The organism is Streptomyces sp. NBC_00353 (assembly GCF_036108815.1).
Taxonomy (GTDB): domain Bacteria; phylum Actinomycetota; class Actinomycetes; order Streptomycetales; family Streptomycetaceae; genus Streptomyces.
On sequence record NZ_CP107985.1, the window covers coordinates 4,012,030 to 4,468,080 of the forward strand.

Annotated in this window: 412 protein-coding genes, 2 tRNA genes, 2 pseudogenes and 2 riboswitches (2 of these 418 cut by a window edge); of the genes and pseudogenes, 199 read left to right on the forward strand and 217 right to left on the reverse strand. The window is 70.0% G+C overall.

Translation table 11 applies throughout. The features are described from left to right. Positions 1-673: the 3' portion of an amino acid ABC transporter permease gene (locus tag OHA88_RS18010; protein WP_326627342.1), read on the forward strand. 278 nt of this gene lie to the left of the window's left edge; the window shows 673 of its 951 coding nt (coding positions 279-951); its start codon lies off the left edge, out of view; the stop codon is at positions 671-673. Continuing rightward, a complete protein-coding gene (locus OHA88_RS18015) occupies positions 670-1,431 on the forward strand; it encodes an amino acid ABC transporter ATP-binding protein (protein WP_313939156.1) in 762 nt (253 codons plus the stop codon). The genes OHA88_RS18010 and OHA88_RS18015 overlap by 4 nt, the downstream gene beginning before the upstream one ends. 63 nt (positions 1,432-1,494) lie before the next feature. Here OHA88_RS18015 and OHA88_RS18020 read toward each other — a convergent pair whose 3' ends face one another. The 3 genes from OHA88_RS18020 to OHA88_RS18030 all read right to left on the reverse strand — a co-directional run bounded on the left by OHA88_RS18020 (position 1,495) and on the right by OHA88_RS18030 (position 3,654). Continuing rightward, a complete protein-coding gene (locus OHA88_RS18020) occupies positions 1,495-2,262 on the reverse strand; it encodes a hypothetical protein (RefSeq protein WP_328626279.1) in 768 nt (255 codons plus the stop codon). After that, positions 2,259-2,747 (reverse strand): SigE family RNA polymerase sigma factor, encoded by a 489-nt coding sequence (locus OHA88_RS18025; protein ID WP_267001965.1) that lies wholly within the window; start codon positions 2,745-2,747, stop codon positions 2,259-2,261. The genes OHA88_RS18020 and OHA88_RS18025 overlap by 4 nt, the downstream gene beginning before the upstream one ends. A 145-nt stretch (positions 2,748-2,892) precedes the next feature. Next, entirely contained in the window at positions 2,893-3,654 is a 762-nt protein-coding gene (locus OHA88_RS18030; protein WP_328626280.1) for a class I SAM-dependent methyltransferase, read from the reverse strand. Between the two features lie 93 nt (positions 3,655-3,747). On the opposite strand from OHA88_RS18030, the gene OHA88_RS18035 reads away from it, so the two are divergent. Continuing rightward, positions 3,748-4,377 carry a CGNR zinc finger domain-containing protein gene (locus tag OHA88_RS18035; protein ID WP_328626281.1) on the forward strand — a complete coding sequence of 210 codons (630 nt, stop codon included), beginning with the start codon at positions 3,748-3,750 and terminating at the stop codon, positions 4,375-4,377. Here OHA88_RS18035 and sodX read toward each other — a convergent pair. After that, on the reverse strand, positions 4,281-4,727 hold the full coding sequence (sodX, locus tag OHA88_RS18040; RefSeq protein ID WP_328626282.1) for a nickel-type superoxide dismutase maturation protease: 447 nt from the start codon (positions 4,725-4,727) through the stop codon (positions 4,281-4,283). The two genes, OHA88_RS18035 and sodX, sit on opposite strands and share 97 nt — an antisense overlap. Before the next feature lie 178 nt (positions 4,728-4,905). On the opposite strand from sodX, the gene sodN reads away from it, so the two are divergent. Continuing rightward, positions 4,906-5,301, forward strand: coding sequence for a superoxide dismutase, Ni (sodN, locus tag OHA88_RS18045; RefSeq protein ID WP_267001973.1), 396 nt, complete (start codon positions 4,906-4,908; stop codon positions 5,299-5,301). 118 nt (positions 5,302-5,419) lie between these two features. Here the strand turns inward: sodN and OHA88_RS18050 are convergent, their stop codons facing one another. Then, entirely contained in the window at positions 5,420-6,901 is a 1,482-nt protein-coding gene (locus OHA88_RS18050; protein WP_443044246.1) for an MFS transporter, read from the reverse strand. A gap of 101 nt (positions 6,902-7,002) precedes the next feature. Between OHA88_RS18050 and OHA88_RS18055 the strand changes: the two genes are divergently transcribed. Beyond that, on the forward strand, positions 7,003-7,614 hold the full coding sequence (locus OHA88_RS18055; protein WP_267001975.1) for a TetR/AcrR family transcriptional regulator: 612 nt from the start codon (positions 7,003-7,005) through the stop codon (positions 7,612-7,614). Between the two features lie 55 nt (positions 7,615-7,669). Here the strand turns inward: OHA88_RS18055 and OHA88_RS18060 are convergent, their stop codons facing one another. The 4 genes from OHA88_RS18060 to OHA88_RS18075 form a co-directional block, all read right to left on the reverse strand. Then, complete coding sequence (locus OHA88_RS18060) at positions 7,670-8,287, reverse strand: nucleotidyltransferase domain-containing protein (protein WP_328626283.1); 618 nt, start codon at positions 8,285-8,287, stop codon at positions 7,670-7,672. Between the two features lie 99 nt (positions 8,288-8,386). Continuing rightward, positions 8,387-9,325 carry an NAD(P)H-binding protein gene (locus OHA88_RS18065; RefSeq protein WP_328626284.1) on the reverse strand — a complete coding sequence of 313 codons (939 nt, stop codon included), beginning with the start codon at positions 9,323-9,325 and terminating at the stop codon, positions 8,387-8,389. Further along, on the reverse strand, positions 9,322-9,687 hold the full coding sequence (locus tag OHA88_RS18070) for a DUF952 domain-containing protein (RefSeq protein ID WP_328626285.1): 366 nt from the start codon (positions 9,685-9,687) through the stop codon (positions 9,322-9,324). Before OHA88_RS18070 ends, OHA88_RS18065 begins: the two co-directional genes overlap by 4 nt. A 160-nt stretch (positions 9,688-9,847) precedes the next feature. After that, positions 9,848-10,834: an NAD-dependent epimerase/dehydratase family protein gene (locus tag OHA88_RS18075; RefSeq protein WP_328629721.1), complete on the reverse strand. Its 987-nt coding sequence runs from the start codon at positions 10,832-10,834 to the stop codon at positions 9,848-9,850. 238 nt (positions 10,835-11,072) lie between these two features. Between OHA88_RS18075 and OHA88_RS18080 the strand changes: the two genes are divergently transcribed. Further along, positions 11,073-11,528: a group II truncated hemoglobin gene (locus OHA88_RS18080; protein WP_328626286.1), complete on the forward strand. Its 456-nt coding sequence runs from the start codon at positions 11,073-11,075 to the stop codon at positions 11,526-11,528. Between the two features lie 85 nt (positions 11,529-11,613). Here the strand turns inward: OHA88_RS18080 and OHA88_RS18085 are convergent, their stop codons facing one another. The 4 genes from OHA88_RS18085 to OHA88_RS18100 all read right to left on the reverse strand — a co-directional run bounded on the left by OHA88_RS18085 (position 11,614) and on the right by OHA88_RS18100 (position 15,846). Continuing rightward, entirely contained in the window at positions 11,614-12,285 is a 672-nt protein-coding gene (locus tag OHA88_RS18085) for a DUF6304 family protein (RefSeq protein WP_326627363.1), read from the reverse strand. An 83-nt stretch (positions 12,286-12,368) separates the two neighbouring features. Further along, a complete protein-coding gene (locus OHA88_RS18090; protein ID WP_328626287.1) occupies positions 12,369-12,965 on the reverse strand; it encodes a GNAT family N-acetyltransferase in 597 nt (198 codons plus the stop codon). Between the two features lie 158 nt (positions 12,966-13,123). Next, positions 13,124-14,170, reverse strand: coding sequence for a family 2 encapsulin nanocompartment cargo protein polyprenyl transferase (locus OHA88_RS18095; protein WP_326817739.1), 1,047 nt, complete (start codon positions 14,168-14,170; stop codon positions 13,124-13,126). Between the two features lie 272 nt (positions 14,171-14,442). Next, positions 14,443-15,846 carry a family 2B encapsulin nanocompartment shell protein gene (locus OHA88_RS18100; RefSeq protein WP_328626288.1) on the reverse strand — a complete coding sequence of 468 codons (1,404 nt, stop codon included), beginning with the start codon at positions 15,844-15,846 and terminating at the stop codon, positions 14,443-14,445. A gap of 178 nt (positions 15,847-16,024) precedes the next feature. On the opposite strand from OHA88_RS18100, the gene OHA88_RS18105 reads away from it, so the two are divergent. The 4 genes from OHA88_RS18105 to OHA88_RS18120 all read left to right on the forward strand — a co-directional run bounded on the left by OHA88_RS18105 (position 16,025) and on the right by OHA88_RS18120 (position 19,468). After that, the gene (locus tag OHA88_RS18105; protein ID WP_328626289.1) at positions 16,025-16,474 is read left to right on the forward strand and encodes an RrF2 family transcriptional regulator; all 450 of its coding nucleotides are present in this window, start codon (positions 16,025-16,027) and stop codon (positions 16,472-16,474) included. A gap of 82 nt (positions 16,475-16,556) precedes the next feature. Further along, positions 16,557-17,753: a globin domain-containing protein gene (locus OHA88_RS18110; protein WP_328626290.1), complete on the forward strand. Its 1,197-nt coding sequence runs from the start codon at positions 16,557-16,559 to the stop codon at positions 17,751-17,753. A 139-nt stretch (positions 17,754-17,892) separates the two neighbouring features. Next, positions 17,893-18,483, forward strand: a complete 591-nt coding sequence (locus tag OHA88_RS18115; RefSeq protein ID WP_328626291.1) for an N-acetylmuramoyl-L-alanine amidase — start codon at positions 17,893-17,895, stop codon at positions 18,481-18,483. Between the two features lie 67 nt (positions 18,484-18,550). Beyond that, positions 18,551-19,468 carry a 1-aminocyclopropane-1-carboxylate deaminase/D-cysteine desulfhydrase gene (locus tag OHA88_RS18120; protein WP_328626292.1) on the forward strand — a complete coding sequence of 306 codons (918 nt, stop codon included), beginning with the start codon at positions 18,551-18,553 and terminating at the stop codon, positions 19,466-19,468. Here the strand turns inward: OHA88_RS18120 and OHA88_RS18125 are convergent. Continuing rightward, a complete protein-coding gene (locus tag OHA88_RS18125) occupies positions 19,435-21,045 on the reverse strand; it encodes a Na+/H+ antiporter (protein WP_328626293.1) in 1,611 nt (536 codons plus the stop codon). The genes OHA88_RS18120 and OHA88_RS18125 overlap by 34 nt on opposite strands. 35 nt (positions 21,046-21,080) lie before the next feature. Here OHA88_RS18125 and OHA88_RS18130 point away from each other — a divergent pair, with 35 nt between their 5' ends. The 3 genes from OHA88_RS18130 to OHA88_RS18140 all read left to right on the forward strand — a co-directional run bounded on the left by OHA88_RS18130 (position 21,081) and on the right by OHA88_RS18140 (position 22,931). Next, a complete protein-coding gene (locus tag OHA88_RS18130; protein WP_267002005.1) occupies positions 21,081-21,341 on the forward strand; it encodes a UBP-type zinc finger domain-containing protein in 261 nt (86 codons plus the stop codon). Positions 21,342-21,573: 232 nt separating this feature from the next. Beyond that, positions 21,574-21,987: an anti-sigma regulatory factor gene (locus tag OHA88_RS18135; RefSeq protein WP_030915678.1), complete on the forward strand. Its 414-nt coding sequence runs from the start codon at positions 21,574-21,576 to the stop codon at positions 21,985-21,987. After that, a complete protein-coding gene (locus OHA88_RS18140) occupies positions 21,984-22,931 on the forward strand; it encodes an RNA polymerase sigma factor SigF (RefSeq protein ID WP_382828530.1) in 948 nt (315 codons plus the stop codon). The genes OHA88_RS18135 and OHA88_RS18140 overlap by 4 nt, the downstream gene beginning before the upstream one ends. A 13-nt stretch (positions 22,932-22,944) precedes the next feature. On the opposite strand, the gene OHA88_RS18145 is transcribed toward OHA88_RS18140, so the two are convergent. Beyond that, positions 22,945-23,322 (reverse strand): hypothetical protein, encoded by a 378-nt coding sequence (locus tag OHA88_RS18145; RefSeq protein WP_037851742.1) that lies wholly within the window; start codon positions 23,320-23,322, stop codon positions 22,945-22,947. Positions 23,323-23,547: 225 nt separating this feature from the next. Between OHA88_RS18145 and OHA88_RS18150 the strand changes: the two genes are divergently transcribed. Next, positions 23,548-24,516 (forward strand): diacylglycerol/lipid kinase family protein, encoded by a 969-nt coding sequence (locus tag OHA88_RS18150; RefSeq protein ID WP_326605714.1) that lies wholly within the window; start codon positions 23,548-23,550, stop codon positions 24,514-24,516. A 319-nt stretch (positions 24,517-24,835) separates the two neighbouring features. Further along, positions 24,836-25,093 carry a WhiB family transcriptional regulator gene (locus tag OHA88_RS18155; RefSeq protein ID WP_003953983.1) on the forward strand — a complete coding sequence of 86 codons (258 nt, stop codon included), beginning with the start codon at positions 24,836-24,838 and terminating at the stop codon, positions 25,091-25,093. Positions 25,094-25,263: 170 nt separating this feature from the next. Here OHA88_RS18155 and OHA88_RS18160 read toward each other — a convergent pair whose 3' ends face one another. Both OHA88_RS18160 and OHA88_RS18165 read right to left on the reverse strand, forming a co-directional pair. Then, positions 25,264-26,730, reverse strand: a complete 1,467-nt coding sequence (locus OHA88_RS18160; protein WP_328629722.1) for a sensor histidine kinase — start codon at positions 26,728-26,730, stop codon at positions 25,264-25,266. A 344-nt stretch (positions 26,731-27,074) separates the two neighbouring features. Further along, a pseudogene (locus OHA88_RS18165) lies at positions 27,075-27,442 on the reverse strand (SIS domain-containing protein); the annotation flags it as partial. A 209-nt stretch (positions 27,443-27,651) separates the two neighbouring features. Here OHA88_RS18165 and nagB point away from each other — a divergent pair. Continuing rightward, positions 27,652-28,437: a glucosamine-6-phosphate deaminase gene (nagB, locus tag OHA88_RS18170; protein ID WP_328629723.1), complete on the forward strand. Its 786-nt coding sequence runs from the start codon at positions 27,652-27,654 to the stop codon at positions 28,435-28,437. Between the two features lie 82 nt (positions 28,438-28,519). Here nagB and OHA88_RS18175 read toward each other — a convergent pair whose 3' ends face one another. The 4 genes from OHA88_RS18175 to OHA88_RS18190 form a co-directional block, all read right to left on the reverse strand. Beyond that, positions 28,520-30,067, reverse strand: coding sequence for a glycoside hydrolase family 3 protein (locus tag OHA88_RS18175; RefSeq protein ID WP_267002011.1), 1,548 nt, complete (start codon positions 30,065-30,067; stop codon positions 28,520-28,522). Between the two features lie 9 nt (positions 30,068-30,076). Then, a complete protein-coding gene (locus OHA88_RS18180; protein WP_328626294.1) occupies positions 30,077-30,907 on the reverse strand; it encodes a carbohydrate ABC transporter permease in 831 nt (276 codons plus the stop codon). Further along, the gene (locus tag OHA88_RS18185; protein ID WP_267002015.1) at positions 30,904-31,890 is read right to left on the reverse strand and encodes a carbohydrate ABC transporter permease; all 987 of its coding nucleotides are present in this window, start codon (positions 31,888-31,890) and stop codon (positions 30,904-30,906) included. The genes OHA88_RS18180 and OHA88_RS18185 overlap by 4 nt, the downstream gene beginning before the upstream one ends. A gap of 84 nt (positions 31,891-31,974) precedes the next feature. Continuing rightward, on the reverse strand, positions 31,975-33,258 hold the full coding sequence (locus tag OHA88_RS18190) for an extracellular solute-binding protein (protein WP_326627379.1): 1,284 nt from the start codon (positions 33,256-33,258) through the stop codon (positions 31,975-31,977). Positions 33,259-33,563: 305 nt separating this feature from the next. On the opposite strand from OHA88_RS18190, the gene OHA88_RS18195 reads away from it, so the two are divergent. The 6 genes from OHA88_RS18195 to OHA88_RS18220 all read left to right on the forward strand — a co-directional run bounded on the left by OHA88_RS18195 (position 33,564) and on the right by OHA88_RS18220 (position 41,038). Continuing rightward, positions 33,564-34,340, forward strand: a complete 777-nt coding sequence (locus OHA88_RS18195) for a GntR family transcriptional regulator (protein ID WP_030969792.1) — start codon at positions 33,564-33,566, stop codon at positions 34,338-34,340. Positions 34,341-34,546: 206 nt separating this feature from the next. Next, positions 34,547-34,801 carry a DUF3311 domain-containing protein gene (locus OHA88_RS18200; RefSeq protein ID WP_425895798.1) on the forward strand — a complete coding sequence of 85 codons (255 nt, stop codon included), beginning with the start codon at positions 34,547-34,549 and terminating at the stop codon, positions 34,799-34,801. Next, positions 34,798-36,453, forward strand: a complete 1,656-nt coding sequence (gene mctP / locus OHA88_RS18205; RefSeq protein ID WP_328626296.1) for a monocarboxylate uptake permease MctP — start codon at positions 34,798-34,800, stop codon at positions 36,451-36,453. Before OHA88_RS18200 ends, mctP begins: the two co-directional genes overlap by 4 nt. Before the next feature lie 353 nt (positions 36,454-36,806). After that, positions 36,807-37,307, forward strand: a complete 501-nt coding sequence (locus OHA88_RS18210) for a GNAT family N-acetyltransferase (RefSeq protein WP_328626297.1) — start codon at positions 36,807-36,809, stop codon at positions 37,305-37,307. A 53-nt stretch (positions 37,308-37,360) separates the two neighbouring features. Then, positions 37,361-37,485, forward strand: a riboswitch (cobalamin riboswitch). Positions 37,486-37,628: 143 nt separating this feature from the next. Beyond that, a complete protein-coding gene (locus OHA88_RS18215; RefSeq protein WP_328626298.1) occupies positions 37,629-40,025 on the forward strand; it encodes a ribonucleoside-diphosphate reductase subunit alpha in 2,397 nt (798 codons plus the stop codon). Beyond that, positions 40,025-41,038: a ribonucleotide-diphosphate reductase subunit beta gene (locus tag OHA88_RS18220; RefSeq protein ID WP_267002027.1), complete on the forward strand. Its 1,014-nt coding sequence runs from the start codon at positions 40,025-40,027 to the stop codon at positions 41,036-41,038. Before OHA88_RS18215 ends, OHA88_RS18220 begins: the two co-directional genes overlap by 1 nt. On the opposite strand, the gene OHA88_RS18225 is transcribed toward OHA88_RS18220, so the two are convergent. Continuing rightward, on the reverse strand, positions 41,035-41,247 hold the full coding sequence (locus tag OHA88_RS18225) for a hypothetical protein (protein WP_328626299.1): 213 nt from the start codon (positions 41,245-41,247) through the stop codon (positions 41,035-41,037). The two genes, OHA88_RS18220 and OHA88_RS18225, sit on opposite strands and share 4 nt — an antisense overlap. An 81-nt stretch (positions 41,248-41,328) precedes the next feature. Between OHA88_RS18225 and OHA88_RS18230 the strand changes: the two genes are divergently transcribed. Continuing rightward, positions 41,329-42,303 carry a GlxA family transcriptional regulator gene (locus tag OHA88_RS18230; protein WP_328626300.1) on the forward strand — a complete coding sequence of 325 codons (975 nt, stop codon included), beginning with the start codon at positions 41,329-41,331 and terminating at the stop codon, positions 42,301-42,303. A 104-nt stretch (positions 42,304-42,407) separates the two neighbouring features. Beyond that, on the forward strand, positions 42,408-44,315 hold the full coding sequence (locus OHA88_RS18235) for a family 20 glycosylhydrolase (RefSeq protein WP_328626301.1): 1,908 nt from the start codon (positions 42,408-42,410) through the stop codon (positions 44,313-44,315). Positions 44,316-44,506: 191 nt separating this feature from the next. Here OHA88_RS18235 and def read toward each other — a convergent pair whose 3' ends face one another. The 8 genes from def to OHA88_RS18275 form a co-directional block, all read right to left on the reverse strand. Continuing rightward, the gene (gene def, locus OHA88_RS18240; RefSeq protein ID WP_328626302.1) at positions 44,507-45,145 is read right to left on the reverse strand and encodes a peptide deformylase; all 639 of its coding nucleotides are present in this window, start codon (positions 45,143-45,145) and stop codon (positions 44,507-44,509) included. Between the two features lie 73 nt (positions 45,146-45,218). Next, a complete protein-coding gene (locus OHA88_RS18245) occupies positions 45,219-46,211 on the reverse strand; it encodes a tetratricopeptide repeat protein (protein WP_030969778.1) in 993 nt (330 codons plus the stop codon). A gap of 92 nt (positions 46,212-46,303) precedes the next feature. Further along, entirely contained in the window at positions 46,304-47,569 is a 1,266-nt protein-coding gene (locus OHA88_RS18250) for an HD-GYP domain-containing protein (RefSeq protein ID WP_328626303.1), read from the reverse strand. Beyond that, positions 47,566-49,077 (reverse strand): HD-GYP domain-containing protein, encoded by a 1,512-nt coding sequence (locus OHA88_RS18255; protein WP_328626304.1) that lies wholly within the window; start codon positions 49,075-49,077, stop codon positions 47,566-47,568. The genes OHA88_RS18250 and OHA88_RS18255 overlap by 4 nt, the downstream gene beginning before the upstream one ends. A gap of 253 nt (positions 49,078-49,330) precedes the next feature. After that, the gene (gene rsrA, locus OHA88_RS18260; RefSeq protein WP_267002043.1) at positions 49,331-49,648 is read right to left on the reverse strand and encodes a mycothiol system anti-sigma-R factor; all 318 of its coding nucleotides are present in this window, start codon (positions 49,646-49,648) and stop codon (positions 49,331-49,333) included. Beyond that, a complete protein-coding gene (locus OHA88_RS18265; RefSeq protein ID WP_266990480.1) occupies positions 49,645-50,301 on the reverse strand; it encodes a sigma-70 family RNA polymerase sigma factor in 657 nt (218 codons plus the stop codon). Before OHA88_RS18265 ends, rsrA begins: the two co-directional genes overlap by 4 nt. Before the next feature lie 346 nt (positions 50,302-50,647). Beyond that, on the reverse strand, positions 50,648-51,301 hold the full coding sequence (locus OHA88_RS18270) for an alpha/beta hydrolase family protein (protein WP_328626305.1): 654 nt from the start codon (positions 51,299-51,301) through the stop codon (positions 50,648-50,650). Positions 51,302-51,319: 18 nt separating this feature from the next. Further along, positions 51,320-52,135, reverse strand: coding sequence for an SOS response-associated peptidase (locus OHA88_RS18275; protein WP_328626306.1), 816 nt, complete (start codon positions 52,133-52,135; stop codon positions 51,320-51,322). A gap of 53 nt (positions 52,136-52,188) precedes the next feature. Between OHA88_RS18275 and OHA88_RS18280 the strand changes: the two genes are divergently transcribed. From OHA88_RS18280 to OHA88_RS18295, 4 genes are all read left to right on the forward strand, one after another. Beyond that, positions 52,189-52,902 carry a M50 family metallopeptidase gene (locus OHA88_RS18280; protein ID WP_267002049.1) on the forward strand — a complete coding sequence of 238 codons (714 nt, stop codon included), beginning with the start codon at positions 52,189-52,191 and terminating at the stop codon, positions 52,900-52,902. A gap of 116 nt (positions 52,903-53,018) precedes the next feature. Beyond that, positions 53,019-54,335 (forward strand): 3-phosphoshikimate 1-carboxyvinyltransferase, encoded by a 1,317-nt coding sequence (gene aroA, locus OHA88_RS18285; RefSeq protein WP_326627401.1) that lies wholly within the window; start codon positions 53,019-53,021, stop codon positions 54,333-54,335. 3 nt (positions 54,336-54,338) lie between these two features. Further along, the gene (rsgA, locus tag OHA88_RS18290; RefSeq protein ID WP_328626307.1) at positions 54,339-55,355 is read left to right on the forward strand and encodes a ribosome small subunit-dependent GTPase A; all 1,017 of its coding nucleotides are present in this window, start codon (positions 54,339-54,341) and stop codon (positions 55,353-55,355) included. Between the two features lie 90 nt (positions 55,356-55,445). Then, entirely contained in the window at positions 55,446-55,769 is a 324-nt protein-coding gene (locus OHA88_RS18295; RefSeq protein WP_030915586.1) for a DMT family transporter, read from the forward strand. Positions 55,770-55,979: 210 nt separating this feature from the next. Here the strand turns inward: OHA88_RS18295 and OHA88_RS18300 are convergent, their stop codons facing one another. Further along, positions 55,980-56,585: a TetR/AcrR family transcriptional regulator gene (locus tag OHA88_RS18300; RefSeq protein ID WP_328626308.1), complete on the reverse strand. Its 606-nt coding sequence runs from the start codon at positions 56,583-56,585 to the stop codon at positions 55,980-55,982. Between the two features lie 120 nt (positions 56,586-56,705). On the opposite strand from OHA88_RS18300, the gene hisN reads away from it, so the two are divergent. Beyond that, complete coding sequence (hisN, locus tag OHA88_RS18305) at positions 56,706-57,506, forward strand: histidinol-phosphatase (protein ID WP_326605688.1); 801 nt, start codon at positions 56,706-56,708, stop codon at positions 57,504-57,506. A 184-nt stretch (positions 57,507-57,690) separates the two neighbouring features. Here the strand turns inward: hisN and OHA88_RS18310 are convergent, their stop codons facing one another. Further along, complete coding sequence (locus tag OHA88_RS18310; RefSeq protein WP_328626309.1) at positions 57,691-58,071, reverse strand: site-specific integrase; 381 nt, start codon at positions 58,069-58,071, stop codon at positions 57,691-57,693. A 12-nt stretch (positions 58,072-58,083) separates the two neighbouring features. On the opposite strand from OHA88_RS18310, the gene OHA88_RS18315 reads away from it, so the two are divergent. Next, complete coding sequence (locus OHA88_RS18315) at positions 58,084-58,632, forward strand: GNAT family N-acetyltransferase (protein ID WP_328629724.1); 549 nt, start codon at positions 58,084-58,086, stop codon at positions 58,630-58,632. Between the two features lie 144 nt (positions 58,633-58,776). Here the strand turns inward: OHA88_RS18315 and OHA88_RS18320 are convergent, their stop codons facing one another. Further along, positions 58,777-59,439, reverse strand: a complete 663-nt coding sequence (locus tag OHA88_RS18320; protein ID WP_328626310.1) for a hypothetical protein — start codon at positions 59,437-59,439, stop codon at positions 58,777-58,779. 373 nt (positions 59,440-59,812) lie between these two features. Between OHA88_RS18320 and OHA88_RS18325 the strand changes: the two genes are divergently transcribed. From OHA88_RS18325 to OHA88_RS18340, 4 genes are all read left to right on the forward strand, one after another. Continuing rightward, positions 59,813-60,136 (forward strand): DUF6233 domain-containing protein, encoded by a 324-nt coding sequence (locus OHA88_RS18325; protein WP_328626311.1) that lies wholly within the window; start codon positions 59,813-59,815, stop codon positions 60,134-60,136. A 152-nt stretch (positions 60,137-60,288) separates the two neighbouring features. After that, complete coding sequence (locus tag OHA88_RS18330) at positions 60,289-60,645, forward strand: carboxymuconolactone decarboxylase family protein (protein ID WP_328626312.1); 357 nt, start codon at positions 60,289-60,291, stop codon at positions 60,643-60,645. A gap of 117 nt (positions 60,646-60,762) precedes the next feature. After that, positions 60,763-61,176, forward strand: a complete 414-nt coding sequence (locus tag OHA88_RS18335; RefSeq protein ID WP_328626313.1) for an SHOCT domain-containing protein — start codon at positions 60,763-60,765, stop codon at positions 61,174-61,176. Positions 61,177-61,395: 219 nt separating this feature from the next. Further along, complete coding sequence (locus tag OHA88_RS18340) at positions 61,396-62,739, forward strand: diacylglycerol/lipid kinase family protein (RefSeq protein WP_328626314.1); 1,344 nt, start codon at positions 61,396-61,398, stop codon at positions 62,737-62,739. Between the two features lie 571 nt (positions 62,740-63,310). On the opposite strand, the gene OHA88_RS18345 is transcribed toward OHA88_RS18340, so the two are convergent. Beyond that, on the reverse strand, positions 63,311-63,733 hold the full coding sequence (locus tag OHA88_RS18345) for a hypothetical protein (RefSeq protein WP_328626315.1): 423 nt from the start codon (positions 63,731-63,733) through the stop codon (positions 63,311-63,313). Positions 63,734-64,202: 469 nt separating this feature from the next. Between OHA88_RS18345 and OHA88_RS18350 the strand changes: the two genes are divergently transcribed. Further along, complete coding sequence (locus OHA88_RS18350) at positions 64,203-64,604, forward strand: CBS domain-containing protein (RefSeq protein ID WP_267002068.1); 402 nt, start codon at positions 64,203-64,205, stop codon at positions 64,602-64,604. Positions 64,605-64,682: 78 nt separating this feature from the next. Here the strand turns inward: OHA88_RS18350 and OHA88_RS18355 are convergent, their stop codons facing one another. Then, complete coding sequence (locus tag OHA88_RS18355) at positions 64,683-66,134, reverse strand: catalase (RefSeq protein WP_328626316.1); 1,452 nt, start codon at positions 66,132-66,134, stop codon at positions 64,683-64,685. 164 nt (positions 66,135-66,298) lie between these two features. Here OHA88_RS18355 and OHA88_RS18360 point away from each other — a divergent pair, with 164 nt between their 5' ends. From OHA88_RS18360 to OHA88_RS18375, 4 genes are all read left to right on the forward strand, one after another. Beyond that, positions 66,299-66,718 (forward strand): Fur family transcriptional regulator, encoded by a 420-nt coding sequence (locus OHA88_RS18360; RefSeq protein ID WP_328626317.1) that lies wholly within the window; start codon positions 66,299-66,301, stop codon positions 66,716-66,718. 334 nt (positions 66,719-67,052) lie between these two features. Continuing rightward, positions 67,053-67,874, forward strand: a complete 822-nt coding sequence (locus OHA88_RS18365) for an ABC transporter ATP-binding protein (protein WP_328626318.1) — start codon at positions 67,053-67,055, stop codon at positions 67,872-67,874. Continuing rightward, positions 67,871-68,743: an ABC transporter permease gene (locus tag OHA88_RS18370; protein ID WP_328626319.1), complete on the forward strand. Its 873-nt coding sequence runs from the start codon at positions 67,871-67,873 to the stop codon at positions 68,741-68,743. Before OHA88_RS18365 ends, OHA88_RS18370 begins: the two co-directional genes overlap by 4 nt. A 44-nt stretch (positions 68,744-68,787) precedes the next feature. Next, a complete protein-coding gene (locus OHA88_RS18375) occupies positions 68,788-69,933 on the forward strand; it encodes an ABC transporter substrate-binding protein (protein ID WP_328626320.1) in 1,146 nt (381 codons plus the stop codon). Positions 69,934-70,014: 81 nt separating this feature from the next. Here the strand turns inward: OHA88_RS18375 and OHA88_RS18380 are convergent. The 4 genes from OHA88_RS18380 to OHA88_RS18395 all read right to left on the reverse strand — a co-directional run bounded on the left by OHA88_RS18380 (position 70,015) and on the right by OHA88_RS18395 (position 75,516). Further along, positions 70,015-70,088: transfer RNA gene (locus tag OHA88_RS18380), tRNA-Met, on the reverse strand. Between the two features lie 123 nt (positions 70,089-70,211). Next, positions 70,212-72,221, reverse strand: a complete 2,010-nt coding sequence (locus OHA88_RS18385) for a sel1 repeat family protein (RefSeq protein ID WP_443044247.1) — start codon at positions 72,219-72,221, stop codon at positions 70,212-70,214. Between the two features lie 283 nt (positions 72,222-72,504). Continuing rightward, positions 72,505-72,578, reverse strand: a tRNA-Met gene (locus OHA88_RS18390). Positions 72,579-72,642: 64 nt separating this feature from the next. Then, on the reverse strand, positions 72,643-75,516 hold the full coding sequence (locus tag OHA88_RS18395) for a UPF0182 family membrane protein (protein ID WP_328629725.1): 2,874 nt from the start codon (positions 75,514-75,516) through the stop codon (positions 72,643-72,645). A 127-nt stretch (positions 75,517-75,643) separates the two neighbouring features. On the opposite strand from OHA88_RS18395, the gene OHA88_RS18400 reads away from it, so the two are divergent. Further along, a complete protein-coding gene (locus tag OHA88_RS18400; RefSeq protein ID WP_267002082.1) occupies positions 75,644-76,213 on the forward strand; it encodes a PPA1309 family protein in 570 nt (189 codons plus the stop codon). A gap of 45 nt (positions 76,214-76,258) precedes the next feature. On the opposite strand, the gene OHA88_RS18405 is transcribed toward OHA88_RS18400, so the two are convergent. From OHA88_RS18405 to OHA88_RS18420, 4 genes are all read right to left on the reverse strand, one after another. Continuing rightward, positions 76,259-77,347 (reverse strand): YlbL family protein, encoded by a 1,089-nt coding sequence (locus tag OHA88_RS18405; RefSeq protein WP_328626322.1) that lies wholly within the window; start codon positions 77,345-77,347, stop codon positions 76,259-76,261. 143 nt (positions 77,348-77,490) lie between these two features. Further along, complete coding sequence (locus OHA88_RS18410) at positions 77,491-77,661, reverse strand: hypothetical protein (RefSeq protein ID WP_328626323.1); 171 nt, start codon at positions 77,659-77,661, stop codon at positions 77,491-77,493. A gap of 127 nt (positions 77,662-77,788) precedes the next feature. Continuing rightward, entirely contained in the window at positions 77,789-78,250 is a 462-nt protein-coding gene (locus OHA88_RS18415; protein WP_326605679.1) for a molybdenum cofactor biosynthesis protein MoaE, read from the reverse strand. A gap of 138 nt (positions 78,251-78,388) precedes the next feature. Then, positions 78,389-79,531 carry an SDR family oxidoreductase gene (locus tag OHA88_RS18420; protein ID WP_030915547.1) on the reverse strand — a complete coding sequence of 381 codons (1,143 nt, stop codon included), beginning with the start codon at positions 79,529-79,531 and terminating at the stop codon, positions 78,389-78,391. Between the two features lie 190 nt (positions 79,532-79,721). On the opposite strand from OHA88_RS18420, the gene OHA88_RS18425 reads away from it, so the two are divergent. Together OHA88_RS18425 and OHA88_RS18430 are read left to right on the forward strand one after the other, a co-directional pair. Next, complete coding sequence (locus tag OHA88_RS18425; RefSeq protein ID WP_328626324.1) at positions 79,722-81,179, forward strand: zinc-dependent metalloprotease; 1,458 nt, start codon at positions 79,722-79,724, stop codon at positions 81,177-81,179. Continuing rightward, the gene (locus OHA88_RS18430; protein ID WP_328626325.1) at positions 81,176-81,730 is read left to right on the forward strand and encodes an NUDIX hydrolase; all 555 of its coding nucleotides are present in this window, start codon (positions 81,176-81,178) and stop codon (positions 81,728-81,730) included. The genes OHA88_RS18425 and OHA88_RS18430 overlap by 4 nt, the downstream gene beginning before the upstream one ends. A 67-nt stretch (positions 81,731-81,797) precedes the next feature. Here the strand turns inward: OHA88_RS18430 and OHA88_RS18435 are convergent, their stop codons facing one another. The 4 genes from OHA88_RS18435 to OHA88_RS18450 all read right to left on the reverse strand — a co-directional run bounded on the left by OHA88_RS18435 (position 81,798) and on the right by OHA88_RS18450 (position 85,603). After that, entirely contained in the window at positions 81,798-82,553 is a 756-nt protein-coding gene (locus OHA88_RS18435; protein WP_328626326.1) for an AIM24 family protein, read from the reverse strand. A gap of 19 nt (positions 82,554-82,572) precedes the next feature. Further along, entirely contained in the window at positions 82,573-83,253 is a 681-nt protein-coding gene (locus OHA88_RS18440; protein ID WP_267002097.1) for an AIM24 family protein, read from the reverse strand. 11 nt (positions 83,254-83,264) lie between these two features. Beyond that, complete coding sequence (locus OHA88_RS18445) at positions 83,265-84,872, reverse strand: TerD family protein (RefSeq protein WP_328626327.1); 1,608 nt, start codon at positions 84,870-84,872, stop codon at positions 83,265-83,267. Positions 84,873-84,979: 107 nt separating this feature from the next. Beyond that, on the reverse strand, positions 84,980-85,603 hold the full coding sequence (locus OHA88_RS18450) for a M48 metallopeptidase family protein (RefSeq protein WP_326605674.1): 624 nt from the start codon (positions 85,601-85,603) through the stop codon (positions 84,980-84,982). 270 nt (positions 85,604-85,873) lie between these two features. Here OHA88_RS18450 and OHA88_RS18455 point away from each other — a divergent pair, with 270 nt between their 5' ends. Further along, positions 85,874-87,049 carry a ThiF family adenylyltransferase gene (locus OHA88_RS18455; protein WP_328626328.1) on the forward strand — a complete coding sequence of 392 codons (1,176 nt, stop codon included), beginning with the start codon at positions 85,874-85,876 and terminating at the stop codon, positions 87,047-87,049. Between the two features lie 41 nt (positions 87,050-87,090). Then, a complete protein-coding gene (locus OHA88_RS18460; protein WP_328626329.1) occupies positions 87,091-88,557 on the forward strand; it encodes an ABC1 kinase family protein in 1,467 nt (488 codons plus the stop codon). Between the two features lie 28 nt (positions 88,558-88,585). On the opposite strand, the gene OHA88_RS18465 is transcribed toward OHA88_RS18460, so the two are convergent. From OHA88_RS18465 to OHA88_RS18485, 5 genes are all read right to left on the reverse strand, one after another. Further along, on the reverse strand, positions 88,586-88,789 hold the full coding sequence (locus OHA88_RS18465; protein WP_267002107.1) for a hypothetical protein: 204 nt from the start codon (positions 88,787-88,789) through the stop codon (positions 88,586-88,588). A gap of 166 nt (positions 88,790-88,955) precedes the next feature. Beyond that, positions 88,956-89,279 (reverse strand): hypothetical protein, encoded by a 324-nt coding sequence (locus OHA88_RS18470; protein WP_030915517.1) that lies wholly within the window; start codon positions 89,277-89,279, stop codon positions 88,956-88,958. A gap of 32 nt (positions 89,280-89,311) precedes the next feature. Continuing rightward, positions 89,312-89,680, reverse strand: a complete 369-nt coding sequence (locus OHA88_RS18475) for a WhiB family transcriptional regulator (RefSeq protein WP_030915514.1) — start codon at positions 89,678-89,680, stop codon at positions 89,312-89,314. A 172-nt stretch (positions 89,681-89,852) separates the two neighbouring features. Then, positions 89,853-90,179: a hypothetical protein gene (locus OHA88_RS18480; protein ID WP_328626330.1), complete on the reverse strand. Its 327-nt coding sequence runs from the start codon at positions 90,177-90,179 to the stop codon at positions 89,853-89,855. A gap of 166 nt (positions 90,180-90,345) precedes the next feature. Beyond that, positions 90,346-92,550, reverse strand: a complete 2,205-nt coding sequence (locus tag OHA88_RS18485) for an ATP-dependent DNA helicase UvrD2 (RefSeq protein WP_328626331.1) — start codon at positions 92,548-92,550, stop codon at positions 90,346-90,348. Positions 92,551-92,754: 204 nt separating this feature from the next. On the opposite strand from OHA88_RS18485, the gene OHA88_RS18490 reads away from it, so the two are divergent. Further along, positions 92,755-92,997, forward strand: coding sequence for a mycoredoxin (locus OHA88_RS18490; RefSeq protein ID WP_030915506.1), 243 nt, complete (start codon positions 92,755-92,757; stop codon positions 92,995-92,997). A gap of 153 nt (positions 92,998-93,150) precedes the next feature. On the opposite strand, the gene OHA88_RS18495 is transcribed toward OHA88_RS18490, so the two are convergent. From OHA88_RS18495 to OHA88_RS18510, 4 genes are all read right to left on the reverse strand, one after another. Further along, entirely contained in the window at positions 93,151-94,017 is an 867-nt protein-coding gene (locus OHA88_RS18495) for a bifunctional 5,10-methylenetetrahydrofolate dehydrogenase/5,10-methenyltetrahydrofolate cyclohydrolase (protein ID WP_328626332.1), read from the reverse strand. 39 nt (positions 94,018-94,056) lie between these two features. Next, positions 94,057-94,153: riboswitch (ZMP/ZTP riboswitch) on the reverse strand. Positions 94,154-94,252: 99 nt separating this feature from the next. Beyond that, positions 94,253-95,197, reverse strand: coding sequence for an NAD(+) diphosphatase (nudC, locus tag OHA88_RS18500; RefSeq protein WP_267002114.1), 945 nt, complete (start codon positions 95,195-95,197; stop codon positions 94,253-94,255). Positions 95,198-95,241: 44 nt separating this feature from the next. Continuing rightward, positions 95,242-96,636, reverse strand: a complete 1,395-nt coding sequence (locus OHA88_RS18505; protein WP_328626333.1) for a dipeptidase — start codon at positions 96,634-96,636, stop codon at positions 95,242-95,244. Positions 96,637-96,646: 10 nt separating this feature from the next. Continuing rightward, positions 96,647-100,147: an ATP-dependent DNA helicase gene (locus tag OHA88_RS18510; RefSeq protein ID WP_328626334.1), complete on the reverse strand. Its 3,501-nt coding sequence runs from the start codon at positions 100,145-100,147 to the stop codon at positions 96,647-96,649. Between the two features lie 161 nt (positions 100,148-100,308). On the opposite strand from OHA88_RS18510, the gene OHA88_RS18515 reads away from it, so the two are divergent. Continuing rightward, on the forward strand, positions 100,309-101,247 hold the full coding sequence (locus OHA88_RS18515) for an SAM-dependent methyltransferase (protein ID WP_443044248.1): 939 nt from the start codon (positions 100,309-100,311) through the stop codon (positions 101,245-101,247). A 22-nt stretch (positions 101,248-101,269) separates the two neighbouring features. Here the strand turns inward: OHA88_RS18515 and OHA88_RS18520 are convergent, their stop codons facing one another. Next, positions 101,270-104,698, reverse strand: a complete 3,429-nt coding sequence (locus tag OHA88_RS18520) for an ATP-dependent helicase (RefSeq protein WP_328626335.1) — start codon at positions 104,696-104,698, stop codon at positions 101,270-101,272. A 257-nt stretch (positions 104,699-104,955) separates the two neighbouring features. After that, on the reverse strand, positions 104,956-105,378 hold the full coding sequence (locus OHA88_RS18525) for an MGMT family protein (RefSeq protein WP_328629727.1): 423 nt from the start codon (positions 105,376-105,378) through the stop codon (positions 104,956-104,958). 236 nt (positions 105,379-105,614) lie between these two features. Here OHA88_RS18525 and OHA88_RS18530 point away from each other — a divergent pair, with 236 nt between their 5' ends. From OHA88_RS18530 to OHA88_RS18540, 3 genes are all read left to right on the forward strand, one after another. Beyond that, complete coding sequence (locus OHA88_RS18530; protein ID WP_328626336.1) at positions 105,615-108,449, forward strand: lysylphosphatidylglycerol synthase domain-containing protein; 2,835 nt, start codon at positions 105,615-105,617, stop codon at positions 108,447-108,449. Positions 108,450-108,551: 102 nt separating this feature from the next. Continuing rightward, positions 108,552-110,183, forward strand: a complete 1,632-nt coding sequence (locus OHA88_RS18535) for an alpha/beta hydrolase (RefSeq protein ID WP_328626337.1) — start codon at positions 108,552-108,554, stop codon at positions 110,181-110,183. Positions 110,184-110,231: 48 nt separating this feature from the next. Then, complete coding sequence (locus OHA88_RS18540; protein WP_328626338.1) at positions 110,232-111,815, forward strand: alpha/beta hydrolase; 1,584 nt, start codon at positions 110,232-110,234, stop codon at positions 111,813-111,815. A gap of 96 nt (positions 111,816-111,911) precedes the next feature. Here the strand turns inward: OHA88_RS18540 and moeZ are convergent, their stop codons facing one another. From moeZ to OHA88_RS18600, 12 genes are all read right to left on the reverse strand, one after another. Further along, on the reverse strand, positions 111,912-113,090 hold the full coding sequence (gene moeZ, locus OHA88_RS18545; protein WP_093772733.1) for an adenylyltransferase/sulfurtransferase MoeZ: 1,179 nt from the start codon (positions 113,088-113,090) through the stop codon (positions 111,912-111,914). A gap of 84 nt (positions 113,091-113,174) precedes the next feature. After that, on the reverse strand, positions 113,175-114,029 hold the full coding sequence (locus OHA88_RS18550) for a spherulation-specific family 4 protein (protein WP_328626339.1): 855 nt from the start codon (positions 114,027-114,029) through the stop codon (positions 113,175-113,177). Beyond that, a complete protein-coding gene (locus tag OHA88_RS18555) occupies positions 114,017-114,982 on the reverse strand; it encodes an NAD-dependent epimerase/dehydratase family protein (protein WP_328626340.1) in 966 nt (321 codons plus the stop codon). The genes OHA88_RS18550 and OHA88_RS18555 overlap by 13 nt, the downstream gene beginning before the upstream one ends. Before the next feature lie 145 nt (positions 114,983-115,127). Next, positions 115,128-116,606 carry a hypothetical protein gene (locus tag OHA88_RS18560; protein ID WP_443044376.1) on the reverse strand — a complete coding sequence of 493 codons (1,479 nt, stop codon included), beginning with the start codon at positions 116,604-116,606 and terminating at the stop codon, positions 115,128-115,130. Positions 116,607-116,928: 322 nt separating this feature from the next. Next, entirely contained in the window at positions 116,929-118,710 is a 1,782-nt protein-coding gene (locus tag OHA88_RS18565; protein WP_328629729.1) for a DUF3492 domain-containing protein, read from the reverse strand. 191 nt (positions 118,711-118,901) lie between these two features. Then, on the reverse strand, positions 118,902-120,596 hold the full coding sequence (locus OHA88_RS18570; protein WP_328626341.1) for an ABC transporter ATP-binding protein: 1,695 nt from the start codon (positions 120,594-120,596) through the stop codon (positions 118,902-118,904). Continuing rightward, positions 120,593-121,582, reverse strand: coding sequence for an ABC transporter permease (locus tag OHA88_RS18575; protein ID WP_030969654.1), 990 nt, complete (start codon positions 121,580-121,582; stop codon positions 120,593-120,595). The genes OHA88_RS18570 and OHA88_RS18575 overlap by 4 nt, the downstream gene beginning before the upstream one ends. Beyond that, a complete protein-coding gene (locus tag OHA88_RS18580; protein WP_328626342.1) occupies positions 121,579-122,562 on the reverse strand; it encodes an ABC transporter permease in 984 nt (327 codons plus the stop codon). Before OHA88_RS18580 ends, OHA88_RS18575 begins: the two co-directional genes overlap by 4 nt. Positions 122,563-122,564: 2 nt before the next feature. After that, positions 122,565-124,289, reverse strand: coding sequence for an ABC transporter substrate-binding protein (locus tag OHA88_RS18585; protein WP_328626343.1), 1,725 nt, complete (start codon positions 124,287-124,289; stop codon positions 122,565-122,567). Positions 124,290-124,514: 225 nt separating this feature from the next. After that, positions 124,515-124,610 carry an Ms4533A family Cys-rich leader peptide gene (locus OHA88_RS18590; protein WP_313939076.1) on the reverse strand — a complete coding sequence of 32 codons (96 nt, stop codon included), beginning with the start codon at positions 124,608-124,610 and terminating at the stop codon, positions 124,515-124,517. 167 nt (positions 124,611-124,777) lie between these two features. Beyond that, on the reverse strand, positions 124,778-126,178 hold the full coding sequence (locus OHA88_RS18595; protein WP_328626344.1) for a DUF3152 domain-containing protein: 1,401 nt from the start codon (positions 126,176-126,178) through the stop codon (positions 124,778-124,780). 8 nt (positions 126,179-126,186) lie between these two features. Then, positions 126,187-127,152: an alpha/beta fold hydrolase gene (locus tag OHA88_RS18600; protein WP_328626345.1), complete on the reverse strand. Its 966-nt coding sequence runs from the start codon at positions 127,150-127,152 to the stop codon at positions 126,187-126,189. Positions 127,153-127,262: 110 nt separating this feature from the next. Here OHA88_RS18600 and OHA88_RS18605 point away from each other — a divergent pair, with 110 nt between their 5' ends. The 4 genes from OHA88_RS18605 (at position 127,263) to OHA88_RS18620 (ending at position 129,140) form a co-directional block, all read left to right on the forward strand. Then, positions 127,263-127,478 carry a hypothetical protein gene (locus tag OHA88_RS18605; RefSeq protein ID WP_267002143.1) on the forward strand — a complete coding sequence of 72 codons (216 nt, stop codon included), beginning with the start codon at positions 127,263-127,265 and terminating at the stop codon, positions 127,476-127,478. A gap of 168 nt (positions 127,479-127,646) precedes the next feature. Continuing rightward, on the forward strand, positions 127,647-128,288 hold the full coding sequence (locus OHA88_RS18610; RefSeq protein ID WP_030915445.1) for a TetR/AcrR family transcriptional regulator: 642 nt from the start codon (positions 127,647-127,649) through the stop codon (positions 128,286-128,288). Positions 128,289-128,412: 124 nt separating this feature from the next. After that, entirely contained in the window at positions 128,413-128,640 is a 228-nt protein-coding gene (locus OHA88_RS18615) for a DUF3107 domain-containing protein (RefSeq protein ID WP_030915442.1), read from the forward strand. A gap of 230 nt (positions 128,641-128,870) precedes the next feature. Beyond that, positions 128,871-129,140 carry a hypothetical protein gene (locus tag OHA88_RS18620; protein ID WP_267002147.1) on the forward strand — a complete coding sequence of 90 codons (270 nt, stop codon included), beginning with the start codon at positions 128,871-128,873 and terminating at the stop codon, positions 129,138-129,140. Between the two features lie 58 nt (positions 129,141-129,198). Here the strand turns inward: OHA88_RS18620 and OHA88_RS18625 are convergent, their stop codons facing one another. Then, positions 129,199-129,933 carry a ferritin-like fold-containing protein gene (locus tag OHA88_RS18625; RefSeq protein ID WP_030915437.1) on the reverse strand — a complete coding sequence of 245 codons (735 nt, stop codon included), beginning with the start codon at positions 129,931-129,933 and terminating at the stop codon, positions 129,199-129,201. Positions 129,934-130,407: 474 nt separating this feature from the next. Here OHA88_RS18625 and OHA88_RS18630 point away from each other — a divergent pair, with 474 nt between their 5' ends. Both OHA88_RS18630 and OHA88_RS18635 read left to right on the forward strand, forming a co-directional pair. Beyond that, positions 130,408-132,255 (forward strand): DEAD/DEAH box helicase, encoded by a 1,848-nt coding sequence (locus OHA88_RS18630; protein WP_328626346.1) that lies wholly within the window; start codon positions 130,408-130,410, stop codon positions 132,253-132,255. Positions 132,256-132,395: 140 nt separating this feature from the next. Beyond that, positions 132,396-133,244, forward strand: a complete 849-nt coding sequence (locus OHA88_RS18635) for an alpha/beta fold hydrolase (protein WP_328626347.1) — start codon at positions 132,396-132,398, stop codon at positions 133,242-133,244. A gap of 1 nt (position 133,245) precedes the next feature. On the opposite strand, the gene OHA88_RS18640 is transcribed toward OHA88_RS18635, so the two are convergent. Then, positions 133,246-134,142, reverse strand: a complete 897-nt coding sequence (locus OHA88_RS18640; protein ID WP_030969626.1) for an NYN domain-containing protein — start codon at positions 134,140-134,142, stop codon at positions 133,246-133,248. Positions 134,143-134,353: 211 nt separating this feature from the next. On the opposite strand from OHA88_RS18640, the gene OHA88_RS18645 reads away from it, so the two are divergent. Continuing rightward, positions 134,354-134,506: a hypothetical protein gene (locus tag OHA88_RS18645; protein ID WP_177328023.1), complete on the forward strand. Its 153-nt coding sequence runs from the start codon at positions 134,354-134,356 to the stop codon at positions 134,504-134,506. A 77-nt stretch (positions 134,507-134,583) separates the two neighbouring features. Here the strand turns inward: OHA88_RS18645 and OHA88_RS18650 are convergent, their stop codons facing one another. The 3 genes from OHA88_RS18650 to OHA88_RS18660 all read right to left on the reverse strand — a co-directional run bounded on the left by OHA88_RS18650 (position 134,584) and on the right by OHA88_RS18660 (position 136,965). After that, entirely contained in the window at positions 134,584-135,189 is a 606-nt protein-coding gene (locus tag OHA88_RS18650) for a MarC family protein (protein ID WP_328626348.1), read from the reverse strand. A 136-nt stretch (positions 135,190-135,325) separates the two neighbouring features. Next, entirely contained in the window at positions 135,326-136,192 is an 867-nt protein-coding gene (locus OHA88_RS18655) for a PHP domain-containing protein (protein WP_328626349.1), read from the reverse strand. A 128-nt stretch (positions 136,193-136,320) separates the two neighbouring features. Next, positions 136,321-136,965, reverse strand: coding sequence for a DUF6758 family protein (locus OHA88_RS18660; RefSeq protein WP_267002161.1), 645 nt, complete (start codon positions 136,963-136,965; stop codon positions 136,321-136,323). A 157-nt stretch (positions 136,966-137,122) separates the two neighbouring features. Here OHA88_RS18660 and OHA88_RS18665 point away from each other — a divergent pair, with 157 nt between their 5' ends. Next, entirely contained in the window at positions 137,123-138,355 is a 1,233-nt protein-coding gene (locus OHA88_RS18665) for an MFS transporter (protein WP_328626350.1), read from the forward strand. An 87-nt stretch (positions 138,356-138,442) separates the two neighbouring features. On the opposite strand, the gene OHA88_RS18670 is transcribed toward OHA88_RS18665, so the two are convergent. Beyond that, entirely contained in the window at positions 138,443-139,027 is a 585-nt protein-coding gene (locus OHA88_RS18670) for a suppressor of fused domain protein (RefSeq protein WP_328626351.1), read from the reverse strand. 408 nt (positions 139,028-139,435) lie between these two features. On the opposite strand from OHA88_RS18670, the gene OHA88_RS18675 reads away from it, so the two are divergent. Beyond that, positions 139,436-140,551, forward strand: coding sequence for a magnesium and cobalt transport protein CorA (locus OHA88_RS18675; protein ID WP_328626352.1), 1,116 nt, complete (start codon positions 139,436-139,438; stop codon positions 140,549-140,551). A gap of 13 nt (positions 140,552-140,564) precedes the next feature. Next, positions 140,565-141,089, forward strand: coding sequence for a hypothetical protein (locus tag OHA88_RS18680; protein WP_328626353.1), 525 nt, complete (start codon positions 140,565-140,567; stop codon positions 141,087-141,089). A 16-nt stretch (positions 141,090-141,105) separates the two neighbouring features. Here OHA88_RS18680 and OHA88_RS18685 read toward each other — a convergent pair whose 3' ends face one another. Continuing rightward, the gene (locus tag OHA88_RS18685; RefSeq protein ID WP_328626354.1) at positions 141,106-141,876 is read right to left on the reverse strand and encodes a hypothetical protein; all 771 of its coding nucleotides are present in this window, start codon (positions 141,874-141,876) and stop codon (positions 141,106-141,108) included. Between the two features lie 204 nt (positions 141,877-142,080). On the opposite strand from OHA88_RS18685, the gene OHA88_RS18690 reads away from it, so the two are divergent. Genes OHA88_RS18690 through OHA88_RS18700 form a run of 3 tightly spaced genes read left to right on the forward strand, consistent with a single transcriptional unit; the run spans position 142,081 to position 145,094 of the window. Next, positions 142,081-143,355, forward strand: coding sequence for a magnesium transporter MgtE N-terminal domain-containing protein (locus tag OHA88_RS18690; protein WP_267002174.1), 1,275 nt, complete (start codon positions 142,081-142,083; stop codon positions 143,353-143,355). Next, the gene (locus OHA88_RS18695; RefSeq protein ID WP_328626355.1) at positions 143,345-143,917 is read left to right on the forward strand and encodes a DUF1003 domain-containing protein; all 573 of its coding nucleotides are present in this window, start codon (positions 143,345-143,347) and stop codon (positions 143,915-143,917) included. Before OHA88_RS18690 ends, OHA88_RS18695 begins: the two co-directional genes overlap by 11 nt. A gap of 43 nt (positions 143,918-143,960) precedes the next feature. After that, positions 143,961-145,094, forward strand: a complete 1,134-nt coding sequence (locus tag OHA88_RS18700) for an Mrp/NBP35 family ATP-binding protein (protein ID WP_267002179.1) — start codon at positions 143,961-143,963, stop codon at positions 145,092-145,094. 105 nt (positions 145,095-145,199) lie between these two features. Here the strand turns inward: OHA88_RS18700 and OHA88_RS18705 are convergent, their stop codons facing one another. The 5 genes from OHA88_RS18705 to sigE form a co-directional block, all read right to left on the reverse strand. Beyond that, positions 145,200-145,859 carry a hypothetical protein gene (locus OHA88_RS18705; protein ID WP_328626356.1) on the reverse strand — a complete coding sequence of 220 codons (660 nt, stop codon included), beginning with the start codon at positions 145,857-145,859 and terminating at the stop codon, positions 145,200-145,202. A gap of 118 nt (positions 145,860-145,977) precedes the next feature. Further along, complete coding sequence (locus tag OHA88_RS18710) at positions 145,978-146,454, reverse strand: sec-independent translocase (protein WP_326605638.1); 477 nt, start codon at positions 146,452-146,454, stop codon at positions 145,978-145,980. 106 nt (positions 146,455-146,560) lie between these two features. Next, positions 146,561-148,336: a S1C family serine protease gene (locus OHA88_RS18715; protein WP_328626357.1), complete on the reverse strand. Its 1,776-nt coding sequence runs from the start codon at positions 148,334-148,336 to the stop codon at positions 146,561-146,563. A gap of 110 nt (positions 148,337-148,446) precedes the next feature. Continuing rightward, positions 148,447-149,439, reverse strand: a complete 993-nt coding sequence (locus OHA88_RS18720; RefSeq protein WP_328626358.1) for a zf-HC2 domain-containing protein — start codon at positions 149,437-149,439, stop codon at positions 148,447-148,449. Next, the gene (sigE, locus tag OHA88_RS18725; protein ID WP_199919160.1) at positions 149,436-150,197 is read right to left on the reverse strand and encodes an RNA polymerase sigma factor SigE; all 762 of its coding nucleotides are present in this window, start codon (positions 150,195-150,197) and stop codon (positions 149,436-149,438) included. Before sigE ends, OHA88_RS18720 begins: the two co-directional genes overlap by 4 nt. A 180-nt stretch (positions 150,198-150,377) precedes the next feature. On the opposite strand from sigE, the gene OHA88_RS18730 reads away from it, so the two are divergent. Then, positions 150,378-151,043: an O-methyltransferase gene (locus OHA88_RS18730; protein ID WP_030915381.1), complete on the forward strand. Its 666-nt coding sequence runs from the start codon at positions 150,378-150,380 to the stop codon at positions 151,041-151,043. Between the two features lie 110 nt (positions 151,044-151,153). Here the strand turns inward: OHA88_RS18730 and OHA88_RS18735 are convergent, their stop codons facing one another. Then, the gene (locus tag OHA88_RS18735; protein ID WP_003966491.1) at positions 151,154-151,321 is read right to left on the reverse strand and encodes a DUF3117 domain-containing protein; all 168 of its coding nucleotides are present in this window, start codon (positions 151,319-151,321) and stop codon (positions 151,154-151,156) included. 312 nt (positions 151,322-151,633) lie between these two features. Here OHA88_RS18735 and OHA88_RS18740 point away from each other — a divergent pair, with 312 nt between their 5' ends. After that, positions 151,634-152,446, forward strand: a complete 813-nt coding sequence (locus tag OHA88_RS18740; protein ID WP_328626359.1) for an enoyl-CoA hydratase/isomerase family protein — start codon at positions 151,634-151,636, stop codon at positions 152,444-152,446. Positions 152,447-152,453: 7 nt separating this feature from the next. On the opposite strand, the gene OHA88_RS18745 is transcribed toward OHA88_RS18740, so the two are convergent. Then, a complete protein-coding gene (locus tag OHA88_RS18745; RefSeq protein ID WP_328626360.1) occupies positions 152,454-153,038 on the reverse strand; it encodes a DNA-3-methyladenine glycosylase I in 585 nt (194 codons plus the stop codon). Continuing rightward, a complete protein-coding gene (locus tag OHA88_RS18750) occupies positions 153,035-153,556 on the reverse strand; it encodes a hypothetical protein (protein WP_328626361.1) in 522 nt (173 codons plus the stop codon). The genes OHA88_RS18745 and OHA88_RS18750 overlap by 4 nt, the downstream gene beginning before the upstream one ends. 110 nt (positions 153,557-153,666) lie before the next feature. Between OHA88_RS18750 and folP the strand changes: the two genes are divergently transcribed. Further along, on the forward strand, positions 153,667-154,539 hold the full coding sequence (folP, locus tag OHA88_RS18755; protein WP_328626362.1) for a dihydropteroate synthase: 873 nt from the start codon (positions 153,667-153,669) through the stop codon (positions 154,537-154,539). Between the two features lie 132 nt (positions 154,540-154,671). Here folP and OHA88_RS18760 read toward each other — a convergent pair whose 3' ends face one another. Together OHA88_RS18760 and dapE are read right to left on the reverse strand one after the other, a co-directional pair. Continuing rightward, entirely contained in the window at positions 154,672-155,421 is a 750-nt protein-coding gene (locus OHA88_RS18760; RefSeq protein ID WP_326605632.1) for a TIGR00730 family Rossman fold protein, read from the reverse strand. Between the two features lie 85 nt (positions 155,422-155,506). After that, positions 155,507-156,586: a succinyl-diaminopimelate desuccinylase gene (gene dapE, locus OHA88_RS18765; RefSeq protein WP_328626363.1), complete on the reverse strand. Its 1,080-nt coding sequence runs from the start codon at positions 156,584-156,586 to the stop codon at positions 155,507-155,509. Positions 156,587-156,647: 61 nt separating this feature from the next. Here dapE and OHA88_RS18770 point away from each other — a divergent pair, with 61 nt between their 5' ends. Both OHA88_RS18770 and OHA88_RS18775 read left to right on the forward strand, forming a co-directional pair. Then, on the forward strand, positions 156,648-157,604 hold the full coding sequence (locus tag OHA88_RS18770; protein WP_328626364.1) for a hypothetical protein: 957 nt from the start codon (positions 156,648-156,650) through the stop codon (positions 157,602-157,604). A 285-nt stretch (positions 157,605-157,889) separates the two neighbouring features. Next, positions 157,890-158,363: an ATP-binding protein gene (locus OHA88_RS18775; RefSeq protein WP_328626365.1), complete on the forward strand. Its 474-nt coding sequence runs from the start codon at positions 157,890-157,892 to the stop codon at positions 158,361-158,363. Between the two features lie 114 nt (positions 158,364-158,477). Here OHA88_RS18775 and dapC read toward each other — a convergent pair whose 3' ends face one another. Both dapC and fdxA read right to left on the reverse strand, forming a co-directional pair. Then, entirely contained in the window at positions 158,478-159,575 is a 1,098-nt protein-coding gene (gene dapC, locus OHA88_RS18780; RefSeq protein ID WP_326605628.1) for a succinyldiaminopimelate transaminase, read from the reverse strand. A 150-nt stretch (positions 159,576-159,725) separates the two neighbouring features. Further along, positions 159,726-160,046 carry a ferredoxin gene (gene fdxA / locus OHA88_RS18785; RefSeq protein ID WP_018956287.1) on the reverse strand — a complete coding sequence of 107 codons (321 nt, stop codon included), beginning with the start codon at positions 160,044-160,046 and terminating at the stop codon, positions 159,726-159,728. A gap of 117 nt (positions 160,047-160,163) precedes the next feature. Here fdxA and OHA88_RS18790 point away from each other — a divergent pair, with 117 nt between their 5' ends. The 11 genes from OHA88_RS18790 (at position 160,164) to OHA88_RS18840 (ending at position 172,267) form a co-directional block, all read left to right on the forward strand. Continuing rightward, entirely contained in the window at positions 160,164-161,165 is a 1,002-nt protein-coding gene (locus tag OHA88_RS18790) for a GNAT family N-acetyltransferase (RefSeq protein WP_328626366.1), read from the forward strand. Positions 161,166-161,191: 26 nt separating this feature from the next. After that, entirely contained in the window at positions 161,192-162,067 is an 876-nt protein-coding gene (locus tag OHA88_RS18795) for a transglutaminase-like domain-containing protein (RefSeq protein ID WP_328626367.1), read from the forward strand. Positions 162,068-162,519: 452 nt separating this feature from the next. Then, entirely contained in the window at positions 162,520-163,284 is a 765-nt protein-coding gene (locus OHA88_RS18800) for a CoA transferase subunit A (RefSeq protein WP_328626368.1), read from the forward strand. Beyond that, entirely contained in the window at positions 163,284-163,940 is a 657-nt protein-coding gene (locus OHA88_RS18805) for a CoA transferase subunit B (RefSeq protein WP_328626369.1), read from the forward strand. The genes OHA88_RS18800 and OHA88_RS18805 overlap by 1 nt, the downstream gene beginning before the upstream one ends. Continuing rightward, on the forward strand, positions 163,937-165,127 hold the full coding sequence (locus OHA88_RS18810) for a thiolase family protein (protein ID WP_328626370.1): 1,191 nt from the start codon (positions 163,937-163,939) through the stop codon (positions 165,125-165,127). Before OHA88_RS18805 ends, OHA88_RS18810 begins: the two co-directional genes overlap by 4 nt. A gap of 10 nt (positions 165,128-165,137) precedes the next feature. Next, positions 165,138-165,908: a protocatechuate 3,4-dioxygenase subunit beta gene (pcaH, locus tag OHA88_RS18815; RefSeq protein ID WP_328626371.1), complete on the forward strand. Its 771-nt coding sequence runs from the start codon at positions 165,138-165,140 to the stop codon at positions 165,906-165,908. Continuing rightward, complete coding sequence (pcaG, locus tag OHA88_RS18820; protein ID WP_328626372.1) at positions 165,908-166,474, forward strand: protocatechuate 3,4-dioxygenase subunit alpha; 567 nt, start codon at positions 165,908-165,910, stop codon at positions 166,472-166,474. The genes pcaH and pcaG overlap by 1 nt, the downstream gene beginning before the upstream one ends. Beyond that, the gene (gene pcaB, locus OHA88_RS18825) at positions 166,461-167,879 is read left to right on the forward strand and encodes a 3-carboxy-cis,cis-muconate cycloisomerase (protein ID WP_328626373.1); all 1,419 of its coding nucleotides are present in this window, start codon (positions 166,461-166,463) and stop codon (positions 167,877-167,879) included. Before pcaG ends, pcaB begins: the two co-directional genes overlap by 14 nt. Positions 167,880-168,028: 149 nt before the next feature. Continuing rightward, positions 168,029-169,201: a bifunctional 3-oxoadipate enol-lactonase/4-carboxymuconolactone decarboxylase PcaDC gene (pcaDC, locus tag OHA88_RS18830; protein ID WP_328626374.1), complete on the forward strand. Its 1,173-nt coding sequence runs from the start codon at positions 168,029-168,031 to the stop codon at positions 169,199-169,201. Positions 169,202-169,206: 5 nt separating this feature from the next. Further along, on the forward strand, positions 169,207-170,385 hold the full coding sequence (locus tag OHA88_RS18835) for a 4-hydroxybenzoate 3-monooxygenase (RefSeq protein WP_328626375.1): 1,179 nt from the start codon (positions 169,207-169,209) through the stop codon (positions 170,383-170,385). Positions 170,386-170,572: 187 nt separating this feature from the next. After that, positions 170,573-172,267 (forward strand): IclR family transcriptional regulator domain-containing protein, encoded by a 1,695-nt coding sequence (locus OHA88_RS18840; RefSeq protein ID WP_328626376.1) that lies wholly within the window; start codon positions 170,573-170,575, stop codon positions 172,265-172,267. Between the two features lie 19 nt (positions 172,268-172,286). On the opposite strand, the gene OHA88_RS18845 is transcribed toward OHA88_RS18840, so the two are convergent. Together OHA88_RS18845 and OHA88_RS18850 are read right to left on the reverse strand one after the other, a co-directional pair. Beyond that, positions 172,287-174,665: a HelD family protein gene (locus OHA88_RS18845; protein WP_328626377.1), complete on the reverse strand. Its 2,379-nt coding sequence runs from the start codon at positions 174,663-174,665 to the stop codon at positions 172,287-172,289. Between the two features lie 129 nt (positions 174,666-174,794). Beyond that, positions 174,795-176,840 (reverse strand): GTP-binding protein, encoded by a 2,046-nt coding sequence (locus OHA88_RS18850; protein WP_443044250.1) that lies wholly within the window; start codon positions 176,838-176,840, stop codon positions 174,795-174,797. A gap of 586 nt (positions 176,841-177,426) precedes the next feature. On the opposite strand from OHA88_RS18850, the gene OHA88_RS18855 reads away from it, so the two are divergent. Both OHA88_RS18855 and OHA88_RS18860 read left to right on the forward strand, forming a co-directional pair. Beyond that, the gene (locus tag OHA88_RS18855; protein ID WP_328626379.1) at positions 177,427-178,578 is read left to right on the forward strand and encodes a hypothetical protein; all 1,152 of its coding nucleotides are present in this window, start codon (positions 177,427-177,429) and stop codon (positions 178,576-178,578) included. Positions 178,579-178,739: 161 nt separating this feature from the next. Then, a complete protein-coding gene (locus OHA88_RS18860; RefSeq protein WP_328626380.1) occupies positions 178,740-179,465 on the forward strand; it encodes a class F sortase in 726 nt (241 codons plus the stop codon). Here OHA88_RS18860 and OHA88_RS18865 read toward each other — a convergent pair. Beyond that, a complete protein-coding gene (locus OHA88_RS18865; RefSeq protein ID WP_328626381.1) occupies positions 179,452-179,913 on the reverse strand; it encodes a GNAT family N-acetyltransferase in 462 nt (153 codons plus the stop codon). The genes OHA88_RS18860 and OHA88_RS18865 overlap by 14 nt on opposite strands. 53 nt (positions 179,914-179,966) lie before the next feature. Then, positions 179,967-180,989, reverse strand: coding sequence for a class A beta-lactamase (gene bla / locus OHA88_RS18870; protein WP_425895756.1), 1,023 nt, complete (start codon positions 180,987-180,989; stop codon positions 179,967-179,969). A 198-nt stretch (positions 180,990-181,187) separates the two neighbouring features. Between bla and OHA88_RS18875 the strand changes: the two genes are divergently transcribed. Continuing rightward, positions 181,188-181,838 (forward strand): MOSC domain-containing protein, encoded by a 651-nt coding sequence (locus OHA88_RS18875; RefSeq protein ID WP_328626383.1) that lies wholly within the window; start codon positions 181,188-181,190, stop codon positions 181,836-181,838. Between the two features lie 144 nt (positions 181,839-181,982). Here the strand turns inward: OHA88_RS18875 and OHA88_RS18880 are convergent, their stop codons facing one another. Next, positions 181,983-182,366 carry a hypothetical protein gene (locus tag OHA88_RS18880; protein ID WP_328626384.1) on the reverse strand — a complete coding sequence of 128 codons (384 nt, stop codon included), beginning with the start codon at positions 182,364-182,366 and terminating at the stop codon, positions 181,983-181,985. Between the two features lie 188 nt (positions 182,367-182,554). On the opposite strand from OHA88_RS18880, the gene OHA88_RS18885 reads away from it, so the two are divergent. Both OHA88_RS18885 and OHA88_RS18890 read left to right on the forward strand, forming a co-directional pair. Beyond that, the gene (locus OHA88_RS18885; protein ID WP_328626385.1) at positions 182,555-183,826 is read left to right on the forward strand and encodes an XRE family transcriptional regulator; all 1,272 of its coding nucleotides are present in this window, start codon (positions 182,555-182,557) and stop codon (positions 183,824-183,826) included. Then, positions 183,823-184,371, forward strand: coding sequence for an N-acetyltransferase (locus OHA88_RS18890; protein WP_328626386.1), 549 nt, complete (start codon positions 183,823-183,825; stop codon positions 184,369-184,371). Before OHA88_RS18885 ends, OHA88_RS18890 begins: the two co-directional genes overlap by 4 nt. Here OHA88_RS18890 and OHA88_RS18895 read toward each other — a convergent pair. The 10 genes from OHA88_RS18895 to OHA88_RS18940 form a co-directional block, all read right to left on the reverse strand. After that, complete coding sequence (locus tag OHA88_RS18895) at positions 184,368-184,880, reverse strand: mycothiol transferase (RefSeq protein ID WP_328626387.1); 513 nt, start codon at positions 184,878-184,880, stop codon at positions 184,368-184,370. The two genes, OHA88_RS18890 and OHA88_RS18895, sit on opposite strands and share 4 nt — an antisense overlap. After that, on the reverse strand, positions 184,877-185,278 hold the full coding sequence (locus OHA88_RS18900; RefSeq protein WP_267002262.1) for a VOC family protein: 402 nt from the start codon (positions 185,276-185,278) through the stop codon (positions 184,877-184,879). Before OHA88_RS18900 ends, OHA88_RS18895 begins: the two co-directional genes overlap by 4 nt. Before the next feature lie 94 nt (positions 185,279-185,372). Next, positions 185,373-185,984, reverse strand: coding sequence for a response regulator transcription factor (locus OHA88_RS18905; protein ID WP_030915281.1), 612 nt, complete (start codon positions 185,982-185,984; stop codon positions 185,373-185,375). After that, positions 185,981-187,159, reverse strand: a complete 1,179-nt coding sequence (locus OHA88_RS18910; protein WP_328626388.1) for a sensor histidine kinase — start codon at positions 187,157-187,159, stop codon at positions 185,981-185,983. Before OHA88_RS18910 ends, OHA88_RS18905 begins: the two co-directional genes overlap by 4 nt. Next, positions 187,156-187,911 (reverse strand): ABC transporter permease, encoded by a 756-nt coding sequence (locus OHA88_RS18915; protein ID WP_443044251.1) that lies wholly within the window; start codon positions 187,909-187,911, stop codon positions 187,156-187,158. Before OHA88_RS18915 ends, OHA88_RS18910 begins: the two co-directional genes overlap by 4 nt. Further along, positions 187,908-188,843, reverse strand: a complete 936-nt coding sequence (locus OHA88_RS18920; protein ID WP_328626389.1) for an ABC transporter ATP-binding protein — start codon at positions 188,841-188,843, stop codon at positions 187,908-187,910. Before OHA88_RS18920 ends, OHA88_RS18915 begins: the two co-directional genes overlap by 4 nt. 189 nt (positions 188,844-189,032) lie before the next feature. Next, a complete protein-coding gene (locus tag OHA88_RS18925) occupies positions 189,033-191,144 on the reverse strand; it encodes a hypothetical protein (protein WP_443044252.1) in 2,112 nt (703 codons plus the stop codon). Positions 191,145-191,319: 175 nt separating this feature from the next. After that, a complete protein-coding gene (locus tag OHA88_RS18930; RefSeq protein WP_328626391.1) occupies positions 191,320-191,766 on the reverse strand; it encodes a DUF6113 family protein in 447 nt (148 codons plus the stop codon). After that, positions 191,763-192,716: an N-acetyl-1-D-myo-inositol-2-amino-2-deoxy-alpha-D-glucopyranoside deacetylase gene (gene mshB / locus OHA88_RS18935; protein WP_328626392.1), complete on the reverse strand. Its 954-nt coding sequence runs from the start codon at positions 192,714-192,716 to the stop codon at positions 191,763-191,765. Before mshB ends, OHA88_RS18930 begins: the two co-directional genes overlap by 4 nt. Positions 192,717-192,779: 63 nt before the next feature. Beyond that, the gene (locus OHA88_RS18940; protein ID WP_030915260.1) at positions 192,780-192,974 is read right to left on the reverse strand and encodes a hypothetical protein; all 195 of its coding nucleotides are present in this window, start codon (positions 192,972-192,974) and stop codon (positions 192,780-192,782) included. Positions 192,975-193,177: 203 nt separating this feature from the next. Here OHA88_RS18940 and OHA88_RS18945 point away from each other — a divergent pair, with 203 nt between their 5' ends. Further along, positions 193,178-195,310, forward strand: coding sequence for a S9 family peptidase (locus tag OHA88_RS18945; RefSeq protein ID WP_328626393.1), 2,133 nt, complete (start codon positions 193,178-193,180; stop codon positions 195,308-195,310). A 159-nt stretch (positions 195,311-195,469) separates the two neighbouring features. On the opposite strand, the gene OHA88_RS18950 is transcribed toward OHA88_RS18945, so the two are convergent. The 5 genes from OHA88_RS18950 to OHA88_RS18970 form a co-directional block, all read right to left on the reverse strand. Beyond that, the gene (locus OHA88_RS18950; protein ID WP_328626394.1) at positions 195,470-196,615 is read right to left on the reverse strand and encodes an ABC transporter ATP-binding protein; all 1,146 of its coding nucleotides are present in this window, start codon (positions 196,613-196,615) and stop codon (positions 195,470-195,472) included. After that, on the reverse strand, positions 196,605-197,582 hold the full coding sequence (locus OHA88_RS18955) for an ABC transporter ATP-binding protein (protein ID WP_326605596.1): 978 nt from the start codon (positions 197,580-197,582) through the stop codon (positions 196,605-196,607). Before OHA88_RS18955 ends, OHA88_RS18950 begins: the two co-directional genes overlap by 11 nt. A gap of 13 nt (positions 197,583-197,595) precedes the next feature. Beyond that, positions 197,596-198,570: an ABC transporter permease gene (locus OHA88_RS18960; RefSeq protein WP_328626395.1), complete on the reverse strand. Its 975-nt coding sequence runs from the start codon at positions 198,568-198,570 to the stop codon at positions 197,596-197,598. Next, entirely contained in the window at positions 198,563-199,486 is a 924-nt protein-coding gene (locus OHA88_RS18965; protein WP_327369668.1) for an ABC transporter permease, read from the reverse strand. Before OHA88_RS18965 ends, OHA88_RS18960 begins: the two co-directional genes overlap by 8 nt. A 95-nt stretch (positions 199,487-199,581) precedes the next feature. After that, positions 199,582-201,216, reverse strand: a complete 1,635-nt coding sequence (locus OHA88_RS18970; protein WP_328626396.1) for a peptide ABC transporter substrate-binding protein — start codon at positions 201,214-201,216, stop codon at positions 199,582-199,584. Positions 201,217-201,656: 440 nt separating this feature from the next. Between OHA88_RS18970 and OHA88_RS18975 the strand changes: the two genes are divergently transcribed. The 5 genes from OHA88_RS18975 to OHA88_RS18995 all read left to right on the forward strand — a co-directional run bounded on the left by OHA88_RS18975 (position 201,657) and on the right by OHA88_RS18995 (position 207,764). Beyond that, positions 201,657-202,685, forward strand: a complete 1,029-nt coding sequence (locus OHA88_RS18975) for an ABC transporter permease (RefSeq protein WP_328626397.1) — start codon at positions 201,657-201,659, stop codon at positions 202,683-202,685. Positions 202,686-202,759: 74 nt separating this feature from the next. Then, the gene (locus OHA88_RS18980; protein ID WP_328626398.1) at positions 202,760-204,544 is read left to right on the forward strand and encodes an ABC transporter substrate-binding protein; all 1,785 of its coding nucleotides are present in this window, start codon (positions 202,760-202,762) and stop codon (positions 204,542-204,544) included. Between the two features lie 87 nt (positions 204,545-204,631). Further along, positions 204,632-205,612 (forward strand): ABC transporter permease, encoded by a 981-nt coding sequence (locus OHA88_RS18985; RefSeq protein WP_326605593.1) that lies wholly within the window; start codon positions 204,632-204,634, stop codon positions 205,610-205,612. Positions 205,613-205,623: 11 nt separating this feature from the next. Next, positions 205,624-206,649 (forward strand): ABC transporter ATP-binding protein, encoded by a 1,026-nt coding sequence (locus OHA88_RS18990; protein WP_326627584.1) that lies wholly within the window; start codon positions 205,624-205,626, stop codon positions 206,647-206,649. 26 nt (positions 206,650-206,675) lie between these two features. Next, the gene (locus OHA88_RS18995; RefSeq protein WP_328626399.1) at positions 206,676-207,764 is read left to right on the forward strand and encodes an ABC transporter ATP-binding protein; all 1,089 of its coding nucleotides are present in this window, start codon (positions 206,676-206,678) and stop codon (positions 207,762-207,764) included. A 199-nt stretch (positions 207,765-207,963) separates the two neighbouring features. On the opposite strand, the gene OHA88_RS19000 is transcribed toward OHA88_RS18995, so the two are convergent. From OHA88_RS19000 to OHA88_RS19035, 8 genes are all read right to left on the reverse strand, one after another. After that, complete coding sequence (locus OHA88_RS19000; protein WP_328626400.1) at positions 207,964-209,106, reverse strand: ABC transporter ATP-binding protein; 1,143 nt, start codon at positions 209,104-209,106, stop codon at positions 207,964-207,966. Beyond that, positions 209,099-210,157 (reverse strand): ABC transporter ATP-binding protein, encoded by a 1,059-nt coding sequence (locus OHA88_RS19005; RefSeq protein ID WP_326605589.1) that lies wholly within the window; start codon positions 210,155-210,157, stop codon positions 209,099-209,101. The genes OHA88_RS19000 and OHA88_RS19005 overlap by 8 nt, the downstream gene beginning before the upstream one ends. 11 nt (positions 210,158-210,168) lie before the next feature. Then, positions 210,169-211,113, reverse strand: a complete 945-nt coding sequence (locus tag OHA88_RS19010) for an ABC transporter permease (protein ID WP_328626401.1) — start codon at positions 211,111-211,113, stop codon at positions 210,169-210,171. Further along, on the reverse strand, positions 211,106-212,038 hold the full coding sequence (locus OHA88_RS19015) for an ABC transporter permease (protein WP_328626402.1): 933 nt from the start codon (positions 212,036-212,038) through the stop codon (positions 211,106-211,108). Before OHA88_RS19015 ends, OHA88_RS19010 begins: the two co-directional genes overlap by 8 nt. A gap of 166 nt (positions 212,039-212,204) precedes the next feature. Then, on the reverse strand, positions 212,205-213,848 hold the full coding sequence (locus OHA88_RS19020) for a peptide ABC transporter substrate-binding protein (RefSeq protein WP_326627591.1): 1,644 nt from the start codon (positions 213,846-213,848) through the stop codon (positions 212,205-212,207). Between the two features lie 406 nt (positions 213,849-214,254). Further along, complete coding sequence (gene typA, locus OHA88_RS19025) at positions 214,255-216,126, reverse strand: translational GTPase TypA (RefSeq protein WP_267002310.1); 1,872 nt, start codon at positions 216,124-216,126, stop codon at positions 214,255-214,257. A gap of 138 nt (positions 216,127-216,264) precedes the next feature. Continuing rightward, on the reverse strand, positions 216,265-216,903 hold the full coding sequence (locus OHA88_RS19030; protein ID WP_328626403.1) for a hypothetical protein: 639 nt from the start codon (positions 216,901-216,903) through the stop codon (positions 216,265-216,267). Between the two features lie 328 nt (positions 216,904-217,231). After that, positions 217,232-219,568: an ABC transporter family substrate-binding protein gene (locus OHA88_RS19035; RefSeq protein ID WP_328626404.1), complete on the reverse strand. Its 2,337-nt coding sequence runs from the start codon at positions 219,566-219,568 to the stop codon at positions 217,232-217,234. 282 nt (positions 219,569-219,850) lie between these two features. Here OHA88_RS19035 and OHA88_RS19040 point away from each other — a divergent pair, with 282 nt between their 5' ends. Genes OHA88_RS19040 through OHA88_RS19055 form a run of 4 tightly spaced genes read left to right on the forward strand, consistent with a single transcriptional unit; the run spans position 219,851 to position 223,692 of the window. Continuing rightward, positions 219,851-220,117, forward strand: a complete 267-nt coding sequence (locus OHA88_RS19040) for a hypothetical protein (RefSeq protein ID WP_328626405.1) — start codon at positions 219,851-219,853, stop codon at positions 220,115-220,117. A 9-nt stretch (positions 220,118-220,126) separates the two neighbouring features. Continuing rightward, positions 220,127-221,005, forward strand: coding sequence for a hypothetical protein (locus tag OHA88_RS19045; RefSeq protein ID WP_328626406.1), 879 nt, complete (start codon positions 220,127-220,129; stop codon positions 221,003-221,005). After that, positions 221,006-222,919 (forward strand): fumarate reductase/succinate dehydrogenase flavoprotein subunit, encoded by a 1,914-nt coding sequence (locus tag OHA88_RS19050; RefSeq protein ID WP_328626407.1) that lies wholly within the window; start codon positions 221,006-221,008, stop codon positions 222,917-222,919. It abuts the gene before it with no gap. Next, positions 222,916-223,692 carry a succinate dehydrogenase/fumarate reductase iron-sulfur subunit gene (locus OHA88_RS19055; RefSeq protein WP_328626408.1) on the forward strand — a complete coding sequence of 259 codons (777 nt, stop codon included), beginning with the start codon at positions 222,916-222,918 and terminating at the stop codon, positions 223,690-223,692. The genes OHA88_RS19050 and OHA88_RS19055 overlap by 4 nt, the downstream gene beginning before the upstream one ends. Before the next feature lie 36 nt (positions 223,693-223,728). On the opposite strand, the gene OHA88_RS19060 is transcribed toward OHA88_RS19055, so the two are convergent. Genes OHA88_RS19060 through OHA88_RS19070 form a run of 3 tightly spaced genes read right to left on the reverse strand, consistent with a single transcriptional unit; the run spans position 223,729 to position 226,310 of the window. Continuing rightward, positions 223,729-224,280: an isochorismatase family protein gene (locus tag OHA88_RS19060; RefSeq protein WP_267002324.1), complete on the reverse strand. Its 552-nt coding sequence runs from the start codon at positions 224,278-224,280 to the stop codon at positions 223,729-223,731. Between the two features lie 42 nt (positions 224,281-224,322). Continuing rightward, entirely contained in the window at positions 224,323-225,825 is a 1,503-nt protein-coding gene (locus tag OHA88_RS19065; RefSeq protein ID WP_443044377.1) for an MFS transporter, read from the reverse strand. Between the two features lie 14 nt (positions 225,826-225,839). Beyond that, a complete protein-coding gene (locus tag OHA88_RS19070; RefSeq protein WP_328626410.1) occupies positions 225,840-226,310 on the reverse strand; it encodes a MarR family winged helix-turn-helix transcriptional regulator in 471 nt (156 codons plus the stop codon). Between the two features lie 148 nt (positions 226,311-226,458). On the opposite strand from OHA88_RS19070, the gene OHA88_RS19075 reads away from it, so the two are divergent. Then, positions 226,459-227,529, forward strand: coding sequence for a LacI family DNA-binding transcriptional regulator (locus OHA88_RS19075; protein WP_328626411.1), 1,071 nt, complete (start codon positions 226,459-226,461; stop codon positions 227,527-227,529). Positions 227,530-227,675: 146 nt separating this feature from the next. Here the strand turns inward: OHA88_RS19075 and OHA88_RS19080 are convergent, their stop codons facing one another. Next, on the reverse strand, positions 227,676-228,668 hold the full coding sequence (locus OHA88_RS19080) for an acetylxylan esterase (protein WP_328626412.1): 993 nt from the start codon (positions 228,666-228,668) through the stop codon (positions 227,676-227,678). A gap of 234 nt (positions 228,669-228,902) precedes the next feature. On the opposite strand from OHA88_RS19080, the gene OHA88_RS19085 reads away from it, so the two are divergent. From OHA88_RS19085 to OHA88_RS19105, 5 genes are all read left to right on the forward strand, one after another. Then, on the forward strand, positions 228,903-230,144 hold the full coding sequence (locus OHA88_RS19085; RefSeq protein ID WP_328626413.1) for a sugar ABC transporter substrate-binding protein: 1,242 nt from the start codon (positions 228,903-228,905) through the stop codon (positions 230,142-230,144). Positions 230,145-230,149: 5 nt separating this feature from the next. Beyond that, positions 230,150-231,142, forward strand: coding sequence for a carbohydrate ABC transporter permease (locus tag OHA88_RS19090; RefSeq protein WP_267002336.1), 993 nt, complete (start codon positions 230,150-230,152; stop codon positions 231,140-231,142). Continuing rightward, the gene (locus tag OHA88_RS19095; RefSeq protein ID WP_326817689.1) at positions 231,139-232,041 is read left to right on the forward strand and encodes a carbohydrate ABC transporter permease; all 903 of its coding nucleotides are present in this window, start codon (positions 231,139-231,141) and stop codon (positions 232,039-232,041) included. Before OHA88_RS19090 ends, OHA88_RS19095 begins: the two co-directional genes overlap by 4 nt. A 78-nt stretch (positions 232,042-232,119) precedes the next feature. Beyond that, on the forward strand, positions 232,120-233,322 hold the full coding sequence (locus OHA88_RS19100) for a glycoside hydrolase family 1 protein (RefSeq protein ID WP_328626414.1): 1,203 nt from the start codon (positions 232,120-232,122) through the stop codon (positions 233,320-233,322). Between the two features lie 249 nt (positions 233,323-233,571). After that, positions 233,572-235,098, forward strand: coding sequence for a glucoamylase family protein (locus OHA88_RS19105; RefSeq protein WP_328626415.1), 1,527 nt, complete (start codon positions 233,572-233,574; stop codon positions 235,096-235,098). Positions 235,099-235,132: 34 nt separating this feature from the next. Here the strand turns inward: OHA88_RS19105 and OHA88_RS19110 are convergent, their stop codons facing one another. Further along, positions 235,133-236,182, reverse strand: a complete 1,050-nt coding sequence (locus OHA88_RS19110) for a glycoside hydrolase family 18 protein (protein WP_328629731.1) — start codon at positions 236,180-236,182, stop codon at positions 235,133-235,135. Between the two features lie 334 nt (positions 236,183-236,516). Between OHA88_RS19110 and OHA88_RS19115 the strand changes: the two genes are divergently transcribed. The 3 genes from OHA88_RS19115 to OHA88_RS19125 all read left to right on the forward strand — a co-directional run bounded on the left by OHA88_RS19115 (position 236,517) and on the right by OHA88_RS19125 (position 239,753). Further along, positions 236,517-236,711, forward strand: a complete 195-nt coding sequence (locus OHA88_RS19115; protein WP_328626416.1) for a hypothetical protein — start codon at positions 236,517-236,519, stop codon at positions 236,709-236,711. Between the two features lie 126 nt (positions 236,712-236,837). Continuing rightward, positions 236,838-238,961 carry a TPM domain-containing protein gene (locus OHA88_RS19120; RefSeq protein ID WP_328629732.1) on the forward strand — a complete coding sequence of 708 codons (2,124 nt, stop codon included), beginning with the start codon at positions 236,838-236,840 and terminating at the stop codon, positions 238,959-238,961. A 78-nt stretch (positions 238,962-239,039) separates the two neighbouring features. Continuing rightward, positions 239,040-239,753 carry a PspA/IM30 family protein gene (locus OHA88_RS19125; protein ID WP_326627616.1) on the forward strand — a complete coding sequence of 238 codons (714 nt, stop codon included), beginning with the start codon at positions 239,040-239,042 and terminating at the stop codon, positions 239,751-239,753. A 45-nt stretch (positions 239,754-239,798) separates the two neighbouring features. On the opposite strand, the gene OHA88_RS19130 is transcribed toward OHA88_RS19125, so the two are convergent. The 6 genes from OHA88_RS19130 to OHA88_RS19155 all read right to left on the reverse strand — a co-directional run bounded on the left by OHA88_RS19130 (position 239,799) and on the right by OHA88_RS19155 (position 246,879). Continuing rightward, positions 239,799-242,348, reverse strand: coding sequence for a SpoIIE family protein phosphatase (locus OHA88_RS19130; protein ID WP_328629733.1), 2,550 nt, complete (start codon positions 242,346-242,348; stop codon positions 239,799-239,801). Positions 242,349-242,550: 202 nt separating this feature from the next. Next, positions 242,551-242,979: an ATP-binding protein gene (locus OHA88_RS19135; RefSeq protein WP_267002348.1), complete on the reverse strand. Its 429-nt coding sequence runs from the start codon at positions 242,977-242,979 to the stop codon at positions 242,551-242,553. A 186-nt stretch (positions 242,980-243,165) separates the two neighbouring features. Beyond that, entirely contained in the window at positions 243,166-243,585 is a 420-nt protein-coding gene (locus OHA88_RS19140) for a (deoxy)nucleoside triphosphate pyrophosphohydrolase (RefSeq protein ID WP_328626417.1), read from the reverse strand. A gap of 120 nt (positions 243,586-243,705) precedes the next feature. Then, positions 243,706-243,906, reverse strand: a complete 201-nt coding sequence (locus OHA88_RS19145; RefSeq protein ID WP_328626418.1) for an SPOR domain-containing protein — start codon at positions 243,904-243,906, stop codon at positions 243,706-243,708. A gap of 192 nt (positions 243,907-244,098) precedes the next feature. Next, complete coding sequence (locus tag OHA88_RS19150) at positions 244,099-245,913, reverse strand: purine-cytosine permease family protein (protein ID WP_328626419.1); 1,815 nt, start codon at positions 245,911-245,913, stop codon at positions 244,099-244,101. 213 nt (positions 245,914-246,126) lie between these two features. Beyond that, complete coding sequence (locus OHA88_RS19155; RefSeq protein WP_328626420.1) at positions 246,127-246,879, reverse strand: GntR family transcriptional regulator; 753 nt, start codon at positions 246,877-246,879, stop codon at positions 246,127-246,129. A 292-nt stretch (positions 246,880-247,171) separates the two neighbouring features. On the opposite strand from OHA88_RS19155, the gene OHA88_RS19160 reads away from it, so the two are divergent. Further along, a complete protein-coding gene (locus OHA88_RS19160; protein WP_328626421.1) occupies positions 247,172-248,545 on the forward strand; it encodes a glycoside hydrolase family 18 protein in 1,374 nt (457 codons plus the stop codon). A 112-nt stretch (positions 248,546-248,657) separates the two neighbouring features. Here the strand turns inward: OHA88_RS19160 and OHA88_RS19165 are convergent, their stop codons facing one another. Further along, positions 248,658-250,241, reverse strand: a complete 1,584-nt coding sequence (locus OHA88_RS19165) for a S8 family peptidase (protein WP_328626422.1) — start codon at positions 250,239-250,241, stop codon at positions 248,658-248,660. Between the two features lie 248 nt (positions 250,242-250,489). Here OHA88_RS19165 and OHA88_RS19170 point away from each other — a divergent pair, with 248 nt between their 5' ends. Continuing rightward, complete coding sequence (locus tag OHA88_RS19170) at positions 250,490-251,587, forward strand: threonine synthase (protein ID WP_328626423.1); 1,098 nt, start codon at positions 250,490-250,492, stop codon at positions 251,585-251,587. Between the two features lie 57 nt (positions 251,588-251,644). Here the strand turns inward: OHA88_RS19170 and OHA88_RS19175 are convergent, their stop codons facing one another. After that, positions 251,645-252,127 (reverse strand): cupin domain-containing protein, encoded by a 483-nt coding sequence (locus OHA88_RS19175; RefSeq protein WP_328626424.1) that lies wholly within the window; start codon positions 252,125-252,127, stop codon positions 251,645-251,647. A 150-nt stretch (positions 252,128-252,277) separates the two neighbouring features. After that, positions 252,278-252,778, reverse strand: a complete 501-nt coding sequence (locus OHA88_RS19180) for a levansucrase (protein WP_328626425.1) — start codon at positions 252,776-252,778, stop codon at positions 252,278-252,280. Between the two features lie 419 nt (positions 252,779-253,197). On the opposite strand from OHA88_RS19180, the gene OHA88_RS19185 reads away from it, so the two are divergent. Next, positions 253,198-253,950: a carbonic anhydrase gene (locus tag OHA88_RS19185; RefSeq protein WP_328626426.1), complete on the forward strand. Its 753-nt coding sequence runs from the start codon at positions 253,198-253,200 to the stop codon at positions 253,948-253,950. 127 nt (positions 253,951-254,077) lie between these two features. Here OHA88_RS19185 and OHA88_RS19190 read toward each other — a convergent pair whose 3' ends face one another. Next, entirely contained in the window at positions 254,078-255,517 is a 1,440-nt protein-coding gene (locus OHA88_RS19190; protein ID WP_328626427.1) for an ATP-binding protein, read from the reverse strand. A gap of 629 nt (positions 255,518-256,146) precedes the next feature. On the opposite strand from OHA88_RS19190, the gene OHA88_RS19195 reads away from it, so the two are divergent. Further along, positions 256,147-257,079 carry a DUF3825 domain-containing protein gene (locus OHA88_RS19195; protein ID WP_328626428.1) on the forward strand — a complete coding sequence of 311 codons (933 nt, stop codon included), beginning with the start codon at positions 256,147-256,149 and terminating at the stop codon, positions 257,077-257,079. 410 nt (positions 257,080-257,489) lie between these two features. Here the strand turns inward: OHA88_RS19195 and OHA88_RS19200 are convergent, their stop codons facing one another. Continuing rightward, entirely contained in the window at positions 257,490-258,095 is a 606-nt protein-coding gene (locus OHA88_RS19200) for a hypothetical protein (protein WP_328626429.1), read from the reverse strand. 63 nt (positions 258,096-258,158) lie between these two features. On the opposite strand from OHA88_RS19200, the pseudogene OHA88_RS44645 reads away from it, so the two are divergent. Then, a pseudogene (locus OHA88_RS44645) lies at positions 258,159-258,269 on the forward strand (Uma2 family endonuclease); the annotation flags it as partial. A 175-nt stretch (positions 258,270-258,444) separates the two neighbouring features. Here the strand turns inward: OHA88_RS44645 and ychF are convergent. Then, complete coding sequence (ychF, locus tag OHA88_RS19210; RefSeq protein WP_267002370.1) at positions 258,445-259,533, reverse strand: redox-regulated ATPase YchF; 1,089 nt, start codon at positions 259,531-259,533, stop codon at positions 258,445-258,447. 300 nt (positions 259,534-259,833) lie between these two features. Between ychF and OHA88_RS19215 the strand changes: the two genes are divergently transcribed. After that, positions 259,834-260,325, forward strand: coding sequence for a DUF6542 domain-containing protein (locus tag OHA88_RS19215; protein ID WP_267007978.1), 492 nt, complete (start codon positions 259,834-259,836; stop codon positions 260,323-260,325). Positions 260,326-260,367: 42 nt separating this feature from the next. On the opposite strand, the gene ppgK is transcribed toward OHA88_RS19215, so the two are convergent. Together ppgK and OHA88_RS19225 are read right to left on the reverse strand one after the other, a co-directional pair. Beyond that, the gene (gene ppgK / locus OHA88_RS19220) at positions 260,368-261,105 is read right to left on the reverse strand and encodes a polyphosphate--glucose phosphotransferase (RefSeq protein WP_328626430.1); all 738 of its coding nucleotides are present in this window, start codon (positions 261,103-261,105) and stop codon (positions 260,368-260,370) included. Positions 261,106-261,187: 82 nt separating this feature from the next. Then, entirely contained in the window at positions 261,188-262,228 is a 1,041-nt protein-coding gene (locus tag OHA88_RS19225; RefSeq protein WP_406429471.1) for a 4-hydroxy-3-methylbut-2-enyl diphosphate reductase, read from the reverse strand. Between the two features lie 136 nt (positions 262,229-262,364). On the opposite strand from OHA88_RS19225, the gene OHA88_RS19230 reads away from it, so the two are divergent. The 4 genes from OHA88_RS19230 to OHA88_RS19245 all read left to right on the forward strand — a co-directional run bounded on the left by OHA88_RS19230 (position 262,365) and on the right by OHA88_RS19245 (position 266,135). Further along, a complete protein-coding gene (locus OHA88_RS19230; protein WP_328626432.1) occupies positions 262,365-263,714 on the forward strand; it encodes an APC family permease in 1,350 nt (449 codons plus the stop codon). Between the two features lie 40 nt (positions 263,715-263,754). After that, entirely contained in the window at positions 263,755-264,966 is a 1,212-nt protein-coding gene (gene xseA / locus OHA88_RS19235; RefSeq protein WP_267002379.1) for an exodeoxyribonuclease VII large subunit, read from the forward strand. A 95-nt stretch (positions 264,967-265,061) separates the two neighbouring features. Next, the gene (locus OHA88_RS19240; protein WP_030969405.1) at positions 265,062-265,310 is read left to right on the forward strand and encodes an exodeoxyribonuclease VII small subunit; all 249 of its coding nucleotides are present in this window, start codon (positions 265,062-265,064) and stop codon (positions 265,308-265,310) included. A gap of 234 nt (positions 265,311-265,544) precedes the next feature. Beyond that, entirely contained in the window at positions 265,545-266,135 is a 591-nt protein-coding gene (locus OHA88_RS19245; protein ID WP_267002383.1) for a malonic semialdehyde reductase, read from the forward strand. A 74-nt stretch (positions 266,136-266,209) separates the two neighbouring features. Here the strand turns inward: OHA88_RS19245 and OHA88_RS19250 are convergent, their stop codons facing one another. Continuing rightward, a complete protein-coding gene (locus tag OHA88_RS19250) occupies positions 266,210-266,728 on the reverse strand; it encodes a DUF4245 domain-containing protein (RefSeq protein WP_267002385.1) in 519 nt (172 codons plus the stop codon). 167 nt (positions 266,729-266,895) lie between these two features. Here OHA88_RS19250 and glpX point away from each other — a divergent pair, with 167 nt between their 5' ends. Then, entirely contained in the window at positions 266,896-267,927 is a 1,032-nt protein-coding gene (gene glpX, locus OHA88_RS19255; RefSeq protein WP_030915070.1) for a class II fructose-bisphosphatase, read from the forward strand. 199 nt (positions 267,928-268,126) lie between these two features. Here glpX and OHA88_RS19260 read toward each other — a convergent pair whose 3' ends face one another. Then, a complete protein-coding gene (locus OHA88_RS19260) occupies positions 268,127-268,498 on the reverse strand; it encodes a WhiB family transcriptional regulator (RefSeq protein WP_030915067.1) in 372 nt (123 codons plus the stop codon). 169 nt (positions 268,499-268,667) lie between these two features. Beyond that, entirely contained in the window at positions 268,668-269,342 is a 675-nt protein-coding gene (locus OHA88_RS19265; protein ID WP_328626433.1) for a DUF1707 SHOCT-like domain-containing protein, read from the reverse strand. A gap of 203 nt (positions 269,343-269,545) precedes the next feature. On the opposite strand from OHA88_RS19265, the gene OHA88_RS19270 reads away from it, so the two are divergent. Then, a complete protein-coding gene (locus OHA88_RS19270) occupies positions 269,546-271,213 on the forward strand; it encodes a fumarate hydratase (protein WP_326605550.1) in 1,668 nt (555 codons plus the stop codon). Positions 271,214-271,290: 77 nt separating this feature from the next. Here the strand turns inward: OHA88_RS19270 and OHA88_RS19275 are convergent, their stop codons facing one another. Continuing rightward, positions 271,291-272,277, reverse strand: a complete 987-nt coding sequence (locus tag OHA88_RS19275) for a helix-turn-helix transcriptional regulator (protein ID WP_328626434.1) — start codon at positions 272,275-272,277, stop codon at positions 271,291-271,293. Positions 272,278-272,476: 199 nt separating this feature from the next. On the opposite strand from OHA88_RS19275, the gene OHA88_RS19280 reads away from it, so the two are divergent. Genes OHA88_RS19280 through OHA88_RS19310 form a run of 7 tightly spaced genes read left to right on the forward strand, consistent with a single transcriptional unit; the run spans position 272,477 to position 288,100 of the window. Then, positions 272,477-273,754, forward strand: coding sequence for an MFS transporter (locus OHA88_RS19280; protein WP_443044378.1), 1,278 nt, complete (start codon positions 272,477-272,479; stop codon positions 273,752-273,754). After that, a complete protein-coding gene (locus OHA88_RS19285) occupies positions 273,666-276,860 on the forward strand; it encodes a type I polyketide synthase (protein ID WP_328626435.1) in 3,195 nt (1,064 codons plus the stop codon). The genes OHA88_RS19280 and OHA88_RS19285 overlap by 89 nt, the downstream gene beginning before the upstream one ends. After that, a complete protein-coding gene (locus OHA88_RS19290) occupies positions 276,857-282,514 on the forward strand; it encodes a MupA/Atu3671 family FMN-dependent luciferase-like monooxygenase (protein WP_328626436.1) in 5,658 nt (1,885 codons plus the stop codon). The genes OHA88_RS19285 and OHA88_RS19290 overlap by 4 nt, the downstream gene beginning before the upstream one ends. Next, positions 282,511-283,821 (forward strand): M18 family aminopeptidase, encoded by a 1,311-nt coding sequence (locus tag OHA88_RS19295; protein WP_328626437.1) that lies wholly within the window; start codon positions 282,511-282,513, stop codon positions 283,819-283,821. The genes OHA88_RS19290 and OHA88_RS19295 overlap by 4 nt, the downstream gene beginning before the upstream one ends. A gap of 33 nt (positions 283,822-283,854) precedes the next feature. Further along, entirely contained in the window at positions 283,855-284,559 is a 705-nt protein-coding gene (locus OHA88_RS19300; protein ID WP_328626438.1) for a thioesterase II family protein, read from the forward strand. Further along, the gene (locus tag OHA88_RS19305; protein WP_328629735.1) at positions 284,559-285,404 is read left to right on the forward strand and encodes an SDR family oxidoreductase; all 846 of its coding nucleotides are present in this window, start codon (positions 284,559-284,561) and stop codon (positions 285,402-285,404) included. Before OHA88_RS19300 ends, OHA88_RS19305 begins: the two co-directional genes overlap by 1 nt. Positions 285,405-285,433: 29 nt before the next feature. Further along, positions 285,434-288,100 (forward strand): amino acid adenylation domain-containing protein, encoded by a 2,667-nt coding sequence (locus OHA88_RS19310; RefSeq protein WP_328626439.1) that lies wholly within the window; start codon positions 285,434-285,436, stop codon positions 288,098-288,100. A 52-nt stretch (positions 288,101-288,152) separates the two neighbouring features. Here the strand turns inward: OHA88_RS19310 and OHA88_RS19315 are convergent, their stop codons facing one another. Next, positions 288,153-289,682, reverse strand: coding sequence for a ricin-type beta-trefoil lectin domain protein (locus OHA88_RS19315; RefSeq protein ID WP_328626440.1), 1,530 nt, complete (start codon positions 289,680-289,682; stop codon positions 288,153-288,155). A gap of 106 nt (positions 289,683-289,788) precedes the next feature. Here OHA88_RS19315 and OHA88_RS19320 point away from each other — a divergent pair, with 106 nt between their 5' ends. The 4 genes from OHA88_RS19320 to OHA88_RS19335 all read left to right on the forward strand — a co-directional run bounded on the left by OHA88_RS19320 (position 289,789) and on the right by OHA88_RS19335 (position 295,940). Then, on the forward strand, positions 289,789-291,219 hold the full coding sequence (locus OHA88_RS19320; protein WP_328626441.1) for a class II fumarate hydratase: 1,431 nt from the start codon (positions 289,789-289,791) through the stop codon (positions 291,217-291,219). Between the two features lie 44 nt (positions 291,220-291,263). Continuing rightward, positions 291,264-291,980, forward strand: a complete 717-nt coding sequence (gene fomD / locus OHA88_RS19325) for a cytidylyl-2-hydroxypropylphosphonate hydrolase (RefSeq protein WP_328626442.1) — start codon at positions 291,264-291,266, stop codon at positions 291,978-291,980. Between the two features lie 371 nt (positions 291,981-292,351). Continuing rightward, entirely contained in the window at positions 292,352-294,343 is a 1,992-nt protein-coding gene (locus OHA88_RS19330; RefSeq protein WP_328626443.1) for an ATP-binding SpoIIE family protein phosphatase, read from the forward strand. A 133-nt stretch (positions 294,344-294,476) separates the two neighbouring features. Next, positions 294,477-295,940 (forward strand): catalase, encoded by a 1,464-nt coding sequence (locus OHA88_RS19335; protein WP_267002433.1) that lies wholly within the window; start codon positions 294,477-294,479, stop codon positions 295,938-295,940. A gap of 84 nt (positions 295,941-296,024) precedes the next feature. Here OHA88_RS19335 and OHA88_RS19340 read toward each other — a convergent pair whose 3' ends face one another. Next, positions 296,025-298,244, reverse strand: a complete 2,220-nt coding sequence (locus OHA88_RS19340) for a transglycosylase domain-containing protein (protein WP_328626444.1) — start codon at positions 298,242-298,244, stop codon at positions 296,025-296,027. A 220-nt stretch (positions 298,245-298,464) separates the two neighbouring features. Here OHA88_RS19340 and OHA88_RS19345 point away from each other — a divergent pair, with 220 nt between their 5' ends. The 6 genes from OHA88_RS19345 (at position 298,465) to OHA88_RS19370 (ending at position 304,944) form a co-directional block, all read left to right on the forward strand. Beyond that, a complete protein-coding gene (locus OHA88_RS19345; RefSeq protein WP_328626445.1) occupies positions 298,465-299,412 on the forward strand; it encodes an SPFH domain-containing protein in 948 nt (315 codons plus the stop codon). A gap of 26 nt (positions 299,413-299,438) precedes the next feature. After that, the gene (locus OHA88_RS19350) at positions 299,439-299,624 is read left to right on the forward strand and encodes a hypothetical protein (protein WP_267007980.1); all 186 of its coding nucleotides are present in this window, start codon (positions 299,439-299,441) and stop codon (positions 299,622-299,624) included. A 207-nt stretch (positions 299,625-299,831) separates the two neighbouring features. Then, a complete protein-coding gene (locus OHA88_RS19355) occupies positions 299,832-301,124 on the forward strand; it encodes an alkaline phosphatase (RefSeq protein ID WP_328626446.1) in 1,293 nt (430 codons plus the stop codon). A 216-nt stretch (positions 301,125-301,340) separates the two neighbouring features. Further along, positions 301,341-301,865: a PadR family transcriptional regulator gene (locus OHA88_RS19360; protein WP_328626447.1), complete on the forward strand. Its 525-nt coding sequence runs from the start codon at positions 301,341-301,343 to the stop codon at positions 301,863-301,865. Continuing rightward, complete coding sequence (locus OHA88_RS19365) at positions 301,862-302,548, forward strand: ABC transporter ATP-binding protein (RefSeq protein WP_328626448.1); 687 nt, start codon at positions 301,862-301,864, stop codon at positions 302,546-302,548. The genes OHA88_RS19360 and OHA88_RS19365 overlap by 4 nt, the downstream gene beginning before the upstream one ends. Next, positions 302,545-304,944, forward strand: coding sequence for an ABC transporter permease (locus OHA88_RS19370; RefSeq protein ID WP_328626449.1), 2,400 nt, complete (start codon positions 302,545-302,547; stop codon positions 304,942-304,944). Before OHA88_RS19365 ends, OHA88_RS19370 begins: the two co-directional genes overlap by 4 nt. A 72-nt stretch (positions 304,945-305,016) precedes the next feature. On the opposite strand, the gene OHA88_RS19375 is transcribed toward OHA88_RS19370, so the two are convergent. Further along, a complete protein-coding gene (locus OHA88_RS19375; RefSeq protein ID WP_267002447.1) occupies positions 305,017-305,976 on the reverse strand; it encodes a hydrogen peroxide-inducible genes activator in 960 nt (319 codons plus the stop codon). Between the two features lie 131 nt (positions 305,977-306,107). Between OHA88_RS19375 and OHA88_RS19380 the strand changes: the two genes are divergently transcribed. Next, on the forward strand, positions 306,108-306,662 hold the full coding sequence (locus OHA88_RS19380; RefSeq protein WP_030969360.1) for a peroxiredoxin: 555 nt from the start codon (positions 306,108-306,110) through the stop codon (positions 306,660-306,662). A gap of 12 nt (positions 306,663-306,674) precedes the next feature. Continuing rightward, a complete protein-coding gene (locus tag OHA88_RS19385; protein WP_326627682.1) occupies positions 306,675-307,211 on the forward strand; it encodes an alkyl hydroperoxide reductase in 537 nt (178 codons plus the stop codon). Between the two features lie 90 nt (positions 307,212-307,301). Here OHA88_RS19385 and OHA88_RS19390 read toward each other — a convergent pair whose 3' ends face one another. The 4 genes from OHA88_RS19390 to OHA88_RS19405 form a co-directional block, all read right to left on the reverse strand. Further along, positions 307,302-308,696 carry an AI-2E family transporter gene (locus OHA88_RS19390; RefSeq protein WP_328626450.1) on the reverse strand — a complete coding sequence of 465 codons (1,395 nt, stop codon included), beginning with the start codon at positions 308,694-308,696 and terminating at the stop codon, positions 307,302-307,304. Between the two features lie 140 nt (positions 308,697-308,836). After that, positions 308,837-309,538 (reverse strand): transglycosylase SLT domain-containing protein, encoded by a 702-nt coding sequence (locus OHA88_RS19395; protein WP_328626451.1) that lies wholly within the window; start codon positions 309,536-309,538, stop codon positions 308,837-308,839. A 391-nt stretch (positions 309,539-309,929) separates the two neighbouring features. Continuing rightward, a complete protein-coding gene (locus tag OHA88_RS19400) occupies positions 309,930-311,252 on the reverse strand; it encodes a PhoH family protein (protein WP_313938949.1) in 1,323 nt (440 codons plus the stop codon). Between the two features lie 478 nt (positions 311,253-311,730). Further along, on the reverse strand, positions 311,731-312,492 hold the full coding sequence (locus OHA88_RS19405) for an isoprenyl transferase (protein ID WP_030914966.1): 762 nt from the start codon (positions 312,490-312,492) through the stop codon (positions 311,731-311,733). A gap of 201 nt (positions 312,493-312,693) precedes the next feature. Between OHA88_RS19405 and mgrA the strand changes: the two genes are divergently transcribed. Together mgrA and OHA88_RS19415 are read left to right on the forward strand one after the other, a co-directional pair. Further along, positions 312,694-313,734: an L-glyceraldehyde 3-phosphate reductase gene (mgrA, locus tag OHA88_RS19410; RefSeq protein WP_326605527.1), complete on the forward strand. Its 1,041-nt coding sequence runs from the start codon at positions 312,694-312,696 to the stop codon at positions 313,732-313,734. Positions 313,735-314,359: 625 nt separating this feature from the next. After that, the gene (locus OHA88_RS19415) at positions 314,360-315,514 is read left to right on the forward strand and encodes a winged helix DNA-binding domain-containing protein (protein ID WP_328626452.1); all 1,155 of its coding nucleotides are present in this window, start codon (positions 314,360-314,362) and stop codon (positions 315,512-315,514) included. Between the two features lie 30 nt (positions 315,515-315,544). On the opposite strand, the gene OHA88_RS19420 is transcribed toward OHA88_RS19415, so the two are convergent. The 3 genes from OHA88_RS19420 to OHA88_RS19430 form a co-directional block, all read right to left on the reverse strand. Continuing rightward, positions 315,545-316,003 carry a hypothetical protein gene (locus tag OHA88_RS19420; protein ID WP_328626453.1) on the reverse strand — a complete coding sequence of 153 codons (459 nt, stop codon included), beginning with the start codon at positions 316,001-316,003 and terminating at the stop codon, positions 315,545-315,547. Positions 316,004-316,100: 97 nt separating this feature from the next. Beyond that, the gene (locus tag OHA88_RS19425; RefSeq protein ID WP_328626454.1) at positions 316,101-316,889 is read right to left on the reverse strand and encodes a class I SAM-dependent methyltransferase; all 789 of its coding nucleotides are present in this window, start codon (positions 316,887-316,889) and stop codon (positions 316,101-316,103) included. A 59-nt stretch (positions 316,890-316,948) separates the two neighbouring features. Next, complete coding sequence (locus tag OHA88_RS19430; protein WP_443044379.1) at positions 316,949-317,836, reverse strand: prepilin peptidase; 888 nt, start codon at positions 317,834-317,836, stop codon at positions 316,949-316,951. A 113-nt stretch (positions 317,837-317,949) separates the two neighbouring features. On the opposite strand from OHA88_RS19430, the gene OHA88_RS19435 reads away from it, so the two are divergent. Then, entirely contained in the window at positions 317,950-318,321 is a 372-nt protein-coding gene (locus OHA88_RS19435; RefSeq protein ID WP_267002473.1) for a DUF192 domain-containing protein, read from the forward strand. Positions 318,322-318,329: 8 nt separating this feature from the next. Here the strand turns inward: OHA88_RS19435 and OHA88_RS19440 are convergent, their stop codons facing one another. The 4 genes from OHA88_RS19440 to OHA88_RS19455 all read right to left on the reverse strand — a co-directional run bounded on the left by OHA88_RS19440 (position 318,330) and on the right by OHA88_RS19455 (position 321,790). Next, positions 318,330-319,088: a hypothetical protein gene (locus tag OHA88_RS19440; RefSeq protein ID WP_328626456.1), complete on the reverse strand. Its 759-nt coding sequence runs from the start codon at positions 319,086-319,088 to the stop codon at positions 318,330-318,332. A gap of 195 nt (positions 319,089-319,283) precedes the next feature. Next, the gene (locus OHA88_RS19445; RefSeq protein ID WP_328626457.1) at positions 319,284-319,682 is read right to left on the reverse strand and encodes a hypothetical protein; all 399 of its coding nucleotides are present in this window, start codon (positions 319,680-319,682) and stop codon (positions 319,284-319,286) included. Positions 319,683-319,847: 165 nt separating this feature from the next. Further along, the gene (locus tag OHA88_RS19450; protein WP_328626458.1) at positions 319,848-320,237 is read right to left on the reverse strand and encodes a hypothetical protein; all 390 of its coding nucleotides are present in this window, start codon (positions 320,235-320,237) and stop codon (positions 319,848-319,850) included. After that, positions 320,237-321,790 (reverse strand): polymorphic toxin-type HINT domain-containing protein, encoded by a 1,554-nt coding sequence (locus OHA88_RS19455; RefSeq protein WP_328626459.1) that lies wholly within the window; start codon positions 321,788-321,790, stop codon positions 320,237-320,239. Before OHA88_RS19455 ends, OHA88_RS19450 begins: the two co-directional genes overlap by 1 nt. A gap of 296 nt (positions 321,791-322,086) precedes the next feature. Here OHA88_RS19455 and OHA88_RS19460 point away from each other — a divergent pair, with 296 nt between their 5' ends. From OHA88_RS19460 to OHA88_RS19470, 3 genes are all read left to right on the forward strand, one after another. Beyond that, the gene (locus OHA88_RS19460) at positions 322,087-324,060 is read left to right on the forward strand and encodes a hypothetical protein (RefSeq protein ID WP_443044254.1); all 1,974 of its coding nucleotides are present in this window, start codon (positions 322,087-322,089) and stop codon (positions 324,058-324,060) included. A gap of 62 nt (positions 324,061-324,122) precedes the next feature. After that, the gene (locus OHA88_RS19465) at positions 324,123-324,725 is read left to right on the forward strand and encodes a hypothetical protein (RefSeq protein ID WP_328626461.1); all 603 of its coding nucleotides are present in this window, start codon (positions 324,123-324,125) and stop codon (positions 324,723-324,725) included. Positions 324,726-324,745: 20 nt separating this feature from the next. Further along, the gene (locus OHA88_RS19470) at positions 324,746-325,195 is read left to right on the forward strand and encodes a DUF3592 domain-containing protein (RefSeq protein WP_328626462.1); all 450 of its coding nucleotides are present in this window, start codon (positions 324,746-324,748) and stop codon (positions 325,193-325,195) included. Positions 325,196-325,274: 79 nt separating this feature from the next. On the opposite strand, the gene OHA88_RS19475 is transcribed toward OHA88_RS19470, so the two are convergent. The 3 genes from OHA88_RS19475 to OHA88_RS19485 all read right to left on the reverse strand — a co-directional run bounded on the left by OHA88_RS19475 (position 325,275) and on the right by OHA88_RS19485 (position 328,245). Further along, positions 325,275-325,868, reverse strand: coding sequence for a hypothetical protein (locus tag OHA88_RS19475; RefSeq protein ID WP_328626463.1), 594 nt, complete (start codon positions 325,866-325,868; stop codon positions 325,275-325,277). A 222-nt stretch (positions 325,869-326,090) separates the two neighbouring features. Then, positions 326,091-327,146, reverse strand: a complete 1,056-nt coding sequence (locus OHA88_RS19480) for an aldo/keto reductase (RefSeq protein WP_328626464.1) — start codon at positions 327,144-327,146, stop codon at positions 326,091-326,093. Between the two features lie 229 nt (positions 327,147-327,375). Next, positions 327,376-328,245, reverse strand: coding sequence for an LLM class F420-dependent oxidoreductase (locus OHA88_RS19485; protein WP_328626465.1), 870 nt, complete (start codon positions 328,243-328,245; stop codon positions 327,376-327,378). Between the two features lie 453 nt (positions 328,246-328,698). On the opposite strand from OHA88_RS19485, the gene OHA88_RS19490 reads away from it, so the two are divergent. Together OHA88_RS19490 and OHA88_RS19495 are read left to right on the forward strand one after the other, a co-directional pair. Further along, positions 328,699-329,388 carry a peptidoglycan recognition protein family protein gene (locus OHA88_RS19490; RefSeq protein WP_328626466.1) on the forward strand — a complete coding sequence of 230 codons (690 nt, stop codon included), beginning with the start codon at positions 328,699-328,701 and terminating at the stop codon, positions 329,386-329,388. 206 nt (positions 329,389-329,594) lie between these two features. Then, positions 329,595-330,530, forward strand: coding sequence for a CorA family divalent cation transporter (locus tag OHA88_RS19495; RefSeq protein WP_328626467.1), 936 nt, complete (start codon positions 329,595-329,597; stop codon positions 330,528-330,530). Between the two features lie 70 nt (positions 330,531-330,600). Here the strand turns inward: OHA88_RS19495 and OHA88_RS19500 are convergent, their stop codons facing one another. Then, positions 330,601-331,572, reverse strand: coding sequence for a CDP-alcohol phosphatidyltransferase family protein (locus OHA88_RS19500; protein ID WP_328626468.1), 972 nt, complete (start codon positions 331,570-331,572; stop codon positions 330,601-330,603). Between the two features lie 159 nt (positions 331,573-331,731). After that, complete coding sequence (locus OHA88_RS19505) at positions 331,732-332,229, reverse strand: ATP-binding protein (RefSeq protein WP_328626469.1); 498 nt, start codon at positions 332,227-332,229, stop codon at positions 331,732-331,734. A 311-nt stretch (positions 332,230-332,540) separates the two neighbouring features. Here OHA88_RS19505 and OHA88_RS19510 point away from each other — a divergent pair, with 311 nt between their 5' ends. The 8 genes from OHA88_RS19510 (at position 332,541) to OHA88_RS19545 (ending at position 345,436) form a co-directional block, all read left to right on the forward strand. Further along, positions 332,541-333,392: a helix-turn-helix domain-containing protein gene (locus OHA88_RS19510; protein ID WP_328626470.1), complete on the forward strand. Its 852-nt coding sequence runs from the start codon at positions 332,541-332,543 to the stop codon at positions 333,390-333,392. Between the two features lie 11 nt (positions 333,393-333,403). Next, on the forward strand, positions 333,404-333,595 hold the full coding sequence (locus OHA88_RS19515) for a hypothetical protein (protein ID WP_328626471.1): 192 nt from the start codon (positions 333,404-333,406) through the stop codon (positions 333,593-333,595). Positions 333,596-333,895: 300 nt separating this feature from the next. Next, entirely contained in the window at positions 333,896-336,229 is a 2,334-nt protein-coding gene (locus OHA88_RS19520) for a SpoIIE family protein phosphatase (protein WP_328626472.1), read from the forward strand. A gap of 251 nt (positions 336,230-336,480) precedes the next feature. After that, a complete protein-coding gene (locus tag OHA88_RS19525) occupies positions 336,481-338,508 on the forward strand; it encodes a cell wall-binding repeat-containing protein (protein ID WP_328626473.1) in 2,028 nt (675 codons plus the stop codon). 113 nt (positions 338,509-338,621) lie between these two features. After that, the gene (locus OHA88_RS19530) at positions 338,622-338,771 is read left to right on the forward strand and encodes a hypothetical protein (RefSeq protein ID WP_328626474.1); all 150 of its coding nucleotides are present in this window, start codon (positions 338,622-338,624) and stop codon (positions 338,769-338,771) included. A 177-nt stretch (positions 338,772-338,948) separates the two neighbouring features. Beyond that, positions 338,949-342,683: a S8 family peptidase gene (locus OHA88_RS19535; RefSeq protein WP_328626475.1), complete on the forward strand. Its 3,735-nt coding sequence runs from the start codon at positions 338,949-338,951 to the stop codon at positions 342,681-342,683. A gap of 137 nt (positions 342,684-342,820) precedes the next feature. Beyond that, positions 342,821-343,813, forward strand: coding sequence for a helix-turn-helix transcriptional regulator (locus tag OHA88_RS19540; protein WP_328626476.1), 993 nt, complete (start codon positions 342,821-342,823; stop codon positions 343,811-343,813). Between the two features lie 156 nt (positions 343,814-343,969). Then, positions 343,970-345,436 (forward strand): hydrolase, encoded by a 1,467-nt coding sequence (locus tag OHA88_RS19545; RefSeq protein WP_328626477.1) that lies wholly within the window; start codon positions 343,970-343,972, stop codon positions 345,434-345,436. A gap of 324 nt (positions 345,437-345,760) precedes the next feature. Here the strand turns inward: OHA88_RS19545 and OHA88_RS19550 are convergent, their stop codons facing one another. Both OHA88_RS19550 and OHA88_RS19555 read right to left on the reverse strand, forming a co-directional pair. Beyond that, positions 345,761-346,387: a hypothetical protein gene (locus tag OHA88_RS19550; protein WP_328626478.1), complete on the reverse strand. Its 627-nt coding sequence runs from the start codon at positions 346,385-346,387 to the stop codon at positions 345,761-345,763. Then, complete coding sequence (locus OHA88_RS19555; RefSeq protein WP_328626479.1) at positions 346,387-348,975, reverse strand: Flp family type IVb pilin; 2,589 nt, start codon at positions 348,973-348,975, stop codon at positions 346,387-346,389. Before OHA88_RS19555 ends, OHA88_RS19550 begins: the two co-directional genes overlap by 1 nt. A 608-nt stretch (positions 348,976-349,583) precedes the next feature. Here OHA88_RS19555 and OHA88_RS19560 point away from each other — a divergent pair. Further along, positions 349,584-350,147, forward strand: a complete 564-nt coding sequence (locus OHA88_RS19560) for a dihydrofolate reductase family protein (RefSeq protein ID WP_266358395.1) — start codon at positions 349,584-349,586, stop codon at positions 350,145-350,147. Positions 350,148-350,313: 166 nt separating this feature from the next. Here OHA88_RS19560 and OHA88_RS19565 read toward each other — a convergent pair whose 3' ends face one another. The 14 genes from OHA88_RS19565 to OHA88_RS19630 all read right to left on the reverse strand — a co-directional run bounded on the left by OHA88_RS19565 (position 350,314) and on the right by OHA88_RS19630 (position 362,256). Next, positions 350,314-350,964, reverse strand: a complete 651-nt coding sequence (locus OHA88_RS19565) for an OmpA family protein (RefSeq protein WP_328626480.1) — start codon at positions 350,962-350,964, stop codon at positions 350,314-350,316. An 8-nt stretch (positions 350,965-350,972) separates the two neighbouring features. Then, on the reverse strand, positions 350,973-351,587 hold the full coding sequence (locus tag OHA88_RS19570) for a hypothetical protein (RefSeq protein ID WP_328626481.1): 615 nt from the start codon (positions 351,585-351,587) through the stop codon (positions 350,973-350,975). Positions 351,588-351,618: 31 nt separating this feature from the next. Next, positions 351,619-352,230 carry a pilus assembly protein TadG-related protein gene (locus OHA88_RS19575; RefSeq protein ID WP_328626482.1) on the reverse strand — a complete coding sequence of 204 codons (612 nt, stop codon included), beginning with the start codon at positions 352,228-352,230 and terminating at the stop codon, positions 351,619-351,621. Further along, positions 352,230-352,460, reverse strand: a complete 231-nt coding sequence (locus OHA88_RS19580) for a hypothetical protein (RefSeq protein WP_328626483.1) — start codon at positions 352,458-352,460, stop codon at positions 352,230-352,232. Before OHA88_RS19580 ends, OHA88_RS19575 begins: the two co-directional genes overlap by 1 nt. A gap of 215 nt (positions 352,461-352,675) precedes the next feature. Beyond that, positions 352,676-353,758 (reverse strand): response regulator transcription factor, encoded by a 1,083-nt coding sequence (locus OHA88_RS19585; protein WP_328626484.1) that lies wholly within the window; start codon positions 353,756-353,758, stop codon positions 352,676-352,678. A 45-nt stretch (positions 353,759-353,803) separates the two neighbouring features. Further along, positions 353,804-355,120 carry a sensor histidine kinase gene (locus tag OHA88_RS19590; RefSeq protein ID WP_328626485.1) on the reverse strand — a complete coding sequence of 439 codons (1,317 nt, stop codon included), beginning with the start codon at positions 355,118-355,120 and terminating at the stop codon, positions 353,804-353,806. A gap of 51 nt (positions 355,121-355,171) precedes the next feature. Further along, the gene (locus OHA88_RS19595; protein WP_328626486.1) at positions 355,172-356,059 is read right to left on the reverse strand and encodes a DUF5936 domain-containing protein; all 888 of its coding nucleotides are present in this window, start codon (positions 356,057-356,059) and stop codon (positions 355,172-355,174) included. A gap of 14 nt (positions 356,060-356,073) precedes the next feature. Beyond that, positions 356,074-357,012, reverse strand: a complete 939-nt coding sequence (locus tag OHA88_RS19600; protein ID WP_267002537.1) for a type II secretion system F family protein — start codon at positions 357,010-357,012, stop codon at positions 356,074-356,076. A 10-nt stretch (positions 357,013-357,022) separates the two neighbouring features. Beyond that, positions 357,023-358,360 carry a CpaF family protein gene (locus OHA88_RS19605; RefSeq protein WP_328626487.1) on the reverse strand — a complete coding sequence of 446 codons (1,338 nt, stop codon included), beginning with the start codon at positions 358,358-358,360 and terminating at the stop codon, positions 357,023-357,025. Positions 358,361-358,420: 60 nt separating this feature from the next. Beyond that, positions 358,421-358,789: a TadE/TadG family type IV pilus assembly protein gene (locus OHA88_RS19610; RefSeq protein ID WP_267002541.1), complete on the reverse strand. Its 369-nt coding sequence runs from the start codon at positions 358,787-358,789 to the stop codon at positions 358,421-358,423. 3 nt (positions 358,790-358,792) lie between these two features. Beyond that, complete coding sequence (locus OHA88_RS19615) at positions 358,793-359,215, reverse strand: TadE/TadG family type IV pilus assembly protein (RefSeq protein ID WP_328626488.1); 423 nt, start codon at positions 359,213-359,215, stop codon at positions 358,793-358,795. Positions 359,216-359,218: 3 nt separating this feature from the next. Beyond that, on the reverse strand, positions 359,219-360,520 hold the full coding sequence (locus OHA88_RS19620; protein ID WP_328626489.1) for an AAA family ATPase: 1,302 nt from the start codon (positions 360,518-360,520) through the stop codon (positions 359,219-359,221). Positions 360,521-360,527: 7 nt separating this feature from the next. After that, positions 360,528-361,235 (reverse strand): Flp pilus assembly protein CpaB, encoded by a 708-nt coding sequence (gene cpaB, locus OHA88_RS19625; RefSeq protein WP_328626490.1) that lies wholly within the window; start codon positions 361,233-361,235, stop codon positions 360,528-360,530. A 154-nt stretch (positions 361,236-361,389) separates the two neighbouring features. Continuing rightward, complete coding sequence (locus OHA88_RS19630) at positions 361,390-362,256, reverse strand: hypothetical protein (RefSeq protein ID WP_328626491.1); 867 nt, start codon at positions 362,254-362,256, stop codon at positions 361,390-361,392. Between the two features lie 621 nt (positions 362,257-362,877). On the opposite strand from OHA88_RS19630, the gene OHA88_RS19635 reads away from it, so the two are divergent. After that, positions 362,878-364,644 (forward strand): chitinase, encoded by a 1,767-nt coding sequence (locus tag OHA88_RS19635; RefSeq protein ID WP_425895707.1) that lies wholly within the window; start codon positions 362,878-362,880, stop codon positions 364,642-364,644. A gap of 211 nt (positions 364,645-364,855) precedes the next feature. Continuing rightward, a complete protein-coding gene (locus OHA88_RS19640; protein WP_328626492.1) occupies positions 364,856-366,805 on the forward strand; it encodes a serine/threonine-protein kinase in 1,950 nt (649 codons plus the stop codon). Positions 366,806-366,818: 13 nt separating this feature from the next. On the opposite strand, the gene OHA88_RS19645 is transcribed toward OHA88_RS19640, so the two are convergent. The 4 genes from OHA88_RS19645 to OHA88_RS19660 all read right to left on the reverse strand — a co-directional run bounded on the left by OHA88_RS19645 (position 366,819) and on the right by OHA88_RS19660 (position 370,696). Beyond that, a complete protein-coding gene (locus OHA88_RS19645; protein ID WP_328626493.1) occupies positions 366,819-368,294 on the reverse strand; it encodes a GntP family permease in 1,476 nt (491 codons plus the stop codon). A gap of 135 nt (positions 368,295-368,429) precedes the next feature. After that, positions 368,430-368,840: a RidA family protein gene (locus OHA88_RS19650; protein ID WP_030914824.1), complete on the reverse strand. Its 411-nt coding sequence runs from the start codon at positions 368,838-368,840 to the stop codon at positions 368,430-368,432. Between the two features lie 6 nt (positions 368,841-368,846). Further along, the gene (locus tag OHA88_RS19655; RefSeq protein ID WP_326605479.1) at positions 368,847-369,611 is read right to left on the reverse strand and encodes an IclR family transcriptional regulator; all 765 of its coding nucleotides are present in this window, start codon (positions 369,609-369,611) and stop codon (positions 368,847-368,849) included. Continuing rightward, positions 369,608-370,696, reverse strand: coding sequence for a sugar kinase (locus OHA88_RS19660; protein ID WP_328626494.1), 1,089 nt, complete (start codon positions 370,694-370,696; stop codon positions 369,608-369,610). The genes OHA88_RS19655 and OHA88_RS19660 overlap by 4 nt, the downstream gene beginning before the upstream one ends. A 105-nt stretch (positions 370,697-370,801) precedes the next feature. On the opposite strand from OHA88_RS19660, the gene OHA88_RS19665 reads away from it, so the two are divergent. From OHA88_RS19665 to OHA88_RS19675, 3 genes are read left to right on the forward strand one after another with little or no spacing between them, the layout of a single operon-like run. After that, the gene (locus OHA88_RS19665; RefSeq protein WP_425895703.1) at positions 370,802-372,139 is read left to right on the forward strand and encodes an alanine racemase; all 1,338 of its coding nucleotides are present in this window, start codon (positions 370,802-370,804) and stop codon (positions 372,137-372,139) included. A 43-nt stretch (positions 372,140-372,182) separates the two neighbouring features. Next, entirely contained in the window at positions 372,183-373,955 is a 1,773-nt protein-coding gene (locus OHA88_RS19670; protein ID WP_328629737.1) for an N-acyl-D-amino-acid deacylase family protein, read from the forward strand. 37 nt (positions 373,956-373,992) lie between these two features. After that, the gene (locus tag OHA88_RS19675; protein ID WP_328626496.1) at positions 373,993-374,121 is read left to right on the forward strand and encodes a hypothetical protein; all 129 of its coding nucleotides are present in this window, start codon (positions 373,993-373,995) and stop codon (positions 374,119-374,121) included. Positions 374,122-374,157: 36 nt separating this feature from the next. Here OHA88_RS19675 and OHA88_RS19680 read toward each other — a convergent pair whose 3' ends face one another. Then, positions 374,158-375,027, reverse strand: a complete 870-nt coding sequence (locus tag OHA88_RS19680) for a S1 family peptidase (protein ID WP_328626497.1) — start codon at positions 375,025-375,027, stop codon at positions 374,158-374,160. A 278-nt stretch (positions 375,028-375,305) separates the two neighbouring features. Between OHA88_RS19680 and OHA88_RS19685 the strand changes: the two genes are divergently transcribed. From OHA88_RS19685 to OHA88_RS19720, 8 genes are all read left to right on the forward strand, one after another. Further along, the gene (locus OHA88_RS19685) at positions 375,306-375,671 is read left to right on the forward strand and encodes an iron chaperone (protein ID WP_326627771.1); all 366 of its coding nucleotides are present in this window, start codon (positions 375,306-375,308) and stop codon (positions 375,669-375,671) included. 104 nt (positions 375,672-375,775) lie between these two features. Continuing rightward, the gene (locus OHA88_RS19690) at positions 375,776-376,609 is read left to right on the forward strand and encodes an arylamine N-acetyltransferase family protein (protein ID WP_328626498.1); all 834 of its coding nucleotides are present in this window, start codon (positions 375,776-375,778) and stop codon (positions 376,607-376,609) included. A gap of 363 nt (positions 376,610-376,972) precedes the next feature. Beyond that, on the forward strand, positions 376,973-378,184 hold the full coding sequence (locus OHA88_RS19695; RefSeq protein WP_030969252.1) for a pyridoxal phosphate-dependent aminotransferase: 1,212 nt from the start codon (positions 376,973-376,975) through the stop codon (positions 378,182-378,184). 89 nt (positions 378,185-378,273) lie between these two features. Then, on the forward strand, positions 378,274-378,720 hold the full coding sequence (locus OHA88_RS19700) for an SCO4983 family protein (protein ID WP_328626499.1): 447 nt from the start codon (positions 378,274-378,276) through the stop codon (positions 378,718-378,720). Between the two features lie 121 nt (positions 378,721-378,841). Beyond that, on the forward strand, positions 378,842-379,945 hold the full coding sequence (locus OHA88_RS19705) for a substrate-binding domain-containing protein (protein WP_328626500.1): 1,104 nt from the start codon (positions 378,842-378,844) through the stop codon (positions 379,943-379,945). Beyond that, positions 379,945-381,162, forward strand: coding sequence for a toxic anion resistance protein (locus tag OHA88_RS19710; protein ID WP_425895697.1), 1,218 nt, complete (start codon positions 379,945-379,947; stop codon positions 381,160-381,162). The genes OHA88_RS19705 and OHA88_RS19710 overlap by 1 nt, the downstream gene beginning before the upstream one ends. Continuing rightward, positions 381,159-382,775 (forward strand): substrate-binding and vWA domain-containing protein, encoded by a 1,617-nt coding sequence (locus tag OHA88_RS19715; RefSeq protein ID WP_328626502.1) that lies wholly within the window; start codon positions 381,159-381,161, stop codon positions 382,773-382,775. Before OHA88_RS19710 ends, OHA88_RS19715 begins: the two co-directional genes overlap by 4 nt. Positions 382,776-382,791: 16 nt before the next feature. Beyond that, a complete protein-coding gene (locus OHA88_RS19720) occupies positions 382,792-383,382 on the forward strand; it encodes a hypothetical protein (protein WP_328629738.1) in 591 nt (196 codons plus the stop codon). A 262-nt stretch (positions 383,383-383,644) separates the two neighbouring features. Here the strand turns inward: OHA88_RS19720 and OHA88_RS19725 are convergent, their stop codons facing one another. Continuing rightward, positions 383,645-385,471 carry a phosphoenolpyruvate carboxykinase (GTP) gene (locus OHA88_RS19725; protein ID WP_267002582.1) on the reverse strand — a complete coding sequence of 609 codons (1,827 nt, stop codon included), beginning with the start codon at positions 385,469-385,471 and terminating at the stop codon, positions 383,645-383,647. Between the two features lie 196 nt (positions 385,472-385,667). On the opposite strand from OHA88_RS19725, the gene trhA reads away from it, so the two are divergent. Together trhA and OHA88_RS19735 are read left to right on the forward strand one after the other, a co-directional pair. Next, positions 385,668-386,381, forward strand: coding sequence for a PAQR family membrane homeostasis protein TrhA (gene trhA / locus OHA88_RS19730; protein ID WP_328626503.1), 714 nt, complete (start codon positions 385,668-385,670; stop codon positions 386,379-386,381). A gap of 131 nt (positions 386,382-386,512) precedes the next feature. Next, positions 386,513-387,145 (forward strand): TetR/AcrR family transcriptional regulator, encoded by a 633-nt coding sequence (locus tag OHA88_RS19735; protein WP_328626504.1) that lies wholly within the window; start codon positions 386,513-386,515, stop codon positions 387,143-387,145. Positions 387,146-387,183: 38 nt separating this feature from the next. Here OHA88_RS19735 and OHA88_RS19740 read toward each other — a convergent pair whose 3' ends face one another. Both OHA88_RS19740 and OHA88_RS19745 read right to left on the reverse strand, forming a co-directional pair. Next, on the reverse strand, positions 387,184-389,199 hold the full coding sequence (locus OHA88_RS19740) for a thioredoxin domain-containing protein (protein ID WP_328626505.1): 2,016 nt from the start codon (positions 389,197-389,199) through the stop codon (positions 387,184-387,186). 47 nt (positions 389,200-389,246) lie between these two features. Further along, positions 389,247-390,590: a recombinase family protein gene (locus tag OHA88_RS19745; protein ID WP_328626506.1), complete on the reverse strand. Its 1,344-nt coding sequence runs from the start codon at positions 390,588-390,590 to the stop codon at positions 389,247-389,249. A gap of 221 nt (positions 390,591-390,811) precedes the next feature. On the opposite strand from OHA88_RS19745, the gene OHA88_RS19750 reads away from it, so the two are divergent. Beyond that, positions 390,812-394,069 carry a tetratricopeptide repeat protein gene (locus OHA88_RS19750; RefSeq protein ID WP_328626507.1) on the forward strand — a complete coding sequence of 1,086 codons (3,258 nt, stop codon included), beginning with the start codon at positions 390,812-390,814 and terminating at the stop codon, positions 394,067-394,069. A gap of 84 nt (positions 394,070-394,153) precedes the next feature. Here OHA88_RS19750 and OHA88_RS19755 read toward each other — a convergent pair whose 3' ends face one another. Continuing rightward, a complete protein-coding gene (locus OHA88_RS19755) occupies positions 394,154-394,393 on the reverse strand; it encodes a hypothetical protein (protein WP_328626508.1) in 240 nt (79 codons plus the stop codon). A 1-nt stretch (position 394,394) separates the two neighbouring features. Beyond that, positions 394,395-395,276, reverse strand: coding sequence for a mycothiol conjugate amidase Mca (gene mca / locus OHA88_RS19760; protein ID WP_328626509.1), 882 nt, complete (start codon positions 395,274-395,276; stop codon positions 394,395-394,397). A 153-nt stretch (positions 395,277-395,429) separates the two neighbouring features. Here mca and OHA88_RS19765 point away from each other — a divergent pair, with 153 nt between their 5' ends. Together OHA88_RS19765 and greA are read left to right on the forward strand one after the other, a co-directional pair. Beyond that, complete coding sequence (locus OHA88_RS19765) at positions 395,430-395,846, forward strand: DUF4307 domain-containing protein (protein ID WP_328626510.1); 417 nt, start codon at positions 395,430-395,432, stop codon at positions 395,844-395,846. A 204-nt stretch (positions 395,847-396,050) separates the two neighbouring features. After that, positions 396,051-396,548 carry a transcription elongation factor GreA gene (gene greA / locus OHA88_RS19770; RefSeq protein WP_267002598.1) on the forward strand — a complete coding sequence of 166 codons (498 nt, stop codon included), beginning with the start codon at positions 396,051-396,053 and terminating at the stop codon, positions 396,546-396,548. 63 nt (positions 396,549-396,611) lie between these two features. Here greA and OHA88_RS19775 read toward each other — a convergent pair whose 3' ends face one another. The 3 genes from OHA88_RS19775 to ilvA form a co-directional block, all read right to left on the reverse strand. Next, positions 396,612-397,457 (reverse strand): ABC transporter permease, encoded by an 846-nt coding sequence (locus OHA88_RS19775; protein WP_328626511.1) that lies wholly within the window; start codon positions 397,455-397,457, stop codon positions 396,612-396,614. Continuing rightward, positions 397,454-398,479, reverse strand: coding sequence for an ATP-binding cassette domain-containing protein (locus OHA88_RS19780; protein WP_267002602.1), 1,026 nt, complete (start codon positions 398,477-398,479; stop codon positions 397,454-397,456). Before OHA88_RS19780 ends, OHA88_RS19775 begins: the two co-directional genes overlap by 4 nt. A gap of 98 nt (positions 398,480-398,577) precedes the next feature. Next, the gene (gene ilvA, locus OHA88_RS19785; RefSeq protein ID WP_328626512.1) at positions 398,578-399,807 is read right to left on the reverse strand and encodes a threonine ammonia-lyase; all 1,230 of its coding nucleotides are present in this window, start codon (positions 399,805-399,807) and stop codon (positions 398,578-398,580) included. Positions 399,808-399,963: 156 nt separating this feature from the next. Between ilvA and OHA88_RS19790 the strand changes: the two genes are divergently transcribed. From OHA88_RS19790 to OHA88_RS19800, 3 genes are all read left to right on the forward strand, one after another. Continuing rightward, the gene (locus OHA88_RS19790; protein WP_328626513.1) at positions 399,964-400,488 is read left to right on the forward strand and encodes a MarR family winged helix-turn-helix transcriptional regulator; all 525 of its coding nucleotides are present in this window, start codon (positions 399,964-399,966) and stop codon (positions 400,486-400,488) included. Positions 400,489-400,579: 91 nt separating this feature from the next. Then, positions 400,580-401,086: a sigma factor-like helix-turn-helix DNA-binding protein gene (locus tag OHA88_RS19795; protein WP_267002608.1), complete on the forward strand. Its 507-nt coding sequence runs from the start codon at positions 400,580-400,582 to the stop codon at positions 401,084-401,086. Next, positions 401,083-401,334, forward strand: a complete 252-nt coding sequence (locus OHA88_RS19800; protein ID WP_267002610.1) for a hypothetical protein — start codon at positions 401,083-401,085, stop codon at positions 401,332-401,334. The genes OHA88_RS19795 and OHA88_RS19800 overlap by 4 nt, the downstream gene beginning before the upstream one ends. Positions 401,335-401,483: 149 nt before the next feature. On the opposite strand, the gene OHA88_RS19805 is transcribed toward OHA88_RS19800, so the two are convergent. Further along, positions 401,484-402,629, reverse strand: a complete 1,146-nt coding sequence (locus OHA88_RS19805) for a cystathionine gamma-synthase (RefSeq protein WP_328626514.1) — start codon at positions 402,627-402,629, stop codon at positions 401,484-401,486. Positions 402,630-402,696: 67 nt separating this feature from the next. Here OHA88_RS19805 and OHA88_RS19810 point away from each other — a divergent pair, with 67 nt between their 5' ends. From OHA88_RS19810 to OHA88_RS19820, 3 genes are all read left to right on the forward strand, one after another. Then, entirely contained in the window at positions 402,697-403,800 is a 1,104-nt protein-coding gene (locus OHA88_RS19810; protein WP_328626515.1) for a hypothetical protein, read from the forward strand. Positions 403,801-403,977: 177 nt separating this feature from the next. After that, on the forward strand, positions 403,978-405,567 hold the full coding sequence (locus OHA88_RS19815) for a M48 family metallopeptidase (protein WP_328626516.1): 1,590 nt from the start codon (positions 403,978-403,980) through the stop codon (positions 405,565-405,567). Positions 405,568-405,632: 65 nt separating this feature from the next. Then, positions 405,633-406,772 (forward strand): hypothetical protein, encoded by a 1,140-nt coding sequence (locus OHA88_RS19820; protein WP_328626517.1) that lies wholly within the window; start codon positions 405,633-405,635, stop codon positions 406,770-406,772. A gap of 153 nt (positions 406,773-406,925) precedes the next feature. Here OHA88_RS19820 and msrA read toward each other — a convergent pair whose 3' ends face one another. Both msrA and OHA88_RS19830 read right to left on the reverse strand, forming a co-directional pair. Beyond that, positions 406,926-407,438: a peptide-methionine (S)-S-oxide reductase MsrA gene (gene msrA, locus OHA88_RS19825; RefSeq protein ID WP_328626518.1), complete on the reverse strand. Its 513-nt coding sequence runs from the start codon at positions 407,436-407,438 to the stop codon at positions 406,926-406,928. A gap of 291 nt (positions 407,439-407,729) precedes the next feature. Beyond that, a complete protein-coding gene (locus OHA88_RS19830) occupies positions 407,730-409,076 on the reverse strand; it encodes a BTAD domain-containing putative transcriptional regulator (protein ID WP_328626519.1) in 1,347 nt (448 codons plus the stop codon). Positions 409,077-409,200: 124 nt separating this feature from the next. Between OHA88_RS19830 and OHA88_RS19835 the strand changes: the two genes are divergently transcribed. Both OHA88_RS19835 and OHA88_RS19840 read left to right on the forward strand, forming a co-directional pair. After that, entirely contained in the window at positions 409,201-409,728 is a 528-nt protein-coding gene (locus tag OHA88_RS19835; RefSeq protein ID WP_328626520.1) for a hypothetical protein, read from the forward strand. 162 nt (positions 409,729-409,890) lie between these two features. Continuing rightward, positions 409,891-410,304 carry a YrdB family protein gene (locus OHA88_RS19840; RefSeq protein ID WP_328629739.1) on the forward strand — a complete coding sequence of 138 codons (414 nt, stop codon included), beginning with the start codon at positions 409,891-409,893 and terminating at the stop codon, positions 410,302-410,304. A 67-nt stretch (positions 410,305-410,371) separates the two neighbouring features. On the opposite strand, the gene OHA88_RS19845 is transcribed toward OHA88_RS19840, so the two are convergent. The 6 genes from OHA88_RS19845 to OHA88_RS19870 form a co-directional block, all read right to left on the reverse strand. Further along, on the reverse strand, positions 410,372-410,728 hold the full coding sequence (locus OHA88_RS19845) for a DUF1330 domain-containing protein (RefSeq protein WP_328626521.1): 357 nt from the start codon (positions 410,726-410,728) through the stop codon (positions 410,372-410,374). Between the two features lie 103 nt (positions 410,729-410,831). Continuing rightward, entirely contained in the window at positions 410,832-411,344 is a 513-nt protein-coding gene (locus tag OHA88_RS19850) for a hypothetical protein (RefSeq protein WP_328626522.1), read from the reverse strand. Between the two features lie 103 nt (positions 411,345-411,447). Further along, on the reverse strand, positions 411,448-412,131 hold the full coding sequence (locus tag OHA88_RS19855) for an ABC transporter ATP-binding protein (RefSeq protein WP_030914729.1): 684 nt from the start codon (positions 412,129-412,131) through the stop codon (positions 411,448-411,450). 45 nt (positions 412,132-412,176) lie between these two features. After that, the gene (locus OHA88_RS19860; protein ID WP_328626523.1) at positions 412,177-413,634 is read right to left on the reverse strand and encodes an ABC transporter permease; all 1,458 of its coding nucleotides are present in this window, start codon (positions 413,632-413,634) and stop codon (positions 412,177-412,179) included. 170 nt (positions 413,635-413,804) lie between these two features. Next, a complete protein-coding gene (locus tag OHA88_RS19865) occupies positions 413,805-415,070 on the reverse strand; it encodes a L,D-transpeptidase (protein ID WP_328626524.1) in 1,266 nt (421 codons plus the stop codon). A gap of 250 nt (positions 415,071-415,320) precedes the next feature. Next, a complete protein-coding gene (locus OHA88_RS19870; protein WP_328626525.1) occupies positions 415,321-415,680 on the reverse strand; it encodes a hypothetical protein in 360 nt (119 codons plus the stop codon). 109 nt (positions 415,681-415,789) lie between these two features. Here OHA88_RS19870 and OHA88_RS19875 point away from each other — a divergent pair, with 109 nt between their 5' ends. Then, positions 415,790-416,089, forward strand: a complete 300-nt coding sequence (locus tag OHA88_RS19875; protein ID WP_328626526.1) for a hypothetical protein — start codon at positions 415,790-415,792, stop codon at positions 416,087-416,089. A gap of 57 nt (positions 416,090-416,146) precedes the next feature. Here OHA88_RS19875 and hutH read toward each other — a convergent pair whose 3' ends face one another. The 5 genes from hutH to OHA88_RS19900 form a co-directional block, all read right to left on the reverse strand. Next, positions 416,147-417,697: a histidine ammonia-lyase gene (hutH, locus tag OHA88_RS19880; RefSeq protein ID WP_328626527.1), complete on the reverse strand. Its 1,551-nt coding sequence runs from the start codon at positions 417,695-417,697 to the stop codon at positions 416,147-416,149. A gap of 93 nt (positions 417,698-417,790) precedes the next feature. Continuing rightward, positions 417,791-418,975 carry a GGDEF domain-containing protein gene (locus OHA88_RS19885; RefSeq protein ID WP_328626528.1) on the reverse strand — a complete coding sequence of 395 codons (1,185 nt, stop codon included), beginning with the start codon at positions 418,973-418,975 and terminating at the stop codon, positions 417,791-417,793. 86 nt (positions 418,976-419,061) lie between these two features. Further along, the gene (locus OHA88_RS19890) at positions 419,062-419,874 is read right to left on the reverse strand and encodes an enoyl-CoA hydratase/isomerase family protein (RefSeq protein ID WP_326817642.1); all 813 of its coding nucleotides are present in this window, start codon (positions 419,872-419,874) and stop codon (positions 419,062-419,064) included. A gap of 74 nt (positions 419,875-419,948) precedes the next feature. Continuing rightward, a complete protein-coding gene (locus tag OHA88_RS19895) occupies positions 419,949-421,121 on the reverse strand; it encodes an adenylate/guanylate cyclase domain-containing protein (RefSeq protein WP_328626529.1) in 1,173 nt (390 codons plus the stop codon). A gap of 704 nt (positions 421,122-421,825) precedes the next feature. Next, positions 421,826-422,689, reverse strand: coding sequence for a biotin--[acetyl-CoA-carboxylase] ligase (locus OHA88_RS19900; protein WP_267002644.1), 864 nt, complete (start codon positions 422,687-422,689; stop codon positions 421,826-421,828). Positions 422,690-422,879: 190 nt separating this feature from the next. Here OHA88_RS19900 and OHA88_RS19905 point away from each other — a divergent pair, with 190 nt between their 5' ends. From OHA88_RS19905 to OHA88_RS19920, 4 genes are all read left to right on the forward strand, one after another. After that, complete coding sequence (locus tag OHA88_RS19905; RefSeq protein ID WP_328626530.1) at positions 422,880-424,472, forward strand: acyl-CoA carboxylase subunit beta; 1,593 nt, start codon at positions 422,880-422,882, stop codon at positions 424,470-424,472. Between the two features lie 14 nt (positions 424,473-424,486). Further along, entirely contained in the window at positions 424,487-424,693 is a 207-nt protein-coding gene (locus OHA88_RS19910) for an acyl-CoA carboxylase epsilon subunit (protein ID WP_328626531.1), read from the forward strand. 168 nt (positions 424,694-424,861) lie between these two features. After that, on the forward strand, positions 424,862-424,990 hold the full coding sequence (mmpB, locus tag OHA88_RS19915; RefSeq protein ID WP_093773058.1) for a morphogenic membrane protein MmpB: 129 nt from the start codon (positions 424,862-424,864) through the stop codon (positions 424,988-424,990). 65 nt (positions 424,991-425,055) lie between these two features. Next, positions 425,056-425,667, forward strand: a complete 612-nt coding sequence (locus OHA88_RS19920; protein WP_326627842.1) for a nucleoside triphosphate pyrophosphatase — start codon at positions 425,056-425,058, stop codon at positions 425,665-425,667. Between the two features lie 14 nt (positions 425,668-425,681). Here OHA88_RS19920 and OHA88_RS19925 read toward each other — a convergent pair whose 3' ends face one another. Further along, positions 425,682-426,134, reverse strand: coding sequence for a hypothetical protein (locus OHA88_RS19925; protein ID WP_326608561.1), 453 nt, complete (start codon positions 426,132-426,134; stop codon positions 425,682-425,684). 423 nt (positions 426,135-426,557) lie between these two features. On the opposite strand from OHA88_RS19925, the gene OHA88_RS19930 reads away from it, so the two are divergent. After that, positions 426,558-428,312 (forward strand): acetyl/propionyl/methylcrotonyl-CoA carboxylase subunit alpha, encoded by a 1,755-nt coding sequence (locus OHA88_RS19930; protein ID WP_328626532.1) that lies wholly within the window; start codon positions 426,558-426,560, stop codon positions 428,310-428,312. Between the two features lie 151 nt (positions 428,313-428,463). Next, positions 428,464-429,063, forward strand: coding sequence for a TetR/AcrR family transcriptional regulator (locus tag OHA88_RS19935; RefSeq protein WP_267002658.1), 600 nt, complete (start codon positions 428,464-428,466; stop codon positions 429,061-429,063). Between the two features lie 108 nt (positions 429,064-429,171). On the opposite strand, the gene OHA88_RS19940 is transcribed toward OHA88_RS19935, so the two are convergent. Both OHA88_RS19940 and OHA88_RS19945 read right to left on the reverse strand, forming a co-directional pair. Then, positions 429,172-430,137: a DeoR/GlpR family DNA-binding transcription regulator gene (locus OHA88_RS19940; RefSeq protein WP_328626533.1), complete on the reverse strand. Its 966-nt coding sequence runs from the start codon at positions 430,135-430,137 to the stop codon at positions 429,172-429,174. Positions 430,138-430,315: 178 nt separating this feature from the next. Further along, entirely contained in the window at positions 430,316-431,755 is a 1,440-nt protein-coding gene (locus tag OHA88_RS19945; RefSeq protein WP_326605433.1) for an NAD(P)H-quinone dehydrogenase, read from the reverse strand. A 262-nt stretch (positions 431,756-432,017) separates the two neighbouring features. Here OHA88_RS19945 and OHA88_RS19950 point away from each other — a divergent pair, with 262 nt between their 5' ends. From OHA88_RS19950 to OHA88_RS19960, 3 genes are all read left to right on the forward strand, one after another. After that, positions 432,018-432,455, forward strand: a complete 438-nt coding sequence (locus tag OHA88_RS19950; RefSeq protein WP_267002664.1) for a gamma-glutamylcyclotransferase — start codon at positions 432,018-432,020, stop codon at positions 432,453-432,455. Between the two features lie 105 nt (positions 432,456-432,560). After that, positions 432,561-433,385, forward strand: a complete 825-nt coding sequence (locus tag OHA88_RS19955) for a purine-nucleoside phosphorylase (RefSeq protein ID WP_328626534.1) — start codon at positions 432,561-432,563, stop codon at positions 433,383-433,385. Between the two features lie 255 nt (positions 433,386-433,640). After that, positions 433,641-435,284: a phospho-sugar mutase gene (locus OHA88_RS19960; protein ID WP_328626535.1), complete on the forward strand. Its 1,644-nt coding sequence runs from the start codon at positions 433,641-433,643 to the stop codon at positions 435,282-435,284. Positions 435,285-435,558: 274 nt separating this feature from the next. Here the strand turns inward: OHA88_RS19960 and OHA88_RS19965 are convergent, their stop codons facing one another. Further along, entirely contained in the window at positions 435,559-436,197 is a 639-nt protein-coding gene (locus tag OHA88_RS19965; protein WP_328626536.1) for a PH domain-containing protein, read from the reverse strand. Positions 436,198-436,332: 135 nt separating this feature from the next. Between OHA88_RS19965 and deoC the strand changes: the two genes are divergently transcribed. Genes deoC through OHA88_RS19980 form a run of 3 tightly spaced genes read left to right on the forward strand, consistent with a single transcriptional unit; the run spans position 436,333 to position 439,747 of the window. Then, positions 436,333-437,325 carry a deoxyribose-phosphate aldolase gene (gene deoC / locus OHA88_RS19970; RefSeq protein ID WP_267007986.1) on the forward strand — a complete coding sequence of 331 codons (993 nt, stop codon included), beginning with the start codon at positions 436,333-436,335 and terminating at the stop codon, positions 437,323-437,325. 5 nt (positions 437,326-437,330) lie between these two features. Then, on the forward strand, positions 437,331-438,788 hold the full coding sequence (locus OHA88_RS19975) for an aldehyde dehydrogenase family protein (protein ID WP_328626537.1): 1,458 nt from the start codon (positions 437,331-437,333) through the stop codon (positions 438,786-438,788). After that, positions 438,788-439,747: an aldehyde dehydrogenase family protein gene (locus OHA88_RS19980; RefSeq protein ID WP_328626538.1), complete on the forward strand. Its 960-nt coding sequence runs from the start codon at positions 438,788-438,790 to the stop codon at positions 439,745-439,747. Before OHA88_RS19975 ends, OHA88_RS19980 begins: the two co-directional genes overlap by 1 nt. A 68-nt stretch (positions 439,748-439,815) precedes the next feature. Here the strand turns inward: OHA88_RS19980 and OHA88_RS19985 are convergent, their stop codons facing one another. Beyond that, a complete protein-coding gene (locus OHA88_RS19985) occupies positions 439,816-440,217 on the reverse strand; it encodes a hypothetical protein (RefSeq protein ID WP_326605427.1) in 402 nt (133 codons plus the stop codon). 63 nt (positions 440,218-440,280) lie between these two features. On the opposite strand from OHA88_RS19985, the gene OHA88_RS19990 reads away from it, so the two are divergent. Beyond that, positions 440,281-440,988, forward strand: coding sequence for a uridine kinase family protein (locus OHA88_RS19990; RefSeq protein WP_328626539.1), 708 nt, complete (start codon positions 440,281-440,283; stop codon positions 440,986-440,988). A gap of 19 nt (positions 440,989-441,007) precedes the next feature. Here the strand turns inward: OHA88_RS19990 and OHA88_RS19995 are convergent, their stop codons facing one another. Both OHA88_RS19995 and OHA88_RS20000 read right to left on the reverse strand, forming a co-directional pair. Continuing rightward, positions 441,008-441,256, reverse strand: a complete 249-nt coding sequence (locus OHA88_RS19995) for a hypothetical protein (protein WP_328626540.1) — start codon at positions 441,254-441,256, stop codon at positions 441,008-441,010. Between the two features lie 208 nt (positions 441,257-441,464). After that, positions 441,465-442,211 (reverse strand): SigE family RNA polymerase sigma factor, encoded by a 747-nt coding sequence (locus OHA88_RS20000; RefSeq protein WP_328629740.1) that lies wholly within the window; start codon positions 442,209-442,211, stop codon positions 441,465-441,467. A gap of 181 nt (positions 442,212-442,392) precedes the next feature. Between OHA88_RS20000 and afsQ1 the strand changes: the two genes are divergently transcribed. The 5 genes from afsQ1 (at position 442,393) to OHA88_RS20025 (ending at position 446,164) form a co-directional block, all read left to right on the forward strand. After that, the gene (afsQ1, locus tag OHA88_RS20005; protein ID WP_189275392.1) at positions 442,393-443,070 is read left to right on the forward strand and encodes a two-component system response regulator AfsQ1; all 678 of its coding nucleotides are present in this window, start codon (positions 442,393-442,395) and stop codon (positions 443,068-443,070) included. Next, the gene (locus OHA88_RS20010; RefSeq protein WP_328626541.1) at positions 443,067-444,605 is read left to right on the forward strand and encodes a HAMP domain-containing sensor histidine kinase; all 1,539 of its coding nucleotides are present in this window, start codon (positions 443,067-443,069) and stop codon (positions 444,603-444,605) included. Before afsQ1 ends, OHA88_RS20010 begins: the two co-directional genes overlap by 4 nt. Then, a complete protein-coding gene (locus OHA88_RS20015) occupies positions 444,602-445,228 on the forward strand; it encodes a hypothetical protein (RefSeq protein ID WP_328626542.1) in 627 nt (208 codons plus the stop codon). The genes OHA88_RS20010 and OHA88_RS20015 overlap by 4 nt, the downstream gene beginning before the upstream one ends. Positions 445,229-445,315: 87 nt before the next feature. Next, positions 445,316-445,864, forward strand: coding sequence for a VanZ family protein (locus tag OHA88_RS20020; protein ID WP_267002686.1), 549 nt, complete (start codon positions 445,316-445,318; stop codon positions 445,862-445,864). 93 nt (positions 445,865-445,957) lie between these two features. Beyond that, positions 445,958-446,164: a PspC domain-containing protein gene (locus OHA88_RS20025; protein WP_328626543.1), complete on the forward strand. Its 207-nt coding sequence runs from the start codon at positions 445,958-445,960 to the stop codon at positions 446,162-446,164. Positions 446,165-446,233: 69 nt separating this feature from the next. Here the strand turns inward: OHA88_RS20025 and OHA88_RS20030 are convergent, their stop codons facing one another. Then, entirely contained in the window at positions 446,234-446,581 is a 348-nt protein-coding gene (locus OHA88_RS20030) for a hypothetical protein (protein ID WP_328626544.1), read from the reverse strand. Positions 446,582-446,716: 135 nt separating this feature from the next. Then, the gene (locus OHA88_RS20035) at positions 446,717-447,871 is read right to left on the reverse strand and encodes an adenosine deaminase (protein WP_267002691.1); all 1,155 of its coding nucleotides are present in this window, start codon (positions 447,869-447,871) and stop codon (positions 446,717-446,719) included. Between the two features lie 103 nt (positions 447,872-447,974). On the opposite strand from OHA88_RS20035, the gene OHA88_RS20040 reads away from it, so the two are divergent. Beyond that, entirely contained in the window at positions 447,975-448,736 is a 762-nt protein-coding gene (locus OHA88_RS20040; protein WP_328626545.1) for an alpha/beta hydrolase, read from the forward strand. A 152-nt stretch (positions 448,737-448,888) separates the two neighbouring features. On the opposite strand, the gene OHA88_RS20045 is transcribed toward OHA88_RS20040, so the two are convergent. Further along, the gene (locus OHA88_RS20045; protein ID WP_328626546.1) at positions 448,889-449,842 is read right to left on the reverse strand and encodes a LysR family transcriptional regulator; all 954 of its coding nucleotides are present in this window, start codon (positions 449,840-449,842) and stop codon (positions 448,889-448,891) included. A 62-nt stretch (positions 449,843-449,904) separates the two neighbouring features. Here OHA88_RS20045 and OHA88_RS20050 point away from each other — a divergent pair, with 62 nt between their 5' ends. From OHA88_RS20050 to OHA88_RS20060, 3 genes are all read left to right on the forward strand, one after another. After that, complete coding sequence (locus OHA88_RS20050; RefSeq protein ID WP_328626547.1) at positions 449,905-451,215, forward strand: MFS transporter; 1,311 nt, start codon at positions 449,905-449,907, stop codon at positions 451,213-451,215. Positions 451,216-451,300: 85 nt separating this feature from the next. After that, positions 451,301-452,017: a L,D-transpeptidase family protein gene (locus OHA88_RS20055; RefSeq protein ID WP_326605412.1), complete on the forward strand. Its 717-nt coding sequence runs from the start codon at positions 451,301-451,303 to the stop codon at positions 452,015-452,017. Between the two features lie 105 nt (positions 452,018-452,122). Continuing rightward, positions 452,123-453,109: a sigma-70 family RNA polymerase sigma factor gene (locus OHA88_RS20060; RefSeq protein WP_328626548.1), complete on the forward strand. Its 987-nt coding sequence runs from the start codon at positions 452,123-452,125 to the stop codon at positions 453,107-453,109. Between the two features lie 60 nt (positions 453,110-453,169). Here OHA88_RS20060 and OHA88_RS20065 read toward each other — a convergent pair whose 3' ends face one another. The 5 genes from OHA88_RS20065 to OHA88_RS20085 all read right to left on the reverse strand — a co-directional run. Continuing rightward, positions 453,170-453,487, reverse strand: a complete 318-nt coding sequence (locus OHA88_RS20065) for an STAS domain-containing protein (RefSeq protein ID WP_328626549.1) — start codon at positions 453,485-453,487, stop codon at positions 453,170-453,172. A 61-nt stretch (positions 453,488-453,548) separates the two neighbouring features. Beyond that, positions 453,549-454,139 (reverse strand): Uma2 family endonuclease, encoded by a 591-nt coding sequence (locus tag OHA88_RS20070; protein WP_328626550.1) that lies wholly within the window; start codon positions 454,137-454,139, stop codon positions 453,549-453,551. A gap of 97 nt (positions 454,140-454,236) precedes the next feature. Then, positions 454,237-455,514, reverse strand: a complete 1,278-nt coding sequence (locus tag OHA88_RS20075; protein WP_326605408.1) for a thymidine phosphorylase — start codon at positions 455,512-455,514, stop codon at positions 454,237-454,239. Between the two features lie 112 nt (positions 455,515-455,626). Continuing rightward, on the reverse strand, positions 455,627-456,025 hold the full coding sequence (locus tag OHA88_RS20080) for a cytidine deaminase (protein ID WP_326605407.1): 399 nt from the start codon (positions 456,023-456,025) through the stop codon (positions 455,627-455,629). Then, positions 456,022-456,051, reverse strand: the final stretch of a protein-coding gene (locus OHA88_RS20085) for an ABC transporter permease (protein WP_328626551.1). It continues 1,257 nt past the right edge of the window; 30 of the gene's 1,287 nt are visible here — the last part of the coding sequence; the start codon falls outside the window, past its right edge; its stop codon occupies positions 456,022-456,024. The genes OHA88_RS20080 and OHA88_RS20085 overlap by 4 nt, the downstream gene beginning before the upstream one ends.

Consider the following 456,051-nt stretch of genomic DNA (forward strand, 5'->3'; position numbering starts at 1 on the left):
CGGCGGCATCCTCCTCGCCGTGATGCGACTGTCGCGGAACCCGGTGACCTCGTCGATCGCGTGGTTCTACATCTGGTTCTTCCGCGGCACCCCGGTCCTGGTCCAGCTGTTCGTCTGGTTCAACCTGGGTCTGGTCTTCGAGTACATCAACCTCGGGCCGATCTACAAGGACTACTGGTCGAGCTTCATGACGCCGCTGCTGACGGCGCTGCTCGGCCTGGGCCTCAACGAGGCCGCGTACATGGCGGAGATCTGCCGCGCCGGTCTGCTCTCGGTCGACGAGGGGCAGACGGAGGCATCGCACGCGCTCGGCATGAGTCACGGCAAGACGCTGCGACGCATCGTGATCCCGCAGGCCATGCGGGTGATCGTGCCGCCGACGGGCAACGAAGTCATCAACATGCTGAAGACGACGTCGCTCGTATCGGCCGTGCAGTTCACCGAACTGTTCCGGTACGCCCAGGACATCGGATCGTCGTCCGGAGCCCCGGTGGAGATGTACTTCCTCGCCGCGGCCTGGTATCTGATCATGACGTCCGTGCTGACCGTGGGCCAGTTCTATCTGGAGCGGTACTACGCGCGCGGTTCGAGCCGCAGCCTGCCGCCGACACCTATGCAGAAGATCCGGGCCAACCTGCTGTCCCTGGGACGCCCGTCGGGAGGCATGGCATGACCGCCATGGTGAAGGCCGAGGGCGTCCACAAGTCCTTCGGCGCCGCGCACATCCTCAAGGGCATCGACCTGGAGGTCGCCCCGCGGGAGGTCTTCTGCCTGATCGGCCCGTCCGGTTCCGGCAAGTCGACGTTCCTGCGGTGCATCAACCACCTGGAGCAGATCAATGCCGGGCGGCTCTACGTCGACGGGCAGCTGGTGGGCTACCGCCAGAAGGGCGACAAGCTCTACGAGCTCAAGGACAGCGAGGTCGCCCTGAAGCGCCGCGACATCGGCATGGTCTTCCAGCGCTTCAACCTCTTCCCGCACATGACGGCCATCGAGAACGTCATGGAGGCACCCGTCCAGGTCAAGGGCGAGACGAAGGCCGTCGCCCGGGCCCGCGCCGAGCGGCTCCTGGACCGGGTCGGCCTGGGCGACAAGGCGAAGAACTACCCGTCGCAGCTCTCCGGCGGCCAGCAGCAGCGGGTGGCCATCGCCCGCGCCCTGGCCATGGAGCCGAAGCTGATGCTCTTCGACGAGCCGACGTCGGCGCTCGACCCGGAGCTGGTCGGCGACGTCCTGGACGTCATGCGCGGCCTCGCCGAGGACGGCATGACGATGATCGTCGTGACCCACGAGATGGGCTTCGCCCGTGAGGTCGGCGATGCGCTGGTCTTCATGGACGACGGTGTGGTGGTCGAGTCGGGCCACCCGCGCGACGTACTGACCAACCCGCAGCACGACCGGACGAAGTCGTTCCTGTCGAAGGTGCTGTAGCGGTACGGGCATGACGAGAGGGCGGTACGGACGTGAAGTCCGTACCGCCCTTCTTCGTACCTGCTACCTCGTCAGCAGCTCCGGACTGAGCATCAGTGCACGCAACTGGGCCCGGGTGAGCGGCGTCGACTTCAGCAGCGGGCCCTGCGCCCGGTCACCGGTGAAGCCGGTGCTGTCGCGGACGGCCACCAGCCCGCCGTCCTCGAGGGTGAGCCGGGCGACGAGTTCGGACCCCCACCGAGGCGTGCCGTCATAGTTCATCGCGTCGCTCCAGATGGTGAGGATCCGGCCGTCCGGCAGCTCCTCACGTACGCAGTCGGCCGGGCGCGGCTCCCCGTTGGTCGGCTTGCAGATGTCCGCGGCCGGATCGAAACCGCCGAGCTTCTTGACGACGCTCTTCGCGTCCATGGTGCCGATGACGAGGTACCCGACGCCGCCGTCCCTGCGAACGGAGTACTGCCCGTCCAGCGGCCCCACCGGATGCTCCTTCGCCTGCGCGGCGGTGGCGTGTTTGATGATCACGGCGAGGGAGACCTGCTCGACCGAACCGACGCCCTTGGGCAACAGCTTGACCAGCTGCTTCGCCCGGCCGCTGTGCCCGGCCGACTCGGCGGGGGCACCCACCGAGGCGTTCTGCTCCTGCTTCGTCTGTGCAGCGAGTCCCGGGACCGCGACCGCTCCGGCCGCGACGACGGCGAATGCGGCCGCGACAACCGTGGCCCGGCGCCGCCATCGCACCCTGGCGGCTCTGGCGTACACCACCTCGGTGCTGATGACCGGCTGCCCCGCGTGCTCGGCGGCCCGCCCCAGCAGCTCCCTGACGTCGTTCATACGAGTTCCTCCGCCATCTCGGCGCGCAGCGCCGCCAACCCCCGAGCCGTATGGCTCTTGACCGTGTTCTCCCGCATCCCGAGCAGCTCGGCCGTGGCCTCGACGCTCAGGTCCTCCCAGTAGCGCAGCACCAGCACGGCACGCTGTTTGGCCGTGAGCCGGGCGAGGGCCGCCCGCACCGCAAGGCCGGTGTCCGTGTCGGGCGAGTCGCCCGCGCGGTCGGGCAGTTCGCCGTACGCCTGCTCGCGCCGCCAGAAGCGGCGGCGGGCGGCGATGAAGGTGTTGACCAGGGTCTTGCGCGCGTACGCCTCGATGTTGTCGAGCCGTCCGTACCGCCGTCCGCCGAGGACGACCTTCACGAGTGTCGACTGGACCAGATCCTCGGCCTCGTGCCGGTCGCCGCAGAGCAGATAGGCGCTGCGGAACAGTGCCGTACGCCTGCCTTCGACGAAGGCGTGCAGCGCGGCATCGTCATCGATCCGCATCGTCGACACCCCTTCCCGGGTCCGCGGGTGCGGACCGTCTCACCCTTCCAGTGCGCCGGGGCGCGCGGCGGGTTGCAGAGGTCGGACAAAAAGTCGGGGCGGTACGGACCGGAGTCCGTACCGCCCCGACGAGGGCATGCTGCCGCTACTTCACGGCGAGGACCAGGGCGTCCGAGGGCGAGGCCCAGACGGCCCGCGCCTCGCCGAAGCCGGCGGCGCGCAGCGTCTCTGCGTGCCACTGGGCGGACGGCATGTCGCCGTCCGCATGCTCGCCGTAGATCTTGTACCGTTCGGCGGTCGGTGCAGCGAGGACCGGGTCCTCGGCGGCGAGGGCCCACCAGTCCGTCCAGTCGAGGGCGCCCGCAGCCTTGGCGCGGTCCATGGCGGCGTGCCGGTGGGCGCGTTCGGCCGCGTTGATCCGGGGGGTCGCGGTGTCGATCATGCGGTCGGCATTCATGAACACCCCGCCGTCCCGGACGAGCCCGGCGAGTTGCCCGTAGAGCGTGGTGAGCGCTTCGCTGTGCAGCCAGTGCAGGGCGGTGGCGGTGAGGACGGCGTCGCACGTGTCGTGCGGCAGCCGCTCCACCCACTCAGGGTCCTTGAGATCTGCGGTGACGAAGGTGGCGCGCTCGTCGCCGGCGAAGGAACCGCGGGCGATGGCGAGCAGCGCGGGGTCGAGGTCGACGCCGGTACTGGTGGCCTCGGGGAACCGCTTGAGCAGCCGGTCCGTAATACTTCCCGTACCGCACGCGAGGTCGAGCACCCGTGGTTCGGGCCCCGCCACGGCCTCGACCATGTCCAGCATCACCCGGAACCGCTCCTCACGGTCGGGCATGTACCACTCCTGCTGCCGGTCCCAGCTCTGCTGCCAGGCCTGCCAGTCGGTGCCCGCTGCTGTCTCCGTCACAAGAACCCCTCCAATGTAATACCCTGAAACTGCAATCGCCTATTACTTCGATCGCCGCACGACGACCCTAGACCGACCCGGTAAGGACTACAAGTGGAACTGGCCTATTACTCGGACTATGCGGTGCGCCTGGTCAACACCGAGGAGCCGGCCCGCAACAAGGACGTCCTCACCTCCGTCGAGGCGGTCCGCGAGCTGTTCGGCGCCAATGCGCAGGCCGCGAGGCGCGCCACCGACGCGGACGTGACCCGCTTCCGGTCGGTACGGGCACGGCTGCGCGCCGTCTTCGAAGCGGCCGACAGCGGCGACGAGACGCTCGCCGTCGACCTGCTGAACTCGCTGCTGCTGGAGTTCCCGGTCAGCCCGCAGATCTCCGGCCACGACACCCGTGACGAGGACGGCAAACCGGACTGGCACATGCACCTGGCCGACCACCCGTCGAACGCGACGGCCGGATACACCGCCATCGCGGCGATGGGGCTCGCCTTCCACCTCACGTCCTACGGCGTGGACCGGCTCGGCCTTTGCGAGGCGGCACCGTGCCGCAACGCGTATCTCGACACCTCGACCAACCGGTCCCGCCGCTACTGCTCGGACCGCTGCGCGACCCGCGCCAATGTGGCCGCCTACCGGGCCCGCAAACGTCTGGAGGCGGAGCGCACGGCCGACACCGGCCGCAGCGCGGTCACAGCCCAGCCCAGCACCCCGAGCACCGACTTCTGATCCTTCCTCAGCGGCCGGTAGCGGACCCGGACCCTGGCCAGCACCAGCTCCTCGGGCACCGTCCCGTAATCCGTGCTGTCCCCGCCCGCGAACGTGTTGTCGCCCAGCACCCACCAGCCGCCCGCACGGCGCTCGACGGCCCGTTTGACGACCAACAGGTCCTGCTGGAACGGATGGCGCAGAATCACCACGTCACCCGGGCGCACCGGCGCACCGTACTGCACGAGCAGCCAGTCCCCGTGGTGCAGCGTGGGCACCATCGAAGGCCCCGTCACCTCCACCACCTGGAACGGCACTCGCGCCGCCAGCCCGCGCGTGGCCTCCTGTGTCAGCTCCGGCCCCTCCGGCATTTCCGGCACCTCCCCGGTCCGTTCAGTACACCGTCCCGCATACCGTTCCGTACATTCGGCCACTGGTCCCATCCTCACCCTGGACTTTTGGCCTAAGCCCATGGGGGCACCCACAAAAACGCGTCCCTCACGGAGTAATGTCCCACCTGAGAAGACGATCACGAGGAAGGACAGCTCAATGCTTTCCCGCCTGTTTGCCCCCAAGGTGAAGGTCAGCGCCCACTGCGACCTGCCCTGCGGCGTGTACGACCCGGCCCAGGCCCGCATCGAGGCGGAGTCCGTCAAGGCCGTCCAGGAGAAGTTCCAGGCCAACGAGGACCCGCACTTCCGGGCCCGCGCGGTGGTCATCAAGGAGCAGCGCGCCGAGCTCGCGAAGCACCACATCTCGGTGCTGTGGAGCGACTACTTCAAGCCCCCGCACTTCGAGAAGTACCCGGAGCTGCACCAGCTGGTCAACGACGCCCTGAAGGCGCTGTCGGCCGCGAAGGCCTCCACCGACCCGGCGACGGGCCAGAAGGCGCTGGACTACATCGCCGAGATCGACAAGATCTTCTGGGAGACCAAGAAGGCTTGATCGCCGCTTCCGGGCGGTTCGACCTGCTGCCACGCAGGCCGAGGCAGCAACCAGAAGGGCCCAACCGGCCTTGCCGGTCGGGCCCTTCTGCAGTGCGGAGACCGCTCGGGAGACAGGATCAGGGGGTGCGCCCCGCTCTCCCGAGGAAGGCCCCCGCGAGCAGCGAACCGGCCAGCACGAGCGCCGAGTTGACCAGGATCGCGACGGTGACCCCGGACAGGACGCCATGGGGGCCGGTGTCGCCGAGTGCGGTCATCCGGGCGGCCGCGATCGCGCTCATGACCGGGATGCCCATGGTGATACCGACCTGCTGGGTCATCGTGGCGAGCCCGGTGGCCAGGCCCTGTTCGGCGTCAGGGAGGCCGGAGGTGGCGGTGACCATGAACCCGACGATCATCAGCATGTTGCCGATGCCGCCGACGAACGTGGCCGCGAGCAGCAGCCAGATCCAGGCCCCCGACGTGCCGAGCGCGGCCAGGGCGAGGGTGGCGGCGGCCTGGACGGCACCGCCGGTGACGATGGTCGTCCGGTTGCCGTAGCGGCCGACCGCTCGCCCGCCGAGCGTGCCGCCGATCACGGTGCCGACGCCCAGGACACCGAAGGCGAGACCCGTGGTGAGGGGCGTGTAGCCGAGCACTTCCTGCAGGTAGAGGGTGAGCAGGAAGACGAGTGAGGTCTCGGTGACGAAGGCGATCAGTCCGGCGGTGTTGCCCCAGATGACGCTGCGCCGCTTCAGGATCCGCACGGGCACGAGCGGGGTGGCGGCCCGCTTCTCGACCGACCAGAAGGCGACGAGGAGGGCGACGCCCGCCAGAAGTGCGCCCAGGGTGGCGGGTGTGGTCCAGCCGGTCCGGCCCGCCTGGGTGAGCCCGAAGACCAGTGCGAGGAGTCCGCCGGTGACGGTCACGGCGCCGGGAATGTCCAGCTTCGGCCGCCTGGTGGGGCGTGAGTCGGTGATGACGGACGGGGCGAGGACGAGGACCAGGAGAGCGACGGGGGCGTTGATGAAGAAGGCCCAGCGCCAGGAGAGCAGGTCGGTGAGCAGCCCGCCGAGGATGGCCCCGGCGGTGAACCCGGCGGACATCAGGGCGCCGTTGAGGCCGAGGGCGCGTTCGCGCAGCGGGCCTTCCTTGAAGGCGGTCGTCAGCAGGGCGAGCCCTGCCGGGGTGACGGCCGCGGTGGCAAGGCCCTGCAACACCCGTGCCGCAAGGAGGACTTCGGGCGAGGTGGCGAGTCCACCGAGGAGGGAGGCGGCGCCGAGCACGGCCATACCGCCCAGGAACAGCCGCTTGCGGCCGACGATGTCGGCCACGCGGCCGAAGAGGAGCGTGAAGCCTGCGGCGGCGAGCGCGAAGGCGGTGGCGATCCACTGGAGGTCCGTGAGGGCGAAGCCGAGCCCCTCACCGACGGCCGGCAGCGCGACATTCAGGATCGAGAAGTCCACCGCGATCATGAACTGGGCGCCGAGCAGCAGGGCGAGGACGAGCTTCTGCCGCCCGGTCATGCGGGCCTCGGACTGCGGGAAGGCGGTACCGGCGGCCGGGGTGGCGGCGGCACCCTCGGCGACAGCCGGTGAGGGGGTCGTGCTGGGTACGGACATGGGTGCCCTTCCTCAGGCAGACGTTTTAACGGTCCTGTAGTTCCGTTAAGATGGCGTCACCGTAACAGAGGAACTCCCTCTAATGAAACTGGAGACCCGTTATGACTTCCGAGGGTGTGGAACCGGGCACCGTCCGGCCCGGTGGACGTACCGCCCGGGTACGGGAGTCCGTCCTGCGGGCGGCGGGGGACGCCCTGGCCGAACACGGCTTCGACGGCCTCGACCTCGCCGATGTCGCCCGTCGCGCCGAGGTCGGCAAGACGACCGTCTACCGGCGCTGGTCCACCACCACCGGCCTGATCGCCGATCTGCTCGACGACATGGCCGAGCAGTCCACCCCGCGTACGGACACGGGTTCGCTCATCGAGGACCTCAAGGCCAATGCGCGGCTCGTCGTGAAGACCCTGTCCGATCCGCGCCAGGGCGCCCTGTTCAAGTCGGTGATCGCCGCGGCGACATGCGACGCGCGCACGGCCGAGTCACTGCACCGCTTCTACGCGATCCGCGTCGAGGAATGGGCGGCCTGCGTCACCCAGGCCCTGGAACGCGGGGAGCTGCCCGCAGGCACGGACCCCGGCGAGGTGATCCGTGCCGTCTCGGCGCCGCTCTACTACCGCCTGCTGGCCGCCGGCGGCCCGCTCGACACGGCGGCCGCCGACCGCGCGGCCGAGGCGGCGGCCGCGGCGGCACGGGCAGGGGTGTACGTGAGGTGAGGCGCCGCATGACGCGGTGCGCGGGTGCACGGTGCGCGTCGGTCAGGGGCCGGCGTCACCGGTACCTGCGCAGACGTGCCGCCCAGGGGTGGTCGGCACCGTGCGCCAGGGTGATGGTCTCGGTCAGCCAGGCACGTTGGTCGGCGGTCAGGACCCGCAGCGCCGTTGTGAAGTCCTCCTCGTCCTTGGGACGCCGGGACTTCGCCTTGTACAGGAGCTGCACATGCAGGGCCAGGTACGGGACGCCGTCCTCCGAGACCCGGCCCAGCCGGTCGAGCGGGAGGCGGATGCGGGTGTCGCGGCGGAACGCCCAGTCGGTGCCGTCCGCCTCGTCGAGCATGAGCTGGATGCGCCAGGGCTCGTCGGGACCCGGCCGGCACCAGATGTCGTGGACCCCGTGCGGGAGGATCTCGCCCGGGAGCCACGGGCGCAGGGCGCCGGGCGGGTCGGCGGCCCACCACTCCCAGCCGGCGAGCACCTGCTGGGCGGTGAGCTGGTCGCGGCGGAGCAGCGTGACGTCGATGTCGGCGTGGTCGCGGAAGGCGTGGCCGACCGCCAGCTCGACCGCGTAGCCGCCCGCGATCCACCAAGGGGTGCGCAGCGGGGCGAAGCGGCGGGCGACCTCGGCGAGCGGGGCCGGGTCCCAGGGTCCCCAGGGGGTTTCTGTACGCATGGCTGCCGTTCCGTCCCTTCGGTCCGGTCGGACCGCCGACCCGTTCGCCGTCGGCTCCCCGGTCGTCGGTACTCGGTCGTCGGTCGTGCCGTCCGACGGTCAGTCGGCCTTCAGCAGGTGCCGGTAGCTGTCCGGATTCTCGCTCAGGTAGGTGGCAAGGCTCTTCGCCGGGCGGCCGGTGAGGCGCGTCACCGCGTCCGAGACCGTGGACATCTCGCCGGCGGCGATGGCCTCGTACGACGTCACCCAGCCGGCGACCTCCCACTCCTCGGCACCGTACTGCGCCCGTGAGGCGTAGGCCTCCTCCCGGGTCTCCGGGTGGTAGGTGACGGTGCGTCCGGTGGCCCGGCTCAGCTCCTCGGCCGCTTCGGCGAGGGTGAAGGCCTCGGGTCCGGTGAGGTCGTACGTCACCCCGTCGTGGCGGGTGTCCTCGCTCTCGGTGTCGGCAAGCAGGACGGCGGTCGCCGCGTCCGCGATGTCCTCGTGCGCGACCGCCGCGACCCGGCCGTCACCGGCCGGGCCGCGCAGCACCCCGTCGGCCCCGGTCATCGCCGGGATACCCGCGAGGTACCAGCTGTCGCGCAGGAAGGTGTGGCGCACACCGGAGACGCGGATGTGCGCCTCGGTGTGCCAGTGGTCGCGGGCGAAGGTGAACGTGGCGTCCGGCGCGGCGCCGAGGAAGGACACGTACACGATGCGTTCGACATGGGCGGCGACCGCCGCGTCCACGGCGGTGGTGTGCTCGAGTACCCGGTTCGGGCTCTCGTGCGCCGAGACGAGGAACAGGGTGTGCGCGCCGGCAAGGGCCTGGCGCATCGCCTCCCCGTCACCGTAGGCGGCGGGCGGTGCGGCGACCGCGCCGGGCAGGTCCGGCAGCCGGGACGGGTCGCGGCCGAGGAGCCGTACGGGGACACCGGCGCGTGCGAGCCGCTGTGCGACACGGCCGCCGACCGCGCCGCTCGCACCGGTCACCGCGATGATCGGGGCATCCCTGACAGCGGTGCTGCCGCCGGGGTCCGTGGGGGGTGTGGTGTTCATGCGGCGCCGCCTTCCTTGCGCAGCCAGGGACGCACTTCCACGACCGCGTCCACCGGGACGGGGCCGTAGATGTGCGGGAACTCCTCGCCGCCGGGCGCGAGCGCCTCGTACCGCACGGGTACCGAGAGCCGCGCGGGATCGATGACGAGTACCACCAGGTCCAGCGGGCCCTCGGCACCGGCCGGGTGCTCGGAGCCGTACAGCATCTCGGCCACGCCCGGGAGCTGGTGGGGCGACGAGCAGTGGATGAAGCCCTCTTCGTGCAGAGTGCGGCCGCGGGTGGACATCTCGTACGTCCCGGTCCCGCGGGCCGCCTCCCACAGGGGGCGTTCGGTGAGGTGCAGCAGCAGTTCTTCGGCCATGGGGCCCAAACTAGCTGCGCGGACGGCTCCTTCGGGCCATCGGCGTGGCCGTCGATCCGCCCGTCGGCAGCGCCGCGATCCCGTCGGCGATGTGCCCCGGATGGGCCGCACGGGCCCCGGCCCGTGCGCCGCCTGCCCGACAGCCGGCGTCTCTCCGCCCCTATTCCGTCAGCAGTTTCGCCTCGGTCCCGGGGTCCAGCCCCACCACCGGGCGGTCCGGCCGCTGCGGTGCCTCGCCGCCCAGCTCGCACAGCCAGTCCCAGGTGTCGGTGACCGTCTCCCCCACCGGCCGGCAGTGCAGTCCGGCCGCGTATGCCTTGCTGACGTCACCGCGGTGCATGGTGTCGTGCAGCTCGCCCGGCGGCAGCCAGACCGGCAGGTCGGTCCACGGCTCCACGCCCGCCGCGAGGATCTTCTCCGTGGCCGTCCAGCGCAGCACGGCGTCGGAGCCGGTGGCGCGTACACAGGCGTCCAGCAGCTCGCCCATGGTGGCGTGCCCCGGCCGGCTGACCAGGTTGTACGGTCCGTGCAGGCCGCGATCCGCCGCGTCCAGCAGCCAGTTCGCGAGGTCGCGGGCGTCGATGTACTGCAGTGGGGTGTCCGGGGTGCCCGGGGCCATCACGGGTCCACCGCGGGCGATCCGCCGCAGCCACCACGGCAGCCTGCCGATGTTCTCCCACGGGCCGAGGATCAGTCCGGCGCGGGCCAGCAGGGCGCGGTCGCCGAAGGCATCGAGCGCGGCCAGTTCGCCACCGCGTTTGGCCAACGGATACGAGACCTCCGCCCCGGCGTCCGGCGAGGCGCCGGTCACCAGCGGTCCGTCCTCGGGCAGTCCGGCCGGGGCCGGGTACGCGTACACCGAACGGCTGGAGACGTACACGTACCGCCCGGCCCGGTCCGCGAGCAGCCGGGCCGCGTCCCGCACCGCCGAGGGCGCGCCGCTCCAGGTGTCGACGACCAGGTCCCAGCCGTCCTCCCCCGCGGCGGCGAGCGCTGCGAGGCCGTCGGCGGTGGTGCGGTCGCCGAACAGCTCGGTGGTGCCCGGCGGGGGTGAGTGGTGGCCGCGGTGGAACACCGTGACGTGCCGGTCCCGTGCGAGCGCCGCCTCGGTGACGGCGCGTCCGACAAATTCCGTACCGCCCAGGATCAGAAGCCTCATGGGCCGACTCTGCCCGCAGGCAGGGCGGTTGGGAACAGTTCCTCGCTCTGGGCGGAATCGGACACGCCGGTGGCCGCGGTACGCCGCAGGGAACCACGGCGGAAGGGCTGAACCTGTGCCCCCGCTTGATCCGCCGGCAGCGAACTGTCCCGGCGGGCCGCTCCCCCGGGTGGATGCTGGGCCCAGCGGCCCGGGGCGGACCGGGTCCAGCCATGGAGGTAGCCGCGTGAGCGAGCGTCCGGAAACGCTGTACAGGGCCATCGGCGGTATCGACGTACTGCGCCGGCTGAGCAGCACCTTCTACGACAGGACGCTGGCGGATCCGCTGCTCGCCCCTGTTTTCGCGGACTTCACTCCGACCCATATCGAACATGTCGCCGTGTGGCTGGCCGAGATCTTCGACGGGCCCGCCGACTACACCGGGAAGCTCGGGGGCCATCAGTCCCTGTTGCGCTCCCATCTCGGGCTGTCGATCACCGAGCCGCAGCGGCTGCGATGGATGGAGCTGATGGCAGCCGCGGTCGACAAGGAGCTGCCGGACGACGAGCTGCTGCGCCGCCGAGTGCTGGAGTACTTCGACTGGGGCACCAGGATCGCGCGCGATGTCTCGGCGTCCCCGGCCGGTGCGGACCTCGGTGATCCGGGGCCGACGCCGCGCTGGGGCTGGGAGGGCCTGCGCTGACGGCCGGCGCGCGCATGACCGCTACGCGCTGCCGAGTCCGGTACGGACCCGGTCCAGCAGCTCGTCCTGTGCGTCTTCGGGGATCTCAGGCGAGTTCGAGCGGGAACGCGCCCCGGTGACCGGTGCCCGCACCCTCTGCCGGACGGGCCTCGAACTCGCGGCAGCTCCAGATCTCCTGGACGAACCCGGTCCGCCGGTCCCACAGATCGAGCACATCGTCCTCGCCCGCCGCCCCGCGGTACGCGTCCTTCGCTCCCCGGAAACAGGCAAGGCCGCCGGAGAGTCCACGGTCGGTCGTCGCCGGGAAGTAGTCCGAGAACGCGCAGGCGATGCACGACTGCAGACGGACTCCGGGCGGGAGGGAGCGCTGGATCATGGCGAGCGCGGTGGCGAAGTCGCACTCGGCCCGGCGCGACCCGTAGACCGCGCCGCCGAAGTGCAGTTCCAGATGGAGATCGGCGTCCGGGCGGCGCAGCGACAACAGGCAGCCGAGCGTGGCCTGGTGAACCGTGCCGTCCGCGACGACCGGAAGCGGCAGATCCCACTCCAGCACGCAATCGGTGAGCGCGCCGTCCGCCAGGGCGAACATTCCGCTCTCCGGCGGCATGCCGGCCACCGGAGCGAGGTCGTCGAAGCTTTCGCCCTCGAAGTCGACGCCCCTGATCCGGATCCGGAGTTGCTGTCCATCGGTGGTGAGGATGACAGCCTCGGAACCTTGCCGGTCCCGGTACCACCCTGCCCATGACTCGTCTGTCATGGGCACGGACTGTAGCCCGTGCCCATCGCCGTCCCCCGGGCGCCCTCCACTTCGTCGTCGCGGGCGCCGCGGGCGCCGTGACCTCAGCCGACCTGCGGCTCCCGCCACATGGGCCACATCGAGGGACCCTCCGGGAGTTCGACGGTCGTGCCCATGAAGGTGAAGCCCAGCCGTTCGTAGAGCCGGCGGCTGCGCGCGCTGCTCGCCTCCAGGTAGGCGGGGACGCCGTCGCGGTCGCAGCGCTCCAGCACATCGGCGATCAGGGCCGCACCGATCCCCTCCCCCTGACGGTCCGGGGACACCCCGATCATGAGCAGGTACTCATGGGCCCTGTCGTGCGGGTGGATCGCGCCCGTGAGCCTCCCCACCAGCTCGGCCCGCTCGTTGTCGGGGTCCGCGGTCGCCCGCATCAGGGCGGGGGTGGTGTCCTCCTCCGTGGGTGCGCCCGCGGGCACGGGCAGCCACAGGGCCACGGCCGTGCCGTCCTCCAGCAGGTCGATACGGCCTTCGGCGAGCGTGACGTCGACGAAGACGCCGAGGAACTTTCCGTGCACGGCCCGGCGGTGCGCCTCCTCCGGGAAAACCCAACTGCTGACCGGGTCGTGGTGGAACGCCTCGTCCAGGAGCCGCACCACCTGTTCCCGGTCTTCCGCTTCCGCCTGCCGTATCCGTACACCCATGTCCGGCTCCCGCTCTCGCTCGTACCACCTCAACCGACGCACAGGATCTTAGAGTTGATGCCGTACGGGTCCGGCGGGAGCCGGTCGCTCCCCTGCCCTCCTCTCCGTCCCGGCGCGTCCGGCGGGTGACGGCCACTTCCTCTTCCTCCTCTCCTCCCTCAGTGCGTCCGGCGGGTGACGAACTCCGCCAGGGCGAGCAGATCGCCCGCCGCCGCCAGGTCCGGCACCGCCCGGGACAGATGGTGGACCGCGCGGGCCATCCGGTCCGCCGCGCTGACCTGCGCCCAGTCCCGGCCGCCGGCCCGGTCGACCGCGTCGGCGGCTCGGCTCACCTCGCCGGGTGTGCGCATGGAACCCCGGTAGAGCGCGGCGAGTTCGGCCGCCGCCGGGGTGTGGGAGGTCAGCGCGGCGACCACCGGCAGGGACTTCTTGTGGGCGGTCAGATCCGCCCCGACCGGCTTCCCGGTCTGCACCGGGTCCCCCCAGATGCCGATCAGATCGTCGATGAGCTGGAAGGCGAGACCCGCCTCCCGGCCGAAGCCGTCCATCGCGCCGACCGCCCGCTCCTCCACGCCGGCGTACAGCGCACCGAGCGCGCAGGCGCAGCCGAGGAGGGCGCCGGTCTTGGCGGTGGCCATGGCGAGACACTCGTCGAGCGAGACCTCGTCGGGGCCGCGTTCCTCGAAGGAGCAGTCGGCCTGCTGTCCCGCGCACAGCTCGATGACGCAGTTCGCAAGCCGGGTCGAGGCGCGCGCCGACGCAGGGCGGGTGTCCTCGGCGAGCAGCCGGTGGGCCAGGGCGAGCATGGCGTCGCCCGCGATGACGGCGGCCGGGACGCCGAACACCGTCCAGGCCGTGGGCCGGTGCCTGCGGGTCCGGTCCTCGTCGATGACGTCGTCGTGCAGGAGGCTGAAGTTGTGGACCAGCTCCACGGCCACGGCTGCCCGCACCGCCTGCTCCGCGTCGCCGCCCACCGCCCGGGTCGCGGCGAGGACGAGTGCGGGCCTGATCGCCTTGCCGGCCTGCCCCGCGGTCGGAGTGCCGTCGGCGTGCTCCCAGCCGAAGTGATACATCGCGACACGCCGGATGGATCCGGGCAGCGACTCGACCGCGGCTCGAAGCTGCGGATCGACGAGACTCCGGGTGCGCTCCAGGAGCGCCAGGGCCTCATGGCCCTCGGCGGTGGCGGTGTCCGTACTGATCATGGTCACGGTGGCTCCCTCAGGTCACCCGGGTCCGGAGCAACCCGGCCGGGGCGTCGGTGGTGCGGTGAGCGTTTTCCACGGGGCAGCGCCACAGGTCACTCGGCCCATGGGCCACCCCGTCGGGGCGGGCCGGGCCCGTCCCAGCGAACCGGGCCGGGCCGCCGGTCACGGGCCGGGGCGGAGACAGCCGGCCCAGGGCGCCCCGGACCGGCGGCCTGCGGGCCGGGGGGGCGGGCGGGACCCGGACGGGGCAGGTCCGGGTCCCGCGGACCTCAGCGCCAGCGGCTGACCTCGACGTTCTCCAGGACCCCGAGGGCGTCCGGCACCAGCACGGCCGCCGAGTAGTAGGCCGTCACCAGGTAGGAGATGATCGCCTGCTCGTCGATACCCATGAAACGGACCGAGAGGCTCGGCTCGATCTCGTCGGGGATGCCGGTCTGCTGGAGCCCGATGACCCCCTGCTCGGCCTCGCCGGTTCGCATGCAGATGATCGACGTGGTGCGGGCGTCGGTGACCGGAATCTTGTTGGACGGGAAGATCGGTACACCGCGCCAGGCGGGCACATGGTGGCCGCCGATCTCCACGCTCTCCGGCACCAGCCCGCGCCTGCTGCACTCGCGGCCGAACGCGGCGATGGCCCGCGGGTGGGCGAGGAACAGCTTCGATCCGCGGCGGCGCGACAGCAGTTCGTCCATGTCGTCGGGGCCGGGCACGCCGTCGTGCGGCTGGAGGCGCTGGTCGTAGTCGCAGTTGTTGAGGAGACCGAACTCCCGGTTGTTGATGAGCTCGTGCTCCTGGCGCTCGCGGAGCGCCTCGACCGTGAGCCGCAGCTGCTGCTCGGTCTGGTTCATCGGTTGGTTGTAGAGGTCGGCGACCCTGCTGTGGACCTTCAGCACGGTCTGGGCGACGCTCAACTCGTACTCGCGCGGCGCCGATTCGTAGTCGACGAACGTGTGCGGGACGACCGCCTCGCCGACATGGCCGGCGGAGAGGTCGATCTCCGCCTCGCCGTACTTGTTGGTGCGCTGGTGCGGGATGTTGAGCAGCCCGGCGAGATGCGCGCGGAGCGAGTCCGCCCGCTCGGCGAGGTTGAGCACATCCGCCCGCCGCAGCGTGAGCACCGTGCACGCGGTGACGGCGCGGGCCGTGTACTCCCAGACTGCGTCGCCCTCGATCAAGGAGTGGTCGCCGAAGTACGCCCCGTCGGCGTGCACCCCGAGCACCGCCTCGTCGCCGTAGGGGCCGGTGCCGACCTTCTCGACCTTGCCGTGCGCCAGCAGGAAGACCCGGTCCGCGGACTCCCCGGAGGCGGCGATCACCTGCCCCGCGGCGATCTCGCGCTGCTCGCACCGCCGGGCCAGCTCGGCGAGCACCTCCTCGTCGCCGAAGTCCCGCAGGGCGGGCAGTTCACCGAGCTCCGCGGGGATCACCGTGACCCGGTCACCGGTCTGCACGAACGTCACCCGGCCGTCTCCGACCGAGTAACTCAGCCGGCGGTTCACCCGGTATGTGCCGCCCTGCACCTGCACCCACGGAAGCATGCGCAGCAGCCACCGCGAGGTGATCTCCTGCATCTGCGGAGCGGACTTGGTGGTCGTCGCGAGGTTCCGCGCAGCCGCCGTGCCCAGACTCTGCTGCGGTGTCTGCGTGTTCTGAACCTCTTCACCAACGGACATCTGACGTCCTCTCGATCATCGGCTGACCTGCGAGAAGGAGCCTTTCAGCGTGGGGACGCAGCACGCTATTACACAAAAGAGTGTGACTAATCGGTCTTTGGGCTGGGCACGACGTCGAGCGATGTCCACACCCGTTTTTAATTTGCATCCTCAATGCAAGTTATCTACGCTGACCACCATGCGGCTGACGAGATTCACCGACGTGGCGCTGCGCGTACTGATGCGCCTCGCCGTCGTGGAGAACGAGGACCCGCCGACCACCCGGGAGGTGGCGGCGACCATGCAGGTGCCGTACACCCACACCGCCAAGGTGGTCGCCCGGCTGCAGCACCTCGGCCTGATCGAGGCGCGGCGGGGCCGCGGCGGTGGACTCACCCTCACCGCAGCCGGCCGGTCCGCCTCGATCGGCGGACTCGTCCGCGAGCTCGAAGGGCCCGGCGATGTCGTCGAGTGCGAGGGCAGCACCCCCTGCCCGCTGCGCTCGGCCTGCCGGCTGCGCGGCGCCCTGCGCCGGGCGGAGGAGGCCTTCTACGCCTCGCTCGATCCGATCACCGTCGCCGAACTCGTCACCTCCCCCACCGGTCCCCTGCTGATCGGCATCAGCGGTGGCCGCCCGGCCGCCGACTGAACCACCACATCCCCACCGGGCGAATTCCGCTGCCCAAAAATACGAATCTCAGATACCAATTCAACCCTGAGGAGTCAGCCCGATGCTCTCCGAGCCGTCGACCGCCACCGTCCGTGCCACCCTCCCCGCCGTCGGCGCGGCCATCGGCGACATCGCCGATCTCTTCTACCGGAAGCTGTTCGACGCCCACCCCGAGCTGCTGCGCGACCTCTTCAACCGCGGCAACCAGGCGTCCGGCGCCCAGCGCCAGGCCCTCGCGGGGTCCATCGCCGCCTTCGCGACCCAGCTGGTCGAGCACCCGGACACCCGCCCCGACGTGATGCTCGGCCGGATCGCCCACAAGCACGCCTCGCTCGGCGTGACCGCCGCGCAGTACGACGTGGTGCACACCCATCTCTTCGCCGCCATCGCCGAGGTGCTCGGCGATGCGGTCACTCCGGAGGTCGCGGCCGCCTGGGACGAGGTGTACTGGCTGATGGCCAACGCCCTGATCGCCATCGAGGACCGGCTGTACGCACAGCAGGGGGTGGCCGCCGGTGACGTCTGGCGCGCGTGGGAGGTGACCGCCCGGACCGAGGAGACCGCGGATGTGGCCACCTTCCAGCTCCGCCCGGCCGACGGCGCCCCCGCCCCCGCCTTCCGCCCCGGCCAGTACGTCTCCGTTCAGGTGGAACTCCCCGACGGGGCACGCCAGATACGCCAGTACAGCCTTTCCTCGGCCCCGGACTCGCCGGTCCGTTCCATCACCGTCAAGCGGGTGCACGGCGGCGGCTCGCCCGACGGCGAGGTCTCGGCGCACCTGCACGCCCACACCCGGGCGGGCGACCGGCTGCGTGTCTCCGCCCCCTACGGCGACCTCGTCCTCGACGCCGTCGACGCCCCCCTGCTGCTGGCCTCCGCAGGTATCGGCTGCACCCCGATGCTGTCGATGCTGGACCACCTCGCGGCCACCGGCCACCGTGCGCCGGTCACCGTCGTGCACGGCGACCGCTCCCCCGCCGACCACGCCCTGCGCACCGACCACGAGCGGCTCACCGACAAACTCCCGGACGCCGCGGCGCACTTCTGGTACGAGAACCCGGAGCCCGGCCACCCGGCCGACCGCACCGGTCTGGTCGATCTGAGCGGCCTCACGGTCCCGTCCGGCACGCACGCGTACCTCTGCGGTCCGCTGCCCTTCATGCGGGCCGTCCGCACCCAGTTGCTGGCCAAGGGCGTCCCGGCGGCCGACATCCACTACGAGGTGTTCGGCCCCGATCTGTGGCTCGCCCAGGACTGAACCTGACCGGATGCTCGCGGGATTGACCGGATCTGCTCGCACACCGCCCGAACAACGCGCCGGGGGATGGCCCGGAGCACGGCGCTCCGATACAAGCGGTGTACGGACTCACTCCCCCCACGCCCCGAAGGAGTCGGCCATGTCCACCCCCATGTCCGCGAGCGCCTTCCTCGAAGCCCTCAGGAACGAAGGACTCACCGTCGTCCAGGTTGGCGACTGGCGTACGCACAACCGCAATCACAAGGGCCCCTGGGGCCCCGTGAACGGCGTGATGATCCACCACACGGTCACCAGCGGTACCGCGGCCACCGTCCGGATCTGCCGCGACGGCTACCCGGAGCTCCCCGGCCCGTTGTGTCACGGCGTGATCGCCAAGGACGGCCGGATCCACCTCGTCGGCTACGGCCGTACGAACCACGCCGGCCTCGGCGACGACGACGTCCTGCGCGCCGTCGTCGCCGAGAAGCGCCTCCCGCCGGACAACGAGGCCAACACCGACGGCAACAGGCACTTCTACGGTTTCGAGTGCGAGAACCTCGGCGACGGCAAGGACCCCTGGCCCGACGCCCAGCTCGAAGCCGTCGAGAAGGCCGCCGCCGCAGTCTGCCGCCATCACGGCTGGACGTCCCGCTCGGTCATCGGCCACAAGGAATGGCAGCCCGGGAAGGTCGACCCGCGCGGCTTCACGATGGAGTCCATGCGCACCCGGATACACGACCGGCTGAAGTAGCCGCACGCCCGCACCCACGCCACCAGGGCGACGGGGGCCGACCGGCAGACCGGGCGACAATGGGCGCATGCCCCGCGACCCATTCGACCTCTCCCGGCTGCAGCCGGTGCTCCCGTCACCCCTGCAACCGGTCGAGGACGAGCGCTTCGACCGGCACGGCATACGGCTGCTGCTCAAACGCGACGACCTGATCCACCCGGATCTGCCGGGCAACAAATGGCGCAAACTCGCCCCCAATCTGACGGCCGCCGCCGGGCGCACCGTGCTGACCTTCGGCGGCGCCTACTCCAATCATCTGCGCGCCACCGCCGCCGCCGGCCGGCTGCTCGGATTCCCCACCGTCGGCGTCGTACGCGGCGACGAACTGGCCGGCCGGCCGCTCAACCCGTCGCTGGCGCAGTGCGCGAACGACGGCATGCGTCTGCACTTCGTGGACCGTGCGACGTACCGCGCGAAGACCGATCCGGCGGTCCTGGAGGGGCTGCTGAGCGCCTACGGGGCGTGCAGCGTCGTCCCGGAGGGCGGCAGCAACGCCCTGGCCGCACAGGGCTGCACAGCGCTCGGGCGGGAGCTGCACGGCCTGGCCGATGTGGTCGCGGTGGCCTGCGGCACGGGCGGCACCCTCGCCGGTCTCGCCGCCGGCCTCGCACCGGGGCAGCGGGCACTCGGCGTCCCGGTGCTGCGCGGCGGCTTCCTGGGGGACGCGGTACGCGAGCTGCAGCGGGAGGCGTTCGGCGGGCCCGCCGGGGTGTGGTCCCTGGACGAACGTTTCGCCTTCGGCGGCTACGCCCGTACGACTCCGGAGCTGCACGCCTTCGCCGACGACTTCGAGGACCGGCACGGGCTGCCCGTCGAGCGGCTCTATGTCGCCAAACTGCTGTACGGGCTGACCGTGCTGGCCCAAGAGGGCGCGTTCGCCCCGGGGACCAGGCTCGTGGCGATGGTCACCGGTCAGCCCTGGGGCGCGTCGGACTCCTCGCGGTAGGCCGCCGCCTCCTCCAGGTCCAGCCGTCGCAGCAGGTTCCGCATCATCTCGTCGTCGATCCGCCGCTCGTCCCGCAGCCGTACGAAGACCGTGCGCTCGGCGTCGATCATTTCCCTGGCCAGCCGCCGGTAGGTGTCGTCGGCCGACTCCCCGGTCACCGGGTTGGCCGCGCCGAGCCGCTCCCACACGGCATTGCGACGGCGCTCCAGGACCGTACGCAGCCGGTCGGTGAGCGGTCCGGGCAGACAGTTGCGCGGATCGGTCAGCAACTCCTCCAGGCGCGCATCGGCAGCCGCGGACGCCTCGCTCTGGGCCTGCGCCTCGGCGAGGGTCTCCGCCTGCGCGTCGCGCCCCGGGAGCTTCAGGACCCGCACCAGGAGCGGCAGGGTGAGCCCTTGGACGACCAGGGTGCCGATGACGGTCGTGAAGGTCAGGAAGAGCACCAGGTTGCGGGCCGGGAAGTCCTCGCCGTTGGTCATCGCCACCGGGATGGAGAAAGCGATGGCGAGCGAGACGACGCCGCGCATCCCGGCCCAGCCGACGATCAGGGGCGAGGTCCAGTTGGTCTCGGTCTCGCGCTCCCTGATCCGCTTCGACAGCCACCGCGGCAGATAGGTGGCCGGGTAGACCCAGATGAAGCGGACCACGACGACGGCCAGGAACACGGCCACCGCGTACCGGAGGGCCTCCGCGACGGCATAGGTACCGAGCCCTTTCAGCACGAAGGGCAGCTGCAGTCCGATCAGCGCGAAGACCGCCGACTCCAGGATGAACGCGACCATCTTCCACACGGCCGCTTCCTGGAGCCGGGTCGCGAAGTCGACCTGCCAGGAGCGGTGCCCCAGATACAGCGCCACGACGACCACGGCGAGCACTCCGGAGGCATGCACGCGTTCCGCCGCCGCGTACGCCACGAAGGGGATGAGCAGCGACAGGGTGTTCTGCAGCAGGGCTTCCTTGAGGTGCGTACGGAGCCAGTGCAGCGGCACCATCAGCAGCAGACCGACCCCGACACCGCCGCCCGCCGCGAGGAGGAACTCGCCGATCCCGGCGCCCCAGCTGACGCCTTCGCCGACGGCGGCGGCCAGCACCACCTTGTAGGCGGTGATCGCCGTCGCGTCGTTCACCAGGGACTCGCCCTGCAGGATCGTCGTGACCCGGCTCGGCAGCCCGACCCGGCGGGCGATGGCGGCCGCCGTGACGGCGTCCGGCGGCGCGACGACGGCGCCCAGCACCAGTGCGGCCGTCAGCGGCAGGTCGGGTACCAGCCAGTAGGCCAGCCAGCCGACGGCGAAGGTGGCGAAGAGGACGTAGCCGACGGAGAGCAGGGCGATCGGCCGGACATTGGCGCGCAGATCGAGGTAGGAGCTGTCGACCGCGGCCGTGTAGAGCAACGGCGGCAACAGCAGCGGCAGCACGATGTGGGCGTCCAGGGTGTATGACGGCACGCCCGGCAGATAGGAGGCGAGCAGCCCCCCGGCGACCAGCAGCAGCGGGGCCGGCACCGGGGTGCGGCGGGCGGCCCCCGCGATGGCCGCACTGGCCGCGACAAGTGCCACCAGCGGCAATGCGTCCATCTCACCGTCCTCACATCCGTCGTAACCTGACAATCATGAGTGAGTGCCTGCACGTTCTCGAACTGCCGCGCCCCGAGCCCGCCCCGCTCAGCGCCACATGTCCCGAATGTCTTGCCGCGGGCACCCACCCCGTGCAACTGCGGCTCTGCCTGGTCTGCGGCCATGTCGGCTGCTGTGATTCGTCGCCTCTGCAGCACGCCACGGATCACTTCAAGACAACGGGCCATCCGGTCATGCGGAGCTACGAGGCGGGCGAGAGCTGGCGTTGGTGCTTCGAGGACGGTTCGATCGTCTGACGTGTGGGTACGTCAAACCGGCGCCTGTTGTTCGTAATTGACCGCCGCAGACCTCTAGCCACTGTGTGTACTCATGGGCTTACCATGAGTGACAGTCATGGGATGGGGTCCCGGCGACACGGCATCATGGATCGCGATAGCGTCGCCGGACCAAGAACCGAAGACGTACCGCATGGCTCCGGGGCACCCTTCCCGGAACCTCGAAAGAGTTTGTGCCACCTTGGAGGTGAGGGTGTCCCAGATCGCAGGCGAGCCCGGGAATCAGGACTTCGTGGAAGTCCGGCTGCCCGCTGCGGGTGCCTACCTGTCGGTGCTGCGTACGGCCACGGCCGGTCTCGCAGCGCGCTTGGACTTCACGCTCGACGAGATCGAGGATCTTCGCATCGCGGTCGACGAGGCCTGCGCGATTCTGCTCCAGCAGGCCGTGCCCGGCTCCGTCCTCAGCTGCGTGTTCCGACTCGTCGACGATTCTCTCGAGGTGACGGTCGCGGCCCCGACGACGGACGGCCGTGCCCCCGAGCGCGACACATTCGCCTGGACGGTGCTCTCCGCACTGGCCGGCAAGGTCGACTCCACGGTCGCCGACGACCGTACGGTCAGTATCAGCCTGTACAAACAGCGCGGCGCGGGACCCGGGCCGGCGTGAGCAACGGGAACGGGGACGGTCCTGTGCGGGACGAGACGATCCGACCAGGGGTGGTGCGACCAGCAGGCATCCCGGAGCAGCAGGCCCTGCCCCATCCGGAGGACGGGGCGGACGGGCCGGTGGTCCGTACGGTCGCGGTGGAGCAGGCGGAGCGGGCAGGCCAGATGAGCGAGCACGGACACCACGATCCACGTGACCGCAGTGGAGCGCGGGCACTCTTCATCGAGCTTCGGGAACTCCCCGACGGCTCGCCGGAGAAGGCCGAACTGCGCAACCGGCTGGTGCGGATGCACCTGCCGCTCGTGGAGCACCTGGCCCGCCGGTTCCGTAACCGCGGCGAGCCGCTGGACGATCTGACGCAGGTGGCCACGATCGGCCTGATCAAATCGGTGGACCGGTTCGACCCGGACCGCGGCGTCGAGTTCTCCACGTACGCGACACCGACCGTCGTGGGCGAGATCAAGCGGCACTTCCGCGACAAGGGCTGGGCGGTCCGGGTGCCGCGCCGGCTGCAGGAGCTGCGGCTCTCGCTCACCACGGCCACCGCGGAGCTCTCCCAGCAGCACGGCCGGTCGCCCACGGTCCATGAGCTGGCGGAGCGGCTGGGCATCTCCGAGGAAGAGGTCCTGGAGGGCCTGGAGTCGGCCAACGCCTACAGCACGCTCTCACTGGACGTCCCGGACACGGACGACGAGTCCCCGGCGGTCGCGGACACGCTGGGCTCCGAGGACGAGGCGCTGGAGGGCGTCGAGTACCGGGAGTCGCTGAAGCCTCTGCTGGAGGACCTGCCGCCGCGGGAGAAGCGCATCCTGCTGCTCCGGTTCTTCGGCAACATGACGCAGTCGCAGATCGCGCAGGAGGTCGGCATCTCCCAGATGCATGTCTCGCGCCTGCTGGCCCGCACGCTGGCGCAGCTGCGCGAACGACTGCTCGTCGAGGAGTAGCGGGCGTCGCGCGTCACGCCTCCGGCGTCGCGCGCGGACCCCGGATACCCAGCGCCTCCCTCGTCACCGGCCTGAACAACTGCACCAGCGCGGTCAGCGCCACCGCGGCGAGGACGATCCCCGCCGGGATCAGCGCACCATGGGAGCGCAGCAGCGTCCAGGCCACCGGCAGCGCCATGAGCTGCGTGATCAGCGCCGGGCCCCGGCTCCAGCTGCGCCGCAGCAGCAGTCCCCGCGCGGCGAGGAGCGGGATCAGGCCGAGCACGATCAGTGTGAGGCCGCCCATCTCCGCCTGCTCCGGACTGTCCGGCCGGCCGAGCAGGCCCATGACCAGCATGTAGACCCCGCCGAGTGCGAGCGCCGCCCCTTCGAGGGCGTTGAGTCCGGCCACGAGGGCGATCCTGGCCGGCTTCGTCGGCTCGGCCATGGGCGACGAGTGCGGCGTGTTCTGCTGAGTACTCACCCTTGCAGGTTGGCATCCCGGCGCCGCGAAAGCGAAGCCGGGGTCCGGATCGGAGCGCCGCGGTCCAGCCCACCGCACCCGGTCCGTCACTGAACGTGAAGACAATGGGTAAGGACTTCAGGCCGATACCACGCGGTAGGTAGGCTGGCCGTCATGCGTGCACTCCTTGTGGTCAATCCAGCTGCTACCACCACCAGTGCGCGGACCCGTGACGTGCTCATCCATGCGCTGGCCAGCGAGATGAAGCTGGAGGCGGTGACCACGGAGTACCGCGGGCACGCCCGGGACCTGGGGCGGCGGGCCGCCGACTCCGACGACATCGATCTCGTCGTGGCCCTCGGCGGCGACGGCACGGTCAACGAAGTCGTGAACGGCCTGCTCCACAACGGTCCCGACATAGACAATCTGCCGAGCCTCGCCGTGGTGCCCGGCGGCTCCACCAATGTCTTCGCGCGCGCTCTGGGCCTGCCCAACGATGCGGTGGAGGCGACCGGCGCGATCCTGGATGCGCTGGCCAACCGGACCGAACGCACGGTCGGCCTGGGACTGGCGGCCGGCACGCCCGGCACCGAGGACGAGTCGGTCCCCAAGCGCTGGTTCACTTTCTGTGCCGGTCTCGGTTTCGACGCGGGCGTGGTCGGCCGGGTCGAACAGAAGCGCGAGCGCGGCAAACGGTCGACGCATGCGCTGTACGTACGTCAGGTGGTCCGGCAGTTCCTGGACGAACCGCACCGGCGGCACGGAACGATCACGCTGGAAGCCCCTGGCGCGGACCCGGTCACCGATCTCGCGCTGTCCATAATCTCCAACACGGCCCCCTGGACCTACCTGGGGAATCGTCCGATGTACGCATCCCCGAAGGCTTCGTTCGACACCGCCCTGGATGTCCTCGGACTGAAGCGCCTCTCCACCCCCGCGGTCGCCCGGTACGGCACCCAGCTGCTCACTTCGAGCCCCGAGAAGGGTCCTCACGGCAAGCACGCTGTTTCACTTCACGACCTCACGGACTTCACCTTGCATTCAAAGGTTCCGCTGCCGTTCCAGATGGATGGTGACCACCTGGGCCTGCGTACCAGTGTGGCGTTCACAGGCGTACGCCGTGCACTGCGTGTGATTGTGTGAGCGGAAGGACTCAAAGTCCTTTAACTCGAACGTTTGGACTGGCCTCCACCCCATAGAAGTACGGCTGTGACCTAGCCGACACCGAGGAATCAAAAAAAAGTTTCCGGAAGGGGTTGTATCCGCCGCCGAGGTTTGCGAATCTCTACATGGCGATCGGGACGGCCCGCAACAACGGCCTCCACTGAGAGCCAGAACCCCTCCTCACTTCACAGGACCACAACCAGTTCATCTGGGCGTCGGCCCGTCACCTGTGGGGGGATTCGTGAAAGCGTTCACATTCACAAGCAACAGTATGCAATACCAAGGAGAGGTAGCAGCCATGGACTGGCGTCACAACGCCGTTTGTCGTGAGGAAGACCCCGAGCTGTTCTTCCCCATCGGCAACACCGGTCCTGCGCTGCTGCAGATCGAGGAAGCCAAGGCCGTCTGCCGTCGCTGCCCCGTCATGGAGCAGTGCCTGCAGTGGGCGCTCGAGTCCGGCCAGGACTCCGGCGTCTGGGGTGGCCTCAGCGAGGACGAGCGCCGCGCAATGAAGCGCCGCGCCGCTCGCAACCGGGCGCGTAACGCCAGCGCCTGATCCGACGCCACCGCTACGAGCCTCAGTCAGGCGGCGCGTACAGAGCGTACGCACCACCCCGCCCCCGAGTCGCAGCGCGCAGTACCCCCGAAGCGCACGCATGACCAGTGAGCCCGGACCGTCAACAACGGTCCGGGCTCACTGCTGTTCCCCCCGGGGAACAGCGCCGGCTACTTCTCCGCGCTGACCGGGATGTCGAGGACCACCTGGGTGCCGCGCCCGGGAGCCGGGACCATGCCGAACGAACCGCTCAACTCGCCCTCCACCAGTGTCCTTACGATCTGCAACCCCAGGTTGCCGGCGCGCTGCGGGTCGAACCCCTCCGGCAGTCCGCACCCGTCGTCCTGGACGGTGATCAGCAACCGGCCCTCGGCCGGGGAACCGCCGCGCACCGCGGAGACCTCCACCGTGCCGGTCTGGGCGACGGTGAACGCGTGCTCCAGCGCGTTCTGCAGCACCTCGGTGAGCACCATGGCCAGCGGAGTGGCCACTTCCGCATCGAGGATGCCGAAACGGCCCGTGCGACGGCAGGTGACCCTGCCCGGCGAGATCTCGGCCACCATCGCGATGACCCGGTCGGCGATCTCGTCGAACTCGACCCGCTCGTCCAGATTCTGGGACAGCGTCTCATGGACGATGGCGATCGAACCGACGCGCCGTACCGCCTCGTTGAGGGCCTCGCGGCCCTGCTCGGAATCCATCCGTCGGGCCTGCAGACGCAACAGGGCGGCCACGGTCTGGAGGTTGTTCTTCACCCGGTGGTGGATCTCCCGGATGGTGGCGTCCTTCGTGATCAACTCACGCTCGCGGCGGCGCAGTTCGGTCACGTCGCGGAGCAGGACCAGGGAGCCGATACGGACGCCCTTGGGCTTGAGCGGGATCGCCCGGAGCTGGATCACGCCGCCCGCGCACTCGACCTCGAACTCGCGGGGCGCGTAACCGCTGGCCACCTTGACCAGGGCCTCGTCCACCGGGCCGCGGGACGGGGCGAGTTCGGCGGTGGTCTCGCCGAGGTGGTGTCCGACCAGGTCGGAGGCGAGACCGAGGCGGTGGTATGCGGAGAGACCGTTGGGGCTGGCGTACTGGACGACGCCGTCGGCGTCGAGCCTGATCAGCCCGTCGCCGACACGCGGCGACGCATCCATGTCGACCTGCTGGCCGGGGAACGGGAAGGATCCGGCAGCGATCATCTGGGCCAGGTCCGAGGCCGACTGGAGGTAGGTGAGCTCCAGCCGGGACGGGGTGCGGACGGTCAGGAGGTTGGTGTTCCGGGCGATGACCCCGAGGACCCTGCCCTCACGGCGTACGGGGATGGACTCGACCCGTACCGGCACCTCCTCGCGCCACTCCGGGTCACCCTCGCGCACGATCCGGCCCTCGTCCAGCGCCGCGTCCAGCAGCGGACGGCGGCCGCGCGGCACCAGGTGGCCGACCATGTCGTCCTGGTAGGAGGTGGGGCCGGTGTTGGGCCGCATCTGGGCGACCGACACATAACGGGTCCCGTCGCGGGTGGGGACCCAGAGGACCAGGTCGGCGAAGGACAGGTCGGAGAGCAGCTGCCACTCCGAGACCAGCAGATGCAGCCACTCGAGGTCGGTGTCACTCAGGGCTGTGTGCTGGCGGACGAGGTCGTTCATGGAGGGCACGTGTGCGAGCGTACCTGTGGATACGCACTGGTTCCGAACCGAACGTCCAGCCCTTACGTGCGAGGGGGAAGGGGCCGGAAATTGCCGCGCTCCAACGGATGGACACGGGTGAATGGTCTAGTCCACAATGCACAAGACAGAGCTTCCACTCTCCCCGCACAGGAGAGTGGATCGAGGTGGCCGCGCTCTCTGCCCTGACTGCGACGGCACCTCTCCCCGGCCGGGGGCACCGCACACCGCCGGCCGAGTAACTCCGGGCTGCGGTGCCGGACGGGCTGAGGGTCCCGTCCTGGCGCCGCGGCCCGCGGGTGTTTCCGGCGATCGTTCCCGCCCGCGGGCGGCTCCGGGTTGTTGGTGACGGCCAGGGTGATCGCGCCGGCCTCACGGGCCGCCCGGGTGGAGGCCACCAGGTCGGGTGAGCCGCGCCGCACGCCGTGGTGGTCGACATCGATGTTTGGGCCGCAGGGCAGGCCGAGCCTGATCTCCAGCAGGTACTTGGCGTAGAGCGCGGCGTTGTCCGACGTGCCGCGCGCGGTGAGCAGGACAAGGCGCGGGTTCTTCGCCGCGATCCGGGCGGCCACCGGGCGGATTCCGGGGCCTCTCGGTCGAGGATGCGGCGCAGCACCTCGGGCTGCTCGGCCATCTCGCCGGACATGATGCGGCCCGGCTGCTCGCGCTCTCCGGCCCGATAGGTGGCGGACATGTCGCTGCCCTCCCTGGGGGTGCCTCGGTGCGTCCTGAGCGCCGTCCGGCCACGTCGACCACGGGGAGCGCGAGGGCCGCCAGCGGGCCGCGGCCGGACGCCGCGCGAATGGCACCCGAAAGTCACCGTCCGGCAGCCCGGCTCTGCTAAATTAGATCTCGATTGGTCTATACCACATGTCATCATCTTCTCAGATCGGCAGGCCCCGCGTGGAAGTTGTCATCGTCCCGGACGCCAAGGCAGGCGGCGAGCTCATCGCGGGGGCCATCGGCGCCCTGCTCGGCCGCAAGCCCGACGCACTTCTCGGCGTTGCCACCGGCTCGACCCCGCTGCCCATCTACCAGGCCCTGGCCGCCAAGGTCCGCTCCGGCGAGGTGGACGCTTCGCGCGCCCGCATCTGCCAGCTCGACGAGTACGTCGGCCTGCCGGCCGGCCACCCCGAGTCGTACCGCTCGGTGGTACTGCGCGAGGTCGTCGAACCGCTCGGCCTGTCCGAGGCGTCCTTCATGGGCCCCGACGGCACCGCCGAGGACGTCCAGGCGGCCTGCGAGGCGTACGACAAGGCACTTGCCGCGGCAGGCGGGGTGGACCTGCAGCTGCTCGGCATCGGCACCGACGGGCACATCGGTTTCAACGAGCCGTGCTCCTCGCTCGCGTCCCGCACCCGGATCAAGACGCTGACCCAGCAGACCCGGATCGACAACGCGCGCTTCTTCGACGACGACATCACCCAGGTGCCGCACCACGTGATCACGCAGGGCATCGGCACGATCCTGGAGTCGCGCCATCCGATCCTGCTGGCGACCGGCGAGGGCAAGGCCGAGGCGGTGGCACAGACCGTGGAGGGGCCGGTGGCGGCGTTCGTACCAGCGTCGGCGCTGCAGCTGCATCCGCATGCGACGGTGGTGGTGGACGAGGCGGCGGCGTCGAAGCTGAAGCTGGCGGACTACTTCCGCGCCACGTATGCGGCGAAGCCGCGGTGGCAGGGGATCTAGTTTTTTTCCGGATGCGGAAGGGCCGGGGCACCTTGGCGGTGTCCCGGCCCTTCTTCGTTGCTCGAACGCCGGACGGTTCGGCTCAGTCGCCGGACGCGGTCGGGTGGGGTGCTCCCGTGATGGCTTCCGCTGCTGCGACTCCGCAGACTCGTGCCGCTCCGTGGGTCGCTATGTACAGCGCTCCCCTCGGCTCCGCCTGCGGTACGCCCATCTCGACCACCACCGTGTCGGGACGCTCCGCCAGCAGCGTGGTGAGTGCCTGGCTCATCCACGCGTGCCGGTGGGCGTCACGGACGACCGCGACGATGCGCCGCTCCCCCGCGGCCCGCATCACCGAGGCCGCCGGCTCCTCGGTCTCGCCGCTGTACGTGTCGGTCGCGGTGCCGGGCAGGACCCGGGCCAGTTCGGCCGCGACGCCCCACGGGGTCTCGTCACCGACCGCTATGTTCGCGACGGGGGTGAACGCGGCCACGTACGCCGGCTCGGTGAGCGGTTCGGCGGCGCCGGTCACCTGCAGCGCGCGACGGGCGGCGACCAGGCCGATGTCGGACGCGATACCGGTGCCGGGCGCGGTCCCCTCCTGCGTCGCCGCGCCCGGCTCCGGGACAGCCCCCCGGGCCCGCTGCGTCCAGGACGCGAGGGCACGTACCCGTGCCGCCGCGTCGGCCAGCCGCTCCTCGGGCAGTTCGCCGGTCCGTACCGCCGCGACCAGCGCGTCGCGCAGCCGCAGCACGGTGGCCTCGTCCTCCAGCCCGCCGCCGACGCAGATCGCGTCGGCGCCCGCGGCGATCGCGAGGACGGAGCCGCGCTCGATTCCGTACGTCGCGGAGATGGCCTGCATCTCCATGCCGTCGGTGACGATCAGGCCGTCGTAGCCCAGCTCGTTGCGCAGCAGACCCGTGAGGATCTGCGGGCTCAGCGTCGCCGGGCGGTCCGGGTCGAGTGCGGGCAGCAGGATATGCGCGCTCATCACCGATCTGGAACCCGCTGCGATCGCCGCCCGGAAAGGCACCAGCTCACGGGCGTGCAGGGTGTCGAGGTCCACATCGATGCGGGGCAGCGCGTGGTGCGAGTCGACGGCGGTGTCGCCGTGTCCCGGAAAGTGCTTGGTGCAGGCGGCGACCCCGGCGGCCTGAAGGCCCTCGATGTACGCGGCGGTGTGCCGGGCGACGAGGTGCGGGTCGGCTCCGAACGACCGTACGCCGATGACCGGGTTGCCCGGATTCGAGTTGACGTCGGCGGACGGCGCCCAGTTGAGGTTGACGCCGCACTCGGCGAGCCGGCGGCCGAGCTCCTGCGCGACCGCACGGGTCAGCTCCAGGTCGTCGACGGCCCCGAGGGCGAGGTTGCCCGGGAAGGACGAGCCATGACGCACCTCCAGTCGGGTGACGTCACCGCCCTCCTCGTCGATCGCGACGAGCACGTCGTCCCGCTCGGCCCTGAGCTGGGCGGTGAGCGCGGCGAGCTGTTCCGGCGTCTCGATGTTGCGGCCGAACAGGCCGACGGATGAGAGGCCTTCACCGACGCGGCGCAGCAGCCAGTCGGGGGCGGTCGTACCACTGAACCCTGGCTGCAGGACGGCCAGGGCGTCGCGCGTGACGGTGTCCGTGGTGGAGGTGAAGGTGGTCATGGGGCGGCGTTATCCCTTCACTGCGCCGTCGGTAAGACCGCTGACGGCCTTGCGCTGCAAGTAGATGAAGAGGATCAGGATCGGTACGGCGAAGAGCGAGGAGGCGGCCATGGTCGCCCCCCAGTCGTCACCGAACGCGGTCTGGAACTGGGAGAGCCAGAGCGGCAGGGTCTGCGACTCGATGTCCTTGTTGAGGATGAGGACGAGCGGGAATTCGTTCCACGCGGTGATGAAGCCGAAGAGCGAGGTCGCCATCAGACCGGGGCCGAGCAACGGCAGGATCACCTTCATGAAGGCCTGCGGGCGGGTGCATCCGTCGACCATCGCGGACTCCTCCAGCTCCCTCGGCACCGAGGCGACGTAGCCGCGCAGCGTCAGGATGGTGAAGGGCAGGACCATCATCATGTAGAAGACCGTCAGCGGGACCAGGCTGTTGAGCATGTCCGCGTCGCGGACCAGCATGTAGATCGCGATGACCATGACTTCCCACGGCGCCATCTGCGCGATCATGAAGGTCAGCAGGATGCCGCGCCGGCCCTTGAAGCGCATGCGCGCCATCGCGAAGGACGCCAGCAGCGCGATCAGCAGCGAGGCAGCCACGGAGAGCACGGTGACGGTGAACGAGTTGCGGACCAGGGTCCAGAAGTGGTCCGCCGCGACGGCCTTCTCGAAGTGGTCGAAGGTGATGTCGGTGGGGAACCACACCGGGGTGTCGGTGATGATGTCGCCGGTCGGCTTGAAGGCCGTGCTGAACATCCAGTAGACGGGGAAGGCGAAGCCTATGAAGAGGACGACTGCCGTCGCGTTGGGCCAGATCCGGCCGATCAGTGAGCGCCTCACAGCTCGTCCTCCTCTTGCTTGAGTACGGTGCGCAGGTAGTAGCCGGTCATCGCCAGCAGAACGATGATCGTCAGGAACGAGATGGCCGAACCCATGCCGAAGTGCTGGTTGCCGACACCTTCGACGAAGGCGTAGACGGGCAGGGTCTCGGTGAGCCGGTCCGGGCCGCCGCCGTTGATCGCGAAGAGCTGGGCGAAGGACTTGAAGACCCAGATGACTTCGAGGAACGTGGTGGCCAGCAGGAACGGCTTGAGGAACGGGAACGTCACCGAGGTGAAGCTCTTCCAGGTTCCGGCGCCGTCGAGCGACGCGGCCTCGTACAGTTCCTTGGGGATCGTCGTCGACGCGGCGTACAGGTTGATCGCCACGAACGGGATGGACATCCAGACGATCACCAGGGTGACCAGCGAGAAGGTGGAGAACTGGGTGCTCGTCCAGTTGTAGTCGGCCATCGAGTGCCAGCCGAGGCTGTCGAGCACGTAGTTGACGACGCCGAAGCGCTGGGCGAACAGCCACTGGTAGACCGTGGTCGCGGCGATGATCGGCATGGCCCAGGCGAGCACGAGACCCAGCATGAGCAGCAGCCGCATCTTCTTGCCGAGGCGCGCGAGCAGCAGGCCGATCAGGGTCCCGAACACCATGATCAGGACAACGTTGGCCGCGGTGAAGAAGATCGAACGCTCGACGACCTTCCAGAAGTCCGAACTGCCGAGGACTTCGGAGTAGTTGTCGAAGCCGTTCCACTCGGTCAGGTGGAGGATCAGCTGGCGCGGGTTGAGGTTCTGGAACGACAGCATGCCGTTCTTGACCAGCGGATAGCCCAGGAGCACCGCCGTGACGAGCAGTGCGGGCAGGAGGAGCAGGTACGGGGCCGAGCCACCGACCCGCTTCTTGCTCGATGCGGCAGGGCCGCCGGGAGGCGCGTCATCCTTGCGGACACCGGCTGCCGGGACCGAGTCCACTTGTTCGGTCTGCACTGACATGCTCGCCATCTCTTCTTGGGCCGTACGGTCGAGTCACGCGGGAGCGCCGGGGGGCGGTCGTTGCCCGCCCCCCGGCGCGTGCGGTCAGCTCGTCTGCGAGAGACGCTTGTTGATCTCCGCCTCGACGGCCTTGGCGGCGTCGGCCGGGGACTTGCCGTTCAGAACCGCGGTCATGTAGCTCTTGATCGGGTTCGGCGCGTTCTCGACAGCGGCCCACTCGGGGATGAGCGGGGTGGTGCCACCACCGGCGGCGGCCGGGGCCGCGGCCTCGGCGGCGCCGTTGCCGGTCAGGTTGGAGTTGAGCGACTCCTTGTTCGGGATGACGCCGTTCTCCTTGGCCAGCTGGCCCTCGAACTGGTCGGACAGGGCGAGCTTCAGGAACTCCTTGGCGAGGTCCTGCTTCTTGCTGCCCGCGGCGACCGCGAAGTTGGAGCCACCGAGGAAGACACCCTCGGGCTTGTCGGCGGTCTCACCCGGGATGGTGAAGTAGCCGATGTCGCCCTCGATCTTCTTGTTGGCCGCGATGGCCGTGCCGGCCTCCCAGCCCATGCCGACGAAGGCACCGACGTTGCCCTTGGCGAAGACCTCGGCCTGCTGCGGGGTCGCCTCGTCCTTGTCCTTGGGAGCCTTGGAGTAGGACTGGTACTTCTTGTAGAGCTCCATGGCCGCGGCGACCTTGGGGTCGGAGAGGTTGGAGACGTACTTGTCGCCTTCCTTCTTCACCAGGTCCGCGCCCTGACCGATGGTCAGACCGTCGAAGAAGTACCAGTTCTGGCCGGGCAGGTAGATCGGCTCGGCCTTGCCCTTCTTCTTGATGGCGTCGAGGTCCTTGAAGAACTCGTCGCGCGTCTTCGGGGTGTCCTTGATGCCGGCGTCGGCCCAGACCTTCTTGTTGTAGATGACGACGCGGTTGGCGAAGTACCACGGGGCGGCGTACTGCTTGCCGTCGAAGACCGAGGACTTGTTGAGCGCGTCGACCCAGTCGCCGCCGATCTCCTGCTTGAGGTCGCTCAGGTCGGCGAGGCCACCGGTGGCCGCGTACGCCGGGGTCTGGGTGTTGCCGACCTCGATGACGTCCGGCGGGGTCGACTCGGAGAGGGCCGTCGTGATCTTCTGCTGGATGCCGTCCCACTTCTGGGTCTGGAACTTCAGCGTGGCGCCGGTCTTCTTCTTGAAGGCCGCGGTCAGGTCCTTGGTCCAGCCGGGAGGCGTGGAGCCGTCCATGGCCCAGACGGTCAGCGTCTGGCCCTTGTAGCTGTCGGGGCCGGTCTTCTTGCCACTGTCGCCCTTGCCGTCGTCCGAGCCACAGGCAGTGGCACCGGCCATGAGAGCTACGACACCAATGGCCGCGATGAGTCCGCGCTTCACGACACCCTCCTCAGGGATGCAAGAGAATTCCCCCCACCACCCGAGATCGCCGTCCGTCGCACAACCTCATACGACGGGTACTGCCCGTGGGGCTGGGACCTGGTCTTTAATGGTTTAGACCAGTACCGGGAGCTTGGCCTAGACCTTTAGGGGTGTCAAGGGTGTATAAGAAGTGCACTCGCGTCCGTTATAGGACCGACACCTGAGGGAGGGCGACGAGCCGTGACCGGACCGTGCCACCATGTGAGCCGCGACAGATGGAGGAGCCGGTGACGGCAGCAGCGCAGCAGTCGGGAAGGCGGGCGATGGGTGCCGACGGGGGCAGTTCGGAGAACGAGACGGGCGCGGGCACCGGTGCGGCCACGCGTACCGCCCGCGTGCCGAAGTACTACCGCCTCAAGCGCCATCTCCTCGACATGACGGACACCATGCCGCCCGGCACCCCCGTGCCGCCGGAGCGGACCCTGGCCGCCGAGTTCGACACCTCGCGCACGACCGTGCGCCAGGCGCTCCAGGAGCTGGTCGTCGAGGGCCGGCTGGAACGCATCCAGGGCAAGGGCACGTTCGTGGCCAAGCCGAAGGTCTCGCAGGCCCTGCAACTGACCTCGTACACGGAGGACATGCGCGCCCAGGGCCTGGAGCCGACCTCGCAGCTGCTGGACATCGGCTACGTGACGGCCGACGACACCCTCGCCGGACTGCTCGACATCACCACCGGCGGCCGGGTGCTGCGGATCGAGCGGCTGCGCCTGGCCAGCGGCGAACCGATGGCGATCGAGACCACCCATCTGTCGGCCAAACGCTTCCCCGCACTGCGCCGTTCACTTGTGAAGTACACCTCGCTCTACACAGCGCTGGCCGAGGTGTACGACGTGCGGCTGGCCGAGGCCGAGGAGACCATCGAGACCTCACTCGCCACCCCCCGCGAGGCCGGCCTGCTCGGGACGGACGTGGGCCTGCCGATGCTGATGCTGTCCCGTCACTCCCTGGACGGACAGGGCGAACCGGTGGAGTGGGTGCGGTCGGTGTACCGCGGCGACCGTTACAAGTTCGTGGCGCGTCTGAAGCGGCCGACCGACTGAGACGGCGGACCCCGGCTCCTGACCGGCCAACTTCCCGAATCGGGACGGAGCATCAGGAGTCGGACCCCCGGGCAGCATCCTCTCCCCCCGGTCCCGGCATACCGTTGCCGGACCGAAATGCGGACAGGGGGTGACGCTGGCCGGAACTCTCCCCTAGATTTCCTGCGCATTACAACAGGTGGTCAGCGAGGGGACGGAGTCGCCATATGCCAGAAGAAACAGACACGAAACCACCAACGGTCACACCTATGAGGGTGGTCATCGCCCTCTGCCTCATCGCGCCGTTCGTGGCGATGCTCTGGGTGGGTTCGTACGCGAAGGTGGACCCGACCTTCATCGGCATTCCGTTCTTCTACTGGTACCAGATGCTCTGGGTGCTGATCTCCACCGCGCTCACGATGGTCGCGTACAAGCTGTGGCAGCGTGACCAGCGCTCCCGCAAGGGGGGTGTTTCCGCATGAAGGACGGCGTGAACGGCGTCGCGCTCGGCGTCTTCATCTTCTTCTTCCTGGCCGTCACGGTCATCGGCTTCATGGCCGCGCGCTGGCGCAAGGCCGAGAACGAGGCCAGCCTCGACGAATGGGGGCTGGGCGGACGGTCGTTCGGCACCTGGGTCACCTGGTTCCTGCTCGGCGGCGACCTGTACACCGCGTACACCTTCGTCGCCGTCCCTGCCGCGATCTACGCGGCGGGCGCGGCCGGCTTCTTCGCGGTCCCGTACACCATCCTCGTGTACCCGCTGATCTTCACCTTCCTGCCGCGGCTGTGGTCGGTGTCGCACAAGCACGGGTACGTCACCACCTCGGACTTCGTCCGCGGCCGCTTCGGATCGAAGGGGCTCTCGCTGGCGGTCGCCGTCACCGGCATCCTCGCCACGATGCCGTACATCGCGCTCCAGCTCGTCGGTATCCAGGCGGTACTGGACGTGATGGGCGTCGGCGGCGGCGAGACCACGCACTGGTTCGTCAAGGACCTGCCGCTGCTGATCGCGTTCGCGGTGCTCGCCGCGTACACGTACTCCTCCGGGCTGCGGGCCCCCGCACTGATCGCGTTCGTCAAGGACGGCCTGATCTACCTGGTCATCGCGGTGGCGATCATCTACATCCCGATCAAGCTGGGCGGCTTCGACGACATCTTCGCCAAGGCCGGCGAGGCGTTCTCGCAGACCAACCCCGCAACCGGCAAGCCGCGCGGCGCGCTCGCGCCGGCCGACCCGGGCCAATGGGGCTACGCCACCCTGGCCCTGGGTTCGGCGCTCGCGCTCTTCATGTATCCGCACTCGATCACGGCGACGCTCTCCAGCCGCAGCCGTGACGTGATCCGGCGCAACACCACCATCCTGCCGCTGTACTCGCTGATGCTGGGCCTGCTGGCACTGCTCGGCTTCATGGCGATCGCCGCCGGGGTCAAGGTGCAGAACGGGCAGCTGGCGATCCCGCAGCTGTTCGAGAACATGTTCCCCGACTGGTTCGCCGGGGTGGCGTTCGCCGCGATCGGTATCGGCGCGCTGGTGCCCGCCGCGATCATGTCGATCGCAGCCGCCAACCTCTTCACCCGGAACATCTACAAGGACTTCCTGAAGCCCGACGCGACCCCGGCCCAGGAGACGAAGGTCTCCAAGCTGGTGTCGCTGCTGGTGAAGGTCGGTGCGCTCGCCTTCGTCCTCACGATGGACAAGACGGTCGCGATCAACTTCCAGCTGCTGGGCGGGATCTGGATCCTGCAGACGTTCCCGGCGCTGGTCGGCGGCCTGTTCACCCGGTGGTTCCACCGCTGGGCGCTGCTCGCCGGCTGGGCGGTCGGCATGGTCTACGGCACGCTCGCCGCGTACGGGGTGGCGAGCCCGACCCAGGCGCACTTCGGCGGCTCCTCGAAGGAGATCCCGGGGATCGGCGAGATCGGCTACATCGGCCTGACGGCGTTCGTACTGAACGTGGTGGTGACGGTGGTGCTGACGTTCGTCCTGAACGCGGTGAAGGCCCCGGCCGGAATCGACGAGACGTCACCGTCCGACTACACGGCGGACGCGGGCGACCCGGGCGTGAAGGTCGAACTCCCGTTGGCCAGGCCTGAGCCGGCCGGCTCCCCCGACGCGAGCCCGTCGACCAAGTAGGGTCTTTCGTTTGGATCAGGCCGGATCAGGGAGCGGGGTCCGGTGCGTGCAGCTGCAGGGCGGAGGAAGGAGCCCACGCGGAGCGAATGGGGTCTCCCCTGCTCGAGCGAAGCCGAGAGCTTGGGGAAAACCGACGACAACGCGGCAGATGTGCGTGCCAGACCCCGCGAGCCCCCCAGCCTGATCCAAGCGAGAGGCCCTAAGCCTGCACGCCAGTGATACATGTGGCCCGCCCGACGACGGAGGACAAATCCGTGGCCGGGCGGGCCACACCGGTTTCGGTCAGGAGCGGCACCCCTGGTGCCCCTGGGCGCGCACCCCGCGCCCCGCGCCCCGTACGGCAGACTTCCGCCATGGACATATCGATCAGGGCCGTCGACCCCAGCGAACACCACCTTCTCGGCGAGATCACCGCATTCGCGTACCTCGACGACGGCCTGCTCGACCTCGGTGCCGACGACCCGTATCTCGAACGACTCCGCGACGTGCCGCGCCGCGCCGCCGAGGCCGACGTGCTCGTCGCGGTCGGTGCCGACGGCCGGGTACTGGGCGGCGTGACATACGCACCGCCCGGCAACCCGTGGGCCGACATCGCCGGCCCCGACGAGGCCGAATTCCGGATGCTCGCCGTCGCGCCGGAGGCGCGTGGCCTCGGGGCGGGTGAGGCGCTCGTACGGGCCTGTATCGACCGCGCACGGGGTACGGACGGCGTCGCGCGGCTCGTCCTGTCGACGCAGCCGGCCATGCTCGGGGCGCACCGCATCTACCGTCGACTGGGCTTCGCACGGACTCCGGAGCGCGACTGGTATCCCATTCCAGGCCTCCAGCTGCTCACCTACAGCCTCACCCTGTGAACCGCGTACGACACAACATGTGGGGGCTGTCTCATCGGGCGGCCCCCACATGTATGCTCGTGCTCGCTGTCGCCGCAGGGAAATCCGGTGTGAATCCGGAACTGTCCCGCAACGGTGTGATCGGTGTACTTTTGCGCACCCTGTAAGTCCGAGGACCTGCCGACAGCGCGTCCGGCTCGACCGATCCGGACGCCCAGACGTCCGGGCCTCGCGGATGGGCCGGTGGACGCCGCACGGAGTGCTGCCCTCTTTTCCGGGCCCGCCTCTGCCCGGCTGCCCCGCTCCCCGCCCGGCCCCGAGCCGAGCGAGGGAGAGCACCACATGACCATCGCGCCAGCCGATCCGGCTTCAGTCGCCGAGTCCACGGGAACCGCGAACGACGGACCCGGGACCGCACTGCTGCGGACCCTGACCGACCTCACCGTCGATCTGCCCGACACCGACCCCGGTCGCGTCGCCGCAGCCGCGCTGCGCGGGCGCAACGCCCGGTCGGACGAAGCAGAGTTGCGTTCGCTGGCCACCGAGGCCGCCGCAGGTCTGATCTCCGAGGACCCCGCGTACTCCCGGCTCGCCGCCCGCCTCCTCACCCGCACCATCGCGGACGAGGCGGCCGGTCAGGGCGCGGTGTCCTTCTCCGCCTCGGTCTCCGTCGGCCACCGCGAAGGTCTGATCGCGGACCGCACGGCCGCGTTCGTGGCGCTCCACGCGGCCCGGCTCGACGCGCTGGTCGAGCAGTCGCTCGCCGACGGCGCCGACGACCGGTTCGGCTACTTCGGGCTGCGGACGCTGCACAGCCGCTATCTGCTGCGCCACCCGCACACCCGTCAGGTCATCGAGACGCCACAGCACTTCATGCTGCGGGTCGCGGCCGGTCTCGCCGAGGACGACTCGGCGCGCGCAGTGGACGAGGTCGCCTCGCTGTACGGCCTGATGAGCCGTCTCGACTACCTCCCGTCCTCCCCCACACTCTTCAACTCCGGCACCCGGCACCCGCAGATGTCCTCCTGCTATCTGCTGGACTCGCCGCTGGACGAGCTCGACTCGATCTACGACCGCTACCACCAGGTGGCACGGCTCTCCAAGCACGCGGGCGGCATCGGCCTCTCGTACTCCCGGATCCGCGCCCGCGGTTCGCTGATCCGCGGCACCAACGGGCACTCCAACGGCATCGTGCCGTTCCTGAAGACACTCGACGCCTCGGTCGCCGCGGTGAACCAGGGCGGCCGCCGCAAGGGCGCCGCCGCCGTCTACCTGGAGACGTGGCACGCGGACATCGAGGAGTTCCTGGAGCTGCGCGACAACACCGGTGAGGACCAGCGGCGTACGCACAACCTCAACCTGGCGCACTGGATCCCGGACGAGTTCATGCGCCGGGTCGACACGGACGGCGACTGGTCGCTGTTCTCGCCCGCTGACGTGCCCGAGCTGGTCGACCTGTGGGGCGACGAGTTCGACGCCGCGTACCGGGCCGCCGAGGCCAAGGGCCTGGCCCGCAAGTCGATGCCGGCGCGTGAGCTGTACGGCCGGATGATGCGGACCCTCGCGCAGACCGGCCAGGGCTGGATGACCTTCAAGGACGCCTCCAACCGGACCGCGAACCAGACCGCCGAGCCGGGCCGCGTCGTCCACTCGTCGAACCTGTGCACCGAGATCCTCGAAGTCACCGACGACGGCGAGACGGCCGTCTGCAACCTCGGTTCGGTCAATCTCGGGGCGTTCGTGGCCGACGGTGGGATCGACTGGGAGCGGCTGGACTCCACCGTCCGTACCGCCGTGACGTTCCTCGACCGGGTCGTCGACATCAACTTCTACCCGACCGAGCAGGCCGGCCGGTCCAACGCTCGCTGGCGCCCGGTGGGTCTGGGCGCGATGGGGCTCCAGGACGTCTTCTTCCAGCTGCGGCTGCCGTTCGACTCCCCCGAGGCCCGCGCGCTCTCCACGAAGATCTCCGAGCGGATCATGCTCGCCGCGTACGAGGCGTCCTGCGACCTCGCCGAGCGGTCCGGTCCGCTGCCCGCCTGGTCCGAGACGCGCGCCGCCCGCGGTGTGCTGCACCCCGACCACTACGCCACCGAGCTGACCTGGCCGGAGCGCTGGGAGGCGCTGCGCGCCCGGATCGCGAAGACCGGCATGCGCAACTCGCTGCTGCTGGCGATCGCGCCGACCGCCACGATCGCCTCGATCGCCGGGGTGTACGAGTGCATCGAGCCGCAGGTCTCCAACCTCTTCAAGCGCGAGACGCTCAGCGGTGAGTTCCTCCAGGTCAACGCGTATCTGGTGGATGAGCTGAAGAAGCTCGGCGTGTGGGACGCGCGGACCCGTGAGGCGCTGCGCGAGGCGAGCGGCTCGGTGCAGGGGTTCGCCTGGATCCCGGAGGACGTACGGGCGTTGTACCGCACGGCGTGGGAGATCCCGCAGCGCGGACTGATCGACATGGCGGCGGCGCGTACGCCGTTCCTCGACCAGAGCCAGTCACTGAACCTGTTCCTGGAGACGCCGACGATCGGCAAGCTCTCCTCGATGTACGCGTACGCCTGGAAGCAGGGGCTGAAGACGACGTACTACCTGCGCTCGCGCCCGGCGACCCGGATCGCCCGCGCGGCATCCGGCCGGGCCGCGGCCGCCGCCCCCATTCCCGTACAGCAGGCAGCGGCTCCCGACGCGGACGCGATCGCCTGCTCCCTCGAAAACCCCGAGTCCTGCGAGGCCTGCCAGTAATGAGCAACACCGAGAAGAACCTGCTCGACCCGGGCTTCGAACTGACCCTGCGACCCATGCGCTACCCGGACTTCTACGAGCGCTACCGCGATGCGATCAAGAACACCTGGACGGTCGAGGAGGTCGACCTCCACTCCGACGTGGCCGACCTCGCCAAGCTGTCCCCCGGCGAGCAGCACATGATCGGCCGGCTCGTCGCGTTCTTCGCGACCGGCGACTCGATCGTGTCGAACAACCTCGTGCTGACGCTGTACAAGCACATCAACTCCCCCGAGGCGCGGCTGTATCTGTCGCGGCAGCTCTTCGAGGAGGCCGTGCACGTCCAGTTCTATCTGACGCTGCTCGACACGTATCTGCCCGACCCGGATGACCGCTCGGCAGCCTTCGACGCGGTCGAGGAGATCCCGTCCATCCGCGAGAAGGCGCAGTTCTGCTTCAAGTGGATGGACTCGGTGGAGAAGATCGAGCGGCTGGAGACGAAGGCCGACCGCCGTCGCTTCCTGCTGAACCTGATCTGCTTCGCGGCGTGCATCGAGGGGCTGTTCTTCTACGGCGCGTTCGCGTACGTCTACTGGTTCCGCTCGCGCGGCCTGCTGCACGGTCTCGCCACAGGGACCAACTGGGTCTTCCGCGACGAGACGATGCATATGAACTTCGCGTTCGAGGTCGTGGACACCGTCCGCAAGGAGGAGCCCGACCTCTTCGACGACGAACTCCAGCAGCAGGTCACCGACATGCTGAAGGAGGCCGTCGACGCGGAGCTGCAGTTCGGCCGTGACCTGTGCGGCGACGGTCTGCCGGGCATGAACACCGAGTCGATGCGCGAGTACCTGCAGTGCGTGGCCGACCAGCGGCTCGCCCGGCTCGGCTTCCCGACGGTCTACGGCTCCGAGAACCCGTTCTCGTTCATGGAGTTGCAGGGTGTCCAGGAGCTGACGAACTTCTTCGAGCGCCGCCCGTCGGCGTACCAGGTGGCGGTGGAGGGCTCGGTCGCCTTCGACGACGACTTCTAGACCCTGACGCCGACCCGGGGATACGGGCGCCGCGTGGCCGTGACCGGCTGCGCGGCGCCTGCCGTTTCCGGGGGCTCCGCCCGCCGTTCGTGCTCTGCGGCGCGCAGCTCACGGTCGATCCGGCGCTCCCGTGCGAGCCCGATGAGTGCGGGCAGCAGAACGAGACCGAAAACTGCTGCTATGGCCAGGAAGTTCATGAATGTGTTCATGCCTCTACTGTCGTCCGCGCGGCCGCATTCCGGCAGTGGCAGGACTGCCACACAGCATCGAATTGCTGCCACACTGACGTCATGCTGAAGAATGTCGCCGCTCTCCTGCTGGACGAGGTCCACCCCTTCGAACTCGGCGTGCTGTGCGAGGTGTTCGGCCTCGACCGCAGCGACGAGGGTCTGCCGGTCCACGATTTCGCGGTGGTCTCCGCGGAAGGCCCGGTACTGCAGACCCATGCCGGATTCACCATCAGCACACCGCACGGACTCGACCGGCTGGAGGAGGCCGACCTCGTCGCCGTACCGGCCGGCAGTCACTTCATGGACCGGGAGTACCCCGAGGAGGTCCTGGACGCCCTGCGCCGCGCGGTGGACCGCGGGGCGCGCGTGCTGAGCGTCTGCTCCGGTGCGTACGTCCTCGGCGCGGCCGGGCTGCTGGACGGCCGCCGCTGCACCACCCACTGGCGCCACAGCACCGAGCTGGCCCGCCGCTTCCCGCGGGCCGTCGTCGAGCCCGATGTGCTGTACGTGGACGAGGGGTCGGTCATCACCTCGGCGGGCACCGCCGCCGGGATCGACGCCTGTCTGCATCTGGTCCGTCAGGCGCACGGCCCCGATGTCGCCAATGCCATCGCCCGCCGTATGGTGGTGCCGCCGCACCGGGACGGCGGCCAGGCACAGTACATCAAGCGCCCGCTGCCGCGCTCCGCGTGCGACACGGTCGGCGGGACGCTCGCCTGGATGGAGCGCCATCTCGACCAGGAGATGACCGTCGAGCAGCTCGCCGCCCAGGCGCACATGTCACCGCGCACGTTCGCACGCCGCTTCCAGCAGGAGACCGGCACCACCCCGTACCGCTGGCTGCTACGACAACGAGTCCTGCTGGCACAGCATTTGCTGGAGACCTCCGATGAAACGATGGACGTGATCGCCGGCCGAACCGGTTTCGGAAACGCCGCCGCGCTGCGTCATCAGTTCGTCAAGTCCCTCGGGACCACTCCGAATTCCTACCGCCGCACATTCCGTGGCCCGATGCCCGTCTCCGAAGCCGCCTGATCCACATCGGGCCTGACCTCCGATCATTCGTCCAACCATTTTCCACATCAGTCCATGGACCACGGGCCCCGCTGCCCGCAAGGGTCGGGCGCATGGACATGCGGATGGCAAGACGAAGGACCATCGGAGCCGTGGTGACGGCGCTCGCCGCCGCGCTGCTGCCCTGGCAGAGTGCGGCGGCCGAAGGCGGCTCGGCCGCCGCGGCCCCTCCCGAGGTGCTGCCCACGCTCCGCGAATGGCAGGGCGACCAGGGCGAGTTCACGCTCACCGATCGGGCCAGAATCGTGCTGGACGGGGTGCGGGACCGTCGTACGGCCGCCGACGCAGGCCGATTCGCCGGCGAACTGAACGGCAAGGCGTCGGTGTCACAGGGCCGCGCGGCCCGTTCCGGGGACATCGTGCTGCGCCAGGACCCGACCCAGAAGGGCGTGTTGGGCGCGGAAGGCTACCGGCTCACGGTCGGCGCCCGCATCACTGTCACCGCCGCCACCTCCACCGGCGTGTTCTACGGCACCCGGACCGTCCTCCAGCTGCTGAACGACGACGGCCGCGCCGCGCGGGGTTCGGCGACCGATGTACCCGCGTACCGCGAGCGCGGGGTCGGGGTCTGCGCCTGCTACATCAACATATCGACACAGTGGTTCGAGCGCTTGATGAAGGACATGGCGTCGCAGAAGCTCAACCAGCTGTGGATCGAGGCCAAGGTCAAAAGCGACACCGACCCGGCGTCGGCGTTCTGGGGCTACTACACCAAGCCGCAGGTCCGCACGCTGGTCGCGATGGCCAGGAAGTACCACATCGAGCTCGTGCCGGAGATCAACTCCCCCGGCCACATGGACACCTACCTGGAGAACCACCCGGAGCTCCAGCTCAAGGACCAGAACGGCGTCGCCTCCCCGCCCCGGCTCGACATCTCCCGGCCCGAGGCACTGGCGTACTACACCTCGATGGTCGACGAGGCGCTGAAGGTCTGGGACAGCCGCTACTGGCACATGGGCGCCGACGAGTACATGCTCGGCTCCTCCTACCCGAGCTACCCGCAGCTGCAGGCCGCGGCGACCGCGAAGTTCGGTGCGTCGGCGACCCCCGACGATCTCTTCACCGACTTCATCAACCAGGTCAACGCGCATGTGAAGGCGGACGGCAGGTCGCTGCGGATCTGGAACGACGGGCTCGTCGGCAAGAACGCCGTCGTCCCGCTGGACCGTGACATCACCGTCGAGCACTGGCTGAGCGGCGGCTCCATCCAGCAGCCGTCCTCGCTGCTCGCCGAGGGCCGGCCGGTCATGAACTCCGCCTACTCCCTCTACCTGGTGCGCGGCGGATTCACGATGCAGACCCAGAAGCTGTACGAGAGCGACTGGACGCCGTTGCGCTTCGAGGGGCAGACGCTGACCCAGGGGGCGGCGAACCTCACCGGCGCGAAGATCAGCCTGTGGCCGGACAGTGCGGCGGCCGAGACGGAGAACGAGGTGGAGACGAAGGTCTTCATGCCGCTGCGCTTCGTGGCGCAGGCGACCTGGGGCGGCCCGAAGCCGAGCCCGACGTACGCCGGTTTCGAGGCGCTCGCCCGGAAGATCGGTCACGCGCCGGGCTGGGAGAACACCGACCGCACGCCGCTCACCGACGGTACGTACCGGCTGACCACGGGCGCGAAGGCGCTGGCCCCCACGGCGGACGCGGGCGTGTCCCTGGTCAAGAACAGCGCGGCCTCCTGGGCGCTGACGGCGACCGCCGACGGGTACTACACGGTGCGGTCCACGGAGAACGGTCAGTGCCTGGACGCGGTGCGCGGCAAGAAGTATCTGGGCGCGCCGCTGGAGGTGGGGGCGGAGCTGTCGCTCGGGAACTGCTCGGCGACGGCGCGTACGCAGCGCTGGCAGCTGGACACCGGAGCGGGTGCGCTGACGCTGCGCAACGCGATCTCGCAGCTGCATCTGACGGAGCGGGCGTCGGACGGCGCCGCGGTGCAGACGACGGGCGCGACCCGGCTGACGGCGGGCGCCGCCTGACGAGCTCCGGCTGAGGGCGCCACCCGCCCGATGCCACCCGGCTGACGGCGCAAACCGCCCGACGCCGCACAGAACGGGGCCCCGCCCGCCGGATCACCTGACCGCCGGCGCGCGGGGTCCTTCCATGTCCGGGGTCGGATACCGCAGTTGGGCGCCGACCGGACGGGGCCTGCTCGGTGGAATCCGGAACGTCAGTCGTTCGGCACGATCTCGTAGCGCGGCGTGTTCTCCGCCATCTGCCTCAGCGCGTCCTTGCGGTCGCGCTTCGAGAGCCGGTCGATGTACAGGTAGCCGTACAGGTGGTCCGTCTCGTGCTGAAGGCAGCGCGCGAAGTAACCGTCGCCGCGGACCTTGATCGGGTTGCCCTTGGCGTCCTGTCCGCGCACCACCGCGTAGTCCGGGCGGGCCAGCGAGGCGTATGCCGTCGGGACGGAGAGGCAGCCCTCGTTGGAGTCGTCGAGGACGCGCTCCTCGGGCGGCAGCTCGTCCAGCACCGGGTTGCAGACGACGCCCACGTGCCGCACACCGTCGTCGTCCGGGCAGTCGTAGACGAAGACCTTGAGGTCCACGCCGATCTGGTTGGCGGCCAGGCCCACGCCCTCAGCCGTCTTCTGGCTGGCGAACATGTCGTCGATCAGCTGGGCCAGCTCGTCGTCGAACTCGGTGACGTCCTTGCACTCCTTGTGGAGCACCGGGTTACCCACGACCGTGATCGGCCGGGAGGTGCCACGCTCGCGGTACGCCGCCTCACGCGCCTCACAGTCCTCGGTGTCCACGACGAATCCTTCGTCGTCGACGCTGATCTGCTCGTCCGTCTCCTGCTGCGCCATGTCCGCCGTACGCCTTCCTCAAAACCCGAATCGATGCCCGTACAGCCTAACGGCCGGGCCGCGGACGCACGGCTCAGCAGACTTCTTCGAGATCCCGCCACTCACGGCTGTCCGGGCTGTCCGCCACCCAGCCGTCCAGCAATCCGCGGACCAGCCCCGCCGGCGCCGCTATCCCGCACTCGCGCTCGGGCACCCACAGCTCACCGGCGGTCCGGTGGCCCAGCGGGCCCGGATGGCCGGGCTCGCTGTGATCGTGCGGGTCGAGGTGCTCACCGTCGCCCTCGTCGCTCTCCATCCGGCTCTCCGAACAGGCCCGGCAGAGCAGCCGTACGGACGACGACCAGTCCTCGGCGGCGAACCCGGCATCGGACGCCAGCTGCTCGAGGGCGTCCCGGTCGTCCTCCGTGGCGGCTTCGAGAAGCACCACCCAGGTGGGTACGGGGGAGGGTGCCCACAGCTCGATCTCGTCGAACACGGGATACGAGGGGCCGGCCGCGGTCACGCGCTCGCCGTGCGGCACCCCGTCGTGCAGGACGACCTCGCCCCAGCGCCGCCCGGAGGACGGCAGCGGGATCGACAGCACTTCCATCCGCGCCGGGTCCAGCCTGCGGCCCCAGACGACCTCGGCCTCGCCCTCGGGCGACAGCCGTACGGCCGCGCTGCCGAGCTCCATGCCGGCCGGCTCGCTGTTGGCCGCCGCGGTGTGCTGGCCGCTGCCGGGTACCTTCAGGCCGTAGGCCTGCCAGGCGCGACGGGCCAGTGGCCAGTCCTGCAGTGCGGTGGCGGCGATCCCGACGTTCCACCAGTCCGGGGCGCCGGACTCCTTGTCGAGCAGCGCCACGGCCCGTAGGCCGGCCGCTCTCGCCTGTTCCCAGTCGTGCCGGAACTTGTGCAGCAGCGCCAGGTTGAACCACGACTCGGAGAGCCAGGGCTCCAGGTCCGCCGCCCGTGTCAGCAGTGCGCCCGCGTCCTCGTACCGGCCGTCGCCGATCAGCGTGAACGCGCGGTCCGTGGCCTGCCGCCAAGAGGCGGAGGGCCGATGCCGTACCTTCCCGAAGATCTTCACGATTCCCGCCTGTCCCGACTCGGACACCCTCGTTTTCCGGTCTTCTTCGCATCCAACCATGCCCAGCCGGACGCCCGCTCATTACCCATGGGTTACCCAGGCAGGACGGGGGTCAGACCGCCCCGGGCCAGCACGCGCGCGAGCGATTCCACGACCTCCGGCTGATAGTCGTGGCCGGTCCCGAGCCTGAGCTGTTCCAGTGCGTCGAGCGGCCCGCTGAGACCTTCCCCGCAGAGGTCGTCGTATGCGTTGACGGCCCGGACGATCCGGGCGGGCAGTGGCTGCTCGCGATACGGGTCGGCCTGCCGCTCCACCACGACGGCGATCTCGGTGTCCACCCCGGTCTGCCGGACGACGGCCCCGCCCAGCAGCGCGATCCGGCGCTGCTCGGCGGCGGGCAGCGGGGCGGTCGCCCCGTCGGGCACCGGATCGACGAGGGAGAGCTGCCCGATGTCGTGCATCAGGGCCGCGTACTCCAGCACGGTCAGCTCGGCCCCGGAGAGCCCCAGCTCGCGGCCGACGGCCGTGCAGAGCATCGCCACCCGGCGCGCATGCCCGTGCGGGGTGTAGCCGGCGATCTCGGTGGACCGGGCGAGCGAGGTGATGGTCTGCCGGTAGGTGGTGCGCACCGCGACGAACCGGCGGAACGACACCTGGGCCAGCAGCAGCGGTACGCAGAGCACGGGCAGCGCCCACAGGCCCGCGACGGAGACCCCCAGGGCCATCACCGCCCCGGTCGCGCAGACCGCCGAACCGATGCCCAGCAGAGCGCGCAGCTCGTCACGGAGCAGCGGTCCGTACGGGAAGGGGGTACCGGACCGCAGCAGCAGGGCACCGAGCACGGCGTCGCACAGGGCCGTGAGCACGAGCAGTACGAGCAGGAAGAGCGCGAAGTACGGGCCGTCGCCGAACCAGACGGCGGACCGGCCGGAATTGTGGAGCGGCTGGAAGCACACAGCGGCGAACGAGACGATGATGATCCGCCGGGCCACCTGATCGGCGGTGGGCCCACTGCCACGTGCCACATGGGGCACGGCGGCGACGAGCTGCGCCGCGACGAGAACAGCGATGACCTGCAGGGCTCCGTGGCTGGTGGGCTCCCCGCCGCTGCGGCCGAGAAGCGCATACGCGAGCGCTCCGGCGGCGCCGAGCGGCGCGGGCTCCCGCTCACCGGGCAGCGCACCCCAGCGGGCCAGCTCACCGACGGTGATGAGCACGCCGAAGGTGAGGGCAAGCCCGGGTTCGTGGAGACCGTGCCAGAGGGTGTGGGCGAGACCGGCGACGGCGAGCGCACCGGCGGCGCCACGGACGGCCAGGACAGCGGGGGGCAGCCTCGTCCGGCTCCGACCGCGACTCACCGGGTCCGGTCCACGGACGGCTGCGCCCCAGGTGCGAGCCCGTACCCGTCCGCAGCCACCGCACGACCGGCCGCCACATCGAGCCCGTCCCCGGACACCGCACGACCGGCCGCCGGCTCGAGCCCGTCGGGCGATTGCGGGCGAACCGGCCTCCGGACGTCCCCGGCCCCCGCACTCGCGCCCGCCCTTGGCACCGGCACCGTCTCGTCGGCCGTCACCACCGTCGACGCCGTCGACCACCCGTGCCGGTCCAGGCCTCGCGCCAGCGCCCGCACCATCTGCGGATCGAACTGCGTGCCCGCACACCTCTTCAGCTCCTCCACCGCTGCCGGCACCGGCCTCCCTCTCCGGTACGACCGCGTCGACGTCATCGCGTCGAACGCGTCGGCCACCGCGACGACCCTCGCGAACTCGGGGATCTCCCGCCCGCTGAGCCCGTACGGATAGCCGCTGCCGTCGAGCCGCTCGTGGTGGTGCAGGATCGCCGCTCGCGCCTCGCCCAGGAACCCGATGCCCCGGACGATCTCGTGCCCGTACTCCGGATGCAGTTCGATCACGCGCCGTTCCTCCGGGGTGAGCGGCCCGTCCTTGCGCAGCACCCGGGTCGGGACGCAGAGCTTGCCGACGTCGTGCAGGATCCCGGCGAAGCGGAGCACTTCGAGGCGGTCCTCCGCCATGCCGAGTTCCCTGGCGATCAGCACGGAGGCCCGCCCCACGCGCTCGCTGTGCCCGCGGGTGTACGTGTCCTTGATGTCGACGGCCTGCACCAGCGCCCTGATGGTGGCGCGGTGCGCGGCGTGCTCACGGTGGTACTGGGAGAAGATCCAGCAGGAGATGTACATCGGCAGCAGGACGAAGAGCGCGGACACCGGTCCGTACGAGCTGCGCCACAGCACGGCCATCATCAGCCCGGCGAGACCGTGTACCAGGTGCGGTCCGAGCGAACGCGGCAGAAGGCCGCTCCAGGCGTGTCGCAGCGGCAGCCGTTCGGCCGTGGCCAGGATCGAGCCGTCCAGGGCGGTCAGGACGAGGCTGAAGGCCAGCGCGGCGGCGCAGGCGGGCAGCAGGGCGTACGGGAAGTCGGGCAGCCGTTCGGGACCCGGTCCGCCGAGCGTGGCGCCACCGCCGAGCAGACCGTGGACGTACGACGCCGCCCAGACGGTGAGGGCGAGCTGTGCCGCCCGCCAGATGCGGCGGGCCGTAGCGGGCGCGTGCTCGACCCGGCCGACGAACGAGCCGGGGATCGCGACCAGCGCGGCGGCTGCGGGCGGCAGCAGGAACGCGGCGGCGAGCAGCAGCGGGAAGAACGATCCGGCACTGATCGGCACGGAGCTGCCGAGGAGGCGGCAGCGGCCCGGAAGCTCGCAGGCCAGATAGAGCGCCGTGAGCAGTCCCACGGTGGTCCACGCGATCCCCGCACCGGGACGCAACGCAGGCAGCGCACAGAGCGTCGCGCAGACCGCTGCGGCCAGAATGTGCGCGCGCGCCGCTGACGGTGTGGCTCTCACCCGCCCCACCCGCCCCCCAACGATGGTCAATGGAGGCGCCAGGCTAGCGAGTTGGACGCGCGACCGAGCGCCGATGAGCTCGATTCGCACGTTCGGGTGAGTTCGGGTGATGTGTACGCCGTAGCGGTGGTACGCGTGAGGGCGCGCCGCGAAAGTCGCGGCGCGCCCTCACGCGTACGGAGGAAGGTGGGAGGGGACGTACCGCCGCTCAGCGGCTGCCGCCCGTCACTCTCCGGCCCTCACCTGCCGGCCGTCACTCGCTGGCGGCGGTCGGCAGCTGCGACTCGGCCACCACGTCCTGATCCGGCACGGCCTGCCCCGAGCGGATCAGGTCGATCCGGCCCATCACCTTGGAGCGCAGATCGCTCGGCACGTCGTCGTGGCCGCAGCAGCGCTTCACCAGCTTCTTCACAGCCTGCTCCAGGCCGTACTTCTCCAGGCACGGGGAGCACTCCTCGAAGTGCACCTCGAACTTGGTGCAGTCGCTGTCGGGCATCTCATGGTCGAGAAACTCGTAGAGATGATCGAGGACCTCTGAGCAGTCTGTCTCGTGCGGCTCTCCGCAGCTCATGAGCCCGAGCCTTTCCGATCGTCCGACTCTCCGGCACCGGCCGGGACGAGCCCGCGCTCGCGGGCGTAGTCCTCCAGCATGCCGCGCAGTTGGCGGCGGCCCCGGTGCAGTCGGGACATCACCGTACCGATGGGAGTCCCCATGATGTCCGCGATCTCCTTGTAGGCAAAGCCCTCTACATCCGCAAGATAAACCGCGATGCGGAACTCTTCGGGGATCGCCTGCAGTGCGGACTTCACATCCGAGTCCGGAAGGTGGTCGAGAGCCTGCGACTCGGCGGACCGCAGACCGGTCGACATGTGCGACTCGGCGCGCGCCAGCTGCCAGTCCTCGATCTCCTCGGCGGCACTGCGCTGAGGTTCGCGCTGCTTCTTGCGGTACGAATTGATGAAGGTGTTCGTCAGGATGCGGTACATCCATGCCTTGAGGTTCGTACCCTCGCGGAACTGGTGGAAGGAGCCGTACGCCTTCGCATACGTCTCCTGGACCAGGTCCTCGGCGTCTGCGGGGTTGCGCGTCATGCGCAGCGCGGCCGAGTACATCTGGTCGAGGAAACCGAGGGCGTCCCGCTCGAAGCGCGCGTTGCGCTCGGCGGTCGTCTCCTCCGCGCGGCCGTCGTCGGTCCCTGTGTCGGTACCGGTGACCGGACCCACCTCCTCCAACGCTGTGACGGATCCGAAACCGGACCCGCTCGAATCGGAGAATAGTCGACCTTGCTTCGACGCGGGCTGTCGATCCGATCCGCTCAGTGCCCGCTCGGGAGTGGTCTTCGCCGCGTGCAACACCGTCCACTCCAGGTCAGCGGCGTTCGAGCGGCGCGGGCAGATGGTCGAACCCATGCGACGGACTCCCTCTCCACATACGACGTTGATGTACCGATGTCACCGACAACAGTGGCCCCCCACTCAACATTCCCGGGGCTGTGACCGGTCTCCGCGAGGGTGATCCGATCCACCCGGAAGGAGGCATGCCCGGCGTGCGAGGGAGACGAGTCGGGCGTTACGGGAGTCGGTCCAGCCACGCGGTGACGGCGGCGGTGAGGATCTCCATCGCCTGATCCTGGGTCAGGTCGGCCTTCTTCGGTACGGCGAAGCCGTGGTCCCCGTACGGCACCTCGGTGATCTCGAACTCCCCCGGCGGGAATTCGGCGGGCCGTCCGAACGGGTCGTGGCCGCCCTGCACGACGAGCGTGGGCACACCCGAGCCGAGCAGCTCGTCCTTGCGGGACTTCTCCGGCTTGCCCGGCGGGTGCAGCGGAAAACTGAGCGCGAGGACCGCGTGGGCGCCGAGCTCGGTCGCCGTCCGGCAGGCCACCCGGGCGCCGGCGCTGCGTCCCGCGGCGACGACCGGGAGCCCTGGGGCGGCGAGCGCGGGCCACACGCCCCGCCAGCCGGTGTCCAGGGTCTTCGGAGCGGGTGCGAGCTTCTTCCCGGCGACCCGCCACGGCTGCTCCACCAGGGCGACGCTCACTCCGTGGGCGGGCAGCGCGGTGGCCAGGGCCTGGAGGTCGCGGGCCTCGATGCCGCCGCCGGCGCCGTGACCGGCGGCGAGCACCAGGCGCGGCTTCTTCGCGGGCAGCCAGGTGATCCGGGCCGTCCCGGCGTCGGTGTCGACCGTCTCGGTCGTCGTACGAGCTGTCTCTGTGGGGCTCACGTGTCTCATCCTGCCCGGTCAGAAGAGCGTGCCGACCTCCGGCGCGGCCAGCTCCTCCAGCAGTTCGGGTCCGTTGTTGCGGACATTGCTGACGGCGGTGGGCACCGGGTAGGCCCGCATCAGTCCGCCGGGCGGTGGTGCGAGCAGCGCCCGCAGTCCCTCGATGTCCTTGTGCGAGGGGTCCAGCCAGGCGTCCCAGCGGTCCGGGGTGAGCATCAGCGGCATCCGGGGGTGGATGTCGGCGAGCGCCGCCGGGCCCTCGGCGGGGGCGACGGCGAGCGGAGTGGTCTCCGCCTCGGTGGTGATCACGGAGCAGGTCACCCACCAGGCCTGCGGGTGGTCGTCGGGCAGGGTGCGGTCGCGCCAGAACTCGTACAGTCCGGCCATCGCGAAGACCGATCCGTCCGCGGGTGTCACGAAGTACGGCTGCTTGCGGGGGCGCTTCTTCCTCCCCTGTTCCTCCAGCTGCCGCTCGTCGGTACCGGTGACCCACTCGTAGTAGCCGTCGGCGGGCAGGATGCAGCGCCGTGAGACGAAGGGGCGGCGGAACGAGGGCTTCTCGTGGACCGTCTCCGCCCGGGCATTGATCATCCGGGCGCCACCCTCCGGCGACTTGGCCCAGGAGGGCACGAGTCCCCATTTCAGTGCGCGCAACTGCCGAACCGGACGTTGATCATCCGCGTCTTTCACCGGGCGTTCCAGTACGGCGTAGACCTCCTTGGTCGGCGCCACGTTGTAGTCGGGCTCCAGCGCCTCCGCCGGTTCCCACTTCTCGACGCCGAAGAGTCCGGTCAGATCCTCGGGCCGCCGACTCGCTGCATACCGTCCGCACATAAGTGCCAGACTGCCACGACCCACCGGCACGACCGCAAGGAGCCGCCCGCACCATGGACAGCACCGATCTGGGCGATCTGTGGGATCGCATATTCGGCACCCAGCCCGCACCCGAGCAGTGGCTGGTGGTCGTGACGGCCACGGTCGCACTCATCGCCGTCGTGCCGAACGTCCTGTGGCGGGTCTCCCGCAACACGATCACCATCGCGCACGAGGGCGGCCACGGGCTGATCGCTCTGGTCACCGGGCGCAGGCTGCAGGGCATCCGGCTGCACTCGGACACCAGCGGGCTGACCGTCAGCCGTGGCAGGCCCACCGGTATCGGCATGATCCTCACCGCGGCGGCGGGCTACACCGCGCCGCCGCTGCTGGGACTGGGCGGCGCCTGGCTGCTCAGCAGCGGCAGGATCACGCTGTTGCTGTGGGTGGCAACCGCGCTGCTCGCCGTGATGCTGGTGATGATCCGCAATGTGTACGGGGCGCTCACGGTGATCTTCACCGGCTCGGCCTTCCTGCTGGTGTCCTGGCTCGCCTCGCCCGACGTGCAGTCGCTCTTCGCATACACCGCGGTGTGGTTCCTGCTGCTCGGCGGTGTGCGTCCGGCGTTCGAGCTCCAGTCGAAGCGGCGCCACGGCGGCGCACCGGACTCGGACGCGGACCAGCTGTCCCGGCTCACGGATGTCCCGGCCGCACTGTGGCTCTTCCTCTTCCATGCGGTGTCGCTCTGCTCACTGATCGGCGGAGGCCGCTGGCTCCTCGGCCTGTGAGGAACGGCGGCACCGGCCCCGGGCTCGTTGCGGCCGGTACCACGGTTGTATTACGCCCCGGTTTCCGCCCGTTTGATCAAGATCCGGGTTTGCGGTGAGCCACTAAAGTGAGGGCCATGACCGAAAGTTCCGTGCACCCCGCCCTCTGGCCCGCCCCCCATGCGAGCGGAGCCGTCGACGCCACCGTCACCGTGCCCGGATCGAAATCGGTCACCAACCGGGCACTGGTCCTTGCCGCCCTCGCCGCCGAGCCGGGCTGGCTGCGCCGCCCGCTGCGCTCCCGCGACACCCTGCTGATGGCGCAGGCGCTGCGCGCGATGGGCGTCGGCATCGAGGAGGGTGTCGGCCCGGACGGCTCCGGGGAGGCGTGGCGGGTCATTCCGGCCGGGCTGCACGGCCCCACCACGATCGACGTCGGCAACGCCGGAACGGTCATGCGCTTCCTGCCGCCGGTCGCCACCCTCGCCGACGGGCCGATCCACTTCGACGGCGACGCGCGTTCGTACGAGCGGCCGCTGAACGGCGTGATCGACGCGCTGCGGGTGCTCGGCGCCAGGATCGACGACGACGGGCGCGGCTCGCTGCCGATGACCGTGCACGGCGGCGGTGCGCTGGACGGCGGCCCGGTGGCGATCGACGCGTCCTCGTCCTCCCAGTTCGTCTCGGCGCTGCTGCTGTCGGCGCCGCGTTTCAACCAGGGCGTGGAAGTGCGTCACACCGGCTCCCGGCTCCCGTCGATGCCGCACATCCGGATGACGGTCGACATGCTGCGGGTCGTCGGCGCCCAGGTCGACGAGCCGGAGACGGGCGGCGAGCCGAACGTCTGGCGGGTCTCCCCGTCGGCTCTGCTCGGCCGCGATCTGACGGTCGAGCCCGACCTCTCCAACGCGCAGCCGTTCCTGGCCGCGGCCCTGGTCACCGGTGGCCGGGTCACGATCCCCGACTGGCCGCTGCGCACCACCCAGCCCGGTGACGCGCTGCGCGAGATCTTCACCGCGATGGGCGGCAGCTGCGAGCTGACCGAACGCGGTCTGACGTTCACCGGTTCGGGCCGCATCCACGGCATCGACGTCGACCTCGGCGAGGTCGGGGAGCTCACCCCGGGCATCGCGGCGGTCGCGGCCCTCGCCGACTCCCCTTCCACCCTCAGCGGTGTCGCCCATCTGCGGCTGCACGAGACGGACCGGCTGGCCGCGCTCACCAAGGAGATCAACGAGCTCGGCGGCCGGGTGACCGAGACCGCCGACGGGCTGCACATCGAGCCGCGCCCGCTGCACGGCGGTACCTTCCATACGTATGACGACCACCGGATGGCCACCGCGGGGTCGATCATCGGCCTTGCAGTCCCCGGAGTGGAGATCGAGAACGTGGCGACAACCGCCAAGACCCTGCCGGACTTCCCGCTGATGTGGACCCGAATGCTCGGGGTCTGAGTCATGCGTCGCTACGGCAAGAACCCCGACGAGGACGACATCCGGTTCCGCCCCAACCCGAAGGGCAACCGGCCTCGTACGCATACCCGTCCGAAGCACGAGGACGCCGAGGACGGCATGGTCCTCACCGTCGACCGCGGCCGCCTCACCTGCCTCGTCGAAGGCCGTACGGTCATGGCGATGAAGGCGCGCGAGCTCGGTCGCAAGGCCGCGGTGGTGGGCGACACCGTCTCCCTCGTCGGCGATCTGTCCGGGGACAAGGACACCCTGGCCCGCATCGTCCGCATCGGTGAGCGCCGCTCGGTGCTGCGGCGGACGGCGGACGACGACGATCCGTACGAGCGGGTGGTCGTCGCCAACGCGGACCAGCTGGCGATCGTCACCGCGCTGGCCGATCCGGAACCCCGTCCGCGGATGATCGACCGCTGTCTGGTGGCGGCGTACGACGGCGGGCTCAGCCCGCTCCTGGTCCTCACCAAGTGCGACCTGGCGTCCCCGGACAAGCTCCTGGAGGCGTACACCCCGCTGGGCGTCCCCTACATCGTCACCAGCCGCCAGGAGTTGGAGAACGGCGACGCGGCGGACCGGGTGCGCGAGCAGCTGAACGACCGGGTCACCGCGTTCGTGGGGCACTCCGGCGTCGGCAAGACCACGCTGGTCAACGCCCTGGTACCGAAGGACCGGCGGCGTACGACGGGTGTCGTCAACGCGGTCACCGGCCGCGGCCGGCACACCACCACATCGGCCCTGGCGCTGCCTCTGCCGGACGGGCGGGGCTGGGTGGTCGACACCCCCGGTGTGCGCTCCTTCGGGCTGAACCACATCGACCCTTCGCGGGTCATCCACGCGTTCCCCGACCTGGAGCCCGGCACCGAGGACTGCCCTCGCGGCTGCACCCACGACGCCGTCCAACCGGAATGCGCTCTGGGTGCCTGGGTGGTGGCCGGACATGCCGACCCGGCCCGGCTGGACTCGCTGCACCGGCTGCTGGCCACCCGGGAACGACGCGAAGGCGACTGACCCAGGCACGTTTGCGATCAGCTGCTACCGGTAAGTGCATAATCGCACGCAGCGGGACAGAGCAGTCACCGACGTGGGAGGGCACCGACGATGGCGTGGCTGCTGGTTGTGGTCGCAGGGCTTCTGGAGACCGGCTTCGCCGTCTGTCTGAAACTGTCGCACGGCTTCACCCGGCTCTGGCCGACCATCGCCTTCTGCATCTTCGCGCTCGGCAGTTTCGGTCTGCTGACCCTGTCCCTGAAGAAGCTCGATGTGGGGCCCGCCTACGCCGTGTGGACGGGCATCGGCGCGGCGGGCACCGCGATCTACGGCATGGTCTTCCTCGACGATGTGGTCTCCACGCTCAAGCTGGTCTCGATCTCCCTGGTGATCCTGGGTGTGATCGGGCTCCAACTGTCGGGCTCGTCGCACTGAGCGGCAGGGGGCGTCCGGGGAAGTGACAGGCGGCGCTGTACCCGGCCGCCTCCCCGACCGGACCCCCCACGCCCCCAGCCGGGAGAGCAGGGCGCCACGGGTCCGCGCCCGTGCGGGAACGGAGAGCCGCCGGAGCGGACCTCCCGCAGCCACGTTCCTGGCCCACGCGGAAGCAGCCCCTGAATTGGCGCGCCGCCGGTGGCCCGCCCGTCACCCGGCGGGCCACCGCTCCACCACCTCGCGCACCAGCGGCGCGGCGTCCATGGGGACGGAGGACGCCGCAACCGCGTACGACAGTGCGAGGCGCAACGCGATCTCGCAGGTCACGGCCAGCGCCGGGTCGTGCGGCGGACGCCCCCCGTCCAGGGCGGCCACCGCGCGGTCGCGCACCAGGCCGAGCAGCTCGGCCGGGGTCGGCGGCCCGGCATCGGCCCGCCGCTGCGCCGGTACGGGCGAGAAGGGCGGCCCCGAGAGGCGGGCGGGGCGGGGTAACCGCTCTCCCCAGCAACCGGTGAGCAACGCCCTGACCAGGGTGTTCGTACGAGCGGCCCGGACCGTCCAGGCGGCGGTGGCGGCCAGTCTGTCCCCCGTGTCGCCGGGCGGTTCCAATGCCCGTTCGACACCGGCCAGGTAGCCGTCGGCAGCGCGCCGGACGAGAGCCCGGGCCAGGCCGTCCTTGCTGCCGAACTCGTTGTAGAGGGTCTGCCGGGAGACTCCCGCGGCGGACGCGACGTCGACCATCCGCACCGTCGCCCAGGGCAGGGTGCTGAGCGCCGAGAGGGCGGCGTCCAGCAATGCTTCTCGCGCTGCAGGCATCGTCGCCTCCCACGCCAGGGGTCTGCGGTTCAGAGTTGACGCGCTCCCCCGCACTGTCAAGAGCTCATGCACCCCCAGGGTCCTGTGGCTCTGTTCACCTGCGGTCGATACTGTGACGACATGCCCGACTACCACGATGATCTGCGCCTCGCCCATGTGCTGGCGGACGCCGCCGACGCGACGACGATGGACCGGTTCAAGGCTCTCGACCTCAAGGTCGAGACCAAGCCGGACATGACGCCGGTGAGCGAGGCCGACAAGGCCGCCGAGGAGCTGATCCGCGGTCACCTCCATCGGGCGCGCCCGCGCGACGCGATCCTCGGCGAGGAGTACGGGATCGAGGGCACCGGCCCGCGCCGCTGGGTCGTCGACCCGATCGACGGCACCAAGAACTACGTGCGCGGTGTGCCGGTCTGGGCGACGCTGATCTCGCTGATGGAGGCGGGCGAGAACGGCTTCCAGCCGGTGGTGGGCGTGGTGTCGGCCCCCGCGCTGGGGCGCCGCTGGTGGGCGGCGAAGGGCGCGGGGGCGTTCTCCGGCCGCAGCCTCACCTCCGCGACCCGGCTGCACGTCTCGAAGGTCGAGCGGATCTCGGACGCCTCGTTCGCGTACGCGTCGATGACCGGCTGGGAGGAGCAGGGCCGGCTCGACGGGTTCATGGACCTGACCCGGGCCTGCTGGCGTACGCGTGGGTACGGGGACTTCTGGCCGTACATGATGGTCGCCGAGGGTTCCGTGGACATCTGCGCGGAGCCGGAGCTGTCGCTCTGGGACATGGCGGCGAACGCGATCATCGTCCAGGAGGCGGGTGGCCGGTTCACCAGCCTGGACGGGGTGCCCGGTCCGGGCGGCGGGAACGCGGCTGCCTCGAACGGACTGCTCCACCACGAGCTGCTGGGATATCTGAACCAGCGGTACTGACGCAGCTTGTGGCTTGACCTGCGCACTTTCCCTTCCCTCACGCTCCCTGGGCCGTCGTGGGGCCGTCATCGCTCTTCGGGTCGTCCCCGAACGCGCGGTTGACGGCCTCTCGCGTGCGCCTCTCGCTGCTCGGCATCAAGTGCGTGTACGTCCGCAGTGTGAAGCCGGGATCATGGTGTTCCAGTTACTCCGACAGGGCCTTGATGCTCTCCCCCGCGTCCAGCAGCACGGACGCGTAGAAGTGCCTCAGCGCGTGCATGCCGTTCTCCCGCCCGCGCAGCACGCCGGCCCTGTCGAGAGCGGGACGCCGGGCAACCCGGTTGAAGGTCACGTGGTTCACCGCGCATCCCTCGATGTTGCGGAAGAGCACGGATGCGGTGACCGGAGGGCCGTCGACCGACCGCCATGGCAGAGACACACCCGTCGGGGGCTGCTGCGCGATGTGATGCTCAAGTGACCGCGCGACGCTCTCAGGCAACGGGACGGTGCGCGTCTTGCCGCCCTTGGGCAGCGCGAACACCTGCCGTCCGGCAATGAGCTTGACCTGTCGGTCAACGTGAACCACGCCCGCGGCGAAGTGGCTCTCCGGACAGAAGCCGAGGAATGGCTCAGCTCAAAGGGCACTGACCAATGGAGCGACCCCGAGACCGGGACCAAAGCGATCGCCAAGTGGCGGGCATCGATCGATGAGGGGCGTGCCTGGGTCGTCGTCGACTCCGGCAAGGTCCTGGGCACCGTGAGCAGAGGCCCCGTGGATCGGGACTTCTGGACAGATGAGGACCATCCCGAATCTGCCTTCCACCTCTACAAGCTCATCGTCGCTCGCCAAGCTGCCGGGCGGCACCTCGGGGCGCGCCTCGTGGACTGGGCATCAAGACTGGCCGCCATGGAAGGTCGCGATTGGGTGCGCATAGACACCTGGCGAACGAACGAGGGCCTTCACTCCTACTACGAGCGGCTGGGGTTCAGGCACGTGAGGACCGAGAGCCCGTCACATCGGCTCTCAGGGTGGCTCGCTCAACGGCCGGCTACCGCGCTCAGCCTCCCGGAGCTTCCACTGACCGTGGGCCCGCCTCGCGAGGACAGGTCGACGCCGATCCCGTCACGGCGTATCCCGATGGACTGACTTGGAGCGGAGCTCCAGGGCCTTGGGGCTGGAGCTTCCAGGACGGCTCAGCACGCGCCCTCTCGGAACAGATGGAGAGGGCGCGGCAGTTAGCCAGGCCCTCTCCGTCGTTGTCAGCCGCTGCGTACCACGGCGGTGCGGGGGTCAGTCGGCGAACGGATCGAGCCCGCGTACGTCTTTGGCCTGCACCACGTCGGAGGGGTCGGGCCGTTGTACCTTGACCGGTGCGTCGTAGTCGTCGATGTCGACCAGTACGGGGACGTCCCGGATTTCGAACTCGATGCGGCGGGGTGTCGGTGTTCCTGCCTTCGGCACCTGGACGACCACTTCGCCGTTCTCGTGCGTGTGGGTGAGCGACACGCGCCGCTCCCCTTTCTCCGTGCGGGGGCTGCCGAGTTCGGCGCTGGGCACCGAGGCAGGCACGTCCGCGTACGCCCGGTCCATCCTGCACAGGGACAGGGCGACGACTGTCTCGGTCAGCTTGGCGGCCGACGACTCCACGTACTTCCCGCGCGCCTTCGCGGCCGCTTCTTTAGCTGCGGCCACCGCCTCGGGCCCCATGTATCCCGCGGTCTCGATGGAGGCGTTCAGCCCTTTCTCGTCGTACGCCCACCAGGCGCGGTCACCGATGATGACGAACTCGGTGGTGGCGCCAAGGTTCTGGTAGCTGCCGGCGCAATTGCCCTGCCGGTCGACGTGTAGGTCGATACGGGTGTCCACCTCGTCCCTGATCTCTCCCTTGAGGCCAAAGGACCGGTACCCCTTGAACAGCGTCAGTGCCTCGGTCATTCGCTGCGCATCGCTCACGGACCGCACCGGGGACGGCTTGCCCTCCGTGGTCCCCCCGCCGGACCCCCCGCACCCAGCCAGTCCGCCCGCCGCCACCACGGTGCACAGCATTAGCGCGCACGCTCTCCGCGTCATCAATTGCAACGCCCTCCCCCACATGTCCCTGCTCGCCGTCGTGCGGCGAGCGGCTCAGCATCCCACCACGCCGTCAGCGGCCCGTCTCGGTGGGCGGACCGCGCCCCGCCCACCGATTGACCAAGACGAGCGCATTGCGTCCCGAGCCCCGGCCCGAGCGGTGGGGCCCGACCGCACCCACGGCACTGCAATCGAACTTGTGTCTTATCTGCCGCCCGATCTGTCTCGCCTCCGTACCCTGCGGACCTGGCACGCCATGTGGGTAGAGCGCATCGACGAGGCGATCGCGACGGTCGAGCAGCAGGAGAAGGAGCGGCAGCAGGGCAAGGTTCGTCGGCCACCCATCCCGGACTGGATCATTGAACTCAGCATCGGGGTCGGCGCCCGTCCCATCGAGGTTCACGTAGGCGGGTGCTACGCCGCCGGGAAGCGCCACCGCGCCATCACCCGCGAGCGGGCCTTCGCCGCCCTCGCCGACGGGATCCGGGCCTGCATCCACTGCCGGCCTGACACCGGAGTTGGGGGTGCTGTGAACAACTCGCCCACAGCGGCTCACCTTCGGTGTCAGCAAGCGCGGTAGAACTTTCCCTACTCCATCAAGATCTGCTCAGCCCAGCGGGCGTGCTTCCTCCGGGGCTCCTACCGTGGAGGAGTAGGCCGATGATGCGTCGGGGCTGCCGTGTGCAGCGGGGCGTGCATCGGCTCCGCACAGCACCGGAAGGTGGTTCGGAGATGACCAAGACCACAGACGCCCCGGTTCTCGAGACGCTCTCCGCCATGACAGTGGACTCGATCGAGCGTTGTGGGCTGGACGACAGCACACTCATTCTCACGCGCTTGGCAGCGCTCGCGGCCATGGACGCACCTACGATCTCCTACGTTGCGCATGTCGACCCGGCCATGAAGGCGGACTTGACGATCGAGCAAGTTCAGGACGTTCTCGTTGCCATCGCCCCGGTTGTGGGCACGGCACGCGTCATGTCGGCCGCAACTCACATCACCGAGGCACTCGGCATTGCCATCGCGGTAGCCGAGTCCGAAGCAGAAGCGATGGCCGAGGCCGGAGCCCATAACCGGAGCCAGTCCTGAGCGAATCCTCGCTCGCCAGGGCGAAGGAGCTGGACTGATCGTCGAGCGTGGCAATGCCGTCTGCGAGGCGATCGCCACTGATGTGGATCAGCGATGGCGCTGAAGAGGAGAACGCACATGACCGGCGAGATGAATTTGGCCTACGACTATCCGCTCCTGGGCGCATTCTGGACCTTGCTGTGGATCTTCCTGTGGGTGATGTGGATTTTCCTGCTCTTCAGGATTTTCTCGGACATTTTCCGTGACGACTCCCTCAACGGGTGGGCCAAGGCGGGGTGGTCCATCCTCGCGGTCGTGCTCCCCTTCCTCGGTGTGTTCGTGTACCTGATAGCGCGCGGCAAAGGCATGGGGGAGCGCGAATCGCATCACGCCCGAGCCCGGCAGCATGCGTTCGACAGCTACGTCCGCGAGGCCGCCGGCACCGCCAAGCCGAGTGCGGCCGAGGAACTTGCGAAGCTCTCGGAAATCAAGGCCAGGGGCGATCTCACGGACGAGGAGTTCCAGCGCGCCAAGGGAAAGATCCTGCACTGAAGCGCCGTTCGCGTGCGAATCGGCCTGTGGGCCGATCTGGCACGAGGGCTTCTGGTCGCCGGTGCTTCTCTGCACTTCACCCGAATGGCGGAGGGGTGCGGCGGTCGGGAGCCTTGCCGAGTCCTTGCGGTCGTCTATGCCCGCGGGAAGTGGGCTGACCCGGTACGCAGTGCTCGAGATTCCTGCTCCGGCAGCCGGCGGAGCGGCGGGAGGTGCCCCATGAGCAGGCGCGGGACCGCGCGTCTGGCCTTGGCGGCGGGCGCAGCGGCGCTTCTGGTGCTGGTGGTCTTCGGCGGGCTCGGAAGCCTCGTACTCATGGGGGTGGGGTGGGCAGGACTGGCGCTCACGGCAGTCGGCGTGTGGTGGATGCTCACCCACACCGGCTGGATCAGGGTGCTGGCCGCGCTACTGGTGGTCGCCGCGCCGCTCGGTGTCCTGCTTCTGTACGCGGCTGCCGGGCTGCTGTGGGTTGTGGTGGCCTCGCTCGGCCTCTGGGCGCTGGCCGTTTCCGCAGGCAGGGCCGCACTTGTCGAAGACACATCCCCGAGCATGACGGAGCGCTCCGTCAGCCGGGCAAAGCGACCATTCCTGATCATGAATCCGCTCTCTGGTGGCGGAAAGGTCGAGAGGTTCCACCTGGCGGAGCGAGCCAGAGCCCTCGGTGCCGAGGTCGTCGTGCTGGATCCGGCGCAGCCGCAGGATGTCGCCGAGCTGGCGTGGCGGGCCGTCCAGGGTGGAGCCGATCTGCTTGGCGTCGCGGGTGGTGACGGTACGCAGGCCTCGGTCGCCGGTGTGGCTGCAGAGCACGACATCCCCTTCATGGTGATCAGTGCTGGCACTCGTAACCACTTCGCCAAGGATCTGGGCCTGGACCGGCAGGATCCCTCCAGGTGTCTGGAGGCACTGACCGACGGCGTCGAACTGCGCATCGACCTCGGCTACCTTCATGCGGGAGTGCCTGTGGACCTGAGTGCGGGGCGCGTCTTCATCAACAACGCCTCGTTCGGCGTGTACGCGGAAGTCGTGCAGAGTCCCGCCTATCGCGAGGACAAGGCCCGCACGATCCTGGAGATGCTGCCGGATCTGCTGACACACCCCAGCGGCGCGCGGCTGAGTGTCCGTGCCGGTTCGCTGACTACGGATGGTCCCCAGGCCGTGCTGGTGAGCAACAACCCCTATGAGAGGGGCGACTCGGCCGGACTGGGGCGCCGGGTGCGACTGGACTCCGGCGAGCTGGGGGTGCTTTGCGTGAAAGTCGGTAACGCCGCCGAAGCGACAGAGTTCCTGCTGCGTGGCCGGCAGGGCCGCGGGCTGACCGCGGCCACCGCCCGACGAGAGGTCGTCGTCGACGCCGATGCTCCCGTCATTCCGGTCGGTGTCGATGGCGAGGCGCTGATGTTGCCCACTCCGGTGCACTGTCGCCTCGCGGCTGGCGCTCTGCGCGTGCGCGTGCCCCGGCACCGGCCCGGCGTGCCGCACGGTGCCCCGCCGATGGACTGGCGGCGGGTGCGGCGTCTGGCGCTGACGATGGGGCAGGTCGCGGCAGGACGTGGTGCCACCTGAGCGAGCGGCTGGTGTCGGCCCGGCGGACGTAGGGCGGTCATTATTCGCCGGATGGCAAAGGCGGGTTCGTCGTCGCGCTGGCTGCGCTCCAGAAACGAAACCGCGGACCTCAGAGCTCCCGCTCGCTCCAACATCTGTCCCCCTTACGCTGACTGCTCCGCGGGGCACCCACGGCACGCGGCGGTTGCGCGGGATCTCCCGTCTGCCCCGGCGGACTTACCTGGTGGTGGCGTCCACGCGCCGGTCTCAGTTGTGGTCTCGAAAGCCGACCGATCCGGAGCGGTCCGCCACCATCCGTGATGGTACGAATCGCCCCCCTGACCAGTTGTGCAGGCAACACGCCGGACGATGGCGGACGCTTGCGAACCGAGATCAGACAACTCGTAATGCGCGGATCGCCAGCCTCTCGTGTCTACTGTCGTTCCATCCGCGGTGGCCGAGGCCGACCAGCAACCACGGGCGCGTTCCTGACAGCAGCGGTTGGCGGCAACGTCACTGCGCGACTGCGGACCCTGGAGAGCCGTGGCGGCGTCCCGTGCCGGCGCGGGAGGGGAGCCCATTAGGGGTGGGTTCAGTCGGCCAATGTCTCGATCGTTGTAGCGACTGATCGCCGTTGCAGTCCGTCGGCAATGAACTCCATCTCGACCAGCGTGCCAACCAGGCCAGTCTCTTGGAGCGCGCTGGCCATCACACGTGCCCCGTCCATGGGCAGACGGAGTATCTCGCGCAGGACTCGCAAGACGGGGACGAGGCTCGACGCGTCGTCTGCGAGGCGAAGCTGTGCGGGCCCATGCTGTACCAGCAGGGCGTTCCTGATCTCTTCAGGAGTGGCTCCGCCCGTGTCTTGCTCGCACCACCTATTGGGACAGGCGGTGCATGCGCCTTCGGTGCCCCACCACAACTGCCCATGGTCGATGTATTGGCCAACGTCGAGTATCAGCACGCCACCGCAGTCGCCGCATCGCGCCGTGACCTTTACTCCTTGAGTGATCACCGGGCTCCTCGCCGTCGGGTACCAACAAGCGGATACTCCCGCGAGCCTGCCAGCCTGTCGACCTTGTTACCGCTGATCTGGCAGACCGGCAGCAGGGCAGAGGCGTCACGCTGCAAGCGCCGACTGGCTTGCTTGGCTTTCTTCCGGGCCGTCTGTGGGTCGTCCGAGGGAGGGGCCACCGATGACCGACAACGACCTATGACACCCACAACCACGCAGCTCTCCGGCATGTTGTGGAGCGATGCCACACCCCGCCGGAGGGGCGGTTCAATACCAGCGGTACTGATCCGGCGCCGCTACGAGGCGTACAGACCCCCGAGGGGCGCGCGGTCCACTTCCGTGCGCCCCTCGAATGATCTCCACGTACCCCTTGTTGGACTCCGCCAAGGATGCAACGCTGAGAGTCCCCCCACTTGTGAACTTGTGAATCGGCTCACGTGGTCGCTTCACGAAGGAGGTGGCTCCCTTCATGCTCGTCCGTGACGCCATGAGCACGATGGTCCTCACCATCGGCCCCACGCACACGCTCCGCCAGGCGGCTCAGCTGATGTCGGCCCGCCGCATCGGCGCAGCCGTCGTCCTCGACCGGGACACCAGCGGACTCGGCATCATCACCGAGCGCGACATCCTCAATGCGGTCGGCGCCGGCCAGAATCCCGACACCGAGACCGCATCCACCCACACCACCACCGATGTGGTCTTCGCCGCGCCCAGCTGGACCCTGGAGGAGGCCGCAGAGGCCATGACGCATGGCGGCTTCCGGCATCTGATCGTGTTGGACGACCACGGGCCCGTCGGTATCGTCTCGGTCCGCGACATCATCCGCTGCTGGGCGCCCACCAGGCGCCACCCGGTGGAACTGGTCGGCTGACCGGCCCTACGCACGTACGGCAGGTGGACCGGCCCCCTCGATGCAGAGAGGGGACCGGCCCACCGGCGGCCGTCCGTACTAGCCGCGAAGGGCTTGGACCGCGGCCTCCAGCCGCTTGCCGAAGTCGCCGTCCGCCTGGCGGAAGTTGTTGATCGCGCGCTCGGCGATGTCGTCGCGCGAGACCTTGGCGATGAACCCGGCGAGGTTGTCGATCAGCCGGACCTTCTCGTCCTCGGAGAAGAGCCGGTAGAGGTTCCCGGCCTGCACGAAGTCGTTGTCCTCGGCGTGACTCGGGGCCTCGTGGGTACCGGTCCCACCGGTGACGGTGGTGGGCTCCCACAGCGGACGGTCGGTCTGGACCGGACCACCGAAGCTGTTGGGCTCGTAGTTCTTCGCACCCTTGTGGCGGCCGTCGTACAGGTAGCCGTCCCGGCTGTTCGTCCGCGCCTCGGTGGCGTGCGGACGGTTCACGGGCAGGTGGTCGGCGTTGATCCCGACACGGTAGCGGTGGGCGTCACCGTAGGCGAAGAGGCGGCCCTGGAGCATCTTGTCCGGGGACGGGCCGATGCCCGGCACGAAGTGCGCGGGGCTGAAGATCGACTGCTCGGTCTCCGCGAAGATGTTCTCGGGGTTGCGGTTGAGCTCCAGCTTCCCGATCTCGATCGGCGGGTAGTCCTCGTGCGGCCACACCTTGGTGAGGTCGAACGGGTTGAAGCGGTAGGTGGCCGCCTCGGACGCGGGCATGATCTGGACCTGCACCGTCCAGGACGGGAAGTCACCGCGCTCGATCGCCTCGCGCAGATCGCGCTGGTGGCTGTCCGGGTCCTCGCCGGCGAGCTTGTTGGCCTCGGCCTGCGTGAGGTTCTTGATGCCCTGGTCGGTCTTGAAGTGGTACTTGACCCAGAAGACCTCGCCGACCTCGTTGTTCCACTGGTACGTGTGCGAGCCGTACCCGTTCATGTGGCGCAGCGTGGCGGGGATACCGCGGTCACCGAAGAGCCAGGTCACCTGGTGGGTGGACTCGGGCGACAGACCCCAGAAGTCCCAGACGTTGTCCGCCTCCTGCGAGCCGGTGTACGGATCGCGCTTCTGGGTGTGGATGAAGTCCGGGAACTTGATGGCGTCCTTGATGAAGAACACCGGGGTGTTGTTGCCGACGAGGTCGTAGTTGCCCTCTTCGGTGTAGAACTTCAGCGCGAAACCGCGGGGGTCGCGTACCGCGTCGGCGGAGCCGAGGTTGCCCGCGACGGTGGAGAAGCGCAGGAACGTCTCGGTCTGCTTGCCGACCTCGGAGAGGAACTTCGCACGCGTCCACTGCGAGACGTCGCGGGTCAGCGTGAAGGTGCCGTACGCACCGGCGCCGCGGGCGTGCACGATGCGCTCTGGAATGCGCTCACGGTTGAAGTGCGCGAGCTTCTCCAGCAGCAACTGGTCCTGCACCAGAACCGGACCACCGACGCCTGCGGTCTGACTGTTCTGATTGTCGGCGACCGGCGCGCCGGCCTCCGTGGAGAGCGGTCCCTGCGTCACGTGCGCCTCCTGCGTCGTTCCTGCACATCCGTCATGCCCTGATGTCCGCACAGCCTGTCCCTTGCTTATGGCCCGATCCTACAATGGACTATGTCCAAGTCAAGCTAGGGTCCAAAGTCACACCCGTTCGGAACCAGGGCGCACTCACTGTTAGGCTTGCTCTTATGAGTGACCTGTTGGAACGACTCCGCGGACGCGGCTGGCGCATGACCGCGCAGCGGCGTGTCGTGGCCGAGGTCCTCGACGGGGACCATGTGCACCTGACAGCCGACGAGGTCCACGCCCGGGCCGTCGCCAAGCTGCCGGAGATCTCCCGCGCCACCGTGTACAACACGCTCGGTGAGATGGTGACGCTCGGCGAGGTCATCGAGGTCTCCACCGATCACCGCGCGAAGCGGTACGACCCGAACGCACACCACCCCCACCAGCACCTGGTCTGCGCCCGGTGCGGCGCCATCCGTGACGTGCACCCGGCGGGCGACCCGCTGGCGGACCTGCCGGCGGACGAGCGGTTCGGCTTCACGGTCTCCGATGTCGAGGTGACGTACCGCGGCATCTGCCCGAACTGCGCCGCGACCGCCTGAGACGGGACGAAGGGCCCGGTGCGAGTGACACTCGCACCGGGCCCTTCCGCATTCCACCCGACCGGAACCGAGCCTGCGCGCCGTATCGCCGTTCGGTGCGGAACCACCTCGACGGGCACCCACAGGGCCTGCCGCAGGTGCGCGCCGACCGCGCGTTCAGCGGGGGCGGAGCGCCGACAGCCGGGCGAGCCGCTGCAGCCGCAGCCCCGGCGACGTCCGCACCCATCCACCCCGCGCACACCCCCTTCCCCAATCTGACGGACCGTCATATCGTCGGCGGCGATCGCGTCCGCCCAGCGGCGGATCCACACCTCGACTGCGCGAGGAGAGACCCGTGGGAGATCCGCACCCGACCCCACCGTCACCGACCCCAACGCCCACGCCCACCGCCCCCACGCTCCGGGCCCACGCGCTCACCCGCACGTTCGGGCGCGGCGCCAAGGCACTCACCGCCCTCGGCCCGGTCGATCTCGACATCGCGCCCGGCGAGTTCACCTGCATCGTCGGCCCCTCCGGCTGCGGCAAGTCCACCCTGCTGCGGATCGCCGCCGGGCTGCTCCGCCCCAGCGCAGGTGAGCTGTCCATCCGTACGGCATCGCCCCGCCCGGCCGCGATGATCTTCCAGGACTACGGCATCTACGACTGGAAGACCGTTCTCGCCAATGTCCGGTTCGGCCTCGACATCCAGCGCGTACCGCGCAAGGAGGCCGACGCCAGAGCGCGTGACTGGCTCGCCCGGATGGGGCTCTCCGAGTTCGCCGACGCCTATCCGGCCGCCCTCTCCGGAGGGATGCGGCAGCGCGTCGCGATCGCCCGCGCCCTCGCCGTCGAGCCCGAAATCCTGCTGATGGACGAGCCGTTCGCGGCGCTCGACGCCCAGCTGCGGACGATCCTCCAGGACGAGCTGCTCGACCTCACCCAGACCACCCGTACCACCACGCTCTTCATCACCCACAGCCTGGAAGAGGCGATCGTGCTCGGCGACCGGGTACTGGTGATGTCCGCCAGGCCGGGCCGGATCATTGCCGAACACCGGCCGCCGTTCGCCCGGCCGCGAACCGGCCACGTCCGTTCGACACCCGAATTCACCGCGCTGAAGAGCGAGTTGTGGGAGCTGCTGCGCGGCGAGGTCCGCCGAGAGGTGATCCCGGCATGAGCACCGCCGTGAAAGACGCGCCTCGGGAGGGTGGAACCGTCCTGGTCCGCAGGCCGGGCCCGCAGGAGCTGCATCCCGTACGCACCCATCGCAGGCGCCGCACCCTGGAGCTGGCGCTCGCCGTCGCCGTGCCGCTGGTCCTCGTCCTGCTCTGGCAGCTGGCCGCCGCCCGGTCCTGGATCGACGACCGCGTCTACCCTGCCCCGTCCACCATCCTTGCCGACGGCTGGGACCGGGCGGCCGACGGCGATCTGTGGCCGGATGTGTGGGCCACGCTCAAGCGCGTTCTCGGCGGCTATGCGATCGGTACCGCCGCCGGATACGCGCTCGGCCTGCTGATGGGCTCGCTCTCGCTCGTACGCGCGGCGCTGGAGCCGTTGCTCGACGCCCTGTACGTCGTACCGAAGCTGGCCCTGCTGCCGGTCTTCCTCAATATGTTCGGCCTCGGCGAAGGGCCGCAGATCGCTCTGGTCGCCGCCACGGTCTTCTTCTTCGTCTGGATCTCCACCATGGCGGCAGTCCTCGCCGTCCCGGTCGGTCACCGCGACGCCGGCCAGGTCTTCGGAGCCTCGCCCTGGCAGATGTTCCGGCATGTACTGCTGCCCGCCTCACTGCCCGCGGTGCTGGTCGGCGCACGGATCGCGGCGGGGGTGGCCGTCCTGGTCATCGTGGCGTCCGAGCAGATCGCGGCGGCCGACGGCCTCGGCCATCTGATCTTCGACTCCCGGGCGCTGTTCCAGAACGACGTGATGTTCGTCGGCATCGTCTGCGTGGCGGTGCTCGGCGTCGTCTTCTCCGAAATGGTGCGGATCGCCGGACGGCTGCTCACCCCGTGGGCCCCGCGCGACCGCGGCCGCAGCCAGTCGTGAACGGCACCCCACCTGCTCCACCGAGTTCTTCGTACGGAGGCACTGTGCGCACACGTACCCCTCTCACCTGCACCGTCGCGCTCGTCGCGGCATCGCTGCTCGCCGCGGCGGGCTGCGCCAAGAACGAATCCGGCAGCGGCGGCGCAGACGCCGCGCCGCGCACCGTCAAGCCCGTCGCCGGCTGCGGCGCGGGCAGCTGGACCGACCCGGCCGATCTGGCGGCCGACCGCAAGCCGGCCCGCTGCGACAAGGGCGCGCCCGCCCCTCAACCGCTGGCGAATAAGCGGAAGGTCACCGTCGCCACCGGCACACTCAGTGCTGAGTACGTCGCTCCGCTCCAGGTAGCCGTGGCGAAGGGCGAGTTCGCCAAGGAGGGCCTGGACGTCGAACTGAAGGTGCTTCCCACCCCGGACGCCCTGCCGCTGCTCGCCAAGGGCGATGTCGACGCCCAGTGGGCAGCCCCCGAGGCAGCCGTGATGAACGGCATCAACGGCGGCTTCGACATCAAGTGGGTGGCAGGGAACTTCTCCCCCGATCCCACCTCCAAGAGCGGCCTCTGGGTGCGCCTCAAGAAGGGCGAGAGCGCCGGACACGTCGACATGGCGGGCCGGAGGATGGGGACGATGATCGGCAAGGGCTCGGTCATCGCGTACCCGATGGACACCTCGCTGAAGAAGCACGGCGGCGGCCTCGACAAGATCAGTTTCCAGCAGCTCGGCTCCGCGGACGTACTGACCGCCCTGCAGAACGGCGGAGTGGACTCCGCCTGGCTGCTCGACCCGGTCTGGCGCAAGGTGGACGGCGACAAGCGGTACGCGTTCCTGGGCGGCCAGCCGGTCGGCGAGCCGCTCGGCGGCCTGCTCTTCGGCCCGACGCTGCTGACCGAGGACCCGGACGCGGGTGTCGCCTTTCTCCGCGCCTACATCCGGACGGTGAACACCTACTTCGCCGGGGCCTACAAGTCCGATCCCGCGTTCGTGACCGAGCTGGCGAAGCTGATGAAGATCGACGAGGCTACGCTGCGGTCGACGCCGTCCATGCGGATGGACTGGGAGATCCGGAAGGGCACGACGGACCGGCTGCAGCAGGCGTACAGCGACGCGGGCGTCTCGGAGGGCAAGCCGCCGGTACCGGAGGAGAAGGCCGTCGACCGGGCGATGTACGGGGAGGCGGTGGGCCACAGTCTCTGACGCGGCGCCCGTACGGCATGCAGAGGAAGCGGCATGCACAGAAGGCCGGATCCTCGAAAGGATCCGGCCTCCTGTCTTCAGTAGCGGGGACAGGATTTGAACCTGCGACCTCTGGGTTATGAGCCCAGCGAGCTACCGAGCTGCTCCACCCCGCGTCGTGAACACAACATTACGTGACGCCCTGGACCAGCGCAAATCCGTTTCAGCCGACTGTGAGAAGCGCGGTGTCGCGGGGCACCGACGCCCCTGTGACGCCCGTGTCGCACCCCCGCACACCGCTACGCGGTCAGCTCCTGGTGCAGCGCCTCACGGAGCCTGGCGGCCCGCTCCGCGACCTCCGCCGGTCCCAGCTCGACCGCACGCGCGCACCAGCGCTGCCCCTCGGTGAGCTCGCCGCGGCGGGCAGCGAGCAGGGCCAGCCGCAGCGCGGCCCTGCCGTGGCCGTCGTTGGCGGCGCGGCTCCACCACAGGGCGGCCTCGCGCTCGCTGCCCTCGCGGGCGAGGAGCAGCCCCAGATTGAAGGCACCGTTGCGGCTGCCCGACTCGGCGGCCTCGCGGTACCAGCGCGCGGCGCTCTCCAGATCACCGCGGGCGGCGGCGAGCATGCCGACGCGCACCTGGGCGCGGCGGTGCCCCTGCTCGGCGGCCCGCTCGTACCAGGCCTCGCACTCGGTCTTCTCCGGCATCGGCTCACCGAGCCCGGGCGGTCCCGGTGGCGGCTGGCGCGAGTCCAGCACCCCGGCCAGCCGGAAGGCCGCCTCGGCGCTGCCGCCACCCGCGGCGCAGCGCAGATGGCGCTCGGCCTCCTGCTCCTCGCCGTGGTGCAGCAGGGCCATGCCGACCTGCAGCGCGGCCTCGGTGTGCCCGGCGGCCGCGGCCCTCTCGTACCAGGTCAGAGCTGCCCGGTCCTCGTCGCGCCCGGCGTGCAGAATGCCGAGGTTGAAGGCGGCGTCGACGCTGCCCGCCTCGGCGGCCTTGGAGAACCAGGGCTGCGCGCCGGTCGCGTCGCCAGCCTGGAGCAGCAGCACGGCCAGCGCGTTGGCGGCCTCGCGGTGACCGGCGTAGGCGGCACGGCGGTACCACTGCTCGGCCTGCGGTGTACGGTCCTGGGCGGCGCAGAGCAGCCCCAGGTTGTACGCGCCGTTGACGTCGCCCGCGTCCATGGCGGCGCGGTACCAGCGCTCGGCGGTCTGCTGCTCGCCGCGGGCGGCGTGCAGGGCGCCCAGAGCGTTGGCCGCGTTGCCGTCGCCCTCCTGGGCGGCGCGCAGCCACCACACGGCCGCGCTCTCCTCGTCGCCCGCGTCGCGCAGCAGGAAGCCGAGCGCGCAGGCCGCCCGGGCCTCGCCGCCCTTGGCGGAGGTGAGGTACCAGCGGCCGGCCTCCTTGAGCTCGCCGCGCTGTTCCAAGATGGCGCCGAGATGCAGGGCGGCGCGGCGGTGACCGCGCGCGGCGGCCTGCCGGTACCACTGCTCGGCCTCACCGATGCGCCCGGCGGCAGGACCCGCCACGGGTCCGTCGTCCTTGCGCCCGCCCGCACGGCCCTCCTTGCGCGCACCGGTTCCGGTTCCGGTGCCGTCGGCGGCGCCACTGCGCGCAGGCAGGCCCGCCCCCAGCCCGGCGTCCGCCCCCGGGCGGCCGAACGCGTCGTGCGGGTCGTCGGCAGCCTTGCTCTCCAGGGTGCGTGCCAGGCGGTACGCGGCCTCTCGGTGCCCCTGCTCGGCGGCAGCGCGCAGCCAGCGCTCGGCGCCGACGTCGCTGCGGTGTTCCAGCAGGTCGGCGAGGGCGTACGCGCCCAGCGCATGGCCCTGCTCGGCGGACTGGCGCAGCCAGTACTCGGCGCCCGGCTCGTCGCCACGCTCGCGGTAGTGGCGGCCCAGCGCGTGGGCCGCGGCGGCGGAACCGGCGACGGCGGCGATACGCCACCAGCCGGCCGCCTCGTCGGCGTAGCCGCGCTGGTGCAGGAGGACGCCCAGGTTGTTGGCGGCAGCCCGGTCGCCGTCGGCGGTGGCCGCACGCAGATAGGGCTCGGCGCCGTTCAGATCGCCTCGGCGCAGCAGCAGCGCACCGAGGACGCTCATCGATGCGGTGTCTCCGGCGTCGGCGGCACGACGGTGCCGCGCCTCGCTCTCGGCGGTCTCCGTGCTCTCGGTGTTCTCGATGCCCTGAGTGCTCTCGGCGCTGTGGGACGGCTCCGCGCCCCCGGCGGTCCCACCGTCCTCGCAGGCCTGGACGGCCTCGGCGTCATCCGCGGCATGGGCGGCAAAAGCCGCATCTACCGTGTTTCCCATCTCATGGACGCGCCGCTGCACAAACCGCCCTGTCTCCAACAGAGTTGCCCTGTCCCCCATAAATACCATCGTCCCACCACCTGCAACCCGCGTACACCTGGTATCTCGCGGCCAGTGAGGTCACTTCAGCGTTTTGTCGACATGCCCACAGAGAGATAAGTCAAACACGTTCGGAGCCAACTCGTGCCCCGCGAACCGCACTTCAGGCCCTTTGTGCGAGAAAGTCTCCGCAACACGACGAAGGTCCGGATCCTCGAAAGGATCCGGACCTTCATCTTTTCAGTAGCGGGGACAGGATTTGAACCTGCGACCTCTGGGTTATGAGCCCAGCGAGCTACCGAGCTGCTCCACCCCGCGTCGTTGTGTTCAAACCGTACCACGATGCGAGGGTGGTGCTTTACCCGTTACTACCGGCCGCCGTTCAGCTGCGCTTCTCCGTCTTGGGCTGGGCCGCAGCCGCACGCCGCAGCGCGTCCTCCAGATCCGCCTGGGCCTTGCCGTAGGCGGTCCAGTCCTGCTTCTTCAGGGCTGCCTCGCCTTCGGTGTAGGCCTTCTGCGCATCCGCGATCGCCTGCTTCAGTGCGGCGTCACCGGTGGCCGGTGGCTTCGTGCCCGGTGGCCGGGTGGTCTCCGCCGGCGGCTGGCTGGTGCCGGTTTCCTCCACTCCGAAGACCGCGTTGAGTGCCTCCCCGAGGCTGTTCTCGAAGACGGTCTTCGAACCGTACGAGGCGGCGACCTTGCGCAGCAGCGGATAGTTCTGCGTGCCACCGCGCGTGTACACCGGCTCGACGTACAGGAAGCCGCCGTCGAGCGGCACGGTCAGCAGGTTGCCGTACTCGATGTCGGAATCGGTGCCCTTGAGGTTCCTCACGAACTCGGCGACATCGTCGTTGCCGTTGAGCTCGCTCTGTACCTGGCCGGGTCCCTTCACCGTCGTGGTGACTCTCAACAGCCTTATCGTGCCGTAGTCCTTGCTGGCCGCATCCGCGTCCACCGCCATGAACGCCCCGAGGTCGGGCCGCCCCTTCGGAGTGAAGGTGGTGGTCAGCGAGAACTTCTGGGCCGTCTGGTCGGGCATCTTTATGCTCAGGTAGTACGGCGGGACGGCGCCGGACTCCTTGTTGGTCGGGTCGTCCGGGACCTGCCACGCGTCACTGCCGCTGTAGAACTGTGCGGGGTTGGTGACGTGGTAGCGGGTGAGCAGCTCGCGCTGCACCTTGAACAGGTCCTGCGGGTACCGCAGGTGGTCCATCAGGTCCTTGGGGATGTCGGCCCGCGGCTCCACCGTCCCCGGGAACGCCTTGCGCCAGGTCTTGAGGACCGGGTCCTTGGTGTCCCACTCGTACAGCCTGACCTTGCCGTCGTACGCGTCGACGGTGGCCTTCACCGAGTTGCGGATGTAGTTGACCTGGTTCTGCTGGGCGACGACCGCACGCTGGTTGGTGGTGAGCGAGTCGGCCGTGGTGTCACCGAGCGTCGTACGCGAGGCGTACGGGTACCCGTTGGTGGTGGTGTACGCGTCGACGACCCACTGGATGCGGTGGTTCACCACGGCCGGATAGGCGTCGCCGTCGATGGTCAGCCATGGGGCGACCGCTTCGACTCGCTCCTTGGGCGTGCGGTTGTAGAGAATCCGCGAGCCGTTGCCGATGGCCCCCGAGTAGAGGATCTGCGGCTCACTGAACGACACCGCGTACGCGGCGCGGTTGAAGGCGCTGCCGAGACTGACCCCGCTGTTGCCCTCGTAGCTGGTGGTCTTCTCGCCGTCCTCCTCGTAGTCGAGCTCCTTCTGGGGCCCGCCGACGATGGAGTACTGCTCGGTCTTCTCGCCGTAGTAGATCTGCTGCTCGTACGAGCCGAGCTGGCCGGTGGTCGGCAGACCGGACTCGGTGAAGTCCGGGGAGCCCTTCGGGTTCGTGCCCGTCGTGGTGCCCCGGGCGGCGATGGCGCCGTAGCCGTGGGTGTACGTGAAGTGGTCGTTGATCCAGTTGCGCTTGGGGATGCCCTCCAGATTGAGCTCGCGCAGACCGATGACCGTGTCCTGGTCCTTGCCGGCGGCGTCCTTGTAGCGGTCGACGTCCAGCGTCTTGGGGAACTGGTAGTAGTTCCTCTTCTGCTGGAGCTGCTGGAAGGCCGGGGAGACGACGTTGGGGTCCATCACCCGGTAGCTCGCCGCTTCGTCCGCACTGGCACGGAGCTTCGCGTCGTCGGTCGTGGTGCTCTTGCCCGTGTAGTCGTCCACCTGGGCGTCATCGATGTCGTACGCGTCACGCGTCGCCTCGATGTTCTTCCGGATGAACGGGGCTTCCTTGGCCTGCTCGTTCGGCTGGACCTGGAACTTCTGCACGATCGCCGGGTACAGCCCGCCGATCAGGATCGCGGAGAGCACCATCAGGCCGAAACCGATCACCGGGAGCTGCCAGGTGCGGCGCCACAGCGTCGCGAAGAACAGCACGGCGCAGATCGCGGCGATGCAGAACAGGATCGTCTTCGCCGGCAGGTAGGCGTTGGCATCGACGTAGCGCAGGCCCGTCCAGTTGTCCGTCGCCTTGAAGTCACTGGACTTCACGGCGAGGCCGTACCGGTCGAGCCAGTAGGCCACGGCCTTCAGCGAGACGAAGACGCCGAGCAGCACCGACAGGTGGCCGGTGGCCGCGCCGGTCGCCCGCGCGCCGGGGCTGGTGATGCGGAGCCCGCCGTACAGGTAGTGGGTCAGGGCGGCGGCGATCAGCGAGAGCACCGTGGCCGCGAAGCCGAAGCCCAGCAGGAAGCGGTACCACGGCAGGTCGAAGGCGTAGAAGGACACGTCCAGGTGGAACTGGGGGTCCTTCTGCCCGAACGACACGCCGTTCACGTACATCAGCCACGTACGCCACTGGCCCGAGGCGGACGCTCCGGCGATCAGCCCGACGAGCGCGGTGATCGCGAGCAGCACCCACCTCTTGTACGGGGCCACACTCATCCGGTAGCGGTCCAGGCTCTGCTGCTCCATCGACATCGCGCTCAGCGGCGGCCGGAGCCGGTGCGCGAGCCAGATGTTCACGCCGACGGCGATCGCCATCAGCAGTCCGAAGACGAGGAACAGCCCGATCTTGGTCCACAGGGTGGTGGCGAAGACGGACGAATACGCGACCGACCGGTACCAGAGCCAGTCCGTCCAGAACCCGGCGAACATGACGAACACCATGGCGAGAATCGCCAGGACGCCCAGTGTCATGAGCAGGGTACGGGCGCGCCGGGACGGGCGGCCGACTCTGATCCGTGGCCCGGTCGGGCCCCCGCCGCGGTCCGGCATCTGGAAAGCCAACGTGCGCCCCTCGAAGTTCGCGGTCGTGTGAAGCAGGCCCAGCGATCGTAGAGCCCACCTATGCAACTTACTGAGGCTTTACCTAGTTCCCGTTCCCGGGGCGGAAGGAGGGAGGATGTTGAGCATGTCCAACGTTTCCCCCTCAGGCCCCCCGATGGCCGCGAGCCCCCTCACTGTCGCCGTGCTCGAGATCGACGAGTACGCCTCCGGCCTCGGCTGGGACCAGCCGGCCCGGCTCTTCGCGCTCGTCGACACCGCCAAGCTGCGGGTCCAGGAGCCCGGCCTCGCCGCCCAGCTCGGTCTCGACAGCTCCGATTCGACCACCGCCGCACTCACCCCCATCGAGCAGGAGGAGCTTCCCCCCGGAAAGGCGCTGGACGAGTTCCTCGCCACGATCGCCTGGCCCGACGCGGTCGCCGGCTGCGCCATGACGGTGGAGCGCCTGATGCTGCCGCCGTCCGCCGAGTCCTCCGTACCGGAGGGGCTCAGTGACGCCCAGCTGACCAAGTGGGTCGCCAAGCACCCCGACCGGCAGGAGGTGCGGATGACCGTGGCCGTCCTGCGCAACGGTGCGCGGGAGTCGGCCGTACGGCTCCGGGAGAAGGACTCCCCGACCGAGGTGCTGACCGGCGCCGGCCTGGTGCCGGGGCTGGCCGAGGCGCTGGCCGCCACGTTCGAGTCCTGACCGCAGCGGGCGGTACCGCCCGCTCCCCCGCCAGGGGCGGCGCGGTCAGCCTGCCGAGCAGCTCGGCAGGCCGGCCGTGTCGCCCACGCGGATCTTCTCCAGCGACTTCTTCGCGTCGTCGATCGTCTTCACCTTGACCAGGGTGAGCCCGCTGGGGGTGTCGGAGGCGGCGGCCTTGCAGTTGTCGCCCGGCGTCAGGAAGTACCTGGCGCCCGCGTCGCGCGCGCCGACCAGCTTCATGTTGATGCCGCCGATCGGGCCGACCTTGCCCTGGTCGTCGATGGTGCCGGTGCCCGCGATGAACTTGCCGCCGGTCAGCTGACCGGGCGTGAGCTTGTCGACGATGCCGAGGGAGAACATCAGGCCCGCGCTCGGGCCGCCGACATCGGCGAGCTTGATGTCGATCTCGAACGGGAACGTGTGGTCCGTCCCGGCCTGGATTCCGACGATCGCCCGGTTCTCCTTGGGTGCCTTCTTCGTCTTGATGGTGATCTTCTCGGTGCCCTCGGGCTGCTTGCCGGCCTTCTCGGCCGCTGCCGCCGTCTTGGCCGGGATCACCGTGAAGGTGACGTTCTCCCCCGGCTTGTGCTTGGTGACGAGCTTCGCGACGTCCTCGGGCTGCTTGACCGCCGTACCGTCGACCGCCTTGATCACATCACCGGCGTGCAGCTTGCCCTGCGCGGGGCTGTCCTTGATCACCGTGGAGACCACGACGCGCGACGTCACCGGGATGCCCAGTTCGGTCAGGGCGGCGACCTTGGCGCTCTCCTGGGACTGGCTGAACTCCTCGGCGTTCTCCTGCGTCGACTGCTCCTCGGTCTGGCCACCCGGGTACAGCGTGTCGTGCGGAACGACCACGCCGTCGTGGGCCAGCCAGCCGTAGACGGCCTCGACGAGGTTCATGTTGTAGTCGGCGCCGGTGACCCTGACCGTCGTCATGTTGAGATTGCCGGACGTCTTGTACGTCGGATGCCCGGAGATCTGCAGGACCGGCTCGCCGTCGACCTTGCCGAGCGTGTTCACGGTCGGCCCGGGAGACATCTCCGAATACGGCACTGGGATCAGCACGCCTGCGCAGAGCAGCGCGATGAGGATCAGCGTGGAGGCGAGCATCGTCGCGGTGCGGCGTGGCATGGAACGACAGTACGGGAAGGGTCTCTCAGTGCACCGCCGGGGCCGGTCCGTACGGGGCGGAGGGCCGGGCGTCGTGCTGTGCCGAGTGGCGGGGGTGTCGGCGCCGGGATGAGGATTGGCGACTGCGTACGTTCGGTGGTGCGTCAGGCAGCGTCGGAACCGGAGTCGGTTCTCTCCATCGCTTCACGGAACCGGGCATATCCGGCGAGTTCGGTGACATCACCGGTCGTGCGATTACGGGCGGCCCAGCTTCCCCATATCGCAGCACCGAAAGCAGCGAAAAGCGGAATCAGCAACCAGGCGAGTGCTGCCATCACTACCTCCCCACGCCATGAGCGACCGCAACGAACCGATCAGCAGATTAGTCTTCTGCAGATCCAACGCTCACGGCAGGGGTGCGGTTACGCAAATCGGGGCCGATGTCGCCGGTCCGGTTTGCGCTCAGCAGGCGCCCACCCACTCCTCCGTACCGTCGGAGAACCGCTGGTGCTTCCAGATCGGAACCTCGTGCTTGAGGTCGTCGATGAGCTTGCGACACGCCGCGAATGCCTCCGCACGGTGCGGGCAGGAGACGGCGACGACCACAGCCAGGTCCCCGACCTCCAGCTCACCCACACGATGGACAGCTGCCAGTGCCCGGACCGGGAACTCGGCGACGACCTTCTCGGCCACCCGGCGCATCTCGTCCTGCGCCGACGGATGGCAGGAGTAGCCGAGCCCGCCGACGTCCTGGCCGCCGTCGTGATTGCGCACCGTGCCGACGAAGAGCGCCGTGCCTCCAGCGGCGTCGTCCCCGGCGGCGCGGAAGATCTCGTCGACGGACAGCGGCGTGTCCCGGATCTCCAGCAGCCGGATCGGGTCCTGCGCCGCCTGCTCACCGGGGTGGTCATGGGTGGGTGCCATGGCGCCCATGGTGCCGCACGGCACCGACATCGCGGAATAGCGCTTTCCACCGGCGGGCCGCCGGCCGCCTTGGAGCCTCCTACAGCCACCGGGGCGCCCGGCCCGGTCCTGCCCGGACACACCGCGGCCGGACACGTCTCAGATGCGGCGGCGGGCCTTGCGGGCACGGCGGACCAGGGCGGCGGTGCCGAGCAGCGCCACGGTCGCACCGGCGGCGCCGGCCGCGGTGGCGTCCTTGCGGCCGAGCCTGCGCCCCGCGACGGTGTGGCGGCCCTCGACCTCTTCGAGGAGGGCGGCGAGCACTTCCTCGTTGGTCCACCCGGGACGCCAGCCGGCGTCGTGCAGACGGCTCACGCTGACCACCCAGGGGTGCATCGTGTACGCGAGATCTCCCGCCGGGGACGGGGTGAGGCCGATCCGGTGCAGCCGGGCGGCGGCGCCGAGGGCGACCGCGGAGGGCAGTTCCATCCGGCGGACGCCACTGAGCTCCTCGACCTCCTGCTGTTCCAGCCAGCCGTCGCAGCCGACCGCGAACTCTCCGTCGATCTTCTCCAGCGCGGCGTACTCCAGGGCCGTGACCAGGTCGTCGACATGGCAGAACTGCCAGGTGGGGCGCGATCCGGCGACGACCAGGAGGCGCGGCGACTCGAAGTAGCGGGTCAGCGCCGTGTCCGTACCGCCGACCAGGACAGTGGGGCGGACCACGGTCACGTTGAGGCCGGGATGGGCGCGGGGTGCGCGACGCCCGAGCCGTTCGATCTCCAGGAGGTCGCCGACGCCGGTGGCCTCCGCCGTGGCACGCAGTTCGGCGTCCTCGGCGAGCGGGATGTCGTTGTCGGGAAGCGCCCCGTAGACCATCGCCGAGGTGCAGAGCACGACCCGGTGGACCCCCACGGCCGCGGCGGCCGTCAGCACGGTCTGGGTGCCGCGGACGTTGTACGCGGTACGGGCGGCGGGGTCGGTCTCCAGGTCGAGATCGAGTGCCAGGTGGACGACGACGTCCGCGCCGCGCAGCTTCTCGGCGATGGCGGGATCCCGTACGTCGAGGATGTGCCAGATCGCCTCGGAGACCTCGCCGCGGCGCTCGTCGATGGCGATGACCTGCTTGATCTCCTCGGAAGCCGCGAGGCGCGCGGTGAGCAGCTCACCGACGCCGGTCGCGGCACCGGTGACCGCGACGACGGGGCCGCGGCTCTTGGAGCGGCTCTTCGAGGGTTTGCTCTCGGGCGAAAGGTCGGCCAGGTTTCGCGCTGCGCGAACCTGAGGATCTGGGGAACTCACCGGGCGTCTCCAGCGGTTGTCTTCAGTACGTACCCGAATGACGCGTACGTACCAGGTGGCGTCCATCCTGCCGCAGGCCGGGAGTCGGCGGAGCACTGAGGCCCCGAGCGGGCTTGGTGTCTACGCTGGATGGTGATGTCGGGCAGTCGCCGTCGGTTCGAGCCGGCGGCCCTACGAGCCGAGGAAACCCGTGAGTGACACCCCATTCGGATTCGGCCTTCCGCCGGAGGAGCCGGAAGACGGCGACGAGGGCAAGAAGAAGGACCCCGCCGGAGGTGGGCAGGGTTCGGGCGGGCCTGCGAACCCGTTCGGCTTCGGGCCGGGCGCGGGCGGGGACAACCCGTTCGCGGCGATGTTCGGCACGATGAACCCGAACGACCTGGGAGCCGCCTTCCAGCAGCTCGGCCAGATGCTGAGCTACGAGGGCGGTCCCGTGAACTGGGACATGGCCAAGCAGATCGCCCGCCAGACGGTCGCCCAGGGCACCCCGGACGGCACGAAGGACGCGAGCGTCGGTCCTTCGGAGCGGGCCGCGGTCGACGAGGCGCTGCGGCTGGCCGACCTCTGGCTGGACGGCGTGACGTCGCTGCCGTCCGGTTCCGTCTCGACCGTGGCGTGGAGCCGTGCGGAGTGGGTCGAGGCGTCCCTCCCCGCCTGGCAGAAGCTGGTCGACCCGGTGGCTGAGCGCGTCGGCCTCGCCATGGGCGATGTGCTGCCCGAGGAGATGCAGGCGATGGCGGGCCCGCTGATCGGCATGATGCGGTCGATGGGCGGCGCGATGTTCGGCCAGCAGATCGGGCAGGCCGTGGGCGTGCTGGCGGGCGAGGTCGTCGGCTCGACCGATATCGGACTGCCGCTGGGCCCGGCCGGAAAGGCCGCGCTGCTCCCGCTGAACGTCGAGAGATTCGGCAAGGACCTGAGCGTGCCGCAGGACGAGGTGCGGCTGTATCTCGCCCTGCGTGAGGCCGCCCACCAGCGGCTCTTCGCCCATGTGCCGTGGCTGCGCTCGCACCTGTTCGGCGCGGTCGAGGGGTACGCGCGCGGCATCAAGGTCGACACCAGCAAGCTGGAGGACGTGGTCGGCCAGTTCGACCCGTCGCAGCCCGAGCAGCTGCAGGACGCCCTTCAGCAGGGCATGTTCCAGCCGGAGGACACGCCGGAGCAGAAGGCCGCGCTGGCCCGGCTGGAGACGGCGCTCGCGCTGGTCGAGGGCTGGGTCGACGCGGTGGTGCACGAGGCCGCGAAGGCCCGGCTGACGTCGGCCGACGCACTGCGCGAGACGATGCGCAGGCGGCGCGCCTCCGGTGGTCCGGCCGAGCAGACCTTCGCCACGCTGATCGGCCTCCAGCTGCGGCCTCGGCGGCTGCGGGACGCCTCGCGGCTGTGGGCGTCGCTCACGGACGCACGCGGTCTCGACGGTCGTGACGCGCTCTGGGCGCACCCGGACATGCTGCCGACCGCCAACGACCTGGACGACCCGGACGGGTTCGTGCACCACGAGCAGCTGGACTTCTCCGAGCTGGACAAGATGCTCGGCGAGGCCGCGAAGGGTACCCAGACGCCCGCGGACGACCAGCGCGACACCGGTGACCGGGGCGACGCGGACGGCAAGGGCGGCAGCGACAGCAAGGACGACACCGACCAGTGAGCCTGTACGACGACGCAGTCCTCGTACTGAAGAAGTACGAGTCATCGGCCGACCCGGACCAGGAGCAGCTGCGCCAGGTCTATCTGGACCATCTGTCGCGGCACCCGGACGGCATGTGGAAGGCCTGCGGGGCCGGGCATCTGACGGCCAGCGCGCTGGTCGTCGATCCGGAGCGCGGCCGGGTTCTGCTGACGCTGCACCGGAAGCTGCAGATGTGGCTGCAGATGGGCGGGCACTGCGAGCCCGAGGACGGGACGCTGGCTGCCGCGGCGCTGCGTGAAGCCACCGAGGAGTCCGGCATCAGCGGTCTGACCCTGCTGTCGGGCGGCCCGGTGGTGCTGGACCGGCATGCGATCCCGGCACCCTGTCACTGGCATCTCGATGTGCAGTACGCGGCACTGGCTCCGTCGGGCGCCACGGCGCAGATCAGCGACGAGTCGCTGGATCTGCACTGGTTCCCGTACGACGAGGTGGCCGAGGTGGCCGACGCCTCGGTCGTACGCCTGGTCGCGCGCACACGCGCGGCCCTGGAGAACGGCCGGCAGCTGTAACGGACCGCAACGGGTAAGGGGCGGCCTCCCAGGAGGCCGCCCCTTACCCGTGTCCATGCGGTGCGGCTCAGTTCCAGGCGTTGTTCTGGTTCTGGCCGTGCGCTCCCTGCTGGCCCATGCCGTACTGGGCGCGCAGGCCCTGTCCGATCTGGGCGCTCTGCGGGGGCAGCACCTCGCTGGGCTGGACCAGGGCGAAGCCCTGTCCGAGGAAGCTCAGCTCCCAGCCCTCGCCGGTGTTGCCGCGCCGCCGCCAGACCCCGGAGGAGTGCGTCTGGGCCTGCATCTGCACCCGCAGCGAGCTGGACCAGGCGATGATCGCATCGGCGTCGACATTGACGTACTTGTCGGGTGTGACCTGCATCATCAGCGGCTGGCCCGAGGTCATCAGGGCGACCTTGCCGGTGCCGGAGATGTTGAGCTGGTACTTGCCGGTGCCCGAGATGCCGTACTGGCTGTCCACGGCGATGACCTCGGTGTGCAGCGACGAGTCGAGCGCCAGGACGTAGGCGCTGTCCACCGTCATGCCGTCGTGGTCGACGTCCACGACGTGGACGTACTGCGCCAGGTTGGCGAGGTAGACGGTGCCCTGCCCGGAGCAGCGCATCAGGTCGAGGCCCTCACCGGTGGTCGCGCGGGCGCGGCGCTGCCCGTGCGACTGGTACTCGCCGTCGAACTCCATCAGCCCCTGGTAGGCGACCATGGCGCCCTTGCGGGCGAGGACGTCGTCGCGACCGGTCAGCGAGACCCGCAGGAGCTGCGGGTTCTGCACGGTGTACCGCTCCTGGGACTGCTGTTCCGTGTAGCTGAAAAGCGGACTCTGCATGGTGTGTTCTCCCTCCCCCTCAGTTCCGGATCCGCAGGCGGTCCGTACTGTCCTCGCTCGGCTGGACGACGACGATGCCCTGGCCGGAGAACGCCATCTGGTACGCCTCGCCGCTTCCGCGCCCGATGAGCGACGAGGCCTTGAAGCTGCGCTTGCCCTTCACCTTGAGGTTCGGGGACCACGCCACGAGGGCGTCCGGGTCGACGTAGGTCTCGTCGTCGCCGCGTCCGCAGTCCACGACGATCGGCGTGCCGCGCGAGGTGATGGCGACCCAGCCGGTGCCGGCGATGCAGACGTTCCACAGGCCCTGGCCGGCGAACTTGGCCAGCCCCTTGACCCGCTCGACGCCCCAGGTGAGGTGGCCGTCGAAGGCCAGGACGTTGGTGCCGTTGACCGAGAGCGAGTCGTTGTTGAGATTGATGACGACCACATCGGCGCCGTAGTCGGCGAGGTAGAGCAGCCCGTCACCGGCGCACTTCATCAGGGGCGCGCCCTCGCCGGTGATCCACTGGGAGGCGATCTGACGGACGGCGGGCGGATTCGGTTCGTACTGGATGAAGCCCTCGTACGACACCATCGAGCCGGTACGCGCATAGAGGTCCTGGCCGGTGGCCATGGCGACCTTGAGCATCGTGCGGCCGTGGTTCTCCATCCGGGCCGTGACGGGGGTCGGGGCGAAGCCCGCGAGTTGCTGGTTCATGACGGGCTCCCTCAGACCTCGTAGGGCTGGACGACGATGAAGTTGCCGGGCGCTCCCCGGAACTGGAGGTTCACGGTCTCTCCGCTGTGCCCGGGGTACGCGTTGCGGCGCAGTCGGACCTGGCTGGAGATGATCACCTGGGACGCCGACGACCAGGCCACGATGGCGTTGCAGTCGGCGAACGTGGTCGGCGTGACCGGCAGGACGACGGGAACCCCGTGGGTCTTGACGATGACCGTCCCGGTGCCCTGGAACTGCATGGTGAACAGGGCGCCACCAGGGATGCCGTGGCCCTCGATCCTGCGGACCTCGTGCTGCAGCGACTCGTCGAAGGCGAGAACGCTCTCCGCCGAGACGCAGATGCCGTCGCCCTGGAGCTCGATGGCGTGCAGATGGGAGCCGTCCTCGGCGAGGAAGACCTGCCCGCGGCCGGTACAGCGCATCAGCTGCATCTCCTGGCCGGTGGCATTGCCGACGATGCGGCCGGCGAAACCGGCGCCCTTGTAGCTGAAGTCGACCTTGCCCTGGTACATCACCATGGAGCCCTGGCGGGCGAGCACCGGCGTACCGCCCATGGTGAGGTCGACCCGCATGAGCTGCTGGTTCTGCGGGGTCCAACGCTGGCCGGTGGCCGTCTCCTTGTACGGCTGGAGCGCGGCCTGCAGGCCGGCGCCGGCCGCCTGCGGCACCCCTTGCGGTACGCCCTGGGGCATGCCGGGGGGCTGCTGCCCGTACGGAGCCGGAGCCTGCTGCCCGTAGGGGGCGGCGGGCACGGGCTGGCCCGGGACCTGTCCGAACTGCGGCTGCTGGGGCGGCTGGCCCGGCTGTCCGTACGGAGCCGGGGCGGGCGCGGGCGGTGGCACGGTGCCACCCATCGGCGCCATCGGCGCCGCGATCGTCGGCGCGGCATGCATCTGCTGCTGCGGGGTGGGCGCCTGCGCGGCCGGGGCCCCGAAGGACGGGGCGGGCTGCGGGACTTGGGAGGCCTGCGGGGCGGCCGGAGCACCGAAGGACGGGGCCGGGGCGGTCGCCTGCGGCGGCGGGGCGAACGACGGGGCGGCTGCCTGCTGCTGCGGCGCGGCGGGCGCCTCCTCGGCGACCTCACCGCCGAAGTTCTTCAGCAGCGCGTCGAGGCCACCGTCGAAGCCCTGGCCGACGGCCGCGAACCGCCAGACGTCCTTCAAATAGAAGTCGCCCAGCATCACCGCACGCTCGGTGGTGAACTCGGAGCCGGTGAAGGCGTACCTGACGACTTCCTCGCCACCCGCGACGATCCGGATGTACCCAGGACCGACCTGCGACATCTGCCCCGCACCGTCGATGGTCGCGGTGAACGACAGCTTGTGGATGTTCGCCGGAATGCGGTCCAGAGTGACGCGGAACGACTCGGTGTCACCGGCCTGGGCGCCGAGGAGCTGAATGGACTCCTCGGGCGACTTCGGCTGATTGAAGAAGATGAAATACCGGTCGTCGGAGAGCTGCTCGTTGGCATCGAGGCCGAAGCAGCTGATGTCAAAGGTCAGTCCCGGGCCGGAGATCTGCACACCTACGTACAGGTCCGTCCCCGGCGTGAGATCGCTGATCTTGGCCTTGTGGCCGCGTTGGAATTCCCTTGCCATGCGTAACGACCGTCCCCCATCCCGAATGTGAATGCGTCGCGCCAGGCTAGCCGCAAACTCCGACATTGAGCTGAGTCGGTACACACCCGGTACAGAATCACCGAACGTCACTCGCTTCGGGCGGCCGGCAGATGCGGCAGCCGGTCGGCCGCCACCACTCCTTCGAGGTAGCCGCGAGCCCGCTCGGTCCGCGGGTACGCCTCCAGCAGCCGCCAGAACCGCGGACCATGACCGGGGACCAGGAGATGCGCGAGTTCATGGACGAGCACGTAGTCGACGACGTACTCCGGCATGCCCTGCAATCGGTGCGACAGACGGATGCTTCCCTCCGCCGGTGTACAGGACCCCCATCGGGTGTTCTGATTGGTCACCCACCGCACCGACACGGGTCTGGCCCGGCCGTCGAAATACAGGTCGGACAACCGCTCGGCACGCTCGGCGAGTTCGCTGTCACCGAGGATGCGCTTGCTCTCCTGGGCGGCGAGTTTGTCGAGCATCACGCTCACCCAGCGCTGCTCCTCCGCCTCCGACATCCGGGCGGGGATCAGCACGATGGTGCGGTCGCCCTCCCGGTACGCGGAGACCGTTCTGCTGCGGCGGCTGCTCCTGCGGACCTCGACCGCGCTCGTCGCCGAGACGCGGGGCGGATGGCTGGCCGCGCTGCGCTGATGATGTCCGGCGCTGCGCGCGGGGGTCTCGCCGGCGAAGCCGGGTGACGGGTCGGCGGGCACGCCACGACGTTACCCGCTGTCAGTGGGGGAAGTCCCGCCCCCAGGGCGGTTGACGCTTGATCCACTCCACGGCATGCACCAATTGAACGACTAATGCCCCTGCCTGTGGATAACTTTCTGCACGTTTCGATGCCTGCCTGCATTCTGGCAACGGATCTCGCGAAGCTCCGCACACAGAGACCGCAGAGCGACCGCAGAGAGATCACACAGAGATCGCACACAGACCGCACCGACGCTGGACAGCACGACGGACAGAGACCGGGGGAGACCATGCATCCGATGTTGAAGCCCGCACTGCGCCGCGCCTGGCGTGGCAGGGACACCGTGCAATTCGGAGTGACACGCGCTCACGCGGTGAAGCTCGGTCCGGTGGATATCGCCACCGGAAGTTTCCTGGAACTGCTCGACGGAACGCGCGGCCTGCCGCTGCTGCGCGAAGAGGCACGGGCCCTGGATCTCTCGGATCATCAAGTGGACACACTGGTGAGGCGCATGGCGAACGCGGGGCTGATCGACGACGTACGGGCCGGCGGCCCGGAAGCCGCAGCGTTACGGAACCGGGCCGACGTCCTGGAGCGGCAGCGCCCCGACCTCGCGTCGCTCTCGGTCATCCACCCCGAACCGGGCGGCGGGATGCGCAGGCTGGCGGCCCGCCGTGCGATGCGGGTCCAGGTGAGAGGCGCCGGCCGGGTCGGTGCGGCAATCGCCGCGGTTCTGTCCGGGGCCGGAGTGGGCCGGGTCGAGGTCCTGGACGGCGGAGTCACCGAGCCAGCCGACATCGCGCCGGGCGGCCTTCCGGCAGCGGCGGTCGGCGAGCGCAGGGACACCGCAGCCCGGCAGTTGGTCCGCCGCTCGGCCGTCGGCTCCACTTCGCGGGCGACGGGGACGGCGGACGCCGCGGCGGGTGGCACGTCAGCGGGTGGCCCAGCTGCGAGTGGTGGGCCCGCGCTGTCGTTGGTCGTGGTCGCCCCTCGGGACGGTCTCGCGGTGTACGCCCCCGACCCCCGCGCCGCCGAACCGTGGATCGCGTCGGGCATTCCTCATCTCTATGCCGGGGTGATCGAGGCCACCGGTGTGGTCGGCCCCCTGGTCCTGCCCGGGGGTACGGGCTGCGCGGGATGCCTGGCGCTGACCCGCACGGACCGGGATCCGCAGTGGCCAAGGATGCTGACGCAGTGGCGGTCCGGGCGACGCAATGCCGTGCAGGCGTGCGACCTGGGGCTCGCGACAGCAGTGGCCGGTCTCGCCGCAGCCCATGCGCTGGCTTTTCTGGACGGCGAACTGCCCGCGAGCACGGGGGTCAGGTGGGAGGCTGCTCTGCCGCTGTTGGACTGGAGGTCGGAGCAGGTCGGGGCGCACCTCGACTGTTCCTGCGGGGCGGGTGGGCACACTGAGGGGGAGCGCACCTCTGGGCTCGGCACGACGCAGGACACAATGGCCGGGTAACCGCCGCACGCGGCACGGCAGTCTGGGATTTGGAGGGGCGTATGTCTGATCTACCCCGGAAAGCGGTCACCCGTACCGCCAAGTTGGCCGCACTGCCACTCGGCTTCGCCGGCCGGGCCACGTGGGGTCTGGGCAAGCGGATCGGCGGCAGGTCTGCGGAGATAGTGGCCCGCGAGCTCCAGCAGCGCACGGCGGACCAGCTGTTCAAGACACTGGGGGAGCTGAAGGGGGGTGCCATGAAACTCGGTCAGGCCCTGTCCGTCTTCGAGTCGGCGCTGCCCGAGGAGGTTGCCGGGCCGTACCGGGCGGCGCTCACCAAACTGCAGGAAGCGGCGCCCCCCATGCCGACCCGCACCGTCCACGGGGTGCTGGCAGAGCGGCTCGGTGAGGACTGGCGGGAGCTGTTCCTCGAATTCGAGGACAAGCCGTCGGCCGCCGCATCGATCGGGCAGGTGCACCGGGCGGTCTGGCACGACGGGCGCGAGGTCGCGGTGAAGGTGCAGTATCCGGGCGCCGGGGAGGCCCTGCTCTCGGATCTCACCCAACTCAGTCGTTTCGCCCGGATGCTCGGCCCGCTGATCCCCGGGATGGACATCAAACCGCTCATCGCGGAGCTGCGCGACCGTGTGTCGGAGGAGCTGGACTACGAACTGGAGGCGCGGTCCCAGCAGGAGCACGCCAAGGAGTTCGCGGACGATCCCGATGTGGTGATCCCGGGCGTGGTGCACCAGTCGGACCAGGTGCTGGTGACGGAGTGGATCGACGGTGTGCCGCTCTCCGAGGTGATCACGGACGGCACGCAGGAGCAGCGGGACCGTGCGGGCCAGCTGCTGGCCCGATTCCTGTTCTCGGGTCCGGCGCGCACGGGCCTGCTCCACGCGGACCCGCATCCGGGCAACTTCCGGCTGCTGCCTGCGGGAACAGAGGACGGCGAGGCCGGGCAGTGGCGGCTCGGGGTGCTGGACTTCGGCACGGTGGACCGGCTGCCGGGCGGTCTGCCGCAGCCGATCGGGGACTCGTTGCGGCTCACGCTGGCGGGTGACGCCGAAGCGGTGTACGAACTGCTGCGCGAGGAAGGCTTCGTCAAGGAGTCGATCGACCTCGACCCGAATGCGGTACTCGACTATCTGCTGCCGATCATCGAGCCGGCGCAGGTGGAGGAGTTCACCTTCACCCGGAGCTGGATGCGCAATCAAGCGGCTCGGATAGCAGATCTCCGCTCCCCCGCCCATCAGCTGGGCAAGCAGCTGAACCTGCCGCCCGCCTATCTGCTCATACACCGGGTGACGCTGAGCACGATCGGAGTGCTGTGTCAGCTGGGTGCGACGGTGCGGCTGCGGGACGAACTGGAGTCCTGGGTCCCTGGGTTCCTGCCGATCGAGGATCTGTCCGTCGAGGACCTGGCCGTCGGGGACCTGGCCGTCGAGGACCTGCCGATCGCGGACCTGCCGATCGCGGACCTGCCTGAGCAGGAGCAACGGGTGGGCGACGCGGCAGCCGAGGCATAGGTCCCGGGACCGGGCCTGGGCGGGCCTGTCACCACCAGGGCGAGTCGAGGCGGCCTTCGATCGCCCTGATATGGCTGCGGGCGCAGTTGTCACAGAAGTACTGGCGTCTGCCGTTCTCCACGGAGCAGACCCAGGTCGGCGGCGCGTACTCGCTGTCGGCGGCGGTGCCGCACCGGGCGCACACCACGACATGCGCGCCCGGTTGTGCGGGGTGATGAGTCTCCTCGTTCACCTCGTGACGATAACTCCGTCCCCGCGGCGCGGCACGTCACCACACAGCACGACCGCGGGGCCGGTCCGTTCGGACCGGCCCCGCGGAAGGGGTACTGACAAGAGGTAGTGATCGCTGCCGGGCAGAGCGGCTGTCCGGCAGCGGGTGGAGCGGTTCTTCGGCCTGACTAGTGCATGACCGCCATGGCCAGCGCGCGGCGGGCGCGCATCGAAGCGCGCTCCGCCCGGCGCTGCATCCGCCGGGCGGAGACCAGGCGCACGGCCTGGCGCTCCGCGTCGGCTTCCCTCAGGCGGTCGTGCATATGCGCACGAGCCAGAGCTTCTGGGATGAGTTGCATTTCACGGGTCCTGTTCTGACGCGAGTCGTTCGCGCCGATGCTTGTGACGTTCGGTGTTGCGGAGCCGACGGGCTCATTCGTGGGGACGGACATTGGTGCCTGATTTCGGGGATCGTGGGTTCGGGGACGGTCGATGGTTCCGATGCGCTTCATGGGTTTGGGGGCCGTGACCTCCAGGCCGGCGATCACGCCGCGACCGGGTTCTTGCGCGGACGGCCACGCGGCCGCTTGCGAGCGACGACGACGCCCTGGATGAAGAGCTCGCCACCCCAGACACCCCACGGCTCGCGGCGCTCCTTGGCGCCGGCGAGGCAGGCCTCGACGAGCGGGCAGGTGCGGCAGAGGGACTTGGCGTACTCGACATCGGCCGGCGACTCGGCGAAGAAGACCTCCGGGTCGTAGGAGCGGCAGGGGACGGGCACGCCGAGGTTCTCGATGGCGTCGTCGAGCGCGGTGAGCGCAGTGAGGGGGATCAAGGTGGAGTCCTCCGTGAGGCCGGGCGGGGGGATCGTTTCGGAAGGCGGTACGGACGGGGCGTGCGCTTCGAGTTGCACGGTGGTGGTGTCCTCGTCTGGTCGTTCCGGCCGGTCGGCCGGGTGGCTGTTGGTACCGGGTGCTGCTTGTCCCGAGGCGCCTCTTCGCTGTGTCGTCCGTTTGGACAAAACAAAAGGGCCGCGGATCCCGAGTGGGGTTCCGCGGCCCTGAAGGCGCCGGCCTGATGGTCCATCAGGCTGGATCGCTCCAGGGTTCAGGCCCACGGAAGGCCCACATCTTGTGGTGGTGCGTCGTCTGCTGCTCGGCTCCGGCACCGACTGCCGCAAAGGCATAGGCCGCCTTGGCCTGTCCCTTCGCTACTGCTGCCGTCGGTGCCTGGGCCGGTCGCTCATTGCGCTCCCGCACGGGGAGGCTCGCCAGGGACAGCGGGCTGACGGCGGAAATGCCGGACAGACCGGTGCCACGCAGCGAAGATTCCGAAGAGCAGGCGAGGCCGAGCGAGCAGGCGGAGACGACCGACAGATCGGTCATTTTGTTGGTCTCGATGATGCTGATCACGACAATCGCCTCCTCTCGGCGTCTCGGGGGGACCGGGCTTGCCGGTCCTGCGTATTCGGATAAGTACAGCACGGGGTGAGGGCTTCAGAGAAGTCGCTGTTCCCGTGGTTAAGAACCTATGGTGATGACTGGGGCGGGCGCAAACTATTTTTTCGACGAGTTTTTCTCACACCTCGTCGTCGTCTCCTCCGAGCCCCTCGTCTGGGTCCTGGCCTGCGCATATGGCCAGCACGGCGGCGCCGAACCGGTCCAACTTCCGGACACCGACCCCGGAGATTCCCGCCAGTTCACCGTCGCTGCCCGGGACCGCCTCCGCGATCGCGATCAGCGTCTTGTCGGTGAACACGCAGTAGGCCGGCTGGCCGATCTCCTTGGCCTGTTCCGCGCGCCAGTCGCGCAGCCGTTCGTAGAGCGCCTCGTCCATGTCGGAGGGGCAGTCCTCACAGCGCATCAGCTTCATCTCGCCCGCGTCGGTGAGGGTCCTGCCGCAGACCCGGCACAGGGCGGGGCCACGGCGCCTGCGCTTGGCCACCGCCGGCCGCTCGATGCCTCCCCCGGCGCTTCCCCCGGTGCCGGCCGCGCCGCGGCCGCCGCCGAGCGCCGCCGAGCCGGGGCGCAGCCCGTTCAGGAAGCGGCTCGGGCGCCGTCCGCCGCGGCTGCCGGGCGACCGGGACAACGACCAGGACAACGAGAGATGGAAGCGTGCTCGGGTGACGCCGACGTACAGCAGCCGGCGCTCCTCCTCGATCTGCTCGTCGGTCTTGGCGTACGTGATCGGCATCATGCCCTCGGTCAGCCCGACCAGGAACACGGCGTCCCACTCCAGGCCCTTCGCCGAGTGCAGTGATGCCAGCGTGATTCCCTGGACCGTGGGGGCGTGCTGGGCTGCCGCCCGCTCGTCCAGCTCCGCCACCAGGTCGGAGAGCGTCGCCCCCGGCTTGGCCTGTTCGAAGTCCTCGGCCAGCCGGACCAGGGCGGCCAGGGACTCCCATCGGTCGCGCACCGCCCCGGAGCCGGCGGGCGGCTCCGTGGTCCATCCCTTGGTGGAGAGCACCGCCCGCACCTGCGAGGGCAGCCCCTCCGCGTCGTCGAGCAACGAGTCGTTGCCCCCGGCACGGGCGGCGCCGCGCAGGGCGACGCCCGCCTCCCGTACCTCCGCGCGCTCGAAGAAGCGCTCCGCTCCCCTCAGCTGGTACGGCACGCCCGCGTCGGACAGGGCCTGCTCATACACCTCGGACTGGGAGTTGACCCGGTAGAGCACGGCGATCTCGCCGGCCGGGACGCCCGCAGCGATCAGATCGCGGATCCGGCGGGCGGTGCCCTCGGCCTCGGCGGGCTCGTCCGCGTACTCCGTATAGGCCGGCTCCGGCCCCCGCTCCCGCTGCGAGACCAGTTCGAGCCGGTGCTCGGCGGCGCGGCCGCGGGCCTGGCCGAGCACGCCGTTGGCGAGATGGACGACCTGGGGCGTGGAGCGGTAGTCCCGAACCAGCTTGACCACGGTCGCGTTCGGGTGGCGGGTGCGGAAATTCAGCAGGTGGTCGGGGGTAGCCCCGGTGAACGAGTAGATCGTCTGACCGGCGTCCCCGACGACGCACAGGTTGTCCCGGTCGCCGAGCCAGAGGTCGAGGAGTCGCTGCTGGAGCGGGCTGACGTCCTGGTACTCGTCGACCACGAAGTGCTGGTACTGGCGGCGGACATGGTCGGCGATGTCATGGCGGTCCTGGAGGATCGCGACGGTGAGCAGCAGCACATCCTCGAAGTCGATCACCGAGCGGTCGCGCTTCAGCTGCTCGTACATCGCGTAGATCTGGGAGATCTCGGCCGGATCGCGCGGGGCGTCCCGCTGGGTCTTGGCGACCACGGCCGGGTAGTCGGCGGGCACGGTCTGGGTGACCTTCGCCCACTCGATCTCGCTGGTGACGTCCCGCAGCTCGTTGCGGTCGAGCCGGATGCGGCAACGGGCGGCTGCTTCGGCGACCAGCTGGACCTTGCGCTCCACCAGCCGCGGCAGATCACCACCGACTGCTTTCGGCCAGAAGTACTGGAGCTGTCGCAGGGCGGCGGAGTGGAACGTCCGCGCCTGCACCCCTGCCGCGCCGAGCTGGCGCAGCCTGCCCCGCATCTCGCCCGCGGCCCGGTTGGTGAACGTGACAGCCAGCACACTCGTCGGCTGAAGTATCCCGGCACGCACCCCGTACGCGATGCGGTGCGTGATCGCTCGCGTCTTGCCCGTACCGGCTCCGGCCAGCACACACACCGGACCGTGCAGGGCCAGGGCGACCTCGCGCTGCTCGGGGTCCAGCCCGTCGAGCACGGCGTCCGCCGACTCGGGGACCCGGGGGAAGAGAGAGGAATGCGTTGCTGATGTCACCCCGCCATGCTGCCAGGTCGGGAGAGGCGGACGCGGAAGTTGTCCACAGGGGAGCGGTATCCGTCGTATTAATGCAGGGGCGGCTGCGGGAATGGCGGCCAGGTCACGTACGTTCCACTCCCTGCGGGGGGCACCTTTCCAGCTTTTCCGCCGGACGCGGCAACGCAACGTGACGAGACGAACGAGACAGAGGAGCGGGAAAACATGCCGGGCACTGTGACGATGTACAGCACCACGTGGTGCGGTTACTGCCGTCGGCTCAAGGGCCAGATGGACCGCGAGGGCATCACGTACAACGAGATCAACATCGAGCAGGACCCGGAGTCCGCGGCCTTCGTCGAGAAGGCCAACGGGGGCAACCAGACCGTTCCGACCGTGCTCTTCTCGGACGGTTCGACGCTGACGAACCCCTCGCTGGCCCAGGTGAAGCAGAAGATCGGCGTCTGATCGCGCGCGCTTGCGCTCTTCGCGCCGGCGCGAAGTGCCAGGGCTAAGAGCCCGCACGAAGGGCCGGCACCAAGAGCCCACGTGAACGCCCGCTGCCTTCCGGTCGCCCCGGAGGACGGCGGGTGTTCGCGTACCCGGAAGCCGGGCTTCGGGTCACGCCACCGCGACGCCGAGCTGCCGGACCGCCGCCGCGACCGTCTGCTCGAGGAGCACCGCGATGGTCATCGGTCCGACACCGCCCGGGACCGGGGTGATCAGCCGCGCCCGCTCGACGGCTGTCTCGAAGTCGACGTCGCCGACGTTGCCCTCGTTGTAGCCGGCGTCGATCACCACGGCGCCCGGCTTGATGTCCGCACCGGCGATGAAGCGTGGCTTGCCGACCGCGGCGAGGAGGACGTCCGCCTCCCGCACGATCGACGAGAGGTCGGCCGTCCGTGAGTGGCAGTACGTCACGGTGGCGTCCCGGCCGAGCAGAAGCATCCCGGCGGGCTTGCCGAGGATGGCGCTGCGCCCCACGACGACCGCCTGCTTTCCGGCGAGGTCGACGTCGTACTCGTCCAGCAGGCGGATGATTCCGCCGGGCGTGCAGGAGACGAAGCCGGGCAGGCCGAAACTCATCGTCGCGAACGAGTGCATGGTGACCCCGTCGACGTCCTTGGCCGGATCGATCGCTTCGAAGGCGGCGCGTTCGTCGATGTGCGGTCCCACAGGGTGCTGGAGCAGGATGCCGTGGACACCGGGGTCGGCCGACAGTGCGGTGACCGCGTCGACCACATCCTGTGTGGTGGAGGTGGCAGGAAGGGCCACGTGCCGCGACTCGATGCCTGCGCTCTCGCACCGGCGACGCTTCATCCGGACGTAGGTCACCGAGGCCGGGTCTTCCCCGACCAGCACCGTCGCCAGGCAGGGTGCCTTCCCGGTGCGCAGCCGGAGTTCGGCTGCCGTCGCCGCGCTGGTTTCGATGATCCTGCGGGCGAGGGCGGTGCCGTCCATCGGACGGGCTGTCTGGATCTGGGCCACGTTTCGCTCCTGGGTGTCACGAGGATCGCGAGGATCACGGTGTGTCGCCCAGGCGCACGGCATCGACGGTTGTCGAGAGTCTCGTCGGACCGCTCCCCGGTGGTGCTCCACCTCAGCGCCAGTCACGGCCCGGGGCCAGATTAGTGCGCCGTCGTCTCTTCGGGGGAGAAACCGGCGCGGTCCTGAAGGCGCGACCGGGCCACGCACGCCCCGGTCGCGCGCCGAGCAGCGCGCGTCAGCCGACGCTGCCCGGCCTCGGGAGCGGCTTGCCGTACCAGAGTTCGATCAGACGTGCCGCGATCGAGATGCCGAACGGCGGCAGGACCTCGCCCGACTCGAAGGCCGCCGTCAGGTCCTCGCGGGAGAACCAGCGGGCCTCCTCGATCTCCTCGCCGTCCACATTGATCTCCGACGAGGTGGCCCGGGCCATGAAACCGAGCATCAGGCTCGACGGGAACGGCCAGGGCTGGCTGGCGATGTACTCGACCTCGCCGACCGTGACGCCCGCCTCCTCGAACACCTCGCGGGCCACGGACTGCTCGATCGACTCCCCCGGCTCGACGAAGCCCGCGAGCGTCGAGAAGCGGCCTTCCGGCCAGTGCACCTGACGGCCCAGCAGAGCACGGTCCTGGTCGTCCGTGACCAGCATGATCACTGCGGGGTCGGTGCGCGGGTAGTGCTCGGCGCCGCAGGCCTGGCAGCGACGGATGTGGCCGGCCGCCGCGATGACCGTGCGTTCGCCGCAGCGGGAGCAGAAGCGGTGCAGCCGCTGCCAGTTCTCCAGCGCCACCGCGTGCACCATCAGCCCCGCGTCGCGGGGGCCGAGCAGCAGTCCGGCCTCACGCAGGCCGGCCGGGCGGGCAGGCTGGTCCATGCGGCCGGGCAGGGAGTCCTTCTGGAGCGCGAAGTAGCTGACGCCGTCCTCGTCGGTGCCGAGGAAGTAGCGGTGGGTCTCGGTGACCGGAGCCTCGAAGGCCGGGGTCATGACGATCTCCGTACCGCCGTCGGCCGTGTCGTCGATCAGCACCTGCCCGCCCGAGACCACGAAGACGCGGGTGGTCGGGTGGCTCCAGGCGGCGGAGAGCCAGGCCTCGTCGAGGCGGTGGTGCGCGGCGCGGTCGATGCCGCTGGGCGCGGTGAGACCGATGGGCCGGTCTGTCGCGTTGTCGAAGGTGCTCACAGGTGCTTCCTACTCCCCCGGGACGGTTCGGGTGTTCAGAGGATTCAGCGGAGTGCGGCCGACAGCTCGCCCCACAGGTGGGCGGTGGTCTCCACGCCCTTGAGCAGGAGATCGAGTTCGACCTTCTCGTTGGGGGCGTGCCAGCCGTCGGACGGTACGGAGATGCCCAGGAAGAGGACGGGTGCGCCGAGCACGTCCTGCAGGTCGGCGGCGGGTCCCGAGCCTCCTTCGCGGGTGAAGAGGATCTTCTGGCCGAAGGCCCGTCCCATGGCTCGGGCCACGGCCTGCAGGGCGGGGTGGTCCAGCGGGGTCAGGCAGGGACGGGTGGCGGGGGCGAAGGTGATCCGGTGGCGGATGCCGGCCGGGAACCGCGCCTCGGCCCAGACGCGGACGGCCTGCTGGACGTGGTCGGGGTCCTGGCCGGCGACCAGCCGGAAGCTGATCTTCACCAGGGCGGAGGACGGAATGATGGTCTTGCTTCCGGCACCCTGGTAGCCGCCGCCGATGCCATTGACCTCGGCGGTGGGGCGCGCCCAGATGCGTTCCAGCGTGGAGTAGCCGGCCTCGCCCGTCGTGGCCTGCGACTTGGCGGAGCGCAGCCAGGTGTCCTCGTCGAAGGGGAGCTCGGCGAAGAGGGCGCGCTCGGTGTCGGTGAGTTCCGTCACGCCGTCGTAGAAGCCGGGGATCGCGACCCGTCCGTCCGCGTCGTGCAGCGCGGCGACGAGGCGGGCCACGGCGGTCGCCGGATTGGGGACGGCGCCGCCGAACGACCCGGAGTGGATGTCCTGCTCGGGGCCGTACAGCTCGATCTCGCACTCGGCGAGGCCGCGCATGCCCGTGCAGACCGTCGGGGTCGTCTCGTCCCACATGCCGGTGTCGGAGACGATCACGGCGTCCGCCGCCAGACGCGCCGCCTGCTGCTCGACCAGGGAGCGGAAGTGCGGGGAGCCGGACTCCTCCTCGCCCTCGACGAGGAGCTTGAGGTGTACGGCGGGGGTGGTGCGGCCGGTGGTGGCGAGGTGAGCCCGGACGCCGAGGGTGTGGAAGAACACCTGGCCCTTGTCGTCGGCCGCGCCGCGCCCGTACATCCGGCCGTCCCGGATCACCGGTTCGAACGGATCGGTGTCCCAGCCGTCCTCCCGGGCTGCGGGCTGCACGTCGTGGTGCCCGTAGACGAGGACGGTCGGAGCGTCCGGGTCGTCGGACGGCCACTCGGCGAAGACCGCGGGCGCACCTGCGGTCTCCCAGATCTCCGTGACCGGGAAGCCGGTCTCCTTGAGCTTGGCGGACAGCCACTCGGCGCTGCGTCGTACGTCTCCGTCGTGCTCCGGCTGGGCGGAGACGGAGGGGATCCGCAGCCACTCGGCGAGGTCGTCGAGGAAGGCTGTGCGGTGCTGCTCGGTGTACGTACGGACGGCGCTGTCCGGTGTGTCGCTCATGGTCTTGAGCCTATCGGCCCATCGGAGGTGGCTCGTCCAGGAGGAGCTGCTCCAGCTCGGCACGGCCCGGCAGGTGGTCGGGACGGACGGCTTCCCCGCTGCGGACGAACAGGAATGTGGTGGTGACGGAGTCGAGCGGTATGTCGTGCAGTTCGGCCCAGGCGAGGCGGTAGACGGCGAGCTGGAGCGGGTCCGCGGCAGGGGTGCCCGAGGTGCCTTCGCGGCTGCTGGGCACATTGCGGGTCGTCTTCCAGTCGACGATCTCGTACGTGTACCCGTCGGGGCCCTCGTTGCGGTACACGGCGTCGATCCGGCCGCGGATCACCCGGCCCGCGAGGGTGATCCGGAACGGAGTCTCGACGCGGTACGGGGTGCGGTGGGCGTACGGGGTGCGCTCGAAGGCCTCCTTGAGCGCAGCGAGGTCGCGCTCGTCCGCGATGTCGGCGTCGCTCTCGTCGCCGCCGGGCAGCTCGTCGGGGCCGAGCATGGGCAGCGGCAGCTCCTCGAAGCGGGCCTCCACCCAGGCGTGGAACCGGGTGCCGCGGCGGGCTGCCGGAGCGGGCGGGCGGGGCATGGGGCGGGCCAGTTCCTGGGCGAAGCCGTCGGGGTCGTCGGCGAGACGCAGCAGCTGTGTGGCGGAGAGCGAGGCGGGCACGAGGACCTCTCGCACAGTGGCGCGGGCGCGGCGCAGCTCACCGGCGAGCGCGTCGAGGTCCCGGTCCCAGGAGGCGAGGGTGCGGGACTCCTCCGGGGTGAGCCGTGAGGGGGTGCGGGCCGCGGGGACGTACGGGTTGGGGGCGTGTGGTGCAGGGGCCGGGTCCGGCCCCGGGGCCGCGGGGGGTTCGGTCGACCAGGCGTCCCAGTCCGCGGCCTCGTCGTCCGGGTACGGGTCCTCGTCGGCGTACGGGTCCTCGTCCGGGAAGGTGAACGGGAACGCGTCGTCGTCCGGTGCGGCGGGATACGCCCCCGGCACCGAGTCGCTCCCCGCCGTCGCCGACTTCTCCAGATGAGCCAGCACCGTGTCCGCGGCCGCCCGGCGGCGGGCGAGTGCCGTGTCGTCCAGGGGCAGCGGCCAGGCGTGGTCGGCGGCCGCAGTGGCCGCCAGTGCCGGGTTCTCCTCGTCCTCGGCCGGCTCGTCCTCCCAGGCCTCGATCTCGCCGTGTCCGGCCGCACAGTGCTCGTACAGCGCCTGCAGAAAGTCGGACGGGCCGCGCGGCTTCTTCTGGGACGGGCCCCACCAGTGGCCGGAGCCGAGCAGCAGGGTGCGGGGCCGGGTGAAGGTGACGTATCCGAGGCGCAGCTCCTCGGTGTGCTGGTGCGCCTTCATCTCCGCTTTGAAGCCCTTGAGCCCCTGGGCGTCCCAGGTGTGGACGACGGGGAGCGTGGCCGCGTCGCCGCGCAGGGCGTGCGGGAGGACCTTGGACTGGGAGGTCCAGGCGTCGCGGGACTGACCGCTGGGGAACTGGCCGGCGACCAGGCCGGGCACGGCGACTACGTCCCACTCCAGGCCCTTGGACTTGTGGGCGGTCAGGACCTTGACGGTGTTCTCGCCGCCGGGCAGCGCGTTGTCCAGGCCCTTCTCGTACTGGACGGCGGTGCGCAGGAAGGCGAGGAAGGCCAGGAGCGTGGCCTCGCTGTCGACGGAGGCGAAGCGGGCCGCCACGTCCAGGAAGTTGGCGAGGGTCTCCCGGCGGCGGGCGGCCAGGGCCTGCGGCGACGCGGAGAGTTCGACTTCGAGGCCGGTGGTGGCGAGGACGCGGTGCAGGACGTCCATGAGGGGGTCGGCCAGCGAGCGGCGCAGGTCGCGCAGTTCGGTGGCGAGGCGGGCGAAGCGGATGCGGGCATCGGTGGAGAACGGCAGCCCGTCGTCCTCCGTACCGCTCGATTCGAGGAACGTGTCGAGGGCGTCGGCGAGCGAGATGACTTCGGCCGGGTCGATGCCTTCGACGGCTTCGGCGAGCCGCCGGTCCGGGTCGAAGTCCTCGTCGTCGGCGTGGACGGCGTGGTGGACGAGGAGGCGGGCCCGGCGGCCGAGGAGGGCCAGGTCGCGCGGGCCGATCCGCCAGCGGGGGCCGGTGAGCAGCCGGACCAGGGAGGCGTTCGCGCCGGGGTCCTGGAGGACTTCACAGACCGCGACGAGGTCGGCGACCTCGGGCAGGTGCAGCAGCCCGGAGAGGCCGACGACCTCGACCGGGATGTCGCGGGCGACGAGCGCGGCCTGGATCTCCGGGAAGTCCCCGGCGGTGCGGCACAGGACGGCGATCTCGCCGGGTGCCTTCCCGGTCCGGACGAGATGGGCGATCGAGTCGGCGAGCCAGTCGATCTCTTCGGTGTGGGTACGCAGGAGGGCGCAGCGGACGATGCCGTCGCGCTCGGCGCCAGGGGCGGGGCGCAGTGCCTCGACGCCCTCGTGCATGGCACGCAGCGGCTGGGCGAGCCCGTTGGCCAGGTGCAGCAGGCGACCGCCGCTGCGGCGGTTCTCGCTGAGGGAGTACCGGGTGGCGGGGGTGCCGTCGGCGTGCGGGAAGTGGCGCGGGAAGTCGTCGAGATTGGCGACGGAGGCGCCGCGCCAGCCGTAGATCGCCTGGCAGGGGTCGCCGACGGCGGTGACGGCGTGCCCGGACGCGGTGCCGTCAGGGCCGCTGCCGAAGAGGGCGGAGAGCAGCAGCCGCTGGGCGACCGAGGTGTCCTGGTACTCGTCGAGCAGGACGACCCGGTACTCGTCGCGCAGGATCGCGCCGACCTCGGGGCGGGTGAGGGCGAGCTCGGCGGAGAGCGCGATCTGGTCGCCGAAGTCGAGGAGGTCACGGCTGCGCTTGGCGTCCCGGTAGCGCCGGGTCAGCGAGAGGAGCTCGCGGCGGGCCTCGGTGGTCTCGGGGATCTTGCGCAGCTCGGCGTTGGTGAGCCGGGCCGATGCGAGCGTACGGAGGAGTTCGGCGTCGTACTCCGCGAGCTGTTCGGGGCGGACGAGATGCTCGGCGAGTTCGGCGTCGAGTGCCAGCAGATCGCTGACCAGGGTGGGGAACGACCTGGTCAGGGCCGGGTAGGGGCCGGGGGCCTCGCGCAGCACGCGGGCGGCCAGCTGGTAGCGGGTGGCGTCGGCGAGGAGGCGGGTGGTGGGTTCGAGTCCTATCCGCAGTCCGTGCTCGGTGAGGAGCCGTCCGGCGAAGGCGTGGTACGTGGAGATGCTGGGCTCGCCCGGGGGGTTGTCCGGGTCGATGACGTCCGGATCGGTGACCCCGGCGGCGACGAGGGCCTTGCGGACGCGCTCGGAGAGCTCGCCCGCCGCCTTGTTCGTGAACGTGAGCCCGAGGACCTGCTCGGGGGCGACCTGTCCGGTGCCGACCAGCCACACCACGCGCGCCGCCATCACCGTGGTCTTCCCGGACCCGGCTCCGGCCACGATCACCTGCGGGGCGGGCGGCGCGGTGATGCAGGCCGTCTGCTCCGGGGTGAAGGGGATCCCGAGGAGCTCCTTGAGCTGCTCGGGATCGGTGATACGTGAGGACACTCCACAGAGGCTAACCGGGCGGACCGACAGTGTGCGGGGCGATGAGCCGGACCGGCGGTGGCCGGGAAGTGCCTCGTCCGGGATTGCCGACCGGTCCAGGTTGAAGGCCGACCGGTCCCGATCGCATGTGATCGCATCAACGACCTTACGAGGAGGGTCATATGAGCCCCGACGCACCTGCCCCCGGCTTCGGGCCGAACGCCGGAACGGACTCCGCCGGGCTCATGAGGCGCATCGATACGACGAAGGCGCATCCGGCCCGGGTGTACGACGTGTTCCTCGGCGGCACGGACAACTTTCCCGCCGACCGGGAGGCCGCGGCCATGGCGCCGGCGGCCAGTCCACGGGGGCACCTCGACGTCCGGCACAACCGGGACTTCGTACGGCGGGCCGTGACCGAGCTCACCACGGGCGCGGGCATCCGGCAGTTCCTGGACGTGGGGGCGGGGCTGCCGACCCGGCAGAACGTGCACCAGATCGTCCAGGACGTCGCCCCGGAGTCCCGGATCGTCTACGTCGACCACGACCCGGTCGTCCTGGTCCACGCGCAGGCCCTGCTCACCAGCAGCGCCGAGGGCAGGACGGACTACATCGAAGCCGACCTGCGCGACCCCGCGAAGATCCTCCTGGAAGCACGCCGGACACTCGACTTCGACAGCCCGGTCGCCCTCGTTCTCGCCGCCGTACTGCACTTCATCGAGGACGACGAGGCGTACGACATCGTCCGGAACCTGCTGGACGCTCTGCCCTCCGGCAGCCATCTCGTCCTGAGCCACCTCAGCGAGGACATGAACCCGGTGGCGATCAACAAGGTCGCGGAGACATTCCGGAAGCGGGGGTTCTCCTTCGTCCTGCGTTCGCGTGCCGGCATCGAGCGCTTCCTGACCGAGAACGGCCTGGAGCAACTGGAGCCCGGCATTGTCCCTGCGCACCACTGGCGCCCGGATCATGCGGCCGACGCGGCCGAGGCACCGGAACCGGCGCCTTCCGCGGAGCACCTGGCGGGTCTCGACGCCATCGAACGGACCCGGTACGTGAGCATCGGCGAGGCGACCGATGACGACATCAATGTCTACGTGACCGTGGCCCGCAAGGGCTGACCGTCCACAGCCGATACCCGCGTCACTCCAGGATGTGGCGGCCCTCCGGCTGCGCGCTGCAGGACCCCCGGAACGTGCAGTGGGTGCAGTGCTGGCCGGTCGTGGGGGTGAAGCGTTCGTCCAGGACACGGCCCGCGGCCGTGGCCAGCAGGTCGGAGACCCACTCGGTGGTGGGCGGCTCCTGGGCCTGCACCTTGGGCAGGGTGTCGCCGCCCTCCTTCTTGGGGGCGGGCTGCCTCAACTGGACGAGTTCGGCGCCACCGGGGGCGGGACGGTGGCCGTCGAAGATCTCGTCGACGGCCCCTTCCCGGACGGCCAGCTGATACACGGCGAGCTGGGGGTGACGGGCGACCTCGTCCTTCGTCGGAGCCTGCTTTCCGGTCTTGAAGTCGACGACGTACGCCCGGCCGTCGGCGTCCCGTTCGACGCGGTCCATGGAGCCGCGGATCCGTACCTCGTACTCCCCCGCTTCGAGCGTCACGTCGAAGTCGTGCTCGCTCGCGGCGGGGGTGCGGCCGGTGCGGTCCATGACATGCCAGCGCAGGAAGCGCTCGAGGGCGACCCGCGCCTGCTCCTTCTCCTGCTGCGACTTCCAGGGGGCGTCGAAGACCAGCCCGTCCCAGACCGAGTCGAGGCGTTCCATCAGGACCGCCAGATCGGCGGGGGTGCGTCCGGAGGCGACCTCGTCGGCGAGTACGTGCACGACGTTGCCGAAGCCCTGCGCGGCCGTCGCCGGGGCGTCCGCCTTCACCTCGCGGCCGAGGAACCACTGCAGTGCGCAGGTGTTGGCGAGCTGGTCGAGTGCGCTGCCGGAGAGCGCCACGGGGTGGTCCCGGTCGCGGAGCGGGACGGCCGAGCGGGTCGGCTCGTACAGGCCCCACCAGCGGTACGGATGGGCCGACGGTACGAGCGGCTGGCCCTCGTCGTCCGTGAGTGCGGCCAGCCGGGCCAGCCGGTGGGCCGCCTCGTCGCGCAGGGCGTCGGAGGCATCCGGGTCGACGGTGGTGGCGCGCAGCTCGGCGACGAGCGCGGCGACGGCGAGGGGCCGGCGGGGGCGGCCCGTGACGTCGCGCGGTTCGACGCCGAGCTCGGTGAGGAAGCGGGACGGCTGGTCGCCGTCGTCTGCGGGGGCCTTCACCGCGGTGACGATCAGGCGTTCACGGGCGCGGGTCGCCGCGACGTAGAAGAGGCGGCGTTCCTCGGCGAGCAGGGCGCCCGGGGTGAGCGGTTCAGCGAGTCCGTCGCGGCCGATCCGGTCCGCTTCGAGGAGTGAACCGCGGCGGCGCAGGTCAGGCCAGAGGCCCTCCTGCACCCCTGCGACGACCACCAGCCGCCACTCCAGCCCCTTCGACCGGTGCGCGGTCATCAGGCGTACGGCGTCGGGGCGCACGACGCGCTTGGAGAGGGTGTCGGCGGCGATGTCCTGGGCGTCGACCTCTTCGAGGAAGTTGAGCGCGCCGCGGCCGCCGGTGCGTTCCTCGGCGCGGGCCGCGGTGTCGAAGAGCGCGCAGACGGCGTCGAGGTCGCGGTCGGCATTGCGGCCGCCGGCGCCTCCGCGCAGCGCGGCCCTCTCGAGCCGTCCCGGCCAAGGGGTTCCGGCCCACAGCTCCCACAGGGCCTCTTCGGCGGTACCGCCGCCTTCGAGGAGCTCACGGGCCTTGCGCAGGAGCGCGCCGAGACGCTGGGCACCACGGGCGTACGCGGGGTCGTGCGCGACGAGGCGCTCGGGCTCGGCGAGTGCGCGGGCCAGCAGTTCCCCGGAGGGCGCCGGTACGCGATTCCCGGCGGCCCGCTCCTCGTCGCGCAGCGCCCGCCCGAGCCGGCGCAGATCGGCGGCGTCCATCGAGCCGAGAGGAGAGGCGAGGAGGGTGAGAGCGGTCTCGGTGTCGAGCCAGGGAGCAGGAGGCTCGTCGGAGGAGGGAACCGGGGCGGGGTCCGGGGCCGGATCCTCGGCCGCGTCCGCTCCCGGTGTCTTCTTCGTGGTCGCCGTGCGGTGCAGCGCCGCCGTGGCGACCGTGCGCAGTGCCGTGAGGAGCGGGGCCACCGCCGGTTCGTGGCGCAGCGGGAGGTCGTCGCCGTCGACCTCCAGAGGCACGCCCGCCGAGGTGAGCGCGCGGCGCACCACGGGGATCGTGCGGCCGCCGGCGCGGACCAGCACCGCCATCTCGTTCCACGGCACGCCGTCCTCCAGATGGGCGCGGCGCAGCAGGTCGGCGATGTTGTCGAGCTCGGTGGACGCGGTCGGGTAGGTGTACGTCTCCGCCCGGCCGCCCTCGCGGACCGCCGCGAGCTCGCGGTGGGCGCGCACCTTCGCCGACGGCAGGCGGGTCAGCGGCATCCGGCGGGTGAGCAGCCGGGTGGCGGCCAGCAGCTGTTCGCCGGAGCGGCGCGAGGTGGTGAGGACGCCGACCGGGGCCGGGTCGCCGTCCGCTCGCCGGAACGTCTCCGGGAAGTCGAGGATGCCGTTCACATCGGCGCCCCGGAAGGCGTAGATCGACTGGTCCGGGTCGCCGAACGCGATCAGGTCCCGGCCGCCGCCGGCTCCCGGCGCACTCCCCCGGTTGCCGGCCAGCGCGTGGAGCAGCCGCACCTGCGCCGGGTCGGTGTCCTGGTACTCGTCGACGAAGACCGCGTCGTACTCGCCGGCCAGCAGCGCCGACACCTCGGGGCGCTCGGCGAGGAGCACCGCCCGGTGGACCAGCTCCGCGTAGTCCAGTACCCCCTGCGCGTCCAGCACGTCCAGGTACTCGGCGAGGAATTCGGCGGCCGCGCCCCAGTCCGGGCGGCCGGTGCGGCGCGCGAAGTCGGCGAGGGCGTTCGGGCCGAGGCCCAGCTCGCGGCTCCGGGCGAGCACCGCGCGTACCTCGTCGGCGAAGCCTCGCGTGGTCAGGCAGGCCCGCAGTTCGTCGGGCCAGCGGATGTGCGCGAGGCCCTCCTGCTCCAGTTCGAGCTGGCCGGCCAGCAGATCGCGGACGGTGACGTCCTGCTCCGGTCCGGAGAGCAGCCGCAGCGGTTCGGCGAAGAGGTCGGCGTCCTGGTGGGCGCGGACCAGTGCGTAGCAGAAGGAGTGGAACGTGGTGGCCTGCGGGCCGCGAGCGGCACCGAGCCGGGCGGCCATCCGGTCGCGCAGCTCCACCGCGGCCTTGCGGCTGAAGGTGAGCACGAGGATGCGGGCCGGGTCGCCGCCCCGGGCGACGCGGGCGGCGACCGCCTCGACGAGCGTGGTGGTCTTGCCGGTGCCCGGCCCGGCGAGGACCAGCAGCGGACCGCCGGGGTGATCAACCACCGCCTGCTGCGCCGCGTCCAGGAGAGGGGGGTCCACGGAACCCGGCCGGGTACGCACCAGTCGGTACGCGCCCGTGGTCCTCCCCCTGCGCCCCTGCGGGCGTGGAGGGACCCCCTGCCGTGCCTGACGGTGCGGACTGTTCCGGGTGAAGGGGGAGGAGCTCACGTGGATCGCCGGTCCTGGTGGGTGTGCTGGTGGTGAGGGGGCGGGGGTGCGCGCCGCGAACTGTCGACGCTACGCCAGCGAAGGGGTCGGAAGTGGCGAGTCCGCTGCGGCGATCGTCACGTTCCATGTCGCACCGCAGGTCGCCCGGAAAGGCGCGCGGAGAGTCCCGGAGCAGGTCGGACAGCAGGTCGCGCTGCACTTCTCGCATGTCCTGCGGTCCCGGCTGCTCCCGTCGTGGGACCGAATGGCGGAAGCTGTCAGGTGTGAGCAGCTCCGTCCTTGCCCTCGGCCCCGCCGTGACCGCCGCCGGTCACGCCGTCCCACCGTGCGCGCTTCATGTCGAGGCGCGGTATGTGGCCCTCCGCGCTGCGCGACGCCTCGCGCAGCGGGGTGCTCTCCTCGCGGTAGTGGTCCAGCGCCTGCAGTTCGTGGCCGGGCAGCAGCGCCCCGTCGGAGCGCACCACACGCCACCACGGCGCCGCACCGCCGTACAGCGCCATGACCCGGCCGACCTGGCGCGGCCCGCCCTCGCCCAGCCACTCCGCGATATCGCCGTACGTCATGACACGGCCGGGTGGGATCAGGTCGGCGACATCGAGCACGCGCTCCGCGTACTCGGGCAGCTCATCGGGCACCCGTTCGTCCCTCGCGCCGTCGTCGCTCGTCCGGTGTTCGCTCATCCGACCCATGGTGCCGTACGCCACCGACAGCCCGGCCCGGATCGCGAGCGACCGCTGCGTATCCATCCGGTCACCGAGTGTGCACACAGGAGCAAAGGAGCGTATGTTGCCCCTCGCGCGACCGTGCAATGCACCCTGATGCCCCCCTCTGTCTCCAGGCCGTGCCACCATCATGCGGGCGGTGACCGGTGATACGAGAACACGAAGACCAATCAGAGGCGACGAAGGAGCAGGGCGTGCAGCCACCGAAGGCGGCGGACGCCTCTGATGCCGAGCCGCGCCCGGAAGAAGGCCAGGACCGGGCTCAGGCTCCGGAGCGGAAGCCGGCACCGGAGCAGAGGCCGTCATCCGAGACGGAGCGCGAGCTGAAGCAGGGGCACGGCCAGGAGCCTGCGCAGCAGGCCCGCCCGCACCATCTGGTCGGCTCCACCCTCTCCACCGTCCGCGCGGCCGAAGAAGCCGACCGTGTCTCCGGGGACGAACCGCTGCTCCCGGCGCGCGTGCACCGCCCCTCCGACCTCATGCGGCTCCTCGTCGGCGTTCTGGCGATCGCCGTCCTGTTCTCCATCGCCGCGTTCGCCCACGGCACCACGACCGGTCTCGAGAACGACATCAACAAGGGCACCGACCAGGCGCCCGACGTCCTCATCAAGATCGCCGGTCTGGTCTCCAGCATCGCCGTGCTGCTCGTGCCCGTCGCCTTCGCCATCGAGCGGCTGATCAAACGCGACGGGCTGCGGATCGCCGACGGGGTTCTTGCCGCCGTGCTCGCGCACGGGGTGACGCTCGCCACCGACCTGTGGGTGGCCAAGTCCGCCTCCGGCACCATTCAGGACGCCCTCACCCAGCCGCAGCCCGGTGCTGCGCTCACCGATCCCGTCCACGGCTATCTCGCGCCCGTCATCGCCTATATGACGGCGGTCGGCATGGCGAGACGGCCGCGCTGGCGGGTCGTGCTGTGGGTGGTGCTGCTGCTCGACGCCTTCGCCATGCTGGTCGGCGGCTATACGACACCGTTCTCGATCATCCTGACCGTGCTGATCGGCTGGACCGTGGCCTACGGCACGCTGTACGCGGTCGGCTCGCCGAACGTCCGGCCGACCGGTCAGCACCTGATGGCCGGTCTGCGCCACGTCGGCTTCCGCCCGGTCACCGCGATGCGCGCCGACGACGCCCCCGACTCCGGCGACCAGAGCGACCGGGGCCGCCGCTATCTGGTCTCCCTCGAGGACGGTCCACCGCTGGATGTGACGGTCGTCGACCGGGAACAGCAGGCGCAGGGCTTCTTCTACCGGGTATGGCGCAGGCTCACCCTGCGGGCCATCACCCAGCGCCGCTCCATCCAGTCGCTGCGCCAGGCCCTGGAGCAGGAGGCGCTTCTCGCGTACGCGGCGATCGCCGCCGGGGCCAACGCCCCCAAACTGATCGCCACCTCCGAGCTCGGTCCCGACGCCGTGATGCTGGTGTACGAGCACATCGGCGGACGTTCGCTCGACGCGCTCGAGGACGTGGAGATCACCGACGATCTGGTGCGCGGTGCCTGGCGGCAGGTGAAGGCGCTCCAGTCGCGGCGGATCGCGCACCGCAGACTCACCGGCGACGCGATCCTGGTGGAGCCTTCCGGCACGGTGTTCGTCACCGATCTGCGCGGCGGGGAGATCGCGGCCGGTGATCTGGTGCTGCGGATGGACATCGCCCAGCTGCTCACCACCACCGGTCTGCGGGTGGGCGCCGAGCGGGCCGTCGCGGCCGCGCTCGAAGTACTCGGTCCCGACGCCGTCGCCGACTGTCTGCCGCTGCTCCAGCCGATCGCGCTCAGCCGCTCCACCCGGGCGGCGCTGCGCAGGCTCGCCCGGGAGCGGTCCCAGCGGGAGCGGGAGGCGGTACTCGAAGCGTCGGACGCCGCCAAGCGTGCCAAGGCCCAGGAGTCCGAGGTATCGGAGGCGGAAGGGGTCCCCTCGGTCCCCGCCGACCGCAAGGCGCTCCGTAATGAGAAGCAGGCGGAGAAGCGCGCCGAGAAGCGGGCGATAGACGATGCCCTGGACGAGGCCCGCGAGGAGGATCTGCTGACTCAGATCCGCCGCCAGGTGCTGCTGATCCGGCCGCAGGCGCCCGTCGAACCGGTGCGGCTGGAGCGGATCAAGCCGCGCACCCTGCTCAGCTTCATCGCCGGTGCCATCGCCGCGTACTTCCTGATCTCCCAGGTCACGGAGGCCGACTTCGGTGCGGTCGTCGAGCAGGCGGAGTGGGGCTGGGTGGCGGCGGCGCTCGGGTTCTCGGCGCTGAGTTACATCGCGGCCGCGATGAGCCTGCTGGGGTTCGTGCCGGAGCGGGTGCCGTTCGGCAAGACCGTGCTGGCGCAGGTGGCCGGCTCGTTCGTGAAGATCGTCGCGCCGCCCGCGGTCGGTGGGGTGGCGCTGAACACCCGGTTCCTGCAGCGTTCCGGGGTGCGCCCGGGGCTGGCCGTCGCGAGTGTCGGCGCCTCGCAGCTGTTCGGGCTCGGCTGCCATGTGCTGCTGCTGGGCGCGTTCGGCTATCTGACCGGTACCGAGAAGACCCCGTCGTCGCTCACCCCGTCCAGGACGGTGATCGCGGGGCTGCTGACCGTCGCGGTGCTGGTGCTGGTGGTGACCGCGATCCCGTTCCTGCGGAAGTTCGTGGTGACGCGGGTACGGTCGCTGTTCGCCGGAGTCGTACCGCGCATGCTCGACGTGGTGCAGCGGCCGCAGAAGCTGCTCACCGGCATCGGCGGCATGCTGCTGCTGACCGGCCTGTTCGTGATGTGTCTGGATGCGTCGATCCGGGCGTTCAGCGGTCCCGACGTACCGCAGCTCAGCTACGCGAGCATCGCGGTGGTCTTCCTCGCCGGCAACGCGCTGGGTTCGGCGGCGCCGACCCCCGGCGGTATGGGCGCGGTCGAGGGTGCGCTGACGCTGGGGCTGATCGCGGTCGGACTGCCGAAGGAGGTCGCGGCGCCTGCCGTGCTGCTGTTCCGGCTGATGACGCTGTGGCTGCCGGTCCTTCCCGGCTGGCTCTGCTTCAACCATCTCACCCGCAAGGACGCTCTCTAGCGAGGGCTGTCCCGGCTCACGGATCCGGTCTCCGGGCCCCGCCGCCACCCGCTTGGACCGGCGTCCCGCGCGCGGTCCGGCACCCCATCGCACGATGGAGCAATGAGGACCCCCCCTGCCCTGCGCGCCGCGGCCCTCGCCGCAACCGTGACCGTTCTGCTGCCCCTCACCGCCTGTTCGGACAGCGGCGACGGTGCGGCCGACACGGACCGCACCCAGAACTCTCCGCACCCGGCGAACGCCGCCGACACGTCGGTGCCGGCCGACCTGGCTTCCCAGAAGCTGGAGTGGAAGCCCTGTCCCGCCCCTTCCGCGGCACAGGGCGGCGGCACCGCCCCCACCCCGCTCCCCGGCGGCACCGCCTGGGAGTGCTCCTTCATGAAGGTCCCGCTCGACTACGCGAAGCCGGACGGCGACACGATCAAACTGGCGCTCATCCGCGCCAAGGCCAGCAACCCGAGCAAACGGATCGGCTCACTCATCATGAACTTCGGCGGCCCCGGCGCCTCCGGCGTCGCCACGCTGCCTGAATTCGGCACCACGTACGACAAGCTCCGAACCCGATACGACCTGGTGAGCTTCGACCCACGCGGGGTCGGCCGCAGCGAGGGCGTGAAATGCGAGAACGACAAGCAGCTCGACGCGCGCTTCGAGAGCGACCTCACCCCTGACGACGCCGCCGAGGTGCAGGCCTACGTCAACCAGCAGAAGGAGTATGTGGCGGCCTGCAAGAAGAACTCCGGCTCCGAACTCCCCTACGTCGGCACCGTCAACGCCGCCCGCGACATGAATCTGATGCACCAGGTGCTCGGCGACGAGAAGCTGCACTACCTCGGTTTCTCCTACGGCACCGAACTGGGCGGCGTCTACGCCCACTTGTTCCCGAAGAGCGTCGGCAGGGCGGTGCTCGACGCGGTCGTCGACCCGACCGAGGACTCCGAACAGTCCTCCCTCGGCCAGGCGCAGGGCTTCCAGCTGGCCCTGGAGAACTTCACCGCGGACTGCGTGAACCGCGGCGCCGCCTGCAAGCTCCCCGGTTCCACCGGGAAGGAGGTCGAGCTGTGGATCGCCGACCTTCTCCAGCGGTTGGAGAAGAAGCCGATCACGGGGCTCGGCACGCGGCAGCTGACGCAGTCCCAGGCAATCACCGGTATCGCGGCCGCCCTCTACTCCCGGGAGACCTGGCCGCTGCTGGAGGAAGGGCTCGACGAGGCGGACGGCGGGAACGGCGCGCTGCTCCTGGCCCTTGCCGACTCGCTGAACGGCCGCTCCGACGACGGTCGTTACGACAACTCGACGGCCGCCAACACGGCCATCAACTGCGTCGACACCAAGCAGCGGTTCAGCGTCGACGAGACGAAGGCGAGGCTCCCGGAGTTCCAGAAGGCGTCGCCGATCTTCGGCGACTATCTGGGCTGGGGTCTGATGGCGTGCACCGGCTGGCCGGTGCAGGGCGCCTGGGACACCCCGGACGTCAGCGCCCCCGGCGCGCCCCCCATCCTGGTCGTCGGCAACACGGGAGACCCGGCGACACCGTACAAGGGTGCGAAGGCGATGGCCGACGCACTGGGCAAGGGCGTCGGGGTCGAGATGACGTACAAGGGCCAGGGGCACGGCGCGTACAACACCGGCGACGCCTGTGTGCAGAAGACGGTGGGCGACTATCTGCTGGACGGCAAAGTCCCGGCGGCCGGTACTGTCTGTGGCTCAGGGGCTGGCGGCAGCGACAAATAGCACGCGTCGCACGCCGTACGTACAGGCACAACGGGGAGGGACGTACAGGTGGTTCACCATGCTCGCGCCGGGGCTCTGGCCGCTGCCGCGCTGCTGCTGACGGGGGTGCTCGCGGGCTGCGACGGGGGCTCGGACGCGAAGGCGGACGGCAAGGCGGGCCGCAGCGCGACACCCTCGTCCACCGGGGCGTCCGGCGGATCGGACGGGAAGCCGGGCGCGCTGCCCACCCTGCCGGCGGCCCTCACCTCCCAGCGGCCGGTCTGGAACCGCTGCAAGGCAGTCGGAGGCGAGAGCGCACCGGCGTCCGGCTGGAGATGCGCGACGGTCAAGGTGCCGTTGGACTACGCCGAGCCGACCGGCGACACGATCGGGATCGCGCTGATCCGCAAGGAGGCCCGCGACAAGGGCCGTCGGCTGGGCTCGATGCTGTTCAACTTCGGCGGCCCCGGCGGCTCGGGCGTCTCGATACTGCCGCGCGCCGCCGGATCGTACGCGAACCTCAACACCCGCTACGACCTGGTGAGTTTCGACCCGCGCGGGGTCGCGGGCAGCTCCGGGGTCAAGTGCCGCAGCGACCAGGAGCAGGAGGTCGCCAACCGGAATGTCGACCTGACTCCGGACACGGCTGCGGAGGAGGCGGCGTTCATGAAGGACGGCGCGGACTTCGGCGCCGGCTGCGAGCGCAGCTCGGGCAAGGTCCTCCCGTACGTCGGTACGACAAACGCCGCGCGGGACATGGATCTGATCCGCGAAGTGCTCGGCGACAAGAAGCTCACGTACTTCGGCATCTCGTACGGTACGGAGCTCGGCGGTACGTACGCGCATCTCTACCCGAAGAATGTGGGACGCACGGTCCTCGACGCGGTCGTCGATCCGACCGCCGACACGATCGGGCACGCCCGCAACCAGGCGACCGGCTTCCAGCGGGCGCTGGAGAACTACCTCAAGGACCGTGGCCAGGACCCGAAGGCGGGCACCCGGCGCATCGCCCGGCTGCTGGAGCGGATCGACGGGAAGCCGCTGCCGACCGGCTCGGGCCGCAAGCTCAACGAGACGCTGGCGATCACCGGCATCGTGACGCCGCTCTACTCCAAGAGCAATTGGCCCGTTCTGACGCAGGCGCTGGACGAGGCCGAGAACCAGGGCACCGGCAATCTCCTCCTCCAGCTCGCCGACTCCTACAACGGCCGTGACAAGAACGGGCACTACGACACCCAGAGCCACTCGCAGCGCGCCATCTCCTGCGCGGACAGCAGGCTCCGGCCGACGGCGGGCAACGCGAAGGCGCTGCTGCCCGAGTTCCGGAAGCTGTCCCCGGTCTTCGGCCCGTTCCTGGCGTGGGACACGGCCGGCTGGTGTGCCGACTGGCCGGTGAAGGGTGAGCACGACACCCCGGAGGCGAGTGCTCCGGGCGCCGGTCCGATCCTGGTCGTCGGGACGACCGGTGACCCGGCGACGCCCTACGAGGGTGCCCAGAAGATGGCGGACGAGCTGGGCAAGGGCGTCGGCGTCATGCTCACCAACAAGGGCGAGGGTCACGGCGCATACGGCGAGAGCCCGTGTGTGACGTCGGCCGTGGACGCGTACTTCCTGGACGGGAAGGTTCCGGCGAACGGCAGGACCTGCTCGTAGAACAGGTCGACGGATACGACGAAGGGGCCGGCCCGCGCAGTGCGGACCGGCCCCTTCGAAGCGTTCAGCCCCCGTACTGAGGCTCGGTACAGCGGCTCAGTACACCGGCTTCTCGGGCTCGATCTGGTTGACCCAGCCGATCACGCCGCCGCCGACATGCACCGCGTCGGCGAAGCCCGCCGACTTGAGGACCGCGAGGACCTCGGCGCTGCGGACACCGGTCTTGCAGTGCAGGACGATGCGCTTGTCCTGCGGGAGGTCCTGCAGGGCGTTGCCCATCAGGAACTCGTTCTTCGGGATCAGCTTCGCGCCGGGGATCGAGACGATCTCGTACTCGTTCGGCTCGCGGACGTCGATGATCTCGATCTTCTCGTCGGCGTCGATCCACTCCTTGAGCTGCTTCGGAGTGATCGTGGAGCCGAGCGCCGCCTCCTGGGCCTCCTCGGACACGACGCCGCAGAAGGCCTCGTAGTCGATGAGCTCGGTGACGGTGGGGTTCTCGCCGCAGACCGCGCAGTCGGGGTCCTTGCGGACCTTGACCTGGCGGTACTGCATCTCCAGGGCGTCGTAGATCATCAGCCGGCCGACCAGCGGGTCACCGATGCCGGCGAGCAGCTTGATGGCCTCGTTGACCTGGATGGAGCCGATGGATGCGCAGAGCACACCCAGCACGCCGCCCTCGGCGCAGGACGGGACCATGCCGGGGGGCGGCGGCTCCGGGTAGAGGCAGCGGTAGCAGGGACCGTGCTCCGACCAGAAGACGGACGCCTGGCCGTCGAAGCGGTAGATCGAACCCCACACGTACGGCTTGTTCAGCAGCACCGCGGCGTCGTTGACCAGATAGCGGGTGGCGAAGTTGTCCGTGCCGTCCACGATCAGGTCGTACTGGGCGAAGATCTCCATCACGTTCTCGGCTTCGAGCCGCTCTTCGTGAAGGACAACATTCACATACGGGTTGATGCCCAGGACCGAGTCCTTGGCGGACTGGGCCTTGGAGCGGCCGATGTCGGCCTGGCTGTGGATGATCTGGCGCTGCAGGTTCGACTCGTCGACCTCGTCGAACTCCACGATGCCGAGCGTGCCGACACCGGCCGCAGCCAGGTACATCAGGGCCGGCGAGCCGAGACCGCCGGCGCCGACACAGAGCACCTTCGCGTTCTTCAGCCGCTTCTGTCCGTCCATCCCGACATCCGGGATGATCAGGTGGCGGGAGTACCTGCGGACCTCGTCGACGGTGAGCTCAGCAGCTGGCTCGACCAGGGGTGGCAGCGACACAGGAACCTCAACAATGCAGGTGGTCGGTTTCTACGTACTTCATCTACGTACGGTTGTTCACCCGCAACACTGCCACGCCCCTCCTCATTCCGAGATACCAGGTCCGATCCGCGAGACGATTTCGTCCCAGTACCCGGGCAGCGCCGCGAATGGATCGGTTTGTCCACCATGGTCGGTGCGGATCGTGCGGTCGGTGAAGAAGATCGTCCCGGCCCCCTGCCAGCGGGCGATCCGCATGGCTTCGTCGAGGTGGGTGCGCGGGACGCCGTGCACGAAGTGCGCAAAGCGTTCCGGTGGGTAGTCCGCGGTCCACTCCGCCACCTGTGACCAGCGGTAGTCGGTCCACGCCCCGGAGAAGGTGACCAGCTGGTCGGCCGTCTCGGCATAGCCGGGATACGGGTGGGTCCCGTGCCCCAGCACCAGCAGACCGCTCCCGGCCGCTTCGTCCCCTCCGTCCTTGCTGTCCTCGCTCTCCTCCAGGAGCGCGGCGAGTGTGCTGGTGATCCGGCGGACCGCCGGAAGGTCGGCGCGCTCCGCCGGACACCGGTCGAGGTAGAAGCCGTCGACGCGGTACCAGTCGAGAAAGGACTGCGCGTCGGCGATCAGCTCGCCGAACGGCCGGTTGCCGAAGGTCAGGTCGAGATGGCCCAGCAGCAGGCCGCCGCCCGCCCGGACGGCGTCCTGCGCAGCCCCGTCGTGCACGGCCCGTTCGCGAGCGTTGCGGAGCCGGCCCGCGGCCTCCAGACAGTGCGGGTCGGGCCGGGCGCCGGGGCCGCTGTCGATGTTGAGGACCGCCCAGTGCAGCGGAGTGCCGGAGCGGGTCAGCTCGGCCCATTCGGTGGGCGCGAGCAGCGGGTGCGCGTACCCCGGGACGCCGAAGCCGAGCTGCTCGGTGCCACTGGTCCGGCGGGCGGTACCGGCGCTGGTCAGATGCGGCATGCCGCCTCCATCCAGATGTCGGCGAGGGACTCCTCCAGATTGATCCGGGGGCGCCAGCCGAGCCGGTCGCGGGCGGTGCGGACGTCCGCCTGCTGCCAGGCCCCGCAGCCGTCCGGGTACGGGGACGGGGTCGCCGAGAGGTGTTCGATGACGGACTCGGCGGAGGTGCGGGGGGCGCCGATGGGGAGCCGGGCGGGGGGTGTGTCGAGCTCGTGCAGGGCACCCGGGTAACCCGCGACCTTGGCGAGCACGGCGGCCGCGTCGCGCAGCCGCACGGCCCGGCCGGTACCGATGTTGACGACGCCCTGCGCGGCGGAGAGCGAGGCGGCGTGCACGGCGCGGGCGACATCCCGTACGTCGACGAAGTCGCGCTGCACTCCGAGGCCACTGAGCTTCAGCTCGCCGTCGCCCGACTGCATGGCACGGCGCATCGCCTCGGCGAGCCGGCCCAGCGGTGAGCCGGCCGGGGTGCCGGGGCCGACCGGCGAGAAGACCCGCAGCACGACCGCGTCGAGGCCGGAGCCCAGGACGAGTTCGGTGGCGGCGAGCTTGGAGACGCCGTACGGGCCGCCGGGGCGCGGCAGGGCGTCCTCCGCGGTCGACGATCCGGGCTGCGAGGGCCCGTACTCAGAGGAGCAGCCGACCTGGACGAGACGGGCGCTGCAGCCGCTGCGGCGCATCGCCTCGCAGACGGTGGCGACGGCGACGGTGTTGTGTCGGGTCAGATCGCGGGCGCCGCCGCGGGTGGCGCCCGCGCAGTTGACGACGACCCCGGGGTGGACGGCGTCCAGGAAGCGGGTGAGTGCTCCTGGACTGCCACCGGCCAGGTCGAACCGTACGTCGGCGTCGTCGCCGCGGCCGAGCGCGGTCAGGTGCACGGCGGGGTCGGCGAGCAGCCGGTCGGCCACGAACCGGCCGAGGAATCCATTGGCTCCGAGCAGCAGAACCCTCATCGTGTGCCCCCTTCGCGCCGACGGCGGGCTGCCGGTGCGGGGGATTGGGGGGTCATGTCCGGTGTCTCCTTGGGGAGGTTGCGAGCGTTACGGAACAGGCACCCGCGGCGTCGGCTCCGCGGGGTTCGTGCGGGATCGTGCGGGGTTATGCGCGGGTGTGGGCGGAGGCCCTGGAGAGAGCGACGGTGGCGTGGATCAGCAGCCCGAGCGCGGCTGCGCCGCAGGCGATGGCGGGTACGGCTCCGGTGCCGGCCGCCACTACGACGGTGTCGACGGGCCGGGCGACGAAGTGCAGGCCGGGCAGCCGCCCGGCCAGGACCAGTGCGGGTGCGACCGCTTCGACGGCGCAGGCTGCGGCGAGTCCGGTGGTGGCGGGCTCGGGGAAGCCATGGACGGTCAGCAGCCGGGCCAGCAGGAGCAGGACGCCGAGGGCGGCGGCCGCGACGGGGACGCCGCCACCTCCGTATCCGAGGTCGGCGAGGTAGAGCAGCCCGGTGAGGACGCACAGGAAGAATGCGACGGTCCCGAAGAGCAGGGGCCGCACACCTGCTGCGAACTCCTCCAGTGCGCGGCTGCCGGCGAGTTTGCGCTGTGCGTGTACGGAAAAGAGGTGCGCGCACCAGGCGGCCGGGGCGACGGCGAGCGCGAGCCCCAGGAGGGGTGCGGGGGTGATCGCCCAGGGTCCTTCGGGGCCGCCGCTGAGAACCTGGTCGAGCAGGGCGTCGCCGTACAGGACATACCCGAGAAGCCAGGACCCGTAGACCGGGGCGGCAGCCGACGAGCGTCCTTCGGCGGCGTGCAGGGGACCGCTCCGCAGGCACAGACCGAGGCCGAGGAGCGCGACCAGCCCCCCGACAAGGGCCACGGTGAGCCGCGCCCCGCCGCCGAGCACCCCGTCGGTGAGTTTCAGGACGACGGCGGTCGCGGTGCAGGCGGCGCCGGGCAGCAGCGCGCGGAGCGACCAGGCGGCGCGCGTCTCGATGTCACGCATCGGCGCGGGCACCGTCGCGCGACCGGGCTCACCCGCGACCGTGGGGACCCTCGCGTAGAGCTCCTCGGCGAGCGAGAAGACGTCGCGGTGCCGGTAACGGGCGGCGGTGCGGTCGGTGACCCCGTGGGCTTCGAGCCCGGCGGCGATCTCCAGGGGATCGACGGCGCGTTCGCAGAGATCGCGGTGCCGGTGCATGAGCGTCTTCACGGGGTCGATGGGCCCACGCCGGGCGGCAGTGGGCTTGCGCGCGGAGACGGCGGGGGTGTGTGCGATCTCGGGGGCGCGGGCGATGGGGGCGGCGTCGGCCGTGGCCGTGGCCTTGACTTCGGCCTCGGCCGCTTCCGGCCCGGACTCCGGTTCTTCGGTGGGGAAGCGGTCCGGGGCGACGGTCGCCTTCCGCGGGCGGGTGGGGTCGGTGGGCGGGGGTGGGTGGGGGGCCGGGGTCCGATCCAGGTCCGGGGCCGCATGCGGGTCTCCGGCCGGAGCCGGCTCCGCGGTCTCCGCAGTCGGATGGTGGTCCGCTTCCGGACCGCCGACCGCGTCCGGCGCCTCGGACGTGGCCGGGTCCACCTCCGGGGCATGCGGCCCTTCGCCCCGGTCGGGACTCCCGTCCCGACCCATGAAGTGCCCCATGAACGACGCCGGCCGCCCCTTCCCGAAAAGGCCTGGCACCACCGACGTGCGCCCCTTCCCGGTGAGGCCCGGCACCGCCGGTGCCCACCCCGGCCCGGATGCGGGCAGGCCCCAAGCCGGTGCGGAGATCTCCGCGACCCGCGTCTCGGAGACCAGGGCCTCCGAGCGGGAGTCCCAGCTCGCGTCGGGCATCGGTGTGCCCGAGGCATCAGGTGCCTCGGTCGGGCGGCCGCCCATGGGGGTTCCTCCGTGTTCTTCGCCAAGTCCGCGGGACCGGCCGGCGGGTGCACCCGGCCGGCCCGCCCTCGTGTCCGTCTCCTGCTCACACATCGCCGTCCCCCGTTCTCCGCGCGCCCGCGCACGCGCCCTCGGCGGCCCAGCTCGGGGTGTGCCCGGCCGTGGGCGGGACAGGGGCCGTCCAGCTGCCCAGCACATGGGCCTCCGGCGGGGTCGCGAACGGGCGAGGAGCGCCGTCCGCGTTCAGCGCATGCGCGTCCCTGCGCACCGGGGAGTGCGAGATCAGCTCCAGGTAAATGCCGCGAAATGCCGCGAGGTTCTGCTCGACGGTGAAGAGTTCGAGCGCGCGGGCGCGGGCGGCCGCGCCGAGGCGTGCGCGGCGCTCGGGGTCACGCAGCAGCGCGATGCATGCGACGGCGAGCGCCCGGGGGTTGCGCGGCGGCACCACCAGTCCCGTACCGCCGATGACTTCGACGACGGCGCCGACGTCCGTCGACACCGTGGCACGTCCGCAGAACATCGCCTCGACCAGGCTGATCGGGAAGCCTTCGACGACGCTGGAGAGGACCACGATCCCGCCCGCCGCATACGCCTCCGCCAGGTCGGGCAGTTCGGCGTCGCCGATGTCCTCGAAGGAGACCGGGTTGTCACCGATGGCGTGCGCGTCGGCGGCCTCGTCGGGGAAGAGCTGGGCGGCGAGCGCCCGGCACTGGGCGAGGTACGTGGTGCCGTCCGCGCACGGCGCCGGTGCGCCGATGATGCGCAGCCGCGCGTCGGGTTCGGCCCTGCGCACCTCGACGAACGCGTGCAGCAGCGCGATCAGGTCCTTGGAGGGTTCGATCCTGCCGACCCAGACCAGCGTGTCGGGTCCTCCGTCGTCGCCGCTCTCCCCGAGCGCGGCGAAGCGGGCCGCCTCCATGCCGGGGTAGACGGTGCGCAGCTTGGCCCGGTCGGCGCCGCACCGCTCCTGCCAGCGGCGGGCGTGCGTATTGCCCGGAGTGATGAGCGCGGCCTGCCGGTACACCTCGGTGGCGAGCCGTCCGAGGAAGTTGGCGAGCAGGGCGCGTACCGGCGCACTCAGCGGCGTGCCGGTCGCGGCGAGGTAGTGCGCCCGCAGCTGCACACCGTGCTCGGTGACCAGCAGCGGCACCCCGAAGAAGCGTTTGGCCAACAGCCCCGGCAGAGCTGCGGCTCCGCCGGACGTGGCGTGGCAGAGGTCGACCGCGCCGAGGCTCTCCTCGTCGTACCAGTCGAGGGAGAGCGGACGCAGGACGCGGTCCAGCTCCGCGGCGAAGGCGAGGAGGTCAGGGACGGTCGCGGTCTGGACGGTGCGGCCGGTGCCGGGGGCACGGCAGGCGGCTTCGAGTACGCGGACTGCGGTTTCGGAGCGGAGCGCCGCGGGAAGTCCGCCGTGTTCGCGGGCCAGTTCGGCGAGTCCGTACAGCCCGTCCGTGAACTGCGCGTCGGCGGTGTCGGAGCCACCCGTCCGACGTACGCCGTCCTCTTCGTCGCGCGTCACGTCCGCCGTACAGATGGATGTCGCGAGCGCCGTGAAGTGCGCCGTGAAGCGGCGCCGTTCGCGGCGTCCGTACGACCGCCCGCCCCCGCCGGTCACCAGCCGGGCGATCAGCCCCTTGGGGACATGGCTGCCCAGGATGTCCTCGTCGGCCATCCATAGCGGCGCCGTCCGCACCCGGCTGACCTGGGGCGGGAGCTGTACCCAGCCCCGCGCCTCCTGCTCGGCGGAGCGGCTGAGCGCATAGAGATCGAACTCGTGCGTCAGTCCGCGCACCAGACGGTCGCACCAGAGTCTGGACTCACCGGTCGCATACGGATAACCACCGTCGGTGAGGAGTCCGATCCGCACGAGCACACCCCCGATCTCCCTTTGTGGACGGCCGCCGTCTGATTGGCGACTCGCAGCGGGACGACCGTAAGCGGATACGCCGGTGGCGCGACGGACGGTTGTCCATCGCGCCACCGAAAGGGGTGAACCGTCGTAACTTTCCTGCCCCGGTAGCGTTCCGTCGCGCTATGAGGGTGATCGGTTACGCAGGGTCAGGCTGCGGCCAGCTCCTTGCGGGCTGCGCGGCGCACTGCCGCGAGCGCCGGATCGAGGGCGGGCACGGCGGCCAGCAGCTGCTTGGTGTACGGATCCTGGGGCGCCCCGTACACCTCGTCGACACTCCCCTGCTCGACGATCCGGCCCTGCCGCATCACCGCGACCCGGTCGCTGACCTGCCGCACGACCGCGAGGTCATGGGCGATGAAGACCAGTCCGAGGCCGAGTTCGCGCTGGAGCTCGGCCAGGAGTGCGGTGACCTGTGCCTGGGTGGTGACGTCGAGCGCGGAGACCGGTTCGTCGCAGACGATCAGCTTGGGGTCGGCGGCGAGCGCGCGGGCGATGCCGACGCGCTGGCGCTGGCCGCCGCTGAACTCGTGCGGGTAGCGGTCGTACCGGTCGGGGTCGAGGCCGACGCGTTCCAGCAGTTCCTGGACGCGCGCCCGGACACGGGTGTCGTCGAGTGCGCCCGCCGCGCGCAGCGGATCGGCGACGGATTCACCGATCGAGCGGCGCGGGTTGAGCGAGGCGACGGGGTCCTGGAAGACCATCTGGAGCTCGCGCCGGTGCGGGCGGAGCGCCTTGTCCGACAGCGATCCGATCTCCGTACCCCGGTAGTGGAGCCGGCCCGCGGTCGGGTCGAGGAGGCGTACGAGCATCCGGCCGAGCGTCGTCTTGCCGCTGCCGCTCTCGCCGACGATGCCGAGTGTCTCGCCGGGGTGGACGGTGAGCGATACACCGTCCACGGCGGTCATCCGGCTGCGGCCCCGTCCGAATTCGCGTCGCAGATCGATGGCTTCGAGCAGCGGCTCGCCCACCTGCGCAGCGCGGGACACGGCGGCGTCGAGCCTCGGCTCGCCCGCGTCCGCGACACGACCGGCCGGAACGAGCTCCGGCTCCGGGCGCTTCGCGTCCACCCGCGGTACGGCGGCCAGCAGCTCGCGCGTGTACGGCTGCCGGGGCGCGCCGAGCACCTCGGCGACCGGCCCGCGCTCCACCTCCCGGCCCGACTGCATGACCAGCACCTCGTCGACGCTCTCCGCCGCGACGCCCACATCGTGGGTGACCAGCAGGAGCCCCATGCCGGTCTCCCGGCGCAGGGTGTGCAGCAGGTCCAGGATCTGGGCCTGGACGGTGACGTCCAGCGCGGTCGTCGGCTCGTCGGCGATCAGCAGCTGCGGCTCGCAGGCCAGCGCCATCGCGATCAGCGCACGCTGCCGCATCCCGCCGGAGAACTCGTGCGGCCGGGACCGTGACCGCCGCGCCGCGTCGGGGATCCCGACCCGGTCGAGCACGTCGACGGCCCGCGCCCGCGCCGCCCGCCCGGAGGCGCGTGTGTGGACCCGGTAGACCTCGGCGATCTGGTCACCGACCGCGTAGTACGGGTCCAGCGAGGACAGCGGGTCCTGGAAGACCATCGCGGCCTTCGCCCCGCGCAGCGCCCGCAGCTCCGCGTCGTCCGCCGCCTGTACGTCCACGCCGGCAACCCGGATCGAGCCGCCGACCGTGGCGCCTGTCCCCCGGTGGAGCCCGAGCAGGGCGTACGCCGACGCGCTCTTGCCGGAGCCGGACTCGCCGACGACGCCGAGCGCCGCGCCCTCCTCCAGCGTGAAGGAAAGGCCGTCCACGGCCCGTACGCCATCCGCGCCGTCGAAGGAGATGGTCAGATCGGAGACCTCGACCAGACTCATGCCAGCACCACCCGACGGTCGGCCATCGCCTGCAGGATGTCCGCGACGGCATTGGCAAGGACGACGAAGAAGCCGGTGACGAGCACCAGGCCGACGACGACCGGCAGGTCGACGTTCTTCACGGCGTCGACGAGTTCGCGTCCGACGCCGGGGATGTTGAAGAGCGACTCGGTGAGGACGGCACCGCCGAACATCGAGCCGATGTCCAGTGCGCCGAGCGCGATCACGGGGCCGAGCGCGCCGCGCAGCGCGTGCCGCCCGACGAGCTTCCGCTCGCTCACCCCGTACGCCCGGAAGGTGCGCACATGGTCCTCGGCGAGGGTCTCCAGCATCGATGCCCGGGTCATCCGGGCGTACGGAGCGGCGGATACCAGGGCCAGTGAGACCCAGGGCAGCAGCAGGTTCCAGGCCCACTGTTCCGGGTTCTCGGTGAGCGGTACGTAGTCGGGGAACGGCAGCAGCTGCAGCGCCGAGCAGAAGACGATGATCAGCAGCAGACCGACGACGAAGACGGGCGTGGCCATGCCGGCCAGGGTCAGTCCGGTGAGGAGCCGCTCGGTCGCGCGGCCGCGCCGCCACACCGACAGCAGCCCGGTGCCGACGCCGAGCACGATCCACAGCACGAAGGCGCCGATGGCGAGCGAGGCGGTGGCCGGGAGCTTGGTCAGGATCATCTGGGTGACCTGCTCGTCGTTCTGGTAGGAGCGTCCGAGGCAGGGTGCCTGGCAGTGCAGGATTCCGGTGCCGGTCGAGTAGTCGCGGCCGGCGAAGATCCCCTGGAGGAAGTGCGCGTACTGCAGGTACAGCGGGTCGCCGAGCCGCAGTTGGTCGCTGACCTGTGCCACCTGGGCGGGCGAGCAGCGCGGACCGCAGGCGATCTGGGCGACGTTGCCCGGGGCGACATAGAAGGCGGCGTAGACGACGACGCTGAGGGCGAGGAGCACGAAGAGCGCCCCGCCGATGCGCCGCAGCAGGAACCGGCTCATGCTCCGGCCTCCTTCTTGCGTCCGGTGCCGATCCGCAGCCGGGAGGCGATGCGCGGGTCCAGTGCGTTGCGTACGCCCTCACCGAGGACGGTCAGCGCCAGCACGGTGATGAAGATCAGCAGGGCGGGGATCAGCAGATAGGTGGGCGCCGCCTGGTACCAGGTGTCGGCGTCGCTGAGCATCTGTCCCCAGGACGGCGTGGGCGGTTTGATGCCGACGCCGAGGAAGGACAGCGCCGCTTCGACGACGATGTTGCCGGGGAAGAGCAGCACGGCGTAGGTGATGACGGGTGCGCCGAGCGCGGGCAGCAGCTCGCGCCGGGCGATCCGCCAGCCGCCCCAGCCGCTGAGCCGGGCGGCCGCCACATGGTCGAGCGACTTCAGCGCGAGGGTCTGGGCGCGCACGATCTTGGAGATACCGGACCAGCCGACCAGCCCGACGATCGCGGCGATCAGCACCGGACGCGGGAAGTCGGCAGGGACGACGGCGAGCGCGCCGAGCGCGATCACCATCACGGGCAGGGCGACGACGATGTCGGTGACGCGGCTGAGCGCCTGGTCGACGAAGCGGTTGCCGAGTCCGGCGGCGAGCCCGACGACCACGCCGATGATCACCTGGAGCAGGGTCGCGGCCAGCGCCACGCCGAGCGAGACCCGGGCCCCGTACACGACGCGGGCGAAGAGATCGCGGCCGGTGAGCGGTTCGACGCCGAGCCAGTGGTCGGCACTGATCCCGCCGAACGAGCCCAGCGGTACACCGCCGGTCGCGGAGTCGACGAGGTTCGCGTGGTAGGTGGTGGGGTCCTGGCCCTCGATGCCCGCCAGCAGCGGGGCGGCGAGCGCGACCAGGACCAGGAGGGCGACGATCACGGCCGCCACGGCGGCGGAGCGCCGTGCGCGCAGCCGCCGCCAGAACGAGGAGGCCCCGGAGGCGGGGGCCGGCACGGCCCCCGCCTCCTTGACCAGTAGAGCTTCGGCCATGGTTACTTGACCGCGACCTGCGAGATGTCGAGTACACCGGTCCAGTCGCTGATGACGACGTTCTTGACGGACTCGCCGTACAGGCGCTTGTAGACGGGGTGGAACAGCGGCACGGTCACCGCCTGCTCACCGATCTTCTTGTCGAGTGCGCCCCAGCGCTTCGCGGCCGCGCTCAGGTCGGTCAGCTTGTTGATCTCGTCGATCTCCTTGTTGACGGAGGAGTCGTCGAGCTGGGAGGCGTTGAAGTTGTAGCCGTTCTTGACGATCTGGCGTCCGTCGAAGATCGGTGCGAGGAACGGACCGCCGGACGGCCAGTCGGCGCCCCAGCCGGTGAGGAAGAAGCCGGGCTCGCTCTTCACGTTGTAGATCTTGTCCGAGTACGCGTTGGACTCCAGGCCCTGGAGCTTGACCGTGATCCCGGCCTTCTTCAGCGCCTCCTGGATCGCGGTGGCGATCTCCGGGCTGGTGGCGAAGTTCTTCTCGTTGGAGTGCGTGAGGGTGATGGTCAGGCCCTTGGCGTAACCGGCCTCCTTCAGCAGCTCCTTGGCCTTGGCCGCGTTGCCCGTCCTGCCGGCCGGGAAGGCGTCGTACGCGTTGTAGCCGAAGGACGCCTGCTCCGGCAGGAAGGTGGTGGCGGGCTCGGCGAGCGAGGAGCCACCGGCCGCGTTGACGACCGAGGTGCGGTCGACGGCGTACGAGATCGCCTGGCGCACCTTCGGGTTGTCGAACGGCTTCACCTTCGGGTTGAAGGCGATGTAGTTCGTGTAGCCGAAGTGGCCGGTGCCGACACGGGCGGCGAGCTTCTTGTCGCCGGTGACCTTGGCGAGCTCGGCCGGGCCGAGGTTGGTGTCGGTGGTGACTGCGGCGGCGTCGGCGCCGCGGGAGGCGGAGAGCCGCTGGTTGATGACGGCCGAGTCGAGCCCCGAGCGCACGTCGATCCGGTCCGGGTACGCCTTGCGCTCCTCGTCGGTCGCGGCCGACCAGAACTTGTTGCGCTCCAGGACGAGGCGCTCACCGTCGCCCTCGTTCTTGACGACCTTGTACGGACCCGAGGAGATGGGGTGGTTCTCGTACTTCGTGCCGGTGTCCTTGGCCTTCGGTACGGGGGTCGTCTGGGTCTGCGTCGCCAGGTAGGGGAACTCGCCCTCCGGCTTGTTGAGGTGGAAGACGATCGTCTTCGCGTCGGGCGTCTCGATCGAGGCGAGGCCCTTCTTGTCCTTGTACGGACCCCGGTAGTCTGCGCCGCCGATCAGCCAGTCGCGCAGGTAGGGCGCACCGCCGGAGAGTTCGGCAGCGAAGGAGCGCTCGATGCCGTACTTGATGTCCGCGCTCGTGATCGCGGTGCCGTCCTCGTACTTCAGGCCGTCCTTGAGCGTGTACGTCCAGACGGTGGCGTTCTTGCTGGGCGTGCCCAGGTCGGTCGCCAGGTCGGGGACCACCTTCGCGCCGGCCGCGCCGGCCTCCCGGTTGCGGGTGGTCAGCGTGCGGAAGACCAGGGACGGGACGTTGCCGCCGCCGGAGGTGTAGAGCCGCGCGGGGTCGAAGTCCTCCTGCGCGGCTCTGTTGAGGACGGTGAGGGTGCCGCCCTTGGCGGGCTTGCCCGCTGCGCCGGAGCTGCTGTCGCTGCCCTTGCTGTCCTGGGGCCCGCACGCGGCGGCGCCCGAACCCACGACGAGAACCACGACGGCCGCTGCCACGCGGCGCGATATGACGGACGGTTGACGCATCGGAAGATGACCTCTCGGAGTGCTGCTTGCGGTGAAGAGCGGATGGTGGGTCCGGGCAGGCTGCAGCGAGGGTGGCGGACAACCGGTCGGAAGGTGAAAAGGGGACCGGAGTACCGAAACTGCCGCGCCTGCGGACGTGAGAACGCCGGGGCGCGGCAGTCGGGAAGGGCCGTTCGGGCCGAGACCAGGGCTCGGGGAAAGGGCCGACGCGCGCTCAGGCAGGCGTCAGCAACAGTGAATGTCGGCGACGCTGTGCCCGGTCACGCCGATGAGCGCCAGCACAATGGCGGCGCATTCGGAGGTGACAAGGCTGCGTGACATGCCGAGAAATATGCGGGACCACATCGGCGATGTCAACGCGGAACGAGACGCCGGTCTCAGATACTGGACAGCATTTCGGACGGTCGCCCTCCCGGCCCGGGCGCGGGCCCCACCAGGGGGCGATCAAGGGGCGGCCGGGCAAAGCCGGACCGACGCCCCGCTCCGGCTCAACCGGCCGGGTATACCCAGGGGTTGGGGCGGCACTTGATCCCATCGATGTCCAGGGATTTGGTCTGCTGCTGCATCACCGGGGCCGGTGCACCCGGCGTGCGGCACGTCACATGGTCGTGCCCCAGCCGGTGGCCGACTTCATGGTTGATCAGCATCTGGCGGTAGGCGAAGAGCTTCCCGGGCCCGAACGTCGACGACCCCTGCGCCCAGCGGTAGGCATTGATCATCACGCGCTCGGTCGCCGCGGAATCGCACGAGACATTGTCCTCGGTCGTATCGAGACCTGACTTCTTGCACCAGTCGCCGGTGGTCCCCGGGCTGGCCAGAGTGATCACGAAGTCGGGGTCGCCCGAGGAGATCCGCTCAAAAGTCATGGCGCCGTCGTGCGCCCAACTCCGGTCGTCATTAAGGGTTTTCTGGACGGCCTCGGCAAAAAGCCCGGCATCGAGACCGAGACCTTTCTCGACATCGATCCGATAGCGGTACTTATGTCCCCGGCCCGGAGCTTTCGCCCCGCCCGGGACCACCTCGAAATGCCCGGAGCCCTGGAGGTCCGGGGCGAGCGGATAGCCCTTGGCCATCTTCTGCTCGTACGAAAGGGCCTTGACCGCGGCCGGTGCGGGCGTCAGCCGGTCTTCCGAGCGGGAGGAGATGTCGCGGCCACCGTCCCGGTCCACGCCCGTAGGCGCGGAGGCACCGGCCCGCGCACTGCCGTCATGGGCGACCTGCCCCGCGACGACGACCGCGAGCACGGTGGTCACCGCGGCGGCCGCAATGCCGGTGAAGGTACGGCCCTTGGTGCCCTTGCCGTCCTTGGTGTCCGGAGCGTTGCCCGGCGCCACATCCCTGTCCCCGCCGGGAGGCCGCTCGTCCCACTCGACGACCGAGCCGAACGGATCGGCCGACGGGGCCGGTGGGGCGGACGGGGAACGCGGTGCGGGCGGCGTGAGCGATGCGGGCGGCACGTCGAACGCGTCGACGAACTCCCGTCGCGGCCCCGGTATCAGCGGCCGCTCGCCGACCGCCTGCTGCTGGGACACCGACCGAGGGCGCTGCGGCACCGACGTCCGCCGAACCATCGGCTGCTGCTGGGAGACCGGCCGAGATGCCCCCGGCCGTGGCCCCTGGCCACCGGCATCGGCCCGAGCCGGGACTTGCCAGTCGCCGTACCGCTGCCGCGTTCCGGCTCCCCAGCCACCACCCGGTTCACGCAGTTCGGGATGACCGCCGCGCACCTGCGGGACTCCCTGGAACGGGGTGTGCCCGTCGTCGGCCGCCCTCCTGCGCCGTCCGTTGCCGGGCTCCGGCCGCGGCCCCTCACGACCGCCGCCCGTCTTCGCGGCGGCATCACTCTCGGGTCCCTTGGGTGGAGGGCCCTTTCGGCTATGTCGTCCCACGCCCCGGATCAGCTCCCGCCGCGTTCGTCGAGCAATTCCCGGAACGCCTGGGCGACCGCCTCCGGGTACTCCATCATCGCCACGTGCCCGGCATCGGGCAGTGTCAGCAGCCGCGAATCGCGGAAGGCCGCGGACGCCCTGCGTGCCATCCGGTACGAGACGAGCTGGTCCCGTCCGCCGTACACGAGCTGAGTCGGGGCGAGCACACGCTCGGCCTGGCGCCACAGCCCGTGCTGCCCGCCCAGCGTGTAGGCATCGACAATGCCACGCGCCGAGCGCGTCATCGCGTCCCAGAAGTACGGCAGCTCCAGCCGTCGCTCCATTTCGGCCACCGCATCGCGGAAGCCCTCCTCGGAGACACGTGCCGGATCGCCGTAACAGAGTGCCATGACTCCGCGGGTGCGTTCTTCCGCGGTCCAGTCCCTGCTGAGCCGGGAGAACAGGGATGCGGCACCCGGAACGGCGAGCAGTGCGGTCGGGACGGCAGGCCACTGCACCCGGATCTCGGGCAGTGCGGGCGAGACCAGGGTGAGCGTGCGCACCAGGTCCGGACGGACGGCCGCGACCCGGGTGGCCACTGCACCACCGAGTGAATTGCCGAAGAGATGAACGGGCCCGCGCTCCTCCGCGTCGAGGAGCCGGATCACCGCGCGGGCGTGCCCGGTGACCGAGTAGTTGCCGTCGTCCGGCGGCGGGGAGTCCCCGAAGCCGGGCAGGTCGACCGCCTCGCCGTCCACCACGTCCTGGAGCAACGACATCAGCGCCGACCAGTTCTGCGAGGAGCCGCCGAGTCCGTGCACATAGAGCGCGGGCGGCAGTCCGGACCGCTCCGGCGGGCGGGTGCGGACGTTCAGCGTCAGCCCCGGCAGCGCGACGGAGCGCAGCTTCTCCCCCTCGGCGACCCGGACGGGGCTCACTGTGGGGGCCACCGCGGCAGCAGCGGCGCGGGCTCCCGGCAGCTCGGTCGAAGACATGCGGCAATGTTACGAGACGATCACACCGTGGTTCGTGTGTTCGCCGTCACAGATCGCATAGCGCCGCGAAGGGGGAGCTCCTACGCTCGAAGCTAAGGAAGGGAGTCACCATGACGGTCGACCCCAGTGATCCGGAGACCTTCGAGGACATTCAGCCGGACGAACCGGACCAGGAGACGCCCGAGGCGGATGCCGTCGAGCAGCACGCCGACCTCCAGCAGAAGAGCGACGATCCGCTGACGGACATCGACCGGGCCACCGCAAATGAGGCAGATGCGGCCGACCAGCACCGCGTCGTAGCACAGGACGAGGACGACTACCGCTGATACGTCCCGTTTTGCCGTGTGGTTCGAAGAATCTGTGGCTACCGCAGCGGTCCGGTCCGTGAAATTCTGCGTCCGCGCCGCGCGCACCCGGGTTACTCAAAAGTACGATGGCCGAACGGCGCAGCGCGTACGCAACGGCTGCGTTCGATCACAATTTTGGGAGGCGGCGTGACAGCCATCGAGCAGACAGAGGCGGCGCGCCCGCGGGGCACTCGCCTGCCTCGCCGCGCCCGACGCAACCAGCTGCTGGGCGCCGCGCAGGAGGTCTTCGTCGCGCAGGGCTACCACTCCGCCGCGATGGACGACATCGCGGAGCGGGCCGGTGTCAGCAAGCCGGTGCTCTACCAGCACTTCCCGGGCAAGCTGGAGCTCTATCTGGCACTGCTCGACCAGCACTGCGAGTCGCTGCTGCAGGCGGTCCGTACGGCACTGGCGTCGACGACGGACAACAAGCTGCGCGTCGCCGCGACGATGGACGCCTACTTCGCGTACGTCGAGGACGAGGGCGGCGCCTTCCGACTGGTCTTCGAGTCGGACCTGACGAACGAGCCGGCGGTACGCGAGCGGGTCGACCGGGTCTCGCTGCAGTGCGCGGAGGCGATCTCCGACGTCATCGCGGGTGACACGGGGCTGTCCAAGGACGAGTCGATGCTGCTCGCGGTGGGTCTGGGCGGTGTCTCCCAGGTGGTCGCCCGGTACTGGCTGTCCAGCCAGTCGGCGATCCCGCGCGACACGGCGGTGCAGCTTCTGACCTCGCTGGCCTGGCGCGGCATCGCCGGGTTCCCGCTGCACGGCATCGATCAGCACTGACCGTCCGGCCTTGTTCGCTGCGGGCGTGGCCCGCCGACCCCTGACAGCTCCCCTCACCGGGCTAATGTGTGGTTGGTACGGCGCGGCTCACGCGCAGAGGACTGACCGTCGGAGGGACATAGCCGTGGAGGTCAAGATCGGCGTGCAGCACGCACCCCGGGAGATCGTTCTGGAGAGCGGGCTTTCCGCCGAGGAGGTCGAGAGCGCGGTCGCCGAGGCTCTCACCGGCAAGGCGCAGCTGCTCAGCCTCACGGACGACAAGGGCCGCAAGGTCCTGGTGCCGGCCGACCGGGTCGCCTACGTGGAGATCGGCGAACCGAGCACGCGGCGGGTCGGGTTCGGCGCACTGTAGGAGCACGCTCGACGCAAGGCAGTGAGAAGCGGCCCGGCGGGGATCCCCGCCGGGCCGCTTCGTCGTTTCCCGCTGCTCACGGCCACTGGCGCCTGTGCGACACCTGTGCGAAAAATGTCGCAGGAGGGTTGCGTTCCATGGCCCACGGGTAGGACCGCCTACGACCGATTTGCCCCCACAGCTCCACGAGCAGGGGATATCCCCCTCCGCAACCCGCGAGGTGAACGTCTGTGATCTGGGAATCCCTCGGTTCCGTCGTGCTCGGACTCGCCCTCTCCTGGGCGGCGCTCCGTTCGCTGTCGGGTCGGCTCCCGTCCCGCCGCACCGTCTTTGCCACCGGCGCCCTGGGGGCCCTGTTCGGCGCGTACCTGACGCACTCGGCGCTCGGGCCGGGCCATGTCCTGGCCACCCTGATCGGCGCGGTGCTGATCGGGGCGGTGACGCTCTCCCTGCTGCTCCGTCCGGGCAGCCGCCGCCTGAGCCGATCAGCGGCGGCCTGACCTCGTACGAGGCCGGCCCCGGATCGGCCGGCCGGTCCGGGGCGGGCAGCGGCCGGGGTCAGGCCGCCAGTCCGAGCGCGGCCATCCGCTTGGTGTGCGCCTCGGTGATCCGCGAGAACATCCGCCCGACCTCGGCCAGGTCGAATCCGTCGGCCACCCCGCCGACCAGCATCGTCGACAGCGCGTCGCGGTCGGCGACCACCCGCTGGGCCTGTGAGAGCGCCTCGCCCATCAGCCGGCGGGCCCACAGGGCGAGCCGGCCACCGACGCGCGGGTCGGCCTCGATCGCGGCGCGCACCTTCTCGACGGCGAAGTTGCCGTGGCCCGTGTCGTCGAGCACAGCGAGAACGAGCGAGCGGGTGTCCGAGTCGAGGCGGGCGGCGACCTCGCGGTAGAAGTCACTGGCGATCGAGTCGCCGACATACGCCTTGACCAGGCCTTCGAGCCAGTCCGACGGGGCGGTCTGCCGGTGGAAGTCGTCGAGTGCCTTCGCGAAAGGCTCCATCGCGGCGGTCGGCTCCGTGTCGATCGCCGTCAGCCGGTCCGTCAACCGCTCGAAGTGATGGAATTCGGCGGACGCCATCTTTGCCAGCTCCGCCTTGTCGGCCAGCGTCGGCGCGAGTTTGGCGTCCTCGGCGAGCCGCTCGAAGGCCGCCAGCTCTCCGTATGCGAGCGCCCCCAGCAGATCCACGACCGCGGCGCGGTACTGCGGTTCCGCCGATGCGGTGGCCCAGTCCTGGGCGGCGATTCCGGTGGGTGCGGGGGCTTCAGTGGCGTTGTCAGGCGTCTCCATGAACCGCAGAATAGCCCGCCCGACACGGGGTGGAAGGGCCTGGTCAGCCACCGACATCACACCGTTCCGATGAATTCGCCCAACACACATGCGCGAATCCGGGGTACAGTGATATTGCGCCGAGAGAGCATTTTGTATGTGCCGGTGGCGCGAAATGAATGAGGATGCCCGGTCGGTGGCCCGATCGGCTCCGACCCGACAGCCCTCCACGCGGGGCGTACGACACGTACGACCGCAGATGAGGGGCCCCCTCAGCGGCACGAGCGCTCGAGCGACGGCAGTGGTCCCGCGCCACCCGGCCCATCCACGGCCGGATGACCAACCCCGGCACGGTACGACCCCCAGCGTTCGCCTCGGACCGCGTCTCACAGAAGAGGCAGCACCCTGACTACGTTCCGAGACCTCGGGATTCTTCCCGAGACGGCCGAGGCCCTTGAGGCCGTCGGCATTGTGTCCCCGTTCCCCATCCAGGAGATGACGCTCCCCGTCGCACTCTCCGGCTCCGACGTGATCGGACAGGCCAAGACCGGTACCGGCAAGACGCTCGGTTTCGGTCTTCCGCTGCTGGAGCGCGTCACCGTCCCCGCGGACGTCGAGGCCGGCCGGGCACAGCCCGAGCAGCTGACCGAGGCGCCGCAGGCGCTGGTCGTCGTCCCCACCCGTGAGCTCTGCCAGCAGGTCACCAACGACCTGCTGACGGCCGGCAAGGTGCGTAACGTCCGCGTTCTCGCCATCTACGGCGGCCGTGCGTACGAACCCCAGGTCGAAGCCCTCAAGAAGGGCGTCGATGTGATTGTCGGCACCCCGGGGCGACTGCTCGACCTGGCGGGGCAGCGCAAGCTCGACCTGTCGCACGTGCGCTCGCTCGTTCTCGACGAGGCCGACGAGATGCTCGACCTGGGCTTCCTGCCCGACGTCGAGAAGATCATCACGATGCTTCCGCCCAAGCGCCAGACCATGCTGTTCTCGGCGACCATGCCGGGTGCGGTCATCGGCCTCGCGCGGCGTTACATGTCGCAGCCGACGCACATCCGTGCCACCTCGCCCGACGGTGAGGGCGCGACCGTCGCGAACACCTCGCAGCACGTCTTCCGGGCCCACTCGATGGACAAGCCCGAGATGGTCTCGCGCATCCTGCAGGCCAACGGCCGCGGACTTGCGATGATCTTCTGCCGTACGAAGCGGACGGCCGCCGACATCGCCGAGCAGCTGGAGAAGCGCGGTTTCGCGTCCGGCGCGGTCCATGGCGACCTCGGCCAGGGCGCCCGTGAGCAGGCGCTGCGCGCGTTCCGCAACGGCAAGGTGGACGTGCTCGTCTGCACCGACGTCGCGGCCCGCGGTATCGATGTCGAAGGCGTCACGCACGTCATCAACTACCAGTCGCCGGAGGACGAGAAGACGTACCTCCACCGCATCGGCCGGACCGGCCGTGCCGGTGCCAAGGGCATCGCGGTCACGCTGGTCGACTGGGACGACATCCCGCGCTGGCAGCTGATCAACAAGGCGCTGGACCTGAAGTTCCCCGACCCGGTCGAGACGTACTCCACGTCGCCGCACCTCTTCGAGGAGCTCGACATCCCGGCCGGCACCAAGGGTGTGCTGCCGCGCACCGAGCGGACCCGTGCGGGTCTTCGGGCCGAGGAGATCGAGGACCTGGGTGAGACGGGCGGCCGTGGCCGCAAGTCGTCCGCCGCGTCCTCGGCGCCTGCCGCATCCGAGGAGCGGGCCCCGCGTACGCCGCGTCAGCGTCGTCGTACCCGGGGCGGGTCCACGGTCGCGGACGGCGCCGCCGCCGTGGTGCCGGCGCCGGCCTCCGAGGCCTCGGAGGCCGTGTCGGTTGCTGACGCGCCGGCCGAGCCGCGCACGCCGCGTCGCCGTCGTCGTACCCGTGTCGGGGCCCCGGATGTCGCAGCCGAGGCCGCGGTGGCCGTGGCGCAGGCTCCGGCCGCCGTTGTCGAGGCACCCGTGACGGTCGAGGCGGAGCCGGTGGCCGAGGCCAAGCCGCGTCGTCGCCGGGCCCGCGTCGTCGCCAAGCCGGTGGACGAGGTCGACTTCCAGACCGCGCCGATCGCCGAACCGGTGCCGGAGGTCAAGGCGGTGACCAAGCCGCGTCGTCGCGCCCGGGTCGTCGCCAAGCCGGCGGCGGACGAGGTCGACTTCCAGATCGCGCCGATCGCCGAACCGGTGCCGGAGAGCAAGCCGCGCCGACGGACGCGGGCTGCGGCCAAGCCGAAGGCGGAGACCGTGGTGGAGGCTCCGGTCGCCGAGGGCGAGGCGAAGCCGCGGCGTCGCCGGGCGCGGACGGCTGCCACCGAGAGCTGATCGCACCAGGTCGGTTGATCCGGGGCTCTGCCCCGGACGCTTGAACTGCCGGACGGGCTTGAGGGCAACCTCAAGCCCGTCCGGCGTTTGAGGACACCCGATTCAGCCCGTCCGGCGTTCGAGGACTTAGCCTCTTTCCCATGAGTCGGCCGCACACCTTCACCCCGCCCCCCTGCGCCCGCGTCCACCCGCTGCGCACCGCGCGCGGGGACTTCGCCGTGCTGGAAGCCCTGCCGCCCGCCGAACCGCGCGGCACCGCCCTTCTGTTGCCCGGTTACATGGGCAGCAAGGAGGACTTCATCGCGCTCCTCGAACCGCTCTCCGCCGCCGGGTACCGCATCGTCGCCGTCGATGGGCGCGGACAGTACGAGACCGAGGGGACGGACCGTCAGGAAGAGTATGCCCAGGGCGAGTTGGCTCGTGACGCACTCGCTCAGGCCGCCGCGCTCGACGCCGGCGGTGACGGTGCAGTACACCTGCTCGGGCATTCGCTCGGCGGCCAGATCGCCCGCGCGGCCGTGCTGCTCGACGCCTCGCCGTTCCGTTCGCTGACGCTGATGTCCTCCGGCCCCGCCCAGGTCACCGAGGCCCAGCAGCTCAAGGTGAAGATGCTCGGCGACGCGCTCGCGACGCTGAGCATGGCCGAGGTGTGGGAAGCGATGCGGGCCCTCGACCCGCCGGAGGACGCGGCCACGGACGGCGAGGGCCTGCGCCGGCGCTGGCTGCGGCACCGGGCCGCCCAGCTGATCGCCACCGGCCGGCAGCTGGTGACCGAGCCGGACCGGGTGGCCGAACTCGCCGCCGTGCCGCTGCCCGTCCATGTGCTGTCCGGCGAGCGCGACGACACCTGGCCGGTCCCCCTGCTCGACACGATGGCGCAGCGTCTCGGCGCACACCGCACCCGGATCGCGGGCGCCGAACACTCCCCCAACACGGACCGTCCGGAGCAGACCGCCGCCGCGCTCGTCTCCTTCTGGGACGGCGTGTAGCTCAGTACTGCGCCTGCAGGTGCTGCCAGAAGCCGTCGCGCAGCGCCCGCCGCAGGTGGGCGTGGCCGCGCAGCGAGTGCTGGAGGAGTCGTTCGGCCTCGACCAGCAGATCCTGGTCGACGGAGCCCGGCAGGTAGGGGTGTCCGGGCAGCAGATCGGCGAGGGACTCGCGACCGCGGGCGGCGAGCCAGGCCGCGGCGATCTGCGCACCGACGAAGCGGACATCGTCACGCGAGGGAGCCGGGGTGTCGTCCTCGTATGTGGTGACGGGGCGTCTGGTGACGTACGGGCGGCAGAAGTCGAGGTCGAAGGTGCGCTGACTGTCCACCTCCCAGAGCAGCGGTTCGGCCTGGTTGCGGCCCTCTCCGGCCTCGATGCCCCACAGGTGGACCCGGGCCCCGTACCCCTGCGCCGCCTCGACCGCCGACACCAGGTCCTCGTCGCCGCCGACGAGCGCCGCGTCGCTGATGGCGCGGTGCCGGGCGAGCGATTCGAGGTCGGTGCGGATGAGTGAGTCGACCCCCTTCTGCTGGTTGTTGGCGTTGAGGTTGCCGAGTCTGACCTTGACGTCGGGGAGTTCGGCGATGGACTGCTGCTCGACGGTGTGGATCCGGCGCCTGGCCCCGTCGTACCAGTACACGCGCAGGAGTCTGCTGTCCGCGAAGATCGTGCGGGCCTTGTCGATGAACGCCTCGATCAGCCCTTCCGCATCGAGGTCGAAGGAGCGCCGGTCCTCGGTGCCGGTGACGAGCAGCCCGGCCGCCGCGTACACATAGCCCGCGTCCACGAAGATCGCGTGGGTCGAAGGGGTCTTCGACACCTCGGCGAGCATGCGTTTGAGCAGCTCGTTGGTGCGGTCCAGGCGCTCGCCGATCTCTGCGATCTCTGCCTCGCTCATACGGACCTCATCGTCCGCGCACGACCCATTACCCACTGGTACTTAGACATCCAAAAAATTTCCTTAGCGTAGGGAATGTTTGCAGAGAGCATGCCGTTGTACACCCTGTGGAGCGCGAGACATCGATGCCTGGTGCTCCACATCCTTGCGGACGGACCATCCGTCCTCCCCAGTAGTTCTCCAGCAGGAGGATCAGACGAAGGGAAGCCATATGCGCTTCGAGATCATGCGACTCGACGATGTCGACGGTACCGCCGTGGACAGCACCGTCGTGGACGCCGCCTCCGTCAACCGGATCGTGCAGCAGGCCGCCGCGATAGGCCAGCGCATCTATATCCGCCCGGCCGAGACCTCGGCTTCGTAACACCTGACGACGCACAAAGACGAAGCGCCCCCGTACGGACTGTCCGTACGGGGGCGCTGTGGCATGTGCGGGCGCCGTCAGGAGCCCTGGATGACCTGGGTGATCCCGTTGATGATCTGCTGTACGGCGATGGCGGAGAGCATCATGCCGGCAAGCCGCGTCACCAGCACGACACCGCCGTCCTTGATCACACGGATGATCAGCAGCGAGTAGCGCATGGCGAGCCAGAGCACGACATGCATGACGATGATCGCCGTCCAGACGGAGATCTGGGTGGCGAAGCTGTCGGCGTGCTGCACCGCCAGGATCACCGACACGATCGCCCCGGGTCCGGCGAGCAGCGGCATGCCGAGCGGTACGAGCGCCACGTTGACGTCCTTCGTCTGCGTCGGCTCGTCGGTCTTGCCGGTCAGCAGATCGAGCGCGATCAGCAGCAGAAGGAGTCCGCCGGCGATCATCAGGGCGGGGACGGAGACATGCAGATAGTCGAGGATCTGCTGGCCGAGCACGCCGAAGACGGCGATCACACCGAAGGCGACCGCAACCGCCTGGAACGCCATCCGGCGCTGGATCTTGGCGGGCCGTCCGGCAGTCAGGGCGAGGAAGATCGGGGTGATCCCGGGCGGATCCATAATCACAAAAAGCGTGAGAAAAAGGGATCCGAAGACAGCAACGTCGAACACAGTGAGGCCTTGCGAGAAGAGAGCGGGTCGAGACAGGACACGCGCAGCCCACAGCCAGGTCCGGCCGGGCACGCGAAGAGAGAAGGGGGTGCGTACGCGAGAAGCGATGAAGTGCGCGAGGCGCGCAGACGGGGAGCTACGCGGGGCGGGGTCCGCCGGCACCCGGCACCGGGAAGGCTCCCGTGGCGCGCCGGGTGATCTCGCCGTAGATCTCCGGGTCGGTGGTGTATTCGCCGAGCCGTACGGTCTTCCGGCTGCCGTGGTAGTCGCTGGAACCGGTGGCCAGCAGCCCCAGTTCCTTGGCGAGGCCGCGCAGCCGGGCCCTGGTCGGCTCGTCATGGTCCATGTGGTCGACCTCGATGCCGTCGAGGCCTGCCGCGGCGAACCGGGCTATCGACGCCTCGGGCACCACCTCACCGCGCTTGACGGCGAGCGGGTGGGCGAAGACGGTGACGCCACCGGCAGCCTTGACCAGCCGGATCGCTTCGAAGGGGTCGAGTTCGTGCTTCTCGGCGTACGCGCGTCCGCCGTTGGCGAGCCACTCGGGGGTGAAGGCGTCGGAGACGGTCTCGACGACACCGAGCTCGACGAGCGCGGTGGCGATGTGCGGCCTGCCGACCGATCCGTCGCGGGCGATCCGGGCGACCTGCTCCCACTCGACGGGAACGCCGAGCGCCTGGAGCTTGCGCACCATCGTCCGTGCGCGCGGCACCCGGTCGTCGCGGACCAGCTCGCGTTCGCGCGCCAACTCGGGCTCGTCGGGGTCGAAGAGGTACGCGAGCATGTGCAGGCCCACGCCGTCCATCCGGCAGGAGAGCTCGGCGCCGGTGACGAGAGTGAGGCCCTCGGGGAGCGCGGCGATCGCCTCGGCATGGCCGCGGACGCTGTCGTGGTCGGTGAGAGCGACGACATCGAGCCCTGCCGCGGCGGCGTTCCGCATCAGCTCGGCAGGGGTGTCCGTGCCGTCCGACGCGGTGGAGTGGGTGTGCAGGTCGATGTGCACGACGCGTACTCCAGTGCTCTCAGCCGGACAGGGGGGACGCCCAAGGATAACCGGCATTCGAACACCGCCCGGTCAGGACGGCAGGACAGCGGGCAGGGCGGCAACGCGGCCGGGACCGTGTGCCGCGCCTAGGGCTGGCTGAGCAGTCGTGGGCTGAGCGCCCCGCAGGGCACGAGGTCGACCTCTGCCCCTGCGTCGCGCAGATCGGTCAGTATCAGCTCGTCGTACATCAGCAGCGCGGACTGCTCGGGCCAGACGACCGCCCACAGCCAGAGCCCGCGCGCCTCACCCGCGAAGACCGCCCGGTCCTCGGGGGCGCTCTTGACCTGCCAGAGCGGGGTGGGCCGTCCGGCGGCCAGCACCTTGGCGTTGGGCGGGCCGTCGACGTGGAGGTACGGGCCCGGATCGGGGCCGTCGATCCCGGCGTAGCGCGCGCCGAGGCCGACCCCGAGCTCCTCGGCGACGAGCAGCATCTCGCCCACCCCGCCGAGCGGACCCGGTCCCGAGCAGGCGACGACGGTGGCGCGGCCGCCGCTGCGGTCGTCGCCCGCGTAGGCCACGCCGGTGAACAGCCAGCCGACCGGCAGCGGCCAGGGCATCCACACCGGTACCCGGGCCCGGTGCACCACCACGCCGAGCGCCTCGACGCTGGGTGGGATCACCGGCTGCAACGGATACACGGCGCCGTGCACGGCGCACTGCCAGGTGTCGGCGAAAAGACCGGGCGCCCTGACCCGGCCACCGCACTTCGGGCAACTGGGTTCGCCCCTCATAGCGCCCAACGGTCCTCCCCGGCTGTCGCCGCGTCAAGGACGATCACCCGTCCGCAGCGTGGCTCCCACCAGGATAAATAGATGTAGCTTGCATTCATTAGGTTCTCTAACTTATTCTATGTACAACGCATCGATCTACTGGAGAGCGAGAACCCCCATGCCGGCAGAGGATCCATTCGATCAGGGAACGGGCAGCATCCTGCGCCAGCCCAAGGCCGTCTGGGCCACCGCGGGCGCCTCGGTTGTCGCGTTCATGGGAATCGGGCTGGTCGACCCGATCCTGCCGTCCATCGCCAAGGGACTCGAGGCCACACCCAGCCAGGTGTCCCTGCTCTTCACCTCGTACTTCCTGATCACCGCGGTCGCGATGCTGGTCACCGGATTCGTCTCCAGCCGCATCGGCGGCCGTAAGACACTCCTGACCGGCCTCGCGCTCGTCGTCGTCTTCGCCGGGCTCTCCGGCACTTCGTCGTCCGTCGCGGAACTCGTCGGCTTCCGGGCCGGCTGGGGACTCGGCAACGCGCTCTTCGTCTCGACGGCGCTCGCCGTGATCGTCGGCGCGGCGGCGGGCGGCAGCTCCGCGGCGATCCTGCTGTACGAGTCGGCGCTCGGCCTCGGCATGGCCTGCGGTCCGCTGCTCGGCGCGCTGCTCGGTGACGCCAGTTGGCGCTATCCGTTCTTCGGCACCGCGGCGCTGATGGCGATCGGCTTCATCTGCATCACGGCGTTCCTGAAGGAACAGCCGAAGCCGGCCCGCAAGACCTCACTGCTCGATCCGGTCAGGGCGCTCGGTCACGGCGGCCTCGCCTCGGTCGCCACCTCGGCGTTCTTCTACAACTACGCGTTCTTCACGATCCTGGCGTTCACCCCGTTCGTGCTGAACATGACGCCGTACAAGTCGGGCGCGGTCTTCTTCGCCTGGGGTCTGCTGCTCGCCGTCTTCTCGGTGCTCGTCGCACCCCGGCTGCAGAAGCGCTTCGGCTCGCTCAAGGTGCTCGGCGCCTCGCTGGTCCTGCTCGCCGTCGACCTGCTGATTCTCGGCTACGGCAATCACACCGCGGCGATCGTCTGCACGATCGTCTCCGGCGCCTTCATCGGCATGAACAACACCGTCTACACGGAGCTGGCACTCGGCGTCTCCGACGCGCCGCGCCCGGTGGCGAGCGCGGGCTACAACTTCGTCCGCTGGTTCGCCGCGGCTGCCGCCCCGTATCTCGCCCCGAAGATCGAGGAGTGGAGCAACATCCACGTCCCGTTCGTGGTCGCCGCGCTCGCGGCCGTGGCCGGCGCGCTCGTCGTCCGGATCCGGCGTACGTCCCTGACCCATGAGGCGGAGGAGCTGGAGCCGAAGCACGCCACCGAGGACGGCGTCACGGTCTTCGCCAACTGACCTCCGGGTCAACCCTGTTCCGCCCCGCCCGCGGCTCCCCCTCCTGGCCGCGCGGCGGGGCTTCCCGCACCCCGTATGACGTAGGTCTCAGTCCAGGGCCACGGAGGCACGCAGCGGATCACGCAGATCCGTCCCGTGCGACAGCCACCGCTCCTGGAGCTCCTGCGCCCCGCGGACCCGCTTCCACGCCGCCTCGTTGTGCGTCATCGGCAGCAGCGGCAGGAACCGCACCGGCTCCATCGGCTCGTCCAGCTCGAGGTCCTCGACCAGACCACCCGACTCGGCGACCAGCACCGAGCTGAACGGCGCCCCGGGCCAGAGCGGTTCACCGAGGTCCAGCGAGGCGCCGGGCGCCACGATCAACCCCTCGACCTGCGGCGAGGCCGCCAGCACCGCCAGCCCGCGGAGAACCTTGTCGGTGTCGGCAAGACCGGCCCGCACGGAGAGGACCAGCTCGGCACGTGGCCCCTTCACCGGGTCCGCGAGGGCTGCGGTCGGGTCGGCCATCGGCTGGGCGGACATGCCGAGCGTCGCGTAGCGCACCACATTGCCGTCGACGAAACGGAGCACCTCGATCCGGTCCGTACCGAGGAACGTCACCGCGGCGCGTGCGTCCGGTTCACCGAGAGCCGTCCGCAGACGGGCCTCGACCAGAGCAAGAATTTCTCCCATGTGGCGAGCATAGAACGCGTATCGAACGGGCAAAGTAAGGGATTGGCCCTGTGTCGGCTGATAGTCTTGGCCGCTGGTCGGACAGCACGCAGAAGCGTCGCTCTCAGTTCCGACGACACGTCATCCCCCACGGGGGACCGGCTGGAGGAGGTGGGGCTGCAATGGATCGAAGTCGATCGTGCAGTACCGATCGCTCTTCCGCCCGACACCTTTCTTCGGTGATCTGAAGCCTTCTCGGTCAAGGCCCGGGGCATTGCGCACGACGGAAGAGCACTCCTTTTTTGCCTGTCTGTAGCGAACGCCGTCATCGTGCCGCCGCGGTGCCGCCCGCTTTGCGGATGTGAGCACACGTCCCCATTCCGGGCTGTTCCACGCGCCCGACGACGGCCCTCCGTGAAGGAGCCAGCCATGTCGATGATCCGTGACCTGCGCGCCGCCGTGCGCCCGTCCCTGCGTAAGACCAACGTCCTGCACAGCAATTACGACACCACCCGTGACCCGTCCGCCTCCAGCGCGGTCGTCGACTGCGCGGTCTACCGCAACGGGCGGCGCCAGGAGAGCGGAAATTGCCTCACACCGCACGAGGCGATGCTCCGGGTACGGGAGGAGGGCGGCTTCGCCTGGATCGGCCTCCACGAGCCGACCGAGGCCGAATTCGCCGGTATCGCCCGGGAGTTCGGTCTCCACCCGCTCGCCGTCGAGGACGCCGTCCACGCCCACCAGCGGCCGAAGCTGGAGCGGTACGACGACACGCTGTTCACCGTCTTCAAGACCATCCACTACGTCGAGCACGCCGAGCTCACCGCGTCCAGCGAGGTCGTCGAGACCGGTGAGGTGATGTGTTTCACCGGCCGGGACTTCGTCATCACCGTCCGGCACGGCGGGCACGGTTCGCTGCGTGCGCTGCGGCACCGGCTGCAGGACGACCCCGAGCTGCTCGCCAAAGGGCCGTCGGCCGTTCTGCACTCCATCGCCGACCATGTCGTCGACGGCTACATCGCGGTGGCGGGCGCCGTCCAGGACGACATCGACGAGGTGGAGATCGAGGTCTTCTCCACCCCCGCGAAGGGCAGCCCGCGCGGTTCGGACGCCGGCCGGATCTACCAGCTGAAGCGTGAGGTGCTGGAGTTCAAGCGGGCCGTCTCGCCACTGCTGCGGCCCATGCAGCTGCTCAGCGAGCGGCCGATGCGGCTGGTCGACCCGGACATCCAGAAGTACTTCCGGGACGTCGCCGACCACCTGGCGCGGGTGCACGAAGAGGTCATCGGCTTCGACGAACTGCTGAACTCCATCCTGCAGGCCAACCTGGCGCAGGCGACCGTCGCCCAGAACGAGGACATGCGCAAGATCACGTCCTGGGCGGCCATCATCGCCGTGCCGACCATGATCTGCGGCGTCTACGGCATGAACTTCGACCACATGCCGGAACTGCGGTGGACGTACGGCTACCCGATGGTGATGGGCGTCATCGGGGTCGTCTGCTTCTCCATCCACCGCTCGCTCAAGCGCAACGGTTGGCTCTAATAGAGTTGAGGTCATGACTGCTGCTGCCGCTGACTCGCTGCTGGGACCGGCCCTCGTCGAGGAGGCCACCAAGAAGTCCGGCCTCATCTGGGTGCGCGGCACCGGGCCCGCGCGGGCGCTGTGGCACGCATGGCACGAGGGGGCGGCCCATCTCGTCGGGGACGGCCCGGGCGAACAGCCTCTGCCGGCCGGTCTCACCGACGGGTCCGCCGCCGAGGTCACCGTACGCAGCAAGGACAAGGGCGGCCGGCTGGTCGCCTGGACGGCCGCCGTGACGGAGCTCGCGCCGCACTCCGAGGAGTGGGAGGCGGCGGTCGCCGAGCTCAAGGGCAAGCGGCTGAACGCGCCGGACGCCGAACAGATGACGGAGCGGTGGGCGCGCGAGTGCCGGGTACTGCGGCTGACGCCCGGCGACTCCCGTACGGACCTGCCGGACATCTCGCACGCGGCGCCGCCGCTGCCGACCCCGGCGACCACCCGCCGCCCCGTGCCCGACGCGCTCCCGCGCCTGCTGCTGAAGCGCCGCCGCAAGAGCTGACGGCGGCCGGGCGGCGCTACGAGGTCGACTCGGGGAGCTGCTGCCCGTAGTCCACCGTGTCGCCCTTGGCCGGGGCCTTCAGCTCGAAGTCCAGGCCCCAGTCGGCGAGCGTGAGAATGCCTCCGCCACCGCCGCGGGCGAACCGCAGCGGATACGGCGTGCCCTTCAGTGAGACGTCGAGCGCACCGCCCTCGCCCTTGCCGCCGAGGATCTGGACGGTACGGACGGAACCCACCTTGCCGTGGTCGCCCTTGTTGACCTTGCCGTGCAGCGTGAGCATCCCGTCGAGCAGGGTCTTCATGTCCGTGAAGCCGCGCAGCTGCTTGTACGTGGGGTCGCCCAGGGGGACCTTCACGTACTTGTTCCGGAGCTTGTCCCCGGCCGCGGCACCTGCGTCACCCTTGCTGTCCGTGCTGCCCTTCTCGTCGTGGCTCCAGAAGCCGGAGTCGGCCTTGAGGTAGACCTCGTCACCGATCCGCAGCAGCTCGAACGTGCTGTTCTTCGAGGTGAGCGAGCCCGTGCCGCCGTCCTCCTTGAGCCGCATGTCGATCTTGTACGTACCGCCCTTGCTGACCAGCGTGCCGGCCAGCCGCACCGCGTCCGCGGAGTCCGCCGCCTTCTGGGCCCGCTTCTCGATCTCCGCCGCCGAGAGTCTGCCGACGCCGTTGGTCCCCTTGTCCGGATCCTCGCTGCCGCACGCCGTCAGGGCTGCGGTCAGGCCCGCACAGAGCAGGATGGCAACAGCGGTCCGCCGGCGGGGAGCGACGGGCGGGACAAAAGAGGTCACGGGCGCACTGCCTCTCATCTGCGTGTCGGGGGTGGCTGACGGCAGCGTACCGGTGCCGGGTGGGCCGTCCGGCGCAGAGCCGTACGGACGGCTCCACCGGGCCGACCCGGAGCGGTACGGGCTAGCCTGATCCCGTCATAACAGCGAATAACCGGCTGAACAGACCTACTCCATCTCGACGGGGCGGAAGGAGGCACACCCAGCATGGCCGCAGGCGCCTCCCGGGTCTTCGTCTCGCACCTCTCCGGTGTGCCCGTCTTCGACCCCAATGGCGACCAGGTGGGCCGCGTCCGCGATCTCGTCGCGATGCTGCGGGTCGGCGGCCGTCCGCCACGGCTGCTCGGCTTCGTCGTCGAGGTGGTCAGCCGGCGCCGGATCTTCCTCCCGATGACCCGGGTGACGGGCATCGACTCGGGCCAGGTCATCACCACCGGCGTGGTGAACATGCGGCGCTTCGAGCAGCGCCCCACCGAACGCCTGATCCTCGGCGAGTTCCTGGACCGCCGGGTCCGGCTGGTGGAGACCGACGAGGAGGTCACCATCCTCGATGTCGCGATCCAGCAGCTCCCGGCCCGCCGCGACTGGGAGATCGTCAAGTACTTCGTGCGCAAGGGCAGGGGCGGGGCGCTGCGACGCAAGGGCGAGACCCTGACGGTGGACTGGTCCGCGGTGAGCGGCTTCTCGCTGGAGGAGCACGGACAGGGCGCCGAGTCGCTCGTCGCCACGTTCGAGCGGCTGCGCCCGACCGATGTGGCCAACGCACTGCACCATCTGTCGCCGAAGCGGCGCGCCGAGGTGGCCGCCGCGCTCGACGACGACCGGCTCGCCGACGTCCTGGAGGAGCTGCCCGAGGACGACCAGGTGGAGATCATCGGCAAGCTCAAGGAGGAGCGTGCCGCCGACGTCCTGGAGGCGATGGACCCGGACGACGCGGCCGACCTGCTCTCCGAACTGCCGGAGGAGGACAAGGAGCGGCTGCTGATGCTGATGCGGCCGGACGACGCGGCGGACGTGCGGCGGCTGCTGTCGTACGCGGAGCGGACCGCGGGCGGCCTGATGACCACCGAGCCGATCGTGCTGCGGCCGGACGCCACGGTCGCCGACGCGCTCGCGCGGGTCCGCCGCTCCGACCTGTCCCCGGCGCTCGCCGCGCAGGTGTACGTGTGCCGGCCGCCGGACGAGACGCCGACCGGCAAGTACCTGGGCACGGTGCACTTCCAGCGGCTGCTGCGCGACCCGCCGTTCACCCTGGTCAGCTCGATCGTCGACAGCGACCTCGTACCGCTGACCCCGGACACCCCGCTGTCGGTGGTGACCAGTTATCTGGCGGCGTACAACCTGGTCTCGGTGCCCGTCGTGGACGAGAGCGGGTCGCTGCTCGGTGCGGTGACCGTCGACGACGTACTCGACCATCTGCTGCCCGAGGACTGGCGCGAGACCGACTTCCACGGCGAGGAGTGGGTGGCCCATGGCGGGTGAGGACCGCTCCAGGGGGTCGGGGCCCGGGCCGTCGTCGACGGGGTCGTCGGCGATGACGCGCACCTCCAGGGGCCGGCTGGATCAGCCGAAGGATCTGCGGCCCCGGCTGCTGCCGGAGTACGACCCCGAGGCGTTCGGCCGGTTCTCCGAGCGGATCGCCCGCTTCCTGGGCACCGGGCGGTTCATCGTCTGGATGACGCTGATCATCATCGTCTGGGTGCTGTGGAACATCTTCGCCCCGGTGAGCCTGCGCTTCGACGAGTACCCGTTCATCTTCCTGACGCTGATGCTGTCGCTCCAGGCCTCGTACGCGGCCCCGCTGATCCTGCTCGCGCAGAACCGGCAGGACGACCGCGACCGGGTCACCCACGAGCAGGACCGCAAGCAGAACGAGCGCTCCATCGCGGACACCGAGTACCTCACCCGGGAGATCGCGTCCCTGCGGATGGGGCTCGGCGAGGTCGCCACCCGCGACTGGATCCGCTCGGAACTCCAGGACATGGTGAAGGACATGGACCACCGGCGCGCACTATTTCCTGCCGAGAGTGACGAAGACCGCTGACGGCCCATCCCGGCGGCGGGTCCGGGCGCCGTAACATCGTCGTATGGCTACCGAAGACGCGGTGCGCGAAGCACTGGCGACAGTGAACGACCCGGAGATCCACCGACCGATCACCGAACTCGGCATGGTCAAGTCGGTCGAGATCGCCGCTGACGGTGCGGTCGCTGTCACGGTGTATCTCACGGTGTCCGGCTGCCCGATGCGCGAGACCATCACCAAGAACGTGACCGAAGCGGTGGCGAAGGTCGAAGGCGTCACGCGCGTCGACGTGACGCTCGACGTGATGAGCGACGAACAGCGCAAGGAACTCACCTCGTCGCTGCGCGGCGGCACGGCGGAGCGCGAGGTGCCGTTCGCCAAGCCCGGCTCGCTGACCCGGGTGTACGCGGTGGCGTCCGGCAAGGGCGGCGTCGGCAAATCTTCCGTGACAGTGAACCTGGCGGCGGCGATGGCCGCCGACGGCCTCAAGGTCGGCGTCGTGGACGCGGACATCTACGGGCACAGCGTGCCGCGGATGCTCGGCGTGGACGGCAAGCCGACCCAGGTCGAGAACATGATCATGCCGCCGTCGGCGTACGGCGTGAAGGTCATCTCCATCGGCATGTTCACCCCGGGCAACGCCCCGGTCGTGTGGCGTGGCCCGATGCTGCACCGAGCGCTGCAGCAGTTCCTCGCCGATGTGTACTGGGGCGACCTCGACGTCCTGCTGCTCGACCTGCCGCCGGGCACCGGTGACATCGCGATCTCCGTGGCCCAGCTCGTGCCGAACGCGGAAATCCTGGTCGTCACGACCCCGCAGCAGGCCGCGGCCGAGGTGGCCGAGCGGGCCGGCTCGATCGCGGTGCAGACCCATCAGAAGATCGTCGGCGTCGTCGAGAACATGTCGGGCATGCCGTGCCCGCACTGCGACGAAATGGTCGACGTGTTCGGCACGGGCGGCGGCCGGAAGGTGGCCGAGGGCCTGACGAAGACGGTCGGCGCGGAGGTGCCGGTGCTCGGCTCCATCCCGATCGACGTACGTCTGCGCGAGGGCGGCGACGAGGGCAAGCCCGTGGTCCTGTCGGACCCGGACTCCCCGGCCGGCAAGGCGCTGCGCACGATCGCGGAGCGCTTGGGCGGCCGCCAGCGGGGCCTGTCGGGCATGTCTCTGGGAATCACCCCGCGCAACAAGTTCTGACCGACAGCCCGAGTCCTCGATCGCCGCGACGGAAGAAGCCCGTCCGGCGATCGAGGAAAGCGCGGCGAACCGGACGCGTCATGCCACGGCTCACCGATCGAGCCGCTACGCGTACGTGGCGATGTCCGCGATCACTGAGAACCCGAGTCCGTACGCGCTCATCCCGCGCCCGTACGCCCCGATGTGCACCCCGCCGCGCGCCGACCCCGCCAGCACCCACCCGTACTCGGACTCGCGGTAGTGGAACGGCACCGGAACCCCGTCCACCGGCAGGGACAGCACCGACCATGCGGGACCGTCCAGATCGTCGGCGAGTTCGAACGCCGTCTCCGTCTGCTGGTCCAGCCAGTCGTCGCGCAACGTGTGGTCCAGCTGCGCGGGCCAGGTGAACGACAGCAGGCCCGAGCCCGCCAGCCAGGCGGCCGACGACACCGTGGTCGCGTCCAGGACTCCCGTACCGTCGCCGCTGCGCCGCACGGGACTGCTGGCCACGGTCACCACGACCGCGAACCGCTGCTTGTCACCGCCCGAGTCGCCCCGGATGAGCGGCTCGTCACCATGCCCGGTCGATCCGTGCTGCACCGTGCCGTCCGCCGCCGTGCCGACCGGCATCAGCCAGCGCGGACCGGTGAAGGCCTCGTCCAGTCCGTACCAGGGGAACGACGCCTGCAGATAGCCGTCGACCGTACGCCGGGCCGCCGGCACCTCCTCCTCGGTGACTGCGTTGGACGCACCTTCCGCGCCTGCCCGACTTGTCGTCTCCATCTGCCCGGCCGCCTCCTCGATCCCTAGGGTCCGGAGTGGCCCGCCCCCCTCGGGCAGCCTCGCAACCGGACAGATGGAGAATAGCCATACCGTCCGGACGAGTCGGGATTGACCGGTGTCAGGTGGCGTCTGCGTCGAACGGCGGACGGTCGTCCTTCGCGGGCTGTTCACGCTTCTTGAGCAGGTCGGGAGCGCCCGGGGAGCCGTTCGCCGCGGTGATCGCCGCGCTGCCCGACACGCCGCCCGCGGACTCCACGGACGTGGTCTCGCGCCCGTGCACCGCGTCGGTGACCTCCGCCATCTCCTTGCGGAGGTCGAAGCTCTCGCGGATCTCCTTCAGCCCGAGATCATCGTTGCCGTCCATGAGCTGCTTGCGGACGAACGTCTTCGGGTTGAGGTCCTCGAACTCGAAGTCCTTGAACTCCGGGCCGAGCTCCGTACGGATGTCTTCCTTGGCGCTCTCGGAGAACTCACGGATCTTCCGGATGAAGCGCGAGGCGTCCTGGATGACCTTGGGCAGCTTGTCCGGGCCGAAGACGAGCACGCCGAGGATCACGAGCGTCACCACCTCGAGTGCGCCTATGTCATTGAACACCTGGTTGCTCCTCGTGTTCTCCGAGACCATGGACCGGGCCGGATGAGATCCGGCCCCGGCCCACGGTACCCGGCGGACCTGTCCGGGCGGTAGCGTCCCGGTGCCGTCACGTGCCCGTTGCGGACCCGAGAGTCAAAGTCATGGACAGGTCTTTACCACTGCGGGTCAGACCGAGGTCCAAACGGTCGCCCGGGCGGTGTGCGCGGATCTTCACGATCAACTCCTCGCCGCTGTGCACCCGCTGGCCGTCCACCTCGGTGATGATGTCGCCCGGCTTGATGCCGGCCTTCGCGCCGGGACCGCCCGGCGTCACCGCGGGCTTGCCCCCGGCACCCTTCGCCCCGACCTTGGCACCGTCACCGGTGAACTTCATGTCCAATGTGACACCGATCACCGGATGGGTGGCCTTCCCGGTGTTGATCAGCTCCTCGGCGACCCGCTTGCCCTGGTTGATCGGGATGGCGAAGCCGAGGCCGATGGAGCCCGCCTGGCCGCCCTCGGTCGTCGAACCGCTGTCGGCGGCGCGGATGGCGCTGTTGATGCCTATGACATGGGCGTCGGTGTCGACCAGCGGGCCGCCGGAGTTGCCCGGGTTGATGGGGGCGTCGGTCTGCAGCGCGTCCACGTAGCTGATGTCGCTGCCGTCGCCCTTCTCGCCGCCCGCGGTGATCGGCCGGTCCTTGGCGCTGATGATGCCGGAGGTGACGGTGTTGGACAGGTCGAAGGGGGCGCCGATGGCCACGACCGGGTCGCCGACCTGCACGTTGTCGGAGTTGCCCAGCGGCAGCGGCTTGAGCCCGGAGACGCCCTTGACCTTGACCACGGCGAGGTCGTAGCCACTGTCCTTGCCGACGATCTCGGCGCTCGCGGTCTCGCCGCCGCTGAACGTCACGGTGATGTCGCCGGAGGAGCCGGCCGGGGCGACCACATGGTTGTTGGTGAGGATGTGGCCCTCGTTGTCGAGGACGAAGCCGGTGCCGGTGCCCGATTCGGTGGTGCCGCTGACGTGGAGGGTGACGACGCTGGGCAGGGCGCTGGCGGCGATGCCCGCGACGCTGTCGGGGGCGCGGCCGCCGCTGTTCTTCGCGGCCTGCGGGAGCTCGACCGTGGTCAGGCCGCCGTTGCGCTCGATGTAGGCCCCGATGCCACCGCCGATGCCGCCCGCCACCAGGGCGAGCAGGAGCGCGCCGACGAGCAGCGAGCCGCGCCGGTCCTTCCCCCGTCCGCCGTCGGAGCCGAGCGGCCGGCCTGGCTGGGTCAGCGGCTGCCGGTACCCGCCCCAGGGGTCGTACTGCAGCCAGGGCGTGGACTGGGGCGGCTGGGGCGGGGGCGTGAAGGCCGTTGCGGGGACAGGGCCCGGGGTGGGGACGGGCGCGGGCCCGGCGGGCATGTCCGCGCCGTTCGTGCCCGCGTACGGCGCGGGTACCGGGGTGCCGTGGGCCGGCGTCGGGACCGGGCGCTGTACGGGCGGTGCGGGCGCCCAGGGTCCGGGGCCGCCGTACGGCGGGGTGCTGTACTCATCGGGCTCGTGCAGTGGCTTCACCGCCGGGGCCGGGGCGGCGGATGCGTGGGCCGCCGGTGCGGGGGCCGGGGCTGCGGGAGCCTGCGCCACGGGCTCGGGTGTCATGGACTGCGCGGGCGTCACGGGCTCGGGTGCCACGGACTCAGGTGTTATCGACTCCGCGGGAGTTACCGGCTCGGGTGCCACGGGCTGCCCGGGCGCCACCGGCTCGGGCCGTGCGGGTGTGTCCGCGGGCCGCGCGTCCTCGACCGGTGCATCCACCGCGGCGGCTGCACTCTCCGGCGCTGAAGTGGTGGTGTGCCCCGACGTGGGACGGCTCCACCACTTCGCCTTCGGCCCGGTGGGCTTTCCGTCGTCCATGTTCTCCCCGCAACTGCCGCAACTGGCCCTCTGCACGCCCGCGAGGGACATCCCTCCCGGCATTCCTCCCGGGATTCAACCAGGTTTGCGAATGGCTGCGCAGACCCCGGTCAGCGCCGGGGAGAAAGCGGCAGAGCGTGATCGGCGGAGCTCGGCAGGGCCGAGGCCGATGTGGGCGTCCAGGACGAGGTCGGCGAGGGCGCGGAGGAGGAGGGGGTCAGTCCGCTGCCGAGCGCCCGGGCGAACAGGGGGCTGGTAGCAGTCGGGCGTATCAGCGGCGACGCGGACACATTGGTCAGCACCGGGACCATGAAGGGGTTGGGCGTGACGAGGCCCGTGCCCAGCATTGCGGGTACACGGCCGCTCGGCTGCTGGAACGGCGTGGCGGCGGCGACGGTGGGGCTGCTGTGGGGCGCTGCCGATGTGCCGATGCCGCCACCACGGCGGCTGGTCACGCTGCCGCTCTCGGCGCGTGCGTCGGCGCCGAGGGGCGTCACATTGTTTCCGGCGCCCTCGGCACGGACCGGGGCGTCGGGACCGGCGTCCGTCGGCAGGGCACCGCCGAGCGCGATGGCCGCCAGCGAGACGGCGCTGGCCGCCGCGAAGGCGAACCTGCGACCGCGCCACGGCGAACGGTCCGCGTCCCGGCCCACCTCATGGATGGGGAACGCGGAGCGCGACGCGGCATCCGGAAGCACCGCGGCCGAGGCGTGCGGTGTCGGGAGATAGCCGAAGCGGTCGAGCGGCGAGCTCCCCGAAGCTGAATCGGTGCGGCTGCCGGGAGGCTGGATCGCGGGGAAGAGTCCGTCGGCGAAGCGCCCGGAGCCGCCGAATGGTCTTCCTTGGCTGTCGTCGTCACCACCAGGTCCCCCGGGAAGGCCCTGAAGCCGGGCGAGGAACCCCTCGGACGGCGAAGGCGGGGCGGACTGTGCGAAGACGCTCTTCAGCCGCCGCTGGGCAGCAGCCTCGGCCTTGCACTTGGCGCAGGTCGCGAGATGGGCGAGCACCCGGTCACGGACGTCATGTTTGAGCTCACCGTCGACAAGCGCGGCAAGCCGGTCCCCCAGATGCTGTTCCGCAGGGGTCGGACCCGTGCCACTCACGCCGATCCGCCCTCCCCCGCCACCATCGCGCCCGCCAGCGAGCGCTGCTCGGCGCGGGCCTCGGGGGAACGGTGCTGCAGCGCCTTGCGCAGATGCGAGCGTCCGCGGTGGATGCGGCTGCGCACGGTGCCGAGCTTCACGCCGAGTGTCGCGGCGATCTCCTCGTACGAAAGTCCCTCGATGTCACAGAGCACGACCGCGGCGCGGAACTCGGGCGCAAGGGTGTCCAGCGCCTGCTGCACGTCCGCGTCGAAGTGGGTGTCGTTGAAAACCTGCTGCGGGGACGGCTCACGGCTCGGCAGCCGCTCGGCGGCGTCGTCGCCGAGGGAGTCGAAACGGATCCGCTGCTTACGACGCACCATGTCCAGGAACAGGTTGGTCGTGATGCGGTGCAGCCAGCCCTCGAAGGTGCCGGGCGTATAGGTCGACAGCGAACGGAACACCCGGACGAAGACCTCCTGGGTGAGGTCCTCGGCATCGTGCTGGTTGCCCGTCAGTCGGTAGGCAAGGCGGTAGACACGACCGCTGTGCGTGCTGACGATCTCTTCCCATGAGGGCGGCATCCAAGCCTGGGAGTCCGCATCTGAGGCGAAGGTCGCGGTCGGTGCGGAGTCGCTGGAAGAACGGTCAGCAATGTTGGTCACGGATTTCGGCTCACCCGCCGACCTGAGGAAGCGCCGTAGCACTCCTCCCCGATCCACAGGCGCAGCCGCACCTCCCCTGTCGGCTCTGGTGGTGTCCAGTGGAGCCCCTACCATAGCCACCTCGCCCGTTAGCTCCGGATAAGCCTTTTTCCTGCTGGGGCCGGGGGCCACCCCGGAACCGCCGCCGCGGATTCCCGGGCCCGATCTGCGGGCCCCGTCCACGCGCTTTCCCCTGCCCCTTGATAACGCCCGGTCCCATCTGCGGGTTCCCGGGTACAGCGGATACAGTCACCGTTGCGCCAACTACGGGGACAGGAGAGGGTCATTACCGCCAACCGGCAGACGAGCTGGGCGTTCGCCGACGCCTTTGTCGCCGAGGACGAAGCACTGCGCTGGGCCCGGGACCGGGCCCGGGACGCAGGTCTCCGCTCGGTGTCGCCAGGCACCGGCGCCGCGCTGCGCCTGCTCGCTGCCACGACGGACGCCAAAGCGGTGGCCGAGATCGGCACCGGAACCGGCGTCTCCGGCATCTATCTGCTGCACGGGATGCGACCCGACGGCGTACTGACCACGGTCGATCCGGAGCCGGAGCGCCAGCAGTTCGCCCGCGAGGCGTTCCGGGCCGCGGGGTTCGCCGCCAATCGGGCCCGGTTCATCCCGGGACGCGCCCTCGACGTACTTCCGCGACTCGCGGACGGCGGATACGACCTGGTGTTCTGCGACGGCGACCGGCTGGAGAGCCTGGACTGCCTCGCTGAATCGTTGCGCCTGCTGCGACCCGGTGGTCTGGTCTGCTTCGAGGGTGTCTTCGCGGACGGCCGCACGGTCGACTCGGCGGCGCAGCCCGCGGAGGTGCTGAGGCTGCGGGAGCTGTTGCGGGCGGTGCGGGAGAGCCAGGAGCTGATGGCCACTTTGTTGCCGGTGGGCGACGGGTTGCTGTGCGCGGTCCGGCGCGGCTGACCGTCCGCCGGTCCTCGCCCCGTACCCGGGGCTGCGAAGTGGCCCGGACGCACCACTGCCCCGGCACGGGCTCCGTGGCGGGGCAGTGGTGAAGTGTGGGCGCCTCTGCGTCAGCCGACGACCTTCTTGAGGGCGTCGCCGAGCGCATCGGCCTCGTCCGGCGTCAGCTCCACGACAAGCCGACCGCCGCCTTCGAGCGGAACGCGCATGACGATGCCCCGCCCCTCCTTTGTCACCTCGAGCGGGCCGTCGCCCGTCCGCGGCTTCATGGCCGCCATGCTCGTTCCCCTTCCTGAAACCAGCTCATATCAACCGGCGGCCCCATGACAGGCGCTGTGTCACCGGCATCGAACACATTGCTTCTTGGCCATTATCCCGCATCACAGACCCCGATGACCAACATCGGTCTGCATCGCTTGCGCAACGCGCTCTCTCAAAACCACTCAATTCGGCGATCCGACTGCGATACTCCGTCGCCTTCACCCCTGCATCGGGGTGCAATTGTTAGACGCAGGTCACATGTTCGCCCTCCGTGATGTCGGCCATGCTTGCCTCGACAGGCATTGCCCGAGGCGCAAAGGGGACAGCAAATGGCGGACAACGTGGCCGACACGGTGCTCTACGAAGTGACTGACGGTCTCGCGACGATCACGATCAACCGGCCCGGCGCGATGAACGCCATGAACACGGCGGCCAAGGTCGCGCTCCGTGACGCGCTGCAGTCGGCTGCCGCCGACACCGCCGTACGGGCCGTTCTGCTCACCGCGACCGGGCGCGCCTTCTGTGTCGGCCAGGACCTCAAGGAACACGTCGCCACACTCGCCGCCACCCGCGAGTCCGGCACGGGCAATGCGCTGAGCACCGTGCAGGAGCACTACAACCCGGTCGTACGGGCCATCACCGGGATGGAGAAGCCGGTCGTCGCCGGGGTCAACGGTGTCGCGGCCGGTGCCGGCTTCGGGTTCGCGCTCGCGTGCGACTACCGGGTGGTGGCCGACAGCGCGTCCTTCAACACCTCGTTCGCCGGGGTCGCCCTGACCGCCGACTCGGGCGTCTCGTGGACGCTGCCCCGGCTGATCGGTCAGAGCCGCGCGGCCGATCTGCTGCTCTTCCCGCGTTCGATCTCCGCACAGGACGCCTACGAGCTGGGCATCGCGAACAAGGTGGTGCCCGCCGACGACCTCGCCGCGGAGGCCCTGGCGGTGGCCCGCAGGCTGGCGGACGGTCCGACGGTGGCCTACGCCGCGCTCAAGGCATCCCTGGCGTACGGCGCCGGCCACACGCTGAGCGAGACGCTGGAGAAGGAGGACGAGCTCCAGACGAAGGCGGGCGCGTCGGAGGACCACACGATCGCGGTGCAGGCCTTCCTGGACAAGGCGAAGCCGAAGTACCTGGGGAAGTAGCTCTCCGCTACGCCGCGGTACCCCGGGCCACGCAGTCCGCCAAGTGGTCGTCGACCAGGCCGCATGCCTGCATCAGGGCGTAGGCCGTCGTGGGGCCGATGAAGCGCAGGCCGCGCTTCTTGAGGTCCTTGGCGAGGGCCGTGGACTCCGGGGTGACCGCCGGGACGTCGCCGAGGGTGCGCGGGGCGGGGCGGGTGGCCGGGTCGGGGGCGTACGACCAGATCAGTGCGTCCAGCTCGCCGTCCGGCCAGTCGGCCAGCACCTTGGCGTTGGCAAGGGTCGCCTCGATCTTCGCGCGGTTGCGGATGATCCCGGCGTCGGCGAGGAGACGTTCCTTGTCGGCGTCGGTGAACTCGGCGACCGCGGGGATCTTGAACCCGGCGAAGGCGCTGCGGAACCCTTCCCGGCGGCGCAGGATCGTCAGCCAGGACAGTCCGGACTGGAACGCCTCCAGGCAGAGCCGTTCGAACAGGGCGTCGTCGCCGTGGACGGGGCGGCCCCATTCGGTGTCGTGGTAGACGAGGTAGTCGTCGGTGGACAGTGCCCAGGAGCAGCGCAGCCTGCCGTCGGCCGCGGCTTCGACGCCGCTCATCGCTGCGGCTCCTCGCCGGGCCGGGACCCGGACTGCGGCCCGGAAGGTCCGGACGGGGGGCCGGGCGGCGTCGGCGGGTGCGGCGGTTCCCACGGGGACCGCTCGGGGCGCGGCGGGTGCGACCGCTCGGGGCGCGGCGGGTGCGGCGGTTCCCACGGGGACCGCTCGAGGCGCGGCGGGCGCGGCGGCTCCTTGAAGAGCCCCTTGCCGCCCGCTGCGGTCGCCTGCGCGCCGGCGAGCGCCGACTCCAGCTCGGCGATCCGCGCGTCCCGTTCGGCGAGCTCGGCGCCGAGCCGGCCGAGGGCGTCGTCGACGTCCGTCATCCGGTAGCCGCGGGCCACCACGGGCAGTCGCATCGCTTCTATGTCCGCGCGGCCGACCGGCCGGTTCACGGGCAGCGGGTCGGTCAGCTGCTCGGGCGCCACGTCCTGCAGGACCGCACTCTTCCCTCCGCCGACCACCGCGAGGGTGACCGCGGCCACGACCACCACCATCGCCAGCAGCAAGAACCAGAACACGCGCATCTCCCCGGGAGCGAAAACCTGTCCGGCTCCGATCGTGCCATGCGGTGCCGACAGTTAGGGTCGCAGGCGACCCACGGGGCGATCTACCAGAGGAGAAACACGGGATGCGAAGCGGTGCGCTCAGGCTGGGGCGGCGCGAATTCGGGGCGCACGAGCCGGTGATCATGGCGATCGTGAACCGTACTCCGGACTCCTTCTACGACCAGGGCGCGACCTTCCGCGACGAGCCCGCGCTCGCCAGGGTCGAGCAGGCCGTCGCGGACGGCGCCGCAATCATCGACATCGGCGGGGTGAAGGCCGGTCCCGGCGAGGAGGTGACGGCCCAGGAGGAGGCCCGACGCACGGTCGGGTTCGTCGCCGAGGTGCGGCGCCGCCACCCGGATGTCGTCATCAGCGTCGACACCTGGCGCCACGATGTCGGCGAGGCGGTCTGCGAGGCCGGTGCGGATGTGCTGAACGACGCGTGGGGCGGCGTCGACCCGAGGCTCGCGGAGGTCGCCGCGCGGTACGGGGCGGGGCTGGTGTGCACGCACGCGGGCGGCGCCGAACCGCGGACCCGGCCGCACCGGGTCGTGTACGACGACGTGATGGCGGACATCCTGCGGGTGACGGAGGGGCTGGCCGAGCGGGCCGTGGAGCTCGGGGTCAGGCCGGACGGCATCATGATCGACCCCGGCCATGACTTCGGGAAGAACACCCGGCACTCGCTGGAGGCGACGCGTCGGCTCGGTGAGATGACGGAGACCGGCTGGCCCGTCCTCGTATCGCTGTCCAACAAGGACTTCGTCGGGGAGACGCTCGACCGGCCCGTGAAGGAACGGCTGGTCGGGACGTTGGCGACGACCGCGGTGTCGGCCTGGCTGGGGGCGCGGGTGTATCGGGTGCACGAGGTGGCGGAGACGCGGCAGGTGCTGGACATGGTGGCGTCGATCGCCGGACATCGGGCGCCGGCGGTGGCGCGGAGGGGACTGGCGTAGCCGGCGCATGAGGTGGCAGGGGGCCTGCGGCAGGCCCCCCGTCCCTTCCCGAAACCGGGGCTCCGGCCCCGGACCCCGCGCCTCGATCGCCGGAGGGGCTCGAACAAGCCCGTCCGGCGCCGGCGTGCCGTCCTACCGGCCGACTTCCTTCGTCACCAGGGTGACCGCCTCTTCCACGCTGTCCGTGACGTGGAAGAGCAGCAGATCCCGCTCGGACGCCTTCCCCTGCGCCACCACCGTGTCCCGCAGCCAGTCGACGAGCCCGGACCAGTACGCGGTGCCGAAGAGCACGATCGGGAAGCGTGTCACCTTGCCCGTCTGGACGAGGGTGAGCGCCTCGAAGAGTTCGTCCAGGGTGCCGAGGCCGCCGGGCAGGACGACGAAGCCCTGCGCGTACTTCACGAACATCGTCTTGCGGACGAAGAAGTAGCGGAAGTTGACGCCGATGTCGACGTGCGGGTTGAGGCCGGACTCGAAGGGCAGCTCGATGCCGAGGCCGACCGAGACGCCTTTCGCCTCCCGTGCCCCCTTGTTCGCCGCTTCCATCGCTCCGGGCCCGCCCCCGGTGATCACCGCGAAGCCCGCCTCGACCAGCGCCTTGCCGATCTGTACGCCCGCCTCGTAGTCCGGTCCGCCGGCCGGGCTGCGGGCCGAGCCGAAGACGCTGATGGCGCTGGGCAGCTCGGCGAGGGCGCCGAATCCTTCGACGAACTCCGACTGGATGCGCATCACCCGCCATGGGTCGGTGTGCACCCACTCGGAGTCGCCCTCGGTGTCCAGCAGCCGCTGATCGGTGGTGCCGGGCTGTACCTGTTCCCTGCGGCGCAGTACCGGTCCGAGCCGCTGCTCCTCGGGGACGTGCGCTTCCTCGGGGTTGCCCATGACCTGCTCCCTCCGACGACATGCCGACGTTGTGTGTCAGGTCAGGGTAGATCTACGGAGGTTACGCACAGGGGAATGCTGTGGGTCAGCCGGTGAGCCAGGAGCGGAGCCGCTCCTCGCAGTGGGTGATCCGGTCGACGGCCACGTGCTCGTTGCGCTTGTGCGCGAGGAGTGCGTCACCGGGTCCGTAGTTCACCGCGGGGACGCCGAGCGCGCCGAAGCGGGAGACGTCCGTCCAGCCGAACTTGGGCTGGGCGGTGCCGCCGACCGCCGCCATGAACGCCTTGGCCGCCGGGTGGGAGAGGCCGGGCATCGCCGCTCCGGAGTGGTCGTCGACGGTGAACTCGACGACGCCGCAGTCCGCGAAGACTTCGTGGACGTGGGCCAGTGCCTCTTCGGCGCTGCGGTCGGGGGCGTACCGGTAGTTGACGACGACGGTGCAGGCGTCCGGGATGACGTTGTTGGCGACGCCCGCCTCGATCCGTACGGCGTTGAGGCCCTCGCGGTACTCCAGCCCGTCGATGACCGGCCGGCGCGGTTCGTACGCGGCGAGGCGGCCGAGGATCGGGGCGGCGGCGTGGATGGCGTTGGACCCCATCCAGCTGCGTGCGGAGTGCGCTCGCTCCCCTTCGGTACTGAGAAAGACCCGCAGGGTGCCCTGACAACCGCCCTCGACCTGGGCGTCGGACGGTTCGAGGAGGACGGCGAAGTCGCCCTCCAGCCAGTCCGGGTGGGCGTCGGCGACATGGCCGAGCCCGTTGAGGTGTGCGGCGACCTCTTCGTTGTCGTAGAAGACGAAGGTCAGGTCGCGGTTGGGCTCGGGCACGGTGGCGGCGATCCGCAGCTGGACGGCGACGCCGGACTTCATGTCGGAGGTGCCGCATCCCCAGAGCACGCCGTTCTCGTCGAGCCGGGACGGAACGTTGTCGGCGATCGGGACGGTGTCGATGTGTCCGGCGAGCACCACGCGTTCGGCGCGGCCCAGCTGCGTCCTGGCCACGACGTTGTTGCCGTACCGGTCGACGGCCAGGTGCGGGAGGGCGCGCAGAGCCGTCTCGATCGCGTCGGCCAGCTCTTTCTCGTCCCCGCTGACCGACGGGAAGTCGACGAGCCGGGCGGTGAGCGCGGGGCCGTCCAGGGTGAGGTCAAGCGTGCTTTCGGGCATGGAACCGACCCTAAGGGACTTCGGTCTCGGGCCCGCTCGGCCCCTCCAGTACGGTGGGGCCGTGCCCCGGACCGCCTCCTCCACCCGCCGACACACCCGCCGCAGCCGCCCCTTCCGTATCGGGGCAGCCTTTGCCGTGCTTCTCGCCGTGGCCGGCTACCTGACCGTGCAGTACGTCACCGGCAACAAGGGTGGCGAGCGGTGCACGGTGCAGTCCGCCGACGGTTCGGCGGGCCGGGGGCATACATACCGGATGAGCCCGGAGCAGGCCGCGAACGCCGCGACGATCTCCGCGGTCGGGACCTCCCGCGGGATGCCGGAGCGTGCGGTGACGATCGCGTTGGCGACGGCGCTGCAGGAATCAGGGCTGCGCAATATCCAGCACGGCGACCGTGACTCACTCGGGCTGTTCCAGCAGCGTCCCTCGCAGGGGTGGGGCACCGAGAAGCAGATCCTGGACCCGGTCTACTCGGCCGGGGAGTTCTATCAGCATCTGGCCGAGGTCCCCGGTTATTCGCGGCTGCCGCTGACCGTCGCGGCGCAGCGCGTGCAGCGCAGTGGCTACCCGCAGGCGTACGCGAAGCACGAGCCGGATGCCGCGCTGCTGGCCGCCGCGCTGACCGGCCGTACGCCCACGGCGCTGAACTGCACGCCGACGCGGACGGCGGTCGCAGTGGCCGACGCGACGAAGGTGCGCGCGGAACTGGTGCGGACCTTCGGCAAGGGCGTGCTGCCCGCCGCGGGCGCGGCGAAGGATACGGCGTCGGCGGGCGGGACGTCCGGCGGGGCGTCGGCGGCGGGCACGGTCTCGGTGCCGGTGAAGTCCACCCGGACCGCCGGGGACGGCGGCACGGTGCAGCGCGGCTGGGAGCTGGCGCACTGGGCGGTGGCGCAGGCCGAGGCGCTGGACATCGACGAGGTCGCGTATGCGGGCCGGGTGTGGAAGGCCGGGTCGGGCTGGCGGACGGAGCGTGCGGAATCGGGCACCGCAGAGGTCCGTATGCGGCTCGTTCGCTAGTACGGAAGGTCCCTCGTACGGGCCATCCGGCCTTTCCGGAACCGGTGGTCACCGCACCCTTTCGACACCTCTCCCTCCGTTACCCAAATCCCTTGGGAACAAAGAGAAGTGACGGTTCATCGAACACTCGGCGAATGCAATGTTTGCCCGGGTTCCTCCGTTGCCGATTATGTGACGCATTACCGACTCTTTACCTCGGCACACCGCAACCTCTCCCTCCCCCACGACGGTTGTCACTGCGTCCGGTCAACGGACAGACAGAATCCACACCGTCGAAGGAGCATCATGTCCCTCCCCCTGACCCGTCGGATCGCCCGTGCCGCGCTGCTGATCGCGGCGGGTGCAGCCCCCGTGGTCGGTGCGGCCGGCGCCGCAGGTGCCGCGGAGCTCCCGCAGACCCCCGAGCTCGGCGGTCTGACCACGGTCGACGGCGCAGGCCTCGGCAAGGCCCTCGACGGCGCGTCGCAGCAGGGCACCAAGGCCGCGGGCGCCACCGGTGGCAAGATCGCCGGGACGTCCCTTCCGGCCGCGGGCAAGACCGTCACCAAGACGAGCCGCACGGTCGCCCCCGCCGCACAGAAGGCCGCCGGTGAGGCCACGGGCAGCGCCGGTGAACTGGTCGGTGGGGCCACCGGTGCCACGGCCAAGGGCGGTCTGCCCACGGACAGCCTCGTCGGCGGCGGCCTGCCGACGCAGGGCCTGCCCACCCACGGGCTTCCGACGCAGGGCCTGCCCACCCAGGGCCTGCCGATCGGCTGATCCAGCCGCCACGGCACACGCGAGAGGGCCTCGGGGTGCGCACTCCCGAGGCCCTCTCGCGTGTCGTTCGGATCATGCGGTGCAGATCACGCGGTGCCGGTCCTGTCGTCCGGTTCAGGACAGCCGCTTGACCGCTGCCTCGACGCGCTCGTCCGTCGCCGTGAACGCCACGCGTACGAAGCGGTCGCCCGCCGGTCCGTAGAAGTCGCCCGGGGCCACCAGGATGCCGAGCTCCGCGAGGTACGCCACGGTCTCCCAGCACGGTTCGTCGCGCGTCGCCCACAGGTAGAGGCTCGCCTCGCTGTGCTCGATCCGGAAGCCGTGGGCCTCCAGCGCCGCCCGCAGTGCCGCGCGCCGGTCCGCGTACCGGGTCCGCTGCTCGGCGACGTGCGTGTCGTCCCCGAGCGCCGCGACGGTGGCCGCCTGGACCGGGGCGGGCGTCATCATTCCGCCGTGCTTGCGGATCAGCAGCAGCTCGCCGAGGACGGCCGCGTCGCCCGCGATGAAGGCCGCGCGGTATCCGGCGAGGTTGGAGCGCTTGGAGAGCGAGTGGACGGCGACGATGCCCTCGTACCTACCGCCGCAGACGTCGGGGTGGAGCACGGAGACCGGTTCGGCCTCCCAGCCCAGCTCCAGGTAGCACTCGTCGCTGAAGACCAGCACGTCGTGCTCGCGCGCCCAGGCGACGATCCGGGTCAGCTCGTCCTTGGACAGGACGCGGCCGGTCGGGTTGGACGGCGAATTGAGCCAGAGCAGCTTGAGGCCGGCCGGGTCGAGCTCGGTCGGGTCGTCGTAGACGACGGGCTCGGCGCCGCAGAGCCGGGCGCCCACCTCGTACGTCGGGTAGGCGAGCCGCGGGTACGCCACCTTGTCGCCCGCACCGAGGCCCAGCTGGGTCGGCAGCCAGGCCACGAGCTCCTTGGAGCCGACGACCGGCAGCACGTTCTCGTGCGCCACGGAGATCGCGCCGAGGCGCCGCTCCACCCAGCCGGTGAGGGCGTCACGGAGCTCTGCCGTTCCCCACACCGTCGGATAGCCCGGGCTGTCCGCGGCGGCGACGAGCGCCTGCTGGATCAGATCGGGCACGGGGTCGACGGGGGTGCCGACGGACAGGTCGACGATGCCGTCCGGGTGGGCCGCAGCGGTCGACTTGTAGGGCGCGAGCTTGTCCCAGGGGAAGACCGGGAGGCGGGAGGAGACTGCTGCGGACACGGATCTCTGCTTTCTCGTACGAGGGTTACGAGGGTGATGCGGGTGTTTCGGGTGGTTCGGGGACTGCCGGTGGCCCGGGCCGGAAAACACCTCGGCCCCGCACGGTGACGAGCCGTACGGGACCGGGGCGGCGCACGTGCCGGTCGCCGCTTACTGGTTCTGCGGCGGCAGTGCTGCGATGAACGCGTGGTCGCGCTCGATCAGGCCCAGCTTGGAGGCACCACCGGGCGACCCGAGGTCGTCGAAGAACTCGACGTTCGCCTTGTAGTAGTCCTTCCACTCCTCCGGGGTGTCGTCCTCGTAGAAGATCGCCTCGACCGGGCATACCGGCTCACAGGCTCCACAGTCGACGCATTCGTCCGGGTGGATGTACAAGGACCGCTGGCCCTCGTAGATGCAGTCGACGGGGCACTCTTCGATGCAGGCCTTGTCCTTTACGTCGACACAAGGCTGCGCGATGACGTAGGTCACGCTGTCGTTCCTCCTCGGTAGGGCGTTGGCTCTCGCGCGGGAGCGCGGCGTCGTCGATGCCCACGCCTAGTATCTCCGTTCCTGGGCACGAACCGAACAGGAGGGGCGGACAGAGCTGTGGAATTCACCATGGGCGGACGGCTTGAGGTCCGAATTACACCAGCTGACGTGGGCAAACGGGTATCAGTCCGACGCCACTCCGAGGGCGACGCGGCGGGGTCGAAGTTCACCGACACGGTAGGTGTTCTCACATCGTGGGACGCCGGTGTGCTGTCGGTCACACCGAAGAGCGGTGAGTCCGTCCATATCGCGGAGTCGTCGCTGGTGGCGGGCAAGGTCGTGCCGTCCGCACCGGCCCGGCGCCGGGGTCCGGCGGCGACATTCGCGGAGCTCGCCCCCGTCTGCGCCCGCGCCTGGCAGCCCGTGGAGAGCGAGCCGCTCGGTGGCTGGCAGCTGCGCTCCGCGGCCGGCTTCACCCGGCGCGCCAATTCCGTACTGCCGCTCGGCGCCCCGGGGATCCCGCTCGACGAGGCGCTCGCCCAGGTGAAGCAGTGGTACGCCGACCGGGGCCTGCCCGCGTACATCCAGACCGCGACCGGCGCCGAGGGCACGCAGGAGGAGCTGTGCGCGGAGCTGGAGAGCCACGGGTGGCGGCGCGAGGTGACGGCGCAGGTACGGATCGCGGCGCTGGCCCCGATCGGCGATCTGGACGCGGACATCGCGCCGGTGCGGCTGAGCCGGGAGATCGACGAGGGATGGCTCTCGCGCTACCAGCGGTTCGACACCCCCGGCCCTCATGTACTGAAGGTGCTGGGCAGCGGACCCTCGGTGTGGTTCGCGACCGTGCCGGGTGACGCGGAGGGCGAGTCGCCCGCCGCGATCGGGCGGTGTGTGGTGGACGGGCGCTGGGCGGGCTTCATGGCCGTCGAGGTCGGTGCCGCGTACCGCCGCCGGGGTCTCGCCACCGCCGTGATGACCGCCCTGGCCCGCCAGGCGCTGGACGAGGGCGCGTCGGCGGCCTGGCTGCAGGTGGAGGAGGACAACGAGGGGGCGCGTGCGCTCTACGACCGGATGGGGTTCGAGACGCATCACCTCTATCACCACTTCCGGTCGGCGTAACCGGGGAAGGTACATACGTGTCCCCCATGAACCCCCCGAACCCCCCGGATCCGCCGGACCCCGAGAACCCGTCGGGCTCCGGGCGGGACGAGCTCCGACGGCAGTTCGCCGAGGAGGCGCGCGCCGAACGGCCGGACCTGGCGCTGCTCTGCCTGCTGCTGGCCGCGGAGGCCGACCCGGCACTGGACGCGGCCGGGATCGACGCGGCGCAGATCGAGCTGGACCGGCTGGCGGGCCTGCTTCCGTACGGGGTACGGGGCGGGCATGCCTGGGCCTCGGCGCTGGCCGAACTGCTCGGCGAGCGGTGCGGGTTCGCCGGCTCCTCGGCGGACTACCAGCGACTGGATTCGTCACTGCTGCACCACGTGCTGCGGCGCCGGCGCGGACTGCCGATCCTGCTGTCGGTGGTGTGGATCGAGGTGGCGCGGCGGGCGGGCGCCCCGGTGTACGGAGTGGCGCTGCCGGGGCATTTCGTCGTCGGGTTCGGCGATCCGGCCGAACGGGTGCTGGCCGATCCGTTCGCCGGTGGCCGGCCGATGACCGGGCAGGACGCGGAGCTGCTGGTGACGGGGGCGACCGGAGCGCCGCTGGAACCGTCGATGCTGGTGCCGGCCCGCCCGCTGGAGGTCGTGCTGCGGATCCTGAACAACATCAGGGCGTGGGCGGCGGTCCGCCCGGAGAGCACGCGGGTGGCGCTGTGGGCGGTGGAACTGTCGCTGCTGCTGCCGTCCCATCCGGCGAGGCTGCGGTACGAGCGGGCTCAACTGCTCGTACAGAGCGGGGAGTTCCTTCGTGGGGCGGCCGAGATGGAGGAGTACGCGGAGTTGGTCGGGGTGGTGGAGCCGACAGCTGCGGAGGCGATCAGAGGACGGGCGCGCGCGGCGAGGGCGTTGCTGAACTAGGCGCAGAGGGCGGCGGTACCGGGTCGTCCCGACTGCGGCGAGCAGGGCCCGGACGACGGCCCGCACGCAGGCCGTCGCATCCACCGCCGGCTTCCGGCAGACCGAGGTCACCCCCGGCGCGACGCCAGGTTGCGCGCCGCCGGACAGCGTGCGAGCGCGGCGGCCTTCACACCCCCGGTCCCGGAGGATCCCCTACGGGCTCCTCGCGCGCCCTCATCCGGCGCGGCACATTCGGTGTCCGAACCATTGACATGGCCGTTGATTTTCCCGAAACTCACGCCACCTCGCGAACCATTGTTCATTCTGCGAACGCGAGACCAGGAGGCCCACTCCGGCCTCTGCAACGGGGGCTGTGCCGCCCCGAGACGTTGACGAACCAGGCGTCGTGGGATCAGAATCGGGAGCAATATGAACTTAAGTTCATCTGGCGAACACGATGGATGGGCGGGCGCATGGACAAGGTGGTCGCCTCGGCCGCACAGGCCGTGGCAGATGTCCACGAAGGTGCGTCGTTCGCAGTCGGTGGCTTCGGCCTCAGCGGCGTACCGAACACGCTGATCCAGGCGGTGTACGACACCGGAGCCGGCGGACTGGGCGTGGTCTCCAACAACTGCGGCGCGATGGACTCCGGTCTCGCGGTCCTGCTCTCGGCGGGCCGGATCGCCCGGGTCACGGGCAGCTACATCGGCGCGAACAAGGAGTTCGCCCGGCAGTACCTCGCCGGTGAGCTGGAGGTCGAGCTCATCCCTCAGGGCACCCTGGCCGAGCGGCTGCGCGCCGGCGGTTGCGGCATCCCCGCCTTCTTCACACCGGCCGGCGTCGGCACGCAGGTCGCCGACGGCGGACTGCCCTGGCGCTACGACGGTGCGGGCGGCGTCTCGGTGGCATCGCCGCGCAAGGAGACCCGCGAGTTCGACGGTGTCGAGTACGTGCTGGAGCGGGGTATCACCACCGACTTCGCACTGGTCCGGGCCGCCAGGGGGGACCGGCACGGCAACCTCGTCTTCAACAAGTCGTCCCGCAACTTCAATCCGCCGGCAGCCATGGCGGGCCGGATCACGATCGCCGAGGTCGAGGAGCTGGTCGAGCCGGGCGAGATCGACCCGGACCAGGTCCATCTGCCGGGCATCTTCGTCCAGCGGGTGGTGGCGCTCACTCCCGAACAGGCCGTGGACAAGAAGATCGAGAAGCGCACGACCAGGGAGGTGTCGGCCTGATGGCCTGGACGCGAGACGAGATGGCCGCCCGCGCGGCCCGCGAGCTGGGCGACGGTGAGTACGTGAACCTCGGCATCGGGCTGCCCACACTGATCCCCAACCACCTCCCCGCCGGCGTCCAGGTCGTCCTGGAGTCGGAGAACGGCATCCTCGGCACCGGTCCGTTCCCCCGCGAGGACGAGGTCGACCCGGACCTGATCAACGCCGGCAAGGAGACCGTCACCGTCCTGCCCGGCGCCTCCTTCTTCGACTCGGCGCTCTCCTTCGGGATGATCCGCGGCGGCCACATCGACACCGCCGTGCTGGGCGCCATGCAGGTCTCCGCCCGTGGCGACCTCGCCAACTGGGCCGTTCCCGGCAAGCTGGTCACCGGCATCGGCGGGGCCATGGACCTGGTGCACGGGGCCCGGCGGGTCATCGTGACGATGACCCACACCGCCAAGGACGGCAGCCCGAAGATCGTCGAGGAGTGCACACTGCCGCTCACCGGCCGGACCTGTGTCGACCGCATCATCACCGACCTCGGCGTCCTGGACGTCACCGACGACGGCCTCGTCCTGGTGGAGAGTGCCCCGGGCGTCACCGCCGAGGAGGTCAAGCGCCTGACCGCCGCCCCGGTCCGGATCGCCGCGGCCGTCGAGGGAAGCGCGCGATGACCCGTCAGCTGCGCGACGTCTACATCGTCGACGCCGTCCGCACCCCGGTCGGCAAGTACGGGGGCGCCCTGTCCGGGGTGCGCCCCGACGACCTCGCCGCCGGAGTGCTGCGGTCCCTGCTGACCCGTACACCGGACCTCGACCCGGCTCGGATCGACGACGTCCTCTTCGGCAACGCCAACGGCGCCGGCGAGGAGAACCGCAACGTCGCCCGGATGGCCGTGCTGCTCGCCGGACTGCCCGTCACCGTCCCCGGCAGCACCGTCAACCGCTTGTGCGCCTCCGGCCTCGAAGCCGTCGTCCAGGCCGCCCGCGCCATCGCGGTCGGCGACGCCTCCGTCGCCGTCGCGGGCGGCGTGGAGTCGATGAGCCGCGCTCCCTGGGTCCTGCCCAAACCCTCGCGTGCCTTCCCGGCCGGCAACCAGGAGCTCTTCTCCACCACGATCGGCTGGCGCATGGTCAACAAGCGCCTGGAGCCGCAGTGGACCGTCCCGCTCGGCGAGGGCGCCGAGCTGATCGCCGACCGGTACGGCATCACCCGCGAGCAGCAGGACGCCTTCGCCGTGGCAAGCCATGAGAAGGCCGCCCGCGCCTGGAAGGACGGCCTGTACGACGGCGAGGTCGTGCCCGTCGAGGGCGTCGGCCTCACCCGCGACGAAACCATTCGGGACAACACCTCGCCACAGTCGCTGGCCGGGCTGAAGCCCGTCTTCCGCCCGGACGGCACGGTCACCGCCGGCAACGCCTCTCCGCTCAACGACGGTGCCGCCGCGCTGCTGCTCGTGGACGAGGAGGGCCTGAAGGCCACCGGTCGTGAGCCGCTGGCACGCGTCCGTGCCTCGGCCGTCACCGCCGTCGAGCCGCAGTACTTCGGCCTCGGCCCCGTCGAGGCCGTCAGGAGGGCTCTGACCAGGGCCGGCCGCGGCTTCGGTGACCTGACCACGTTCGAACTCAACGAGGCCTTCGCCGCCCAGTCCCTGGGCTGCCTGGCCGAATGGCCCGGCCTCGACCCCGCGGTCGTCAACCCGCGCGGCGGAGCCATCGCCATCGGCCACCCGCTCGGCGCCTCCGGTGCCCGTATCGCCGGAGCCGTCGCCCACCAACTCGCCGCAGCGGGCTCCGGAACCGGCCTCGCCGCCCTGTGCATCGGCGTCGGACAGGGCCTCGCCCTGGTCCTGGAAAGGTAGGAAACACCGTATGACCACCCCTCTGACCCAAGCTCGGATCTCCGAGGAGATAGCCGAGCGGCGCGAGGCCTACGCCAAGGCCGTGGCCGCCGGCGCTCCCGGGAGGAGCCATCCCGACCGCGGCTACGCCCCTTACCGCAGCAGCGTCCTGCGCCACCCCGGCAAGCCGCTGGTCGCCCTGCACGACCCCGAGGCCGTGGAACTCTCCGGCCCGGTCTTCGGCGTCACCGATGTCACCGCCCTCGACCACGACCTGACCCGCCGGCACCGGGGCGAGCCGCTCGGCGAGCGGATCAGGGTCACCGGCCGGGTGCTGGACCGCGACGGCCGCCCGGTGCGTGGCCAGCTGGTCGAGGTCTGGCAGGCCAACGCCTCGGGCCGCTACGCCCACCAGCGCGACGACCACCCCGCCCCGCTCGACCCCAACTTCACCGGCGTGGGCCGCTGCCTGACCGACGATCAGGGCGCGTACGAGTTCGTCACCGTCAAGCCTGGCGCCTACCCCTGGCGCAACCACGTCAACGCCTGGCGTCCTGCCCATATCCACTTCTCGCTCTTCGGCAACGCCTTCACCCAGCGTCTGATCACCCAGATGTACTTTCCGGGGGACCCGCTCTTCGCCCACGACCCCATCCTCCAGTCCGTCACCGACGACTCCGCGCGCCGGCGGCTCGTCGCGACGTACGACCACGACCTGTCCACCCCCGAATGGTCGCTCGGCTACCGCTGGGACATCGTCCTCGACGGTCCGGCCGCCACCTGGATCGAGGAGGGCCGCTGATGTCCACCACCCCGTCGCAGACCGTGGGCCCGTTCTACGGCTACGCGCTGCCGTTCGCCAAGGGTGGCGAGATCGCCCCCGCCGGACACCCCGACGCCCTCACCGTCCACGGCCATGTCTACGACGGCGCCGGGGCTCCCGTCCCCGACGCCCTCATCGAGATCTGGCAGCCCGCACCCGACGGCTCACGCCGCGGCGCGCCCGGCTCGCTGCGCCGCGACCCCGTCACCGGAGAGGTCATCGGCCGGAGCGACGTCGGCTTCACCGGCTTCGGCCGCGTCGGGACCGACGCCGACGGCCACTACGAGCTGCGTACGCTGCCGCCCGGCGGCGTCCCCTACCTCTCGGTGGTCGTCTTCGCCCGTGGTCTGCTGCACCATCTGCACACCCGGATCTACCTGCCCGGCCTCACCGACACCGCGACCGACCCGCTGCTGGCCGGCCTGGAGCCCGAGCGCCGCGCCACGCTCCTCGCCGTCACGCACGGAGAACGGCTGCACCGCTTCGACATCCGGCTGCAGGGTGACGGTGAGCACGAGGAGACGGTCTTCCTTGCCTTCGACTGACCCCGCGGAGGACCTCGGCCTGCTCTCCCCGGGGCAGGCCGGGTCACCGGTCGAGGCCGCCACCGGCGACGCCGCGTACGTCCGCGCGATGCTGGATGCCGAAGCCGCGCTGACCCGCGCGCAGGCCGCGCTGGGCCTCGCCCCCGTCGCGGCGGCGCGGGCCGTCACGGCGGCGGCCGCCGAGACCGCCCGCTACGACGTCCGGGATCTCGCGCTGCGTGCCCGCTCCGGCGGCAACCCCGTCATCCCGCTCGTCGCCGACCTGACCGCGGCCGTCGCCGAGCACGACCGGCAGGCCGCCGCCCATGTGCACCGCGGCGCCACCAGCCAGGACATCCTGGACACGGCCGCCATGCTGGTCGCCGCCCGCGCTCTGGAACCCGTCCTAGCCGACCTCGGACGCGCGGCCGACGCCCTGGCGCGGCTCGCCGCCGAGCACCGCGACACACCGATCGCCGGACGCACGCTCACCCAGCACGCCGTGCCCACCACCTTCGGCCTCAAGGCCGCCGGCTGGCGCTCGCTGGTGCTCGACGCCCACGAACGCCTCGCGGCCGTGCGGGCAGCGCTGCCCGCACAACTCGGCGGAGCGGCGGGCACCCTGGCGGCCTTTCACGCCTTCGCCGAGGCCCACGGCCCGACCGCCGATCCTGATCCCGGACCGGACCTGGGCCTGCGGCTGCTCGCCGGCTACGCCGCCGAGACCGGACTGGCCGAGCCCGCGCTGCCCTGGCACACCCTGCGCACCCCCGTCGCCGACCTGGCCGGCGCCCTCGCCTTCACCGCCGGAGCACTGGGCAAACTCGCGGCGGACGTCCTGCTGCTGTCCCGTACGGAGATCGGCGAACTCGGCGAGGGCAGCGGCGGCGGCTCCTCCGCCATGCCGCACAAGGCCAACCCGGTCCGCGCCACGCTGATCGCCGCCGCGGCCCGACAGGTCCCCGCCCTCGCGTCCGTGCTCTACGCCGGGCTCGCCGCCGAGGACGAGCGTCCGGCGGGCGCCTGGCACGCCGAGTGGCAGCCCCTGCGTCAGGCCCTGCGCCTGGTCGGCGGAGCCGCCCGCGACGCCGCCGAACTGGCCGAAGGCCTGCGCGTCCACCCGCGCCGGATGCGGGACAACCTCGATGCCACCGGCGGCCTGATCATCAGCGAGCGGCTCGCCGCGGTGCTGGCGGCCCTGACCGGCCGCGGCGCGGCCAGGCAGGCGCTGTCCCGGGCCTCCCGCCGCGCCGTCGAGCAGGGCATGGAACTCGACGAGGCCCTCCGGGAGGAGCCCGGCATCGTCGGCGTCCTCCCGCAGGACCGGCTGCGCGAACTGACCGACCCGACGCGGTACGCGGGCTCCGCGGGCGCCCTCGTGGACCGCGCCCTGCGCCGCACCGGCGCCGCCCGGAACCCGACCTGACGCCGCACCGGCGTTGCCCAGGAACCGATCTGACGTGGCGTCGGGCATCGACGGCGCCGGGCAGCCACCCGATGCGCCGACCGGCGGCCGCGAGCCGTCCGCGACCCACCGCCCGCCGGGCGGCCCCACCACCAGGACGAGGAGACCGCATGAGCACTTCTGCCCCCGCGCAGCGTCTGCTGCACCACCGCGTGGACGGCCGGGACTCCGCCCCGCCGCTGATCCTGGGCCCGTCGCTCGGCACCTCGCTGGCCGTGTGGGACCCCCAGATCCCGTCGCTGGCCCGGACCCACCGAGTGGTGCGCTGGGACCTGCCCGGCCACGGCGGCTCCCCGGCCGGCCTGCTGCCCGAAGGCGGCACCGTCGCCGACCTCGGACAGCTGGTCCTCGGCCTCGCCGACGCGCTCGGCATCGAGGAGTTCGGCTACGCCGGCATCTCGCTCGGCGGCGCTGTCGGCACCTGGCTCGCGGTGCACCACCCCGAGCGGGTCACCTCACTCGCGATCCTCTGCTCCTCGGCCCGCTTCGGCCCGCCGGAGGGCTGGTCCGACCGCGCGGCGCTGGTGCGAGCCGAGGGCACCGGCCCGGTCGCGGAGACCGCCCCCACCCGCTGGTTCACCCCGTCCTTCGCGGCCACCCCGGCCGCCCGGGCGATGGTCGACGACTTGTCCGCGGCCGATCCCGGGGCCTACGCCGGGCTCTGCGACGCACTCGCCGGCCTCGACCTGCGGGCCGAGCTGCCTCGAATCACCGCGCCGACCCTGGTCGTTGCGGGCCGCGAGGACCTGGCGACGCCCGTCGCGCACGCCCGCGAGCTGGCCGACGGCATCCCCGGCGCGGCCCTGACCGAGGTGGCGCACGCCGCGCACCTCGCCAACATCGAGCGTCCGGTGCCCGTACTGGCCGCACTGCTGGGACACTTCGCGGCCGATGCCGCACCGCCTGCCGACGACGCCTCCCGGCACGACGCCGGTATGGCCGTGCGCCGTGCCGTGCTCGGCGACGAGCACGTCGACCGGGCGATCACCCGCACCACCGACTTCACTGCCGGTTTCCAGGACTTCATCACCCGCTACGCATGGGGTGAGATCTGGACCCGGCCCGGACTGAGCCGCAGAACCCGCAGCTGCATCACCCTCACCGCGCTGGTGGCCCGCGGCCACCATGAGGAACTGGCGATGCATGTGCGGGCCGCGCGGCGCAACGGTCTCACTGCGGAGGAGATCCAGGAAGTCCTGCTCCAGTCGGCCGTCTACTGCGGCGTGCCCGCGGCGAACGCCGCTTTCGCCATCGCGAACCGCATTCTCGAAGAGGAGAACTGACCGCCATGGACCACACCACCGTCGGCATCATCGGCGGCGGCCCCGCGGGGCTGCTGCTCGCCCGGCTCCTGCACAACTCCGGCATCGACTGCGTCGTTCTGGAGAGCCGGGACCGCACCTACGTCGAGCAGCGCCAGCGCGCAGGCATCCTCGAGCAGAGCACGGTCGACGTGCTGCGGGAGTCCGGTGCGGGCGAGCGACTGGACCGCGAGGGTCTGGTCCACGACGGCATCGAGCTGCGCTGGAACCGCCGGGCACAGCGCATCGACTTCCCGTCGCTCACCGGCGGCCGCAAGGTGTGGGTGTACGCCCAGACCGAGGTCGTCAAGGACCTGATCGCCCTTCAGGTGGCGGACGGCGCCCCGCTGCTGTTCGAGGCCCAGGTGAATGAGGTCGTCGGAGCCGACACGGACCGGCCCGTCATCCACTACACCCACCAGGGCCGGGACCGGACTCTCGGGTGCGACTACGTCGTGGGCTGCGACGGGTTCCACGGCGTGACCCGCAGGGCGGTCCCGGACAGCGTCATGAGCACCTTCGAGCGGGTCTACCCCTACTCGTGGTTCGGCATCCTGGCCGACGTCCCGCCGTCCTGCGACGAGCTGATCTACGCCCACTCGCCGCGCGGCTTCGCCCTGCACAGCATGCGCTCCACCACGGTCAGCCGGCTCTACCTGCAGGTCCCGAACGGCACCGACCCGGCCGACTGGCCGGACGACCGGATATGGGACGAGCTCGACGCCCGTTTCGCGACCGACGGCGACTGGCGGCTCGAACGCGGCCCGATCACCTCCAAGGCCGTGCTGCCGATGCGCAGCTTCGTCACCGAGCCCATGCGCTGGGGCCGGGTCTTCCTGGCCGGCGACGCCGCGCACATCGTGCCGCCCACCGGTGCCAAGGGGCTCAACCTCGCGGTCTCCGACGTCGTCGTGCTCGCCCGGGCCTTTGCCCACCTGAAGGACAGCGGCTCCGCCGAGCTGCTCGACGAGTACTCGGACACCTGTCTGCGCCGGGTGTGGCGCGCGGAGCACTTCTCGTACTTCATGACGACGACCCTGCACACCGACCCGGGCCAGAGCGAATTCGAGACCCGGCTCCAGGTCTCCCAGCTGGACCGCGTGTCGTCGTCCCGGCACGCGGCCGCGGAGCTCGCCGAGAACTACGCGGGCCTGCACATCGACTGAGCTCCTGCTGACGCAGCGGCGGTGCGGGGGCGAAGAGGGCCGCGCACCGCAGGCGTTGCCGGGGCGGGCGCCCCTCACCCCGTCGGCGCAGGTGGAGCGGGTGCGCAGGGCCCGGCCGCCCCGCGCGACCGCAGGGTCCGACGGGTACGGTTTCCGCACACCCCGGAGGCTCGACGAGGAGGACCGCATGCCGCATGCCGCGACCGCATCCGAGGCGGACGCCGCAGCACCCGGCGGCGAGCCGGTCGGACCGCTGGAGCGCGGTCTGGCCGTGCTGCGCGCCCTGGCCGCGCACCCCGGACCGCGGATGCGCCCCGGCGATCTCGTCCGCGCCACCGGCCTGGCACGCTCCACCGTCGACCGCATCGTCACCACCCTCACCCACCTGGGATATCTGCGCATCGAGGACGACCGCGACGTGTTGCTCGCGCCGCGCCTGATGGAGCTGGGCAATGCCTACCTCACCTGCTGCGGTCTCCCCGACGCCCTGGAACCGCTCGCCGTCGCGTTGGCCGACGAGCTGGACGAGTCGGTCTCCCTCGCGGTGCCGGACGGCGCCGGGGTGCGGTTCATCAGCCAGTCCACCCGACGGCGCACCATGGCTCTGGCCTTCCAGATCGGCGACCTGCTGCCCGCGGAGCGGTGCGCCCCGGGTGCCCTCTTCGCCTCCGACTGGAGCCCCGAGCAGCAAGCTGCCTGGCGCACCCGGCTGCGCGACGACCCCCGTGACGCCGGCTTCCCCGCCGTTCCGCCCCGCCCGGCACCACCGGCCCCCGACGAGGTGGAGTCGGTCTTCCGGCAGCGGGTGGCCGACGCCCGTAGCGCCGGCTGGGCCGCCGACGACCAGCTGATCGAGCCCGGTCTGGTCGCCGTCGCGGTCCCCGTGCACGCCCCCGACGGCCGCACGGTGTGCGCGCTCAGCGTGGTCAGTCACACCAGCAGGCACAGCGCCCGGTCGCTGGCCGAGCACGCCCTGCCCCGGCTGCGGGAGTACGGGGCGCGGATGGAGGCGGCACTGGTCTCCCCCGCACCGGCGGCCACGCCGCCCGTGCCCGGCGGCCCGGACACCTCGCGCGCCACCAAGGCGGAGCTGGGTCCGGAATTCCTGCAGTCCCTGACCCGGGGGCTGGCCGTGCTCACCGCCCTGGGATCAGCGCCCGGTGGGCTCACCCTGTCCGGCGCCGCGGAGGCCACCGGCCTGGCCCGCGCCACCGCCCGCCGGGCGCTGCTCTCCCTCCAGCAACTGGGGTACGCGGCCCCTGCCGGTGAAGGACGCCGCTTCACGCTGCTGCCCACGGTGCTGGAACTGGGCTATGCCCGGCTCTCCCGGCTGACCTTCGCGGAGATCGCGCAGCTCCATCTGGCCCGGCTGGTGGAGCAGGTGCACGACTCGGCGTCCGTCGCGGTGCTGGCCGACGACGACATCATGTACGTCGCCCGGGTGCACACCGTACGCATCATGAGTGTCAACATCACGGTCGGCACCCGCTTCCCGGCGTACGCCACCTCCATGGGCCGGGTGCTGCTTGCCGGTCTGCCCGAGCAGGAGGCGGCCGAGCGGCTGGCCCGCGCCTCGGTGCGGCCGCTGACACCGTTCACCCGGGTCGACGCCGCCGATCTCGCCGAGGCCGTGGCGCAGGCGCGACGGGACGGTCACGCCCTGGTCGACCAGGAGCTGGAGGAGGGGCTGCGGTCGATCGCGGTGCCGGTGCACGACCGCACCGGCCGGGTGGTCGCCGCCGTGAATGTCTCCGCCCATGCCAGCCGGGGCACCCTGGACGACGTGCGTCAGGCGGTGTTGCCCGCGCTCACGGCGGCGGCGGCCGCGATCGAGGAGGACCTGGCGGTCGTGACGGAACGGGTCCGGCTCGCGATCCCCTGACGGGCTCTGTCTCCCACCGTCAGGTGAGTTCCGTGACCGTTCGCTCCAGCACCGCGGGGGCCGGACCCCCATGGATGATCCCGAGGCGTTGTGTCGCCCGGGTCAGTGCCACGTACAGGTCGTTCGGACCGCGTGTCGACCGGGCCAGGATCTCCGTCGGATCGGCGATGAGCACCGCGTCGAACTCCAGGCCCTTCGCCTGGCGCACCCCCAGCACCACCACCCGGCTCTCCAGGTCGGGCTCGTCCCCGTACACCGCGCCCGGGACCGACTCGGCGACCGCGGCGCCCAGTTCGTCACGGCGGGTGTCAGGTACGAGTACCGCGAGCCGGCCGTCCTCCAGCGCGGCGGCCTCCTTCGCCGCCCGGTCGGCGAGGGTGCGGGCCAGCAGGCCGGGCTCGGTGCGCATGCGCCACGGCTCCACCCCCGTCTCCCGTACCGAGCGCGGCAGCTGGAGCCCCGGGCCGAGCGACGCGAGAACCTCCGTGGTGGATGCCATGATCTCGGCGGGGGTGCGGTAGTTGACGGTGAGGGACACCTGCCGCCACCGGTCGCCGACATGCGGGGCGAGCGCGGACGCCCACGAACTGGCACCCGCCGCGTCGCCGGTCTGCGCGACGTCGCCGACCAGGGTCATGGAGCGGGTCGGGCAGCGTCGCATCAGCAGCCGCCAGGCCATCTGGGACAGCTCCTGCGCCTCGTCGACGATGATGTGCCCGAAGACCCAGTCCCGGTCGGCGAAGGCGCGTTCGGCAACGGTCCGGACCATGCGTTCCTCGTGACGGTCGGCGAGCGTCTCGGCGTCGAGCATGCCCGTGAGGCGCTCCTCGCCCTCACCGTCCTCGTCGTCGCCTGCCGCGAGGTCGAGGACACCCTGCGCGTACGCGACACCCTCCGCCCGTTCGGCCGCGGCGGCGGCCTCGGCCGCACGGTTGTCCTGACCGAGCAGTTCGGCGGCCTCGTCGAGCAGCGGCACGTCGGCGGCAGTCCAGCCGTCCCCCGTCGTCCGGTACAACAACTCCCTTTCCGCATCGGCCAGTTCATGCGCTGCCGAAGCGAGCCGCGCACGGTCGCCGTACAGGTCGGTCAGCAGCTGCTGTGCGGTGAGCGGCGGCCACAGGGCGTCGAGCGCGGCCCGCACGTGGGCGTCGGTGGCGAGCATCCGCCTTACGTCGGCGATGTCCTGCGCCTCGGTCCGTTCCTGGGCAGCGGCCGAGTCGTCCTCGTCGAGCAGCCCCGGCAGGGCGTCCAGGTCGGCGCGTACGGCACGGTCGAGATCGGCCTCGGCGAGCACCTCGGCGATGTCCGCCTCCAGCCGGTCGGCGAGGTGGCGGGTGTCCTCGACGGACCGCCGGGCCAGCGCGGCGACGATCTCACGCCGGAAGAGGGGGGCGGCCCTGTTGTGCGGCAGTCCGGTTGCGCGGGCGGCGTCGGCGGCGCGTACGCACTCCTCGTGGTCGAGGCGGACGACATCGCCGTCGAACTCGACCTCCAGCCCGGTGCCCGCCGGCACCTGCCGGTCCCGGACCGCCGCCGCGATCACGGCCGCCATCTCCGTACGCCCCTTGAGCTCAGCGGTCTCCCACGGTTCGGTCAGGTCGGCGCGGACGCCCGGGAACAGCTCGCCGACGGTGGACAGCAGCACGCTGTTCTCGCCGAGACCGGGCAGCACTTGGCCGATGTACCCGATGAAGGTGGGGTTCGGTCCGACGACCAGCACGCCCCGGGAGGCCAGTTGCCGGTGCGTGTAGAGGAGATACGCGGCCCGGTGGAGCGCGACCGCGGTCTTGCCGGTGCCGGGGCCGCCCTGCACCACCAGGACCCCGCGACGGTCGGAGCGGATGATCGCGTCCTGCTCGGCCTGGAGCGTGGCAACGATGTCGTGCATGCGGCCGGTGCGGCCGGCGTCGAGCGAGGCGAGCAGCGCGGCCTCGCCGGTCAGCTCGCCGACCGGCACCCCGTCGCGGTCGAGCACCTCGTCGTCGAGCCGGACGACCCGGTCCCCGCGGGTGGTGATGTGGCGGCGCTTGCGGACGCCGTGCGGGGCGGCGGGCGTGGCGACGTAGAAGGGGCGGGCGGCGGGTGCGCGCCAGTCCAGCAGCAGCGGATCGTCGTCGGCGGACTCGGCGGGCAGTCCGACGCGCCCGATGTAGTGCCGATCGCCGTCCCGCAGATCGAGCCGCCCGAAGCAGAGCCCGTTCTCGGCAGCGTCGTACCGCGCGACCTGCCCGGCGTACCGGGCGGCGGACGCCTCGCGCTCCAGCCGCCCCTGCCGGGTCCCGCCGGTCTCCCGGAGGACGCCGGTCAGCTGGTTCCGGGCATGGTCGCGGAGGGCTTCCACGCGGGCGTGGAGCATGTCGAGATGGTCCTGCTCGTGTGCGATCTCAGCTGTGGACAACGGTGCACTGGCTCCCTGCGGGCGGCGGTGGGCGGCAGCCAAGGGTGCCCTACATCGGGTCGGAAGGGGAGCCGCGCAGGTCCGGGGGTACGCCAGACCTGCGCGGCTCCCCTCCCGCCCTGGCACCGGCTACCGGGGATCCCCCTGCCCGGCGATCCTGCGCACCGTGTGCAGCAGGTACTCCTTGCGGTTGAGCGGGTTGTGGTCGGTACGCGGACGGTCCGGGACCGTACCGACCACCGCCCGGTACGAGTCGAAGGCCGTTTCCAGGACGCCTTCGCCGCGCGTGAGCGCCGGAAGCTGTTGGTGCAGCTCATGGACCCGAGCCGCCGGCATCTCACCCTGCAGCACGCACGACGCGCCCTGCACCGCCGGGGTCCGCGGCACGGCGCGCAGGCGGGCGATTACGGGCAGGGCCGGGCCGAGCGTGTCCGCCGGAAGCTCCAGCCGGAACCGGTGCATCGGCTCGTACACCGTGGTGCCGGCCTGTTGCAACGCGGCCATCAGGACCAGCGGTGTCAGATTGCGGAAATCCCCGGCCGTGCTCGACATGGATTTGTCGAATACGGCATGCGAATGGCTCTGCCGGGGCCAGTAGCCGGAATGCGTCATCGTGACAATGCAATCGGTGACCTGCCAGCCGTGAATTCCCTGCCGCAGCGCCGAACGGACCGTTTCCTCGACCGCCCTCATCAATGAGAACGGCATGGATCCCAGCTCCACCTCCAGCCGGTATTCCACTCCGCTGCCGATCGGGGCGGGATCGACACGCAGTCCGATGGTCGCCAGGAAAGGGTTGTGCTCCGTGTCCCCGACCTCGAAAGCGGATCCGCTGCCGATCGGCCGTTCCACACAGATGGTGGTGGTCTCCCGGAAGGTGACGTCGATCCCGAATTCGTCGGCCAGCGTCGCCTGAATGACTTCCTTCTGCACCTCACCGTAGAGCGATACGGACACTTCCTTCCGGATGTCGTCCTGACGCAGATTGATCAGCGGGTCCTGTTCGGCGAGCTGGGCGAGTGCGAGATGGAGTTCGCCCCGGCCGGCCGGGGCGCGGGGAACGACGACCGATTCGAGCGTCGGCGGGGCGAAGAAGTGACCGGTCGTGGCGGCGCCCGGGACGCCGACCGAATCGCCGATCCGAATGTCGCCGAGCCCCTGGAGCTTCCCGATCTGCCCCGCGCGGACCGACGAGGCACGGACGGTGGAGCCCTCGTCGAAGACGCTGATGGCGGTGACTTTGCCGTCGCAGCGCCCGCCTCGCCCGTCCGGCGCGTCGCTGTCGCCACGTCCGCCGTCCCGGCCGAACGGCAGCCGGTCGCGGGTCCGTACCGTTCCCGAGAGCATCCGGACATACGCGATCTTCTCGCCGCTCGAACCGCGCTCGACCTTGAACACGGTGCCCGAGACCGGCCCGTCGACGTCGCCCTCGGCCGCGGGCAGCAGCTCCCTGATCCCACCGATCAGAGCGTCCACACCCGTCCCGGTGATGGCCGATCCGAAGAAGACCGGATGGACGAGTGCCTCCCCGGTCTGCGCGACCAGAGCGCTGCGGAGCGTGCTGTACGGGAGCGACGCGCCGCCGTCGACGTACGCGGCGAGGAGAGCATCGTCGCGGTCGGCGAGCAGCTCGGTCAGCCGGGAGGTGAAGCCGGCGTCGGAGTCCGTGTACGGCGTGCAGCGGGCGCTCCGCGTCCCCAGCCCGTCGACCGACCCCATCGCGACCACGTCCCGGGTCAGCTTGTCGGAGACGGTCCGCAGAACGGACGCGTACTGTGCACCGCCGCGGTCGATCTTGTTAACGAAGATGAGCGTGGGAATGCGCAGCCGCTGCAGGGTCCGCATCAGCACGCGGGTCTGCGCCTGCACGCCCTCCACGGCGGAGACGACCAGCACCGCGCCGTCGAGCACGCTCAAAACCCGCTCCACCTCGGCAATGAAGTCCGGGTGACCGGGTGTGTCGATCAGATTGACCGTGATGTCGTCAATGGGGAACGAGACGACGGCCGACTTGATCGTAATGCCGCGCTGTCGTTCGAGCGCGAGGGAATCGGTCTGGGTGTTCCCGTCGTCGACGCTGCCGATCTCGTCGATGACCCCGGCGGCGTGGAGCAGCCGCTCGGTCAGGCTTGTCTTACCGGCGTCGACATGCGCCAGAATTCCCAGGTTCAGCATGTGCACGAAGCTTCATGTCCTCAAGATCGGTAACAATTTCCGCCTGAATGAACATGAGAGTTCCGCGCATGATCGTCTCCTGGTTCTCGATTGACCGATGACCGGTCGGCTGATGCCGGGAGTACAGCAGGAAGCCACCCCGGCGGACAACTCATTTATGACCGGATTTCCAGCCGGAACCGCCGAACGCCCTCGATTTTCTGCGCGGATCGCAAGGCCGGAAGCCGGGGCGACGGTCCGGCCAGGGGCCGAGTCAGGGTCAGGCACCCCCAACTCGCTGCGGAGTCAGGCAAGTTCGAGTGCTCGGCACGGGCGCCACCAGCTCCAGCGAACGACCCGTCACCATGAGGTGCAGTCAGCAAACGAGTGGGCCGGCGGGCCCCAAACCTCGGCGCGGCGTTGCATACAGTCCAATGGGTGATTATTCGCTTTTCACCACCCGAAGAGACCACGCATTAGCTCCGGCGCGGAGCTGCCTAATGGCGCTGAGTCGCTTTTCGATTGACGGTGGAACACGTCGCTACTGCGTCACACCGAGTCGACAGCCAGTCACTCACCGCAGTTGCGCCGAAAGGAACGTGTTCAGATGCGCTCTGCCCGCACCTTGTTCGCTTCGGCCGCCATCAGTGCGGTCCTGGCGATCACGACACCAGCTGCGTTCGCGATGACCGTGGCCGACCGGGACGGCGACGGCTCCTCCCACAGCAGCAACAGCCACGGCGGCCGTGGCGGCGAAGACGGCGGCCGTGGCAGCGACGAAGGCGGCCGCGGCGGCGACGAAGGCGGCCGTGGCAGCGACGAAGGCGGCCGTGGCGGCGACGAAGGCGCCAGTGGCAGCGACGAAGGCGGCCGCGGCGGCGACGAAGGCGGCCGCGGCGGCGACGAAGGCGCCAGTGGCAGCGATGAAGCCGCCAGTGGCAGCGACGAAGGCGGCCGCGGCGGCGACGAAGGCGGCGGCCGCGGCAGCGACGGAGACAGGCCCAGCGGTGGCGTCCGCACCGGTGGCGGCGCCCTGGCCATGAAGGCGGCCGGTGAAGATGACCACGGCCACAAGTCCGACCACGGCGGGAAGTCCGACCACGGCGGGAAGGGAGGCTACGGCAGCGAGGACGGCAGTGGCGACAGCGAGGACGCCGGCACCGGATTCGTCGACGAGGACAGCAGTGGCTACCTGGACAAGCACGGCGACGAGGCCGGCGACGAGGACGGCAGCGAGGACGGCAGCGAGGACAGCAGCGGCTACGGCAGCGAGGAGGGCAGCGGCTACCTCGAGAAGCACGGCGGTGACAAGAAGCACGGCGATGACAAGAAGGGCAGCGGCTACCTCGAGAAGCACGGCGACAAGGGCAGCAGCGGTAACGGCAGCAAGCCCAGCGGTGGCGTCCGCACCGGTGGCGGCGCCATGGCCATGGTCGTGTCCGACGACGGCCACGGCGACAAGGGCGGCCGTGGAGAAGGCGGCAGCCGTGGGGACGAGGGCGGCTACGGCGACGAGGGCGGCTACGGCGACGACGGTGGTTACGGCGACGACGGTGGCGAAGAGAGCGGCAGGGGCGGCGAGAGCGGCAGGGGCGGCGAGAGCGACAGGCCGAGCGGCGGCGTCCGCACCGGTGGTGGCGGGACGGCCGTGACCGCCGGCAGCGGTCTGGCAGCCGGTTCGGCACTGCTGATCGGTGGGCTCGGCGTCGGTGCGTACAAGATGCGTCGCCGTCAGGCCACGGGCGGTGCGGTGGCCTGAACGAACTGACCTGGACGAACTGAACGGCCAGCGGGTTGCCGCATCTGTCGCGGTCGCCGTCCCTCGGGGCGGCGGCCGCGGCGGCTGCGTTTCCCGCCCCCACCGGCTGACCGACCCACCGCCCGACCGACTGATGACGCACGGAAGAAAGGCACGCTCCCATGGCCGCCCCGCAGTCGTCCGATTCGAACCCCTCTCCATCCGGCACCAGCTCTTCCACCTTCGGCCGCACCCTGCTCTGGCCCGCAGCAGCAGCCGGACTGGGCCTGCTCATGATCTTCAACTCGTTCGGCACTGCCGAGGACAACAAGCCGCTGACCGCGCCCTCGGTGGCAGCTCCCGCCCCCGCCCCCGCCGCCGGCCCCGCCGCCCCTCCCGCTCCGTCGGCCGCCGCCTCCCCCACCCCGACGGGGCTGTTCATGCCGCGTTCCAACCCGACGAAGCTTCAGATCCCGTCGATCGCGGTCAAGGCACCCTTCACACCGCTGTCCCTCGGCGCGAAGGGGCAGCTCAACGCCCCGCCGCCGAACGACACCAACCTGGTCGGCTGGTACAAGGGCGGAGTGACACCCGGTGAGCGCGGCGCGGCGATCGTCGCCGGTCACGTCGACACGACGACCGGACCGGCGGTGTTCCTTCAGCTCCAGTTCGTGAAGCAAGGCGCCACAGTCGACATCACGAGGGCGGACGGCAGCGTCGCCACGTTCAAGGTCGACTCCGTCGAGAAGTTCAGCAAGGCGAGCTTCCCTGACGAGCTGGTGTACGCCGACACTCCGAACGCGCAGCTGCGGCTGATCACATGCGGCGGCACCTACGACAGGAAGGCCAAGGACTACAAGGACAACGTCGTGGTGTTCGCCCATCTCGACTCGACTAAGCGCCCCTGACGGTCTCCGTCCGCCCCAACTCCTTGAAGAAATGATGACGGGTGTGGCCGCCCGGGATCCCTCCGCCGCTGCCGGTCTCCCGATAGCCCTGCCGACGGTAGAAGCCGGGCGCCTGGAAGGACATCGACGAGACGATCATCGACGTGCAGCCGCGCGCCACGGCCTCGTCCTCGGCGGCGCGCACCAGGCGGGCCCCCCAACCTTCGTGGCGCCGGTCGGCCCGCACCCACACTTCCGATATCCCGGCACAACCGCCCCAGGTCCAGCCGACCAGCCCGGCCACCAGTTCGCCCGCCTCATCGGTGACCCGAACGGAGAGGCCGCGGTCGTCGTGGGCGCCGGTCGCATCGTTGTTGAACGCGGTCAGCTCTTCGCTCAGCCGGGTGGAGAGCACCGGGTCCTCCGCACCGACGCACAAGGTCGCGTCCGCGCTGTGTCCAGTCGTCATGACGCATGAGTGTGCCAGCACCACGGATCACGCGAAACCGAAATCCGTGCTGGTCAGGCCGGTGGCATGGGCCACCTCCCCGGTGCAGCCGTCGGCGGTCGACTCAAGGCCGCAGCCAGAACGCCCGCCGTTCCGGCGACCAGGGGGTTGTCGGCGGGAGCGTCCCGATCGGGCTTGGTGGTCATCACGGCCAGGACGACCGGCGGGCGGCCGGGGGGCCAGGCGATGCCGACGTTGTTGTTGCCGCCGTAGCTGCCGCCGGCGGTCTTGTCGGCGACGGTCCAGTCGGCGGGAAGCCCGGCGCGGAAGCGTTCACCGCTGGTGGTGTTGGCGAGCAGCCAGCCGGTGAGCAGCCGACGGTCGCAGGGAACGAGTGCGTCTCCCAGGACGAGGCGAGCGTAGGTGCGTCCGACGGCACGAGGCGTGGTGGTGTCGGTCTCGCGCCATGGCTCCGCCGAGTTCAGCTCGGGCTCCCAGCGGTCGAGGCGGGTGACCGGGTCGCCGATGGAGCGGCAGAAGCGGGTGACGGCGCCGGGGCCGCCCAGTTCTCGGAGGAGGAGGTTGGCCGCGGTGTTGTCGCTGTGCGTGATGGAGTACGCGCACAGGTCGGCGACCGTCATCCCGTGGGAGAGGTTCTCGGCCCTGCCGGTGATCGGCGAGTTGCCCGAGGCCTCGACGTACTGCGCGGTGTAGCGGATGCGGCGGGCCAGGAACTCGCCGTTGCGGTCCAGATCACGAAGGACCGCCGCCGCGCCGATGGTCTTGAACAAGGAGCACATCGGGAAGCGCTCGTCCGGTCGGTACACCACCGTGCGGCCCGTGGCGGTGTCATGGGCGTAGGCGCCGAGCCGGGCGGAGTGCTCCCGCTCCAGGGCGCGCAACTGCCGGGCGGCCCGCGCCGCCGCGCCGGACGCTGTCGGGGAAGTGCGCACGGTCGAGGCGGCGTTCGCGGGGGGCGACAGGGACACGGCGCTTGCGGCCCCGGCGGCCAGGATCGTCCGGCGGGTCGCGCGGGCTCCGATGGATCGCACAGTCGTGTGCCTTTCCTTCGTACGGCAGGACTTCTGCCAGGACATCACCTCCCACCCCACTGGTTGCGATGACCGCATCAGCCGCACCCATGGCCGTCAACCGTTTGAAGCAACGCCGCTCCGTCGCCACCCGCTACGACGGACCGCCGAGTCCTGCAGAGCGACCATCACCCTCGTATCACCACTCGATTCCGGTGGCTAAATATGTCGCCCCGGCCTGCAGAGGACCGTAGCCTCGCCCGCATGAAGCTGCTCTCCGTCAATGTCGGCAGGCCCCGGCCCAACCCGTGGAAGGGCCTCAGCGCGACCGGGATCGACAAGCGGCCGGTTCAGGGTCCCGTCTCCGTCATCGCCCCCGGCCCGAAGGGCACCGGCACGGTCGGTCTCGTGGGCGACCGCGTGTACGACGTGAAGCACCACGGTGGTTCCGACCAGGCCGTCTACGCCTATGCCCGCGAGGACCTCGACGGGTGGCAGGCCGAGCTGGGCAGGCCGCTCGCCGGCGGCGCCTTCGGCGAGAACCTCACGACACTCGGCCTCGACGTCAACGGCGCCCTGATCGGTGAGCGCTGGCGCATCGGGCCCCACGTGGTCCTGGAGGTGTCGTGCGCACGGATCCCGTGCGCCACGTTCCAAGGCTGGCTGGAGCGCGAGGGCTGGATCAAACGGTTCACGCAGGCGGCACTGCCGGGCGCGTATCTGCGCGTGATCGAGCCGGGAGAGATCCGGGCCGACGACCCGGTCGAGATCGTGCACCGGCCCGGCCACGATGTGAGCGTGGCACTGGCCTTCCGCGCGATGACGCTCGAACCGGAACTGTTGCCGCGGCTGCTGGTCGCCGACGCGCTGCCCGAGGAGAGCAGAGAACTGGCCCGCAGGCGCACGACCACGTAGACCCCCAACGGCATTGCGCAGAGGCTGAGTTGAACTCGTCCGCGACTGCGCCTCACGTCACGGTGGACGATCAGCTGCCCGATTCGCCGCAGCTCACTCCCCGGCGGCCGGCCGCGGGGATCACGTCGCGGCGGCCGGACCGGATCAGGGTGTCGGTTCCTCCGGCAGGGCCGCGTACAGGTCGCGGAACGCCGCGGTCAGGCTCGCGATCATCCGCCAGTACGTGAAGGCAACGGCGTCGGACGTGGCACCGTCCGGCCGTACGGCGACATCGAGGTTCCGGTACGCGACACGGAACAGCGCCCGGACGCCGCCACGGCCCTCCTGGTCGTAGCCGTAGTCCTCGACGGCCATCAAGGTCCGCAGATGTCCGATCAGTTCCTTGGTCCCCGTGTCGATGACGTCGCGTCGGGGACGTGCCGGGCGTTTCGCCAGCGCATGGTCGACGGCCCGGGCGATCGCGTCGATATCGATGCCGGTGCCGGCGGCCGCGTGCTGTGGAGCGGCGTGAGGTTCGGTCCCGGTCACGGGTCCTCCTACCGGCGGCCGGGAGCACACCCGATTGCCTTCAGATCTCCGAGGAATGGTGCTCCAAGGAGATCCCCATATGAACCTCCGCAGAAGGCAATTCGGGATGCGGTCCGCTTACGGACGACCGGAAATTTCTGGCGCCCGATCGCCCCACTGCCGGTGCCGGTTGTCGCTACCGTGAGTTCATGACGGGAAAGACCGGCAACGCCGTACTGGCCGATCGTATGAATGCTGCGGGTCTGATGCAGCACGAACTCGCAGCCCGGCTCAATGAGCACATCGAGCGGCTGACCGGCCGGCCCGGAACCCTTCAGGACCGGCATATCCGGAACTACCTGACCGGAAGAACCCGTTGGCCGCACAGCCGTCAACGGCAGGCTCTGGAGGCGGAATTCGGCTGCACGGCCGAGGAGCTCGGCTTCGTCCCCCGGCAGGGCTCCTCCTCGGCTGCCGTCCGAGCGACACCGGAGGATTCCGTGGAGCGACGAGCCTTCACCACCAGGGCTGCGGTGGTCGCCGCAGGCGCTGTCCTGCCCGCAGCGCGGAACAGCATCGGCTTCAGCGACGTCCGACGCATCGACCAGGCCCTGGACGCTCTGTATCAGGAAGAGAACAGGCTCGGCGGCACCAGTCGTATCGAAGCCCAATTCCTGGGCTGGATGAACCATTCCCTGTCCCTGCTCAACAGCGGCCGCGCCTCGGCCCGGGTACGTTCCCTGCTCTATGCCACGGCCGCGAACGCGGCGAGCACCGCAGCCTGGGCCGCTCTCGACTCCCACCACCAGCAGCGGGCCGCGCAGCATCTGGAGCGTGCTGTCACCTTGGCCGGCCTGTCCGGAGATCCCGAAGCCGTTCACCGGGCGTGGAACAACGTCGCCATGCTTGCGGGGCAACGCGGACGCCCCATCGAGGCCCTTCATGCCGCGCAGGCAGCACGGGACTCGGGCATGGCGCGGCGCGATCCTCTGTACGCGTCCCACGCCCACGTCCGGATCGCCCTGTCCCACGCGCGTATCCGTGACAAACAGGCCGCACTCCGTGCCCTGGGCCACGCCGAGGACGCGCTCGCCCGCACCGATCCGGCCCATCGCCCCACCTGGCTCGCCTATTACGACAAGGCGGAACTGCACGGCCTGGCCGGGATCGTTCACCAGCGGCTCGGCCGACCCGAGCAGGCCGAGGCCCGCACCCATCAGGCACTTGCGCGGCTCAGCCCCGAGCTCACCCGGAACCGGGTCTACTACACCGCCCAACTCGCCCTCGCTCAGCTCGATCAGGACGACATCGAGGCGGCGTGCGCGACCGCCGACCGCGCGCTCACCACAGCCGGAACTGCGCCCGGGAGCCACCGCATCAGCAGTCTCCTCGACGACTTCCGCCGTCGGCTGACCACGCACCCCTCCTCCCTCGCACGCGAATGGCTGCAGCACACGGCCGTGAAGGAGACCGCCGAATGACCCTCGATCTGCGGCACTGCACGGACAGCGAGCTGCCGGGCATCCGCCACGTCCTCCTGGACGTGTATGCGGAGGTGTACGCCGGTCAACTGCATGTGCCGTTCACCAGCCTTGAGCGTTTCGATCAACGACTGACGAATCACTCCAGAGGCACCGGCTGGGAAGCGGTGATCGGCTATGCCGGTTCCGAACCCGTCGGCTACGCCTACGCCGCACCCTTACCCGAGGACGCCCGCTGGTGGACACACATGACCACCCCCCTGCCCGAAGGTTTCACGAGAGAGACCGGGTCACGCACGCTCGCCCTGTTCGAGTTGATGGTGCGCAAGCCGTGGCGGGACACAGGCGCCGCGCACGCCATTCATGAGGAACTGCTCAGCCGCCGCACGGAGCAACGGGTCACGCTGCTGTGCGAGCGGGAACACCCCCGGGTCAAGGCGCTCTACGAGACGTGGGGATACGCCCACATAGGAGATCAGCTGCCGTTTCCCGACAGCCCTCTGTTCGCCGTCATGGTGCGCGCCCTCCGCCAGGACGGCCCTTAGGTCAGCACCATCCAGCGTCGGCCGTCGATGAGTTCCCGTGCCGCGTCGAGGTGGCCTGCGTGGCACGCGGTTTCGGTGATGACGTGCAGCAGAACGTCCCGAAGGTTGTACAGGTGCGGTTCGCCGAAGAGGTGGTGCGGCCACCAGGCCAGGGCGGTGTCCGCAGCTGTGGCGGCGATGACGGCGTCCGCCAGGTCCGTCTCGTGGCGGTACCGTCCGAGGACGTCGGCGGCCGACAGACCGGGACCCACCTGCCAGGCGTCGTCGCTGTCGTCCAGGGCCCCGATGACGTCCTTCTCACCGGCGACGACGGCACGGAACCAGAACCGTTCGACGTCCAGCGCAAGGTGCTGCACGAGTCCCAGGCAGTTCCATCCGGACGGCAGCACGGCTTGCCGCAGCGCATCCGCGTCCAGCCCGTCGAGGATTCCCGTGATGTGGCGTCGCTGCCCGTCCAGGGCTCTGAGCAGTGCTTTGATCTCGCCGTTCGGTGATGCTTCCCCGGTCACTTCGCGATCTCCCAGATGTGGCCACCGGGGTCACGGAAGCTGGCGGTCCGGATTCCCCAGGGGCGGTCCATCGGCCCGTTCAGCAGCGTCACGCCTCGTGCGGCCAGCTCCTCGCACATCGCGTCCACGTCATCCACGGCAAGGGTGAGCTGGAAGCGGGATCCGGCGTCGGGGGCCGCGACGCGCGCGGGCTCGATCAGCTCGTGCGCCTCGGTGGTCCTCAGCAGGTTGATGAGGGTGTCCCCGAAGCCGAATACGGCCGAGTTGTCGTCCTCGAAGATCACCGGCAGCCCGAAGACCTCCCGGTAGAAACGTTCTGTGGTGTCCAGGTCCTCGACGAACAGGGTGAGGGCGCTGATTCCCCTGGGCCACGCAGGATCGCTTGTCTTGTCGGTCACGGTTACAGAGGATCTCCGAATCGGCGGTGTCGTGTACAGGGGGCCGTCGGCCCGGACCGCCTGGTCCCATCCCGCGGGGCCTGACTCCGGGCAGCTACAGCCAGCCCTTCTCGCTCGCGATCCGTACCGCCTCCGCCCTGTTCCGCGCCGCCATCTTCTGGATCGCCGTGGACAGGTAGTTGCGGACCGTGCCCTGCGAGAGATGGAGCGCGGTGGCGATCTCCGCGTTGGTGGAGCCGTCGGCCGCCGTGCGCAGGACATCGCGTTCGCGTTCGGTCAGTGGGCTCGCCCCGTCGGCGAGCGCGGCCGCCGCCAGCGTCGGGTCGATGACGCGTTCTCCGGCGAGCACCTTGCGTACCGCTTCGGCGAGTTGCGCGGCGGGGGCGTCCTTCACCAGGAAGGCGTCCGCGCCCGACTCCATCGCGCGGCGCAGATAGCCGGGGCGGCCGAACGTCGTGACGACGACGACCTTCACGGCCGGGAGTTCGCTCCGCAGCAGTCCCGCCGCTTCGATGCCCGTCATGCCCGGCATCTCGATGTCGAGGAGCGCGACATCGACGGCGTGCTCGCGGGCCGCGGCGAGCACCTCGTCACCGCGGGCGACCTGGGCCACCACCTCGATGTCGGGTTCCAGACCGAGCAGCGCCGCGAGGGCCTCGCGCACCATGGACTGGTCCTCGGCGAGGAGGAGTCTGATCATGCTCATTCCCCGGATCCTAGGTCGGATCCGAGCGGAACACTGAGGGTGAGGGTAAAGCCTTTACCGGAAGCGGAGCCGGTGGGCCGGGTGGTCATCGTGCCGTCGACCGTGGCGAGGCGCTCGGTGATACCGGTGAGGCCGTTGCCCGGCTTCGTACCGGAGCCGCCCCGGCCGTCGTCCGCCACCGTGAGTTCCAGGATCCGGCCGCCGAGCGTCTGGCGTGGGGCGAGGGTGACGGTGCAGCGGCGGGCGCCGCTGTGACGTACGACATTGGTGACGGCTTCCCGCAGCGCCCAGGCGAGGACTTCCTCCGGCTTCTCGGGGAGGTCGTCGGGGGGATCGGTCGGGACGTCGGCGGTGATGCCGGCGGCGGCGAGTGCGGTACGGGCACCGGCCAGTTCACCGGGGAGCGTCGGCCGCCGGTAGCCGGTGACCGCACTGCGTACGTCCACCAGGGCCTGACGGCTGACCTGTTCGATGTCGGCGACCTGGAGCGCCGCCTGGTCGGGGTGGTCGGGGAGCATCCGTCCGGCCAGCTCGCTCTTGAGCGTGATCAGCGAGAGCGAGTGGCCGAGCAGGTCGTGCAGATCGCGGGCGAGCCGCAGCCGCTCCTCGTTGGCGGCGAGCTGGGCGACGGTGGCGCGGGCCTCGCGCAGCTCGATCGTCGTACGGATCATCTGCCGGACGCCGGTCATCGCGAACCCGCCGAGAAGTGCGGGGACGACCAGGGCGGTGATGATCTCGCGCGGGTGGTCACCGGTCAGGCCGATGCCGACGAGTACGGCGGTGACGGCGGGGATCAGCCACCCGGCCGTCCGCAGGGGCAAAGTGGCCCCGACGGTGACGGAGACGTACACGAAGAGGACCAGCCACGGGTTGCCCAGCGTCAGGGAGAGCGCGACGGCCAGGGCGCCGAGGAAGGCGATGGTCGTCCCGACCCGGCGACGGTCCAGCGCCTTCGACGTGTGGCGGAAGACGAGGACCAGGTACGTCCCGACGAAGACCACCAGGCCGAGGGCGCCCAGCGCGGTGGCCCACGGCGTGTGGTCGCCGTCGACGAGGTCGTTGACCGGGGCGCTCATGAACGCGAGCCAGATGCCGATCCAGAGCAGTTTGATGCCCACCTGGCGGCGGTTGGTCGGCGGGCGCCCGATCCCTACGAACGTCGCGTCGTCGTTCACGCCTTGAGGGTGTCCTTCCGGTAGAGCCAGGCCGCGGCGCCCGCGAAGAGCAGGAAGTAGACGCAGAGGATGCCGACGTCCTTGGCGTGCGGCGAGCCGCCCATCTCGACGGCCTGGCCGAGAGAAGCGTACGCGTGGGTGGGCAGCCACTCGGAGATGTTCTGGAGCCACTGCGGGAAGGTCGCGCTGGGCATCCACAGGCCGCCGAGGATCGACAGCGCAAAGTAGATGATCATGGTGATCGGGCGGACCGCGTCGCCGCTGGCGAGGTAGCCGATGGCGACCCCGAGTGCGGCGAAGACCAGCGAGCCGGCCCAGATCACCCCGACCAGCGCGAACCACTGCCAGGCGTCCATCCGCACGTGCTTGACGGCAGCGGCGACCAGGAAGACGACCACGATGCACGGCAGGGTGACCATCGCGGCGCTGGCGATCTTCGCCAGGACGTAGCCGCGGCTGGGCAGTGCGGTCAGGCGCAGCTGGCGGACCCAGCCCTTCTCGCGCTCCTTGGCGATGCGCTCGCTGTTGCCCATCAGTACGGCGGTCAGCGCGCCGAACGAGGCCATCGAGACCATGAAGAAGGCCTGCAGCGTCAGGTCGGTGTGCGGGACCTTGTCGGTGGTGTTCTGCGTGCCGGAGATCAGCAGGTAGATCACCGACGGGTAGATGATCGAGAAGAACATGAACTTCTTGTTCCGCAGGGTGCGGGTCACTTCGAGCCTGATGAGTGTCCACGAGAAGAAATTCATCATGCGGTCCTGGCCTCCTCGGCCTCGGTGATGGCGACGAAGGCCTGCTCCAGGCCGAGTCCTGCGACTTCGAGTTCGCGCGGGTAGAGGCCGAGCGCGTAGACCGCGTGGACGGTCGCGTCGGCGTTGTGCGACTGGATACGGACCCTGTTGCCGCTGATGTCGAGCGTGGACAGGAACGGCAGGTCGCGCAGGGCCGCTTCGTCGATCGGGCCTTCCAGCTCGAACGAGATCCGGCGGGCCCCGGCCTTCGCCTTGATCTCGGCCGCGGTGCCGTCGGCGAGGAGCCGGCCCTTGTGGAGGACGAGGACGCGGTCCGCGATCGCATCGGCCTCTTCGAGGTAGTGCGTGGCGAACAGGACGGTACGGCCCTGCTCGGCCTGCTCGCGCATGGTGGCCCAGAAGGCCTGGCGGGCGGTGACATCCATGCCGGTGGTCGGCTCGTCGAGGACGATCAGGTCGTTGGCCCCTGCGGTCGCGAGCGCGAACCGCACGCGCTGCTCCTGGCCGCCGGAGAGCTTGTTGACCATCCGGTCGGCGATCGACGCGATGCCTGCACGGGCCAGGACGTCGGAGACCGGGTACGGGCGGGGGTGCAGATGGCAGACGAGCCGGACGATCTCCTCGACCGTGACGTCCTCCATCAGGCCGCCACTCTGCAGCATCGCGCCGACCCGGCCCCGGGCGATCGCCTCCTGCGGGGACGTGCCGAAGAGCCGGACCGTGCCGGAGTCCGCGGTGCGCAGGCCGAGGAGCAGATCGAGGGTGGAGGACTTTCCGGCGCCGTTGGGGCCGAGGAGCGCCACGGTCTCGCCGGGGTGCAGGTCGAGGGAGAGCCCGTCGACGGCGCGCACGTCCCCGTATGCCTTGCTGACCTGGTCGAAGCTGACCACGGCCGCTTGCGCGGTGGTGGCTTCGGTGGCTGTCGTTGTCATGCGCCCAGCCTGGCGGAGCGGGGTGTCCGCCCGGCAGGGTCACGGGTCGTGAATCGGGGATGACAGATGTCATGCCGGACGCGTGACACCGCCCTTGCGCCGCCGCCGTGGCGTACGCACGGCACCCGCCCCCGGCCGGAGGTCCGGGCGGAGGCGGGTGCCGTGCGTACTGCGGCGGTACGGGTGGTGCTATCCGTTGCCGTCGAGGGCGATCGTGGCGGTGCGCTCGGCGGTGGTCCTGCCGAGCAGCGCGGTCTGCATGGCGTGCGCCACGTCATCCGCACTGAGCTGGTGCTTCTTGCCGTCACCCTTGGTGATCATGATGCCGTCGAAGACACCGTCGCAGAGGGTGTCGATCGCGGTCTTGTTGTAGTACTCGACCAGTCGGCCGTCGACCGCCCTCATGGACAGGATCTGCGGCAGCGACTTCGCGGGGCCGAACTGGATCTGCTTGGGCCCGGCCTTGATGGTGATCAGGCCGGACATCGCGGGCTTCGCGAATTCCTTCATCGCCCGGTCCAGTTCGGCCTGGTCGATGGTGGGCTCGCGGGTGGCGACCGGCAGTTCGACCGTGGCCGGCTTGCCCGTCTGCACCTGGGCGCGGTACGCGTCCCGGACCGAGATCATCGACCGGTCGACGTCCAGCGCCTTGCCCGCCTTGCCGGGAACCTCGACGGCCTTGCCCGGCTCGAACTTGATCGTGCCGTCGCTGGCGGAGCCGGAGGCGCCCGCCAGATCGGTCAGCGCGACGCCGAGCTTCTCCTTGTCGACCGGGATGACCGGGTCGGCCTTCCGCTCGCCGCCGAAGAGGGAGCCGATCACCGACACCGGGTTGTAGTCGCTGCCCGCGGCACCGCGCACGGTCTCCTGGCTGTCCAGCGAGAGACCGGCCTTGTCCGGGGCCAGCTGCGTGTTCTTGCCGTCCACGGACAGCTGGAGGGGGGCCTTGGCGCGCTCGCCGAGCGCCTCGTCCAGCTTGGCGACGGCCTGCTCCTTCGTGCCGCCGCCGATGTCGACGCCGAGGACGGTGGTGCCCTTGGGAACCTCGGAGTGGTTCATCAGCAGGCCCGCACCGTACGCGACTCCGGCCAGACCCACGACTCCCGCGCAGAGCAGGACCAGCTTGGAGCGGCCCTTCTTCACGGGGGCCGGGGCAGGGCGGGTGGCGGCGGGCGACGGAGCGACGGGGCGGCCCGGTCCACCCGGCCCACCCGGTCCGGTGCCCATCGGGCTGTCCGGGAGAGGGGGCGTCAGGCCGGGACCCGGCACGCCGGGACCGCCGGGACCACCCGGTCGCGTGAACGTCGACGGGGCGGACGGCGCGCGGTGCTCCGGCGGGACGACCGGGATGCCACTGGTGAGCGTGTCCCCGGAGACATTGCCCCCGGGACCGGCGGCGGGCGCCGCGAACTGCGGCGTCAGGACGGCCGTGTCGTCGGACATCCGCGGAGGTACGCCACCGGGAGCACCGGGGCCGGACGGACCACCGGGGCGGCCGGCGAATCCTTCCGCCCCACCGAAGTTCGGGGTGAGCGGCGACTTGCCGGTGACCGGACCGGTGGTGGCACCGGACGGGCCCGGCGTACGCATACCGAGGTTCGGCGTGGCGCGCGGCCCGGGAATCTCGTCCCCGCCGAACTCGTCACGGGCACCGGGGCGGGGCGCCCCCTGGTCGCCCCCGCGCTGCGGACCCTCCGAGAAGTACGGAAGGTCGGCGCGCGGCGGGGTCGGTCCGGCGGATCCGGCAGATCTGCCGGCGTCCATGTCCGTACCGGCACCCGTGCCCACGCCCGGGCCACCGCCGGCCGGCACGCCCGCGCCGCCGACCACCGACGTGTTCGTCGGAGCCTTGCGCGGGGCGAACCAGTCGCTGCCGCTCTTCTCTCTGGACGGCTTGTCGGCGGCCGGTTCCGCGGTCGCCGATCCGTCCCGCGCCTCATCGGCCGGTTCACCCTGTGCACCCGGTGCGCCGTTGGATGCGGGCCCGCCCGGACGCGGCGTGCTGCCTGTGCGCTCACGCGAGGCATCCGCCTCGGCCTCGCTCATCGGCGTACGCATGACGACCGGCGGGATGGGACGCGAGCCCGGGATATTGATCCGGATACGCGTCGTCAGTGTCGTCTCGGTCCTCGGCTCTTCCGGCTGAGGCGCATCCGCAGACTCCGGGGACTCCTCAGGGGCGTCCTGCGAAGGGTGCAGCGACGGATACTGGCGTGATCCGTACGGCGGCGTACCCGACGGGTACGCGGCTCCCCCGCGCCCCTGGGGCCCGGAGGACGAACTGTCAGTTTCACGACTCAAAGCAGGTTCTCCCGATTGGCTCCGCCGCCCGTACTTCCCCCATGCCGCAGGCCAGGGGACGGCTCGGCGCGCGAACCACCATACTGGCCGCCGCCGCCGGACACCCCGCGACCGGGGGAGACGGCGACGCACCCCCCGGACGAACAGGGGGCATTACGGGATCGGACGTGGCACATTACTTGCCAGGTCGACCGCTGTCGGCGCCTTGTCGGGGCGACCGCGACATGGTGGCACACATCACAGCGATCGCCATCCCGCCCAGCATGAAGAGGGTGAGGCCCAGTTCGTCGCCGAAGACGTAGTCGCCCTCCGGCCGTCCGCCGAGCAGAACGACGACCGAAATCAGCCAGCCCGCGGCGGGTGCCAGGGCGCCGATCTGCGTGCGGGTGAGCAGCCGGCCGCCGTAGAACAGTCCGGCGCAGGCCACCAGGGCGAGCAGCAAACCGCCGGGGAACCAGGCGGCTTGGACGAACGCGCCGGCGAGCCCGACGAGCACTCCGAGGACCGCGAGGCCCAGGTAGGCGCCGATGCGGCCGGGGTTCAAGGGCGCGGCAAGGCCGGTGGGCACGGGCTCTCCGGACGGGGCATCGGTGCGGGGCGGGCGCTGCTTGCCGTTGCTCATGGACGTGCTCCCGACTGTGCTTCCGATGCGCCCGGTACGCCCGGCACCCCTGCGAAGAGATCGTGTTCCCGTACGCCCTCGGGTGCTCCGGAGGCTCCGCGTACCAACTCGTAGTACTCGGTGGTGAAGACGGGCTGTCCCAGATCGTTCGAAAGGGCGAAGAATGGACCGTCCACGGCGATCTGGGTGCTATGTGCCCGCATCGCCGCCGTCTTGGCCGCCGCATGGGCCGCGCCGTCGATCTCCGCGGTGATCTGCGTGTCGTTCACCACACCCGGTACGTCGTCGATCGCGGCGATCGCCGGGAAGGCGTCGGGGGCCGTGGCGCGCAGCCGCGCGAAGGCCTGCTCGGCGACGGAGCGCGGCACCCGGTTCCAGTAGATCTTGTCGATGGTGTGCGGCGAGGTGTCCGGGGATGCCTGCGGAGCGTCGGGGCCGGGGCGGTAGGCGGGATCGGCCGCGAGATCCGCGGCGCGCATCGCGACACGGTGCGCCTGGATGTGGTCGGGGTGCCCGTAGCCGCCGTCGGGGTCGTACGTGACGAGGACCTGCGGGCGCACCGAGCGGATCACCTCCACGAGGTACGCAGCGGCGTCGTCGACGTCCGTGTTCCAGAAGGCGCCGGGCCGGTGGTTCTGCTCGGCGCCCATCATTCCGGAGTCACGGAACCGGCCGGGTCCGCCGAGGAACCGGTGGTCGGTGACCCCGAGCTCCTTCATAGCGGCGGCGAGTTCACCGATGCGATGGGCGCCCAGGGCGTCGTCCCGGTCGGCCGCGAGGTGCGCGAGCTCGGGCGGGATGACCTCGCCCTCCTCGCCGAGCGTGCAGGTCACCAGGGTGACCTGGGCGCCCTGGGCCGCGTACAGGGCCATGCTGGCGCCGTTGTTGATCGACTCGTCGTCGGGGTGCGCGTGCACCAGGAGCAGACGACGGGCGGGAAGGTCCGTCATGGGACCCACCCTACGAGCCGGCCGGCCCACGGTACGACCGTGGACGGCGGCCCGGGCCCCGGGTCAGAACTTGATGCCCCCGATCATGCCGGCCACATTCGTGGTCAGTTCCGAGATGGTGGGCGCAATGGACGAACTGGCGAGATAGAAACCGAGCAGCATGCAGACCACCGCATGTCCGCCCTTCAGTCCGGATTTCCGGATCAGCAGGAAGACGACGATCGCCAGCAGCACCACCGCCGAAATCGAGAGTGCCACGGCGGTTCACCTCCATCGGTACGGTCGGGACGGGCAGCACGCATGGAGCCAGCAGGTTCTTACCCACCGAGCGCTACGGATCATAACTATCCGTGGCACCGCATTGATCGGGGCACAGCAGCACGAGGGGCGCACGACCGGGTGGTCGGGCGCTCTGTCGGGTCCGGGGACCGACGCCGCATCAGGCCCTAGGGTTCGGGGTTATGACCTTGCAGAAGCTTTCGTTTCCCCGACAGCACGCCAGGACTCAGCGGTTCACCCTCGGCGCTCCCCGTGCGTTCACCGTCTCGCCGGACGGGGAGCGGGTGATCTTCCTGCGGTCGGCCTCCGGCACGGACCGGTCCAACAAGCTCTGGGTGCTGGACCTGGCGGCCGACGGCACGCCGAAGGAGCGGGTCGTCGCCGATCCCGGGACGCTGCTGGGCGGTTCGGCGGAGAAGTTGTCGGCGCAGGAGCGGGCGCGGCGCGAGCGCAGCCGTGAGGGGTCCTCGGGGATCGTCGGCTACGCGGTGGACTCGGCGGCCGAGTTGGCGGCGTTCGCGCTCTCCGGGAAGGTGTACGTCGCCGAGTTGCGGGCCGGTTCGACGCGCGCGCTGCCGGTCCCCGGCCCGGTGCTCGACCCCCGGCCGTCGCCCGACGGGCGCCATGTCGCCTACGTGTCGAAGGGCGCACTGCGGGTCGTGGCGGCGGAGGGCGACGGGGACCGGGCGCTCGCGGAGCCGGAGGACGCGCACATCTCGTACGGTCTCGCGGAGTTCATCGCGGCCGAGGAGATGCAGCGCTCGCGCGGCTTCTGGTGGTCGCCGGAGTCGGACCGGCTGCTCGTCGCCCGGGTCGACGACAGCGCGGTGAAACGATGGTGGATCGCCGACCCGGCACACCCGGACCGCAAGCCCGCCGAGGTGGCGTACCCGGCGGCGGGGACGCCCAACGCCGACGTGCGGCTCCTGGTGCTGGGACTGGACGGCACCCGTACCGAAGTGGTGTGGGACCGGTCGCGCTATCCGTATCTGGCGCAGGTGCACTGGTCGTCCCAGGGTGCCCCGCTGATCCTCGTCCAGGCCCGTGACCAGCGCAGTCAGCTCTTCCTGGCGGTGGACCCGGAGAGCGGTACGACGCGGACGGTCCATGTCGACGAGGACCCCGTGTGGCTGGACCTCTTCGCCGGGGTGCCCGCGTGGGCGCCGGACGGGCGGCTGGTGCGGATCGTGGACGAGGGCGGGGCGCGGGTGCTCTCGGTCGGCGACCGGCCGCTGACCGGGGCGCAGTTGCAGATCCTGGCGGTCCTGGACATCGGTGAATCGGATGTCCTGGTGGCGGCGTCGGCCGGCGAGGAGGCCGCGGAGCCGGAGATCGGCGAGAGCCATGTGTACCGGGTCAACGAGCTGGGCGTGGAGCGGGTCTCCGAGGGGGCGGGGGTGCACTCGGCGGTCCGGGCGGGCGGGGTGACCGTGCTGGTCTCCACCTCGCTGGAGCGGCCCGGCGCCGCGGTGCGGGTGCTGCGGGACGGCAAGCAGATCGCCACGGTCGCGACATATGCGGAGGAGCCGGTTCTGTCGCCGCGGGTGCAGCTCACCGAGGGGGGCGCACACCGGATTCCGTGCGCCGTGCTGCTCCCCACCGACTATCAGGAGTCGGACGGTCCGCTTCCGGTCCTGATGGATCCGTACGGTGGACCGCACGGCCGACGGGTCGTCGCCGCCCACAATCCGCACCTCACCTCGCAGTGGTTCGCCGACCAGGGCTTCGCGGTGGTCGTCGCGGACGGCCGCGGCTCTCCGGGGCGCTCCCCCGCCTGGGAGAAGGCGATCAAGAACAACCTGGTCCTCACCCTGGACGACCAGGTCGAGGCGGTGCACGCGCTCGCCGAAAGGTTCCCGCTGGATCTCACCAAGGTGGCCATCCGCGGCTGGTCGTACGGCGGATACCTCGCGGGCATGGCCGTACTGCGGCGGCCCGACGTCTTCCACGCGGCGGTCGTGGGTGCTCCGGTGACCGACCAGCGGCTGTACGACACCCACTACACCGAGCGCTATCTCGGTGACCCGACCACACAGCCCGAGGTGTACGCGTACAACTCGCTGCTCACCGACGAGGGATTGTCCGAGGCCGCGGACCAGGTCCGGCCGATGATGATCGTCCATGGTCTGGCGGACGACAATGTGGTGGTCGCGCACTCCCTGCGGCTGTCGTCGGCGCTGCTCTCGGCCGGGCGACCGCACGAGGTGCTGCCGCTCAGCGGGGTGACGCACATGACTCCGCAGGAGCAGGTGGCGGAGAATCTGCTCCTGCTGCAGGTGGACTTCCTGAAGCGGTCGCTGGGGCTGAGCGAGTAGCTCCGCCGACCGGCCGGACGCCGCAGGCCGTGGTCGACAGGCAACCGGCCGGGAGGACTTGAAAGCCCTCCCGGCCGGTTCACGGCACCCGCACGGCCGTACGCCGTTCATGCTGGCGCGTTCGTATATCGGACGTGCGACGGCCGAGTTGCCCGTGCGTTAACGAATGCGGGGGCCGGTGCCCGGCTCCCCCGGCTCCCCCGGCTCTTCGGGCTCTTCGGGCTCTTCTCCCGGCCCCTCCGGCTCCTCGCCGGGCGGCACCACCTGCTTCTCCTCCGCGAAGTGGCATGCCGAGTCGTGATGGGCCGGGGTGTCCGTCAGCCGGAAGACCGCGGGGACCGCGAGCAGCGGCACCTCCAGTTCGCACCGCTCCTGGGCCTTCCAGCAGCGGGTGCGGAAGCGGCAGCCGGACGGCGGGTTGGCCGGGGACGGCACATCGCCGTGCAGGATGATCCGCTCCCGGTGCTCGCGCGCCATCGGGTCCGGCACCGGCACCGCCGACAGCAGCGCCTGCGTGTACGGGTGCGTGGGGTGGTCGTAGATCTGCTCGTCCGTACCGATCTCGGCGAATCGGCCCAGATACATCACGCCGACCCGGTCGGAGATGTGCCGGACGATCGACAGGTCGTGCGCGATGAAGACGTAACTCAGGTTGAACTCCGCCTGCAGCCGGTCGAGCAGGTTGATGACCTGTGCCTGCACGGAGACGTCGAGGGCCGAGACAGGTTCGTCGGCGACGATGATCTCCGGGTTGAGCGCGAGGCCGCGGGCGATGCCGATGCGCTGGCGCTGACCGCCGGAGAACTGGTGCGGATAACGGTTGATGTACTCCGGGTTGAGACCCACGACATCGAGCAGGTCCTGCACCTTGCGGCGCCGGTCGCCCTTGGGCGCCACCTCGGGGTGGATCTCGTAGGGCTCCCCGATGATGTCGCCTACCGTCATCCGGGGGTTGAGCGAGGTGTACGGGTCCTGGAACACCATCTGGATGTTCCGGCGTACGGCCTTCAGCGCGCGGCCGGACAGCTTGGTGACGTCCTCGCCCTTGTACGTGATCGAGCCGGCCGTCGGCTGCTCCAGGTGGACGAGCATCCTGGCGACGGTCGACTTGCCGCAGCCGGACTCCCCCACGATGCCGAGGGTCTCGCCCGCGGCCAGTTGGAAGGAGACGCCGTCGACCGCCTTGACCGCACCGACCTGCTTCTTGAACAGGATGCCCTGGGTCAGCGGATAGTGCTTGACGAGGTCGCGGACCTCCAGAATGGGTTCGCCGCCCGCGCGGGTGCTCCCCTGCTCAGCGTGCATCGAGCGTCTCCTTCCAGAAGTAGCAGGCGCTCTCGCGGTGCTGGGCCACCTCGAACAGCGGCGGCACCTCACCACGGCAGATGTCCTGGGCCAGCGGGCAGCGCGGGTTGAAGGCGCAGCCGGGCGGGATGTGCAGCAGGTTGGGCGGCAGCCCCTTGATCGCGTACAGCTCCTGGCCCTTCTGGTCCAGCCGTGGGATCGACTGGAGGAGGCCCTTGGTGTATGGGTGGGCGGGGGCCTTGTAGATCTCGTGGACGGGGGCCGACTCCACGATCCGGCCCGCGTACATCACGGCGATGTAGTCGGCGACGTCCGCGACCACGCCCAGGTCGTGGGTGATCAGGATGAGTCCCATGTTGAGCTCGCGCTGGAGTTCGGCGAGCAGGTCCATCACCTGGGCCTGGACGGTCACATCGAGGGCGGTGGTGGGTTCGTCCGCGATGATCAGCGAGGGTTCCAGCGCCATCGCCATGGCGATCATGATGCGCTGGCGCATGCCGCCGGAGAACTGGTGCGGGTAGTTCCCGACGCGTTCCTTCGCGGCCGGGATGCGGACCCGGTCCATCAGCTCGATGGCCTTCGTCCGGGCGTCCTTGCGGGACATCCCCCGGTGCACGACGAACATCTCGCCGAGCTGGTCCCCCACGCTGAGCACGGGGTTGAGGGACGACAGCGCGTCCTGGAAGATCATGGCCATCTCCTGGCCGCGGATCTTCCGGCGCTCCTCGGCCTTGAGCTTCAGCAGATCGCGGCCCTTGAAGATGATCTCGCCGCTGCTGATCTTCCCCGGCGGCATGTCGAGAATGCCCATGATCGCCTGTGCGGTGACCGACTTGCCGGAGCCGGACTCGCCGAGGACCGCGAGCGTCTCGCCCTCGGCCACCGAGTAGTTGACCCCGTTGACGGCTTTGGCCACCCCGTCCCGGGTGTGGAACTCCACGTGCAGATCGCGCACTTCGAGCAACATGGCAACGGGCTCCTCAGCGCAGCTTGGGGTCGAGGGCGTCGCGCACCGCGTCGCCGAGCATGATGAACGCGAGCACGGTGATCGCCAGCGCTCCGGCGGGCCAGAGCAGCATGTGCGGGGCGTTGCGGATGTACTGGGAGGCGGCCGAGATGTCGATGCCCCAGGAGACGGCCGGCGGCTTCAGGCCGACGCCGAGGAACGAGAGGGTCGCCTCCAGCGAGATGTACGTACCCAGGGCGATGGTCGCGACGACGATCACGGGGGCGACCGCGTTGGGAGCGATGTGGCGGAGCATCATCCGGGAGTTGGAGGCGCCGAGCGCGCGGGCCGCCTGGACGTAGTCGTTCTGCTTGGCGGTGATGACCGAGCCACGGGCGATTCGGGCGATCTGCGGCCAGCCCAGCAGCACGATGAATCCGATCACCGGCCAGACGGTCGAGCTGGTCACCACGGAGAGGAAGACCAGGCCGCCGAGGACGACCGGGATGCCGAAGAAGATGTCGGTGATACGGGAGAGGAACGAGTCCCACCAGCCGCCGAAGAAGCCGGCCAGCCCGCCCAGGATGCCGCCGAGGATCGAGACTCCGACGGTGGAGCAGACGCCTACGGTGACCGATGTCCTGGCCCCGTAGACGGTACGGGTGTAGACGTCGCAGCCCTGGCCGTCGAAGCCGAACGGGTGGCCGGGCTGGGAGCCCTCCTGGGCCTTGCCCAGGTCGCAGTTGAGAGGGTCCTGGTCCGCGATCAGCGACGGCCAGATCGAGATGATCACCAGGAAGAGGATGATCAGGGCGGAGATGATGAAGACCGGGTTGCGGCGCAGGTCGCGCCAGGCGTCGGACCAGAGGCTGCGGGGCTTCTCGGCCGGTCCGGTGCCCTCGGGGCCGCCCGGTGTCTTCTCCAGCGTCTCCCCTTGCGCCAGGGCGAGATCCATGGCGGCTCCTGCCCCGCCCGGGGAGATCGCTTCGTCCGGCGTCTGCTCAGGCATAGCGGATCCTCGGGTCGAGTACGGCGTACAAGAGGTCGACGATCAGGTTGGCCGCCAGGAAGACGAGGACCAGGACGGTGACGAACCCGACGACGGTCTGGGAGTTCTGGCGCAGGATGCCCTGGTAGAGCTGGTAGCCGACGCCGTGGATGTTGAAGATGCGCTCCGTGACGATCGCCCCGCCCATCAGGGCGCCCACGTCCGTACCGATGAAGGTGACGACGGGGATCAGCGAGTTGCGCAGCAGATGCCGGAGGACGACCCGGCGCCTGGGGAGGCCCTTGGCGGTGGCGGTACGGACGTAGTCGGCGCTGGCGTTCTCGGCGATCGAGGTCCGGGTGAGCCGGGTGACGTACGCCAGCGAGACCGAGGCGAGGACGAGCCCGGGGACGAGGAGCTCGTTGAACGGCGCCTCCGGGGAGACGGACGGTTTGATGACGCCCCACTCCACGCCGAGGAGTAGCTGGAGCAGCAGACCGGTGACGAAGGTCGGGATGGAGATGACGACCAGGGTCAGGATCAGCACCGTGGTGTCGACGGGCCGGCCGCGGCGCAGGCCGGTGATGACGCCGAGGGTGATGCCGATGACGACCTCGAAGACGATCGCGACGATGGTGAGCCGGATGGTGATGGGGAAGGCGGTGCCCATCAGCTCGGTGACCTTCTGGCCGTTGAACGCGGTGCCGAAGTCGCCGGTGAAGACATTGCCCATGTAGGTGGCGTACTGCTGCCAGACCGGCTTATCGAGGCCGAATTCCGAGCGGAGCTGGGCGGCGGTCGCCGGATCGCACTGGCGATCGCCGCAGAGACCCGCGATGGGGTCGCCCATCACGTTCACCATGAGGAAGATCAGCAGCGTGGTGCCGAAGAAGACCGGGATCATCTGCAGCAGCCGCCGGATCACATAACGTCCCATGAAGACTCCGTCGGTCGCGGGGGGTCGGTGGCGCGGGGATGAGGAAGCCGGATGGCCGGTGCGGCACAGCGCACCGGCCATCCGGCCCTGCGGGATTACTTGACCTTGATCTGCTCGTACACCGGGACGCTGAACTGGTTCAGCGCGACGTTGGTGATCTTCTCCGAGTAGCCGGCGCTGCCGTTCTGGTACCAGAGCGGGATGACGGGCATCTGCTCGGCAAGGACCTTCTCCGCGTCCTGGAAGGTGGAGACGGCCTTGGCCTTGTCGGACTCGGCGTTGGCCTTGTCGACCAGGGAATCGAACTTCTTGTTGCTCCACTTGCCGTCGTTGGACGAGGCGTTGGTGTAGTAGAGGGGCTGCAGGAAGTTCTGGATCAGCGGGTAGTCCATCTGCCAGCCCGCGCGCCAGGCGCCGGTGAGCTTCTGCTGGGAGACCTGGCTGCGGAAGTCGGCGAAGGTGCCGACCGGGGAGCCGACGCAGGCCTTGTTGTTCCCCATCGCCTTGTTGATGCTGTTGCAGACGGCGTCGACCCACTCCTTGTGCGAGCCGGTGTCCGCGTTGTACGAGATCTTCAGCTGGCCGCCGGGGATGCCGCCGCCCTCCTGGATCAGCTTCTTGGCGTCCGCCGCGTTGTATTCGCACGGCGCCCCGCACAGCCCCTCCTTGAAGCCGCCGTCCACGCCGAGGACCGGGGACGTCCAGTCGGAGGCAGGGGTGCGGGTCTTCTGGAAGATCTGGTCGGTGATCTGGTCGCGGTTGATCGCCATCGACAGGCCCTGTCGGACCTTGATGCCGCCGGGGGTGTCCCACTTCTTGTCGTAGAAGGGGAAGGCGAGGGTCTGGATGATGCCGGCCGGGGTGTTGATGTACCGGTCGCCGAGGTCCGCCTTGACGTTCTTCAGCTGCGAGGCCGGTACGTCGTCGACGAGGTCGAGGTTGCCCGCGATCAGGTCGGTGTAGGCGGTGTTGTTGTCGGTGTAGACCTTGAGGTCGATGCCGCCGTTCTGCGCCTTGTCGTCACCGGGGTACTTGTCCCACTTGCGCAGGCTCATCGAGGAGCCCTTGGTGTACTTCTCGATGGTGTACGGGCCGTTGCCGACGGGCTTGGCGAGCCAGCCTGCATGGTCGGTGAAGAAGCTCTGGGGCAGCGGGGCGAACGCCGGGTAGCCGAGGGTGTCCGGCCAGAGGGAGAACTTCTGCGTCAGCTTCACCGAGAAGGTCATCGGGTCGACGACCTTGAGGCCGGCAAGCTTCGTCGCGCTGGCACTGCCGGTGTCGGGGTGGACCTTGTCGTAACCGTCGATGTATCCGAAGAAGTAGGCGTTCTTCTGATTGTTCTTCAGCAGGGCGCCGTAGTTCCAGGCGTCCACGAACGACTTCGCGGTGATCTTCTCGCCGTTGCTGAAGGTCCAGCCGTCCTTCACCGTGACGGTGAAGTTCTGCGAGTCGGTGGTGTCGATCTTCTCGGCGAGCATGTTCGTCGCCGCACCGGTCTTCGGGTCGTACTTCTTCAGTCCCCGGAAGACCATGTCGAGGACCTTGCCGCCCTGCACCTCGTTGGTGTTGGCGGGCTCCAGCGGGTTCTGCGGGTCACCCCAGGAGGAGCTGACGATCCCATTGGCGCCGCCGCCACCGCCGCCGCCCCCGCCGCCGCCACCGCAGGCCGTCGCCACCAGGGCGACGGTCACGGCACATGCGGCCCACTTGGCCTGTGTGGCTCCGCGCATGGAATGCCTCCTCATCGAGCTCCGTCTCACGTGGAGTCAAATATCACCTGATCGATCACTTTCTGCACATTTACACCCCCCATCCGAGCGCAGCAGGAACGCCGCGGGCGCATTCCGGTGAGCAGCGGAGTGATAACGGCCGCGCATCGAACGCGCATCGTCCGCGCATCCGATTGGCCGGATGTACGAATTCCGAGACGGTGCCGCCCGCATATCGGACTCATTGCCGGTTTCCTCCTCGCATGCAACGAACATCCTTTCGATTGAGTCAAGGGGCGGCAAATCGGAGGGCAATCATTGGCCATGTATCCGTCAAGGTCCCAAAGAGCGCCTCAAGTCAACCGGACATTCATTGACCCTCCGTGAATTGCGTTGAAAAAGTCCGAGTAGCCCGTAGGTGTTGCCCTGCGGAGTCCTTCGACCCTCGGGCCAGGAGCACCATGACGATTCCAACCCCGCACACAACCGCTCCTCTTGAGGTAGTGGATGCGAAGGCACTGCCGACGCCGGATCCTTCGGCTCCCAAGGGCGGCGAGGGCCGTTCGCCGGGAAAGTTGGCCTGGCGGCGCTTCAAGCGCGACCGCACCGGCATGATTTCGGCCTATGTGGTCGTCGCCTTCTTCGTGGTGGCCCTCTGCGCCCCGCTGATCGCCAAGCTGTACGGCAAGGATCCGTACACGACGTACGGTCAGAACGACACGAGCCTGCTCGACGACTTCGGCTCCCCGGTTCTGCCCAACGGCGGTATCAGCGGCGACTTCTGGTTCGGCATCGAGCCCGGACTCGGCCGGGACGTCTTCACGTTTCTGCTCTACGCCATGCGCAACTCGCTGCTCATCGCTGCGGCAACGACGTTGCTGGTGACGGCGATCGGAATCGCCGTCGGTATCACGGCCGGCTATCTCGGCGGGAAGACCGACTACCTCGTCGGCCGGGTCATCGATATCCTGCTGGCCTTCCCCTCCACGCTCTTCTTCATCGCCTTCTGGCCGGTGATGATCTCGATCCTGGTCTCGCCGGAGGAGAACACCCCGGTCTGGCTGACCGTCGTCAGTCTCATCTCGGTGATGACCGCCTTCGGCTGGGCGTCCATCGCGCGTCTGCTGCGTGGCGAGGTACTCGCCCTGCGCGAACGCGAGTTCATCGAAGCGGCCAAGGTCACCGGCGCATCGCCGGCGCGGATCATCTTCAAGGAACTGCTTCCCAACCTCTGGACGCCGATCCTCATCCAGGCGACGCTCGCGCTGCCCGCATACGTCACGGCCGAGGCGGGCCTCGCCTTCCTCGGTGTCGGGCTCACCTCCCCGACACCCGACTGGGGCGTGATGATCCAGCGCGGATCGGACGTCTACCAGAGCGACATCACGTTCATGCTCTTCCCCGGCGTCACGATGGTGATCTTCGTGATCGCCTTCAACCTCCTGGGCGACTCGGTGCGTGACGCACTGGACCCGAAGACCAAGCGCTGAACCGTACTCCCTCCGACCGGGCGACGGGGCCCGCCGGATCCATCGTTCCTCTCAATCGACCAGGGCAGGAAGCCATGTCCCTTTCCCGCAGAAACTTCGTCATCGCCACGTCGGTCGCGGCCGGTGGCTCGATGGTCCTCTCCGCCTGCAGCAGCGGCAGCACGGCCGGCAAGAGCAACAAGGGCGGCGGGCACGGCGGTGCCGACAAGTACACCGGCGCCGTCGTCGTCGGCACCAAGGAGGACTCCACCGGTCCCGCACCCGAGGTCGAAGGGGCGAAGAAGGGTGGCACGATCCGCGGCATCGCCCCGGACGACTTCTCCCACCTCGACCCGCAGCGCATCTACTTCTCCTGGAACTCCGCGGTCGGTGACCTCTTCATCCGCTGCCTGACCGGTTACAAGATCGCGGCGGACGGATCGATGAAGCTGGTCGGTGACCTCGCCACCGACGCCGGCACCATCGGCGACGGCGGAAAGACCTGGACCTTCACGCTGAAGGACGGTCTGAAGTGGGAGGACGGCAAGGAGCTCACCGTCGAGGACGTGCGCCACGGCATCGAGCGCGGCTTCGCCAGCTTCACCACCGAGGGCGCCGGATACGCCCAGACCGCACTGACCGGCAGCACCGACTTCCGGTCGAAGTACAAGGGCCCGTTCAGCGGCAAGCACCTCGACTCGGTCGTCACCGACGCCGCGGCGAAGACCATCACCTTCAAGCTCGCCGAGGCCCGTCCGGACTTCAACTTCACCCTCGCGATGAGCTCCTACGGTGCCGTCCCGGTCAAGGGCGACAGCAAGGAGAGGTACGACAAGGACCCGGTCTCGTGCGGTCCGTACCGCGTCAAGAGCCACGCCGTCGACAAGTCGATGACGCTGGTGCGCAACCCCCACTGGGACCCGAACACGGACTCGATCCGTAACGCCTACCCGGACAGCTTCGTGTACGAGTTCGGTCCGGAATCGCTCCCGGCGACGGACCGTATGATCGCCGACGACGGCGACGACCAGTACGCGGTCATGGCGTACAGCGGTGTCCCGGCCGAGCGCATCCAGAAGGTCCTCACCGACCCCGAGCTGAAGAAGCGCACCTTCAACGGCCTGCTGACCGGCATCTACTACTACGCCATCAACACCAAGCGGATCACCGACCTGAAGGTGCGTCAGGCGCTCATCCACGCCTGGCCGCTGGAGCAGATCCGCAAGATCTACGGTGGCCCGTCGGCCGGTGACTACGCGACGTCCATCCTCAGCCCGGACATCCTCGGCTACGCCCATGACGACGTCTACGGCAAGCTGAAGAAGCCGCAGGGCGACCCCGAGGCGGCCAAGAAGCTGCTGAAGGAGGCGGGCAAGGAGGGCCAGAAGGTCGTCTACGCCTTCCCGCAGAGCAACACCTACGACAAGACCAAGGTCGTCATCGAGAACGCCCTCAAGGCGGCGGGCTTCGACCCGGTCATCAAGCCGCTGGACTCGACCAGCTACTACGACCAGGTCCAGCAGATCGACAACAAGTTCGACGTGATGTGGTTCGGCTGGTCCCCGGACTGGCCGACCGGCTACACGCTGGTGCAGCCGCTGTTCGACGGCGGCACCATCGCCAACGGCTCCAACAACATCTCGCAGCTGAAGGTCGACTGGGTCGACGCGGCGATCAAGAAGAACGTCACCATCGCCGACCCGGCCGCGGCCGGCAAGGCCTGGGCAGCGCTGGACAAGCGGATCATGACGGAGGAGGCGCCGATCATCCCCGAGACGTTCCAGCGCCGCTTCTACCTGTACGGCTCGAAGGTCGGCGGCGCCATGTTCCACCCGCTGTGGTCCTCGGCCGTCTTCTACAAGCTGTTCGTGAAGGCCTGACGCCCACACTCCCGAGGCGGGGCACCCCTGCGGTGCCCCGCCCGCTCCCCTCCCACTCGTCGGCGTCTGCCAGGGAAATCCATCGCCATGTTCCGCTTCCTCATCCGCCGGGCAATCGGCGCACTGGTCATCCTGCTGATCATCAGTGCCATCACTTTCGTCCTCTTCTACGTCGCACCCCGCGACCCGGCCCGCGTTGCCTGCGGCAAGGTGTGCACGCCCGAGACGCTGGCACTGGTAAAGCGCAACCTCGGCATCTCCGACCCGCTGCCCGTGCAGTACTGGCACTGGCTCCAGGCCGTGTTCGTGGGCCGGGACTACACCTCCTTCGGGCACTGCCCCGCACCGTGCCTCGGGTACTCCTTCCACAACCGTGAACCGGTCCTGGGCACGATCATCGACCGCTTCCCGACGACCCTCTCCCTCTCGGTGGGCAGTGCCGTCATCTTCGTGATCTTCGGCGTGGGCACCGGCATGCTGGCCGCGGTCCGGCAGGGCAAAGCGGTCGACAAGGTGGCCTCCTCGGCCTCCCTCATCTTCTCCTCGATGCAGATCTACATCGTCGGTGTCGTCGCCATGTACTACCTGGCGGACCAGTGGCACATCCTCAGCCGCCCCAAGGACGTCCCATTCACCGAGGACCCGGCCGGCTGGTTCCAGGGACTGCTGCTGCCATGGTTCGTACTGGCGCTCATCTTCACCGCCAACTACACGCGCATGGCCCGCTCCCAGCTCGTCGAGACGCTGAGCGAGGACTACGTGCGCACGGCACGCGCCAAGGGCCTGTCCCGACGCACCGTCTTCTTCCGGTTCGCCTGGCGCGGTGCCATGGGGCCGATCGTCACCATCTTCGGACTGGACCTCGGCCTGCTCCTCGGCGGCGCGATCATCACCGAGAAGACCTTCGGACTGCACGGCATCGGCGCACTCTCCATCAAGGCCGTCCTCGACAACGACCTGCCGCTGCTGCTCGGTGTCGTCCTGGTCGCGGCAGCAGCGATCGTCGTCTTCAACATCATCGTCGACGCCGTCTACGCCCTCATCGATCCACGCGTCCGCCTCGCCTAGGGAGAGATCCAATGAGCACCCCCTTCCTCTCCGTACGCGATCTGCGCGTGCACTTCTCCACCGATGACGGCATGGTCAAGGCCGTCGACGGGCTGTCGTTCGACGTCGAACGGGGCCGCACGCTCGGCATCGTCGGCGAGTCCGGTTCCGGGAAGTCCGTGACCAACCTGACGATCCTCGGCCTGCACCACCCCGACCACACCGAGATCGAGGGGGAGATCCTGCTCGACGGGCAGGACCTGCTCACCGCCTCGGAGCGGGAGCTGGAGCGGCTGCGCGGCAACAAGATGGCCATGATCTTCCAGGACGCGCTGGCCTCCCTCTCGCCGTACCACACCATCGGGAAACAGATCTCCGAGACGTATCGCAAGCACACCGGCGCCTCCAAGCGGGAGAGCCGGGCCCGGGCGATCGAAATGCTCACCAAGGTGGGCATCCCGCAGCCCGATCTGCGGGTCGACGACTATCCGCACCAGTTCTCCGGCGGTATGCGCCAGCGCGCGATGATCGCCATGGCGCTGGTCTGCAACCCGGAGCTGCTGATCGCCGACGAGCCGACCACCGCGCTGGACGTCACCGTGCAGGCCCAGATCATCGACCTGCTCAAGGAGCTCCAGCAGGAGACCGGCACATCGATCATCTTCATCACCCACGACCTCGGTGTCATCGCCGACATCGCGGACGACGTGCTGGTGATGTACGGCGGGCGGTGCGTGGAGCGCGGCACCAAGAAGGAGGTGCTGCGGGCGCCCCAGCACCCCTACACCTGGGGCCTGCTGGGGTCGATGCCGACTCTCGAGGGACCGGTCGACGTACCGCTGTCGCCGATCCCGGGCACCCCTCCGAGCCTCCTCAACCCGCCGACCGGCTGCCGGTTCCACCCGCGGTGCTCGTTCACCGAGCGGGTCGGCGGCGCGCGCTGCGCGACCGACCAGCCGCCGCTGGAGCTGGTGGCCGGACGCGGGGCCGCCTGCCACCTCACCGCGGAGCAGCGCACCGAGTTCTTCGCCGACTTCGCCGGCACCCGGCCCAACTGACGTACAAGAGACGGGACTTCCCCACTATGAGCAGCACCGATCCCCTCCTGGACGTCGCCGGACTCACCAAGCACTTCCCGATCAGGGGCGGCTTCCCGATCCGGCGGACCGTCGGCGCGGTGCAGGCCGTGGACGGACTGGACTTCACGGTCTCCGAGGGCGAGAGCCTGGGCCTGGTCGGCGAGTCCGGGTGCGGCAAGTCGACGACGGGCCGGCTGATCACCCGGCTGCTGGAGCCGACCGGCGGCAAGATCTCGTACCGCGGGCAGGACATCACCCATGCCTCGCGGCGCGAGCTGGTGCCGGTCCGCTCCGAGATCCAGATGATCTTCCAGGACCCGTACGCCTCGCTGAACCCGCGGCAGACCGTCGGCAAGATCGTCGCCGGACCGATGGAGATCAACGGCATCAACCCGGCGGGCGGTCGCGAGGCGCGCGTACGCGAACTGCTGGAGACGGTGGGGCTCAACCCGGAGCACTACAACCGCTTCCCGCACGAGTTCTCCGGCGGTCAGCGCCAGCGCATCGGGGTGGCCCGGGCGCTGGCCCTGGAGCCGAAGCTGATCGTCGCCGACGAGCCGGTCTCGGCGCTGGACGTGTCGATCCAGGCGCAGGTGGTGAACCTGCTCCAGAAGCTGCAGAAGGAACTGGGCATCGCGTTCCTGTTCATCGCGCACGACCTCGCCGTCGTACGTCACTTCTCGCAGCGCGTCGCGGTGATGTATCTCGGCCGGATCGTGGAGATCGCCGACCGGGACGATCTGTACGGCAACCCGCGCCACCCGTACACGAAGGCGCTGCTCTCCGCCGTGCCGGAGGCGACCGCCGACGACGTGCCGGCCCGTGAGCGGATCCGGCTGACCGGCGATGTGCCGTCTCCGGTCGACCCGCCGTCGGGCTGCCGGTTCCGCACCCGCTGCTGGAAGGCGACGGAGAAGTGCGCGAGCGAGACGCCGCCACTGGTACGCATCGAGGGGAGCCGGGACGGCCATCTGACGGCCTGCCACCACCCGGAAGGCCCCGGGACCGTGTCGTCCGTCCCGCGGGCGCGTACGGGCCAGGACGCGCCGGGCCCGGCCGAGCAGAACACCGAGAACCCCAAGGCCGGGGGCTGACACCCCTGCCCTCGCCCCGGAAGCGGCCGGGCGGAGACGGATCCGATCGGTCCGCGATCCACCCGGCCCTCCGGCCCGGGGAACCGAGCACGTCGGCCCATTGACCCGAGCCACCTGCGAGCCCGGTTCCCGGGACATGGGAAAGGCGCCCGGAACCGATCGGTTCCGGGCGCCTTCGTACCTGCGCCTTCGAGCAGAACTACGCCGCGTGCACGACGTCCTTCTCCTCGGCGAAGTGGCACGCCGACTCGTGCGCGGCCGGAGTGTCCGAGGACTTGAAGCGCTCGGGGATCGCCAGCAGCGGCACCTCCGTCGCGCACTTGTCCTGGGCCTTCCAGCAGCGGGTGCGGAAGCGGCAGCCCGACGGCGGGTTCGCCGGCGACGGGACGTCACCGGTGAGGATGATCCGCTCGCGACCCTCACGGGCCTCCGGGTCCGGAACCGGGACCGCCGACAGCAGCGCCTGGGTGTAGGGGTGCGTGGGGTGGTCGTAGATCTGCTCGTCCGTACCGATCTCGGCCATCTTGCCGAGGTACATGACGCCGACCCGGTCCGAGATGTGCCGGACGATCGACAGGTCGTGCGCGATGAAGAGGTAGGAGAGGTTGAACTCGTCCTGCAGCTTCTCCATCAGGTTGATGACCTGTGCCTGCACCGACACGTCGAGCGCGGAGACCGGCTCGTCGCAGATGATGATCTCCGGGTTGAGCGCGAGGCCGCGGGCGATGCCGATGCGCTGGCGCTGACCGCCGGAGAACTGGTGCGGATAACGGTTGATGTACTCCGGGTTGAGACCCACGACATCCAGGAGGTCCTGCACCTTGCGGCGCCGGTCGCCCTTGGGCGCCACCTCGGGGTGGATCTCGAAGGGCTCCCCGATGATGTCGCCGACCGTCATCCGGGGGTTCAGCGAGGTGTACGGGTCCTGGAACACCATCTGGATGTTCCGGCGTACGGCCTTCAGCGCGCGGCCGGACAGCTTGGTGATGTCCTGGCCCTTGTAGAAGACCTCACCGGCGGTGGCCCGCTCCAGCGTCATCAGGAGCTTGGCGACCGTGGACTTGCCACAGCCGGACTCGCCCACGATGCCGAGCGTCTCGCCCTGGTACAGGTCGAACGAGATGCCGTCCACGGCCTTGACCGCACCGACCTGCTTCTTGAACAGGATGCCCTGGGTCAGCGGGAAGTGCTTGACCAGGTTACGGACCTGGAGGATCGGCTCGCCCTGCGGCACCGGCGCCTCGATGGCGGCAACGGCCTCCGCCTCGGTGGCCGCGTCGACCGTCGCCACTTCGGTGACGTTCGGGGTGGCGTCCACGGGCTCCTTGTTGATGTCAGCCATGGATCGTCTCCTTCCAGAAGTGGCAGGCGCTGCCGCGGCCGACCAGCTCGGTGCCGTCCTGCTCGGTCACCGGGCGCAGGGCCGGGATGTCCGTACGGCAGATGTCCTGTGCCATCGTGCAGCGCGGGTTGAAGGCACAACCCGTGGGCACGCGGAGCAGGTTGGGCGGCAGGCCCTTGATCGCGAAGAGCTCCTGGCCCTTCTGGTCCAGCCGCGGGATCGACTCCAGCAGACCCTTGGTGTACGGGTGTGCCGGGCGCTTGTAGATCTCGTGGACCGGGGAGGTCTCGACGATCCGGCCCGCGTACATCACGGCGATCTTGTCCGCGACGTCGGCGACGACACCGAGGTCGTGCGTGATCAGGATGAGACCCATGTTGTACTCGCGCTGAAGCTCCGCGAGAAGGTCCATCACCTGGGCCTGCACGGTCACGTCGAGCGCGGTGGTCGGCTCGTCCGCGATGATCAGGTCCGGCTCCAGGGCCAGCGCCATGGCGATCATGATGCGCTGGCGCATACCGCCGGAGAACTGGTGCGGGTAGTCCGAGACCCGGGCCCTGGCAGCCGGGATCTTGACCTGGTCCATCAGGTCGATGGCCTTGGCCTGCGCGTCCTTCTTGGACAGGCCCTGGTGGACCCGGAACATCTCGCCGAGCTGGTAGCCGACGGTGAGCACCGGGTTCAGCGAGGAGAGCGCGTCCTGGAAGATCATCGCGATCTTCTGGCCACGGATCTGCCGACGCTCCTCGTAGGACATCTTCAGCATGTCCTGGCCGCGGAAGAGGATCTCCCCCTGGGGGATCTTGCCCGGCGGCATGTCGAGGATGCCCATGATGGCCTGCGCCGTCACGGACTTGCCGGAGCCGGACTCACCGAGAACGGCGAGCGTCTCCCCTGCGTCCACGCTGTAGTTCACGCCGTTGACGGCCTTGACCACACCGTCCCGGGTGTGGAACTCCACGTGCAGGTCACGGACTTCGAGCAGCGGGCCGACGTGGTCGTCACCCGAGCGCGGGGACGGGACTTCTGCGGTCTTGTCGATGGTAGTCACGTACGCCCTCCTTATCGCGACTTCGGATCGAGGGCGTTGCGGACGGCTTCGCCGAGCATGATGAACGCCAGAACGGTGATGCTGAGCATGATCGACGGGTACAGCAGGATGTGCTGCGCGACGCGGATCTGACTGGCGCCACCCGAGATGTCGATGCCCCACGAGATCGTCGGCTCGGCGAGCCCCAGACCCAGGTAGGACAGGGTGGCTTCGGCCGAGATGTACACACCCAGCGAGATGGTCGCAACGACGATCACCGGCGCCATGGCGTTCGGCAGGATGTGCTTGAACAGGATCCGGGACGTGCCCGCACCCAGAGCCCTGGCCGCCTGGACGTAGTCCGACTGCTTGATGGTGATCACGGCCCCGCGCATGACACGCGCGATCTGTGTCCAGCCGAGGAACGCGAGGGCGAGGACCACGACCCAGACGGAGCGGTCGGTGAACGCCTGCAGGACCACCATGGCGCCGAGCAGGAAGGGCAGTCCGAGGAAGATGTTGGTGAACCCGGACAGGAGCGCGTCGACCCAGCCGCCGAAGTAGCCGCCGAGCATGCCGATCAGGCCACCGAACACGGTCACCAGCGCGGTGACGGAGATACCGACGATCACCGAGGCCCGGGTGCCGTAGATGACACGCGCGTAGACACTGCGGCCCTGACCGTCGTAACCCAGCCACTCGGGCGAACCGACCTTGCCGAGCTCGGGCTTGCCGAGGAAGTGATGCACCAGGTCGCTGCTGGTCGGCGAGGCGCTGGTGAACAGCCCCGGGAACACCGTCATGACGAGCAGGATCACGATGAGGACGGACGAGATGACGAAGTACCAGTTGGAGCGGAGGTCGACCCACGCGTCGCCCCAGAGGCTGCGGGCCTTCTCGGCCTTCACGGCCACCGGCTCCGCCACTGCCGTCTTCGGGTCTTCGGTCGCGGGTGCGGTCTTGATCACGTCAGGCATAACGGATCCTCGGGTCCAGGACCGCGTACAGCAGGTCGACGAGCAGGCTCATGAAGAGGTAGACGAGCACCAGGATGGTGACCAGGCCGACCAGGGTCGTGCCCTCGCGCCGGACGATCGACTCGTAGATGGTGCCGCCGACGCCCTTCACGTTGAACAGACCCTCGGTCACGACCGCGCCGCCCATCAGGGCGCCCAGGTCGGTACCGAGGAAGGTGATGACGGGGATCAGCGAGTTGCGCATCAGGTGCACACCGACGATGCGGCGCTTGGGAAGCCCCTTGGCCACAGCGGTACGCATGTAGTCCGAGCGCAGGTTCTCGGCCATCGTCGTACGCGTCAGTCGTGCCACGTAGGCGAGGGAGAGCGACCCGAGCACGACGGCCGGTGCTATCAGCTCGCTCCACGTTGCATCGTTCGAGACGTTCGGCGCGATCCAGTCGAGCTGGAAGGCGAACACCGACTTGACGATGAAGCCGAGGACGAAGACCGGAATCGAGATGATCAGCAGAGTGAAGACCAGGATCGCGTTGTCCGCGAGACGGCCGGCACGCAGCCCGGCGACCATGCCGAGGCCGATACCGAGAACGATCTCGATGAGGAACGCCATGGCGGCCAGTCGCAGGGTGACGGGGAACGCGTCACCGAGGACATCCGTGACCGGACGACCGCTGGCTATCTGAGTGCCGAAATCAAAATGCAGGACGATGCCTGTCATGTAATTCCAGTACTGCTGCAGGATCGGCTGGTCCAGCCCCAGTTGGTGCCGCATGGCGGCAAGGGTGGCAGGGTCGGCGCCCTTGTCCCCGAAGAGTCCCCGCACGGGGTCGCCGGGCAGGGTGTAGACCATCAGGAAGATCAGCAGGGTTGTCCCGATGAAGACCGGGATCATCTGGAGCAGTCGTCGTGCGACATAGCGCCCCATGGTGCCTCCATGTAAGTGGCAAGCGGCAGCCAACGGGCCCTCCCCCGTCACCGACCCCCTGTGGGGTCGTCGGTGACGGGAAAGGGCCCCCCGGCCACGGCGTGCAGGCTGGTCCGGGACCGATGTCAGTGTCGGTCCCGCACCGGCCCGCGGACTACGTCGGTGGTTACTTCTTGACCTGAACTTCGGTCAGGATCGGGTCGCCGTCCTGGGCGTACTGGACGTTCTGGACCTTCTCCGAGTAACCGGCGTTGACCTTGTAGTACCAGAGCGGGATGGTCGGCATGTAGTTGACCAGCTCCTTCTCGATCTCCTGGTACCCCTTGACCGACTCGTCGAGCGTGGCAGCGGAGTCCGCGGCCTTGATCTTCTTGTCGAGGTCCTTGTTGGAGAAGAAGCCGTTGTTGCCGGCCGCACCCGTACGGAACAGGTCGCTGATGAAGTTCGCGTTCACCGGGTAGTCGAGCACCCAGCCGCCGCGGTAGAACGACTTGACCTGCTTGGCGTCACGGGCGTCCAGGTCGGCCTGGAAGTCGACCTTCGAGTCGCCGGCGCACGCGACGCCGGTCGCCTGGGTGATGCTGTTGCAGACAGCCTCGACCCATTCCTTGTGGCCGCCGTCGGCGTTGAACTGGATGTAGATCTTGTTACCCGGAACACCGCCGCCCTCCTTGATGAGAGCCTTGGCCTTCGTCGGGTTGTACGTGGTGACGTCACCCGCGACGTTCGGCTGGTAGCCGAGAACACCCTTGGCGACCCAGCCCGTGGCCGGCTCGCGGGTGCCCTGGAGCACCGTCTTGGTGATGGTGTCGCGGTCGATCGCCATCGACAGGCCCTGCAGGACCTTCGGGTCGGTGTTCTTCCACTGCTTGGTGTACATGGCGACACCGAGCGTCTGGATGGCGGAGTACGCCTTGTCCACGGCGCGGTCACCGAGGTCGGACCGGTAGACCGGGAGGTCCTTCGGCGCGATCTGGCGCAGCACGTCGACGTTGCCGGACTTCAGGTCCTCGTAGGCGGTCTCGAGGGTGGTGTAGTTCTTGAAGATCACACCACCGTTCTTCGCCTTGTCGGGGCCCTTGTAGTCGTCGTAGCGGACGACCTTGATCTGCTTCTTGTGGTCCCAGCTGACGAACTTGTACGCGCCGTTGCCGACCGGCTTCTCGCCGGCAGCCTTCGGGTCCGCGTAGAAGGACTCGGGCAGCGGCGAGAAGACCGTGTAGCCGAGCTTGTACGCGAAGTACGGCAGCGGGTTGTTGAGCTCGATGGTGAAGGTGTAGTCGTCGACGACCTTCAGACCCGACATGGCGTCGGCCTTCGGCTTGGCCTTCTCGTCCTCGGGGTGGACGTCGGTGAAGCCCTTGATGTCGGCGAACCAGGACGCGTTGGTCTGCGCGTTCTTGATGTTCGCGGCCCAGTTCCACGCCTTGACGTAGGACTCGGCGGTGACCGGCGTTCCGTCGTGGAACTTCCAGTCCTTCTTGAGCTTGACGGTCCAGAGCTTGCTGTCCTTGGTGTCGACAGACTCCGCGTTGATCATCTCAAGCTTGCCGGCCGGGTCGTAGTCGACCAGCTGCGAGAAGATCGCGTCGGTGACGATGCTGCCGTTCGACTCCATCGTGTTCGCCGGCTGCAGCGGGTTCTGCGGCTCGCCGACCTCGACGGAGAAGATGCCGTTGGCGTTGACAGCACCCTTGCCGCTGTCGCCCCCCTTGCCCTTGCCTTCGTCACTGCCGCCACCACAAGCGGTCGCAGCCAGGGCGATGATGGCCGCTCCCGCGACCCACTTGGCGCTCTTGGCACCACGCATGGGTTTCCTCCTCATGAGTCCACTTTTGACTACAAGAAAGGCACTGGCTTGATACACCGACACCCCTGACGGTGATCGTTTCAGTGCCTCGAGTGTGCTCGTGAGTCGGCACTCCCCACAGTGCGTGACCCATTGACCCGAGCTCAATGGAGCCAACTATTAAGTACGCCCGGGCTGTAAACCACACTTAAAGGGTCTCGGTTTGACAACATCGACCAGGCATGGTTGACCGAAATCCGGACAAAGCGATCCCAGACAGACACCCGCGAAACGGACCGTTAACACATGTTCCGGAGAGCGACGCCCGATATCCGGACACCTCGGGCAGGAAATCGAGTTGACGAAAAACCCGGGCCCCCACAGTGTCTGCGGGGGCCCGGGCCCTGTGTCAATGGGTCGTACGGGGTCAGCGCTTGGCGCGCGACGCGGAGCGGCCGCGCTCCTTCTGGTCCAGGACGACCTTGCGGATACGGACCGTCTCCGGGGTCACCTCGATGCACTCGTCGTCGCGGCAGAACTCCAGCGACTGCTCGAGCGACAGCTTGCGGGCGGGCACCACGTTCTCCGTGGTGTCCGCGGAAGCCGCACGCATGTTGGTGAGCTTCTTCTCCTTGGTGATGTTCACGTCCATGTCGTCGGCGCGCGAGTTCTCGCCGATGATCATGCCCTCGTAGACCTCGGTGCCGGCCTCGGTGAAGATGACACCGCGCTCCTGCAGGTTGACCATCGCGAACGGGGTCACCGAGCCCGAGCGGTCCGCGACCAGCGAACCGTTGTGACGGGTGCGCAGCTCGCCGAACCACGGCTCGTGGCCCTCGAAGAGGGAGTGCGCGATGCCCGTACCGCGGGTCTGCGTCAGGAACTCCGTACGGAAACCGATCAGGCCGCGGGACGGGACGATCCACTCCATGCGGACCCAGCCCGAACCGTGGTTCGTCATCGTCTCCATGCGGCCCTTACGGGTCGCCATCAGCTGCGTGATCGCACCGAGGTGCTCCTCGGGGGAGTCGATCGTCATGCGCTCGATCGGCTCGTGCGTCTTGCCGTCGACCTGCTTGGTGACGACCTCCGGCTTGCCGACCGTGAGCTCGAAGCCCTCACGGCGCATCTGCTCGACGAGGATGGCCAGCGCGAGCTCACCACGACCCTGGACCTCCCAGGCGTCGGGGCGCTCGGTCTCCAGGACACGGAGCGAGACGTTACCGACCAGCTCACGGTCCAGACGGTCCTTGATCTGCCGGGCAGTGACCTTGTGGCCCTTGCCGCCCTTGCCGACCAGCGGCGAGGTGTTCGCACCGATGGTCATCGAGATGGCCGGCTCGTCGACCGTGATCAGCGGCAGCGCGATCGGGTTCTCGGGGTCGGCCAGGGTCTCGCCGATCATGATGTCCGGGATACCGGCGATCGCGCAGATGTCGCCCGGACCGGCCTTCTCGGCAGGCTTACGGGTGAGCGCCTCGGTCATCAGGAGCTCGGTGATGCGGACGTTGGACATCGAGCCGTCACGCTTGATCCACGCGACGGTCTGGCCCTTGCGCAGCTCGCCCTGCTCGACACGGCACAGCGCGATACGGCCGAGGAAGTTGTCGGCGTCCAGGTTGGTGACGTGGGCCTGGAGGGGCGCGTCGTCGTCGTACTCCGGGGCCGGGACCGCGGAGAGGATCGTGCTGAAGAACGGCTCCAGGCTGTCGCTGTCCGGCGGGACGGTACCGTCCTCCGGCTTGGTCAGCGAGGCGACGCCGTCACGGGCACAGGCGTAGACGATCGGGAACTCGATCTGGTCCTCGTCGGCGTCCAGGTCCAGGAAGAGGTCGTACGTCTCGTCGATGACCTCGGCGATCCGGGAGTCCGGACGGTCCGTCTTGTTGATGCAGAGGATGACCGGCAGCTTGGCCGTCAGCGCCTTGCGGAGCACGAAGCGGGTCTGCGGGAGCGGGCCCTCCGACGCGTCGACCAGCAGGACGACCGCGTCCACCATCGACAGGCCGCGCTCGACCTCGCCACCGAAGTCGGCGTGGCCGGGGGTGTCGATGATGTTGATGGTGATGACGTCGCCGCCATCCTTCGGGTGGTACTTGACGGCCGTGTTCTTGGCCAGGATCGTGATGCCCTTCTCACGCTCCAGGTCGTTCGAGTCCATCATGCGGTCGTCGAGGTGCTCGGCGGCGTGCGCGGCGAACGCGCCCGCCTGCTTGAGCATGGCGTCGACCAGCGTGGTCTTGCCGTGGTCGACGTGGGCGACGATGGCTACGTTACGGATGTCGTGGCGCGTGGGCATGGGTGGCTTGCGCTTCTCTCGGATCGTGGGATCAGGCGTCTTAGTCGGTCTCAAGTCCTGGTACGCCCGCCGGGCGGACGCGCCACGGCTACCCCCCATGGTACGGGGCTGGCGCCGTAGCGGCTTCCCGGGCAGGTGTTACCAGTGACAGGAGAGGCGCACCGCTTCACGGGCCGCTGCCGATGCGTGCTTGGTCAGCGGCGTTCCACACCTGATGTCTCCGCACCCCGAAGAAGTCCAGTTCACCACGTGCCCGACGATCTCTTCCCTGTGCTTTCCAGGACCGCAGGAGTGGCGGAAATCGGTCTCGATCAGCTGTACCGAGCTGAACTCCACAAGGTGTCCGGCAGCGCCGCTGAATTCACCGCCTCCGTTGTCGACAGGCGCATATTCTCCCGGTTCGCCCAGCCCCGACGTCCCGTCCCCCTTCTCCGCCGGACCGAGGTGAACGCCGAGCGCGAGCAGCACGGCGTCGTTGTCCGGCGAGGTCCCATCGGCCCGTACGGACGCCGTGTCCGTACGCAGGCGTCGCATCGGCTGGGTGAACCCGGCGCCCTTGGCGCCGGTGAGGTGCTGGGGCTCGGTGACTCCGTTGTGCACCCACCGACGCCGGGTGTCAAACCAGGTGTACGTGCCACCTTTGCCGGTCCGGGGCCGTGATTCCGTGACGGGAACGTTGCCCTTGCCGGTCCTGGCGGCCGTCGGCGAACCGTCCGACCGCGGCTGCTCGCGGGTGGTTCCGTCACTCGACGTACAGGCGCTCACGCCCGTCGCCATGACGGCAGCGACCGCTACGGCTGCCGGTGTCCTCTTCCTGTTTCCGCCCCCGTGGTCACGTCTTCCGGTGAATTTCACCGGTGGTCACGGCCATGATCCCCGGGGCGGGATGGCTGCACTCGGGACTTGAGCAGCTTCAGAGGTGGGGCTCCGAAGCTGCGGGGCTCTGAGGTGCGGGCTAGGAGTTGGGGCTCCGGGGTGGGGGCTCTCAGAGGTGGGGGGATGGAGCGGCTACCCGGGTCAACAGGTGCTCATGACCTTGCCCGCCGGGACCGCGGCGGGCAAGAGACTTGAGCCAGTTCTGAGCTTCAGTTGAGGTTCTGACCTGCTACTTCTTACGATTCGCGGGGGAACCGGCCGCTTGCTGCTTCTTGAAACCGATGTCCTGGTAGTGGGGCACTCCGAAGCCGAAGGCGCCGACGTTCACGAGCTTCCTGCCGGTGGCCACCAGCTGCGGACGCTGATAGAGCGGAATCGACGCTGCGGCGGCCCAGATGCGGGCGTCGGCCTGCTTCATCAGATCCTGGGCGGCGCCTTCGTCGAGCTCGGAGAGTGCCTGGTCGAAGAGCTGGTCGATGTGGTCCGTACCGACGCGGGTGTAGTTCTGCTCGACGAGCAGCGAGCCGTCGGTGGCGGGCACGGGCTTGGCGAAGATCGGCCGGTCGTCGGTGGCCGGGTAGGCGGTGGCGGGCCAGGAGTACAGCGCCAGGTCGTAGGCGCCCGAGGCGACATGGTCCTTGAAGTAGCCGGCGTCCGCCACCTTGATGATCTCCGTGCGGATGCCGATCGAATCGAGCATGGCCGAAATCTTCTCCCCGACGGTCCGCAGAGACTCCGAGCCGGGACCGGACGGCAGGACGAAACGCAAGGTCAGCGGCTTGCCGTCCTTGCCCAGCGTGTCGCGGACGGAGTCGGCGGCCTTGGCCGGAGCCGCGGGGGCCGCGGTGCCCATGGGGGCATAGGCGCCGGCGGCACCTCCCGGCCCGCGGTTCTGTCCGGTGACCTTGCCGCGGGAGCTCTCGGCGGTGCTGGTGTCGGCGACGGCAACGGCGGACGTGAAGGCGTCGGCCTGGCGCAGCAGGGCGGCGCTCTGGACGGCGGCGGCCGGGGCGGGGGCGAGGACGTGGCCGGGGCTGGTGTCCTCGTCCTCGCGCGGCTTGTTGTCGTCGCCGGGCTTGTCGTCGCTCTTGTCGGCCTTCGTGGCCTTGTCGGCCGGCTCCGCCTTGCCGTGCTCGCCTCCCTTCACCTTCTCGCCCTTGCTGCCCGCCTTCGTACCGTCGGACTTCTTCTTCGTCGCGCCGCCCGGCGTCCAGCCGGCTTCGGCCAGCAGTGCCTGCGCCTTCTTGGTGTCCTGCTCGCCGAGTGCGCCGCTGTTGTCCTGGTATCCGGGCTGCCCGGCCAGCGCCAGGTGGCTGCCGAGCGGCGCGGCGGGCAGGCCGAGCGGCCCCAGTACGGTGTCGACGAGCTCCTGACGGTTGAGGGCACGGGCCACCGCGCGGCGTACCCGTTCGTCGGCGAGCGGCCCGGACTCACCGTTCAGCGCGAGCTGCGTGTAGGCGGGCTCCAACGACTTGCGTACGACATAGGCGCGCAGCCCGTCCTGCTCGGTGGCGTACACCTCCGCCGCTTTCCGGGTCTTCTCCCGACTCGCCCGGGCGGCCGCCGCGGCCTTCTCGTCGGAGCCGTGCGCCAGGGCCCAGGAGCGCAGTGCGGCGGCGGGGCCGATCTCGGAGCCCGGGCCGTGGGTGAGCGGCTGGCCGTTCTCCCCCTTGTCACGCGCCGCGGCCACGATCCGGTGCGCCGCCGCGGCGTCGATGTCGGCGATGTCGACCTTGCCGCCGACCAGTGCCTGGACCCGGTCCTGCGGCTTGACCGCCCGGAAGACCAGCGAGTCGAGCTTGGCCGGGCTGCCCCACCAGTGCGGGTTGCGGGTCAGGGTGACGGCGCCCGCGCTCTTGTTCACGCTGCGCAGCCGAAACGGTCCTGAGGTGGCCGCGAGGGTGGTGCGCGCCCGGTCGTTGAAGGCGGTCGGGGAGCTGGTGACCTGCTTCGGGTACAGCGGGGAGAAAAGGGAGCGCCAGTCCCCGTACGGCTTGGCGAAGGTGACCCGGACCTCCAGGTCGGTCTTGCCGCGCTCGATCCGCTCGATCCGGTCGTAGCCGGCGTTGCGGGCGGTCCAGAACGCCGAGTCCTTGCCGCTCAGCGCGCGCCACTGGGCGACGAAGTCGGGGGCCCCGATCTCCCGGCCGTCGCTCCAGACGGCCTGCTGGTTGAGCCGGTAGAGCACGACCTGCTTGGGTTCGCGCTCGATGACCTTCGCCGATTCCAGATAGTCGGAGTTCATGTGGGGGGTGCCCTTGGTGTCCAGCGGGAAGAGCGTCGGCAGCAGGGCCCCGGTGATGCGCGTGGTCGTGGCGTCGGCGTCCGCCTGGAAGGCATTGAAGGTGGTGGGCATCGCATCGATCGCCCAGTTGACCGTGCCTCCGTCGGCGACCAGATCCCGGCCGGCGGGGGCGACATCCTGCGGCACCACGATGGCGACGGTGGTCACTCTGTCCGAACTGGTGCACCCGGCCAGCGCGGGGATCGTGAGCACACCCGTCGCGAGGAGCGCGAGCGAGCGGCGCTTTCGGACTGTCCCGCGCGGGACGCCGACGTGGGACATGGCTGATACCTCCGGGGCCGGCCCGGCCCACCCGCAGACGGATGGGCCGGATTGTGCTTTTAGTGGCATTTGCAGTTGATCACACTGGTTCCGCTCATCCACTGAAGGTGCCCACGCGCGAGAGTCGGCGCCGACACGGCGCACCGGCCCCGAACCTCACCCGGGCGGCGGAGCGTCCGGTCAAGACGGAACGGCCCGCTCTCTTCCCAAAGGAGATGTGACGCGCGACACTCGCATGCGCATGAGCATTGCCACCCGCGACCGCGGAGGTGAGAGCAAGTCATGTCACTGCACGATGAGTTGACAGCTGTTCAGCACTGTCTCGACGACCTGGCCCGCACCGTCGGACGGCTGGAGCGGAGCCTTGCGCAGCTGCGCACGGCCGAAGCCGGTCCACGGCCGCCCGGCGCCGCCGGTGGCACCGACCCCGCCGACGGCGCCGTCACGGTCACCGACGTCATCACGATCACCGAGGCGCCGTACGACGCCACCCTGTGGACGGACTCGGACGACGAGGGTCTGGGCGTCCGCGGCAGGCACGCCCCCTAGGAGAGTTCCTTGGCCACCGGAACGGAACCAAGTGCGGAACCAGGTACGGATCCACCACAGCTGAAGGGGCCGGCCCGGCCCGGCGCACGCGCCCGGCCGTCCGGTGTGCACGGCGCCTCGCGGGCCGCCATCGCCGCCCGCCATCTGCGGACCGACCGCTGGTGGCTGGCGCCCGCGGTGACCGCGGGCGGGCTCCTCGCCTTCATCGTCTACTCGACGTGGCGGGCCTTCTCGAACGCGGACTACTACGCCGCCCCCTATGTGTCGCCGTTCTACTCGCCCTGCCTGGCGGAGAACTGCGCCCCTATGCGGCACGGCCCGAACTGGGAGATCTTCGGCAGCTGGTGGGGCCTCTCCCCCGCTCTGCTGATCCTGATCTTCCCGCTCGGCTTCCGGCTGACCTGCTACTACTACCGCAAGGCCTACTACCGGGGCTTCTGGGCCTCGCCCCCGGCCTGCGCGGTCGCCGAGCCGCACACGACGTACACCGGCGAGACCCGCTTCCCGCTGATCATGCAGAACATCCACCGGTACTTCTTCTACGCCGCACTGCCGGTCGCCGGGATCCTCACGTACGACACCGTGCTCTCCTTCCGCGACGAGCACTACGCCTGGGGCCACATGGGCCTCGGCTCCCTGATCTTCCTGGTCAACATCGTGCTGATCTGGGCGTACACCCTGTCCTGCCACTCCTGCCGGCACATCATCGGCGGCCGGCTGCGGCACTTCTCCAAGCACCCCGTGCGCTACCGGCTGTGGGGCTGGGTCGGCCGGCTCAACGCCCGGCACATGCTGCTGGCCTGGTCCTCCCTGATCAGCGTGGCGCTCGCCGACTTCTACGTGTATCTCGTCGCCTCCGGCGCCTTCGACGATCCGAGGTTTTTCTGAATGACAGAGCTCGAACGGCAGCAGTGGGACGTCGTCGTGGTCGGTGCCGGAGGCGCCGGACTGCGCGCCGCCATCGAGGCACGGGAGCGCGGCGCCCGTACTGCGGTGATCTGCAAATCGCTCTTCGGCAAGGCACACACCGTCATGGCGGAGGGCGGAATCGCCGCCTCCATGGGCAACGTGAACTCCGGGGACAACTGGCAGGTGCACTTCCGCGACACCATGCGCGGCGGGAAGTTCCTCAACCAGTGGCGGATGGCGGAGCTGCACGCCAAGGAGGCACCGGACCGGGTCTGGGAGCTGGAGACCTGGGGTGCGCTCTTCGACCGTACGCCGGACGGAAAGATCTCCCAGCGCAACTTCGGCGGCCATGAGTACCCGCGGCTCGCACACGTCGGGGACCGTACCGGCCTCGAACTGATCCGCACCCTCCAGCAGAAGATCGTCTCGCTGCAGCAGGAGGACTACCGCGAACACGGCGACTACGAAGCCCGGTTGAAGGTCTTCCAGGAGTGCACCGTCACCCGAGTGCTGAAGGACGGCGAGAGGGTCAGCGGTACCTTCTGCTACGAGCGGGAGTCCGGTCGCTTCTTCGTCCTCGAAGCCCCCGCGGTCGTCCTCGCCACCGGCGGCATCGGCAAGTCCTTCAAGGTGACGTCGAACTCCTGGGAGTACACCGGCGACGGCCACGCCCTCGCGCTGCTGGCGGGCGCACCCCTGCTGAACATGGAGTTCGTGCAGTTCCACCCGACCGGCATGGTCTGGCCCCCGTCGGTGAAGGGCATCCTCGTCACCGAGTCGGTGCGCGGCGACGGCGGCGTACTGCGCAACTCCGAGGGCAAGCGGTTCATGTTCGACTACGTCCCCGATGTGTTCAAGGAGAAGTACGCGCAGTCGGAGGAGGAGGGCGACCGCTGGTACGAGGACCCGGACCGCAACCGCCGCCCGCCCGAGCTGCTGCCGCGCGACGAGGTCGCCCGTGCCATCAACTCCGAGGTGAAGGCGGGCCGCGGCTCACCGCACGGTGGAGTGTTCCTGGATGTGTCGACCCGGATGCCCGCAGAGACGATCCGGCGGCGGCTGCCCTCGATGTACCACCAGTTCAAGGAGCTGGCGGATGTCGACATCACGGCGGAGGCGATGGAGGTCGGCCCGACCTGCCACTACGTGATGGGCGGGATCGCCGTCGACTCGGACACTGCGGCGGCCGTCGCCGTGCCCGGTCTGTTCGCCGCGGGCGAGGTCGCGGGCGGCATGCACGGCTCCAACCGGCTCGGCGGGAATTCCCTCTCCGACCTGCTGGTCTTCGGCCGGCGGGCCGGACTGCACGCCGCCGAGTACGCGGCCGGACTGTCCGCCGCCCCCGAGGTGGATGACGAGCAGATCGACGAGGCAGCGGCGGAGGCCCTGCGTCCGTTCAGCGCGGAGGGCCTGGAGGACGGGGCGACGGCAGAGAATCCGTACACCCTCCACCAGGAACTCCAGCAGACGATGAACGACCTGGTCGGCATCATCCGGCGGGCACCCGAGATGGAACAGGCCCTGGAGAAACTGGCCGCCCTGCGGGTACGGGCGCACCGCGCCGGAGTCGAGGGGCACCGGCAGTTCAACCCCGGCTGGCACCTCTCGCTGGACCTGCGGAACATGCTGCTGGTCAGCGAGTGCATCGCCCGGGCGGCCCTGGAGCGCACGGAGAGCCGCGGCGGTCACACCCGCGAGGACTGTCCGACGATGGAGCGCTCCTGGCGGCCGGCCAATCTGCTGTGCCGGCTGTCCGACGACGCCGTCATGAAACCGGGCGGCCAGATCGAACTCGTCCGGAGGACGACCGAACCCATCCGCCCGGATCTGCTCTCCCTCTTCGAGAAGGAGGAGCTGGTCAAGTACCTCGCCGAAGAGGAGCTGTACGAGTGAGCAGCTACGACGCACGGTTCAGGGTGTGGCGCGGGGACCCCGACGGCGGCGGCCTGGAGGACTTCACGGTCGAGGTGAACGACGGGGAGGTCGTCCTCGACATCATCCACCGGATCCAGGCCACCCAGGCGGGCGATCTGGCGGTGCGCTGGAACTGCAAGGCGGGCAAGTGCGGCTCGTGCAGCGCGGAGATCAACGGGCGGCCGCGGCTGATGTGCATGACCCGCATGTCGGTGTTCGGCCGGGAGGAGACGATCACCGTCACTCCGCTGCGGGCGTTCCCGGTGGTCCGCGATCTGGTGACGGACGTGACGTTCAACTACACCAAGGCGCGGGAAGTGCCCGCCTTCGTACCGCCGAAAGGCGTGAAGGCGGGCGACTACCGGATGCAGCAGGTCGATGTGGACCGCTCGCAGGAGTTCCGCAAGTGCATCGAGTGCTTCCTGTGCCAGGACACCTGCCATGTGGTCCGCGACCACGAGGAGAACAAGACGGCGTTCGCCGGACCGCGCTTCCTGATGCGGATCGCCGAACTGGACATGCACCCCCTGGACGCCGCTGCCGAGTCGGGACTCGACCGGAAGGCGACGGCACAGGAGGAACACGGGCTGGGCTACTGCAACATCACCAAGTGCTGTACGGAGGTGTGTCCCGAGCACATCAAGATCACGGACAATGCGCTGATCCCGCTGAAGGAGCGGGCGGTGGACCGCAAGTACGACCCGCTGGTCTGGCTGGGGAACAAGATCAGCCGACGCCGGGACGCTCCGTGACCGGGCTCGGGCCGAACCCGTCCGGCTCGACGGGGCTCAGCCCAGCAGCTTGACGATCGCCTCGGTGGTGTCCGTCTCGCCCAGCCGCGGGAAGATCTTCTCGATGCTGTTGTCGTGGGCGCCGCCGTCCATGTCGGTGACCGCGTCCGTGACGACGGTGACGTTGTAGCCGTGCTCGTTCGCGGCCCGGGCGGTGGACTCCACGCCGATGCTGGTCGCGATGCCCGTCAGCACGACCTGCGTGACACCGCGGCGGCGCAGCTGAAGGTCGAGGTCGGTGCCGTAGAAGGCGCCCCACTGCTGCTTGGTGACCACGATGTCGCCGTCGCGCGGGCCGAGCTCGGGGACGATGTCGGCCCAATCGGCAGCCGGCTGCCCGGAACGGGGGGCGCCCTCGGTGCGGCCGGGGGCGCCGCCGGTCACGCGGACCAGGACGACCGGGAGACCCTTGGCGCGGAACGCGTCGGCGAGGGTCGCGGAGTTCGCGACGATGTCGGCGGCGGGGTGGGCGGTGGGGAGGTCGACGATGCCCTTCTGAAGATCGACGACGACCAGGGCGGTCTTCTGGTCGAGGGTGGTGGCGGTCATGATGGCGCTCCTCCTGGGGGGGATGGGTGGTGCCTGTGGTGGTCAGGTGCGGGTGCGCAGGGCGCGGTCGGTGAGGGTCAGGACGATCAGCAGCAGGCCGAGTACGACGGAGACCACAGCCATGAGATGGAGCCCGCCGTCGCTCGCCGACCGACCGTAGGCAAGGGCGATCAGGCTGGACGCGGTGATCGCCCCGATGTACTGGGCGGTGCGCTGGAGTCCGGCGGCTGACCCGATGCTCTCGGGCGGCGCGTACGCCTGGACGGCGGCCTGGTTGCTCGTACCGATCAGCCCTTGCGGGATGCCGAAGCAGGCGCCGGCGAGCAGCAGCACGGCGAGCGGCGTGGAACCGGAGAGGAACACCAGCACCGCGGCCCCGACGGTGAGCAGCACACAGGCCAGTGCGAGCGGGCCGCGGATGCCCTTCGTCCGGGCTCCGAGCAGCGAACAGGCCAGTGCGGCGAGTGACATCGGCAGCATCAGCAGTCCGGTGTGGCCGGAGGAGTAGCCACGTACCTCCTCCAGCCACTGCGTATAGCCGTACATCACGCAGTAGATCAACAGGTAGCTCAGTCCGTGCCGCAGATACGTGCGGGCGAGCGCTGCGTTGCTCGCGAGCATCCGCAGGTCGATGAAGGGCCGCGGGCGGCGCAGCTGCCACCACACCAGCACACCGGTCAGCACGGCGAAGGGCGCGAGCAGCCACCACATCGGGTGGGCGAGATCGAGCAGGAAGAAGACCAGCACGGTCAGGGCGGTGGAGAAGAGGCCGATGCCGAGCGGATCCAGGTCGAGCCGGGGCGCACGACCGTCGGCTCCACGCGTGCGCGGCGGATCCGCCGGGATCCAGAGCAGCGCGAAACCGAACGCGATGAGGGCGACGGGCACATTGACGGCGAAGATGCCCCGCCAGCCGACGACCATGACGAGCAGCCCGCCGAGCGTGGGCCCGACGGCGGCGCTGCCGAGCGCGGCGAAGGAGAGCCGGGCCAGGACGGGACGTGGGGTGGCCCGGCCGACCCGCCGGGACTCGTCGCGCAGCACCGCCATGGCGGCCGGGTAGGCGGCCGACGTACCGATGCCGAGCAGCAGCCGGGATGCGATCAGCCAGCCGAAACTCGGCGCGAACGTCCCGACGAGGCCGGAGGCGATCACGACGACCAGACCGGCGAGGAAGACGCGGCGGGGGCCGAGGGCGTCGGCGAGCTTGCCGAGAACGGGCTGGGCGACGGCGCTGGCGAGGTAGAGGACCGAGATGAGCCAGGCGGTGTCGGCGGCACCGATGCCGAAGGTGTGGGCGATCGCCACCAGGGCCGTGGAAATCATGGTGGTGTTGAGCGGGTTGAGCAGGGAGCCGAGGAGCAGCGGTGCGGTGAGGCGCGCACTGAAACCGGGGCAGGTGGCTGCGGGGCGCCCGGAGGAAGTGGCCGCAAGACGGCCGAGGCCGGTAGAGGTGGCCGCCGCGGTCGCTTGCGGGGCCGGCCGGTCGCTTGTCACTTCCACTTCGACTTTCACCGCGCCCGCCTCCGCCGCCGGTGTCGGCATCGGCTCCGGGGCGGTCACTGCTCGACCAGGCGGTCCAGGAGGGCCGTGGCCTCGGCGACGGTACGGCGCTCGGCCCCGTCGAGCTCGGCAGCGATCGCTTCGGCGAGCCAGTTGTGCTTGGCGGCCCGGACCGCGCCGAGCGTGGTCCGGCCGACATCTGTGATGGACATGACCGACTTCCGGCCGTCGACAGGATCCGGCGCCCGCTCGACGAGCCCCTGACTCTCCAGCGCCCCGAGGGTCAGCCGCATGGACTGGGGCCGTACGTACTCGGCGCGGGCCAGCGCGGCCGTGGTGGCCGGGCCCTCCCGGTCGAGGCGGGAGAGCACCGCGCGCTGGGTCGGGGTGAGCAGGCTGTCCGACGATGTGGTGCGCAGCCGGCGCAGCAGGCGGCTGACGACGGACGCCAGCTGCGTCGCGACCTGCTCCGCGCTGGGCTCGCCGCCCGGCTCGGCGGTGGTGGCTTCGGACAATGGTTCCCGCATGAGTCCATCGTAAAAGATGCACAGGCCATCTTGCAAGGTTGCCTGTCTATTTTCTATGCGGCCTTGCTCGTGGCGTGGCGTGCGATCTAGGGTGAATGCGCTTTCAAAGTGTGTAGGTACGGGAAGAAGAAGCGGACGGTCGGTTCGGGTGAGTGCCCCAACGGTGTACGACGTCGCAGAGCGGTCGGGCGTCTCGATTGCGACGGTCTCGCGGGTCTACCGCAACCCCGACTCCGTGCGCGCCCAGACCCGCGAGCGGGTCCTCGATGCGGCCCGCGAGCTCGGGTACGTACCCAGCGGGAACGCGCGAGGCCTGGCCAGCCGCACCACCGGAGTGCTCGGGCTCTGCTTCCCCGACTACGCCGACCCGGACGCCGAGGCCGACGCGGAGGCGGACAGCGACGCCGACGACGCGGTGATGCTCTACTCCGACCAGATCATCCGCGGCATGGAACGCGCGGCACGGCGACACGGGTACGCGCTGCTGATCGCCGCGTCACTGGAGGGCGGGCCCGAGAGCCTCGTCGCGAAGGTGGCCGGCCGGGTCGACGGCTTCGCGGTGCTTGCGCAGACCGTGCCGACCGAGGATCTCGAAGTGATCTCGCGCCGGCTGCCGGTGGTGATGCTCGCCGGGCCGCGCGAGATCGACCACCTCGACCACATCGTCGTGGCCAACGCCGACGGCGAACGCGAACTGGCCCGTCACCTGATCGATGACCACGGGCTGCGCAGACTCGCCTTCATCGGGGGCGAGGTGGCGTCACCGGACGCCGAGGCGCGGTTCCGCGGCTTCCAGGAGGCCTGCCGCGACGCCGGACTCCCGGTGCCGGACGCACCGGACATGCGGGCCGAGATGATGACGCAGGCCGAAGGCGCCCGGACGGCGGAAGCCATGCTCGACCGGTACGCAGGCCTGAGTGACACCGAACGTCCGCAGGCCATGCTGTTCGCCAACGACCAGATGGCGGTGGGCGCGCTGCGCGCGCTGGAACGGCGCGGGGTGCGGGTGCCCGACGACCTCGCCGTGACCGGGTTCGACGGGATCCCGCTGAGCCGGATCGTACGACCGCCGCTGACGACCGTACGACAGCCGATCCGGCAGCTGGGCGAGCAGGCGGTGGAACTGCTCGTGCAGCACCTGGGCGACCGGGAACGCGAGCCGGTATCCCTGATGCTCCCGGTATCCCTGGCCCGCCGGGCGAGCTGCGGCTGCGGCTGAGCCCGCCGAACGGACTGCGGCTGCCTCATGCGCCGGACGAGCCGCGAAGCCCGGACCGTCCGGCGCGTGAGGCCGGGCCGACCCGGCAGTTGTGCGTGCCTGGACGCGCGAGCCCGGCCCGACCGGCCCGCCCCCTCCGGACACCCCTAGCCCATATGCGCCCCGAAGAACCGCTCCCGGTTCCCCCGCAGCTGGGCCACCTCCCCGACGAGCCCCTCGTACTCGAAATGCCCCGCGCTCAGCACCTGCAGTTCACGCGGTCCGGCGAGCGCATTGTGTACGGCGAACTGGCCGGGCGGCGGCACCGAGGGATCGAACAGCGCTGCCGCCACCAGCGTCGGCAGGTCCAGCTGCGCGGCGGCCGTCGCAGCGTCGAAGTAACGCAGCACTTCGGTGACTTCGGGATGGTCCCGGTGATACGCGCGCAACGACTCACCGCTGCCGACGCACCGCAGCGTGAGCCGCAACGGGTGGTTGCCGAACGTGGGCACCGTCAGCTGCGCGGCGCCGAACCGGTCGTCCCACGGCAGGGCCAGCGCACCGAGCCCGCCGCCGAAGCTCTCCCCGAGATAGCCGAGCCGGGGAGCCCCCGGACCACCCCCGGGGGCCAGCTCCGGAACGAGTTCGTGCAGCGCCGACGCGGCACACCACAGATCCGCCACGCAGTCGCCGATGACATACGTGTCTCGCGACCCGATGCCGTGACGGACATGCGCGTCGGCCACATCGGGGATTCCCGGCCACGGACCGCGGCTGCCCATGCCGCGCACGCAGGGCAGGATCGCGGCGGACCGGGGCAGGGGCAGCGGCAGATCGGGCCCCGGCTCCTGCCGGCCCCCGTACCCGTGGCCGATGACGAATCCGTGCTCCGCAACACCCTCGACGGGCAGGGCGAGCCAGCCGCCGATCCGGACCCCGCCCACGGAGGTGAACGTCACACCGTGGATCCGCAGTCCGTCCCGCTCGTCCTCCAGCGGTCCGATCTCCGGTTCCGCGGCGACCTTGCGGGCCTCGTCGTGGCGGGCTCGCCAGAAGGCCGCGAAATCGTCCGGGGCGGCGGGCGCGGGGACGCTCAGCAGCTCGTCCGACGTGTACCCGTAGGACGGATCGAACGGGAAATCATGCGCAAACGAAGACATGATCACGACAATATCGCCCAACCTCGGGCAGCGCGGTGCCCTACGAAATGGGTCACATCCTCTTCATATTCGCAAACACGCCGTTTACCGTTCCAAAGTTGAACATTTAGATGACGAGCACGTTGCACGAGTGTGACCTAGCACCCTCTTGCGCATCTCCGAACCTGTGTCGCAGAGTGATGTATGCGCTTACAGGCAGCGCATACATCCGGATTGCTCGAGGAGGAGCCCTCCATGTCCCGCACCGCCAGAACCGCCTCGGTCGGTATCGCAGTCGCGCTCGCATTCGGTATCACTGCATGTGGCAGTTCCGGTGCCGACGTCGCCGCGGACAAGAAGCAGACGCTCACCGTCTGGGCCATGGGGGCCGAGGGCGAGAAGCTCGCGGACGTGGCAAAGGTCTACGAGAAGTCGCACCCGAACATCACCGTCAAGGTCACCCCGGTCGGCTGGGACGTCGCCCACCAGAAGCTCGTCTCCGCGGCCGCCGCCGGCACCATGCCGGACGTGGCGCAGATGGGCGGCAGCTACATGGGCGAGTTCTCCGAGCTCGGTGTCCTGGAACCGGTGGACACGAAGACCTTCGACAAGAAGGACTTCTTCCCGTCCGGCTGGAACCAGGGTGAGGTGGACGGCACCGCGTACGGCGTGCCGTGGTACGTCGACACCCGCGTCCTCTACTACCGCACCGATCTGGCCGAGAAGGCCGGCATCGACAAGGCTCCGACCAACTGGAAGGAGATGCAGGATCTCGCCACCGCGTACCAGAAGAAGGCCGGTACCAAGTGGGGCCTGTCCATCCAGCCCAGCGGCCTGGACACGGTGCAGAACTTCTACTCCTTCCTGTACTCGGCCGGCGGCGAGATCGTCAATGACAAGGGCGAAGCCGTCATCGACAGCCCCGAGGCCGTCAAGGCGCTCAAGGAGTACGGCTCGTACTTCGACAAGGGCCTCTCCAACAAGTCCGTGGCGCCCGGCTACGACGTGGTGAAGGACTTCGGCAACGGCCGCGTCCCGATGTTCTTCGGCGGCCCCTGGCACGTCACCCTGCTGAACGAGGGCCAGCCGCAGATCAAGGGCAAGTGGGCGGTGGCCAACGTCCCCGCCGACAAGTCCTCCGTCTCCATGGCGGGCGGCTCCTCGCTGGTGGTTTCCAAGGACAGTGAGCACAAGGCCGCTGCCACGGAGTTCATCAAGTACCTGACCGACGCCAAGGGCCAGGCCGACTGGTACGAGCGCACCAAGGACCTGCCCGCCAACACCGCGGCCTGGACCTCCGGAGCACTCTCCGACGACGCCAACCTCCAGGTCTTCAAGAAGCAGATGGACACGGCCAAGGCCGCTCCCTCGCTCGCCAAGTGGACCGAGATCACCGACAAGGTCGACCAGGCCATCGCGAAGGTCACCCAGGGCAAGGCTTCCGCCCAGGACGCGCTGAAGACGGCGCAGTCCCAGATCGAAGGCCTCGTGAAGTAGGAGCCATGAGCACCATGACCGGAAAGGCCGCACAGCCGGCCAAGGTGCAGGCCGGGCCGGGGACCTCCCAGTCCCCGGCCGCCGGGCCCCAGGAGCGCCGGGGTCGCAAGAGGCCGTCGATGGGTGTGCAGAACGCGGCCGGCTGGCTGTTCTCCACCCCCTTCCTCGTCCTCTTCACCGTCTTCATGGCGTTCCCGATCCTCGCCACTCTGCTGATGAGCTTCACCGACTTCGGGCTGCGCAATGTCACGCACCCGCTGGACGCGAATTTCATCGGCTTCGAGAACTACGCCAATCTGTTCGGCGACGAGAAGTTCCTCAAGTCGCTCTTCAACACGGCGTACTTCGTGGTCATCGGCGTCCCCCTGACGATCTTCCTCGGACTGGTCGTCGCGGTGCTGCTGAACAACGGAATCGACCGGGCCCGGACCTTCTTCCGGGTCGGCTTCTACGCCCCGGTGGTCACCACCATCGTCGCCGTCGCCGTGGTCTGGCGGTTCGTCCTGGACCCGAGCGACGGACTGATCGCGGGCCTCTTCACCGAAGTGGGTCTCACCCCGCCGGACTTCCTCGGCTCCGAGACGCTGGCGATGCCCTCGATGATCGCTATGGCGGTATGGCGCAACCTCGGCACGGTCATGGTGCTTTTCATCGCCGGACTGCAGGCCATTCCCACCGAGGTACGGGAAGCCGCGAAGCTCGACGGCGCCGGTGTCTGGCACGAGTTCCGCAGGATCACCGTGCCCCTGCTCCGGCCGACGCTGCTCTACGCCACGGTCATCACCACCATTGGCTACCTCAACGTCTTCGAGGAACCATTCGTGATGACGCAGGGCGGACCCTCGGACTCCACCCTCACCGTCTCGCTGAACATGTACCGCGAGGGCTTCAACTTCTTCCACATGGGCTACGCGAGCGCCATGGCGTATGTCCTCTTCGTAGTGATCATGGGCATCACTGTGCTCCAGCTCCGACTGCTGAAGGACAACACGAAATGAGCGCCACCCGTGCACCCGGCGCCGTCCCGGCGGCGCCGTCGAAGGAGCCGATCAGGCCCCAGGGCGTGAAGAAGACCCGGAACCCGAAGCGGCTGCTGATCTACGTCCTGCTCGCGGTCGGCCTGTTGGTCATGTCCGCCCCGTTCCTCTGGATGGCATTCTCGGCCTTCAAGACGTCGAGCGAACTGTCGGCCAGCCCGCCCGTGTGGATCCCCACCGAGTGGACCCTGGACAACTTCCGGGACCTGCTCGACAAGCTCGATCTGCCGCTGTACTTCATGAACTCCGTCATCGTGGCGGTGCTGGTCACCGTCTCGAACCTGGTGTTCTGCTCGATGCTCGGCTACGCCCTGGCCAAGCTGAACTTCGTCGGGCGCAACAAGATCTTCGGGCTGGTCCTGGGCGCCCTGATGGTGCCCGGCAACCTGATGCTGCTGCCGCTCTTCGTGCTGATGAGCAAGCTCCAACTGATCGACAGCTACGCGGGTCTCGTACTGCCCTTCGCCGCGGGAGCCTTCGGTGTCTTCCTGATGCGGCAGTTCATGCAGTCGATCCCGGACGAGCTGCTGGAAGCAGCCCGGATGGACGGCGCCGGCGAGTGGTACATCTTCTGGCGGATCGTGATGCCGCTGGTGAAGCCCGCCCTCGCAACGCTCTCGATCTTCGCCTTCCTCGGTTCCTGGAACAACTTCGTCTGGCCGCTGATCGCGACCAACGACCCGGACAAATACACGCTTCCGGTCGCGCTCGCGACGTTCGCCACGGACCCCAACAAGGCCGGTGGCTCCAACGGCATGCTGATGGCCGGAGCATTCCTGGTCGTGCTGCCCGTGCTGATCCTGTTCATCGCACTGCAGCGGCACTTCACCCAGGGCATCGCCACGGCGGGCATGAAGTAGCCCGCTCCACCGACTCGTACGAGGCCGCACCCCGCACCCCCGCCGGCCCCCCTTCACGCACCAGAAAGACATTTTGCGATGACTCACACCCAGGTCCCGTTCCCCGAAGGCTTCCTGTGGGGTGCCTCCACGGCCGCCCACCAGATCGAGGGCAACAACACCAACAGCGACTGGTGGGTCAAGGAACACGCCGCGGGCACCCACATCCAGGAGCCCAGCCTGGACGCCTGCGACAGCTACCACCGCTGGCACGAGGACATGGACGTGCTCGCCGGACTGGGCTTCACCGACTACCGGTTCTCCATCGAGTGGGCGCGCATCGAGCCGGCCGAGGGCCGGTTCTCCCGGGCCGAGCTCGCCCACTACCGCCGCATGGTCGAAGGCGCCGTTTCGCGCGGCCTGCGTCCGATGATCACGCTGCATCACTTCACCGTGCCGCAGTGGTTCGAGGCGCGCGGCGGCTGGACCGCCGAGGGTGCCACCGAGCTCTTCGCCCGCTACGTCGCCGCCTGCGCACCGGTGATCGGCCAGGACGTCAGCCACGTGTGCACCATCAACGAGCCCAACATGATCGCCGTGATGGCCGGCCAGGCCAAGCGTGGCGACAACAGCTTCCCGCCGGCGGGTCTGCCGACCCCGGACGACGAGACCACCCAGGCCGTCATCGCCGCCCACCACGCGGCCGTCAAGGAGGTCAAGGCGATCAACGCCGACATCCAGGTCGGCTGGACCATCGCCAACCAGGTCTACCAGGCCCTGCCCGGCGCCGAGGACGTCACCGCCGCGTACCGCCACCCGCGCGAGGACATCTTCATCGAGGCCGCCCGCGGCGACGACTGGATCGGCGTCCAGTCCTACACCCGTACCGAGATCGGCACCGACGGCCCGATCCCGACGGCCGACGGCGTCGAGCGCACCCTTACCCAGTGGGAGTACTACCCGTCCGCGGTGGGCTACGCGCTGCGCCACACCGCCGAGGTCGTCGGCGGCGACGTACCGCTGATCGTGACCGAGAACGGCATCGCGACCGATGACGACAGCCGTCGCATCGACTACTACACCGGGGCGCTGAACGAGGTCGCCGCCGCGCTGCAGGACGGCCTCAACATCACGGGCTACCTCGCATGGAGCGCCCTCGACAACTACGAGTGGGGCTCCTACAAGCCCACCTTCGGCCTGATCGGCTGGGACCCGGAGACCTTCGAGCGGCTGCCGAAGCCGTCCGCCGTCTGGCTGGGCGAGATGGGCCGCACCCGCACGCTGCCGCGCATCGCCGACTGACGGCGACCCACAGACCGGGAGCCACCTGACGGCCCCGTTCAGTACGGGAACCGACGGAACCTGACGGCCGCCGGTCCCCGTGCTGCTCCGTTCAGCGCGGCCGAAGCCCCACGGCTTCGGCCGCGCCGACGGACACACCCGAAAACGGCGCCACCACCGCAGCCACACCCGCGGCAGTCTCTCCACTGCCGCGTCGAGCACGCCACGAAATTCCCCCTTCCCCCTTCTGTCACTGGGAGCTGGATCTTCATGGACCGTCGCACATTCGTCACCGCCGCCGGGACCGGGGCTGCCGCCCTGTCCCTGGGGGCCATATCCGCGTCCTCCGCGAGCGCCGCGCAGTCCGTGGCCGCCTCGCCGGGCGCTCGTTCCGTTCCATCCGCGCATGCCGCGCAACCTGTTCATGCTCTTGATACACCGCTGCTGCTGCGCTGGTTCCGCGATACGTATCACTCGATCGAGGCCATGACGACCGACCTCGGTCTGGCCACGGACAAGATCGATGTCAGCGGCTCCGGCGGCCCCGTCCAGTCCCGCCAGACGTCGCCCACCAATATCGGCTGCGGCCTCTGGTCGACCGTCGCCGCCGCCGGTCTCGGCGTGATCAGCGAAGCCACGATGCACCGCAGGCTGGAGCGCACCGTCCGCACCGTGGAGAAGCTGGAGCGCCACCACGGCTTCTGGCTCAACTGGTACGACGCGCACGACGGTTCGGTGCTGACCGAGTGGCCCGGCACCGGGGACCCGGTCCGTCCGTTCCTCTCCTCCGTCGACAACGCCTGGCTGATCACCGGCCTGCGCATCGCCGCCGACGCCTCACCCGCGCTGCGCCCCCGTGTCGCCCGAATCCTGGCGACCGCCGACTGGTCCTACTACTACACGCCCTACGACGCTGCCGACCCGGTCGCCGGCCCCGGTCAGCTGCGCGGCGGCTTCTGGCCCGACACCGAGGAGCCCACCGGGCACCACTACGGCGCGCTCAACACCGAGCCCCGCATGGCCAGTTATCTGGGCATCGCGGACGGCTCGCTGCCCGCCGACCACTACTGGCACCTGCTGCGCACGATGCTCCCCGAGCACGAGCAGGAGCAGCATCCGCAGGGTGCGTACGTCGCCATGGACGGCGTCCGGGTGTGGCAGGGCCACTACACGCACCGCGGCCGGAAGATCGTTCCCAGCTGGGGCGGTTCGATGTTCGAGGCGCTGATGGTGCCGCTGTTCGTGCCGGAGGCGGAGTGGTCGCCGCAGTCCTGGGGTCTCACCCACCAGCGTTACGTCCGCAGCCAGATCGAACACGGTATGAAGGAAGCGGAGTACGGGTACTGGGGCTTCTCCCCCGCCAACATCCCCGAGGGCGGGTACCAGGAGTACGGTGTCGACGCCATCGGCATGCAGGTCGACGGCTATGCCTCCAACACCGATCGCACGTACACCACGGACGGCGCTCCGCTGCCGCCCGCGTCGGCCTTCACCAACGGTGTGGTCACCCCGCACGCCTCGTTCCTCGCCCTGCCGTACGCACCGGGCGAGGCGGTCGCCAACCTGCGGGCGCTCGACCGCGACTTCGGGGCCTACCACGAGGGCTACGGCTTCCGGGATTCCGTCAATGTCCGCACGGGACGGGTCAGCGACTACATGCTCGCCCTCGACCAGGGCATGATCGCCGCGGCGCTGGCCCAGGCGATCCGCCCCGGGCTGCTGCAACGGCCTTTCCGGACCGGCGGGTTCCGGTCGAAGGTGCGTCCTCTGCTCACCAAGGAGCAGTTCTCCATCTGACCTGCGGCGGCGTGAAGCAAGGGCGGTTCCGAAGTCAGTTCCATCCCTCGCGGTACGCCGCCCAGTCGCCCTCCCGCGCCGCGAAGTCGACATAGAGCGCGACTCCGAACCGTTCCCGGCCGCGGCCCGTACGCGCCAGACCGAGTCTGGTGCCTCGGACCGCGGCCGAGACCGTCTCCGCCGCCTCATGGTGTCCGAGATCGTCCTCGTGGAAGAAGGGCAGACCCATCAGGAGATCGGTTCCCGGGGGTGTCACCTCCAGGGCGAGCGCGGTCTGCTCGGCGACGTAACCGCCGTACATGCCCTCCAGCGGCATCCAGGTGTCGTACGACATGACGGCGATCTGGTCGACGCGCCGCGCCACCTGCCCGAAGAACTTCTGCGACCACCACTTGGGACTGCCGCTGAGTGTGCCAACGACACTGTGCGCTGCGGGGAGCGGGTCGATCTGGTGAGCGGCGACGGAGAGCGGGGCCCTGCGGGCCTTCGTGAGGGCGTGCAGGTCGTCGAGGAGCGAGAGGTAGTGCGGGTCGCCGGAGTGCAGAGGTTCGAGGTCGAAGTGGACACCGTCGAAACCGGCATCGAGGATCTGCCTCGCGGAGTCGACCACGGCGGTGCGGGAAGCACCCCGTTCAAGGTGCAGACCGGTGGGTCCCTCCGTGGCGAGTACGTCCCCGAGCCAGGCCTGCACCCGGATGCCGGGCAGGGTGCGATGCACGGCATCGACCAGCCACCGTGCCTTCGGGTAGCGGGTCGCGGGCAGTGTGCCGTTGTGCTCCAGAGGCCCCGCATGGACGTACAGGTCCTTGATCCCCGTCCCACGGATCCGGTCGGCGAACGCGGCCAGGTCCCTGCCGTTCTTGCGCCCGTCGACCCAGGCGTGCCCGAGCCAGACGGCGTCACGGCCGCGGGTACGGGTGCCGGCGCCCGGGTCGCCGGAGTAGTTGAGCCGCAGGGTGACACCCGCGGTGAGCAGCGGAACCACGATCACCAGGACGAGTCCCAGCGCGATCCGCCGCGGCCAGGTCCGCCACAACCGATTCCAGCGGAACCGGGCCGCCCAGTTCCGCACAGCGCCGGCCATGCCCTTCATGTGCGAACGCACTCCGGTTACCCCCTGATTGTCGGTGTGCCGTGGCAGTATGACCGGCATGATGTCCCACCGCCGAAAGGCCGATGCCGCGTAAGCGGCCCGGCGCGCTGCACACCGCCCCGCGGAGGACACCCGGATGACTGTCCGGCCCGGGCAGAATTCGTCGGCTCTCCCTCCTCACCGGCGCCGCGATCCGTCGCGTGGAGCGTGAGAGCGATCTGTACGGGATCTTCCCGGGGCGAACCGCAGCGGCCCTGCACCACAACTGCTCCCTCTTCTGCCTCCCCCCGGCCGCACCCTGTGTCCCTCGCCGGCTGCCCCTGCCATGGCTGCCCGCTCGAACGTGACCCGCGCCCGGGACGTGCTGGGCGACATCCTGTCCGCATTCGCGCCACGGCCGCAGGCCGAGCTGGGACGTCGGATCACCCGGCTCGACGCGCAGCTGCTGCGCCGGCCCCCGGCCGATCCGCGCGCGCCCGGTCATCCGTGGCGCCGCGAGGCGGGGTGGGGATGCGCCTGAACGACGGGGTCGTCGATCCCGCACGGCGCCTGCGGTAGGACCGACGGCGGGTCCGGCCTCGTGACCGTCCCCCGGTGGATCGCCGGGTCGCGGGTGACTGAGGGTGGACATAGCCTCACACATGTGATGCAGCTCGTGAGCCGTACCCGGATTCTCATACCGGGCCGGGCCCTCGTCGCCGTGCTGATGGCGGTGTGCTGGCTGGCCCTTCCCGCTGCGCCGGCCGCTCGCGCCGACGACCCCGTCACGTTGTCCCGGGACGGGCAGATCACCGACAAGGTGGGTGCGCTCGGCGACCGCCGGGGCCAGGTGGTCGCCGCACTCGACCGCCTCTACGCAGACCGGCGCATCCAGCTCTTCGTCGTGTACGTACGGGACTTCTCCGGCCGTTCCGCGCAGAACTGGGCCGATGCGACGGCCGACAAGAACGGTCTCGGTCTCGACGACGTGCTGCTCGCCGTCGCCACGCACGACCGGCAGTACGCGTACACCGTGGACCCGGGCTCCCGCCTCACCGACGCCCAGCTGCGGGACGTGGCGAGCACGGCCATCGAGCCGGCCCTCAAGCAGAACGACTGGGCGGGCGCCGCGATCGGGGCGGCCAACGGCTATGCCGCCGTAGTGGCCGGGAAGCCGGTGCCCACCCCTACCATCACACCCGGCATCGACGATCCCGGAACAGGCAGTTCCGGCGGGACGAGCACCGGGGACCTGATCCTTCCCGTGGTCCTCATCGGCGGAGCGGGAGCGGTCGCCGCCTATGCGTACGCCCGCCGGAAGCGACGCACCACGACCCGCACCACGCCCGGATCGGCCGGTTGGGGACACGGCGCCGCACCGTCGGGCGGGCCGCCCCGGCCACCGACTCCGCTGCCGGAGCTCGATGCCCGTGCCAAACAGGCGCTGGTGGAGACGGATGACGCGGTCCGCACCAGTGAGGAGGAACTCGGTTTTGCCACCGCGCAGTTCGGGGAAGAGGCCGCCGCCCCGTTCACCGAGGCCGTCACGTTCGCGAAAGGCGAGCTGACGGCCGCGTTCCGGTTGCGTCAGCAGCTGGACGATGCATTCCCGGAGGACGATGCGACGCGTCGCCGGATGCTGGACGAGATCACCAACCGCTGCACGGGGGCCAATGCCCGTCTCGATACCGTCTCCGAGGACTTCGACCGGCTGCGCGCACTGGAACGCAACGCTCCACAGGCGCTTGCGACAGCCGAGACCGCGTTCCGTGCACTCGCGGTCCGGGCTTCGGCGGCCGAGACCTCCCTCGCCTCGATGCGCAGCCGGTACGCGGATTCGGCCTCCTCCTCCGTCGCGGACGACATCGAGCAGGCGAAGGACCGCCTCGTCTTCACGACCTCCAGCCTGAACCAGGCGAGGCAGGCGGTGGACGGGGGAAACAACGCGGCAGCGGCGGTGTACGTACGGGCGGCCGAGGGTGCGGTCGACCAGGCGACCACGCTCGTCGACGCCGTGGACCGGCGTGCCCGGGAGCTCGCGGCGGCAGCGGCGGCACTGCCGGCCGCACTCACCGAGACGGAGACCGATCTGGCCGATGCGGGCGGGCTGCTGGAAGGCACCTCGGAGGGGGTGTCGACCGCGGATCTGCGCGGCCGGATCGCCCGCGCACAGTCGGTACTGGGCGACGTGAGCAGGGAGATGCAGGCCGGCCGCTACGACCCGATCGATGCGCTGCGCAGGGTGGAGGAGGCCGATGCCGCGCTGGACGAGGCGCTGGCCGGGGCCCGCGAACGTGAGCAGGGTGACCGTCGGGCCCGATCCCTGCTCGACCAGGCGATGCTCACCACGCGCTCGGCAATCGCTGCCGCTGCGGACTACATCACAACGAATCGGGGGGCCGTCGGCAGCCAGGCCCGGACCCGGCTCGCGGAGGCCCAGCGGCGGCTGGAGCGGGCCCGGGAGCTGGCAGGCACGGACGATCCACAGGGTGCGCTGGCCGAGGCTCATCAGGCCGGCTCACTGGCCGGGCAGGCGCGGAGCCTGGCCGAAGAGGATGTGCGGGCGTACGGGAACCGGAACGGCCCGGGCGGTGTACAAGGAGGGGGCGGCGGGGTTGGCGGCGCGGTCCTCGGCGGGATCATCCTCGGCGGACTCCTGGGCGGCGGCGGGGGCGGCAGGGGTTACGGAGGGGGGTTCGGCGGCGGATTCGGCGGGGGCGGAGGCGGCGGCCCCGGCAGCTTCGGCGGCGGGGGCACTCGCGGCCGGCGAGGCGGCGGCGGCCGCTTCTGAACCATCGGCAGAGCATGCACAGGGAGCGTTCCCACGGTCCGTAACGGCGTTCGTAGTGTCATACAAAGGAGAGGTGCCATGACCAAGCAGACCATCCTCGGCCGCGTCACTCAGCTGGCGAAAGCCAATATCAACGCCCTGCTGGATCAGGCGGAGGATCCGCAGAAGATGCTGGACCAGCTGATCCGCGACTACACGGCGAACATCTCGGAGGCCGAGCAGGCGGTGGCGGCGACCATCGGCAATCTGCGGCTCATGGAACAGGACCACCGCGAGGATGTCGACGCGGCCAAGGAATGGGGCGACAAGGCCCTCGCCGCCAGTCGCAAGGCGGACGAGCTACGGGCCGCCGGATCGGTGGCGGAGGCCGACAAGTTCGACAACCTGGCCAAGGTCGCGCTCGGCCGGCAGCTCCAGTCGGAGAAGGAGGCGAAGACCGCGGAGCCGACGATCGCGTCGCAGACGGTGGTGGTGGACAAGCTCAAATCCGGCCTGGATCAGATGAAGTCGAAGCTGACGGAGCTGAAGTCCAAGCGGGACGAGCTGGTCGCGCGCGCCAAGTCGGCCCAGGCACAGAATCAGATGATGGACTCCGTCAAGAACATCAATGTTCTCGACCCGACCAGTGAGCTCAGCCGATTCGAGGACAAGGTCCGGCGGGAGGAGGCGAAAGCGATGGGCAAGCAGGAGCTCGCCGCATCGTCCCTGGACGCCCAGTTCGAGCAGCTGGACAGCCTGGGCGACAGCGCGGAGGTCGAGGCCAGGCTCGCCGCCCTGAAAACGGCCTCATGACCACCGCACCCGGAGCGCTCACCGCACTCGCACCACGTCGGCGTGTCAGAACATACTCAGCAGCTGCTCGACCGTGCGCTCGGCGGCCGGCTGCCCGTCGGGCAGCGGCAGTTCGAACCAGACGGTCTTGCCACGCGGTGTCCGCCTCGAACCCCAGGCCGCGCTCAACAGCCCTACCAGCTGCAGCCCTCGACCGCCCTCGTCCGTGTCGCGCGCCCGGCGGCGTCGTGGCTGGACGAGACCCGCGTCCCATACCTCGCACACGAGCGTACGGTCACGCAGCAGCCTGAGCCGGATCTCGCCCTCGCCGTACCGCAGGGCGTTGGTCACCAGCTCGCTGACGAGGAGTTCGGTGGTGTCCACCAGGTCGTCGAGGTCCCAGGCGATCAGTTGGCTGCGGGCAAGTTCGCGGGCGCGACCGACGGAGCGGGGTTCGCTCGGCAGCCGCCAGTCGCCGACCGCGTCGGACGGCAGGCCCTGGATGCGGGCCATCAGCAGGGCGATGTCGTCCTCGCCATGCCGGGTGTCGAGGGTGGTCAGGACGTGGTCACAGACATCCTCCAGGGGGAGTTCGGGTTCGACGAGGGCGTCGCGCAGAGCCTGCAGTCCTTCGTCGAGCGGGTGATCGCGGGATTCGACGAGTCCATCGGTGTAGAGGGCGAGGAGGGCGCCCTCCTTGAGTTCGACCTCGACTTCCTCGAAGGGTTCGCCGCCTACGCCGAGCGGCATCCCGGGCGGAACGTCGAGCAGCAGGGCCGGTTCGCCCGGCTCGACCACAACAGGGGGAAGGTGACCGGCGTTGGCGAAGGTGCACCGCCGGGTGACCGAGTCGTAGACGGCATAGACACATGTCGCCAGGTAGACCTCGGACAGGTCAGCGTCGCGGGACTTGTGGGAGGCCCTCGAGGGCCACTGGGCGCCACCGCCGAAGCCGTCGGAGGCCGTGCTGCCACCGGGGGTGCCGAGGCCGCGGGCGACCTCATCGAGCGCAGAGAGCACTTCGGCGGGTTCCAGGTCGAGGAGGGCCAGGGTCCTTACGGCAGTGCGCAGTTCACCCATGGCGACGGCGGCCCGCAGCCCGCGGCCCATGACGTCGCCGACGACCAGGGCGGTGCGATGCCCGGGGAGTTCGATCACATCGAACCAGTCGCCGCCCACCTCGGTCGCCGCGTTGCCGGGCAGATAGCGGCAGGCGATGTCGAGGCCCGCGGCCTCGGGGTCACCGGGTGGCAGCAGGCTGCGCTGGAGGATGAGTGCGCGTTCGTGCTCGCGCCGGTAGAGGCGGGCGTTGTCGATACAGACGGCGGCGCGGGCGGCCAGCTCGGTGGCGAGGGCACGGTCGCGCTCGCCGAAGGGCTCGCTGCCCTTCGTGCGGGAGAACTGGACGAGGCCGACGACGGTGTCATGGGCGACCATCGGCACGGCGAGGGTGGACTGGACGAAGCCACGGTCGTCCCCGGGGACGTTCTTGACCCGGCCGGTGCGCAGAGCCTTGGCGCAGGGGGAGTTGAAGGGGTAGCGGTGGACGGCGCCCAGTGCCGGCGGGTCGGTGTCCCCGTCGGTCGCGGTGCTGTCCGGGACGGCGTCCGAGACGGCGCTGGCGAAGCCGACGCGGCGCAGTTCGGCGGAGCCGCCGACGGGCTCCTGGCGGAGCGATCCCCAGCTGCCGGGCGGTGCCTCGTCGCCGGTGAGCAGCCCCTGGTAGAGGTCGACGGAGGCGAGGTCGCAGAAGCCGGGTACGGCCACGTCGAGGAGTTCGCGGGCGGTGGTCTCCAGGTCGAGCGAGTTGCCGATGCGGGCGCTGGCCTCGTTGAGGAGGGCGAGGTTACGGCGGGCGCTGGCGGCCTCGCGGGCGGCAATATGGCGGCGGGTGACATCGGTGGCCAGTCCGGCGATGCCGATGGGCCGGCCTGCTCCGCTGTGCACGCGGTAGAGGTTCATCGACCAGTGACGGCTCTCCGCGTCGCCGGGTGCGGTGCCGACGAGCTGGAGATCGGTGACGGAGTCTCCGGTCTCCAGGACCCGCTTGAGGGTGGCGGTGAGCCGCTCGGCCTCGGGGCGGGCGAGATAGTCGTCGACCGTGCGGCCGCGGTGGTCGTCGGCCTGGCCGCCGAAGACGGTGGCGAAGCGCTGGTTGGCTCGTACGACCGTGAAGTCCGTGCCGAACAACACGAAACCGAAGGGAGATTGGCCGAAAATGGCCTGCGAAGCCGCCAGGTCCGTCTCGATACGGCGCAGGGCGCGGACATCCACGACGATGCAGAGCGCGGCCCGCTCCCCGTTCCCCGTCTCACTGGGCATCACATAGAGCTCGGCGAGCCCGTGGACGGCATTTTCGCCCGGGATGCGGAAGGGGACGAGGCCCGTCCACTCCTTGCCGTCGAGTATCTCGCCGACCCGGCGATGGCCGTCGGTGCGCAGCTCGGAGGGCATGAAGGCCTCGACCGGATCCCTGCCCACCGCTTCGTCTGCGGCAATGCCGAAGAGACCGGCGGCCCGGCGGCTCCACTGCTCGATCAGCCCGTCGGGGCCGATCGAGAAGGAGGCGACCCTGATGTAGTCATAGATCGAGCCAGGCGGGCTGCTCTGCCACACGACGTTGCCCGCTGTCCCAGGTATTTCGCTCACGCGACCGTCCCCTCCAGCTCACACACCGGACCGGTCCTGCCCGCAGTATTCAGCACTACGGCGCTTACCGACACGGCGTTCACGATCACAGCACGGTCTCAGTCCCTTTCAGCCAGGTACTGACAGGCAATGCCCGGGCTTTGTGATCGCTGTGCGTCCCACCCCACTCCTAACCAGGGAGGGCCAGCTCGAACCACACCGTCTTGCCACTATTTCCGTGCCGCGTCCCCCAGCGGCGAGCAGAACGGGCCACGAGCTGCAACCCTCGGCCCCCTTCGTCATCGGGTCCGGCAGCGCGTTCGGTGGGCGGATCCGGAAGCGGATCGGAGACTTCCACAAGCAGTCCGGGACGGGTGTCCGGACCTTCGCCGTTGGGTTGGGGACGCACGAGTCGTACGCCGATGGGGCCTGAGGTGTAGCGCATGGAATTGGTCACCAGCTCACTGACCAGCAGAACGGTCACATCACCGACCGTCGCGTCGAGCCCCCAGCCGCGCAGTGCCTCGTGGACCGCATGCCGAGCGGTGCGCACGGCCCCCGGCACAGCCGGAAAGGTCCACTCGGCGCAGTCGCCTTCGGTATCGATCACGCCGATCACTTCCCAAGACCAGCAAACAGGGAACGTCTGTTTAAGGGGACTAATCAGCCCATACCCGATATTTGGGGTGGACTATCGCTGGAATCGACATGTGGGGCGTACGGGTGTAGGGCGGCGTGCGCGCACGGAGGGGGCGCACGGTCAGTGGCGCGCGCCGTCCGACAGAGGCCCGGTCGGGGCGCCCGATCAGGAGCGGTTCCGGTCGGAGGCGGCTCCGGTCGGCAGGCGGCGCATGGCCTCGGCCACGGCGGGCCGGTCCTGGTCGAGCCAGTCGACCACGTCGCTCTCACCCGGTCCGAGCCATCTCAGTTCGTCATGGTCCTGGAGCGGGGCGGGCACACCGGACACCAGCCGCGCCGTCCATACCCGGAGCACATAGCCGGGCGCCAGTGGCCACTCGCCGGGGATGCGCTCCAGCGGCTCCGTCTCCACACCGAGTTCCTCGCGGAGTTCACGCACGAGCGCCTGCTCGCCGGTCTCCCCCGGCTCCAGCTTCCCGCCGGGCAGCTCCCACCGGCCCGCCAGCTCAGGCGGGGCGCTACGGCGCGCGGCCAGCAGGCGTCCCTGGTCGTAAACGGCTCCGGCCACCACCACGCGATCGTTCATACGCCGGAGCGTAACCCCCGGCCCGCGACGCTCCGACCGCCCGCCGCGACCACTCCGACCCGCCCCCGCTCGCGCGCCACCGGCCGGCCCGCTCCCCGAGGCGGCGGCCGAGGAAGGCGGTCAGGGACGGGCGCTCTGCCCCAGACGCTCGACCCAATAGAGCTGCTTGTGGCCGCGGCTGTCGAGCTTGTCGGCGATCTTCTGCGCCTCGGCCTGCGTGGCATATCGGCCGACGCGGTACCTGTTGCCGTTGTCGTCCTGCCTTATCACCAGCCAAGGGAGCACGGCCCCGCCGTCGCTCATCGTGTCCCTCCCGAGCATTGCGCCCCTCCCCTGAACGGCCTGCACGACTCTAAGGATCCCCAGGAAACCGCAGTACGCATATGCCCGAGCGTACGCCTGACCTTCACGCAACGGATACGTAATTACACAAAGAGGCACCGATCCGGCCAACACAAAGGGGCGCACTCATCCTGGTGCGCCCCCCTGTGCCACACGGATCACTTGCGTCGCCTACGCCTCCACCTCCGTCGACGCCGCTGCCGCTGTCGCTGCCGCTGCCGCTGTCGCTGCCGCTGCCGCTGCCGCCCGGATCGTCGGCATCGGCATGAGGACCGGACCGGCCGCCGGTTCCTTGCGGCAGACGTCCCCGCACTCCGCGTCCAGCGAGCAGCACAGCGAGCAGATCGGCCCCGACCGGACCGGGCAGTCGGCGATGTCCGGGAGTTCGTAGGCGGTGTCGCAGACCGAGCAGGTATGGGTGGCCGTGATGTCCTCGATCTCGACGTCCGGGCCGTTCACCGGATTGGGGCGGGCCAGGTAGTACTTCCCCTTCGTCGCCCAGGCGATCAACGGGCAGAGGGTCAGGGAGAGTCCGGCCGCGATGAAGGTCGAGAAGGCCTCCGCGTAGGCACCGAACAGTCCGAAGAACGCGAGGATCGAGACGGTTGAGGCGATCACCATCGCGCCGAATCCTGCCGGGTTCACCGCGTACAGATAAGCGCGTTTGAACTCGATGTACCGCGGGCTCAGCCCGATCCGCTTGTTGATGACCAGGTCGGCGGCGACGGCCGCGATCCAGGCGATGCCCACGTTCGAGTAGAAGCCCAGCAGTTTGTTGAGGGCGGCGAACATGTTCATCTCCATCAGCGTCAGCGCGATGGCGAGGTTGAGGAAGATGTACCAGACCCGGCCCGGGTGTTTGTGGGTGATCCGCGAGAAGAAGTTCGACCAGGACAGCGAGCCGCTGTAGGCGTTGGTCACATTGATCTTGATCTGCGAGACGATCACGAACAGAGCGGCAGCCGGGAGGGCGAATGAGCCGAGCCACGGCTTCAGCGCCTCGATCTGCGGTGCGATCGGCTCCAGTGCGTGCGTCTTGCCGACCGCCTCCAGAGCCACGAACGCCAGCAGCGCGCCGCCGAGCTGCTTTGCCGCCCCGATGACGACCCAGCCGGGCCCGGCGGCGAGCACCGCGAGATTCCAGCGCCGCTTGTTGGCCTCGGTCCTCGCGGGCATGAAGCGCAGATAGTCGGCCTGCTCGCCGATCTGGGCGATGAGCGAGAGCGCGACGCCCGTACCGAGCCCGAAACCGATCCAGGAGAAGCCGGATCCCGCACCCTCCGTACCGCCGAAGGAGCCGAACGCACCCCAGGCGTCGGGGGCTTCGAAGGCGAGCACGACGAACGGCAGGACCATGCCGACGATCCAGATCGGCTGGGTCCATGCCTGCACCTTGGCGAGCGCCCCCATGCCACGGAAGACGATGGGGATGACGATCAACGTGGTCAGCAGATAGCCGACCTCGACCGGCAGTCCGACGGCCTGATGCATGGCCTGCGCCATGATCGAGCCTTCGAGGGCGAAGAAGATGAAGGTGAAGGACGCGTAGATCAACGAGGTCAGCGTCGAACCGAAGTAGCCGAAGCCGGCGCCGCGCGTGACCAGGTCCATGTCCAGGCCGTACTTCGCGCAGGCCCGGGCGATCGGTATGCCGGTGAGGAAGATGATCGTCGCGGCGGTCAGGATCGAGGCGAAACCGCTGGTGAAGCCATAGGTGAAGACGATCGAGGCGCCGATCGCGAAGTCGGCGAGATAGGCGATGCCACCGAGTGCGGTGCCCGCGACCATCGAGGGCGACCAGCGGCGGAAGGAGTGCGGCGCGTAGCGAAGTGAGTAGTCCTCGCGGCTTTCGTCGGCGGCGAGCTTTGCGTAACTGCGCCTGGGGGGCGGCGGATCGGCGGGCCCGGTCTCCGTTGCTTCCGGGACCCCGGCGGGCTTCCCCTCCGGGGCCTCGGTCGTCGTCGTGGGGCCGGCAGTGTCCGTCATCGGTGACTTCCCGTTCGTCAGTCCGGTGTGCGGGTACGAACGGGAAGGTAAGAGCAGGACATGACAAACCGTTACAGCCAGTGATTGCCCATCGGTTAAGAGAACTGAGTGGGCGTTAACTCGTCATCACGGGCGCCGGACAGGCCGTCCGAGTATCGGTCATCCGACAGGAACTCGACGCGACGGTCGCCCGGCAGGGGCGAGACGTACCGGTCACCTGACGGGAAGGTGGTAGGAGATCCGGTAGCGGTCGGCGGGCACCACCACGTCCGCCGTCTCGACCGGCCGACCCGATGCGTAGTACGTACGCCCGATCACCATCACCACATGGCCCGGCACGCCACCGAGCGCCAGGAGCTCCTCCGCAAGCCCCGGGCGCGCGCCGACCTGCTCGACCACGTTGTCCACGACGACGTCGATCGCGGCCATCCGCTCGACCACCCCACAACCACCCAGCGGGCCTTCCTCCGGCAGCATCACCGGCGTGCGTCCCGTGATCGCGAGGGGTTCCCAGGAGGTGGAGAGCATCATCGGCTCCCCCGCTTCCCGGAAGATGTATCTGGTGCGCATCACCCGGTCCCCCGGCTCGATATCAAGGCGGTCGGCGATCTCCGGGCCCGCCTCCTCCTGTTCGCTGCGGGACTCCCAAGTCCCTCGCACCCCTTCCGCCGTCTGCTCCTGGCGGAACGGGCTGGCTCCCGCGTCCGGCCGGTAGCCGGAGCGGGCGATGCGACGCGGGACCGGGCGTGCACGCACATACGTACCGGAGCCGGAGCGTCCCTCGACCAGGCCTTCCGCCATCAGCACCTTGCGCGCCTCCAGCGCGACGGTGTCCGAGACCCCGTACTCCTCGCGGATGCGGGCCTGCGACGGCAGGCGCGTGTGCGGCGGCAGCGAACCATTGACGATCTTCTCTCGCAGATCGCTCGCAACGCGCAGATAGGCGGGCTGCTCACCGAATGTCACAGGCCACTCCCAACAGGTTGACAGTCTGCAACAGCCTGGCAACCGTCGGTTGTGAACCGCAAGCACAGGCCAAAGTTTCACCCGAAGTGATGATTTGGCGCTGCCCTGCACATATCGAGGCCCCGGCCACCACAGGAATCCCGGTCACGCTCGACCCGGTGCGGCGCCCTGCAGCCCCTCGATCATGCTCGATCACCGCCAACCCCTTGACCCGTTTTGGTCCAGACCAATAGTTTCCTCACCACACAGCACGGCTCTCGCACCTCTCAGCGCACCCACAGGAACGGGCCCCATGCGTCGAAGAACCCTGTCCAGACTGGCCATTGCCGCCTGCGCCCTCTCGCTGGCGGCCGGGATCGCACCCGCCGCCTCCGCCTCCGGAGGCTCCGCCTCCCCCGCCCACGCCTCCGGTTCCGCCGCCTACAAGCGCGTCGGCTACTTCACCCAATGGGGCGTCTACGGACGCGACTTCCAGGTCAAGGACCTGGACACGAGCGGCACCGCGGCCAAGCTCACCCACGTCAACTACGCCTTCGGCAACGTCAGCGCCGACGGCAAGTGCTTCACCGGCAATGTGCCGGGAGAGGCCGACGCCTGGGCGGACTACGTCCGTCCGCTGGACGCCGCAGGGTCGGTCGACGGCGTCGCGGACACCGACACCCAGCCTCTCGCGGGCAACTTCAATCAGCTGCGCGAGCTGAAGGCCAAGCACCCCGGCCTCAAGGTGATGATCTCCCTGGGTGGCTGGAGCTGGTCCACCCACTTCTCGGACGCGGCCCGCACCGCCGCCTCCCGCAAGGCGTTCGTCTCCTCCTGCATCGACCTGTACATCAAGGGCAATCTGCCGGTGGACGGGGCGCGCGGCGGCGAGGGCGCGGCGGCCGGTCTCTTCGACGGCGTGGACATCGACTGGGAGTGGCCCGGCTCCGCCGGCGACACGGACACGGTCTACCGCCCCGAGGACAAGCGGAACTTCACCGCTCTGGTGCACGAATTCCGCACCCAGCTCGACGCGTACGCGAAGAGCACTGCCAAGGAGGGCAAGGGCCACGGGCACAACAACAAGCCCAAGCACTACGAGCTGTCGGCGTTCGTCCCCACGGCTCCGGCCAAGATCGACGCAGGCTTCGACGTCCGCCGCATCATGCGGGACTTCGACTTCGTGAACCTGCAGGGTTACGACTTCCATGTGTCCGGCGAGACGACCACGGCGCAGCAGTCCGCGCTGTACGCGAAGAACGACTTCAGTGTCGACCAGACCGTGCGCGAATGGATCGGGCGCGGCGCCCCTGCCCGCAAGCTGGTCATGGGCATGCCGTTCTACGGTCAGGGCTGGACCGGCGTGACGGGCGGCGGCGACGGTCTCGGCCGGCCCGCCGCGGCCCCCGCACCCGCCACCTGGGCTGCGGGCTACGAGGACTACAAAGCCCTCAAGAAACTGGCCGAATCCGGTACGTACAAGATCCATCGGGATGTCAGGAACGGCCACGCATGGCTGTTCGACGGCACCACCCTGTGGACGTACGACGACCCACAGGTGCTCCGCACCAAGACGTCGTACATCCGTCAGCACGGTCTGGGCGGCGCGATGTTCTGGTCGCTGGACGGGGACACGGACGACGGCGAGCTGATGACCGCCGTCGACCAGGGCCTCGGCCGGCGCTAGAGGGTAACCCGCAGACGCCCCCAGGGCACTGGTCAGCGAGGGTGCGGGGGTGACCGCCGATGCGGTCGCCCCCACACTTTCAGCAACTCGCGAATGCCCTACGGACGCGGCATCAGAACTGCAGCGCCCAGGAGTTGATCCGCCCGGTGTCGGCCGCCGCGTTGTCGCTGACCCGCAGCTTCCAGGTGCCGTTCGCCACCTCCGACGAGGCGTTCACCGTGTAGGTGGTGATCACGTTGTCGCTGCTGCCGCCCGTTCCGTACGCCTTCAGGTTGTAGACCGAACCGTCGGGCGCGACCAGGTCGATCCTCAGGTCGCCGATGTAGGTGTGCGTGATGTCGACGGGCACGCTCAGCGCCGCCGGCGCGTTGCCGGTGACACCGGTGACGGTGACCGGCGACTCGACGGTGGAGTTGTCGCTGATGGTGTAACTCGTCGTGTTCTCGAACTTCGGTCCGGGCGGAGTCGTGGTGCCGGTGCCGACGTTCAGCAGCCGGTTCGGCGAACCCGTGCCCGGGCTGGTCACGACTCCGGTGGCGGCCGCGGCGACCAGTCCGGCCGAGACCTGCGCGGGGGTGTCGCTCGGGTGGTCGGCCAGATAGAGGGCCGCGGCGCCGGCGACGTGCGGGGTCGCCATCGACGTGCCGGAGATCGTGCTGGTGGCACTGTCGCTGGTGTTCCAGGCCGAGGTGATCGACGAGCCCGGGGCGAAGATGTCCAGCACGCTGCCGTAGTTGGAGAAGCTGGAGCGGGCGTCGGTGCTGGTCGTGGAGCCGACGGTGATGGCCTCGGTGACGCGTGCCGGTGACTTGGTGGAGGCGTTGGTCGACTCGTTGCCCGCGGCCACGGCGTAGGTGATGCCGGACGCGATGGAGTTGCGCACGGCGGCGTCGAGCACGGAGTCCGCTCCGCCGCCGAGGCTCATGTTGGCGACGGCGGGCTTGACGGCGTGCGCCGTCACCCAGTCGATGCCCGCGACGACCTGGGCGGTCGTGCCGGAGCCGCTGTCGTCGAGCACCCGGACGGCGACGATCTTCGCCTTCTTGGCGACGCCGTACGCGGAACCTGCCACGGTGCCCGCCACATGGGTGCCGTGGCCGTAACCGTCCTGTGCGGTGTTGTCGTTGTCGATGGCGTCGTAGCCGTACGAGGCCCGGCCGCCGAAGTCGCTGTGGGTGATCCGGACACCGGTGTCGATGATGTACGCGGTGACGCCCTCGCCTGCCTTGTCGGGGTAGGTGTAACTCCCGTTCAACGGCAGGTTCTTCTGGTCGATCCGGTCAAGTCCCCAGGAGGGCGGCGACGGCTGGGTGCCGGAGACCGTGAAGGTCCGGTTCTGCACGACCGACTTGACGGCCGGGTCCGCAGCGAACTTCTTCGCCTGGGCGGCGGAGAGCTCGACCGCGTAGCCGTTGAGCGCGGCGCGGTAGGTCTTCTTGATCTTGGCGCCGTACTCCTCGGCCAGCGCCTTGCCCTGCGCGGAGCCCGCTTCGGCCGCCGATTCGTCGAGCGTGACGATGTAGCTGCCACTGATGGTGCCCGGGGCGCCCGCGTTCTCGATCCGGCCTTCTGCCGCCGTCCCGGCCGCGGTGGCGGGGAACGCCGCAGCGGTGGAGAGAACGAGAGCGGCGCCGGCTATGACGCCCGCTGCGGCGAATCTTCGACGCGCGTGGGGGGTGTGACGCATCACTGACATGTGAGGGATCCTCCTCAATTGCGGTGCGCTGGTGGGGGTGTGGCGCGGGATGCAGGGACTGAGGGCGGAGACAGGAACAGAGAACAGGCGAGATCATGACCATGACAACCAACTGCTCCGGGATCCGTGCTGCCCATCGCCCGGCCGACAGCGAAAGATTGACCGATCCATAGGAATCCCACAAGGGCCCCGTGGGCTGTGCCATACCTTCGCCATTCGCCCGCCACACGCCTGACATGCTGGCGGTCATGGCCACCTATCTCTGCCCGCAGGACGGCACCCGCGCCGAGACCACCAGCCTGACCTGGTGCTGCCCGGTCTGCCGCGGCCCCTGGGACCTCGACTTCGAAGCCGCCGGGCGGCTCTCACTCGACTCCCTGGCAGGACGCGTCAATTCACTGTGGCGTTACGCGGAGGCACTGCCCCTCTCCTCGCCCGCCACCAGCCTCGGGGAGGGCCGCACGCCGCTCGTGCCGCTCACCCGCACGGTCTCGGCCAAGCTCGACTTCCTGATGCCGACGCTCTCCTTCAAGGACCGAGGCGCCGTGATGCTCGCCGAACTGGCCCGCCGCCTCTCCCCCGAACGCGTCGTCGCGGACAGCAGCGGCAACGCGGGAACGGCCGTCGCCGCCTACTGTGCGCGGGCCGGACTGCCCTGCACGGTGTACGTCCCCGAGGGCACCTCCCCGAAGAAGACCGAACAGATCCGGGCCCACGGCGCCCGCCTGGAGATCGTCCCCGGCGACCGGGAGGCCACCGCACTCGCTGCCCGGGCCGCCGCCGACTCCCCCGGCACCTTCTACGCCTCGCACGTCTTCAACCCGTACTTCCTGCACGGCACGAAGACATACGTCTACGAGATGTGGGAAGACCTCGGCGGCCGGCTCCCCGACGCCATCGCCGTACCGGTCGGCAACGGCACGTTGCTCCTCGGCGCGGCCCTGGCCACCGCGGAACTCCACGCCCAGGGCCTGATCGACGAACGGCCGGCGCTGATCGCCGTACAGGCCGAGGCCGTCTCACCGCTGGCCGCCGCCTTCCACGCGGGTACGGACGGCCTGCTCGACGAGTCCGGCCGGGCGGCCGCCCCCACACTCGCCGAAGGCATCGCCATCCCCCGCCCGCCGCGCGCACGCCAGATCCTGGCGGCGGTGAGGGAGTCCGGCGGCACATTCATCACGGTGACGGAGGATCAGATCCGCAAGGCGCAGCTGGATCTGGCGGCACGCGGCTTCTACGTCGAGACGACCGGCGTCGCCTGCTGGGCGGCGGTCGGCGACTGGACGGACCGCAGCGTCGTCGTACCGCTGTGCGGCGCGGGACTCAAAACGGGCCTGGCGCCCTGACCTCGCATGCGGTCACCTGCACGCCATGACCGGCATGCAGGTGACCCGCCGTGCCGATCAGTCCGTCCAGTACGTGTCGTGCTTGATGAAGAACTCGGCCCGCTCCTCCTGTGACCACTCGGCGGCCTGAGCGACCTTCTCGAAGTACTCCTCGCGCGGCGCACCCGGCGTGAACAGCAGCAGCATCGACGCCGGCGCGTCGGAGTCGTTCCGGAATGCGTGCAGCCCGCCCTGCGGTACGTACACGAAGTCGCCCTGCTTGGTGTCGATCCACCGCTCACCGTTGTAGATCCGCACCGTCCCGTCGAGGATGAAGAACGATTCCGAGATCGACCGGTGGAAGTGCGTCGCCGGGCCGCCCGCTCTGGGCGCCATGTCCATCCGGTACAGCCCGAACTCGCCGTGCGTGGTGTGCGTGGTCGCCAGATAGTGGGTGGCACTGCCGGTGCGGGACTGCAGGTTCGGCACCGTGTCGGCCGGCCTGTACGTGGCGCTGATCTCTCCCTTGCCGTCCCCGTAGATCGGCTCCGGATACGACATGCCGTTCTCCTCTCGATGCTGCCGGTGCTCTCGGTAGGGTCGGTGCTCTCGATGCTGCCGGTGCTCGGTGCGGCGGCATCGGGTGACGATCGAGGCCGCTGATGTGTCGAAGCCGGGCGGCGGTACCTGCCCTCCCGTAGGATCCGCGACTCAGCTCTGTGGCTGGAAGTAGCGAACACCCTTCTCGATGAGGTGCCCGGCATAGGCGCGCCCGATGGCCGGCTTCCCCCGGTACATCCCCACGTGTCCCTGGGCACTGTCGACGACGACCGGTCGGGCGAAACAGGCGAACCGATTGCGCTGCTTCTCCTCCGCCCAGGCCATCGCGGCCGGGTCGATCCGGTCACTGACCAGCACAGGGAAGCAGGCGACACCGGTCTGCATGCCGACGGGCAGCCCGCCCTTGTTCTTCTTGGCGTACGTGAGCACCTGTGTGGTGAACGTGTCGACGACCGGGACGGTGATCTCGGGCACGGCGGCGGCCACGGTGAACAGATGCAGATTCGTGGCCGCCCAGCGCATCCGGAAGTCGGCCCTCCGGCCGACGAGCACAGGCGCGCCCGCCCAGTCCTCCCAGCGCGGCCCGCAGCCGTCGGCCGCCAGTCGGCTCTCGACCGATGCCAGGTAATTCCGTATCGACTCTTGGCTCATGGCCGAGATTGTCCACGGGCCGGGCGCGGTCCGGAAGCCGACACCGGCTGCCGAAGCCGCGCAGGGCCGACTCGGGCAGGACGGGCTCCATGACGGACCCGCAGAACGCGGAGCCGGCGAAGCGCACACTGCCGGGAATCGTGGTGCCGGGCGGGTGGCGGACGTCTCGACCGACGGCCTGACGGTGCGTCGGGAGGGAAGGGCCCGGGCTGCGGTGCAGGAGAGCCCCGAGGAGTGGTGCCACTCGGCCCGCCTCGCGCATCAGGCGCTCAAGCAGCTGCCCGAAGCCGGCCCTGTGGGCCGTCGGTGGCAAAGCAGCCCTTGTCCTCGTGCGCCTGCCGTCGGGCTCCCACGCCGCGCTGAACAATCGCCCTGGTCAAGACGTAGGACGTGGCTCAGCGGACCGAGGGGAACGACCGATGGACAGAACGGCACATTCGGATCGCAGAGCTCTGCTCACCGGCGGACTTGCGGTCGCCACGGTTGCGCTTGCGGGGTGCTCGTCGACGAGCGCCACCCCGTCGACGAACAGCGCTCCGTCGGCGAGCAGCGCTTCGCCGGAGGCGCGGCCGGCCACGCCCGCCGCAGCATTCGCGAGGCTGATGGACGGCAACAAGCGCTGGGTGAGCGGAGATCTACAACATCCCGACCGGGATCCGGACCGGCGCGAGCTCGTGGCCCAGACGCAGGAGCCTTTCGGGTCGATCCTCGCGTGCATCGACTCCCGGGTACCGCCTGAACTCCTCTTCGATACCGGGCTGGGCGACCTTTACGTGATGCGCACCGGCGGGGAGGCGGTCGGCCCGGTGGTCACGGGTTCCGTGGAGTACGGCCCCATGACGAGTGGCACTCCGCTCATCGTGGTCCTCGGGCACCAGCGCTGCGGCGCCATCGAGGCGGCGTACAAGTCCATCCGCGACGGCAAACCGCTGCCGGGAAACCTGGAGGCGATCGCCAAGGCTCTGCGGCCGGCGTACGAGCTGGCAGTCCGGGAAGGCGGTGCCGATCCGGTCGAGACCATGGCCCGCGCCCAGGTCAGGCTGACCGCGGCCGATCTGCGCTCCAACCAGGACCTGGCCCCACTCGTGGCAAAGGGCACCCTTGCCGTGGTCGGCGCCTACTACTCGCTCGACACCGGCAAGGTGGAAGTCCTGGCCGGCGCGCCTTCCTGACCCGCCGGACCGGACGGATGCGCGTGGCCGGGTCGGTGAGGATGAACGGCACCGCCTCGTCGAGGCGGTGCCGAAGCAGCCGAAAGCACCACGCCGCTCGCGAGGTGGGGGACTTCGGGCTCCGCGGCTATCGGGGCTGCCACGCCCGTACGAGGTCCTCCGGTCCCCAGTGCGCGGCCAGCGGCAGATCGTCGGCCACACCGCAGCGGGAGACCGCGACCAGCGGAGTGTCCGGGGCGGCACCGGGGACGGCGAGCACGTCGCGTACCAAGGCGTCGTACTCGTGACGGCCGAAGGGCTGGGTCTCGAACCACTTGACCGACCCGACGAAGTGCACCTGCCGCGCCACCGGCTCGCGGTCCGCACCGATGAGGTCGACCTCGGGGTTGTTCTGACGGTTCCACCAACCGCCGATGGCCTCGGTCCCGGGCCACTCGTCATCGGGCATCAGACGCAGCAGGGACTCGCGGATCAGCGGCTCGACCGCTCTCCCGCGCCAAGTGGTCCATGACCGCTCGATGCGTTCCAACGCCAGGTCACCGCGGCCACGCTCGATGAGTGGGATCGCGCGCGCCAGGAAGGCCAGCCAGAACCGCAGATACGGATCGGCGATCCGATAGCGCTTGTTCTTGGTGTCCGACTTGACGGACAGAGGGAGATCGGCGGCCAGGACGCGCTTGGCCTGCAACGTTGCCAACAGCGGGGAGAGCGTGCCGGACGGCAGCGCGCCGGCGCCGCCGGCCTGGGCTGCGATCGCGCTGAATGTGCGCTCACCGCTGCCGACCGCTTCCAGTACGGCTCGCGAGTGCGAAGCCTCGGGGAATTCGCCCAGCAGGGACAGCTCGCCGGCCACCAGCAGAGGCGAGAGAGGATTGGCGACCGAAGCTTGCAGAAAGGCCGTACGCCCCATTCCCGGCCGCCATGACTGCACGATCTCGGGGAAACCGCCGGTGATCAACTGGGCGTCGACAGCTTCTGCGGCGTCGAGCCCGGTCATGGCCTGCACGTCGGCCAGGTTCAGGGGCTGAACGGTCATTTTGGCCGCCCGGCCGAAGAACGGGCGCCCGTACGACTGCAGTGCCTCCATCACCGATGTATCGCTGCCGACCAGCAGCAGAAGCACGGGCTTGGAAGACAGGTGCCGGTCCCAGACGGTCTGGAGTGCGCCCTCGAATTCCTGATCCTGCTCGACCAGCCAGGGCACCTCGTCAATCACCGCGATGCTGGGCGAGTCATCGGGTACCGCGAGTGCCAGCGAGCGCAGGGCCTGGTTCCAGTCCTGCGCCTGGAGGCCGGCGATCAACTCCGCCCCTGGCAGCAGTGACTGCGCGAGGGTCGCGACAAAGTCGGCGCGCTCCGTCACAGGGTTACGCCCCCGGGTGGCCTGGAACACCACGTACGGCGCCCCCGAGCGGTCGCAGAACTCCTGGACCAGTCGCGACTTCCCCACGCGGCGCCGACCCGTCATGATCACGGCCCGCCCCCGGGTGGCTCCACGCCCCTCGGCCACCGTCCGGTACTGCTCGGCCAACAGCTCAAGATCTCCGGCCCGGCCTTGGAACTCCACGAGGCATCCCTGGTATTTAACGTAGATTGATTCTTACGTAGATTGAATCTTACTTCACCTCTTACTGCCACTGCGGCAGGCGCGGGGTGCGCGATTGCGGATCGGCGACGGCATCGTGGCCGGCGGGGGGCGTGAGGGCGGTGGAGGCAGCCCACCGGCGAGGGTGAGGGGTGAACCGTCAGACTCCGTGCAATGCGCTCGCGGAACGAAATGCATCGCCCCTGGGAGCGCTGGGTGCGACTTCACAGACGGCTGATCCCGCCCGTAGCCGCAGCTACCTCACTGCGGCTACGCGAAGGTCGGCGTACGCCCGGTTTCGCCCGCAGCCTCGGCACCTGAAGTGGCAGCGGTGGACTGACCGTCCTTGTCCGGAGCACCGGCATAGCTCTCGACCCTCGCAGATGCATGGGCCCTGGACTGGCACCGCATGTGGTCCCCCCGAGCGGTTCTTGGAGCAGGTCATCCGCTGGATCAACGATCGCAGTGCTCGAGATGTCCGCGAGAAGGGGCTAGGAACGGATCGTGACCGCATGGCCGAATCCGCTGACGTACCTGACAACCCGGATCTAGCCTGTTCCACCCCAGATCATCGCGTGCTGAAGCTTTCCCCGATGTCATAAGGATGGGTAGTGACCACGGACAAGCAGCCCCTGCCGTCACCAGCGGATCTTGCAAAGCTGAAGCAGAACCACGAGGCCGGCGCGCCCACCCCGGAGATACGGGTGCGCCGGCCCGGCAACGCCCTGTTCGAATACGCGTACATGGGTTACGTCCGCAAGACATTGGCCGACCCTGCGGCCAAGCCGGACCTCTACGACCAGTTGGCCGTGATGGCAGAGCCTGAGGACTGGGACGGACGTTCCCCTGAGGCTGTGGGAAGCATCCGAATCCTGCGCAACTACATCCGGTGGACGTTCGAACGGGCAAGCCGGCAGGAGAAGCTCTCGGCCAGCTCCAGCGGTACGTACTCCGCCTTCAACACGGGCTTGGCGACACCCCAGCAGGAGACGATCTACGGACTGTTTCGCCGCAACAGCCGTTCCGACAGCCAGCAATGGGCCTTCGTCAGCTGGGTCGAGGCGAGTAAGCGCGAGTTCATGGACCACTTCCCGCCTTCGCTGCGTCCCGAGTTCGTGACCTACACCGAGGACCCTGCGGACTACGTCTACGACTGGCGGCGAGAACTCGTCGTAAACGTTGACCACATCCTCAACGAAGAGACCGGGAACCTCGAACGCTTCCCGGAGGCACTGCGCAATAACCCGTACCTCGCGCGCATGGCACTGAAGGGCGCGGTCGACGCGTCCGTGGACCGTGTCCGCCGCAACTACAAGGCCGCGGTGCCCTCTTGGTATCCGACTCATGACACCGTCCAACTACTGCTGCCCCTGTCATTGCAGTCCGTCGGCGTGGTCGATCTGGCACTGGTCGTCTCCCGGCAGGGTGAGTTCTATCGCGGCCATACGGTCCTCACCACTGCCATGGCGTACACCAACGCCCGCCTCCTCGCGCGCCCCGACAGCGACTGGCTTCAGCCGGCGTCCGAGGAAGAGACCGGGTAGAGCGGAACGGGATCGGGCTCTGCGATCCGCATCCGCCTGGAGCCGATCCACCCCGTACACCTGTCTCGAGATGCCTGTCCTTTCGCCCTGGCCCCTACCAGTGGCCAGGGCGGCCGTCACCGACCGAGCGGGGCACCACAACTACTTCGGATGCCGCGATGCGGCTGCCGAATCCACATCCGGCAACGGTCCGGGCTCGCCGCTTCAACCGGCCGCTGCGCCGGATCGTGGATCCGGCGGGTGAGTGCGTCGGCTGCCTCGAGATACCGCGGACCACAAAGGCCGCCAAGCCCGCGCCACCACAGATCAGGCACTCCCTTTCGCCAGATCAACCAGACGTTGAAAGGGACGCGCACTGCAGCGCTACCACCTACGAAAACACCGTCCTGGCGCGGCTCAGGTCAGCCGAATCAACACCGTGGAGTGAGGTCTCCCTGCGCCTCTGGAGGGTGTACCTCCAGGATCGACGCCGTTCCGCCGGCCACCGCAGTCTCGTACAGCGTAATCCGGTCGCCCGGGATGAGGTGCCTCCACCGCGCGGGTGTCAAAGGCAGGAGGCGCACTGGCGCCCGAGCGCCGGGTGCGAGGTCAGGACCGAACTCGACCCACACGCGGGCGATGTCCAGGTCTGATGCCCCGCCCTCCCTCCGGTGGCCGATGTCCCACATCGGCCGCAGCACCCCGGCTCCGGGGATCGGAGCGCGCCGGAACGTCTCACCGGCCGGGAGGAGCACGAGATCAGCCCGGATGACGCCCACTCGTGTCTCGGTACCCCGCCACCGGCACCACTCCCGGCTCCGTTCGAGCCCCAATATCACCGCCACGTGTTCCAGCCGCTCCCAGAAGCCCTTCGGTGCCGTCCATCCGTCACCCAGTTCCTCGAGCAGGTCGAACGCCACTTCCCACTCGTCGTGCGCGAGGTAGTCCCAGACATCGGAAACCGTGACGTCGTTGTCGGTCGCAACGCCTTCGGGCACCAGCAGCGCGGCGGCCTCAAGTATCCCGACGACATCCACGCGCCCATTATGGATCAGCAGCACAACACCCCTCTTGACGGCTGCACTCGCCGGCCCTGGCTCATGGCCGCACTGCCCGACTGGATGCGCCCGCCGCGCGCGGAAGGCTGGCTCGCGGAGGATCTGGACCGCCTCCTCGCCTCCGCCGCCCGCACCGTCTCCGACGGCTTCCTACCGCACTCTCCGGACGAGGAGGACTCCTCCTTCCAGCCCATGCTCAGGTGACGATGCTTCAGAAGATCGAGTACCTGTCCGGCCCGGGTAACGAGCAAGGGGCCGACTCCCGAAAGAGCCGACCCCTTGCCACCTGCGAACGCGACGAAAAGCGACGCGCGCAGTAACGCATCGATCAGACGTTGAAGCGGAACTCCACCACGTCGCCGTCCTGCATCACGTACTCCTTGCCCTCCATGCGGGCCTTGCCCTTCGCGCGGGCCTCGGCGACCGAGCCCATCGTCACCAGGTCGTCGAAGGAGACGATCTCCGCCTTGATGAAGCCCTTCTGGAAGTCGGTGTGGATGACACCGGCCGCCTCGGGGGCCGTGGCGCCCTTCTTGATCGTCCAGGCGCGGGCTTCCTTCGGGCCTGCCGTGAGGTAGGTCTGCAGGCCCAGCGTGTCGAAGCCGACGCGGCCGAGGGTGGCCAGGCCGGGTTCTTCCTGGCCCATGGACTGGAGGAGTTCGAGGGCCTCGTCGTCGTCGAGTTCGATCAGCTCGGACTCGATCTTGGCGTTGAGGAAGATCGCCTCGGCGGGGGCGACCAGGGCACGCTGTTCGTTCTTGAAGTCCTCGTCGACCAGCTCGTCCTCGTCGACGTTGAAGACGTAGAGGAACGGCTTGGTGGTGAGGAGGTGCAGCTCGTGGAGGAGCTTGCCCTTCTCCGTGCCTGCCGTGATCCCCGCGGCGAAGAGCGTCTCGCCGGACTCCAGGATCTGCTGGGCCTCCTCGACCGCGGCGAGGACCGCGACCTTCTCCTTCTGGAGGCGGGACTCCTTCGTGAGGCGCGGGACGGCCTTCTCGATGGACTGGAGGTCGGCGAGGATCAGCTCGGTGTTGATCGTCTCGATGTCGTCCTTGGGCGAGACCTTGCCGTCGACGTGCACGACGTTCTCGTCCTTGAAGGCCCGGATGACCTGGCAGATCGCGTCCGACTCGCGAATGTTCGCGAGGAACTTGTTGCCCAGGCCCTCGCCCTCGCTCGCGCCGCGGACGATGCCCGCGATGTCGACGAAGTCGACGGTGGCCGGGAGCAGGCGCTGCGAGCCGAAGATCTCGGCCAGCTTGTTCAGGCGGGCGTCCGGGACCCCGACGACGCCGACGTTCGGCTCGATCGTGGCGAACGGGTAGTTGGCCGCCAGCACGTCGTTCTTGGTCAGGGCGTTGAACAGGGTCGACTTGCCGACATTCGGCAGACCGACGATTCCGATCGTGAGCGACACGTTGGCGACTTCCTGGAGTAAGGACGGGTGGGCCGATTCTCCAGTTTACGGGCGGGGGCGAGCGGGTACTCACGCGTCCGGTCGGGGGCCGATGCGGTTCCCGTTCGACCATGTGGCATCGAACTCACCGCCAAGGTCACCGAAAGGGCGTGTCCAACGCCTCCTCCCTCCCACCTCGCGACCTACGTTGTCCCGGTGGAGCAGCCCAGAACACGTCCCCCTCAGCGCCGGCAGTCGTCGCAGCAGGCCCCACTGTCCCCGCAGAGCACCATCGACGAGGCCGCCACCGTCTACCGGGTGGTGGCCACGCCCGACGGGCGGGCACGACGCGTGCCGCCCGCCCTGCTCGCGCTGCGCCGGCTGCCCAATCCGCGACTGACCGGCATCGGTGCGGGGCTGTTCGCCGCCGCCGTCATGTTCGCGCTGGCCTGCCTCGACTGGCTGCTGTTCGATGGATCGTCGATCCTGTACGGGGTGCTGTTCCTGCCGGTCAGCGCGCTGACCGCGCTCTGGGTGCGGCCCGCGGATCTGGTGACCGCGCCCATCAGTGTGCCGATCGCGTTCGCCGTCGGTGTGATTCCGATCGCCGGTGGGACGGGCGGCTTCGGCGGGCAGACCATGGCGGTGGTCACGGCGCTCGCCGTCCACGCCGGCTGGCTGTACGGCGGCACGCTCATCGCCGGGCTCATCGCCACCGTGCGCAAGGTCCGGCTGATGCGGCAGCGGCGGCGGATGCGGTCGGCCACGAAGGCGGCGCGCCCCGCCCGGCGTCCCCGGCGTCCAAGGCCCTGAGGCCGTGGCAGGGGCAGGGGCAGGGGCAGGGGCACAAAAGGGCTATCTGCCTGCCGCAGCCATCGCCGCGCCCACGATGCCCGCGTTGTTCTGCAGCTCGGCCGGCACCATCTCGGCCCGCACGTGCTCGATCAGCGGCAGGAACTTGTCGGCCTTCCGGCTGACTCCGCCGCCGATGATGAAGAGCTCGGGCGTGAACAGCATCTCCAGATGGGCCAGGTACTTCTGCACCCGGTGCGCCCAGTGGTGCCAGCTCAGCTCCTCGTCCTCCTTGGCCTTCGTGGAGGCGTGCTTCTCCGCTTCGTGGCCGCCCAGCTCCAGATGGCCGAGCTCGGTGTTGGGTACGAGCTGCCCGTCGATGAAGAGCGCGCTGCCGATCCCCGTACCGAGCGTCAGCATGATCACGGTCCCCTTGCGGCCGCGCCCCGCGCCGAAGGTCATTTCGGCGATTCCCGCCGCGTCGGCATCGTTGAGGACGGTCACCGGAAGGCCCAGCTTCTCGCCGAGCAACGTCCGGGCGTCATGGTCGATCCAGCCCTTGTCGACATTGGCCGCGGTGCGGGTGACACCGCCGGTGACGACGCCCGGGAAGGTGATGCCGACCGGGCCCGACCAGTCGAAGTGGCCGACCACCTCGGCCACGGAGTCGGCCACGTCCTTGGGCGTGGCCGGCTGCGGTGTCAGTACTTTGTGGCGCTCCTGCGCCAGGTCTCCGCGGTCCAGGTCCACGGGAGCGCCCTTGATCCCGGATCCGCCGATGTCCACGCCGAAGATCTGCATGCGATCCACCGTACGGGCTGGCGCCGCACCCCGCTCACCTTCCCGGAGCACGGGCCACTCCCCCGGGGGAGGACGGAAGGCGTCACTCGGCGGTGAGTGCCGCCGCCTCTGCGCGCAGGTCCCGGCGGAGCTCCTTGGGCAGCGAGAAGGTGATCGACTCGTCGGCCGTCTTCACCGTCTCCACGTCGCCGTAGCCGCGCTCGGCCAGCCACTCCAGTACGCCGTCCACCAGCACGTCGGGAACCGAGGCGCCGGAGGTGAGGCCGACCGTGGTGACACCTTCCAGCCAGGCCTCGTCGATCTCGCTCGCGAAGTCCACCAGGTGGGCAGCGGGGGCGCCCGCGTCGAGGGCGACCTCGACCATGCGGATCGAGTTCGAGGAGTTCTTGGAGCCGACGACGATGACCAGTTCGGCGTCCTCGGCGAGCTTCTTCACCGCGATCTGACGGTTCTGCGTGGCGTAGCAGATGTCGTCGCTGGGCGGCGAGACCAGCTGCGGGAACTTCTCCTTCAGCGCGTCCACCGTCTCCATCGTCTCGTCGACCGAGAGCGTGGTCTGGGAGAGCCAGACGACCTTCGACTCGTCGCGCACGGAGACACTGGCGACGTCCTCGGGGCCGTCGACCAGCGTGATGTGGTCGGGCGCCTCACCGCTCGTGCCGATGACTTCCTCGTGGCCCTCGTGGCCGATCAGGAGGATGTCGTAGTCCTCCTTGGCGAACCGGACGGCTTCCTTGTGGACCTTGGTCACCAGCGGGCACGTCGCGTCGATCGTGGCGAGCTTGCGCTCGGCGGCCTCGGCGTGCACGGTCGGCGCGACGCCGTGCGCGGAGAACATCACGATGGAGCCCTCGGGCACCTCCGCCGTGACGTCGACGAAGATCGCGCCCTTCTTCTCCAGGGTCTGCACGACGTACTTGTTGTGCACGATCTCGTGGCGGACATAGATCGGGGCCCCGTACTGCTCCAGGGCCTTCTCGACGGCGATCACGGCACGGTCCACGCCCGCGCAGTAGCCACGGGGCGCGGCGAGCAGGACACGGCGGGTGTCACTGCGGCGCGTGGTGCCCGCACTCGGGGCGGCGGCGGGTGACGGGCTGGGCGTAGCAGTCATGCGTCCCATCGTAAGGCCGTACCGAACAGGCGCGGGATCGGCCGTGTCGGGAGACTGAGCCGTACGCGACGTTCGCCACGTGTACGCCCTGCAATGCCACGTATGCCACGTACGCGACCGTGTCCGTGCGACCGACGGAGGGTTCATGGCGGGCAGCAGTACGGCGGACCGGGCGACCTTGCGGCGGACACTCGGGTTCCGGGATCTGGTCGTCTACGGGCTGCTGTTCATCGCCCCCATGGCTCCCGTCGGCGTCTTCGGCACGCTCGACGCGAAATCGGACGGCGCGGTCGCGCTGGTGTACGTCGCGGCGACCGTGGTCATGGGCTTCACCGCGTTCAGTTATGCGCAGATGGTGCGGGTGGCCCCACTGGCGGGTTCGGTCTTCACGTATGCGCGCAAGGGGCTCGGGGAAGGGCCCGGGTTCATCGCCGGGTGGATGGCGATGCTCGACTATCTGCTGATCCCGGCGGTCGCCTATCTCTTCTCCGGGATCGCGATGAACTCGCTGGTCCCGGAGGTGTCGCGATGGGTGTGGACGGCGCTCGCGGTGGTCGTCACCACGCTGCTCAACCTCTGGGGTGTACGGGCTGCGGCGCGGGTCGGCTTCGCGGTGCTCGCGATGGAGATCGCGGTGCTGCTGGTCTTCCTGGTGTCGGCGGTGGTGGTTCTCGTGCGGGACGGGGCGCAGCGCGGCTGGTGGACGCCGTTCACCGGTGACTCCGGCTTCTCCCTGCAGGCGGTACTGGCTGCGGTGTCGGTGGCCGTGCTCTCGTATCTGGGCTTCGACGCCATCGCCTCGTTCGCGGAGGAGGCCACCGGCGGCTCGGAGAAGGTGGCGCGGGCGCTGCTGTTCTGTCTGGTCCTCGCGGGGGTGCTGTTCGTTGCGCAGGGCTATCTGGCGGCGCTGCTGGAGCCGATGACGTCGGCGGATCTGGCCGCCGAACCGGCCAGGCAGGGATCGGCGTTCTACGACACGGTCGACTTCGCGGTGGGCAGGTGGCTGCACGACCTGGTGGCGGTCAGCAAGGCGATCGGGGCGGCGTTCGCGGCGCTGGCCGGGCAGGCGGCCGCAGGGCGGCTGCTCTTCGCCATGTCCAGGGAGCAGCGGCTGCCCTCGCTGCTGGCCCGGGTCGACCCGCGGTCCGGAGTGCCGCGGGCCGCGATCCTGATCGCCGCGGCCGTGACGCTGGTGGCGGCGGTCTGGGCGGCCCGCCGCGACGATGGTCTCGACCATCTGGTGTCGGTGGTCGACATCGGTGCGCTGACGGCGTTCGTGCTGCTGCACGCGTCGGTGGTCGGCTGGTTCGCCGTACGCCGGATGGACGGGCCGCCGAGTTGGTGGCGGCACGTGCTGGTGCCGGTGGTGGGTGCGGGGGTGCTGATCGCGGTGATCCTCAGCGCGGCGACGAGCGCTCAGGTGGTGGGGGTCTGCTGGCTGGGGGTGGGGCTGGTGGTGCTGGCGATGCAGTGGGGGCGGAGTCCGGCTGTGTAGGGCTGCCTCGTTGTCCGTGGTGGCGGATACGCTCGCTCGCATGGCTCTCAATACCTCCGCGGAAGCCCCGCTGCCCGTCGGCGAGGTGTCACGGCTCATCGGCGGATGGATCGACCGGCTCGGGGCCGTCTGGGTCGAGGGGCAGATCACCCAGCTGTCGCGGCGGCCGGGCGCCGGGGTGGTGTTCCTGACCCTGCGCGACCCGTCGCACGACATCTCGGTGAGCGTGACCTGCTTCCGGCAGGTCTTCGACCGGATCGCGGACGTGGTGACGGAGGGCGCCCGCGTCGTCGTCCTCGCCAAGCCCGAGTGGTACGCGCCCCGTGGCCAGCTGTCCCTGCGGGCCACGGAGATACGGCCGGTCGGCATCGGTGAGCTGCTGGTCCGGCTGGAGCTCCTCAAGAAGTCCCTGGCCGCCGAGGGGCTCTTCGCCCTGGACCGGAAGAAGCCGCTACCGTTCCTGCCGCAGCTGATCGGCCTGGTCTGCGGGCGGGCGTCGGCGGCCGAGCGCGATGTGCTGGAGAACGCGCGGCGCCGCTGGCCCGCGGTGCGCTTCGAGGTGCGCAATACGGCGGTGCAGGGCGTGCACGCGGTGAACCAGGTGGTCCAGGCGGTGAAGGAGCTGGACGACCTGCCGGACGTCGACGTGATCATCGTGGCGCGCGGCGGCGGCAGTGTGGAGGACCTGCTGCCGTTCTCGGACGAGCAGCTGATCCGTACCGTCGCCGAGTGCCGTACGCCGGTGGTGTCCGCGATCGGACACGAGCCGGACTCCCCGCTTCTCGATCTGGTCGCCGATCTGCGGGCGTCCACACCCACGGACGCGGCGAAGAAGGTCGTGCCGGACGTGGGGGAGGAGCTGGACCGGGTGCAGCAGCTGCGGGACCGGGCGCTGCGGACGGTACAGGGGCTGCTCGACCGGGAGGAGCGGGGGCTGGCGCACGCGCTGGGCCGGCCCTCCATGCAGCAGCCGCTGCGGATGGTGGACGAGCGCGCGGCGGAGGTCGACGCGCTGATCGGGCGCAGCCGCCGGGTGCTGGGGCATCTGCTGGACCGGGCGGACTCGGAGCTCGCCCACACCCGGGCGCGGGTCGTCGCGCTGTCGCCCGCGGCGACGCTGGAGCGCGGGTACGCGGTGCTGCAGCGGCCGGACGGCCATGTGGTCCGCTCCCCCGCCGACGCCGGGGCGCCGGGCGACGAGCTGCGGGCGCGGGTGTCGGAGGGCGAGTTCACCGTGCGGGTGGCCGAGTGAGCCGGTACGGCGCCCCTTTTCCTTCGCCCGGACCCGGCGCAGCCGCGGACGCGGTTCGGACCTGGCTGTCGTAGCTCACACATAGGGTGGATCACATGACGGACGACGCGACAACGGCAGCTGCCGCCACGGACACGCTCGGCTACGAGCAGGCGCGCGACGAGCTGATCGAGGTTGTACGACGCCTGGAGGCGGGCGGCACGACGCTGGAGGAGTCCCTCGCGCTGTGGGAGCGGGGCGAGGAACTGGCCAAGGTCTGCCGGCGCTGGCTGGAGGGGGCCCGGGCCCGCCTGGACGAGGCCCTGGCCCAGCCCGGGAAGGACCAGCAGGACGACGCCGGGTGACTCCCGAGCCGTAGGGATCCGGGGCGGACGGACCGGTGCGCCCCGGCCCGGAATGGATCCGAGCGCGCGGCGGTTGTGAGCCTCGTCGGAAATCGGGGCGGCCCGGCCCGTCATCCACGCACACGTTTGTGGAGTGGATCACTCAGGTCAGGTTTTAGTTGAAAGTTAACCAATCCCTCGGTTACGGTCGCCATATCGCTTGATCCGCATTTCGCCCGGAAGGTAATCCGCAAGATGTCCCTCGCTCTTGACCCCGCCGCCCAGGACCTCCTCTTCCGTGAGGCCCGCACCGCCAACACCTTCACCGACGAGCCGGTCTCCGAGGAGCAGGTCCAGGCGATATACGACCTGGTCAAGTACGGCCCCACCGCCTTCAACCAGTCGCCGCTGCGCATCGTCCTGGTCCGCTCCGACGACGCCCGCGCGCGCCTCGTGAGCCACATGGCGGAGGGCAACCAGCCGAAGACCTCCACCGCCCCGCTGGTCGCGATCCTGGCCGCCGACAACGAGTTCCACGAGGAGCTCCCGGCGCTGTTCCCGCACTTCCCGCAGGCCAAGGACGCGTTCTTCTCCGAGCGCCCGGTCCGCGAGTCGGCCGCCACTCTGAACGCCGCCCTGCAGGCCGCGTACTTCATCATCGGCGTCCGCGCCGCCGGTCTGGCCGCCGGCCCGATGACCGGCTTCGACGCCGCGGGCATCGAGAAGGAGTTCCTCGACGCCGACCACAGCGTGCTGATGGTCATCAACATCGGCAAGCCGGGCGAGGACGCGTGGTTCCCGCGTTCGCCGCGTCTCGCCTACGACGAGGTCATCAAGACCGTCTGATCCACCCGGTCATACGGAGAAGGCCCCGGAGCACTTGGTGCTCCGGGGCCTTCTCCGTATGCCGTACACCTGGCTCAGGACGTCTTGAGTGCGGCGGCCATCTCCGCCAGCCGTTGCGTCGAGGCCGAGCCCGTGACGACCGTGGTCGCACCGTCGTCGTGGCGCACCAGGGCGTCGTACTTCGGGCCCTTCCAGTGCTGCCACGTCTCGCCCGCGACCTGCTGCGTGCGCCCGGTGTTCCTCGCGTCCTGGCTGACCTCGGACACGTACTTCTTCGCCGGGGACGTGGACTGCTCCACTGCGACGTACTTGCCGTCCGGGTCGAGGAAGCCCAGGTGCCAGCCGTTGCCCGACTGGCGCTCGTAGCTGACCGAGGTGGGCTTCCATTCCTTGGACAGACCGGCCGGAGCGGCCACCGGATAGGGCGCCGCACGCCGCGCCGTCAGGAGCTCCACCCGGTAGTCGACCGCCTTGACCGGGTTGGCCTTGTCGTCGTGCGGTACGAAAATGTAGACACCCCCGGCGACGGCGGAGATCACCGCCATCGACAGGAACATGTCCCGCACCGTCTGCTTGCCTCGCTTGCTTGCCACGGGTCCATGTTCGCATTACGCCCGACGGGTCCGACCGAGGGGCGGCCACCCGTGACAACCGGCCGGCGAGGCCGCTCATACGTGACCCGGTCTGCTCATTTTATCGACCTGACGATAGAGTCACAGCACCCTCTTCCGGTCGTCGCCGTACAGAAAGGTGCGTTCCGATGTCCGAACATCACCTGCCGTCACAACTAGAGGTCTCCCCGGAGGCCCCCGACCGCAACCTGGCGCTGGAGCTGGTCCGGGTCACCGAGGCCGCCGCCATGGCTGCCGGGCGCTGGGTCGGCCGCGGTGACAAGATCGGCGCCGACGGCGCCGCCGTGAAGGCCATGCGGACCCTCGTCTCCACCGTCTCGATGAACGGCGTCGTCGTCATCGGTGAGGGTGAGAAGGACGAAGCGCCCATGCTCTTCAACGGCGAGCGGGTCGGTGACGGCACCGGCGCCGAGGTCGACATCGCCGTGGACCCGATCGACGGCACGACCCTGAACGCCAAGGGCATGCCGAACGCGATCGCCGTGCTGGCCGCCGCCGACCGCGGCACCATGTTCGACCCGTCCGCGGTCTTCTACATGGACAAGCTGGTGACCGGCCCCGAGGCCGCCGACTTCGTGGACATCAACGCCCCCGTGTCGGTGAACATCCGCCGGGTCGCGAAGGCGAAGAACTCCGCCCCCGAGGACGTCACCGTCGTCATCCTGGACCGCCCGCGCCACGAGGGCATCGTCAAGGAGATCCGGGAGACCGGCGCCCGGATCAAGTTCATCACCGACGGCGACGTCGCCGGCTCGATCATGGCGGCGCGTGAGGGCACCGGCGTCGACCTGCTGATGGGCATCGGCGGCACCCCCGAGGGCATCATCTCGGCCTGCGCCATAAAGTGCCTCGGCGGTGTCATCCAGGGCAAGCTCTGGCCGAAGGACGAGGCGGAGCGGCAGCGCGCACTGGACGCCGGGCACGACCTCGACCGGGTGCTGTCCACCGACGACCTGGTCAGCGGCGACAACGTGTTCTTCGTCGCGACCGGCATCACGGACGGTGAGCTGATGCGCGGAGTGCGGTACCGCAGCGAGACGGCGACCACCGAGTCGATCGTGATGCGGTCCAAGTCCGGCACGATCCGCAAGATCGACTCGACCCACCGGCTGTCGAAGCTGCGCGCCTACAGCGCGATCGACTTCGACCGCGCGAAGTAGACCGCGCGCGGCAGGTGACGCGCGGGCAGGTGACGCGCAGCGGCGACACACGGCACTCCGTGCGGAGCCGACAGAACGCGAAGAGGCGCCCCCCATGTGCGGTGGGGGCGCCTCTTCGCGTCGGTGCGAGGCGTCGGCGCAGGGCTGTCGCGCCGGGTGTCGGTCCGGGGCCGTCTCTTCAGAAGTGCCGTACGGCCGGTCAGCCGGCTGCGGCGATGTGGTCGGCCGAGGCGGCCGCCTTGAGCTCCACCTCGCGCCGCCTGCGGCGGGCGAGCACCACACGGCGCTCGGCAGCCGTGAGGCCGCCCCACACCCCGTACGGTTCGGGCTGCACCAAGGCGTGTTCCCGGCATTCGACCATCACCGGACAGCGCGCGCAGACCCGCTTCGCGGACTCCTCGCGGGACAGTCGGGCAGCAGTCGGCTCCTTCGACGGGGCGAAGAACAGCCCGGCTTCGTCCCGGCGGCACACCGCCTCCGAGTGCCAGGGGCCGGCCTGGTCCTCCCGGGCAGGAGTGCCCTGGGTGGGAACGGCGGCGACCTGCAGGGGCTGATGCGGCAGTTGCAGCACGGTCTACTCCTGACGACGGCTTCGCGAGCGAGAGACGATGCAGCACTCCCTACCCGCTGTGCGTGCGCCTAAGCACTGAGTGGCACTGAGTTCCGGGTGACGGAATTGCGGTCGACCGGAATTTTGGCCGGATCCAGGGCCGTGCGGACCACTGCCGACCGATGCGGTTTCAGTGGCCGAGATGTTTGCGCAGCCGGTTGTGGAGATCCGTGATGAGTTTCCCCCGCTTCGGCTTTGCCTCGACGTTCCCGAAGACGGAATAGCCGTTGACGACGATCACCGGGGCTTCCGGGTCTGCGGATTCCAGTGTGAGGACTTCGAAATTACCGAAGACGCCCGTGCCGCTGCCGCGCAGCGAGATGTTCTCCGGGACCTTGATCTCGACACTGCCGAAGATGGAGGTCGCGTTGATGACGGTGAGTCTCTGGCTGAAAAGCGCCTCGGTCAGATCGATCTCCACGCTGCCGAAGAGCGCGAAGGCGTTCGTACGGCCACCGACCCGCCAGCGGCCCTTGCGGGTGGAGCTGCTGAAGATTGCCACCAGATTGTCGGCCGGGCCCGCGGGAGCCTCGGGGCCGTACGCGTACGGCGTCGCGGACGACGGCCGGGTGGAGCCGCCGGGGGTCGGCAGGTCCTGTACCAGCGGCTCGAGTTCGCCGACGGTCTTGGCGCGGTAGACGGCGTCGACCCGCTCGGCGTGCTCCTCGGCGGTCAGCCGGCCCTCGGCCATGGCCTCCCGCAGGATGTCCGCGATCCGGTCGCGGTCTGCGTCGGAGGCGCGGATGCCGGCGGGCGCGGGCGGCGCCGGGGCGGCGGGCTGCTGAGGGTGCTTTTCGAGGTCCACCGGCCCAGCCTACCCAAACGCGATAGATCGCGACTAGGGCCTGTTCGGGGCGCACTCCGAGCTGATCGGCGCAGGACGACGGGCACATGCGGTGCTCGAACTGAGCCTTACCTCACAGGTTCGGCCCGCTTGCGGCGTTCTACCCTGGTGGGTGCGCTGCCCAAGGGTGGTCAGCCGCTGTCGCCGAGTGAGGAATGGCCGTAATGCCAGAGTTTGCGTACTCCGATCTACTCCCGCTGGGAGAGGACACCACGCCGTACCGGCTGGTGACCGCCGAGGGCGTCTCGACCTTCGAGGCCGACGGCCGTACGTTCCTCAAGGTCGAGCCGGAGGCGCTGCGCACCCTGGCCGCCGAGGCGATGCACGACATCTCGCACTACCTGCGCCCCGCACACCTGGCGCAGCTGCGCCGGATCGTCGACGACCCCGAGGCGTCGTCCAACGACAAGTTCGTCGCGCTCGACCTGCTCAAGAACGCGAACATCGCCGCCGCGGGTGTCCTCCCCATGTGCCAGGACACCGGCACCGCGATCGTCATGGGCAAGCGCGGGCAGAACGTGCTGACCGAGGGCGGTGACGAGGAGGCCCTGTCGCACGGCATCTTCGACGCGTACACCAAGCTCAACCTGCGCTACTCGCAGATGGCCCCGCTGACCATGTGGGACGAGAAGAACACCGGCTCGAACCTCCCGGCCCAGATCGAGCTGTACGCCACCGACGGCGGCGCGTACAAGTTCCTCTTCATGGCGAAGGGCGGCGGCTCGGCCAACAAGTCGTTCCTCTTCCAGGAGACGAAGGCCGTCCTGAACGAGACCTCCATGATGAAGTTCCTGGAGGAGAAGATCCGTTCGCTGGGGACCGCGGCCTGCCCGCCGTACCACCTGGCGATCGTCGTCGGCGGCACGTCGGCCGAGTTCGCGCTGAAGACCGCGAAGTACGCCTCCGCGCACTACCTGGACGAGCTGCCCGCCGAGGGCTCCCCGACCGGTCACGGCTTCCGGGACAAGGAGCTGGAGGAGAAGGTCTTCGAGCTGACGCAGAAGATCGGGATCGGTGCGCAGTTCGGCGGCAAGTACTTCTGCCACGACGTGCGCGTGGTGCGCCTGCCGCGGCACGGTGCCTCGCTGCCCGTGGCGATCGCCGTGTCGTGCTCGGCGGACCGCCAGGCCACCGCGAAGATCACCGCCGAGGGTGTCTTCCTGGAGCAGCTGGAGAAGGACCCGGCGCGCTTCCTGCCGGACACCACGGACGAGCACCTCGACGAGGCGGGTGACGTCGTCGAGATCGACCTGAACCGGCCGATGGACGACATCCTCGCCGAGCTGACCAAGTACCCGGTCAAGACCCGGCTCTCGCTGACCGGTCCGCTGGTCGTGGCGCGCGACATCGCGCACGCCAAGATCAAGGAGCGGCTGGACGCGGGCGAGGAGATGCCGCAGTACCTCAAGGACCACCCGGTCTACTACGCGGGCCCGGCGAAGACGCCCGAGGGGTACGCCTCCGGTTCCTTCGGACCGACGACGGCCGGCCGCATGGACAGCTACGTCGCACAGTTCCAGGCGGCGGGCGGCTCCAAGGTGATGCTCGCCAAGGGCAACCGGTCCAAGCAGGTCACCGACGCGTGCGACGCGCACGGCGGCTTCTACCTCGGCTCGATCGGCGGCCCGGCGGCGCGCCTCGCCCAGGACTGCATCAAGAAGGTCGAGGTCGTCGAGTACGAGGAGCTCGGCATGGAGGCGGTCTGGAGGATCGAGGTCGAGGACTTCCCGGCGTTCATCGTCGTCGACGACAAGGGCAACGACTTCTTCACCGAGCCCGCCCCGGCGCCGACGTTCACCAGCATTCCGGTGCGGGGTCCCGGTCTCGCCTGATCACTTCGAGCGTACGTGCCCGCGGGGGTGTTCCGGCTTCGGCCGGGCGCCCCCGTGGTGCGTCCGTACCGCTTCGCTCAGGGATCCAGCAGCCCCGACGTCGCGAGCAGATAGCCGAGTTGGGCGCGGCTGTTGCTGCCCAGTTGTTCCGAGACCTTCCGCATGTGTTCGGCGACGCTGCGACGGCTCATGCCGAGCCGGCGGGCGATCGACGCGTCCGTCTCGCCGCCCACGACCGCCAGGAGAATGGTGCGCTGGAGGTCGGACATGATGGCCGAGGGGCGCAGCGGCGCGCTGTCGGGGCGGATCGGGACGGAGCGGGACCAGGCGTTGTCGAATTGCCGGGCCAGCAGGCTGACCAGGGCCGGGTGCTGGACCCGCAGCGCCGTGTGCGGCTCGTCGGGGACGGGTACGAACGCGATCTCCCGGTCGCAGACGATGACCCGGTCGACGACTTCGGCGACCGTCCGTACCTCGGCTCCGGCCGACGTCACCTGCTCGATGTAGGAGAGCGTCGCCCGGTGCGAGCGGACGGTGTGCTGGTAGATCGTCCGCTGCCGCACTCCGCGCCGCAGCATCCGCAGATCGCGGGGCAGCGCCTCGCCGAGGACGTGCGAGGGGCGGCCGCCGCCGGGCTGTGCGGTGAGCAGCTCCTCCTGGCAGCTGCCCACGGCCGCGTCAAGTGCCTTGCTGATGACGGCTCTTCCGACGAGCCGGGTGAGGACGGGCTGTTCGAGCCGGTGCACTTCCGCGTACAGCCCCTCGAACGCGGCGAGACTGGCACGGACCGCGCGCAGGTTGCGGCGCTGCTGGGCGATCTCCTCCTCGATGGGGCCGAGCGCGGCGAACGATGCCGTCTCCGGCGGCACGGGGATCAGCGAGCCGGGTGCGTCCCGGTCCGTCACCACCAGCTGCAGGGCCCGTAGACAGGCGGGCGCCCCGTCCTGCGGAAGGCTTCCCTGCATGAGCGCGCGCCGGTACGCCGCCAGGGCCGTCTCGCAGGGACGGTCGGGCGACGATTCGCGGCAATCACATGCCCGTGGGCCGGATTGATCGTCCTTCACAAGTATGCAGATTACATTTGTGCAAACGGCTCGACATCAGAGGTCGTGGTTGCTCGACGAGTATGTCCGGGTGAAGCTCGGCATCGACCAGACCGACAGCCATTCCGACGACGGACCGGACCGCACGGCGCTCGGCGAACGGCGTTATCGATTCCTCGTCGCCGGATACGCCATCTCTTCGTACGGCACCTTCCTGAATATGGTGGCGCTCAATCTGTTCGTCTATGAGACGACGGGCCGGGCGATCGCCATGGGGCTGTTCATGGCGGTGCGGCTGGGGTCCGGCTTTGCCGCCGGTCTGACGGCCGGCACGCTGCTCGCGCGCTTCACCGCCAAGACCGTGATGCTCTGGACGAATGTGGCACAGGCGGCGGTGATGCTGCTGCTGGTCTTTGCACCGGACGGGCTGCGGACGGCCGCACTGGTGGCCGTCTCGGTGGTGGTCGGTTCCTGCGGCACGCTCTTCATGGTGTCGCTGCGCAGTTCCATTCCCGAGATGGTGGGCACCGACCGGCGCGGCTGGGCGAACTCCCTTTCCATTACCGGGCGTTCGCTGGCGATGGTGGCCGGCTTCGCGTCGGCCGGTGTGGTCGTGTCGCTGGTCGGTTACACCGCCGCGTTCGTGGTGGACATGGCCACCTTTGCGATCTGTGCCGTGACGGTGGCACTGCTGCCGATCGCGGGCGGAGGCAGAGGGAAGAGCGCTCCGCCGGATTCGGAGGGGGATTCCGGCGGGCGCGCCGAACAGGGTGCGGCGGCCGCGGAGAAGGCGGGGCGGCGGCGGATGCCCGTCGCGTTCGTCGCGCTGGCCGCCGCGCCCGGTCTCGGCCTGATGGTGGCGCTGCGCGGGGTGGACGCGTTCGGTTCGTCGTCCCACAACGCCGCGCTGCCGATCTACTCCACCGAGCTCGACGCCTCGCGCCCGGCCGTGTTCGTCAGCGCCTTCTGGTGCCTGTGGGCGCTGGGGAACGTCCTCGCGCAACAGGTGATCCAGCGGTACGCGAAGCGCACCGGCCGATCGGTGGGTGCGCTGGGCTTCGGTTACGGCACGATCGTGATGTCCGGGGCGTTCATCCTCGCGTTCGCGGGGTTCCCGTTGGTGGCGACGGGAGTGATCGCACTGGTCGCGGGAGCGGCCGACGGGCTCACAGAGGTCTCGTACACCTCGCATCTGCAGACGCTCTCCGCCGATCTGCGCGGGCATGCGTTCGGGCTCTCCGCGACGTTCGAGAATCTTGGCTTCGGCGTCGGAATGATCCTTGTCGCAGCGGCACTTGACCGCTACAGCCCGCTGACGGTCGTCGGATGGTCCCATGGCGCTGCGATGGTGGTCGCGGTGGCGTTCCTGCTCCGGGTGGCGGGGCTGCGGAGGGGAGAGAAGCGCGGTGGTGGAGACGGCGAGGGAGCCGGAGCAGGAGCGGGGGAACGAGAACCGCATCGCGGTGATCGGGATGGCGCTGAGGTTCCCGGGAGCTGACACCCTCGAGCAGTACTGGCGCGACATCCGGGCGGGCGTCTCGCACGTACGCCGGTTCACCGGGGCCGAGTTCGCCGCCGCCGGGATACCGGAGGCGGAGTACGGGGCGGCGGGGTTCGTCGGGGCGTCGGCGCTGTTGGGCGGCAACGGGCACGACGGCATCGACGGGTTCGACGCCGGGTTCTTCGGGATGAGCGGGCGCGAGGCGGCGCTCACCGATCCGCAGCAGCGGCTCTTCCTGGAGTGCTGCTTCCACGCCCTGGAGGACGGCGGCTACGCCGGTCGCGACGAGTCGATACGGACAGGGGTGTACGGGAGCGCCGGTTACCGCCTCTACTCCCTGCACAGCTATCTCGCCGAGAACCTGGCCGCGGAGGCACGGTCCGGCGACTGGATGACCGTCAAACAGGTCCAGGTAGGCAACTACCCTGATTTCACCGCCAATCGGGCCGCGTTCCGGCTCGGTCTGACCGGTCCCGCGGTCAATGTGGCGACGGCATGTTCCAGTTCGCTGGTCTCCGTCCATCTGGCCTGTCAGGCGCTGCGCGCCGGTGACGCCGATCTGATGCTGGTCGGCTCGGCGGCGCTGCATCTGCCGCAGGTGACGGGGCACCGCCATGTGAAGGGTTCCACGCTCTCCCGGACCGGTGCCGTGCGGGCCTTCGACGCGGGTGCGGACGGCACGGTCGGCGGCAACGGTGTCGCCGCCGTCCTGCTGAAGCCACTGGACCGGGCGCTCGCCGACGGAGACACGGTGCACGCCGTGATCCTGGGCTCGTCGGTCACCAACGACGGTGCGGCGAAGAGCGGCTTTGCCGCACCGGGTGTCGCCGGGCAGCGAGATGCCGTGCTGGGCGCGCTGCGGTCCGCCGGAGTGCCGGCGGAATCGGTGGGTTACCTGGAGGCGCACGGCACGGGCACGTTCAAGGGCGACCCGATCGAGTTCGCCGCCCTCACGGAGGCGTTCCGCCGCCACACCGACCGGACCGGATTCTGTGCGCTGGGCTCCACCAAACCTGCCATCGGACACCTCGACAGTGCGGCGGGGCTGGCCGGACTGATCAAGGCGGTCCTGGTGCTGCGGCACGGGATCGTCCCTCCGCTGGTGAACTTCCGGGCGCCGAATCCGGCGCTCGCCGTCGAGTCGAGCCCCTTTGTCCTGCCGACGCGGGAGACGGCGTGGCCGCTGCCTGGGGAGGTACGGCGAGCCGGGGTGCACTCCATCGGGATGGGCGGTACCAATGCGCACGTGATTCTGGAGCAGGCGCCCGTGGTGCCGGAGAAGGAACGGGGGTGGGCCCCGGGACGGGAGCGGAACGTTTCCTCGGAGACTCCGTCTCTGCTGCCGCTGTCCGGCGCGAGCCGCGAAGCGCTGGTGGCGTACGCCCGCGCGTTCCGCGAGCGGCTGGTACACGGGCCCGGGGCCGCTCCCGCCGATCTGCTGGTCACGGCCGCGCTGGGGCGACGCCATCTGCGCCACCGGCTGGTCGTGACGTCCGAGGATCCGGTGGCGGGGCTGGACGCTTTCCTGGCGGGGGCGGTCCCGGGCGGCGCGTACGACGCCGGGGTCGTCGAGCAGGAGCCGGAGCGGCCCGTCTTCCTCTTCAGCGGGCAGGGCGGCGGATATCCGGGCATGGCCGCGGAGCCGGCCGCACGCTTCCCCGTCGTGGCCGAGCTACTCGCCTCCTGCGCCCGCGTGTACGAGGAGGAGACGGGCAACGGCGACTTCCTCGGCCGGGTCGTGCACGGCCACGGCCCGGCCGCCTGGACCACCGACTTCGCGCAGCCCGCCCTCTTCGCCCTCCAGATCGCCCAGGCCCGCCTCTGGCAGCAGCTCGGCGTCACGCCCTCGCTGGTCGCCGGGCACAGCGTCGGCGAGTACGCGGCGCTCTGCGTGGCCGGGGCGCTGAGCATGGAGGATGGGATGCGGCTGCTGTGCCGGCGCGGCCGGCTGATGCAGGAGCGGTCGGAGACCGGCGCGATGCTCGCGGCGTTCGTACCGGAGGCGCGGGTACGCGAGTTGCAGGCCGCCGTCGAGGGGCTGGAACTCGCCGTGGTCAACGGGCCGGCCCACCATGTCGTCGCCGGGCCCCCGGAGGCGGTCGAGACCGCGCGCGCCCTGCTGGCGGCGGGCGGAGAGGCGTACGAACCACTGGCCGTGGACCGGGCCTTTCACACCGCCCTGCTCGATCCGGTCCTCGACGAGCTGCGGACCGCCGTCGAGAAGACCGGGCTGCTCCCGCTCCGTACGCCGTTCGTCAGCGGGCTCGACGGGGCGGTGCGGCACCCGGGGTGGCGGCCCGACGCCGACTATCTGGTCAGGCAGGCACGCCGGACCGCCGACTTCCACGCGGTGCTGCGGGCCGTCGGGTCCACGGGATCCGCTCGACCCACCGGCCCCACCGGCGTGGTCCTCCTCGAACTCGGCCCCTCCGCCGCGCTGACCGGGATGGCGCGCCGGGTACTGCCGGGTGCTGCCCCCGTGCCGACATCGGCGTTCCGGCACGCGGTGGCCCGGCTGCACTGCGCGGGGGTGGCCGTCGACTGGGCGGCGCTGCTCGCGGGGTGCGGCGGCCGACGGGTGCCGCTGCCGACGTATCCGTTCCAGCGTCAGTCCCACTGGGCCGGTCCGCCGCCGGTCCCCACCACTTCGTACGTACCCGAGCGCACAACGGAGGATGGCATGACCGAACAGGCCGTACTGGACCGGGTTCTGGCGCTTACCGCCGACCACCTCGGCTATCGGCCGTCAGAGGTCGGTGCGGACAGGACGTACGTCGGACTGGGCGCCGACTCCCTCCAACTGATCGGCATGGTCCGACAGTTGGAGGCCGAGTTCGGTACGGAGATCGCGATACGGGAGATACTGGAGGAGGCGGGCACCCCCCGGCTCACGGCTCGCCTGATATCGACGCGTACGGCCCCGAAACCGCAGGTGGCGGACGAGCCGGAGCCGGTCTGCGCGACGCGCGCCGAGGTGGAGGAACTGACCCGTCAGGTGGCCCAGTTGGCCCGTAACCAGGCCGCGATGCTCACCCAGCTCTCGGATGCCGTGGCCCTGCTGACCGGCATCTCGGCCACCGCCTCCGAGGGGGACCGCCGATGAACCACACGGACGGTGCCGCCGCCGAGGTGGCCCGCGCGGCAGAGCTCTCGCGACGCCTGACCGAGCAGCTCGCAGCCGCTGCTGCCCCCTCCCCGTACCGCTCCCCCTCCACCGCTGCCGCTGCCGCACAGCACGGCCCCCGCCTCGTCGTGGATCCCGCCGCCGGCATGGCCGGGGCGGGCGCCGACGCCGCTCAGCGCGCGCACACCGCGTCCCTCGTCCGGCGGTTCACCGAGCGCACCCGCACCTCGAAGGAGCTGGCACAGCAGCATCGGCCGGTGCTCGCCGACAGCCGGGCCGTCGTCGGGTTCCGCCAGGCCACCAAGGAGATGCTGTACCCGATCGCCGCCCGGTCCGCGCACGGGTCACGGCTCACCGATGTCGACGGCAACGACTACACCGACATCACCATGGGCTTCGGCGCCCTGCTCTTCGGGCACGAGCCGGAGTTCGTCACCGATGCCGTACAGCGCCATCTCTCGCAGGGTCTCCGGTTCGGTCCCCGTTCCCCCGACACCGGTGAAGTGGCCGCGCTGCTGGCCGAGGTGACGGGGATGGAGCGGGTGGCGTTCGCGAACTCGGGTACGGAGGCCAACTCGGCGGCGGTCCGGCTGGCCCGGGCCGCGACCGGGCGCGACAAGGTCGTCATGTTCCGCGGTTCGTACCACGGGCACATCGACTCCGTGCTAGGCCGCCCCGGTGGTCCGGGCGGCCGGGGCGCCGTGCCCGTCTCACGCGGCATCCCCGCGAGCGCCGTCGCCGAGCTGATCGTGCTGGAGTACGGCAGCCAGGATGCCCTCGACACCATCGACGCGCTCGGTGACACCGTGGCGGCCGTCCTCGTCGAGCCCGTCCAGTGCCGCAACCCCGCACTCCGCCCGGCCGACTTCCTGCGGTCGCTGCGCGACCTGACCGCCCGCCGTGGCATCGTGCTCCTCTTCGACGAGATGCTGACCGGTCTGCGCCCGCACCCGCGCGGCGCCCAGCACCACTTCGGCGTCGTCCCCGACCTGGCCACCTATGGCAAGGCGCTCGGCAGCGGCTTCCCGATCGGCGCGATCGCGGGCCGCGCCGACATTCTCGACGGCGTCGACGGCGGTCCCTGGCAGTACGGGGACGACAGCAGACCCCCGCACGAGACCACCTTCTTCGGCGGTACGTATATGCAGCACCCGCTCTCGATGGCGGCGGCGCGGGCGGTGCTCACCCACCTCAAGGAGGAGGGCCCCGGTCTCCAGGAGCGGCTGAACGCCCGGACCGACGCGCTCGCCGACCGCCTCAACCGCTTCTTCCGGGACGAGGAGTTCCCGCTCGAACTGGCCCACTTCGGCTCGATGTTCCGGTTCACGCACCGCGCCGACATGGAGCTGCTCTACCACCACCTCCTGCTGCGCGGTCTGTACGTCTGGGAGTGGCGCAGCTTCTATCTCTCCACCGCGCACACCGACGACGACGTGGCGGCGGTCGCCGCCGCCGTGGAGGGTTCGCTGCGCGAGCTGCGCGACGGCGGCTTCTTCCCGTCGGCGAAGCGGCCCGCCCGGCCGCTGCCGGCACCGCGCACCCGCCCCGCCCCCGACCTCGGCGTCTACTTCTTCGGCGACTACCCGGAGACCGCGGACACGGCCAAGGCGTACGACAACGTCATCGAGACCGCCCGCTTCGCCGACGAGCGCGGCTTCAGCTCCGTCTGGCTGCCCGAGCGGCACTTCCACTCCTTCGGCGGCCTCTTCCCCAACCCGGCCGTACTCGCCGCCGTCCTCGCCCGTGAGACCGAGCGGATCAGGATCAACGCGGGCTCGGTCGTCCTGCCGCTGCACGACCCGATCCGGGTCGCCGAGGAGTGGTCGGTCGTCGACAACCTGTCCGGCGGGCGGGTCGGCATCGGCTGCGCCACCGGCTGGCACGCGCAGGACTTCGCCCTCCACCCGGACCGGTTCGAGGACCGCCGGGAGATCGCCTTCTCCCACCTCGACGACGTCCGCCGGTTGTGGGCCGGCGAGTCCGTCGCGCGGCGGACGGGCGAGGGCACCGACATCGGCGTGCGCATCCATCCCCGCCCGGTGCAGGCCGAGCCGCCGATGTTCCTGGCCACCTCCGGGCAGCGTTCCTCGTACGGGGAGGCGGCCCGGCGCGGGCTGGGGATCGTCACCAACCTCATGAGCCAGACCGTGGCCGAACTGGCCGCGAACATCGACCACTACCGGCGGGTGCGCGCCGACTGCGGACTCGATCCGGACGGCGGCCGGGTGACCGTCCTGGTCCACACCTACCTCGGTACGGATCATGCTGCCGCGCGGACCGAGGCGCTGGAGCCGATGAGTCGCTATCTGCGCTCGTCGCTGCTGATGAGGTCGGCCGCCACCGCGCTCGGCCGCAGCCCCGAGGACGTGGCGACGGCGAGCGAGGACGACCTGGACTACCTCTTCCGCCGGGCGTACGACCGGTACTGCGACCAGCGGGCCCTGATCGGCACCCCGGAGAGCTGCGCCCCGCTCGTCGACGCCCTGCACAGGGCGGGGGCCGACGAGATCGCCGCGCTCGTCGACTTCGGGCTGCCCGAGGAGCGGATGCGGGCGGGGCTGGAACAGCTGGATCTGCTGCGGCGCCGCACCCGGGAGCGGAAGACGCCGGAGACGCAAGGGTCGCAAGAGGCACAGGCGCCGCAAGAGGCACAGGACATCACCGCGCCCGCCACCTCCGCGCAGCGGCGGCTGTGGCTCGCGGCCCGGCTGCTCGGCAACTCCGCCGCGTACAACGAGACCCAGGCGGTCCGCCTGCACGGCCGGCTCGACGAGTCCGCCCTCCGGGTCGCCCTGGACGGGCTGGTCGCCCGCCATGCCGGGCTGCGGACCGTGTTCCGGGCCGGCAGCGGCGACGAGACCGTGGTCCAGGTCGTCAGGCCCGGACTGCGCATCCCGCTCCTGGTGACGGACGCCCGGGGGCAGTCCCCCGACGGGGCCGACCGGACGATCGCGGCGGCGCTCGCCGAGGAGAGCGGGCGCGGGTACGACCTGGCCGAGGGACCGCTGTTCACACCCCGGCTGATCCGGCTCGCGGACGACGACCAGGTGCTGGTGCTCGGCATGCACCACATCGTCACCGACGCCCACTCCGCGGGGCTGATGACGAATGACCTGGAGGAGCTGTACCGGGCGGCGGTGGAGAACCGTGCGCCGGTCTTCGCACGGCCTGCCGGCACGACGGCCGGTGCACCGGAACCGCCCCGGGACCCGGCCGATCTGACGTGGTGGCGCGAGCAGTTGGGTGAGAAGCCGCCGGTGCTCGAGCTGCCCACCGACCGGCCGCGCGAGCGCCGGGTCGCGGGGCGCGGCGGGGCGGTGGCCGTACGGGTCGACCAGGAGCGGACCGTGCGGTGGCAGGAGTGGAGCGGGGAACAGGGCGCCACACTGTTCGCGACGCTGTGCACGGCGTGGCAGCTGGTGCTGCGCGGGCGGTCGGGGCAGGACGAGTTCGTGCTCGGGTCCACCTTCGGGCGGCGCACCCCCGAGACCCGGGACACGGTCGGCTTCCATGTGGCGCTGCTGCCGCTGCGGGTGTCGCTGCCGGACGGTACGGACACGGCCGATGCGGTACGGGCCACCGGGCGCGCCCTGCGCGAGGCGGACGAGCGGCAGCTGGTCGACCTGGACGCCCTGCTCGTCGGGGCGCACCCGGACCCGGGCAACCCGCGCCCCCTGATCACCGTTTCGGTGGACCTGGACACCGAGACGCTGTCGCGGATCGACCTGCCGGGACTGCGGGCCGAGGAGGTGCCCGCCGGGACGGAGTCCGCCCCGCTGGAACTGGCCCTGATGGCGACGCGTACCGCATCGGGCCTGCGGCTGCGGCTGCGCTACGACGCGGATCTGTTCGACGCGGGGACGGCGCGCGGGTATCTCGACGAGCTGGTCGGGACGCTGGAGTCGATGACGGGATGTGGAAGGGCCGCCGGGGACGAATCACCGCGCTCCACCGCGGACGCGCTCCGGGACGTCTGGGAGTCCGTCCTCGACGTCCGCGGCTTCCCCGCCGAGACCAACTTCTTCGACCTCGGCGGCAATTCGATCACCGCGATCCGCCTGGTCAACCGGGTGCGGGACGCGCTCGGTGTCGACTATCCGATGGCGGACTTCTTCTCCGACGCCACGCTGCGGGCGATGACCGACCAGCTCGCGCCCGAGCCCGCACCCCCCGGGGAGGACGTCGAGATCGTCGACCGAGCGCCGGTCAGTGACCAGCAGGCCCGGATGATCGCCGGACACCACTCCGTACCGCACTCCGAGTTGTGGAACATCCCGACCCGGATCACCTTCACCGGCGCGCTGGACGTGCCGGCGCTGCGGTCCGCGCTCACCGAGCTGCTGGCCCGGCACCACTCCCTGCGGACCCGGTTCGTCGAGGAGAACGCGTCCTGGTGGCAGGAAGTCGTCGCCGCGCAACCCGTCGATCTGCCCGTCGAGGACCTCACCGGCCTGCCGCCGGGCCAACGGCGGCCCCGGGCGGATGAGTTGTGCCGCCAAACCGCCACGACCGCGTTCGACCTCTCGCAGCCCGCGCTTCCCGGTCTGCGGCTGCTGCGCGTCGAGGAGGACCGCTGGGCGCTGATGTTCGTCCTGCACCACATCACCGCCGACGGCTGGTCCCTGTCGCTCCTGCTCGCCGAGATCGCCGCGCTGTACACCGCGGCGGCGAAGGGCGTGCCGCACACCCTCGACCTGCCGGGCTCGCAGGTCACGGAGTACGCCCGCTGGCAGCGCGCCCAGGACGACCCGGAGACCGAGGCCCGCCGGGCCGCGTACTGCGCCGCGTACCTCGACGGAGTGCCGTCCCGGGTGCCCGTACCGACCGACCGTCCCCGGCCCGAGCAGCTCAGCGGGCTCGGCGACACGATCCGCGGCCGGGCGTCGGGGGCGGTGCGGGCGGCCGTCGAGAAGTTCGCCGGGGCTGTTCACACCACCCCGTTCGCGGTGGCGGCCACGGCGCTCGGAGTGTTTCTGACCAGGCTCTCCGGGGAGCCGGACATTCTGCTGAGCGTCCCGTACGCCAACCGTCAGGGCACCGCCTTCGAATCGCTCGTCGCCATGACGTCGACGGCTGTGATGGTCCGCGTACGACAGGATTCGGCCAATCTCGGGACCACCTGTGCCGAGCTGACGGCGCGCACCGGGGCGGGGGCGATGGGGGCGATGGCGCACGTGCTGCCGACGGCCCGGATCATGCAGGCGATGCGCGATGCGGGCGCCGACGACGTGCCGGACCGGGTGCCGCATGTGCTCGCCTTCCAGAACTCCCTCGACACGGACATCGAGATCCCCGGTCTGGGCGTCGAGGTGGAGGATCTGGCACCGCCTCTTTCACGCAGCGAGCTGTGCTTCGGGCTTGCGCCGTGCCGGGACCGTACGAAGGGTTATCGGACGTTCCTGGAGTACTCCGCCGACCTGTGGAACCGGGAGACAGCTGAAGAGCTCCTCAGCTCGTACATCGAGCTGCTCGAAGAGTTCTGCGCCCGGCCGGACCGCCCGGTCCGGGAACTGCTGCTCCCGTCGTCCCCGTCACCCACGCCCTCGAAGCCCTCACACCCGAAGCCCTCACCCCCACCCTCACCCTCACCCTCACCCTCGAAAGCGAACAGCGGAAAGGCGGACGCCGTATGACGCCGGCCCCCCACCCCAGTCACCGCAGTCACACCGACGACCTGCTCTCCTTCATCCGGGCCAGCCCGTCCCCCTACCACGCGGTGGCGAGCGCCATCCAACGGCTGGAGAAGGCCGGCTTCCGCGAGCTGCACGGTACGGACGACTGGACGGGCACGACCGGCGGCAGCTTCGTCGCCCGCGGCGGCGCCCTGATCGCGTGGTACGTCCCCGAGGACGCCCCGGCGCACACCCCGTTCCGGATCGTCGGCACCCACACCGACTCGCCGAACCTGCGGATCAAGCCCACCCCCGACACGGGCTCGGCGGGCTGGCGCCAGATCGCCGTGGAGATCTACGGCGGGGTCCCGCTCAACACCTGGCTCGACCGCGACCTGGGCGTCTCCGGGCGGCTCGCGCTGCGCGGGCCCGGCGGCACGACCGGGTCGCGGCTCGTCCAGATCGACGAACCGCTGCTGCGGGTACCGCAGTTGGCGATCCACCTGGACCGCTCCGTCAACGAGGGGCTGGCGCTCGACCGGCAGCGTCATGTCGCCCCCCTGTGGGCGCTCGGCGCCCCCGAGGAGGGTGCGCTGCTGCGCCGGGTGGCGGCGGCCGCCGAGGTGGACCCGGACGAGGTGCTCGGCTGGGACCTGATGCTGCACGACGTCCAGCCGCCCGGATATCTGGGCGCGGACCGGGAGTTCGTCGTCTCGTCGCGGCTGGACAACCTGGTGTCGGTGCACGCCGGCGTCACCGCCCTGGCCGGCGCGGCGACGGGAGCCGAGCCGCCCTCGTACATCCCCGTCCTGGCGGCCTTCGACCACGAGGAGGTCGGCAGCGGTTCCGAGACGGGTGCGCAGAGCCCCATGCTGGAGCGGGTCCTGGGCCGCTCCGTCACCGCGCGCGGCGGCAGCTCGGAGGACTGGTCGCGGGCGGTGTCGGGGGCCTTCTGCGTCTCCGCCGACATGGCGCACGCGGTGCACCCCAACTACGCGGAGCGGCACGACCCGGACCACCACCCGCTGCCCAACGGCGGGCCGACGATCAAGGTCAACGTCAATCAGCGGTACGCCACCGACAGCACCGGGATGGCCGTGTTCGCGGCCGCGTGCGAGCGGGCGGGTGCGCCGTGGCAGCCGTTCGTCTCCAACAACGCGATGCCGTGCGGTACGTCGATCGGTCCGCTCACCGCGGCCCGGCTGGGGGTCGCGACGGTCGATGTAGGGGTGCCGGGACTCTCCATGCACTCGGCGCGCGAGCTGTGCGGGGCGGACGACCCGGCGTATCTGGCCGCCATCCTGGGCGCGTTCGTGACGTCCGGCTGACCCTCCCGTACACCCGAGACCGGAAGAGAGACCGTGGAAGAGACTGTCCTGATCTGCCTGCCCTTCGCCGGGGCGGGTGCGTCGTTCTTCACGCCGTGGCAGGGGCAGGCCCCGGCGGGGCTGACGATCCTGCCGGTGCAGCTGCCGGGCCGGGAGAAGCGGTTCGCCGAGCCCGCGCACACCTCGGCCGCCGAGGCCGTGGACGATGCGTACGCCCAGGTCACCACCGTGCTCGGGGGCACCGGCCGACGGGTGGCCGTGTTCGGGCACAGCATGGGCGCGGTACTCGCGTACGAGCTGGCGCACCGGCTCGAACGCGAGCCCGGAATCCGTCTCGAAGCGCTCTTCGTCAGCGGCTCGCCCGGTCCGTGGACCGCCCGCACCGACCGGGCGGGCGGGCTGCCGGAGGACGAGTTCGTCGCACGGGTGAAGAGCTTCGCCGGGTACGCGCATCCGGCGCTGGAGAACCCGGAGATGCGGGAGCTGCTGCTGCCGTCGCTCCGGGCCGACGTACAGCTGCACGAGAGCTACCGGCCGGCCTCCGAGCGGCCGCTGACCGTGCGCGTCGTCTCGGTCCGCGGGCGTGCGGACACGCTCGTCGGTGCGGCCGGCGCTGCCGAGTGGGGGTGGGCGACGAGCGGGAAGCTGACCGTCGCCGAGCTGGACGGCGGGCACATGTATCTGGCCGACCGGCCGGGCGCGCTGCTGGAACTGATCGCCGCCGAACTGGGCGAGTGATGACGACGAGCGGCGGAACCGGGCGGCTGGCCGGGCGGACCGCGCTGATCACGGGTGCGGCACGCGGGCTCGGCAGGGCCTGCGCACTGACGTTCGCCCGCGAGGGCGCGGATCTGGTGCTTCTCGATGTGGCGGGTCCGCTGCCCGGCGTCCCGTATCCGCTGGGTTCGGCGAGCCAGCTCGCGTACACGGCGGAGCTCTGCCGCGACGCGGGCTCCGCCGTGCTGACCCGGCAGGCGGACGTGCGGGATCTCGGCGCGCTGGAGGCGGCGGCGGACGATGCGGAGGAGCGCTTCGGGCGGATCGACGTCCTCGTCAACAACGCGGGGATCGCGGCCCCTTCGGGTCGTCCCGCACACGAGATCACCGAGCCCGAGTGGCAGCTGATGATCGATGTGGACCTCGGCGGTGCCTGGCGGGCGATCCGGGCCGTCGGCGGACGGATGACCGCGCAGGGCTCCGGCTCCATCGTCAACATCGCGTCGACCGCGGGCCTGGTCGGCTACCGGCACTTCGCCGGTTACGTCGCCGCCAAGCACGGCCTCGTCGGGCTGACCAAGGCCGTCGCACTGGACTACGCGCCGCGCAAGGTGCGGGTGAACGCGGTGTGCCCCGGGTCGGTGCGGGACGACGAGGCGATGGAGGGCCGGATGCTCGCGGAGATCGCCCGGTCGCTGGAGGTGCCGGTCTCCGAGCACGAGGAGACGTTCGTCCAGGCGCAGCCGATGAACGCACTCGTCGAGCCGCAGGATGTCGCGGACGCTGCGCTCTGGCTGGCGTCGGACGAGTCGCGTCAGGTGACGGGAAGCGTGTTGACGGTCGACGGCGGATTCACGACGCGCTGAGGCGCACCCCTACGAGGAGGAGAGCACCGGTGCCAACTGCCCGCCATACGCTGACGGTCCGCCTGCCGCAGGGCGCGACGGACGACGGCCCGGTCGCGACCGCACTCGCGACGGCGTCGAAGCGGTGGTGGCCGGACGGCCCGCACCCCCGGCTGTGGACCGAGACCGTCCCGGCACCGGCGGACTCGGCAAGGGCAGCCCGCCGCCGCGAGACGGAGACCCGGCGCCCGCTCGGACCGGGGCAGCTGCTGCGGGTGCTGCTGCTGCGGTACGAGGAGGAGGGCGCGGGTGAGTCCGGGGGCGGGTCGGCGGGCGGGAGCGCACCCGCCCCTGCGACCGGCGCCACGGACGGCCTCGCGGGCACCCGCGCAGGCGGGACCGCGCAGGGCACCGTGCGGCCGCCCGTGCCGCGTCCCGGTGATCTCGTCCTCGTCGCCGATCCGGCCGCGTTGGACGCGACCTCGCTCCGGCTGATCTCTCGCGTGCTTTGCGGGGAGCTCGGGCCGGAGGAGGTGCGGACGGCGGAGCACTCCCACGCAGCGCATCCCGCCCGTGTCCCCGGCCCCGACGCCCTGCGGCGCGCCGCCGCCACCGCACTCGTGCTCGGACGGTACGAGGGCAGGTCGTCCGTGCGCGTGGCCGTGCCCGTATCGGCGCTCGACCGGCCCGGGAACACCCTTGGCGCGTTCGACGGCCGGGCCGTGCTCGAGGCCGATCTGTCCGAGGGCCGCACGGTCGGGGACCTCCTCGCCACCACCCTCAGTCCTCCGGGCGACGACGCCGTCGACGAAACCGTCGACGAATCCGCCCCTGCCGAGCGCCATGTCACCCGCGTACAGGACCAGTTGGCCACGGTGCCGCCCGGGACCCCCCTCATCGACCTCGTCCTGCTCGACGAGACGGAGTCCGCCGAGCAGCTCGCCCTCGGCCGCCCGCCCCGCTCGGCCGTCCCGGCGCCTCTCCCTTCCCGCCGCATCGACGAGGCCTTCGCGGACCAGGTCGCTCTGCGCCCCGAGGCGCCCGCCCTGACCTGCGGCGAGCACACCCTGACCTACCGGGAGCTGGACTCCCGCGCCGACGAACTGGCCGCCGGGCTGCGTGCCCGGGGCGTCCGGCCCGGTGACCATGTGGGTCTCTGCCTGCCCCGCTCGACGGACCTCGTCGCGATGATGCTCGCCGTCCTCAAGTCGGACGCGATCTACGTACCGCTGGATCCGGATCACCCCGCGGACCGCCGCGCCCGCACCGCCGAGGACGCCGGTCTGCGGCTGACGGTGGAGGACACCGCCCCCCTCACCGGCCACCCGGCCGACCACCGGGCCCCCACCGCCCGGCCCGCCACCGCCCCGGCGTACGTCATCCACACCTCCGGCTCGACCGGCCGCCCCAAGGGTGTCGTCGTGCCCCACAGCAATGTCCTCGCCCTCATCGACGCCACCCGCGACGACTTCGCTCTCGGCCCCGGCGACACGTGGACGTTCTTCCACTCCAGCGCCTTCGACTTCTCCGTCTGGGAGATCTGGGGCGCCCTGCTGACCGGCGCCCGGCTGGTCGTCGTCGACTACTGGGTCTCGCGCTCCCCGGCCGACTTCCACGCCCTGCTCGTACGCGAGGGGGTCACCGTTCTCAGCCAGACCCCGTCCGCATTCACCCAGCTCATGGCCGCCGACCGGGAGCACGGGGAACGCCGGGGCCGGGGAACGCCGCTCGCCCTGCGCCTGGTCGTCCTCGGCGGCGAACCGCTGGACGCCCGCCCGCTGCGCGACTGGTTCGACCGCCACCCCGAGGACCGCTGCCGGCTGGTCAACATGTTCGGCATCACCGAGACGACGGTCCATGTGACGGCGCAGACGGTGACCCGGCGCACGGCGCTGTCCGGGTCCCGCTCGGTGGGGCGTCCGCTGCCCGGCTGGTACGTGTACGTGCTCGACGCCCGGGGCAGGCCGGTCCCGCCCGGGGCACCCGGCGAGATCCATGTCGGCGGCGCCGGGGTCGCGACGGGATACCTGGGCCGCCCGGACCTGACCGGGCAGCGCTTCGTACCCGACCCGTGGCACGGCGGACGGATGTATCGCAGCGGCGATCTGGGCCGGCTGCTCCCGGACGGCACCCTGGAGCATCTGGGCCGGATCGACAGCCAGGTCAAGGTGCGCGGCTTCCGGATCGAGCTGGACGAGATCCGTCACGTGCTGCTGGCCGATCCGTCCGTGACCGCGGCGGCGGTGACGGTGTCCGGGGACGCGTTCCTGGATGCGGCGGGTGTGCGGATCGACGCGTACGTGGTTCTGGCGGCGGACCCGGTCGGCACGGCCGACGACATACGCCGGCGGGCCGCGAAGCTGCTGCCGGAGCACATGCTGCCCGCCTCGGTGACCGCCCTGCCGCGGCTCCCGCTCACCCCGAACGGCAAGCTGGACCCGTCCCGGCTGCCCGCCCCGACGACCCCGGCCGACGCCCCGTCCGGCACCGCTGCCCCCGTCGCGGCCGACCCCTTCGCCGAACTTACCGGGATCTGGGAGTCCGTCCTCGGCGTGCCGGTGGGCCCCGACGACAACTTCTTCGATCTGGGCGGCAATTCGCTCTACGCGATCCGTCTCGCCACCGCGATGCGGGAGCGCGGCCTGCCTCCGGTGGCGCTGCGGCGGCTCTATCTGTCACCGACGGTCCGGTCCCTGAGCGAGGCGGTGGACGAGTGACGGCGCGGTGGCCGCATCGCGCGACCGCCCCGCCGTCATGCGCCCTGCGGCCCTACGCGAAACGCTGCTTCGCCGTCCCGTCGCACGCCTGGAGCCTCAGCGGGTCCTTGGCCGCCGCGAGCGTCAGGCACAGCCCGGTCGAAGCCACCGGGCGCAACGTGCCCGACTCCTGGACGAACTGCTGGTTCGCCGCGCCCGAGCAGTTCCACAGGATGAGCGTGGTGCCCGCCCGGTAGTCGGCGCCCGGCACATCGAGGCACCGGTCGTGACTCAGTTCCGTACGGACGGTCTTCGTGCCTGCGTCGTACCACCAGCCCTGGTTGCGGCCGCCGTGGCAGTCCCAGCCCGCGATCTTCGTGTTGTTGCGGGTCACCGACGCGGGGACGTCCACACACGTGCCGGTGGCCTCGTTCTTGAGGGGCTTGAAGACCGAGTCCCAGGCGGCAGGCTCCAGGACCGGCTTTCCGGTGCTCGCCGGGTCGGCGCAGCTCGCCTCGCGCAGACCGGAGTTGTAGATCTGGGTCAGGCAGGAGGCGAAGGCGGCGTGCCCGCGCGCATTGGGGTGGAAGGACTGCCGGACGGAGTTGGAGTCCGGCGGGAAGTGCGACAGATCGATGTAGAGGCCGCGTGCCCAGGTGTCCTCCATGCAGACCTCGTGGCCGTGGAAGAGCCGGGAGTTGTCGAGGTAGACGGCCCCGGTGTCGGCGGCGGCCCTGCGCATTCCGCGCTCGAAGGCGGGGACGGCGACGTTACGGCCCCAGGCGGCGTCGGAGTCGTAACCCGCGCAGCCACCCGGAATCTTGCCGGGGAAGTTCGGGTTGTCGTTGAAGTCGGGGCCGATCGGGCTGGGGTAGCCCATCACCACGAGCTTGTAGTCGCCACTGGCGTAACCGGCGTCGGACATGACGGTCTGCAGGTCGCGCACGGTCTTCTCGACCTTGGGGACGAGCCCGTCGATCCGAGCCTGCCAGCCGCCCTCGTACGTCGGCCGGCACGCACCCTGGAGGAGCACCCAGCGCTCCACGCAGTCCGTCATCACCGGGCCGAACTGGAGGTCGTCGTTGGCGCCGGCCACGAGCACGATCATCTTGATGCGGGTGTTGCGGGCCTTGATGGCGAGGTTGTCGCTCTGCACGAGTTCGTCGGCGTACTGCCTGGATCCGCCGATCACGATGTTTCCGGTGTACGCGCCCGAGCAGGAGACGTTGTACGTGACGTCGGCGGGGATCCCGGTGCGGTGGATGGCGGCGTCGGGCGAGCGGTGGCACCAGTTGTCGGGGCCGTTGGTCCCTGCCTCGTACGTTCCGACGCCCTCGCCGGAGATCTCGCTGTCGCCGAGCGAGATCAGCCCGGTCCTGCGGTCGGCGAGCGGGCGCTCGGCCGGGTCGCCGTACAGCCGGGTGGCTTCGGCGGCGCGGATGGCCTCCAGTTCGGGCGGGAGGGGGGTGGATGCGGTAGGGGTGGTACCGGACCGGTGTGCCGCGCCTGCCGGTCCGGCGGCAGCGGTCATGCCGCCCCATACCGCCGTCACGGCCGCAGCGGCCGCGACCGTACAGCGGACTCTGTGTCTGGTGCGCCTCATTGCGCCTCCCCGGGTTGTGGTTACCCCCGGTATTTACTGGCCGGTAGGCGAATTGGGAATACGCAGAACAAGACAAGTGCTCAACTTTTTCAGGAGGTTGAAACCCATGGACGACGCGCAGACACCCGCCGGCACGGCCGACCCCACCGGCGGCACCGAGTACCGCATCGAGCACGACTCGATGGGTGAGGTGAAGGTCCCCGCGCACGCCAGATGGCGGGCCCAGACGCAGCGCGCCGTGGAGAACTTCCCGATCTCCGGCCAGCGCCTGGAGCGGGCCCACATCGAGGCCCTGGCCCGGATCAAGGCCGCTGCCGCCAAGGTCAACGCCGAGCTCAAGGTGCTCGCCCCGGACATCGCCGACGCGATCCAGGAGGCGGCGGGCGAGGTCGCCGACGGCCGCTGGGACGCGCACTTCCCGATCGATGTCTTCCAGACCGGGTCCGGCACGTCCTCCAACATGAACACCAACGAGGTCGTGGCCACCCTCGCCACCGAACGTCTGGGCCGTGAGGTCCACCCCAACGACCACGTCAACGCCTCGCAGTCGTCCAACGACGTGTTCCCGTCCTCCATCCACATCGCCGCGACCGCGGCCGTCACCGGTGAGCTGATCCCCGCCCTGGACCATCTGGCGGCCGCACTGGAGCGCAAGTCCGCCGAGTTCGCGACGGTGGTGAAGTCGGGCCGTACGCATCTGATGGACGCGACGCCGGTGACCCTGGGTCAGGAGTTCGGCGGCTACGCCGCGCAGATCCGGTACGGCATCGAGCGGCTGAACGCATCGCTGCCGCGCCTCGCCGAACTGCCGCTGGGGGGCACGGCCGTCGGCACCGGCATCAACACCCCGCCCGGCTTCTCCGCAGCCGTGATCGCCGAGGTCGCCCGCGTCACGGGGCTGCCGCTCACCGAGGCCCGCGACCACTTCGAGGCGCAGGGCGCGCGGGACGGACTCGTCGAGACGTCGGGCCAGCTCCGTACGATCGCGGTCTCGCTCACCAAGATCTCCAACGACCTGCGCTGGATGGCCTCCGGCCCGCGCACCGGATTGGCCGAGATCAGCCTTCCCGACCTCCAGCCGGGCTCGTCGATCATGCCGGGGAAGGTGAATCCGGTCATTCCCGAGGCCGTCCTGATGGTCGCCGCCCAGGTGATGGGCAACGACACGACGGTCGCCGTCGCGGGCGCGGCGGGCAACTTCGAACTGAACGTCATGCTGCCGGTCATCGCGAAGAACCTGCTGGAGTCGGTCCGGCTGCTGGCCAACGTCTCCCGGCTGCTCGCGGACCGTACCGTCGACGGGATCACGGCCGACGTGGAACGGGCCCGGGAGTACGCGGAGTCCTCGCCGTCCGTCGTCACCCCGCTGAACAAGTACATCGGTTACGAGGAGGCGGCCAAGGTCGCCAAGAAGTCGCTCGCCGAGCGGCGGACGATCCGTGAAGTGGTGCTGGCCTCGGGGTACGTGGAGCGCGGCGACCTCACGGTGGAACAGCTCGACGAGGCGCTCGACGTGTTGCGTATGACCCGCCCGTGACGTGGATCGCAGCAACCGGGCGGCGGCATCCCTAAGATCTCTCCATGGCAGGTACGGGAGACAACGCGCGCGCAGAAGTCGATCGCTCGGACGTCGCGTACTGGGCGCCGGGCGATCACATCCTGTGGCGCTACCGCGGCAACGGTCCGCGGTCGCCCGGCGGCGCCCACAGCCCGGTCCACATCTGCCGGCCGGTCACCGTCGTCCAGGACACCGACGAACTGCTCGCCGTCTGGATGGCGCCCGGCACCGAATGCATCAGGCCGGTCCTCGCCGACGGCACCAGTGTGCACGCCGAGCCGCTCGCCACCCGGTACACCGCGCCCCGCACCGTAGCCCGCTCGACCTGGTTCGGCAGGGGCGTGCTGAAGCTCGCCCGGCCCGGCGAACCCTGGTCGGTCTGGCTGTTCTGGGACCGCGGCTGGAGCTTTCGCAACTGGTACGTGAACCTTGAGGAACCGCGCACTCGCTGGGCCGGCGGCGTCGACTCCGAGGATCACTTTCTCGACATCGCCGTACACCCCGACCGGAGCTGGCGCTGGCTGGACGAGGACGAATTCGCCCAGGCGCAGCGGGTCGGTCTGATGGACCGGGACACCGCGCGGCGGGTACGGGAGGCGGGCCGCGCGGCCATCGACGTCATCAACGCCTGGGGCACGCCGTTCCGGGACGGCTGGGAGAACTGGCGGCCCGATCCGCGGTGGCAAGTGCCCGCGCTGCCGGATGACTGGGACCGTACGCCCTCGCATATGCCGTCGTGAGACCCTTGATGCACCCCAGGGGGGCAAACGTAGGATCGTCCTCCGGAGGGCTGCTCCGCTCCAACCGGCGGGCGCGGCACTGGACCTGACCGCAAGTCATCGCACGAGTTGCACGATCTTCATGAGCCGCATCAGTTGCATGAGCCGCAACAACCGCACGAGCCACTACGAGGGGGTGGAGATGTGCACGCTGTCCGCCGCCGAAAAGGCGGAAACGTTGTCAGCTACACACCCCGCAGGCATACGGTTTCGGCCCCTCAGAGCTGGGCAGGCGGTGGCAGCCGTTGTCATCACCGCTCTCGCCGGGGCACAGTGGCGCCCCACAAGGTGATTGCCTCATACAACCGGCCCGGACGGACGGAACCCCACGCGTGACGGAGCATCCCACCTCCCACGAAGGCCGGCAGCCTCTCGCCGCCCGGTCGCAGGAACGCGCCCGGCCGCGGCAGCAGGACGCCGCGCCGGCAGCCGCCCCTGCCACCGCGGCGATCCCCGGCCCTGCCGCGGCGTCGGGCCCGAAGCCCGCCACGCCCCCGGGCACCGGCTCGAATCCCACGGCGATTCCCGGCCCTGCAGCGGCACCGACCCCCGCCGTGGCGCCGAGCGCCGCGGCGGCGGGACCGGACCCGCAGGCGGTGGCTCGCCGCGAAGGTGACCGGCTGCGCTTCGTGGGCGCCGCGACCCGCCGGATCGCCCGCGGCATAGATCTGGACGAGATCGTCCTCGGCCTGTGCCGGGCCAGCGTGCCGACGTTCTCCGACGCCATACTCGTCTACCTCCGCGATCCGCTCCCGGTCGGCGACGAGCGCCCGGCCACACCGTTCGTGCTGCGGCTGCGCCGGTCCGACCGGCTGCGTTTAAACGATGAGGAGACCGAGACCTCCCCGGAGACCGAGCGGCTGCGCCCGCCCGCCATCGACCCGCACGCCGACCTGACGCCCGCGGCGGAACTCTGCGAGGTGCAGGCGGGCGGTGCGCTCGCCGAGGTGCTGCGCGGCGTACGGCCCGTCTTCGGGGACTCCGCGGCGGCCCGCGTCGCCCTGCCCGAACTGCTCGGTGCCGGGCGCACCGTCCCCTCCGGCCACCGGGTGATCCTCGCCCCGCTGCGCGGCCGTCGGCGGGTGATCGGTGCTGCCGTCTTCCTGCGGGGGACCGAGCGGCCGCCGTTCGAGGCCAACGACCTGCTGGTCGCCGCCCAGCTGGCCACGCACACCGCACTCGGCATCGACAAGGCCGTGCTGTACGGGCGCGAGGCGTACATCGCCGATGAGCTGCAGCGCACCATGCTGCCCGACTCGCTGCCGCAGCCCACCGGCGTCCGGCTCGCCTCCCGCTACCTCCCGGCCGCCGAGACGGCCCGCGTCGGCGGTGACTGGTACGACGCCATCCCGCTGCCCGGCAGCAGGGTCGCCCTGGTCGTCGGCGACGTCATGGGCCACTCCATGACCTCCGCGGCGATCATGGGCCAGCTGCGCACCACCGCGCAGACCCTCGCCGGGCTCGACCTGCCGCCGCAGGAGGTGCTGCACCACCTGGACGAGCAGGCGCAGCGGCTCGGCAGCGACCGGATGGCGACCTGCCTGTACGCGGTGTACGACCCGGTCGCGCACCGGATCACCATCGCCAACGCCGGGCACCCGCCGCCCGTACTGCTGCATCTGGGCGGCCGCGCCGAGGTGCTGCGGGTGCCGCCCGGCGCCCCGATCGGCGTCGGCGGAGTGGACTTCGAGGCCGTCGAGCTGGATGCACCCTCGGGCGCCACGCTGCTGCTGTACACCGACGGTCTGGTGGAGTCCCGGCTGCGTGACGTCTGGACCGGTATCGAGCAGCTGCGCGAGCGGCTCGCCGCCACCGCCCAGCTCACCGGACCGGATCACTCGCCGCCGCTGGAGGCGCTCTGCGACGACGTGCTCGACATGCTCGGCCCGGGCGACCGGGACGACGACATCGCGTTGCTCGCCGCGCGGTTCGACGGGATCGCGCCGAGCGATGTCGCGTACTGGTTCCTGGAGCCGGAGGACTCCGCCCCCGGACGGGCCCGGCGGCTGGCCCGCAGGGCGCTCAGCCGGTGGGGTCTCGACGAGCTCTCGGACTCGGTGGAACTGCTGGTCAGCGAGGTGGTGACCAATGCCGTGCGGTACGCGGAGCGACCGGTGACCCTGCGGTTGCTGCGCACCGACATCCTGCGCTGCGAGGTCGGCGACGACGCCCCGCAGCTACCCCGGCAGCGCCGGGCCCGCGACATGGACGAGGGCGGCCGCGGCCTGTTCCTGGTGAACCGGCTGGCCCGGCGGTGGGGTGCGACCCGGCTGTCGACCGGCAAGGTCGTCTGGTTCGAGATGCCGACCCGTGGCCAGCAATAGAGTGCGGACGAAATAACCCAAGTCTGGACAAGGTCCACATGTTGCCGACCTCTCGTCGTCGGAGTTGACTCAGTCGTGACCGGGCGCCGCCTGGGCGACCTGACCGACACCCCGCACCGACGGGAGGACGCTCGTGACCGAGGAAACGAAGAACGCTCCTTACACCACGAACAATGCCGGGATCCCGGTGGAGAGCGACGAACATTCGCTCACCGTCGGATCCGACGGCCCGATCCTGCTCCAGGACCACTACCTCATCGAGAAGATGGCCCAGTTCAACCGTGAACGGGTCCCCGAACGCGTGGTCCACGCCAAGGGCGCCGGGGCCTACGGCACCTTCGTCGTGACCAACGACGTCAGCCAGTTCACCAAGGCGGACCTCTTCCAACCGGGCAAGCAGACCGCCATGCTCGCCCGCTTCTCCACGGTCGCCGGCGAACAGGGCTCTCCCGACACCTGGCGCGACCCCCGCGGCTTCGCGCTGAAGTTCTACACGGAGCACGGCAACTACGACATGGTCGGCAACAACACGCCGATCTTCTTCGTACGGGACCCGATGAAGTTCCAGGACTTCATCCGCTCGCAGAAGCGCCGCCCGGACAGCGGGGTGCGCGACCACGACATGCAGTGGGACTTCTGGACCCTCTCCCCCGAGTCCGCCCACATGGTGACGTGGCTGATGGGCGACCGGGGCATCCCGAAGACGTACCGCAACATGAACGGTTACAGCTCGCACGCCTATATGTGGGTGAACGCGGGTGGCGAGCGGTTCTGGATCAAGTACCACTTCAAGACCGACCAGGGCATCGACTTCTACACCCAGGCCGATGCCGACGAGATGGCCGGTATCGACGGCGACGTCCACCGCCGCGACCTGTTCGAGTCGATCAAGCGCGGCGATCACCCGAGCTGGACGCTGTACGTCCAGGTGATGCCGTTCGACGACGCGCCGGACTACCGGTTCAACCCGTTCGACCTGACCAAGGTGTGGCCGCACGGCGACTACCCGCTGATCGAGGTCGGCCGGATGACGCTGAACGAAAACCCCGAGGACTTTTTCGTCCACATCGAGCAGGCGTCCTTCGAGCCGTCGAACCTGGTGCCCGGCATCGGTCCGTCGCCCGACAAGATGCTGCTCGGCAGGCTCTTCTCGTATCCGGACACCCACCGGTACCGGATCGGCCCGAACTACGCGCAGCTGCCGCCGAACCGCCCGCGCTTCGGCCGGAACTCGTACGCGAAGGACGGCCCGATGCGGTACGAGCCGACGCGCACGGGAGCGGTCTACGCGCCGAACTCGTACGGCGGACCGGCCGCGGACACCGAACGCTTCGGCGACCCGGCGGGCTGGGCCACCGCGGGCGAGATGGTCCACGAGGCGTACAAGCTGCACCGGGAGGACGACGACTGGGGCCAGGCGGGCACGATGGTCCGCAAGGTGCTCGACGACGCGGCGCGCGATCGGCTCGTGTCGAACATTTCCGGCCATCTCCTGGACGGTGTGAGCCGCCCGGTCCTGGAGCGGGCGCTGCAGTACTGGCGCAACGTCGACAAGGACCTCGGCGACCGGATCGCCAAAGAGGTCAACGGCGGCTGACGCCGTCGGACGCGGACGCATGGGAGAGGGGCGGTGCCGGTCGGCACCGCCCCTCTCCCATGCGTTCACTGCTCTCTCATGCGTTCACTGATTGAGCGAGTTGTTGTTTCCCGGCCGCCCGGAGTTCCCTCCCCCACCCGGCAGGACGGGGGACTCGCTCGGCAGGACGGGGGACTCGCTCGGCGTCTCGATGGGCGACTGACTGGCCGAATCGCTGGGCGTCTCGATCGGGCTCTGCGAAGGCAGGTCCGACGACTCGGTCGGCGACGGGTCGGCGCTCTCCGACGTCGAGGGGCTCGTCGACGGGCTGGCCGGCACGGAGACCTCACCGCGCTCCACGTCCTGAAGATCGAACTGGGCGCTGGAGCCGCCGCCCAGCGCACCGAGGGTGTAGTCCGCCCAGATCTGCGCCGGGAAGCCGCCGCCGTTGGCCCGGCCGGAGTTGGCGGTACCGGTCAGACTGACCTGGCCGCCGCCGTCCTTGGGGGATTCACCGAAGAGCGCCACGACCGTGGTGAGCTCCGGGGTGTAGCCCGCGAACAGGGCGGACTTGTTGTTCTCCGAGGTGCCCGTCTTGCCCGCCGCCTCGTAGGCCGAGGTGTTGGCCGCCTGGCCGGAGCCGCTGTCCACGACGCCCCTCAGGACGGAGGTCACGGTGTCGGCGGACTTGCGGCTGATCACCTGATCCCCGATGCCCTTGACCGGGTCGACCGTGCGGTCCCGGTGCTTGGCGGACTTCACGATGAACGGGGTGACCTTCCGGCCGTGGTTGTCGAGCGTGGCGTACGCGCCCGCCATGTCCCAGGTCGAGGCGTTCATCGTGCCCAGTGTGATGGCGGGGCGCTCGGGGAAGTTCTGGTCCGGCACACCGAGCGCCAGCGCGGTCTCCTTCACCGCGGGCGGGCCGACGTCGACCACCATCTGCGCGAAGACCGAGTTGATCGACTTGTTCATCGCGGTCTGCACGGTGACGTCACCGTAGCTCCGGTTGTCCTCGTTCTCCGGGGCGAACGGGGTGTCGCTGCCCACGACCGGCCGCTTGCTGGTGCCGTCGTAGCGGGTGTTGACGCCGATCAGATCGCCGTCCTGGGTTTTCGCCTCGTTCTCCAGCGCGGAGGCGAGCACCAGCGGCTTGAAGGTGGAGGCGGGCTGGTAGTCCCGACGCGTGGCGTTGGAGATGTAGTGCTTGACGTAGTCCACCCCGCCGTAGAGCGCGACGACTGCGCCGGTCTTCGGGTCGACGGAGGTGGCACCCGCCTGGACGGTCGCGTCGACCTTGTTGCCCTTGCGGTCCAGCTTGGACTCCAGCTGGCGGTCGACCGACGCCTCCAGCTGCTTCTGCCGCTTCTTGTCGATGTTGAGGGTGAAGGTCCAGCCGCCGGCCTGCCGCATGTCCCCCGTGATGCCCTGCTTGTCGAGCTCCTTGTTGGCGGCCTCGACGAGGTATCCGGTCTGGCCCTCCATGCCGCGGGCGGGCTTGGGCTTGTCCGGGACGGGGAACTTCAGGGTGTCGCGCTGGGCCTTGTCGAGCCAGTGCATCTCGACCATGTTGTCGAGCGTGTAGGCCCAGCGCTCCTTGACGAGCCTGCGGCCGGTGGGCGTCGCGACCGCCCAGTCGTACTGGCTCGGGGCCTGGAGCAGCGCGGCCAGATAGGCACCCTGGGAAACGTTGAGGTCCTTGGCGTCGACCCCGTAGTAGGCCTGCGCCGCGGCCTGGATCCCGCTCGCGCCGCGTCCGTAGTACGCGGTGTTGATGTACCCGGCGAGGATGTAGTTCTTGTCCTTCTTCTGGTCGACCTTGAGCGAGATCACCAGCTCTTTGAGCTTGCGGCTGACCGTCGGGTCCTGCGTCAGGTAGTAGTTCTTCACGTACTGCTGGGTGATGGTCGAGCCACCCTGCTTGCCCTTGCCGGAGAGCGTGTTGAGGATGCCGCGCGCGGTGCCCTTCAGGTCGACGCCCTGGTCCTTGTAGAACGTCTTGTTCTCGGCGGCGACGAAGGTGTGCTGCACCTCCTTGGGGACCTCGGCGAGGTCCACGATCTGGCGGTTGACCCCGTCACCGGTCCGGGTCAGCACTGTGCCGTCGCTGTACTGGTAGACGTTGCTCTGCCGCTCGGCCAGGGCGTTGGCCTTGGGTATGTCCACATACAGGTAGAGCGCCACGAAGGCGCCCATGATCAGCAGGCAGAACCCGAAGAACGTGCCCAGCATCTTCCGCCAGGTGAAGAGTCCGCGTATGCCGCCGCTCTTCGCGGCCCGCCGCGCTCCGCGCTGCTGGGCTCGTCGCGCATCCGCTCGACCCATCGCTGTATCGCTCCCGTTTCTCTGCTCGCCTGATCCGCTCGGCCCAGACAGCTAACACTGTCGGCAAGGACAAAATGCAGCCGATCCGGTCTTTTCCGGACGTGACAATCAGCACCCGTTCCCAAAGGAACCGACTCCCGGGAGGTGTACATGGTTGCGAATTCGCTTAATGTGTAATCACATTGCTAGCAACACGCTAGATACACAAACAGGGGGAATCATGACCGACCAACCGATAGCGGTGCAGGCCGACGGCGCTCCGGAGATGCCCGAGCCGCAGGTCCGGGAGACCACGGCGCACTCCATCCCCGGCGGCTTCGGCCTGCTCCTGACCGTCCTCGGTGTGTTCCTCGGCGTCGGCCTGGCGATCATCGGTGGCGCCCTGGGCGCCAACGGGCACAACGGGGCGGGGATCCCGCTCCTCGTCGTAGGGGTGCTTCTCGCCGTCGCCTCGTTCTTCTGCATGAGCGGCGTCAAGATGGTGGCGCCCGGCGAGGCCCGCGTGATCCAGCTCTTCGGCCGGTACGTCGGAACGATCCGCGCCGACGGACTGCGCTGGATCAACCCCCTGACCAGCAGCCGCAAGATCTCCACCCGGGTCCGCAACCACGAGACCGCGGTCCTCAAGGTCAACGACGCCTACGGCAACCCCATCGAGCTCGCCGCGATCGTCGTCTGGAAGGTCGAGGACACCGCGCAGGCGCTCTTCGAGGTCGACGACTTCCGGAAGTTCGTCGCCACGCAGACCGAGGCGGCCGTCCGTCACATCGCGATCGAGTACCCGTACGACGCCCACGACGAGGGCGGCCTGTCACTGCGCGGCAACGCGGACGAGATCACCGAGAAGCTGGCCGCCGAACTCACCGCCCGGGTGCAGGCCGCCGGCGTACGCATCATCGAGTCCCGCTTCAGCCACCTCGCGTACGCCCCCGAGATCGCCTCCGCGATGCTCCAGCGCCAGCAGGCGGGTGCGGTGGTCGCGGCCCGCCAGCAGATCGTCGAGGGCGCGGTCGGCATGGTCGAGATGGCGCTGACCCGGATCGCCGAACAGGACATCGTCGAACTCGACTCCGAACGCAAGGCGGCAATGGTCAGCAATCTGATGGTGGTGCTGTGCGGTGACCGCGCGGCACAACCCGTCCTGAACACGGGCACGCTCTACCAGTGACGGAAGAAACCCCGAAGCGCAAGCAGATGCTGCTGCGGCTGGACCCCGCGGTGCACGACGCGCTGGCCCGCTGGGCCTCGGACGAACTGCGCAGCGCGAACGCCCAGATCGAGTTCCTGCTGCGCAGAGCACTGGCAGAGGCGGGCCGCCTGCCGAAGACGACATCTCCCATCCCCCGCCGAGGCCGTCCGCCCAAGCCCCCGGCGGAGTAGGGGGCGGGCGAGCAGGGGCAGGCGCCGGGCGCCTGCCCCTCAGCACCGGACGGGCCGGAAGATCGGCCCCCGGCGATCGCGGGCACGCAGCCGTCACGGAACCCCGGCTGCGGGTTGTTCCGTCTGCGGATGCCTCTCGTTCACGACGGGTACCGCCCCCGCGCCTACGTTCACGTGTGAAAGCTTTGTAATTCACGAGGAGCTGTTGTGAACAGACGCGTGCGTAGTGCGCGATGGGGAGCACCCGTCGCTGCGGCCGTCGTGGCCGCGGTCGCCACGATGGTGCTCAACCCGACGCTGGGTGCGTCGGCCGTTGCCCCGCAGTCGGCGGCGAAGGCGAAAGCCCCCACGGCGAAGAACGTCATCTTCATCAACGGTGACGGCATGGGTGCCTCGATGCGCGAGGCAGCGAGGCTCAACCTCTCCGGCCTGGAAGGCCAGCTGGCGATGGACCGCCTCACGGCGTCCGGCCAGCTCACCACCACCCCGCGGGACCCGAAGACCGTCGTGACGGACTCCGCCGCGGCGGCGACCGCGTGGGCCACGGGCGAGAAGACCTACAACGGCGCGATCAGCGTCGACGTCAACGGCAACCCGCTGGCGACCCTCGGCCAGCAGGCCAAGGCGGCCGGCAAGGCCACCGGCCTGGTGACCACCGCGCAGGTCACCGACGCGTCCCCGGCGGCGTTCTTCGCCAACACCGCGGACCGCGGACAGCAGGACGAGATCGCCCGTCAGTACCTGGACGTCAGCAAGCCCGACGTCATCCTGGGCGGCGGCGAGGACTGGTGGCTGCCGGCCGGTACGCCGGGCGCGTTCAAGGACAAGCCGGCGGAGGACACGACCGAGGGCAGCCGCGGCACCAAGGGCAACCTGATCAAGAAGGCCCAGAAGGCCGGTTACTCGTACGTCAACAGTGCGAGCGGGCTGAGCAAGGCCAAGAACGGCAAGCTCCTCGGGCTGTTCAGCAACGAGGAGATGTTCCAGCAGCGCCCCGAGGGCCAGGGCGACGTCTACAGCCCGGTCGTGGACCTCGGCACGATGACCAGCAAGGCCCTGAGCAGCCTGGACAAGAACAAGAAGGGCTTCTTCCTCATGGTCGAGGAGGAAGGCACCGACGAGTTCGCGCACTCCAACAACGGCACGCGCGTCCTGCAGTCGATGCAGCAGCTGGAGAAGGCCGTCGCGGCGGCCCGCGCGTACATCGCGACGCACCCCGACACGCTGCTGGTCGTCACCGGTGACCACGAGACCGGCGGTCTCTCGGTCGAGGAGGTCGACGCCAACGACGAGTCCGGGGACGCCATCTCCGCCGAGGACGGTCCGTTCTCGATCCGCGGCAGCGACCGCAAGTTCACCATCGACTGGACCACGTCGGGGCACACCAGCGTGGACGTGCCCGTGACGGCGAGCGGTCCGCTCTCCGACAGCTTCTCGGGCAAGCACCCGAACACGTACGTGCACGACGTACTCAAGCAGGTGCTGGCACCGCGCCGCTGAACGCGGTGACGCAGGAACGGGCCCCGGGAACATTCTCCCGGGGCCCGTTCCCGTGCGCAGGGGCGATGTCGTCGGGCCGTGGCGGCCCGGGCCGGGCCCGCCGTACGGTCCGCTCAGGGCCGCACCCGGCAGTACGGCCGATGCCCCACCTCATCTCGGGAGGACTGCCCCACCCGCATATACATGCAAGGTATACACGCGACGTATAGTGTCCGCATGTCTATCGGCCACACCCTGCTCGGACTCCTCGAGTCCGGCCCCCGCCACGGCTACGACCTCAAGCGCACATTCGACGAGAAGTTCGGCCACGACCGCCCCCTGCACTACGGCCAGGTCTACTCGACCATGTCCCGCCTCCTCAAGAACGGCCTCGTCGAGGTCGACGGCATAGAGAGCGGCGGCGGACCCGAGCGCAAGCGGTACGCCATCACCGAGGCCGGTATCACCGATGTCACCGGCTGGCTCGCCCAGCCCGAGAAGCCGGAGCCGTACCTCCAGTCGACGCTGTACACCAAGGTCGTCCTGGCCCTGCTCACCGGCCGCAGCGCCGAAGCCCTCCTGGACACGCAGCGCGCCGAGCACCTGCGCCTCATGCGCATCCTCACCGACCGCAAGCGCGGCGGCGACCTCGCAGACCAGCTGATCTGCGACCACGCCCTGTTCCATCTGGAGGCCGACCTCCGCTGGCTGGAACTGACCGCCGCCCGGCTCGACCGTCTCGCCCGCGAGGTCGCCGCATGACCCCCGCCGGCTCCCTCCTCGTAGCCCGCGACCTGCGCAAGTCGTACGGCTCGACACCCGCCCTGGACGGCGCCTCGTTCTCCGTCCATCCCGGCGAGATCGTCGCCGTGCTGGGGCCGTCCGGCTCCGGCAAGTCGACCCTGCTGCACTGCCTCGCCGGCATCGTCACACCCGACAGCGGCACGGTCACCTACGCGGGCCGCGAGCTCTCCGCGATGTCCGACGCCGAACGCAGCGCCCTGCGCCGCAGCGATTTCGGCTTCGTCTTCCAGTTCGGACAGCTCGTCCCGGAGCTGACCTGCGTGGAGAACGTCGCCCTGCCGCTCCGCCTCAGCGGCACCAGGCGCAAGGACGCCGAACGCACCGCCCTTCGCTGGATGGAGCGCCTGGAGGTAGACGACCTCGGCGCCAAGCGTCCCGGCGAGGTCTCCGGCGGCCAGGGCCAGCGCGTCGCCATCGCCCGCGCCCTGGTCTCCTCCCCGAAGGTGATCTTCGCGGACGAGCCGACCGGCGCCCTGGACTCCCTCAACGGCGAGCGGGTGATGCAACTGCTCGGCGAGGCCGCCCGGTCCGCCGATGTCGCCGTGGTCCTGGTGACGCACGAGGCCCGCGTCGCCGCCTACTCCGACCGCGACGTCACCGTGCGCGACGGCCGGGCCCGCGACCTGGAGCACACCGCATGACGCTGCTCGAACCGAAGAAGGTCCCGGCAGCCGAGCAACCCCGGCCCGCCGAGCCCTCCCGCGCGATCGCCCTGCTGCGCGATCTCGGCCTCGGTATCCGGTTCGCCTCCTCCGGCGGGCGTGAAGGCTGGACCCGCACCGTGCTCACCGCGGTCGGCGTGGGACTCGGCGTGGCACTGCTGCTGGTCGCCTCCTCCGTACCGCATCTGCTCGATCAGCGTTCCGGCCGCGATCAGGCCCGCGCCGAGGCGCGCGTCTCACGCGACGACACCGTCCCGAAGTCGGACTCCACGGTGCTGCGGATCAGTACGGAGTCCGAATACCGCGGCCGCTCCGTCGGGGGCTTCCTGATGCGCCCGGAGGGAGCTCACCCGGTCACCCCGCCCGGTGTGGCGAACTTGCCCGGCCCGGACGAGATGGTCGTCTCGCCCGCTCTGGAGGAGCTGCTGCACTCCCCGGAGGGCAGTCTCCTCAAGGAGCGGCTGCCGTACCGGATCACCGGCACGATCGACGACCCGGGCCTGATCTCCCCGAGCGAACTGCTCTACTACGCGGGCAGCGACACCCTGACCCCCGCCGCGGGCGGCCACCGGCTGGCCGGTTACGGCGCCCGTGACCCGTCCGAGCCGCTGTCTCCCGCCCTCGTCGTCCTGACCATCATGATCTGCGTCGTCCTGCTGGTGCCGGTCGCGATCTTCATCGCGACGGCCGTGCGCTTCGGCGGGGACCGCCGCGACCGCAGGCTCGCCGCGCTGCGCCTGGTCGGCGCGGACATCCGGACGACGCGCCGGATCGCGGCCGGTGAGGCGCTCTTCGGCGCGGTACTCGGCCTGCTGGCGGGCCTGGTCCTCTTCCTGGTGGGACGTCAGTTCATGGGCGCCGTCGAGGTGTGGGACTTCAGCGCCTTCCCCGCCGATCTGGTCCCGGCCCCCTGGCTGGCGGCGATGATCGCGGTGGCGGTACCGGTGGCGGCTGTGCTCGTCACCCTGACCGCCCTGCGCTCGGTGGTGATCGAACCGCTCGGCGTCGTACGCAACAGCCGCAGCCGCAGGCGCCGGTTCTGGTGGCGGCTGCTGATGCCGGTCGCGGGAGTGGCGGTACTCGCGCTGACCGGAAAGGTCGACGAGAACACCGCCGTCAATCCGTATCCGATCGCCGGTGGCGCGGTGCTGGTCCTGGTGGGGCTCGCACTGCTGCTGCCGTGGCTGGTCGAGGCGTGTGTGAATCGGCTGCACGGCGGCCCGGTGCCCTGGCAGCTCGCGACCCGCAGGCTCCAGCTGAGCAGCGGAACGGCGTCCCGTGCGGTCAGCGGCATCACGGTCGCGGTGGCGGGCGCGGTGGCGCTGCAGATGCTGTTCGCCGCGATGGGCGACGACTTCAACCGGGTGACGGGGCAGGATCCCTCGCGGGCCCAGTTCACGACGTTCTCCGAGAACGTGACCGGTGACGCGGCCACGCGCACCATCAAGGAGTTCCGGGCCACCAAGGGCGTGCAGGCCGTCATCGGCACGGTCGAGGTGTACGTCACCCGGCCGGGGAAGTACGAGGGCGACATCCGGCCCACCACCTCACTGTCCATCGGCGACTGCGCGACCCTGCGCGAGCTCGCCCGGATCGGCTCCTGCAAGGAGGGCGACGCCTTCGTCGTCCACCCCAGGAACAACAAGGAGATGGCCACCTGGATGGACCGGACGGCTCGCAAGGGCAAGGAGGTCGAGATCAGCTCGTCCATCGAGCCGGACGGCGTGAAGTCGAAGCGGTGGACCCTGCCCGCCGACGCCCCGACCGTCGTCTCCCGCCGCGACCCGATGGGCGAGGACCACTGGGGCATCATGGCCACGGTCGGCGCGGTCGACCCGAGTACGCTGCCCGGCGCGACGGTCAACGCGCAGATCAAGGTCGACGAGAGCGTCCCGGACGTCTCCGAGTACGTACGGAACACGGCGGCCAGGATCGACCCCGGCATGCGCGTCGACTCCCTGCATTCGGTGACGCGCGACCGGCAGTACGCGAGCGTGCAGACCGGCCTCCAGGTCGGCGCGACCGTGACCCTGCTGCTGATCGCCGCCTCGATGCTGGTCTCCCAGCTGGAGCAGTTGCGGGAGCGCAGACGTCTGCTGTCGGTCCTGGTCGCCTTCGGCACCCGGCGGACCACCCTCGGCTGGTCGGTGCTCTGGCAGACCGCCGTACCGGTGCTCATCGGCCTGGTGGTGGCGGTCGCGGGCGGCCTCGGGCTCGGCGCGGTGATGATCAGGATGATCGCCAAGAAGGTGACCGACTGGTGGCTGTTCCTGCCGATGGTGGGGGCCGGCACCGCACTGATCCTGCTGGTCACCCTGGTCTCGCTGCCACTGCTGTGGCGGCTCATGCGACCGGACGGCCTGCGGACGGAATGACGACGACGAAGCGGTGAGCACAAGGGGTGCGGTCCCTCCGCGAGGACGAGGACCGCACCCCTCTCACGCGTGTCACGTGGCTGCGGTCACCCGTACCGGCAGCGGCCGCATCGCCTCACGCAGTGCGGCGGCGAACTCCTCGAACTCGCCGTGCCGCGCCGCCCCGGTCCGCATCCCCAGCGCCACCCGCCGCGACGGCGCGGGATCCGCGAAATAGCCGGTGGCCAGCGCGTCGTTGCGGGCGGTCTCCACGGTGACGGCGGTACGCGGCAGCAGCGTCACCCCGAGCCCACCCGCGACCAGCTGTACCAACGTGGAGAGCCCGGCCGCAGTCGTGGTCACCGGCGCCCCCTCCGTGCGCCCCGCCTCCCGGCAGATGTCCAGCGCCTGGTCGCGCAGACAGTGCCCCTCGTCGAGCAGCAGCAGCGGCAGCTCGCGCAGCGCCTCGCGCGGAATGTCGGCCCGACCGCCCAGCCAGTGGCTGCGCTCCATGACGAGCACGAAGTCCTCGTCGAAGAGCGGGAGTTCGGTCACCTGGGGCACCCCGAGCGGCACGGCGAGCAGCAGCAGGTCCAGCCGGCCTGCGGCCAGCCCCTCCAGCAGCGACGACGTCTGCTCCTCGTGCACCTGGAGGTCGAGCTCCGGGTAGCGGTCGTGGACCAGCCGCAGCACGGTCGGCAGCAGATACGGGGCGACGGTCGGAATCACGCCGAGCCTGAGCACTCCGGTGAACGGCGCCCGGACCGCCTCGGCCTCCTCCATCAGCTCACCGACGGCCTCCAGCACCACCCCGGCCCGCACCGCCAGCCGCTCCCCGGCGGGCGAGAGCAGCACCTTGCGCGTCGTACGCTCGATGAGCTGGACACCGAGTGTCTCCTCCAGCGCGGACACGGCTCCGGAGAGCGCGGGCTGACTCATCCCGATTGCTGCCGCCGCGTCCCTGAAGTGCAGGTGCTCCGCCACGGCCGCGAAGGCACGCAGCTGCGACAGACTCGGTTGTTTGGGTCGATTGCCCTGGTTGCTCTGCGCCACTGATAGGCACCTCCGATCATCAGGACCGAGTGTAGCTATTTCCGCGATCAATGCACTCTGTGCCATGGTGGACATCGTCCAACCCCCAGGAACTCCCGCAAATGGGAATTCCTACGCTGCAAGGAGAGCGCGTGCTCACTGTCGGTGACAAGTTCCCCGAGTTCGACCTGACTGCTTGTGTCTCGCTGGAGAGCGGCAAGGAGTTCGAGCAGATCAACCACAAGACCTACGAGGGTCAGTGGAAGATCGTCTTCGCATGGCCGAAGGACTTCACCTTCGTGTGCCCCACCGAGATCGCCGCCTTCGGCAAGCTGAACGACGAGTTCGCCGACCGTGACGCCCAGATCCTCGGCTTCTCCGGCGACTCCGAGTTCGTGCACCACGCCTGGCGCAAGGACCACCCGGACCTGACCGACCTGCCCTTCCCGATGATGGCCGACTCGAAGCACGAGCTCATGCGTGACCTCGGCATCGAGGGCGAGGACGGCTTCGCCCAGCGCGCCGTCTTCATCGTCGACCCGAACAACGAGATCCAGTTCACGATGGTGACCGCCGGTTCCGTGGGCCGTAACCCCAAGGAGGTCCTCCGGGTCCTCGACGCCCTGCAGACCGACGAGCTGTGCCCGTGCAACTGGACCAAGGGCGAGAACACCCTGGACCCGGTCGCGCTCCTCTCGGGCGAGTGAGCTGACACCGACATGGCACTCGATGAACTGAAGGCCGCCGTCCCGGACTTCGCCAAGGACCTCAAGCTGAACCTCGGTTCGGTCATCGGGAACAGCGAACTCCCGCAGCAGCAGCTCTGGGGCACCGTCCTCGCCTGCGCGATCGCCTCGCGCTCGCCGAAGGTGCTGCGCGAGCTGGAGCCGGAGGCCAAGGCCAACCTCTCCGCCGAGGCGTACACCGCGGCGAAGTCGGCCGCCGCCATCATGGCGATGAACAACGTCTTCTACCGGACCCGGCACCTGCTGTCGGACCCCGAGTACGGGACGCTCCGTGCGGGCCTGCGGATGAACGTCATCGGCAAGCCGGGCGTGGAGAAGATCGACTTCGAACTGTGGTCGCTCGCCGTCTCCGCGATCAACGGCTGCGGTCAGTGCCTGGACTCCCACGAGCAGGTGCTGCGCAAGGCCGGCGTGGACCGTGAGACCATTCAGGAAGCCGTCAAGATTGCCTCGGTGATCCAGGCGGTCGGCGTGACCCTCGATGCCGAGGCCGTGCTCGCCGAGCAGTAACAGCAGTACCCCTGATACGAGAAGGGCCCCGAGGACGACCGACCGTCCACGGGGCCCTTCTTATCGTTCCGCCGCACCGCACTCCCCGCCTCACTGCACCGGCGGCTTCTCTTCCCCTTCGTCCCCGCCCGCGGGCGGCGGCCCCGGCGCCGGGGGCGGGGGCGGAGTCGGGGCCGCACCCATTGCCGTGGCCCCACGGGGCTGCGGTGCATGGCGAAGGGCAGCCTCCTGCCCGTACGTCCGCAGATAGCCGACCACCGTATTGGTGACCGCGACCAGCGGCACCGCGACGACCGCACCGCCGATGCCCGCGATCATGCCGCCCGCGGCGACCGAGAGGACGACGGCGAGCGGGTGGACGCGTACCGCGCGGCCGAGGATGAACGGCTGCAGCACATGCCCCTCGATCTGCTGCACGGCCAGCACCACGAGCAGCACCATCAGCGCGGTGAACACGCCCTCGGTGACCAGCGCGACGACCACCGCAAGCGCTCCGGAGACCACCGCGCCGACCAGCGGGATGAAGGCGAAGAGGAAGATGAAGACGGCGAGCGGCACCGCCATCGGCACATCGAGGAACCAGATCCCGAGCCCGATGAAGATCGCGTCGATCATGGCGACCAGCACCGTGCCCCGCACATAGGCGGTCAGCGTCCGCCAGGCGCGCGGCCCGGCGCCCGCGACGCCCGGCCGGGCCTGGGCGGGTACGAGCTTGAGCACCCACTGCCAGATGCGCTTCCCGTCGTACAGCAGGAAGAGCGTCGAGAACATCGCCAGCAGTATCCCGGTGAGGACCTCCACCATCACGGTGACGCCCTGGAGCCCGGCGGAGGTGATCTCTTCGGTGTTGGTGCCGATGGTGTCGCTGAGGTTCTTCGCGACATCGTTGATCTGCTGCTCGGTGACGTGGAAGGGGCTGTCGAGCAGCCAGCGCTTCAACTCTTCGATACCGTCCCGCACCTTGTCGGAGAGGGTGTCGAGGTTGTCCATGACCTGCCAGACAACGAACCAGCCGACCAGGCCCATGATGACGAAGCCCAGGATCGCCGTGACGGCGGTGGCCAGGCCGCGCGGCAGCCCGTACCGCCTCAGCCGGGCAACGGTCGGCTGCAGCATCGCGGTGACGAGCAGCGCGGCGACGAACGCCAGCACCACCAGCTGTACGGCACTGATGACCCGCATCAGCACCCAGAGCGTGCCCGCCAGGACGAGCAGCCGCCAGCCGGCCTCGGCCGCGACGCGCATCCCCCAGGGGATCGCCGCGACCGGATCGGGCCGGGCGCCGACGGACGGGGCGTATGCGGGCGGTGGCGGCACATGGTCGGCCGTGGCGGCAGGGTGGTCGGCGGCGGTCGGGATCGGCGGCTCGGCGTCCGCGTCCCGGTCCGCCTCGGCCTCCGCCGCGGCCCGGCGTTCCTCCAGGCGCTCGCCCAGCTCGGTCAGTTCGGCGCCCACCCGGCCGAGCCACCCTGGCAGTTTCGACATGTGTGTTCCTCTTCCCCCGTTTTCTCTCCCCACCACTCCCCCGGAGTCGTCCGGACGACGGTACACGCGCGAAGCCCCTCACCGTAGGACGGTGAGGGGCTTCGCAAGGTTGAGACCAGAACCCCGGAAGGTTCCGATTTCTAGTACCAGTTGTTCGCCTGCCAGAAGGACCAGGCACCGCACGGGCTGCCGTAGCGGCTGTCCATGTAGTTGAGGCCCCACTTGATCTGGGTGGCCGGGTTGGTCTGCCAGTCGGCGCCCGCGGATGCCATCTTGGAGCCGGGCAGAGCCTGGACCAGACCGTAGGCACCGGAAGAGGCGTTGGTCGCCCGGTAGTTCCAGCTCGACTCGTGGTTCACGATGTTGCTGAAGCACTGGAACTGATCACTGGGGATCATCTGACGAGCCATCGCCTGGACTTCGGCCACGGTGTACGAGCTCTGCGTGGCGAACGCGGAGGCGCTGCGGACCGCGGAACGGCTGGCGCGCTCGGCGTCCTCCTTGGCCTGCCGCTCCTGCTCCAGCTTGTCCTCGGCCGCCTGCTTCTTCGACTTGGCGTCCTTGGCGGCCTGGATGCGGGCCGCTTCCTCGGCAGACTTCTTCGCCGCCGCGTCGGCCGCGGACGCCTGGGCGTCGGCCTGCTGCGTCAGCGAGGCGGTCTGCACCTGGGCCTGCTGGCCCGCAGGGATGTCGGCGAGAAGCGTCGTGTCGGCTGCGGTCGCCTCGAAGTTGTTGTCGTCGACAGCGGGAGTGCTGCCCGAAGCAACGCCTACGACGGCGCCGACGGTGGTGACCGCAGTGGCAGATGCCACGGCGAACCCCCGGACCGAGATCCGGCTCACACGGTGTCCTTCCAGCATCGCCCGCTTAGGTGACCTCGCAGGCGCAATCGTGCCCCTGACACTGGCCTCCCTACTGCTTGGGTCACGGGGAGGCACGGGCCCGGTGGGCAGCTCCCCTGAGGGAGTGCCGCGTGGTGCTCGCGGGCGGCATACGGACGGCGATTGTTGAGTTGTGTGGTGCGTGGCACCTCTGGAGGTGCGGGTGTGCCGTATGCGGGGCCTGACGGAAGCAAGACTCTGCCGGAACGGGCCGCCGCGAAGCAATTCTCCGTTGCGTGTGAAAGCTCACACCTCGTTTGGCTCAGGTGTTTTGCGGAAATGGCACCGCAACATGATGCCGCCCGGCTAAGCTCCTTGTCTCGCCGGGCGGAATCAACTGTGGCATCCCCTATCAGATCTGGCCTTCCTCCAGCATTTCGGTCACCAGTGCGGCGATCTGCGAACGCTCGGAGCGGGTGAGCGTGACATGCGCGAAGAGCGGATGACCCTTCAGCTTCTCGACCACGGCGACGACTCCGTCGTACCGGCCGACCCGGAGGTTGTCCCGCTGGGCCACGTCATGCGTGAGCACAACTCGGGAATTCGACCCGATTCTGGACAACACGGTCAGCAGGACGTTGCGTTCGAGCGACTGCGCCTCGTCGACGATCACGAAGGCGTCGTGGAGCGACCGGCCCCGGATGTGGGTGAGCGGCAGGACCTCCAGCATCCCGCGCCCCAGTACCTCCTCGATCACCTCGCGCCCGGCGACCGCCGACAGCGTGTCGAAGACGGCCTGCGCCCAGGGGCTCATCTTCTCGGCCTCCGTGCCGGGGAGATAGCCGAGCTCCTGCCCGCCGACCGCGTACAGCGGCCGGAAGACCATCACCTTCTGGTGCTGCCTGCGCTCCAGCACGGCTTCGAGACCGGCGCAGAGCGCCAGCGCCGACTTTCCGGTACCGGCCCGGCCGCCCAGCGACACGATGCCGACGTCCTGGTCGAGCAGCAGATCCAGGGCGATGCGCTGCTCGGCGCTGCGGCCGTGGATCCCGAAGGCCTCCCGGTCGCCGCGGACGAGGCGCACATTGCCCTCGGCCGTGACCCGGCCGAGCGCCTTGCCGCGCTCGGACTGGAGGACCAGTCCGGTGTGCACGGGCAGTTCGGCGACCTCGGGGACGTACAGCGTCTCCTCTCCGAAGAGCAGATCCACCTGTTCGGCCGAGAGGGGAAGTTCGGCCATCCCCGTCCAGCCGGAGTCGGTGATGGCGAGTTCCGCGCGGTACTCCTCCGCGAGAAGGCCGACCGACGATGCCTTGATGCGCAGCGGCAGGTCCTTGGAGACGACCGTGACGTCGTAGCCCTCGGCCTGGAGATTGCGCGCGACCGCGAGAATCCGTGAGTCGTTGTCCCCCAACCGGTAGCCGGCGGGCAGTACGCCGGGATCGGAATGGTTGAGTTCGACGCGCAGCGTTCCGCCGAGATCCCCGAGCGGGATCGGGGCATCCAGCCGGCCGTACCGGACCCGGAAGTCGTCCAGCAGGCGCAGGGCCTGCCGGGCGAAGTAGCCGAGCTCCGGATGGTGGCGTTTGGCCTCCAGTTCCGTGACCACGACGATCGGGAGCACGACTTCGTGCTCGTCGAAGCGGGCCATGGCGTTCGGATCGGCCAGCAGGACGCTGGTGTCGAGAACGTAGGTGCGCCTGTCGGGCATGCGGCGCTTTGTGCTGGTCACCACGGAAGGACGTACCCCCTCGGACGAGGTTGGGCTGCGACGGCGTCGCGGAGCATCCCAAAGGGAGAGGACGGACCGGGCTGCGGCCACCTTGCGCGGGCCGAGCGCCGGCCCTCCGCGTCGACCGCACTGTATGTACGGTCCTTCGTGTGCAAAGGGCCTCCCGGGCGAGCGGACTCGATGCCACTCACTTGGACACGACGTCCGCCTGGTTTTTGACCGGACGTCGACCTGACAGGGGTATTCCCTCGAACACGCGAAGCCATGCCGCCACGAGGCGGGCGGGTGAGCCGGAAGTGATGTCCAGGACCACGCAGGTCCGGGCCCACGCTGTGAGCCTGTCCGGCACTTGGCGCCGGAACCGTTGCGCAGGGGCGCGGGCGAGCCGGAAGCAGCGCTCCGGAGCACGGGTCAGGGCGCCCACCCGCCCCGGGGTTCGGGCCTCGAACGCCGGACAGGCAGGGTTCGGATGCGTGTGGTGTCAGCCGCCGAAGCGGCGGCCTCGGGCCGCGTAGTCGCGCAGCGCGCGAAGGAAGTCGACCTTGCGGAACGCCGGCCAGAAGACTTCGCAGAAGTAGTACTCGGAGTGCGCGCTCTGCCAGAGCATGAAGCCGGACAGCCGCTGCTCACCGCTCGTACGGATCACCAGGTCCGGATCCGGCTGCCCCCGCGTGTACAGGTGCTCGGAGATCAGGTCCGTGGAGACGATCTCCGCGAGGTCCTCGAAGGACGTCCCCTTGGACGAGTGGTCGAGCAGCAGAGACCGCACCGCGTCCGCGATCTCCTGCCGCCCGCCGTAGCCGACGGCGACGTTGACCAGTATTCCGTCGACGCCGACCGTGGCCTGCTCGGCCTCCTTGAGGACGGTCTGGGTGTGCGCGGGCAGCAGGTCCAGCGTGCCGACGTGGTGGACGCGCCACCGGCCGTCCGCCGCCAGGTCGCGCACGGTGTTCTCGATGATGCCGAGGAGCGGGGTCAGCTCGGACGCGGGCCGGTCGAAGTTGTCCGTGGAGAGCAGCCACAGGGTGACGACCTCGACATCGGTCTCACTGCACCAGCCGAGCAGCTCCTGGATCTTGTCCGCACCGGCCTGGTGCCCCTGCGCGGCCGTGCCGCCGGACGCCTTCGCCCAGCGCCGGTTGCCGTCGAGGATGACACCGATGTGCTTGGGCACCTGGGTGTGATCGAGGCGGGCCTCCACCCGGCGCGCGTAGAGCCTGTACACCAGGTCGCGCAAGTTCACTGAGTTCACCTCTCGGTTCTGTGCGGGCCCGCCCGCCCCACTGCCCGGGGTCCGGGGTCGTCCCCCCTGGGGATCGCCGCACAAGTCCGCAGAGTCCATCGCTCCGCCGTGCCGTGGCAGTCCCCGACGTCGCCACATTACTGCGCAGGCGCCGCACCGGCCCAACCTGGTCTGTCACAAGTACGTGATAAGGAGGGAAACGTGACTGATTCTTCTTCCTCCTACCGGGCTGCCGGTTCGCGCTACGACTCCATGGAGTACCGCCGGACCGGCCGCAGCGGACTCAAGCTCCCTGCCGTCTCGCTCGGCCTGTGGCACAACTTCGGCGACGACCGCACACTGGACTCCCAGCGGGCGATCCTGCGCCGCGCCTTCGACCTCGGCGTGACCCACTTCGACCTGGCCAACAACTACGGCCCGCCGCCCGGCTCCGCCGAGCTCAATTTCGGAAAGCTCTTCCACCAGGACTTCGCCCCGTACCGGGACGAACTCATCATTTCGACCAAGGCCGGGTATGACATGCACCCCGGCCCGTACGGCGAGTGGGGCTCCCGCAAGTATCTGCTGTCGTCGCTGGACGCCTCGCTGAAGCGGATGGGGCTGGATTACGTCGACATCTTCTACTCGCACCGCTTCGACCCGGACACCCCGCTCGAGGAGACGATGGGTGCGCTGGCCTCCGCGGTGCAGCAGGGCAAGGCGCTGTACGTGGGTGTGTCCTCGTACAACTCGGAGCAGACCGCCGAGGCCGCCCGGCTGCTCAAGGAGATGGGTGTGCCCGCCCTGATCCACCAGCCGTCCTACTCGATGATCAACCGCTGGACGGAGGACGACGGGCTGCTGGACACGCTGGAGGCGGCCGGCATGGGCTGTATCTCCTTCGTGCCGCTCGCCCAGGGCCTGCTCACCAACAAGTACCTCCATGGCATCCCGGAGGGTTCGCGCGCGACCCAGGGCAAGTCCCTCAGCCCGGAGCTGCTCTCGGACGAGGTGGTCCGCCGGCTGAACGGGCTGAACGACATCGCTCAGCGGCGCGGCCAGTCCCTCGCCCAGCTGGCACTCAACTGGGTGCTGCGGGACAGCCGTATGACGTCCGCCCTGATCGGCGCCTCGAGTGTGCAGCAGCTCGAGGAGAACGTCGCGGCGCTCGCCGGACCGGCGCTGTCCGCCGAGGAGTTGAAGGAGATCGACACCTTCGCCGTGGACACCGAGGGCACCAACATCTGGGCCGGACGGGGCTGATCGGTCCGGTTTTCACGGGTCCCGCCCGGGACCCGCACCACCGGCCCACAAAAAATCGGGCCGGTCCGTGGGGGGGGATACGGACCGGCCCGAGGGGGGGTTTCCACCATAACCCTTCGTAAGTGATGCTGCGTGCCACACCGCTCCATAATTACTCTCCGAATTCGCAGGACTCCGGTCCGAGCACGGATTCCGGGGCCCGGGAGCGGGTGTGAAGAGGGCGGACGGTCGGCGGCGCCGCCTTGACGCCGGACCGGTGCCTCCCGGGTCCGGGCCCCGCAGTGGGCTCGGTGGCCGCCGACCGGTCACCTTGCGGACCTCGGCCCCGGTGGTGTGCCGGTCCTGGGCCATCGGAGTGAGCGCCGCCTCGATCCGCTCGACCTGGGCATCGGCCTTCACCCGGTCGGCGGCGGGTCGCTCCGGCGGAGAGCGTGGGCCTCGTCGTGAGCGCCGGTGCGGTCGCTGCCGCGGCGCCGGCCTGTGCCCGCTCCTTCCCGCAGCCCGCGAGGGCCGGGGCCAGGACGGGCACCGTCGCGCCGGCGAGGACCGCAGCCGTGCGTCTCGCGGAGGTCATGGACCACATAGGGGACACGCCCTGACCTGATGGGTCGCTAGTTTCCACCTCATGACGACACGAACCGCGACCGTGACCTGGGCCCAGGCGAACGCGCGCCGGATCGAACGCCAGGGCCTCGCCGCCCCGATGACCTCCTCCCCCGACCGTGCCGTGGCGGCGATGCTCGCCGCGCATGCACAGGTGTCGTCCGCCGCCGAGCTGTCCGTGGGGCTGCGGCTGGCGGGCGCCACGCGTACCGACGTGCGCAAGGCGCTGTGGAACGACCGCACCCTGGTCAGGACGTATGGGCCGCACGGAACCGTACATCTGCTGACGGCCGCCGAACTGCCCTTGTGGACCGGTGCGTTGTCCGCGATCCCGGCCGGTACCGGCCCGTTCCGCAAGGACGTCCGGCTGAGCGCGGATCAGACGGAGGAGGTTCTCGCGGCGGTCGGCGACGCGCTGACGGGGGCCGAGCTGACGATCGACGAACTCTCCGACGCGGTGGTCGCCCGCACCGGGCCATGGGCCGGGGACCGGGTGATGCCCGCGTTCCAGGACATGTGGCCGCGCTGGCGGCAGGTGATGCATCTCGCGGGCCACCGCGGTGTGCTGTGCTTCGCCCCCGACCGCGGCCGCAAGGTCACGTACACCAACCCGGGCGCCACCCCGCTCGACGGCCCGGAGGCGCTGGCCGGGCTCGTACACCGCTATCTGTACGCGTATGGGCCCGCCACACCGCAGCACTTCGCGAAATGGCTTGCCGCGCCGAACAGTTGGGCGGTTTCGGTCTTCGCGGAGCAGGCCGGGGCCGGGGCGATCGAAGAGGTGGCGTACGACGGTGACGGGCCGGCCTGGCTGGTGACGGGCGACACCGACTTCCCCGCCGGACCGGCGCGCGGGGTTCGGCTGCTCCCCTACTTCGATGCGTTCGCCATCGCGTCGCAGCCGCGCGAGCGGCTCTTCCCGGGCGCTGCGTACACCCGCGCGCTGGCGGGTGGCCAGGCGGGGAACCACCCGGTGCTGCTGATCGACGGCACGGTCGCCGGGGTCTGGCACCAGCGCCGCTCGGGCCGCCGGATCGCGGTGACCGTGGAGCCGCTGTCCCCTCTCACGGCCGGGCAGCTGCGGGAGTTGGAGGAGCAGGTGGAGCGGGTGGGGGTGGTGCTGGAGGGGAAGCCGGAACTGACGGTCGGAAAGGTGTCGGTGGGGCCGCACGCCTAGCGCCTGCCCGGTAGCCGGTCGCTTGTGTTCTCAGGTGGTCGCTTCCGCGCCGCGGTGGCCTCGGGTGTAGCGGATCGCGACCGTGTCCCCGCCGATGACGACGAAGCGTCCGCCCTCGCACCGGATGACGGCCTGGTGCACCTCGCCGCGCTCGTCCCGGAGCTCCTCCGTGCGGGTGACCGTCCAGCCGCCGTCGGGCGGTTCCGGCAGGTGCGGCAGGGCGGCGAACTCCCACTGGCCGGCGGGTACGCACCAGTCGGGCAGCCGCGGCCAGGTGCCGGGGCCGATATGCAGGGTCCAGTCGGAGGCGCAGGTCAGGAGCAACGACTGGCTGTCGGAGAACAGGAACTCGACGGCCTCCGGTTCCCCCATCCGTCCCTCCGGCCGGTAGAAGAGGCCGAGGACACCGACGACCCGTGCCCCTCTGAGCCATTCGGCGTTGCCCTGCCGCGTGCTGCGGGAGGCCTCCTCGCCGTTCTCCACCCTCATGGCCTGCTCCTTCCCCGTGCGCTCACCGCCCAGGGTCGCATCATTTTGGGCGTACGCCGGTGAAGGGAGAGTGATGGCACAGCGAGCGTCGCCACGTTTACGGCCGCTGCGGCTTGCGGGCCTCGATCAGGAAGCGGGTGGTGTGCGCGACGAACGGCCCCTCGGTCTCGATGAGGTGGTGCAGGGCGGCCAGTTGCGGCCGGTACTGCTCGACCGTGAAGCCGGGCACCATCCAGATCACCTTCCGCAGGAAGTAGACGACGGCGCCGATGTCGAAGAACTCGGTACGCAGCGTCTCCAGCCGTAGGTCGACGACTTCGAGCCCGGCCGCCTCCGCGTCGGCGCGGGCCCGCTGCGGGTCGCGGGCACCGCGGGCCTCGGGGAGCTGCGGGCCGAGGAAGTACTCGACGAGTTCGAAGACGCTGGCCGGACCGACCTGCTGCGAGAAGTACGTACCACCGGGCTTCAGCACGCGCGCGATCTCCGCCCACCACGTGGTCACCGGATGCCGGCTGACCACCAGGTCGAAGGCCGCGTCCCCGAACGGCAGCGGCGGCTCGTCGGCGTCGGCGACCACGACCGCTCCGAGCGGGTGCAGAAGGGCGGTGGCGCGGGCGATGTTCGGCGGCCAGGACTCGGTGGCCACGGTCAACGGCGGCAGCTTCGAGGCGGAGGCGAGGACCTCGCCGCCGCCGGTCTGGATGTCCAGGGCCGCCCGCGCCCGGCCCAGCCGCTCGGCCATGGCGTGCGCATACCCCCAGGAGGGGCGTTGTTCGGTGGCCCGGCCGTCGAGCCAGGAGAAGTCCCAGCCGTCGACGGAGACGGCGGCGGCCTCGGCGACGAGCGCTTCGAAGCGTGTGCGTTCCTCTTCGGATGTTCCGGGCATGCGGGGATGGTGTCACCGCACATTCGTGGGCGCGACCGAATTCCGAGTGCCCCGGCGGGTCAGGCCGCGAGGCCGCCGAACAGTATCCCGAGCAGCGCGCCCGCGATCATGAACGGCCCGAACGGGATGCCCGTCCTGCGCCCGGCCCGCCGCAGGATGACCAGCCCGAACCCGTACACGGCACCGAGCACGAACCCGGCGAAGCCGCCCGCGAAGACGACCGCCCACCCGTACCAGCCGAGAGCCACCCCCAGTGACAGGGCGAGCTTGACGTCGCCGAAGCCCATCCCGTTCGGGTTGATCAGGAAGAGCAGGAAGTAGAAGCCACCGAGGGCGAGGCCGCCGAGCAGGGCGGACAGCCACGAACCGGCGTGCTCCGGAAGCAGCGCCGCACCACCCAGCAGTACGACGGCCGCACCGGCGAGCGGCAGCGTCAGCCGGTCGGGCAGCCGGTGGACGCGGCGGTCGATGGTGGCGAGGAGTACGGCGACAGGGGCGAGCAGCAGCCAGACGGCAAGCTCGGGCCGGAGCCCGGTGGCCGCGGCGAGGGCGGCGCAGCCGAGGGTGCTGGCGACAGGGGCAAGGACGGCGGGGGCGTAACGCGCGACCGGTTCGGTGCGGAGGTCCCCTTCCCGACCGTCGCCTTCCTTCGTGCTCGCGTCCGCCGACTCGGCGACCTCGGCAGGCTCGGCGGCCCCGTCCCGCTCGTCGGGTGGGGCCGGCACCGCGGCCGTCTTCGGCTGCGCAGTCGTACGCACCGCGGCACCCGCGGCACACGCCGCACACCGTGTGGAGCCGAGCCAGCCGCGGGCCACCCCACTGAAGGGGTGGCCGGCGGGGCAGGTGTCCCGCCATGCGTCCTCCGGTTCGACGGAGAACCGGTACGCGGCGCGCGGGACCAGCAGTCCGGTCGCGGCGCCCCAGAGCGCGGCGACGCCTGTCAGCATGACGTACACGGAACCGACCCTAGGCGGCCGACGCACATGCGGTCATGGGCCCTGGGGCCCACTGCTCGTCATTTCGGGCCCAGTGGTTGTCACCGGGCGCTACCGTCGTCGCCATGGGTCAATGGCGCAATGGCAACGGGACGTTGACGGTCGGGGACCGGGAGGGGGGACCGGGGCTGGAGATACCGCTGCGGATCGCCGCCTCGTACCGGGCCCGGTCGAAGGGGCTTCTCGGGCAGGACGGGATCGACGGGGCGCTGATGATCACCCCGTGCGGGAGTGTGCACACGTTCGGGATGCGGTTCACGATCGATGTGGCGTACCTGGACCGGAAGTTCAACGTGGTGGCGGTCCACACGATGAAGCCGGGGCGGCTCGGGATGGTGCGGCTGCAATCCCGTCATGTGCTCGAGTCGGAGGCCGGGACGATGGAGAAGTGGGGACTGCGGCCGGGCGTGCAGGTGCAGATCGACCAGGCCGGCTGAGGGGCGGGTCACGGGAGCTTGGCCAGCTGCGCAGTGACCACTTCCGCCGGGATTTCCGGAGGCGTCGCGTCGACGAAGTCGGCGACGTAGAACGTGACGACCGTCGAACCCCTCCGTACGAGCCGGAAGACCAGCGGCACCTTGTCGCCCTCGATGTTCCCCGTCACCTGGTAGGCGATGCTCTCCTCGCCCACCCGCGGCGCATCCAGCAGATCGACCTTGCTGTACGTGGACGGCCCCTCGTCGCTCGAGGTCCTGAACCCGCCCGCGCAGGCCTGCACCGCGTCGCGGACGTCGCGCAGCACCTGCTGGGCCGCGCCCTTCGGGTGGGAGGTGAGAATCTCGGTGACGACGGTCTGGTCGTCCCTTCCCTCCTCCGATTTGTCCACCACGGTACGGAAGACGGTAGCGGTCGCGGCGGGTTCGGGAGCGCCGTTGATCACGGCGGCCAGTGGCCGGCAGGCCTGGTCCTCGGCCTTTTCCGTGCCGGTGTCCTGACTGCCCCGCAGCGGGGTGACCTCGTAGCCGGCCACGTCGCCGGTGGCCAGGGCGGCCTCGGTCAGCTCCGCCTCGGTGAGCACCTTGCCGGTGCCGGCCGGCAGCGTGCTCGGGGAGGACGGCGGGGGCGGGGACGAAGTGTCGTTGCCGGACGGCTTCGCGCTCGACGGACTGCTCGCCCTGCCGTTGTCCTTGCCGTGGGACGAGTCGCCGCCGGACGGGCCGCAGGACACGGCCGCGAGGCAGAGCGCCGCTGTCGTCGCCGCCATGACTGCTGTACGAGCCTTCATCGTTCCCCGTTTCCGACCATGGGCCCCGTCCCTGTCCGCACGCTAACAACCGGGCGGCGGCGGGTGCGTGGGCCCACGGGCCCAACCCGGAGCCGCGCTCAGGAAGCGGCCCTTCTTTCGGATCAGGCGGGATCAGGGCGCGTGCCCCGCGAGCCCGGCGTGGTCCGACAGCACTCAGGTCCGGGTGCCCAGGCCGCGGCCGACGAGCGGGGACACCGTGCGGATCAGCTTCAGTTGCGTGGAGCGCAGGACCTTCACGGTCGTGTCGTCGGACCAGCCGGTCGTCGTGGACCACTCGTAGCCCGAGCCGACCACCTCGCTGGCGAACGCCAGCTCCGTGGCGAGCAGCGCCCGCGCCCAGTCCATCGGCTCCAGGGGTTCCTTCGCCGCCAGCGCCGAACGGATCCTGGCCCCCCTCCGGTTCAGGTCGGCCGCGTCGTCGAAGCCCATGGCCACCGCGAACTCCTCCGTGCAGCGCGCCGGGCCGCTCCACTCGACCAGGCCCTGCTGCAGGAGCCGGGACTCCTCCTCGGTCAGCGCCAGCTGCTCCGCCGTCTGAAAGCGAGTCCTCACCCGTCCACCCTTCCGGTCCCGCGCCCGCCCCGGTCGTTGTCCGTACGCGGAGACGGGCGGGCCATGAACACTTCCGGGGCACGACGCTAGCGATCCGCCCCGGACCCGTCTTGGGCCCCAGGACTCAGGCGGGGACCCAAGCTCGGCGACGAGGCCGATCCGTCGTCAGTCCCTCGGGCTCTTCCCGTAGTAGGGCTTGACCGTCCTGGCCAGCTTCCGCTGGATCGACCGCAGCATCATGATGGTCGGCTCGTCACCGAGTCCCGTGGTCGTCCGCCATTCGACGCCGGTGCCGGCGAGGTCGCTGACGAACACGATCTCCACGGCCAGCAGGGTCCGCGCCCAGTCCACCGGGGCGAGCGGGGCGTCGTCGGCGAGTGCAGCCCGCAGCCTGCCGCACCGGTCGACCAGGTCCTGCTCGTCCGCGAAGCCCATGCCGACGGCGAGCTGGTCGCTGCAGTGAGCCGGGCCGCCCCATTCCAGGAGCGCCCGCCGCAGGAGTCCGGTCTCGGCCGCCGTGAGCAGTTCGCTCGCCGCCACTTCGCCTGCCGACATCAGTTCAGCCCTTCCCAGTACTCTTCGAGCTTCGCCGGGTCCCGCCGGAAGATGGTTCCGCCGTCCGGGCTCATTGGATCGTGGATCACGATGGTCGTGCCGTCCTTGCCGAGGAACGCCTTCCGGCCGCTGCCCAGGTCCTTGGTCCGCGACGGATTCTTGATCACGTCCTTGGCGAGTTCGGCGAGATCGTCGGTCGACAGCCCGGGGAAGTCGCCCGCGTGCTTGCTGTCCGCGTGCCCCTTGGCGATGTCGTCGGCATCCTCGAGGCGTTCCTCGTCGGTGCACCACGAGTTGTTGTGCACCAGGACGGGGGCGCCGCCTGCCAGCACATAGTACGTATGGATGCCGTTGACGGTCAGGTCGTACGTGGTCTGCCGCTGGGTGTACCGGACGACGGCCGAGACGGCGAGCACGGAACCGTCCGCGGTCCGCAACTCCGTACCGGGCGTGATGTCGTCCGCATCCACCCACTGCCGCCGGCCGACCGCCCAGAACGGGTGCGTGCCGGTCGCGGTGATCACCGCAGGCCCGCCGGTGGTCCGGAACGTCAGCCGGGTGAAGTCCTTGTCGTCGTACGTCGTGATCGTGCGCTCGACGCGTCGGCCCTGGGTGCGGTCGCTGTACGGGTCGGTGGCCCGGACCCGGTCGCCGGTCCGCACCGATTCGATGGGGACGCTCCGCCCGTCGGCGAGCAGCACCTGTGTTCCCGGCAGGAAGCTGTGCTTGACCTTGCAGTTCGGGTTCTCGTCGGGCTTCTTCTCGTCGGGCTTGTCGTCCTTCTTCGGCGGGTCCCTCTTCGCGTCGTCGAGCTTCTTCCGGGCGTCCTCGAGCTTCTTCTCGGCTTCCTTGACCTTCTTGCGGTTCTTGACCAGTCCCTTGAGGGCGTCGTAGAGGTCGCCACCGTGCTTCTTCAAGCTCTTGATGAGCTTGTAGGCCTTCTTCCACTTCCACGGGGCGCCGTACTTCGCGCCCAGCTTCCCGACGGCACCCCCGATCAGGCTGAGCAGGACGTTGATCAGGGTTTCCGTGCAGGCGCCCATGTCGCCCTTGGTGATGCAGTTCAGCGCGTCGGTGATCCCGAGCTCGTCGGCGAGGATCTTCGCGAGTTCCTTCGCGGCCTCCTTCGCCTTGTCCGAGTTGGACGTCTCTTCCTTCTGGGCGTCCTGGAGCTCTTTCAGCGCCTTGTCGTAGTCGACCTGCGCCGGCGTCCTCGGCGTACCGTCGTCGTTGCGGTCCGACGCCGGATCCCCGGTGCCGGGCTTGCCCGAACCGCCGTCCCGGGCCTCGGTGTTCCCGTCACCACCGCAGTTCCCGCCGCCTCCGATCCGGCAGACCTGCGCACCGATCTTCACGGTGAGCTCCGCACCGATCCCCGTCGCCACCAGAGCGCCGACGATCGCCACGACCACCAGGACCAGGCCCAGGTACTCCAAGGCCCCCTGCCCCCGATCGCGCCGGCGGCGCAGACCCAGCAACCGGACGTCCGTACGCGGCCGGGAACCTTGTGACCACCGTCGGATCCGACGACGCAACTCCCCCAGATGTGACATGTTTTCGACGCTAACGAGCGTGCGGTGCACCCGTCTTGGGTCCTCGGACCCCAATGAGCACCCACCTGCAACCCGCCCATCGGGAGGCGAGTCCCCCGGCCGACCGGGCGGGCCGCCCGGGCCCACGTCCAACCACCCGATCACCCGTCACCCCGCGCCTCCGTCACCGGACTTGGGCCCGAACTTGGGGCCAAGGGCCCAGGTCATCCGGTCCGCCCGCCCGTACGCTCACGCCACACCCGAGGTTCGGCAGCGGGGCGGGCAGGCAGTGCGAGTCAGTGGCGGAGGGGAAGACCGTGAGAAGTGGCGGCGGCTGGAGAAGCGGAAGCGGGGGCCACATACCGCGGGAGCGCGGCGGAGGTGTGTTCTTTCCCCTGACGCGCAGTTGGGCCGTCGGCGCCCTCGTCTACGTCTTCGCCGGGATCCTGGTGACGCGTGGGCTCGTCGAGACGCTCGCCACCGATGAGCGGCTCCAGGTCTTCACCTGGCGGCTGGCGCTCCTGCATGTGCCCAGCGTCATCACCACCCTGCTCACCACCCTGGCCGCCGCCCGCGTCCTGCCCGACGAGCAGCGCGAGTCACGTCTCCTGTATCTGCTCGCCACCTTGGGTGTTCCGGTCGTCGGGCTCGCGTACGGCCTCTACGTCTCGTGGCATGTCGTCGGCGTCGAGGGTGTGCTGATGCCGGTGGTGGTGCTGGTCACCGGCTCTGCCGTGGGGCTGGCCGTCGACCGGCTGCTGGAGGCCGACGAGACGGAGCCCGCCGCGCCGAACTCGTACACCTGGCGCGACAGCGGTGCCACCGCCATGGAGTACCTGGGGGTGATCGTCCTCGTCGTCACCTTGATCGGCGCGATGGCGATGGCGGGTGTCGGCGGGCAGATCGGCGACCGGATCCGGTGTGCGATCAGTTCGATGGGCGGCGGCAGTGCCGGATGCACGACGGGCGGCGGGGACCCGACCGCGAAGCCGAAGACCGATGCCGACTACGAGCCCAAGCTGTGCCAGGTCTCCAGCGTTTCCGACACCGTCGGCGACAAGGTGAAGATCGGCTGGTTCGAGTGGGGCAACGAGTACGGCTTCCAGCAGAAGGTCAGCCAGGCCAAGACGGATGTGAACGAGGACGGCAAGGTCGACGAGAACGACAAGCTGGTCTACATGACGTTCACGGACGCCGCGTCCGTCGGCGCCAGCGGCAGTACGCCCGGCGTCAAGCTCGGCAAGCTCGGCAAGGCGGATGTCGACGTCGGCGGCGGCGTCAAGATCACCAACGGTGACACCTGGGTCTTCAAGAGCGAGGAGGACGCCAAGAAGATGCGGGACGACATCGAGGAAATGAAGATGTGGGAGACCTCGACCAAGTACAGCGGCGGCTACGGCGGCGGTTGGTACTCGGGCATGAAGTGGGCCGAGAAGAAGGAGGACGTCGAGAAGAAGATCGGCGACAAGAAGATCTCCTACTCGACCATCGGTCTCAACGTGTACGCCGACGGCGGTCTCAACATCAGCGCGGGCGACGAGTCCCAGCTCGGCGCCAAGCTGGGCGGCAAGGCCAAGTTCTCCCCCGACGTGACCATCACCAAGGACGACGTGAACGGCAACGAGTCGTACACGTACACCGCCAAGCTCGAACTCGAGGGCAAGGTCGGCGGCACGGCGGGCCCGCTCACCGGCACGGCCGGCGCGAAGGACACCCGCACCGGGGCGATCACCGTCACCCGTGACCAGAAGACCGGCAAGATCGTCCGTATCGACATGACGAAGACGGTCGAGACGGGCTCGACGTCCGACAAGGGCGAGGCCAAGGGCGACAACGGCAAGAAGGACGGCGACAAGCGCGGCGGCAAGGGCAGTGTCACCGACTCGTCCGGCGAAACCGGCATCGAGGTCCAGACGAACTCGATCATCTTCGGCAAGGACGACGACAAGGCCACCGAGGACAAGCGGGCCATCGCCGAGAAGTGGCTGGACGGCAGCGGCAACAACACCGCACCGTTCGAGTACATGTTCGGCGACAAGTCGCTGCAGCAGAAGCCCGACGGGACGGACCCCTTCGACCAGATGATGTTCCAGGACGGCCTGTCGAGCACCATGCAGTACCACGGCGAGACGGACGCCCAGGAGTTCGGCTTCGAGGTCTCGCTCGGCATGAGTCTCGGGTTCTCCATCTCGGACGAGCACAAGAAGGAGACACTGACGGACGCGCACTTCCTCGGAGCTCCGCAGGGCGACAAGCGCAGCTTCCTTCCGTACAGCTACTGCGCGAACTGAGCACCCCGCAGCACCGGCGGCACCACCCGGCACCACGCACGACGAGAGGCGATGAACGGACCATGGCAGCGGCAACGGCAAGGGCGGCAGTGAACAGGTCCCGGACGCTCGGCGCGGCTGTTGCCGCCGCCATCGGTCTCACCCTTCTCACCGGCTGCGGCTCCTCGGACGCGGGCGCCGTCCCGGCCGGCTGGGACAAGCTCGACACGAAGAGCCTGTCCGTCGGCTACCCGAAGGACAAGGGATACAAGGAGCAGTCCGCGGCCGACCGCAGCAAGAGCAACGCGGCCGTCGCGCTCAAGACGGAGGGCGGGCTGCGCACCGGCATGGTCTCGGTCCAGCTCGACTTCGCCACGGGCGTCGACGACGCGGGCGAGGCCGCCGCCGCGGCGGGCGCGGGCATCGGCCTCGGTGCGACCCGTAAGGCCACCTCCGATGTGCGGCTGGCGGGCGAGGAGAGCGCCCGGGACGCGCGTCGGATCGACTACGAGTTCACCTCGTCCGGCAAGGAGCAGACCCCGGCGAGCGGCACCCGGATGACAGGGGTCGTGGTGGCGGGGGTCGACTCGAAGGACGTACCGTTCGCCATCCGGATCAACGCGGTGAAGGGCTCGCTGAGCGCGAAGGATCTCGACGCTTTCGTCGGCTCGATCACCGTGAAGTAGCCCGTGGAGGACTGGCGTTCATGAATGTTCTGCCCGGCGGCACCGCGACCTTCCTGCTGCTGTTCGGCCTGTTCCTCGGTGCGTTCGCCGTGCGCTCGGCGCTGCGGCTGGGCCGGGTACTGAGCCTGATCCGGCACGGGGTACAGGTCGAGGGCCGGTGTGCGGAGCGCCGGGTCGTGGACCGGGGGGCGGACCGGGAGCGTGGGTACGCGACGGAGTACGTGTTCGCGTTCCGCACGCTCGACGGCCGCGACATGGAGTTCGTCGACCATGCGCCGGGCCCGTTCGGCTTCGAGGTCGGGGCACCGATCCGGGTCACGTACGATCCGGCGGACCCGGAGAAGCGCGCCACGGTGGCCGGGCCGCGGGCATGGGGGCCGGTGCTGATGCCCGCGGTGTTCGCGGCCGGTCTGACGGTGTTCTCGCTGGGCCTGCTGTACGCGTTCGTGGCGATGCGGGGCTGGGTCTGAGGGCTGCCGGCCGCCGCACCGGTGCGGCGGCCGGGTCCGAGGCCTGCACGGGCCCTTCGGGGCGCAGGCCGGACGGCCGCTACCGGCTGGGGACCTCGCTGCCGAACAGCATCCACGGCGACTGCTCGAACGACGCCACACCCGACAACTGCGGCTGCACCGCCGCCACCTCGTGCCGTACGGCCAGCGTGTCCGGCCAACTGTCGAAAAGTGTGGTGCCGTTGACGATGACCCCGTCCCAGTCGGTCGCCACCGATGCCCCCTCCCGGTCGACCACGAAGCCGATGCAGAGCACGGAGGCCCTGCCGATCGCCTCCCTGATCGCGCGGACGGCCAGCTCCTGATCGTCCTGGGACAGCCCATGGAGTCCGAATTCGAGAGCGACGACGCCATCCCTCGTACGACGGATGCGCGCGTACACCTCGGCGCCGCTCTTCACCCACAGCAGGAAGCTGATCTCGTCGAGCCGTTGCAGGCCCGCCACGGTCACCAGCTGCTCCCAGGTCACCCGCGCCTGGGTGGCCGGCGGTTCGGAGCCGGGACTGACCAGTGTGATGCGGCCGGTGGCGGGGTGGTCGAGCCGCAGCCCCGCCGCGCCGAGATCCCCGAGCAGCGACTCGGCATCGAGTCGGCTCCAGCCGAGATGGTACGAGTGGAAGAAACCGTCTTTCATCGACGCTTCACCTCATAAGAGTGTGGGGGCACCTCTTCGGATGTGCGTATGAGCACGTCGAATCACCGCTCGGCGGCGGCAAGTCTTCAGCTCACATTCGGTCGGTCACGAGCGTAATGAGCGCAGCCGACGGAGGCGTGGGCCCACGGGCCCAGGGACGGGCCCCAAAGCGCTCAGCTTGCCGATGCCCCGGGCTGACGGCCGATGAGGACCTGAACCGGCTCAGGCGACCGGCACGGCGGGGGCGGCGAAGAGCGAGGCGTCCCCGCCCTGGACCCTGTCCCGGACACCTGCGCTCGCCTCGTGCGGCACACCCAGCGGAACGGCACTGACCTCGGAGAGGCGGGTGTACTGCTCGGGCGTGAGGACGACGTCGAGGGCGCCCAGGTAGTCGTCGAGCTGGCTCACTGTGCGCGGGCCGACGATCGGGATCTGGGAGGTCGCCGCGCGTGCGGCCCGCTCGTTGATCCAGGCGACCGCGACCTGGGCCGGGGGCGCCCCGGTCTCCTCGGCGACGGCAATGACGGTGTCGACGATCGCGGCCTTCTGATCGCTGCTCTCGGTGTGCACCAGGGTCTTCAGATCGCTGAGCCGGCCTTCCGCGCTGCCGCGGTACTTGCCGGTCAGCAGCCCTCCGCCGAGCGGGGACCACAGGGCGGTGCCGAGCCCGAGGCTCTCGGCCATCGGCAGCAGCTCACGGTCGGCGGTCCGCTCGACCAGGCTGTACTCGACCTGGATTCCGGCGACGGGCGCCCAGTTCTTCAGGTCCGCCAGCGTCGCGGCGCGGGAGACTCGCCAGGCGGGGAAGTTGGACAGTGCCGCATGCAGGATCTTGCCCTGGCCGACGAGGTCGTCGAGGCCGCGCAGGATCTCCTCGACCGGCGTCAGGCCGTCGGGGAAGTGCACCCAGAGCAGGTCGATGTAGTCGGTGCCGAGGCGCCGCAGACTCGCCTCGACCGAGTGGCGCATGTTCTTCCGGCTGTTGCCGGTCCGCGACAGGCCCGGCTGCGGAGCGGCGCCGTTGGTGAACTTCGTGGCCAGGACGAAGTCCTCCCGGTCCGCGCCGAGGAACTGTCCCAGCAGCGTCTCCGACTCACCGAACTGGTAGTGGTCCGCCGTGTCGAGGAAGTTCCCGCCGGCCTCGGCGAACCGGTCGAACATGCGGCGCGCCTCGTCGGGCTCGGCCCCGGCGCCCCAGCCGGTGCCGAAATTGCCGGTACCCAGTGCGTACTGGGAGACGCGCAGCCCGGTACGGCGGCCGAAGGTCGTGTAGCGCATGGAGTTCTCCCTGGAAATCGAGTGCGTCCGCAGACCCCCCAAGCCGTCGGCGAGCAGTCGGCCGTGGACCACGACGGTGCTGTCGCCCGCACTCGACAGCGACCGCCCCGGGGCGTCGGCGCGTTCCGTCGCCGCTCTGCTGATCGACTACGCCGTCGGTGCCGCGGAACAGGAGCGGTCTCCTGGCACGGAGCAACCCGCAACCGGCTGCACACGGCTCCCGGGCGGTCTAGCCGATCGTGTCGAGCCTGGGCACGATGCGTGCGGCAAGCTGTTCGGTGAAACTGACCGGGTGCCGGTCCGGCAGCACCTGGACGGCGGTGATGCCGAGCTCCGCGTACTCCTCGACGTCGGCGAGGAACGCATCGGTCTCGTCCAGGACCGGCCTGTTGAACATGAGGGTCTTCTCGATGGAGTCGTAGTCGCGGCCCGCCGCCGCGCAGTGCACCCGCAGTACGTCGAGCTTGTGGGCCACCTCGTCCACATCGGTGGCGAACAGGTTGCACGCGTCCCCGTACCGGGCGACCAGCCGCAGCGTCTTCTTCTCGCCACCGCCGCCGATCATGATCGGCGGCCGCTCGCCGATGGGCTCCGGCATGCACAGCGTCTCGTCCAGCCGGTAGTGCCGCCCCTCGTACGGGCCGTTCTCCTCGCTCCACATCTGCAGACAGATCTGCAGCGTCTCCTCCAGCCGTTCGAACCGCTCCGCGACCGGGACGACCGGCACCCCGAGTCCGCGCTGCTCCCGCTCGTACCAGGAGGCGCCGAGACCCAGCACGGCCCGGCCGCCGGACAGCACGTCGAGGCTGGTGACGATCTTCGCCAGCAGGCCCGGATGGCGGTACATCACCCCCGTGACCATCAGGCCGAGTGTCATCCGCTGGGTCAGCGCCGCCACGAATCCGAGGGCCGTGTACCCCTCCAGCATCGGCTCGTCGGCCGTGCTCTGCGGGGTCTCCATCTGGAAGTAGTGGTCCATCACGGTGAACGAAGCGACCCCGCCCTGGTCGGCGATCCGCGCCGCCTCGGCGAGCGTGGGCGCGATGAGCGCGGGGTCGGCGGGTTGCGAGTAGTTCCAGTAGTGCAGGCCGAGCTTCACGTCCACTCCTCCGTGCCGGAACCTCTGCGACGACCCTGTGCAGTCCTTCGTCACGGTACGTGCGTCCGGGCAGGCAGGCACGGACAGTACGCCCGGCCGGGTGCCGGGGCCTCGGCGCGGCCCTGCTTCGGAACCCTTGCGGGAGTCGGCATGCTCCCCTGCATGCGGTAACCCGGCGCGCGCAGCGAACCTCCGCCCGGAAAGCTGTTGGGCGTACGCACCCCCACCGTCCCCACGGCGAAAGACAAAGAGGGTCTCCCTGTGCGTTTGTACCGAATGGCACTGTGGGTCACGGTCCCTTTGGCCGTTCCTCTCCTGGCGGCACCGGCCGGGGTGACGAGGGCCGGCAGCGGGACGATGCCGGAAAGCCCACCCTCGGCGCAGCGGACCGAAACCGTTCCGGAGCCGGCCGTCGATTCCACATGGCCGTACCCCACCCTCGGAGCGACGCCGGTGACATTCCCCCGTGCGGCGCTTCGGCCCGCCATCGTGTCGCGTGCGCAGTGGCGGGCCGACGAGACCCAGCGCGACGCCCATGCCCACTACACGGGAGGGGTGACAGCGATCTTCATCCACCACACCGACACCCCCAACGACTACAACTGCGCGGACGTCCCGCTCACCCTGCGCAACCTGTATGCGGGCCAGACCCACGACCGGAATTGGGGAGACCTCGGCTACAACTTCCTCGTCGACCGATGCGGCAACATCTACGAAGGCCGCGCCGGGGGTGTCGACCGCCCCGTCGTCGGCTCCCACACCCAGGGGTTCAACCGGGGCACCGCGGGGATCGCGGCGATCGGCACCTTCGGACGAGGGACGGCGGTGCCGGCCCCCATGGAGCACTCGATCGCGGCCCTCGCCGCCTGGAAACTCGGCCTGCGCGGTGTCGACCCCCGCAGCAAGGTGCGACTGACGTCCACCAATGACAAGAGCCGCTATGCCAAGGGCACTTCGGCCGAATTCAATGCCATCTCCGGCCATCGCGACGCCAATGAGACCGACTGCCCCGGGGATGCGCTGTTCGCCCGGCTCCCCGCGATCCGGGACATGGCCGCCGATCTCCAAGGCAGGTCTGCAGGAGCATTCTCCGGTATCGGCGTCCCGGTGACCTTGCAGAGCCTCCACCAGGGCGGCAACTGACGCCGGTCATCGGTCGGCACGCCTACGGACGCCGGCGGCGCGGCCCTCACCCGTTCGGGGCCACCGGCGGTGCGAACGGGTTCCTCCGTGTGCGTGGACGTCGGGGTCTGCACACGCTGAAAGGTGCTGCAGCCGGTGATCCACGATGAGGGACGATGATCGTATCGGTGGTGTCGATGCCGGAAGGCATCGTTACTCGTACACACGTGTCGGAGGCACGTGAGCGTCTCGCGGCATCCCGTTTTCTGATCGTGGACATCGAGCTGCCCGAGGAGGCACCGCCCGACGAACAGCCGGTCGCCCACCAGCTCGGTCTGGAAGCCGAGGACCTGGCGTGGCTCGGCAGGGAGGGCGAAGCCGTGCGTGCCGAGTTCCTCGGAGAGAGCGCCGGGTTCGTCGTACCGGTCGTCGAGGCAGGCCAGGTCACTCATATCCACGCCTTCGTGACCGAACGGTACCTGGTCACAGCTCACCGAGGGCCGGTCGAACCGATCGGAAGCCTCACCGCCCGGTTGCCGCACGAAAGGCCCTCCGACACCGTGGCCACGCTGTTCCTGCTGCTGGAAGAGGCCCTGGAGACCTTTCGCCACTCAGCCGTGCAGGCTCTGCTGGAGGTGGAGGACCTCGAGGACGAGATGTTCCAGCGACGCCGGCCCCAGCAGGTCTATCGTCTGGCACGGCTACGACGGCGCGCGGCCCTCCTGCACCACTCGCTCCTGCCCTACCTGGAGGCGACGGACGAGACCTTGACGCGGAGGATGATGAGCGGCAGCTTCCCGGAGGAGCGGCAGAGGCTCGCCCGCTCGTACCAACGCGCTGCGAGGTCGGTGCTCACGGACATCGCGTCTCTCCAGGACGCCTCCCGGCGAGCCTTCGTCAGCTACTCCTCCCTCGTGTCCGGCGAGCAGAACGGCGTGATCAACCGGCTGGCCATCGTGTCGACGATCTTCCTGCCGCTGACGTTCCTGACCGGATTCTTCGGCATGAACTTCACGTACATGACCGATGAGTTGGAGAGCACGACCGTCTTCTGGCTGCTGGCTGTGGGGCTGCAGGCGATCGTCCTGTCCATCGCCCTCTACGTGCTGCACCGCACCCGCCTCTGGCGGAAGCTGCGCGACGACGGTCCCGATGACCTGTGAGCCCACGCACGCTCGACATCGCCGGTTCCTCTTCCGGCCCTTGCTCTTGGCCATCACCCTCCGCCGGAGGTCAGGCCGCAGTCGTGATGTTCTGCTGTTGTTGTTCGAAGGAGCTCATCGTGCGCGTGAAGTCCCGGGTGGACAACAGCAGCTTGTAGACGATGGCCAGTTCGAAGACCAGCAGCAGTGCCGCGCTGACGACAGTGGCACCGATGACCTGGTCCAGGAGCGGGCCGATGATGAACACGCTCATCTGAAACTCGATGCCACTGATCAGATGGGTGCGGATGCGGTGACGCAGCATGAACGAGCGGAACCGCAGGTAGCCGGGGAAGCGGTGACGGAACTCCTGTTGCAGATCGATCACTTGCCCTCGGGAGGCGGCGAGTGTCACTGGACCGGAGGGCGCCTCTTCCCGCGCAGGGAGGCTGGTTGCATCGTGCTCGATGTCGGCTTCGGGGTTGTCCCGAAGCAGGTCCTCCATGAAGGCGAGCTCCGCCTGGTTCTCGGCTCGACGGGCTGACCGGATGCGCGACTTGATCTGCTTGCGCATCGTGTGCCGGGTCTTGAAGATCTCCAGCGAGTTGATGTACCGCAGGCCGTCCAGGAAGACGACCACGGCAGCGAGCCAGACATAGATCATCTCACCGGTGCGGGAGTACTGGCCGGCCATGAGGGCGATGGCGCACGCCATGACCCGTATCCGGTCGAAGATGTAGTCCAGCCAGGCGCCGAACACAGACCCCTGACCGGTGAGACGGGCGACCTTGCCGTCCATGCAGTCAAGGATGAAGCTCAGGTGGTAGACCAGCGCGCCGGCGATCAACCAGTACCAGTCGCCCTTGGCGAAGCAGGCGGCGGCAACCAGCCCCAGGACCAGCGCGCCCCAGGTGATCTGGTTGGGAGTAATACGGGTGCGCCTGGCAACGAACCGCACCAGGGGTGTGGCTACGGGGTCGACCAGGAGCACGGTCCACCATGCATCGCGCTTCTTCTGCGTAATGCGACGCACCTCGGCGAGGGGCGGTATGTCTCGACGCATGGAATAACTTCCTGAAGTTCTACTGACGTTCACCTGAACTTAAGAAGGGGATGATCCAGATACAAGGCTCCACCGGTGCAACCTTTACCCGCCGGTAGGAGTCATGGAGCCTTTCCGGCGTGCCTGCTCACGTACGACCGCGGCCCGGCGAGGCCTCCGTCACCTGGGCAGCCGGGCCCATGACCTGATGCCCGCATGCGGCGGCAGCGCGTCGCAGACGCCCCACTCCCCGCCCCAGTCGTCCACGACGGAATCCAGCAGCCACAGGGCACTCCGGCGTCGCTCCGCACAGAGGGCGACGGTATCGGGATCGGCGTGGCGCGGGTGCTGGTCCCAGACGGCCAGTCGAAGTGCGTTGTCGCGGTGCCGCGCGGAGACGTACAGATCGTGGCCCGGGGTCATCATGCCGGCGACACCCACGAGCTCACCCATCACGAGCGCGGTCGGCCAGGTGTACGGAGTGAGCCCGTACGCGCGCAGCGAGGCCGTGACGGCATTGCGTCCGATCGCCGCGCTGCGCGGGTCGCCGGGGAGAGTGAGACTGAGCGCCGGCCCACGATCGGCGATGCGGCGGCTGGGTTGCGGGTACGCGTACGGGTCGGGTGCGGGCTCCTCGGCGGCTGCCGGACAGAGCGCGGCGCACGGAGATTTCGGCATGACTGACTCCCCTTTTGTACAGGTGGCGAGTTGGCGGTCTCTCTTTCGCGTCGATGCGCACAGGTGGCTCTTGCGCTGCGGAATGAGCGGTGGCTTGCCTCCCTGGCGCGGAACCGCCCCTCCCAGGGCAGGAGGATGCGGGCAGGACCGCGCGATGCACTTCCAGCTCGTCGCAGCGTGAGCAGTGCGTCACCGAATGTAGTGGGCTGGGGGTCATAATGGCCACCCACTCCCGCACATTTGAATCCTTACGTGGTCCAAGGCGCGGTCTGCACGGCAGACTTCGCACGGAAGGTCACGGAAGGACTGACATGGCATCGCGAACGTCCCCGACCGAACGTCAGCGGCGTTTGGGTAGCGAACTCCGGAAGATGCGCACCACGGCCGACATCTCTGCCGAGAACGCGGCCAGGCTGCTCGGGGTCGACCGCTCCAGGCTCTCGAACATCGAGCAGGGTCTCCGCGCCATCAGCGAGGACCGTCTGCGCACACTCGCCGACGCCTGCGGCTGCACGGACGAGGCGTATGTGAACGCCTTGGCCGACATGGCCCGTCCCTCGCACCGAGGCTGGTGGGAACGCTACCGGCCCACCCTCCCCAGCGGCCTCCTGGACATCGCGGAGCTGGAAGCCCACGCCTTGCGCATGCGGACGGCCCATTCCGTACACATCCCGGGGATCTTTCAGACCAGCGATCACGCCCTCGCCGTCTTTCGCGTCGTCGTGCCCGCTCTTCCCGAGCACGAGGTCGCCCTCCGCCTGGCCCACCGCGTGGAACGCCAGCAGGTCCTGGACGGCGTGACACCGCCGGAGTACGTCGGCGTCATCCACGAAGCTGCGCTGCGTATGCAGTTCGGCGGCAGAAGGGTGGCCCGCGCCCAGCTGGAACACCTTCTGGCCGTGTCGGAGCGCCGCCGCATCACCTTGCGCGTGACCCCGTTCGACGCGGGCGCCTTCCCCGGTGCGGGACAGACCGTGAACTACTCCGAGGGCCCCGTACCGCAGCTGGACACGGTGCAGGTGGACAGTACACATGGGCCCGAATTCCTGTACGGGGAAGCGCAACTGACCAAATACCGTTCACACCTCGACTGGATGGAACGGATTGCGCTGCCACCCGAGAAGTCCCGGGATTTCATCCACGACATCGCACGTCACCTCTGAGGGGAGTCTCCGTGCACGGCATCACATGGGAAGAACCGTTCTGTGGTGAGGGAGCCAGCTGCTACCGACTCGGGACGGATGATCAGGGCAACAGCTACATCGCACTCGTCGGCCAGGAAGCCCACTACCTCACCGACAGCCGGGAGGCGCTCCGGCAGATGATCCGCGACATCAAGGCCGGCAAGGCCGACCACCTGCTCTGACACCGGAGGCCCGGGCCGGTGTCGGTAAGAGGCAACTGTGCATCAACTATGCCACCGGCAACGTCACGCTACGCCGGTGTCCAAGTACCGGTCGCGGCGCAGCGGCCGGCGTGGCCCCGTACCGCTCGGTGTCGCCGCGTCGAGCGCATCGCGGCACACTGAAAACGGGCGTCGATCCGGCGCCGAGTGCTCCTCAGGACGGAGGCGACCACCTCACCTGCGGGATCAACGAAGACTCGGGGCGGTCAGCCGCTGTCAGGATGAGTGACCGCCGCGACGGCCGACGGAGGTGCCTGGGCCGTGAGGGGCGACGCACTCATGATCATCGATGGTTCCGGTGTGATCACGGAGTGGAGTCATGAGGCCGCCTCCTTGCTGGGCCTCCCCGCGTCCGAGGTGCTGGGTCTTCCGGCGACAGGACTCTTCACGGTCGGCAAGGGCAGTCATGGCGGGGAAGAGCTGCAGCTGAGCAGCCGGGAGGGCCGCACGGCAACGTGCGCGCTGTGGGTGCGGCCGGTGCTGCGAGACGGCGCCGTGGCCTGGGAAATCGGGCGGCAGCCGTCGGAACACCCGGGCGGGACCCCTGCGGACGGCATGAGCGAGAGCCTGATCGAGGCCCTGTTCACCGAGTCACCCATCGGCTTGCACATCCTCGACCGCGAACTCCGGATTGTGCGCACAAATACGGCCACACGTGTCTTGCACGGAGTGCCGCCCGAGGGACTCCTGGGTCGGCGACTCGTGGAGGTGTACCCCCTCTCGGACCCTGCGACCGAGGAATGCGTGGCCCGCCGCGTCCTGGAGCAAGGCGTGCCGGCGCTCGACCGCTTGGTGCGCACTCGCTTTACCGCCGATCACGGCGGGGAACAAGTGTTCTCCGTATCCACCTACCGGCTTCAGGACACCCGAGGGGCAGTCCTCGGACTCGCGATATCCACGGTCGAGGTGACCGAGCGGGAGCGGGCGCACGCGCACAGCGCCGTCCTCGCCCGTGTGCGCGAATCCGTCGGCCGGACCCTCGACGTGGTCACCACCTGCCAGGAGGCAGCGGAGGTCCTGGTGCCTGAGTACGCCGACATCCTCGTGGTCGAGGTAGTGGATGACGTCGTACGGGGTGAGGACCCCCCGATCGGTCCGCTCAGCCGGGATGTGCCCCTACGCCGTGCTGCCTTCCGCAGCCGTGTCGCGGAGCCCGTGCATCCGGTCGGCGATGTACGCACCGCGCCCTACGGGACCCCGTTCGGGCAAGCTCTGTCCGACCTGCGTCCCCGGCTCGTGAAACTGACTGCCGACAGTGCCTGGCTGGCGGCGGATCCGCCACGCGCCGAGGCCGTCCGCGCGTCGGGAGCGCATTCGCTCATCACGGCGCCGCTGACCCTCCGCGGCACGGTGCTGGGGCTGATGAGCCTGTACCGGTGCGGACAGACCGAGCCCTACCGCGAGGACGACGTCGCCCTCTCCCTCGAACTGGCCGCCCACACCGCGCTGTGCATCGACAACGCCCGCCGCTTCACCCGCGAGCGGACCATCGCCGCCACGACCCAGCGCCGGCTCCTGCCCCAGAGCCCCGGTCCACGGACAGCCGTCGACACTGCGTGGCTCCGCCTCCCCGCGGACCTGGGTGCGAGCTGGTTCGACACCATCGCCCTGCCCGGCGCCCGCACAGCACTGGTCACCGGCAACGCGAACGGACAGGGAATCTCTGCCGCCACCACCATGGGGCAGCTGCGCACCGCAATCCACGCACTGGCCGCACTCGACCTGGAGCCCGACGAACTCCTCGCCAGACTGCACGACACCACCGGCCGCCTGGCCGAGGAACGTGCGGCGCTCCCACCCGCCGATCCGCTGCACGACGAGACACTGACCGCAAGTTGCATCTACGGGGTCTACGACCCCATCACCCGCATCTGCACCATCGCCCGTGCGGGGCACCCCGCACCGATCCTCGTCCAGCCGGACGGCACGACCCACGTCTGCGACGTCCCGGCGAGCCCCCTGCTGGGATGCGCCGAGGACGTGCCCAGGGCTTCCACGAGCCTCAAACTCGCCGAGGGCAGCATCCTCGCCTTCTACACCGCAACCCTGCTCCCGGAGGCCGGGGCGGAGACGGATCCGGGCCTGCTCCGGAGCGTCCTGAGCCGGTCCGACCGCTCCCTGCAGTCCCTGTGCGACGACGTCGTCTACGCACTGGGAAACGATCCCCCACGAGGCGACGCCGCGCTTCTCCTGTCCCGTACCTCCGGCATCGCCCCCGACCACGTGGCCACCTGGCAGCTCACCCCCGACGCGACAGCCCCCGGCGAAGCCCGAGCCCTTGCCCGGCGCCGCCTCACCGACTGGGGGCTGGACGAGGAATCCGTCTTCACCGCAGAGCTGATCGTCAGTGAACTGGCCACGAACGCCGTGCACTACGGAGCTCCGCCCGTGCGACTGCGCCTCATCCTGGAGCGCACACTTACCTGCGAAATGACGGACGCCGGCAGCTCCGCACCCCATCTGCGGCACGCGCCGGTCGTGGACGAGGGAGGTCGCGGGCTGTTCATCGTCTCCCAACTCGCCCACCAGTGGGGCACCCGCTACAGCCAGAGCGGCAAGACCATCTGGGCCGAACAGTCCCTCCCACCCCATTGAGGACTCAATGAACCGGGGCAGCAGGGCCACTCCTCGATGAGGAAGATCACGCTGCCACCGCGCGACGACCATCCGCTGCAACGCCGAAGGCTCGGTGCCCGGTGGTTCGGCGGTCCGGGCCGTCCGTGAGAAAGCTGTTCCTTTCTGATCACGTGTGCCGCTACAGTGACGCAGCTGTCGTAGGGGAACGTGAGGTTCCGTTCCGCGCCGGGGAGGCGAACGGCAGCCTTTCATCACTCTTGTGGGGGCACATGAAGATTCACAGACGCCGCGTGCTCGCGGCACTGGGCACCGCCGTCGCCGTGGCGGCGGGCATGGCCACCGCGCCGGGCGCGGCTGCGGCAGACCCCGTGACGTGGCAGGCCACGGACGGCAAGCTGATGTTCCTCAACGGCGCACGCAACGTCCTGCAGACGCACCAGCTCGGCAGCGGCACCTACACCGACTTCGTCGCCGCAGGAAGCCAGCCGGCCTGGTCGCCCGACGGCAGCCGGGTCGCGTACGTGAAGGACGGCCGGGTCGAGACTCGGCGGTACACCGGCTCCACCCTGGTCAAGATCCGTGCACAGGACTCCATGAGTGGGGTGAGCGACCCGACGTTCCTGTACACCGGCAACACGGTCGTCTACTCCGGCGGCGGCCGCCTCCGCTACGCCCCCTCGGACGGCTCCCGCTACGCCCAGCCGCTGTTCTCCACGGCGGAGGACGGCTGCGACCGCCAGCCGAGCGCGTCCGTCAACGGCCTGATCGCATTCGTGCGCACCGGCGACACCTGCAGCCCGCCGACCGCCAGGTCGGCCATCTGGGTCTACGACGACACCACCGGCGGATTCACAGAGCTGACCGACAACGGCGACGACCCCGCGATCTCGCCCGACGGCACCCAGGTCGCCTTCGTCCGCGAGGCCGACGGTCTCCGCCGGGTGTTCGTCATCAACGTCGACGGCACGGGGGAGCGCCAGCTCACCTTCACCGACGGCGCGGAGACCCCGGCATGGTCCCCCAGCGGCACGCGCATCGCCGTCAACAACGGCACCGACGAGGACGCGTCGACCACCCGCATCGTGGACGTAGCCACCGGCGAGGTCACCCCGGTGCCACAGCCGCCGGGCACCTCTTCGACCACCGACATCGCCTGGCAGCCGCTGCGCCGCCAGAGCGTCGGCCGGGTCTGGGGCGCCGACTCCTCGGCCACCAACGTGGCCTCGTCCCGCTGGACGTGGAACACGGTCGGCCGGAGCGAGCTCGGCCTGATCGACGCGCGGACGGCCGTCCTCATCAGTAAGGACAGCCCGTCCTACGCCCTGACCGGGCAGTCGCTCGCCGGCCAGAAGCAGGGCCCCCTGCTGATGACGTCGAAGACCTCGCTGTCGAGCGCCGTGCAGACCGAGCTGAAGCGCACGCTGAAGCCCGGCGCCACGGTCTACCTGGTGGGCGGCACGGACATCCTCTCCAGCACGGTGGCGAGCAAGGTCAGCTCGCTCGGCTTCACACCCAAGCGGCTGGCGGGAACCTCGCGCTACTCCACGTCCGTGGCGGTCGCCAAGGCGGTCACCAGCGCCCCGGAGTACGTGTTCGTCGCCACCGGCACCGACTACCACTCGGCACTCGCGGCCTCCGCGGCGGCCGGATCGCTCGGCTACGGCGGCAAGGGCACGGTCGTCCTCAACGAGGGCAACACGCTGTCGTCGTCGGTGAAGTCGTACCTCAACTCACTCGACCCCGACCAGACCATGGTCATCCCGGTCGGCGCCTCCGCGAAGTACGCGCTCACGCACACGCAGCTCTCCAACTGGCCCGACAGCTGGACGTACTACCCGATCAGCGGCAGCGGCCACGACGGCACCTCCGTCGCGCTCGCCCGCTTCTGGTGGAGCTCCCCGTACCAGGTGGGCCTGGCCTGGTCGGACAGCTGGCGCGGCGGCGTCTCGGCGAGCGCCGGCATGCTCTCCTACGGCCCGGTCCTGTGGACCGACGAGACGACCCTGCCGGAGACGGACGCGACCTACCTGCGCCAGCAGGCGGCCGGGGTCAGTTCCGTCATCGCCTTCGGCGGGACGGGGTCGGTCTCCTCGACCGAGCTGACCGCGGCGGCCTCCGCCATCAGCGCGAGCAGCTCACTGGTGGACTACCGCCCGTACTACAACGGTCTCGCCCCGGCGCAGCAGACGGCGCTCTCGGCGCAGCGCGACGCGAGCGACACCGGCACGGCCGCTCCGAGGGCCGGGACCGCAGTACCGCGACCGGACCTGGACGCGGTGCGGACCTCGACCAGGTAGCGGACGGGCAGGACGGTCCACCGGCCCCGGGCGTCACGTACGCCCGGGGCCGGTGCGCGTACCGGGCCGCAGGATCTCGCGGCTCGTCCCCGCGGGCGGGGCGATCTCGACCGGTGGTCCGGCGCCTGCGCTGCACCGGCGTCCCGCCCCGCTTCCGCGCCGACCCCTGGCTGACCGCCGCCCTCGTCCTGAGCAGCGCGGCGATCCTGTTCCTCGGGGTGTACGGGGTGCTCGACACGCTCGGGCTCACACCCGGCAGTTGAGTCCGGCGGCACGAGGCCACCAAGGGCTTCGCGCTGCAACCGCCGACTCGAACTCAGGTGCGGAAAGTGTGCCCTTGCCCGGATTCGAGCGGTTCACGTCTGGCAAGTCCGCGCCATGGCAAGGACTTGCCGTCATCAGGCCTTCTCGTCGGCGTTACCGGCCGATAGACCCATGGCATGTTCTCCCCCTCACTATCCTCCGCCTTCAGGCGCAGACGCTGGCAGCTGCTCTCGGCCGCCACCGCGGTGCCGCTGCTGGCGTCGGGGCTCGCAGTTCTGCAAGCGCCCGCACAAGCCGCTCCGAGCAAGCCCACCGTTCCCGCCGAACCCTCGGCGACCCACAAGGTCACCCTGGTCACCGGCGACGTCGTCACGGTCACCACGATGGCCGACGGCAAGCAGACCGCCGACGTCGACCGGCCGGACAGCGCCGTCGGCGGCGTAAAGATCCAGGAGATCAAGGGTGACCTGTTCGTCATCCCGGACGAGGCTGTACCGCTGCTGGGCACGGACAAGCTGGACCGGCGGCTGTTCAACGTCACCGACCTGATCGAAATGGGCTACGACGACGCGAAGTCGGCCGCGGTGCCGCTGATCGCGACGTACGCCCAGCCGAAGTCCCGCTCGGCCGTCGAGCCGACGGCCCCTCGCGGCAGCAAGCTGACCCGCAAGCTCAAGGGCATCCGCGGTGCCGTGCTCAGCACCGAGAAGCAGCAGGCCCGCACCTTCTGGACCACCGTCGCGCCGCAGGGCAGCGCGAAGTTGGGCGCGGGTGTGGCGAAGCTGTGGCTCGACGGTCGCGTGAAGGTCAACCTCAAGGAGAGCGTGCCGCTGATCGGCGCGCCCGAGGCCTGGGCGGCCGGGTACACCGGCAAGGGCGTCAAGGTCGCGGTGCTCGACACCGGCATCGACGTCAACCACCCCGACTTCGCCGGCGTGATCGACGGCACGGCCAGCTTCGTGCCGGGTGAGGCCATCACCGACGTCAACGGGCACGGCACGCATGTGGCCGGCACGATCGTCGGTTCGGGCGCCGCCTCCGGGAGCGACAACAAGGGCGTCGCCCCCGGCGCCGACCTGTTCGTCGGCAAGGTGCTCGGCGGCGCGGAGGGCTACGGCCAGGACTCCTGGGTCATGGCCGGCATGCAGTGGGCCGCCGAATCCGGTGCGGACGTCGTCAACATGAGCCTCGGCGACACCTACCCGACGGACGGCAGCGACCCGATGTCGCAGACGGTCGACGCGCTGTCCGAGCAGTACGGCACCCTGTTCGTCATCGCCGCCGGCAATGCGGGCCCGGAGAGCATCTCCGCCCCGGGCGCGGCCGCCTCGGCGCTGACCGTGGCCGCCACGGACAAGCAGGACCAGCTCGCGTCCTTCTCCAGCACCGGCCCGCTGGCCGGCTCCGGCGGCATGAAGCCGGACATCGCGGCACCCGGCGTGGACATCACCGCGGCCCGTTCGCAGGAGATGACCGACGGCGGTGAGGGCCTCTACCGCACCCTCAGCGGCACCTCGATGGCCACCCCGCACGTGGTCGGCGCGGCGGCGATCCTGGCCCAGCAGCACCCGGACTGGACCGGCGCGCAGCTCAAGGAACACCTGATGAGCACCGCGAAGGGCCTGGCCGACGGGTACTCGCCGTACGAGGTCGGTACCGGCCGTGTCGACGTGGCCGCCGCCGTGCGCACCACGGTCCGCGGCACCGGATCACTCTTCTTCGGCAACTACACATGGCCGCACGAGCCGAGCGACGTCGCCGTCAAGAAGGACCTGACCTTCACCAACACCGGTTCCGCCGACGTCACGCTGAACCTGGCGCTGACCGACGACGGCGGCCCGTTCACGCTGGGAGCCACCACGGTGACCGTCCCTGCGGGCGGCACCGCCACCGTCGTGGTGACCGGTGACCCGCAAGCCGCCTCGGCCGGCCGGCACGTCGGCTACGTGATAGGCACCGACGCGGCCACCGGGAAGCCGGTGACCCGCACGTCCGTGGCGCTGCTCAAGGAGGAGGAGCGCTACGACCTGAACATCAAGCTGGTCGGCCGGGACGGCAAGCCCGCTGCCGGCTGGGTCACGGTCAACCTGGCCGGCGACTCCTGGCCGTGGTCGGTCTACGTCGACGGCTCGACCACCATGCGCATGGCACCCGGCCTGTACACCGTCGCGGGGTACATCGACGTGGCCGGCGAGAAGGCGGACCGCTCGGGTCTGGCCGTGCTGGTCGCCCCGGAGACCGTGCTCAAGGACGGCTCCGCGGACGTGGTGCTGGACGCGCGCAAGGCACGCCTGCTGCAGACCGAGGCGCCGCAGCGCACCGAGGACCGCCAGCGCAAGGTCGACTTCAACGTCCACTACAAGGGCCTCGACCCGTTCATGGACTACCGCAGCGCGTACGTGCTGCCGCCGACGTACGACGACGTCTACGTCGCGCCGACGAAGCCGATGAAGCAGGGCGAGTTCCTGCTGACCACCCGCTGGCGCAAGGGCGAGCCACTGCTCAGCCTGAGCACGCCGGGCGGACGGCTCCGCTTCGAGACACTGGTGCAGGCGGGCAGCGCCCTGGGCACCGCCACGGACAGGCTGGACGCCGTCTACGCGGGCAACGGCGCGGCGGCCGCATACAAGAAGGTGAAGGCCAAGGGCAAGGTCGTCGTCATCGGGCGCAGCGACGAGGTCTCGCCGCAGGAGCGCACCGAGGCCGCGGCCGCGGCCGGCGCGAAGGCGCTGATCGTGGTCAACGACGGTGTCGGTGCCCTGATGGAGTACGTCGGCGAGTCGACCATCCCGGTCGCCACCGTGCACCGCGACGCGGGCAGGACCCTTGTCTCGATGGCCAAGGCCGGCAGCTTGAAGCTGACCGCGAGGCAGACCGAGTACACGCCGTTCGTCTACGACCTGACCCGGGACTACCCGGGCAAGGTGCCGGACCGGGCCCTCGTCTACAAGCCGACCAGGGGTGACCTCGCCCGGATCGATGCCCGCTACTACTCGGCCACGGACGGCGGGTCGGCGGAAGGCTACCGGTCCGACTTCACCCTCAGCCCGTCGTTCAACCTCCCCGAAGCCGAGTGGCACCCGGGCACCCGCACCGAATGGGTGACCCCGGGCCAGGTCTGGAGGGAGTTCCACGCGCAGGGCGTCGACGGAGACCTGCCGTGGGTGATGGTGTCGGGCGACAACACGTATGCCAAGGGCAGCACCACCCGTCTGGACTGGTTCGCTCCGGCGACCCGGCCCGGCCAGAGCGAGTCCTTCGGCGTGTACAACTCCCGCTGGCAGAACTACATGACCTGGAACGTGCAGGCATGGGCCTCCGCCAGCGACAACATGCGGCTGGGCGGCTTCCTGGACTGGGGTCGGACGCCGACCCACCTGCAGGTCTTCCAGGGCGACAAGCTGATCCACGAAAACCCGTACAGCACGGACATGCAGTGGATCGAGGTGCCGGCGGGCAATCTTCCCTACCGCGCCGTCCTCGACGCGGAGCGGCCCGGTGACGTCTTCCGGCTGTCGACGCGCACCCACACCGAGTGGACGTTCATGTCCGACACCGTCGACTCGGACTTCTTCGAGCCGTTCTCGGTGCTGAACCTGAACTACAAGCTGGAGTCGGACCTGCACGGCGACGTCAAGGCCAATGCGACCCAGAAGATCGCGCTCAAGCCGGTGTCGATGGACCTCGGTACCGTGCCGGGCAACGTCACCAAGGTGAAGCTGGACGTCTCGTACGACGACGGCGCCACCTGGCAGAAGGTGACGCTGACCAAGGGCGCCCACGGCTACTGGACGGGTTCGTTCAGGACGGACAGGAAGCGCGGCGGCTTCCTCTCGGTCCGCGCGAGCGCCGGGACGGACAGCGGCTTCAGCGTCAAGAACGAGATCATCCGGGCGTACGGCCTGCGATGAACCGCACTGTCGGGCCCCGGGGAGGCGACTCTCCGGGGCCCTTCCCGTCGCACCTGCTCCCAGCAGGAACTATTCAGGGCCTGCCACCGTGGCGCATACTCTCCCCGCTGCGGCAAGGGGAAGGGGGGCCATCGCCGATGCTGGATGTTCTGGGTCTCGAACCCGATGACGAGCGCGTCTACCGGGCGCTGCTCGGACGGCCCGACTCCACCGCGATGCTGCTGTCGGATCTGCTCGTCATAGCGCAGGCCGACGTCGACAAGGCCCTGTCCCGCCTGGTCGGGTGGGGACTGGTGATCAGGTCGGCGGATGAACAGTTCACCGCCGCGCCGCCGGCCATGGCGCTCGGCGCTCTCATCAGCCAGCGCCGGGACGGGCTGCGGACGGCTGAGCAGGCACTGGTGACCTTCGCCGAGGAACACCGGGCGGCGATGACCGGGAGCAGCATCAACGATCTGATCGAGGTCGTCACGGGCGTCGACGCCATCCGTCATCGCTTCCTGCAGGTGCAGCAGGCAGCCCGCACGGAGGTCCGCAGCTTCATCACCGCACCGTTCCTCGCCGTGCCGCCCGACGAGAACACGGCCGAACCCGCGGCCATCGGGCGCGGCGTGCGCTTCCGGGCGGTCCTGGACCGGGCCGTGCTGGCAGAGCCGGGCATCATCACCGATGCGATCGATTCACTGCGCAACGGCGTGCAACTGCGTGTCGCCGACCAGCTGCCGATGAAACTCGTGCTGGCCGACGCCGACCTCGGCCTTGTCCCGCTCGCGGTCACAGCGGCCGGAGAGCCCGGCGCCGTGCTGCTGCACCGCAGCGGCCTGTTGGATGCGCTGGACGCACTGTTCGAGACGGTATGGCGCACCGCCCACCCGCTCGAGCTGTCGGACACCGGCAAAGAAGCCGGAACCACCGTCGAGCTCGGTGCGGAAGGACCGACCGACCTCGACCGAAAGATCCTCGCGCTGCTGCTGGCCGGCCTGACCGACCCGACGGCCGCGACACAGCTCGGTCTTTCACCGCGCACGCTGCACCGGCGCCTGCGCCATCTCATGGACATAGCCGGAGTTCGGACCCGGATGCAGCTCGGCGGTTACGCCGTCCGACACGGCTGGGTGGATCCACGCTGAAGGTCCTGTGCCGGTGCGGACGCGCCCTGTTCCCTCGCCCGTCTCGCCATGTACCGTTCAACCAAGCGTGTTCCAGCCTTCCGGCCGATGCCTTTCTACGCGCGAAGAATCAGCGCCCGCACCGCCTCTCCCCCCACCTTCACGGAGGTATGACGGATGCTCGGATCCAGTAGGTCCCACCGCCGCGTCGCCGGAGTCCTGGCTCTCCTCGGTGCCCTCGTCGCGGGCGCCGCCGTCCAGGCGGCCCCCGCCCCCGCGGCGCCCGCACCGGGCGGCAGCGCACCGGCGACTGCCGCGGCCGCCACTCCCCACCGTGTCCTCTTCGACAACTCCAAGGCCGAGACCGCCGGCAACGCCGACTGGATCATCGGTACCAGTCAGCCGGACCCGCTTGGCCAGGATGCGACGCCCTCGGCGGAGACCGACTGGACGGGGGCGATCTCCTCCTGGGGCGTGGCCCTGCAGAAGACCGGCGCCTACTCGCTGAAGACGCTCCCTTCGGGCAACAGCATCACCTACGGCACCGCTTCGGCCCTGGACCTGCAGAATTTCGACACCTTCGTCCTCCCGGAGCCGAACGTCCTGCTGTCCTCGGCCGAGAAGGCGGCCGTGATGAACTTCGTGAAGAACGGTGGAGGCCTTTTCCTGGTTTCCGACCACACCGGCGCCGACCGCAACAACGACGGCTACGACGCGGTCGAGGTGATCAACGACCTGATGACCAACAACAGCGTCGACAGCACGGACCCGTTCGGCTTCTCCGTCGACTCGCTGAGCATCAGCACCGACGACCCCAAAGCCATCAACGACTCCTCGAACGCCGTCCTGCACGGTTCCTTCGGCACGGTCGGCGGCAGCATCATCCGCAGCGGCACGACCGCCACCCTCAAGCCGGCCGACAACCCCGCCGTCAAGGGCCTCGTCTACCGGACCGGTTACTCCGGCAACACCGGCGCCTTCTTCGCCACCAGCAGCTTCGGCAGCGGCCGGGTCGCGTTCTGGGGCGACAGCTCGCCGATCGACGACGGCACCGGCCAGTCCGGCAACACCCTGTACGACGGCTGGAACGACCCCGCCGGCACCGATGCCGCCCTGGCTCTCAACGCGACCGAATGGCTCTCCGGGGCGACCGGCGGCGGGGGTGGCACCACCTGCACGCCGGCGCAACTGCTCGGCAACCCCGGCTTCGAGTCGGGCAGTTCCGCCTGGTCCGCCACCAGCGGGGTCATCACCGACGACAGCGGCGAGGCCGCCCGCACCGGCTCCTACAAGGCGTGGCTGAGCGGATACGGGACCACCCACACCGACACGCTCTCCCAGCCGGTGACCATTCCGGCCGGCTGCGCCGCCACCCTCAGCTTCTACCTTCACATCGACACGGCGGAGACGACCACGACCACGTCCTACGACACACTCAAGGCCCAGGTCGTGAACAGCAGCGGCACGGTTCTGTCCACCCTTGCCACGTACTCCAACCTCAACGCGGCAGGCGGCTACACCCAGCGCAGCTTCAGTCTCGGCGCCTACGCCGGGCAGACGGTGACGGTCAAGTTCACCGGAACCGAAGGGTCCACGCTGCAGACGTCGTTCGTCATCGACGACACCACGCTCAACGTGAGCTGAGTGCGCACGCCCGCTCACGGCGCCCCGGGCCTGTTTGCATCATGAGCAAACAGGCCCTCGGCGAACGTCCTCGCCGCGCACCCTCTTGGCGTCGAGGATCCCCGCAGGAAGTGCATCCGACTTGCTCCACCGCTTCCCGTCCCAGTGCAGAGCGCAGGGACGGTCGCCCGGAGGGGCGTATCTGGTCCCGGTGTACGGGCCGTACTCGATCCCCATGGCCCACACGTCGTCGGCTCCCCGCGCGACGAGCGTCTGCACCTCGGTCCGAGGCCCGACGCACGAGCACGCGTTCGCCCTCCTGGCCTCGCCGTGGGGAGTCACCGCTCAGGCGAGCTCCTGCGCAGCCAGTTCACGGATCTCGGGAGGCAGCGCCTCGTCCGCGGCCAGCCGGGCCAGGGCCTCGCGGCTCTGCGGGACCTCGGCGGTGTTGCGGAGTGCCCACACGGCCTGCTCGGCGGCCATGCCTCGCTGCGCGCACCGCTCGGCAAGCTCCATGACCCATGGAGTGATCGCCGCGGTGTCATCGACCATGAGCCCGCACCAGTACAGGACCTGTTCGGCGATCCAGGCAGAGATGCGGACGGTCCACCGTTCGGTGAAGTCCGTGGTGTCGAAGCCTCTGCGGGCGCACTCCGCCTCGGCCTCGGCCATGCGTTCACGCGTCACGCAGCGGGCGTACGGCATGCGCTCCCGCAACACGTGCCTGATCTCGGTCCATTCGGGCCAGGACGCGTCCTGGCCCAGGAACTTCAGAATCACTTCGGGGGGAGGTTCGGGCGCGGCGAGGGGAGCCGGGGGAAGGCAGGCTTCGAGCACGGCTCGCGCGTAGGCGAGGTTCTCCTGGCTCTCCTCCGTTTCCGGGGGCCAGATGAAGCCGAGGTCCCACGAGTACGGCAGGGCGCGTACGACCTCGGGAAGCAAGGGCTCCTCGCCATCGTCTTCCGTAGTCATCACGAGACTCCCAGGTATTCCATCGCGCTCTTGGGATCCTTCATCTTGCCGGAGTCACGAGCGGCCTGCTTCTCCGCGTCGGTCTTGGAGTTCCACGCGGCGTCCATGTCCTTCAGCTGCTTGGGGGTGACGTCCTGACCGGCGATCCGGACACCGAGGCCGTTGTCAGCGATGGTCTGCGCCGGGGTGCCTGGTGGGGTCGTACCGGTCTTCTTGTCCTTCTGGAAACCGTTGAAGATCTTGTCCCAGTCCTTGGGGGTCTCGATCTGGTAGCGGGCCGCTCGCGGCGGTGTCACTCCGCTCTCCTTGGCCCAGTCGGCCAGCCGCTTGGCCTGAGCAGGGAGGGACGCCTGAGTGGTCGCATTGGCTGTGTTCTTGACCTCCACGACGTGGACCTTGCCGTCCTTGCCCTTGTAGGCGACGTCGACGTCATCGATGGTGCTGACATCGACCGGCTTGCCGTCGCCGAAGTCCACCGCCTTGCGGCCCTTCTGCGCGCCGACACTCGCGTACACCTTGGTGCCCTCGGCGGCGTCCAGGTCGGCGGCGCGCTTTGCTGCGCGGACCTCCGCCATGGCTTCGGCCAACTGGTGGCGGTCGGTGGCCTTGAGGACGGTCCCTCCCAGGGAGCCGCGGCTCTGGGTGTCGATGCGCTTGTCGTTGAGCATGTCGGTGAGATCGTCCAGCGCGGACGCCAGCTCGTCCTTGCCGAATTCACCTCGGCTCAGGTCGGGGTTGTCCTTGGCCCTCGCGGCCAGCTTGTCGATCGCGCCCTCGTTGAGACTGTAGCGCTCGGACTTGGGCGTCTTCTGCTTGTCACTGGCGTCCCGGATGGTCTGCTTGGCCCGGTCGGCCGCGGTGGAGAGTTCGGCACCGTCAGCGGCCCGGTCGGCTTCGTCAGCTTCCTTCTGGGCGTCCCGAGCGTTGTCCGCCTCCTCGCCCTCGCACTTCTTTTTGCCCGCCGCGAGAACGATCAGGGGGGACTCGGCGTGTCCTGCGGCCAGGATTCCCGTGCCGGAGCCGGGCACGCCGCTGGGCTCACGGCCGGTGCCTGCGCCCTCGTACGGCACGAGCCTGGCGGCACCCAGCGCGATGGTGCAACTGCCGTGCTCCTCGGCCTTCTCGGCCGCGTCGTCGGCGTGCTCCTGCGCTTCGTCGGCCGCCTTACGGGCCCCCTTGGCGTCGCCGAGCCCGGCCGCCTTACGGGCCCGGCCCGCGGCGTCCTTGGCCTTGTCGGCTACATCGGCGATGGCTTGGGCGAGCTTGCCCAGCTTGCCGAGTTTGCTGGACTTTCCGGCGACCTTGGCCACGTCGTAGCCGGGGATGAAGAGCGAACCGACATTCCAGATGACGGTGGTGACGGCCTGGGTCTCCTCGCCCCGGTTCCAGGTTTCGCGGACCTCCTCGCCGACGAACATGTCGTCCAGGACCTTGACGCCCGTGTTGACCGAGGCGCCGCCCCAGTCGGTCAGCGCGTCGAAGTAGTCACCATCGGCCCACTTGTCACCGGCGTCCTTGGAATCCGTGCTCCACTTGTCGCCGAGCGATTTCCCGTAGTCAACGATGCCGGAGACGGTGTCGATGGGGTGGACGACGGTGTTCCACAGGTCGGTGACATCGCCCCAGATACCGTCGACGAACAGGCCTTCGCCGACCTGCCCGAGCTGATCGAGGGTGCATCCGAAGAAGCCGGAACATTCCTCCTTCTTCTCCCCTTCCTCGCCCTCGTCGTCGGCTGTCCCCTCCTCATCAGTGGCGATCGGCTCATAGGGGTCAGTAGGATCGCCGGCCTCGCTTGTGGAGCCGGTGTCCTCTCCGCCGCCGGACGCGCCATTGTCGGTGCCATCACCGGTACCGCCACCGTTACCGCCACCAGGACTGTCGCTGGTGCCGTCGTCCGTGTCACCCCCGGTGCCGCCACCGGTCGTACCGCCGGTGACGGTGCCGCCATCCGTCGTCGGGCCGGGCCGATCCTCCGTATCGCTGCCCGCCTCAACCGTCTCCCCACCGTCCCCGGTGGCCGGGCACGAGCTCCCCGTCAGTGAACAGATCGCCGACTGGAGGCCGTTGGTTATCTGTCCGCCGACTCCACTCAACGCCAGCGCGAGAATGATCGCCGCGACCACAGCGATCAGACCGACATATTCCATCGCCGTCTGCCCGCGGTCCCGCCGCCACTTGATCATGTGGGGCAGCGAGAAGGGGGGTCGCTCCGCCCGCTCGCGCTCCGCGAGCCGGAACCACTTCCGGCTCTCCTCCTGACACAGGAACCCGAGAATCACGACAGGCAGAAAGAGCTGAGTGAAACCCTGAACCGAACCGTCACGGATATTGGACAGGCCACCGAGGATCAGCCACGCCTGTACGGCGATCAGGCCCCACCACACCCGGACCCCACCGGTCCAGACGCGCCGCGCCAGCACCCAACCGACAGCCCCCGGCGCGGCCGCGTACGCAAGCAGCCCCAGCAGCGTGCCGTTCACCGCGTCAAGGGAGGCGGCGGTGAGGAACAGGCCGATACCGCCCAGCACGGTCGCCCCGAACAATACGTACACCAGCCAGCGGGCCACCATGAGCGGTTGCGGCATGGGTCGGCGGGGGGCGTCATGGACCTGCCATGACGCTCCGGACCATGGGACACCACCAGAGAAGGACATGACTGACCTCAACCCCCGGAACGGAAACGGCCGTTCATGGTGGCGCGCGGCACCCCACCCCGTGGATCGATCGTACGGTGAGCGAACAGACGCGCCATGGGCCCAAGGGCCCAAACCAGGACCCGAATCCCACCCTTGGCACGCACCGGTGCGGTCGCAACGGGCTGAGGCCGGCCAGGGAGCAGCGAGTGCCCCAGCAATGGCGGACCCGCACCTTGCGGGCTTCAGCTACGCGCCGCACACCCATCAACGGGGCAGGCCCACCCCGGACCACCTGCTGCAACGGCGATGGCCTGGCGCTTGTAGGGTCTCGCCGCCGATGACATGTCGATCTTCTGTGACCTGCTGGTTCTCCGTTGTCTCACCGCGATGTCACCCAAGATCAGTCTCAGATCGATGCCATTTCCTCGGCGGAACGATGAATCTGCGGCTGAGCCACCGAGCACGAGGACTACATGTGAGCTCAGATCGCGCACCGATGAGTTTCCCGCGCCGCGCCGGTCTGTACGCGTGAGACCGACTCACGGAAGGCTGGCACCATGCGGAAACTGATCTACGGCATGAACCTGACCCTGGACGGCTACATCGCCGCGCCCGGCGACGACATCGGCTGGAGCGTGCCGAGCGACGAGCTGTTCCAGTTTTGGTCCGACCAGTTGCAGGCGACCGACCTGTCGCTGTACGGGCGCAAGCTGTGGCAGACGATGAGCTCCTACTGGCCGACCGGCGACCAGCAGCCCAACGCCACCCCGGCGGAGATCGAGTTCGCGCGCCGCTGGCGGGACATGTCGAAGGTGGTGTTCTCCTCGACGATCGACAAGGTCGACTGGAACACCCGCCTGGTCACCGGCGACGCGGTCGCCGAGATCACCCGGCTCAAGGCCGAGGACGGCGGCCCGATGGACATCGGCGGCGCGACGCTCGCCGGGGCGGCCATGCGGGCCGGGCTGATTGACGAGTACGTGCTGGCCACCGCGCCGGTCCTGGTGGGCGGCGGCACGCCGTTCTTCACCGCGCTGGACAACTGGGTGAACCTCAACCTGGTGGAGACGCGGACGCTTCCCTGCGGCGTGATCCTGACCAGGTACGAGACGAGGCGCTGAGCGCCCGTCCTGGGTGACCCGGACTACCGCCCGAGCCACCCAACGAGTGAAGCCCCTGAACTGCAAGTCTCATGGCAGTGGCATTTCTGCCATCCATCTGCCAACTGCCGTGAGATTCTGCCAAGGCTTTTGAGACCCTACACAGGCCCCATGTGGGCGTGCGCCCTCAGGAAGCGTTGCCGCGCGGGAAGGAGACCTCCACGCGCCGGTTCTTCTTCCGGCCCTCTTCGTTGGCGTTGCTGGCGATCGGGTACTGCTCGCCGTAGCCGCGGATCTCGAAGGTGACGTTCGGGTCGAGCGACTGGGCCAGCACCGAATGCACCGCGTCGGCACGCTGCTTGGACAGCACGTCGCCGTGTGCGGAGGAACCGAGATTGTCGGTGAAGCCGAAGACGCGCACCTTGGTGGCGTTCTGCTTCTTGATCTCGGCAGCGACGGCCGCGATACGGGACTTGGCGGCCGAACTCAGCTTCGCGCTGTCCTTGCCGAAGAGGACTTCGGCCTGGAGCGCGAACTTGATGCTCGCGTTGCTGTCCTCGCGACGCTCCTCGCCACCCATGTCCTCGACGACCTGGATGATGTCGAGGACCTTGCCCGGCGCGAGCGTGCCACCGTCGGGCATCTTCAGGTCGGGGTCGTTCCCGTCCACCTTGACGGGTGGCTCCGACGACGCCTCCGTACCGGGAGGCACACTCGGACCGTCGTCCGCGAGGGCGGTCGAGACTCCGAAGACGCTGGTGCCGGCCATGAGCATCGCCACCGCGACGGCGCGCCCCACGGCATGACCTGGCCTGAGCCTTGTGCGTGTACTGGTCATGTCGGCCATCACCCGGAGATCTTCAGAGAGGTGGTGGCGAAGGTCGGCAACGTGAAGTCAACTTCAGTCGTCGTGCTGGGCGGAGCCGGGAACTGCATGAAGACCGGTGTCGACTTCCCCGGCTGGAGCGGGAGAATCCCCGTCGTGCAGAGGCACCGAGAATCCGTGTCCCGGAGGATGTAGTAGCGCTTCTTGCCCACCTTGTCGACCAGCGTGGCGCCGGCGACCGAGTTGGGGTTCTTCGCCACGATGGCGCTCTCGGCACCCGCCCAGCCTGCGGTGTTGCTCGACTGCTGTCCTTCGTTCTTGATCTCTCCTTGGACGGTGACGAACCCGCCGGAGTCGCGCTTCACCTGATTGATGACGAGGGTGAGGCCGCCCTGCCCCTTCACCTCAGCCAGCTTCACATTCGGGTCCACGTTGTCCCCGGCGGAAGTGTCTTCCTTCGCACCCTTGTCCCCGTCGGAGGGCTTGGAGGGTGTGGAGGATGACGACGAAGAAACGGGGTCCTTCGTCTTTCCGCCGTCATCGCTGCCGCAAGCAGTGACGGCGAGGGCCAGTGCCGCCGTCATCGAGACAGCGGCCACCACCCTTCGGGTCCTCGCAGTACGCCGAATGCTCATCGGTTCTGATTCCTTTACTCGTCGTTCGCTGTCAGTCGTCGACCAAGTGGACGGCGAAGATCATCTTGCTCAGAGCGGCCCATGCCTTCTGATCGAAGTCAGTGGGGTCGATCGAGAAGCCATCCCGGCCATCGCACTTGAAGGCCACCGGTTCACCCGGGTCGCCCTTGAACTTGTAGGTGCATCGGAACTCGATGACTGCAGTCGCATCCGCGGTGGCCTGCTTGGTCTCCGTACCGGGGATCACCGTGTCGCCAACCGTGTAGCGGGTCCGGATGCTGACATGCATCTTGTCCTGCAGGTAGCCGTACGTCGGGTAACAAGCTGTGGTGTCAGCCCGGTTAGAGGCGGCGAACCGCTCGGCCTGCATGCAGGGAGCCACCGGGTTGAACATGTAGTCCTGCAGGAACTCGTGGAGCCCGCCCGGTGTCATGAGTGAGGCGACGAACGGAGGCCCCAAGGTGTCACGAGCGTCCTGAGCCGCAGCGAGCACGGCGGCGTCCGCCGCTCCCTGAGCTCCGTTTCGAGTTGCCGATGCCTTACCGACAGCAAAGAACGCGCACGCGAGGAAGAGCAGGCCCGCCACCATCACTACATAGATGGGGAAGGCCTGCCCTGCATCGCCGCGTTTGCGCGTACCCATTAGCCGGCGGTGATGGAGTCCACGAGGCCGGAGATCCGAGTCGAGATCGCGCCACCGATACCCGTCGCCACGATCGCGCCGATGATCGCCACGACCACCAGGATGATGCCGAGGTACTCGAAGGCCGTCTGGCCGCGGTCCTTGGCCTCGTAGCGCTTCTGGATGGAACGGACGGCGGTGGCGGCCCAGCCGTTGACGCGGACGGCGGTCTTCAGGGTGATGTTCGACATGGTGTTCCCCTCCAGGTTCGGCCGACCGGTAGCCGGCCGACTCACACGTTTCTTTGTTGTCGCTTCCGTTACCGGCTTCCTCCTGGCCGGTGCCGTTTGCGACATGAGAAACATACGGCGGAACACCCTGCCCGCCAGAGGGTCCCAGGGCCCAATCCCGGGCCCAAAGGGCCAGTTGGGTCCTGACGCCCGAGTCCTGGGCCCGCGTCCCCGGATCAGCCATGTCCACCACTCCCCCGCGCCGGCGCCGTGCCGAGCCAGCGGGCGATCGCCTCGCTGCGGCTTCCGCTGTGCAGCTTGGTGAAGATGCGGTTGATGTGGTTCTTGACGGTCTTCTCGCTGATGAAGCAGGTGGCGGCGATCTGCTGATTGCTCATGCCGGACGCGATCAGCTCCATGACCTCCACCTCCCGCGAACTCAGCCCGTACTGCTGCCTGTTGGGAGCCACGACCGACCCCCCGGTTGTTGACGACTGTGCCACAACTGGTTGCATTTGCGAAAGACCCTGCGCGGGAAGGGCCGGTCGCGTCGCAGGTGACGGCATTTCGGGGACCGCCAGATGTGCAGGCGCACCGTGTTGCTGCACATACCCGGCGCCCTGCCCGTCGTAGCCGGGGCCCTGGTGGGCAACGCCCGTGGTCAGCGCGGTCCCCAGCCCCTCGGGCAGCTGTCCGCCCTGTGGCCCGGGGCCCTGCCGCATATGGGCCAGGAGCGCGTTCGCCGCGGTGGCGGTGAAGTGGGCCCGGCCGCTCTTGGTGTCCCTCACGGCCTGCACGAGTTGGTCCGCCGTGAATTCCCCGTGCACCAGATAGCCGCCCGCGCCCAGCCGCAGTGCCTCGTGGACGATCTCGCTCTCGCGGCTGTACGTCAGCATCATGACCGGGGCGACCTGCACGAGGTGCGGCAGCGCGGAGATGCCGTCGACCCCCGGCATGCGGACATCGAGCAGGACGACGTCCGGGCGGTGCTGAACGGCCATGTCGTATGCCTGGCGGCCGTCCGCGGCCTCCGCCACGACTTCGATGTCCTCACGGCCGGAGAGCAGCACGCCCAGGCCGGCCCGGACCACCGGATTGTCGTCGGCGACGACGACCCTCAGCGGGCCGGTCACCGGCGCCGGAGGGGCGGCGGGGAAGGGGGGAGGCATGGCCTCGGATGCCGCGGACTGCTGGGGGACGGGGAACCCGGAGGAGCTGAGCTCCGAGTTGAGCGGGGTGACGTGCGAGGACGTGTGCTGGGAGGCGTGGTTCTGTGCGGCCCAGTTCTGGCCCGACGCGCGGGAGACGTCGTCCGGCATCTGCGACCTCCTCTCAGGTTCTTGGGGGGGGTGGGATGGAGCGGGTCAGTTCATCTGTGGTGCGTGGGGGCCGGCTGCGAGAGCGGCCACCGGAAGTTCCAGACGTACTTCCGTACCCTTGGCCGCCTTGCCTTTGCCGATGCGGATACGGGCTCCGATGGACGCGGCACGTTCGACCATGCCGACGAGGCCGAAGTGGCCGGCGCGCTTGAGGTCGTCGAGCGTCGTGCCCGGGGGCAGCCCGCGCCCGTCGTCGTACACGCTGACGCGCAGGACATCGCCCTTCACACCGGCCAGCACGATGAGATAGGTCGGGTGGGCGTGGCGATGGGCGTTCTCCATCGCTTCGGAGGCGACGGTGAGCAGCTGGCGGGCGACCACCTGCGGCACGAGCGGGACCGGGGCCTCGTTGAGCATCCGGAAGGTGGCCGTGAGCCCACGGCGACGGGTGAAGTCGTCGGCTCTGGCGCGGAGTTCGGAGACGACGTCCACACCTCCGTCGAGTCCGGAGTCGCGGCGCAGGTCGGAGAGCAGTTCCCGCGACTCCGCCGCTGCCCGGCGGGCGGAGCGTGCGACCAGTTCGGCCTGGTGCTTGACGGTGAGCGGGTCCATCCGGTCGGAGGAGCTGGCCAGGCCGTCGGCGGCCAGCGCCAGGCCGTGCAGGGTCTTGGCCACCGAATCGTGCATCTCGCGGGCGAGCCGGGTGCGCTCGCCCTCCACGGCCTCGTTCACGGCCAGCCGGGCCCTGGTCTCGGTGAGGGCCTGGCTGGCTGTGCCGAACCGGAGAAGGAGATTGCGAAGGGTGACTCCGACGGCGCCCGCGATCACGCAGAAGCCGGGCAGGAGCAGCGCGGTGGCGTCGCCGGCCTGCAGCCTCGAGTCGGTCCCGTACACGCCGAAGACGATCAGTGTCTGGAGCGCCGCGAAGACCGCCGCGCCCCGCCAGCCGTAGACGAGTCCCGCCAGCAGCGGGGTGCACACGGTGACATAGGCGAGCGTGGACTCGGGCGTCGCGGTGATCAGCAGCAGGGCTCCGAACAGTGCGTCGATGCCCAGCAGCCAGGGGTGGCGCAGGAGAACGGGCCCGAAGCGTTCCCAGTCCCGGAAGAGGACGTACGAGCCCATGAAGGTGACGAGGACGGCCGAGCCGATCAGCCAGGTGGCCGCGCCCGACGCCGTGTGATCGATCGCGAACGGAGTGGCTATGGCGATCATCGCAAGCCGGAAGCCGAAGACCTGGCGGCACATGGCCTGGAGCGCGTTGAGCTGGATCGCGAACGCCGGGCGCGCCCCGGGGTCGGCCATCGCCTGACGCACCTCGGCGGTCAGTCCGAGTTGTGAACTGCCGAGCTGGAACGACATGAGCCTGTCACCTCCCCCTGGTCATCGTGCTCAAGATCCCCGTCATGCATGTCATCCGCCCGTGAGGAAGCTGAAGTCGACGTCGGCTCCGTAGACGAAGCCGACCGTCAGCAGGACCAGGGTTCCCGGGAGCAGGAAGGTCGTGACCGCGAAGGTGGCCTTCGGAACGGCCCTGGCGGCCTTCCGGCGGGCGTTCTGGGCATCCGTACGCCGCATGTCGTTGGCGATCTGGATCAGTGTGTCGACGATCGGGGCGCCCAGCTCCTCGCCCTGCTGGAGCGTGGTCACGAACATCGCGACCTGTTCCGAGTCGTTGCGCTTGCGCAGCTCCTCGAAGGCCTGGCGACGACTGACACCCATGTCCATCTGACGCAGGGTGATACGGAGTTCGTCGGCCCACGGGCCCTCGTACTTGTCGGCGACGCGCCCCAGTGCCTGGCGGAAGCCGAGGCCCGCCGAGACGACGACCGCCAGCACGTCGAGGAAGTCGGGGAGCGTCCGCTCGATGTGGTCCTTGCGGACCCGGACCGCCGACCAGATGCCGACCTCCACCCAGAACAGACCGAAGCCGATCAGCAGAAGGGAGAGGAAGAGCTGGCCGCGCAGGATCATCGAGAAGGCGCCGAGCAGGCCGAGGACACCGTAGACGAAGCGGCGGGCGGCGTAGCGGTCGATGGTCAGACCACCGGGGTTGCCCGCCATGTCGATCTGGCGGCGCTTCTTGTTGACGGCCTTGGGGCCCATCATCCTCAGCACCATGGGGGCCCAGCGCATGCCGAGCCGGTCGATGCCGGAACCCACCGCGCCGGTGCGGGTGGCGCCGACCTCCAGGGCGATGGCGAGGTCGCCGGGGAGTTTGGCGTCGGCCCGGTACATCCGGATGCCGGCGATGGCTCCGAACACCGCGAGACCCACGACGAGCGCAAGCAACAGGTCCATGTCAGCTCCTCCCCTCAGACGTCGATACGGGACATGCGTCGGATCACGATGAATCCGATCGTGTACAGGACGAGGGAGACGATCACGGCGACCTGGCCGATGAGGGCTCCGGTCATCCGGTCGAGTGCGCCCGGCATCACCGCGTTCATCAGGAGCATCGCGCCGAAGCCGAAGACCGGGACGGCGTAGGCCGTCACGGTCACCTGTGACAGCTGCGTCTTCACCTCACGGCGGGTCTCCTTGCGCTCCTCCAGCGTCTCCGTGAGGTTGCGCAGCGAGCTGACGACCGTACCGCCGGCCCGGTTGGACAGGACCAGGGTCGTCACCAGAACGACGAGCTCGCGCGACGGCAGCCGGTCGGTCAGCTCGCTCATCGCGTCGTCGAGCGATTCGCCGACGGCGAGGCGGCGGGCGACGCGGGCCAGTTCCTCCCCGGCCGGGTCCTCCATCTCGTCCGCCGCCATGCTGATGGCGGTACGCAGGGCGAGGCCGGCCTGGGTGGCGTTGGCGAGGATGCGGGAGAGCTCGGGAAGCTGGTTGATGAAGCGTTCGGTGCGCTTGGTCCGCTGCCAGTTCAGGAAGGCATTGGTGCCCCAGAGGCCGATGAGCGCCGCGACCGGGCCGAAGAAGCTGGCGAGGATCGACGAGGCGGCCATCCAGAGTCCGGCCATGGCGACGAGCGCGTAGACGAAGAACTCGCCCGGGGTGATCTCCAGGCCCGTGGCGGCGAGCTTCAGCTCCAGCTTGCGGCCCAGGCCCGTCTTGCGCAGCCTGCGGTCGACGCCCTGGAAGCGGCGGTGTCGCCCGGCTGCCGGGATCTGGCCGGTGTGCGACAGCCGGTCGACGAGGGCGTCCCGGTCGGCCTTCCCGCCGGAGTAGGCGTGCAGGCCCATGACGCCTGTCACGCCGAAGAGCAGTGTGACGCCGATCGTGAGCAGAGGGAGATTGTTCATGGCGCGGTACCTACTTGGCCTCTCGGGTGGCGAGCTGTTCGTCGGACGCGGCGACTCCGAAGGCCTGCGGGATGGGCTGGCTGGCCATGTAGAGACGGTCGGCGATCTTGCGCGGGAGCGGGAGGTACTGGAACTGGCCGTGGATCCGCCCGTCGGCGGCCATCGGCTGGGCGTTGAACCGGGCGACGGACACGATCCGGTAGGCGTCGCGGCCGTGCGAGTCGAGGACGGCGATCTCGGTGACCTTGCGGGAGCCGTCGGCGTGCCGGGTGAGCTGGACGATGACGTCGACCGCGCTGTTGATCTGGTCGTGCAGCGCCTCGAACGGGATCTTGATCTCCGACATCGAGGCGAGGGTCTGCAGACGCATGAGCGCGTCCTCGGCGTTGTTGGCGTGGACGGTGGCGAGCGAGCCGTCGTGACCCGTCGACATCGCCTGGAGCATGTCGAGCGATTCGCCGCCACGGACCTCACCGACGACGATCCGGTCGGGCCGCATACGCAGGGAGTTACGAACCAGGTCACGGATGGTGATCTGGCCCTTCCCCTCGACGTTCGCCGGGCGGGACTCCAGCCGGATCACATGGCTCTGCTGGAGCTGGAGTTCGGCGGAGTCCTCGATGGTGACGATGCGCTCGTTGTTCGGGATCAGACCGGAGAGTGCGTTGAGGAGCGTCGTCTTACCCGTACCGGTGGCACCGGAGACGATGATGTTGAGCTTGGCCTGGACGAGCCCGGACAGCAGGATCAGCATCTGCTCGTCGAGCGAGCCGACGTTGATCATCTCCTGGAGCGTGAACGCACGCGGGAACCGTCGGATGGTGAGCGTCGCGCCGGTCAGGGAGAGCGGCGGGATGATCACGTTGACACGCTCACCGCTGGGCAGACGCGCGTCGACCATCGGATTCTGCTCGTCCACCCGGCGGTTGACGGTCGACACGATGCGCTCGATGGTCTGCATCAGCTGCTCGTGCGAACCGAACCGCATCGGGAGCTGCTCGACCTTGCCGCTGCGCTCCACGAAGATCTGGTCCGGTCCGTTCACCATGATTTCGGTGATGGACGCGTCCTCGAGGAGCGGTTCCAGGATGCCGAGGCCGAGGGCCTCGTCGACGACGCGGCGGATCAGCTGGGTGCGTTCGACGGTCGAGAGGACCGGGCCCTCACGGCTGATGATGTGGCTGAGTACGCGCTCCAGGCGGGCCCGCCGGTCGGCGGCGGCCAGCGAGGACATCTCCGCGAGGTCGATCTCCTCGAGCAGCTTGGCGCGGTAGGTGGCCACCATGTGGCTGTCCTCCCGCCCCCCGCTGTTCTTCTCGGGGGCGGTGATGCGGGCCCGCAGGCTCATTCCGTAACTCCCTTGATCCGACGTGCAGATGGTGCTCCGGCCGCGCGATGCGGGGCTCGGTCACTCCCGGGGGAAGGTGGAGCTTCGCTCGGCGTAGCCCCAGCTGAGTCCAGGGACGACGGAGGGGATCTTGACGCGCGCGGTGTACGTCACCTCGTCGATGCCGTAGCTCGGGGTGAAGAGTGAGTCGTCGGCGAGCCAGTCGCTCATCGCCTCCCGGCCCGCCAGTTCGGGAAGCGTCAGCGGCATGTCGTGGCTGGCCGTACGGGCCGCCGCGCGGGCGCCCGTGCCGGCCTGGTTGGCCGTGTACGCGGCCACGCCCAGCTGGATCGCCAGGAGACCCACCAGGAGCAGCAGCGGGATGAAGCCCATGTACTCGATGGCCACCTGGCCGCGGTCGCGTCGGGATGTGCCTGTGCGCTCGCTCATCGGTCAGCCCTCCGTCGGCGACGCGGCTTCGCCGGTGATCGTCATCGGCCAGTTGAGTACGCCGGGCACCAGGACCGGCACCTTCAGGCTGACCTCGGCCTTGTACAGAGTGGGCGTCGCCCGGCAGTGCGTTCTCGACTTGCTCTCCCAGGCGTCCGGCAGGTCCTCCCGGGCCGCGCGCTTGCAGGCCAGCGTCGGAAGGTACTCCGCCCCGGTACCCGCCCGGGCGGCCTCGTCGGCCGCGTTCGACGCCAGGCTGAACGTGTAGCCGATCAGCGCGCACTGCCAGAGCGCGATCAGTAACAGGATGATCAGCGGCGTGACGCCCACGAACTCGATGGCGGTCTGGCCGCGATCCCGCCCACGGAAGGAATCACCGTCACGCCTCCTCCGTATCCTCAGGCCTCTCATCTCGGTGGCTGCCATCGGTCAACGTGTCCCCTCGGTCGTCCCACGGCCCCCGGAGTCACCGTCGCGCCGTCTGCGCGGGCGCCCGATGGAGCCTCGGTCGTTCTTGAACTTTCCGGAGTTCTTCCCGCCGCTCCTGTCTGCGCCGGCGGGGAGCTTGACGATCCCCAGTTCTCCGGCCAGGCCCCAGAGCGCCTGCTTCACCGTGCTCTTGGCGTCGAGTTCGTGCATCCGGCCCGCGTCGACGGCGCCCTGGAGTTCCTTGAAGTTCGCGGGAATCGCCGTGTTCGCCATCCGGGTCCCGGTGATCTTCTCGATCAGCGGCGGCTGGATCTCGGTGTTGCGGATGAACCGGTTGACGAGCGTGAGCGTCTCCTCCGCCTTACGGATCTGGAGCCGCTCCCACATCCGTACGGTGCGCTTCGCGCCGCGCACCGCGATCACGTCCGGGGTGGTGACCAGAACCGCCGTGTCGGCCATTTCGATGGCTGCCGCGCCGGCTCCCTGGAGCTGGCTGCCGCAGTCGATGACCACCACCTCGTACCGCGAACGCAGGGCGCTGACGATCTGGCGGGCCGACCGGTCGCTGACCTCCTCGCCGCGCTCGCCCTCGCCCGGCGCCAGCAGCAGGGCGAGCCCGCTGCTGTGGCTGAACACGGCGTCGGACAGGACGCGGGGCGATATGTCGGCGATCGCGGCCAGGTCGACGATGGAGCGCCGGAACTGCACGTCGAGGTACGAGGCGATGTCGCCGGACTGGAGGTCCATGTCGACCAGCGCGACGGTCTGCCCCGACGCCTGTGACGCCAGGGCGAGCTGGACCGCCGTGACGGTCGCCCCCACACCGCCCTTGGCACCGCTGACGGTGATCACGGTGCCACCGGGCCCGGTGAAGACGTCACCTCCGGAGCCCAGGTGGCGGCGGACCCCGACCGACCACTGGGCGGCGGACTGGACCCGGTTGGCGAGTTCCTCGTAACTCACCGGCAGGGTGACCAGGCCACGGGCGCCCGACTCCATCGCCGCGGAGAACAGCCCGGGGCTGGCATCCGCGGTGATCAGCACGACCCCGATGGCGGGGAAGCGCAGGGAGACCTCCCGGATCAGCTCCAGAGCCGGCACCGGACCGATCCGCTCATGGACCAGCACGACCTCGGGCAGCTCGTCGATCGACTCGCCCGCGAGGCGGGCGAGGGTGTCGATGAGCTGGGTCGAGTCGCCGACCGGTGCGGCCGGCTCTGCGTCGGGCAGCTGGCTGAGCAGGGTGGTGACGGATCTGGCCGCGTCGGGGTCCCCGACGGCCGGGAGGATCCTTGTGGTCATTCGATCCTCACTTGTCCTTGTCGAGCGTGTAGGTGCGGTCGCCCGGTCGGATGGTGCTGTCGCTGCCGGAGGCCAGGAGCGCGAGGCGTACGTGCTCCGCGAAGGACTCGGCGTAGGCGATGCGCTGGGTGTCGAGCGTGTTGAGCGCGAACGTGATGGGGACGGCCTCGGTGCCCATGTTCGACTTGGCGTCCCGGCCGGGCTCCAGGGCGGTCAGCTTGCCGACGTCCAGCACCTTGGCGTTGGAGACGATGACCTTCGACTGGGACGGGGCGCCGTCCTGCTCGCCGGCGAACGTGGCGTAGATGTTGACCGTCGAACCGGGGGTGATCTTGCCGGCGACGCCGGTGGCGGCGTCGATCATGATGGCGATCTCCTGCTCACCGGGCTGCAGTTCGGGACTCTTCTGCATCATGTCCGACTGGAGCAGCGAGCCCTTGCGCAGTTGTGTGACGGCGATCTTTCCGTTGACCTCGGAGAGGTCGGTCACGGCGTTGGTCGACAGCCAGCGCTTCGGCATCTTGATCTTCTCGAACTGTCCGGAGGACAGCGCCGTGTAGGGGGCGATGTCGGACTTCAGCTGGTAGGCCGCCACCTCGGGGCCGACCTTCGAGTTGACGTCACTGATCACCGAGAGCACGCCGGCGAAGGCGCCGAAGGCGCACAGGACCGACAGGAGCAGGAGTATCACGCCGCGGCGCTGGCGGGAGTTCATGGGCCGGACAACCTCGTTCGTATCGGATGCGTGGGGCAGCGGACAGAAGGATGCGCGGTGGCTGGGCTTACGTCGGGAAGTCGGTCGGGATTCGCGTACGGGACCGTTCCCGTACTACGTCTGCATCTACGCGTGTTGCGGAAATGCAGGGACGTCACGACCGTGCCTGCACGGCCGCTCCTTGGTTCAGGACACTTCCGGGGTGCATTCGGTTCTCGGGTGGAGGAAGTGGTGAGGAACAGAACCCACAACGATCTCCGATGAGTTCCATTCCGCACCAGTGACAGTTCTCGCGCCTTACGGACGCCACCAGTTGGTACAGAACGGAGATGTCCGGAAGATAGGCGGCAAATTCCACCAGTTTTCCGGTTCCCCACCAGCGGGAGGAGTCGGAAGGCAGAGTGGCCTCCTGAATGGCCTGGACCTTCCAGGCGGGAGCCAGATTCTTGTGCACCCAATCCGACTGCGACTGGCCCTTGGCGATCAGCAGATGCGTCCCGAACTCCGGCCCGGACGGCGGCTCCACGGCCGGTCCGACCTTGACGAGCTGCGGGTTCGGCCCCGCGACCACGGCGAACTGGGAGCCGGGCACCCATGATTTGGCATGCGTCTTGAGACTGACCGGAACCCGGTCCAGCTTGGTGACCGAGTTCAGCAGGGCGCCCGCGTAGATGTAGTGCGGCAGCAGCCGGGCGGCGGAGGCGACCACTCCGGGACTGAAGTCGCAGATCGACAACTGGCGCAGCTGTCTTACCAGTACGGCGATTCCGAGCGGCGGAAGATCCACCTTGAGCAGGGCGATGCGATCGCTCTCCAGGACCGATCTGACGGAATGCAGCCTGCGCTCGTGGGCGACCGGAAGGCCGGCCGAGTAGACGGCGACGACATAGCCGTGCTGCTCCAGCAGCACATGCATGTCGCTGATCGCCAGATCCATCGTCTGGTCTTCCGGAGCCTGCAACAAGGCCGCCGTGGGTGTCTGCTGGTCGGTCGGTGGTAGTACAAGATCAGCACTGGTCACTGCTATTGCGGTCGGCACGCTGGTCCCCGTTCGGCTCCGGCCACCGTCGCGCTGACGGCGGCCGCAATCGCTCCTGCTCCGTGCTTCTGCCACAGCACTTTATCCACGTCTTACCAGCCAGAGAACACCTTTCGTGGACCAGTACAGCTACATCCGGGCAACACCCTCGCGACAGGCCGGCGGCAGCCAGGTGCGAAATCGGGCGAAACAGAGAGTCGTTAACTCCTGTACCACTGCGGAGGGTTACCGAAACGCGTTCCGATTTTCGTTGGCCTGAATTCATTCGCGCACGTCAGAATGGATCTCGGCTACCGGCGTCTCATTCCGGCGGTGCGAAATCCGTCACCGTCCGGCCACCCAGGCCGCCCCCGCCCGCCGACCGCCCGACTCGCCGGTGAGAGACGCCGATCGGGTCCCGGAATGGGCGCCCGCAACGATCCGGAACCCGGCCGGCGCCCCCCTGCCGCACGCCTCACCGGAACCCGTAGTCGCCAGAGGTCTTGACAACTCGATTGGTCTGGACCAGCTTTGTCGGCCAACGGTGGCCACCGTTCTTCAACGCACCTCCACGCCCCGCACGTTCACTCCCGTGTCGCACCCCCGGCACCCGCCTGCATCCCGATGCATCCCCGGCATCCCCAACTCCCCCACGGAGGCAAGCAAGTGGAACGCTCACCCGGCACCCGGCACGGCAGACGCCGCATCCGCCCGGTCCTCGGTTCCGTCATGGCCGTCGTCGCCGCAGCGGCGCTGACCGTCACCGGCCTCGTCGGCACCGCCCAGGCCGCCGACGTCAACAACGCCAAGAACGCGGGCTTCGAGTCCGGGCTCGCCAACTGGACCTGTTCCAACGGCAGCGGCACCACCGTCTCCTCCCCCGTGCACGGGGGAGCCGCGGCCCTGAAGGCGACCCCGGCCGGCCAGGACAACGCCCAGTGCACGCAGACCGTGGCCGTGAAGCCCAGCTCCACGTACGCGCTCAGCGGCTGGGTGCAGGGCGGATACACGTACATCGGCGCGACCGGCACCGGTACGACCGACGTGTCGACCTGGACCCCCGACTCCAGCAGCTGGACCAAACTCTCCACAAGCTTCACGACCGGCCCGAACACCACCTCGGTGACCGTGTACCTCCACGGCTGGTACGGGCAGGCCCCCTACCTCGCCGACGACATCTCCGTCACCGGCCCGGACGGGGGCGGCGGCGGTGACCCGGCGCCGACCGTGCCCGCCACCCCGGCCGGTCTCGCGGTGGGCTCCGTGACCTCGTCCTCCGTGGCCCTGTCCTGGAACGCGGTGTCCGGCGCGACGGGCTACAACGTCTACCAGAACGGCACCAAGGTGCAGTCGGTGAGCGGAGCCTCGGCCACCGCGACGGGGCTGACCGCCTCGACCTCGTACTCCTTCCAGGTGTCCGCGACCAACGCGGCCGGTGAGTCCGCCAAGTCTGCGGCGGTGACCGGCACCACCTCGGCCACGGGTGGCGGCGGGGGCGGCGGGACCGTGCCCAAGCACGCGGTGACCGGCTACTGGCAGAACTTCAACAACGGCGCCACCGTCCAGAAGATCAGCGATGTACCGGCCAACTACGACATCATCGCGGTCTCCTTCGCCGATGCGACCGGTACGCCGGGCGGTGTCACCTTCAACCTCGACTCGGCCGGGCTCGGTGGCTACACCGTCGACCAGTTCAAGGCCGACATCAAGGCCAAGCAGGCAGCCGGCAAGTCCGTGATCATCTCGATCGGCGGTCAGAACGGCACCGTCTCGATCAACGACGCCACCTCCGCGACGAACTTCGCGAACTCCGTCTACTCGATGATGCAGACGTACGGCTTCGACGGCGTCGACATCGACCTGGAGAACGGCCTCAACTCCACCTACATGACGCAGGCGCTCAGGTCCCTCTCGTCGAAGGCGGGCTCCAAGCTCGTCATCACGATGGCGCCGCAGACCATCGACATGCAGTCGACGTCGAACGAGTACTTCAAGACGGCGCTCAACATCAAGGACATCCTGACCGTCGTCAATATGCAGTACTACAACAGCGGTTCGATGCTCGGCTGCGACGGCAAGGTCTACTCGCAGGGCTCGGTGGACTTCCTCACCGCGCTCGCCTGCATCCAGCTGGAGGGCGGCCTCGCGCCGGCCCAGGTCGGGCTCGGGCTGCCGGCCTCGACCAGTGGTGCGGGCAGCGGCTACGTCTCCCCCACGATCGTGAACAACGCCCTGGACTGCCTGGCCCGCGGCACGAACTGCGGTTCGTTCAAGCCGTCCAGGACGTACCCGGGTCTGCGCGGCGCGATGACCTGGTCGACCAACTGGGACGCCAAGTCGGGCAACGCCTGGTCGAACGCGGTGGGCCCACACGTGCACGCCCTGCCGTAACCACCGTCCGGTACCAGTGACCAGCAGCGCCGCCGCTCCCCCGGTGGCGCTGCTGCATGTCCGCCTCCGGGCGTCGCCCCGTGGCCTCCTCATCACCCGTGATTCCTTGCCGGAAAGGGAAGTTGCGGACCTGGTACAGAGGGAGTCGTGGCACCTGCCGACCCCTCGTGGGACCCTGTTCACCGCGCGATGAAGTGACGGGGGGAGCGACATGGCGGGGGCACGGCTGGAAGGGCTGAGCGAGAGCGATCCGGCAGCACTCGGGGCAAACCGGCTGCTCGGCCGGCTGGCGTCCGGCGGCATGGGGAGGATCTACCTCGCGCTGGCCGCCGACGGGCAGCTCGTGGCGGTCAAGACGCTGCTGGCCGAGGGAGAGGTCAGCGACATCGACCGGCGCCGGTTCGCCCGCGAGGTGACGCTGGCGCAACGGATCGACAGCGCGTTCACGGCACGGGTGAGGGAAGCGGACCCGGACGCCGAGCAGCCCTGGATGGCCATCGACTACATCGCCGCACCCGCACTCTCCGAACTGGTCCGCACAGCAGGCGTGTTACCCGCATCGGCCGTACGGTGGCTGGCTGCCGGAACGGCCGAGGCACTCGTCACGCTGCACCGCGAGGGCATCATCCACCGGGATGTGAAGCCGCAGAACATCCTGCTTCCCCTGACGGGTCCCCGGTTGATCGACTTCGGCATCTCACACGCCAGCGACCTCACCCGGACCAGCCTCACCCTCGGCACCATCGCCTTCACCTCGCCCGAGCAGGCACGCGGCGAGGCGTCGACGGCGGCGTCCGACGTGTACTCGCTGGGCGCGACACTCTTCCACCTCACCACGGGGCGGCCGCCGTACCGCGCCGACGGTGACACCCTCGCCCTGCTGGCACGGGTGCAGCGCGGCGAACTGGACCTCGACGGGCTTCCCAAGGAACTCGTACCTCTCATCCGTCCCTGTCTGGCGGTACGCCCGACGGACCGTCCCGCGCCGGCGGACGTGCTGGACCAGTTCCGCCGGGCGATGGCCGGACTGCCGCTCTCGCAGAGCGGGAGCCGCTGGCTGCCGCCCCGCTGGACAGCACTGATCGAGGTGTACGAACGCCAGAGTCACGCCCTGCGACGCGGCGCGGCAGCAGGCCCGGACGACCTGACCGTCGATCAGCGAACCTCGGCGGTACCGCTTCCGGGCCGGACCCAGATGTACACCGGGGACGCGGAGGCAGAGGCCGCACGGGTACGGGCACAACGCGAGCGGGACCAGGAACGCGAGAGGGAACAGCTACGCGAACAGGCCGAGGAACAGGCCGCCCGCGAGCAGGCCGCGCGGCTCAAGGCCGAACGCGCCGCGGAGCAGAGTCGCGCCGAGCAGCGCCGCCAGGAGCGGGCCCGCAAGCGGGCTTCCTCGTCATCGGCCCAGCAGCCGCCCCTGTCCGTGGCGTCCGTCACCGGCCCGCCGGCGAAGAAGGGTTCTTCGAACGGCTGGTGGCTCATCCCGCTGATCTTCTTCGTGGTGGCGGTCTGGCGACCGTGGGAGTCGGATGCCGGAAGCAGCAGCGGGGGCAGCGGCACCTCCAGCAGCAGTGGCTACACGTCGTCGTCCGGCAGCAGCGGCTCGTCCTCCTCCGGCACCGTCGCGGACCCCGAACCGACGCCCGATGCCACCGATGCCGCTTTCCGTGCCGTATCGACCGGGGACTGCCTCACGGCGTACGACGACGGCTATGACGACTGGTCGACGGCCGTGCCGCACACGGTGTCGTGCGGCGTCGCCGACGCCTACACCCGAGTGACGTCCGCACGAAAAGGGATCAGCTTCGCGGAGTGCCCGACCGGTAACGGCCGCTCGTACTGGTATCACGCGGGCTCGGTGTCGGACTTCACCGTGTCGCTCTGCGTGGAGCGCCAGTTCCGCACGGGCCAGTGCTTCGTGGCCAAGGTCAGCAACACCTCCGTCACCAAGTCGCTCCTCATGAACGTCTGGAGCTGCGACGCGGCCAAGGTCCCCTCCGGCTACAACGCGACCTTGCAGATCACTGGGTACCACCGGGCGCAGAAGAGCTATCCGCGGGGCTACTGCGCCCGGAGCCAGGGAGACCGGAACAGCTACTGGATCTACGACGTGGACGGCGGGAAGAACGTCCTGTGCACGACACAGACCGACTGAGCCCGCCGCCGCCCTAGATCACCAGGCTCAGCAGCGCCGCCACCGCGAAGCCCGCCACCGACAGGACCGTTTCCAGGACCGTCCAGGACTTCAGGGTGTCGCGCTCGGTGATGCCGAAGTACTTCGACACCATCCAGAAGCCGCCGTCGTTGACGTGCGAGGCGAAGATCGAACCCGCCGAGATGGCCATGATGATCAGCGCCAGATGCGCCTGCGACATGTCCTGGCCCTCGACCAGCGGCACGACGATGCCCGCCGTGGTGACGATCGCGACCGTCGCCGAACCCTGGGCGACGCGCAGGACGACGGAGATCAGCCAGGCCAGCAGGATGACCGGCAGGCCGACGTCGTTGAACGTGTCGGCGAGCGCGGCCGCGATGCCGCTGCCCTTCAGGACGGCGCCGAAGATACCGCCCGCGCCGACGACCAGCAGGATGTTGCCGACCGGCTTCAGCGACGAAGTGGACACCGACTCCAGGGACTTGCGGGACCAGCCGCGCCGGATGCCCAGCAGGTAGTACGCGAGGAGCAGCGCGATCGAAAGAGCGACGAACGGGTTGCCGAAGAACTCGATGACCGAGCGGACGGTGGAGGGGTCCAGGGCGATGGAGGAGAACGTCGCGGCGAGGATCAGCACCAGCGGGGTGCCGATGATCGTCAGTACGGTGGCGAGCCCGACCGGCTCCTCGCGCGGGGAGACACCGGCGGCCCGCTGCTCGGCGACGACCGCGGCCTTCGATTCCTCGGCGGCCTCGACCATGTCCTGCGGGACCTCGACGAAGATCCGCTTCCCGATCCAGGCGGCGTAGACCCAGGCGGCGAGGACGGACGGGATCCCGACGACGGCGCCCATGAGGATGACCCAGCCGAGGGAGACGTGGAAGAGACCTGCGGCGGCGACGGGTCCCGGGTGCGGCGGCAGGAATGCGTGGGTCATCGAGAGACCGGCGAGCAGCGGCATCGCGTACAGCAGGATCGACTTGCCGGACCGCTTCGCGGCGGCGTACACGATCGGCGCGAGGACGAAGATGCCGACGTCGAAGAAGACCGGGATGCCGAAGATGAGGCCGGTCAGGCCCATGGCGAGCGGGGCCCGCTTCTCACCGAAGAGGTTCAGCAGGCGGGCGCTCAACACCTCTGCTCCGCCGGAGACTTCGAGGATCGCGCCGAGCATCGTACCGAGGCCGATGATGATCGCGACATGGCCGAGGATGCCGCCCATGCCGGACTCGATGACGGAGACGGCGGCGGATTTCTGCACCGTGCCGAACAGCTCGGTGACCGAGAGACCGGCGCCCAGGCCGACGGCTATGGAGACGGCGAGCAGCGCGACGAACGGCTGCAGCCTGATCTTGATGATCAGGAAGAGGAGGAGCGCGATTCCGAGGGCGGCGACGGTCATCAGACCGGCGGTGCCGTCGATCAGGAGGAGGAGTCCACCGGTGTGGGGTGGTGTCTCGACCGGAGGTGGTGTGGTGGCGAGCAGCATGGGACGACTCCGTGGTGTGGGGGTCCTTCGGGCAGGGTGGAGCGCGGCACGGCGTCCCGGTCGTGCGGGGCGCCGTGCCGTGTGGCGTGGTGATGCGGTGCGGCAAGCGGATCAGCCGTGGATCGGTCGGCTCGTTCAGCTCAGGACGGCGAGCGCGTCGATCTCGATCAGCAGGCCCTTGGGGAGGCCGACGTAGACCGTCGTGCGGGCGGCGGGGGCCTCCTTGAGGTTCTGCTCGCCGAAGTACGCGTTGTAGATCTCGTTCATCTCCGCGAAGTGGTCCACGTCCGTGAGGTAGACGCGCATCATCATCACGTCGTCCCAGCTCGCGCCGCCCTCCTCCAGGATCGCCTTGACGTTGGCGAACGTCTGGAGGGTCTGCTCACGCAGCGTCGGGCCGGCCGGGGTGGGCGCCTGGCCCTCGACGGCGGGCAGGAAGCCGACCTGGCCGGCGACCTGGAGGATGTTCCCCTTCTTCACGCCGTGCGAGAACTTGGCGGGCGGGGCGGTGTGGGTGCTGGGGGTGAGGGCGGTCTTCTCGGTCATGACGGTTCAGGCCTTCTTGGGTTGGGGGGTGGGCGTGCCGGAGTACTCCCGGGTGATGGCGTCGGCGGTGCGGCGCACCAGCGGGAGCAGGGTGAGGAGTTCCTCGGCCGTGACGACGACGTTCGGCGCGGAGACCGACATGGCGGCGACGACCCGGCCGTCCGCGCCGCGGATGGGGGCGCCGATGCAGTTGATGGACTCCTCGTGGCCGCCGAGATCGGTGGCCCAGCCCTGTTCGCGGACGGCGGCGAGCTCCTTGAGGAAGGCGCCGGCGTTCGGGATCGAACGGGACGTGTACATGGGGTAGTCGAGCTTCTCGGCGATCGCACGCCGTTCCGGCTCGGTCAGATCGGCGAGCAGCAGCTTGGCGACGGCGGCGACGGTGATCGCGACGGGCTTGCCGATCCGGGAGTACATCCTGACCGGGTAGCGGCTCTCGACCTTGTCGATGTAGAGGACCTCGTGCTCCTCGTACACCGCGAGATGGACGGTGTGCCCGCACTGTTCGTTGAGCTCGACGAGGTGGGGGTGAGCGATCTCGCGTACGTCGAGGTTCTCGACGGCCTCCTGCGCCAGGGCGAACAGGCGGGCGCCGAGGCGGTAGCGCTGGTCCTGCTGGCGGTAGACGAGCCCGTGCTCGTGGAGCGTACGGAGCAGGCGCAGCGCGGTGGACTTGTGGACGCCGAGACGGTCGGCGACCTGGCCGAGATCGGCGGGGCCCTGGGCGAGGAGCGGAAGAATGCTCAGCGCGCGGTCGACGGTCTGACTCATGGGGTGGGTACCTCCTCGGATGCCCGCTCGGCCGCTGTCCAGCCGGGGCCGAGACGAAGTGTCTCCCAGTCGGTGTCGTCGAGAGCCACCAGCCGGTCGGCGTGGGCGCGTGCCGGGGGGGCGGTGAGGTCGCCGGGAACGGTGAGGACGGCGGCGGCCATCAGGTGCCCGTGCCGCACGCGGTCCCGTACGGGCAGTTCGCGGAGGGTGGCGGAGAGGAACCCGGCGGCAAAGGCGTCGCCGGCGCCGACGGGGGCGACGACGTCGACCCGGAGGGCGGGGACCGTGGTGACACTCTCAGCCCCTCCGGCGTCGGAGGAACGGGGCCCGGGGCGGGGTCCCGAAAAGACCGTCGCCCCCTCGGCCCCCCGCTTCACGACCAGCACCCCCGGCTCCGGCAGCGCCGCACGGATCGCCTCCGCGCCGCGCAGCCCCCACGCCTCCTCCGCCTCGTCCTCACCGACGAAGACGAGGTCGGAGCGGCGGGCCAGGTCGAGGAGGACGGCCGGTGCGGCGTCGCCGGCGCGCCACAGCCCCGCCCGGTGGTTCACGTCGAAGGAGATCAGCGGGCGTCCGGGGCGGGGCGCGGTCAGGGAGTGGAGCAGGGACAGGCAGTCCTCGGACAGCGCCGCCGTGATCCCGGACAGGTGCAGGATGCGGCCGCAGAGCGCGTCCTCGGCGGGGACGTTCGCCGGGGACATCGCCGATGCCGCGGACCCGGCCCGGTAGTACGCGACCTCGTGCGTGTCGGTCGCCCGGTCGGTCGCGGTACGGAAGTAGATGCCTGTGGGCCGTGCCGGGTCGCGCTCGACCGCCGATGTGTCGACGCCGTACCGGGAGATCGCCTCGATCAGATGGTCGCCGAACCCGTCCGCACCGACGCGGCTGACCCACTTCGCCCGGTGGCCCGACGCTGCGAGCGCGCAGGCAACATTGGACTCGGCGCCCCCGATCGCACGGCCGAAGGACGGCACGTCGGCGAGGCGGCCGGGCTGGGAGGGCAGGAACGTCACCATGGACTCGCCGAGGCAGACGACATCGCTCGTCGTGGCGGCGTGGGCCGCCCCCGCTGCGGGTCCGGGCACTCTGGGCTCCTCGATGATCAGCGTTCAGCGCCGGTTCTCACCATTGACCCGGCGTCGGCTCGGATGTTAGACAGCGTTAAGCGATATGCGCAATGACTGTTGCATATGTTGCAACGATTACTTCTTGAGGAGGCTCCCTTGGCCGCCGACCACCCGGTCACCCAGGCTGGACTCGCCGAACTCGCCGGACTTGCCGACGAACGGGTCGACCACCGCTTCAAGGCACTCCCGCCCGATGCGGAGGGCCTGACCGTCGGCGCCCTGGCCGCCGAACGCCGCAACCTCTTCACCGGCGGCTTCACCACCCCGGTCCTCGCCCTGTCCGCCGAGTCGGTCGAGCACAACCTCGCCCTCCTGGAGACGTACGCGGAACGCCACGGCCTCGCGTTCGCCCCGCACGGCAAGACCTCCATGTCCCCGCAGCTCTTCGCCGACCAGCTGAAGCGCGGCGCGTGGGGCATCACCGCGGCCGTCCCGCACCAGGCGCGGGTCTACCGGGCGTACGGCATCCAGCGGATCTTCCTCGCCAACGAGCTCGTCGACCCGGTGGCGCTGCGCTGGCTGGCCCGCGAGCTGGCGGCCGACCCGGACTTCCGCTTCGTCTGTTACGTGGACTCGGTGCGCGGTGTCGAGCTGATGGACGAGGCCCTGCGCGCCGCGGGCACCTCCCGCCCGGTGGACGTCGTGGTGGAGCTGGGAGCGGGCGAGGGCGCCCGCACCGGTGCGCGTACCGAGGCCGACTGCGCGGCGGTCGCCGACGCGGTGGCTTCGACGGGAACCCTGCGGCTGGTGGGCGTCGCCGGCTACGAGGGCGAGGTGCCTGACGCGTCGCCGGAGCGCGTACGGGAGTGGCTGCGCCGGCTCGTCGCGCTGGCGGCGGACTTCGACAAGGCGGGCCGGTTCGCCGGTGCGGACGCGATTCTGGTCAGCGCGGGCGGCAGCGCGTGGTTCGACGCGGTGGCCGAGGTCTTCGCCGAGATTCCCGAACTCTCCGTACCGGTCGTGAAGTTGCTGCGCTCCGGTGCGTACGTCTCGCACGACGACGGTCACTACCGGCGGATCACGCCGTTCAACCGGGTGTCCGAGGAGGGGACGCTGCAGCCGGCCTTCCGGCTGTGGGCGCAGGTCGTGTCGCGTCCCTCCGCCGAGCAGGCGTTCCTCAACGCGGGGAAGCGGGACGCGGCGTACGACCTCGACCTCCCGGAGGCGCAGGTGATCCGGTCCGGGCGCGACGGCTCGGTGCGGGCGGCGACGGGGGTGACGGTCACGGGGCTGTCGGACCAGCACACGTGGATGCGGACCGAGGCGGGGGCTGAGCTCGAGGTCGGCGACTGGGTGGGGATGGGTCTTTCGCATCCGTGCACATCGTTCGACAAGTGGCAGCTGATTCCGCTGGTCGAGGCGGACGGCACGGTCACGGACTACATCCGCACATTCTTCTGATCCCTGCGGGCCCCCACCCCGCCCCTTCCCGAAACCGGGGGCGCTGCCCCGGACCCCCGCTCCTCAATCGCCGGAGGGGCTTGAAAGGCCCGCCTGCACGGGCGGACGAGCAAGGGCCGATCGCCGGCCTCGCCGGCGTTCGAGGTGCAAGGTCCGGGGCGGGGCGGGGGAAGCGGCACCGTCACCGAAAGGCTGCACAACCATGGACCTCGTCATCCGCAACGCCGGCGTCATCGACGGCACCGGCGCCCCCTCCTACCGGGCCGATGTCGGAATCGCCGAAGGCCGGATCGCCGAGATCCACCCCGAGGGCGCCCCGGGGCCCCGCCCCACCGCCACCCGCACCCTGGACGCCACCGGCCTCGCCCTCTCCCCCGGTTTCATCGACATGCACGCCCACAGCGACCTGGCCCTTCTCCGCGATCCGGATCACAGCGCGAAGGCCGCCCAGGGCGTCACCCTCGAAGTCCTCGGCCAGGACGGCCTGTCGTACGCCCCCGTCGACGACCGCACCCTCACCGAGGTGCGGAAGGCGATCACCGGCTGGAACGGTGATGGTTCGGACGTCGACTTCGACTGGCGCACGGTCGGCGAATACCTGGACCGCCTCGACCGCAACTTCGGCGGCCAGGGCATCGCGGTCAACGCCGCGTACCTGATCCCGCAGGGCACGGTCCGGATGTACGCGGTCGGCTGGGACGACCGCCCGGCCACCGAGGCCGAGCTGACCCGGATGAAGGAGCTCGTGGCCCAGGGCATGACGGAGGGCGCGGTCGGCATGTCGTCCGGCCTCACCTACACCCCGGGCATGTACGCCAAGGACGCCGAACTCGCAGAACTGTGCCGGGTCGTGGCGGAGCACGGCGGCTACTACTGCCCGCACCACCGCTCGTACGGCGCGGGCGCACTGGCCGCGTACGAGGAAATGGTGCAGCTCACCGTTGACGCCGGCTGCCCTCTCCATCTCGCCCACGCCACCATGAACTTCGGCGTGAACAAGGGCAGGGCCCCCGAGCTGATCGCCCTGCTGGACCGGGCCATCGCCTCGGGCGCCGACATCTCCCTCGACACCTACCCGTACACCCCCGGCTCCACGACGCTCGTCGCGATGCTGCCGAGCTGGGCGAGCGAGGGCGGACCCGAGTCGGTCCTCACGCGCCTCGCGGACGACGGGGCGGCGGAGCGGATCCGGCACCACATGGAGGTCCTCGGTTCGGACGGCTGTCACGGGGTGCCGATCGAGTGGGACACGATCGAGATCTCCGGCGTCAGCGTGCCGGAGCTCGCCGGACATGTCGGCCGAACGGTCGCCGAGTCCGCACGGATGCGCGGCGAGGAGCCCTGGGTCACCGCCCGCCGCCTGCTCGTCGACGACGGGCTCGGCACGACGATCCTCCAGCACGTGGGCCACGAGGAGAACGTCCGGCAGATCATGCGGCACCGCGTCCACACGGGCGGCAGCGACGGCATTCTCCAGGGCGACAAGCCGCACCCGCGGGCGTACGGCACGTTCCCGCAGTATCTCGGCCGGTATGCAAGGGAGTTGGGCATCCTCTCGCTGGAGGAGTGCGTCGCCCACCTCACGTCGCGCCCGGCAGCCCGGCTGCGCCTGCCCGACCGGGGGTACGTACGCGAGGGCTACCGCGCCGACCTCGTCCTCTTCGACCCGGAGACGGTGGCGGCGGGCTCGACGTTCGAGGAGCCGCGCACGTTGCCGGTGGGCATCCCGCACGTCCTGATCGACGGCCGGTTCGTTATCGAGGACGGCAGGCGGACTTCCGTACTGGCAGGGCGGGCGGTCCGGTCGACGCCGTAGCCCTCTTCGCCGGGGCCGGCCCACGCCCCTCGACCACGTGGCGGCGCAGCGCCCGTACCGCTCCCGACTCCCCTGCCGGCCACGCGGCCCCCGCCGCCTCACCGTCGGTCTCGGCGTGCTGCTGGACGGGATCGAGGCGGCGGTACGACGCACGGGTGCGCCGTGAGACCCGGGGTCCGGTCCCCACGGCGCACCTCGCGGACTACGGCTTGGGCAGCGCGCACCCCGCCCGGCTCAGATCGATCTGGCTGCCGGTGCCGATGCACGGCACGATGCCGTAGGTCTCCTGGGCGTAGTTGATTCCCTGGCGGACCGTCACATTGCCGCTCTCATCGACCTCGCACGGGTTGTTGTCCGTGCACTGCTGCCCGTCCTCGTTACCGGTGTTGTTGACGGCGACGACCTTGCCGGTCGCGTTGTCGATCACCGGGGAGCCGGAGGTGCCGCCGATGGTCCGGCAGGCGGAGGTGTAGCGGACCGAGTCCTTCCAGGTCCACTCGCCCTCCTTGAGGCGGTAGACGAAGCCGTCGACATTGCAGCTGTACGTGCGCTTCCAGTAGCCGGAGACGACCGTGATCGCGGTGCCCTGGACCGGGTGCGCGGCGTTGAGCTCCAGCGCCTTGATGCCGTAGGTGCTCTCGATCTGGGCGTAGGTGCGGGTGAGTTGGTACAGCGAGATGTCGGTGTCGGTCATCGTCCCGTACGCGATCTTGCTGGCGCGCAGGGTGCCGACGCCGCTGCCCGCGGAGTTCAGCAGGGTGAAGCTGCGGGTGGACGACCGGTTGAAGACGACCTCACCCGGGCCCGGGAAGCCGGTCTCCATGCAGTGCCCGTTGGAGAGCACGAGAGCCGGGTCGGACGGCAGCGAAGCGGCGGTCCGGACGACGGAGCCGGAACAGTTGCTGAGCGCGACGGTCCCGGCGAAGTTGACGGCCTTGGCCTTGACGGCCTGCGGTGCGGCGGCCTTGGCCGTGGGCGCGGCCGCGTCGTGGCTCGTGGCCGCGACAGCGGGGGCCGTTCCGGCTCCGAGGAGCAGAACGGCGAAGAGTGCGCCGACGAGAGGCATTTTCATGTGGGGTCCCCTCTGTGACCTCTATGACCGAAGGGTTCCTTCGGTTTTGTCATGCGCATTGTTAGGGGCGCGCCCGTGCGGAGCAAGAGCCTGTTTTCGGCCTGGGGGCTGTCCCGACGTTCCTGGTGGATCACCGCGCGGCGTCGGATGCGGTGCATCGTAGGGCGGAGGGACATCCGCATACGGGATGTATTCGGGCGTTCCGACCACGCGGCGAGGCGCCGTAGCTGCCGTCGCGCGCCCGCCAGGGATCACAGGACAGCCCTTAGGCTCGTCGCATGGTGCAGAGCAAGGCTGAAGATGTCGACGGATACCTGGCCGAGATCCCGCAGGAGCGCCAGGAGGCCCTGGGCAGACTGCGGCAGATGTGCCGTCAGGAACTCGAAGGCTTCGTCGAGGTGATGGCGTACGGGATGCCCGCCTACGAGCGCAACGGCGTCGGCGAGGTCGCCTTCGCCAGCCAGAAGAACTACATCTCCTTCTACTTGCTGCGCTCCGACGTCCGCGAGGCCTTCGAGGAGCGGCTGGCCGGATACGACATGGGCAAGGCGTGCCTGCGCTTCCGCAAGCCGGAGAACATCGACTTCGACCTGGTGCGCGACCTGTTGCGAGCCACGGCGGCCGGACCGGGCACGGTCTGCTGAGGAAGCCCCCGGGCCCTGGCGAGCGTCCGTGGAAGCCGCTCGCACCAGCCGGATCACCTCATGGCCGGAGGCACCCCGCCGCCCCGATTGCGTACGGTCGATTCATGACGACCGACCACGAGTCCGCGCTCGACCTCGACGCGTACCTCGCCCGTATCGGCTGGAACGGCGAGCGGCTCCCCACCGTGGAGGTGCTGCGCTCCGTGCACCGCGCCCACGCACTGGGCATCCCGTTCGAGAACCTGGATCCCGTGCTCGGCAGCGCGCCCTCGCTCGCGCTCGCGGATCTGCAGGCGAAGCTCGTACGCAGCAAGCGCGGCGGTTACTGCTACGAGCAGAACACCCTGCTCGCTGCCGCACTGACCGCACTGGGCTTCAAGATCACACTGCTCTGCGCCCGCGTGCTGATGGGTGCCGCGCCCGGGGACGTAAGGCCCCGCACCCACATGCTCATGCGGGTCGAGGTACCGGGTGACCCGACCCCGTATCTCGCGGACGTCGGCTTCGGTGCGAACAGTTCGCTGCTGGAGCCGATCCCGCTGGTGGCGGACGCGGAGCTCCACGACGCCCCACGTCGTCACCGGCTCGTCCACGCACCGCACGACGGCCCACTGGAGCTGTGGAAACTGCAGACGCTCGCCCCGGGCGGGGAGTGGGAGGACCAGTACGCGTTCACGCTGGAGCCGTTCGAGGCACCGGACTACGAGGTCATCAACTGGCACATCGCGACCAACCCGCGCTCCCCGTTCCAGCACCTGCTGTACGTCCAGCGCACCACCCCGGAAGCCCATCTCGCACTGATGGGCCGCAGGCTCGTGGAGACCGCGCCGGACGGCACGCGCAAGGAGCGGGAACTGGCGGGCGGCGACGAGGTGCTGCGGGTCCTCTCGGCCGACTTCGGCATCCGTCTCCCGGAGGGCACCCGCCTGCCGGAGTGAACGCACCGGGCGGCGGGCCGAGGGGGCGGCCCATCCGGCCCCCGGCCGGCCTTCCCGGCGGGCCATACCGACCGCTTCGAGGCGAGGCCCTCCGCGCCGCGCATCCCTCTTTCATACGGTGGTCGACCCACCGTCGCGGGCCTCGGTCACGGCCCCCGCCTCCCTCACGTGGCGCATCTCACCGGTCCGGCCCGTCACACCCCTATTCCAAGCTCCGCCCCCGCCCGCGCCCGGGGATCCCACTGTCCGGGGCGGGGCGCACATGGCGATGGAAGACGCGGCGGGCGGGCGGCACTACCCGGGTGGGTCAACCTGCGGGGAATCCCCGCGCAGCCGGTGAAACACGGCCGTAAGCTCGCTGACATGCAGGTCATCCAGTCCACAAAGCTCGCCAATGTCTGTTACGAAATCCGGGGCCCCGTGCTCGAGGAGGCCATGCGGCTGGAAACGGCCGGTCACCGCATCCTCAAGCTGAACACCGGCAACCCTGCCGCGTTCGGGTTCGAGTGCCCGCCCGAGATTCTCGAAGACATCCTGCGCAACCTCGCCGGGGCGCACGGCTACGGCGACGCGAAGGGCCTGCTGTCGGCGCGCCGGGCGGTGATGCAGCACTACCAGACCAAGGGGATCGACCTCGGCGTCGAGGACATCTACCTGGGCAACGGCGTCTCCGAGCTGATCCAGATGTCGATGCAGGCGCTGCTCGACGACGGCGACGAGGTGCTCGTACCCGCTCCGGACTATCCGCTGTGGACCGCCTCGGTGTCGCTGGCCGGCGGTACTGCGGTGCACTACCGGTGCGACGAGCAGGCCGACTGGATGCCGGACCTCGCCGACATCGAGCGGAAGATCACCGACCGCACCAAGGCGATCGTGATCATCAATCCGAACAACCCGACGGGTGCGGTCTACGACGACGAGATGCTGCGCGGGCTGACGGAGATCGCCCGGCGCCACAACCTGGTCGTCTGCTCCGACGAGATCTACGACCGGATCCTGTACGACGGAGCGACCCACACCCCGACCGCAGCCATCGCGCCCGATCTGATGGTGCTGACCTTCAACGGTCTCTCCAAGAACTACCGGGTCGCCGGATACCGGTCGGGGTGGCTGGCGGTCTGCGGCCCGAAGGCGCACGCCTCCTCGTACATCGAGGGGCTGACCATCCTCGCCAATATGCGGCTCTGCGCCAATATGCCGTCGCAGCACGCGGTGGCCACAGCGCTCGGCGGGCGGCAGTCGATCAACGACCTGGTGCTGCCGGGCGGCCGGATCCTGGAGCAGCGGGACGTCGCGTACGACCTGCTGACGCAGATCCCCGGCGTCACCTGCGTGAAGCCGAAGGGCGCGCTGTACCTCTTCCCCCGGCTCGACCCCAAGGTCCACAAGATCAAGGACGACCGGCAGATGGTCCTCGACCTGCTGCGGGCCGAGAAGATCATGGTCGTGCAGGGTACCGGGTTCAACTGGCCGGAGCCCGATCACTTCCGCATCGTGACGCTGCCCTCGACCGAGGATCTGACGGATGCCGTCCAGCGGATCGGCAACTTCCTGGACGGATACAGCCAGCCCTGACCAGGGCGGCGGCCCGCATTATCGGATCGCGGACAACTTTAGACTAATTCCAAGCTAGGATGGTTCCAAGCAACACCAGGAGGCCATCCATGTACGAACCGATCCGCACCAAATCGGTCCACACACCGGCCGACCACGCCGACGACTTCCCGCACCGCTCCCGCGAGGAGGAGCTGGACATCCAGCTGGCCGGACACCTGGCCGCGCTCCTCGCGGTCACCGACGAGCTCGGCCTCGGCGATGCGGGCGACCGCATCGCCGAGCAGGTCGCCCGGCTGCGTGGCGCACCGCCCGCCCGGCACGCCGGCCTGACCGACGCCGCACCGCACACGCTCCACCGCCGTGCGCACGCCCTCGCGGGCCGCGCGCTGGTGGTGGCCGCATCCCGCGCCGACACCGCGGCCGCGATCCTCGCGGCCGAGCGGATGGACGCGCACACGGCGGCGATGGCCGCCGTGACCACCCCGCCGCCCGCCGCCGCGACCGGCCCCACCGCGCCCGCCCCCGCCCCCGTGCGGCTGGTCGGCGCCCTCTGACGGCCCCGGTCCACGGGCCGCGGAGGCGCGTGGACCGGGTGCCACACATCTGACATCGGCCGCTCCCGTTGCGTACTGGGATGCGCACTTCACCTTCCGTCCACCCAACTCCGTCCGGAATGTGGGTTTCCGCGAGCACGCTGCCTGTGTGAGACGCATCGTGGGAATCGTCCTGGCGGTGCTGCTGATCGGCGGAGTGGCAGTAGCCGTCGTAGCAGGCCGCGACAGCAAGGACACGAGCACGGCAACGAAGACCGTGCGTGGAGTGATCGGGTCGGAGAAGGCGGAGTTCTTCGCCGATCCCGATGTGGTGAAGGCCCTCGCTGCCAAGGGGTTCACCGTGAAGGCGGAGACGTCCGGGTCCTGGGCCATGGACCAACTGCCTCTGAAGGAATATGACTTCGCCTTCCCCGGCTCGAAGGCGCCCGCCGACGAGCTGCAGCGCAAGTCCTCCGTCAAGGGCGGACCGATCCGGCCCTTCTACTCGCCGCTCGTCGTCGTCGCCCATCGCGGCGCCGCGCAGGTGCTGGCGGACAACGGGCTGGTGACGCTGAGCGGCAAGTCCAGCGGAAAGCTGCTCATGGCCCCGTATCTCAAGGCCGCGAAGGCGGACCGGACCTGGCAGCAGCTCAACGGTGCGGGAAAACACGCCGAGTTGACCGGGACGGTGTTCATCACGAGCACCGACCCCGTGGCGTCCAACTCCGGCGCGCTGTACCTCGCCGCCGCCTCGTACGTCGCCGACGGCGGCCGGGTCGCCGCCGACGAGGCCGCGATCGACCGCACCGCACCGCTGCTGAAGAAGCTGATCCAGGTGCAGGGGGCGCAGCAGACCAGCAGTGACGCACCGTTCCGGGACTTCATCAGCGGAGTCGGAAATCCCCTGGTCCTGGTGTACGAGTCGCAGATCGCCTCGCTGCTGCTGCAGAAGCAGGATCTCGGGGATCTGGTCGTCCTCTATCCGGACACCACCGTCTCCAGCGACCACACCCTCGTACCGCTGACCGACTCGGGACGGCAGTTCGGCGAGCTGCTCTCCACCGACCGGCGCCTGCGCGAGCTCGCTGTACGGCACGGTTTCCGCCCCCAGGGCGCGGCGGCCGAGTTCACCGCCGCGACCGCCGGTCACACCGACTACATCGACCAACAGCTGACCGGGATCCGCCAGGCGCCCGTGCCCACCGCCACGGTGCTGCGCGCGATGGCCCGCCGGACCCGCGGCTGATGACCCACGCTTCCCGGGAGACCTCACCCATGACCGAAGCCGAGCCGCAGCCGCTCGTCCTCACCCCGCCCGAGCCCGTCGCCCCCGTCCGCACCGAGCAGGCCGCCGGTCTCGTCCCGGTCGACGACTCCGTGCGCACGGAGATGACGCGACGCGCCACCGAGTACGTCGGCAGCCTCGCCGGGCTCGATGCCCGCTCGCCCGAGTTCACCACCAGGATCGGGGAGATCGCCGCCCTCGGGCAGGGCGACATCCGCAGCGCCGCCCAGCAGTCCAACCGGATGCTGGACCGTACGGTCCGCGAGCTCTCGGCCGGATCGGGGGACGGGGACGCGCAGTCGAGGGTCGGTGCCTCGCTCGTCGAGCTGCGCCGCACCGTCGAGGACCTCGATCCGCGCGACACCCCCGGCCGCGGCGCCCGCCGGCTGCTGGCGAAACTTCCCGGCGGCAACAGGCTGCGCGACCATGTCGCGAAGTACGCCTCCGCGCAGTCCACCCTCAACCGGATCGTGGGCTCGCTCCGCGGCGGTCAGGACGAACTGCGCCGCGACAACGCAGCTCTGCACACCGAGCGCACCCGGCTCTGGGAGTCGATGGGCAAGCTCCAGGAGTACGTGGTCCTCACCGAGGCCCTGGACGGCGCCGTCGAACAGCGCATCCGGTCGACGGAGGCCACCGACCCCGTACAGGCGGACGCCCTGCGCGCCGATGTGCTGTTCCCCGTACGGCAGAAGCACCAGGATCTGCTGACCCAGCTCGCGGTCTGCGCGCAGGGGTACCTGGCGATGGACGTCGTACGCCGCAACAACGAGGAGCTGATCAGGGGCGTCGACCGGGCCGCGACCACGACGGTCTCCGCGCTGCGGATCGCCGTGATGCTGGCATCGGCGCTGGAGAGCCAGCGCAAGGTCAGTGAACAGGTCCAGGTGCTGCGCTCCACGACGGAGGATCTGATCCGCGGCAATGCGGAGATGCTCGCCACGCAGAGCGGGGAGATCCAGCGGATCGCCGCCGACCCTGCGGTGGGCGCGGAGACGCTGCGGACGGCGTTCCAGCAGATCTACCGGACGCTGGACGCGATCGACACGTACAAGGTGCAGGCGACCGAGTCCATGGCGGCGACCGTCGAGTCGCTGACGGCCGAACTCCAGCAGGCGAGCACACACTTGGAGCGCAGCAGGTCCGCGGGCGTCCTCGACGGCGGTGGTCTCGGATGACGGGCCGGCTGAGAAAGCTGCGGCGCCGGGTGTCGCGCACACTCGCATCGCTGCTGGCCGCCGCGGTGCTCGTACCGCTGGCGGCGTGTTCGGCGACGGACGGTCCCGCGCCGCCCGGGAAGAAGGACGACGGTGCCCCTCGCGCCGGGACGCTGCGGGTGCTCGCATCCAGTGAACTCGTCGATATGAAACCGCTGTTGGAGCAGGCACGGAAGGCGACCGGGATCACCGTGCGGCCCACCTGGACCGGGACGCTCGACGCCGTCGAACAGCTCGGGTCCGGGAAGGCGGACGGGGCGTACGACGCGGTGTGGCTGTCGTCCGACGACTATCTGCGGCTCCGTCCGGACGCGGCGGAGCGGATCACTTCCGAGACCCCGCTGATGACCTCGCCGGTCGCCCTCGGCGTCAAGCCGTCGGTGGTGAAACGCCTCGGCTGGGACCCGTCGGACGTCACCTGGACGCAGGTGCACCAGGCGGTCGCCGACGGGCGGCTGACGTACGGCATGACTGATCCCGCTCGTTCCAACTCCGGCTTCTCCGCACTGGTTTCGGTCGCCTCGGCACTGTCCGGCGCCCAGTCCGCACTGACCGACGCCGATGTCCGCAAGGCGAGCGGGAAGCTGAAGGAGTTCTTCGGCGGGCAGCGGCTGACCTCGGGTTCGTCCGGCTGGCTGGCCACCGCGTACACCCGGCGCGGCACGGTCGACGCTCTGATCAACTACGAGTCCGTGCTGCTCTCCCTCAACCGGGACAGTCACACCGGGCTCACCGTGATCCGCCCGCGCGACGGTGTGGTGACGGCCGACTACCCGCTGAGCCTGCTCTCCGCCGCCTCGCCCGACGCCAAGGACGCGGTCCGCGCCCTGACCTCGTACCTCCGCTCCCCCGCCGTGCAGCGGCAGCTGACCCGGGAGACGTTCCGCCGCCCGGTCGTCACCTCTGTGCGGCCGGCGGCGCCGCTGGCCGCCGAGGCCCGCCGGGAACTTCCGTTCCCCGGCTCGCGATCCGTCGCGGACGGACTGCTCGACAGTTACGAGAACAAGCTCCGGCGGCCCTCACGCACCGTGTACGTGCTGGACACGTCCGGGTCGATGGAGGGCGAGCGGCTGCGGAAGCTGAAGGCGGCGCTGACCGGGCTGACCGGGGACTTCCGGGAGCGGGAGGAGGTCACACTGCTGCCGTTCGGCTCGTCGGTGAAGCGGGCACGCACGCATACGGTCGATCCCGCCGACCCGCGGGCCGGACTCGCGGCGATCAAGGCGGACACCGCCGCCCTGACCGCGAGCGGCGAAACCGCGATCTTCTCGAGTCTGGAGTCGGCCTACGACCGGCTGGGTCCGGACACCGGGTCCGCGTTCACCTCGATCGTCCTCATGACGGACGGCGAGAACACGACGGGCGACTCGGCCGACGACTTCGCCGCCTTCTACCGCTCGCTCCCGGCGGCGCGGCGCGTCACCCCCGTCTTCCCGGTCGTCTTCGGCGACTCGGACCGTGCGGAACTGGACGCGATCGCCACCCTGACCGGCGGCCGGCTCTTCGACGCGACGAAGGACCAGGGGCCGGGCTCCCTGGACGGGGCATTTGAGGAGATCCGTGGCTACCAGTAGAGCGTCGGGCCGGGTCATGGCGTACGTCGAGTCCCGCAAGAACCTCACCGGGAGTGCGTGCGGGATCGCCGGGCTCGCCCTCACCTTCACCGGACTCGCCGGTGCGTACTGGCCGGTGGTGATCGTCGGGCTGTACGGCGCCGGCGCACTGATCGCCCCGCCCGAGCGGCCGCCCACCCCGGACTTCCCCGATCCGTCGTCGCAGCTGGAGACCGTGCGGGGCGACTTCGCGACCCTGCGGGAGTATCTGTCCGAAGTGGAGCTGCCGCCCGCCGCCTCCGGGCGGCTCGCCGAGCTGACCGGGCTGCTGGAGGGGCTGCTCGAACCCGGCTGGGTCTCCGAGGCCCTCGCCGCCGACCCGGAAGCCATCCACGCCCTGTCCCGCGCCGTGCACCAGGACATCCCTGAATCCGTCGACACGTATCTGCGGACCCGCTGGTGGACGCGGCTGACACCGGGCACCGAGCCGCCCGAGCGCCCGCTCGAACAGCAGCTGTCACTGCTGCACCGGGAGGCGGAGTCGCTGGCCGCGGGGCTGCGGGAGGCCGAGGCGCGCCGACAGCAGACGCATACGCGGTACCTGGAGGACCGGGGCCGGGCGAACTGAGCCCCGCACAGGCCCGGCCGGCCCCCGTGCGACCCCACCGGAGGAAATGTGAAGGAACAGTGAAGATTTCGCAGGCGGACCTGCAGCACGGTGCGGACGTTCTCTAGAAGAGGGGCGGGAAAGGGCGGCCCCCGGAACCGCGAGGGAGTTCCGGGGGCCGTACCGCGTCGGGCCGTTGACCCACAGGTCAGGGTGGATGTCGGGAGGCCCGGCCGCGGAGTGTGCATGGGGGGCGCACTCCGGGAGTGCGCCCCGGCGGGCGTCAGCCCAGACGCTGGACCAGCGCGCGGTACTCGTCCCACAGCTCCTTCGGCGTGTGGTCACCGAAGGTGTTGAGGTGCTCGGGGACCAGCGCCGCCTCCTCGCGCCAGACCTCCTTGTCGACCGTGAGCAGGAAGTCCAGCTCGGACTCGGAGAGGTCCAGGCCGTTGGTGTCCAGAGAGCCCTTGGCGGGCAGGATGCCGATCGGCGTCTCGACGCCCTCGGCCTTGCCCTCCAGCCGCTCGACGATCCACTTGAGGACGCGGCTGTTCTCACCGAAGCCCGGCCACACGAACTTGCCCGCCTCGTTCTTGCGGAACCAGTTCACGTAGTAGATCTTCGGCAGCTTGGACTGGTCGGGCTTGTCGGCGCCGACCTTGATCCAGTGGTTCATGTAGTCGCCCATGTTGTAGCCGCAGAACGGCAGCATGGCGAACGGGTCGCGGCGCAGCTCGCCGACCTTGCCCTCGGCGGCGGCGGTCTTCTCGGAGGCCACGTTGGCACCGAGGAAGACACCGTGCTGCCAGTCGAAGGACTCGGTGACCAGCGGTACGGCCGAGGCGCGGCGGCCGCCGAAGAGGATGGCCGAGATCGGCACACCCTTCGGGTCCTCCCACTCCGGCGCGATGATCGGGCACTGCCCGGCCGGCACGGTGAAGCGAGCGTTGGGGTGGGCGGCGGGCGTCTCGGACGCGGGCGTCCAGTCGTTGCCCTTCCAGTCCGTGAGATGGGCGGGGGCCGTCTCGGTCATGCCCTCCCACCACACGTCGCCGTCGTCGGTGAGCGCGACGTTCGTGAAGACGGAGTTGCCCCACATGGTCTTCATGGCGTTGGCATTGGTGTGCTCGCCGGTGCCGGGCGCGACGCCGAAGAAACCGGCCTCGGGGTTGATCGCGTAGAGGCGGCCGTCCTCGCCGAACCGCATCCAGGCGATGTCGTCGCCGATGGTCTCGACGGTCCAGCCGGAGATCGTGGGCTCCAGCATGGCGAGGTTGGTCTTGCCACAGGCGCTCGGGAACGCAGCGGCGACGTACTTCGACTCACCCTGCGGCGGCGTGAGCTTCAGGATCAGCATGTGCTCCGCGAGCCAGCCCTCGTCGCGGGCCATCACCGACGCGATGCGGAGCGCGTAGCACTTCTTGCCGAGCAGGGCGTTGCCGCCGTAGCCGGAGCCGTACGACCAGATCTCACGGTCCTCGGGGAAGTGCGAGATGTACTTGGTGGAGTTGCACGGCCACGGAACGTCCTCCTGGCCCTCCTCCAGGGGCGCGCCCAGCGTGTGGACGGCCTTGACGAAGAAGCCGTCGGTGCCGAGCTCGTCGAGGACGGCCTGGCCCATGCGCGTCATGGTGCGCATCGAGACGGCGACGTACGCCGAGTCGGTGATCTCGACACCGATCGCGGACAGCGGGGAGCCGACGGGGCCCATGCAGAACGGGACGACGTACATCGTGCGACCGCGCATGGACCCGCGGAAGACACCCTGCTCACCGGTGAAGATCTCCCGCATCTCGGCGGGGGCCTTCCAGTGGTTCGTCGGGCCCGCGTCCTCCTCCTTCTCGGAGCAGATGAAGGTGCGGTCCTCGACACGGGCCACATCGCTCGGGTCGGAGGCGGCGTAGTACGAGTTCGGCCGCTTCGTCTCGTCGAGCTTGGTGAACGTGCCGTTGGCCACGAGCTCCCCGCACAGGCGCTCGTACTCGGCCTCGGAGCCGTCACACCAGACCACACGGTCCGGCTGGGTGAGGGCTGCGATCTCGTTCACCCAGGTGACAAGCTCCTGGTGACGGGTGGGAACAGTGAGGGGAGCCGCGATGTCGCGCGCCACGATCGCTCCTTGTTGAGGGTGTCTTCTTGGTAGGTGCCCCGTGGGGGCCGCGACCCGGATGCTTCGTAGCCGCTCATCCGGTGCCGACCGCACTCATTTGATCATCCGACCGATTCGCCCATATGTCCAGGGGGCCGCCCACGTGAGCATCACCACTCGAGTTCGCAACCTACGGTGGCGTAGGTAGCATGCCGACATGACTGCTGCCGCCGCGCCCGAACCAGCCGAGGCCGAACCCGAGGTCGCACCAGCCGGGCTCGACCCGGCGCCGTTCCCGGTGAAGCCACACCTGCGCGGCTGGCTGCACGCCGGAATGTTCCCCGCGGTGCTGATCGCGGGGATCGTGCTGATCGCGCTCACGGACAGCACCCGCGGCCGGATCGCCTGCGGCATCTACATCGTGACCGCATGCCTGCTCTTCGGAGTGAGCGCGGTCTACCACCGCGGCACATGGGGTCCGCGCGGCGAGGCGGTGCTGCGCCGGCTCGACCACGCCAACATCTTCCTGATCATCGCGGGCACCTACACACCACTGACCCTGCTGCTGCTCCCGGAGTCGACCGGGCGCCCCCTGCTGTGGGCGGTCTGGGCGGCGGCCGTGGCCGGCATCGCCTTCCGGGTGTTCTGGGTCGGCGCCCCCCGCTGGCTCTACACACCCTGCTACATAGCGATGGGATGGGCGGCGGTCTTCTTCCTGCCCGACTTCATGCGCACCGGCGGGATCGCGGTGCTCGTCCTGGTGATCGTCGGCGGGCTGCTCTACAGCGCCGGCGGCGTCATCTACGGAATCAAACGGCCCAACCCGTCACCCCGATGGTTCGGCTTCCACGAGGTCTTCCACTCGCTGACCCTGGCGGCGTTCGTCGTGCACTACGTCGGCATCTCGCTCGTGGCGTACAACCACAGCTGAGCGCCCTCCCCCTCCTGCCCCTCAGTGGCCGCGGCCCGAAAGCCGCGGCCACTTTGCATGCCACCGCTCCGGCCCGGACCGGTGGACGCCGGCATGGCCCCGGCACCCGTCGATGCCCGACAATGGCGATCATGGCCGCCACCTCCCGTACCTCGCCTCCCACCTCCGTCGAGGCGCAGCCCCGGCCGGGGCTGCGCGAACGGAAGAAGCTCAAGACCAGGACGGCGATCCGACGCTCGACGTACCGGCTGATAGCCGAGCAGGGGTACGACGCGACCACGATCGAGCAGATCGCGGAGGCGGCCGAGGTGTCGCCGAGCACCGTCTTCCGGTACTTCGCGACCAAGGAGGACATCGTCCTCACCGACGAGTACGACCCCCTCATGGAAGCGGAGCTGCGCAACCGCCCCGCGGACGAACCGCCGCTGCAGTCAATGCGGTTCGTCGTGACGGAGGCACTGGCGGCGCTCCTCACCACCGAGGAGGAGGAACTTCGCCGGCGCACCCGGCTGATGGTGGAGGTGCCCGCGATCCGGGCGCGGATGTCGCAGACCATGTCGGACACCGCGAAGGTCCTGGCCCGGGTACTCGCCGACCGCAGCGGCCGCAGCGCCGACGACCTGCAGGTGCGGGTGTTCATCGCGGCGGTGCTGGGGGCGCTGCGCGAGGTGACGCTGTACTGGGGCGAGCACGGTCAGGAAGGTGACCTGATCGCGATGGTCGACCAGGCCCTGGACACGCTCGAGGGCGGCCTGACGCTCTGACGCCTCCGGCGCGGTCGACCCGGGTGACCGAGCCCGGTTCACTCCCCGAGCTTCCGCGCCAGCTCCCGCGCATCCGTCGTCGGCGCATCGCACACGAAGTGCCGGCAGACGTATGCGGTCGGCGCTCCGTCCACCATCGGCCGGTCCGCCAGCAGCGGAAACTCCGTACCGCCCGTCGCACCCGCCGCGACCACCGCCCCCGGCGCCCGCCCCAGCAGCGCCGTGCGGTGCAGTTCGCCGCCGACCGGACCGGCGACCGCCACCTCGCGCGGACCGTCGAGCAGCGCCTCCGCGACCGCGAGTCCCCACCCGATGAACCGCGGCACCCGCGGCCCGAGCGCCTTCACCACCCCCAGCGCACCCTCCGCGGCAGTGCGATGGGCCTCCGAGCCGGTGTGTGCCGCGTAGGAGAGCAGCGCCCCGGCCGCCGCTGTCCAGCCCGCCGGGGTCGCACTGTCGGTGGGGTCCTGCGGGCGGCGGATCAGCTGCTCCGCGTCGTCCGCCGTGTCGTACAGCTGCCCGCCCTCGCCGGTGAAGTGCTGGAGCACGATGTCGAGCAGGAAGCCGGCGAACTCCAGCCAGACACCCTCGCCGGTGACGGCGGCCAGCGCGAGGAAACCCTCCGCGACATCGCCGTAGTCCTCCAGCACCCCGGCGTTGTCTCCCGTCCGGCCGTCCTTGGACGTCCGGGCCAGCCGGGCGACGTCACCCATATGGACCCGGACCAGCAGGTCGGCCGCCTCGGTGGCGCGCTCGATCAGATCGGGACGGTCGAAGTACGCCCCGGCCTCGGCGAGCGCGGCGATCGCCAGACCGTTCCAGGCCGCCACCACCTTGTCGTCCCGTCCGGGACGCGCCCGCTCCTCGCGGGCCGCGAGCAGCCGGGCCCGTACATCGGCGGCCCGGTCCGCATCCACCGCCACGTCGGTACGAGGCAGTTGCAGCACGGAGGCGCCCTCCTCGAAGGTGCCCTCCTCCGTCACCCCGAAGTGTTCGGCGGAGAACGCGGCGTCCTCCTCACCCAGCACCTCGCGCAGCTGCGCGGGCGTCCACACGTAGTACGCGCCCTCGACGTGCCTGCCGCCGCTGTCCTCGCTGTCCGCGTCGAGCGCGGAAGCGAACCCGCCCTCCGCGGTCCGCAGCTCCCGCACCATGAAGTCGGCGGTCTCCAGCGCGACCCGGCGGGCCAGCTCGGACCCCGTCGCCCGCCACAGATGGGCGTACACCCGGCAGAGCAGCGCGTTGTCGTACAGCATCTTTTCGAAGTGCGGCACGACCCATTCCCGGTCCACCGAGTACCGGGCGAACCCGCCGGCGAGCTGGTCGTACATCCCGCCCCTGGCCATCGCCTCACAGGTGTCGGCGGCCATCTGGAGGGCGCCCTCGGCACCGGTGCGCGCGTGGTGGCGCAGCAGGAACTCGATCGTCATGGACGGCGGGAACTTCGGGGCGCCACCGAAGCCGCCGTGCTTCTCGTCGTACTCACGGCTCAGCGCGAGCAGCGCCTGCGCCAGCTCCGACTCGCCCGGCAGCCCCTCCCCGCCGTGCGCCAGCGAGCGGCCTGCCAGTTCGCGGACGATGCGCCCGGCGACCTCGTTGACCTCGTCGGGGCGGTCGGTCCAGGCGGAGACGACACCTTCGAGCACCTGGCGGAAGGACGGCATGCCGTGGCGGGGCTCGGGCGGGAAGTACGTACCGAAGTAGAAGGGCTCGGCGTCGGCGGTCAGGAAGACGGTCATCGGCCAGCCGCCCTGACCGGTCGCGGCCTGCACGGCCTCCATGTACACGGCGTCGACGTCGGGCCGCTCCTCGCGGTCGACCTTCACGTTGACGAAGTGCTCGTTCATGTATGCCGCGGTCGTTTCGTCCTCGAAGCTCTCGACCGCGAAAACATGGCACCAATGGCAACTTGAGTAACCAACACTCAAGACCACCGGAACGCCTCGCTCCCGCGCCTCGTCAAAGGCCTCGGGCGACCACGGCCACCAGTCGACCGGATTGTCGGCGTGTTGGAGGAGGTACGGAGACGTCTCATGGGCCAGGCGGTTCGGCATACCTCCATCCTGCCTGAATGGACCCGCTCCATCCCATGACCCGGCCCTCAAGCCGCGGGATCGGATGCCGCCACACGGTCCGCCCACTTCCAGACCGGCGACACACGTGAGTAGTCCCAGGTCCGGTTCCCCTTCACCCCCGGCCGGATCACCAAGTGCTCAAAGACCGAGGCAATCACCTTGCGCCGCTCATCGAAGTCCATGTCACCCGACTTCCAGCGCTCCCGAATCGACTCCGGCAGTCGCACGGGCCCGCGCCCTCCCTCCGGAAAGAGAAACCTCTCGATGGCGTCGTCCACAAGCGGGCCGCTGATCGCGCAGCGTCCGCAGCCCCGGCCTGCAGCTCCGTTGCAGATGTAGTTGTACGGGCTTCTCCGGCTCCTGCTGCTTTTGGAGCCGCCCATTTTCCGGCCACACGTCTGTCCGGGCTCGGTCTCCCCGCCACAGCGCAGAAATCCACTCGCCAGGTACCTCGGTCCGGCCTTCTCGCCCGTTCGCCTCGGCGCGCCGCTCCCTCGGTGCATATAAAGGCTTCCCGCCGCGAACGTCGCACACAGCGCCTGCCACTGTTCGGGGTTCACTATGGGTTCCCACTGGCCCACCACGGGCAGCCTGGTGTCCGGATCGAGCAACAGCTCACCGCGGTTGGCTCGATAGCCGCACACACGCGGCGCCGTCATGATCTGCGTGACCGTTTGAGGGTTGTGGACACCACCACGCGTCCCTCTCACGCCCAGCCGGTACCACTCACGTGCAATGGCATTGACCGGCACACCCCCGATGCGATCCTCGATGGCCTTGCGCACCAGCTCGGCCTCGACCGGGTGGAGGGTGATTCTGTCGTCCGCCCAGCCGAAGGGGCGTGGTCCGCTGTGTGGCATTCCGTCCATCGCCCGGGACCAGTGCCAGTTGCGAACTCTCCGGGCTCGGATCTCGGTCTCCGCAGCAGCCGCTTCGAGCGACAGCACAGCCTTCAACAGCCCCTCCTTGGTATAGGGGTTACGGACTCCGCTCTGATCGACATGTATGCGCCCGGGGTGGCACGTCAGGGCTTCGATGAACCGCGCGAAGTCCTCCACGCGGCGATAGAGGCGATCGTCTGCCACACAGACGACGCCTCCCAGTGGCATACCGCCGCCGATGGTCCCTCGCCTGAGGTCCGAGAGCAGCCTGTCGAACGCTGGTCGCGAACACCCCGGCTTGGAGGCATTGCGCCCGTTGTCGGTATATCTGGCGACGATGACGCAGCCCTGCTCACGGGCGGACCTCTCGTTGATCCGGTGCTGATTGTTCACCCCATGGGCATCGCCCTTCCGGAAATCTTCAGACGTACGGGCGTAAGCAGCAACGGGAACGCGGCCCGAGCCAGCGGCAATTGATGAGGATGACATGGCAAGTCCGCTCTGTATCGAGAATTCATCCGACAGTCACTTCAACGCGCGAACACGGGACAAGTCACCGCAGGCAACAAGCTCCACCCCACCAGTCGTCCGGACTCATTGGGTGAGCACAACGGCCGCTCAGGTGAGGTCACTTGCTCCGCTTGCTCTCGCGCTCAGCCGCCCCACACAGGACACTTGTCCCGAACCGAAGCTCTCGGAGGGGGACGAACATGCGGGACAGCCACCGGGCCGAAGCCGAACGGCTGTTGGTACGCGCCGTGGAGGAAGAGGTACGCCGATCGGGCGGCCGGACCGACGCCGCGACGCTGATGGCGCGTGGGCGGGCCGCCCTCGATTCCCTGGTGGCCGACGCGGGCGAGGAGTACGCCGCGTACGTCCAGGCACTCGACGCGATGGAGGCCGGGCAGCAGCCCCTGTCGCAGCGATTCAGTAAGACGACGATGGGAACTCCCCTGCTGGTGGCGGGCGTTGCTGCAGCTGCCGCATTCTGCGCGGATGTCGCGCTCGGCACGGCGGCCGGGCCGGCGCTCGGCGCGGGCGCCGTCGTCGCCGTCGCGGGCGCCGCGACCACCGTCGCCAAGGTGACCGCCTCGCACTGGCCCGCCGCCCATCGGAAGGCGGGTGCGCTGGGTCAGCCCGGCGGCCCCGAGCAGTTGCGGCTGCAGTGGCTGGCGGCGCTGGAGGTGCGGGGCATACGCCCGTTCCTGGACCAGCAGCGGATCCTGACCGCGTCGTCCCGTGCGCCGAAGAAGAAGGCCGCCACCGTCGTGCCGCAGCTGCGCGGCGGGGACCGCAGTGCGGCGGCGCGCACCCGGTCGTTGCTCGGCCAGTCCTTCAGTCATCTGCCCGCCCCCGACGGGCCGTTCGCGGGTCGCCGGGCCGAGCTGGCGCAGATCGCCCGGTGGGTGCACGCGGCCCGGGCCTCGACGGAGACGAAGCCGACCGTCGTCGTGCTGCACGGCGAGCCCGGTTCCGGCCGCACCACCCTCGCCGTACGGGCGGCACACGAACTGAAGGACCAGTTCCGGGGCGCCTGCGTGGTGGATCTGCGCTCCGACGTCACCGGCGAGAACCCGCTGCCGACCCGTGACGCACTGCTGCATCTGCTGAACCGCCTGGGCGCGCCCCGCGAGCAGCTGCTGTTCCGGGACGGGGTCTCCCCCGGTCGAGAGGGGTCGAAAGCCTGGGGCAGGTCTTCCGCGGAGCAGCAGGTGCGACGGCTCGGCGAGCTGTACCACCAGCATCTGACCGGTACGCCGGTGACGGTCGTCCTCGACGACGCCGGCGACCCGGCGCAGGTCCGCACGCTCATCCCCGAGCGCTCCGACAGCCTGGTCCTGGTCACCGCCCGCGCGCCCCTGGACCTGCCCGCCGACATCCCGGCCTGGGTGCACCAGCTGCCGGTGGGACCTCTGGACGCGGCGGGCGCGGAGGAGTTGCTGCGCGCGTCGGCCGAGGAGCAGGAGCTGGGGCCGTACGACTCCCAGTCGACCGACACGATCACCGAGCTGTGCGGCGGCCTGCCGCTGGCGCTGCGCGTCGCGGGGTCCTCGCTCGGGGCTCGTACCCGCAGCTCGCTGGCCACCGATCTCGCCGCGTACGGTCCGGTCGCCCCCGTCGAGCGGACGCTGTGGCTGCGCTACACCGACCAGTCCGAGCAGGCGCGGCGGCTGCTGCGCCGGCTCGCGCTGGCCGGGCGCGCCAGCCTGGGCGCGGCGGCGGCCGCGGCGCTGCTGTCCGCCGAGGAGCAAGAGGCGCAGCGGCTGCTGACGGTCCTGTGCCGGGCCGGGCTCCTCGATCATGTGCGGGGCTCGCGTTATCGGTTGCACGATCTGGTACGGGGCTTCGCCCTGGCCCGGTTGCTGGACGAGGAGGGGGCGGCGGACCGTACGGCCGCGCAGGAGCGGCTGATCCACAACTATGCGGAGCTCGCCGGTGCGGTGATCCGGATGGTGGACGGCAAGATGTCGACCCGGGCGGGGCAGTTCGGCTCGCACGGCTTCGCCTCGCTGGACGCGGCGCTGCGCTGGCTGGACGACGAGTCGAGCTTCATCACCTCCGCGCTGCGGCATGCGGAGGGCGTCGACCAGGGGGCCGTGCTGGATCTGCTGGGCGCGCTGTGCGACTACTGCCTGCTGCGCGGCGACCTCTACCGGCTGGGCGAGATCAGTGAGTTGACGCAGGCCGTCGACCAGGGGCTGCTCGAGCGGTCGGTCCAGTGGCGTACCGGTATCGCGGCCCGGCAGCTCGGTGAGCTGGACAAGGCTCGTACCACCCTGTCCTCGGTCGTCGGCCTCTACCGTGAGGCGCAGAACGAGGCGGGTACGGCGCTGGCGCTGTGCTCGCTCGGCATCACCCTGCACCACCAGGGCAATCTGACCGAGGCGGCGGTGCGGCTGCGCGAGGCGATCGGGCTGCAGTCCTCGGACGAGCAGGCCGCGGACCGGGCGTGGTCGCTGCATGCGCTGGCCGCCGTCGAGCGTGACCGCGGTCGTCTCGCCGAGGCTTTGGCCCTCCTCGACACGGCGCTGATCCTCCACCGTGAGGGCGAGTCGCTGCACGGCGAGGCGTGGGCGCGGTTCCAGCTGGGTCAGACCCTGCTGCGGATGGGCGATGTGGCGGGGGCGGACGAGGCGCTGCGCACGGCGCTGGATCTGTACGGCCGCACCCGTGACGAGCGCGGCGAGGCCTGGGCGCTGACCCAGCTGGCGCGTGCCCGGCTGCTCGACGGGGACGCGGCCCCGGCGGTCGACGAGCTGCGCCGGGCGCTGTCCCTGCACCGGGACAGCGAGGACGCGCGGGGCGAGGCGTGGACGCTGTACTACCTGGGGCAGGCCCTGGAGGAGACCGGCGACACCGATCAGGCGGTTCGGGAGCTGGAGCGGGCGCGCACGATGTTCTCCCGGATGCGGGATGTGTACGGGCTGGCGTGTGCCCGGCACCACTCGGGCCGGGTCACCCGCGACCAGCGGGCCGCCCAGACCGGCAATCTGCGTAACTCCGGCTTCGCCCGGCAGCTGTTGGTCGACGCCCGGGCCGACTTCCGGCGGATCGGTGTCGCCCACGGCGAGGCGTGGACGTGTCTGGAGCTGGTTCTGATCGACGCGGGTAACAACCGCGCGCCGCAGGCGCTGGCCCTGTGCGACGAGGCGGCGCAGTTGTTCGACTCGTACGGCGACACGCGGGGCGCCGACTGGGCCCGTTTCCTGCGCTGCACACTGCTGCCGTACGCATCGGCGGGTGGCACGGAGGTGGGCACGGTGGTGGCTCAGCAGGAACTCGCCGACCTGCTCGGGGCCGGCCGTCCGACCCGCGACAGCAAGCTGGAGGACTGCGCGGAGGCGTTCACGGTGGTCCTGAACCGCGGGGTCGACCTGGAGGACGGCTGGCAGGCCTGGCGCCTGGGAATGACGCCGACCCGCCACGCCCGCGAAATCATGGGCGTACCGGTGGGGGCGAGGTCGTAGGACGGGGCCGAGGCCTCTTGCCGGGCACTCGTATGTGCCGGACGGGCGGTGGATCAAGCCCGTCCGGCAGGTGGGGACAGAGCGCTACCGGGCGCGCCCGGTAGCGGTTCCCGGTGTCCCGGCGTCGGCGGACACCGCGTCGGGATCCGGTGCCTCCTCGAAGTTCACCTTGCCCATGTGCCGGTTCATGGACTTCATCAGCAGCCACACGCCCACCGCGAGCGCCGCGAAGACGATGAAGCCGAGAACGCCGGGTGTCACCTTGTTCTTGTCGAATTCCTCGGCGAGAGGAACGACGTGGGTCAGTGTCTGGGTCGCGTACATATCAGGCATTGTCGCGGATGCCCGCGAAGAGGTCACTCTCGGGGAGGGACGTATCGACGAGAGACTTCGCCAGCTCGTACTCCTCGGTCGGCCAGACCTCCCGCTGGATGTCCATCGGAACCCGGAACCAGCCGCCGTCGGGGTCGATCTGGGTGGCGTGCGCGATCAGCGCCTTGTCCCGGATCTCGAAGAACTCGGCGCACGGAACGTGCGTGGTCAGCGTCCGCTCGACGCGCTCGAACTCTTTCCAGCGCTCCAGCCACTCGCCGTACGGCGACTCCAGGCCGCGGGCGAGCAGCGCCTCGTGCAGCGCCACCGTGCGCGGACGGTTGAAGCCCTGGTTGTAGTAGAGCTTCTGCGGCTGCCAGGCCGGGCCGAACTCCGTCTCGGGGAACGTCTCGGTGTCCGCGGCGCCATCGAACGCGATCATCGAGATCTTGTGGGTCATGATGTGGTCGGGGTGGGGGTACCCGCCGTTCTCGTCGTACGTGGTGACGACGTGCGGACGGAACGCGCGGATGCTCCGGACGAGACGCGCCGCCGCCTTCTCGTCGTCCTCCAGTGCGAAGCAGCCCTCGGGCAGCGGCGGCAGCGGGTCGCCCTCGGGCAGCCCGGAGTCGACGAAGCCGAGCCACTCCTGCTTGACGCCCAGGATCTCCCGGGCCTCGTCCATCTCCTTCTTGCGCACCTCGTGGATGTGCTCCTCGATGTACGCGTCGCCCTGGAGTTTCGGGTTGAGGATGGAGCCGCGCTCGCCGCCCGTGCAGGTCACGACCAGCACGTCCACCCCCTCGGACACATACTTGGCCATGGTGGCCGCGCCCTTGCTCGACTCGTCGTCGGGGTGGGCGTGTACGGCCATCAGTCGAAGCTGCTCAGTCAAGACTCGATCCTCAGTGATTGGTCGCCATTGAGTGGTGCCGTCCCGTAGGGACGTCGGTGCGGGGTGGCGGTCGGGCTGCGGGTGGCAGACTTCTATAGTGACCGAAGCCGGGGGTGGAAAATTCCGCGATCCCCCGGTACGGAAGGAACAATCATGACTGCGGTGCGTGAAGCACTTCCGGAGGGCCGCTACGGCCGCTCCGCGGACGAGCGCGCGGACCGCAAGCTCAGAATCATCGGCTCGGTGCTGGGCGTCGCGCTGCTCGGCGTGGTCGGCTGGATCGGTTACGGCTACGTGGCGGGCCAGGGGATCAGCGCCGAGGTGATCAAGTTCAAGATCGCCTCGGACGACCGGGTCGACGTCCACCTGGAGGTTCGCAAGGACCGGGACGCGAAGGGCTACTGCACGCTCCGCTCGCAGCGCGTGGACGGCGACGACGTGGCCCGCAAGGACATCCGGTTCGACGACCGCTCCGACCGGATCGACCGGATCGTCTCGTTGCGTACGACGTCGCGGGCGACCAGCGTGGAGCTGCTGGGCTGCACCGCCGACGGCGGGGCGTCGCGTTGACCGGCACGGACCGGCTCCGACCTGCGGTTATCGTCCCTGACCTGCGTTGACGCGGTCGTAGCGGTTTACCTTCTCCCCCTTTTCCTGCGGAATTGTTAGGCTCGTGGTTTCGCCCACCCGTGGAGGCACATGCTTCTGGGTAGGGCGATGCTTTGTATTCCCAGTACCGACGCTTTGTATTTCCAGTACCGACTAGGAGCACCTGTGACCCAGACCAGCGAAAACGTCACCTGGCTCACGCAGGAGGCGTACAACCAGCTCAAGGCCGAGCTGGAGTACCTGTCTGGTCCCGCGCGCACGGAGATCGCCGTAAAGATCGCGGCGGCCCGTGAGGAGGGTGACCTCCGGGAGAACGGCGGGTACCACGCGGCCAAGGAGGAGCAGGGCAAGATGGAGTTGCGGGTGCGCCAGCTCACCCAGCTCCTGGAGCATGCGAAGGTCGGCGAGGCCCCCGCCGACGACGGCGTGGTCGAGCCCGGCATGGTCGTCACCATCGCGTTCGACGGCGATCTCGACGACACCATGACGTTCCTGCTCGCCTCCCGCGAGTACGCGAGCGCGGACATCGAGACGTACTCCCCGCAGTCCCCGCTCGGTTCCGGCGTGAACGGCAAGAAGATGGGCGAGGACGCCGAGTACGAGCTGCCGAACGGCAAGAAGGCCTCGGTGAAGATCCTCGAGGCGAAGCCGTACACGGGCTGACCCGCCACATCTGTAGGCAGCAAGGAGCCCCGGCCGCGGGACGGCCGGGGCTCCTTGCTGCCCTCAGGCGGCCGCCGAGCGGTACTTGCGGACCGCCAGCGTCCGGAAGACCGCGATGATCAGCACGGACCAGATCAGCGAGGCCCAGACGGGATGTTCCATCGGCCAGGCGTCGGACGGTGAGACGCCCGGGTTCCCGAAGAGCTCGCGGCAGGCCTGCACGGTCGCGCTGAACGGGTTCCATTCGGCGATCGGCTGGAGCCAGCTCGCCATGTTCTCGGTGGGCACGAAGGCGTTCGAAATGAACGTGACCGGGAAGAGCCAGATGAGGCCGCCCGAGGTGGCCGCTTCGGGGGTGCGGACCGAGAGACCGATCAGTGCCCCGATCCAGGAGAAGGCGTAGCCCAGCAGGAGCAGCAGCGCGAAGCCGCCGAGCACCTTGCCGGCGTTCTCCTCGGTGCGCCAGCCGACCAGCAGGGCGACGACCGCGAGGACGACCAGGGTGAGCGTCGTCTGGACGAGGTCGGCGAGCGTACGGCCGGTGAGCACCGCACCGCGCGCCATGGGCAGCGAGCGGAACCGGTCGATGAGGCCCTTGTGCATGTCGTCCGCGATACCGGCGCCGGCGGTGGCGAAGGTCACGGTCTGGGCGAAGATGCCCGCCATCAGGAAGTTGCGGTAGTCGGCGGGGCTGGTGGAACCGCCGATCATCATCGAGCCGCCGAAGACGTAGCTGAACAGCACCACGAACATGATCGGCTGGATCAGCCCGAAGATGACCATCTCGGGGATCCGGGTCATCCTGATCAGGTTGCGCCGGGCGACGACGAGGGAGTCGCGGACCGACCGGCCCAGGGAGCCGCCCGGGCGGGGGGCAGCGATGTGCAGCGTTTCCGTCGTGGCAGTCATTTCGCGGCCTCCTGTCCGGCCTTCCGGCCGGTCTGCGCCCCGCGTCCGCGGGGGACGGTCCCGTTGTCGTCGGTCTCCGTCAGCTCGGCCACATGACCGGTGAGCGAGAGGAACACGTCGTCGAGGGTCGGGCGGCGCAGACCGATGTCGTCGATCTCGACCCCTCGGGAGTCGAGGTCCCGGATGATCTCGGCGAGCAGTTTGGCGCCGCCGGAGACCGGGACGGTCAGTTTGCGGGTGTGCTGGGTGAGGGTGACCTCGCCCTTGCCCAGGTGGGCGAGGACGGCCCGGGCCGGGTCGATCTGGTCGGGCTGGTGGACGACGACCTCGACGCGCTCACCGCCGGTCTGGGCCTTGAGCTGGTCGGAGGTGCCGCGGGCGATGACGAGGCCGTGGTCGATGACGCAGATGTCGTGCGCCAGGCGGTCGGCCTCCTCCAGGTACTGGGTGGTCAGCAGGAGCGTCGTGCCGCCTGCGACGAGTTCCTCGATGACCTCCCACAGCTGCTGCCGGTTGCGCGGGTCGAGGCCGGTCGTCGGCTCGTCCATGAACATCACCGGCGGGGAGACGACGAGCGCCGCCGCCAGGTCGAGGCGGCGGCGCATCCCTCCGGAGTACGTCTTCGTCGGCCGGTCGGCCGCGTCGGCGAGGTTGAACCGTTCCAGCAGCTGCCCCGCCCGGGCCTTCGCGTCGCGCCGGCTCATCTGGTAGAGCTGACCGACCATCTGCAGGTTCTCGCGGCCGGTCAGATACTCGTCGACCGCGGCGAACTGGCCGGAGAGCCCGATCGAGCGGCGGACGTCGTCGGGTCTCTTCAGTACGTCGATGCCCGCCACGACCGCCCTGCCGCTGTCCGGCCGGAGCAGAGTCGTCAGGACACGTACGGCGGTCGTCTTGCCGGCCCCGTTGGGGCCGAGGAGGCCCAGGACCGTGCCTTCCGGCACGTCGAGATCAACACCGCCGAGTGCTCGTACATCGCCGAAGGTCTTCACCAGGCCTTCGGCATGGATGGCGCCTGGCATACGGATTCCCCCAGAGCGTTCGGGTGACTTCCCTCACAGATCCTAGGATTGTGCGCCTTGCGCCGCCGGGTGAACGCGCACACCGAGGGGCCCGCGTGTCAGCCCGTCACCTCGTACCCCGCCTGCCGGAGCGCCGCGGTGACCTCCTCGCAGTGGGCCGGCCCCTTGGTCTCCAGGTGCAGCTCGACCTCCACCTCGGTGAGACCGAGCCGCGGATCGGTCCGTACATGGCCGATGTCGAGGACGTTGGCGTCCGCGACGGACAGCGAGGCGAGCAGGGCGGCCAGCGCGCCCGGGCGGTCCGTGAGCCGCACCCGCAGGCTCAGGTAACGGCCGGCCGACGCCATGCCGTGGGTCAGGATGCGCTGCATCAGCAGCGGGTCCACATTGCCGCCCGACAGCAGCGCGACCACCGGCCCCCGGAACGACCGGGGGTCGCTCAGCAGCGCCGCGACGGGGCTCGCCCCGGCCGGTTCCACCACTAGTTTCGCCCGCTCCAGGCAGAGCAGCAGCGCGCTGGACAGCTCGGCCTCGGAGACCGTACGGACCTCGTCGACCAGCTCCTGGACGAGCCCGAACGGCACGTCGCCCGGGCGCCCCACCTTGATGCCGTCCGCCATCGTCTGCAGTCCGTCGATCGCCACCGGGTGGCCGGCCGCCAGGGAGGGCGGGTAGCAGGCCGCGCCCGCCGCCTGGACGCCGACGATCCGCACGTCGGGCCGGACGGCCTTCACCGCCACCGCGATGCCCGCGGCGAGACCGCCGCCGCCGATCCCGACGACGATCGTGCGGACCTCGGGGCACTGTTCGAGGATCTCCAGGCCGACGGTGCCCTGACCGGCAATGATGTCCGGGTGGTCGAAGGGGTGGATGAAGACCGCGCCGGTCTCCTCGGCGTACTCCTGGGCGGCGGCGAGCGTCTCGTCGACGACCTGGCCGTGCAGCCTGACCTGCGCGCCGTACTCGCGGGTCGCGGCGACCTTCGGCAGCGGCGCCCCGATCGGCATGAAGACCGTTGCCCGTACGCCCAGCAGCGCAGAGGCGAGTGCGACACCCTGCGCATGGTTTCCGGCGCTCGCGGCGACGACCCCGGCCGCCCGCTCCACCGGGGACAGTCCGGCGATCCTTACGTACGCGCCGCGCAGCTTGAACGAACCGGTCCGCTGCAGGTTCTCGCATTTGAAGTGGACCGGCGCGCCGACCAGCTCCGACAGATGGCGGCTGCCCTCCATCGCGGTCACCCGGGCCACACCGGAGAGCATCTTCTGCGCGCCCCGGACATCGTCGAGGATCACTGGGGGAAACGGATGGGGCGTACGGAAGTTCATGACTGCAAGTCTTGCAGCTGGACGCCCTGCGGGACGCCGCCGCGGCGCCGTCCTGCGTCGTTGTCCACAGGTTTGTGCGGCACTGGTACGCGTTGCCCCGGGGCCGCGTACTCTGTCCCCCACCCATCCGACACCGCACGAAGAGAGCCCCCGGCCATGCCCCCTCAGGACATGACGACAGCTGCGTCTCCTTCCGGGGGCGCCACCCCCGATTCCCCGGGTCCCGACCACCTTCTCGATGCTATGCAGCACCAGGTGGCCGTGTTCGCCCGCCGTGCCGAGCAGACCCGCCTCGGCGGTGTCGGCCAGGTCCGCAATTCCATGGACCGGGCCGCTTATCTGCTGCTCAACCGGTTGGACCGGGAAGGCCCGATGGGCGTCAAGGCACTGGCCGCGGGGATGGGGATCGACTCCTCGACCGTGACCCGCCAGGTCGCGCCGCTCGTCGACACCGGTCTGGTCAAGCGCACGTCGCACCCGGAGGACGGCCGCGCGGTCGTGCTCCAGCTGTCGCCGCGCGGGCAGGCCCGGCTCGACGAGGTGCGGGCATCTCGGCGGGAGCTGATGTCGCAGGTGACGCAGGACTGGACGGCGGAGGAACGGGACGCGTTCTGCACGCTGCTGACGCGGTTCAACGCGGCGCTGGCCGCACGGCAGACGCATCAGCCGACGACCGACTGAGCCGGGCGGCGCGGCGGGCGGCGCCTCGGGGGTGGCATTCGCTCCGTCCGACCCCTTGACCAGGAGTGGTCGGCGGCGATGCCATGTGGGGGTGCGAGAGCGGCAGGCGGGTCCTCAGCGGCGCCGCGCCCAGGAGTTCGAGGCCTTCGTGGCGGGCGCGGCCGGCCGCCTGCTGCACACTGCCACGCTGCTCACCGCCGAACCCTCGCAGCCGCCCGGGAGCAACGAACGGGCGCTGCGTCTGCTGACCGCCGCGCTGGCCCGTACATACGCGGACTGGGACCGGCTGCACGGCGAGGATCCGTACAACCGCACCCGGCAGGAGCTGGCCTCCCGGTTCGCCCGGGAGGCATGGCGGCACCACCGGCCGCGCGGCGGCCTGCTGGACCCGCTGACCCCGAAAGCACGGCTGGTCCTCGTACTGCGCCTGTACGAGGGTGTCGCGGAGGAGCAGACCGCCGCGCTGCTGGGACTTCCGGTGGACCGGGTCCGGGCGATCTGCAACCGCTCGGTGGCCACCATGGGCGACCCGCGGGGACCCACCCCTCGGCGCCGGACCGGACGATGGACCCCGGGGCCGCTGGGGGCCGCGCCGTGAAGCGCCCCGGCCGCAGGGAGGACCACGTCCGGCAGATGCTGGACGGGCCGCATCCGCAGGTCCCCGCCGGTCTGGCGGACCGGGCGGCGGAGCGCGGCGGCCGCATGCTGCGCCGCCACCGGGCGGCCCGCGCGCTGGCGCTGACGGTGCTGTTCGTGGCGGTGGCCGCGTTCATGGTGTGGGCGGTGGTCACCCAGCCGTGGCAGGTGCCGCCCGCCGAGACGACACCACCCCTGGAAGGCTGGTGAGCCCGGAGCTGCGGCAACAGATCCGTGAGTCGATCGAGGACGAGAAGGTCGACGCCTGACCGGGCGGATCACCTGGCGATGCGCCGGGCGGGCAGCGAGTCGGCCCGCCCGGCGCTTCGGGGTCCACACCGTCCCAGGACGGACACGTTCTAGCCGAGCGCCTGCTTCAGGTCGGCCAGCAGGTCGTCCGCGGACTCGATGCCGACGGACAGCCGGACCAGGTCGGCCGGCACCTCCAGCGCCGAGCCGGCCACCGAGGCGTGCGTCATCCGGCCCGGGTGCTCCACCAGGGACTCGACGCCGCCGAGGGACTCGCCGAGCGTGAACAGCTTCGTCCGGTTGCAGACCTCGACCGCCGCCTCCTCGCCGCCCTCGACGCGGAACGACACCATGCCGCCGAACGCCTTCATCTGCTTGGCGGCGATCTCGTGCCCCGGGTGCTCCGGCAGCCCCGGATAGAGGACCTGGGTCACCTTGGGGTGCCGGGTCAGCAGCTCGGCGACCTTGGCGGCGTTCTCGCTGTGCCGGTCCATCCGGACCGGCAGCGTCTTGATGCCGCGCAGCACCAGCCAGGAGTCGAACGGTCCGGCGACCGCGCCCATCGCGTTCTGGTGGTACGCCAGTTCCTCGCCGAGCCCCGCGTCCGCGGCGATCAGCGCGCCGCCGACGACGTCCGAGTGGCCGCCCATGTACTTGGTCAGCGAGTGCACGACGACGTCCGCGCCGAGCGCGATCGGCTGCTGCAGATAGGGGCTGGCGAAGGTGTTGTCGACGACCAGCCGGGCACCCGCGGTGCGGGCCACGTCCGCGACGGCCGCGATGTCGGTGATGCCGAGCAGCGGGTTGGACGGCGTCTCCACCCAGATGACCTTCGTACGGTCGTTGACCGCGGCCCGGACCGCCGCCGGGTCGGAGGTGTCCGCGACGGAGAAGTCGACGCCCCACCGCTTGACCACCTTGGCGAAGAGCCGGAAGGTGCCGCCGTACGCGTCGTTCGGGATGACGACATGGGCGCCGGGGTGCAGCAGCGTACGCAGCAGGCAGTCCTCCGCCGCGAGCCCGGACGCGAAGGCGAGACCGCGGCGGCCGCCCTCGATGGCCGCAAGGTTCTCCTCCAGTGCGGTGCGCGTCGGGTTGGCGCTGCGGCTGTACTCGTAGCCGCCGCGGAGCCCGCCGACGCCGTCCTGCTTGTACGTGGACACCTGATAGATGGGCGGAACAACGGCGCCGGTGAGGGGATCGGCGGTGTTTCCCGCGTGGATCGCGAGGGTCTCGAAGCTGTGCTGGTCGCTCATGGGGCCCGAGCGTAGTTCGTCACAGGGGTGATCCACGTCCACTGCGCCGTCCGGTGACAATGGGCGTATGGAGATTCTCTGGTTCCTCATCGCGCTGTGCATGCTCGCCGCGGTGATCGGCCCCTTCGTGCTGCGCCGCAGGTCCGGTATCCACCAGGTCGCGCCCGGTTCCCCGGACGCCGCTGACCCCGACACGTACGGCTTCGTCCGCCAGGAGGAGCTGGACGTCCGGATGCCGGGCCCCGATCAGGATCTCCTCGATGTTCTCGATGTCGTGCAGCGCACCCAGGACTGGCGCGCGGCCTCTCAGTTGCTGGCCGGGACGCCGAAGGAGAGCGAGGTGCGGTGGCAGCGGGTGCAGGCGTTCGCCGGCGCCGCGTCGCTCGAACTGATGCAGGCTCCGGGTGTCGGTGGTGCGTGGCTGCGGTCGTGGCGGGCCGAGTCGCCGAAGGACGCGGGCGGTGCGGCCGTGCATGCCGAGTTCCTGGTCCAGCAGGCGTGGCGGTCCTCCACCGCGGGGACGGACGACTTCCGGATCATTCTGGAGGAGGCCCGTACGGTCTGCGGCGAGGCGGCCCTGCTGGCGCCCGGTGACCCGGTCCCGTACATCGTCGAACTGGCCGTCGCCCGCGGACTCGGCTACTCCCACGAGGAGTTCGACCGGCTCTGGCTGAAGATCATCGACCGGGCCCCGGCGCACATGGGCGCGCACATCGCGGCGCTGCACTTCTGGTGCGAGAAGTGGCACGGCTCCCGCGAGGAGGCCGACCGCTTCGCCGTTTCGGCGGCCGCCCGCGCCCCGCAGGGCTCGCTGCTGGCCGCGCTGCCGCTGTTCGCGGTGTACGAGCATCTGCCCGAGGTCAATCTCGTCAGCGGCTTCTACGAGAGCCTGGTGGTGACGAAGGCGGTCGAGGGCGCGCTGTTCGCGGTGCACGCCGCGCGTCCCGACGATCCGATGCTCGCCCATGTCCGGCATCTGCTGGTGCTGTTCCTGGTGCGGATGGAGCGCTGGTCGGAGGCGATGAACCAACTCGTCCACATCGACGGGCATGTGGGCGCGCTGCCGTGGACGCAGAACTCCGACCCGGCCGCCGAGTACACGGTGTACCGGGCGCTCGCGGTAGCCGGGTACGAGGCGAACGGCGGCAGTCCGGCGACTCTGCCGAGGTAGCCGCGGGGCGGCTCCGTGCCTGTTCAGCCCCTGTGCGGTGATTGTTCCGCCGCTGGTTTCGGGCCGCTCACGGACCACGTTGCCGCGCCGACCTGCGGTAGGTCATACTCCGGTTCCCCCCACACCACCCTTGCCGTACCGCTGTCACCAGCCCAGTTCCTGTGGGGGATCTGCCCGATGGGCCCAACTCTGCGCGCCGCCCGCGCTCTTGTCCTGCTTGCCGGCTTCTATCTGCTGAGCCTCGTCCTGCTCGCCGCCCTCGGCGCCCTGGACTGGGCCGCGTTCACGTGGACGACGGGCAGCGTCGCCGCGAAACTGTTCATCCTCAGCGTCGTGCTGGCGATCCCGATCGTGCGGGGCATGTTCATGCTGCGTACGCCGAAGGACGACGGCCCGACCGGGCTGCCGGTCGACGACACCCGGGAGCCCCGGCTCTGGGCCGCCGTCCGCGACATCGCCCAGCAGGTCGGCACCCGTGCCCCCGACGAGATCGTGCTCAACGGCGATGTGAACGCCGCGGTCAGCGAGGACGCCAGGTTCCTCGGCCTGGTCGGCGGCAGGCGCCGGCTCTACCTCGGCCTGCCGCTGATGGCCGGACTGTCCGAGGCCCAGCTGCGCTCCGTGCTCGCCCATGAGATGGGCCATTACGGCAACTCCGACACCCGCCTCTCCGCGATCACCGCACGCGGTCGCATCCAGGTGGTCCGCACCATCGCCCACTTCCAGGAGCGGGCGGGCCGGACCGTCGCCAAGGAGCAGGCGCGCCAGGAGAAGAAGGCGGCGAAGGCCGTTGCCAAGGGCAAGAAGGCCAAGGAGATCGACACCGGCGGTGCGGGTCTCTCGTACCGCGCGATGGCGGCGGTCTACACGGCGTACGCGAAGTTCTACATCCGTGCCACGCTCTCCGGAGCCCGCCGTGAGGAGCTCGCCGCCGATGTCGCCGCGGCCAGGATCGCTGGCCGTGACGCGACCGCGTCCGCGCTGCGCGAGCTCCCGGCGCTCGACGCCGCCCACGGCTTCTACATGAACGCGTACGCCACGCTCGGCGTCGATGCCGGGATGCTGCCGCCGCCCGGCCAGGTCTTCGGCGGCGTACGGCACCTGCTGGCCGCCCGCAAGGACGAGCTGGACGAGATGCGCGGCTCCCTGCCGTCCGAGCCGTCCTCCCCTTACGACTCGCACCCGCCGATCGCGGAGCGCGTCGCCCGGATCGAGGCACTGCCGGACGACGGGCGCGCTTCGGAGCCCGTGGAGCCGTCGCTGGGCCTGCTCGCCGACGCCGAGCGGACGCTCGCCGCCGTCGAGGAGTCGGTGCTGACCCCGGAGGCACTGCGGCTGCGCCGGGTCGACTGGCCGGAGCTGGTGCACGAGTCGATGACGGTGTACGCCGAGCAGTCGGCGAAGGGGTTCAGCGCGGTGGTCGGCGAGGTGACCGGCAGCGACGGCTCGCTGACTGCCACACTCGACGCGATCGACGCGGGTGCGCTGTGGCAGATCGCCGACCGCCTCCCCAAGTCCGACGAGGCCCGCGCCGCGACCGGCCGCGCGGCCCGCGAGTTCGCCAGGCCCCGGCTGCGCGCCGGACTGCTGCAGCTGACCGGCGGCGACTTCGTACGGCAGGGGCGGGCCCGCTGGCAGCTGTCCTGGACCGACTCCGCGACACTGAAGCTGCCCGAAGGGTACGAGGAGACGCTCCCGGCGGCGCTGGACGCGGCGGTGGCGGACGTGCCGGACACCGAACCGCTGCGCAAACTGCTCGCCCCCTAGCCCGCCTCCGCCCCCACCCTCTATCCCTCCCCGAGCTCACCTTTCTGGATTGGACCGGAACCCCCGTGGCACGACTGATACCCCTGCTGGCGATCGCTCTCGGCGTGTACTTCTGGCTGAAGGCGCGGAAGAAGACGACGGAGTTCGTGGAAGGCGCATCCGGCGCCGCACCCTCGGCGCCCCGTACGCGCCGCAACCGGAAGTCCGGCCCGGCGAAGGCCGCCGCGGAGCTCGGCCTCGTACCGGCCGACGAGCTCGACACCGCGCACGCTGCCGCCCCCGACCCGCGCGACGAGGAGATACGCGCCACCGTCCGGTCCGGGAACTGGCAGGCGGGCGCCGACTTCCTCGCCGACGCGGGCCGGGACTGGCAGGAGCGCTACCGGCGTGCCGGCGTCCTCCAGGACGAGGCCGCGGCCGACGACACCTGGCTGCTGGCCTGGCGCACCGCGCAGCCCAAGGACGCGGGAGCGGCCTTCGTGCACGCCGGCGCGCTGATCAGCGTCGCCGCGGACATCCGTGGCGCGAAGCAGGCGAAGTACACGACGCAGGAGCAGTTCGCCGGCTTCCACCGGATGATGGCCCAGGCCCGGGAGGCCTGCCACGAGGCCCAGGAGCTGGCCGGCGACGACCCGGGCCCGTTCATCGCCGAGATCTCCTGCGCCCTCGGCCTCGGCTACGGGCATGACGACTTCCGCGCGCTGTGGGCCGAGGTCGAGAAGCGCGACGCCCACCACCTCGCGGCTCATACTTCGGCCCTCCAGTACTGGTGCCGCAAGTGGCGCGGTTCGCACGAGCTCGCCGAGCGTTTCGCGCGCGAAGCTGCGCAGAAGGGCAGCCCCGGCCGGCTGCTCTCCCTCCTCCCGCTCTACGCCGCCTTCGAGCAGGAGTCGGCGGAGCAGGATCTGGACCCGGACGTGTTCTACAAGAGCCCCGAGCTGATCGCCGCGGTCGACGCCTGCCTGATCGACGTGGCCGCCGCCGCGGCCGCCGACCCCGAGGACCGGCGGATCGTCCGGGTCCGCCATCTGCTCGCCTGGCTGCTGTACTGGCAGGACCGGTACGAAGCGGCGCTGGAGCAGTACCGCGCGATCGACGGCTACATCGACAGCGCCCCGTGGACGTACTCCGGGGACCCGAAGGCGCGCTACGTCCAGTCCCGCGACTTCTGCGCCGCGCAGGTCCTGGCCGCGGGCGGGAACTGACCGGTACGGACACTGTGGGGGCGCCGGAACCCCCGGCGCCCCCACAGTGTCCCGCCGCCGGCACCCTCTTCGTCCACGGCGGGGCACAAGCACGGCCCGGCCTCAGAACTTCCGCCCGGTCGGCTGCGCCCGACGCCGGGCCGCCTCTCGCGGTCAGCCCTCCGCGCGGGCGGGCAGCCGCCATCCCGGACGCGGGAAGTGGCAGGTGTAACCCTCCGGGTAACGCTCCAGGTAGTCCTGGTGCTCGGGCTCGGCCTCCCAGAAGGGGCCGACCGGCTCGACCTCGGTGACGACCTTGCCCGGCCACAGTCCGGAGGCGTCCACATCCGCGATCGTGTCCTCGGCGATCCGCTTCTGCTCGTCATCCACGTAATAGATCGCCGAGCGGTAGCTGAGGCCGATGTCGTTGCCCTGACGGTTCTTGGTGCTCGGGTCGTGGATCTGGAAGAACAACTCCAGGATCGCGCGGAAGTCGGTCGTCTCGGGGTCGAAAAGGATCTCAATGGCCTCCGCGTGCGTGCCATGGTTACGGTACGTCGCGTTCGGCACGTCACCGCCGGTGTATCCGACCCGAGTCGCGCTCACGCCCGGCTGCCGGCGGATCAGGTCCTGCATCCCCCAGAAGCATCCGCCCGCCAGCACGGCCCTCTGCGTCTGCGCCGCCATTGCAGTCCTCCAAATTGTGTCAGCTCACTCACTCGGGCTGCTCGGTTCACACACCACCGGCATCCCATGTCCACTTGCTGCAACGCGCGAGGGTTCCAAGCGATTCCGTGCCCGTCCGACCGGCCCCGGGGTCGTCGGTCCGCCGCGAGGAGCGCACCGCCGTGTTGCCCTCAGCACCAGCGGTACCTGGACAAGAGGCTCGGCGGGACGGGCGTGAGCTGCCCCATGGGCGTGGCGAAGAGCGGCTGACACTTCCCACCCGACGGGACGGGCAGAGCCCCTGCCACGGCGCTACGCGCCGACGGCCTGCTGACGTCTGCTGCCGCAGGTGGCCAGGCTGCACCACCGTCGCCGACCGCCCTGGTCGAGGAACAGCCAGCCGCAGTCCTCGCTGGGGCAGGTGCGGATCGTGAGGCGTCGCGGATCAGCGAGCAGTTCCGCGGCGCTGCGGGCCGTGGCGAGGACGGGCAGCCGCAAGCCGGCGGCGGGGGACAGGCGCCAATGTGCCAGGCCGTCCTCGCCCCGCGTGAACACGGATGTCCTGGCGGCGTCCTGCGCGAGGCCTGCCACCGCCTTGAAGGCGCGGGCGTCCTCCGGATCGGTCAGGCAGGCGTACAGGTTCGTACGGAACCCGCGGGCCTCGTCCAGGGCGGCGGTGGCCTCGTCGGGGTGCTGTTGCGCCTGCTTGAGCAGTCGGGCGACGAGATGGTCCTCCGCCAGGTCCATGTGACCGGCCCACACGGCGAGTGTGGAGTAACTGCGCAGCCAGTCCGAGCCGGGCAGACCGGGGCCGCCCCAGCCTGCGTAGGTGTTGCAGAATTCCAGCGCCGGATGCCCGCTCGTGCTCCACGGCAGCCACTCCTCGCCGACCCGCACCGCGTACAGGGGCGCGGCCGGCCGGTCCAGCCGGGGGTCACCCTGCAGGATCCGGTCGTGCAGCGTCATCAGCTCGGTGCCCGGCTCGATGCCCAGCTCGGTCACCAGCACCTGACGCGTATGCCGGTAGAGCTGGAGGGCATCGGCCTGGCGGCCGCTGCGGTACAGGGCGGTCATCTGGGCGACGACGAGCCGTTCACGCCCCGGAAGTTCCTGGGCCAGTGGCGTCAGATCCGCCACGACCCGTTCGTGCAGCCCCATGGTGAGCTGGGCCTCGGCCCGCTGCTCCAGAGCGGACAGGCGCAGCTCACCCAGCCGGCCGCCGAGCCGGTCGCGCAGCTCGTCGTCGACCACGTCGGCGAGCAGCGGGCCACGCCAGAGCCCCAGCGCCTGGTCGTAGCGGCGCACCCGCTCCCCGGGATCGCCGGTGACGGCGGCCTGCCGGACGAGGGTGAGGAACTCCTGCGCGTCGATCACATGGGCGCCGGGATCCACGGTGTAGCCGTCGTGCCGGGTCTCGACGTACAGCCCATGCGGTGTGAGGCGGGCTCGCAGCCTGCCGATGTAGGTGTGGACGGTGCCGCGGGCCGAGGGGGGCGCAGCGCCGTTCCACAGCAGATCGATGAGGCGTGCGGTCGTCACGACCTGGCCCGCCTGCAGCAGGAGGATCGACAGCAGGCACCGCTCCTGGCGGCGGCTGCCCACCAGGACGGGCCGGCCCTCATGGCGGGCCTCGAACGGACCGAGCAGTTGGAACTCCATGGCGGGCGTGAGCCTAGCCGGGAGCGCTCCCCGGCTGCAGTGGAGGTGGTGAGAATCTGGTCAGCGGCCGGGGTGAGGCTGAGGACCGGATCGTTTTCGAGCCTCACTTCAGCAGGGAGAAACCATGCGACGAACCGTCGTTGCTCTGTCGGCACTTGCCACTGTGCTCCTCGGCGCGGTGCCCGCCGCGTCCGCCGACAGCGACACCGGTGCCGGTGTGGGCAAGGGCTGGGAACCGACACCGTCGAAGCCGTGGGACGTTCCCGCCGGGCTCCGGTGCGACTTCCCCGTTCACGGTGAACCCGTCGTCGATGAGGTCGTACGGCATGTGCTCGACACCAATCCCGACGGCTCCGCGAAGCGGGTCACCTACAAGGGCGACCTGGTCGTACGGGTCACGAACACCGACACCGGCGCCTTCTACGACGCGGACGTCAGCGGCCGGGCCATTGTCGAATACCGCACCGACGGTTCCCAGTTCTGGTCCGTGCGCGGCCCCGTGCTGGTGGGATTCGGGGAGAACGCGGGCACCCTGCCGCGCGGCCTCTACACCATCGACGGTGCGTACACCATGAACATCAGCGCCACCGGCTACAAGACCGTGGCCATGGCGCACGGCACGAGTGACGACCTCTGCGCCCGCATCGGCTGAACTCGCCCCCGGTTGCCCGGCGGACCGGTGCGCGCTCGGTCCGCCGTTCCCGCCGCGACGGCCGGGCGACCTCGGCGAAGGCGGGCCGGTACGCTCGCAGACGTGGACGCCGAGGGGGCACCGATGCGCGAGTACCGCACGGACGACAGGGGGATCCCTGCTCTGACCGGGCGCCCCTGGTGGGCGGCCAACGAAGTCCTTGCGTTCGTAATGGAGTTGGCGGCGCTGGCCTGTCTGTCCTGGTGGGGCTTCCACGCCGGTGGCGACAGTCCGACCCTGAAACTGCTGCTGGCCTTCGCAATCCCCGCGCTCGCCGTCGCCCTGTGGGGGCTCTTCGCCGCGCCACGCGCCCGGATCCGGCTGCCGCTGGCGGGCGTCCTCGCGGTCAAAGCCGTGGTGCTGGGCGGCGGCGCCTTCGGGCTTTATCGGGTCGGCCACCCGGCGGCCGCGGTGGCGCTCGCCGTCGTGATGGTCGCGAACACCGGCCTGGCGGAAACCTTTCGGCACAAGCCGGCGCCCGGGAAGCCGCACCACCCCCGGCCTCGGGCGGATGAAGCGGCAGAACACGACGGATGAGCGAGTAGGTGTCACGTTCGCGCGGGGGGCCGAGCTGCGGACCGTACGGGCTCCGGGCCGGCCGTCGTCAGCCGATGACCGGCGGGGCCGCCGCCCGCATCGCGGCCGCGGTCGCCGACGCGTCGTACTCCGGTCCGACACCCTCGACGAGCACCACGTCGCCCGCCATGTTCCGCGTCCGCAGCGGCAGCAGCTCCTGGTAGGCGGCCGACTCGTACCAGCCGCGGGCGGCCGCCAGGTCGGGGAAGCCGATGATGACGAGCGCGCCCGGCCAGTCGCCCTCGACGACCTCGACCTGGGTGCCATGGACGAGGAACCGGCCGCCGAACGGGTCCATGGTCGACTGGATGCGTTCGATGTACGTGAGAACCTCCTCGCCGGGGTGGGCGGCGGGGTGCAGGTGGCCTATGGCGTACGCGGTCATGGTGTCGCCCTCCGGATCTGCGTGCTGCGGTGGTTCCGTCAGCCGGTGTGCACCATGCTGCCCGCGGGCGTAGGGACCGTCGATTACCTGAGAGGTAGGGGGCTCAGTCGTTGATGCCCAGGTCCTCCCGCATCAGTTTCCGCATGGTGTCGAGGTGCGGGTCCGCCGCCTTGAGTTTCTCCAGGACCCTTTCGACGCTCTCGCCGTCGCGGGCCAGGCCGCGGTCCAGGCGTTTGATGGCCGCGTCACTGGTCGCGAGTACCCGGTTGAGGTCGCGGGACGCCTGCAGGATCCGCTCGGGGACGATCATCTGCGCCTCGGCGTAGCGGTCGCGGTGGTCGAGGCGGGCCTCTTCGAGCTGGGCGCGTTCCTGCTCGGTGTAGACGCGGTCCCTGATCCGGTGGAGGGCGTCCTTGAGGAGGGTGTGGAACTGCCGGGAGGCCCGGTTCATGGCCGTGTACTGGGCGCGTCGCTCCTCGAACCTCCGCCGCTTGTCGGCAAGTTCGGCCTCGTCGGCGCGCTGCCGCGCGGTCAGCCGCTGGGCGAGCATCGGGGCGAACAGGGTGCCCAGCACGCCGACGACTGCGGTGATCATGGCGGTGATGGCAGCGGTCATGGGTGTGAGATTAGTGCGATGAACGAACGGGGGCGCGGGGCGGCGGCGACGGAGTCGATTCCGTGGCCGCCGCCCCGCGCCGGGGAGGCCGATGGGGCCTACGTCAGGCCGCCGCGTTCTCCGTGACCGTGACGCGGCCCTTGCGGATGGTCGCCAGCCGCGGCGCCCTGCGGGCGATCGCGCTGTCGTGGGTGACCATGATGAAGGTCAGCCCGTGCTCCTTCCACATCGTCTCCAGCACCTCCATGACCTCGTCGCGCATGGACTCGTCGAGGTTGCCGGTCGGCTCGTCGGCGAGCAGCACCTTGGGCCGCTTGACCAGGGCCCGTGCGATCGCCACGCGCTGCTGCTGGCCACCGGACATCTCGCCGGGGAGGTGTCCGAGCCGCTCACCGAGTCCGACGGATTCCAGTGCCTCCGCGGCCTGCCTGCGCCGCTCCGACGCCTTGCCGCCGAGCGGGACGAGCGCCGTTTCGACGTTCTCCTGCGCAGTCAGCGTCGGGATGAGGTTGAAGCTCTGGAAGACGAAGCCGATGTTCTGCGCGCGCACCTTGGTGAGCTTGGCCTCGCTGAGCTTCGCGAGGTCCACACCGTCGAGTTCGACGCTGCCGCTCGTGGGACGGTCGAGGCCGCCGAGCATCTGCAGCAGTGTGGACTTGCCGCCGCCGGTGGGGCCCTGGATGACGAGCCGGCCGCCGTCCTCGATGGTCAGATCGACACCGGCGAGCGCATTGACGGTGGACTTGCCGCGGGTATAGCGCTTGGTGACGTCTCTGAGGGTGTACATGGGTCAACTCCTGCTGGAACAGAGGGGGTGGGACGCCCGGACGGGCTATTCGACGCGGCGCAGCGCATCCGCGGGACGCAGCCGGGAGGCCCGCCAGCCGCCGAAGGCACCCGCGATCAGCCCGCCCGCCACGGCCAGCGCGACGGCGATCAGGATGATGGAGAGGGAGACCGGTGCGGTCAGCGCGATGTCGAGGGACTTGGCCGCGGCCTGCCGGCCGGGTCCTGCCATGCCGCCGCCGAGCATGCCGCCACCACCACCGCCGCCCGAGCCTCCGAGCTGCGCGGTGAGCGTGGGGCTGATCGCGGTCACGACGTACGCACCGGCGAGACCGACCGCGATGCCGAGGACACCGCCCATCAGACCGTTGACGAGAGCCTCGCCGACGACCTGGCGGGTGACCCGGCCGCTCTTCCAGCCGAGCGCCTTCAGCGTGCCGAACTCCCGCACCCGACGGCTGACCGCGGAGGAGGTGAGCAGCCCGGCCACCAGGAAGGCGGCGATGAGGACGGCGATCGACAGCCACTTGCCGACGCTGGAGGCCAGGTCGGACGCGGTGGAAAGGGAGCCGGAGACCGTGTCGGCGAGGTCCGCGGAGGTGGTGACCGTCGTGCCCGAGATGTTCTTCTGGATGGCGGACTTGACGTGGTCGATCTGCTGCGAGTCCGCGGCCTTGACGTAGACCGTGGTGACCTTGTTCTTGGAGTCGGCGAGGGTCTGCGCCTGCTTCAGCGGTATGTAGAGGTTGGCCGCCGCGTCGCCGCTGTCCGCCGTCGAGACGCCGACGATCTTGTACTTGGTCCCGGAGACGGTCACGGTCTTGCCGACCGCGAGCTTCTTCTCCTTGGCGTATGCGGCGTCGACGACCGCGACCTTCGCGTCGGTCTCGGTGGCCTTGAACGCACGGCCCTTGGTGATCTTCGACGAGGTCAGCGGACCGAGGTCCTGCTTGGTGACATCGGTGCCGTACACGGTGTACGAGTTGACGTCGAACGAGGCGCCACCGCCCCTGACTTCACCCTGCGGCTGCGTGCTGCCGCCCCGGCCGCCGGGGCCGGCCGTGCCACCGGTCCCGTTCTGCTTGAACTCGCCGCGCTTGAACTGGCCGTCCACCTTCAGGACGGTCAGGCTGAGTCCGCCGACGGCGTCCGCGACGCCGTCCTGCGTGCCGACCTTGTCGACGGTGGTGGCGGACAGCGTCTGGAAGCCCTGGACCATGACCCGGTCCGAGCTCTGCTTCGCGTCGTCGTCGTTGTCCTTGGCGTCGAACTCGAACCGGGGCCGCTGGGTGCCGGAGCCCGATGCGGCGGCGGACTTGGTCACCGTCATGTCCGTGCCGAGGCCGTACAGCGATTCCAGGACCTTGTCCTGGGCCTTGCTCATGCCGGAGGAGACCGAACTGACGATGATGACCAGCGCAATACCGAGGGCGAGCCCCGAGGCGACGACCAGCGCCGCCTTTCTGCGGCGGCGCAGCTCGCGCCGGAGATAGGTGAAGAACATGGCGCGAGGCTATGAACCGGTCGTGATGGCGAGTTAAGGCCCGCATGAGATCCCGATGAGAACGGCTACGAACGCCACAGGGCGGTGGCACCGGGGGATCCGGGTGCCGCCGCCCTGTGTACGTACGGGACTTCGGGGTGATGAAGTTGCTGCGTGAACTTCCCGCGGGGTCAGGCCGCGGAGTCCGCCTGCCATTCGGCCCAGCTCATGTTCCAGCCGTTGAGGCCGTTGTCGGGCGTGATGGTCTTGTCGGGGGAGTTCTTGACGATGACCACGTCGCCGACCATGGAGTTGTTGTAGAACCAGGCGGCGGGCTGCTTGTCGTCGCCCGCACCCTTCACATCGGCGAGGCCGACACAGCCGTGGCTGGTGTTGGCGCTGCCGAAGACCGACGGCGCACCCCAGTAGTTGCCGTGGATGAAGGTGCCCGACTGGGACAGCCGCATGGCGTGCGGCACGTCCTTGATGTCGTACTCACCCTTGCCGTCGTCGTCGGTGAAGCCGACCGTCGCACCGTTCATCCGGGTCTCCTTGAACTTCTCGGAGATGACCATCTGACCGTTGTACGTCGGGTTGTCGGGGGAACCGGCAGAGATCGGGATCGTCTTGATCGTCTTGCCGTCCTGGGTGACGGTCATGGTGTGCGTCGACGCGTCGACCGTCGAGACCTGGTTGCGGCCGACCTTGAAGGTGACCGTCTTCTGCTGCACGCCGTAAACGCCGTCCGCGCCCTCGACGCCGTCGAGCGCCAGCTTCAGCGTGACGGTGGAGCCGCCCGTCCAGTACTGCTCGGGTCGCAGGTCGAGACGCTGCGAGTTGAACCAGTGACCGACGACCTGCTGGCCGCTGCTGGACGTCACGGTGATTCCGGCCTGGACGGCCTTCCGGTCCGTGATCGGCTTGTTGAAGTTGATCGAGACCGGCATGCCGACACCGACCGTGGAGCCGTCCTCGGGGGTGAAGTTCCCGATGAAGCTGTTGGCGGGCGACACGGTGGTGAACGACGCGTTCTCGTGCGCCTCGCGGCCCTTGGTGTCCTCGGCCGTCGCGTTGATCTTGTACGTGGTCGAGCGCTCGAGCTGCGCGTTCGGCTGCCAGCTGGTGCCGTCGGCGGCCAGGGTGCCGGGGACGCTCGCGCCGGCCGACGTGATCATGGTGACCTGGGTCAGCTTGCCCTTGGTGACGGTGACCTTCGCGGCGTTGTTGATGCTGGCGTTGGTCGCGCCGTTCTTCGGCGAGATCGCTATCTGGGCCTGGGACGCGTCCTCGGCCGCTGCCTTGTCGACTGCCGCCGCCTGAGACTTCTTCGAGCTCTCGTCGCTGCCCGAGCCCGTACCTTCGCTGCAGGCAGTGAGCACGAGTACGCCGCCGAGCAGGGCGGACGCGGCCATCAGGCCCTTGCGCCGCTTGCTGTCCGTCATCACACGCTTCTCCATCGTTGCCGAATCCCCCATAACCCCGAGCGGAACCGTCGTGAGACGGATTCCCGTCGATGCCGGAACCGTCGCGAGACGGATCCCCATCAATGTTCCAAGAACACCTGGCGAGGGCCCTCCGTTCCACATCCGCCTCAGATGTGGGGAACACCACTCATCGACGCAGCCGTGGCACCTGTGGTTCCTGGGACCGGCACACACCGGCCCCGGGCCGCCGGAAACGGGCCGGGGCCGGTGCCTTCCTCACCCGCTACGGCGCAACGTCGTCGTCCCCCTCGTCGCCCTCACCCTCGTCGTCGAGGTCCCAGTCGCCCGGGTCCTCGGGGTCGTAGTCGACGATCTCGCTGCTCCAGGACGCCTGGGCCAGCTCGACCCCCGGCACCTCGCCGACGAGATCGAACGGGTCCACGAGGGAGGCGAGGGCCTCCGCCCCGTCTTCCCGTACCGCGGACTCGGCCAGCATGCGTTCCTCGGCGGACTCGCCGTCCGGCTCGCCGTACTCGGCCGCGATGCTCTCCAGCGCGGTGCCGCTGAGGGCCTCCGCGTCGGTGATCTCCAGCACCATGTCGACGCGAAGGCGAACAAACCGTGATGTCTCAGAAGTGCTCATACGCCGGAGCGTAGAGCTACCTGCAGTCACGACTTTCCTGCGACCCGCTGCTTTCATTAGCATCGGCGCACACGGCTAACTCATGGCTGTCACAAGGGGGATCGAATCCGTGGCCATAGCTCGTCGCCCACTCCTGACCGCCACCGCCGCGGGCACACTGCTGTGCGCCCTCTGGTTCGTCCCCTCGGCGAACGCGACGGACGACGCGACCGGCGGCGCGCCGAGCAGACCTGCCGGCGCGAGTACCGAGGACGAGGCGGCCGGGCCGGCACTGGCCGAAACCGGCACCGGGGTCGACTCCACTGCGTATCTGATCGGTGGCACCGCGTTCCTGGGAATCGGCGCGGGCTTCGTCACGTATTCCACACGCCGCACCACCGCGTTGTCCTCGATCGCCGGACGGGCCTGAAATTCCGGCCCGTCCGGCGATGGGGGACGAAGCGCGCAGCAGGCCGCGCCACCCCTCCTAGGCCAGCGCTCCGGTCACCGGCTCCACGGCCGCGACCAGCTTCCCGCCCCGCACGAACGCCTCCGCCGCAGCCAGATCGGGCGACAGGAAGCGGTCCGGTCCCGGTCCCTCGACGCCCGCCGCCCGCAGCGCCTCGATGGCGGCCAGGGACGCGGGCGCCGGGGTGAGCCCCTCGGCGGCGCGCAGTTCGATGGCGCGGGTCGCCGCGTACAGCTCGACGGCGACGATCCGGCCGAGGTTCTCGACGGCGGTACGGAGCTTGCGCGCCGCCGACCAGCCCATGGAGACGTGGTCCTCCTGCATGGCGGAGGACGGGATGGAGTCCGCCGACGCCGGGACCGCGAGCCGCTTCATCTCACTGACCAGGGCGGCCTGCGTGTACTGGGCGATCATCAGACCCGAGTCGACACCGGCGTCGTCGGCGAGGAACGGCGGCAGACCGTGCGAACGGTTCTTGTCCAGCAGCCGGTCCGTGCGGCGCTCGGTGATCGAGCCGAGGTCGGCGGCGACGATCGCCAGGAAGTCGAGCACGTACGCCACCGGGGCGCCGTGGAAGTTGCCGTTGGACTCGACCCGCCCGTCCGGGAGGACGACGGGGTTGTCGACGGCGGAGGCCAGCTCACGGTCGGCGACGATCCCGGCGTACGCGAGGGTGTCGCGCCCGGCACCGTTGACCTGGGGCGCGCAACGCACGGAGTAGGCGTCCTGGACGCGCGGCGCGTCGTCCTGGTGGTGGCCGGTGAGGCCGGAACCGGCAAGCACCCGCAGCATGTTGTCGGCGCTTGCGCCCTGACCCGGGTGCGGCCGTATGGCGTGCAGCTCCGGGGCGAGGACCTTGTCCGTACCGAGCAGCGCCTCCAGGCTCAGCGCGGCGGTGATGTCGGCGGAGGTGTAGAGGCTGCGCAGGTCGGCGAGGGCCATCACGAGCATGCCGAGCATGCCGTCCGTGCCGTTGAGGAGGGCGAGGCCCTCCTTCTCGCGGAGTTCGACGGGGGTGATGCCGTGCGCGGCGAGCAGCTCGCCGGCCGGGCGCACGATGCCGTCGGGGCCCTCCGCGTCACCCTCGCCCATCAGCGTCAGGGCGCAGTGCGAGAGCGGCGCCAGGTCGCCCGAGCAGCCGAGCGAGCCGTACTCGTGCACGACGGGGGTGATGCCGGCGTTCAGTACGTCGGCCATGGTCTGCGCGACCTCGGGGCGTACGCCGGTGCGGCCCGAGCAGACCGTCTTCAGGCGCAGGAACATCAGCGCCCGTACGACCTCGCGCTCGACGCGCGGGCCCATGCCGGCCGCGTGCGAGCGGACGATGTTGCGCTGGAGCTGGGCCCGCAGCTCGGGGCTGATGTGGCGGGTGGCGAGTGCGCCGAAGCCGGTGGAGACGCCGTAGACCGGTTCGGGCTTGGCGGCCAGGGCGTCCACGATCTCGCGGGCGGCGGCAAGCGCGCTCACGGCGGCTGCGGAGAGCTCGACGCGGGCGCCCGCGCGGGCCACGGCGATGACGTCCTCTGCGGTGGTACCGGACGTCCCCACCACGACTGTGTGCATATCCATATTCAGAAGCGTACGGATTGAATCCCTTCATGTCACTAGTGGTCGTACGGTTGACCCCTTACCGGCCCGTTCGCGGATTCCGCCGGACGGCCCTCAGGGCCGGTTCCCGCGCAGCCGGCGGCGGTCGTGGGCGGACTTCGGCGGCGAGTCCGCCAGCCGGATGACCTCGCCGTCACGCCCCGCCACCACCGGTTTCGCGGAGCGGGCCGCCTTCGCCCGGTACTGGGCCGCGTCCGCCAGACGGAACAGCCGCCGGGCCGAGGTCACCGGCCCGATCGGGTCACCGGTCGAGGCAATCCCGCAGGCAACCCCGTCGCCCTGCTCCAACTCGGCCGCCCGGTCGCAGAGTTCGGTGGCCACCTCGATCACCTCGTCCGCGCCGGGCCCCACCGCCAGCAGGCAGAACTCATCACCGCCCAGCCGGGCGGCGAGGGCGCCGGGGAGCATCGCACCGCACCGGGACAGCACCGAGCCGAAACGTTCCAGCAGCCGGTCGCCGACCGCGTGGCCCAGGGAGTCGTTGACCCCCTTCAGACCGTTCAGATCGCAGACGACCAGACTGACCACCGTGCCGTCGGCGCGGTGCAGCTCCACCGCCTCGTCGAGCCGCGCATCGACGGCCCGGCGGTTGGCCAGCCCGGTCAGCGGGTCGGTGAAGGCGAGCTTGCGGACCTCTTCGAGGCGCTCCGTCTGGGAGATGCCGGCGGCGACGACGGCAGCCAGCACGGTCGCGAAGTCCGCGTCCTCCCGCCCGAACACCGGCTCCCCCACCGGGCGCGCCACATAGAGCTCGCCCCAGGCCCGCCCGTGCAGGACGATCGGCGCGACCACACAGCAGCCGCGCCGTCGCCGTCGCAGGGCCGCCACGCGCTGATGGCGGTAGACGCGCCCGTACCCGTGCGCACCCGCCACCGACGAATCGGCTTCGCCGTCCCCGGCGTCGTCGACCGGCCCGTCGGCGGTCTCCACCCAGGCGTCCGGCTCGCCGCCCCCCGCCCACCGTTCGTGCAGGAACTCGGTGATCTCCGGGAACTGATGCACCGGATACGTCTCGTCGTCGGGGAACTCCTCCTCCCCCTCGGCCCGTTCACCCGCGTTCACCAGCACCCGCAGCCGCCCCGGCCCCCGCTCCCACACGGAGAGCGCGGCGAAGGTGCCGCCCAACGCCTGGCACGCCCCCAGCGCGGCCGCGCGCCAGGACTCCGGCGGGGTGTGCGCCGCCGCCATTGCCTGTGCAAGCGAAACCACGGCCCGCAGCCGCGCATCATCACCACCCATCGCTACATCTTATGTAGATTTGCGAAGTCTTGATCAGTTTGAGGCAATGAAAGGCGCGTACTGCGCGTCGGAGCGGTGACGCACCGTTACTCTCCGGGCCAGTTCGGCTTCCGCTTCTCGTTGAACGCGGCCACGCCCTCCGCCCGATCCCCGGAGAAGGCCACCGACCGCCAGGCCGCGTCCTCCACCTCCAGACCGGCCCGCAGATCGAGCCCGTGCCCGAGCCGCAGCGCACGCTTCGCGGCGCGCAGGCCCACCGGTGAGTTGGCGGCGATCCGCCCGGCGAGCGCCAGCGCCTGCGCCCGGTCCTGTCCCGCCTCCACCAGTTCGTCGACCAGACCCAATTCCCGCGCCTCGGCCGCCTCCACCCGCCGGGCGGTGAAGACCAGCTCGGCAGCGCGTGCCGCACCGATCCGGCGCGGCAGCAACTGCGTACCGCCGCCGCCCGGGATGACACCGACCGAGACCTCGGGCAGGCCCACCACGGCCGTACGGTCGGCGACGATCAGATCGCAGGACAGCGCCAGCTCGAAGCCGCCGCCGAGTGCGAACCCGTGCACGGCGGCCACCGTCGGCATCGGCAGGTCGAGCACGCCGGTGTAGGCGGCGCGGGCGGTGGGCCGCTGGCGGACCAGCTCGGCGTCGGTGAACGAGTTCCGCTCCTTGAGGTCCGCGCCCACGCAGAAGGCGCGCTCGTGGCTGGAGGTGAGGACGGTGACCCGTACACCCTGGTCGGCGGCGAGCGCGGCGCAGGCGGCGCCGATCGAGCGGGCCATGTCCGTGGACACGGCGTTCATGGCCTTCGGCCGGTCCAGGACCAGTTCGGCAACGTGCTCCTGGCCCTCATGGACCCGTACGACGACGAACTCCCCGAACCGCTGCTCGGACGTGACGGTCATGGCTGCACCCCTCCGGTTAACGAGCGTTACCGGAGGATCCTAGGCCGCGCCCCGGACAGGGACAGGGACAGGCGTCAGGAGGTGCCTCGTCGTGCCAGCAGCCACGGTTCCACCACGCCGAGTCCACGCACCGGCCGCTGCCACATCGGCTGCAGCCCGTACCGGTACTTCGGCACGGCCAGCGGCTCCACACCCTCCGCGCGCTCCTTCTCGGCTGCCGCGGCCTCCTCCGCCGCCTGCGCCTCGGAGGCCGGGGCGTCACCCGTACGCGTCAGCTCCTCGGCCAAAGCGCCGTCCACCAGTACGGCGTCCTTCGGCGCTATCGACGTGAGCCGGCTGGCGAGGTTCACCGTCGTACCGAAGACATCGCCCATCCGGGTCGTGACGGTGCCGAACGCGATACCGACCCGCAACGCCGGCATCGTCTCGTCCTGGGTCATCGCCTCTATCAGGCGAAGCGCGATCTCGGCCGCCGTGCCTGCGTCGTCGGCGGCGAAGAGAACCTCGTCGCCGAGGGTCTTGATGAGCCGGCCGCCGTGCGCGGCGACCAGATCGGCGGAGGTCGTCTCGAACGCCTCGACGAGCTCGCCGAGCTCCTCCTCCTCCAGCCGGCGGGTGAGCCGGGTGAAACCGACCAGGTCCGCGAAGCCGACGGCGAGCCTGCGGTCGACCATCTCGTCGTCGTCCGCGGCCTGCACGACGCGGCCGGTCGCGGCGGCGAGCTGGCGACGCCAGACGTAGATGAGGAACTCCTCCAGCTCGGGCAGGAGCAGCTCGACCAGCGGGTACGTGACCTCGGTGCGGGTCATGCCGGGCTCGGGCGGCTCGGTCAGACCCTCCAGGAAGGAATCGATCTGCCACTCCGCCAGCCGGGCGGTGGTCTGCCCGGTGGACCGGGCGACCTGCACCGCCATCGGCTCGCTGAGCAGCCCGGCCTCGACGAGGCCCGCGAGCCGCCGAAGCGCCAGCACGTCCGCCTCGGTGAGCGCCTTGGCCTGCCCGATGTCGGCGAACCCCATGGCGCGCCAGAACCGGGACGCCAGGTCCATCGAGACTCCGGCGGTACGGGCCGCCTGGAACGGGGTATAGCGACGTTCGGCGCCCAGGATCAGCTGTTCCAGCCGGATCGCGAGGGGATCGTCGGTCGGTTCGGCCGTGTGGTCGACTTCGTGATGCGGTGTCGCGTGGACCGAGGGTTCCGGTGGGGGCTCCGCGCCCGCGCCGGAGGTCGTGTCGTCGACGGTCACCAGCCGCCTCCTGCCCGTTCCCTGCGCACTGCCCTGCCGATCTGTCGGTGGATCGCCTCAACGATACGGCAGATGTGCGCTACCTCACGTCCTTAGGGCACCCCGGTACGGGGTTGGCCGGGGGCAGGGGCCGTGGGGGGTGCTCTTCGGTGGGTGGTTTCCACGGGGTGAAGGGCCGAGAGCACCCGGGGAACAGCCGGGTACGGGCCCGGTACGCGGGGCGCAGGGCCGTGGGGGCATACATGGGGCGGGGACCCGAGTGCCCGGGGAAGCCGGGGTGCGGGCCCGGTACGCGGGGCGCAGGGCCTGCGGAGGGCTTCCGCGGGGCAGAGACCTGAAGCACCCGGGGAACAGCCGGGTACGGGCCCGGTACGTGGGGCACAGGGCCTGCGGAGGGCTTCCGCGGGGCAGAGACCTGAGCACCCGGGGAAGCCGGGGCGCGGGCCCGGTACGTGGGGCACAGGGCCGTGGGGGCTCTCCACGGGGCGGGGACCCGAGTGCCCGGGAAACGGCCGGGGCGCGGGCCCGGTACGCGGGGCGCAGGGCCCGTGGGGGCATCCACGGGGCGGGGATCCGAGTGCCCGGGGAACAGCCGGGGCGCGGGGCCGGTACGTGGGGCGTACGCCCCACGGGGGTTTCCGCGGGTGCTGGGCTGAGCGCACCCGGGAAACGTTCAGTGGCGAGGCGGGCGCCCGGGCGTGGTTCTAGGTGAGGCCGCCTTCCGCGTCCCGTAGATGCACGATGTCGCCCGCCGACACCTCCTGCAGGCCGTCGGCGGTGGACAGGATCAGGCGGCCGTCACCGTCGATCGCCACCGCCTCGCCGACGAGTGAACGGTCGCCGGGCAACTGGGCCCGTACCGTCCTGCCCAGCGTCGCGCAGCCCGCCGCGTAGGCCGCCTGCAGACCGCTCTGCGCCGCGTCCCCGCCGGCCGCGCGCCACTCGACGTACCAGTGGTCCAGCGAGCGCAGTACGCCGCGCAGCAGCGTCTCCCGGTCGGTGGAGACCGCACCGGCCAGGGCGAGCGAGGCCGCCGTCGGGGCGGGCAGTTCGGTCGCACGGAGGGTGACGTTGAGGCCGATGCCGATGACGACGCCGTCCCCGGCTCGTTCGGCGAGGATGCCGCCCGTCTTGCGTTCCTCGCCCTCCACGGTGACCAGCAGGTCGTTGGGCCACTTGAGTGCCGTGTCGACGCCCGCGGCCCGCGCCAGCCCGGTCGCGGTCGCGACCCCGGCGAGCAGCGGCAGCCAGCCCCACCGGTGGACCGGCACGTCGTCGCCGGGGGTCAGGTAGACGGAGAAGAACAGGCCCGAGCGGGCGGGCGCAGTCCAGGTCCGGTCGAGGCGGCCGCGGCCCGCAGTCTGTTCCTCGGCGACCAGAACCGTGCCCTCGGTCAGCTCCGCGGCCCGCGCCGCGAGGTCCGTGTTGGTGGACCCGGTGACGTTCACAACGTCGAGCGAGGTCCACAGCCCGCCCGGCCGCAGCAGCCCGCGGCGCAGCGCGGGGACGTTCAGGGGCGGCCGGTCCAGGTCCGACCAGCGGTTCGGTGACGCATCCGAAGGTGTCATGCAAGCCACCCTAGGTGTGGCAAACGACGCACTGCCGAACGGTATCCGCGCCGATACGCTACGGATCAGTAGCCATTCCGAACCTGATCGGCAGCTGCCGGACCGGTCGTCGTCGCGCACGCGGCCTCGCACGCAGCCGTAGAACCCACCAGTCAGCCGTCCCCGTGACCAGGCAGGGAGCCGCCACCCGATGTCCGAGCCGGAAGAGATCGACATCCACACCACCGCGGGCAAGATCGCGGACCTGCAGCGCCGTATCGACGAGGCCACGCACGCCGGTTCCGCACGCGCAGTCGAAAAGCAGCACGCCAAGGGCAAGTTGACCGCCCGCGAGCGGGTCGATCTCCTGCTCGACGAGGGTTCCTTCGTGGAGCTCGACGAGTTCGCCCGGCACCGCTCCACCAACTTCGGTATCGAGAAGAACCGCCCGTACGGAGACGGTGTCGTCACCGGCTACGGGACGGTCGACGGCCGCCCCGTCTGCGTGTACTCGCAGGACTTCACCATCTTCGGCGGCTCGCTCGGCGAGGTCTACGGTGAGAAAATCGTCAAGGTGATGGACTTCGCGCTGAAGACCGGCTGCCCGGTCATCGGCATCAACGACGGCGGCGGCGCCCGCATCCAGGAGGGTGTGGCGGCGCTCGGTCTGTTCGCCGAGATCTTCCGCCGCAATGTGCACGCCTCGGGTGTCGTCCCGCAGATCTCGCTGATCGTCGGACCGTGCGCAGGCGGCGCGGTCTACTCCCCCGCGATCACCGACTTCACGGTCATGGTCGACCAGACCTCGCACATGTTCATCACGGGCCCGGACGTCATCAAGACCGTCACCGGGGAGGACGTCGGCTTCGAGGAGCTGGGCGGAGCCCGTACGCACAACACCACTTCGGGTGTGGCGCATCACATGGCGGGCGACGAGAAGGACGCCATCGAGTACGTCAAGTCGCTGCTGTCGTACCTCCCGTCGAACAACCTCTCCGAGGCGCCCGCCTTCCCGGAGGAGGCGGATCTCGCGACGACCGACGAGGACCGTGAGCTCGACACACTCATCCCGGACTCGGCGAACCAGCCGTACGACATGCACACCGCGATCGAGCACGTGCTCGACGACGGCGAGTTCCTGGAGACGCAGGCCCTGTTCGCGCCGAACATCATCACCGGCTTCGGGCGTGTCGAGGGCTACCCCGTCGGCATCGTCGCCAACCAGCCGATGCAGTTCGCGGGCTGTCTGGACATCAACGCCAGCGAGAAGGCCGCACGCTTCGTCCGCACCTGCGACGCCTTCAACGTGCCGGTGCTGACCTTCGTCGACGTCCCCGGCTTCCTGCCCGGCGTCGACCAGGAGTACGGCGGCATCATCCGCCGCGGCGCCAAGCTGATCTACGCGTACGCGGAGGCGACCGTCCCGCTGATCACGGTGATCACCCGCAAGGCGTTCGGCGGCGCGTACGACGTCATGGGCTCCAAGCACCTGGGCGCGGACATCAACGTCGCCTGGCCGACCGCCCAGATCGCCGTGATGGGCGCGCAGGGTGCGGTGAACATCCTGCACCGCCGCACCATCGCGGCCGTCACGGACCCCGACGAGGCAGAGGCGACCCGCGCCGAGCTGATCGCCGACTACGAGGACACGCTGCTCAACCCGTACGTGGCGGCCGAGCGCGGCTACGTCGACGCGGTCATCATGCCTTCCGAAACCCGGGCGCACGTGGTGAAGGGCCTGCGTCAGTTGCGCTCGAAGCGGGAATCACTGCCGCCGAAGAAGCACGGCAACATCCCCCTCTAGAAAGGGTCCTGGCCATGATCAAGGTCGTACGGGGCAACCCGACCCCGGAGGAGCTGGCTGCCGCACTGGCGGTGGTCCAGGCGCGCGCCGCGGCGACGGCCGCTGTGTCGTCCGGCGCGCCGGCGTTGCCCGAGCAGTGGTCCGACCCGGGCCGAATCGCCCGGCGGGACCGGCCTCGGCCGGGCCCACGGGCCTGGGCACGGACGTACTGGCCCGTTTAGCGCCCGGCGGCCCGGCCGTCCGTTCGCACGGCGTCCTCGGAGGCCCGGACCCCCTGGTGGGTCCGGGCTTCCGCCGTGCCGCCGCACAGCGGCCCGGTCCGTACGCATCGGAGCGGCTGAGTACCCGTACTCAGGCGCCGTGGCGGCGGCCGCAGCAGGATCGGGACCATGCTGTGGTCCGATCCCGAGAACAAGCCCCCCAAAGAGCTGCGCGACGCCCAGGACATGATGCGGCGCGTGTGGCTGGTGCTTGCGCTCGCCATGGTGGTCGCGATGTTCGTGCTGGGCACACGCTGAGGTGCTCCCCGGCACCCGCCCGCCCTGCGGACGCGGGGTCCCCCGGCGCGCCGGGCCCTTCTACGATGGCCGGTATGACTGATCAGCGCCGTCTCGTACTCGCCTCCGCCTCACCCGCCCGCCTCAGCCTGCTGCGCCAGGCCGGGTTCGCGCCGGAGGCGATCGTCAGCGGTGTGGACGAGGACGCGCTGTCCGCCCCCACACCGGCCGAGCTGGCGCTGGTGCTCGCCGAGGCCAAGGCCGCCGTCGTGGCCGCCCGCCCCGCGGTCGCGGGTGCCCTGGTCATCGGATGCGACTCGGTCCTGGAACTCGACGGCGAGGCGCTCGGCAAGCCGGCCGACAGCGAGGAGGCCACCGCCCGCTGGAAGTCCATGCGCGGCCGGGCCGGCATCCTGCAGACCGGCCACAGCCTGATCGACACCGTGACCGGGCGCACGGCCTCCGCGACCGCGTCCACCGTCGTCCGTTTCGGCGAACCGACGGACGCCGAGATCGCCGCCTACGTCGCCTCGGGCGAGCCCCTCCATGTCGCGGGCGCCTTCACCCTGGACGGCCGCTCGGCCCCGTTCGTCGACTCCATCGAGGGCGACCACGGAAACGTCATCGGGCTCTCGCTGCCGCTCCTGCGCCGGCTCCTCGGCGAACTGGGATTCTCCGTCACCGACTTGTGGGTCTGATTCCCACGAACGGGTTACGCGGGCGCCGGAGCACCCTCTTCGGCGCCGCCACCCTTCTCGTTCGGGCTACTGGTTCCGCTCCCGTTGCCGTACGCGACCAGCGTGAGCACGATCAGGCCGAGCACGACCATCATGAACACGAACGCGGCCCAGCCGATCAGGCCCACCGTCAGCGCGCCCAGCACCCCGTGCACCACGGCGCAGCTGATCAGGGCGGCCCGGCCGACACGCCCGGGAGCCCGGTCGCGGATGCCGGTCAGCAGCAGGACCAGGCCGCACAGCACCAGGTACAGCCCGGCGACACCGCCCATCACCCACGCCCCGGCGGACATGGCGGCCGGATCCAGCCCGGCGAGTGACATCTCCTGGTTGTCCACGACCGTGGCCAGGATGCCGTTGACGAGCACCATGCCCGCGGCCTCCCCGAACAGCACGATCGCGGCCACGAACGCCACCGGTCTGCGCACCACGGCGCTCACCCCTTGTTACCTGTAGTAAGTGCGGTAGCGCGGACCCTACTAACGGGTAATCATTCGGACAAGGGTTCTGACCACGTTCACTCGTCCCACTCGCCCCCATGCCCTCCGCACGCAGTGTTTACGCACCCCGCTTGTCACGCCCCTCGTGCGTCGGGCAAAGAAACACGCGCTCGTTAGTAGGTACTCCACAAAGAAACGCCGGGAGCCACCCCTCGATCGAACAGAGACCTGGACCACACCTCGTGGCTACTGTGCGGTCATGAATCCCGGCGTACCGTGGTGCCACAAGGGATTTCGCGCCTCGAGCAAGCCTCGAATCACGCTCCGTGTGGGCAAGCTCACCAATGGGGACGGGTCGTAAGGCCGTGTCGGTAGTCCCTAAACTCAGCTTGTTTCAAGGAGGGAGCCATCGTGCGCAAGGTGCTCATCGCCAACCGTGGCGAAATTGCTGTCCGTGTTGCTCGGGCGTGCCGGGATGCCGGGATCGGGAGCGTGGCGGTCTACGCGGACCCGGACCGGGACGCTCTGCATGTGCGTGCGGCCGACGAGGCATTCGCTCTGGGCGGTGACACCCCGGCCGCCAGTTATCTGGACATGGCGAAGGTGCTGCAGGCGGCCAAGGACTCGGGGGCCGACGCGGTCCACCCGGGTTACGGGTTCCTGTCGGAGAACGCCGAGTTCGCCCAGGCGGTGCTGGACGCGGGACTGACGTGGATCGGTCCGCCGCCGCAGGCGATCCGCGATCTGGGTGACAAGGTGGCCGCGCGGCACATCGCGCAGCGCGCCGGTGCCCCGCTGGTCGCCGGGACCCCGGACCCGGTGTCGGGTTCGGCGGAGGTCGTGGAGTTCGCGAAGGAGCACGGGCTGCCGATCGCGATCAAGGCCGCGTTCGGTGGTGGCGGTCGCGGGCTGAAGGTCGCGCGGACGCTGGAGGAGATCCCGGAGCTGTACGACTCCGCGGTCCGTGAGGCCGTCGCGGCGTTCGGCCGCGGGGAGTGCTTCGTGGAGCGCTACCTCGACAAGCCGCGGCACGTGGAGACGCAGTGCCTGGCCGACTCGCACGGCAACGTGGTGGTCGTCTCCACCCGTGACTGCTCGCTGCAGCGCCGCCACCAGAAGCTGGTCGAGGAGGCCCCTGCGCCGTTCCTGTCGGAGGCGCAGAACGCGGAGCTGTACGCGGCGTCGAAGGCCATCCTGAAGGAGGCCGGATACGTCGGTGCGGGCACCGTGGAGTTCCTGGTCGGTGTGGACGGCACGATCTCGTTCCTGGAGGTCAACACCCGTCTGCAGGTCGAGCACCCGGTGACCGAGGAGGTCACGGGCCTCGACCTGGTCCGTGAGATGTTCCGGATCGCGGACGGCGAGAAGCTCGGTTACGACGACCCGGCGGTACGCGGGCACTCGTTCGAGTTCCGGATCAACGGTGAGGACCCGGGCCGCGGGTTCCTGCCCGCCCCGGGCACGGTGACCGTGTTCGCCCCGCCGACCGGCCCCGGTGTCCGCCTCGACGCGGGCGTCGAGTCGGGTTCGGTGATCGGCCCGGCGTGGGACTCGCTGCTGGCGAAGCTCATCGTGACCGGTGCGACCCGTGAGCAGGCGTTGCAGCGGGCGGCGCGTGCGCTGGCCGAGTTCAACGTCGAGGGCATGGCCACCGCGATCCCGTTCCACCGTGCGGTCGTCGCCGACCCGGCGTTCACCAGCGACCCGTTCCGCATCCACACCCGCTGGATCGAGACCGAGTTCGTCAACGAGATCAAGCCCTTCGCCGCCCCCGCCGACGTGGAGGCGGAGGAAGAGACCGGCCGTGAGACGGTCGTCGTCGAGGTCGGCGGAAAGCGTCTCGAGGTCTCCCTGCCGTCGTCGCTGGGCATGAGCCTGGCCCGTACCGGACTCGCGGCGGGCGCCAAGCCCAAGCGGCGCGCGGCGAAGAAGACCGGCTCCGCGGTCTCCGGCGACACCCTCGCGTCCCCGATGCAGGGCACGATCGTCAAGATCGCCGTCGAGGAGGGCCAGGAGGTCCAGGAAGGCGACCTGATCGTCGTCCTGGAGGCCATGAAGATGGAACAGCCTCTCAACGCACACCGCGCCGGCACGGTGAAGGGACTCGCCGCCGAGGTCGGCAGCTCGATCTCGTCGGGCGCCGTCATCTGCGAGATCAAGGACTGATCGCGCACGAAGTGTTCCGGCGAGGCCCCTGCGGAGTCGTACCACCGACTCCGCAGGGGCCTCGGCCGTTCGGCGGCCCGGCAGGAGGCGAGGTCCTCCGGTTACGCGATGGCATCCTGGACCCGGGGGCGGAAAAAGGGAGGACTGCGCAATGGCGATGAGCACGGCACAGACGCCGGGCCGGCCCATGCGCGCCGACGCGCGCCGCAACTACGACCGGCTGCTCGGCGAAGCCCGTACGGCGTTCGCGGAACACGGTACGGACGCGTCGCTGGAGGACATCGCGCGCCGGGCGGGCGTGGGGATCGGCACGCTGTACCGACACTTCCCGAACCGGCACGCGCTGATGAGCGCGGTCTTCCAGGAGGCCCTGGGCTCACTCCTCACCCGCTCCCACGAGTTGGCGGAGGCGGAGAATCCGTGCGGCGGCCTGGTGGAGTGGCTGGGTGCGATCATCACTCATGCGGGTGAGTACCGGGGGCTGGCGCAGGCGCTCATGTCGACGTCGCGGGACGAGACTTCGGCGCTGTCCGACTGCAATGTGCCGCTGCGCGAGGCAGGGGCACGGCTGCTGGCCCGGGCGCAGGCGAGTGGCACGGTGCGGGCGGATGTGTCGATCGGTGACTTGATGCAGCTGACGAATGCGATTGCGTTGGCGGCGGAGCAGGCGCCGGAGGACCCGGCGTTGGCGGGCCGCCTGCTGACGCTGACGCTGCAGGGGCTGAAGGGACCGCGCGCGACCGGGGGCTGAGGCGGGCCGAAGCCGGGGGCTGTGCCCCCGGACCCTCGAAGACCCAAGGGCTGTCCCGTAATCCCTGGCGGGCGCACGACGACGGCCACGGCACCTACGGGACAACCCTCAGCGGCGGCGCAGGTCCGCCACGCGGGCGCGGTCGCCCGGGGACTGGTCCGTCAAGGACGCAGCCGCACTGCGCAGTTGCGGACCGGGTCCGCCGTGCGTGGTGCGACGCTGGCCGGGAAGCGGCATGTCCCGGCGTGCCTGGCGGCCCGGAGACAGGGAGTCCGCCCCGGCGGGGCCCGTCCCCCCACCGGCCACCGCGATCTGCACACCCTGGTCCGCCAGGGCCTGCAGTTCGGTGGCGGCCCGGTCGTCATGGCCCGCGGGTTCGTCCGTCACCAGGCGGGTGATCAGGTCCGTCGGCACCGTCTGGAACATGGTGTCGGAGCCGAGTTTGGTGTGGTCCGCGAGGACCACCACCTCCGCGGCGGCCTGCACCAACGCCCGGTCCACGCTCGCCGAGAGCATGTTGGACGTGGACAGCCCACGCTCTGCGGTGAGCCCGCTCCCGGACAGGAACGCGCGCGACACCCGCAGGCCCTGGAGCGACTGTTCCGCACCACTGCCCACCAGGGCGTAGTTGGAGCCGCGCAGGGTGCCACCGGTCATCACCACTTCCACCCGGTTGGCATGGGCCAACGCCTGGGCGACCAGCAGTGAGTTGGTGACGACGGTCAGGCCGGGGATCCGCGCGAGCCGACGGGCCAGCTCCTGCGTGGTCGTGCCGGCACCGACGACGATGGCCTCGCCCTCTTCGACGAGGCCCGCGGCCAGGTCGGCGATGGCCGTCTTCTCGGCGGTGGCGAGATGGGATTTCTGCGGAAAGCCGGACTCCCGCGTAAAACCGCCCGGCAGTACCGCACCGCCGTGCCGGCGGTCGAGGAGTCCTTCTGCCTCCAGTGCCCGCACGTCCCGCCGTACGGTCACTTCGGAGGTCTGGACGACGCGGGCGAGCTCGCGGAGCGATACTGCCCCGTTGGCGCGCACCATTTCGAGGATCAACTGACGACGTTCTGCAGCGAACACGAAACTGACAGTAACGTGACCGAGCGAGGGTTTTCAGCAGTTTGCGCCGAAAAACAGAAGTTGTACATACAAGGGGCCGCCAAGTGGTATAGGCGGCCCCGTTGTTGTTCCCTACTGACCGGACATCGGCATCCCACCCGTCTGACTTGCCGGGAGTTGCCGGGGAATGCCGGGTTTTCTAGGCCTCGCCGGCGCGCTTCCGGGTGTGCAACTGACGTGCCACTTCCGCGATCGATCCCGACAGGGACGGATACACAGTGAAGGCGTTTGCGATCTGTTCCACCGTCAGATTGTTGTCGACCGCGATCGAGATGGGGTGGATCAGCTCGCTGGCCCGCGGTGCGACGACACAGCCGCCGACCACGATGCCGGTGCCGGGCCGGCAGAGGATCTTGACGAAGCCGTCCCGGATGCCCTGCATCTTGGCGCGCGGGTTGCGCAGCAGCGGCAGCTTCACCACGCGCGCGTCGATCGCGCCCGAGTCGACGTCCGCCTGGGTGTAGCCGACGGTGGCGATCTCCGGGTCGGTGAAGACGTTCGAGGAGACCGTCTTCAGGTTCAGCGGGGCGACCGCGTCACCGAGGAAGTGGTACATCGCGATCCGGCCCTGCATCGCGGCGACCGAGGCGAGCGCGAAGATGCCGGTGACGTCACCGGCCGCGTACACGCCGGGGGCGCTGGTGCGGGAGACCTTGTCGGTCCAGATGTGGCCGGACTCCTTGAGCCGGACCCCGGCCTCCTCCAGACCCATGCCCGCGCTGTTCGGGATCGCGCCGACCGCCATCAGACAGTGCGAACCGGTGATCACGCGGCCGTCGGAGAGCGTGACCTCGACCCGGTCGCCGACCCTCTTCGCCGCCTGGGCGCGCGAACGGGCCATGACGTTCATGCCGCGGCGCCGGAAGACGTCCTCCAGCACGGCGGCCGCGTCCGGGTCCTCGCCGGGCAGCACCCGGTCGCGGGACGAGACGAGGGTGACGCGCGAGCCCAGCGCCTGGTAGGCGCCGGCGAACTCGGCACCGGTGACACCGGAGCCGACCACGATGAGCTCCTCGGGGAGCTCGTCGAGGTCGTAGACCTGGGTCCAGTTCAGAATGCGCTCGCCGTCGGGGAGCGCGTCCGGGATCTCCCGGGGGTGGCCGCCGGTCGCGATCAGCACGGCGTCGGCGGTGAGCGTCTCCTCCGTGCCGTCGGCCGCGGTCACCACGACCTTGCGGGAGCCGTCGGCGGCCTGGAGGCCTTCCAGCCTGCCCCGGCCGCGCATCACGCGTGCACCCGCACGGGTGACGGAGGCGGTGATGTCGTGGGACTGGGCGAGCGCCAGGCGCTTCACGCGTCGGTTGACCTTGCCGAGGTCCACGCCGACCACCCGCGCCGCCTGCTCGATGTGCGGCGTGTCGTCGGCGACGATGATGCCCAACTCCTCGTACGAAGAGTCGAAGGTGGTCATCACCTCTGCCGTCGCGATCAGGGTCTTCGAGGGCACGCAGTCGGTGAGTACCGACGCGCCGCCGAGGCCGTCGCAGTCGACGACGGTCACCTCCGCGCCGAGCTGGGCGCCCACCAATGCCGCCTCGTACCCGCCGGGTCCGCCGCCGATGATCACGATCCGGGTCACGAAAAGTCCGCCTCGCGTATGTCATCCCGCGGCCGTCTGCCGCCCCGGCCGGGGGTCCGGGGGATCACCCCGGGGGAATGCAGTACGTACTCCATTGTCCCGCACGCGCCAAGATGCTTCGCCCCGGGGCCCTCCATACGGGAGAGCGGCCCCCGGACGAGCCGTCGGCGGAGCCCTCGGCCCGATCCCCGGCAGAACCCTCGCCGGGGACTTCGTCACAGGAATCGCCGCTCGCCGGGCCGCCTCCCGTACCCTCGATCCCATGTCGCTCTACGCCGCGTACGCCGGCAACCTCGACGCGCGGCTGATGACCCGCCGCGCACCGCATTCCCCGCTGCGCGGCACCGGCTGGCTCAACGGCTGGCGGCTGACCTTCGGCGGGGAGCAGATGGGCTGGGAAGGCGCGCTGGCCACGGTGGTGGAGGCGCCGCGTTCGCAGGTCTTCGTGGCGCTGTACGACCTGGCGCCGATGGACGAGGACTCCATGGACCGGTGGGAGGGTGTCGGCCTCGACATCTACCGGCGGATGCGGGTGCGGGTGCACACCCTGGACGGCGAGGAGCCGGCCTGGATGTACGTGCTGAACGCGTACGAGGGCGGGCTGCCGTCCGCCCGGTATCTGGGCGAGGTGGCGGACGCCGCCGAGTCGGCGGGCGCGCCGCACGACTACGTGATGGAGCTGCGCAAGCGCCCCTGCTGAGCCACACATTCCCCCCACTTTTTGTATGAAAGCACGAAGAGTCGTGTGCAGACTCTCTGCATGGGCATCTACGCGCGTAGGGATTCACCGGTTACGCTCATCCGCGTGAACGCATCTGTTATTCCGGACAACATCCAGGGCGACCCGCACGCCGCCGCTGCCGACGCCGCCGCGCGACTGCGCGAGCTGACCGGCGCCGAGACCCACGACGTCGCGCTCGTGATGGGTTCCGGCTGGGCACCTGCGGGCGACGCGCTCGGCACGCCGGAGGCCGAGTTCCCGGTGACCGACCTGCCCGGCTTCCCGGCGCCGGCCGTCGAGGGCCACGGTGGCACGATCCGCTCGTACCGGATCGGCGAGAAGCGGGCCCTGGTCTTCCTCGGCCGCACGCACTTCTACGAGGGCCGCGGCGTCGCCGCCGTCGCACACGGCGTCCGTACCGCCGTCGCCGCAGGCTGCAAGACCATCGTCCTGACGAACGGCTGCGGCGGTCTGCGCGAGGGCATGCGCCCCGGCCAGCCGGTCCTGATCAGCGACCACATCAACCTGACCGCGGCCTCGCCGATCATCGGCGCCAACTTCGTCGACCTGACCGACCTGTACTCGCCGCGGCTGCGCGCGCTGTGCAAGGAGATCGACGAGACGCTCGAAGAGGGCGTGTACGTGCAGTTCCCCGGCCCGCACTACGAGACTCCGGCCGAGATCAACATGGTGCGGGTCATGGGCGGCGACCTGGTGGGCATGTCGACCGTGCTCGAAGCGATCGCTGCGCGGGAGGCGGGGGCCGAGGTGCTGGGTATTTCGCTCGTCACGAATCTGGCTGCCGGGTTGAGCGGGGAGCCGCTGAACCATGAAGAGGTACTGCAGGCGGGGCGGGACTCGGCGACCCGGATGGGGTCGTTGCTGGCGCGGGTGCTGGACCGCATCTGAGCGGGCGCCGCTCCTGCGGCGGGCGGTTTTCCCTGCCCGCCCCTTCCCGAGACCGGGGCCCCGCCCCGGACCCCGGCCCCTCGATCGCCGGACGGGCTGACAGTTTTGCCCGGCAGCGGTATTCCGAGGAGCGAGGGTCCGGGGGGCGGCACCCCCCGGTTTCGGGAAGGGGCGGGTGAGGGAACAGGCCCCGCGCAGCGGCCCACCGACCCGCACCCCGAAGAAAAACCATCCCCTCCCCGAAAGGCGGACACCGTGCAGCAGGACCTCATCGCGCAGGCCAGGACCTGGCTCGCCGAGGACCCCGACCCCGAGACCCGCGACGAGCTCGCCAAGCTCATCGACGCCGAGGATTTCGACGCGCTCGCCGCACGGTTCGCCGGCACGCTGCAGTTCGGTACCGCCGGGCTCCGTGGTGAGCTGGGGGCCGGACCGATGCGGATGAACCGGTCCGTGGTCATCCGCGCCGCCGCCGGGCTCGCCGCCCATCTGAAGGCGCAGGGCCAGACCGGCGGCCTGGTCGTCATCGGGTACGACGCCCGCTACAAGTCCGCCGACTTCGCCCGCGACACCGCGGCCGTGATGACGGGCGCAGGCCTGCGGGCGGCGGTCCTCCCCCGCCCGCTGCCCACCCCCGTCCTGGCGTACGCCATAAGGCATCTGGGTGCCGTCGCCGGCGTCGAGGTGACCGCCAGTCACAACCCGCCGCGTGACAACGGCTACAAGGTCTACCTCGGCGACGGCTCGCAGATCGTGCCCCCGGCGGACGGCGAGATCGCCGACGCGATCGCCGCGGTCGGCCCGCTGGCCGGCGTCGACCGGCCGGAGAGCGGCTGGGAGATCCTCGGCGACGAGGTCCTGGACGCCTATCTGGCCCGTACGGACGCGGTGCTGGACACGGCCGGGTCACCGCGGACCGCCCAGGTCGTGTACACGGCGATGCACGGCGTCGGCACGTCCGTCCTGACCGCCGCCTTCGCGCGCGCCGGCTTCCCCACGCCCGTGCTGGTCGCCGAACAGGCCGAGCCCGACCCGGCGTTCCCCACCGTCGCCTTCCCCAACCCGGAAGAGCCCGGCGCGATGGATCTCGCCTTCGCCACCGCCCGGCGCGCGAACCCGGACATCGTCATCGCCAACGACCCGGACGCCGACCGCTGCGCCGTGGCCGTGCCGGACGCCACCTCGGACGGCGGCTGGCGCATGCTGCGCGGCGACGAGGTCGGCGCGCTGCTCGCCGCGCATCTGGTCGCCCGGGGTGCCACCGGCGTCTTCGCCGAGTCCATCGTGTCGTCGTCGCTGCTCGGCCGGATCGCCGAGAAGGCGGGCAACGGCTACGAGGAGACGCTGACCGGCTTCAAGTGGATCGCCCGCGTCGACGGCCTGCGATACGGGTACGAGGAGGCGCTCGGCTACTGCGTCGACCCCGACGGCGTTCGCGACAAGGACGGCATCACGGCCGCCCTGCTCGTCGCCGAGCTGGCCTCCGTGCTCAAGGAGCAGGGCCGTACGCTCCTCGATCTCCTCGACGACATCGCGGTCGAGCACGGGCTGCACGCCACCGACCAGCTGTCGGTCCGGGTGGAGGACCTGTCCGTCATCGCGGACGCCATGCGGCGGCTGCGCGACACCCCGCCGACCGCACTCGCGGGCCTCGCCGTCACCTCGGCCGAGGACCTGTCGGAGGGTACGGAGCAGCTGCCGCCCACCGACGGGCTGCGCTACCACCTCGACGGTGCCCGGGTGATCGTCCGCCCGAGCGGCACCGAGCCGAAGCTGAAGTGCTACCTGGAGGTCGTGGTGCCGGTCGGATCGGCGGACGAACTGCCTGCCGCCCGTGCGAAGGGCGCCGAGCTGCTCGCCGGGATCAAGCGGGATCTGTCGGCGGCTGCGGGGATCTGAGCGGGACCGGCCTCCGTCGTCCACTCATCGGGTACGTGAAGCCGGTGTCCGGTCCGCACAGGACCGGACACCGGCCGCCCGGTGGAGGCCGTGGACGGGAGTGCCGCAGACCGGCGCGGAACGGCGCGCACACCTGGGGGCTGTCCCGTGGTCGCGAAGGGCGGCGCGGGACGTCCCGAAGGTCTCGCCACAAGCGGGGCAGGAGGCCGGCGCCATCCGTGGAATGTCGGTCCGGCCACAAGGACGGAGCGCGGCCGCAGGCCGTGCCGGCCGCCTACGCCACCGCGAACAGCACGACCAGTGCCACCGCACCCACGACCGCCGGCGCAATCACCTCGTACGCCCACCGGACAACAACCGTCCCGGCGCCCTCGGCGCCGCCGTCCCCTGCCCGTTCGGCCATCTCCCGCAGATCCCGCACCGTCTGGTCGGCCCCGGCGATCCGTGCGTTCGTGTCCCGCACATCCGCGTGCACGGACGTCCGCCGGTACGGGTCGTCCTGCGCCTTCAGCGTCTGCTGCCGCGCCGCCTTCTTCCGCTGCCGCAGCGACACCGGCACCGCCCACAGCTGGAACTTCGTACCGTCCTGCGTGAACAGTTCACTGGAGTACCCGGCCCGGACATCCGCGACCGCCGTCCACGGCGCCGTGATCGTACGGAACGGGTTGCGGATCCGGATGCGCCGGGCGTTCACGAGCACCACCGGCCGCAGCGTGAACGCCACGATCAACGGCACGACCGTCAGCAGCCCGGCGAGCGCCAGCCACGGCACCCGGCCGGCACCCCGGAACACGGCGTCGCCACCGATCCACCCGACGAGCAGGAGCGTCAGCACACCGCCCACCAGCCCGGCGGGCGACCGGAACGTCCGGTCGGCGTAGGTCGGCTCGGCTGGGGGCGTGGGGCTCGTCATGGGCCCGATTGTGCCTGATGCCCGGGGGGCCCGCCGGAGCGGCCACCCACCCACCGGGCCGGCACCCTCGCAAACCCGGAATGCGGGTCCCCCTGTACAGGCCGCTACGCGCGTAGATATGCTCCTCTGGTGACCATGCCCACCACTGCACCCTCCACCACGGCCGAACGCGTGGGAGGTACCCCCCTCTCCGACGTGACCGCGTCCGACAGCGCGCTGCGCCGCTTCCTGCACGGGCTGCCCGGCGTAGACGCCGTCGGCCTCGAAGCGCGCGCCGCGTCCCTCGGCACCCGTTCGATCAAGACGACGGCCAAGGCGTACGCGATCGACCTCGCCATCTCGATGATCGACCTGACGACGCTGGAAGGCGCGGACACCCCGGGCAAGGTCCGGGCTCTCGCCGCCAAGGCCGTCAACCCCGACCCGACCGACCGCACGACCCCGCGCACCGCCGCGGTCTGCGTCTACCCCGACATGGCGGCGACGGCCGTCACCGCGCTGGCCGGTTCCGGCGTGAAGGTGGCGTCCGTCGCGACGGCCTTCCCCTCCGGGCGCGCCGCGCTCGACATCAAGCTCGCGGATGTCCGCGACGCCGTGGCCGCCGGGGCCGACGAGATCGACATGGTGATCGACCGGGGCGCGTTCCTCTCCGGCCGTTATCTCAAGGTGTACGAGGAGATCCTCGCCGTGAAGGCCGAGTGCGCCCGTGCCGACGGCACCGACGCCCGCCTCAAGGTCATCTTCGAGACCGGCGAGCTCTCCACGTACGACAACATCCGCCGCGCCTCCTGGCTCGGGATGCTGGCGGGCGCGGACTTCATCAAGACGTCGACCGGCAAGGTCGGGACGAACGCCACGCCCGCGAACACGCTGCTGATGCTGGAGGCCGTGCGCGACTTCCGGGAGCAGACCGGTGTGCAGATCGGCGTGAAGCCGGCCGGCGGCATCCGCACCTCGAAGGACGCGATCAAGTTCCTCGTCCTGGTCAACGAGACCGTCGGCGAGGACTGGCTGGACAACCACTGGTTCCGCTTCGGCGCCTCCAGCCTGCTGAACGACCTGCTGATGCAGCGTCAGAAGCTCAGCACCGGCCGTTACTCCGGCCCCGATTACGTGACGGTGGACTGATCCCCATGGCATCTGCATTCGAGTACGCACCCGCCCCCGAGTCGCGGTCGGTCGTCGACATCGCTCCCTCGTACGGGCTGTTCATCGACGGCGAGTTCACCGACGCGGCCGACGGCAAGGTCTTCAAGACGGTCTCCCCGTCGTCCGAGGAGGTCCTCTCCGAGGTCGCACAGGCCGGCGCCGCGGACGTCGACCGGGCTGTGAAGGCGGCCCGCAAGGCGTTCGAGAAGTGGTCGGCGCTGCCCGGCTCCGAGCGCGCCAAGTACCTCTTCCGGATCGCCCGGATCATCCAGGAGCGCAGCCGCGAGCTCGCCGTTCTCGAAACCCTCGACAACGGCAAGCCGATCAAGGAGACCCGCGACGCGGACCTTCCGCTGGTCGCGGCGCACTTCTTCTACTACGCGGGCTGGGCCGACAAGCTCGACCACGCCGGCTACGGCCCGAACCCCCGCCCGCTCGGCGTCGCGGGCCAGGTCATCCCGTGGAACTTCCCGCTGCTGATGCTGGCCTGGAAGATCGCTCCGGCGCTCGCCACCGGCAACACGGTGGTCCTGAAGCCCGCCGAGACGACCCCGCTCTCCGCGCTGTTCTTCGCGGACATCTGCCGCCAGGCGGGGCTGCCGAAGGGTGTCGTGAACATCCTCACCGGGTACGGGGACGCGGGCGCGGCCCTCGTCGAGCACCCCGACGTCAACAAGGTCGCCTTCACCGGCTCGACCGCGGTCGGCAAGGCCATCGCCCGCCAGGTCGCGGGCACGGACAAGAAGGTCACCCTGGAGCTGGGCGGCAAGGGCGCGAACATCGTCTTCGACGACGCCCCGATCGACCAGGCCGTCGAGGGCATCGTCACCGGCATCTTCTTCAACCAGGGCCAGGTCTGCTGCGCGGGCTCGCGCCTCCTCGTCCAGGAGTCGATCCAGGACGAGCTGCTGGACTCCCTGAAGCGACGGCTGTCCACGCTGCGCCTCGGCGACCCGCTGGACAAGAACACCGACATCGGCGCGATCAACTCCCAGGAGCAGCTCTCCCGGATCACGGCGCTGGTCGAGACGGGCGAGGCCGAGGGCGCCGAACGCTGGTCCGCCCCCTGCGAACTCCCGTCGTCCGGTTACTGGTTCGCCCCGACGCTGTTCACGAACGTCACCCAGGCGCACACCATCGCCCGCGACGAGATCTTCGGCCCGGTGCTGTCCGTCCTGTCGTTCCGTACGCCGGACGAGGCGGTCGCCAAGGCCAACAACAGCCAGTACGGCCTGTCGGCCGGCATCTGGACGGAGAAGGGCTCCCGCATCCTCGCGGTGGCGAACAAGCTCCGGGCGGGCGTCGTCTGGGCCAACACGTTCAACAAGTTCGACCCGACCTCGCCGTTCGGCGGCTACAAGGAGTCGGGCTTCGGCCGCGAAGGCGGCCGTCACGGCCTGGAGGCGTACCTCGCCCCGTCGAGCCCGGAGGGCGAGCGTTGATGAATGCAGTTGAGCACAGTGACCGACTGAGCGTCTTCAAGACCTACAAGCTGTACGTCGGGGGCAAGTTCCCCCGCTCCGAGAGCGGCCGGGTGTACGAGGTGACGGACTCCAAGGGCAAGTGGCTGGCGAACGCCCCGCAGTCGTCCCGCAAGGACGCGCGTGACGCGGTCGTGGCCGCCCGCAAGGCGTTCGGCGGATGGTCGGGCGCGACGGCGTACAACCGCGGCCAGATCCTCTACCGCATCGCGGAGATGCTGGAGGGGCGCAAGGCCCAGTTCGTACGTGAAGTGGCGGACGCGGAGGGGCTGTCGAAGTCCAAGGCGACGGCCGTCGTGGACGCGGCCATCGACCGCTGGGTCTGGTACGCGGGGTGGACCGACAAGATCGGCCAGATCGTGGGCGGGGCGAACCCGGTCGCGGGCCCGTTCTTCAACCTGTCCACGCCCGAGCCGACCGGTGTGGTCACGGTCGTCGCCCCGCAGCAGTCGTCGTTCCTCGGCCTGGTCTCGGTCGTCGCCCCGGTGATCGCGACCGGCAACACGGCCGTCGTCATCGCGTCCGCCGACGCCCCGCTGCCGGCGCTGTCCCTGGGCGAGGTGCTGGCCACCTCCGACCTGCCGGGCGGTGTGGTGAACATCCTGTCCGGGAAGACGGCGGAGCTCGCGGCCCCGCTCGCGGCCCACCAGGACGTCAACGCGATCGACCTCACGGGCGCCGACGCCGAACTGGCGAAGGAACTGGAGATCGCGGCGGCGGACAACCTGAAGCGAGTTCTCCGCCCACTCGTCTCCCGCCACCGCCCCGAGAAGGAGGCGCAGGGCGCCGCTCGTCCACAGGCTGTGGACAGAGAAGACTGGTCGGCCGACCCGGGCACCCGTCGCCTGACGGCCTTTCTGGAGACCAAGACGGTCTGGCACCCCACGGGCGCGCTCGGCGTCTCGGGTTCCTCCTACTGACCGACACGGCTGCGGCCCGCCGCTCCGGAACACTCCGGAGGGGCGGGCCGCAGCCCTGTGCGCCGGGATCAGCCGTGCAGCAGCCCCGTGACCTGCCCCACCACCGGCAGGTCCTTCAGTGCGCCGCCACTGGTCAGCGGATCGGTCGCGACGCCCGTGGAGAGCGGCTTGAAGTCGGCGACCTGCGTGCCCACCCCGTTCGCCAGCGGGTCCACACCCGTCCCGGCCAGCGGGTCGAGCTGCAGCTGCGTGACCGGCGAGACCGCGTGCCCTAGCGCCCCGGTCGCGCCGCCGGCCGCATCGCCGACCGCACCGAGGCTGCTGTCGGCGCCCGAGGCCGGCACGACGGGCAGCGGCGCCGCCTGCGCCGCCGCACCCCCCGCACCGAGCGCGGCGCCCACCGCGGTGACGGTCAGACCCGCGCGCAGCAGCACACGGCGCCGGGACCTGGAAAGTGCATGACGTGCCATGGAATTCCCACCTGATCGAACCGATCGAGTAATCATCTGGGCACGTAGCGTAGTTGAGTTGTGATGCTGGATACCAACAGGGGCACCGGGGGGTCCCCTGCGCGGGTCAATGCCTCACACTGGTGTCCCGTGAGTCCCCAACCGATCCCGACCCGCGTCGTGCTGCTCGCGGGCCCCTCCGGCTCCGGCAAGTCCTCCCTCGCCGCCCGCACCGACCTTCCGGTGCTGCGCCTGGACGACTTCTACAAGGAGGGCGACGACCCCACCCTGCCGCTGGTCCCGGGCAGTTCGGACGTCGACTGGGACTCCGCGCAGTCCTGGGACGCCGACGCGGCGGTCACCGCCATCACGGAGCTGTGCCGCACCGGACGTACGAACGTTCCGGTGTACGACATCTCCACCAGCTCCCGGGTCGACCGCGAGGCGCTCCACATCGAGCGCACGCCGCTGTTCGTGGCCGAGGGCATCTTCGCCGCGGAGATAGTGGAGCGGTGCCAGGACCTGGGGGTCCTGGCGGACGCCCTGTGCCTGCGCGGCCGCCCGACGACGACGTTCCGCCGCCGGCTGCTGCGGGATCTGCGCGAGGGCCGGAAGTCGGTGCCGTTCCTGCTGCGGCGGGGATGGCGCCTGATGCGGACGGAACGACGGATCGTGGCGCGCCAGACGGCACTCGGCGCGTATCCCTGCGGGAAGCAGGAGGCACTGGGCCGACTGGCCGCGGCAGCGGCCGGCCGCTGCCGCCGGGCCCCGGCGGCACGCGAGGTGGCGTAGCCGGGAGGGCTCCGGGAGTTCACGCGTCCCGCAGCCCGAGTGCCGGCCCGCCTCCGAGGAGCGCGGCCACCGCCCATCCGGCGCGCAAGCCCAGCACCGAACCACAGCCCGCCGTACGGATCGTCGTCGCCGACGACCACCAGGTCGTACGTACGGGCTTCGCCGCCCTGCTGGACACCCAGCCGGACTTCAGCGTTGTCGGCACGGCGTGCGACGGGGCGGAGGCGGTACGGACCTGAGTCGGCCTCCGGCCCGACGTGGTCCTCATGGACGTGCGGATGCCGGGCACGGACGGCATCGAAGCGACAAGACAGCCGGCCGGTCCGGGGCGGAGCCGCCCCGCAAGGACGCCGCCCCCGACGCACCGCAGGGCCGGACAGGACCCCCCGGCCCGTCCGACCCTGCTGTGTTCCCCCGTGAACCCACCGCTTCCCCCGAAGCGGCAGGCCCCGTTTCCCCCGGTTCCCCCGCTGCCTTCAGGCCACCAGCTCGCCGAAGGACTCCTCCTCGTCACGGCCGAAGCTCAGCACCTCGTCCTCGCGCAGCCGTCGCAACGACCGCCAGATGCTCGACTTCACCGTGCCGACACTGATGCCGAGTATCGACGCGATCTCCGGGTCCGTGCGCCCCTCGTAGTACCGCAGGACCAGCATCGTGCGCTGGAGTTCCGGCAGCCGCGCCAGCGCCTGCCAGAGCACGGCGCGCAGCTCCGTTCCGCGCATCGCGTCCGTGTCGCCCGCCGTCTCCGGCAGCTCCTCGGTCGGGTATTCGTTCAGCTTGCGCCGGCGCCAGGCGCTGATGTGCAGATTGGTCATGGTGCGGCGCAGGTACCCGCCGACCGCCGCCTTGTCGCTGATCCGGTCCCATGCCCGGTACGTCGAGAAGAGGGCGCTCTGCAGCAGGTCCTCGGCCTCGAACCGGTCACCGGTCAGGTGGTAGGCGGTTGCGTACAGGGAGGCGCGGCGCTCCTGGACGTAGGCCGTGAACGCCGCTTCGGCGTCCGCGGTCTCCGCCAGGGGCTTCCGCTCCCCCGGGCCCTCCCCGTACACCGCTCCCCCGTTGGCCCCCGCAGATGCGTCGACCACCGTCATGTACGACGTGTGCTGACGTCCGACACCACGAACGCACCCCCGCCCTGCGGCACCGGACTTCTCGGTGCTCCTGCCGACGTCGTGGAGACGCGTGACAACTGCGCTTGAGGTGGTGCTGTGCAGTGCGTTCATCTCGCGCCCCCCGTCGGTGGAGTCCGTCCGTTCCATCTGCCACTGAGCTTGCCCGGGCAGTTTCATGGCGCTGTCCGCCGACTGTCACAGACCTGTCACAGGCCCTCCGACCGGCGTGCCGTCCGAATGAGAGGCCTCCAACGGTCGAACTGAGGCTCTCCCATGGGCCAGAATGACCCCCGTGCCTTTCCTGTTGCTGATCGAGGACGACGACGCCATCCGCACGGCCCTCGAACTCTCGTTGTCACGCCAGGGCCACCGTGTGGCCACCGCGGCGACGGGAGAGGACGGCCTGAAACTGCTGCGCGAGCAGCGGCCGGACCTGATCGTGCTGGATGTGATGCTGCCCGGCATCGACGGTTTCGAGGTGTGCCGGCGCATCCGGCGCACCGACCAGCTGCCGATCATTCTGCTGACGGCGCGCAGCGACGACATCGACGTCGTGGTCGGACTGGAGTCCGGCGCCGACGACTACGTGGTCAAGCCCGTGCAGGGCCGGGTGCTCGACGCCCGGATCCGTGCGGTGCTGCGCCGCGGCGAGCGCGAGTCCACCGACTCGGCGACGTTCGGCAATGTGGTCATCGACCGTTCCGCGATGACGGTGACCAAGAACGGGGAGGACCTGCAGCTCACGCCGACCGAGCTGCGGCTCCTGCTGGAGCTGAGCCGCAGACCCGGACAGGCCCTGTCGCGGCAGCAGTTGCTGCGGCTGGTGTGGGAGCACGACTATCTCGGTGACTCCCGGCTCGTCGACGCCTGTGTGCAGCGGCTGCGTGCCAAGGTGGAGGACGTACCGTCCTCGCCGACCCTGATCCGTACGGTGCGGGGCGTGGGCTACCGGCTGGACTCGCCGCAGTGACCGCTGCTGCCAAGCGCAGCCTGCTCGCCGGTCTTCGCTGGACCAGTCTGCGGCTGCGGCTCGTCGTCGTGTTCGCGCTGGTGGCGCTGACCGCCGCGGTGTCCGCGTCGGGGATCGCGTACTGGCTCAACCGCGAGGCCGTGCTGACGCGTACGCAGGACGCGGCGCTCGGGGACTTCCGGCAGGAGATGCAGAACCGGGCGGCGTCGCTGCCGTTGCACCCCACCAAGGACGATCTGCAGAACGCCGCCGTGCAGATGGCGAGCAGCAGTCCCGGTTACAGCGTGCTCCTCGTCGACAAGCGCGACGGCGACAAGCCGATCGTGGGCAACTCCAATCTGGACACGTTCACGCTCGACAACGTGCCGCTCTCGTTGCAGCAGCAGGTCAACAGGAAGCAGCCGGCGGAGGCGGGCAACACGTACCCGTACCACCTGTTCTGGCAGCGCACCTCGATCCGCGGTACGCCCTACCTGGTGGCCGGCACGAGGATCATCGGTGGTGGTCCGACCGGTTACATGCTGAAGTCGCTCGACCAGGAGCGGCAGGACCTCAACTCCCTCGCGTGGTCGCTGGGGATCGCCACCGGACTCGCTCTGGTCGGCTCCGCGCTGCTCGCGCAGGCCGCCGCGACGACAGTGCTGCGGCCGGTGCAGCGGCTCGGTGACGCGGCGCGCAAGCTCGGTGAGGGCAAGCTCGACACCCGGCTCGTGGTGTCCGGCACCGATGAACTCGCCGATCTCTCCCGCACGTTCAACAGAGCCGCGAGTTCCCTGGAGAAGAAGGTCGCGGACATGAGCGCGCGGGAGGAGTCCAGCCGCCGGTTCGTCGCCGACATGTCGCACGAACTGCGCACCCCGCTCACCGCGATCACCGCGGTCGCCGAGGTGCTGGAGGACGAGGCCGACAGCCTCGACCCGATGATCGCGCCCGCCGTCCATCTGGTGGTCAGCGAGACCAGGCGGCTGAACGACCTGGTGGAGAACCTGATGGAGGTCACCCGCTTCGACGCGGGTACGGCCCGGCTCGTCCTCGACACGGTCGATGTCGCCGACCAGGTCACCGCCTGCATCGACGCCCGCGCCTGGCTGGACGCGGTGGATCTGGACGCCGAGCGCGGCATGATGGTCCGCCTCGATCCGCGCAGGCTCGATGTGATCCTGGCGAATCTGATCGGCAACGCGCTGAAGCACGGCGGATCGCCGGTACGCGTATCGGTACGGACCGACGGCGACGAACTCGTCATCGAGGTGCGCGACCACGGCCCGGGCATCCCGGAGGACGTCCTGCCGCACGTCTTCGACCGCTTCTACAAGGCCAGTGCCTCCCGGCCGCGTTCGGAGGGCAGCGGGCTCGGTCTGTCGATCGCCATGGAGAACGCGCACATCCACGGCGGTGACATCACGGCCGCGAACTCGCCGGACGGCGACGGCGCGGTGTTCGTGCTGCGTCTGCCGCGCGATGCCGAAGAGCTCACCGGCACCGCGCGGGTCCACGGAGCCGAAGCCCGGGACGACGAGGGGGACGCGACGTGAGGCGCAGCAACCGTGGTACGCGGCGGGCGCGCCGCACGGCCGGAGCACTGGCCGGCGCCGTCGTCTGCGCCGTGCTGGCCGCCGGGTGCGGGATCAGGACCACGTCGGTGCCGGTCGACGCCGGGGCCGCGCCGTCCCGGGTGCCGTGCTCGATGTCCGCGGAGGACGTCAGCACACAGGCGATGCAGGGGATCCCGGTGCAGATCTATCTGATCTGTGCCTCGCAGCTGGTCACGGTGGACCGCTCGGTGCAGATCCACGAAGCGAAGTCGGACCGGATCCGGGTCGCGCAGGCTCTCCTCGACGAGCTTCAGGAGGAACCGGCCGCCGATGAGCGGCAGGCCGGCTTCTCCACCGACGTACCGGCGGCCCTGCAGATCAGCGGGGCCCGCGGGGACGATCCGGCGGCCGCACTACGGCTCAGTGAGCAGCCCGAGGACCTGCCGTCGGAGGCTCTGGCACAGATCGTGTGCACGTACGCGGAGAGCGAGTCGCTGGCCTCGGACGGCACGGTGGTGCTCGGCGGGCCGGGAAATTATGCGCCGCGCGCCTATCTGTGCACCTCGGAGACGAAGGCCCGGCCGGAGGCCGTGCCGACGCTCGGCGCGGCCAAGCTGTCCTGAGGTCCGGCCCCCGGGCTGCCGTGTGGTCTTCAGGTCATCCTGGGGCGGGGCGGAACCGATCCTGCCGGTAGCCGCGTCTTGGGGGGCGTGCGTCAAGGTTCGGGCGGCCAAGCCGTCATCCGCTTCCGCGCGGTCGGGGTGTTTCTCCTCCTCGCGCATCTGCTGCTTGTCGGGTGGCTGACTCTGCGCCCGCTGGATGTGCCGTGGATGACGGCCGCCAATCTTCGGCCCTTCGCCGGTATAAGGACGGACCTGTCCCTCGGCCCGGTCGAGGCAGCGCACCGGATCGGTGAGGGGTTGCTGCTGCTGGCGCCGCTGGGGGTGCTGCTGCCCATGGCCGGGGGACGGCTCCATGTGTCCCCGTGGGCCTCGCTGGCCCGTACCGTCGCCGCCGGGTCGCTGATCTCGCTGACGATCGAGCTGGCGCAGACCGGTGTGCCGGGTCAGGTCGTCGATGTCGACTCGCTGCTGCTGAACACGGTGGGTGTGGGGCTCGCCCATCTGCTGGTCGTGCCGGTGTGCCGGAAGCGGCTGCGCCGCCGCGGCCAGGACCGGGTACGACCGGTTCCCCGACCCAGGGACGAGTCGCCTCAGGGGTCGACCCCTACGATTTCCAGGGTCGGTATCGCACCGTAGAGCGACGCTTTGCCCCTGTTCGCCGGGCCACCATGGATACCCGGGGAGCACGACGGAGCTGCTCCTCAGCAACGGTTCGCGAAGGAGCCCACCATGGCCGCACTTGCCCGCCCCCGTGACGGACGCATGATCGGCGGAGTGTGCGCAGCGCTGGCACGGCGCTTCGGCACATCCGCGGGGACCATGCGCGTGATCTTCCTCGTTTCGTGTCTGCTGCCGGGCCCGCAGTTCGTGCTCTACCTGGCGCTGTGGCTGCTGCTGCCGGCCGAGAAGGCGTCGGCGGCCACCACCGCCTGGTAGTCCCGGGACATACGTGAGTGGGGCGGGTACCCGGTCCGGGTACCCGCCCCACTCACGTATGCGCGAGGGTCAGCCGCCGAGCGGAAGACCGTTGGTCGACAGGCCGCTGGTGGTCATGCCACCGGCGGGCAGCCCGCCGAGCAGGCCCTTGGCCGGGGCGGTGGCGCCGTTGAGGATCTCGGTCTGGCCACTGCCGAGGAGCTTCGTGGCCGTGTCCTGAACCGGCAGGGACTGGGTGGCGGTCCCCAGCGCGGAGCCGGCGATCGGCAGAGCGGCGGTCGGCAGAGCGGCGGTCGGCAGAGCGGAGGTCGCGGCGTCGAGGGGAAGCGCGGCGGCGGAGGCCGTACCGGCGGCGGCAGCGGCGAAAGCGGCACCGAGAGCGGCGACACCGAGAGTCCTGGCAGCAGACTGCTTCATGTGAAATTCATCCTTGGGGAAGGGGATGCGAGCGGCTCTGCAAACTAGCCAGCGCACTACCCGTACCGCAAACATGGCGGACGCAGCAAACGGCCGGGATCTGATCTTCCCGGCCGTTTGTCACAGAAGCGTAATTCAGCCCGCGGAAGCGGAAGACGCGCTGGTCGCAGCGGTCTGCTCGAAGAGCCACTCCGACTTCAGCTCGGCATATCCGGGCTTGATCACGTCATTGATCATCGCCAGACGTTCATCGAAAGGAATGAACGCTGATTTCATCGCATTGACTGTGAACCACTGAATGTCGTCGAGCGTGTATCCGAAAGTCTCGGTCAGCCGCTCGAATTCCTGGCTCATGGTCGTACCGCTCATCAGCCGGTTGTCCGTATTCACGGTGGCCCTGAAGTGCAGCCTGCGCAGCAGCCCGATCGGATGCTCGGCGTACGAGGCGGCGGCGCCGGTCTGGAGGTTGGAGGTCGGGCACATCTCCAGCGGGATGCGCTTGTCCCGTACGTACGAGGCGAGACGGCCGAGCGTCACACTGCCGTCCTCGGCGACCTCGATGTCGTCGATGATGCGGACGCCGTGGCCGAGCCGGTCGGCGCCGCACCACTGGAGCGCCTGCCAGATCGACGGCAGACCGAAGGCCTCGCCCGCGTGGATGGTGAAGTGGTTGTTCTCGCGCTTGAGGTACTCGAAGGCGTCGAGGTGACGGGTGGGCGGGTAGCCCGCCTCGGCACCCGCGATGTCGAAGCCGACGACGCCCAGATCCCGGTAGCGGTTGGCGAGTTCGGCGATCTCCAGGGCGCGGGCGGCGTGCCGCATCGCGGTGAGAAGGGCGCCCACCCGGATCCGGTTGCCGTCCAGCCGGGCCCGGCGCTCACCCTCGCGGAAGCCCTCGTTGACCGCCTCGACGACCTCTTCGAGGGTCAGCCCGGCTTCCAGGTGCTGCTCGGGGGCGTACCGCACCTCCGCGTAGACGACACCGTCCGCCGCGAGGTCCTCGGCGCACTCCGCGGCCACCCGGACCAGGGCCTCGCGGGTCTGCATGACGGCGCAGGTGTGGGCGAACGTCTCCAGGTAGCGCTCCAGCGAGCCGGAGTCGGCCGCCTCGTGGAACCAGATGCCGAGCTTGTCCGCTTCGGTCTCGGGAAGGGCTTCGTAGCCCGCGTCACGGGCCAGGTCGATGATCGTGCCGGGACGCAGACCGCCGTCGAGGTGGTCGTGGAGCAGCACCTTGGGGGCGCGTCGGATCTGGTCGGGGCCGGGCACATGGAGGGTCGGGCTCATCATCTGGGCACTCTAACGCCTACGCGCGTAGAGCGCCGCGCGCCGATACGTAACAGTGACCGCGAATACGGGTGGAGTACACCTGTCCTTCTGACACTGTTCTGTCATGGCACAGCGCGCACTCCCCCTGCCTGCTCCGAGGCTGGGACGGGCCGTGAAGACGGCCGGAGCACAACCTGCGGTCAGCGGCGTGGTCCTGCTGCTCCCGGACGGCGAGGCCGACTCGCACCGCCGCCCCTCCCCCCTTTCGTACGCGCTCCAGTTGCCGCTCGCCCGCACCCTGGCCCGCGCCGGCCAGGACGACGGGCTGGCCGCGCATGTCGTGCACTACCGCTGCCGCGGCTGGAACACCACGGACGCGCAGCTCGCGGCGGACGCCGAGTGGGCCGTGGAGGAGGTCGTGCGACGGTACGGCGACGTCCCCGTCTGCCTGGCCGGGCACGGCATGGGCGGCCGTGCGGCGCTGCGCGCGGGCGGCCACCCTGCGGTCAACTCGGTTCTGGCGATGGCCCCTTGGCTTCCCGAGGACCCGTCGGTCGAGCCGGAGCCGGTGAAACATCTGCTGGGCCGCCAGGTATTGCTCGTCCACGGCACGAACGACGCACGCTCCGACCCGGAGTTGTCGTTCCGGCTGGCCCAGCGCGCCAAGAAGGCCAACCGGGACACCTGCCGCTTCGAGGTCCATTCGGACGGCCACTCCCTGCGCCAGCACCGCGCCGAAGTGGCGGCGCTGGCAGTGGACTTCGTACGGGGATCGCTGTTCGGACGGACATACGCCCGCCCGGTCGCCGACGCCCTGGCGGCGCCCCCGCCGCTGGGGCTGCGGATGCCCCTGGCGGCGGGATTCGGGCGGTCGTTGAAGTCCTAGGGCACGCGGGACGCCCTGCGGCCGCCCGAGGTGTCAGGGGCGGCAGAGCGACAAGACGGCTTGCACACCGCTCGGAAGGGCTTCGCGCCGCAGCCCCGATCCTGGACACCCGGAATGCGCTGCCTGACTTCTCACACACGCGCCACCGCCCGTCAGTCCGGCAGCAGGTGCCCCCGGCGCGACAGCAGGAACTGCTTGAACGCCGCCACCGGGGGTGTGTCCGGGTGGCCGTCCAGCCAGGCCACGCCGATCTCGCGGGCCGCGCGCGGGGCCGTGACCGTCAGTTCGACGACGCCCGGGCGGGCCACCGCGGGCGGCGGCAGCAGGGCCACGCCCAGGCCGGCGGCCACCAGGCCGCGCAGGGTCTCCGCCTCCTCGCCCTCGAACGCCACACGGGGCGTGAAGCCCGCCTCCGCACACAGGTCGTCGGTGATCCGCCGCAGGCCGTACCCCGGCTCCAGGGTCACGAACGCCTCGTCGGCGGCCTCGGCCAGGCGGATGCGCCTGCGGGAGGCGAGGCGGTGGTCGTCGGGGACGACCAGGCGCAGCCGCTGCTCGTCGAGACGGCGGGCCACCAGGTCGGGGGCGTCCGGTACGGGTGAGGTGAGGCAGAGGTCGAGGCCGCCGGCCCGGAGCCGCTCGATCATCGCCTCGCCGTAGTTCTGCACGAGTTGGAAGCGCACGCGGGGGTGGTCGGCGCGGAAGGCCCGGATCAGCGCGGGAACGGTCTCCGAGCCCATCGTGTGCAGGAACCCGAAGGCCACCTTGCCCGCGGCCGGATCGGCGTCGGCCCGTACCGAGTCCGCGGCCCGCTCCACCTCGGCGAGGGCACGCTCGGCGGAGCCCAGGAAGGTACGGCCCGCGGGGGTGAGGGAAACGGTACGGCCCCTGCGGGCGAACAGGGCTACCCCCAGGTCCTGTTCCAGCCTGACCATCGCGCGCGACAGCGTGGACTGCGGGACGCCGAGCTCGTGCGCGGCGCGGGTGACGTGCTCGTGGCGGGCCACCGCCTCGAAGTAGGCGAGCCGCGGCGCGAGGACGGCGCGAATGTCTTCTTCGTAACTACTCGGTGACAGCCGAGGCTGTGAGCTGCGTTCATGCACCATGGGATTGATTATCGCAAGTTCGTGCATTGGACGCATGAATCGGACCGATCTACTTTCGAGGTATGCCTCCTGCCAGTACCAAGGCGTCCACCCTCACGCTGGACGCCTCAGCCCCGTCATCGCCCGTCGCCCCCGCTGCCGCCGTCGTTCCGGACCGGCTGGAGCCCGGCGGCCCCGGCTACCGCCGGATGAGCTTCGCGCTCTTCGCCGCCGGTGTCGCGACGTTCGCACTCCTCTACTCCACCCAGGCACTGCTGCCCGCCGTCTCCGCCGGTTTCGGCGCCACGGCCGGACAGGCCAGCTGGACGGTCTCCGCGGCGACGGGTGCGCTGGCGTTGTGTGTGCTGCCGATGAGTGCGCTCTCCGAGCGGTTCGGACGGCGGCAGCTGATGACCGCCTCTCTGACGGTCGCCGTACTGGTGGGCCTGCTCGTACCGTTCGCCCCCTCGCTCGGCTGGCTGATCGCCCTGCGCGCCGTCCAGGGCGCGGCACTGGCCGGGCTGCCCGCCTCCGCGATGGCGTACCTGGCCGAGGAGGTACGGCCGAAGGCGCTGGTCGCCGCGATCGGACTGTTCGTGGCGGGCAACAGCATCGGCGGCATGAGCGGCCGCATCCTCACCGGCTGGATCGCCCAGCTGTGGGGCTGGCGGGCGGCGCTCGGCGCGGTCGGGCTGCTGGCCGTGGCCTGCGCGGTCGTCTTCCACTTCATGATCCCGAAGGCCCGTAACTTCACGCCCGGCACACTGAACCCGAAGGCCCTGGCGAAGACGGTGGGCGGACACCTCGCCGATCCGCTGCTGCGCAGGCTGTACGCGATCGGCGCCCTGTTCATGACGGTGTTCGGCGCGGTCTACACGGTGATCGGCTACCGGCTGATCGGCGAACCGTTCAACCTCCCGCAGGGCGTCATCGGCTCGATCTTCCTGGTCTACCTCGTCGGTACGGTGTCGTCTGCCGCGGCCGGCAGGCTCGTCGCCCGGCTCGGCCGCCGGGGCGCGCTCTACCTGGCCGTCTCCACCACGGCTGCCGGTCTGCTGCTCTCGCTCGCCGACCAGCTGGCCGCCGTACTGCTCGGCCTGGTCCTGATCACGGCGGGCTTCTTCGCCGGCCACGCGGTCGCCTCGTCGTCCGTGAGCCGGACCGCGACGAAGGGCCGGGCGCAGGCGTCGGCGCTCTACCAGTCCGCGTACTACCTGGGCTCCAGCGCGGGCGGCACGCTCGGCGCGATCGCCTTCCACGCCGGTGGCTGGGCGGGCACGGTGTCCATGGGACTGCTCGCGGTCCTCGGCGTCGTCTCGATCACGCTGTACGGGTCGCGGGTCGCCCGGGCCGAGCGACACCGGCTCGTACCGGTGGCGTCCGTACAGAACTGAGACATACGGCGCACAACCATCCACTCCCCGACGCGCGTCTAGCAGGCGGAACCACCGCACAGCGCGCGAAGGGGAGTTGGCGTACATGGGAGTCGTAGGGAACATACGGGGAGTCCGGATGCGGCGCGCGGTGGCGCTGTCCGTCGCCGGACTGATGGCAGCACCGGCGCTCGTGCTCGGATCGGGCGCATCCGCGCAGGCCGCATCCTGCACCACGTCCACCGGGCCGTACCAGAAGCAGGTCGAGAACTACCTGCACCGGACGGTCGACGGCAAGCAGTCGGCAGCCGACTGCAAGGCGATCCAGTCGTTCCAGCGCACCTACGGGATCACCCCGGACATCGGGTACGCGGGACCGATCACCTGGCAGACGATGAAGACGCTCACGGCCCAGAAGGCGGCCGGCAAGAACCCCAACAAGGACAAGAAGTGCCCCACCAACAAGGGGCGCATCGCGTGCGTGGACCTGACCCGGCAGCTGAGCTGGATCCAGGACGGCGCCAAGCTGAAGTACGGTCCGGTGCCGATCCGCAGCGGGCGGAACGGGTACGAGACCCGCACCGGGTCGAAGAAGATCTATCTGCGGCACATCAAGCACTGGTCGTCGCTGTACCACGTGTGGATGCCGTACTCGCAGTTCTTCGACGGCGGGCAGGCGTTCCACTCGGTCGGTCTGAAGATGTGGAACCCGCCGGGGTCGCACGGCTGCGTCAACATGCGGGACGCGGACGCCAAGGCATATTGGAATCTGCTGAAGAACGGCGACGACGTGTACGTGTACGGGCGCAAGCCCGGAACGTGACCGGAACGCGAGCGGCTTCGGTACTTCCCGCCCCCGTTGTCAGTGGCCTCCTGTAGCTTCCGAAGTGCCGAGTGAGCGGTGACACAACGCAACAGGGGTGGAGCGATGAGTGATCTGACGGCAGCGACGGACATCGACAGCCGTCTGGAGGGACACCGGGTCGAGCTGACCGGTTACTGCTACCGGATGCTCGGCTCGGCCTTCGAGGCGGAGGACGCCGTACAGGACACGCTGGTGCGCGCCTGGCGCAACTTCGAGAAGTTCGAGGGCCGTTCCTCGCTGCGCTCCTGGCTGTACCGGATCGCCACCAACGTCTGCCTCGACATGCTGAACGCGGGGAAGAAGAGGGCCCGGCCGGTCGATCTGACGGGCCCGACACCGCTCGCCCAGGCCGCGCTCAACCCACTGCCGGAGAACACCTGGCTGGAGCCGATGCCGGACGGGCGGATCCTGCCGTCGGTGGCCGACCCCGCGGAGGCCGCGGTGGCACGGGAGTCGGTGCGCCTCGCGTTCGTCGCCGCGCTGCAGCATCTGCCGCCCAAGCAGCGGGCCGTGCTGATCCTGCGCGAGGTGCTGGCCTGGAAGGCGAGCGAGGTCGCCGAGCTGCTCGACACCTCGGTCGCCTCGGTCAACAGCGCCCTGCAGCGGGCCAGGGCGACCCTCGCCGAGAACGAGGGACTGACCGACACCGCGAACCCGCTCGACGAGGAGCAGCGCAAGCTCCTCGAGCGGTATGTGGCGGCGTTCGAGGGCTATGACATGGCGGCGCTGACCGCGCTGCTCCATGAGGACGCCGTGATGACGATGCCGCCGTTCGACCTCTGGCTCCAGGGGCACCACGACATCACGGGCTTCATGGTCTCCATCGGCGCGGGCTGCGAGGGCTCCCGCCTGGTGGCGACCACGGCGAACGGCACCCCGGCTTTCGCCCACTACAAGCCGAATCCGGACGGCCCCGGATTCGTGCCGTGGGCGGTGCAGGTCATCGACATCTCGGACGGTGCGATCACCGGACTGCACTGCTTCCTGGACGCACCCCGCTGGTTCCCGCTCTTCGGTCTGCCTGACCACCTCGAGGCCGACCGGGCGTGAGGCGGGGCACAGGGCGGAGGAACGCGCCGGAGGCGCGCTGAGCGGCGCGGGGCCGGGGGCTCAGTCCCCGCACCGCCCCTCCACGTTCACGACGTCGGCCAGCCCCACCAGCTCCAGCAGGTTCCGCAGTTCGGGCGGCACATTGCGCAGCCGCAGCCGTCTGCCGCCCGCCCGTCGCGCGACAAGCCCCAGCCGCGCTATCGCCTCGACCAGGACCAGATCCGCCTGTACGACCCCGCCCAGGTCGCAGTCCACCCCGGCGTCCGGGTCGCGGACCCCGCCCTCGGGGTCGTACAGCAGGGACTCCAGCTCGGCGCAGAGCGCCGGCACGTCGGGCCCGGTGACGCGACCGGCGATGACCAGAGCCTTCGGGGTCATGGGATCCACACGAAGGAGACCGCCGCAACGGCCGGAACTCATCGCTGCGCGACGCGGCTTCTCAACTGACCGGGAAGATCCCGGTGTCCAGATCCAGCCGGAACGGCTCCGGCAAGGTCAGCTTCTCCCCGTACTCGACCGCGTCCAGGACCCGGTAGGTGCCATCGCCGGGTTCGCCGTACAGGGTGGCGGTCGGGCGGCCGGAGTGCCACGGGTCGAGCAGCAGGAACAGCTCGACACCCGCCTTCGCGTAGCCGTGCGCCTTGCCGATGCGGTCGTGGTTGGCATTGTCCCGAGAGGTGATCTCGACAACGAGCCGGGCCTCTTCCGCCGGTACGCGGTTGCCCGGCCCGGTCGCCACGGCGCGCGGCAGGACAACGAGATCGGGGATGTACAGCCCGGCCCGTCCCGGCACCGAGACAGCGAGGGTCTGGAAGATCTCCCAATCCTCCGGAATCACGGAGTAGAGCCTGCGCTGCAGCAGCGCCGCAGTGAGATTGTGGTCCTTGGACGGCGGTGGCGACACGGTGACGATCCCCTCGATGATCTCCACCTTGCAGCCCTCGGGTGCGTCCGTCTCCTCCCAGATCCGGACGAGGTCGTCCCAGCCGTGGCCGCTGCCCGGCGCAGGGTCGACGGTGAGTGCGCCCATGGCGGTCTCCTCTATCGGTGCGTCACCGAGTCCAGCATGCCGAACGGGACCGGCAGCAGTCCACCGGTCCCGTTCACCCGCACGGGTAAGCCGCAGGTCAGGCGATACGTTCCCGCACCACCGGGGTGGCGGTGAACTCCGTGCCGGCCGGGGCGATGTCGAACGACCCGGGCAGGGCCTTCAGCGCGTACTCGAACTTCTCCGGGGTGTCCGTGTGCAGTGTCAGCAGCCGCTGGCCCTTGGTCACCGTGTCGCCCGGCTTGGCGTGCATTTCGATGCCCGCGCCCGCCTGCACCGGGTCCTCCTTGCGGGCCCGGCCCGCGCCGAGGCGCCAGGCGGCGACGCCGATGTCGTACGCGTCGAGACGGGTCAGTACGCCGGAGGTGTGGGCCGCCACCACGTGCTGCTCGCGGGCGACCGGGAGCGTGGCGTCCGGGTCACCGCCCTGGGCGGAGATCATCCGGCGCCAGACGTCCATCGCGGAGCCGTCGGCCAGGGCCTTCTCCGGGTCGGCGTCCTTGAGTCCGGCCGCGTCGAGCATCTCGCGGGCCAGGGCGAGGGTGAGGTCGATGACGTCCTTGGGGCCGCCGCCGGCCAGGACCTCGACCGACTCACGGACCTCCAGGGCGTTGCCCGCGGTCAGGCCGAGCGGGGTGGCCATGTCGGTGAGGAGCGCGACCGTCCGCACGCCACTGTCGGTGCCCAGCGCGACCATGGTGGAGGCCAGTTCACGGGCGTCCTCGATGGTCTTCATGAAGGCGCCGGAGCCGACCTTGACGTCCAGGACCAGCGCGCCGGTGCCCTCGGCGATCTTCTTGGACATGATCGAGCTGGCGATCAGCGGGATGGCCTCGACGGTGCCGGTGACATCGCGGAGCGCGTACAGCTTCTTGTCGGCGGGGGCCAGACCGTCACCGGCGGCGCAGATCACGGCGCCGGTGGTGTCCAGGACGTCGAGCATCTCGGCGTTCGAGAGGTGGGCGCGCCAGCCGGGGATGGACTCCAGCTTGTCGAGAGTGCCGCCGGTGTGGCCGAGACCGCGGCCGCTGAGCTGCGGCACCGCGGCTCCACAGGCCGCGACCAGCGGGGCGAGCGGCAGGGTGATCTTGTCGCCGACGCCGCCGGTGGAGTGCTTGTCGGTGGTGGGGCGGGAGAGCGAGTCGAAGTTCATCCGCTCGCCGGAGGCGATCATTGCGGCGGTCCAGCGGGCGATCTCCGTACGGTTCATACCGTTCAGCAGGATCGCCATGGCCAGTGCGGACATCTGCTCGTCGGCGACCTCGCCGCGGGTGTAGGCGTCGATGACCCAGTCGATCTGCTCGGGGGTCAGCTCGCCCCGGTCGCGCTTGGTGCGGATGACGGAGATGGCGTCCATGTCCTGGGAGTCCTTCCGGCCGGTACGTACGCAGGAGTCCCGAATGACTCTACGCGCATAGAGGGTGGATAAGGGTGTGGCCCTCCCAACGGGCGGGAGGGCCACAGCAGTTCTACTTCAGATGGTCCGGGCCGAAGGCCTGCGGCAGCATCTCGTCGAGCGTGCGGAGGCCGTCCGGGGTCTCCAGGACGAGCTCGGGTCCGCCGAACTCGTACAGCAGCTGCCGGCACCTGCCGCACGGGACCAGGATCTCGCCCGCCCCGTCCACACAGGTGAAGTGGGTCAGCCGGCCGCCGCCGGTGGCGTTGAGCTGCGAGACCAGGCCGCACTCGGCGCACAGGCTCAGTCCGTACGAGGCGTTCTCGACGTTGCAGCCGACCACCGTGCGGCCGTCGTCGACGCGCGCCGCGACGCCTACCGGATAGCCCGAGTAGGGGGCGTACGCCCGGGACATGGCGTCCCGGGCGGCGACGCGCAGGGCGTCCCAGTCGACGTCGGCGGCCGCGGTCACTTGCCCTGGCCCTTCCGGTACCGCAT

Bases quoted from the DNA above. Each gene is read 5' to 3' on its own strand.
- mshB (WP_328626392.1), bottom strand. From the start codon at position 192,716: ATGACGGACCTTCCCGCCCGTCGTCTGCTCCTGGTGCACGCGCACCCC.
- OHA88_RS18570 (WP_328626341.1), bottom strand. From the start codon at position 120,596: ATGAGTCTGGTCGAGGTCTCCGATCTGACCATCTCCTTCGACGGCGCG.
- OHA88_RS19060 (WP_267002324.1), bottom strand. From the start codon at position 224,280: ATGACCGCCACCACCCTCGACCAGAAGACCGCCCTGGTCGTCGTCGAT.
- OHA88_RS19270 (WP_326605550.1), top strand. From the start codon at position 269,546: ATGCCAGAGTTTGCGTACTCCGATCTACTCCCGCTGGGAGAGGACACC.
- OHA88_RS18860 (WP_328626380.1), top strand. From the start codon at position 178,740: ATGGCCGCCCCGCAGTCGTCCGATTCGAACCCCTCTCCATCCGGCACC.
- OHA88_RS19225 (WP_406429471.1), bottom strand. From the start codon at position 262,228: ATGGGACGCATGACTGCTACGCCCAGCCCGTCACCCGCCGCCGCCCCG.
- OHA88_RS19180 (WP_328626425.1), bottom strand. From the start codon at position 252,778: ATGAGCCAAGAGTCGATACGGAATTACCTGGCATCGGTCGAGAGCCGA.
- OHA88_RS19950 (WP_267002664.1), top strand. From the start codon at position 432,018: ATGTCGCTCTACGCCGCGTACGCCGGCAACCTCGACGCGCGGCTGATG.
- OHA88_RS19790 (WP_328626513.1), top strand. From the start codon at position 399,964: ATGCCCCCTCAGGACATGACGACAGCTGCGTCTCCTTCCGGGGGCGCC.
- OHA88_RS18400 (WP_267002082.1), top strand. From the start codon at position 75,644: ATGTTGAGCATGTCCAACGTTTCCCCCTCAGGCCCCCCGATGGCCGCG.
- OHA88_RS18705 (WP_328626356.1), bottom strand. From the start codon at position 145,859: ATGGAGACGACAAGTCGGGCAGGCGCGGAAGGTGCGTCCAACGCAGTC.
- OHA88_RS19555 (WP_328626479.1), bottom strand. From the start codon at position 348,975: ATGCCGCAACCGCTCATGGTGGCCCGCTGGCTGGTGTACGTATTGTTC.
- OHA88_RS19640 (WP_328626492.1), top strand. From the start codon at position 364,856: ATGGCGGGGGCACGGCTGGAAGGGCTGAGCGAGAGCGATCCGGCAGCA.
- def (WP_328626302.1), bottom strand. From the start codon at position 45,145: ATGGCGCAGCAGGAGACGGACGAGCAGATCAGCGTCGACGACGAAGGA.
- OHA88_RS19340 (WP_328626444.1), bottom strand. From the start codon at position 298,244: ATGGGTCGAGCGGATGCGCGACGAGCCCAGCAGCGCGGAGCGCGGCGG.
- OHA88_RS19585 (WP_328626484.1), bottom strand. From the start codon at position 353,758: ATGCCGGACGACGTCTCCCGCGCGTCGGGCCAGAACTGGGCCGCACAG.
- OHA88_RS18235 (WP_328626301.1), top strand. From the start codon at position 42,408: ATGGCAAGACGAAGGACCATCGGAGCCGTGGTGACGGCGCTCGCCGCC.
- msrA (WP_328626518.1), bottom strand. From the start codon at position 407,438: ATGGCGGCGCAGACGCAGAGGGCCGTGCTGGCGGGCGGATGCTTCTGG.
- OHA88_RS19435 (WP_267002473.1), top strand. From the start codon at position 317,950: ATGGGTCAATGGCGCAATGGCAACGGGACGTTGACGGTCGGGGACCGG.
- OHA88_RS19575 (WP_328626482.1), bottom strand. From the start codon at position 352,230: ATGGGTACGCGCAAACGCGGCGATGCAGGGCAGGCCTTCCCCATCTAT.
- OHA88_RS18605 (WP_267002143.1), top strand. From the start codon at position 127,263: ATGACGGTCGACCCCAGTGATCCGGAGACCTTCGAGGACATTCAGCCG.
- OHA88_RS19565 (WP_328626480.1), bottom strand. From the start codon at position 350,964: ATGACCAGTACACGCACAAGGCTCAGGCCAGGTCATGCCGTGGGGCGC.
- OHA88_RS18505 (WP_328626333.1), bottom strand. From the start codon at position 96,636: ATGAGCGACACACCGGACAGCGCCGTCCGTACGTACACCGAGCAGCAC.
- OHA88_RS19535 (WP_328626475.1), top strand. From the start codon at position 338,949: ATGTTCTCCCCCTCACTATCCTCCGCCTTCAGGCGCAGACGCTGGCAG.
- OHA88_RS18990 (WP_326627584.1), top strand. From the start codon at position 205,624: ATGAGCACCCCCTTCCTCTCCGTACGCGATCTGCGCGTGCACTTCTCC.
- OHA88_RS19140 (WP_328626417.1), bottom strand. From the start codon at position 243,585: ATGAACGATCGCGTGGTGGTGGCCGGAGCCGTTTACGACCAGGGACGC.
- OHA88_RS19525 (WP_328626473.1), top strand. From the start codon at position 336,481: ATGAAGATTCACAGACGCCGCGTGCTCGCGGCACTGGGCACCGCCGTC.
- OHA88_RS19185 (WP_328626426.1), top strand. From the start codon at position 253,198: ATGGACAGAACGGCACATTCGGATCGCAGAGCTCTGCTCACCGGCGGA.
- OHA88_RS19750 (WP_328626507.1), top strand. From the start codon at position 390,812: ATGCGGGACAGCCACCGGGCCGAAGCCGAACGGCTGTTGGTACGCGCC.
- OHA88_RS19475 (WP_328626463.1), bottom strand. From the start codon at position 325,868: ATGAAAGACGGTTTCTTCCACTCGTACCATCTCGGCTGGAGCCGACTC.
- typA (WP_267002310.1), bottom strand. From the start codon at position 216,126: ATGCCCACGCGCCACGACATCCGTAACGTAGCCATCGTCGCCCACGTC.
- OHA88_RS19715 (WP_328626502.1), top strand. From the start codon at position 381,159: ATGACGGGCCGGCTGAGAAAGCTGCGGCGCCGGGTGTCGCGCACACTC.
- OHA88_RS18155 (WP_003953983.1), top strand. From the start codon at position 24,836: ATGGACTGGCGTCACAACGCCGTTTGTCGTGAGGAAGACCCCGAGCTG.
- OHA88_RS18090 (WP_328626287.1), bottom strand. From the start codon at position 12,965: ATGGGTGTACGGATACGGCAGGCGGAAGCGGAAGACCGGGAACAGGTG.
- OHA88_RS19040 (WP_328626405.1), top strand. From the start codon at position 219,851: ATGTCACTGCACGATGAGTTGACAGCTGTTCAGCACTGTCTCGACGAC.
- OHA88_RS19170 (WP_328626423.1), top strand. From the start codon at position 250,490: ATGGCCACCTATCTCTGCCCGCAGGACGGCACCCGCGCCGAGACCACC.
- OHA88_RS18130 (WP_267002005.1), top strand. From the start codon at position 21,081: ATGAGTGAGTGCCTGCACGTTCTCGAACTGCCGCGCCCCGAGCCCGCC.
- OHA88_RS18410 (WP_328626323.1), bottom strand. From the start codon at position 77,661: ATGGCAGCACTCGCCTGGTTGCTGATTCCGCTTTTCGCTGCTTTCGGT.
- OHA88_RS19505 (WP_328626469.1), bottom strand. From the start codon at position 332,229: ATGCCGAAATCTCCGTGCGCCGCGCTCTGTCCGGCAGCCGCCGAGGAG.
- OHA88_RS18975 (WP_328626397.1), top strand. From the start codon at position 201,657: ATGACGATTCCAACCCCGCACACAACCGCTCCTCTTGAGGTAGTGGAT.
- OHA88_RS18330 (WP_328626312.1), top strand. From the start codon at position 60,289: ATGACCAAGACCACAGACGCCCCGGTTCTCGAGACGCTCTCCGCCATG.
- OHA88_RS19850 (WP_328626522.1), bottom strand. From the start codon at position 411,344: ATGACCGCTGCCATCACCGCCATGATCACCGCAGTCGTCGGCGTGCTG.
- OHA88_RS18645 (WP_177328023.1), top strand. From the start codon at position 134,354: ATGCGCTTCGAGATCATGCGACTCGACGATGTCGACGGTACCGCCGTG.
- OHA88_RS18985 (WP_326605593.1), top strand. From the start codon at position 204,632: ATGTTCCGCTTCCTCATCCGCCGGGCAATCGGCGCACTGGTCATCCTG.
- OHA88_RS18280 (WP_267002049.1), top strand. From the start codon at position 52,189: ATGGACAGCACCGATCTGGGCGATCTGTGGGATCGCATATTCGGCACC.
- hisN (WP_326605688.1), top strand. From the start codon at position 56,706: ATGCCCGACTACCACGATGATCTGCGCCTCGCCCATGTGCTGGCGGAC.
- OHA88_RS18855 (WP_328626379.1), top strand. From the start codon at position 177,427: ATGCGCTCTGCCCGCACCTTGTTCGCTTCGGCCGCCATCAGTGCGGTC.
- OHA88_RS19590 (WP_328626485.1), bottom strand. From the start codon at position 355,120: ATGTCGTTCCAGCTCGGCAGTTCACAACTCGGACTGACCGCCGAGGTG.
- OHA88_RS18805 (WP_328626369.1), top strand. From the start codon at position 163,284: ATGGCCTGGACGCGAGACGAGATGGCCGCCCGCGCGGCCCGCGAGCTG.
- OHA88_RS18055 (WP_267001975.1), top strand. From the start codon at position 7,003: ATGACTTCCGAGGGTGTGGAACCGGGCACCGTCCGGCCCGGTGGACGT.
- rsgA (WP_328626307.1), top strand. From the start codon at position 54,339: ATGCGTCGCTACGGCAAGAACCCCGACGAGGACGACATCCGGTTCCGC.
- OHA88_RS18965 (WP_327369668.1), bottom strand. From the start codon at position 199,486: ATGGGACGTTATGTGATCCGGCGGCTGCTGCAGATGATCCCGGTCTTC.
- OHA88_RS18220 (WP_267002027.1), top strand. From the start codon at position 40,025: ATGAGCAACACCGAGAAGAACCTGCTCGACCCGGGCTTCGAACTGACC.
- OHA88_RS18960 (WP_328626395.1), bottom strand. From the start codon at position 198,570: ATGCCTGAGCAGACGCCGGACGAAGCGATCTCCCCGGGCGGGGCAGGA.
- OHA88_RS19365 (WP_328626448.1), top strand. From the start codon at position 301,862: ATGACCCCCGCCGGCTCCCTCCTCGTAGCCCGCGACCTGCGCAAGTCG.
- OHA88_RS19720 (WP_328629738.1), top strand. From the start codon at position 382,792: ATGGCGTACGTCGAGTCCCGCAAGAACCTCACCGGGAGTGCGTGCGGG.
- OHA88_RS19545 (WP_328626477.1), top strand. From the start codon at position 343,970: ATGCTCGGATCCAGTAGGTCCCACCGCCGCGTCGCCGGAGTCCTGGCT.
- OHA88_RS18050 (WP_443044246.1), bottom strand. From the start codon at position 6,901: ATGTCCGTACCCAGCACGACCCCCTCACCGGCTGTCGCCGAGGGTGCC.
- OHA88_RS18555 (WP_328626340.1), bottom strand. From the start codon at position 114,982: ATGAGGGTTCTGCTGCTCGGAGCCAATGGATTCCTCGGCCGGTTCGTG.
- OHA88_RS19510 (WP_328626470.1), top strand. From the start codon at position 332,541: ATGGCATCGCGAACGTCCCCGACCGAACGTCAGCGGCGTTTGGGTAGC.
- OHA88_RS19935 (WP_267002658.1), top strand. From the start codon at position 428,464: ATGGCGATGAGCACGGCACAGACGCCGGGCCGGCCCATGCGCGCCGAC.
- OHA88_RS18455 (WP_328626328.1), top strand. From the start codon at position 85,874: ATGCATCCGATGTTGAAGCCCGCACTGCGCCGCGCCTGGCGTGGCAGG.
- OHA88_RS18105 (WP_328626289.1), top strand. From the start codon at position 16,025: ATGCGGCTGACGAGATTCACCGACGTGGCGCTGCGCGTACTGATGCGC.
- OHA88_RS18735 (WP_003966491.1), bottom strand. From the start codon at position 151,321: ATGGCGGCCATGAAGCCGCGGACGGGCGACGGCCCGCTCGAGGTGACA.
- OHA88_RS19125 (WP_326627616.1), top strand. From the start codon at position 239,040: ATGACCAAGCAGACCATCCTCGGCCGCGTCACTCAGCTGGCGAAAGCC.
- OHA88_RS19440 (WP_328626456.1), bottom strand. From the start codon at position 319,088: ATGGCGGCGACGACAGCGGCGCTCTGCCTCGCGGCCGTGTCCTGCGGC.
- OHA88_RS18340 (WP_328626314.1), top strand. From the start codon at position 61,396: ATGAGCAGGCGCGGGACCGCGCGTCTGGCCTTGGCGGCGGGCGCAGCG.
- OHA88_RS19320 (WP_328626441.1), top strand. From the start codon at position 289,789: ATGGACGACGCGCAGACACCCGCCGGCACGGCCGACCCCACCGGCGGC.
- OHA88_RS19580 (WP_328626483.1), bottom strand. From the start codon at position 352,460: ATGTCGAACATCACCCTGAAGACCGCCGTCCGCGTCAACGGCTGGGCC.
- ppgK (WP_328626430.1), bottom strand. From the start codon at position 261,105: ATGCAGATCTTCGGCGTGGACATCGGCGGATCCGGGATCAAGGGCGCT.
- deoC (WP_267007986.1), top strand. From the start codon at position 436,333: ATGCCCACCACTGCACCCTCCACCACGGCCGAACGCGTGGGAGGTACC.
- sodX (WP_328626282.1), bottom strand. From the start codon at position 4,727: ATGCCGGAGGGGCCGGAGCTGACACAGGAGGCCACGCGCGGGCTGGCG.
- OHA88_RS19370 (WP_328626449.1), top strand. From the start codon at position 302,545: ATGACGCTGCTCGAACCGAAGAAGGTCCCGGCAGCCGAGCAACCCCGG.
- OHA88_RS19890 (WP_326817642.1), bottom strand. From the start codon at position 419,874: ATGACCGTCACGTCCGAGCAGCGGTTCGGGGAGTTCGTCGTCGTACGG.
- OHA88_RS19780 (WP_267002602.1), bottom strand. From the start codon at position 398,479: ATGCCAGGCGCCATCCATGCCGAAGGCCTGGTGAAGACCTTCGGCGAT.
- OHA88_RS18025 (WP_267001965.1), bottom strand. From the start codon at position 2,747: ATGCGGATCGATGACGATGCCGCGCTGCACGCCTTCGTCGAAGGCAGG.
- OHA88_RS19865 (WP_328626524.1), bottom strand. From the start codon at position 415,070: ATGGAGAAGCGTGTGATGACGGACAGCAAGCGGCGCAAGGGCCTGATG.
- OHA88_RS20030 (WP_328626544.1), bottom strand. From the start codon at position 446,581: ATGAAGCAGTCTGCTGCCAGGACTCTCGGTGTCGCCGCTCTCGGTGCC.
- OHA88_RS20025 (WP_328626543.1), top strand. From the start codon at position 445,958: ATGGCCGCACTTGCCCGCCCCCGTGACGGACGCATGATCGGCGGAGTG.
- OHA88_RS18760 (WP_326605632.1), bottom strand. From the start codon at position 155,421: ATGGGCAACCCCGAGGAAGCGCACGTCCCCGAGGAGCAGCGGCTCGGA.
- OHA88_RS19805 (WP_328626514.1), bottom strand. From the start codon at position 402,629: ATGAGCGACCAGCACAGCTTCGAGACCCTCGCGATCCACGCGGGAAAC.
- xseA (WP_267002379.1), top strand. From the start codon at position 263,755: ATGGCTCTCAATACCTCCGCGGAAGCCCCGCTGCCCGTCGGCGAGGTG.
- OHA88_RS20050 (WP_328626547.1), top strand. From the start codon at position 449,905: ATGCCTCCTGCCAGTACCAAGGCGTCCACCCTCACGCTGGACGCCTCA.
- OHA88_RS19735 (WP_328626504.1), top strand. From the start codon at position 386,513: ATGGCCGCCACCTCCCGTACCTCGCCTCCCACCTCCGTCGAGGCGCAG.
- OHA88_RS19665 (WP_425895703.1), top strand. From the start codon at position 370,802: ATGTTGCAACGATTACTTCTTGAGGAGGCTCCCTTGGCCGCCGACCAC.
- OHA88_RS18890 (WP_328626386.1), top strand. From the start codon at position 183,823: ATGACCCTCGATCTGCGGCACTGCACGGACAGCGAGCTGCCGGGCATC.
- OHA88_RS18740 (WP_328626359.1), top strand. From the start codon at position 151,634: ATGGCGGACAACGTGGCCGACACGGTGCTCTACGAAGTGACTGACGGT.
- OHA88_RS19695 (WP_030969252.1), top strand. From the start codon at position 376,973: ATGCAGGTCATCCAGTCCACAAAGCTCGCCAATGTCTGTTACGAAATC.
- OHA88_RS18445 (WP_328626327.1), bottom strand. From the start codon at position 84,872: ATGGCAAGGGAATTCCAACGCGGCCACAAGGCCAAGATCAGCGATCTC.
- OHA88_RS19995 (WP_328626540.1), bottom strand. From the start codon at position 441,256: ATGAGGACCACGTCGGGCCGGAGGCCGACTCAGGTCCGTACCGCCTCC.
- OHA88_RS19390 (WP_328626450.1), bottom strand. From the start codon at position 308,696: ATGTCGAAACTGCCAGGGTGGCTCGGCCGGGTGGGCGCCGAACTGACC.
- OHA88_RS19605 (WP_328626487.1), bottom strand. From the start codon at position 358,360: ATGAGCCTGCGGGCCCGCATCACCGCCCCCGAGAAGAACAGCGGGGGG.
- OHA88_RS18715 (WP_328626357.1), bottom strand. From the start codon at position 148,336: ATGGACGACGGAAAGCCCACCGGGCCGAAGGCGAAGTGGTGGAGCCGT.
- OHA88_RS18405 (WP_328626322.1), bottom strand. From the start codon at position 77,347: ATGCCACGCCGCACCGCGACGATGCTCGCCTCCACGCTGATCCTCATC.
- OHA88_RS18745 (WP_328626360.1), bottom strand. From the start codon at position 153,038: ATGAGCGGCGTCGAAGCCGCGGCCGACGGCAGGCTGCGCTGCTCCTGG.
- OHA88_RS18100 (WP_328626288.1), bottom strand. From the start codon at position 15,846: ATGTCCGTTGGTGAAGAGGTTCAGAACACGCAGACACCGCAGCAGAGT.
- OHA88_RS19810 (WP_328626515.1), top strand. From the start codon at position 402,697: ATGGAGATTCTCTGGTTCCTCATCGCGCTGTGCATGCTCGCCGCGGTG.
- OHA88_RS18585 (WP_328626343.1), bottom strand. From the start codon at position 124,289: ATGCGTCAACCGTCCGTCATATCGCGCCGCGTGGCAGCGGCCGTCGTG.
- OHA88_RS20065 (WP_328626549.1), bottom strand. From the start codon at position 453,487: ATGACCCCGAAGGCTCTGGTCATCGCCGGTCGCGTCACCGGGCCCGAC.
- aroA (WP_326627401.1), top strand. From the start codon at position 53,019: ATGACCGAAAGTTCCGTGCACCCCGCCCTCTGGCCCGCCCCCCATGCG.
- OHA88_RS19030 (WP_328626403.1), bottom strand. From the start codon at position 216,903: ATGGCGACGGGCGTGAGCGCCTGTACGTCGAGTGACGGAACCACCCGC.
- OHA88_RS19175 (WP_328626424.1), bottom strand. From the start codon at position 252,127: ATGTCGTATCCGGAGCCGATCTACGGGGACGGCAAGGGAGAGATCAGC.
- OHA88_RS19550 (WP_328626478.1), bottom strand. From the start codon at position 346,387: ATGACTACGGAAGACGATGGCGAGGAGCCCTTGCTTCCCGAGGTCGTA.
- mmpB (WP_093773058.1), top strand. From the start codon at position 424,862: ATGCTGTGGTCCGATCCCGAGAACAAGCCCCCCAAAGAGCTGCGCGAC.
- OHA88_RS20045 (WP_328626546.1), bottom strand. From the start codon at position 449,842: ATGGTGCATGAACGCAGCTCACAGCCTCGGCTGTCACCGAGTAGTTAC.
- OHA88_RS18360 (WP_328626317.1), top strand. From the start codon at position 66,299: ATGAGTGACCTGTTGGAACGACTCCGCGGACGCGGCTGGCGCATGACC.
- OHA88_RS18335 (WP_328626313.1), top strand. From the start codon at position 60,763: ATGACCGGCGAGATGAATTTGGCCTACGACTATCCGCTCCTGGGCGCA.
- OHA88_RS19690 (WP_328626498.1), top strand. From the start codon at position 375,776: ATGACGACCGACCACGAGTCCGCGCTCGACCTCGACGCGTACCTCGCC.
- OHA88_RS19740 (WP_328626505.1), bottom strand. From the start codon at position 389,199: ATGCCGAACCGCCTGGCCCATGAGACGTCTCCGTACCTCCTCCAACAC.
- pcaDC (WP_328626374.1), top strand. From the start codon at position 168,029: ATGAGCACTTCTGCCCCCGCGCAGCGTCTGCTGCACCACCGCGTGGAC.
- OHA88_RS18370 (WP_328626319.1), top strand. From the start codon at position 67,871: ATGAGCACCGCCGTGAAAGACGCGCCTCGGGAGGGTGGAACCGTCCTG.
- OHA88_RS18200 (WP_425895798.1), top strand. From the start codon at position 34,547: ATGCCAGAAGAAACAGACACGAAACCACCAACGGTCACACCTATGAGG.
- cpaB (WP_328626490.1), bottom strand. From the start codon at position 361,235: ATGAACTCCCGCCAGCGCCGCGGCGTGATACTCCTGCTCCTGTCGGTC.
- OHA88_RS20040 (WP_328626545.1), top strand. From the start codon at position 447,975: ATGGCACAGCGCGCACTCCCCCTGCCTGCTCCGAGGCTGGGACGGGCC.
- OHA88_RS19975 (WP_328626537.1), top strand. From the start codon at position 437,331: ATGGCATCTGCATTCGAGTACGCACCCGCCCCCGAGTCGCGGTCGGTC.
- folP (WP_328626362.1), top strand. From the start codon at position 153,667: ATGCGAAGCGGTGCGCTCAGGCTGGGGCGGCGCGAATTCGGGGCGCAC.
- OHA88_RS19635 (WP_425895707.1), top strand. From the start codon at position 362,878: ATGCATCCCCGGCATCCCCAACTCCCCCACGGAGGCAAGCAAGTGGAA.
- OHA88_RS18350 (WP_267002068.1), top strand. From the start codon at position 64,203: ATGCTCGTCCGTGACGCCATGAGCACGATGGTCCTCACCATCGGCCCC.
- OHA88_RS19430 (WP_443044379.1), bottom strand. From the start codon at position 317,836: ATGCTGACAGGCGTCGCCGCGCTCTGGGGCGCCGCGACCGGACTGCTG.
- OHA88_RS19620 (WP_328626489.1), bottom strand. From the start codon at position 360,520: ATGACCACAAGGATCCTCCCGGCCGTCGGGGACCCCGACGCGGCCAGA.
- OHA88_RS19455 (WP_328626459.1), bottom strand. From the start codon at position 321,790: ATGTCACATCTGGGGGAGTTGCGTCGTCGGATCCGACGGTGGTCACAA.
- OHA88_RS19680 (WP_328626497.1), bottom strand. From the start codon at position 375,027: ATGAAAATGCCTCTCGTCGGCGCACTCTTCGCCGTTCTGCTCCTCGGA.
- OHA88_RS18060 (WP_328626283.1), bottom strand. From the start codon at position 8,287: ATGCGTACAGAAACCCCCTGGGGACCCTGGGACCCGGCCCCGCTCGCC.
- OHA88_RS19835 (WP_328626520.1), top strand. From the start codon at position 409,201: ATGCGACGAACCGTCGTTGCTCTGTCGGCACTTGCCACTGTGCTCCTC.
- OHA88_RS18085 (WP_326627363.1), bottom strand. From the start codon at position 12,285: ATGACAGACGAGTCATGGGCAGGGTGGTACCGGGACCGGCAAGGTTCC.
- OHA88_RS19450 (WP_328626458.1), bottom strand. From the start codon at position 320,237: ATGTCGGCAGGCGAAGTGGCGGCGAGCGAACTGCTCACGGCGGCCGAG.
- pcaH (WP_328626371.1), top strand. From the start codon at position 165,138: ATGACCACCCCTCTGACCCAAGCTCGGATCTCCGAGGAGATAGCCGAG.
- OHA88_RS18110 (WP_328626290.1), top strand. From the start codon at position 16,557: ATGCTCTCCGAGCCGTCGACCGCCACCGTCCGTGCCACCCTCCCCGCC.
- OHA88_RS18225 (WP_328626299.1), bottom strand. From the start codon at position 41,247: ATGAACACATTCATGAACTTCCTGGCCATAGCAGCAGTTTTCGGTCTC.
- OHA88_RS19050 (WP_328626407.1), top strand. From the start codon at position 221,006: ATGACAGAGCTCGAACGGCAGCAGTGGGACGTCGTCGTGGTCGGTGCC.
- OHA88_RS19305 (WP_328629735.1), top strand. From the start codon at position 284,559: ATGACGACGAGCGGCGGAACCGGGCGGCTGGCCGGGCGGACCGCGCTG.
- OHA88_RS19845 (WP_328626521.1), bottom strand. From the start codon at position 410,728: ATGACCGCGTACGCCATAGGCCACCTGCACCCCGCCGCCCACCCCGGC.
- OHA88_RS18020 (WP_328626279.1), bottom strand. From the start codon at position 2,262: ATGAACGACGTCAGGGAGCTGCTGGGGCGGGCCGCCGAGCACGCGGGG.
- OHA88_RS18515 (WP_443044248.1), top strand. From the start codon at position 100,309: ATGAGCCCCGACGCACCTGCCCCCGGCTTCGGGCCGAACGCCGGAACG.
- OHA88_RS18215 (WP_328626298.1), top strand. From the start codon at position 37,629: ATGACCATCGCGCCAGCCGATCCGGCTTCAGTCGCCGAGTCCACGGGA.
- OHA88_RS18995 (WP_328626399.1), top strand. From the start codon at position 206,676: ATGAGCAGCACCGATCCCCTCCTGGACGTCGCCGGACTCACCAAGCAC.
- OHA88_RS19415 (WP_328626452.1), top strand. From the start codon at position 314,360: ATGACGACACGAACCGCGACCGTGACCTGGGCCCAGGCGAACGCGCGC.
- OHA88_RS19035 (WP_328626404.1), bottom strand. From the start codon at position 219,568: ATGTCCCACGTCGGCGTCCCGCGCGGGACAGTCCGAAAGCGCCGCTCG.
- OHA88_RS18630 (WP_328626346.1), top strand. From the start codon at position 130,408: ATGACGCTCCCCGTCGCACTCTCCGGCTCCGACGTGATCGGACAGGCC.
- OHA88_RS19990 (WP_328626539.1), top strand. From the start codon at position 440,281: ATGCTGGATACCAACAGGGGCACCGGGGGGTCCCCTGCGCGGGTCAAT.
- OHA88_RS19115 (WP_328626416.1), top strand. From the start codon at position 236,517: ATGGCTGCCCGCTCGAACGTGACCCGCGCCCGGGACGTGCTGGGCGAC.
- rsrA (WP_267002043.1), bottom strand. From the start codon at position 49,648: ATGAGCTGCGGAGAGCCGCACGAGACAGACTGCTCAGAGGTCCTCGAT.
- OHA88_RS18385 (WP_443044247.1), bottom strand. From the start codon at position 72,221: ATGGGAAACACGGTAGATGCGGCTTTTGCCGCCCATGCCGCGGATGAC.
- OHA88_RS19350 (WP_267007980.1), top strand. From the start codon at position 299,439: ATGCTGCTGCGGCTGGACCCCGCGGTGCACGACGCGCTGGCCCGCTGG.
- OHA88_RS19240 (WP_030969405.1), top strand. From the start codon at position 265,062: ATGACGGACGACGCGACAACGGCAGCTGCCGCCACGGACACGCTCGGC.
- OHA88_RS18295 (WP_030915586.1), top strand. From the start codon at position 55,446: ATGGCGTGGCTGCTGGTTGTGGTCGCAGGGCTTCTGGAGACCGGCTTC.
- OHA88_RS20000 (WP_328629740.1), bottom strand. From the start codon at position 442,211: ATGAACGCACTGCACAGCACCACCTCAAGCGCAGTTGTCACGCGTCTC.
- OHA88_RS19500 (WP_328626468.1), bottom strand. From the start codon at position 331,572: ATGCGTCGAGACATACCGCCCCTCGCCGAGGTGCGTCGCATTACGCAG.
- OHA88_RS19100 (WP_328626414.1), top strand. From the start codon at position 232,120: ATGACTCACACCCAGGTCCCGTTCCCCGAAGGCTTCCTGTGGGGTGCC.
- OHA88_RS18905 (WP_030915281.1), bottom strand. From the start codon at position 185,984: ATGAGCATGATCAGACTCCTCCTCGCCGAGGACCAGTCCATGGTGCGC.
- OHA88_RS18415 (WP_326605679.1), bottom strand. From the start codon at position 78,250: ATGGCACCCACCCATGACCACCCCGGTGAGCAGGCGGCGCAGGACCCG.
- OHA88_RS19595 (WP_328626486.1), bottom strand. From the start codon at position 356,059: ATGGACCTGTTGCTTGCGCTCGTCGTGGGTCTCGCGGTGTTCGGAGCC.
- OHA88_RS19160 (WP_328626421.1), top strand. From the start codon at position 247,172: ATGCGTCGAAGAACCCTGTCCAGACTGGCCATTGCCGCCTGCGCCCTC.
- mctP (WP_328626296.1), top strand. From the start codon at position 34,798: ATGAAGGACGGCGTGAACGGCGTCGCGCTCGGCGTCTTCATCTTCTTC.
- OHA88_RS18440 (WP_267002097.1), bottom strand. From the start codon at position 83,253: ATGAACCAGCAACTCGCGGGCTTCGCCCCGACCCCCGTCACGGCCCGG.
- OHA88_RS19465 (WP_328626461.1), top strand. From the start codon at position 324,123: ATGGCAGCGGCAACGGCAAGGGCGGCAGTGAACAGGTCCCGGACGCTC.
- OHA88_RS18070 (WP_328626285.1), bottom strand. From the start codon at position 9,687: ATGGCCGAAGAACTGCTGCTGCACCTCACCGAACGCCCCCTGTGGGAG.
- OHA88_RS19360 (WP_328626447.1), top strand. From the start codon at position 301,341: ATGTCTATCGGCCACACCCTGCTCGGACTCCTCGAGTCCGGCCCCCGC.
- OHA88_RS18795 (WP_328626367.1), top strand. From the start codon at position 161,192: ATGAACCCCCCGAACCCCCCGGATCCGCCGGACCCCGAGAACCCGTCG.
- OHA88_RS18660 (WP_267002161.1), bottom strand. From the start codon at position 136,965: ATGAGGGGCGAACCCAGTTGCCCGAAGTGCGGTGGCCGGGTCAGGGCG.
- OHA88_RS19315 (WP_328626440.1), bottom strand. From the start codon at position 289,682: ATGAGGCGCACCAGACACAGAGTCCGCTGTACGGTCGCGGCCGCTGCG.
- OHA88_RS19765 (WP_328626510.1), top strand. From the start codon at position 395,430: ATGACTGCGGTGCGTGAAGCACTTCCGGAGGGCCGCTACGGCCGCTCC.
- OHA88_RS19985 (WP_326605427.1), bottom strand. From the start codon at position 440,217: ATGGCACGTCATGCACTTTCCAGGTCCCGGCGCCGTGTGCTGCTGCGC.
- OHA88_RS19420 (WP_328626453.1), bottom strand. From the start codon at position 316,003: ATGAGGGTGGAGAACGGCGAGGAGGCCTCCCGCAGCACGCGGCAGGGC.
- OHA88_RS19385 (WP_326627682.1), top strand. From the start codon at position 306,675: ATGGCACTCGATGAACTGAAGGCCGCCGTCCCGGACTTCGCCAAGGAC.
- OHA88_RS19755 (WP_328626508.1), bottom strand. From the start codon at position 394,393: ATGTACGCGACCCAGACACTGACCCACGTCGTTCCTCTCGCCGAGGAA.
- OHA88_RS19010 (WP_328626401.1), bottom strand. From the start codon at position 211,113: ATGCCTGACGTGATCAAGACCGCACCCGCGACCGAAGACCCGAAGACG.
- OHA88_RS19870 (WP_328626525.1), bottom strand. From the start codon at position 415,680: ATGAGCACTTCTGAGACATCACGGTTTGTTCGCCTTCGCGTCGACATG.
- OHA88_RS18460 (WP_328626329.1), top strand. From the start codon at position 87,091: ATGTCTGATCTACCCCGGAAAGCGGTCACCCGTACCGCCAAGTTGGCC.
- OHA88_RS19710 (WP_425895697.1), top strand. From the start codon at position 379,945: ATGACCCACGCTTCCCGGGAGACCTCACCCATGACCGAAGCCGAGCCG.
- OHA88_RS20070 (WP_328626550.1), bottom strand. From the start codon at position 454,139: ATGGGCGCACTCACCGTCGACCCTGCGCCGGGCAGCGGCCACGGCTGG.
- OHA88_RS20035 (WP_267002691.1), bottom strand. From the start codon at position 447,871: ATGATGAGCCCGACCCTCCATGTGCCCGGCCCCGACCAGATCCGACGC.
- OHA88_RS18955 (WP_326605596.1), bottom strand. From the start codon at position 197,582: ATGTTGCTCGAAGTGCGCGATCTGCACGTGGAGTTCCACACCCGGGAC.
- OHA88_RS18675 (WP_328626352.1), top strand. From the start codon at position 139,436: ATGTCGATGATCCGTGACCTGCGCGCCGCCGTGCGCCCGTCCCTGCGT.
- OHA88_RS18115 (WP_328626291.1), top strand. From the start codon at position 17,893: ATGTCCACCCCCATGTCCGCGAGCGCCTTCCTCGAAGCCCTCAGGAAC.
- OHA88_RS19145 (WP_328626418.1), bottom strand. From the start codon at position 243,906: ATGCTCGGGAGGGACACGATGAGCGACGGCGGGGCCGTGCTCCCTTGG.
- OHA88_RS20060 (WP_328626548.1), top strand. From the start codon at position 452,123: ATGAGTGATCTGACGGCAGCGACGGACATCGACAGCCGTCTGGAGGGA.
- OHA88_RS19090 (WP_267002336.1), top strand. From the start codon at position 230,150: ATGAGCACCATGACCGGAAAGGCCGCACAGCCGGCCAAGGTGCAGGCC.
- OHA88_RS18810 (WP_328626370.1), top strand. From the start codon at position 163,937: ATGACCCGTCAGCTGCGCGACGTCTACATCGTCGACGCCGTCCGCACC.
- OHA88_RS18125 (WP_328626293.1), bottom strand. From the start codon at position 21,045: ATGGACGCATTGCCGCTGGTGGCACTTGTCGCGGCCAGTGCGGCCATC.
- OHA88_RS18885 (WP_328626385.1), top strand. From the start codon at position 182,555: ATGACGGGAAAGACCGGCAACGCCGTACTGGCCGATCGTATGAATGCT.
- bla (WP_425895756.1), bottom strand. From the start codon at position 180,989: ATGTCCTGGCAGAAGTCCTGCCGTACGAAGGAAAGGCACACGACTGTG.
- OHA88_RS18120 (WP_328626292.1), top strand. From the start codon at position 18,551: ATGCCCCGCGACCCATTCGACCTCTCCCGGCTGCAGCCGGTGCTCCCG.
- OHA88_RS19065 (WP_443044377.1), bottom strand. From the start codon at position 225,825: ATGCCGACACCGGCGGCGGAGGCGGGCGCGGTGAAAGTCGAAGTGGAA.
- OHA88_RS18560 (WP_443044376.1), bottom strand. From the start codon at position 116,606: ATGGGGCACTTCATGGGTCGGGACGGGAGTCCCGACCGGGGCGAAGGG.
- OHA88_RS18160 (WP_328629722.1), bottom strand. From the start codon at position 26,730: ATGAACGACCTCGTCCGCCAGCACACAGCCCTGAGTGACACCGACCTC.
- OHA88_RS18950 (WP_328626394.1), bottom strand. From the start codon at position 196,615: ATGCACGCTGAGCAGGGGAGCACCCGCGCGGGCGGCGAACCCATTCTG.
- OHA88_RS19900 (WP_267002644.1), bottom strand. From the start codon at position 422,689: ATGACACCTTCGGATGCGTCACCGAACCGCTGGTCGGACCTGGACCGG.
- OHA88_RS19560 (WP_266358395.1), top strand. From the start codon at position 349,584: ATGCGGAAACTGATCTACGGCATGAACCTGACCCTGGACGGCTACATC.
- OHA88_RS19230 (WP_328626432.1), top strand. From the start codon at position 262,365: ATGGCGGGCAGCAGTACGGCGGACCGGGCGACCTTGCGGCGGACACTC.
- OHA88_RS18065 (WP_328626284.1), bottom strand. From the start codon at position 9,325: ATGAACACCACACCCCCCACGGACCCCGGCGGCAGCACCGCTGTCAGG.
- OHA88_RS18690 (WP_267002174.1), top strand. From the start codon at position 142,081: ATGGCCGCAGGCGCCTCCCGGGTCTTCGTCTCGCACCTCTCCGGTGTG.
- OHA88_RS19655 (WP_326605479.1), bottom strand. From the start codon at position 369,611: ATGAGTCAGACCGTCGACCGCGCGCTGAGCATTCTTCCGCTCCTCGCC.
- OHA88_RS19245 (WP_267002383.1), top strand. From the start codon at position 265,545: ATGTCCCTCGCTCTTGACCCCGCCGCCCAGGACCTCCTCTTCCGTGAG.
- OHA88_RS18580 (WP_328626342.1), bottom strand. From the start codon at position 122,562: ATGGCCGAAGCTCTACTGGTCAAGGAGGCGGGGGCCGTGCCGGCCCCC.
- OHA88_RS19085 (WP_328626413.1), top strand. From the start codon at position 228,903: ATGTCCCGCACCGCCAGAACCGCCTCGGTCGGTATCGCAGTCGCGCTC.
- glpX (WP_030915070.1), top strand. From the start codon at position 266,896: ATGTCCGAACATCACCTGCCGTCACAACTAGAGGTCTCCCCGGAGGCC.
- OHA88_RS18695 (WP_328626355.1), top strand. From the start codon at position 143,345: ATGGCGGGTGAGGACCGCTCCAGGGGGTCGGGGCCCGGGCCGTCGTCG.
- OHA88_RS18835 (WP_328626375.1), top strand. From the start codon at position 169,207: ATGGACCACACCACCGTCGGCATCATCGGCGGCGGCCCCGCGGGGCTG.
- OHA88_RS18175 (WP_267002011.1), bottom strand. From the start codon at position 30,067: ATGACCACCTTCACCTCCACCACGGACACCGTCACGCGCGACGCCCTG.
- OHA88_RS19480 (WP_328626464.1), bottom strand. From the start codon at position 327,146: ATGCGCTACACGACCTTCGGCCGCCGTACCGGGCTGCGCGTCTCCCAG.
- OHA88_RS19095 (WP_326817689.1), top strand. From the start codon at position 231,139: ATGAGCGCCACCCGTGCACCCGGCGCCGTCCCGGCGGCGCCGTCGAAG.
- hutH (WP_328626527.1), bottom strand. From the start codon at position 417,697: ATGGATATGCACACAGTCGTGGTGGGGACGTCCGGTACCACCGCAGAG.
- OHA88_RS19610 (WP_267002541.1), bottom strand. From the start codon at position 358,789: ATGAGCGAGCGCACAGGCACATCCCGACGCGACCGCGGCCAGGTGGCC.
- OHA88_RS19615 (WP_328626488.1), bottom strand. From the start codon at position 359,215: ATGGCAGCCACCGAGATGAGAGGCCTGAGGATACGGAGGAGGCGTGAC.
- OHA88_RS19290 (WP_328626436.1), top strand. From the start codon at position 276,857: ATGAACCACACGGACGGTGCCGCCGCCGAGGTGGCCCGCGCGGCAGAG.
- OHA88_RS19685 (WP_326627771.1), top strand. From the start codon at position 375,306: ATGGTGCAGAGCAAGGCTGAAGATGTCGACGGATACCTGGCCGAGATC.
- OHA88_RS18875 (WP_328626383.1), top strand. From the start codon at position 181,188: ATGAAGCTGCTCTCCGTCAATGTCGGCAGGCCCCGGCCCAACCCGTGG.
- fomD (WP_328626442.1), top strand. From the start codon at position 291,264: ATGGCAGGTACGGGAGACAACGCGCGCGCAGAAGTCGATCGCTCGGAC.
- OHA88_RS18680 (WP_328626353.1), top strand. From the start codon at position 140,565: ATGACTGCTGCTGCCGCTGACTCGCTGCTGGGACCGGCCCTCGTCGAG.
- OHA88_RS18275 (WP_328626306.1), bottom strand. From the start codon at position 52,135: ATGTGCGGACGGTATGCAGCGAGTCGGCGGCCCGAGGATCTGACCGGA.
- OHA88_RS19855 (WP_030914729.1), bottom strand. From the start codon at position 412,131: ATGTACACCCTCAGAGACGTCACCAAGCGCTATACCCGCGGCAAGTCC.
- OHA88_RS19280 (WP_443044378.1), top strand. From the start codon at position 272,477: ATGGTGGCGCTCAATCTGTTCGTCTATGAGACGACGGGCCGGGCGATC.
- OHA88_RS18915 (WP_443044251.1), bottom strand. From the start codon at position 187,911: ATGATGAATTTCTTCTCGTGGACACTCATCAGGCTCGAAGTGACCCGC.
- OHA88_RS18670 (WP_328626351.1), bottom strand. From the start codon at position 139,027: ATGGGAGAAATTCTTGCTCTGGTCGAGGCCCGTCTGCGGACGGCTCTC.
- trhA (WP_328626503.1), top strand. From the start codon at position 385,668: ATGACTGCTGCCGCCGCGCCCGAACCAGCCGAGGCCGAACCCGAGGTC.
- OHA88_RS18325 (WP_328626311.1), top strand. From the start codon at position 59,813: ATGTGGGTAGAGCGCATCGACGAGGCGATCGCGACGGTCGAGCAGCAG.
- OHA88_RS18930 (WP_328626391.1), bottom strand. From the start codon at position 191,766: ATGAGCAACGGCAAGCAGCGCCCGCCCCGCACCGATGCCCCGTCCGGA.
- OHA88_RS19830 (WP_328626519.1), bottom strand. From the start codon at position 409,076: ATGGAGTTCCAACTGCTCGGTCCGTTCGAGGCCCGCCATGAGGGCCGG.
- OHA88_RS18535 (WP_328626337.1), top strand. From the start codon at position 108,552: ATGAGGACCCCCCCTGCCCTGCGCGCCGCGGCCCTCGCCGCAACCGTG.
- OHA88_RS18185 (WP_267002015.1), bottom strand. From the start codon at position 31,890: ATGTCAGTGCAGACCGAACAAGTGGACTCGGTCCCGGCAGCCGGTGTC.
- OHA88_RS18550 (WP_328626339.1), bottom strand. From the start codon at position 114,029: ATGCCGCATCTGACCAGCGCCGGTACCGCCCGCCGGACCAGTGGCACC.
- OHA88_RS18095 (WP_326817739.1), bottom strand. From the start codon at position 14,170: ATGATCAGTACGGACACCGCCACCGCCGAGGGCCATGAGGCCCTGGCG.
- OHA88_RS18150 (WP_326605714.1), top strand. From the start codon at position 23,548: ATGCGTGCACTCCTTGTGGTCAATCCAGCTGCTACCACCACCAGTGCG.
- OHA88_RS19080 (WP_328626412.1), bottom strand. From the start codon at position 228,668: ATGTCTTCGTTTGCGCATGATTTCCCGTTCGATCCGTCCTACGGGTAC.
- OHA88_RS18920 (WP_328626389.1), bottom strand. From the start codon at position 188,843: ATGACAACGACAGCCACCGAAGCCACCACCGCGCAAGCGGCCGTGGTC.
- OHA88_RS19815 (WP_328626516.1), top strand. From the start codon at position 403,978: ATGGGCCCAACTCTGCGCGCCGCCCGCGCTCTTGTCCTGCTTGCCGGC.
- OHA88_RS19425 (WP_328626454.1), bottom strand. From the start codon at position 316,889: ATGCCCGGAACATCCGAAGAGGAACGCACACGCTTCGAAGCGCTCGTC.
- OHA88_RS19105 (WP_328626415.1), top strand. From the start codon at position 233,572: ATGGACCGTCGCACATTCGTCACCGCCGCCGGGACCGGGGCTGCCGCC.
- OHA88_RS19650 (WP_030914824.1), bottom strand. From the start codon at position 368,840: ATGACCGAGAAGACCGCCCTCACCCCCAGCACCCACACCGCCCCGCCC.
- OHA88_RS20075 (WP_326605408.1), bottom strand. From the start codon at position 455,514: ATGGACGCCATCTCCGTCATCCGCACCAAGCGCGACCGGGGCGAGCTG.
- OHA88_RS18970 (WP_328626396.1), bottom strand. From the start codon at position 201,216: ATGCGCGGAGCCACACAGGCCAAGTGGGCCGCATGTGCCGTGACCGTC.
- OHA88_RS18395 (WP_328629725.1), bottom strand. From the start codon at position 75,516: ATGCCGGACCGCGGCGGGGGCCCGACCGGGCCACGGATCAGAGTCGGC.
- OHA88_RS18840 (WP_328626376.1), top strand. From the start codon at position 170,573: ATGCCGCATGCCGCGACCGCATCCGAGGCGGACGCCGCAGCACCCGGC.
- OHA88_RS18980 (WP_328626398.1), top strand. From the start codon at position 202,760: ATGTCCCTTTCCCGCAGAAACTTCGTCATCGCCACGTCGGTCGCGGCC.
- OHA88_RS19345 (WP_328626445.1), top strand. From the start codon at position 298,465: ATGACCGACCAACCGATAGCGGTGCAGGCCGACGGCGCTCCGGAGATG.
- OHA88_RS18865 (WP_328626381.1), bottom strand. From the start codon at position 179,913: ATGACGACTGGACACAGCGCGGACGCGACCTTGTGCGTCGGTGCGGAG.
- OHA88_RS18490 (WP_030915506.1), top strand. From the start codon at position 92,755: ATGCCGGGCACTGTGACGATGTACAGCACCACGTGGTGCGGTTACTGC.
- dapE (WP_328626363.1), bottom strand. From the start codon at position 156,586: ATGCCCGAAAGCACGCTTGACCTCACCCTGGACGGCCCCGCGCTCACC.
- OHA88_RS18590 (WP_313939076.1), bottom strand. From the start codon at position 124,610: ATGTCACGCAGCCTTGTCACCTCCGAATGCGCCGCCATTGTGCTGGCG.
- pcaG (WP_328626372.1), top strand. From the start codon at position 165,908: ATGTCCACCACCCCGTCGCAGACCGTGGGCCCGTTCTACGGCTACGCG.
- OHA88_RS19700 (WP_328626499.1), top strand. From the start codon at position 378,274: ATGTACGAACCGATCCGCACCAAATCGGTCCACACACCGGCCGACCAC.
- OHA88_RS18640 (WP_030969626.1), bottom strand. From the start codon at position 134,142: ATGAGCGAGGCAGAGATCGCAGAGATCGGCGAGCGCCTGGACCGCACC.
- OHA88_RS19540 (WP_328626476.1), top strand. From the start codon at position 342,821: ATGCTGGATGTTCTGGGTCTCGAACCCGATGACGAGCGCGTCTACCGG.
- OHA88_RS18575 (WP_030969654.1), bottom strand. From the start codon at position 121,582: ATGAGCCGGTTCCTGCTGCGGCGCATCGGCGGGGCGCTCTTCGTGCTC.
- OHA88_RS19000 (WP_328626400.1), bottom strand. From the start codon at position 209,106: ATGGCTGACATCAACAAGGAGCCCGTGGACGCCACCCCGAACGTCACC.
- OHA88_RS19980 (WP_328626538.1), top strand. From the start codon at position 438,788: ATGAATGCAGTTGAGCACAGTGACCGACTGAGCGTCTTCAAGACCTAC.
- OHA88_RS19015 (WP_328626402.1), bottom strand. From the start codon at position 212,038: ATGGGGCGCTATGTCGCACGACGACTGCTCCAGATGATCCCGGTCTTC.
- OHA88_RS19860 (WP_328626523.1), bottom strand. From the start codon at position 413,634: ATGTTCTTCACCTATCTCCGGCGCGAGCTGCGCCGCCGCAGAAAGGCG.
- OHA88_RS18665 (WP_328626350.1), top strand. From the start codon at position 137,123: ATGCCGGCAGAGGATCCATTCGATCAGGGAACGGGCAGCATCCTGCGC.
- OHA88_RS19965 (WP_328626536.1), bottom strand. From the start codon at position 436,197: ATGACGAGCCCCACGCCCCCAGCCGAGCCGACCTACGCCGACCGGACG.
- OHA88_RS19150 (WP_328626419.1), bottom strand. From the start codon at position 245,913: ATGACGGACACTGCCGGCCCCACGACGACGACCGAGGCCCCGGAGGGG.
- OHA88_RS19645 (WP_328626493.1), bottom strand. From the start codon at position 368,294: ATGCTGCTCGCCACCACACCACCTCCGGTCGAGACACCACCCCACACC.
- OHA88_RS19070 (WP_328626410.1), bottom strand. From the start codon at position 226,310: ATGCGGGAACCATTGTCCGAAGCCACCACCGCCGAGCCGGGCGGCGAG.
- OHA88_RS18625 (WP_030915437.1), bottom strand. From the start codon at position 129,933: ATGGAGACGCCTGACAACGCCACTGAAGCCCCCGCACCCACCGGAATC.
- OHA88_RS18635 (WP_328626347.1), top strand. From the start codon at position 132,396: ATGAGTCGGCCGCACACCTTCACCCCGCCCCCCTGCGCCCGCGTCCAC.
- OHA88_RS19600 (WP_267002537.1), bottom strand. From the start codon at position 357,012: ATGAACAATCTCCCTCTGCTCACGATCGGCGTCACACTGCTCTTCGGC.
- OHA88_RS19120 (WP_328629732.1), top strand. From the start codon at position 236,838: ATGCAGCTCGTGAGCCGTACCCGGATTCTCATACCGGGCCGGGCCCTC.
- sodN (WP_267001973.1), top strand. From the start codon at position 4,906: ATGCTTTCCCGCCTGTTTGCCCCCAAGGTGAAGGTCAGCGCCCACTGC.
- OHA88_RS18525 (WP_328629727.1), bottom strand. From the start codon at position 105,378: ATGAGCGAACACCGGACGAGCGACGACGGCGCGAGGGACGAACGGGTG.
- OHA88_RS18195 (WP_030969792.1), top strand. From the start codon at position 33,564: ATGGGTGCCGACGGGGGCAGTTCGGAGAACGAGACGGGCGCGGGCACC.
- OHA88_RS19295 (WP_328626437.1), top strand. From the start codon at position 282,511: ATGACGCCGGCCCCCCACCCCAGTCACCGCAGTCACACCGACGACCTG.
- OHA88_RS18945 (WP_328626393.1), top strand. From the start codon at position 193,178: ATGACCTTGCAGAAGCTTTCGTTTCCCCGACAGCACGCCAGGACTCAG.
- sigE (WP_199919160.1), bottom strand. From the start codon at position 150,197: ATGGTAGGGGCTCCACTGGACACCACCAGAGCCGACAGGGGAGGTGCG.
- OHA88_RS18850 (WP_443044250.1), bottom strand. From the start codon at position 176,840: ATGCTGAACCTGGGAATTCTGGCGCATGTCGACGCCGGTAAGACAAGC.
- OHA88_RS18015 (WP_313939156.1), top strand. From the start codon at position 670: ATGACCGCCATGGTGAAGGCCGAGGGCGTCCACAAGTCCTTCGGCGCC.
- OHA88_RS18700 (WP_267002179.1), top strand. From the start codon at position 143,961: ATGGCTACCGAAGACGCGGTGCGCGAAGCACTGGCGACAGTGAACGAC.
- OHA88_RS19775 (WP_328626511.1), bottom strand. From the start codon at position 397,457: ATGACTGCCACGACGGAAACGCTGCACATCGCTGCCCCCCGCCCGGGC.
- OHA88_RS19470 (WP_328626462.1), top strand. From the start codon at position 324,746: ATGAATGTTCTGCCCGGCGGCACCGCGACCTTCCTGCTGCTGTTCGGC.
- OHA88_RS19910 (WP_328626531.1), top strand. From the start codon at position 424,487: ATGATCAAGGTCGTACGGGGCAACCCGACCCCGGAGGAGCTGGCTGCC.
- OHA88_RS18600 (WP_328626345.1), bottom strand. From the start codon at position 127,152: ATGTCTTCGACCGAGCTGCCGGGAGCCCGCGCCGCTGCTGCCGCGGTG.
- OHA88_RS19885 (WP_328626528.1), bottom strand. From the start codon at position 418,975: ATGGGTGGTGATGATGCGCGGCTGCGGGCCGTGGTTTCGCTTGCACAG.
- OHA88_RS18230 (WP_328626300.1), top strand. From the start codon at position 41,329: ATGCTGAAGAATGTCGCCGCTCTCCTGCTGGACGAGGTCCACCCCTTC.
- OHA88_RS19570 (WP_328626481.1), bottom strand. From the start codon at position 351,587: ATGAGCATTCGGCGTACTGCGAGGACCCGAAGGGTGGTGGCCGCTGTC.
- OHA88_RS19110 (WP_328629731.1), bottom strand. From the start codon at position 236,182: ATGGCCGGCGCTGTGCGGAACTGGGCGGCCCGGTTCCGCTGGAATCGG.
- OHA88_RS18470 (WP_030915517.1), bottom strand. From the start codon at position 89,279: ATGAAGCGCATCGGAACCATCGACCGTCCCCGAACCCACGATCCCCGA.
- OHA88_RS19020 (WP_326627591.1), bottom strand. From the start codon at position 213,848: ATGCGTGGTGCCAAGAGCGCCAAGTGGGTCGCGGGAGCGGCCATCATC.
- OHA88_RS20055 (WP_326605412.1), top strand. From the start codon at position 451,301: ATGGGAGTCGTAGGGAACATACGGGGAGTCCGGATGCGGCGCGCGGTG.
- OHA88_RS19745 (WP_328626506.1), bottom strand. From the start codon at position 390,590: ATGTCATCCTCATCAATTGCCGCTGGCTCGGGCCGCGTTCCCGTTGCT.
- OHA88_RS18210 (WP_328626297.1), top strand. From the start codon at position 36,807: ATGGACATATCGATCAGGGCCGTCGACCCCAGCGAACACCACCTTCTC.
- OHA88_RS19165 (WP_328626422.1), bottom strand. From the start codon at position 250,241: ATGTCAGTGATGCGTCACACCCCCCACGCGCGTCGAAGATTCGCCGCA.
- OHA88_RS19920 (WP_326627842.1), top strand. From the start codon at position 425,056: ATGGCCGGTATGACTGATCAGCGCCGTCTCGTACTCGCCTCCGCCTCA.
- ilvA (WP_328626512.1), bottom strand. From the start codon at position 399,807: ATGAACTTCCGTACGCCCCATCCGTTTCCCCCAGTGATCCTCGACGAT.
- OHA88_RS19905 (WP_328626530.1), top strand. From the start codon at position 422,880: ATGTCCGAGCCGGAAGAGATCGACATCCACACCACCGCGGGCAAGATC.
- OHA88_RS18775 (WP_328626365.1), top strand. From the start codon at position 157,890: ATGTCCCTCCCCCTGACCCGTCGGATCGCCCGTGCCGCGCTGCTGATC.
- OHA88_RS18800 (WP_328626368.1), top strand. From the start codon at position 162,520: ATGGACAAGGTGGTCGCCTCGGCCGCACAGGCCGTGGCAGATGTCCAC.
- OHA88_RS18300 (WP_328626308.1), bottom strand. From the start codon at position 56,585: ATGCCTGCAGCGCGAGAAGCATTGCTGGACGCCGCCCTCTCGGCGCTC.
- OHA88_RS18435 (WP_328626326.1), bottom strand. From the start codon at position 82,553: ATGCAGAGTCCGCTTTTCAGCTACACGGAACAGCAGTCCCAGGAGCGG.